The sequence below is a fragment of the Mycobacterium sp. TY815 genome (assembly GCF_030755135.1).
In the GTDB taxonomy this organism is placed as follows: Bacteria; Actinomycetota; Actinomycetes; order Mycobacteriales; family Mycobacteriaceae; genus Mycobacterium.
The window spans coordinates 978,336-1,439,708 of record NZ_JAUFRX010000001.1; the positions used below are offsets into that span (position 1 = coordinate 978,336).

Sequence of the window (461,373 nt, forward strand, 5' to 3'; positions counted from 1 at the left end):
CGCGGACTCCGGGGCTGTGCTGCACGCCATCCTGCAACTGCACTTCACGGTGATCGAGAATGGCGCCGTCGGCGCCATGTCCTTCAGCAAGGACCCAACCAACGCTGGTCGGCGTCACCGATAGCCCAAGTACCGTGTCCAAATCTCGCACCTCAATCATTCCCGCGGCCGGCCGCGCATTCTTGCGCGCGGTGCACCAAGGGGCGAGGTGCTGTAGCGCGGAAGTGCCGGAAATGCCCGGGATAGCTGTCTGCAGTCGGATTGCTCCGAGCGAGCCTACGCGTTCTGAGCAAGATCGTCTTGGTCGGTGCAGAACTTGCCGGGAAACCCGCAGGTGGCTCTCAACCACCCGTGATCTGCGCAATCAACCGGCCGAAAAATGGCCCCGTCGACGGCGGTAAATCATGCGAAGGTTGCTCGACGGGACCGTGGTCGCGCCGCCACGGGCACGGTGCACCCCCTTGCGTCGTTGCGACTCTGCCCGATGTCAACTGCGTAACGCCTGCATAACGCCGCGGCGTGTGTCGCGTTCGGGCGTGTCGGGCTCGGGCTATAACGAATGCGGCGATCCGGCGCGGGTCCCGGCAACACAGTTGCTGTATCCGCGGCGGTAACCGATATGGAACTGAAATGTGATTGCGTCCGAATCGACATTCTGCCCAGTCACGCGGTAAGTTCTGCCGGGAACAAAAGACATAAGGACAAGGGGCACAGGTATGACAGACGTGAGCGGGAAGATACGGGCCTGGGGTCGCCGACTCCTGGTCGGTGCGGCTGCGGCCGCGACCCTGCCGGGCCTGATCGGACTCGCCGGCGGTGCGCCGACCGCGGGAGCGTTCTCCCGGCCAGGTCTGCCAGTCGAGTACCTGCAGGTGCCGTCAGCGGCGATGGGACGCAGCATCAAGGTGCAGTTCCAGAGCGGCGGCGACAACTCTCCTGCGCTGTACCTGCTCGACGGCCTGCGCGCCCAGGACGACTACAACGGCTGGGACATCAACACCCCGGCGTTCGAGTGGTACTACCAGTCGGGCATTTCGGTGGTCATGCCGGTCGGTGGCCAGTCCAGCTTCTACAGCGACTGGTACAGCCCGGCCTGCGGCAAAGCTGGCTGCTCCACCTACAAGTGGGAGACCTTCCTCACCAGTGAGCTGCCGTCCTACCTGCAGAGCAACCGCAGCGTCAAGCCGACCGGAAGTGCCGCGGTGGGTCTGTCGATGGCCGGTTCGTCGGCCATGATTCTGGCCGCCTACCACCCCGCTCAGTTCATCTACGCCGGCTCGCTGTCGGCGCTGTTGGACCCGTCCCAGGGCATGGGGCCGTCGCTGATCGGCCTGGCCATGGGTGACGCGGGCGGTTACAAGGCCGCCGACATGTGGGGTCCGTCCAGCGACCCGGCGTGGCAGCGCAACGACCCGACGATCCAGATCCCGACCCTGGTCGCCAACAACACCCGCCTGTGGGTCTACTGCGGCAACGGCAAGCCCAGCGAACTGGGTGGCGCGAACCTGCCCGCCGAGTTCCTGGAGAACTTCGTCCGCAGCAGCAACATCAAGTTCCAGGACCAGTACAACGCGGCCGGTGGCCACAACGCCGTCTTCAACTTCCAGAACGACGGCACGCACAGCTGGGAGTACTGGGGTGCTCAGCTGGTTGCCATGAAGGGTGACCTGCAGGGCGCGCTGGGCGCCCGGGGCTGACCCGCACGACAACTGCTACTACTGCGCTTGACGGCCGCATGCCGTCAAGCGCAGTAGTGCTTTCTGGGGTCAGCCGCCGATCTCGCCGGTGACATCGATCCATCCGGTGGCGTCGGTGCGGTGGTCGGTCGTGTTGCGGCATTCGCCGTACACCCGTGCCACTCCCACATTCGCGTTGTCGTCGTCGCGGTAGATCAGCGCGGTGACCGCACCCTTGGACACCGACCTGCTGTACGGGTGCCCTCCGGGTGACAGGCCCTCCACCCAGCCGTCGGCTGCCAGGGCCTTGACGACGCCCGGCAGATAGACGTCGGCCCGGATGTCGGTGGGAATCGTGAAGGAGAGGTACACCGCGCCCTGATACGGCGGGTTGTCCCGGTCCCGGCACGACATCAGCAGATAACCCGCCGTCGTCGTGTGCAGCTGCGCGGCCGAGACGACATCCTTGGCGGCATTCACCGCCTGGGCCCGGCTCTGCTGGTCGGATACCGGCGGGCCGGAATGGTTGAGCGCGTCCGCGGACGTGGTGTGCAGTTGGTCCACGGCCAGAAACGCCCCACCGAGCAGCAGCGACGTTCCGAGGGTGGCAGCGAGCAGGGACCGGGCCTGGGTCGAGCGCAACCAGTCTGCACGCATGCCACCATTGTTCGTCAGTGCCTGATCAGTCGCCGAGGGAGGGCCGGGATGCTGCACGGCGCGTCTCGCGCGATTCTGGTCACGGTGGCCGCCGTGTTGGTGGGCACGTTGGGAGGGGCCGTTGCGCCGCCACAAGGCAAAGCCGAGGGCCCCGATTCGCTGGTGATGCTGGTGGATGCACTCGCCGAACGGCTCGCGGTCGCCGAACCGGTGGCTGCCTTCAAGTGGGGTGCCCACGCCCCGATCGAGGATCCGGCGCGTGTCGAGCAGGAGCTCGTGGCACTGCGCGAGGACGCGGCGTCGACTGACGTCGACCCCGACCTCGTCGCCCGCGTGTTCCGCGACCAGATCGACGCCACCGAAGCCATCGAGTACCAACGGTTCGCGGAGTGGAAGCTCGACCCCGCCACGGTGCCGCCCGCACCGGCCGATCTTGCCGCGTCACGGGCCGCCATCGACGCACTGAACACTAAGATTTTGTCTCACATAGCGCTTAATCGGAGTTTGCTGGGGTCGCCGGCATGCCCGGGTCTGCTGCGGCAGGCCCGCGCGGAGGTGACACGGCAGCGCGGCTTGGACAACCTGTATCAACGTGCGCTTTCGACGGCGACCGCCTCCTACTGCCAGCCGCAACCACACACCTGAGACGCGCCTGAGAACGGCGTTTGCGCCAATCTCAATGCGGTAGACAACTGATCTCATAATTTTTTCTCTTGGGTAACGCTTTGAACACGCCCGGCGAAATGCCGGACATGACGCACATCACAAAGCCCCTCATCAAGTCCGCGATCACCGCGGGATTCATCGCCACGGGTATGTCGCTGTCCACCGGTGCCGCCGACGCCGACACGATGAACTGGGAAGCCGTCGCGCAGTGCGAGTCCGGCGGGAACTGGGCCGCCAACACCGGCAACGGTGCGTACGGCGGTTTGCAGTTCAAGCAAGCTACCTGGGAGGAGTACGGCGGCGTCGGAAACCCGGCGAAAGCCTCCAAGCAGCAACAAATCGACGTCGCGAACCGGGTCCTGGCCGGTCAGGGACCGGGCGCCTGGCCGAAGTGTGCCAGCGCGGGCGGGACGGGGCCGGGGATCGCGCAGCTGCCCAAGCCCGGTCAGACGCTGACCCAGACCATCACCCAGATCATCGGGTTGTTCACGCCCAAACAATGATTATCGGTGGGGCGCCGCGTTTCGTTACACGTGGCGTGATTGGATCCTTCTATGGAGGGTTCAGCAACAGTTCATATGGCGGCGCCGGCAGACAAGATCTGGGATTTAATAGCCGATATTCGAAATACCGGACGCTTCTCACCGGAAACCTTCGAGGCCGAGTGGCTCGACGGAGCGACCGGTCCGGCACTCGGCGCCCGGTTCCGCGGGCACGTCCGGCGCAACGAGATCGGGCCGGTGTACTGGACCACCTGCGAGGTGACGGCATGCGAGCCCGGTCGCGAGTTCGGGTTTGCTGTACTGGTCGGCGACCGGGTGGTGAACAACTGGCATTACCGAATGGTCCCGACCGGCCCAGATGGCCAGGAGACGGATGTCACCGAGTCGTTCCGGCTCGCGCCGTCCCCGTTCAACAATGTCTACATGGTGTTGGGAGGCTTCTTACGTAAACGTCGCAACATCCGAGACATGACGAAGACGCTGCATCGCATCAAAGATGTGGTCGAAGCAGGCTGAGGGGCTGGGCGGAGATCAGGTCGATGAAGACGATATTCATCACTGGTGCGGGCAGCGGGATGGGCCGGGAGGGCGTCAGGCTCTTCCACCGCAAAGGCTGGCGCGTCGGCGCCGTGGACCGCAACGACGAGGGTCTGGCGGCACTCAGTGTGGAGCTCGGCGCCGGGTTGTGGACCCGTGTGGTCGACGTGACCGACAAGGCCGCGTTGGACACGGCGCTGGCCGACTTCTGTGCCGGTAACGCCGGCGGCGGACTCGACATGATGTGGAACAACGCCGGCATCGGTGAAGGCGGCTGGTTCGAGGACGTGCCGTACGAGGCCGCGATGCGAGTCGTCGATGTCAACTTCAAGGCCGTGCTGACGGGCGCCTACGGGGCACTCCCCTACCTGAAGAAGGCGCCGGGCAGCCTGATGTTCTCGACGTCGTCGTCTTCGGGCACGTATGGCATGCCGCGCATCGCCGTCTATTCGGCGACCAAGCACGCCGTCAAGGGGCTGACGGAGGCGCTGAGCGTCGAATGGCAGCGCCACGGCGTGCGGGTCGCCGATGTGCTGCCCGGCCTGATCGACACCGCCATCCTGACCTCGACGCCCCAGCACTCCGACGGACCGCGGACCCAGATGTCCCCGGCGGACTTGCGTGCCGCGGCGCCCAAAAGAGGGATGTTCCGTCTGATGCCGGCTTCCAGCGTGGCCGAGGTGGCGTGGCAGGCCTACCAGCATCCGACGCGGCTGCACTGGTACGTGCCCAGGAGCATCCGGTGGATCGACCGGCTCAAAGGCATCAGCCCGGAGTTCGTGCGAAATCGCATCGTGAAAGCTCTGCCCAGGCTGGACCCCAAGCGGCCATAATGTTCTGGTGCAGAACCGGATGGTCGCAGCGGCAGGAATAGCAATAGCTCTCACGGTGTCTGGTTGCGGGGGCGCCCAGATCATGCCCCGAAAGGCGGCGCACCTGACTATCGACGGCTCCGCCCACACCACGCGTCCGCCGGCGTGTAGCCAGATCCAGGCCTACCGGACCATCGACATCCGCGATCGCGACGGCCAGGTGCAGGCGGTGGTGATGATCAGCGGTGACCGGGTGATACCGCAGTTCGTCAAGATCCGCAATATCGACGGTTTCACCGGCAGCTACTACGAGGGCGGGGTGGGCGACGCACACGTGGATGTCAACAAGAACGCCTACACCATCACCGGCAGCGCGTCCGGCATCAACAGCAGCAACCCGAACAAGGTTGTGACGACGGACTTCAAGATCAGCGCCGAGTGCTGACGTGAAGGACAGACTGCACTGGTTTGCCATGCATGGCGTGGTCCGCGGGGTGGCCAAACTCGCGGTACGGCGCGGCGACCTGCAAGCCCGGTTGATCGCCGACCCGGCTGTCGCGGATGATCCGGTGCCCTTCTACGACGAGGTACGACGCCGCGGCGGGTTGGTGCGTAACCGGGCGAATCTGATGACGGTCGACCACCGCCTCGCGCACGATCTGCTGCGATCCGACGATTTCCACGTCGTCAACTTCGGGGATAGCTTGCCGAAACCGTTGCGCTGGTTGGAAATTCGCACCCGTGATAACCGGCTGCACCCGTTGCGGCCGCCGTCGCTGCTGGCGGTGGAACCGCCCGATCACACGCGCTACCGCAAGACGGTCTCAGCCGTGTTCACCTCACGCGCGGTGGCCGCGCTGCGCGACCGGGTTCAGCAGACGGCCGACGAACTGCTCGATCAGCTGGTCGACCGGCCCGGCGGGGTAGACATCGTCGGCCGCTATTGCTCTCAGCTGCCCATCACTGTCATCAGCGAGATCCTCGGTGTGCCGGAATATGACCGCCGGCGCGTCCTGGAGTTCGGCGAACTGGCCGCCCCGAGTCTGGACATCGGGCTGCCCTGGCAGCAGTACGTCCGCGTGCGGCGGGGCGTCGCGGGCTTCAACGCATGGCTGGTTCAGCATCTGCGTGAACTGCAGCGCAACCCGGGTGACGACCTGATGAGCCAGCTGATCCAAACCGCCCAAAGTGGCAGCGAGGACAGCTATCTCGACGACAACGAGCTGCAGGCCGTAGCGGGTCTGGTGCTGGTCGCCGGTTTCGAGACCACAGTCAACCTGCTGGGCAACGGAATTCGGATGCTGCTGGACCATCCCGACCAACTGGAGAAGCTGCGGGAACGGCCGGAACTGTGGCCCAACGCCGTGGAGGAGATTTTGCGCCTCGACTCCCCCGTGCAGCTGACGGCGCGGGTGGCCGGCCGCGACGTCGAGGTCGCGGGGATGCCGATCTACCGCGACGAGGTCGTAGTGATCTACCTGGCCGCCGCTAACCGTGACCCGGCGGTGTTCGCCGACCCGCACCGATTCGACATCGAAAGGGCCAATGCGGGAAGGCATCTGGCGTTCTCCACGGGACGCCACTTCTGCCTGGGCGCTGCGCTGGCCCGGGCCGAGGGCGAGGTCGGACTGCGCACCTTCTTCGAGCGCTTCCCCGACGTGCAGGCCGCCGGCGCCGGAAGCCGGCGCAGCACGAGGGTGCTCCGGGGCTGGTCGACGTTGCCGGTGCAGCTCGGTCCGGCCAGGTCGATGGCCGCGCGGTAGTCAGCGCAGGTAACGGCCGAACCAGTCCAGCATTCGCTGCCACGCGTCGGCGGCCGCGACGGCGTTGTACCGCGGACCGGTGTCGTTGAAGAAGGCGTGATCGGCATCCGGTTCGACGACGAACTCGTGCACCAGCCCGGCGCGGGTCAGCGCGGCTTCGGCGGCCGGCCGTGAACTCGTCACCCGATTGTCGAGCGCCCCGTAGATCCCGAGCACCGCGGCCTTGGCCCCGCCAAAATTCGGGTTCTCGGGCAGCGGCCCGTACCAAGGCACCGCGGCGGACACGTCCGGCCCGCCGGCCGCCAGCAGCTGCCAGACCAGTCCCCCGCCGAAGCAGAACCCCACCACGCCGATCTTCTGGGTGGGGGCCCACTTTCGCAGTTGGCCGACGCCCGAATTGAGGTCGCCGACGAACTGTTCGGGTGCGATGCCGGCCAGTGCGGCGGTGGCTTGCGCGGGATCGCCGAATGCGCCGGTCCCGCCCTTCTCCGACAGCAGGTCGATCGCCAGCGCCGAATAGCCGGCGCCGGCCAGCCTGGCCGCCACCGATCGCACCCAATCGGTCAATCCCTTGTTCTCGTGGATGACCAGCACCGCGCCCTTCGGGTCCGCCGCCGGCGCCCAGGCCCCTTGAAGCTGGCCCTGGGGCCCGGGCCAGGTCACCGGCGAGGTGGTCGGTGCGCCGACCGTGCCCGGGGGCTGCGAAGCGGTGGTGCCGGTCGGGGTGGACGGCGACTCCGTGGGTTTGGCATTCTCCGGGCGGGCGCACGCCGCGATCAGCGCCGCCGCCGCGGTGGCACTCAAGCCCAGCAAGCCCAGCCGGCGCAGCGCTTCGCGTCTGGTGAGCAGACCGTCGAGATGGTCGGTGGCGATTTCCTCGGCGATGTAGCGCTGCAGTCCCCTCACGAGCCGAGTATGCGCCGCGAAGCTGTGGTTGACACTCGTGCGGCGGCCGAGTTAATTGACGGGTATGACAGAAGTGATCACCGCTGGGAACGTCGTAACCGGAATGTGGCAGGCACTGTCGCGGCGGGACTGGGATGCCGTCAAGACATTCCTGTCCGACGACTGCCTCTACGTCGACATGCCGGTCCCGGCGGTCTCGGCCCGTGGTCCCGAGAACATCGTCACACGGCTGAAGATCGGACTAGAGCAGTTGGCCGGTTACGAGAATCACGCCGGTGTATTGGTGTCCAACGGCTCCGACGTCATGTACGAGCACTCCGAGACGTGGACCTTCCAGACCGGCGAGCAGGGCGTGCTCAGGTTCGTCACGGTGCACAAGGTGGTGGACGGCAAAATCACGGTCTGGAAAGACTATTGGGACATGAACAGCCTGGTTGCGTTCGCGCCGCCGCAACACTTCGAGAACCTGGCCGGCGGCGACACATCCTGGATCTTCGACGCCAGCGCCCTGGTCTAGAAACCGACGCGGATGGCGCACGCCTACGAGGCAACGCGCACAGCCCATCTCGGGGCGGTGCAGGCCGCGCTGAAAGACCATGTCGCGCGCCTGGACTGGTCGCGCCCCCAGATCGAGCAGTACCAGCAGCGCCGACTCCGGGCACTCCTGTCGCACGCCAAGGAGTGGTCGCCGTTTCATGCGCGGCGACTGGCGGGGCTTGACCCGTCGCGCGCCACCGTCGCGGATCTGGCGTCGGTGCCCATGATGACCAAGCCTGAGGCTCAACAGAATTGGGATGCGATCTGTACGGCGCCCGGATTACGGAGGGCCGGCGCCGAAGGGTTCCTTGCCGGGCAGCAAGGGTTCTCGTATCACGGCGACTACCAGATCTTCAGCTCCGGCGGATCGAGCGGGGTGCGCGGGATCTACATCTGGGACTGGGACTTCTATACCTCGGCGGCTTGTCTGGCATGGCGGGTGCAGGCCCGCGAAGAACAACGCACGCAGCTGGTTTCGTCCCGGTTGGCGGTCGTGACAGCGGGAGTTCCCCCCCATGCCAGCACCCCGTTGTTCGATGTACCGACCGCCCCGGGCATGCAGACCGTCGTGATCCCCGCGGGCGCCCCGTTCGCCGAGGTGCTGGCGGCGGTGGCCGCCGCGGGACCGACGCACCTGGTGGGCTACCCGACGGTCATCGGTCGCCTGGCCCGCGCCACCATCGCCGGGGATCTGGACATCGCGCCGGTGCGGGTGAGCACCAACTCAGAGCCGCTGCTCGACGAGGACCGCGAGGCGATCACCAGAGCCTGGCACGCGGTCGTTATCCATAACCTCTGGGGATCAACCGAAATCGGGGTACAGGCGGTCGGCTGCGGACGCGGTGCGGGGTTGCATGTCTGCGAGGACGAGGTGATTCTCGAGCGCGTGGACGCAGACGGTGTGCCGGTGGGCCCCGAGGAACCCGTGGTGCGCACGCTCGCCACCGGACTCGCCAACCGCACGTTCCCGTTCATCCGCTACGACCTCGGCGATCAGGTGGCACCGCTGCTCGGCGACTGCTCCTGTGGCAGCGCCTTCACCCGCGTCGCCGATATCGGCGGCCGCCGCGACGACGACTTCCGGTACGGCGAACTCACGGTGCCGCCGATCGTCTTTCGTCATGTCCTGGGAACGGACGCCCACATCTCGGAGTATCAGGTCGTCCAAACGGCCACCGGCGCCGACATCGTGGTCGTCGGGGCACCCGACACTGAAAAGCTCACTGCTGCAGTGGTTACGGCGCTGCGCCGCTACGGACTGGAGCAACCCGCCGTGCGGATCCGAGTGGCCGACAGCCTGGAACGTCACCGGGGCAGCGGGAAATTGCGCCGATTCATCCCGCTGGGGTGATCGGCCCGCGAGGATCGCCACTGGCCAGGCGGTAGATGCGTGCGGCGTTGTGGTGGGCGATCAGGTCGACCACCCGGATCGCGTCCTTCTCGCTCCAGTCGCCGGTTTCGACGAACCCGTGCAGTACACGGTCGATTGCGTTGCGCCACAGGACGGCTCCGAGGTAATGCAGTTCGGCCGGCCCATAACCGTCGGACGAGTACAGGATCTTGCGGAACGGCGCGAGTTCCAGCAGGCGGGCGACGAATGCCGGCGCCCGCGCGCCGAGATGGTTCACGGCCAGTCCGCCGTCGAGGTAGACATTGTTGAAGGCCTGAGCCAGGTAACCGGCTTCGCGCTCATAGGGATAGCAATGCAGCAAGACAATCGGGGTGTCGCCGGAGTTGCGCAGAAATTCAAGCAGATGCAGCGGATTGGTCTGGTGCAGATCGCAGTCGCGGTCGCCGAAGCCCACATGGAACTGCAGCGGTTTGCCCAGCCGCAGCGCCTGGTACAACCCGAATCGCAGTAACACCCGATCGTGCAGTCGGACGCCACCTTCGTCGCGCCAGCGCTGCGCGGCGGCCCCGACCTCGGTCGCGGACGGCTCGCTCAGGTCTCCTTCGAACCCGCCGCGGTAGGCCAGGATCGACTTGGTGCCCACGGCGCCGGCGGCGCGGCGGTTCAGGACCTCTTCGAACGCCGCCGCGTAGTCGCCGCCTGCCTGCACCGCTTCCTCGGCCACCTGCTCCAGCCGCACCACTTCGTAGGCACGGCGGCCGGACAGCGCCGCGAATTCCGCGAGATCGGTTACCCCTGCGGCGAATCCGGTGTCGACCAGCCAGTTGCTCACTCCGGCGGCGGGCAGGAATCGCTGGGCCAGCTCGGACTCGCTGAACTGGCTGCGACGATCCCAATAGTCCTGGGGATCGGCGTGTCTGGGTAATCCGAGGACGGCCGCGCAGTGGTTGCGCACCGCGAAACCGAGCTGAGTATCGAAGCCGGAGTCGAAGTCGGCGAGCGGTTGCGTGTTGGCCTCGTTGAGCGCGTTCTCGAATCGTCGCCGGTCCCCGGTTCTCGACCAGCAGCCGTGCACGTGCTGGTCGATCAGCGCCACCTCGCGAACATGGTGGGACAGCGCGGAATCCGACCGAGTGGTCATACGCTCCAGGCCATCCGGAACTTGTCGGCGAGCGCTGCGGGTTCCAGGTCGGCGTAGCGGTCGTGCTCCATCCGCCGCACCGCGGTCACCACGTCGACTACCGGGTCGCCCAGCAATTTCCGCATCAGCGCCGAATCATCAAGGGCCGCAATCGCCTGCATCTGGTCGTCGGGCAGCAGCCGGGTTCCGGCGGCTGCCCGGTCCGCTTCCGACAGCTGTGCCGGGTCCACCGTCGTCTCCGGCGGTAGCGACTCTGCGCGCGTGATGCCGTCGAGCGCCAGCGCGAGAATCGCCGCCGACGCCAGATACGGGTTTGCCGAAGGATCGATGATCTTCACTTCGACGTTGGCGCCGTGCGGATTTCCCGGTCCGCCCTCGATGAAGCGGACGGCGGCTTCCCGGTTCTCGATCCCCCAGCACACATAAGCGCCGGCCCAGTTGCCCGGTCGCATTCGCAGGCCGGACACGATCGAGCCGGACAGGATTCCCTGCGCCTGCGGCAGGCCGCGCAACACGCCGGCCACGGCGGCCTGTCCCGCCTCCGTCATGCCGCCGGGGCCGGAGCCGCCGGAGAACAGCGGCCCCTGCGGCATCGTCAGCGAAAAGTGTTGATGTGCACCGGATCCCACACTGCCGGCGAACGGCACCGGCGACAGGCTGATCCGCATCCCGTGGCGGCGGGCGGCCCGGCCGATGATGATCCGCATCAGCACCAACTGGTCGGCCGCGGCCACCGGCGGCTGCGGCGCCAGCGAGAGCTCGAACTGATTGGGCCCGTACTCCGGATGGAACTGCTCGATGACCACCCCGGCCGACATTGCGCTGGCGATGACGTCGCGGACGAATGCCTCGTGTTCGAGCACTCCGGCCAGGCCGTACTGTGCCCACATGGTGGCGGGCAGCCTTCCGCCTTCGGAATCCACCACCAGGAACTCGATTTCGTGTCCGACCGCGGCCTCGATGCCGGCGTCGGCGAGGGCGGACTCGATCCTGCCGAGGGTGCCCCGGCTGCAGGCCGGAACCGGGGTGCCGTCCTGTTCGAAGAAGCCGGCCGGCGCCCATGCCAACCCGTCGCCGATGATGCGCAACGCGGACATGTCGATGCGCAGGCGTTGGTCTCCGACCACACTGACGTCGTCGGTGAACGCGATGCCGGTCTGGTCGATCGCGAAGGCATGCCACGTCGGACTGGCACCCAGGCCCGGGTCGGCGAATGTGTTGGTACGGCGAAGCGGCACCGTCTTGGCCAGGGTGAGCCCCGCAGGGTTCACCACGGTGCCGATGACGGTGTCGACGCCCTCGGCCTCGAGTTGGGCGATCGCCGCAGCAGCGAGCGGAGTGGCGGTCATGGCAGCCATTCTGCGGTTTCGGTGGACTCCCGCTGTCAGGCCCGGCTCGGCAGGGTCAACTTGCACGCCTGGCCGATGTCCAGGGTGCGCAGCACCCGACCCATGCCGACCCACAGGGCGCACGAGATGGCCAGGTCGGCGAGCAGCTCATCGGAGAAATGCTCGGCGGCCCGGTTCCAGAAGTCCTCGTCGTCGCGCAGCGCGGTGTGGTCGGTGGAGAAGCGGTGGGCGAACTCCGCCGCCAGCCGCTCCTGGTCGCTGTAACCCGGCCAGGTTCGCCACTCGGTCGCGTGGTGGTAGAGGTCCTCGTCGACGCCGGCCGCCGGGCCGTCGGCATCGCGGGTGTTGGCACACACGATGCATTCGTTGTTGTTGGCGATCACGGCCCGTGCAATCTCACGGGTGCGCAGCGGCAGCCGGTTGCTGGTGTAGACCGCTCGGCTGAAATTGGCCATCGCGCCGCCGAGTTCAGGGGATTTCAGGACCCAGCCGGCGACATCGTCGTCCGCGAAACTTCCGATTCGGCTCATGGCGAGATGGTACGCCCGGCCGATCTGCCCTTGTCCTGAACACCTCCGACAGGCTAGCTTGGTGCAAATGAAAACCATGTTCAAAACATGCGGTTCTCATAGAATGCCTGGTGGAATGCGGTCATGACGGGGTTCGGCGGGTGGATGGCCGCGCCTCCCGAGGTGCATTCGGCGCTGCTGAGCAGCGGCCCCGGGCCGGGCGCACTGCTGGCCGCGGCGTCCGCGTGGTCGGCGCTGAGCACTGAATACGCCAGCGCGGCAGACGAACTCGTCGCGGTGCTGGCCGGCGTGCAGGGGGCAGCCTGGGCGGGCCCGAGCGCAGAGCAGTACACGACTGCCCACGTGCCGTACCTGGCCTGGCTGATGCGGGCCAGCCAGATCAGCGCGGACAACGCGGCGCGCGAAGAGGGTATCGCCGCGGCCTACCTGTCGGCGCTGGCCGCCATGCCCACGCTGGCCGAACTGGCCGCCAATCACGCCGTGCACGGTGCACTGGTGGCGACGAACTTCTTCGGCATCAACACGATTCCGATTGCGCTCAACGAGGCCGACTACGCCCGCATGTGGACTCAGGCAGCGACCACGATGAGCGGCTATGAGGCCGCGTCCGACGCGGCGCTGGCCGCGACACCTGCCGCTGAGCCGGCGCCGCAGATCACCAGATCCGACGCTGAAGCGAATCCCGCTTCGAGTACCAGCCCGTGGCAGGACTTCCTGCAGCAGATCGAGCAGTTTCTGCAGAATCCGCTGCAGGCCTATCAGGACTTCATGAGCAATCCGCAGCTCAATCCGTTCACGCAATTCGAGAACCTGGTGAACAACCCGCAGCTCGATGCGATCCTGCAGCAGTTCGGCATTGGAAACGACACCATTGCCCACGACCCGTTGGTCGACAATGCGCTGGACGACTTCGTCGCCAACATCTTGCGAAACTTCGGCTACGACTGGAGTCCCGCCGACGGCACCCTCAACGGACTCGAGTACGACTACTACACCGATCCGACCGTCGCGGCGTTCTGGGTGGCTCGGACGCTGGAGCTGGGCGAGGACTTCCAGCAGTTCTTCGTCTACCTGCAGACCAACCCGGTGCTGGCCGTCCAGTATCTGGTCAGTCTCGAGTTGTTCGACTTCCCCACCCACCTCGCCGAGGTCTTCACCCTGACGAGTCAACCCCTCGCGCTGGCCGCGGCGTTCCCACTGGCTGCCGCCCCGCTGGCCTCGGTAGGCGGCCTCGCCGGACTGGCGGGCTTGGCCGCCCTGCCGCAACCCGTGATGGCTCCGGCGGTGGTCCCGATCGGGCCGCCGCCTCCCCTGCCGGTGGTTGGGCTGTCGTCGGTCACCGCGCCGGCCGCGGCTCCCGCTTCGGTACCCGCGCCGACACCCAATTCCACTGCGGGCCCGCCACCGCCGTCCCCTTCGCCTCCCGCGCCGGCCGGCGCAGGCGGGGCCGGCTTCACACCTCCCTACGCCGCCGCCCCGCCCGGGATCGGATTCGGTTCCGGGCTCGGCGCAAAGGCCAGTTCGGGTGCGAAACGGCAGGCCTCAGAGCCTGACAGCGCTGCCCAAGCGGCCGCCGCGGCGGCCCGCGAGCAGGCGCGGGCGCGGCGCCGGCGCGCCGCCAAAGGTCGAGGGTTCGGTGATGAGTTCCTGGATATGGATGTCGACGTCGACCCCCAGTGGGACGCGCCGCCGTCGACGCAGGCCTCCGAGCGGGGGGCGCAGACCATGGGGTTCGCGGGTACCTTGTCCGACGGCCGCGTCGACAGTGCCGCCGGATTGGCCACGCTGGCGGCGGACGAGTTCGGTGACGGGCCTACGATGCCGCTGTTGCCGGGCAGCTGGCGCCCCCTCAGCGACTCGCAATAGCCTCCGTTGCCGAATCATCGTTCCAATCTCGTTGTGCGATAACCCGATACGCGACCCGGCCGAGTGCGGCCTCGACTTGTGCGCGGTCAGGGCGGACGGCGAAACCGGGCGATCGGGACAGCTTGTCGATGATCCAGGCCAACAGCAGTGAATACACATACTGCACCTGCTCGACGCCCGCGGGTGTGAGCCACAACCGGTCGCCGTCACGCATCACATAGCCGGTGGTGACCAGCCGGTTGAACGTGGGTTCGAGCACCTCGAACGGGATCTGCAGGTTCTCGCCGATATCGGTGAGGCGCGCGGAGCCGAAGAACTGCGTGTAGCGGTTGACTCGCAGCAGCGCCCAGAGCGCCGCGACGTCGAGCCGGCAATCCGGCCGCATCGCGATGCTGCGCAGCCGCACCCCGGGTTCCCCGCGCAGCATGCGCGCAATCGCGTTCTCCAACAGGCGTTCCGGGGTATCGGTGGTCGGCATGCCGAAGCCGTCACCGAGGTCGACGGCGCTGTTGTGGATATCGCGCAGCGGCACTTCGCGCAGGAACAGAGCCAGGACGAACCCGGCCGCCGCGACCGGGGCGGCCCACAGGAAAACCTGGGACAACGACTCGGAGTAGGCGTGCACGATCGGCGCGGCCACGGCCGCCGGTTGCCGGTGCAGCGCGGCCGGCGAACTCACCGCGTCCCGCGATGCCCCGGTCTCCGCCAGCGCCGCGGTCAGTCGCGAGCTGAGGAAGTTGACGAACAGCGAACCGAAGATGGCCGCCCCGAACGAACTGCCGATGGTGCGGAAGAAGCTCACCCCCGAGGTGGCCACACCCAGGTCTTCGAAGTTGGACGTGTTCTGCACGATGAGCACCAGGACCTGCATCGACAGACCGATACCGGCTCCCAGAATGAGCAGGTACACCGACTGCAGCAGCGCCGAGGTCGACCCGTCCATGGTGGACATCAACAGAAAAGCGAGCGTCATCAGCGCGGTGCCGACGACGGGGAAAATCTTGTAACGCCCGGTGCGGCCGACCACGCTGCCGCTACCGGTCGAGGTGATCAGCATGCCGACCACCATCGGCAATGTCCGCAGACCGGAGGTGGTGGCCGACACACCGTTGACGTACTGCATGAAAGTCGGCAGGAACGTCATCGCGCCCAGCATCGCGAATCCGACGACGAACGAGAGCACACAGCAGACGGTGAACACCGGACTGCCGAACAACCGGATCGGCAGAATCGGTGCGGCCGCGCGGTTTTCCACCCAGACGAACACGCCCAGGGCAACCGCGGCACCGACGAAAAGCCCGATGATCGTCGGCGAACCCCAGGGATGCACGGTGCCACCCCAACTGGTGGCCAGGGTCAGGCCGGCCGCACCCAGGCCGATGAAGACGATCCCGGCGTAATCCACGACGGGTTTGGTCTCCGCCTTCAGGGCCGGAATCGCCGCGGCCGCCACGCAAATCACCACCAGCGAGACCGGCAGATTGATCCAGAAAGCCCAGCGCCAGGTCAGATAGTCGGTGAAATAGCCGCCCAGCAACGGGCCTACGACCGTGGTGACGCCGAAGACCGCACCCAGGATTCCCTGGTAGCGACCTCGTTCGCGCAGTGGCACCACCTCGCCGATCAATGCGCTCGCGGTGACGGTGATGGCTCCGCCGCCGATGCCCTGCAGCGCTCGCGCGCCGACCAGCATGGTCATGGAGTGCGCCAGCCCGCACAGCACCGATCCCAGCACGAAAAACAACACCGCAACCTCGAAAACCCTTTTGCGGCCGAAGATGTCGCCGAGTTTGCCGACCAGGGCTGTGACAATCGTCGAGGCCAGCAGGTAACTGGTGACCACCCAGGACTGGCGACCGGCGTCGCCCAGGTCAGCGACGATGGTCGGCAGTGCGGTGGCGACGATGGTCTGGTCGAGCGCCGCGAGCAGCATGCCGAGCGCGATCGCAGCGAAGATGAAGTTACGTCGCTGAGGAGTGATCAGCGCGCTGCCGGTTCCCGTGTCGGCTGGTGCGGCAACTGTCGTGGTGCTCATTCCCGTCTTTCGGTCGGCGCGCAGGCTGAAGCGCACCCTCCCCACGCGACGGCGGACAGGGCGGCCAGCAGTGTGGATGCCCCAGATCGGCTCCGTTTAACCCGCCCGCGCACGCGGCTCAGCCAGGTCATCCAGGTCGTGGTACCAGTCACGTTGCACCAGCACTCCGTCGGTGATGCGTTGCAGCGCAGCCTCGAATTCGTCGTGACCCGGCTGGTCGGCGAAGTCGGCCGATACCGCCAGATGGTCGGTCAGCCACCGGCGGATCAGTGTTGACAGCGAGACGACCTGCTGCCGCCCGGCCGGGGTGAGCGACAGTGCGTCGCCGTCGCGCTGGGCGTACCCGCTCTCGAGCAGGCGGTCGAAGACCGGTTCCAGTACCTGAGGGGGCACGTGCAGATGACTGGCGATGTCACTGAGCTGCGCAGTTTCGAAGAACCGCTGGTATTGGTAAATCCTCAGTACGCCCCACAGACCGGCTACGTCGAGCTCACACCCGGGTTGGTTGGCGATATCGTCCAGTCGCACCGTGGGTGATTCGGCCAGCAAGTGCCCGACGGCGATCTCCAGGACGTCCTCGGGCGATTTGTTTCTCGGCACCGCGAAGCCGTCCCCCAGGCAGCCCGGGCTGTCGTGAATATCGGTCAGCGGAGCCTCCCGCAAAAACAGCGCGAAGATGAATCCGACCAGGGCGATAAACGCGGCGCAGAGAAATACCTGCGTCAAAGATCCGGCATACGCCCGCACAATTGGGGCGGCGACTTCTTTCGGAAGCCGATGCAGCGCGCCCGGAGAATGCGCCGCGGGCGCCGGCACGCCGCTGGAAAGCGCTGCCGCGTCCATTCGCCGACTCAGGAAGTTCGCGAACAGCGCCCCGAATATCGCGGCGCCGAAGGACCCGCCGACCACACGGAAGAAGGTGACACCCGAGGTGGCCACGCCCAGATCCTCGAATGGCGTCGTGTTCTGCACGATGAGAATCAGCACCTGCATGGAAAAACCGATACCGGCTCCCAGGACGACCAGGTAGAACGCCTGCACCGGCCACGGCGTCGCCTCGTCCATCCGCGCCATCAGCAGGAACCCGACGGCCATCAGTGCGGTACCGGCCAGTGGGAAGATCTTGTAGCGGCCGGTCCGCCCGACCAGGATGCCGGCGGCCAAGGACGTGGTCAGCAGGCCGAGCACCATGGGCAACGTGCGCAGACCCGAACTGGTCGCGGAGACGCCGTCGACGTAGCGCAGGTACATCGGCACGAAGGTCAGCGCGCCCAGCATCGCGAATCCGACCAGCAGCGACAGGACCGAGCACACCGCGAAAACGGGGCTGCGGAACAGCCGCGGCGGTAGGATTCCGGCCGCAGCGCGGGTCTCCACCCAGACGAAGACACCCAGCGTCACCACGGCCCCGATGAACAGCCCGATGATCGGTGCCGAGTTCCAGGCGTAGTTGGTTCCGCCCCAGCTCGTGGCCATGATCAGTGCGGTCATGGCCGCGGCGATGAGCAGTATCCCGAGGTAGTCGATGGCGGGCTTGGGGCGGTGGGGCAACGCGGGGATGGCGGCCGCGGCGAGCACGAGTATCGCTATCGTGATCGGCGCATTGACCCAGAACGCCCATCGCCAGTTCAGGTAGTCGGTGAAGATGCCCCCGAACAACGGGCCGGCGACCGTGGTGACCCCGAACACCGCGCCCAGGATCCCCTGGTAACGGCCCCGGTCGCGAAGCGGGAACACCTCGCCGATGAGCGCGGCTGCGGTGACCGAAATCGCGCCAGCACCGATTCCCTGCAGGGCGCGCGAGATGGACAGCATCGCCATCGAGTCCGCGAGGCCACACAGCATCGAGCCGACCAGGAAGATCGCGACCGAACTCTGCAGCACGCGTTTGCGACCCAACAGGTCACCGAGTTTGCCGGCTACCGGAATGACGACGATCCCACCGAGCAGATAGGCGGCAACAACCCAGGACTGGTGAACGGAGTCACCGAGGTCTTCGACGATCGTGGGCAGCGCGGGCACCACCATGGTCTGGTCGATGGCCGCCAACAGAACCGCGAACATCAGCGCCGCGAAGATGAGATTGCGGCGCAGCGGACTGATCGCAGCGCACGGAGAGACCGTGCCAGGGGTTGTCGGTGCGGTCGGGCTCGTCATCGTTGACTCCCGTCGATGCCGGAGCCCGCGCGCCGCGGCCCCGGTTTACTTGGGCGGCCGGGAGACGCACTGCGCCGAGTACAGCGCCTCTCCGAGTTTGTCCATCAATTCCAGCTGTGTCTGAAGATAGTCGAGATGCAGTTCTTCGTCGGCAACGATTTTTTCCAGTAGTTGCGCGCTGGTGCTGTCCTGCTTTTCCCGGCACATGATGATTCCCGGCTTGAGCCTATTCAGCACCTCTATTTCGATCGCCATATCCGCTTCGAATTGCTCACGCAGTGTCTGGCCGACCCGCAAAGAGCCGATCCGCTGGTAGTTGGGCAGGCCGTCGAGCAACAAAATGCGGTCGGTGATCTCCTCGGCGTGCCGCATTTCGTCGAACGACTCCGCGCGGGTGTGCTGCGCCAGTTCGGTGAACCCCCAGTTCTCCTGCATCTTCGCGTGCAGAAAGTACTGGTTGATGGCGGTCAGTTCGCTGGTCAACTGCTCGTTGAGAAGACGGAGAACGTCCGGATCGCCTTGCATGGTCACTCCTACGGTGTGAAGGCTGACAGTCGATCCGCAGGCGGACTGGGCTGTAGAGCGCCGTGCGGGTGGAGCGGCACCGTTGGTGCCGTTTTCAATCTAGTGCAGTAAAGGCGAGTGAGCCCACGCTTAACTGGGCCATCGGCGCGTCTCGCCGAGGCGTAATCGTGATCACCTGTTTTAAGTTAGGTTAGACTCCACTAACCAACTTAGGTTAGACTCCACTAATATGACCACACAGTACGCGCTCACCGCATGTGCGGGTGGTCTTCGCTGATGTACGTGTGCCTGTGCGTCGGAGCCACCAATCAAACGGTGTGTGACGCCGTGGCGCGGGGCGCATCCACCTCGAAAGAAGTGGCCGCATTGTGCGGTGCCGGTGGTGATTGCGGACGGTGCCGCCGCACGCTGCGGGCGATCATCTCCGCCGCTCGCGTGAACCAGGCCGAGCTGCAGCCCGCTTCCTCCGCCTAGCTTCGCCGTTTCCCGAAATCTGCCAGCGCCGCCGCGTTGGCCTGGGCGCCCATCAGTTCGGCGAAGTGCGCGTTCTCCCGCGCCGTGGCGGCCGCGATCCCCGGACGGATCGGTTCCACCATGGTGTGCTTGACCGCCATGAGGCTCGAAATCGGCCGCCCCGCAAGGATGTTGGCATGACGGCGGGCCTCCGGCAGCAGTTCGTCGGGCTCACAGACCCGCCACACCAGACCCATGCGCAGCGCCTCTTGGGCGTCGATCCACTCCGAGGACATCAACAGCCACGCGGCGTTCTGCCGGCCGACCAGTTGCGGAAGCAGGTAGGAGGACGCTGCTTCGGGCGCCACTCCCAGGCTGGTGAACGGGCATTTCAGCCGCGCGCTGGTCGACATGAAGGCCAGATCGGCGTAGCCGAGGATGGTGGTCCCGATACCCAGACCCAGACCGTTGACGGCGCAGATCAGCGGCTTCGGGAAGGCGCTGAGCGCCTCGACCAGGCCGCGGAAGCCGTACTTGCCGGGCTTGAAGTCCGGGTCGCTGATCATGGCCTGCATGTCGGCCAGGTCGGTGCCGGCGCTGAACGCGCGGCCCGCTCCGGTCAGCAGGACGACGGCGACCTCGGGATCCTCCGCCGCGTCCAGCAGCGCCTGGGCGGTGGCGTCGTAGAGCGCTTCGTTGAAGGCGTTGAGCGACTCCGGCCTGTTCAGAGTGAGAGTGCGGACCCGGTTGTCGTCATCGACCAGCAGCGTCACGCTTGGCAGCCTATCTGTTGGTGTAGACGCGGGTCGGCGCGATCAGCACCACCGCACGCCGCTCGCTGGCCATTACCCGGTCGTACTCGTCCCAGTCGTCGTGGCTGCCCCCCGCCGCGCTGAAGACGTCGCGCAGCAGCAGCCGCAACTGGTCCGGGTCGGACAGCCACGGCTGGGTGTCGTCGGGACCGGCCAATTCCGCCCGGCCTTCGACAGTGGCCCATTGCCAGCCCTTGCGGAACGTCACTGCCAGCTGCGGCCGGGCGCGCAGGTTGGCGAGTTTGACCTTGCCGTAGGTGGTGAAGCCGAGCACGGGTTCTCCCCCGGCCGGGTGCGGCAACAGGCCGACGTTGACCAGCGATGCCTGCACAGTGCCGTCGGCGCGCACCGTGGAGATCACGGCCAGGCCGTTTTCGGACGCTGCCAGCGCCACCGCATCCTCGAGTGTCGTCATTTGCTTGCTCACCTCTCCCGAAACGGTGTCCGGACGACGTAGCGGCTGGTGGGCACCGTGTCGATGTTCTGGTTTGCGCCGAAGGCCGACGTGCTGGCCACCATGCGGCCCACCCGGTCCTGCAGGTCGGCGTCGTCGGCGGCACCGAAGAAAGCCTTGATATCGGTAACAGCCTCCAGCGGGAACAACTCTTCGACGATGGCCGAGATTCCCGGAGCGTCCGGAGTGAGAGCACGGACCACCCAGTTCTGGGTGTAGCCGAACGTCGACTGGGTATCGATGGCCACCTGGGTGTGGTTGAGCTGCCAGCGATCGAGCCAGGTGGCCTGATCGAGGTCTTCCGGCCGGCGCAGCAGCGCGATGTTCGCCAAACCCGCTGTGCGGGTACCTGGTTCGTCCTGTGGGCCGGGCATCGGGACGGATTCGGTCACCAGGTAGGCCGCGAGCAGTTCGCATTCGGCGCGCAGCACGCGCAGCGCCGCCGCCAGCTGCTCGCCGTAGCACTGCTGGGTCCACACACTCACGACCGCCGCGGCCGGTGGGTCCAGCGTCGTCAACGTCATCAGTGAGTCGCGCACCGCGCTGTCGCGGACGTTGACCGTCAGCCCCGGCAGGCCCAATTCCGACAGCTCGGTGGCCACGGGGCCGCGTAGCCGGGCACACCAGTCGTCGTCGAATTCGGCCCGCCGCAACACTACGATCACTTTCTCCATCGGCCGAACCTAACGCGTGTCGGCGATCAGTTCGGAGAGGATCCCGGCCAGTCGCCGATAGGAGTCGTCGCGCGCCGGTGAGGAACGGAACACCAAACCTATTTCGCGATGCGGGCGCGGTGCGGCGAACCGGGCGAGACCCACACGACTGCGGGCGGTTTCGACGGCGACCGCCGTCTCGGGAATCAACGTCACGCCCAGTCCCCCGGCCACGCACTGCACCGCGGTCGCCAGGGAGGCCGCCCGGGTGTCGGCCGGCTCGGCGCGCACCCCGGCCTCCCGGCACGCGTCGAGCGCCTGATCGCGCAGACAATGCCCCTCATCGAGCAGCAACAGAGGCAGCTCCGCCAGCACCCCAGGCGAGACCCGCCGCTTTCCCGCCAGCGGATGGCCGGGAGGCAGAGCGAGCACGAAATCCTCCTCGTACATCGCAACGGCGGTGAGGCCCGGGGAATCGGCGGGCAGCGCGATCAGGGCCGCGTCCAGGGTGCCCTCGCGCAGCAGACCCAGCAGTCGCTCGGTCTTGTCCTCGACGACCCGCAACGTCAGGCCGGGCAGGCGGCGAGGCATCCCGGCCAGAATGGCCGGTAGTACATAGGGCGCCACGGTGGGGATCAATCCCAGCCGGACCGTGCCGGCCAGCGGGTCGCCCGTGCCGGCCGCAGCCCGGGTGAATGCCTCGGCCGCCTCGACCACCGCCCGAGCCAGCGGCAACAACTGCTCGCCCTCGGGCGTCATGCGAACCCGGCGGGTGGAACGCTCGACGAGGCTGGTGCCCAAACCCGTCTCCAGCGTGGCCAGCGCCTGCGATAGAGTCGACTGACTGACACCGAGAAGCGTTGCGGCGCTTCCGAAATGCTGCGTCCGCGCGACGGCGGCGAAAGCCCGCAAGCCGGCCAGGGTAGGCTGAAAACTCTTATCGGACATGCCTATCAGTCTAGTGCGACAAATCACCTTTACTTCACAACCGGTGCGAGGCAACATGGTGGCAGTCTGAACTAATCTTGAATGAGTCCAAATAAGGAGTGCGATGTCACTGTTGACGATTGGCCAGCAATTTCCGGCGTACCAGCTGACCGCGTTGATCGGCGGCGACCTGTCCAAGGTCGACGCGAAGCAACCGGGCGACTACTTCACCACCATTTCCAGCGACGACCATCCCGGAAAGTGGCGGGTGGTGTTCTTCTGGCCGAAGGACTTCACCTTCGTGTGCCCCACCGAGATCGCTGCCTTCGGAAAGCTGAACGACGAGTTCGCAGACCGCGACGCGCAGATCCTCGGTGTCTCCATCGACAGCGAGTTCGTCCACTTCCAGTGGCGGGCGCAGCACGAGGATCTCAAGAAGCTGCCCTTCCCCATGTTGTCGGACATCAAGCGTGAACTGTCTCAGGCCACCGGGGTGCTCAACGCCGAGGGCGTCGCCGACCGCGTCACCTTCATCGTCGACCCGAACAATGAAGTCCAATTCGTCTCTGCCACGGCCGGTTCCGTCGGGCGCAATGTCGACGAGGTGTTGCGGGTGCTCGACGCGCTGCAATCCGACGAGCTGTGCGCGTGCAACTGGCGCAAGGGTGACCCGACGATCGACGCGGGCGAGCTGCTGAAGGCTTCGGCGTAAGGAGGCCTGATGAGCGTCGAGAACCTCAAAGCCGCCCTGCCCGAGTACGCCAAGGACCTCAAACTGAACCTCGGCTCGATCACCCGCACCACGGCGTTGACCGAGGAGCAGTTGTGGGGCACCCTGCTGGCGTGCGCCGCGGCGACCCGCAACGCTCAGGTACTGGGCGAGATCGGCGCCGAAGCGGCTGACACCCTTTCGGAGCAGGCCTACAACGCCGCGCTCGGAGCCGCGTCGATCATGGGTATGAACAACGTGTTCTACCGCGGTCGTGGCTTCCTGGACGGCGCCTACGACGACCTGCGTGCCGGATTGCGGATGAACATCATCGGCAATCCCGGAGTGGACAAAGCGAACTTCGAGCTCTGGAGCTTCGCCGTGTCCTCGATCAACGGCTGTGGTCACTGCGTGGTCGCCCACGAGCACACGCTGCGTGAATCGGGTGTGGGCCGGGAGGCCATCCTGGAGGCGCTCAAGGTGGCGGCTATCGTTTCTGGTGTGGCACAGGCAATCAGCGCCGCCCAGACGCTGGCGGCGGTCGGCTGAGTACGACCGGACCCTCCTGGATCGAACACGCGATCTGGTGGCAGGTGTATCCCCTGGGCTTCGTCGGGGCATTTCCTTCGGAAGCCCCGCCGGACCCGGGGGAACACCGGTTGCGCCGGCTCGTCGACTGGTTCGACCACGCCATAGCCCTAGGTGCCTCCGGCGTCGCGTTGGGGCCGATCTTTCACTCCCGCACTCACGGGTACGACACCACGGATCACTTCCGGATCGACCCGCGCCTGGGTGACGACGCCGACTTCGACCATCTCATCGAGCAGGCGCGGCAACGGGGCCTGCGGGTGCTGCTCGACGGCGTCTTCAATCACGTGGGCGTGGATTTCGCGCGCTACGGTGACCCGGAATCGGCACACTGGTTCAGCGGTGGCACCTTCGAAGGCCATGCGGAGTTGATCACCCTCAACCACAAAGACCCGGCGGTCGCCGAGTACGTCACCGACGTGATGTCGCACTGGTTGGACCGGGGCGCCGACGGCTGGCGCCTCGATGCGGCTTATACGGTGCCGCAACGATTCTGGGCGGAGGTGCTGCCCAGGGTCCGTGACCGCCACCCTGATGTGTGGTTCGTGGGGGAATTGATCCACGGCGATTACGCCGCGGTCGTCGAAACGGCGCGGTTCGACTCGGCCACCCAGTACGAGCTGTGGAAGGCCATCTGGAGCAGCCTCAACGACGGCAATTTCTTCGAGCTGGACCACGCGCTGCAACGCCATAACGCATTTTTGGAAACCTTTGTGCCACAGACGTTCATCGGTAACCATGACGTCACCCGGATCGCCAGCCGCCTCGAGAACCCGGCCCATCCGGCCCACGCACTGGTGATCCTGCTGACCATCGGCGGTGTGCCCAGCATCTACGCCGGTGACGAGTTCGGCATCCGCGGAGTCAAAGAAGAACGCTACGGCGGCGACGACGCGGTACGCCCCGAATTCCCCTCTCCCCCGCTGCCATTGGATGAATCCGGAGCCGACGTCTGGGCGCTGTACCAGTACCTCGTCGGTCTGCGTCGCCGCCATCCCTGGCTGCACACGGCGACGACCAGCGCGGTGCGGCTGGAGAACAAGTGCTATGTCTACGAGTCCCGCAATGGTCAGGACGCGATCCTGGTCGCGCTCAATATCGACGACGAGCCGCTGACGGTGTCGCTACCGAAGCTCGGCACGCCGCGCGCCCGCCTGGTCGCCGGCTCGACGGCGCCCCCTGAGGAGGTCGTCGACATGGTGGAAATCGAAGCGCACGGCTGGCGAATTCTGCGTCCCTGATTCAGGGACCCTAACCCAGTCGCGACAGCGTCAGCGGATCCTGCTCGCCGCCGTAGTACTTGTCGAGCAACGCGAGGAAGTCCCGGTTGTCCTCAGTGGCCCGGGCGAACAGCGTCACCGACGAACGTAGCTTGAGGTGGTCGGGCCAACCGAAGATCTGCTCGGCCGAGCGGCCGTCGATCTCGTTGACCAACCGGACGCACTCGAGAAGTCGCGGCCCCAGCACAGCGTGGTCGAGGTAGGCCCGGGCCTCGGCCAGCGAGTCGATGCCGTAGTGGTCAGCAGTCGGACTACTGCCCAGTCCCCGCAGTTGTGGAAACACGAACCACATCCAGTGGCTGCGTTTACGGCCGGCCCGCAGTTCGTCGAGCACGGCGTCATAGACCCGGGCCTGCGCGTCCACGAAGCGCTGTAAGTCAGACATCCCTCCACGGTCGCACACTGGTTAGATGAAATGATGGCGGTGAAGCGGCAGGTGCCCAGAGTTCGGGATCTCGCCCCACTGCTGCAGTTCAAGAGGCCGCAGTGGGACCGCACCGCGCGGCGGTTGGATGCCGCGTTGACCATTGAGGATCTGCGGCGAATTGCCAAGCGGCGCACCCCGAAAGCGGCGTTCGATTACACCGACGGTGCCGCCGAGGGCGAGTTGTCCATCGGGCGGGCGCGACAAGCGTTCCGCGACATCGAGTTTCACCCGACGATCTTGCGCGACGTGAGCACGGTGAACGCCGGCTGGGACGTTCTGGGCGCCCCGGTGGACCTGCCGTTCGGAATCGCCCCGACGGGCTTCACCCGGTTGATGCACACCGAGGGCGAGGTCGCCGGCGCGCGGGCGGCAGCGGCGGCCGGTATCCCGTTTTCGCTGTCCACGCTGGGCACGACCGCGATCGAAGACCTGGTGGCCGCTGCTCCACAGGGCCGCAAGTGGTTTCAGCTGTACATGTGGCGTGATCGTGAGCGGTCGATGGCGTTGGTGCAGCGGGCCGCCGACGCGGGATTCGACACCATGTTGGTGACGGTCGACGTTCCGGTGGCCGGGGCCAGGCTGCGCGATGTGCGCAACGGGATGTCGATACCGCCGGCGCTGACGTTGCGCACCGTGCTGGACGCGGTCCCCCACCCGCACTGGTGGTTCGATCTGCTGACCACCGAACCGCTGTCCTTCGCATCTCTGGATCGCTGGTCGGGCACCGTCGGCGAGTATCTCAACACCATGTTCGACCCGAGCGTCACCTTCGACGACCTGGTCTGGATCAAGTCGAGGTGGCCGGGCAAGCTTGTCGTCAAAGGGATCCAGACGCTTGACGATGCCCGGGCTGTCGTCGATCGTGGCGTGGACGGGATTGTCCTGTCCAATCACGGTGGGCGCCAACTCGATCGGGCCCCGGTGCCGTTCCACCTGCTGCCGGTGGTGGTCCGCGAGCTGGGCAAGGACACTGAAATCCTGATGGACACCGGCATCATGTCCGGCGCGGACATCGTCGCGGCGATCGCCCTGGGGGCGCGTTGCACGCTGGTCGGGCGCGCTTACCTGTACGGGCTGATGGCCGGTGGTGAGGCCGGTGTCCGGCGGGCGATCGCGATTCTGCAGAGCGGTGTCACGCGGACCATGGCGTTACTGGGTGTGACGTGTCTACAGGAACTTTCGCCCGGGCACGTCACTCAGCTGAGACGGCTTCAGGCGCGATGACGCGGTTGCGCACCAGGTCGTTGAACGCCTGACCGGGCCCGACGTATTCGAAGAGGCGCGGCGGATAGTGGGTGACGTACATGGTGCGCCGCCCGCCGGGTCCGGTCGGCTCCGGTGAGGCGTGCATCAGGTCCTGGACGTGCACGGTGACATCGCCCGGCTCGGTGTCGATGGACACGACCGGTACCCGATCGAGTCGCTGCTCCCACCGGTAGTGGATGGCCTGGCCATGGCTGCCCGGTACGACCCGCAAGTTGCCGGTCGAGGAGTCCGATCCGGTGAGCTGGATGCCGACGCTGACCGCCGGGCACATGATGGCGTGGCCACCCATGCCGCAGTCCTGGTGCCAGGGAATGTTGGCCAACCCCTTCGTCTTTCCCGGCACCTTGAGCAGTACCGCGCTGCCCTCCATCCGGTCCGGTGCCACCCGCAGCGCGGGATCGAGCAGGGTGCCGAGCCTGCGCACCCGCGGATCGCTTTCCAAAGCAGCGAGTACCGGCGAGCGCAACGTGGCGTACACCAACCGGCACAGCGCATCCGCACCGTCTTCGGTGGTGACCCACCAGGACTCGTCGTCGCCCGGACGGGCCTGTGCCGCAAGCCGGTCGATTTCGCGGTTGGCCGTGCGCATCTCGTCGGCGCTGAAAACGGAGCGGAGGTGCAGATAGCCCATGGTGCTCAGCTGGACGGCCAGTTCTGCGTCGTCGGTCTCCGGCGTGAAGGTGGCGGCCGGGTCGCGGCCGCGCAGGTCGGCGCGGGCCGGGTGGTACGGCGGCACGCCGGCATGCAGGTAGCGCAGGATCGGGTCCCAGTCGGCCAGCTGATCGAATCCCCCCCGCTCGAAGACGAGTTCGTTGCTCAGCAGCAGGTTGATGGCAGTGCGTGTCTGGCCCACCAGGTCGTCCCAGGCCGACCGGGACAGGCGCACCACGACAGCTGAGTCGGCGTGTTCGTCGTCCACGCGGATCGTTGCACCGTCGACGGCGTAGGTCACTGTGTCCTCGTCAACGAGGAAGGTGACCGAGGCCGTCGGACCGAGCTCCGCAGCCGCGGACCGCAGGATCTCCGGATCCAGCGCAGGTGGTGTGAGCGGCATTACCCGATTATGGCGCGGCCTACCGCCTCATTCGGAACAAATCGGCCCCCAGCTGGGTTTAGCGAAGCAGACTCAACTTTTGGAGGATTGATGGCTGAAGCCAAATCAGTTCCAGTGCTGTTCGTCACCGACACCATCGTGTTACCCGGGATGGTGGTGCCGATTGCACTGGATGACGCCGCACGAGCGGCTATCGACGCTGCGCGGGCAAGCGATTCAGGACAGTTGCTGATCGCGCCCCGGCTGGATGACCGGTATCCCTCGCATGGTGTGATCGCGAAGATCCTGCAGGTGGGACGGATGCCCGGGGGTGGCAGCGCCGCGGTGGTGCGGGGTGAGACCCGTGCACAGATCGGCGCAGGTGCCTCCGGCCCCGGTGCCGCGCTGTGGGTGGAGGTGACCGAGGTCCCCGAGGCCGAGGCGACCGACGAGGTCAAGGCGCTGGCAGCGGAATACAAGAAGGTGCTGCTGGCCATTCTGCAGCGGCGCGAGGCCTGGCAGATCGTCGACTACGTCAACAGCCTGACCGACCCGTCCGCGCTGGCGGACACGTCCGGATATGCCTCCTACCTCAGCGATGTGCAGAAGCGGCAGTTGCTGGAAACGGTGGATGTGGCCGAGCGGCTGCGCGTGCTGATCGAGTGGACCGGCGAGCACCTGGCCGAGACCGAGGTCAACGACAAGATCGCCGAGGACGTCCGCGAGGGGATGGAGAAGACGCAGAAGGAGTTCCTGCTGCGTCAGCAGCTGGCCGCGATCCGCAAGGAACTCGGCGAGGGTGAACCCGACGGATCTGATGACTACCGTGCCCGGGTCGAGGCGGCCGAGTTGCCCGAGAAGGTGCGCGAAGCCGCACTGCGCGAGGTCGGCAAGCTCGAACGGGCCAGCGACCAGAGCCCGGAAAGCGGCTGGATTCGCACCTGGCTGGACACCGTGCTCGACCTGCCGTGGAATGTCCGGACTGAGGACTCCACCGATCTGACCGGCGCGCGGGCCATCCTGGACGCCGATCACCACGGACTGGACGACGTCAAGGACCGCATCGTCGAATACCTGGCCGTGCGGACCCGCCGTGCGCAACGCGGTCTGCAGCTGGTGGGTGGCCGCGGCTCCGGCGCGGTGATGGTGCTGGCCGGTCCCCCCGGGGTCGGTAAGACGTCGCTGGGCGAGAGCGTGGCCCGTGCGCTGGGCCGCAAGTTCGTCCGCGTCGCCCTCGGCGGCGTGCGTGACGAGGCCGAGATCCGCGGCCACCGGCGCACCTACGTGGGCGCTCTGCCGGGCCGCATCGTGCGGGCCATCGGTGAAGCGGGTTCGATGAATCCTGTTGTGCTGCTGGATGAGATCGACAAGGTCGGCTCCGATTACCGGGGTGACCCGAGTGCGGCGCTGCTCGAGGTGCTCGACCCGGCGCAGAACCACACCTTCCGCGACCACTACCTGGACCTGGATCTGGACCTGTCCGACGTCGTGTTCCTGGCCACCGCCAACGTGATCGAGAACATTCCGTCGGCGCTGCTGGACCGCATGGAGCTGGTGCAGATCGACGGCTACACCGAGGACGACAAGGTCGCCATCGCCCGCGACTACCTGCTGCCCCGGCAGCGGGAACGGGCGGCACTGACCGAGGACGAGGTCATGGTCACCGACGCCGCGTTGCGCAAGATCGCGGCGGACTACACCCGGGAACCCGGGGTGCGGCAATTCGAAAGGCTATTGGCCAAGGCGTTGCGCAAGGTGACCACCAAGCTCGCGCAGGACAATTCGTCGATCACGGTCGACGAACCCGACCTGGTCGGCTACCTGGGCCGTCCGCGCTTCACGCCGGAATCGGCCGAACGCACGGCGGTGCCGGGCGTGGCCACCGGCCTGGCCGTCACCGGTCTGGGTGGGGACGTGCTCTACATCGAAGCCGGAGCCACCGACGGGGAGCCGGGATTGCAGCTAACCGGTCAGTTGGGCGACGTCATGAAGGAGTCGGCGCAAATCGCGCTGTCCTACGTGCGCTCGCACGCCGACGAGCTGGGCGTGGACCCGAAGCTGCTGGACCGTCGCATCCACGTGCACGTGCCGGCCGGCGCGGTGCCCAAAGACGGGCCGTCCGCCGGGGTGACCATGGTGACCGCGCTGGTCTCGATGGCCACCGGACGCCAGGTCCGCTCGGATGTCGGCATGACCGGTGAGGTCACGTTGAACGGCCGCGTGCTGCCGATCGGCGGTGTCAAGCAGAAGCTGCTCGCTGCTCAGCGGGCGGGACTGTCCACGGTCTTCATCCCGGCGCGAAACGAGCCCGATCTGGACGATGTGCCCGCCGAGGTCCTCGGAATGCTCGACGTGAGGCCGATGACAGATGTCGCGGACATCGTCGCGCAAGCCCTGGAACCAGCGGCGCAGACGGCAACCGTCGCCGCGTGAGACCCGCCGGGGCCTTCCCGCCACCTGGATCGCGCCAGGCACTGATGTCGCGCTTCCAGTCGTGTTCAACGCCCAGGTGGGAGCCTGGGGTGTGTACACGAGCACTGGTTTCGTCGCCATCAACACGTAGGACCTGCCACGAGACAGCCGCCCCCGGTGGGGGCGGCTGTTTTCGTCTGCAGAGATAAATGCGCAATTTCCGCTGTGCGGAGCTTTAAGGTCCACCCATGGCAGTGTTCATTCGCAGAATGTTCGGGATCGGCAAGATGCCCGCGGACCTGCGGGCCGACCTCGCGACCGAGAACGTCATCCATCTCGCCGAGTTCGTCCCCGTCACGTTCCGATTTAGTGGCTCGGTGCCCGGCAAGCTTGCCACCAGAGGAAACATCCGCAGCTACGTCGGTGCCCTGGCCATCACGTCACAGCGTGTGGTGGGCACGCTGTCGACGGTGCCCCGGCTCGCGGGGCGCGCCATCGACGTGCGCTGGGACGCGCCGAGCGAAGGCCCGGTCCACGCCGAACTTTCCGCTGACGGCCTCAAATTGGACGTCGACATCAGCGAGGTCGACCCAGAGTTCTCCGGCCGGTTGACACTCACCTACAAAACCGCGATTCCCGAAGCGGTCTTGACCACCATTCCGCGCCGGACGTTGTCCTACCACGTCCCGCGGGAATGGGTGCTGCGCGCTCTCGGTGTTCCGGTGGCAAAATCATCCCTGTGAGCCTGAAACGGCAGATCGTACGTCGGGTACAGCGGCTGGTCGCCAATCCCCTCGGCCGCAAACTCCCGGTCACCATGTTGGAGACGACTGGGCGCAAGTCGGGCAAGCCCCGGCTCACCGCGGTAGGTGGCGCCGTGGTGGACAACCAGTTCTGGATGGTCTCCGAACATGGTGACCACTCCGATTACGTCTACAACATCAAGGCCAACCCCCGGGTCCGGGTGCGCATCGGCGGCCAGTGGTACACCGGGGCCGCCCACCTGCTCCCCGAGGACGATCCGCGGCAGCGCCTGCGAAAGCTGCCGCGCTTCAACGGCGTTGGCGTTCGCACCATGGGCACCGACCTGCTGACTATCCGAGTGGATCTGGACTGACCGTCCATGGGCTACGACACCGATCTCGCCAACCGCATCCGGGAACTGCTGGCCGCCGAGCCGACGGACGAGATGCAGATGTTCGGGGGGCTGGCGTTTCTGATCGGCGGCAACATGGCGGTGGCCGTCAGCAGTCAGGGCGGACTGCTGGTACGCGTGCCGCGTGATGACACCGAGAAGCTGCTCCGGCATGCGCACGTCAGTCCCATGGTGATGGCCGGGAGAGAAACCCGCGGCTGGCTCCGCGTTGCCCCCGACGGGGTGAAAACCCAACGGCAGCTTCGCACTTGGGTAACCCGCGGCGCTGACCATGCCCGCAGCTTGCCGCCCAAGTGACCGGGTGCGTTTGCCCGGTGCCGTTGCGGGTACGCCGCCGATATGGACGCTTCGGAGCAGCGGGTACGGCGGCTGCTCAAGGTGGCGGGTACCACCTACGCGGAAGAGGCGGGCATCCGGCTAGCCGACAAGCCGATGCCTTTGTTCCAGCTGTTGGTTCTGTGCATGCTCGCCAGCAAACCGATCGACGCGACGATCGCGACAACCGCCGCGAAAGAACTCTCCGCCGCGGGCCTGCGTACACCGAAGGCAGTACTGGCGGCCGACAGGCGCCTCATGATCGAGGCCTTCGGCCGTGCCCACTACGTCCGCTACGACGAGAGCTCCGCCACGCGGCTCGTCGACATCGCTGAGCGCGTGCGCGACGAATTCGGCGGCGACTTGCGCGAAATCGCCGGACGCAGTGACCACGATGCGCAGCAGGCAGCCCGAATTCTCAAAACTTTCAACGGTATTGGCGACACCGGCGCCTCCATCTTCCTGCGTGAGGTGCAAGACGTCTGGACGTGGGTGCGCCCATATTTCGACGACCGGGCCACCGCCGCCGCCGAAGCGCTCGAACTTCCCGCCGAGCCGGCCAAGCTTTCACACCTTGCGCCGCGCACCAACGCACGACTGGCCGCGGCACTGGTGCGTGCCTCGCTGGACGACGGGGTGTGCCGGCAGGTAACGGGTTGACACGTCGATGACCGTGCGGATCGGCACTTCCGGGTGGTCCTATGACCACTGGACGGGCGTGCTCTACCCGGCCGGCCTGCCCGCAGCGCGACGGTTGCACCGCTACGCCGAGGTGTTCGACACGGTCGAGTTGAATGCCAGCTTCTATCGCTGGCCCAAGGATTCGACGTTCGCGGGATGGCGGGATCAGCTGCCGGCCGGGTTCGCCATGTCGGTGAAGGCTCACCGGGGTCTGACTCACTACCGCCGGCTTGCCACCGCCGGCCCGTGGATCGAACGCTTCGAGCGCTGCTGGCAGGCGCTGGGTGACCGGCACGGGGTGCTGCTGGTGCAACTGCATCCGGACCAGGAGCGTGACGACGCCCGCCTCGACGCGTTTCTGGCCCTGGTGCCGCCGTTCATCCGGACCGCCGTCGAGTTGCGGCACCCGTCCTGGAACGATCCTGCGGTGTTCGCGGTGCTGGAGCGCCATCGCGCCGCATACGTGGTGATGAGCGGCCCGGGACTGGCGTGTGTACCCCGCGCCACGACAGACCTGGTGTACATCCGCATGCACGGACCCGGCCAGGACAGCATTTACACCGGTTCCTATCCCGGTGATCAACTGCGTTGCTGGGCAGATCGCATCGCCGAGTGGACCGCGCAGGACCGCGACGTGTGGATGTATTTCAACAACGACCTGGGCGGGCACGCGGTGCGAAACGCGTTGTCTTTGCGGGAGATTCTCGACAACAGGTGAGGAGTGATCATGACCTCGACTACCTTCGTCATCATCGGCGGTGGGCTGGCTGCGGCCAAAGCGGTAGAGGCGCTGCGCGACAGTGATTTCGACGGGCAGATCGTGCTGTTCGCCGACGAGGAATACCTGCCCTATGAGCGTCCGCCGTTGTCGAAAGACTATCTGGCAGGTGCGAAGTCGCTGCACGATTTCACCGTGCAGAACTCGGACTGGTATCTCGAGCGCCGCGTCGACCTGAGGCTCAACACGCGGGTGGACTCCCTGGACATCGGCGAGCACACCGTCGGCTTCGGCGACGGTGCGACGCTGCGCTACGAGAAGCTGCTGCTGGCAACAGGATCAGCGGCACGGCGCCCTCCGATCCCCGGCCGTGATGCAGACGGGGTGCACTACCTGCGCACCTACCGGGATGCCGTCGCGCTGAATTCTGTTCTCGTGGAGGGAGCTTCGCTCGCCGTCGTGGGCGCTGGCTGGATCGGCCTGGAGGTGGCGGCCGCAGCACGTCAGCGCGGCGTGGACGTCACCGTGGTGGAAGCCGCGAAACAACCGTTACTGGGCGCACTGGGCGAGCAGGTCGGTGCGGTGTTCGCCGATCTGCACCGCGACCATGGGGTCCAGCTACGCCTGGAAACTCAGGTGGAACGAATCACGGTTGAGGACGGCCGGGCCACCGGCCTGGAATTGGCCGACGGGTCCCACGTCACCGCCGACGCGGTGCTGGTCGCGGCGGGCGCCACCCCCAACGTCGAGCTCGCAGAGCAGTCCGGTCTCGAGATGGCCGACGGCGGGGTGGGAGTCGATGCGTCGCTGCGCACCAGCGACCCGGATGTCTTCGCCGTCGGCGACATCGCCGCCGCCCAGCATCCACTCTTCGGCGTCCGCATCCGCACCGAGCACTGGGCCAATGCGCTCAAGCAGCCCGCGGTCGCGGTAGCCGGAATGCTCGGCAAGCCAGGCGAATACGGCGAACTTCCCTACTTCTTCACCGATCAGTATGACCTCGGCATGGAATATGCCGGCTACGCGTCCGGATCCGACAAGGTGGTGTTCCGCGGCGACGTCGCGACCCGCGAATTCGTCGCGTTCTGGCTCGACGACGATGACCGGGTGGTGGCCGGCATGAATGTGAACGTCTGGGACGTGCTCGACGACATCAAGGAGTTGATTCGGTCGCGGGCGCCGGTCGACGCCGGCCGTCTGGCCGATGCGGGTGCGCCGCTGCGCTGACGTTCAGGGATTCCAGGTGTGATCGATGATGTCGGGCGGGTGCTGGGCCTGCAGGCGCTCCCGCTCGGCGCGCCGGCGCTTGATCCTGAGCCGGGCGTCCACCGGCATGGCGACGTGCTCATCGCAGACCAGGTAGTACATGTCGTCCACGGTGTCGATCAGATCCGCCTTCACCCGGCGAGCGCCCAACTCCCGCAACGTCATTCGCAATTCGTGGGTGAACCGGATGGTGGTGTCGTGAGCCTGTTCGCGGGAATTGCGGGCGCTGTCGGCCAATCGCTGCGCCAGCGAAGCGGGAGCCGTCGGAGGTTCGGGTTGCGCGGCGGCTTCGGCGGCCAGCTCCAGCAGCAGTCCGGGGTCGTCCCCGAATGCCGGATTGGCCAGCTCGGCTTCACCGCGCCCGCGGTGTCCGAGGGAGGCGACGGCGGCGTCGAGCGCGGAAGCGGCTGCCGGGGACAACGCGCGGATGCTGCCGACGTTGCCTTCTGCAGCCAGGGCGCACAACGGCGGGTCGGCACGCAGCAGCGCCGCCAGCGCCTTGATTTCGGCCGCGATGCGCTCGCTTTCCATGATCACGCCGACACCGGAGATGCCCGCTCCCGCCCGGGAGCGCTCCAGGGCCGCCGCGGTGATGCCGGAGTCGATCACCCACAGGCCGGTCAGCGTCCAGCCCTGGTGGATACGGTCGCGCAGGAGCCGGATGCGGACTTCCAGGGCGGCGTCAGGCAGCGCGGACAGCGCCTTGGGATCGAGATGCTCCCCGGTCGCGGCGGCGACGTAGGCCTGCGTGTCGGCGCGCAGGTGACGCAGCAGGGCCAGCGACCGCGCGGTCACGACGGCCTTGGCGACCGATCCGCGTGGGCCATTGCTGAGTTCCGGTCGGCCGAACGGCAGCAACTCGTCGGCCGGCGGTTCGGCACCGAGGGTGCGCCGGGCCACGGCATGCTCGTCCCAACCGGGCAACTGGGCGGCCGCGACGATGTTGGCCGACACCCCGACGTAGGGCCGGTGGCCGAAGACCGCGATGGCCCGCTCCGCCCATTCCTGCGCGACCACCTCGCCCAGCGCCAGCACCCGTCCCATCGCCTGTCCGGCAGCGCGCAGGCCGCTGCACTGCACGTCCAGGGTGATGGGGGTCAGCGGCCCGGGCAGCGAGTCCGTGAGGCTGGCCGTGCTGAATACCGGGAAACGCGGGTCGACGCGGTCGTCGAACTCCCCCTCCAGCCCCTCGGGGGCCATGCTGCGCAGTGATTCGTCGACCGGGCGGGGAAGCGTTTCCACCGGCAGCGGAAACTGGCCCGGCGCGGTGATCGCGCCGCCGGGGTCAAGCTTGCGACCGGCCAGCCCGCGGCCGGTGTCCACCACCGCGTCCAGCGCCAGCCAACCGTAGTGGAAATTCCACTCTTCTTGCGCCGCAGCAATATCCAACTCCGGGACCAGGTTCTCCCAGCCGCGCACGCCGTGCAGGCGCAGTCTCGGGTCGACAGACCGCAGCACCCGCCAGGCGGTGATCAGGTTGGTGGTGTCCGGGGTGGCCAGATCGACGGCGCCGGAACGGTCGGTGTTCAGCGCGTGGACCAGGAACCGGGCCAGGTCCTCGATGTGCAACACCCTGATGGGGCGCGCGGACACCTTGGCGCGCATCAGCGTGGCCACCGTGCGGCAGGTCATCCAGTCGAGCTGGCGGCCGAGCGGCGGCGCGATGCGGATGACCAGACTCGGGGCCCACCCGGTGGATACCAGCGTCTCGGCCGGCCGGTACAGCTCGGCTCGGCCGGCAGCCTGGGATACGAACAGCAGCCTGGCCCCCGCCCGTGCGGCCGCGTTCGCGACATGCGCAACGCCGGTGAGGCCGGCGCCGCCCGGGGCGCTGGTGTCGACCGGAGCCAGGTGGATCACCGCGTCGGCATCGGCGGCCAGCTGCAGCAATACCGGGTCGTCCAGCGGGGCGCAGACGAAGTCGACGGCGGGATCGAGGTGGTCGTGCGGGTAGGGGCCGATACCGCTGACCGTGTGCCCGGCCGCGATCAGCTGGCGTGCGGCCAGCCGCCCGACGGTGCCGGCGGCGTCGGTCAGCAACACGTGCACGTGGCGTCACCTCCCGGGGGTATGCCAACGACAATAGGCACGCAGGGCCATCTTGCGCATGTTTGAGTCTGTACCGTGACCCGGCCGGTCAGTGCAGTTTTGCGGTGCCGTCGGCCGCGACGACGACCTTGGCGCCGGCGATGTCATCGCGCACCGTGTCCGCCGCGGCGGCGGGATCGGTGATCACGGCCAGCACACGCGCGTCGTCGGGGGTGCGGACGGCGAGGAACGCCTTCTCCGGCTGTCCGTCCCGGTCGAACGGCGTGGTCCACGACTCGACGGTGCCGGTGCCCTCCCAGTCCACCAGGCCGACGGTGGTGGGCTCGGAATCGACTTCCGCTTGAACGTCTTCCCAGCGGAACTCGCTGCTGCCGGGCTCGGTGCTGTAGACGCCGAAGCTGTGCTTGGTCAGGTAACCGCCGTTGGCGGTGATCAGGCCACGCCGACCCGGGTTGGCGGTGAGCAATTCGGCCATGGTGGCAATGGAGTGCGTGACGTAGTTGCTCCACGGCCCGCCGGCGAAGGTCAGGCCGCCGGTGACGGTGAGCGGACGGGCCGGGTCATCGGTGGCCAGGCCCAATTCGGCGGCCGCGACCTGGACGGCCGACGGAAAGCATGAGTACAGGTCGACGTAGTCGACGTCGTCGATGCCCAGCCCGGCCAGTTCGAGAGCCCTGCGTCCGCCGATCCGGATCGCCGGTGAGCGGTGCAGTTCGCCGCGCTCGGCGATCGCCGAGGTGTCGTGGGCGTCGGTGCCCGCCTGGGGGTACACCCAGCGTTCCGGGGGTACCTGCAACTTCCTCGCCTGCTCCACCGAGGTCAGGATCAGCGCGGCGCCCTGGTCGACCATGTTGTTGGAGTTCATCAGCTTGGTGTACGGCCAGCTGATCATCCGGTTCTGCGGGCCGGGTTGCCGGATTTCCTCGGCGGTATGGGGCCGGCGAATCCACGCGTGCGGATTGTCGGCGGCGACAGCGCTGAACCGCGCCCACAATTCGCTGACCCGCGTGCTGTGTTCAGCCACCGATTCCTCGTTGGCGATCCGCAGCGACTGTTCGAACAGCGGGTAGACGAAGGAGGGCCGGTCCAACTTGATCTTGATCTCGGCGTCACCGGCCATCGGCACGTCGTCGCCCGCGACCTCGGGCATCGGCACGGAGTTGTCCTGCTCGGTCCACACCAGGCGGCGGCCCTGCTTCTTCAGCGCGTTGCGGGTGCGCCACGTTTCGGCGGCCGAAATCAGCACGACGCCGGCGTGGCCCCGCTGGATGTCCAGGCAGGCCCGGTTGACCAGCGACTGAGGAGTGTTGCCGCCGACGCTGCTGTAGCTCGCGGTGAACTTCGTCAGGCCCAGGCGCTCACCGAGCAGCTGGCCGGGATTGCGGTAGTGCGCCGACAGCATATGCACCGCTCGGATGGAATCGACCGCCTCGATCACCCGGGCGTCCGCGGCCTGCCTGGTCGCGGTGACCATCAAATCGACCGGTTCGATGGACGGTTGGTCGGGGTCTGGGTCGTCGCGGTGGTTGACCTGGCCGTAGCCGATCAGCACCGGAGTCCTGGGATCCACGGGCATGGCTCGAACCTATCGCGGCGGGGTTAGGCCCGCATCGCCGCCCGAGTGTGAAGCCAGCTTCACGCTCGGGGGTCGAGGTCAGGCGGGAGAGATCAGGCCGGGCCGGTCCGGTAGATCGACTTCAGCGTGCGGTAGGCCTCCAACCCTTCGGGGCCCAGCTCGCGGCCCATCCCGCTGGCCTTGACGCCGCCGAAGGGGGCGCGCACGTCCAGGGCGTAGTCGTTGACGCCGATGGTGCCGGTGTGCACGGCCCGCGCCACGGCGGTAGCACGGTCGACGTCGGTGGACCACACGGTGCCGGCGAGGCCGAATTCGGTGTCGTTGGCCAGTGCGATCGCCTCGTCGTCGCTGTCGTAGGCGCTGATGGTGAGCACCGGGCCGAAGATCTCCTCGCGGGCCAGCCGGTCGGAGTTGTCGACGTCGGCGAACACTGTCGGTTCCACGAACCAGCCGCGCGGTTGCTCCTTGGGAATCGACCCGCCGGCGACCAGCCTGGCGCCGCTGTTCTTGCCGACGTCGATATAGCCCAGCACCCGTTCGCGTTGCCGCGAGCTGACCATGGGACCGATTTCGGTGCCCGGATCCAGCGGGTCGCCTACCGCCATGCTCGCGGCCAGTGCTGCGACGGCGTCGACGATCTCGTCGTAGCGCGATTTCGGGGCCAGGATGCGTGAGCTCAGGTGGCAGGTCTGGCCGTTGTTGACGAAGGAGGCGTTGCGAAGTCCGCGCATCGTGGCGTCCAGGTCGGCGTCGTCGAGGATGATCGCCGCAGACTTGCCGCCCAGTTCGAGGGTCACCGGCCGCATCAGGCGCCCGCAGGTCTCGGCGACCAAGCGACCGGTGGCCGTCGAACCGGTGAACGCGACCTTGTCGACACCGGGGTGTGACACCAGCGCCGCGCCGACGGCCGGACCGCCCGACACGACATTGAGCACGCCGGGCGGCAGTCCGGCCTCCACCGCGGCTTCCGCGAATACCAATGCGTCCAAGGCGGTTTCGGGTGAGGCTTTGAGGACCACGGTGCAGCCCGCGGCGAGCGCGGGCGCCACCTTCATCGCGGCCAGGGCCTGCGGGTAGTTCCACGGCACGATCGCGCCCACCACCCCGACGGCCTCCCGCCGCACGATCGTGTGTCCGGTCATGCTCGGCCGCACTTCTTCGACGGGAACCTCGGTGACCAGCTGCGCGTAGTACCGCAGCAGTAGCCCCGGGAATGCACCGTTGGCGCCGCGCGACAGCCGGATGGGCATGCCGTTCTCGCGCGTCACCAGTTCACTGGTTGCCTTGGCCCGTGCTTTGAGCGCATCGGCCATCGCGTTCAGCAGGCCGGCGCGAAACTCGGGTGAGCTGGTTCGCCAATCCAGTAGCGCCCGGCGCGCGGCGGCGACGGCGGCGTCGATGTCGGATTCCCTGACGACGGCCCCGTCGCCGAGCGGTTCGCCGGTCGCGGCTTCCACCACGGTTTCGCTGTTGTCGGCGGTCTGGAACCGGCCATCCACAAAAAACTGCGCGAGCGAAGATGTCACGGGCGTGCCTCCTGTGGCTACGACGGCTCCGTTGCCTCCGGTGCGAACAGTACGCCTTCGCCGATCAAGGCCTCGACTTCATCGGGACTCATGCCGAGCAGCTGTTCGCAGATCCCCCGGGTGTCCTGGCCCGGCTGTGGCGCCGGACGTTGCGGTGCGGGCGGGATATGGCGAAACGGAGCCGGGCCGGTTTCGGCAGGCAGCACCCGTGCGATGAGCGGATGTGTCATGTCGCTGAACAGGTTTCGCTGCAGCAGCTGCGGATCCTCGAGGATGTCGGGTGGCCGGTTCATCGGCCCGGCGGCCACCCCCGCTTCCTGGAGTGACTGGGCCGCTTGCAGGGGTGTGCGGGTGCTGGTCCACCGCCTGAGCGCGGCGACCAACCCGGCCTGGTCGTGGGTCGCCTCACCCAAAAGCGATGCCAGACAATCCCATTCGTGGTCCTTGCCGATTGAGACGACGCACCATTCGTCGTCACCGAAGCACGGGCAGACCGCGTGCACGCTGGTGTCGGTGCGGATGTCGGGTAGGCCCGCGGCCAGCGCGCCTTCTGTGACGAACAAGGTGTCGAGTTGGTTCACCACGACCTCGGCCTGGGAAATATGGACGTGGGCACCTTCGCCGTCGCGGTCGCGGCGGATGAGCGCGGCCAGAGCCAGGACCGCGGCGATTCGGCCCACCACGTGGTCGGGGAAGATCGTCGTCGCGTCGTAGAACGAGTGCCGGGCACCCTCGGACCGGGCGTCATCGGAGGTCCACACCCGGGTGGCGCCCGTCGTCGCGCGCACCAGTGGGCCGTAGCCCAGCCGGGTGCTCCACGGGCCGGTGTTGCCGAACGCGCTGCTGCCGGCAAGCACGATCCGCGGATTGAGCGCGGACAGTGTGTCGTAGTCAAAGCCAAGGGAGGCAAGGGTTCCCGGCTTGAAATTGGCGAACACCGCGTCGGCCTCGTTGACCAGGCGCGCGAAGATCTCCCTGCCTTTCTCACTGCGCAGATCGATGCCCAGGGCGCGGTGATTGCGGTGGGCCCAGGCGAATGATTCGCTCATCGCGTCGCCGGCCCGCGCCTGGCGCAGGCCGTCTGGATACTGCGCCGACTCCACCTTGATGACATCGGCGCCGAGGTCGCCGAACAACCGTCCCAGTTCGCCGCCGGCGACGATGATGCCGAGATCGAGGATCCGCAGACCCGCGAGCGGATAGCCGCCGGTGGAGCCGGACGGTGGCGGCACCGGTGCGGGATCTGCCGGCCACCGCGGCGGGTCGTGCCCGACCGCTGGCGCCGGTGTCCGAAAGCCGCAGTGCTCGCCGTCGACCACGAAGTAGCCGGTCGGCACCCGGGCGTGGACGCCGGGCACGAGTTCGGCATCGGTGATGGCCCCCACCTGCTGGAAGTGTTCGGACGCCAGGATCCGCGCCGGGGTGAGCACCGCGGCGATGGGCACCCCGTGCGCCTGCCCGGCGGACACCAACTCCTTCATCGTCTTGCCGGCGAACAAGGTCTCCACCAGCAGACTGATCTGCGGCCACGCCGCGAACCGCGCGCCGATGGCTTCGTACTTGGGATCCTGGAAATCCTCCGGCTCCCCCAGCCAACGTCGCAGCCCGCGCCATTGGCGCGGCGCCATCACGCAGAGCCGGACGTAGCCGTCCTGGCACGGATAGATCGGATAGGCGTCCTGGTTCTTCGGGCGGCCGCGCCACCGGCTGCCGCTGCGCACGCCGGCGGCGGCCTGTCCGTGCGCTCCGAACGCCGGGTCCAGCGCCATGACCACCGCGTCGAAGCGCGAGAAGTCGATGAAATCACCTTTCCCACAACGCAATCGATTGTAGTAGGCGGCAAGTGCGGCCCAGGCGGCCTGCGCCGCCGCGGTCGCCGAGGCGATACCGGTCGGTGGCAGCACGGGCGTACCGACGGTGGGGCCGGTGCGGGACAGCGACCCTGACATGGCGTAGAGCACCGCGTCGGTGGCCCGCCAGGACGAACGCGGTCCCGTCGCGCCGAAATCGCTGATCGCCAGCACCACCAGCTGTGGATACCTGTCGGCCAGATCGGCGCCGGATGTCCCGTAGGCGGCGGCCTGGCCGGTGTCGACGAGGATGTCCGCCGCGGCGGCCAGTTCGTGTAGTTGCCGGCGATCGCCGTCGTCGTCGGGGTCCAGAACGGTGCTGCGTTTGTTCGCGTTGTGCACGGCGAAGGGGATGCTCGCCCCGGCCAGGGTCGGCAGCGTTGTGCGCGCCGGGCTGCCGCCTGGCGGCTCCACCTTGAGTACGTCTGCCCCTAGATCGGCCAGCAGGCGGGTGACCGTGTCGGCATCACCGGCCGACAAGTCCACGACACGGACCGCGTCGAGGAGCTTGGGCATGGCATCACCGTAGCCAACCCAGTGTGCGGCGATACCGCACCTCCTCCGCCGGCTGTCCGCCGTACACCCTGCTGCGCTCTGTCCCGTCGGGTTGCCAGCCGTCGCGTTCGTAGAACCGGCGTGCCCGGTCGTTGCCGCGCAGCACCCACAGGGCCGCGGCGGTAAACCCGCGGGCCGTCAACCGTGCCCGGGCAGCGTCGATGAGCAAACGGCCGATGCCGGTGTTGAGGTGGGCCGGATCGACGTAGAGCGCCATCAGTTCACCGAGATCCGCAAGTTCGTCGTCCCGGCACAGGCCGACACTGGCAAAGCCGCAGATGGTGTCCTCGCGCACGGCCACCAGCGTGGACGGTATTCGCAGGCCCACCCGCCCGAAGTCGTACCGCGACGTCCATGCTTCGGGTGTCAGGCCGTCCAGATAGTCCTGGTCGATAAGGCCCCGGTATGCCGACCGCCAGGATCGCACGTGCACCCCGGCCACCTCGGGGGCATCGGTGGGGACGGCGTCGCGTACCTCGGTCACCGTTGCAGTATCCGGCGGCCTAACGTGTCTGGCATGACAGATTCGGGATCGGTCGGGTTGAAGGTGCGCGACAAAGTGGTGGTGGTCACCGGCGGAGCGCGGGGCATCGGGCTGGCGACGGCGACGGCGCTGCACAAGCTGGGTGCCAAAGTGGCAATCGGCGACATCGACGAAGCGACGGTCAAGGAATCCGGTGCTGACCTCGGCCTCGAGGTGTACGGCAAACTCGATGTGACAGACGCGAATTCGTTCGCAGATTTCCTGGATCAGGTTGAACGTCAGCTGGGGCCGATCGACGTGCTGGTCAACAATGCCGGCATCATGCCGGTGGGCCGGATTATCGACGAGCCCGACGCCGTCACCCGCCGCATCCTCGACATCAACGTCTACGGCGTGATCCTGGGCAGCAAGCTGGCCGCCCAGCGGATGGTCCCGCGCGGGCAGGGCCATGTCATCAACATCGCCTCACTCGCCGGCGAGATGCACATCGTGGGGCTGGCCACCTATGTCGCGAGCAAGCACGCGGTGCTCGGCTTCACCGATTCCGCCAGGCTGGAGTACCGCTCGGCGGGCGTGCATTTCTCCTCCGTGCTGCCCACGTTCGTCAACACCGAACTCGTTGCGGGTACCTCCGGGATGAAAGGCTTCCGCAACGCCGAGCCGGCCGAGATCGCCGCCGCCGTCGTCGGGCTGATTGCGCAGCCCAAGCCGCGGGTGCGGATCACCAAGATCGCCGGGGCCATGGTCACGTCGCAGAAATTCTGGCCGCGCCGTGCCGCCGAGGCGTTGAACCGTCTGATCGGCGGTGACCACGTCTTCACCGACCAGATCGACGTCGAAAAGCGCCGGGCCTATGAGGCACGTGCGCGCGGCGAGGAGTGAACTCGTAAGACGGAGTTCATTTGAGGACTCGACAATCGGGTAGATGAGCTCCATGAGTCCTGAGACCATGCCCGCGACCCTGCCCGATGAAGAACTGGAACTGATCCACGCCTACTGGCGGGCCGCGAACTACCTCTCGGTCGGTCAGATCTATCTGCTGGACAACCCCCTGCTTGCCGAACCGCTGGCCGCCGAGCACGTCAAACCGCGGCTGCTCGGACACTGGGGCACCACGCCCGGGCTCAACCTCGTCTATGCACACCTGAACCGGATCATCCGCAACCGCGACGCGAACGTCATCTACATCACCGGACCGGGCCACGGTGGGCCCGGACTGGTTGCCAACGCCTATCTCGAAGGCACCTACAGCGAGGTGTACACCGGCATCGAAGAAGACACGGACGGGCTGCGCAAGCTGTTCCGGCAGTTCTCCTTCCCCGGCGGCATCCCCAGCCACGTGGCTGCGCAGACTCCGGGGTCGATCCACGAGGGGGGTGAACTCGGATACGCCCTGGTGCACGCGTATGGCGCGGCGTTCGACAATCCAGATCTGGTGGTCGCATGCGTGGTGGGCGACGGCGAGGCGGAGACGGGGCCGCTGGCCGCCAGCTGGCATTCCAACAAGTTCCTCAACCCGGCCGTCGACGGCGCGGTGCTGCCGATCCTGCACCTCAACGGATACAAGATCGCCAATCCCACTGTGCTGGCCCGCATCCCGGAGGCCGAGCTCGAATCATTGATGCGCGGTTACGGCTACAGGCCGATCACAGTGTCCGGGGACGACCCGAAGAGTGTGCACCGGCAGTTGGCCGCCGCACTCGACGACGCCTTTGACGATATTGCGGCGATTCAGCGTTCCGCGCGCTCCGGCTCCGCGACCGAGCGTCCGGTGTGGCCGATGATCGTGCTGCGTACGCCCAAGGGCTGGACCGGTCCCAAGGTGGTCGACGGCCACCAGGTGGAGGGCACCTGGCGTTCCCACCAGGTCCCGCTGGCCGCCACGCACGAGAATCCCGAGCATCGGGCTCAGCTGGAAGAATGGCTGCGCAGCTACCGCCCCGAAGAGTTGTTCGACACCGACGGACGATTGCGATCTGAGCTGAAAGCCGTTGCACCGCGGGGTAATCGACGTATGAGTGCCAACCCGCACGCCAACGGCGGCGTGTTGCTGCACGACCTCGACCTGCCCGACTTTCGCGACTACGCCGTGCCTGTCGAGCACCCTGCGGCGGCGACGCACGAGGCCACCCGAGTGCTGGGCACGTTCCTGCGGGATGTGATCACCCGCAACCCCGATCGATTCCGGCTGATGGGGCCCGACGAGACCGCGTCCAACCGCTTGGACGCGGTATTCGGCGCCACCAACCGGGTGTGGGTCTCTGAGACGGAGCCCCAGGACGATCACCTCGCTCCCGACGGCCGGGTGATGGAGGTGCTGTCGGAGCATCTGTGCCAGGGCTGGCTGGAGGGCTATCTGCTAACCGGCAGGCACGGGCTGTTCAATTGCTACGAGGCGTTCGTGCACATCGTCGACTCGATGCTCAATCAACATGCGAAGTGGTTGGCTACCACGTTGGATCTGCCGTGGCGACGGCCGATCGCGTCGCTGAACTACCTGCTCAGTTCCCATGTGTGGCGCCAGGACCACAACGGCGCGTCGCACCAGGACCCCGGTTTCATCGACCTGGTCGCCAACAAGCGCGCCGAGCTGACCCGCGTGTACCTGCCGCCGGACGGCAACACCTTGCTGTCGGTGGCCGATCACTGCCTGCGGAGTCGCAACTACATCAACGTCATCGTCGCGGGCAAGCAGCCGGCGCTGTCCTACCTATCGATGGAGGATGCGGTGCTGCATTGCACCCGGGGGCTGGGGATCTGGCCGTGGGCCAGCACCGCGACCGCCGAGCCGGACGTGGTGCTGGGGTGTGCCGGCGACATTCCGACACTGGAAATCCTTGCGGCGGCGGATATTCTGCGGCGTGAATTGCCGGACCTGGCCGTGCGGGTGATCAACGTGGTCGACCTGATGCGGCTGCAACCGGATTCAGAACACCCACATGGGTTGCCCGACAACGAATATGACGCACTGTTCACCCGAGACAAGCCGGTGATCTTCGCCTATCACGGTTATCCCTGGTTGATCCACCGCCTGACCTACCGTCGCGCCGGGCACCACCACATGCACGTGCGCGGCTTCAAGGAACGCGGAACCACCACAACGCCTTTCGACATGGTGATGCTCAACGACCTGGACCGCTTCCACCTGGTGATGGACGTGATCGATCGCGTCGACGGATTGGCCAGCCGCGCTGCCGGCTTGCGCCAGCGGATGGCGGACGCGCGGCTGTCCGCGCGCAGCTACACGCGTGAGCACGGCGAGGACGACCCGCAGATCTCGGGATGGACCTGGCAGGCCATGTGAGGCGCGCGGGCTACGCGCCGCGTGATCACCCCTCGCACATGAAGGGGAACCCGCACCATGGCCTCCCAGACGGAGGGCGACACGCGTGACCGGTTTGTGGACTCAGGCCGCCCGCATCGTCTTGCGGGCAGCACTGATACTCCCCGTCGCCTCAGCGTGAGGTGTTGACCGGTCACTCAGAAGGGTGGCGGGTCGTCGTTGGGGTGTGGTGGTGGGTGGTTGTCGGCGTAGGCGAAGTGGTCGGCGGTGGTGGAGTCGGTGGCGGTGCGGGCGTTGTGGTTGGCGCGGCGTTCGGCGGCGACGCGGGCGGCGCGGTCTTGGGTGCGGGTGCGGCGGCGGGTGGGCATCATCGCGGTGCGCTCGGCGCAGTAGTCCTGTGGTGGGGTGTGGGCTTCGGGGGCGGGCATGCCGCCCACGGCGTGGCACAGGCTGGGAAACAGCAGCGCGGAGCCGGGGGTGGTGACGTGGGTGTCCCCGCCCGGGGAGGTCAGGATCAGGGTGCCGTCGGCGAGTTGCTGCTCGGTCCAGCCCCAGAACGTTTTCATCAAATGGTGCGCGCGGCAGTAGCACTTGAGGTTGCCGGCATGGGTGGGCCCGCCCTGGGCGTAGGGGATGGTGTGGATGCTCCTATGCAGCGTCAAGGGTGCCTGTTGGTCGGCGTAGATCAGCTTGAAGTGCGCGGTAGAGCTCGCGGATTACAGCCCGTTTGAGGCAGCGGATCACGTCTTTTTTAGTCTTTCCCTCCTGGATCCTGCGCTGCATATAACGCTTGGAGGGTTCGTGCCAACGCAGTCGGGCGATGACAATCAGGTGGACCGTGCTGTTGGCGTTGCGGTCTCCGCCGCGGTGCAGGCGGTGACGGGTGGTGTTGCCGCTACTGGCGGGAATAGGGGCAACACCGCACAGTCGCGCTAGGGATGCCTCTGATTTGAGCCGGTCGATGTTCTCCCCGGCGGTGGTCAGGATTTGTCCCGCGGCTTCGGTACCGACGCCGTAGACGGCCATCAGGTTAGGGGCGTGGTCGGTCAAGATGGCGTTGAGTTCGGCGTTGGCTTCGGCGATCTCTTCATCGAGCAACTTGATGCGCTTGGCCAGCCGGCGCAGCATGCGGCGGGCACCGACGACGGGATCGGTGAAGGAGGCGGTGCTGGGGACGCGCAGCCGGGCACAACGCGTCACCAGGGCGGCACGGTCATAGTCCGCCAACTTGTCGCGCAGCTCTTCAGGTGCACACCACAGCAAGCCATGAATCTGATGCAAGGCGGCCTTGCGTGCTTTCACCGCACTGCGCCGGGTCGCCCGGATCTGGCGCACAGCCTCGACGTAACCGTCGCGGGCCTTAGGTGTGGTGCTGGCCACCTCGTTTAACACCGCTCGTGCAGCATTGATCGCATCAATCGGGTCAGATTTGCCTTGCCGGCGCCGGTCTTGGCGGTTGGGCCGCGACACCTCGATCACGGTCACCGCCTGCGACTGCAAATAGCGCTTGAGGCCCGCGCCGTAGGAACCCGTGCCCTCTACCCCGACCTTAACCACAAGTCCAAACGAGCACGACCAGGCCAGCAACTGCCGATATCCGGCTCGCGTAGCTGCAAACTCCTGAGTTGCCAACAGTTTTCCGGTGATCGCGTCGAGCACCGCGGCACAATGGATCAGTTTGTGGGTGTCGACTCCAGCGACGATGTGACGAGACCCTGCTTCGCTTGTCATGCTTGTACCTGCCGTCATCAATTCCGGTGGATGGGTGGCGCCACCGGCGTCGGCGGTTGGACAGGACAGAGATGGGCAGCTTGTGGCGCAAGCTCCTATGAAGTCACAGCCGTCGCGTCGGTGACGTCAAGGCGTCACCCGCGGCAGGGCCGACAGATCCACACAAGGACAACCAACCGGCGCCAATCGAGGTCAGAGTCAGACCGCCACCGCGAGTGACACCTCATCCTCTCTATCCAGGTCGCAGCCGGTGGCCGGTACCTCGCAGCCGGGCCAGCGGCACGTCAGATCCCGGGCCCGCACGAAATCGGCCAACCCCGCAGACGGGGTGTAGTGGGGTTCGGGGGCGGCGTAGCCGGGATGGATCAACGGCACCTGTTTGGCGGACAACGCCAACTCGGCCAGCAGTTCAGGGGTGATGAGGTCCTGCCCGCCCAGTAGGTAGGCGGGGTTGTCGGCGTGCCCGTTGAGGGTGGCTTGTTCGGCGATCACCTGGATCACCACCGGGCCGGACGGCTTGCTGGCGGTGGCGGTGCAATCGGGGCGGCCGCATTCACAGCCCAGCCGGGTCGCCGCAGCGGCCAGCGCCCCCAACGCATCAGCGCGGCGCTGGGCGGTGGTGCGCGGATCATGCGGGCACACCGTGGCCGCCAACGCCGTCAGCCGCGCTTCCACGGCCCGGGCGTCGGTGCTGCGCAACCGGCCCTCGATCGGGCAGATCCCGTCGGCCGGCGGACCGATCCACACCTCCCGATCAGCCTGCGCTTCTTTGCGGCGGCGCAGCGCATCACCATCGGCGCGGGCCACGATCGCATCGACCTTCTTAGCCAGCCGCCCCCGGCTCAACGACGGCCAGCGCGTCACCCGCGCGGCGATCGCGGCGTCCACCGCCGCCAGCACCTGCGGGTCCTCGATCAGATCGGTACGGAACACAATCGTCGAGAACGCCTCCAGATCGATGTCCCCGGCACACAACACCGCGCCCACCTGCGGTAGCCGCTCACGCATCGCCCGGGCATAGCGCAGCTTGGTCTCCGCACGGCCCTGACTGATCTTCAACCCCGCGGCCACCTCCCCAGCCACCGCCTTGGTGGTGTCGATCGCCCAGTCCTCTCGCTCCCCACCCCGGGCCAGCCGGTGGGCGAACAACTCCCCAATCGCCACCAACTCCGCGGCCGCACCCTGATTGACCAGTCGCGCCGCCTCGCACACCCGCGTCACCCACCCACGCGATTCCGCGGTCTTGCCCAGCAGGCCCTCGCGGTGTTCGAACATCTGGCCCATCAGCGCATCGAAACGCGCCATCCGCTCGGCCGCGGTCAGCTCGCTGAACGGTTTCCCCTCCCACGACGAAGCGGGCATCGGTTCGAACATGTGTGCGATACTACTCGGGCCCGCCGACAACTCCCCGTACCGGACTCACGCCAGGTCAGAGCCGGTCTTTCACCGCCGCCGACAACCTCGAGCCGTCCGCGGGGCTCGCATATCGACGGATTACTGCGGCCGGGACTGGACGGTTGGTGGCATGGTTCGGTCGCGACGGACAAACCAGGCCGGGCAAGTGACCGCGACGTACCCGACGAAGCCGGTCATCGCACCCGCATGCTCGACGAAGCCGGTCATCCCACCCGCCTGCTCGACGAAGCCGGTCATCGCACCCACGTGCTCAACTAACTGGACCGTTTCCATCTGTGCAGGCAGATGCAAGACTTTGCCGCGTGACGTCCGAGAAGTCTCCCCTGGTCCTGCTGCACGGCATTCTCATGTCGGGCAACGGTTGGCAGGACGTCGTGCCACTGCTGTCCGATCAGCACCGCGTGCACACGTTCACCACGGCCGGGCATCGCGGCGGGTCACCGGCTCCGCCGCGTCCGGCTACCGTCAGCGATTTGGTTGACGACGCGGAGCGCTACCTCGACGCGCACGGCCTCGAGCGTCCGCATGTTGTGGGTCTATCGCTGGGCGGCTGGATGGCCATCGAGTTGGCCCGGCGCGGCCGCGCGGCAACCGTGTGTGCGTTCGCCCCGGCCGGATTTTGGTCCTCCGGGGACAGCGCTCAGGCCCACGTGCTCAAGCAGATTCACAAGTTCGTGGCGATTGGGCGGGTCGCGCGTCCACTACGTCCGATGGTCGCTGTCGCAATGAAGTCCGCGACCGTGCGCCGACTCGGCTTGCGGGACGCCGCCTGCCACGCAGACCGGATCACCACGGCCCAAAGCGTCTCGGCCATCGATGACATCATCGGCTGCACCGTCGACGTCGACGACTTTCTGGGTTCCGGCGAACAGATCGCACCGTTGGATCCGCTGCCATGCCCGGTGACCATTGCATGGTCGGGGAACGACGCGATCGTTCCAGTACCGCTGTGCGACCCGATCGCCCGTCGGCGGGTGCCACAGGCTTTATTCACGACCCTGCCCGGCGTCGGGCACGTTCCCATGGTGGATGACCCCGCCTTGGTGGCCCGGACCATCTTGACGGTGACCGGCGCGAGATGAGGCAGGCGTGCTGTGTCCTCCTGCTGTCATCGACTGACTAGCGTCACCTGACGCCCGGTTACTCTGGCCAGATGCCGAAAGTCTTGTCCGTCAACGTGGCTCAGGCTCGCCCGAACCCCGATCCGCGCGCACGATCGAAGGTGACCGGCATCTACAAGGTCCCCACCGACGAAACCGTCCTGGTGCAGGCGCCGGGCAAAACGGGCAGCGGCCTGGCCGGCGACGCCATCGGCAACCCAAAGTTCCACGGCGGCGACGACCAGGCCGTCTACGCCTACGCGCGCGAGGACCTCGATAACTGGGAAGGCCAGCTGAAGCGCACCCTCACCAACGGAATGTTCGGCGAGAACCTGACCACCGCCGGCATCGATGTCACCGGGGCCCTCATCGGGGAACGCTGGCGCGTCGGCAACGACGGTCCGGTCCTGGAAGTCTCCGCGCCTCGCACGCCATGCCGGACCTTCGCGGCGATGCTCGAGCAGCGCGGCTGGATCAAGACCTTCACCCGGGCCGCCATTCCCGGCGCCTATCTGCGGGTGATCACACCCGGTACCGTCCGCGCCGGCGATGACATCACCGTCGCGCACCGCCCTGATCATGACGTCACTATCGGGCTGGTCTTCCGGGCACGCCTATTGCAACCCGAGTTGCTGATCAGGCTCGTAGTCGCCGATGCGCTCTCAGCGGAAATCAAAGCCGAGGTCGCGCAGCGGACCCGCAGGTAGACTCGCGGCAATGCCCGATCACAGCCCAGCACTCCCGCAAAGCGAGCGGTTCCGCCTTTACGCCGACATCGCTGTGGTCGTCGCCGTCCTGGTGCTGACGAACGTGATCGCGCACTTCACCACGGCGTGGGCGAGCATCGCGACGGTCCCCCTGGCCGCCATCGGCCTGGTGCTCCTGGTCCGGTGGCGCGGTCTGGACTGGGCCGAACTCGGCCTCGGCCGCGAGCATTGGAGATCCGGGGTGGGCTACGCCCTGGCCGCCGTGGCGCTGGTGGTGTCCGTCATCGCGGTGGGTGTGGCGCTGCCGATCACCCGGCCGATGTTCCTCAACAACCACTACGCGACCATCTCCGGCGCACTCGTCGCCTCGATGGTCATCATTCCGCTGCAGACGGTCATCCCGGAGGAGCTGGTTTTCCGTGGGGTGCTGCACGGCGCGCTGCACCGGGCATGGGGCTTCCGCGGGGTCGCCCTGGCCGGATCGCTGCTGTTCGGAATGTGGCACATCGCGACGTCTCTGGGCCTGACCAGCAACAACGTCGGCTTCACCCGCCTGTTCGGCGGTGGCGTCTTCGGCATGCTTGCCGGAGTGACGATGGCTGTGCTGGCCACCGGTGCCGCCGGATTCGTCTTCAGCTGGCTGCGGCGTCGCAGCGGCAGCCTGATCGCTCCCATTGCGCTGCACTGGTCGCTGAACGGCGTCGGCGCCCTGGCCGCCGCCTTGGTCTGGCACCTGTCGACCTAGACCGCCAAACCGTCGACCTAGACCAACAACACTGCGGCGCCGGCGATCTCGCCCGTGCTCAGGTCGGTCAGCGCACGATCAGCGTCGGCCAGCGAGTACTCCGGTGTGGTGACCTCGATGTGGTGGCGGCCGGCGAAATCCAGGAAAGCGCGTGCGTCGGCCCTGGTGTTCGAGGTGACCGATCTGATCTGCCGCTCCTGGAACAGATGCCGCTGGTAATTGAGCGTCGGAATATCACTGAGATGAATGCCCGCCACCGAGAGCGTGCCGCCCCGGTCGAGGGCCTCCATTGCCGGCAGCACCAGATCGCCGACCGGAGCGAACAGGATGGCCGCGTCCAGCGGCACCGGCGGCGGATCGGCGGCGCCCTGCGCGGATGCCGCTCCCAACCCCAGAGCCAGCTCGCGCGCCCGGGCTCCGCGGGTCATCACATGCACTTCCGCCCCTTGGGCCAACGCGACCTGCGCAGTGATGTGGGCGCTGCCGCCGAAGCCATACAGCCCCAACCGGCCCCCGGCCGGCAGCTCGGCCCGCAACAGCGACCGGTACCCGATGATCCCTGCGCACAACAGCGGCGCCAGTTCGGAGTCGCTGTAACCACTCGGCAGAGGGTGCGCGAAAGCGGCGGGGACCGTCGCGAATTCGGCGTATCCCCCGTCGGCGTCCCAACCGGTGTAACGGGACTCCGGGCACAGGTTTTCGTCGCCCCGGCGGCAGTACTTGCACACTCCGCAGGTGTGCCGCAGCCAGGCGATTCCCACCCGGTCCCCGACGTGGAACTCGTCACCGGCATCGGAGCCGACCTCGACGACCTCCCCCACCACCTCGTGGCCGGGAGTGACCCTGTTCCGGTGCACGGGAAGGTCGCCTTCGGTGACGTGCAGATCAGTGCGGCAGACCCCGCATGCGGATACGGCAACCAATAACTCCGACGGAGCGGGACGCGGGACCTCGGTAGTGACGCGTTCCAGCGGCTTGCTCTGCATCGGTCCAGGTTGACGCACCCGCCACGCGGTCATGCTGGTGCTGGTCGGGCTGGCGGCCATCACTTCATCATGCCGCGCCGGCCCGGTCTCCTACAGGGTCCGGGTGCGCGACGTGACGAATTTGTAGATCAGCAGCAGGAGCACTGCGCCGACCAGCGCTCCGAGGAACGAGTGGTTGATAGGCGGAGTGATGGTGAACTTGTGTGGCGGGAAGACCACGCTGCCCAGCGTGCCGCCGACATAGGCACCGACGATGCCGAGCAGTGCCGTGGCGATCCAGCCCATCGGCTGCCTGCCCGGCACGACGAGTCGCGCAATCAGTCCGACGATCAGTCCGAGAACGATCATTCCGATGATGTGCAGGACCATGACCAGCTCCTTCGGGTATTAACTTGTCGAGGGGACCCCGTCGTAGTACCCGGTGCGTATGCCGTCAATCGCGCAGAATCGGCGAATCTCCCCGCACAGCGGGGTAATTCAGCGCCGCTGCACCATGCCTACGAGCCACAGCAGAATCACCGAACCCAGGATGGCGGTGAAGAAGGTGAACCACCAGCCACCTGACGCGGTGTCGAAGGCGAAGCTCAGCAGGAACCCGCCGATCAGCGCGCCGACAATGCCGATCACGATGTTCATCAGGATGCCCGATCCGGCGCCCTTGACGATCTTGCCGGCAATCCAGCCCGCCAGCGCGCCGATGATGATGTAGCCGATCCATCCGACGCTGGTCAGCGTGGTGGAGCGGGCGAGAAATTCGGTCGCTGCCATGACGTTCATCAAGGTTCCTCTCCGATGGCAGGTCCAGCTCAGTCACTGGACCGTGCTATCGGTATACGCCTTCTGCGTAACGAATGGAGGAACGTTTCGGCCTAAGTTTCAGGCCGGTTGGGTGCTCCGCGGTTGCGTCGACGCCGGGCTCTGCGCGGCCGGTGCCTGAGCGGGCGCCGGTGCCGGAGCGGGCGCGGGGGCTGGGGCGCCGGGCTCGGCGGGTGCCGGTGCCGGGGCGCCCGGAACCGCTTCCGGAGGGGGAGCCGCGGGAGGAGTCCAGGGCCGGATCGACTCGGCCAGCGCCTTGGCCGCGTTCTTGTCCACGGGGTTGTTCGAGGTGCCCAGCCACACCACGAACCAGCGCTGCGGAGGGCCTGCGGTAGGCGTCGCGCCGGCCGGGGTGCCGACCACGCCGGTCCAGATCTGGCCGTTCGGCTTGGTGGTGTCGCTGAATTTCACTTCGTAGTAGGACGCGCTGCCGGACACACCGTTTGCGTTGAGCGGAACGGTCTCCTGGTTGACCCGGGTACCGGGATACGGCATGAAGAACTCACCCATGTCCGATCCCAGCCGGACCGCGGCTTTCGGGTTGGTGGCCTCGGCGCTGGCGTAGAGCTTCTGGTCGAGTCGGCCCAGCACGATGCGGGTGTCGTTGGCCACCGGCTGCGGCTGTCCGGGCATGGGCGCCTCGCCGGCCGCCTTACTCAGCAGGGCCGATCCGTAGTCCAGGTGGGAGGCGTCGGATTCCACCCACCCTGGCGGGACGATGAAGCTGAATCCGCCGACGGCGTTGGTCACCCGTCCGGCTTCCAGAGCATTCGGGTCAGGCGGCGGCGGGGCGTTGGGGTCGGCCGGCGGCGGCACCGCGTTGGGGTCGGCAGGCTGGGCGGTTGGGGTGGGGCTGGCTCCGGGCGCGGGCGAGGCACCCGGTGCGGGCGTGGCCGACGGGCTGGGGGTGGCCGCCGGAGCCCCGGCGGCCGGTGCCGGGGATGCGGGAGCGGGCGACGCAGGCGGCGCGACGGTGGGAGTCGGTGTAGGCGCCGGCTCTGGGTCGGCGCTGGAAGTTGCCGGCATCGCAATGGTGACGGCGGTCGCCGCGGCGATGGCCAGCGACGCCAGTAATCCCTTGCGGCGTGACGGGTTCGGGTCCACCTGGTGCATGGCGACGAACCTACCCTCTCGCCGGCCCGAAGCAAGGAAGGCCCAGCCGGTGTCTCGCATCTGAGGTCACGGCGCTATCTGTCGTCCAGCGCCGGGTACAGCGAAACCTCGGCCGCTTTGACGCTAAACCACGCGCGCCGGCCGGGCGTGAGCTGCAGTTCCGCCGCCGCGTCCGCGGTGATACTGGCGGCCAGCCCCGGCGCTCCGTCGGCCTGGTCGGCCGCGCGCACCAGCACCGTCGGGCCGCGCGTGTCCAGCTCGCCCACTGTCACCTGCACGGTGTTGCGCGGGCTGCCGTGCGGCGGGTCCGAGTAGACGGCCACGCTCGTCGGGGCGAACACCGCAACCGCGTGCCGGCCCGGGGCCAGGGGCACATCGCCGGTACCGTGCCAGCGCAACCCGGACTGGGTGTGCAGCGTGCCGTCGGCTGCGATGGTGCCGCCGACCAGGTTGACGCCGGCGATCCGGGCACCGAAATGGCTCCTCGGCGCCGCCAGCACCTGGGCCACCGGCCCGGCCTCGGCGACTTTGCCGGACTCGAGCACCAGCACCCGGTCGGCCAGCGCGAACACATCGAGCAGGTCGTGAGTGATCAGGATGACCGCGCAGCCGGTGCGGCGGACCACGTCGCGCAGCAGCGCCCGAATAGCCGTCGCTGCTGCCACATCCAGTCCGGTCAGCGGCTCGTCGAGTAGCAACAACTCCGGTTCGGCGGCCAGCGCCCGCGCGATCGCCACGCGCTGGGCCTGACCCCCGGACAGCTGGCGCGGTCGGCGGTCGGCAAGATCTGCGGCATCGACCTCCCGCAGCCAGCGCAGCGCCGTCTCCCGGGCCCGGCGGGACGGAAGCATGCCGCCGCCACTGCGCGGTCCGAAGGCCACGTTGGCGACCACGCGCAGGTGCGGGAACAGCAACGGATCCTGCAGCAGCAGCCCCACCCGCCGGTCGTGGGTGGGCACCTGTACCCCGTGCGCGGTATCGGTCAACACCCGATCCCCCAGCCGCACCACACCGGAGTCCGGCCGCACCAGCCCGGCGATGACGTGCAGCGCCGTCGACTTACCCGCGCCGTTGGGGCCCAGCATGGCCAACACCTCGCCGGCGGCCACCGAGAAATCCACGTCCAGGCCCCGATCGGACACCACCGCACGCAGTCGCAGATCGCTCATCGCCGGCTACTACCTCGCGTCGGTCCCGGTCAGCCGGCGCGCGCCCAGGCCGAGCACCACCACAGCCGCGACCGCCACCAGCAGGAGCGACAGTGCCACAGCCGCGTCCGGGTCGGCCACGCGCTGCAGGTAGATCTCCAGCGGCAGCGTGCGCGTAACGCCCTGCAGGGAGCCGGCAAACGTCAGTGTCGCGCCGAACTCCCCCAGCGACCGTGCGAACGCCAGCACCGCTCCGGAGGCCAGACCGGGCGCCAGCAGCGGCAGGGTGACCCGCCACCAGATCGCGGTGGGCCGCGCTCCGAGCGTCGCCGCAACGACTTCGTAGTCGGCTCCGGCGCTGCGGGCCGCGCCTTCCAGCGAGATCACCAGAAACGGCAGCGAGACGAACGTCTGCGCCAGCACGACGGCCGTGGTCGTGAACGCGATGCTGATGCCTGCCGCTTCTAGGTAGCGCCCCACCAGGCCGAGCCGGCCGAAGGCGTACAGCAGGGCGATGCCACCCACGACCGGAGGCAGCACCAGCGGCAGCAGGATCACCGGTCGCAGCGCACGCACCAGACGCAACGGGCTGCGCGCCAGCACCAGCGCCATCGGAACACCCACCAGCACGCACATCAGGGTGCTGGCCGCGGCGGTCTTCAGGCTCAGCAGCAGCGCCGTCGTCGAGGAATCACTACTGATCAATGCCCAGAAGTGCGTCCAGTCGACGTTGACCGCAACCGCCAGCAGCGGGAGGCCGACAAAGAGCGTGCCGGCCGCGGCCGGCAGGTAGACCCAGCGCGGCAGGTGGGATGGCGTGGACATCGCTACTCAGGGCTTGGCGAAGCCGGCCCGGTCCAGCACCCCTCTCCCGGCCGGGCCCGTCACCGCAGCCTGGAACTTCTCGGCCAGCGTCGTTTGCGGTGCCTTCTTGAGCACCGCGATCGGATAGACATTCACCGCCCGCGCGGCCTCGGGGAACGCGACCGTTGTGACCTTACTTCCGGCGTTCTTCGCGTCGGTGACGTAAACCAGAGCCGCATCGGCCTGACCGGTGATCACTTTGTCCAGTGCATCGGTGACACTGGGTTCCTCGCTGACGGGGTGCAGCTGCACGCCCGTGGTGTCCTCGATGCGGTGGGTAGCCGAGCCGCAGGGCACCGGTCGCTGACACACCACCACGCTCAGCCCGGGACGGGTGAGGTCGGCAAAGGACCCGATGTTCTTCGGGTTGCCCGGCGCGGTAACGACGACCAGGGTGTTGGCTGCGAAGTTCGTCGCTGCAGCCGCGAGCATGCCCGCCTGCGCCACTCTGTCCATCTGCGCGGTGTCCGCGGAGGCGAACACGTCGGCGCCGGCGCCCTGGATCAACTGGGTCGCCAGCTCCGAGGAACCCGCAAAGTTGAAGGTCACGGTCACACCCGGGTTGTCCGACTGGAACTGCTCGCCGATCGAGGTGAAGACCTGTTTGAGCGAAGCGGCGGCGAACACCACGACCGACCGGGACTGCTGAGACTGCCGAGACCCGGAATCGCACGCCGTCAGGCTGCAGACCAGCAGCATCGTCACAAATCCGGCCAGCACCTGAATGCGACGCATCGGTCAAACCTAGCGCCGCGATGAAGCAGTCGAATAGTTATGCAATTGATCAGCGCGTCGCCTCGGCGCGTGGTTTCGTCGAATAGCTACTGTCCAGTAACATGGACCGCGCTGACGCCATAGCACGAGGAGGTCGTGGCAGTGGAGGTTGTGGTCACCGGTGGAGACACTGATCTGGGACGCGCAGTAGCCGAAAGTTTCCGTGACGACGGACACAAGGTCACTCTGGTCGGGGCCCGTGGCGGCGACCTCGAGGTCGTGGCCAAGGAGCTGGACGTCGACGCGATCGTCTGCGACACCACCGACCCGGCGAGCCTTCAGGAGGCCCGGGCGCTGTTCCCCCATCACCTCGACACCATCGTCAACATCCCGGCTCCTACCTGGGACGCCGGCGACCCGCGCACCTACTCGTTGTCCGACACGGCCACCGCGTGGCGGCGGACGCTGGACGCAACCCTGCTCTCGGCGGTGCTGACGGTGCAGTGCGTGGGCGACCACCTGCGCTCCGGGGGGCACATCATCACCGTGCTGACCGAGAACCCGCCCGCGGGAAGTGTCGACGCCTCGATCAAGGCTGCCGTGTCCAGCTGGGTGAGCGGGCAGGCTGAGGTCTACGGCACCCGCGGGATCACGGTGAACGCCGTCGCCACTGGCCGTAGCGTCCAGGCCGGCTACGACGGTCTTTCGCGTACGCCCGCACCGGTCGCGGCGGAGATTGCCCGACTTTCGCTGTTTCTGACCACTCCGGCGGCCCGCCACATCACGGGGCAGACGCTGCACGTCAGTCACGGCGCACTCGCCCACTTCGCCTGAACCGGGTCTGCGGCCGGAAGCTACGGTAGTCACCGTGGCTATACGGCTTGGATTCCAGATTCCCAATTTCTCTTACGGAACCGGTGTCGAAAACCTGTTCCCCACCGTCATCGCGCAAGCCCGGGAAGCCGAATCGGCCGGCTACGACTCGCTTTTCGTGATGGACCACTTCTACCAACTGCCGATGCTTGGCACCCCGGATCAACCGATGCTCGAGGCGTATACGGCGCTGGGGGCGCTGGCCACCGCTACCGAGCGCATGCAACTCGGCACGCTGGTGACCGGAAACACCTACCGCAACCCGACCCTGCTGGCCAAGGTGATCACCACTCTCGACGTGGTCAGCGCCGGCCGCGCGGTGCTGGGGATCGGGGCCGGCTGGTTCGAACTCGAACACCGGCAGCTGGGCTTCGAATTCGGAACCTTCACCGACCGCTTCAACCGTCTCGAGGAAGCGATGCAGATCATCGACCCGATGATCAAGGGAGAGCGCCCGACGTTCTCCGGCCGGTGGTACTCCGCCGAGTCGGCGATGGCCGAACCCCGTTACCGCGAACGGATTCCGGTGCTGATCGGCGGTGGTGGCGAGAAGAAGACGTTCGGCATCGCGGCGCGTTACGCCGACCACCTCAACATCGTCGCGGCGTTCGCGGAACTGCCCCGCAAAATGGACGCCGTGAAGGCGCGCTGCGCGGAGGTGGGTCGAGACCCGGCCACTCTGGAAACCAGCATGATGCTGACGGTGATGGTCGACGAAAAGGCCAAACCCGAACACCTTCCCGAGAATCTGACGGCCCGCATGGCGATCGGCAGCCCGGCTCAGATCGCCGAACAGGTTGAGGCCAAAGTGCTGGCCGCCGGCCTGGACGGCGCCATCATCAACATCCCGGGCGGTCACATCCCGGGTGCCATCACCAGCGTTGCGGAGGCGCTGCGCCCGCTGCTGGGCGGATAGGGAAAGCGAGGCCACTTAAGGCAATTCGCTGAGTGTGGCTAATTACACAGGCTCGCGGTTGGGTTTGTGCGGGTGGGTTGACTAGGCTTTGGGTAATAGCTAACTGCAGTCGTCCGCTCGAGGAGATCCGTCAGGAGCAGCGAGAACATGAGCCCGCAACAAGAACCCACAGTTGAACCGCGTCAGCGACACCGTGTCGTCATTATCGGATCGGGGTTCGGCGGACTCACGGCGGCAAAGAAGCTCAAGCGCGCTGACGTCGACATCAAGTTGATCGCGCGCACTACGCACCACCTGTTCCAGCCTTTGCTGTACCAAGTCGCCACCGGCATCATCTCCGAGGGTGAGATTGCGCCGACCACCCGCGTCATCCTGCGCAAGCAGCGCAATGTGCAGGTGCTGCTGGGCAACGTCACCCACATTGACCTGGCTCGCAAAGTCGTCATCTCGGAGTTGCTCGGACACACCTACGAGACGCCCTACGACAGCTTGATCGTGGCGGCCGGCGCCGGCCAGTCTTATTTCGGCAACGACCAATTCGCCGAATTCGCACCCGGCATGAAGACGATCGACGACGCGCTGGAGTTGCGCGGCCGAATTCTGAGTGCTTTCGAGCAGGCCGAACGGTCCAGCGACCCGGAGCGGCGCGCCAAGCTGCTCACCTTCACCGTCGTCGGCGCCGGTCCCACCGGCGTCGAAATGGCCGGGCAGATCGCCGAATTGGCGGAGCACACCCTGAAAGGCGCGTTCCGGCATATCGATTCGACGAGAGCGCGAGTGATCCTGCTTGATGCCGCGCCGGCCGTGCTGCCTCCCTTCGGAGAGAAGCTGGGCGAGCGGGCCGCCGCGCGGTTGGAGAAGCTGGGCGTCGAGATCCAGTTGGGCGCGATGGTCACCGACGTGGACCGCAATGGCATCACGGTCAAGGACGCCGATGGCACCGAGCGGCGCATCGAATCGGCTTGCAAGGTGTGGTCGGCCGGGGTGTCCGCCAGCAGGCTGGGCCGCGACCTCGCAGAGCAGTCCGACGTCGAACTCGACCGGGCCGGCCGGGTTCAGGTGCTGCCCGACCTGTCGATACCCGGGCACCCCAACGTCTTCGTCGTCGGCGACATGGCCGCGGTCGAGGGTGTTCCCGGCGTGGCGCAGGGAGCCATTCAGGGCGGCAAGTACGTCGCCAACAACATCAAGGCCGAGCTGGCGGGGGCCGACCCGTCCGAGCGGGAGCCGTTCGAGTACTTCGACAAGGGCTCGATGGCCACGGTGTCGCGGTTCTCCGCGGTCGCCAAGATCGGCCCGCTCGAGTTCAGCGGGTTCATCGCCTGGCTGATGTGGCTGGTGCTGCACCTTGTCTACCTGGTCGGGTTCAAGACCAAGGTCGCCACACTGCTGTCGTGGACCGTGACCTTCCTGAGCACCCGGCGGGGTCAGCTGACCATCACCGACCAGCAGGCTTTCGCGCGAACGCGGCTGGAACAACTCGCCGAGGCTGCGGCCGAGGCGCGCAGTTCCGGGGCCGTGACGCGAAAGGCCAGTTAGCCGGTCAGCCGATCGCCCTGCCAGGCGGCCTGCGTTCCGCCGTCGGCCGGCGTCAACATCCTGGTGCCGACTCCTACGGCGAATTGTGTTGTGAGACAGCGAAGCTCGCTGAAAGTCGCGCGCGACGCGGTATCAGGCCTCGAGGTTCTGTAGGCGCACCTGACCCCGCGCCACGAGTCGGTCATCCTCGTCGGCGATGGTGACCAGCCACAGCTGCTGGCGACGGCCGCGGTGGATCGGTTCGGCCTTGCCGTAGACCATGCCCGACTTGATGGCGCGCAGAAAGTCGGTGTTGTTGTTGACCCCCACCACATTGCCGCCGCCGTTGGCGGCCAGCCAGGTGTAGGCGGCCACGCTGGCCATGCTTTCGACCACGGAGCAGTAGACGCCGCCGTGGACCAGGCCCATCGGCTGCAGCAACTTCGGCTTGACCTCAAGTTGCGCGCGGGCGCTGTCAGGGGTCAGTTCGGTGAATTGCAGACCCAGTTCATTGTCGAACGCTGCAACGAATTCCTGCTCGGGCGCTGATGACACGCTTTGTGTCTACACCATTGGTGCAACGGTCCCTGAAGACAGGCGAGCCCCGTACACATGGCACGGGGCTCGCCGATCGAGGAGGCGCGGGGTCGCTGCAGCCCTCAGGACTCTCCGCTGCCGTCTTCGCTCGACCGGGTTCAGCATAGGCAAGGCTGCCCTAATTTCGCAAGCGTCGGTTGCGTAGTGTGGTGAATCGACGGCCCGATGGGTACGACACTCGGTAGTAAGCCGGAGTACGCTGGTTCTAACGCTCAGGAGATGAACTATGGCCAAGCTGACGCGGCTGGGGGATTTAGAACGCGCGGTGATGGACCACCTCTGGTCCACGCCGGAACCTCAGACTGTTCGCCAGGTGCACGAGGCGTTGTCGGCGCAGCGCGACCTGGCCTACACGACCGTCATGACCGTGCTGCAACGGTTGGCGAAGAAGAACCTGGTGTCCCAGATCCGGGATGACAGGGCCCATCGATATGCGCCGGTGCACGGGCGCGACGAACTGGTGGCCGGGTTGATGGTCGACGCGCTTGCCCAGGCCGAGGACTCCGGCAGTCGTCAGGCGGCGCTGGTGCACTTCGTCGAGCGGGTGGGTGCGGACGAGGCCGATGCGCTGCGCCGGGCGCTCGCCGAACTCGAAGCAAACCAACGCAATTCGCTATCCGCTGGACCTCCGGCCGACGACTGAGGGAGAATTACAGCGTGTCTGCGCTGGCCTTCACCATCCTTGCGGTGCTGCTGGCTGGGCCGACACCGGCAGTCCTGTCCCGCGCGAAGTGGCCGCTGCGGGCTCCCCGGGCCGCCATGGTGCTCTGGCAGGCGATCGCGCTCGCGGCGGTGCTGTCCACTTTCAGCGCCGGTATCGCCATCGCCAGCCGGTTGCTGATGCCCGGCCCGGACGGGCGGCCGACCGCCGGCATCGTCGATGCCGAGAGTCGCCTGGGCTGGCCGCTGTGGGCTGCCTACGTGACCGTCTTCGCACTGACCGTGCTGGTAGGGGCGCGCCTGATGGTGGCCGTGGTGCGGGTGGCCATCGCCACCCGGCGGCGCCGCGCGCACCATCGGATGGTTGTCGACCTGGTTGGCGTCAGCCATGATTCCGCCCTGTGCCAGCCCTGCGCCAGGGCCCGTGACCTGCGGGTCCTAGACGTCAAGCAACCCCTCGCCTACTGCCTGCCCGGGGTGCGCAGCCGGGTCGTGGTCAGTGAAGGCGCACTGGAAACACTCGCCGACACCGAAGTCGCTGCCATCCTCTCCCACGAGCGGGCTCACCTACGGGCCCGCCACGACCTGGTGTTGGAAGCGTTCACGGCCGTGCATGCCGCGTTCCCACGCCTGGTGCGCAGCGCGAACGCGCTGGGAGCCGTGCAATTGCTCGTAGAGCTGCTGGCCGATGATGCCGCGGTGCGCACGGTGGGTCGCACTCCCCTGGCCCGCGCCCTGGTGGCCTGTGCTTCCGGTCGCGCACCCTCGGGTGCACTGGCGGCGGGAGGACCCAGCACCGTATTGCGGGTCCGGCGGCTCTCCGGCCGGGGCAACAGCCCGCTGCTGTCGGCAGGCGCCTACCTGACCGCCGCGGCAGTGCTGGTGGTGCCCACGATCGCACTGGCCGTACCGTGGCTCACGGAGCTGCACCGGTTGGTCGCCTCGTAGGCACCGAGCCGAGCGTCGTGGAACGCTGGCGCGGCCGCTGTGCGACAGTATTTCCCAGGTTTCCTAGGTTTTCCCGGTTCTCCCACTGCTGGGCCCGACTGAGAGGCAGGACATGAGTTCGTCGGATTCGAAGACCGCGACCGCACAGATCGGTGTGACGGGGCTGGCCGTGATGGGATCGAACCTGGCCCGCAACTTCGCCCGGCATGGCTACACCGTGGCGCTGCACAACCGGTCGGTGGCCAAGACGGACGCGCTGCTGGACGAGCACGGCTCCGACGGCAACTTCGTACGTAGTGAGACGATCCCGGAATTCCTTGCCGCACTGGAAAAGCCGCGCAGGGTCATCATCATGGTCAAGGCCGGCGACCCCACCGACGCCGTCATCAATGAGCTCGCCGACGCCATGGAAGAGGGCGACATCATCATCGACGGCGGCAACGCGTTGTACACCGACACCATTCGCCGGGAGAAGGCCATTCGTGAGCGTGGTCTGCACTTCGTCGGCGCCGGCATCTCCGGTGGCGAGGAAGGCGCGCTGAACGGGCCGTCGATCATGCCCGGCGGACCCGCCGAGTCCTACGAGTCGCTCGGCCCGCTGCTCGAGGAGATCTCCGCGCACGTCGACGGCGTGCCCTGCTGCACGCACATCGGCCCCGACGGGGCGGGCCACTTCGTCAAGATGGTGCACAACGGCATCGAGTACTCCGACATGCAGCTGATCGGCGAGGCGTATCAACTGCTGCGCGACGGTCTGGGCAAGTCGGCGGGCGAGATCGCCGACGTTTTCGACGAATGGAACTCCGGTGATCTGGATAGCTTCCTCGTCGAGATCACCGCGCAGGTGCTGCGTCAGACGGACGCCAGGACCGGTAAGCCACTGGTCGACGTCATCGTCGACGAGGCCGAACAGAAGGGCACCGGCCGCTGGACGGTGAAGTCGGCGCTCGACCTCGGCGTGCCGGTGACGGGCATCGCCGAGGCAGTGTTCGCACGCGCGCTCTCGGGTTCGGTGGCCCAACGCAAGGCGACGACGGGCCTGGCCTCCGGTGAACTGGGTGACAAGCCGAGCGATGCAGCACAGTTCACCGAGGACGTCCGGCAGGCGCTCTACGCGTCGAAGATCATCGCCTACGCGCAGGGTTTCAACCAGATTCAGGCCGGCAGTGCCGAATACGACTGGGATATCACGCCGGGTGACCTGGCGACCATCTGGCGCGGCGGCTGCATCATCCGGGCGAAGTTCCTCAACCGCATCAAGGAGGCATTCGACGAGGACCCCGACCTGCCGTCCCTGATCGTCGCCCCCTACTTTCGCAGCGCAATCGAAGCTGCCATCGACAGCTGGCGGCGGGTGGTGGTGACCGCGACCCAGTTGGGTATCCCCATTCCGGGATTCTCCTCGGCGCTGTCCTATTACGACGGATTGCGCACCGAACGGCTTCCCGCCGCGCTGACCCAGGGCCTGCGCGACTTCTTCGGTGCGCACACTTACGGGCGCATCGATGAGGAGTCCGGCAAGAAGTTCCACACCCTGTGGAGCGGCGACCGAAGTGAAGTTCCTGCCTAGCGAGAGACGATGAAGTTTCTGGACGGGCACCGCCCGGCATTCGATCTGACCTACAACGATGTGTTCATCGTGCCGAGCCGGTCCGATATCGCGTCGAGGTTCGACGTCGACCTGTCCACCGTCGACGGCTCCGGCACCACGATCCCGGTCGTCGTCGCCAACATGACCGCGGTGGCGGGAAAGCGTATGGCCGAGACGGTGGCCCGCCGCGGCGGGATCGTGATCGTCCCGCAGGATCTACCCATCCCGGCGGTGCGGCAGACGGTGGAATTCGTCAAGAGTCGCGACCTGGTGCTCGACACTCCCGTGACGCTGGCGCCCGACGACTCGGTGTCCGACGCGATCGCGCTGATCCACAAGCGCGCCCACGGTGTCGCGGTGGTGGCCTTCGAGGGCCGGCCCATCGGGTTGGTCCGGGAATCGGCTTGCGTCGGCGTCGACCGATTCACCCGGGTGCGCGACATCGCCGTGACGGATTTCGTCACGGCGCCGGCCGGCACCGACCCGCGCAAGATCTTCGATCTGCTCGAACACGCGCCGATCGCTGTGGCGGTGCTGACCCACACCGACGGCACCCTGGCCGGGGTGCTGACGCGCACCTCCGCCGTCCGCACCGGCATCTACAGTCCCGCGCTCGACAGCAGCGGCCGACTCCGGGTCGGCGCCGCGGTCGGCATCAACGGCGAGGTCGCATCCAAGGCTCAGGCGCTGGCCGAGTCGGGGGTCGACGTCCTGGTCATCGATACCGCGCACGGACACCAGGTCAAGACGCTGGAGGCGATCAAGATGGTCGCGGCGCTGAATCTGGGTGTGCCACTGGTGGCCGGAAATGTCGTGTCGGCGCAGGGGACCCGGGATCTGCTCGAGGCGGGTGCCGACATCGTCAAGGTGGGCGTCGGGCCCGGCGCGATGTGCACCACCCGGATGATGACCGGCGTGGGTCGCCCGCAATTCTCTGCGGTGGTCGAATGCGCCTCAGCGGCAAGGGAATTGGGTGGCCACGTATGGGCGGACGGCGGAATCCGGCACCCGCGCGATGTGGCCCTGGCGCTGGCCGCCGGAGCTTCGAATGTGATGATCGGGTCGTGGTTCGCCGGCACCTACGAATCGCCGGGCGACCTGATGCGTGACCGAGACAACCAGCCGTACAAGGAGAGCTACGGCATGGCGTCCAAGCGGGCCGTGGTCGCCCGCTCCGGTGCGGAAAGTCAGTTCGACCGGGCGCGCAAGGCGCTGTTCGAAGAGGGCATCTCCACGTCCCGGATGGGGCTGGACCCCGACCGCGGCGGCGTCGAGGACCTGATCGACCACATCACTTCCGGCGTGCGCAGCACATGCACCTATGTGGGCGCCGCGAACCTGGAGGAATTGCACGAGCGGGCGGTGGTCGGAGTGCAGTCCGCCGCCGGCTTCGCTGAAGGGCATCCGTTGCCCACCGGCTGGTGAAGGGCTGATGAACCATTCCGGCACCGTGCTGAGCGTGCTGGCCATTCTGGCACTGACGTTCGGCACCGCGGTCTTCGTCGCGTCTGAGTTCTCGCTGACCGCGCTGGACCGCAGCACCGTGGAAGCCAACGCGCGCAGCGGGGGCGGCCGGGACCGGTTGATCCGACGGGCCCACCGCAGGTTGTCGTTCCAGCTCTCGGGCGCACAGTTGGGCATCTCGATCACGACGCTGGCCACCGGTTATCTGACCGAGCCGCTGGTCGCCGCGCTGCCTCATCCGTGGCTGGACGCGATCGGCGTCTCCGACAAACTGGCCGACACCATCACCACCGTGCTGGCGCTGGTGGTCGTGACGTCGGTGTCGATGGTGTTCGGCGAACTGGTGCCCAAATACCTGGGCGTCGCGCGTCCGTTGCGGACCGCTCGCGCCGTCGTGTTGCCGCAATGGCTGTTCTCGGTGCTGTTCACTCCGGCGATCCGGATGACCAACGGGGCGGCGAACTGGCTGGTGCGGCGGCTGGGTATCGAACCGGCCGAGGAGCTGCGCTCGGCGCGCACGCCCCAGGAACTGGTCTCGCTGGTACGGACCTCGGCACGGCGCGGCTCGCTGGACGACATGACCGCGTCGCTGATGCACCGCTCACTGCAGTTCGGCACCCGAACCGCCGAGGAGCTGATGACCCCGCGGTCCAAGATCGTCGCCCTGCAGACCGACGACACCGTCGTCGATCTGGTTGCCGCGGTCGCCGCCACCGGTTTCTCCCGTTTCCCGGTCGTGCAGGGTGACCTGGACGAGACCGTCGGCATCGTGCACGTCAAGCAGGCCTTCCAGGTGCCCGCGGCGCAACGGGCGCGCACCCTGCTGCGGACGGTGGCCAAACCGGTCGCCGTGGTGCCCTCCACGCTGGACGGCGACGCGGTGATGGCCCAGATCCGCGCCAACTCGTTGCAGACCGCGATGGTTGTCGACGAGTACGGCGGCACCGCGGGCATGGTGACGGTCGAGGACCTGATCGAGGAGATCGTCGGTGACGTGCGCGATGAGCACGACGACGCGACGCCGGACGTGGTGGCCTACGGCAGCGGGTGGCGGGTGTCGGGTCTGCTGCGCATCGACGAAGTGCAGACCGCGATCGGCTACCGGGCTCCGGAAGGCCCGTATGAGACGATCGGCGGCCTGGTGCTGCGCGAGCTCGGGCACATGCCGGTGGCCGGCGAGACGGTCGAGATTCCCGCCCTGAACCGGGACGGGCTGCCCGATGAAACGATGCGCTGGCAGGCCAAGGTGGTCCGGCTGGACGGTCGTCGGCTGGACCTGCTGGAACTCAAGGAACTGCCCCGGTCGAATGGGGACGAGCGATGAACTCGATCGTGGCGGTGCTGCTGGCGATCCTGCTGATCGCGCTCAACGCCTTTTTCGTCGGCGCGGAATTCGCCATGATCTCCGCCCGCCGGGACCGGTTGGAGGCACTGGCCGAGCAGGGCAGGGCGAGTGCGGTCACCGTCATCCGCGCCGGCGAGCAGCTGCCCGCGATGCTGGCCGGCGCTCAACTCGGCGTCACGGTGGCTTCGCTGCTGCTCGGGCGGATCGCCGAACCTGCGGTCGCCTCGTTATTGCGGTCGGCGTTCGAGCTGACCGGCGTGCATCCCGCCCTGGTGCACACGCTGGCTTTCATTCTGGCGTTGGGCCTGGTGGTGACGCTGCACGTGCTGCTGGGCGAGATGGTGCCCAAGAACATCGCACTGGCCGGTCCCGAACGCACCGCGATGTTGCTGGTCCCGGCTTACCTGCCCTACGTGCGCGCCGCGCGGCCGGTCATCGTCTTCTACAACAAATGCGCGAACGGGATCCTGCGGCTGCTGGGCGTGCAACCCAAAGAGGAACTCGACATCACGGTGTCGACCGCGGAGTTGTCGGAGCTCATTGCCGAGTCGCTGTCGGAAGGTCTGCTCGACAAGGAGGAGCACGTCCGGTTGACCCGCGCACTGCGGGTACGTACCCGGGTGGTCGGAGACGTCGCGGTTCCACTGGCGCGAGTGCACGCGGTCCCGGTGGCCGCGGCCGGCACCGGACCCACCATCGGCGCCGTCGAGCAGGCTCTGGCTCAAACGGGCTACTCCCGTTTTCCGGTGGTCGACGCTGCCGGCAACTACATCGGCTATCTGCACATCAAGGATGTGCTTGCCCTGGGTGACAATCCGCACACGGTGATCGGCCAGGCGCTGGTGCGTCCGCTGCCGACGATTCCGCAGGCGCTGGGGTTGCCGGAGGCGCTGTCGCGGATGCGCCGCAGCAACAGCCACCTCGCGCTGGTGACAGCCGATGACGGTGAAGTGGTCGCGCTGGTGGCGCTGGAGGATCTGGTGGAGGACCTCGTCGGCAGCATGCGCGACCGCGCGCCCCGGGAGTGATCGACAAGCCCGTATGATCTGAGCGGCCGCGGGTACCAGACAAGTGCTGCAGGGAACGAAATCCCCTGTGTCCGCGTTGCCAGAAAGCGATTCACATGGCCCGCCGCGTTGCTGCGGGCGAAGCAGTCAGCGCGCCGTGACCTGGCATTGAGGGTCGGCCGGGCTAGGCTCGTCGAGCTACCCATCGGTAGTCTGAGGGTAGCTAGTCGGCCGGTTTGGACGTGGTTCGGCGAGGTTGGTGAGGGGCCGGTAAGGCCATTACGGAGGAGAACAATGACCGATCGGGTGACCGAAGGCAACTTGCGCGTGGCTCGGGTGCTCTATGACTTCGTGAACAACGAGGCGCTGCCCGGCACCGGTATCGACCCGGACAGCTTCTGGGCGGGTGTCGACAAAGTCGTCACCGACCTCACCCCCCGCAACCAGGAACTGCTGGCGACTCGCGACGAGCTGCAGGCCCAGATCGACAGGTGGCACAAGCAGCGGGTGATCGCGCCGGTCGACCAGGACGCCTACCGGCAGTTCCTCACCGAGATCGGCTACCTGCAGCCGGAACCGGACGACTTCACCATCACCACCTCCGGCGTCGACGACGAGATCACCACCACGGCCGGTCCGCAGCTGGTGGTGCCGGTGCTCAACGCGCGCTTCGCGCTCAACGCGGCCAATGCGCGGTGGGGCTCGCTGTATGACGCGCTGTACGGCACCGATGTCATCCCGGAGGACGACGGAGCCGAGAAGGGCTCGGGCTACAACAAGGTGCGCGGCGACAAGGTCATCGCCTACGCCCGCAAGTTCCTCGACGGCGCCGTGCCGCTGGCCTCGGGCTCCTGGACCGACGCCACGGGCCTGAGCATCGAGGACGGCCAGCTGCAGGTTGCGCTGGGATCCGACTCGACCGGCCTGGCCGCCCCCGAGAAGTTCGTCGGTTACTCCGGCGAGCTGGGCTCACCGAGCTGGTCGGTGCTGTTGGTCAACAACGGCCTGCACATCGAGATCCTGATCGACCCGCAGTCGCCGATCGGCCAGACCGACGCCGCAGGCATCAAGGACGTGATCCTGGAGTCTGCGATCACCACGATCATGGACTTCGAGGACTCGGTGACCGCCGTCGACGCCGATGACAAGGTGCTCGGCTACCGCAACTGGCTCGGCCTGAACCGCGGCGACCTGTCTGAAGAGGTCAGCAAGGACGGCAAGACCTTCACCCGCGTGCTCAACCCGGACCGGACCTACGCCACGCCCGACGGCGGGGAGCTGACACTGCCCGGTCGCAGCCTGCTGTTCGTGCGCAACGTGGGTCATCTGATGACCAACGACGCCATCGTCGACGCCGACGGGAACGAGGTTCCGGAGGGCATCCAGGACGCGCTGTTCACCGGGCTGATCGCCATCCACGGTCTGCGCACCGGTGACGACAACGGACCGCTGCAGAACAGCCGCACGGGTTCGGTGTACATCGTGAAGCCGAAGATGCACGGTCCCGAAGAAGTGGCGTTCACCTGCGAGCTGTTCAGCCGCGTCGAGGACGTGCTCGGATTGCCGCAGGCCACCCTCAAGGTCGGTATCATGGACGAGGAGCGGCGGACCACCGTCAACCTCAAGGCCTGCATCAAGGCCGCCGCCGACCGCGTCGTCTTCATCAACACCGGATTCCTGGACCGCACCGGCGACGAGATCCACACCTCGATGGAAGCCGGCCCGATGATCCGCAAGGGCGCGATGAAGAACAGCACCTGGATCAAGGCCTACGAGGACGCCAACGTCGACACCGGTCTGGCCGCCGGCTTCAAGGGCAAGGCTCAGATCGGCAAGGGCATGTGGGCCATGACCGAGTTGATGGCCGACATGGTCGAGCAGAAGATCGGTCAGCCCAAGGCCGGCGCCACCACCGCCTGGGTGCCTTCGCCCACCGCGGCCACGCTGCACGCGATGCACTACCACCAGGTGGACGTCTCGGCAGTCCAGGACGAACTCGCGGGCAAGAAGCGGACCACCCTGGACGAGTTGCTGACCATTCCGCTGGCCAAGGAGCTGGCCTGGGCGCCGGAGGAGATTCGCGAGGAGGTCGACAACAACTGTCAGTCGATCCTGGGCTACGTGGTGCGTTGGGTGGAACAGGGCGTCGGTTGTTCGAAGGTGCCCGACATCCATAACGTCGCGCTGATGGAAGACCGCGCCACCCTGCGCATCTCGAGTCAGCTGCTGGCCAACTGGCTGCGCCACGGGGTGATCACCAGCGAGGACGTGCGGGCCAGCCTGGAGCGGATGGCGCCGCTCGTCGACAAGCAGAACGAGGGCGACCGGGCCTACCGGCCGATGGCGCCGAACTTCGACGACAGCATCGCCTTCCTGGCTGCCCAGGAACTGATCCTGTCCGGTGGCCAGCAGCCCAACGGCTACACCGAGCCGATCCTGCACCGGCGTCGTCGGGAGTTCAAGGCTCGCGCGGGTGCGTGATGTGCCCCTGACGGGCGGCAACCTGCACACGATTCCAGGGAAAGGACGCAGACACCGGCATGGGTAGGCACAGCAAGCCCGACTCCGGGGATTCCCTACCCGATCGCGAGCCCGAGCGGTTCGACGAACCGGAGCAGTTCAACGAACCCGAGCGGTTTGACCAGCCCGGTCAGTATGACGAGCCCGGTCCCTTCGCGGAGGGACGCCCGTCCGACGAGCCACCTGCCACCGAACCGCCCGCCGGCACCTGGGGTGTGGGCCGGTTCGAGGACGAATACGCGGAACCCGCTGCCGACGACTACCCCGAATTCGGGTACCGCCCGGGCGGCGCCGAACCGCCGGCTGCGCAGGAACCGGCGGCCGAGGAGCCGTCGGCGGCAACTCCCCCGCCGCCGCTGTTCCGGGCCAGCCACCGCGGTCTGCGGGATTGGCAGGGCGGGCACCGCAGTGCCGGCGGCCGGCGCGGTGTCAGCATCGGTGTGATCGTCGCGCTGGTCACCGTCGTCGTCGTGGTTGCCGGGGTGATCCTGTGGCAGTTCTTCGGAGACGCGTTGTCGCACCGTTCGCACACGGCCGCCGCGAACTGCGTAGGAGGCAAAGATGCCGTCGCCGTCCTGGCCGACCCCTCGATCGCCGACCAGGTGAAAGAGCTCGCCGACGGCTACAACAAGCAAGCGGGACCCATCGGCGATCGCTGCGTCGACGTCACGGTCAAATCGGCCAACTCCGACGCCGTCATCAGCGGCTTCATCGGCAAGTGGCCGGCTGAGCTGGGTAGCCAGCCCGGCCTGTGGATTCCCGGTAGCTCCGTCTCGGCGGCCCGGCTGTCCGGTGCGGCGGGGCAGAAGATCATCAGCGACAGTCGCTCGCTGGTGACCTCGCCGGTGCTGCTGGCGATCCGGCCCGAGTTCAGCCAGCCCCTGTCCAAACAGAACTGGGCGGCTCTGCCTGGTCTGCAATCGAACCCGACGTCCATGGGCAACTGGGGATCGCTGCGGCTGGCCCTGCCGGTCGGCGGCAACGGTGACGCGTCGTTCCTGGCCGGAGAAGCCATCGCCGCGGCGTCGGCACCTCCCGGCGCGCCGCCGACATCCGGTAGCGCCGCTGTGCGCACGCTGGTGGGTGGGCAACCCAAACTGCCCGACGATTCCCTCAACGAGGCGATGAACGCCCTACTCAAGCCGGGTACCAAGGCCGAGGAGGTGGCGGCCGCTCCGGTGCATGCCGTCATCACCACCGAGCAGCAGTTGTTCGCGCGCGGCCAATCGCTGCAGGATGCCAAGAGCAAGTTGGGATCCTGGACTCCGCCCGGGGCGGTCCCGGTGGCCGACTATCCGACCGTGTTGCTCAGCGGCTCCTGGCTGAAGCAGGAACAGACCACTGCCGCCAGCGCCTTCGCGCGGTACATGCACACCCCCGAGCAACTCGCGAAGCTGGCCAAGGCCGGTTTCCGGGTCAACGGTGTCGCACCGCCGAGCAGCCCGGTGACCAGTTTCGCGGCGCTGCCCTCCACCCTTTCGGTGGGAGACGACGCCCTGCGCGCCACCCTGGCCGACACCATGGCGACCCCGTCGACCGGGGTCGCCGCCACGATCATGCTCGACCAGTCGCTGCCGAACGACGACGGCGGCGGCAAGACCCGGCTGGCGAATGTGATCGCCGCGCTCGACAGCCGGATCAAGGCGCTGCCGCCCAGCACGGTCATCGGATTGTGGACGTTCGACGGGCATGAAGGACGCGCCGAAGTGCCGGCCGGGCCGCTGGCCGATCAGGTCAACGGTCAGCCCCGCTCGACGGCGCTGGCGGCCGCGCTGGACAAACAGTATTCGTCCGGCGGCGGAGCCGTGTCGTTCACCACGCTGCGCATGATCTACCAGGAGATGTTGGCCAATTACCGTGCAGGCCAACAGAATTCGATTCTGGTGATCACCGCGGGCCCGCACACCGACCAGAGCCTCGACGGTCCCGGATTGCAGGATTTCATCAAGAACAGCGCAGACCCGGCCAGGCCCGTCGCCGTCAACGTGATCGACTTCGGTGCGGATCCGGACCGCGCCACCTGGGAGGCGGTCGCCCGGCTCAGCGGCGGCAACTACCAGAACCTGCCGACCTCGGCCGGACCGGACCTGGGCACTGCCGTCAACAACTTCTTGAGCTGAGGCGACCCGGATGGACTTCACCCCGGATCCTGCCCTGTACCCCTTCACGTCGCGCTGGTTCGACAGCTCGCGCGGCCGGGTCCACTACATCGACGAGGGAGCCGGGCCGCCCATCCTGTTCTGCCATGGCAACCCCACCTGGAGTTTCCTCTATCGCGACATCATCGTGGCGCTACGCGATCGATTCCGTTGCATCGCACCGGATTACCTCGGCTTCGGCCTGTCCGAGCGGCCGCCGGGCTTCGGATACAAAGTCGACGAGCACGCCGGGGTCGTCGGTGAATTCGTCGACCACCTGGGGCTCGACGGATTTGTGACCGTGGGGCAGGACTGGGGGGGTCCGGTCAGCATGGCCGTGGCGGTCGAGCGTGCCGACCGGATCCACGGAGTCGTGTTGGGCAACACCTGGTTCTGGCCGACGGATGTGCTGACCACGAAGATCTTCAGCCGGGTGATGTCCAGCCCGCCCATGCAGTGGGCGATCCTGCACCGCAATTTCTTTGTCGAACAGATGATTCCGGTGGGAACCTCGCGGCGGCTCAGCCCGTCGGTGATGCAGCACTACCGGGCGGTGCAACCCGACGCCGCGGCGCGCAGAGGCGTCGCGGAGATGCCGAAGCAGATCCTGGCCGCCCATCCCCTCTTGGAGCGACTCGGCCGGGAAGTGCCGGCCAAGCTCGGCGCCAAACCGGCGCTGTTCGTGTGGGGCATGAAGGATTTCGCGTTCCGGCCCGGACCGTCACTGCCGCATATGCGCGCGGCGTTCCCCGACCATGTGCTGGTCGAGTTGCCGGCCGCGAAGCACTTCATCCAGGAGGATGCGCCCGAGGAGATAGCCGCGGCCATCGCGGACCGCTTCGGCTGACGCTTATCTAGGCGAAGGCCTCGACAGGCGGGCACGAGCAGACCAGATTGCGGTCGCCGTAAGCGCCGTCGATGCGACGTACCGGCGGCCAGACCTTCGGCCGGAACGCCTTGCCCAACGGGTATGCGGCTTCTTCGCGTGTGTAAGGATGGTTCCACTCGGATGCCACCAGGCACTCGGCGGTGTGCGGGGCGCCGCGCAGCGGATTGTCGTCCACCGGCCACTGTCCGGACCCGACGCGGTCGATCTCGGCGCGGATGCCGATCATCGCCTCGCAGAACGCGTCCACCTCGGCCAGGCTCTCGCTCTCGGTCGGTTCTACCATCAGCGTCCCGGCCACCGGGAAGCTCATGGTGGGCGCGTGGAAGCCGTAGTCTGCCAACCGCTTTGCCACATCGTCGACCGTCACGCCGGTTGCCTTGGTGATGCCACGCAGGTCCAGGATGCACTCGTGGGCGACCATGCCGTTCTCGCCGGTGTAAAGCACCGGGAAGTACTCGTCGAGGCGCCGTGCGATGTAGTTCGCCGACGCGATCGCGGTCAGCGAGGCTGCCCGCAGCCCGTCTCCGCCCATCATCCTGATGTACGCCCAGCTGATCGGCAGGATCGACGCCGACCCGTAGGGTGCGGCGGACACCGGGTGTCCCGGCGGCAACTCGGGTGCGTGCGGGTGGCCGGGCAGGAACTCCGCCAGGTGCGCACGCACCGCCACCGGGCCGACGCCGGGACCGCCGCCGCCGTGCGGGATGCAGAACGTTTTGTGCAGGTTCAGATGGCTGACGTCGCCGCCGAATTTGCCCGGCCGGGCCAGGCCGACCAGCGCGTTGAGGTTGGCCCCGTCGACGTACACCTGGCCGCCGGCGTCGTGCACGGCCGCGCAGATGTCGGCGATGTCGTGCTCGTAGACACCGTGGGTGGAGGGGTAGGTGATCATCAGCGCCGACAGCCGGTCCGCGTGTTCGCTGACCTTGGCGCGCAGATCGTCGAGATCGACGTCGCCGTTCTCGTGGCAGCCCACGACCACCACCCGCATGCCCGCCAACGCGGCCGAGGCCGCGTTGGTGCCGTGCGCGCTGGAGGGGATGAGGCAGATGTCGCGGTGCGGTTCGCCGCGGCTGGCGTGGTAATCGTGAATGGCCAGCAGCCCCGCGTACTCTCCCTGCGAGCCCGCGTTGGGCTGCAGCGAGACGGCGTCATAACCGGTGATGGCGACCAGCCAGTTCTCCAGGTCGGCGATCAACCGGCGCATGCCCGGGGCGTCGGAGGCGGGCGCGAACGGGTGCAGGCGGCCGAACTCCGGCCAGGTGATCGACTCCATCTCTGCGGCCGCGTTGAGCTTCATCGTGCAGGAACCGAGCGGAATCATGCTGCGGTCCAGGGCGATGTCCTTGTCCGCCAGGGTGCGTAGATAACGCATCATCGAGGTCTCGGTGCGGTACCGGTGAAACGCCGGGTGCGTGAGGAATTCCGATGTGCGCGTGGCGATTTCGGATCGATGGGGCTGGCCGGCCGACACCCCGAACGCGTCCAGCACCGCGGCGACATGGGCGTCGGTGGTGGCTTCGTCGCACGCCACCGACACGTGGTCGGCGTCCACGCGCCACAGGTTGATCCCGCCGGCTTTGGCCGCAGCCACCACCTCGTCGGCGCTGCCGGGGACGTGCGCCAGCACGGTGTCGAAGAAGGTGTCGTGCACCAGCGCCTCGCCCAGGGCGCCGGCGATGGTCTCGGCCTGGGAGTGCACCCGGCGCGCGATAGCGGTCAGGCCGTCGGCACCGTGATAGCTCGCGTACATGGCGGCCATCACCGCCAGCAGCACCTGCGCGGTACAGATGTTGCTGGTGGCTTTGTCCCGGCGGATGTGTTGTTCACGGGTCTGCAGTGCCAGCCGGTATGCGTCGCTGCCGTCCGCGTCCTTCGAGACCCCGACGAGGCGCCCCGGCAACTGCCGGGCGTGCTTGGTGTGCACCGCCAGGTAGCCGGCGTGCGGGCCGCCGAATCCCATTGGCACGCCGAACCGTTGGGTGGTGCCGAAGGCGACGTCGGCGCCGATTTCACCGGGCGGCGTCAGCAATGTCAGGGCGAGCAGGTCGGCGCCGATCGCCACCAACGCCCCGCGGTCGTGCGCTTCGCGCACCAGCGCGCTCCAGTCGGTGATCCGTCCGCTGGCCCCCGGCAGCTGGGTGATGACGCCGAAGAAGTCACCGTCGGGCAGGCCCGCACGGAGGTCGGCGGTGACGATCTCGATCCCGAGCGGCTTGGCCCGGGTGGCCAGGATCGTCGCGGTCTGGGCGAACACGTCGGAGTCGACCGCCAGCCGGTTCGCCGGACCGCGGCAGGCACGATGCATCAGCGTCATGGCCTCGGCAGCCGCGGTGCCCTCGTCGAGCATCGACGCGTTGGCGATCTCCAGGCCGGTCAGGTCGGTGACCATCGTCTGGAAATTCAGCAGCGCTTCCAGCCGGCCCTGGCTGATCTCGGGTTGGTACGGCGTATAGGCGGTGTACCAGGCCGGGTTCTCCATGATGTTGCGCAGCAATACCGGCGGGGTGAGGGTGTCGTAGTAGCCCTGCCCGATCATCGACACCGCGACGGTGTTGCTGTCCGCCAGCGCCCGCAGTTCGGCCAGCGCCTCGGCCTCGCTGGCGGCCGGCGGCAGTGCGTCCAGGCCCGGGGCGAGTCCGGTGTCGGTCAGCTGGTCCAAGATGCCGCTGGGCACCGCTTTGGCGGCCAGTTCGTCCAGCGAGTCGACGCCGATGACGTCAAGCATTTTCCGGACGGCCGAGCTGTCCAGGCCGATGTGGCGGTCTGCGAACGTGAAATGGTCGGACACGCGAACTCTCCTGACGTAGGGCACCACTGAAGACGGGGCCCTCTCCCTCTGTCTTCACCCGTATGGCGGGCGCCTGAGAGATTCGGCGCGTGCGGCGCCTTTCCCCATCGGCGGGCTCTGCTTGATGACCGGTGCCCGGTCGAGCCGCTTTCCAGAGGCATCGTTAGCTCGGGCGGTCCGGGTGCCTGAGAGGTTGACGGAGAGGTATTGCTCCTTCGGCGTCTGTAGCTGGCGGCCACAGAACTCTCCCGCGCGAGTGCGATGCGGGGTCCAGTTTACGCCCTATGGGGCAGCTAGCCGATCTTGCGGTCGCGGTGTTTGCGACGGGAGGCCAGTTCGTCCTCGGGTGCGGCGATCGACTCGCCGCCGTCGGCCCGCTCACCGGGGAAGTCGGCGATGACGCCGGTCAGCTCGCGCATCGCGCCGGAGACGGCGATGCCGAACACGCCCTGGCCGCCCTGCAGCAGGTCGACGACCTCCTCCGCCGAGGTGCACTCGTACACGCTGGTGCCGTCGGAGAACAGGGTGATGTTGGCCAGGTCCTGCACGCCGCGCTGGCGGAGGTGGTCGACGGCAACGCGGATGTTGTGCAACGAGATCCCGGTGTCCAGCAGCCGCTTGACGATCTTGAGTACCAGGATGTCCTTGAACGAGTAGAGGCGCTGACTGCCCGATCCGGCTGCGCTGCGGATGGAGGGCACCACCAACGAGGTGCGGGCCCAGTAATCGAGCTGGCGGTACGTGATCCCGGCGATCTGACATGCGCTCGGTCCGCGGTAACCGACCAGCTCGTCGGGCACCGAATCGTCCGGGAACAGTCCGGGCTGCACGGGTTCGGCCGGTTTGACGTTGCCTTTCGGCGCGGTGGCCGGGTGGTCAGCAAGATCCAGCTGTCCTTGACGTGGCTGCTCGCTCACGGTGCGTCCTCTCGCCGATCGCGCTGTTGTCACTAGCTGCGGCACTGGCTGCCCCAACAGCCACGTTATCTCAGGTGCGAGTGTTAGAGAGCATACGCTGTTCGGTGGCTGCTGTGCTGTGGTCGATCATCAACTCGTCAACAAAGTATGGCTGCCACTCGGATGAGTCGGTGATATCTGCCAGGCGTGTCGACAATCCGTTGTGTGATATGAGACGCATCCGTGATATCCGGGGGGTATCCGGCGGACACGGGCGCCTACCGGTCAGGTGGCCTTGAAGTCGTCCGGGGAGACGCTGTCGAGAAACTCCTTGAATTTCTCCACCTCGTCCTCGCGGACCGCGCTGCTGGCCTCTTCGTCGCCCTCGTCCGGAATCAACAGACCGGCCTGCGCGAGCACGTCCTCCTCGACGTAGATCGGCACACCCACCCGCAGGGCGATAGCCACCGAGTCGGACGGCCGCGCCGACACCTTGATGTCGCGATCGAAGATCAGGTCGGCGTAGAAGGTGCCTTCCTGCAGATCGACGATACGCACCTCCTTGAGCGAATGCCCAAGCGCGGCAATCAGATCCCTGATCAGATCATGAGTCAGCGGCCGGGGCGGCTCCACGCCCTGCTGTTCGAGCGCGATGGCCGCAGCCTCCGACTGGCCGATCCAGATCGGCAGGTAGCGGTCACCGTTTGCCTCGCGCAGCAACAGCACCGGCTGGTTCTGGGGCTGCTCGACGCGAATGCCGACAACACGAACTTCACCCATCTGTGTCTGCCCTCCGCACGCGCTGCAGTGACTCAATTCGCCGAATACCAGCTGTCGAACGAAGTCTAGTCCTCAGCGGTGCAGTACGTCGCGAACGGCGGACTTGATCAGTGAGGTGTGCAACGTGATCGCGAGTGCGGCGACCTCTCGTGCCAAGTCGTCGGCACGGTCGCGGGCACCGGCCTTGTCGGCTTTGACCAGCGGACCGGCGATCTGGGCGATCAGGTCCGACTGCCGGTCGGCCGCGGAACGGAACGCCCGCAGATGCCTGGGCTCGACGCCGTAATCGGCCAGCGCCCGTGCACATTGGAGAATCACCACGGCGTGTTCGTCGAAGAAACCGGCCGGCCCGGTGGTGATCACGCCGGCTTTCAGCAGGGCGGTCAGCAGCTCGCCGTCGACCCCCGAGCGTTCCAGCAGGTCTTCGCGACTGAGCCGGACACGGGTGGGCGCCACCGCATCGGCGGCGGCCGCCTCGGATCCGGCGCCGTCGGCCACCGACACCAATCGCGGTACTCCGTAGGGAGATCCGACTGTCGGCAGTTCTCCATCGGGCAGGGCGTCCAGCTGAGCCCGGATCACCTTCAACGGCAGATAGTGGTCCCGCTGTGCGGTGAGGATGAAGCGCAGTCGCGCACAGTCGTAGGCGGTGAACCTCCGATAACCCGACGCCGCACGCTGTGGCGTCACCAGCCCTTCGGCCTCCAGGAAACGAATCTTGGAGATTGTGACGTCGGGGAAGTCCGGTCGCAGCAGGTCCAGGACCGCCCCGATCGACATCCCGGCGAGCGCAGGGCTATCGGGCGCGGTCACTGGCCTCCGGATCCCCCGTCGTCGTCACCCTTGGGGCCGGTCAGAAACACCAGGCGGAACTTGCCGATCTGAACCTCGTCACCGTTGGCCAGCACGGCGGAGTCCACCGGCTCGCGATTGACGTAGGTGCCGTTCAGGCTGCCCACATCGACGACGTTGAACTCGCCGCCTTCCAAACGGAATTCGGCGTGCCGGCGGCTCACGGTCACGTCGTCGAGGAAGATGTCGCTGTCGGGATGCCGGCCCGCCGAGGTGATGGCCTGGTCCAGCAGGAAGCGCGACCCGGCATTGGGCCCGCGTTTGACGACCAGCAACGCCGAGCCCGCGGGGAGTCCCTCCACCCCGGACACCGAACTCTCGGTACCCGACTGAGTGGGCGCGTCCAGTTCGTTGAGGAAGTCGGCGCGGAAGACCGAGGTCGTCTCCACCGTGACTTCGTCACTCTGGTCGTTATCCATGTCCGTCACCCGCTGCTCCTCACTGGCCGCTGTGGCGTTCTCTGACCGGGCCGTTCGGCCGGTCGCCCACTCGGATCTACCGCTTGTACTGCGCTGCTGTCCACTGCTTGAAATAACTGATGTCTCGACCGTACCGCGCACGGGTCGGCCGTGTGCCGACCCCTGCAGGATCCTAAGCCCGACATCCCGGCTTCTCCTAGACCTGCCGAATCCCCCGACTCGTCCAGGATCCTGCCTCGCAACGCATTCGGACCTTAGCAACTCTCATTCGGTGAGGGTGCCGCGGTACGCCTCGGCGTCGAGCAGCCCGGCGATCGCCTCGTCCAGTCCGGCGACGCCGGCGCTGTCCACCTGGAGTTCCAGCAACCAGCCTTCGCCGTAGGGGTCGGAGTTCAGCAGCTGCGGCGTGCTTTCAAGATCCCCGTTGACCGCGGACACCTTGCCCGCGATCGGCGCGTACAGATCCGACACCGATTTCGTCGACTCCACCTCGCCGAAGGAATCGCCGGCACTGAGCTCGGCCCCCACGTCGGGCAACTGCACGAAGACGACGTCACCCAGCGCCGACTGGGCGAAATCGGTGATCCCGACCCGGACGGTGTCTTCCGCGCTGCGGCGAACCCACTCGTGTTCGGTGGTGTAGTGCAGATCGGACGGGATATCGGTCACGGTGATCCTGTTCTGGTCGGGGGTGGTTCACTTGCCGGGCTGAGCGTATTGGTGCTGTTTTGGTTGCCGCAAGGTGGTCACTTCGACGCGGTCGGACTGCTGTACCGACATGCGTCCGCCCACTCGTTTCACGCTGTCCTCTGCCCCACCCGGAATATTCATCGCGGCGGCCAGCGTGGGCGGATCACCAATCGCCAGAATCGAATACGGAGGGGAGAACGACTTGCTGTCGATGGTAAGGGCACCCGCCGAGCCGGTGACCCAGGTGTCCACGCCGACTCGCACGGACTGGCGGGTGTCGTTGATCTCGATCGCCTCGGCGCCGGCTGCCCGCAGCTCGTTGATCACGTCGAGCATCACTTCTGGCGCCACCCCCGGACCGGGATCGTCGATCTTCATCGTCACGCCGGGACCGGTGGCCCCGACCGCACCGGCCAGGATCGACAGAGCGGCCAACCTGGCCTGTGCGCTTTCGATCGCGGCCTGATCGGTGTTTCCGGAGGCCTGCAACGCATTAAGGGTGTTCTGCAGGTCGGCCACTTCGGTGCTCAGCGTCGCCTCGCGCTGCCGCAGCGAGTCGAGCAGCACCAACAGGTCTGCGGGACGAGCGGTTTCCAGCGAGTCGCCGGATTCGTTCTGACGCACCTGCGTGACGATCGCGATGCCCAGGACCAGGCAGAGCAGCACCGCCAGAGTGCCGAACACGAGTCGGGACCTACCGGCGGTCAGCGTCGCCCGCAGACCGGTCCGGCGCACGATCTCGCGCCGGGGGCGGTCGGCCGGAAGTTCGTGACGTCCGCGGTGTGCCGACTTGTCGGGTTTCTCGGGTTTCTCTTCGGGTTTTTCTTCAGGACCGGGCGGACCGGGTTCCATCTCAGCCACTCCGTCACGCCCCGAACAGCCGGCGGCGCAGCGCGGCCGCATTGCCGAAGATCCGGATTCCCAGCACCACGATGATTGCCGTCGACAGCTGGGTGCCGACGCCCAATTGGTCGCCGACGTAGACGATCAATGCGGCGACCAGCACATTGAACACGAACGAGACGACGAAGACCTTGGGGTCGAAGATGCGTTCCAGGTAGGCGCGCAGCCCGCCGAATACCGCGTCCAGCGCGGCGACCACCGCAATCGGCAGATACGGCTGGATGACCTCGGGCACGCTGGGATGGAACACCAATCCCAGCACGATGCCGATCACGAGCGCGGCGATACCGATCACTTGGGCCCAATCTCTCTGGCGAACTTGACGTCCCGGATCGCTCCGGCGGGCAGCGCCAGACTCTCGCCGAGGTTCACGTTGACGCCTACCCCGTAGGAGGCCTCCAGCAGCCTAAGCCGACGCAGTCCGGGGCTGCGATCGAAGGTGTCCCGCATCGCCTTCGACGGCCCGACCGCCAGGATGGTGTACGGACTTGAGGTCGGGTTGTTGTCGACCAGAATCGCTCCCCCGGCCTGCCGGATGGTCACGTTGGGCCCGATCCGGGCTCCGTCGACCGAGATGGCCTCGGCGCCACTGGCCCACAACGAATTCACGACGAGTTGCAGGTCACGGTCGAGGATGATCTGCTGACTGCCGCTCACCCGCTGCTTGGACGCATCGGACAAATTGGGGCCGGCGCCGGGGTCGGTCACCGTCAGCGTCAGGCCCGGGCCGGTCACCGGCGTGCTGGCCGCCGCCAGGCTGAGCGCGTCCAGACTGTTCAGCAGTCGTTGGCCCTCGGCGTCGTCGGCCAGAGCGAGGCGCTGCACCTGATCCACCTTCGCCGCCAGCGCGCTGCGCTGCTGGGCCAACCGGGTGGCGGTCGCCTGCGTCAGACGCACGTTGGTGGCCAACAGTTGCTGCGCAGAGCGCACCCCGGGTGCGACCGAGCGGGCCTGGGCCACCGCCGCCGCGAACACGGCTGCCACCAGGGTCGCGGCCAGCGCCTGCCACAGCCAGCTGAACGCCCGGTCACGCCCGGTCTCGGGTTCGGCGCGGCGATCCCGCTCGGCGGCTGCCGCGGCGTATCCGGGGTCGAGATGTTCGGACAGCAGCGCGCGCAACAACGACGGCACCGGGATGCGCTGGGGACGGGCCGCGTCGTGCGTGCTGTAGCCGGCGTTGGGGTCATAGCCGCCCAGCAGCCGGTCCGGCTCAGCCATGCCTGACCTTCGGCATCCGGCGCATCACCAGCACCATCTGCAGGATGTAGAGCACGAACGCCCACAAGTACATGTACAGGCCCCAGATGAGAAACGCCCAGCCGCAGGCCAGCACGACGCGGCTCCACAGCGCGTCCCACTGTCCCAGCAGGACCAGCGGGAAGCCGGACATCAGCGCGAACGTCGCGGCCTTGCCCACATAGGTGACCGGCAGCGCCGAGAGCCCGCGGCTCCACAACAGCGGCAGCGTTCCGGCCAGCGCCGCGTCGCGGGCCAGCAGCATCAGCACGAACCACCACGGGGCGATGCCGCTGATCGCGAACACGATCGGCACGGTCACCATGTAGAGCCGGTCGACGGCGGGGTCCAGCAGCATGCCCAGCCGCGACTGCTGGTTGAGCAGGCGGGCGATCTTGCCGTCCGCCCAGTCCGAGACCCCGCTGAACATCAGGATCGCCACCGCCCAGCTCAGCGTGTGCGTGACCAGCATGAGGTAGACGAAGACCGGGATGAGGCCAAGGCGGACGACGCTCAGCACATTGGGCACCGTCAGTACCCGGTTCTGCACGAGCACTGGCTCCATGTGCCGTGACATTAGCCCGCTGACGATGCGGTCCGCACGGCGGACCGAGAAGGAAGCGGGCAATCAGGCCCAGCCCGCTGACGATGCGGTCCGCACGGCGGACGGGACTCAGCGGAAGACGCCGGGCAGGCTCAGCGTGGACAGCGTGTCGTCGGACAGTGGGTTGTCGTTGACCATGTAGGTCCACGTGGACGTTGGGCGGGCGAGCTTGGACAGATCCAGGCCCGGCTCGTCCTCGAGAATGTTCGCCGTCTCGAACGTCTGCTGGGCTGCCTCGATGGCGTCGGCGGCCAGCGACGCGAACGCGTCCACCGCCATCCGGTGGAACTCGTCGAGCGGGTTCTGCCGGCCCAGCGCGCGCAGGTGGATGCTCTCGCGGATGTCGGCCAGATACGCCAGGTGATCGGCCCAGCCACGGTCGAGGTGATACAGCATGATCAGCCGGCAGATCTTCTCCAGGCGTTCCTCGGAGATCTCCTCGCGCAGCTCCTTGTACCGCTTGGGCGCCAGCTCCTCCAGCTCTTCGCGCGCAGTTGGCGTGCGCAGCAAAGTGTTTCGCCGGTCGACGATGATGGCGCGTTGCTGGGCGATGAGCTGGTTGTAGCGCCAGGTGTTCGCGTGCACGTCGAGCAGGCGGCCCTCGGCGACGCGCTGCGCATGATCGAGCAGCGCGTTGGTCTTGGGACTCAGGATGCGACCGTCCTCGTCGGTCTCGGTGGGCAGCTTGTTGCTGTCGAGATTGGCCGCCACCACGTCGTCTTCCCAACTCGAGAAGAACACCGACGAGCCCGGGTCCCCCTGGCGACCGGCCCGGCCGCGCAGCTGATTGTCCAGGCGCTCGGTGTGGTGCCGTCCGGTGCCGACCACGTGCAGTCCGCCCAGCTCGGCGACGCGGTCGTGGTCGGACTCGTCGGACCCGCCCAGGCGGATGTCGGTGCCCCGACCGGCCATCTGGGTGGATACCGTGACCGAGCCGTAGGTACCGGCCTCGGCGATCACCTGAGCCTCTTCGGCGTCGTTCTTGGCGTTCAGCAGCACCGCCGGCACACCGCGTTTGGTCAGCCGCTCGTAGAGGTCCTCGGATTCGGCCACGTCGCGGGTCCCGACCAGGACCGGCTGCCCCGTCTCGTGCACCTCGGCGATGTGCTCGACGATCGCGTCGTTCTTGGCGGCGGCGGTGATGTAGACCCGGTCCGACTCGTCCTCGCGGATATTCGGGGTGTTCGGCGGTATCGGCGACACCCCGAGTTTGTAGAACTGGCGCAGCTGCTCACCGGCAGCCAGCGCGGTGCCGGTCATGCCGCAGACCGTGGTGTAGCGGTTGATCAGGGCCTGCACCGTGATGGTGTCGAGGACCTCGCCCGTCTCGGTGGTCTCGATGCCTTCCTTGGCCTCGACGGCCGCCTGCAGCCCGTCCGGCCAGCGCTGCAGCTGGGCGATGCGGCCGCGGGAGGAATTGATCAGGTGCACCGCGTCGTCGCGCACGATGTAGTGGACGTCGCGCTGCAGCAGCACGTGCGCGTGCAGGGCGACGTTGATCTCGGTGAGCGTGGTGCCGACATGTTCCTCGGAGTACAGGTCGATGCCGCCGAGGGCCTTCTCGAGCTTGCGGGCGCCCATCTCGGTCAGGTGCACATTGCGGCTGTCGGCGTCGGTGGCGAAGTAGTCGTCGGCGTTCTTGTGGTGGACGAGCTGACCGACGAGCTTGATGATCTCGAGCCGCGGCGTCTCCCGGTGGGTGGTGCCGGCGAGCACCAGCGGCACCAGCGCCTCGTCCACCAGCACCGAGTCGGCCTCGTCGATCAACGCGACGTCGGGGTTGGGCGACACCAGGTCGTCGACGTCGGTGACCAGCTGGTCGCGCAGCACGTCGAAGCCGATCTCGTTGATCGACGCGTAGGTGACGTTGCAGCCGTAGGCCGTTCTGCGTTCCTCGCTGGTCGACTCGGCGGTGATCCAGCCGACTGTCAGTCCCATCGCCTCGATCAGGGGTCCCATCCACTCCGCGTCCCGGCGGGCCAGGTAGTCGTTGATTGTCACCACATGTACGTGTCGCCCCGCCAGGGCATAGCCGGCCGCGGCGATAGCCCCGGCCAGCGTCTTGCCTTCGCCGGTGGCCATTTCGATCACGTCACCGGCCAGCATCCGCAGCGCCCCGAGCAACTGCACGTCGAACGGACGCAGGCCGGTCGCGCGCTCGCCCGCTTCCCGTGCGATCGCCAGGAACTGCGGAATGTCGGAAGAGTCGGCCAGATCGTCCAGGTTGAGCAGCCCGGCGGCCTTACGCAGCTTCTCGTCGTTGAGGTCGGCGGCTTCCTTCTCGTACTCCTCGGAATCGGTCACCACGGCCATCGAGCGGCTGCGGTTCTTTTCCGTCGTGGCGCCGAGCAGGCGCCAAAAGCGGCTGCTCAGCCGTCCGGGCTGGGAGCGGGTGGTCTTCGGCACAGCCCCACGGTACGCGGTTGGCATCAGGCCAGGTTGGATCGGCGCGGGTAGGCCACGCTCGGGTCGGTGAGGACATTGACGACGGCCGGCATGCCGCTGGCGAACGCGCGTTCCAGCGCCGGGCGCAGCTCCGCCGGCGCCGCCACCAACTCACCATGGGCGCCCAGCGCGCGGGCCACCTCGTCGTACCGGGTTCCCGGGCGCAGCTCGGCCACCACCGAATAGCCGTACAACGCCTCCATCGGGTGCTTCTCCAGCCCCCAGATGCCGTTGTTGCCCACCACCGACACCACCGGCACGCCGTGCCGGACCAGGGTGTCCCACTCCATGCCGCTGAACCCGAACGCGCCGTCGCCCTGCAACAGGACCACCTGACGGTCGGGGTGAGCCAGCTTGGCCGCCAGCGCGTACCCGGGGCCCGAACCCAGGCACCCGAAGGGACCGCTGTCCAACCAGCAGCCGGGCTGGTAGCTGTCGATCACCCGGCCGGCGTAGGACCCGAAGTCGCCGGCGTCGATCACGACGATGGCGTCGCGGTCCAGCAGCGGAGCCAGTTCGGCATATACGCGCATCGGGTGCAGTGGGATGCGGTCTTCGGCGAGTTCGGCCCGCTCCAGATCCCGCGCCGCGCTCTCAGCGGTGCGCAGGCCGTCGACCCAATCCTGCTGCCCAGGCGTGCCGGCGCCCGCCAGCGCGGACAGGATGTCGCTCAGGTCGCCATACAGTTCGGCGGCGACAGGACGCGGGTGGGCGCGCTCCGGGCGGGCGCGGTCGACCACGATGAGTTGGGTGTCGGCGCCGAAGACGCCGCCGAAGCCGAGCCGGAAATCCATCGGCACACCGACGATCAGCGCGACATCGGCCCCGCCCAACGCTTTTGAGCGGGCCCGCGAGAACGCCAGCGGGTGGTCGGCGGGCACCACACCGCGCGCCATCCCGTTCATCAGCACCGGGATCCGCAGCTCCACGGCCAGCCGCAGCAGTGCGGTTTCGCCGTGCCCCCACCAGACATTGGTGCCGGCCATGATCACCGGCCGCTGGGCTTTTGCCAACAGCTCGACGGCCCGGTCCAAGGCGCCGCCGTCCACGGCGGGCGGTTGCGGCAGGTCGCTCAGGGCGCCCGGGCGGCCGTCGTCCTCGGCCATCGAGAAGACGTGATCCATCGGGAAGTCGACGAATCCGACACCCGAGGGGGCGCCGACCGAGGCCCGCAAGGCCTGGTCCAGCAGCAGGCCGGCATCCTGCCCCGACTGTGCGGTCGCGGCAAACCGGGACAGCGGCGCGACGAACGGCACGTGGTCGATCTCCTGCAGCGAACCCATCCCCCAGCGCAATGCCGGTGCCCGGCCGCCGAGTACCACCAGCGGCGACTGATTCTGCTGGGCGGCCGCCATGGCGCTCATCCCGTTGGTGATGCCGGGCCCCGCCGTCAGTGCGGCCACCCCGGGCACCCGGGTCACCTTGGACCAGCCCTCGGCGGCAAAGGTGGCGGTCTGCTCGTGACGGGTGTCGATCAGCCGGATCCCCTCGTCACGGCAGCCGTCGTAGATGGAGAACAGGTGGCCGCCCGAGAGGGTGAAAAGCGTGTGGATGCCGCTTGCCTTGAGCCGGCGAGCGATGAGCCGGCCGGCGTGCACGGTTTGGGTGGGAGCGGCTTCACTGGTCGCTTCAGTGGTCATTGACGCAGCCTATCCACCGGCCTTCCGGTACCTTCGCCGGAGGATTTCTGTTGCGCAGCAGTTCGACTCTGAGGAGACAACACCGTGGGTCCGAAGCCGTTTACGCCGTCGATCGACTGGTCTCATGCGTTGCTGGATTCGCTGCGGTGGACGGCGATCGCGTGGACGATCAGCGCGGTTGCGCTGCTGTTGATGCTGGTGGTGTTCCGGTTCGTCACCCCCTGGGGCCGCCAGTTCTGGCGGATCACCGGGGGCTACTTCACCGGCCGCCACAGTATCCGGGTCTGGCTGATGTTCGGTGTGCTGCTGCTCTCGGTGGTGCTGGCGGTGCGTCTGAATGTGTTGTTCAGCTACCAGGGCAACGACATGTACACGGCTCTGCAGAAGGCCTTCCAGGGCGCCGCCGGCGACAACGACGTCGTGAAAAACTCTGGTGTGCATGGCTTTTGGATGTCGATTGGGATCTTCAGCATCATGGCCGTCATCCACGTGTCCCGGGTGATGGCCGACATCTACCTAACGCAGCGCTTCGTGGTCGCCTGGCGGGTGTGGCTGACCGACCATCTCACCGGGGACTGGCTGGAAGGCCGGGCCTACTACCGCGACCTGTTCATCGACGAGACGATCGACAACCCCGACCAGCGCATCCAGCAGGACATCGACATCTTCACCGCCGGCACGGGCAACGGCCCGAATCAGCCGGGCACCGGAACCGGCAGCATTCTCTTGTTCGGCGCCGTGCAATCGGTGATCTCAGTGGTGTCCTTCACCAGCATCCTGTGGAATCTGTCCGGCACGCTGACGATCTTCGGCGTCTCCTTCCCGCGCGTGATGTTCTGGACCGTCATCGTCTACGTGCTGGTGGCCACGATCATCTCGTTCATCATCGGTCGTCCGTTGATCTGGCTGAGTTTCCGAAACGAGAAGCTCAATGCCGCCTTCCGGTATGCGCTGGTGCGGCTGCGCGACGCGGCGGAGGCGGTCGGCTTCTACCGGGGCGAGCGGGCCGAGCGCACCCAGCTACGCAAGCGGTTCGCCCCCGTCATCGACAACTACCTGCACTACGTCAACCGCAGCGTCGGCTTCTACGGCTGGAACCTCGCGGTGAGTCAGGCGATCGTGCCGTTGCCCTGGCTGATTCAGGCCCCCCGATTGTTCGCCGGGACAATCGATTTCGGCGATGTCAGCCAGACGGCGTCCTCGTTCGGCAACATCTCGGATTCCCTGTCGTTCTTCCGCAATGCCTACGATGCGTTTGCGTCGTACCGGGCGGCCATCATTCGGTTGCACGGGTTGGTGGAAGCCAACGAGCAGGGACGCGCATTGCCGGCCGTGCTGGCCCTGCCGAGCACCGACGGTTCGGTGCAGATCGACAACGTCGAGGTGCGCAAGCCCGACGGCGACCGGTTGATCGACCCGTTGGACGTGCGGCTGGAGACCGGGGACTCGCTGGTGATCACCGGCCGTTCCGGATCGGGCAAGACCACCCTGCTGCGCAGTCTCGCCGAACTGTGGCCGTTCGCCACCGGAACGCTGCATCGCCCCGGCGGTGAGAACGAGACAATGTTCCTGTCGCAGCTGCCGTACGTGCCGCTGGGCGATCTGCGGTCGGTGGTGTGCTACCCCTTGGCGACCGACAATGTGTCCGATTCCGAGTTGCACGATGTCCTGACCAAAGTTGCTCTCGCGCCCTTGATTTCCCGCCTCGACGAGGATCAGGACTGGGCCAAGGTGCTCTCGCCGGGTGAGCAGCAACGGGTTGCGTTCGCGCGGATCCTGCTCACCAAACCCAAGGCGGTATTCCTCGACGAGGCCACCTCGGCGCTGGATCCCGGTCTCGAGTATGCGCTGTATCACCTGGTGCGCACCGAACTGCCGGACACCATCGTGATCAGCGTCAGCCACCGGCCCACCGTCGAGCAACACCACGAGCGGCACCTGGAACTGCTCGGTCAAGCCCAGTGGCGACTCGGTCCGGTCGAGACGAAAGCCGTTGCCTCGGAAACGACTTAAGCGCTCACGGCCCGCCGGGCCGCGTGCGCTCCGGCGGTGTGGGATGGCGCCTACGCGCTCACGGCCCGCCGGGCCGCGTGCGCTCCGGCGGTGTGGGATGGCGCCTACGCGCTCACGGCCCGCCGGGCCGCGTGCGCTCCGGCGCGGCGGCCGAAGAAGGAGCCCTCCCCCAGCTGCGTTCCGCTGGCATATCCCTTGCCGTCCTGGGCGAGGTTGGACGCACAGGCCCCCGCCGCGTACAGCCCCGGGATGACGCTGCCGTCGGCCCGCTGCACTTCCCCGTCAAGGGTGACCGCCAGACCGCCCATGGTGAATCCCGAGTACATCGCCCGCCCGAGCGACAGGTCGAATACCGCCCATGGGCTTTTATCCTGTGGCGCAACGTATTCGGGCTGTTTATGGAAGTCCGGGTCCTCGCCCTTGGCGGCGAATTCGTTGTAGCGGTCCAGGGATGCGGCGAGATTGCCCGCCGGTATGCCCAGGGCCGTCTCCATCTCGGCGATGGTCTCGTACCCGTCGAGGAATTTGATCAGCGGCATCGCCGGCATCTGCATGTGTGCTTCGTCGACGATCAGGTAGGCGGTCTGCTCCGGCTGTTCGAGCACGAAGGCCGAAGTGCGCGAGTGGTAGGAGTCCTCCGCAACGAAACGTTTGCCGTCCTTGTTGACGATGATGCCCGTCAGCAGGATCTCCGGCGGATAAGCCGCCGCGGTGATGAACAGCTCGTCCATGTATTTGGTGGCACCCCCGGCCGACTCGCCCAGCCGGATGGCCAGCCCGTCGTCGTGTGGATTGCCCAGGATGTACGGCGCCACCAGGCCATGGTGCTTGGTGCGCCGCGGCTGACCCAGCGCCGGCGTGTGCTCGGCGACCATGTCGGGGTTCATCGCGAAGCCGCCGGCCGCGATGACAACCGCTTTCGCCCGCACCGCGCCGGTGTCGGAGAAGTGCTTCCAGCTCACGCCGACAACCGCGCCGTCGTTGTCGACGATCAGGTTGGTGACCCCGGTCTCGTACTGGACCTGCACGCCGAGTTCGTCAGCGCGTTTGACCAGCAGGTCGATCACCATCGCTGCGCCGCCCAGTTCACCGGGCACCGGCACGGAGTGTCCGCGCGGCGCGGGCTTGGCCTGCTCGCAGAACGGCCACACCTTCTCGTTGCCCGTGTAACTCAGCCCCTCGGTGCCCGGCGGCACCACCACCTTGCCGGGGTAGTAACTGCGCTCGAACTGAAAGCCAAGTGCCTCAAGCCAATTGAAATGCTCGACACTGTCCTCGCAATAGGCGCGGATCTTGTCGAGCTCGGGCTCACGGGACACCGCGACCAGGTACTTGTACATCTCCTCGGGAGAGTCGGCATGACCGGTCGCCTCCTGGACCGCGGTGCCGCCGCCCAGATAGAAATGGCCGCCGGCCATGGCGGTGGTCCCACCGGCGGCGGCTGCCCGTTCCAGTACGAGTACCCGTGCGCCCGCGGCGGCGGCGCTGATCGCCGCGCAGCCACCGGCGATGCCGAAGCCGATCACCAGCACGTCGACCTCGTCCGACCAGGACTCGACCGTGTCCACGTTGACCGTGGTGGGGATGTCGGTGCTCACCGCTGCTCCTGTTTTATGTAGTCGTAGAACGCTTTGATCTCGGGCGAGAGGTACGCGATCTCCACAAACGGGACACCCGCCTGCGGCGCGCTGACGTAGGCGAAGTGAATGCCGCCGGGCATGACGCCCTGTTGCACCACCTCAGCATCGTGACGGGCCGCGTCGGCAAGTGCGGCGTCGAACGCATCCAGTGATTCGGCCTCCATGCATATGTGGTGCAGACCGGGGCCATGGTCCCGCAGAAATTCACTATAGATATTCTCTCCGCGGACCGGCGCGATCAGTTCCAGCTGCATGTCTCCGAGGTAGCTCAGTGAAATGCCCGCGACGAAGTCGGCAGGCTCACCGCGGAAGCTGCAGGTGTCCGGCGCAAAGTGGACGTCGGGTATCCGCACCCACTTGCGAGCGCCTAAAAGCCCGGTGAGAGCCGTTTCCGTGGCCTCGAGGTCCGGCGTCACCCAGGCGATCTGGATCGGTGACGCAGCAAGAAAGTTCATCGTCACGCAGACTATCGCAGCGCGCGGTCGGCAGAAAGAACGGGGAAAAACTTTGCCGCCGAGGCCAGCACCCGCCGCGCGGCAGCCTGCTGAACATGTTCTAGTTCGGCTGGTCGAACAGGCCGATCAGCAACCGGACCTGGGTGTCGAACACGCTCCTGGGGTCGGTCACGGTGTCGGACCCGTACTGCTGGAACACCTCCATGCTGATCGCCCCCAGCACGCCGGCCCACAACAGGAAGCAACGGGCCATCACGCGATCGTCGCCCGGAAAGCCGAACTCGCGCCGGATGCGTTCGAAATCAGACGACATCGGTTGCGGCGCAGCATCACTGGTCAGCTTGATGTCGCCCGTCGTGATTCCGGTCGCGATGGCGTCGAACAGGTCTGCGACCACGCGGGTGCCGACTCCCACCGTGCGGTCCGGCGGCGCGTGGTATCCGGGTACCGGGCTGCCGTACAGCAGCGCCCAGCGCGCCGGGTGCGCGACAGCCCAGGCGCGCACCGCGTGCGTGATGGCCAGCACGTCGTCGCTCCAGAAGTCGCTCTCGGTGCCGTCGCGGGCCTGGCGCACCGCGTCGGCCAGGTCGGAGTAGGCGTCGACAAGGAGCAGGGTCAGCAGTTCGTCCCGGTTGGCGACGTAGCGGTAAACGGCCGAGGAAACCATGCCCAACTCGCGGGCGATGGCACGCAGCGACAACCCGGTCGCACCGTGCTCCACCAGGTGGCGGCGCCCGAGTTCGATGATCTTCGCCTCGATCTGCTCCCGCGATTCCTGGCGTGTGCCCACGGGGTCAAGTCTGGCAGGACCGAGATCACCGCTCTTGCTTTTCGGTCACGGTTGTGACACGGTCAACCCAATGCGAGAGCAGTGCTCTCGTATTGGGTTGAGGGAGGTCAGCATGTCCACGCAGTATCAACAACCGACTGCGGCCGCCCGGTCCGCAAATGCGGTGATCCGCTGGCTCGCCGAACTGGGCATCAGCATCGCCGGGACCCGGGCGCTGCGAGTGCGAGGCCGCAAGACCGGGAAGCCGCGCAGCGTGGTGGTCAACCTGCTGATCCTCAACGGGGACGAGTATCTCGTGTCGCCCCGCGGCAACACGCAGTGGGCGCGCAATGTCAGGGCCGCCGGGGTCGTCGAAACCGGCCCGCGCTGGCGACGGCGACGGGCCACTGTCACCGAGGTCGCCGACGACGGTAAACCCGAGATCCTGCGCCGGTATCTGCAGCGGTGGTACTGGCAGGTGAAGGATTACGTGGGCGGCGTGAGGCCCGATTCCGGCGACGACGAGTTGCGCGCCGTCGCGACCCGCATTCCGGTGTTCGCACTCGCTCGTTAAGGGGTGCCGGTAGTCCCTGGGGATCCGTCCAAGCCGTCGGCGCCGGCCGCGCCCCCCAGGCCACCGGTGCCGCCGGCACCGGCGCTGACCTGCGCGTAACCCAAGCCATCGCCGCCGTCGCCACCAGGACCGCCGCTGCCGGCGGGTTGCGTCGCGTTGCCGCCGTTACCGCCGTCCCCGCCCGCGGCGGTGGCTGTGGAAGTGGCCTGCAACACGACGGCGTCGCCGCCGCGCCCGCCCGCGCCGCCACCGGCACCGCCGTCGGCTCCATCGCCACCGCGGCCGGCCGTAGCAGTCGCTGTCGACGTCTCACTGCCAATCAAGGCCGAGCCGCCCTCGCCGCCTGCACCGCCGGTCGCGGCGGCACCGCCGGCGGTCCCGGCCGCGCCGTTGCCGCCCACTGCGTTTCCGGAACCCTCGCTGGCCGCATCACCGCCGCGGCCGCCTGCGCCGCCGCCGCCCCCGCCGGTGCCGCCACGCGCTCCGTCGGCGCCGATGGCGTCGCCGCTGCCCAAATTCCTGGCATCGCCGCCCCTTCCGCCCGCTCCGCCGCTGCCGGTCGCACTGTCCCCGCCGGCGCCACCGGCGGCACCAAAGGCATCGACCGTCGACGATGCGCCGGCATACCCCAGTCCGCCTCGTCCACCGTCACCCCCATTGCCGGATGTTCCCGACCCGCCGGCGCCGCCCACAGCGGCAATCGCGGTTGTCGTGCCCTCGGTTCCCGCGGCACCACCCTCACCGCCGAACCCTCCGGTGACACCGGCGCCGCCGGCTCCACCCACACCGCCGGTGGCGAGCCCCGGCGACGCGATGTTGTTCGTATACGCCAACCCGCCTGCTCCGCCGTCGCCTCCGCTGGCGCTGATGCCGACGCCCCCGGCCCCGCCCGCGCCGCCGACAGCGTCGCCAATGCCGCGGCTTTCTACGAATCCGCCTCCCCCGCCATAGCCGCCGGCGGTTCCCGTGCCGCCGGCACCGCCGGCGCCGCCGGTCGCCGTGGCCGCAGACGTCTCGTTGTCGATGATCGCGCTGCCGCCACCGCCGCCGTTACCGCCTGCGGAGGTGACACCGCCGTCCGTGCCGGCGGCGCCGGCTCCGCCGAATGCGTTCCCGGTGCCCGAGTGAAGCACATCGCCGCCACTGCCTCCGGCGCCACTACCAGCAGGTCCGACGCCGGCAGTCCCGCCCTTGCCACCGAAGGCGTCGCCGCTCCCTTCATGGAACGCACCTCCGCCGCGGCCGCCGTCGCCACCCACGCCTACCGTCGCGGCACCTCCAGCCCCGCCGGTCCCGCCGGTGGCGGTTCCCACCCCATAGCCTCGCGATACGCCCCCGTCGCCGCCGTAGCCGCCGGCGGCCCCGGTCCCGCCGTCGCCGCCGGTGCCGCCCACGCCGGAGTCGCCGATTCGTCCTCCCGTGCCGCCGGTGCCGGCGGCCCCGCCGCGTCCGGCGTCACCGCCCGTCCCACCGGTGCCGCCATCGCCTGCACCGATCCCGTCGCCTCCCCTGCCGCCGGTGCCCCCGGTTCCGCCCGTACCGCCGTTACCGTTGACACCGCCGTTGCCAGCCCCGCCAGTGCCACCGACGCCTCCGGTTCCACCTTGAGCGCCCATGACACCGCCGCCGTTAAAGCCCGTGCCGGTTTCGCCTTCCAGCCCCGTACCACCCGTACCCCCGGTGCCCCCGGTCCCGCCGGTGCCCGCGCCGCCCGTGACCGCCCCACTGCCGCCAAGACCGGCGGCCCCGCCTGTGCCACCGGCACCACCGATCCCGGCACCGGAGCCACTGTCTGCTGCGCCCGCGCCACCGTGGCCGCCCATCCCGCCGGTGCCACCCACACCGCCGTTGCCGCTACTGCCGCTCGTACCCGAGTTGCCGCCGAAGAATCCGGACGCGCCACTGGCTCCGCCCGCCCCGCCGACGCCGCCCATACCGCCCTGACCACCGGTCTGACCTGCGCCGCCGGCCCCGGCATTCACTCCGTCAACACCGGCGGTTCCGGCTAGGCCCGCTCCGCCCGTCCCCCCGACGCCGCCCGCGCCGCCGATGCCGCCGCCGCCGCCGGCGCCCCACAGCAATCCGCCGTTACCGCCGGCTCCACCAGTGCCGCCGGCCCCGCCGGTGCCACCTTGAACGCCCGCGCCGCCGGTGGCCCCGGTCAGGCCGATACCGCCGGCACCGCCCCGGCCGCCGTTGCCGAAAAGGCCGGCATCGCCGCCCCGGCCGCCGGACTGCCCGGCCGCTCCGGACCCGCCGTTGCCCCCGTTGCCCCACAGCAGCCCACCTGCCCCGCCGTTGGCTCCGGTTCCTGCTGCGCCGTCGGCGCCATTGCCGATCAGCGGTCGGCCCAACAACATTCGGGTGGGGGCGTTGACCACCTCGAGCACCAACTGTTCGGCGCTGGTCACTTCGGCGGATGCGTAGGCATTGGCGCTCCCCATCAGGGTGCGCACGAACTGGTCATGAACCGCGGCCGCCTGGCCGCTGAAGGTCTGATAGGTCTGGCCGTGGAGGGAAAACAGGGCCGCGATAGCCGCCGACACCTCGTCTTCGGCCGCGGCCAGCACACTGGTCGTGGCGCCGGCCACCATCTGGTTGGCGGTGCTGACTACCGATCCGATTCCGGCGACGTCTGCGGCTGCTGCCGTCATCGCTGCGGGGAACGCGATCACCTGCGACATGAAACGGGCCCTGTCTTTCTATGTGGTGAGGGGATGTGATGATCCCGGGGGCCCGATCCCGGCAAAGTCCCGATCGTGGGCCGTCGGCTGCCACCGTTCCTGTGATCGGCGACCCCGAAGGACCCAGGCTCGGATCGTAACTTCGGTTTTCAGAAAAATGCCTGATTTCCAGCAATTCTCCTCGACTATTTCGGCCGTTGATTTGGCTGCCTAATTGGTATATAAGCGATCCGCGCCGCCAGTTCAGGGCAAACGAAATCGCGAGCATTTCGAATGCGAAAAACACTAATCGGCAATGCATTTGAGTTTCAGGCGTCAACCACAGCTAATAAAATGTGAGAAACGCATGAACCCGATGCCGACACACTGCGATAATTGGAATCCGGCTCTAGTCCGTGGCGAACCGTCGCACGAAAGACTACGGATTGAAGCCGGTGTCCTCGTGAACCTGCTGGGTGACCGCCTGCCAGGAGACCGCCGCCGGCAGCGTGCCCCACACGCTGTTGAAGATCCCGACGATCTGGCCGGACCCGTCACCCGCCAGGTAGATCGGGCCGCCCGAGTCGCCCTGCTGGGTCTGGACACCGTTGCTCATGGTGAACCAGCCGTTGTTGACGCTGTCGACCGTTCCGCAGGTCTCGCCGGTGATGATGCCGAAATGGCAGACGGCCTGGCCCGGCGCCACCGTGCCCGGTCCGGAGCGCAGTTGCCGGCCACCCGGCAGCGCGTTGCTCACGGTCACGTTGTCGGCCAGGGCAATCGCCTCGTAGTCGGCGATCATCTGGTCGGTGGCCACCGTCGAACCGGTCGGAGTGTTGTCACGGAAGGTCGTCATGCGGCCGATGACGTTGTTGGCCTGGTCGGTCACGGTGCCGCCCCCGCGGCAGTGTCCGGCCGTGTAAGCCATGTGCATCCGGACGTCGACGAATCCCAGCGTGCACACCCGGTTGTCCTGATGAATCTCCATCCCCGGATAAACGACCGCGGGGTCCGCGACGGCAATTGCCGGCGCAAGCGCCGACACCGACGCCACGAGCATCAGGGATGCCGTTACTGAACGCAACACCGTCCGGCGCACCATCGGACTCCGATCCATCCCGGGCCGACACAGCGCCGACCTCCCCTATCGAGGTTACGGATTGATAACCCCATAGTGGTTTTCGCGCCTCGTGACCGATGCGTTACCGAGACGCCGCAAGCGGGCTGCTTTTCTCGGCCCGCCCGGCCGTGCGCGGCGTCCAACCGGGAGGTCCGAACACGTAGCCGAACCGGTCGCGCAGCCGGGTGGCCGATCGGACGTCGCGAGCGATCGCCACGTACTCGTGGGTCTGCAATTTCCAGATGTTGAAGGTGTCCACCTGCTTGGTCAGGCCGTAGTGCGGCCGGAATAGTTCCTTCTGGAAGCTGCCGAACATCCGGTCGAAGATGATGAAAATTCCGCCGTAGTTCTTGTCCAGATAGACCGGATCCATGCCGTGGTGCACCCGGTGGTGCGACGGAGTGTTGAAGATGAACTCGAACCAGCGCGGCAGCTTGTCGATGCGCTCGGTGTGCACCCAGAACTGATAGATCAGGTTCAGCGACCAGCTGAAGAAGATCAGCCACGGGGGAAGTCCGAGCAGCGGCAGCGGCAGCCACATCAGGATCTCGCCGCTGTTGTTCCACTTTTGCCGCAGCGCAGTGGCGAAGTTGAAGTATTGGCTTGAATGGTGCGCCTGGTGGGTAGCCCAGATGAGCCGGATGCGGTGGGCGGTGCGGTGGTAGGCGTAGTACAGCAGGTCTACGCCGACGATCGCGACGACCCAGGTGTACCACTTGGTCGCGGGGAGGTGCCACGGAGCGAGGTAGGCATAGATCGCGGCATACCCGAACAGCGCCAGGGTCTTCCAGGCCGCAGTCGTGGCTATCGACACCAGGCCCATCGAGATGCTCGCCATGGAATCGCGGGTGAGGTACGCACCCGATGACGGCCTGTCCTTCGACGGGTTCTTCGCCGCAGCGGCATCAAGCTTTTCCAGCTTGCGGGCCGCGGTCCACTCCAAGGTCAACAGCAAGAGGAAGAACGGTATGGCAAACAGCACCGGGTCCCGCATCTCCGGAGGCAGCCCCGCAAAGAAGCCCGCTATAGCACTCACGGCAGACAGATTACTGTCATCGCGCACTCACCGTGCCGGGTTCTGTCACGGTGGGCAGCAGTGAGGACTCTGAGGCGCCCGGTGCGCAAACCCCACGTGACGCAGCGTCTGCTCCGGGCGTCCGGCATGCGCAACCGGATGTTCCCGCCGGCGAAGCTGGCGAGCTGGGCCGCCAACCCCCGGCCGCCCTATTGCGGGATGCCGTCGAAGCTGGTCCAGAAGAAGATCGAAGTCGTGCGCGGCGATCTCAACGGTCGCCCCGTCTACCAGGTCAGCCCCCGCCACGTCGACTCCCGGCAGCACCGCGGTCACCTGATCTACCTGCACGGTGGCGCCTACGTGCTGGATCTGCTCCCCCATTTTCACTGGCCGGCCATTGCCCGGCTGGCGACCATGCTCAACCGCACCATCACGGTGCCGATCTACCCGATCGCGCCCGAAAGCAACTACCGACAGGTGTTTCCGTTCCTGCTACAGCTCTACCGCAGCATTCTGGAGACGCGTGATCCGGATTCCGTTGCCTTCATGGGCGATTCGGCCGGTGGCGGGATGGCGTTCGCGCTGTGTCACGCCGTGCGCGACGCGGGCCTGCCGCAGCCCACGGATGCGGTACTGCTCTCGCCGTGGATGCACCTCGGGTTGCCGGACCCCGAGGTGCCCAACGTCGCCAAGATCGATCCGTTCCTCAATCTCGACGACCTGCGCGCCGCGGGCATCCGCTACGCCGGCGGCGACCCGCTCGACACTCCCCTGCTCAGCCCGAGTGTGGGTCCACTGGACGGGCTGCCAAGGCTCACGGTTTTCACCGGAACCCATGATGTACTCAATCCCGACGCCCGCGCCTTCCGTAGCCGCGCGGCGTCCGAAGGGCTGGACATCGGCTGGTACGAACTCGAGGGAGGCATGCACACATGGATGCTGCTTCCCGGGCAACAGGCCAAGGCGACGCTGGGCCAGATTCGCGACGTGCTGTCGGTGCCCGCCAGGTCCTGATCATCGGCTCGGGTTTCGCCGGGCTGTGGACCGCGCTGGGTGCCGCGCGACGCCTCGACGAGCTCGCCGTCCCGTCGGGGGGTGTGGAGGTGACGGTGCTCAGCACTCAGCCGTTCCACGACATCCGGGTGCGCAATTACGAGGCCGACCTGAGCAGCTGCCGCATCCCGCTCGCGGAGTTGCTCGACCCCGTCGGCGTCGCCCATGTCACCGCGCAGGTGACGGGTATCGACGTCGACGCCCACGTGGTGACCACATCGGCCGGCGCCGAGTACCGGTATGACCGCCTGGTCCTGGCGGCGGGCAGTGGCGTGAACAAACCCGACGTTCCGGGACTGCGTGAGTTCGGTTTCGACGTCGACACCTACGACGGGGCCATGCGCCTGCGACGCCATCTGGAAGCGCTGCCCGACGAACCGGCGGCGGCCACCGTTGTGGTGGTAGGGGCCGGCCTGACCGGGATCGAAACCGCGTGCGAGTTGCCGCACCGGCTGCGCGAACTGGGCATGACGCCGCGGGTGGTGCTGGTCGACCACAATCCGCTGGTCGGTTCCGACATGGGCGCTTCGGCCCGGCCGGTGATAGAGAAAGCGTTGTCCTACAACGGTGTTGAGTGCCGCACCGGCGTCGGCGTCACGGCCGTCGGCCAGGCGAGCGTGTCACTGACCTCGGGAGAGCAGCTGGACACCGCCACCGTCGTGTGGTGTGCCGGGATGCGGGCCAGCGCGCTCACCGAGCAGTTGCCGGTGACCCGCGACCGGTTGGGGCGCGTTGCGGTCGATGACTATTTGAGGGTGATCGGGGTTCCGGGTGTCTTCGCGGCAGGCGACGTGGCCGCTGCCCGGATGGACGAGGAGCACCTTTCGGTCATGTCGTGTCAGCATGGCCGGCCGATGGGGCGATACGCGGGGTACAACGTGATCAGCGATCTGTTCGGCGAGCCGCTGCTGGCGCTCCGGATCCCGTGGTACGTCACGGTTCTCGACCTCGGCCCGGCGGGCGCGGTATATACCGAGGGATGGGACCGCGTCGTGGTCGCGCAGGGTGCCCAGGCAAAGGCCACCAAGCAGACGATCAACACCAAACGGATCTATCCGCCCCTGACCGCCCGTCGCGCCGACCTGCTCGCCGCCGCCGCACCGGAGCTGCAGGCGCGACCCTGATCAGTCGGGCTGGCCGGAGGGCAGCATCGGGGTGGTCTGCTCGCCGGCGTACCAGTGCACCGCATAGATGCCCGGTTGCAGCGACAACTCAGCCACCAGCCGTTCCAGCTTGGCTGCGGAGTGACCGCCCAGAAGTACGTGTGCCGTCAAGGCGACGTTGTCTTCGGCTTGTCCGGTGTGAATGCCGCGCAGGATGATGTCGTTGCTGCGGGTGTGCTGCACGATCTGGGCGCGCGCGTACTTCGCCGATTTGGGCCGGCACACCACTTGGACCTGGTAGGGCTCGAGTCCCTCGTCGTCGTCTCCGGAGTTGTCGTGGTCGATGAGCCGGCCCAGCGGTCGTCCCAGCAGGTGGATGGCGACCACCGTGCCGGTGGCGATCAGGGCGAATACCAGATGTCCGGAGGCGGCCAGCACGCCGACCGCGGCCGAGCACCACAGCGTGGCGGCCGTGTTGAGGCCCCGGACGTTGGCACCCTCGCGCAGGATGACACCGCCGCCCAGGAATCCGATGCCGGACACCACATAGGACGCGACCCGGGTGGGGCTGCTGTCCTCGGTGGCCGCGGCGTAGAGCACGAACAGCGTCGCCCCGGCCGCCACGAGCGCGTTGGTGCGCAGGCCCGCCATGCGCGCCCGCCATTGCCGCTCCAGCCCGATCAGGGCGCCGCATCCCACGCCGACGGCCAGGCGGAGCGCGAAATCGGCGATCGTCAGCGTGTGCACGGCGCCACTCCTCTCCTCGAACCGCAAGGCAACCAGAATCGGGTTAACACTCGGTGGCGGCCAGGCGAACCCGGTTGCCGCTAGAAGTACCCGCCCTCGGGTTGGCCCAGGTGCTCGGGGCAATAGGTATTCGACGCGATAGCCGTGAACAGGGCCGCGCCATCCAGGGTCAGTCCGGGATTCTGGTTCCGCACGTCCGTCAGGACCTGCAGACCGGTTTCGCCGTTGCGCATCAGACCGCATACCGCTTGGGCGGACGTGATGGCCCGGTTCGGGTCGGGGACGGTGATGCCGGCGTTGGCCAGAGCGGAGAGAAACGCCGCATCGTCGCCATTGGGGTCTGCGTGCGCGGGGGCAGCCAAACCGATCGTGGCGACGACCGCGGCTATTGCGAGCGCCGGCCTCATGTGCCACCCAACTGCGCATCGGGCAGTGTCACCTTGGGCTTGTCCTTGTTGGACACGTGCACCGCGTGGATTCCCGGCTCTTTAGACAGCTTGTCGAGGAGCGCGTCCAAACCGGCCTTATCGACATTCCAGTGTTTCACCGAGTCCGGTTCTTTCTGCAATTTCGCGATGACGCTGTCCAGCTTGACCGGCTCGACATGACCTTTCCCGCCGTTGGCCCGGGCCCGGGCACCACTGCCGCTGAGGACTTGAGCGCCCCCCGCGCCGAGTGCGCCACCGGTCATGCTCCCCAGGGCCATCTGGTTGACGAGGTCCGCCGGCACGCCCGCCGCGGGTGCCGCGGACAGGCTGGTGGCCGACAGCGCCGTCGAGGCCATCCTGATCGCCGGAGTCGCCGAGGCCCAACTCGGCGGAACCGACAACTTTCCCACCACGTTGGCCTCGCCCACGCTCGCGGATGTCGCGCTGGTCAGGCCGGCCGACGGCGCCATCCCCAGCCCGGCTCCCAGCGCGGATTTGGGAATGTCTTCCAGAGGGGGCTTCCAGAAGAGCTTGAACTCGGTCATGGCAAGGTTCGGCACGCTCATGCTGTCGTTGGCAACCACACTGAAGCGACCGATGTCGGCCAGGATCCCGAAGGTGTTTTCCCAGGTTGAGGCGGCCAATGGCGTACCTGTCAGAGCATTGAGGAGCTGACCCATGGCTTGGATGTACGCGCTGCCCCCGCTGCCCAGTGCCTCGAAGACCTGCAGGACGATGTCGAACGGAAACACCGGTGCCGCAGTGGGCGCAGCTGCCGCAGCAGTCGCCGCCGCGGTACCAGCCGCCAACCCACTGGCCTGTCCGACCGAAGCTTGTTGGGCGGCGAGGCCTGATTCGTTGGTGATCTGCGGTGGTTCGGTGTAGGGCGTCAGTCGCGCGGCCGCCGCCGACGACGTGGTGTATGCGAGCATCGCGGCGGTGTCCTGAGCCCACATCTCCCCGTACTGCGCCTCCAGCGCGGCGATGGCGCCCGTGTTTTGCCCGAAGAGGTTAGTTGCCACCAGCAGAGCCAGCTGACTGCGGTTGATTGCGATCTCCGTCGGCGGTACAACTGCCGCGAATGCCGTCTCGTACGCGCTCACGGCTGCCTTCGCCTGGTCTGCCGCCGCCTTGGCCTGTGCCGAGGTCGCCGACATCCACGCCACATAGGGCGCGGCAGCCGCTGCCATCGCGGCCGCTGACGGCCCGGTCCACGATTCGTTCGCCAACCCGTCGACGATCAAGCCGTAAGAGGCTGCCGTGGATTGTAATTCGGCTGCCAAGCCGTCCCATGCGACAGCGGCGGCAATCATCGGAGCGGCACCCGGGCCGGCATACATGAGAGCGGAGGTGATCTCCGGTGGTCGCACCGCAAAGCTCATAAGCCCGGCCTTTCTGCTGCGGATGTCATAAGTCAGTCCGCCGGTATCACGATGATGGTCGCCGTGGTGGCGACGTCGTCGGCCGCTGCGACGCCACCGTTGCTGCCGGCCGCGCCGTTACCCACGGTGCGGATGCTGGCCCCGGCCAGCGCGCGTCCGGCCAGGCTCGCCATGGCCATTTCGCCGAATAAGCCGCCCTCAGCGGCCGCCGGCGCCGCGGCCAGAGCGGCGGGGCTGGCCGCAGGCAGTACGGAAGCCATCGTCCTCATCACCGGAGCGGCGGTCACCCAGCCTTGAGGCACTGACAGGGATCCAACCAGGGTGGACTGTCCCATTGATCCGGCAACTCCGGGAGTGACTGTTGCCACGTAGCCGGCGCGCAGTGGTGAGAGGCCGGCAATTGGTTTTCCGCCGGTACTCAGCAGCGAGGCGACGCCGGGCGCGTTCTGGGACAACCCGAGGATCTGCAGGGCGAACAGCCACCATCCGCCGGCGAGCACGAATCCGATGATGGGGCTGTAAGCACCGGTGATAGCGGCGAAGAAGGGCCGGATTGCCACCACGTACGGATTGATGGCTTCGATGACCGAGCCGATCGGCGTCGAAGCCGCCGGTGCGGCTGCCGCCGGACCCACCGCCTGCAGCGCGTTGGGCACTGCGGTCATCAGCTGCGACAGCCCCGATTGCGTCTCGGCGGCGCCGACTGCCTCGGTCACCGCCGCGGTCTGTCGGCCCACACCCGAGGGGTCGGTGGTCTCCGGTGGCTCGGTAAACGGCGTCAGCACCGTCGCGGACGCCGACGATGCCGCGTAGCCGTACATTGCGGCGGCGTCCTGGGCCCACATCTCGACATAGAGAGCCTCGGTGGCAGCGATGGCGGCCGTGTTCTGACCCAGCAGGTTGGTGGCGATCAACGCCATCAGCAAACTTCGGTTGGCCTCGATCACCGGTGGCGGCACGGTCGCCGCGAACGCGGCCTCGTAGGCGGCCGCGGCAGCTTTAGCCTGAACCGCCGTCTGTTCCGCCTGTGTCCCCGTCGAGGTCAGCCAGGCCACGAAGGGTGCCGCTGCCGTCAGCATGGCCGTGGCGGCCGGGCCGTGCCAGGACCCTACGGTGACGCCATCGACCGTCGAGCGGTAGGCCGCGGAGGTGGAATGCAACTCGGCGGCCAGCGCATCCCACGCCGCCGCGGCAGCCAGCATCGGCCCCGATCCCGCCCCCGTATACATGCGTCCCGAGTTGATTTCCGGCGGCAACGCCCCGAAGTCCATCTATTCCCTCCGGTCCCCATTGTGGGCGCCATGGTAATCGCCGGTTTCCCATTCTGCGGGCACGTCCGGTCGATCTCATATGAAGTCCACCAGATGCCCCAATGACATACCGCGCAATTCCACGTACTTCCGGTTTGGGCACCGAGAAAGTGGAGCCGGGTTCGGGCCGGGCCGGTTGGGTCTGCTGCCGTGCAAAACCCAGAATCAGGAGACGGGAGAAGGATTCATCAGCTCTTCGAGAGATGTTGCGGGCAGTAGTACTTCGACGAGATGACGGCGAACTCGGCCGCGGCGTCCAAGTTGAACGCCGGGTTGTGCGTCTGCACATCATGGACGAGTTCCAAGCCCGACTCGCCGTTGTTCAGGCAGGTGCACACCGCCTGGGCGGACCGAATCGCCTGAGCCGGCGAGTTGTAACCGATGTCGGCCGTGTGCAGAGCCGAGAGGAACGCGTCGTCCCCCCCACCACCGTCTGCGGGGTCGGCATACGCCGGGGCGGCCAGGCCGATCGTGGCGCAGACGCCGAGCAGTGCGAGAAGCCGTCTCATGTCGATACCTTTCTTCAGTTCCTCTTGAGTTCCGGGCGCCCATATGCGCCCTATTCGGTCAGCCCAATTGCGCATCCGACGGCACTACTGTCTTCTCGCCTTTAGACAGGTGCACCGCATGGATTCCGGGTTTCTTGGCCAGTTGTTCGAGCAGACTGTCGAGACCTTCCTGATCGACGGTGTGGTGCTGGACACTGTCCGGTCTTTCGGAGATCTGGGCGACCATCCGTTTGAGCATTTCCGGCGATTTCAGGTCTTTGAGGTCCTTCACCGGCGTGAGGCGGCTGCGCGTACCCGTCCGCCCGGAGGGGCCGGGCACGCCGGCGCCCAGGGCGGCTCCGGTCATACCGGCCAGCGACATCGAGCTGAGCAGGCCGCCCTGGCCGAGTTCGGCGGCCGGCACGGCTTCGGGACCGGCCGCTGACAGCGCCGCGGCGACAGTCCTGATCGCCGGGGTGTTCGCGGCCCAGCTCGGCGGAACCGTCAAAGACCCGACCAGCGTGCCGCGCCCGAAGTTCGCCGTCGGCGCCGTGGCGCTGGTCAGCCAACCCCGGCCCCAGTGCGGCGCCGCCAGCCCGCCGCCGAGCGCGTCTTTCGGCAGCTCGGCCAGACCGGCGGCGGAGTGCGGCCCGAACTTGAGGAACTGCGATACCGGGAAGTTGATCAGCAGCCCGATGTCGTTGAACTGCGTCGTGAAGCCCAACGGCACCTTGAGGGCGGAATACAGCGTCGTGTAGGTGGACGCCCCCGCCGGTCCGAACATGCCGTTCAGCAGGCCGTTGATGGTGGCGGTGTAGTCGGTGCTCAGGTTCGCCAGTGTCTGCAGCAACCCCGAGGCCGGGTCGCCGGCAGCCAGAATGGACTGCGCGACAGTGCCACTGGATGTGCCCGCTGACTGCGCGGCAGCGGCGGCCTGGTTGACCAACCCGCCGGCATTGGCGATCTGCGGCGGCTCGGTGAACGGTGTCACCCGGGTCGCGGCGGCCGACGAACCGGCGTAGGTGTCCATGGCCAGCGCGTCCTGCGCCCAGAACTCGGCGTATTGGGCCTCCGTGGCGGCGATCGCCGCGGTGTTCTGTCCGAACAAGTTGGTCGCCATCAGCGATGCCAACTGGGCACGGTTGGCCGCGATCTCCTCCGGCGGCACATGAGCAGCGAAAGCCGCCTCGTAGGCTGCGGCCGCCGCGGTGGCCTGGCTTGCTGTTTGCGTGGCCTGCGCGGCAGTGGCGCTCACCCAGGTCACGTAGGGCACCGCCGCTGCCGCCATGGCCGCCGACGACGGACCGACCCACGGGCCACTGGTCAGGCCGGTGATCACCCCCGTCAGAGATGCGGCGGTGGACTGCAGTTCAGCGGCCAGCCCGTTCCACGCTGCCGCAGCGGCCAGCATGGGCCCGGCGCCCGGACCGGTGTACATCCGGCCCGAATTGACCTCCGGCGGAAACGCTGCGTAAAACATGTCGGCCTACCCCCTGCCCCGATAGAGCATCGGGATTGCTTGTGTCGGAATACGATTCGCGATCGCCACGGCTCACTCCTCCAGAGCCGGCAGGACGAAGATCATCGCTGCGGCCGGGTCGGCTGCCGCGACCACGCCGCCCAGTGACGCGGCCGCCGCACCTCCGCTTCCCGAGGTCGACGTAGTGGCGGCCAGGGCCCGTCCTGCCAGGCTGGACAGAGCCATCTGGCCGAAGACACCGGACTCCCCCGTCAGCGTGGCCGCCGGTGCGGCGGCCAGATTGGCTGACAGTGTGGCGGCGACGGTTCGAATGGCTGGCGCGGCAGTGGTCCACCCCTGCGGCACAGACAAGCTGCCCACCAGCGCGGCTCGTCCCATGGCGCCCGAGGCTCCGACCGAGCCGGTCAGGTGCGGCGGTATCGACTGCGCGATGGGCGCCAGTGCCCCGGTAATCGGCTGTGGGGGCGTGAAGAAGGACGCCAGGCCCTGCCCGTTCTGCCCGTAGGCGTATACCTGCCCGAACGACAGGAACGGACCACCGGGAACAGAACTCAGACCTTGCAGCGAGAACGGTCCGGTGAGCGTTCCCATGACGGTGTTCCAATTCGCGAGGTCCCCCGACAGCCCGGGCGGCAGTGACACCGTCGCGAGCTGTGGCACGGCCAGTCCCTGCACCAACGATGTGGACCCCGTCGTGGGTGCAGCTCCGACCGTCGTCGCGAGGTTCTGCAGCGCCGCGGGTACCGACGTGACCAGCTGTGACAGCTGCGTCGCCACATCGGAACCGGTTGAGGCGCCGGTAGATTGGGCCACCGCGGCCGCCTGCAGCGCCGGCCCCGAGGCGCTGGTGGTTTGTGGCGGCTCGGTGAACGGCATCAATTCTGTTGCTGCCGAGGATGATCCGGCGTAACCATACATCGCGGCGGCATCCTGAGCCCACATCTCCAGATACTGAGCTTCCGTCGCGGCGATGGCCGGCGTGTTCTGTCCCAGGATATTGGTCGCGATCAACGAGACCAGCAGCGCCCGGTTCGCGGCAATCACCGGTGGTGGAACCGTTGCGGCGAAAGCGGTTTCGTATGCTCCGACCGCAACCTTGGCTTGCGCCGCCGCCTGGTCGGCCCGGGTTGCCGTGGTGGAGATCCACGAGACGTAGGGACCGACCGCGGCAGCCATCGCAATCGCGGTGGGCCCCTGCCAGGTTCCGGCCGTGAGATTCTCGATTGCGGACGCGTAAGACGCTGCAGTGGAATGTAATTCGGCTCCCAGCGCATCCCAGGCGGCGGCGGCGGCCAACATCGGTCCCGGTCCGGGGCCCGTGTACATGCGACCTGAGTTGATTTCGGGTGGCAGTGCCCCGTAATCCATATGTGTTACCTCTTCATCCCCTTGATCACCGCCCGGTGGCTTACGGCGGACGGTCATCACTCCCGCTGTTGAAAGGGCTTGGCAAGCGCGAAGTACTTCGCTAAAACAGGCCCCCCTGTCGATATCGAACGCCATCGTTATTTGAGCATATTGTCATTGCGTTCCCCGTGTGTAATCGCGAAGTAAACAAGACCTCTCAGTGTTGCTGAACCGGGTGTGAAGATGATGCACAGCAATACTCATAAAACGCAATAGAACAGTTCACAGGTCATCACAGAACTCAGCAGCAAAACGCTGAATGCAAATCTCGATATACCCGTAATTTGTGCCCAAATCTACGTATAGGTCCTTCGGGGATACCCGAAGTACGTCAGATCATCGAGAAATTTATCCGGTGTCGGATCGCAACGCGAATATCTCGCCGTCAGGGCGCAAATGTCATGCCGAACCACATATCTCTGCGAAGCGAGGCGAGTGCGGACCGTGCCCTGGACCGTTCGGGATCGGCCGGGCCCGGGCGCCGCCACGGCCCCCGGGGCGAGGGGGCGCAGCGCCTGGTGCGGTGCCGGCCGTCATCAGAAGTTCTCCTAACGTCAGGAACAACCTACGTAAGACGTTAGGGAACGATTGTCATTTACACCTGTAACGAGACTGCGCCTTTCCTGAAGGTTTCCTGAAAGGGCAGAGCTCGCAGGCGAATACGGCGCGCGTCAGCCGGCTGCGGGCGGTCTCATGACCACTATGGGGCGGAAGCCGTATTGCGGGACGGCGCGGCCGTAGGGTTGTGCGGCCACATTCCCCAGCGGGACACCGGGCATTCCGGGTGTTCCAGCCGGCGGCGGAGCCACCATTGGGGTACCGCCCAACGCCGAGTGCAAGGGACTTGTCACTGGCGCCGCCGAGGTCCAGGCTGGCGGTACCGACAGCTTGCCGACGACGCCCGAGTTGCCCACGGCCGCCAAGCCTTGCAGCCCGCCGCCCGACTCGAGTGAACCCGTTGCCGTCGAACCGAGCGCACCTGGCAACACTTCTTGGGCTGCCCCGGCGACATCCGTCATCGCCGGCGCGCCGAACAAACTGGAAAGGGTTCCGACCGTGGCGCCCGGCGTCAACGTGCCGGTCGAGGTGATCGTGTTCCAGATGTTGGCGTTAGGTCCCCACGTCGTCATGAAGTCCTGCCAATTGGCGGGTCCGTTGCCGGTGAGCAGAAAGTTCGTGATCTCTGAAAGTCCTTGGCCGCTGTTGGATCCGGAGAGGCCCTGCAGTGCGTTGGGTACAGCGGAAAAAAGTTGCGACACAGTGCCCTGCTGCCCGGCCGCCGAGGCACCGCCGGCCTGGTTGACGGCGACCGCTTGGGCCGTCAGGCCGCTGGGATTGGCGATTTCGTCGGGCCCCACGAACGGGCTCAACTGGGTCGCGACAGCGGAGTAGCCGGCGTAGCCGTACATGGCGGCGGCGTCCTGGGCCCACATTTGGAGGTACTGCGCCTCCGTTGCCGCTATCGCAGGGCTGTTCTGGCCCAGGATGTTGGTGGCGACCAGAGCGGCCAGCTGTGCGCGATTGGCCGTGATGAGCGCCGGGGGCACGGTCGCCGCATACGCCGCCTCGAAGGCGCTCGCGGCGGCCTCGGCCTGTGCCGCGGTCTGCTCGGCCTGGGCGGCGGTGGCGCTCATCCAGGCCACGTGCGGCATGGCGGCGGCCGCCATGGAGGCCGACGCGGGACCGAACCACTCCTCGCCAATCAACGCCGAGAGCACGGCGTCGTACGACAAGGCGGTCGCCCGCAGCTCGGCGGCCAACCCGTTCCAGGCCGAGGCCGCAGCGAGCATCGGGCCGGAGCCAGGTCCGGTGTACATCCGCGCAGAGTTGATCTCGGGTGGCAACGCGGCAAAATCCAGGGCGGCAGTCATCGCTCGCCTCCTTGACTGAAGGTAGTGCTGATCGCGGTCGCGCGGACCGCGTGGTGCCCGGCAGACATCTCGGAGTTATCCCGGAGGAACGAAACCGATTCCAGGCAGCATTAATCGCAATTCGTGCAGGACGTTTTCCGTGCACACGAATTACACCTGCGCATTTATTGCGCGCAGGACGCTATCGGCCGAATAGACTCATATTGCGAAATCAGCGGCCGGGCCGGATCGAGACGAAATGGTCTTCGATCTCGGATACGGACTATCGTCGGGACTCACTCCGCTCTCACCTCCTTCGGGCCGGGGCGCACGGGGGCGCCGGGCGCACGCATCACGGAGATGAGGCCAACGGAAAACCGCTGGGCCAGCACCTCTCTCGACAGAGCTTTGGCACCACACGGCGTATCCGGCCAAAACCGGAAGCCACTTGGGCTCAACCCTTAAGCCGGGAAGAGCTGTCCTGACCCTGGGCGTCTTTCGACGTTCGAGGTCAGTGGCCTATGTCCGTGCAGACGCCTCACCTAGCGAGGTGCATGCAAAGTCATCGTGGCACTCGAATCGTCGACAGTCAACTCACGACCCACATTTCACAGTTTCGTGTCGAAATTCGATACCACGAAAATTGTTGTTCGACACGGTGACAATAAATGTCGGTACGATGCGGCAGTTCAGCCTGCCGCCACCGGACGCGGCATTATGGTCAGCTTGAATCCGTAGCGCGGGCCGTTGCCCCAGCTGCGGGAGTGGGTGGCGGGCGCGGGCATGCCGGGCATACCGGGCATGCCCGCCGCGGCTTCCGGCGCCGCGGTGACCGCCGCACCGGAGCCTGGGATCACGCGGTCGGCGACCTCCGCGGCCGTGGTCCAACTCGGCGGTACGGACAGCCGGCCGACGAACGACGCTTGATTGACTCCTGCGCTCACCCCGCCCGATTGCGAGGACGTCAGGCCTGCGGACGCGGCGTCGGCGGCAGCGGGCGCGGCATCGGGGGCCCCTTCGGCTACCGCCTCGACGTCCGCGAGCGCGTCGGTCGTGGCAGGGAAGATGGTCACGGGCGACACGTATTGGGCTGACACGAACCCGTTCACCAGGTTCGAGTTCAGGAAGATTCCGTAGGGGTTGCCGTCATTGCCGTCCAGGAAGTTCAGGATGTCGGCCAGCAGACCGGTTTGCGGGATGTTGTCGAACGGTGAGGCCGCGGCCGGGGATGCCATCTGCTGCAGGCTTGCCGGTACGGCGGACATCAGTTGCGGTAGCTCCGACTGGGTGGCCGTGCCCGTCGCGGACCCGGACGCCTGCGTGACAGCCGCCGCCTGACTTGTGAGACCGTCCGGATTGGTGGTCTGGTCCGGTTCGCGGAACGGCGTCAGCGTCGAGGCCGCCGCCGCATCGGCGGCGTAGACGTACATCGCCGTCGCATCCTGGGCCCACATCTCCGCGTATTCGGCCTCAGTAGCCGCGATCGCCGGCGTGTTGATGCCCAGAAAGTTCGTGGCGACCAACATCAGCAGTGTTGCCCGGTTGGCGGCGACGGCAGCCGGCGGGACGGTCATCGCGAACGCGGCGTCGAATGCCGCGGCGGCGGAGGCCGCCTGACCGGCCGTCTGTTCGGCCTGGACGGCGGTCATTCTCATCCACGTCATGTACGGGACAACAGCAGCCGTCATCGCCTCCGCTGCCGGCCCCAGCCAGCCCTCACTGACCAATGTCGCAATGACGGACTCGTATGCCGTTGCGGTCAAATGTAATTCGGCTGCGGTTTCATCCCAGGCCGTCATTGCGGCCAGCATCGGCGCTGAGCCGGGCCCGGTATACATTCGCAGCGAGTTGATTTCAGGTGGGAGCGCTCCAAAATCCAATGACAGCACCTCCTTTCGCCCAACGTGAGCGATGTCGCAGCGGTCTCCCTCCTGTTATCCGGCGGCCGGCGGGCGCCCCATGATCGTCGGACGGAAGCCATAACGAGGCGGGTTGCCGAAGTTGTTTCCGTACATGCCGGCGGCGGGTAAACCGGGGATGCCGGGCATGCCCGCCGCCGCTTGGGGCGCAACAGCGGTACTGGTCCAGCCGCCGCCGGGTGCGGCCGCGCCGGCGTAATTGGCCACCGCCGTCGCTGCGGTCCAGGTCTGCGGAACGGACAGTCGCCCGACCATCGCCGCCTGGTTGATTCCGCCCGTCACTCCGCCTCCCGTGGTGTACGAGGCCTCGGCCACATCCATCAACGGGGGGATGTTGGTCGGATTGGCCGGTGATCCGGCCGGTATCCAGGACGCGTTCCCCTCACCGGAGCCCATCGGCGGCAGCGCTTGCTGCTGTGCGCCTAGTGCGACTGCGTTGATGTCGGCCAGTCCAGCGAACGCAGCCGGTGCGACGATCGCGGGGCTGACGTAGCCGGCCGAGACAAAGCCGTTGACCAGCGAGGAATTCAGGAAGATGCCGTACGGGTTTCCGTCGTTGCCGTCCAGGAAGTTCAGCAGGTCGGCGAGCAATCCGGCACCCGGGAAGGCATCGAGTGCCGCCGCCGGTGCCGAAAGGCCTTGCAGCGTCGACGGTACCGACGACATCAATTGCGGCAGCTGCGACTGCACGGTGCCCACCGCGGTTCCGGCAGCCTGGGTGACGGCGCTCGCTTGGCCGGCCTGTCCCGCCGGGTCGGTGACCTGCGGCGGTGAGCTGAACGGCGAAAGTGTCGATGCGGCCGCCGAACTGGTGGCATAGCCGTACATCGCCGCCGCATCCTGAGCCCACATCTCGCCATAGGCGGCCTCGGCGGCCGCGATCGCCGCCGTGTTCTGGCCGATCACATTGGTCGCCACCAGCTGTTGCAGCTCGGCCCGGTTGGCCGCGATGACCGCCGGCGGCACCGTCATGGCGTATGCGGACTCGTACGCCCCGGCCGCGGCGGCCGCCTGGGTGGCAGCTTCCTCGGCCTTCGCGCCGGTCAGGGTCATCCAGGTCAGATATGGCGTGATGGCCGCCAGCATGGCGTCCGAGGCAGGCCCGCGCCAACCGTCGTCGGTCAGTATCGAGACGACTGTGTCGTAGGCGGCAGCCGTGGACTGCAGTTCGGCAGCCAACCGCTCCCAGGCCGAAATCGCGGCGCGCAGTGGTGCCGAGCCGGGCCCGGAGTACATGCGCAGCGAGTTGACTTCCGGTGGTAATGCTCCAAAATCCATCGTCGTCACCGCCTCAGCCGACCGCGGCGACGATATGAACGGGAAAAAGCGATGCAGCGCAAGCGCTTTGAGTGAAAGACATCGGACTTCTCCTTACGAGATAGTCCGACCCAGCTACGGGACTTGGCCGCTGAGGTGGTGTCGGGGTGCCTCCGATGACGTGGGCGCCGTGGTGAATACCGCGGCCACCGCGCGTCCGGATTCTTGCGCCAGCCGATTCCGACGACGGGAAAGCGCCGTGACCGGATCGGGATGAATGGTCATCGAATGTGCAGAGACGTTTTCGGTTGGATCAGTGCGGCCCCACCTCCCGTCACCATCAGGGCACACGGGAGCGCCACCGTGACAGGGTGCGCCTACCCCACTCGTCTTAGCTCGAGTTGCAGACAGCGTATCCGGCGGAAGCCGCAGCGGCAGGGCAATAGCCACAACCCATTCGGCGCGCCGCGCCGGCCAGCGCCGCGGGTGGGCGGACGCGTGCCGACGGAAGGCGTTACTTGTTCTTCCGCTCCTCGGCGACCGCGGCGCTGAGCCCCTCGGCGAGGTCGTCGCGGGTGAGTTCCCGGAAACGGCGCATCTGGGCTTCGCTGAACTCGGTGAGGTCGCTGTTGAGCACTGCGTCCAGATCTTCGTCGTCGAGGCGGAAACTACGGTGGTCACGCGCTTTCTCCACCACGTTGCGGACGAACCCGGCGTTGCCGAGCATGTCGATGCCGCGGATCAGGTCGCCGTCCTCGGAGTACGTCTCGTCGTTGTAGAACTTGGTGTACGACGGCAGCAGAACGGAGGCCTCTTCCTCGGTGATGACGTCTTCGTTCTCCCTGCCCATCAGCACGGTCAGCGCAACGAGTTCCTCGGGCGTGTAGCTGAAGAACTCGATCACGGTCGAAAAGCGGCGCCGCAGACCCTGATTCACCTCGAGCATCTTTTCCATGGCCTTGGCGTATCCGGCGCCGAACACCACCAGCTCGTCGCGGTGGTTCTCCATGTAGAGCAGCAGGGTATTGATGATCGCGTTGCCGTACGGGTCGCCCTGCTGGTAGCCCTTCTCGTGCAGGGTGTGCATCTCGTCGAAGAACACCGCGCCGCCCAGCGCGCCCTCGAGCATTTCCTCGGCGTTCTTCTCGGCGTCGGCCATGTAGCGGCCCAGCAGCTTGGTTCGACTGGTCTCCACCACCAGCGGCTTGCGCAGCACGGTGAGGCCACACAACTGCTTGGCGAACGCCCGGGCGACTGACGTCTTGCCGGTGCCGGGCGGCCCGAGTAACAAGGTGTGCCGGGACGTCAACGGAACGGGAAGTCCCATCTTTGCCCGCGCCAGGTTCACCTTGGTGGTCGACTTGATCAGCTTGATCTCGCGTTTGGCCTGCTCCATGCCCAGCATGGCGTTGAGCTCGGCGTCGCCTTCGGCCAGGTATTTCGCGGCTTCCTCGGCATGGCGGGCAGCCTCGGCCTGCGCCCGCGACGGTGCGCTGTCCGGATCCCACGGATCCGTGCGGGCCTCGATCGTCTCCGGGTCGGTCAGAACCAGACGGAAGTTCGGGTTGTCCAGCGCTTCGCGGGCCGGGGTGAACTTCGCGTCGCGCGAATACACGCGGCGCAACAGTTCGACGGCCTCTTCCTCACGGCCGACGTGGCGCAGGCACATGCCCTGGGTGTACAGGGCGATGTTCGCCGCGCCCGGCACCCGGTCGCCCTCGATGGCGTCCTGTCCGCGCCGGAACGCTTCCTCGAAGACCCCGAGCGACGCCAGCGCGGTAGTCGCCATGGCCGCCCCCGCCGCCTTGAGCTCGGGGTGCCGCCACGGCGTCGCCTCAGGGAACTGGGTCAGCACATCCGGCCACCGTTTGGTGCGGAAATAGAGCACGCCGCGCACATAGGTGACTAGTTCTGCGTCGAACGGGTGGCGGGGGTCGGCCGAGTCAAGCAGGTCCGCGGCTTCCTTGTAGCGCTTGTTCTCCGCGAGCACTGCCGCGTAGGCGCAGGCCAGTGAGTCGACGCTGGTCACGGCGAGCCGCAGGAACAGGCCGTCGGACACCTCGGGACGGAACTGCAGATCCGTGACACCGAGGCGGCGGGTCTCCCACCCGAAGGTCCTTACCGCCGCCCACGCACCGGCGAGCACCTCGAGGCTCTGATCACCGGCGAGGATCCGCGCCAGCCAGGCGTCGCACATGCCGGGGTCGAGCTTGGTGGCGGTGGTGAACATCTGCGCTGCCACCTGCGGGTTGTGGCTCGGCTGCAGTCCGTTGACCGAGATGCCCGAAGCCAGCAGCCCGGCAACCATCGCGTTTCTGGCATCTTCGGCGGCTGACTGCGCGCGGGTCATGGTGTTGCTGAGCTGGTTACGCGCTCCGGCTCATGCCCCACTGGCAACTCCAGCTCATCGTGGTCGCGCAAGTCGCGGCCCGGCACGACCAGCGGTGGCCGTGAAGACGGCGCGGGCAGACTGGCCCGCACGGCCGCCAGCTGGCGTCCCGTCAGGCGGTTGAGGCCGGCCGTCAGCTCCCTGGGGAGCCGGGATTCACTGTGGTAGCGCACGAACGCTGACAGTTGCGGCCGTCTGGCCCGCGTCGTCAATCGCATGGTGAGCACAGTAGCGCCTACCTCCGGAGCGTCCGACAGCCATAGGCTCTCCAGCGTCTCGGAGTCGATGTCGGAGGGCGTCACCCAGAAACTGGTCACGAACCCGTTGAAGTGCTTCAGGTGGCGCCAACCGGGCCGGCTCCACGTCGGCTCCAAGTCGGCCAGCACGGCGGCGTCGACTTCGGCCAGCTCGTCGGCCGTCAACGGACGGGCGCTGCACGTCTGGCCGTCCAGGTCCTGGACCAGCCGCTCGGTGGCGGCGACCAGCGTCGACGCCAGCGAGTCGCGGCACACCACGGCGGCCACGTTGCGCTGCGGGTTCATCCGCAGCACCAACCAGGTGCGGCGCCGGTCGGCGGCCGGGCGCTCGCCCGCTCCTTCGTTAGCCTCCCAGCCTTCCGGCTGCCACTCCTCGAGTGAGGCCGAGGCCCGGGCTGCGGCCGCACCACCGCGCACCTGCACCGACACGATGTCGATGCCGTCGAGGTGGATGTCGAACTGGCGCAACCCGTCGGCGACCGCGGCAACCGGCAGGAACGGCGCTGCTCCGCCGGCGACGGTGCGGTGGCGGTGGCGGCCCGCCGGGTCACCCTCGCCCCCGTCCACCTCGACCACTGCGACCAGCTGGCCGCGGTACTCGCGTACTCCCACCGTGTCGCGCCCGAAGCGCCGCTTGAAGTCGGTTGCCGGCGTGCAGCCGGCGCCGAGAGCGGTACCGGGGTCGGCCGACCAATCCCACAGCCAGGAGGCGACGCCGGAGGCGACCGTGATGCCGTGGTAGGTGACCACGGACAGCAACGTCACCAGTACCGCTAGGCCGACACCGACCCACCACGCCACCCGGTTCTCGCCCTGCCACGAATCCGGGGCATGGCTGGCGAGCACCAGAATGAGCACGTCGACCAGGAATACCGCGGTCAGGCGCGGCCAGGACAACGACAATCCGAGCTTGCGCTGCGCCTTCATCGTTGTTTCCGCGATCGTCGCATCAAAGAGGCTGTACCGAACACTGCTCCGCCTATCAGTAATGCCGCAGCCAGGCCCCCGGTGGCCACCCACACCGGCGCCATGTTGCGCGGAGCGGGAGGCTTCGGCAGCGACAGCGGCGCCGAAAGTTGTTTAGGTGCCTGGGGCGGTCCTTGCGGGACGTCCCATGTCAGTGCCGCGACCGGATCGACCACACCGTAACCGACCTGATTGTCGACGCCACGGGCGGGCGGCCTGGCCGTGTGAATCAACCGCTGCATCACCTGGTACGCCGAGAGTTCCGGGAACTTGGCCCGCACGAGCGCGGCCACCCCCGAGACGATTGCGGTGGCGAAGCTGGTGCCCGCGGGAACCAGCAACGTGTTGTCCGGACCGTCGATCGCGTTGATCAGGCCGTCGTCGCGCGGCGAGAGCCCCATGACGTCGGTCCCAGGGGCAGAGATCGAAACCCAAGGCCCGGCGATGCTCATCTGTGACAGCGGCTGCCCGCTGGTGTCGACGGCGCCGACGGTGAGCACGTAATCGCTGAACCACGACGGTGTCACCACCGTGGTCACGGCGTTCCAGGCGCGTGGGTCGTTGGGCGACAGCGGGTCGAAGATGGTGTTCTGCTTGCAGTCCTTCTTGCTGCTGTCGCCCGCCGCCGCAACGATCAGCGCGTTCTTGTCGACCGCGGCGTAGTGCACCGCGGCACCCAGCGTCCGCTGGTCCACCACGTTGCGCGCACTCATGCAGGTCACGTCGGAGATGTTGATCACCGAAGCGCCCATGTTGGCAGCATGCACGATCGCGCGCGCCATGGTCTCGACGCTGTCGATCTTGGCCACCGTCTGCGGGTCCTCGTCGCCGGTGTAGGCGTCCTTGAGGCCGAACGCCTGGCTGGACTGCCGGATCGAGATCACCTCGACGTCCGGTGCGATCCCGCTGAAAGCGTCCGGCGGCGCCGCATTGGGACTCGGCGGCGGCGGCGGTGGCGGCGGGGTCGACGACGACGATGTCGCGCTCGGCGATGTCGTGGTGGTCGTCGACGGGGCCAGCGGGTGCGGAGTACGCGGGTGGTCGACGGGCTGAATCTTGCCGCCGCCCGCGTAGCCCGGGATGGTCACGGTGCCGCCGCCGCGGTTGGCCGACGGCGCCTGACCCGGACCGGGTGCGGGACCGGGCCCAGCCCCCTCCGAGGGCGGTGGGGGCGCCGGAATCACGGTGATGGTCGGGCCGGGCACCGGTGACAGGGTCACGGTCTGCGGTGGCGGTGGCTTTTCGGTGGTCGGGATGGTCACCGGCCGGCGCGGCGATGCCGGCGGGGGCGCAGCTCCGTTGGCCGGAGCCCCGGCGATCATCGAAGCCACCAAGGTGCCGTGGGCGTCGCAGTCAGACAGACCATCACCCCCGGCCATGACGTAATCGCCGCCCGGGATCAGGCGCGGCAGCCGCGGGTGCGGAGTGACGCCGGTGTCGATGACAGCGACCTTGACGCCTTCGCCACGGCCGAAGTGCCACGCCTCGTTGAGGTTCAGCATCTCCATGTACTTCGGCGGCACCTTGAAGTCGGTGCCGGGCATGACCCCGACCTCCGTGCAGTACGAGTTCTGCTTCATCGGTGCGATCGGCCCAGGAGGGCTATCAGGCGGGAGCGCCCCCGGATCGATCGTCGGAGGCGCAATCGCATATGCAGGTGGCATCCCGGCAAGCGCGCCGGAGGTCAGCAGCATCGCGGCGACGGTCGCGCTCAACGCACGACCGCGCCGCGAGCGGCTGTTACCGGTATCGGATCGCTGCATAAACATTCATCAACCACAATGCCAGCGGGAAGATCGGCATGAGGCAGAGGTACTCGAGCCATTCCACGAACTTGCGGAACAGCGGGCTGTAGATGGTGTTGGGCACGACGGCCGCGGCCGTCAGACCGGCGGCCGGCAGCGCCACCAGGATTGCCGCCGAGATCGACACCGACAGCGGCGAGGACAGCACCAGCGCGTACCGCACCAGCACCGCCGCGATGATCAGCACGCCGGTAGTCGCCAGGGTGATGGCCTGCCACCGGTCGACGTAGGAGCGGCCGCGCAGCAGCAGGAACCCGGCGCTGAAGCTGGCCAGCAGCAGCGGCAGCCACCGCTCGTGGGTGTGCGGGTTGGACAACGCGGTCAGGCAGATGACCATCAAGACACCGAGCCCTACCAGCAGGCCGCTCAGGAACGAACGTGCGCGCTCGGCCTGCAGCAGCACGTCCCGGACCGATGCCGGCCCCTCCAGGGTCGGCGGGCCGCCCTCGGAGCGCACCACGGTGGTCGGCAGGTCAGGCCGGGCCTCGAACACCCAGCGGCTGGTCGCGGACGGGAACACCGGCAACCGGATGCCCGCCAGACGCCGGGACAGCGCGGGAGCGGCGTGGTAGAGGATCACGCAGGCCAGCACCAGGCAGGACAGCATGGTCACAGCACTGGTGGCCGCCACCATTCTGGCCAGGCTGGCGATGGTCACCAGTGCGGCTACCGTCACGATCGCGGTGTAAACCGCCAGCCGGCGCCCGGTAAACCGCAGCGCCAGCGCCGCCGCCACCGTCAAGACGCCGAAGCCCAGCACGGCCTGCGGAGACCCAACCGGCCCCGGCGGCGCCGCAGCGGCTGCAACCGTCAACGGGACAAGACCGCTCATCAGCATGATGTCGGCGGCCCGGCGGTCCGCGTCCGTCTTGGCGCGCATCAACAGCATCACTGAGACGGTCAGCACCAGGGCGGCGACGATCGCGGTGAAGATGGTGGTCAGCCACGTGTTGTGGTGCCAGCGCCACCAGCCGAGCACTCCGGAGGCCAGAATCACGCCGGACGCGACCATGGTCGCACCGACCTGAACGGCGACGACCGGGTCGATCGCCGCGAACCGCTTGCTGAGGTTGGCCGAGACGGCGGTCGAAATGTGCTCGATGACCTGAGACCGGTGCTCAGTGTCGTTGACGAACCGGATCCACAGCCGGTCTCCGTCGTAGACATCCTGCTCGGTGAGCGACTGGGTGGCGCGCAGCGGCGTGCCGTCAACCAGGCACAGCGCCCACCGGCCGCGGCCGGTGGCCTCCAGCGGGGTCTCCCCCAGCTCTCGGAGGCGGCTGTTGATCACCTTCAACAGTGGGTCGGTCATCACCGAAACCGGGGCGTTGGCGTCCAACAGAACGCCGATCTGCACCCCCTCGCCGGCCATGATTCCGACAACCACAGCTCTGGGCGACGAAACACCCTCAATGTCAGTCTGTGGCGCATCAGCTACTGCGGTCATCGTCCTGCACCCCCTGCCCTAGCGAATGAGTTGGTTGTGGACCGCGTGGGGCGCTGTGCCGGTGCACTGACCGGGGCGTCGCTGCCCGGGTAGCGCTGCGGCCGGACTGATTCCGATTTCATTTGCCTGCCTCGCGGTTATTGGTTGTGGTTGGCGTATTGCGTTTTAGTTGTGCAGCCCGTTCCAGAGCAGTATGCCGTGTTGGCATCCAGCTCGCATTTTATGTTCAAAAATGTTGTCGCACTGCGCGTCTGGTAACGGCGCTGTTAAACCCTGCTGTGTGATTTCCATTCGCCGTACGGCAAAGTGTCCAAGACGGTCTTCACGCCGACCTGAACCAGTTGCGGGGTGGCGGGGCAGATAGCCAGCCAGGCCTCGCCGGAACCCGCCGTGCGGGCCTGTTGGTAGAGCGCGATCCGGCCACCCGAGCCATCCTTGAGGGACAGGACGGAGGCGCTGGGGCCCTTGGCGTCGTCTCGATACTGGCGCGCATACACCGCAACCTCGGCCGCGGGGTCGGACAGTGCCTGACCCAGCGCGGCGACAGTGGAGGCGCTGATGCCCATGCGTCGCAGATCGCCGCCGGAAAAGACGTTGAAACCGGACTCCTGCCACGACTTGGTGGCTTCGAGCATCTCTTCCAGGGGCACGTTGACGGCGTTGATCGCCGCAGGGTCGGCGTGGTGAATCGACTCGAGACCATCCATCACCAGTGCGGCGATCGAGGCGCTGTCCGAGACGACGACGTCGTCGACGGTGATGTCGCTGCCCACGCGCACCGCGGAGACCCAGTGGTTGGCGCGGCGGGCCAGAACCACCCGGAACTCGTTGTCGGGAATATCGCGCGAACCCGGGGGCTGGTTCTCGTCGTCGACCACGCCGTAGAGCAGCTTGCCGCGCGACAGCAGCGCGACGACCTCGAGGTCGGGCGCGGCGAGCACCTTCATCCGGGCGGCGACCTGCTCGTTGACCGTGTCGCCGACCACGATGCCCTGCTCACGCATCACCGCCATGCCCGGATGCTCGTTGAGCCAGTCATTGTTGTCGGTGGATACGTACGGCCGACACCTGAGCTCCGGGGCGACGTGCCGGATATCCAGCAGCGCCTGAAGCATCCAAAAGCCGTCGACGTTGACAGTGATGTCGGTGCGGGTGCTCTGTTGATCCATCCCTACCTCAATGGTCTTGACTTATTCGAACTTCCAGTAAACCGCAGGACACGGCAGCACACCGAGGAATTGGTGTGCTGCCGCGCCTGGAGATGGGTTTTAGGCCCAGCTGGAGCCGACGGCGCTGTCGGTCTGCGCCATGTTGCTGCCGGCGCTCTGGACCTTCTGGCCGTGAGCGTTGGCCTGCTCGTAGATCACCTGGAAGTTGCGGCCCAACTGGGCGATGAACTCCTGGCAAGCCACCGAACCGGCGCCGCCCCAGAAGTCACCGGCAGCCAGCACATCGCGAACGATGGCCTGGTGCTCGGCCTCCAAGTTGGCGGCCTGGGCGCGAATCAGCGCACCGTGGGCGTCGACGTCGCCGAACTGGTAATTGATCGTCATTTTCCAAAGTCCCTTTCTTGGCTGCTGAAGTCTTAGCTGCTGAGGATCTGCTGCGAGGCCTGCTCTTGCTGCTCGTAGTTGTTCGCGTCGCGAATCAACCCGTCGCGAACACCGTGCAGCATGTTGACGATGTTGCGGAACGCCGTGTTCATCTGGCCCATGGTGTCCAGCGAGGTGGCCGAGGCCAGACCGCTCCAGCCCGCACCCGAGATGTTCTGCGAGGACGCCCACATGCGGCGGGCCTCGTCCTCAACGGTCTGGGCGTGCGTCTCGAAACGGCCCGCCATGTCCCGCATTGCGTGCGGGTCAGTCATGAAACGTGTAGTCACCTGATTTCTCCTTAAACTCATTACTGCTGATCGGGTTGTTAAGGCACGATGGCCGATCGGCTACACGCGGACGTATCCGCCGACCGGTAGTACTGCGAATCTCCCCTTTCGGTCAGCCGGCGGCCACCGGGTGCTCCACGGTCGGAAAGGTGTCGAACCCGGACATCGGTGTCCGGATTGACGGCGAATGCAGGTGATCCGTGAGCGATGGCCCCGACCGGCCGTCAAACCCCGAAATCACCGCCTGTTGAGACGTCGCAGTGGAACTCACGTCCGCAGCTGACCGTCCCCAAATCTCAATCAGAACCGGTCAGCCTGCGGCCGCCGCGTTGGCGGCCTCGGTAGCCGCATACGAGCCCGAGCTGGTCGACAAGGTGTTGACGAACATCTCGTGAATGGCGGCAGCCTGCGCGCTGACGGCCTGGTACATCTGAGCGTGCGCGGCGAACTGAGCCGCAGTCAGCGCCGACACCTCGTCGGCCGCAGCAGGAACCACCCCCGTGGTCGGCGCCGCGGCAGCAGCGTTCTGAGCGCTCATCGTGGTGCCGATACCCTGCAGGTTTCCCGCCGCAGCCGCCAGAGCCTCCGGCTGTGTGGTCACGAACGACATGCTGTTTCCTCCCTAAATTCATCCAGCAACCGCTCCCTGGACGAGAGTAGATGACGGTGTGGTGCCAGGTCGCCCTCGACGCCGCCTGGTCGACGATTGTTCACTAGACGGCAATACGACTTGACCTGTCGTAACGACACAGTAACAGCGCCTGACCTGCTTCGGAGCGCACTCGCGAGAGTCCACCGCAACCTCTCAGGTTTCTCCCGCCATGCCGCTGAGCTGTATGTTTACCCTAATCGCGGGCGACACTAGGACGACGGCAGCTCGGCCTTGTGGCGCGGGCAGTACGCGTCGATGGCGGCGCCGACGAAGAATCCGGAGTGATAGGCGGGCATGCTGCTGCTGTTCAGCACGTCATTTGCCACATCGCTGGGCGACATGCCGTTGTCCAGTTTCACGCAGACGAAATGGCCGGCCTCGATCGCGTGCGCGGTGGATATGTGGTCGCTGATGCCCTCGGACTTCAGGGAGGCGATGAACTTGTCGTCGGTCGTGTCGGCGTGCACGGTGGCGACCGCCAGTGGACACAGGGAAAAGAAGAGCAGTACAGACCCGGTACGGCGCAAATACATTCGGCTGCTCCCACAATGACATGACCAGAGTTGGCATTACTGAACCTCAATTTTCGCCAGTGCCGAAGTGCTCTTCCAGTTGGGTGGCTATTTGTACATTCTTTATTTACCCGCTGGCAACGTACGAGAGCGCACCGGCGCACCGACACGCACGGCGGACCAGGCAATCGCGTCGAATGCACACGGTAGTTCGCCGTTCACATTTAGGTTGCGGCGACGCTACCGTCCGTTAATTTGCGCCCGACGGAATTACAGTAAGGTTTCGTGTTGCTCGACGCTGAATTGCGCGTCTTCTTTTCCTGACGTGAGGAACTGAATTGTCATCCAGCCTGTTTCGTCTCTTATGGATCGCCTTTGTGGTCGCAATACCGGTGCTCGCCGGTTGTGCTGGCAAAAATGAAGCAGGCGGGCCCACGCCGTCGTCCTCGAATGGCAGTTGCGGCGGCCAGAAGACGTTGAAGGCCAGTGGCTCGACGGCGCAGGAGAACGCGATGATCCGGTTCGTCAAAGCCTTCGAGCGAGCATGTCCCGGCCAGACGACCGACTACACCGCAAACGGGTCGGGCGCGGGGATACGCGAATTCCTGGATAAGAAAACCGACTTCGGTGGCTCGGACTCGCCGATGAGCCCGGGTGAATACGCCGACGCGCAGCGTCGCTGTGGCGCACCGGCGTGGAACCTTCCGGTGGTGTTCGGACCGATCGCCATCACCTACCACATCAACGGAGTCACTTCGCTGATCCTCGACGGACCGACAGCGGCCAAGATCTTCAACGGCACGATCTCCAGCTGGAACGACCCGGCTATCACGGCGCTCAACCCCACTGCCCAGCTTCCCGCTGAACCCATTCATGTGGTGTTCCGCAGCGACGACTCCGGAACGTCGGACAACTTCCAGCGCTACCTGGACACGGCGGGCAGTGGGGCGTGGGGCAAGGGCGCCGGCAAACAGTTCCGTGGCGGAGTCGGCGAAGGCGCGATCGGTAATGAGGGCACCGCCGTGGTGGTCAAGCGAGCCGAAGGCGCGATCAGCTACAACGAATGGTCGTTCGCCCGGGAGCAGAAGCTCGACATGGCCAGGATCATCACCTCCGCCGGCCCGGAGCCGGTCGAGATCAACTCCGATTCGGTGGCCAGGACGATCGCAACGGCCGGCATCATCAACAAGAACAACGACCTCGTCCTTGACACGATCTCGTTTTATCGGCCGAGCCGGCCGGGCTCGTATCCGATCGTGCTGGCGACCTATGAGATCGTCTGCTCGAAGTACCCTGACTCCGAAGTCGGCACCGCGGTCAGAGCCTTCCTGCAGAGCACCATCGGAGCGGGACAGGACGGTCTGTTGGACAACGGCTACGTGGCGATCCCGGATGCGTTCAAGGCGCGGTTGTCGACCGCGGTGAGCGCCATCTCTTGAGTCCGGGCGCGGGATCAACCCACCGGCAGCTGCTTGGGCATGACCGTGGGCTTGAACCCGTAACGCGGCGCGGCTCCCGCCCCCCGGGAATTCCCTGCGGCTCCAACAGGCATGCCACTCAACACGTTTCCGCTTGCGGCGGACTCGCCGGCGGTTATCGGTTCACTGATCATCTGCACTGCCGGGCGAACAGCCGGCGCCGCCGATGCGCCGGGCCACGACGCTGGGACGGCCAGGTGCCCGATATGGGCACCGTTGCCCAGGCCGGCTGCCACTTGTCCGCCGGGACCGAGTGCGGCGGTGACCGGTGGCACCGGGACGGCGGACGCGGCGGCCGGAGCCGCGCCGCCCAGCAGGCCCGCCGACTTGGCCATCTGAACGCCGAAGTTGCCCATACCGACACTGAAGTACGGCAGGCCTTCGGTGTTGTAGAAGAAGCTCGCGTAGTTCGAGTAGCCCTGCATGAAGGTGCCCAGGTTGTTAGGCAGCGTGGTCTGCCCGGTCAACAGGAACCAGATTTCGGTGAGAACCGGGAATTGGGTCGTTGTCTGCGTCAGCAACTGCTGCGCTCCGGCCGGAGTGGCCAGCAGGCCCAGCTGGCCCGTGACCTGGTTGAAGAAGCTCTGCAACGACTCCTGGATGGACGCCGCCGGGGCAGCTTGCGCCGCGGCGACCGCGGCGGCCTGGTCGGCGGTGCCCGTGGTGATCGACGGAGCGGAAGTGAAGGGTTCCAGCTTCGACGCCAGGGCCGAGGACGACGCATAGGCGTACATGGTCAGTGTGTTCTGCGCCCACATCTCCGCATACTGGGCCTCCAGCTGTGCGATCAGGCCGTTGTTCAGACCGAAGATGTTGGTCTGCAGCGCTTGAGCCAACTCCGCCCGATTGGTCGCCACCAGCGGAGGAGGCACGATCGAGGCGAACGCCGTCTCGAAGGCGGCTGCGGCCGACTGTGATTGGATTGCAGCGCGTTCGGCCTGCCCGGCGGTGACCGTCAGCCAGTCCACGTAGGGCTCAGCGGCTTGCGCCATCGTTGTCGAGGCCGGACCCAGCCACTCCTCGCTGACCAGTCCACCGAGCACGGCTCCATACCCGCGTGCTGTCGCCGTGAGTTCGGCGGCCAGTGCGTTCCACGCCGACGCCGCGGACACGAACGAGGTAGCTCCCGGACCGGAATACATGATCGCCGAGGTGACCTCGGGCGGTAGCGCACCAAAATCAGTTGCCATCGTTCGACTCCTTGATAACTCTGTCTATCAACACGATTCATCCGGCGGACGGTGGCCGGGTGAGCACGGTGTAACGCAGCCCATAGCGGACGCCCAGGTTGCCGGCGCGCTGGCCGTCGCGCGTCCCGGACGGGAATCCGCGCAGTGCGGCGTTGATGCCGTTGCCAGGTCCGGCTTCGGCGGGTGACGACGTGAAGTGGGTGCTGGTGGTAGTCATGACCGCATGTTCGGGCGCGCCTGATGCCCCGACCCAGCTCGCGGGGACCGACAGCGCGCCGATCTTGGTGGACGAGGCGATACTGGCCGAAAGCCCCGCTCCCCCGTGGTAATTCCAGCCGCCGGCACCCAGCGCGGCGAACTGCGGTGTCGGGTACCAGGCACCACCTGAACCCGCGGTGGTGCCGAGGCCCTGCTGCAACTGTTGCGCGATCGACCAGCCGAAGTTGCCTATGCCGACACCGAAGTAGGCCTGCAGAGTCTGCCTGATCGCCGTGTACATGCCCGGGTAGAGCCCTGCCCAGTTGTTTTCCGGCGTGGGCAGCCACCCGAGCATGGGCAACGTGGTGACCGGGGTGTCAGTCACGATCACCACGTCCGACGTTGCCGCGGCCGGTGCCGAGACCGCGAATTGCTGTCCCAGCTGCGGAAGTGCGGCCGAGGAGAGCATCTGGGGGATGGTGGGTCCGGTGCTCTGTGCGGAGATGTCGGCCAGCGCGGCCGCCGCCGGAGTGGTGGTGGCCGGCGATTCGGAGAACCGGGTCAGCTCGGTGGCCGACGCCGACGACGCCGCATAGCCGTACATGGCGGCGGCGTCCTGTGCCCACATCTCCAGGTACTCCGCCTCGGCCGCCGCGATGGCCGGGGTGTTCTGCCCGAAGAAGTTGGTTGCGATCAGCGTCATCAGCAACACCCGATTGGCCGCGATCACCGGTGGCGGCACTGTCAGGGCGAAGGCAGTCTCGTAAGCCGCCACCGCCGCCAGGGCTTGGGTCCCCGCGCTCTCCGCCTGACCGGCGGCGGCACTGAGCCAACCCACGTACGGAGTCACCGCGGCAAGCATCGACCGCGATGCCGGACCGATCCACGGCGCGCTGGTCAACTCTGCGATGATCGACGCGTAACTTGCTGCAGCCGAGGCTAGTTCGTTTGACAGCCCATCCCAGGCGGCGGCCGCGGCCAGCATCGGACCCGACCCCGGGCCGCTGTACATGCGGCCGGAATTGATCTCAGGCGGCAGTGCCCCGAAGTCGAACAACACTCCTCCTGACGAATGGCGTCGCTATCGCGCGGAGCAGCCTCAAGAATCCGGGCTGATTGGAAATGTAGAGGCGGAGTTCGGGCTTTGGATCGGGCAATACCAACTATTCATTGGCTGTCGATGTCTGTTAATCGACAGTTCAGATCTCAGTCCGCTTCCAGGATGATCGCCATTTCGGGGCAGGAGGCCACCCCGTCGCGAATCAGTTCTTCGTCCTCGGCCGTCACTTCGCGCTCTTCGAGGACCGAATAGCCAGACTCGTCGATCGGGAACAGATCCGGGTCCACCGCGAAACACTGGGCGTGCCCGACGCATCTCGACCGGTCCAGACGAACCTTCACCTGGGCAAGCCTAGCTGCCCACAACACGATTCAAACGTCGCGCGGTCATGGGAGACTTCGCTTCATGAGCGCTCCGGGTGCAAACGGGCCAGGGTCTTTCCACCTGCCGAGGCTCGAATACTCCGCACTGCCGCTGGCCGACGACCGGGGGGTCGGGTGGCGGGCGTTGCGGGATGCGGGTCCGGTGGTGTTCATGAACGGTTCCTACTACCTCACGCGACGCGAGGACGTGCTCGACGCGCTGCGCAATCCGCGGGTCTTCTCCTCCCGGCTGCTGCAGCCGCCCACAAATCCGCTTCCGGTGCTTCCGCTTTCGTTCGATCCGCCCGAGCACACCCGGTATCGCAGAATCCTGCAGCCCTACTTCAGTCCGCACGCACTCGGCGAGTCGCGAGCGGTGTTGCAGCGCCACGCGGCCTCGATGATCGCCGGCCTTGCCGACCGCGGGCAGTGCGAGGCGATGGCCGATTTCGCCCGGTTGTATCCCTTCCAGGTGTTCCTGGACCTCTACGGGCTGCCCTTGGCCGACCGCGATCGGCTGATCGCCTGGAAGGACTCGATCGTCGGCGACAAGCCTTTCCTCACCGTGGCTGAGGCGCAGGAGGGGCAGATCGAGTTGTTCGAGTATCTGACCGCGGCAATTCAACAGCGCCGCCGGCGGCCAGGCTCAGATATGTTGTCGCAGATCATGACCGGGCCGGGTGACCTCTCTGATCTGGAACTGCTGGGGATTAGTCACCTGCTCATTCTGGCCGGCCTCGACACGGTGACGGCCGCCATCGGATTCGCCCTGCTGGAACTGGCCCGCCGTCCGAAGCTGCGGGCGCAGTTGCGCGACGACCTGCGAGAGATCAGGGTGTTCATTGAAGAAGTGGTGCGGCTGGAGCCGTCGGCACCCGTGGCCCCCCGGGTGACCACCGAATTCGTCACCATTGGCGGCATGACGCTGCCCCCAGGCTCGCAGGTGCGGTTGTGTCTGGCTGTCATCAACCGCGACGGCAGCGATGCGGCATCCACCGACGAGCTGTTGCTGGACGGAAAGGTGCACCGCCACTGGGGTTTCGGCGGCGGACCGCACCGCTGCCTGGGATCACATCTGGCCAGAATGGAACTGACCGTCGTCGTCGCCGAGTGGTTGCGGCAGATCCCGGAGTTCGGGATCGCGGACCAGTACCGGCCCGCAATCACGTTCCCCTCCAAGTCGTTTGCGCTTACCTCGCTGCCGCTGCACTGGGATTCCCGGGCAGCGCTGCCGACTTAGCCGGCGAACGGCGGCCGCGCCATGACCGTGGGCCGGAATCCGTACTTCTGCCCCCCGGCGGCGGCAGCGCCGGCCCCGAGCCCGCCTAACGGCATGCCGCCCAACAGGTTTCCCGTGGTTTCCGGGGCGGCGCTGACCGTGTTGATCGGAATCGGCGCCGCGTGACTCACGGCCGGCCCCAGCGTCGCAATCGCGGGCGGCACCGACAGCTTGCCGACGGAGGCAGCCTGCCCCAGGCTCGCCGCCACCGGTCCGCCGCCCCCACCCAGCAGGCCGCCCAGCCCCCCGAGGCCGTGGGCAGCGCCTGCGGCGGCCGACGAAGCCGCCGGCGCAAGGCCTTTGCTCAGCGACAGCAAGGTGTTGGCCATACCGGTCGAGAAGTACGGCAGACCTTCGATGTTGTAGATCGGACCGGCGAAGTTACGGAACGCGGTGATCAGCCACTGCGGATTGATCGTGGCGTTGCCTCCGATGCCCGTGAGTGCCGACCCCAGCACGGAGTTCGGATTGAAGACGATGCCGCTCAGTGATTCGCTGGTCGGCGTCAGCCCCAGCAGGGCCATGTTTCCGGGCGATGCCAGATTGCTCAGCTGGCTCTGGATTCCACCGAGCAGATCCGCCAACGTCTGTTGCGCCGAGCCCGCCGACGTCGCGGCGGCCTGAGAGACCGCGGCACCCTGGATAGCCGACGCCGCCGGGCTGGTGGTCTGCGGAGGCGCGGCGAACGGGGTCACCTTGGCAGCGGAGGCAGACGAGCCCGCGTACTGATACATGGCGGCGCTGTCCTGGGCCCACATCTCGCCATACTGCGCTTCGAGCGCCGCGATGACGCTGTTGTTCTGGCCGAAGACGTTGGTCGCCATGGCCTGTGCCAACTCGGCGCGGTTGAGCGCAACGAGTTGCGGCGGCACCGTGGCCGCGAAGGCGTTCTCATAGGCGGCCGCCGCGGCGGTGGCCTGGCCGGCGGCTTGTTCGGCCTGCGTCGCGGTGGTGTTCATCCACGCGACGTAGGGCGAGATCGCGTCCGCCATCGAGGCGGACGCCGGTCCCATCCACTCCTCGCTGGCCAGCCCGGTGATGACCTTGTCGTAGGCGAGCGCGGAGGCATTCAATTCCGCGGCCAGTCCGTTCCAGGCGGATGCTGCGGCCACCATCGGCCCTGAACCGGGCCCGGAATACATCAGTGCCGAATTGACTTCCGGCGGCAATGCCCCGAAATCCATTGCGTGATCCCTATCTGCTCGCGGCCGCGTTGGCGGCCTCGGTGGCGGCATACGACTCGGCGCTGGTGCCCAGGGTGTTGACGAACATCTCGTGGATGGCCGCGGCTTGGGCGCTGACCGCCTGGTACATCTGCGCGTGCGCGGCGAATTGCGCTGCCGTCAGCGCCGATACCTCGTCAGCCGCGGCCGGAACCACTCCCGTCGTCGCGGCGGCAGCAGCCGCGTTCTGGGCGTTCACGGACGAGCCGATACCTTGCAGGCTCGCCGCGGCCGACGACAGTGCTTCCGGTTGTGTGGTTACGTACGACATGTCATTTCCTCCTCGAATAACGCTGCAAATCAACACGTTTCAGTACAGGTGAACTACGTGCGCGACTCCTCGGGGTCATCCGGCCGACGGCGATCGGGTCAGCACGTTGTATTTGAACCCGTACTTGTTGGTGTAGCCGCCGGCTGCTCGACGGCCCAATCCGCTGCCCGGTATTCCGCTCAACATTCCGTTGGTGGTGGCTTTGGAAGCCGCGGCGCCAAGGCCGTCGAAACTTGCGGACCCCGGCGGCAGCAGCGTCACCTGGGAGACCGTGTTCGCGACCCAGGTCGGCGGCACCGACAGCTTGCCGACCGTGCCGGCCTGGGCCCACCCGGCGGACACCGGTGTCCCCCAGGCGCCGATGGCGCCCGGAGGCGGCAGGGCACCACCCAGCGCCGGATTGGGGGCCGGTGCGCCGGGCAGCAGTCCGCCGCCCCAGGCGACCAGCGAGTTGACCGATCCCAGTGCGAAATACGGGTAATTGGTGACCGAGTTCCAGATATTCGTGGAGTTTCCGAAGGCGGTCGCGATCAGCCCGTTCGGCCCCAGGAACCACGACGGAAGAGCCACCGAACCCGGCGTGAACGAGAATCCGAGTCCGGTCAGAATCTCCTCGATGCCGGTGACCGGCGCGGCGGTGGACACCGAAGTCCCGAGCGCACTGAGCATGGGAGCCACCGCCAGTGCCGGTGCGACGGACGCCGCGGCGTTGCCGGCAGGAGTCGCGGCCGCCTCGCCGACCGCGGCGGCCTGGGCAGCCTGACCGGCGACGTTGGTCGTGACCGGCGGTGCGGCAAAGGGATTGAGTTGCGACGCGGTCGCCGAGGAAGCGGCGTAGCCGTACATCGCGACGGCGTCCTGTGCCCACATCTCCGCGTAGTGCGCCTCGGTCGCGGCGATGGCCGGCGTGTTCTGGCCGAAGAAGTTGGTGGCTATCAGCGTGGCCAGTAATGCCCGGTTGGCTGCGATCACCGGCGGCGGCACTGTCATGGAAAAGGCAGCGTCGTAGGCCGCGGCCGCCGCCCGGGCCTGCATTGCGGCCTGCTCAGCCTGGTCAGCCGTGGCGGCCAGCCATGCCACATAGGGCGCGGCGGCGGCCACCATCGACTGCGACGCCGGCCCGACCCACGGCGAACTGGACAGTTCTGTGATGACCGAGCCGTATCCCACTGCGGCCGTGCTCATTTCGGCGGCGAGCCCGTCCCAGCCCGCCGCGGCGGCCAGCATCGGGCCCGCGCCCGGGCCGGTGTACATCCGTCCCGAGTTGATTTCGGGCGGTAACGCTCCGAAGTCCAACACCACCCCTCCTCAGCCAGCCGGGACCGCACTGGCGATCCCGGTGTCGGCATTGGCTTTGTCTGGACCATGACCAGTCCTGGCAGCTGCGTTGCTGCGCTTTCTCCCCCATGCGGTGACCCGGCGAAGTGCGGCGGGTCGGTAATTCAGCGCCGGCCTGGTGGAAATCGGTAGCCGCCAAACGAAACGTTCCTCCAACCTGCGAAAAGGTCGAGGATACTAGCATCGTTAGGAGTTATTCGGCTCGTTTTCGGACCGGCACATAGAAAACACATTAGAACCCGAAATCGGTCCGAGATACCGATGACACCGACTATTCATTCCTGGCAAACCGTTGTTCAGCCGCCGTTCAACAACTGCCGCGACGCACTCGTCTGACCTCGGTGAATAGCTCTGCGGATTGGGCGGCGGATAAACAGGTGACACTGTTTCCGGGGGCATTGTTCACCGAGATGTTGCTGAAGCCGGACAACAAACAAAGCCGGACAACAAACAAAGCCGCCGCGTCGAGGCGAACCCGGCGTACCGGGCTCGCCACCGACGCGGCGGCGTTTCTAACTGCTATGGCGTGATGCGGACTACTTGTGCACCTCGGTGGCGGCAACCTGAACGAACACGCCGGTGTCCTCGGCCATCAGCAGGCCTCGACCACGGGGCAGCGGACCACCCTTCATCTTGCCGCGGATGAAGCCCTCGTCCGGGTCGGCGTCCATGACCAGCAGGGGTGCGTTGGCCTGGTGCAGGGCGCGCAGCATCGGGTCGCTGCCCGCCGACGACCAACCACCGAAGGAGCGGGTGACGATCACATGCAGCCCGACATCGGCGGCCCGGTTCACGAACGGAACCACCTTGTGCAGCGGCGAATCGAAGCCAGGCGGCAGCTGCTGGATGTCGTCGACAATCAGGAAGATCTCCGGTCCGCTCCACCACGATCGCGACAACAGCTCCTGGGCCGACAGGCCAGGCGGGGGCTCGCGTCCGGCCAGGGCCGCCGCCAGCTCGCCCATCATCGCGACCACGCCGTCGAGGTTGTAGGCGAACTTCTCGACGTAATCCGAGCCCAGCGTGGTGAGCAGCTGGCGTCGCGGGTCGATCAGCCATACCTGCGCCGACGGCCGTCCGGGCGGCGGCGTCGGTGCGCTGCTGGAACCCGGAGCATACAGCCGCCCGATCTCGGACATGATCGTGGCCAGCGTTGTGGTTCGGCCACATTCGCGACGGCCGGTGACCATCAGGTGCGAGTTCTCGGCGAAGTTGAGGTAGACCGGCTGCAGGTCCAATTCGGAGATCGCCCAAGCGATTCCGCCGGCGCCGACACCCTGGCGGGTGTCGCGTGCCGCCAGCTCGCGGACCTGCTCCACACCGAACCGGGCCGGCAGACGCCGCACCGGCGGCGCCGCCGCGGTGGTGAGCCGGCTGACGGCCGCGACAACGCTGTCGCACTCGAAGACGTTGTTCGGCGTGCTGCCCAGCGCCGGGCGGGCGACCAGGGTGTGCAGACCGGCCTGCGGGTCGCTGTCCAACCGGACGTAGTTGACGGCGACCATGCCGCGTCCCGGCTTGACCGGGACGTCCTTGGCGAACCGCGAACGCACCAGCTTGGCGTCTTCCACTGCGGCCAAGCGCAATTCGACGCGGGAACCGAATCCACTCCGCACCGGCGGGCGCAGCTCCGATTCGCGGTCGGCGGTGACGATCACGTGCACACCGAACGAGGGACCCTGGTTGATGATCAGGTTGACCTGGTCGATCAAGACCTCGTTTTCCTCGGCCAGTGCCCGGTAGTTGTCGATCACCAGGAAGACGTCGCCGAACCCGTCGTTGGGCACCGGGCCGGCTTCCCCGCCGAACTTGCGGCGGCGGAACATCTCCATCGAGGCGATGCCGTATTCGAGGAAGCTGCGCTTGCGCTCGCGCACCAGCGCCAGCAGTTCGGCGACTGTACGGCGCACACCGTAGGGGTCCGTCGGTCCCGCGACCTCGCCCACGTGCGGCAGCTGCGCCACGGTGGTGAGCGCGGTGCTGCTGTAAGCCAGGCAGTAGAACTGCACCTGCTCGGGCGTGTGGGTCAGCGCCGCGGAGCAGATCAGCGTCTGCAGCGCGGTGGTCTTTCCGGACCCGCCGGCGCCGAGGATCAGCACGTTGGCACCCGGGCCGGACGTGTCCACCGTCCACGGCGGCTGGTCGTGCTTGAACGGACGGTCGATGATCCCGATCGGGAACACCAGGTTGCGGGCCGTTCCGTAGTCCTTATTCCAGGGGTGGCCGAGGAAGCGGTTGACCAGCTCGTCGATCGCGACCGGCTCGGTGAGCGGCGGCTGCCACAACCGGTACGGCTCGAAATTGATCTTGCGCAGCTGGTCGATGATCACGGTGCCGACCTTCGGCGTCCGGATCGCTTCCTCTTCCTCCTCCACCTCTCCGCCGGCGTCGACGACTTCGCCGTTCGCGTAGTTCGCGATCACGTCGACGCTGGGGCCTCCCACGCTCACTTCCATCGGCGTGAAGGAGTTGGTGAACAGTTGCGGTCGCACGTAGTCGATGGTGTTCACCAACACCGGCGCTTCCTCACCGTCGACGGAGGAAATGCGCAGGTAGTCCCGCCAGAGGAACTCGGCCTGGAATCGGATGATGTCCTCGAGGCTCTTGCGGAAGTAGCCCAGACCGGCCTGGGCCGGCAGGTTGACCGCATTGGGCACACCGGCGGCCTGCGCGGCGCCGGCCGTTCGCGCCTTGAGCACCAGGCGGTAACCCATGTTCTCCATGAGCTTTTCGGCGCGGCTCTCGATGGTCTGCGACGCCATCATCAGGTGGATCCAGTAGGCACGGCCCTGGCGGCCGATCGAGTCGAGCACGTCGACCGCGGTCGGCATGATCCGGAACCACTCGTAGAACTCGTCGATGACCACCACGAGCATCGGCAGCGGCGCCATGTCCTGGCCGCGGGCCCGCATCCGGGCACGCACCGAGTTGTACTCCTTGGCGTCGTCGACACCGGCGCTGTCGCAGATCGCCTTGCGGCGCGCGATCTCGCCCCAGAGTGCGTCCAGGAAGCGCTCCATCAGCGCCTGGTCCTCTTCCAGGTCGGTGATGATGCGCGAGACGTGCGGCACGCCGGCGAACGGCTTGACGGCCGATCCACCCTTGAGGTCGGCGAGCACGAACTGCAGCTCCTCGGGCGGGTGGCCGAGCATGAGCGACTCGATCACGGTCCGCACCAGCGTCGACTTACCGGAACCGGTGGTACCCGACATGACGCCGTGCGGGCCGTCCCCGCCTTCGTCCAGCGACTTCATGTCCAGGAACAGCAGCTCGCCGTTGTCGGAGCGGTTGCCGAACGGCACGCGCAGGCGCGAGCGTCCCATCGTGTCGGTGCGGCTGCCCCACAGATCTTCGAAGTCGATCGCGGCCGGATCGCTGATTCCGTAGTAGGACAAGATGTCCCGCGCGCCGATATGGGCGACCCGCTGGCCGATCTCTTCATATGCCTCGGCCAGCCGCCACTGCGCCAGCTTCTGAGAGAACTCCTCGGCCTCGGCGGTGGTCATCTGGTCGGTCAGGGCGAAGAACCACGCTTTGTCGTCGATCACCATCCAGGTGTCGCGGTCGCGGGGCAGCGCCTCGATCACGCCGATCTTGTCGAACGAAAGCTTGCGTTCGGGAACGTTCGTCCACATCTCGGAGCCGGTCAGGTCGAAGAACGTGACACCGTCGACGCCCTCGGCACTGATCACGTACTCCCACTGCGGGTCGTCGACGTCGGCGATGATCACGTGGTGCGGGGTGGGCGTCTGCGCCGACGAACTCGCGTGCCGGGGCGTGAACGACCCGCGGCCGGCGAACAGTTCGGCCTGCTCGGCGGCGAATTCGCGTACGGAGCTGTACACCATGCGGGCGCTGCCCGCGGCGTCGGTACGCCGTCCATCACCGAAGTGCGGCAACCACTTCACCCAGTCCCACTCGTCGAGGTCGGAGCTGACGACGATCATCCGGATGTGGTCCGGGCCGTGCGAGAAGGCGAGCTGACAGATGATCGCCCGCATCAGTCCGAGTACCTGCGGGCGGTCGCCGACCAGCGCATACCAGGGCTCCACCAGCACGGAGATCATCTTGGGCAGGTTGTAGACGACGCTCTGGTAGCGGCCGAACTCCTGCAGCGCCTTGCCGGTTACCGGCTCCAGCTCGATGTCGGTGGGCATGTTCTGCGGTTCACCCCAGGTCACCTCGGGGCGTGTCATTCCGACCCCGACGCGGACGACCCCGAAGTTGAGGTCTTTGCCGTCGGGCTTGCGCTCCCACATCCGCTGGGAACCCACCGCGGCCGCCAGGGTGTTCGGCGCCGGGTGGAACCACCGGTAGTTGGCGTCCATGCTGTCGGCCGACTCCTGCGCGGTCTCCCGCAACATGTCCAGCATCAGCATGAACTGGGCGCGCATGGCGTCCAGCTTCGGGCGGCTCATCTGCTGCTGACCGCCGCCGACGCCGCGGAACATCATCAGCATCATGCCGCCGACCATGAAGATCGGGAAGATCGAGCCGACACCGCCGAATACGTGCGAACCGCTGGCGAATGTCATGGCGACCATGCCGCCCAGCAGTCCGATCACTACGACGCCGACCACGATCAGCCACCAGGGCTTGCCTTCGGGCGGCGGAATGCTCAGTGGCGTCGGCAGAACGATGTTCTCCGGCTTGATTACCGGCGGCCGCTCCGGCGTAGGCCGTGCAAATCCACGTTTCACTTCGGTACCACCAACTCTGCAGGGGTCATGTCCATCGGAAGGGTGTCGTGCTCCACCAGGGCGTCGGCACGCGACAAGGTCGGTCCTTGTGGCAGCAACCGCAAGGCCACCCACGGCGCCATGCTGGGCTGCAGCGTCAGACCGAGCGCGTCGCGGGCTTCCTTCGTGTCATCCACCCCGAACCGCGCACCGGCGTTGGTCAGCCACCACAGCGACTCGGTGGTCTGAGCCCCCGGGTTGTTGCCGGTCACGGCCACGAAATTCGCGTAGTTGGGACCGAAGTACACCTGGTCGGCCTCACGGCCGCTCAGGTCGGACTTCACCAGGCTGACCACGTTCTTCATCTCGCTGGACTTGATCGGGATGGTCGGTCCGGAGACCACTTGAACGCGGGCCCGGTTCTCACCGTTGGTCCGTTCCCACCACCAGCAGGTGGACGGGTTCTCCCGGATGTCCAGCACGTTGAGCGGGTCATTCGGATATGCCGACAGGTCCAGCCGGTTGACGACCGGCATCTTGGCCAGCGCGGACGGTTCGACGGTCACCGGCTTGGTGTTGCCGGGGCGTCCCGCGTTCTGCAGGATCTGGGCGACCAGCGGCGGCAACGTCTGGACGCCGTCCTCGAGCACCAGCGAATACTGCTGGGGGCCACTGATCTGCGGGGTGACCAGGATCGTGCCGACGGGGCCGGGGGCGCCCTGGAAGGTCGCCGGGGCGCCCGCTTTCGGCACCTCCGGAACCAGCAGCTCGGGTCCGACCGGCAGCGCGTCGTACAACGCGTGGCTCATCGGACGCGCCTGGCTGACCTGCTCCGGCGTCAGGCCCAGCGGGAGCAACACCGAGCGGTCGGTGGCGTCGATCTTCGACCGGCGGCCCTCGCGGATCACCCAGGTGTTCCCGCCATAACTCAGCACCACCGCGTCAGATCCGTTGAGGACCCGGCGGTGGCCACTCATGTCCGGGGTGCCGTCGATGACGGTCACCGTGACACCGGCCGGCGACGGCATGCCGGAGGGACCCGACGTGCCGCCCACCGTGTCGCACACCAGCCAGGACGACACGCTGGGACTCTTCGGCGCGAACTCGGTGGGGGCTCCCGGGATGCCGACCAGCGGGCCGTGCGGCATGTTTGCGATCTGGCTTCCCTTGACCAGGTGCGGGTTGTCAGGCCGGCCGGTGATCAGGCGCGCTGACGCGAGGTTGAGCGCCGGGTAGAGCCGGTCGCCCACCTTGACGTACAGCGCACCCGAATCGCGGTCAGCGATGATCGGTGACTCGTTGATCTGTCCGGCGGGGCTGAGGAAGGAGTACAGCAGTGCGCCCAGGCAGATCACCAGTGCCGCCGACACCGACGCCACGACCGCCAGGGTCTGGCGGCGGCCCGGCTCGATCTCCATGCGCACCCGCCAGCGGGTCAATGCCATCGCGGTACGGCGGGCCAGGAACTGATAGCCCGTTACCTGGGTGCGCGTCGACAACCCGAGGCCGTAGCCCGACCCCCGCTGTCCGCGGCTATGTTCAGCCACGCTTGATCACCTTTCGGTCATAACGCCCGGATATAAAACGCCCGCTGAGCGGTAAGCGCCAAATCACATCGACAACCGTAAGGCACCTGCGCAAACCTCGCCAGGCGGCAGAAACCGCCGCCCGGATTCGCGCGTCCATCCCCCATGGAGCCGTCGTGACTTCACTGGGCATGTTAGCTGCGAATCAGTGACTCGGCGCGCTAAGTCGCCCACTGTTCACATCGGGGTTCGCCGACCCAGCCGAGCTGCGGGTCCCGGAGCGCAACGTGACAATCTTCTTCCATGACCGAGCCGACGCGTCCTTTTCCGACCCAGCCAGCGCCGTCGCTCGTCGAACTGGCACGCCGGTTCGGGATCGCCACCAGTTACCAGGACTGGAGCGGACAAGAGGTCTTCGTGCCGGAAACCACGCTGGTGTCCGTCCTGGGCGCCCTGGGCGTCCCGGCGGACACCGAAGACGAGCGCAATGTGGCTCTGACCACACAGTCGCGCTCCTACTGGGCCCGGTCGCTGCCGGCCACCATCGTCGGACGGGCCGGTGCCCCGCTGCGATTCTGGGTGCACGTCACGCACGGCGCTCCGGCCGACGTGTGGCTGCAGCTCGAAGACGGGACCGAGCTCAGCGGCCCGGAAAATCGCATCGTCCAGGTCGACAACTTCACTGCACCATTCGATCTAGACGGACGTCAGGTCGGCGAGGCCAGCTTCCTGTTGCCGGGCGATCTGCCGCTGGGCTATCACCGGGTGCACCTGCGGTCCGGCGACCACCGGTCCAGTACCGCCCTCATCATCACGCCGGACTGGCTGGGCCTGCCGGAAAAGCTCGCGGGACGCCGCGCCTGGGGCTTGGCCACCCAGCTCTACAGTGTGCGGTCGCAACAGTCCTGGGGCATCGGTGACCTCAGCGACCTGGGCGATCTTGCGCTGTGGTCCGCGTGGGCGCACGGCGCCGACTATCTGCTGGTCAATCCGCTGCATGCCGCGTGCCTGCCGGGCCCCGGCGGGAGCGATGGCCGGATAGAACCGTCACCGTATCTGCCGACGTCACGCCGCTTCGTCAACCCGCTCTACCTGCGGGTGGAAGCCATCCCGGAGTACGCCGAACTGCCCAAACGTGGCCGGGTGCGGGAGCTGCGCGACCGGGTACAACGTCGCGCCGTGCGATCGGACAGCATCGACCGCGACAGCGCCTGGGCAGCCAAATGCGCGGCCCTCAAGCTCATCCACGCCGTGCCGCGGTCGGCCGGGCGGGAGATGGCCTACACCGCTTTCCGCGATCGGGAGGGCCGGGACCTGGACGACTTCGCCACCTGGTGCGCCCTGGCCGACAAGCACGGCACCGATTGGTACCGGTGGCCGAAATCGGTGCGACACCCCGACGCCCCCGGCGTCGCGGCATTCGCCGCCAAGAACGCCGGCGCCGTCGATTTCCACCGATGGCTGCAGTGGCAGCTTGACGAGCAGCTCGCCGCGGCGCAGTCGCAGGCCACCCGGGCCGGCATGGCGCTGGGCATCATGCACGATCTGGCCGTCGGCGTGCATCCCACCGGTGCCGACGCATGGGCCCTGCAGGACGCGCTCGCGCTGGGAGTGACGGCCGGCGCGCCGCCGGACGAGTTCAACCAGCTGGGGCAGGACTGGTCGCAGCCGCCGTGGCGGCCCGACCGGCTTGACGAACTGGAATACCGCCCGTTTCGCGCGCTGATCCAGGCGGTGCTGCGGCACGCGGGCGGAGTCCGGATCGACCACATCATCGGGCTCTTCCGGTTGTGGTGGATACCGGAGGGCCGGCCCCCGACCGAGGGCACCTACGTGCGCTACGACCACGAGGCGATGATCGGGATCGTCGCGCTGGAAGCCCACCGGGCCGGAGCTGTCGTCGTCGGGGAGGACCTGGGCACCGTCGAACCGTGGGTGCGGGACTACTTACTCTTGCGCGGCCTGTTGGGCACGTCGATCCTCTGGTTCGAGAAGGAAGAGGCAACCGGAACGCCGCTGCCCGCCGAACGTTGGCGGGAATACTGTCTGTCCTCGGTCACGACGCACGATCTGCCGCCCACCGCGGGTTACCTGGCCGGTGACCACGTCCGGCTGCGGGACTCGCTGGGGCTGCTGACCCGGCCGGCCGAGGTCGAGCAGGAGGCGGCCAGGACTGAACGGACGGCCTGGCTGGCCGAGCTGCGGCGGGTGGGCCTGATCGGCGACGGCGAGGAGAGCCCCGAACAGCTGATTCTGGCCCTCTACCGGTACCTGGGCCGGACACCGTCGCGGTTGCTGGGCGTGGCGCTGACCGATGCGGTCGGCGATCGGCGCACCCAGAATCAGCCGGGCACTACCGATGAGTACCCGAACTGGCGGGTCCCGCTGTCGGGTCCGGACGGCAAGGCGGTACCGCTGGAAGCGCTGTTCACCGATGCCCGCGCCGCACAGCTACTCGAGGCAGTGCGCGACGTCACCGCCCCGGCACACCCATGCTGAACGATCGCGCCGCTCTCAGCGATCTCGTCCACCGTTATGCCGCCCTGGTCGACGATCGTCAATTCGATTCGGTAGCAACGTTATTCACCGAAACTGCGGAGCTGGTGGTGGCTGACCCGCCGTCTGAGCTGACACCGGTCCGGACCCACCGGGGCCGCGACGCCATCGCCGCGGCGGTTGCTGCGGTGGGCCGGCTCCTCCGCACCGAGCACGCGATCGTCGGCGAAGTGTACGACGCGGGACCGGCACCCGACGTTGCCCGCGGGCGCATCACCGGTATCGCCCACCACTGGAGTCATCGTTCCGGCGAAAGCGGGACCGAACTCGTCGACGTGGTCTGGCATCTGCGTTACGACGACGAGTACCGGTTGACCGTTTCGGGCTGGCGAATCAGCCGCCGGGCGCTGACCGTCAATGCCCTCGAAACGCGGCCGGTGCGCCGGGTGCGGCCCGGTGAATAGCCGAACTCGTTTGCCCGTAAAGCATTTCGGGTAGGCCCTAAAAAGACTCGAATCGGCCGCTCGGGACGGCCGGCTGCGCCGACTGCTGAGGGGGATACCGATGGCCGAGATCGCACACCTGCCTCGCAGCGCGCGCGACCTGGGGGAATTCGAAGATGCGGCAGAGCGCACCCCGGTCCTCGTCGTGATCGCCGGGGCCGTCCTCGCGTTCGTCGTTTCGGTCGCCGCATTCGCGCTGGGACAGGCGGGCGTGGGCGTTGCTGTGGCCAGTGGCGGGTTGCTGATCTTCGGCGCCGGGCTGTGCTGGCTCAGCATGGAACGCCGACGGGTGCGGGACGCCGAACGCGAAGTGCTGCTGCACCATCCGCGCAGCTGAGCTCAGCGCAACTCGGCGAGGTTGTGCACGGACTTCTTCACATCGGAGCGCAGTAGCCGGGCCACCAGACGTCCCACCGGTCCTCCGAGCACGCCGCCGGACAGGTCGGCGGTGAGCGAGAAGTCCGACCCGGGTTCCTTCGGCGTGACCTCCATTGCGACCGTGATGCGCACGCCGCCGCGACCGCTGCCTTGCAGCTCAATCGATTTCGGTTCGTCGTAGTGCGTCACTTCCCAGTAGATGACGTTGCGGAAGCCCTTCACCTTGATCAGCGACGCGACGCAGGTGCCTTTCTCGATGGTGGACGGAACCTCGCCGCGCCACCCCCCGAAGATGGTCATCCACTCGTCGAAACGCGCGAGATCTGACGCCAGCTTCCACGCGGCTTCCGGAGTCACCTCCGAGGTGGTCGAAACCTCTACTTTCGCCAACGGAATCCGCTCCTCTGCGCGTCGGGGTCAGTGCCGATACATACCCGGGTGTCATGGGCGGGTAAACAACGCCGTCGTCCGCGAACACATGAGTTTGGCATTGTTTCTAATTTATACAGTGGCCATAGTGTAAATTTGCTCAGCGTGAGTGGATCCATTGACGCGGGGTCAGCCCCCCGTACCGGAGCGTCGGACAGACAGCTGGGCGTGGACTACGCGAGCGAGGTGCACACCGCCGAGGACGTCGTCGACGTCGAGTCCTACGGCGGTGGTTTCGACCTCACCCGACGTGCCACCGCCCCGCGCCTGCGAGTCGGCCGGGACAGATGGTTCAACCTGCTCTGGCTGATTCCGATCGGATTCGTGGTGATGCTGGCCGGCGTCGCGATCGGCAAAGGGCTGCACCACATGCCGGCGGTGCAGTCGTTCATCGAGCGCTATCCGGGCACCGAGGAGCATTCCGGTGCCATAGCCGGGCGTCCGGCCTGGATCGGGTGGACCCACTTCTTCAATCTCTTCATGATGACGTTCATCATCCGTTCCGGGATCCAGATCCTGTGCGATCACCCGCGGCTCTACTTCAGCCGCAACGCCACGCCCGGCAAGGACGAATGGTTGCGGGTGGGGCCGCCGGTGCCCGATGACCCCCTGTGGACCGCCAACTCCGATACCGTGGCTCTCCCACCGCAATTCGGGCTGCCGGGCTTCCGCCACTCCATCGGTCTGGCCCGGTGGTGGCACCTCGGCATCGACGTGTTGTGGTTGGTCAACGGTGCGGTCTTCTACGCGCTGTTGTTCCTCACCGGGCAGTGGCGGCATCTGGTGCCGACCAGCTGGGACGTGTTCCCCAACGCAGCATCGGTGGCCATTCAGTACGCGTCCCTGCAGTGGCCCACCGACAACGGCTGGGTGGCCTACAACGGTCTGCAGTTGCTCGCCTACTTCACCACCGTGTTCATCGCCGCCCCTGCGGCCGTCATCACCGGACTCGGTATGTCACCGGCACTGTCGCAACGCGTCCACTGGCTCAGCAAGCGATTGAGCATCCAGCACGCGCGCTCGCTGCACTTCCTGGTGCTCGTGTATTTCCTGTTCTTCATCCTGACCCACGTCACGATGGTTTTCGCCACCGAAGCCCTGCGCAACCTCAACCACATGTTCGCCGCCCGAGACGACAACGGCTGGGTCGGGTTCGCGGTCTTCTGTATGGCGATGGTGATCGTGGCAATCGCGTGGGTTGCCGCCACCCCGTTCACAATTCGCCATCCGCGCGTGGTCCAGCGGGTCGGCTATGCGCTCGTCGGACCGTTTCAGCGCGCGCTGGAACGCCTCAATCCCAAGCCCGGTGCATTCACCGAAAAGGACATCTCGCCCTATCACTGGCGTAACGGCCGCCTCCCGGAGACCGTGGAGTACAAGGAGCTGGCGGAAAACGACTTCGCGGATTGGCGGCTGCGGGTGTACGGCCTGGTCGAGAACCCGACGGCATTCTCACTCGACGACCTGCGGGCACTGCCCTACCACGACCAGATCACGCAGCACTTCTGCATTCAGGCGTGGTCGGGGGTGGCCAAGTGGGGCGGCGTCTCGATGCAAACCATCATGGACATCGTCAAACCGCTGCCGGAGGCAAAATGGGTCGTCTTCTACTCGATGGGCCTGGGCGCGACGGGAGGTATCTACTACAACGCGCATCCCATCGAGCAGATGACACACCACATGAGCATGCTTGCCTACGACATGAACGGCGAGCCGCTCCCCTATCTGCATGGCAGACCGCTACGCCTGCGCAACGAATTGCAACACGGCTTCAAGCAGGTCAAGTGGATCAAGGGCATCGAGTTCGTCGCGCACTATTCCGAAATCGGCAGTGGCTATGGAGGTTACAGCGAAGACCACAAGTTCTTCGGCCGGCACCAGACGCTGTGATCTATCAGGTCGGGCAGACCTGATCGACCCACGACTTCACGGTCTGGTTGTTTTTCGGGTAGTCCGGATCGTCGAAGTGGGTACCGCCGGTGGTGACGAAGTGCTCGATCGCCGACTTGACCGAGGCCGGCGGGTTGTAGCGCTCGAGGGTGTCGGCGGCCTTGCGCGCGGCGTCCTTGTCGGTCGCGGTCAGCAGATCAAGGTTGGCCCCGGTGATCTCCACGCACTGGCTGGAGTCCAGGGTGGTGACCGGTGCCGACTCGGTGGAGGTGGCCTCGCTCGACGAGGCGGCGGCCGACGTCGATGTGGCCGAGCTGCTGGCGCCCGAGGAGTGAACCACCGTCGTCTTGCCGGACGAGCAACCCGTCATCACCGTCGTGGTCACCACGACGGCCGCAAACCACCACCGCTTTCGCATCAAGGTCCCTCCTGGATGAGTAGGCCGACCGCTCCCGGCGCGGTAGCACCGCCGTAGATTAGCGCACCGAATGTGGCCTGGCTCACGTTCGAGCTGCGGAAATCCAGGTAGATCCAGGTTTGCCGGGGCCGGCTACCCGCCCCAGGCGGCCGCTACCTGCGTGGCGACGTCGATTATCTGAGCAGCCTGGGACTGCGGCGAATCGATCTCCTCGCGCACGTACTGCGCGATGAAACGCCGGATTTCACCGTCGACCCCGGCGAGGATGCGCAGCACTTCGCCCCGGATCGATTTGGACGAGACATTGACGGTGATGTCCGACGGTCGCGGCTTGGAGACGTCCACGATGAGTAACAGCGGCTCGGCCGCCCGCGCGGTGGCACGTAAGGCGATGTCGCCGGTCACCTTGAACCGCTGCTTGTCCAGTCGCAGGTCCAGCAGCAGGTCGATGGACAGTGGGATGTGGATGACAAAGGTGATGAGATCGCCGAGTTTGCGGGTGACCCGCGGCTCCTGAATCTTGACGTTCGCGCTGACCTTCGCGATTCCGCCCGGTCCCTGGGCGATGGGTTCCATGGCAAACTCGCTGCCGGCGATATCACTCAACGCGGCGGCGACCCGGTCCGGCGTTACGGCAACCTCGAAAAACTTGCGGCCGAACTCTTCGTAGCTGAGGAAGTCCTGGTTTTCCATAAGATTTATACGGTCTCATGCCGCCCGCCCGATGGGCCGCTGATCCGCTCGAGTCGCCGAAAATTCGGCCTTCCGCAGCCGCCGAAAGTGTGATCTGCAGCACTGCGCAGCCGGTTGTGAAGAACGCCACAAGCGGGCGCTTCGATTCGGTATGTCGGGCGGGGGCCTGCCACCCTTGACGTATTGGAGGTGTTTGAATCTCATGCGCGCGCACGAAATCTCTGAGCAGCGCTCGGTCGTCACGCGGATCGAGGCGCTGCTGACCTGGCTTGGCGGCGGGCATGCACGCGAGCTCGCAGAACGCCATGAGCGGTCCACACACGCCGTCGCGGGAGCCGTGGTGGTGCTCGGCGCCGTGCTGGCATGGCTGGTCGCCGCACTGGCCGTCAGACCGGCGGTCGGCTCGGCGCCGGTATGGGCCGTGGTGGCCGCGACCCTCGTCTTCGGTCTGTTGGTCGGAGCGGTCACTCGCGGCATCGCCGGTATCCCTGCGCGCGGCTGGCGGGGAACGGCCGGTCGCGCCATGGTGGCGCTGGCCGTCGGAGTTTTGGTCGGCGAACTCGCCGCACTCGTGCTCTTCTCCGGCGCTGTCGACCGTCGCCTGGACGAGCGGGCGCTGCGCACCGCGGACTCGGCTCCGGCGGTGGCACAGGCCGCGGCATCCCTGCAACAGGCGCGTACGGCACGCAGCGCGCTGGACGGAACAGTGGACCAGGCCCGCGGACACCTGGACAACGCCCTGGTGATCGCGCGCTGTGAGTACAACCCGACGCCCGCCTGCCCGCAAACCCGGATCACCGGCGTTCCGGGCCGCGGGCCCGAGACCCGGACGGCGAACGAGCTGCTCGGTGACGCCCAGCGGGAACTCGACGGCGCGCTGGCCGCTCGCGACCGCCAGGCACCCTCCCTGGACGCCACCGTCGCACGCGATGAACAGGCACTGACCGAGGCGCGGCAGGCCGCGGTCGCCGATGCCGGACGGGGTCTGGGCGCGCGGTGGGTCGCGATGAACGACCTGACTCTCGCCGGCGCCGGGGCGCTCGTGCTGCGCCTTCTTGCCATCGCATTCTTCGTGCTGCTGTATCTGCTGCCGCTGATCCTGCGCACGTGGCGCGGCGAGACCACCCACGATCGCCACGCCAGCGCGCGTGCGGAGCGCGAACGCGCCGAGCTGGAAGCCGACACCGCGATCGCCGTCAAGCGGGCCGAAGTGCGCCGCGCGGCCGAGATCATGTGGGCCGAGCACCAACTCACCCAGACGCGCCTCGCCATCGAGGCTCAGGCCGAGATCGATCGCGAACACCACCGCCGCCGGGTCGTCGAGGCGCTCGACGCCCCGGTGTACGCGTCGTCGGAACGTACCTTCGAGCCAGTGGAGGAAGAAATGTATCTGCCGATCGCCGCCGAGGCCGAGGCCGCCGCAACGCGGGCGGTGGCCCAGTTGCCCGCCGCGGACCGCGATGTGCAACCACCGGTCACCGAGAACCTGCCGGCACCGGCCGAACCCGTCATGGCGGCCGTCGAGCACTACGAGCCGTCGGCTCCCGCCGAGGTGGACGACCAGCACCGTGCCCCGCTGATTCCGTCGATTCCGGATGCCACCAAGGCCGCAGCCCGGTGGATCCGTCCGCTGGTGCCACCGTTCGTGGCGCGGGTCATCGACAACACCACCCAGCCGTTGCGCACCGCCCGGCAGGTGTTCGAGGAGGTCGAGGAGATTGCCTTCTCACTGAAGCGGACCCGCAAAGTGACCATGAATACCGAGACCTCCGACGGCGCCGGCCAGCAGCAGCCCCAGCAGCCGCCGCAACCCCCGCTGCAGGCACCGCCGCCCGCAGCCCCCGGGCCAGGCGTCCACCGGATCGATTCGACGCGTGGTCAGGCGGCGCAGCGGCACTATGCCGGTGACTACGGCCAGCTGGGTGGGCATGCCGAGCACGCGCTGAGCGGGGCGCCCGGCAGAGACCTGGCCGACTTGGCGGTCGGGGCCTCGGATGGTCGCCGTCAGCTGGTCGAGCGGGAGGGACCACGCGAGTTGGACGGGCCCACCGGCCCCCGCCAATTGCCCCCTGCCAAATAGGGTGGCATAGCGGCAAACCGGGCGAGTTGGTCGCGGCGTAGTATCTTTCGGGGTCGGCGGCGACGGGTAATTGCATACGGATTGGGAACAGGACGTGCTCGCATGAGGGTCAGTCTCTTTCTGGCGGACGCGGCTCAAGCCGATGTTCAATCGGGCAAGGTCCACACCCTCGGGTTGGGCTGGCGCCAATGTCAAACGCCCACGCCCCCATTCGCATTGGTGATGTTTCTGGACATCGACTGGGACGAGACGAACAAGCAGCACAAGCTCACCTGCCAGTTGCTGGACACCGACGGTCAACCGGTGGTGGTGCAGGGCCCGCAGGGCCCGCAGCGGATCTTGTTCGAGGCGGCCGCCGAGGCGGGCCGCCTACCGGGTGCCATTCACGGCACCTCGGTCCGGATGCCGCTCACGCTCAACATCCCGGCCGGAATCCCACTGGAACCGGGCATATACGAGTGGCGGGTCGAGGTGGACGGCTTCGAACAGGCCACTGCCGTCGAGGCGTTCATCGTCTCCCCCGGCGGCATTGCGCCGACACCGGCAAACTAACTGCGCCACAAGCTATTTGATCATCAGCTCCAGGTGTTCCAGCCGGCGTACCAGCAGGCTCGGCAGCCAGGGACCGACGTCGGCCGCCTCGATGACGGTGGTGCGGTCCAGCAGTAGCCGCAGTGCGATCTGAGCTTCCAGACGTGCGAGTGCGGCACCGACGCAGAAGTGCGCGCCCCTGCCGAAGCTGAGGTGTCCCTTCGCCGTGGAGCGGTCGAGCCGGAACTGCGCGGGGTCGTCGAACTGGCTGGGATCGCGATTGGCCGCGCCCCACATCAACATCAGATGCGAGTCGGCCGGCAGCTCGACACCGGCCAGGCTGGTGTCGGTGCGCACATGCCGGTAGTGACCACGGAACGGCGGTTCGTAGCGCAGTGTCTCCTCGATGAAAGGGGTGAGCAGAGCCGGGTTTTCACGCAACCGGCGCTGAACGTCGGGACGAGTGGCCAGGATCCAGGCGGCACTGCCCAGCAGCGAAGCGGTGGACTCCCCGCCCGCGGCGAACAGGGTCACCATCATCACCTGCGCGGCGATGGTGTCGATCTCCCCCGCGGTGCAGGCCGCCGACAGCTCGCCCAGCAGGTTCTCCCGGGGGTCGGCCACTGCACGGCGGAAGCACTCGGTGATGAAGCCGTTGAGTTCCAGCAATGCGACGCCGGCCGCGGCGAGCTGATCCTGACTGACCAGTCCTTCGAGCAACTGAGTGGCGGCGTAACCCCATTGCACCAGCTGCGCGATGTCAGCATCGGGAACACCGATCAGCTCCGCCACCACCATCATGGGCAGGCGGTTGGCCACCGATCCCATCCACTCGATACGCCCATCGTGCAGTCCCTCGCGCCAGAGCCGGTCCGCGGCGGTCGCCGTGAACTGCTCGATGGCCCGGATCCGCTTGGCGGCCAGGTGCCGGACCAGCAGTTTGCGATGCACCGCGTGCACCGGGTCGTCAGCGGTCGCCAGCACCTGAGTGGGCCCGCCGAGGGCGTCCATGGTGAATGCCCGCACGTTGCCGTCGGGCGTATACGTCATGGTCGCGGTCAGGTTCGAGGAGAAGTCCCCGGTCCGGCTGATGGCCTCGTTGACGGCAGCCCATTCGCACACCACATAGAAGTCCGAGTCGGCCACCCGATGCACCGGGCCCGCGCTGCGCAGGCGCTCGTAGAGCGGATAAGGATCCTGGATCGAGGCGGCGTCGAAGAGCTCGACGGCATCATGGACAGCGATCATGTACCCAGCCTGCGGAGTCGATACCCGCTGGTCAAGGGCACATTGTGAAGTCGAGACCGGTTGCCGGCGGACCGTCGCTCGAGCTGTCTCAGCCAAGCGGCACGACCTGCGGCTACTGTGAGAGCAATGTCCACGATCGTCTCAATGTTGAGAAAAATAGTCGTGCGCTTCTCGCGGGGTCGGGTGAGCGATGCCGGCTGACGACTGGGTGATCGGCGCCGACCGGCGCGCGATGGCCGCGGAGCGCATCTATGCCGCCGCCACCGACTTGATCGCCCGCCACGGGCTCGACGCACTGGACATCGACCAGCTGGCGGCGAACGTGCACTGCTCCCGGGCGACCGTATATCGGTATGCCGGCGGCAAGGCCGAGATTCGCGACGCCGTGCTGCGCCGGGCGGCAGCCGGCATCATCGACTCGGTGCGTTCGGCAGTAGCCGGACTGAGCGGACAAGAACGAGTCGTTACCGCCATCACCCTGGCGCTCAAGCGAATTCGATCGGATCCGATGAGCCGGCTGATGCTGAGCTCGGGCGCCGACGCGATGGGCGGACTCACCGCGTCGCCGTTGCTCGCCGACCTTGCTTCCGAGCTCGCCGGCCTGGCCGACACCGACCCCCAGGCCGCGCAGTGGGTGGTACGGGTGGTGCTGTCGCTAGTGTCGTGGCCCGCGGAGAATGCGGCCGCCGAACACGAGCTGGTACAGCGGTTCGTCGCACCGGCGTTCGGCGACAAGCCCTGATCAGTTACTCGTCACCGAAGCTCTCGTAGAGCTGGGGCAGAAATCCGGCCAGATGGTTCATCTCCTGGGCGCAGTGCACCAGCAGGTTGCGCCCGCTGGTTTCGGCGTTACCCAGGATTCGGGAAGCGATGGGACGCACCGCTTTCGATGCGACCCCCGGAGCGTTGCGCACGGCGATGTGCGGGCCACCCATCCAGAAGCGGGACCGCATCTCGGATCCGGCCTGGGTCGAGCGGATGTGGTGGATGAACCAGCCGACATCCACCGGCGCATCGCCGGAGCCCAACCGGGCGCAGATAGCCACGGCGTCGTCGGTGTCGGGAGGCAGGCCCATCGCCGCGGGCTCAACGAATTGTATTGCCCCGCTGAGCATCGCCGAGCCGATGTACTCGTTGATCATCGACCAGCGGCCGATGTAGCGTTGCGCGCCCCGGCGACCGGCGTCCGCGTCGTCCTGGTTGCCGTCCTTCCAGGCTGCCGACAGATGCGCCCGCGGGTGCCACAACTTGTAGCGGCGGCTGTCGCATCCGTGCCAGCCGAACCACCATGACCACATCCCCGGTGTGACACCGGGCATGTCGGTGCGCACCGAGACCTGATAGCTGCCGTCTTCGAGTACGCCGTAACCGTTCTCCGTCTGCTGGTAGCCGTCCTGCGCGACGGCGGCGGCCTGGTCGAAGGCCGCCAGCGCCATGCCGCCCTGCGGCCCGTGCTGCAGCGCCTCGACGACATGCTGTGGCAGCGGCGCCATCTCGGGTTTGAAGAACTTGCCGAACGGGGTGTCGGCGTCGTCGCCCCGGTAGCCGAGGTAGAGATCGGCGGCCATCAGAGTCGTCCCATCCAGCTGTTGAACAGACCGTCGGGGTCGTAGGTCGCGCGCGCCTTGTCGAGCCGCGCCATGGCATCGTCGGTGGCGAAGCGGGCGGGGCGCTGACCCAGGTTCTCGTCGGCCAGCTGGATGCCGGTTGCCAGGTGAGACATCGCCTCCATGTTCGAGCGCGCCCAGTCGCCGTACTTCGCGTCGTCGGCCGGGTCCTTCCAGGAGCCGTACAGCGCGAGGTAGATCTCGTCCTCGACGCTGTAGGCCATGTCCTGACGCGCCGGCGACGGCCCCCAGTTCAGCCACAGGAAGTGTGACGGCGACGGCGGCAGTGTGTTGACGATGTTGCGGATCCCCGGCAACAGATCCTCCGCCGACGCCGAGGTCCACATGTTGTCGGCCGTATAGCGGTGGTCCTCGAGGTAATGCGTCATCACGACGTCGTACCAGGTGGGCAGATCCGTTGGCATGTAGGGGTTTTTGACCAGTGCGCGGTCGACGACCGGACACGTCTCGAACACCGCCAGGGCCTGCTTGGCCTCTTCCTCGGAATCGGCGAACGCCGGTGATGCCATGACGATCGCCGGGATGTCGAGGCCCATCTCGGGAACGCTCGCCGTCGCGATGATTTGCATCTCGACCCGGCGGTCCACATCGGCGCTGACGTTGCGGGCCCAGGTGTACACCTCGTCGGCGAGGTCGAGGGGGTAGACGTACACGCTGGTGCCACAGACCGCCGGGCGCGGATAGACCTTCAGATAGAAGGAGGTGACGACACCGAAGAAGCCCGGACCGGCGCCGCGCGCGGCCCAGTAGAGTTCGGGATGATTCTCTGCGTCGCAATGGATTTGCTCGCCGTCGGCGGTGATGACGTCGAGTGCGGTGACGCTCTCGCAGGCCGGCCCGTAGATCCGGCTGTTCCAGCCGTACCCGCCCTGCAGGAGGTAACCACCCAGGCAGACCCCCTTGCAGTGGCCGCCGGGGAAGAACAGATTCTGTGCCTGCAGGTCGGCCATCAGCAGGCTGCCGCCCTTGCCGGGACCGGCGACGGCGGTCATGTTGTCGGGGTCGATGGAGGCGTGGTCGAGACGGCTGACGTCGAGCAGGAGGGCGCCGTCGCGAAGATGACTGGCCGCGAAACTGTGCCCGCCCGACTTGATGCTGACCTTGTGTCCGTGCGACCTGGCGTACGCGAGACCGGCTTTGATGTCGTCCGCGTCGGTGGCCTGCACGATCACCTCGGGATAACGGTCGGGCACTTTCTGGTGCCAGACGCTGTCCCGCCGGGCCGGTTCGTAGCCGTCATCACCACGGAAGTAGTGTCGCCCGGCAGGTAGCGCGCTCATCTGGAACTCCTTTGATCCCTATTTCGGTCCTTCACAGTCCGCTATGCGGCACACTATAGTGGAAGTGTGGGGCAAACGGAACGGACTTCGACGACGAATCGTGACGAGGGAATTCAGGTGCTGCGCCGTGCGGCGGCCGCCTTGGACGAGATCGCCGCCGAGCCCGGACATCTGCGTCTGGTCGATCTCGGTGAACGCCTGGGATTGGCCAAATCGACGGTGCGCCGGCTCCTGGTCGGCCTGGTCGAAGTCGGCCTGGTCAGCGTCGACTCGAATGGTCGTTTCTCCCTTGGCGATCGGTTGCTCGGCTTCGGCAGCGCCACGGGCGCGCACATCGCGGCGATATTCCGGCCGACCATCGAGCGGGTCGCCTCGGCCACCGACGGGGAAACCGTCGACCTCTCGGTGCTGCGGGGGCAGCGAATGTGGTTTGTCGACCAGATCGAGTCGTCACACCGCTTGCGTGCGGTATCGGCGGTCGGGGTCCGTTTCCCGCTGGCCGGCACCGCCAACGGCAAAGCGGCACTGGCGGCACTCGACGACGCCGACGCCGAGGCCGCGCTGGCCCGGATGCCCCCGGAGGTGGCCGCCGCACTGCGCCCGGAGATCGCTGAGATCCGTTCCACCGGAATCGCTTTCGATCGAGATGAGCACACGGCAGGAATCTCGGCGGCCGCTATCGCGCGACGCTCGGTGGGAGACAACGTGATCGCGATCTCGGTGCCCACTCCCACCGAGCGGTTCGCGGAGAAGCAGGACCAGATCGTGGCTGCACTGCGCGTCGCCGCCGAGTCGACGGCCTGGACCCGCTGACTTCAGGCCGCGATACTTCCCTTTACCGCGGCCGTTCGGTGTCCGGCACTGTTATTCAGTGGGCCGTTCAGCAGTCCATTCAGCAGGAGGATACGGCGGACGCGACGAAGAGGTCGCCCCATTCATGCCGTGCGGCCGACTGCGCTTCGATAAAGCTCGGCGTCTCCTCCCCCTCGCCGGCCAGGTGCACCAGCGCCCAGGCCATCTCGTAGACCGGGACCCGGTGGCGTTGTGCGGCGCCGTGCAGCTCATCGAAGGCCGTGCCGGAACGGCACCGGCGCAGACCGATGAGGATGCCGCGTGCGGTGTCGAGCAGCCGACCTGAGTTCGAGTCAGAGGGAATCTGGGTAGGAGCCCAGCTTGCCGTCATACCTTTCTTACCTCCTGCCGTCCATCACCGGCGAAATCCTTGCAGGTGAGGACATCTCGCCGGAGGTGCGCCACAAACGGCGCACCGTGCCATGATTTGCGGGTCTGCGCGATTGCGCCAGGGTGCGGCCCGTTTCGATACCGAGCTGTAAGTGCCCCGATACCGATCAGTCAGCCAGCGCCAGCACCTCGTCGAAGCCTGCGACCAGCGCTTCGTGGAATACGTCCTCGTCGGGGATGGCCGCGGTGTCGACGTTGATGCCCAGGGCGCAGGTGTCCACATAGGTCAGCAGCGTGACATTGACCGACGAGCCGATCGTCGGGCCGAAAGCGTATTGCCCGCGCACCGCGGCACCGCCGAGGAACACCGGTACGGGAATGCCCGGCACGTCACTGGTCAGGAAATCGACATGGCGCAGCACCGAACCGATATACCAGCGCGGCATCAAGTTGAGAACGCCGGCGATCAATTGGGTATGCGGGAGCGACTTTTCGTTGCGCACCGCGCCGACGCGCCGGTGAATCTCTTCGATCCTTTTCGCGGGATCGGGCTCGCCGACCGGCACGTCGAACCGCATCAGGGTGATCTTGTTGCCACCCATGTCATCGCCTTTGGTCCGCAGACTGATCGGCATCGTCAGGTGCAGGTCTCCCACGGCGACCCCGTGCTTTTCGTGGTAACGACGCAACCCGCCCGCCACGCCCGCGACGAACGCGTCGTTGAGTGCGCCGCCGCAGCGGTGTGCCGCCTCCCGCAGCTTCGGGCGTGACACTTCGTGCACGCTGAGACGACGGATCAAGCTGCGCTCGGTGGTCAGCGGGGACCCGGTCCGGTTCAGCGGCCGCACCGTCCGGTAGACGGATGCGGCGCTGGCCGCGGCCGAGCGCACCGTCGCGATGGGCCTGCGAACTCCGTCATACATCAGGCGAGGTGCCCGCCTGGCGGTGCCCAGCACCGCGTTGCTCAGCAGAGAAGTGTTGTACCGCAACGTGTCCCGGTAGCCATCCAGCCAGGTGGAGGCGGGCACCCGCGGTTGCTCCGGCAGCGGCTCGTGCGGGTAGAGCTCCTCGGAAAGGTCGAACAGGTTCATCGCGATCTGCACGCCCCCCACCCCGTCGGTCAGGGCGTGGTGGAACTTGCAGATCACGGCCGCGCCGCCGTCCTGCAGGCCCTCGACCAGAGTCGTCTCCCACAGGGCCCGGGCCCGGTCGAAGTCCTGCATCTCGGCCAGGCGTGCCATCTCGAGCACATCGTCGAGGGTTCCGGATCCGGAAACCGCCGTGCGCCGCATGTGATAGTCGAGGTCGAAGTCCGGGTCGGGCTCCCACCGGGGCGGGGCCGGTGGCGGGGACTCCACCACGCGCTGCCGGAACATGGGCAACTTGCGACTGATCATGTCGAAACGGTCGCGTACTTCGTCCCAGTCCGGGGTGCGGTCCAGTAACACCACGCTGACCACCGTCGACCGCAGCCGCGGGTCGCTTTCCATCGCCCAGGTGAAGGCGTCGCTGTTGCGCAAGAATTCAGTCATGTTCGCTCCCGGTCGTAAACCTACGACCAGCAACGTCCCGCGTCAGCACCAGATTGGCAGCCAATGACTTTGGTCCCCACAGGTGGGGCCGTTCGTCAATCCACGCGCCGGCGTCTCGTCAGTTTCCGAGCACTCGCCGGGTGTAGTCGTTGCGGAAGACGCGGTCGGGGTCGAGGCGGTCCCGAACCGCGATGAACCGGTCCCAGTCCGGGTAACGCTCGCGCAGGGTGGCCGCGTTCTGGTAATGCCGCTTCCCCCAGTGCGGCCGGCCCTGGTACTCGTCCATGATCTCCTCGACGGCGCGGAAGTAGGTTTCGAATTCCATGCCGCTGAACTGATGGACCGCGATGTAGCAGGTGTCCCGGCCGTACGCGGTGGACAGGAATGCGTCGTCAGGCGCGCTGAACCGCACTTCGAGGGGGTACATGATCGGCAGGTTGCGCCGGCGCACCAGCTCGATCACCCGCTGCACCGCTTCGTTCGCGTGCTCGCGGGGTATCGCGTACTCCATCTCGGTGAATTTGACGTTGCGGGCGCTGGCGTAGACCTTCCACCCGTGGTCCTGGACGCTGGACGGTGACATGAGGCTTGTCATCAACCGGTTCAAACGCGGTGCGGTGCTGGGGAATTGGCGGCCGGCGCGGCAGATCACGTTGAGGCCGGCGTTCTCGAATCCCTCGCCGAGTTTCTTCTTCCACACCGGGCCGGGCCGCGGCGGTTCGTTGCTGCGCCGGGTGGTGCGCGTCAGCGCGGTGTCTCCATAGGGGAACACGAAGAACTCGAAGTGGTCGTTGCCGTCGACGTCGGCGTCGAGTCGCTCCAGCGTTTCGGTCAGTGGGCGCAACTCGTCCTCGCGGTGCAAGGTGAACAGGGGCACCACCCTCAGGGTCACCTGGGATATCACACCCAACGCGCCCAGCGAGACCCGCGCCGCCAGGTAGTCGTCTCCCTCAGAGACCTCCAGCACATCGCCGGTGGCGGTGACCACCCGCGCCGAAACGATCTGTGCCGAAACGTTTTTGAAGCGCGCTCCGGTGCCGTGCGTGGCGGTGGCGGTGGCTCCGGTGATCGACTGCTTGTCGATGTCGCCCTGGTTCTCGATGCCGAACCCGTGCGTCGCCAATTCGGCGAAGAGTGGATGCAGCTTGGCGCCGCCCTGGACGGTCGCCAGTCCGTTCGCCTTGTCGACGTTGATCACCCGCTGCAGGCCGGTCATGTCGATCATGACGCCGTCGGTGCAGGCGCAGTCGGTGAACGAGTGGCCGCTTCCCACCGCGCGGACCCGCTGTCCCCGACCGGACGCCCGGCTCACGATGTCGGAGAGCTCGGCCTCCGACGCGGGCCGCTCGATCGTGACCGGTGCGCAGATTTGGTCACCGGCCCAGTTCTTCCACATGTTCATCGCACCAGCTCCCGTGCTACCGATTCCGCGACCGTGACTGCGTGAATCACGGTCTCATACACCAGATTTTCTGGCGTATCCGACATTTGGTGATAGTTGGACAGCGCCTTGTGGCGGTCGATCGAAGAGAAGCAGGCGGTGGGGTAGCCCGCGCGGCTCATCAGGACGGCGTCGGTGCTGTTGCGCGATCGCATGCCGCGGCGCAGCGGCGCTCCGGCGCGTTCGGCGGCCCGCACCACCAGATCCCGGAACGGCCGGTAGAAGTAGTCCTCCATGACTGTGGTGCCCTCGCCCTCGAGCATGATGAGCTCGGGTGAACCGACGGTGTCGAAGTTCAGGAAGTAGGTGCGCTCGCGGTCGAGTTCCGGCTTGTGCCGGGCCATGAAACCGTAGATGCCGCCCTGCAGTTGCTCCTCGGCTCCGAGCGAGACCAGCAGCACCCGCACGCCCGGCACGGGCCGGTCACGCAGCCGCTCGGCCAGGGCCACCAGCAGCGCGACCGCCGAGAGGTTGTCGTTGGCGCCAGGCACTATCGGGCTGCGGGCGATATCGGTGAACGCGGCCACTCCGATCGCGCTCACCGCCGCTCCGGCGAGCATCATGGCGCGGCTGCCCCGCAGGGCCCCCACCCCGGCAAGGGCGGGCGCGAAGATGGTCGGCCACCAGTTGGGCAGCGAGGTGTCCACCCGCTCGACGATTCCGGGGAACCATGCGACCGCGTACTCCTGCAGCTTGGAGTCGAAGAACTTGCCACTGTGCGCGGCGTCGTGGTGGGCGCACACCACCAGCGTGTGCTCACCCGCCGGGTCGCCGGCTTCGGCAACCACGTTCCAGGTGGTCCGGGAGTTGTGCAGCGTCTTGCGCACCACCCGTGCGCCGTTGGAGCAGTCGTCGGCGATGGCCAGTCCGGCACCCAGTCCGGCCAGCGCCGCCGGCGCACGCAACCGCCGGCTGAGCAGACCCGCCGCGGCGGCCGCGACCCCGACGGCCGACAACTTGGCGTGCAGCCGCGGATATCCGTCGTAGAACTGCTCCTCCTCGATGCGCGCCTGTCGCGCTCCGGCCGCGCGCAGCCGCTCGACGATCCAGACGGCCGCCCGGTGTTCTCCCGGGCTGCCGGCACCCCGCTCGATGGGTGCGAGTGTCTCGATGACTTCGCGCAACGTGTCGAGTTCCGTCGGCCCTGCGGCGGTCGCGGTCATGGCAACTCCTGTGTGTGCATCAGATCCATCAGAGGAAGGTGCACCCCTCACCCCGGTAGGTCGGGACCGTGTCGACTATCGCAGCGCCGCGTACCAGATGCAGGCGGTCGAACCGCTCGCACAGTTCGCCCGCCTTGGTGTGGCGGAAGTACACCTTGTCGCCGATCTTGAGGCTGCGGGCCGCGTCGCCGGTGAGCGGGGTCTGGACTTCACCGGTGCCCTCGACCGAATTGAGCGCCAGCCCCGCCGGCAGATAGGGGGTGGGCATCCGGTCCTTGGCGCCGACGCCGCTGGCCAGGTAGCCACCGCCCAGCGCGGTCACCGTCTGGTCATCGGGCCTGCGACACACCGGCAGTGCGAACATCGCCGCCGGCTGCAGCGTGAACGACGAATAGGAGTCGAAGAGCGTCGGCGCGTAGAAGCCGGATCCGGCGGTCGCCTCGGTCATCGCCGGTTCCTGCGCGACCAGCTGCAGGTCGCCGGTGCCGCCGGCGTTGACGATCTCTAGGTCGGCCACCTCGCGGACCAGCTCGACGGCGCGGGCACGTCGCTCCCGCAGTTCCGCGATAGACCGCCGCTGCATGAACCCCACGAGGGCGTTCTGCAGATGCTTTCCGGCGACATGGTCACCGAACCCGGCGATGTGGCCCTCATAGGACATCAGTGCGACGAGTTTCAGATTGGCGCGCCGCGCGATGTCCTGCGCCAGGGCCCGCGCCTGCTCGGGGGTGTGCAACGGCGAGCGCTTCGGGCCGATCTTCACGCGACCGCCGGCCGGCCAGAATCCGGCGTCGAGATCGAGGCACAGCCGCACCGGCTGGTTTGTGGCGCTCTGGATCAGGTCGAGATGGTCGACACTGTCGACCATCACGATCGGCGCACCGTCGGGATCTGCGGCGGTGAGCTCCCCCAGTTCGCGCAGCGCAGCACGGTCGGTGCTGGGATAGGCGAGCAGGAGATTGCGGAAGCCGTGGCCGGCCAGCCACAGCGTTTCCCGCAGGGTAAAGGTCATCAGCCCGTCGAAGCGCTCGTTCGAGTCCAGGATCTGGCGTTGTATCGGCCTGCACCGCAACGACTTCGACGCGACGCGAATCGGCTTTCCGCCGGCGCGGGCGAGCAGCTGGGCGGCGTTGCTCCACATCGCGTCGAGATCGACGAACGCAAAGGGCGCATCCAGATCGGCGAACGCCTCTTCATAGCGCTGCAGTCGGCCCTGGATATCGAGCCTGACCTGCCCCTGCGGAGGTGGCTGGTGGGCGGCATTCACGCCGTCACCTTACTGAACATTCGCCCAATTGCCGCAACATGACCGTAACCGGGTCGGCAGTGTGTGCAGTTTGCCGTCGACGGCGTCCGATTCTGTGCAGAATGCCCTGCCCCGGTCCGCCGGCTTCGTGCCCCGAACCCGCCGCAGACCGCCCGTTCCGCCGCACCCGGCGGCAGGTGGTCAGAGGATGGCTTTGACGTCCTTCGCGTGCGCGATCTGGTCCCAGTCCACATCCAGTTCGAGCAGGATCTCCTCGGTGTGCTGGCCGTGTTCCGGCGCGCGGGTCGGACCCGGTGGCGTCTCGTCGAATTGCACCGGCGCAGCGACGATCCGGTATTTCTCGCCGTGGTCATCGACGTTGGTGATCACGTAGCCGTTGGGCTCCACCTGCGGGTCGTTGAGGGTCTCGCGCGGAGTCGCCAGGGCACCCCAGACACCCGGTTCGTCGTGCAGGACCTGCCGCCAGTGCGCGAGGTCGTGAGCGGCAAACGCGTCGGCGAAGATGGCGGTGGCGTCGGCGGCATTGGCGATCAGGTTCGCCGACGGCACGAATCGCTCGTCGTTGGCCAGCTCCGGCAGGCCCATCCGCCGACAGAACCCGGCCCAGAATTTATCCGGCTGCAGAAAGACCAGCTGGATCCATCTGTCGTCCTTGGTCTTGTAGCGGGCCACCAGCGGATTGATGGCCAATCCCGGTGGCGCTCCGGGGATTCCATCGATATCGAACAGATCTGCCACGGAGATCGACGGCGCGATGGCCCACATCGCCTGCGCCAGCAGGGAAGAGTCCACGATGCTCGGCTCACCGGTGCGCTCACGGTGAAACAAGGCGGCACAGACCCCGCCGGCCAACGTCGCGCCACCCTGCAGGTCACCGAAGGCGGGTCCCTGCACAGCCGGGTTCTCGGTGCCGAAGGGGGTCAGCGTGTACGCCACTCCGCCGCGCGCCAGATAGGTGGCAGCGTCGAAGCCGCCACTGTCGCGGTCCGGGCCGCGCACCCCCAGGCCGGTCCCCCGGGCAATGATGATGCCGGGATTGAACGAGCGGATGTCCTCCACCGTCAGCCCGGCCCGCTCCAGGGCACCCGGCAGCCAGTTGGTCAGGAAGACGTCCGCGGACGCCAGCAGCCGCCCGAACAGTTCGCGGCCCGTGTCGGTCTTGATGTCGATGGCGATGCTGCGCTTACCCCGGTTGCTCAGCTCCAGAATGAAATCGACGTCGGCCCGCGCCGCCTGACGGGTGAAACCGCCGACGACCAGCGCCCGCCCGGGATCACCGGAGGCCACGCCCTCCACCTTGATGACGTCAGCCCCCCAGTCCGACAGGGCGACTCCGGCCGACGGCACATAGGTCCAGGACGCCAGCTCGACCACCCGAACACCGCTGAGCATGCCCGCCATCGTCAACCCCCTCGGTTGCCCGGTTCATTCCTTGCTATTTTAGATATTCTAGCTACTGTAAGCCATATTGGTAGCCCGACTGCAGCCATGCCCGCTCGGTGCGGCTGTTCGTGGAGAGATGCGATGGAAGCCGGCCACTGGTCAGATCACCCAGCTCTTTCCACGACGAATGACGTTGGGCCACAGAGCCAATCGTGCAGACAAGCACCGGGGTGAGGGGCGGGACGTGGGCCGAGTAACCGGAAAGGTAGCCGTTGTCAGCGGTGCCGCTCGGGGGCAGGGACGATCCCACGCGCGGATGCTGGCGGCCGAGGGCGCCGACATTATCGCGGTGGACCTGTGCCAGGACATCGAGACCAACGAGTATCCACTGGCACGGCCGGAGGACCTCGAGGAAACCGCGCGACTGGTCGAGAAGGAAGGGCAGCGGGTGTATTCGGCGATCGCCGACGTCCGCGATCGTGCCGCGCTGTCGGCCGCCATCGACGACGGCGTCGCCGAGTTGGGCCACCTCGACATCGTGGTCGCGAACGCCGGCATCTGCCCGCTGACCGCGGGCCTGCCGCCACAGGCCTTCGCCGACGCCGTGGACGTCGATCTGGGCGGCGTGCTCAATCTGGTGCACGTCAGCCTCAAACACCTGCATGCCGGCGCGTCCATCATCGTCATCGGGTCCAACGCCGCGTTCATGTCCTCGATGAACACCACCGGAATCGACGGCGGGCCGGGAGGCGCAGGGTATGCCTTCGCGAAAATCGCTGCGGCACACTATGTGAACGACTTTGCGCGGGCGCTGGCACCGTTCTCCATCCGCATGAACGCGGTGCACCCCACCAATGTGAACACCGACATGCTGCACAGCGCGCCGATGTACCGGGCGTTCCGGCCCGACCTGCCCAACCCGACTCGCGAGGATGCCGAACCCATCTTTCCGTTGGTCCAGGCCATGCCGGTCCCCTACGTCGAACCCGAGGACATCAGCGAGGCCGTGCTGTTCCTGGCCTCCGATGCGGCGCGCTACATCACCGGCCAGCAGTTGCGTGTCGACGCCGGTGGGTTCCTCAAAGTCAAACCATGGTCGGGCTCGTAACGCTTGCAACGGAACTGGAGGCATCAGGTGAACGAGCGCCGGCTCTACGAACTGATGGTGTTGATGAAGGCGGCCGACGACCGGCTTTCCAAGGGCATCGGCACCGGCGAGTTCATGTGCGTGTACTGGCCCTCGCGCGGCCAGGAGGCCATCGCGGCGGCCATGGGTGTGGCGCTGCGGGACGACGATCAACTGGTGACCAACTACCGGGGACTGCATGACCTGATCGGCAAAGGCGTTCCGCTGGAAGAGATCTACGGCGAGATGATGGGCCGCGTCGTGGGCGCCGGGCGCGGCAAGGGCGGCACCATGCACATTGCCAACCCCGGCAGGGGTGTGATGCTCTCGACCGGCATCGTCGGAGCCGGCCCACCGGTTGCCGTCGGCCTGGCCATGGCCGGCAAACGCAAAGGACTGGACCGGGTTACGGTGGTCAGCTTCGGCGACGGCGCCACCAACACCGGCTCGTTCCACGAGGCCGCCAACATGGCCGCCCTGTGGGATCTGCCGTTGGTCTTCGTCTGCCAGAACAACCTCTACGCCGAGATGACGCCGACGTCGGACACCATGAAGATCGCGCAGGTGGCCGACCGGGCCGCCGGTTACGGGATGCCCGGCGAACGAGTGGACGGCAACGATCCGCTTGCGGTGCAGTCGGCCCTGGTGCAGGCATTGGACCGGGCGCGCAGCGGCGGGGGGCCGACCTTCATCGAATGCGTGACCTTCCGGTTTCGCGGCCACTACTTCGGCGACCGCATGCCCACATTCCCAAGGATCAGCTGGCCGAGGCGTTGGCGGCTGACCCGGTTCCGCGGTTCCGCAACCACCTGGAAGGGACGGGCATCTGCACCGCAGCCGAACTCGACGAGATCGAGGCCGACGCGCAGGCAACCATCGAGGAAGCGCTGCGCGTGGTGCTCGGCGCCGATCCGCCGTCGGCCGACGAACTGGACCGGGATGTGTACGCGACGCCGATCAAATTCCCCGGGTGAGGAACAGGCTGGCTATGGAAGAAAAAGAGATGACGATGCGCGAGGCGCTCAACCTCGCGCTGGATCAGGCGTTGCAGGCCGACGACCGGGTGTTCCTGCTGGGCGAGGACATCGCCGACCCCGGCGCGTCCGGCCCTACCGCGGGTCTGTCGACGAAATACGGGCATGACCGGGTGCTGGACACACCGATCTCGGAAGCCGCGATTCTCGGCGCGGCGATCGGCGCGGCGATCGACGGCCTGATTCCGGTGGCCGAGATCATGATCATGGACTTCATCGGTATCGCCGCCGACCAGTTGATCAACAACGCGGCGAAGTTGAGGTTCATGACCGCGGGCCGGACCACGGCGCCTATCACCGTACGGACCCAGGTCTACGCCGGTCTGGCCACCGGCGCCACGCACTCGCAGTCCCTGGAATCCTGGTTCATGCACATTCCGGGGATGAAAGTCATCGTCCCGTCCACCCCGCGGGACGGCAAGGGCCTGCTCACTTCGGCGATCTTCGACGAAGACCCCTGCCTGTTCGTCGAAACGATCCGGCTGCAGGGCCGCAAGGGCCCGGTCCCGCTCGACCCTGCGTTCGCGATTCCCTTGGGCCAGGCCGATATCAAGCGGCCCGGCACCGACGTCAGCCTGATCAGCTACGGGCGCGCGGTGCACGACGCCCTGGCGGCGGCGGCCACCCTTGCCGAGCAGGGCGTCAGCGCCGAGGTGGTGGATCTGCGCACCCTGCTGCCGCTCGACGTCGACACCATCGTCGAATCCGCTCGTCGCACAAGGCGAGTCGTGATCGTGCACGACGCGGTGCAGTTCGCCGGGCCGGGGGCCGAGGTCGCCGCGATTCTGTCCTCCGAGCTGTTCGGTGAACTGGCCGCTCCGATCCAGCGCGTCGGCGCCCGGTTCGTACCGAATCCGGCGGCGGCCGCCCTCGAGGCGCAGGTCTACCCGTCACCGGCCAAGATCGTGGCCGCCGCGCAGCTCACGCTGGAGAAGGCGAAAGTTCATGGCTGATTTCGTGATACGGATTCCACGGGTCTCGGTCGCCGTCTCGGAGGCCGAGCTCACCGAGCTGCTGGTGGACGGCGGCGCCTACGTGGAGGAAGGGACCCCGATCTACGTCATCGCCACCGAGAAGGTGGAACAGGAGATCGAAGCCGGCGCCTCGGGCACCGTGCAATGGACTGCACAGACCGGAACCACCTATGACATCGGCGCCGAAATCGGCGTCATCACCTCATCCTGAAAGGTAAGCGAAACGGCATGGACCTCAACGAGACTCGCGAAAGAATCATCTATGAGAAGGAAGGCCCGATCGCGCGGGTCACACTGAACTGGCCGGAGAAGGCCAACGCCCAGGACCAGAAGCTGGCCGAAGAAGTCGACGCCGCGCTGCTCGACGCTGACCGCGACTACGACATCAAGGTGCTCGTCCTCAAGGCCAACGGGAAAGGTTTCTGCTCGGGGCACGCGATCGGCAACAACGCCGTGGACTACCCCTCGTTCGTCGAAGGCGCGAAGGTGATGGGCACGCCGTGGAAACCGCAGACGGACCTGTTCGTCAAACCGGTGATGAATCTGTGGGAGTTCTCCAAACCGACCATCGCGCAGGTACACGGCTATTGCGTCGGCGGCGGCACGCACTACGGGCTGACCACCGACATCGTCATCGCGGCCGAGGACGCGTACTTCTCCTATCCCCCGTTGCAGGGATTCGGCATGCCCTCGGGTGAATGCTCGATCGAGCCCTGGGTTTTCATGAACTGGCGACGGGCGGCGTACTACCTGTACCTCGCCGAGGTCATCGACGCCAAGAAGGCGCTGGAGGTGGGACTCGTCAACGAGGTGGTGCCACGCGAGCAACTCGACGACCGCGTCGAGGCCATCGCCCGCCACATCGCCCAGGCCCCGATGACGACGCTGCTGGCGACGAAGGCCAATCTCAAGCGGGCGTGGGAGCTGATGGGCATGCGGGTGCACTGGCAGAGCTCCAATGACCTTGTCGCCCTGGCCTCCATCAGCAAGGACGTGCAGGAGCTCATTCAGACGGTGTTCCGGGACAAGGTGCTCCCGTCCGAACAGGCACGGCGCCAGGCTGCGGCCGCCGCCTCGACCGACGGCGCCGGCACCTGAGCCCGCCCGAGCTCCGCCCGTGAACATCGCCGACCATGCGAGAACCGCCGCTGCTTCGCCGGCACTCATCACCGAGGACGGCGTGGTCTCGTTCGGGGAGTTGCACGACCGCAGCCAGCGAGTCGCCGCGGCGCTGCACGAAGCGGGCCTGCGCCGCGGCGACGGCGTGGCGCTGGTTCTGCCGAACCGGCCGGAGTTCTTCGAAATCACCTGGGGTTGCCAGCTTTCCGGCCTCTACTACACGGCCGTGAATACCCACTTCACGCCGGACGAGGTCGCGTATGTGATCGACGACTCCGAGGCGAAGGCGGTATTCGTCGACGCGTCCATGCCGGTCCTGGCCACGCACATCCGCGAAGCCAACACCTCGGTGCGCGTGCATCTGGTGGTCGGCGATGAGCTGGCGGGCTGGCGATCCTATGACGAGGCATTGGCAGCCGCCGGTGCTGCGCCACCGCCGACGGACGGCACCGAGATGCTCTACTCGTCGGGCACCACCGGCAGACCCAAGGCGGTGCGACGCCCACTGCCGGCGGACGGCAACGGGTCCTGGGCACAGTCGGTGCTGGAGATGGCGCTGATCCACAAGTACGGGATGCGGGCGTCCGACGTGTACCTGTCCCCCGCACCGCTCTACCACGCGGCCGGCGTCAACTACACGATGGCGGTCAATCGCGTTGGGGCGGCCTCGATCATCATGCCGCGCTTCGATGCGGAAAGCGTCTTGCGGTTGATCCAGACCCACCGGGTAACCCACGCCCAGTTCGTGCCGACCATGTTCGTGCGGATGCTCAAGCTGTCCGAAGCGGTGCGCAGCGAGTACGACGTGTCCAGCCTGCGCTGCGTCATTCATGCCGCGGCGCCCTGCCCGGTCGATGTCAAGCATCAGATGATGGACTGGTTCGGGCCGATCATTCACGAGTATTACGGTGGCACCGAGGGATTCGCCGGCACCACGATCGGTCCTCAGGAGTGGCTGGCGCACCCGGGCTCGGTTGGCATTCCGATGACGGCGGTGCACGTCGTCGGCGAGGACGGCGCCGAGCTGCCGCTCGGTGAAACCGGCGAACTCTACTTCGAGGGCGGTCCGGACTTCGAGTACTTCAAAGATCCGGCCAAGACCGCGTCGGTGTTCAACGAGCGGGGCTGGCGCACCCTGGGCGACATGGGTTATCTCGACGCGGAGGGATATCTCTACCTCACCGACCGCTCGACTTTCATGATCGTCTCCGGCGGGGTCAACATCTACCCGCAGGAGGTGGAGAACCTGTTGACCATGCACCCGAAACTTGTCGACGCCGCGGTCTTCGGCGTGCCCAACGCAGAATTCGGCGAAGAGGTCAAGGCGGTGGTGCAACCGGTCGCGGGAATCGACCCGGGATCCGGGCTGGAAGCCGAGCTCATCGACTACTGCCGAAAACATCTCGCCGCCTACAAGTGTCCGCGCACCATCGAATTCGACGTCCTGCCCCGCGACCCGAATGGGAAGTTGTACAAGCGGCGAATCCGCGACAAGTACTGGCAGGGACGGACGTCCCGGATTCTATAGACGAGGAAGAGCCATGGACGTCAACTGGACGCCGCTTGCGGTGCCGTGGGCGGTGCAGGATGCCGACCGAATCCCCAAGCAGCGCTACTACGATCCGGAGTTCTACGAGCTGGAGAACGAGAAGTTCTGGCCACGGGTGTGGCAGATGGCCTGCCGGCTCGAGGAGATCCCCAAGACGGGCGACTTCGTCGAATACGAAATCCTCGACCAGTCCGTCATCGTGGTCCGCCTGGATGCCGACACGGTGCGCGCCTACCACAACGCGTGCCGCCACCGCGGCGTGAAATTGGTGGAAGGCAACGGATCCCGCCGTACGTTCGTATGTCCATTCCACGGATGGTGCTGGGGCATCGACGGGCGCAACACCTTCGTGCTACGCGCCGACACTTTCGACGAGCACAGCCTGAGTGCCGACGACCTGGCGCTGGTACCGGTGCGCTGCGAGCTATGGGGCGGGTGCGCGTGGATCAATCTCGACGACGACGCGCCGCCGCTGCGTGACTGCTTCGAACCGTTCGCGACGATCTACGACGCCTGGAAGGTCGAGTCGCTGCGCACCGAGTGGTGGCAGTCGTGCCGGCTGCCGGTGAACTGGAAACTGGCGACCGCGGCCTTCATGGAGGGCTATCACGTCCCGCAGACCCACCCCCAGTTGCTGCCGACGTCGCAACCCGCGTCGGCGAAGCCGGGGCTGGTGCAAACCAGCCTGTACTTCATGCGCACCCTCGGCGAAGGTATGGCCGGCATGACGCACGAGAACGACATCCGCATCGCCGAAGGACTGCAGAACATCGAACTGCCCGGCGATCCGGCCGAGGCGATGGCGGTGTGGAAGAGCACCCTCAACGATGCCGTCGTCGCGTGGCACCGGGCCCGTGGCTGCGACATGCCCGACCTCAACGACCTGCAACGCCGCGGCATCGTCGACGCCATCGGGTTCTGTTTCCCGCACTACTTCCTGCTTCCGCAGTACAGCAGCGCATCGTCCTACCGCATCCGTCCGCTCGGACCGGAGGAGACGCTGTTCGAGATCTGGTCGCTCACCCGTATCCCGCCGGACCGGGTCACCGCGAAACCCACTCCGCCCGAGCCGATGGCGCCCGACGACCCGCGCTGGCCGCCCATCCCCGCGCAGGACTTCTCCAATTTGCCCAAACAGCAAAAGGGTTTGCATTCAAGAGGTTTCGAGTACATGCGGCTGTCCAGCCGGATCGAAGGACTGATCTCGAACTTCGAGCGCGTCATCGACGGGTTTCTGGCAGGCCTGCCGTATGAGGCGCTGGTGCCCGCGATCCAGAAGACCAACACCACCATCGACGTGCCGATCGCCGATCTCGGCTTCACCGCGGGTGTCGGCACGCCGGCAGGAGGGACCGGACAATGAGCACCCAGTGGGACCGCAGCGTCGACCTGGTGATCGCCGGCAGCGGCGGCGGCGGCATGGTCGCGGGGCTGGCCGCCCTGGACGCCGGCCTGCAGCCGCTGATCATCGAAAAGCAGCCCCTGGTCGGCGGTTCGACGGGGTTGTCCGGCGGCATCGTCTGGCTGCCCAACAATCCGTTGATGCGGGCGGACGGCATCGCGGACTCGCACCAGGACGGTCTGGCCTACCTGGCCGACGTCGTCGGTGACATCGGTGCGGCCTCCTCCCCCGCGCGCCGGGAGATGTTCCTGACCGCCGGTTACGAGATGCTCAATTTCCTGCTCCGCAAGGGAGTTCGGATGATCCGCTGCGCCGGCTGGAGCGATTACTACCCGAACCACAAAGGCGGCAACGAGTCGGGCCGCGCCGTCGAGGGAATCCCGTTCGACGCCGCCGAACTGGGAGCCTGGCACGACAAGGTGCAGCCGTCGCTGGCCAAGAACTACGGGTACGTTGTGCTGACCAACGAATTGCGCTCGGTTCAGTACTTCAACCGCTCGCCTCGCGCACTCGCCGTGGCCACCAAGGTCTTCGCGCGCACCCGGGCGGCCCGGCTCGCCCGGCGGCAGCTCCTGACCAACGGTGCGTCCCTGATCGGCCAGATGCTGAAGGTGCTCATCGACCTCAGCGACGGTCAGCCGCCGCTGTGGATCAACGCCGCGATGCAGGACCTGATCGTCGAAGACGGCCGGGTGACCGGCGCCCGGATCGTCCATGACGGCGTCGCGCAGAATGTCGAGGCCCGCAAGGGAGTTCTGTTGGCTGCCGGGGGCTTTGGCCACAACCCCGACATGCGCCGCCGGTACAGCGGCGAGCAGCCCAACGAAGGTCAGTGGTCGATCGCCAACGCCGGCGACACCGGCGAGGTTTTGCAGAGCGCGATGCGCCTGGGCGCCAAAACCGATCTGCTCGACGAGGCCTGGTGGTTGCCTTCGGTTTTCATCGCCAACGGTGGCGCGGCGGCGGCCTCGCTCGGTTCGGGACGGCAGCGGCCCGGGGCCATCTATGTGGACTCCGGCGGCCGGCGGTTCTGCAACGAGTCGAACTCTTACGTCGAAGTCGGCAAGGCGATGTACGCCAATAAGGCGGTGCCGTGCTGGATGATCTTCGACGAGGGTTACGTGCGCAGGTATGTCGCGGGTACCAACCCGGTGAAGCGCGAGCATCTGCCCCCGCAGCTGGTCGAGAGCGGAGCCGTCAAGCGCGCGGAGACGCTCACCGACCTCGCCCGTCAGATCGAGCTGCCCGCCGAGGAATTGGTTCGAACGGTGCAGCGATTCAACAGGTTCGCGGCCAAAGGGCTCGACCCCGATTTCGGGCGCGGGCAGTCCGCGTACAACGACTGCCTCGGCGATCCCGGGTACGGGCCCAACGCCGCGGTCGGGCCGCTGGACCGGGCGCCCTACTACGCGACCCGGGTGCTCCCGGCGGACGTGGGGACCTGCGGCGGTGTGATCACCAACGAGTACGCGCAGGTGCTCGACGAGCAGGACCGCGTGATCGAAGGACTCTACGCGACCGGTAACACCACCGCCACGGTCATGGGGCGGACGTATCCGGGCGCTGGCGCCAGCATCGCGAGCTCAATGGTGTTCGGGTACGTTGCCGCGCGGCATGCCGCCGGCCGCAAGATCGCCGGGCACCATTGATGCCGAACAGACGCAAAGTAAGCAATTTTCGGTACGACAAGGGCAACTTTGCGCCTGCTCGCGTTAGGATTCGGCGCCCTCGATGAAGTCGCGGGGCTTCATGCCGGACTGCATCAGCTCGGCGCGGCGGGCCTGCACATCGGAGGCGGCGCCCACCATGTTCGTCAGGATGTGGCTGACCTGAAGATGCACGCGCATACCCATCAATTCCCAGGCCCGTTTGACGTTGTTCTTCACCGCCATCAGCGTGGTCAGTGGGATCTGGGAGATCTTGCGCGCCATCTCCTCGACGGTCTGCTCGAGATCGTCGCGCGGTACCACCTTGTTGAGCAGACCCCACTCGAGTGCCTGCTGGGCCGAGAGCGTCGGCGCCAGCAGCAGCCAGTCCATCGTGCGATGCCAGTTCATCAGCAGCCACGGTTCGATCATGGTGTGACCGCCCGGCTCGCCGAGGCTTTCGGCCAGCGGCATCTGGAAGTACGCGTCCTCGGATGCGACGCAGAAGTCGGTCAGCAGCCCGAGGTAGATTCCGCCGCCCATGCAGTAGCCGTGGATCTGGGAGATCGTCGGCTTGGGAAACTCCCAGAGATACAGCGTCGGCCACAGGAAAAGGTCGGCCGTGCCTTTGTAGAGATCTTCGAAGGTGTTGCCGAAGTCAGGGTAAGGGTTCTCGCCCGGTCCCCACCGGGCCACATGGCCACCACAGAATCCCTTGCCGTTGGCTTTGAGGATGACGACCTTGATCTCCTTGTCCCGGTCGGCTTCTCGCAGACATGTGTCGACTTCGGTAACCAGCACTGCGTCTTTGGTGTTGGCTTTGTCGACCCGGTTGAGGATGATGCGCGCGATCGGCGGCTCGCGTTCGTAGATGACTGCTTCCAGGACGCGACGCTCCATGGTCGTGACACTACCCGACAGGGGGTGCGGGCTACAGCGACCGGCTGACCATTCTGCTCCTCATTTCGCTTGTGCCGCCGCCGATTTTGTCGATCCGCGCGGTCGCGCTGTCACGCGCGCCCCACCAACCAGGCGTATCCGGCAGCCTCCCCGGCTGCCAGCAGCGTGAGTTCGCCGAACGCCGAGGGCAGTTCCCCGCGCGTGGCGCGAAACCGCCCCGGTTCGGCGCCGACCTCACTGAGGGTGCACAGGGCCAGCAGCCCGCCCGGCGCCAGCCGGGCGATCATGGCGCGATCGAGCCGCCGATCGCGAAACTTGTTGCACAGCAGCACGTCAACCGTCGGCCCCGCCGGCAGGCCGTCGTCGAGGTCGACGACGTCGAACCGGCAGCGCTCGGCAAATCCCAGGCTTGTGGCCAGATCTCGTGCTTGCGTGATGGCCACGCCGGAGATGTCCACACCCCACACGGTCAATCCGCGGCTGGCCAGCCACACCGAGCCGAGCCCGCGGCCGCAGGCGATGTCGAGCGCGTGTCCCCGCGTCGGAATCAGATCCGCATAGGGTTCGAGGAAACTCGGCGGGCCCACTGCCGGAACCTGCACCGGCTCGAATCCTGCGTAGCGCTCGTCCCAGCGGCGGCGGTCGTGCTCGCTCACAGCCCCGAGGCTACTGATCGCGAGCCCCGGCGCCGCGCCGAGATGACTCTGGACAGTTGTCTACATTCGCGGCCGGCGTTTTCCTAGACTGGACCGGTGTCTAGAAAAGCGGCGTCGCCGGCAACCGGTGCGCCCGCCCCGCGCCGGTCGGATCGCCGCCCCGGTCAGACTATCCGGAAAGTCCTCGACGCCGGGCTGCAGGAACTGCGCGAATCGTCCTACGCCAACCTGACCATGCGGGCGGTGGCGCAACGCGCGGGGGTGTCGCCGGCCAGCGCCTACACCTACTTCTCGTCGAAAAGCGCGCTGGTGGCCGCGGTTTACCTGCGGTTTCTCCGTGAGCTGCCGCTGCACACCGACGTGAACGACACCACCAAGACCCGGGTCAGCGCCACCATGCGTGACATGGCGCTGGTTGTTGCCGACGAGCCGGAACTCACCGCCGGATGTGGCACCGCGCTGATGGCCGACGATCCCGCGGTCATCCCGTTGCGCGTCGAGATCGCGGAGGAGGTGTCGCGCCGGATCGGCGCCGCGCTGGGTCCGGGCTGGCCGCGGTCGGTCGAGTCGACACTGCAGATGACGTTCGCCGGCGCCCTGATGACCGCGCGCTTCCTCACCTACCAGGAGATCGCCGGCCAGCTGGACGAGGCGGTCAACCTCATACTGGGCGCCTCCGTCGCCTGAATCCTCCTGAGCCTCTGGCAGTTACACCGGGGTCAGGGGCAGCGACTGGCGAGGATGGAAAACGAAACTCGCGCCGCCACTGAACTTGGTTACCGCCACTTCGGAGAATTCTTTTGCGGCAGTGTCGGTTTCGGTGACCACCGCCGTCCACTCGGTGGGGCTGCCGGTCACCTCGACGTGCAGGCGCGGATCTACCGCGGACGCGATCGCCTGCAAGGGCGCCACCGCCTCCGGCGACACCAGCGCCGGCCATGCCTCGTCCTCGTGGGCCGGCGAGAGGCGCAGGCGCACTCGATCGGACTCGAAATCTGCCAGCACATAGGCGGCGGGATTGAACAGCGGATGCAACTCCATAACCCGGACGGCACCCTCCACGCCCCCGGGCAGATCGAGCGCCCGGTGAATCCGCTCGCCGGCCAGCCCGGCCAGGCCGATGAGCTGCTTGGTGGCGATCGACTGAGCCAGCGCGACGTCATTGCCGGCGCGTTTGCTCACCGCCAGGGCGAAGGACAGGTAGAGCAGATGCATCTGCAGGCACACTTCGTCGGCCAGGCGCACCAGCGCGGAGTGGGAGAATGCTCCGAAGTCGAAGTCGGAGACCAGCGGACCGGAATAGTCGGCCTGGCCCGGTTCGGTGTTGTCGATGGGGTCGAGTTCGGCGGTCGCGGCTCTGGTGCTTCCGACGATCTCCAGTTCCGGGATGAAACCGACTTCCGGGTGCGAGTCGTCGATGATCACGGTCCATGCGCAGTGCGGCTGCCGGCCGGCAGGCACGCGCGGCGGCCGGTGGATCGGACGCACCTGGGCGCGGCGATTGGTGGCCAGCGCGGTGGCGTCGAACGTCGGATCCTCGATGTCGTGGCACATTCCGCGCACATAGTCGTCGCCCATCGGCTCGACATCCAGCAGCGCACCGCAGTGGTCGAGGTGGAACTCGCCGTGCCAGCGGTCGTGCACCGTGTAGCGGAAGTCCATGAACTGCGGCGGCGCGCCGATGTCCAGTTGCAGTCCCTTGAAGATGGTGATGACGTCGTCGCCCTCGAAGCGCAGTGCGCGCTGCATCCGCTTGGTGTAGAGCGGGCTCGCCCCGGCCCACTCCTCGATCGCGATCTGCACCATCTCTTCGCGGCCGAATTGCTGGATGCACCAAGCCATTCCGGACCGGTCGATCATCTGGCCGATCAGCAGCAGCTCCGGCACCAGCGTGCTGAGCTGATCCCGGGTGAGGGCGGCGTACCTGCTCGTCAACGGCGGTCCTCCGGTCTGCTTCGCTGCCCGGCCGGCGGTGCGAGCCGGTGCCGGCCTACCGACACCACGCGGTGTCGCAGGCCCTGAATTATGGACAGGTGTCTGATATCAATTCCGACTCTAGCGGACCGCTCTCGCCTTGGGCAAGAAAGGCCGTTATCAGGCTGAAATCGCGGCAGAAGGAGAGTCCTGACGACGGCCGGACCGGCCGGGCGCGGAGCCGGGTGATCCAGCAAAAATACCATTCTTCTGGACAGGTGTCCGACAACCTGCTGTGAGACCCATGTCCCTCAGGCGTCATCCGTCGGATGAGCCATCCCCTCGCCGAGCGTGTGACCAGTGCGAAAATCAGCCCCGCGATCCTCACCACCAGTTCACGCTTGGCGGACGCGACCCGCGGACACCCGGCGGTTGATCCGCTCCCCGCTTTCGGCAATCCTCATCGGGGAATCTCGTGGACGAGCCGAAGGAGGGCCTGAGGTGGCGGGTGTGGGACAGATCGCGCTGAACAGTGCGCCCGTCCTGGGTGGCATGATGCTGGCGCTGACGGCGGGGCAGTTCCGGGGGCCGGACTACCGGTCGCTGATCAAACAGGACATGGATCTGCTCGACCGGCTCCCGCCCGAGGCCGCCGAGAGACGCGCCAACCTGCAGCGCAGCATCGACACCCGGATCGACGACCTGATCGACGCGGCCGACCGAACCAACGCGCTGCGCAAGGCCGCGACGTCGTACCGCGGCAACTGGCGCGACATCGTGTTGTTCCTGTGCGTGGTGTTGTTCGCGATCGTCTGGTGGGACGTCAACCATAGCCGGGCCAACTGGCTACCGACGTTTGTGCTTCTGATCCTGCTCTCGGTGGTCACCGCCGCGTACGCGTTGCGCGGAATGGTGCGCGCGGGTGCATCGCTGCTGCATCGGAGCGGAACCGGCGAGCGCGCCTAACCGGCCTGCGCCGGACGAGCGCCGCGAACCAGACCCCCGGGCCTGGCATCGGTCAGCTCTCCTTCGGCGACCACCGTCTGCCCGAGCACCAGCGTCTCGACATAGCCGTCCGCGCGCTGGATCAGCCGCCCTGCGCCGCCGGGCAGGTCTTCCACCCGTTCCGGGTAGTGCAGCGCGAGTCGGTCCAGATCGATCAGGTTGATGTCGGCCCGTCGGCCCGGCTGCAGCACACCCCGGTCGCCCAGCCCGTAGAACCGCGCCGGGTCGCCGGTCAGGCGGTGCACGGCGGTCGCCAGCGAGAGGCCCGGCCCCCTGCTCCGGCCCCGCACCCAGTGCGACAGCAGATAGGTGGTCATGCTGGCGTCGCAGATGATGCCGCAGTGCGCCCCGCCGTCGCCGAGGCCCTGCAGGCTCACCGGATCCGACATCATGTCGTGCAGATGGTCGTAGTTGTTGCCGGCGTAGTTCAGCAACGGCAGCAGCAGGAACTCGCGCCCGTCGGCTCCGAGTAGCACGTCATAGGTGACCTCCCAGGGGTCGCGGCCCTCCCGCTCGGCGATGGCCGCCACGCTGTCCTGCGGTGCGGGTTCGTAGTCGAGTGCGGCGCCTAGCGGATAGAGCCTTTTGAAGATGTGCCGGTTGAGCTGGTCGGCTGACGGTTCCGCCGCCGGATCGGGCGTCTCTGCCAGAATCCGGGCTCGCACCGCGGGATCCCGCAGGCGCTGCACCCGTTGTTGCAGAGGCAAATCCATCAGCGACCGGTAGCTGGGCCGATGGCGGAAGGGGTTCATCCGCGACTGGTGACCCATCAGCATGCCGAAAGCGCGGCACGCCACCTGCGGCCGAATGTCCGCCCCCTCGGCGTTGGCGCCATGCACTGCGGCGAACCAGCTGCGCCAGTCGTGTGGGTCCTGCTCGTTGACCATGGCCAGAAATGTCAGCGGTATCCGGCATTTCCGGCCGAGCCGGGTGATCCATTCGATCTCGGCGTCGATCGAGTGCCGTTGGTCGCCGCCCATCGCGCCACCGACCCCCGCCGGAACCACCTGCAGCACACCAGAACCCGCGTCGGCCATAACCCCCATCAGGGCGGCGAGCTCGGCTTCCTCCGAGTAGGTGCCGGGCACCGGCTCGCCCGACGCGCTGCGGTGGCCGGCTGTGCGGCCGAACGACATTCCCAGCGCTCCCGCGCGCAGGCCGTCGCCGACTATGCTGCCCATCGCCTCGATGTCGGCGGCAGTCGCAGATTCTTGTGCGCGGTCTCCCATCACGAAGCCCCGGACCGCGGCGTGCGGAATCTGGGCACCCACGTCGACCGCTCTGGGCATCCGCGCCAGCGCATCCAGATATTCGCCGAAGGACTCCCACTCCCAGGCGATACCTTCGGAGAGCGCCGAGCCCGGAATGTCTTCGACCCCCTCCATCAGGTCGACCAGCCACTCGTGCCGGTCGGGTCGCACCGGGGCGAAACCGATACCGCAATTGCCCATGATCGCGGTGGTGACGCCGTGCCAGCACGACGGCGTCAGGTGCGGGTCCCAGGTCGCCTGGCCGTCGAAATGAGTGTGCACATCGACGAAACCCGGTGTGACGGTGAGGCCGTCGGCATCGATGGTGCGGATGGCACCTCCGTCGACGCGCCCGACCTCGCGCACTAGACCGTCACTGACGGCGACGTCAGCGGTTCGGGGTGGCGAGCCGGTGCCGTCGACCACGGTGCCGCCCCGAATGATCAGGTCGAACGTCATGGGCCGCCTCCCGCCGCGGGCTGCTATTTCCACAATAATAGCAATGTTAAAAAGTCTCGCGGCCAAGCGCCCGGGCCCCGGCGTACGATCGCGACGTTCACCGCCGGCCTACAGCCCGTCTCGCCAAGCGATGAGTTCGCCGAGATTCGTTGAATCGAAACCGTTTTCGTGTGGAGTGACTTCCGCGGTGAACAGCGTCGCGCCTTCGTTGCGGTACCGGTCGGCCTCGCTCGGACCCCGCCACCACACCGCGCGCTCTATCGATGCGTTATCTCGTTGCGCTGCTTCGACATACGCGTGAAGCAGGCCGTTCTGGCGGCGGAACTCGTCGACGGGCCCGGCACTGTGCCAGATGTCGGCGAATCCCGCGATGAGCGGCAGCGTCTTTCTGTCGCCGGGCCCGGTGATGAGAATCGGGATGTCGCGCTGCGGTGGCGGACTGTGACGGGCCAGGGAATATTCGATGCTCGCCAACCCGTCGACCAGTGCCCGGAACCCGTCTCCGGACGAGGCGTGTCCGTCGTTTCCGTATCCGTCGTTTCCGTATCCGCCGGCGCTGAAACCCAGGATGAGCCGACCGCCGCTGGTGTGGTCCACCGTGCGCGCCCTGTCGGCCAGCAGGTCCGGGCTGCGGTATCCCATTGCGCTGATCAGCAGGCCGATTTCGGCGCGAGTGGTCAGCTCGCCCCAGGCCGCCGGCGTCGTCCCCGCATCGAAACCGGCGCAATCGGCGTATCGCGGGGGAAGGTCGTCACTGCCGAAGATCACATCGGCCCCCATCGCCTCGGCGTCCCGCACCGCTTGGCGCAAGGTGGGGTCGCTGGCGGTTCCTGCCGTCCGCAGCAGGGCCCCGACCCGGACCGGGCGCGCTGGCATCATTGAAACCTCTTGTGGTCGTGACTCATTCGGAAGGCTTGAACGCCGGCGACAGTAACGCCGGCCCCCGAAGCGATGCGTCTACAGCCCCGCTCTCAACGTAACGCGCCGCCACGGCCAGTTATTTCTACAAGCTATGCAACTTGCAGATGGCCGCCATCGGATTCCGTGATGACAGCAGCAGGCCTTCAACCCCCGCGGCCAAGTTATCTAACTTACGTATTTTTGTAAAACAAGGATTGCCCGCCGACCGGCGCGGTGTCAGGCTGACTACATGACAGAAGCGGAATCATTCGTCGACCAGGCCGTGATGGGTCTTGCCGAGCCTCAGCCGATGTACAAGGCGCTGCGCGAGTCGGCCCCGGTGTTCCGGTCGCCGCAGGCGGTGGTGCTCAGCCGGCTTTCCGACATCGAGATGGCGCTCAAGCGCACCGACCTGTTCTCGTCCAACATGGACGCGGTGGATCTGGGCAACTCGCGACCACTGATCCCGCTGCAGATCGACCCTCCCGAGCACGCGAAATACCGCCGGATCCTGGATCCACTGTTCACGCCCCGGGAGATGGCACGACGGGAGCCCCAGGTCACCGCTCTGGTCAACGAGATGATCGACCGCTTCGCGAACCGGGGTTCCTGCGACTTCCACGAAGAGTTCGCGGTGCCGCTGCCCTGCACCGTCTTCCTGCAACTGCTGGGCCTGCCGCTGGAGGATCTCGACAAATTCCTGGAGTGGAAGGACGGCGTGATCCGGCCGGAAGGGTCCACCGGCTACGACGACCGGCACGACGCCTCGGCCAAGGTCGCCGATCAGATCTACGAATACTTCAACCGCGCCATCGACGACCACATCGCGACCCCGCGCGACGACGTGCTCTCGGCGATGATCGCGACGCACTTCAAGGAGGACGGTGGAGCCGCGCTGTCGCGTGAAGAGCTGCTCGACATCTGTTTTCTGTTCCTGATCGCCGGGCTGGACACCGTGACCGACTCCCTGGACTGCTTCTTCGTGTACCTGGCCCGGCACCCGGAGCACCGCCATCAGCTGGTCGAACAGCCCGACATCCTGCCGCATGCCATCGAGGAACTGCTGCGATGGGAGACACCGGTGCCCGGCGTCGCCAGGGTCGCGATGCAGGATGTCGAGGTCGGCGGCTGCCCGATCAACAAGGGCGAGCGGGTGAGCCCCCTGCTGGGCGCGGCCAACACCGACCCCGCCGAGTTCCCCGACCCGGAGCGGGTCGATTTCAGCCGGAGCCCGAACCGGCACCGCGCTTTCGGCGGGGGCCCGCACCGTTGCCTCGGATCCCACCTGGCCCGGATGGAGCTCCGGGTGGCGTTGCGGGAGTTCCACCGGCGAATCCCCGATTACGAGATTCCGCCCGGCACCGAGCTGAAGTACACCGCTGCCCTGCGCTCGGTCGAGGCGCTGCCGCTGACATTCCCGGTACCGGGCCGATGACGCGCGTGTCGGTGGATCCGGACCGCTGCGTGGGTCACGGACGCTGCTACTCGCTGGCGCCGCGGATCTACGATTCCGACGACGCGGGCCACGCCGTCGTCCTTGTCGAGGACGTGTCCGGCGACCTCGAGCAGGAGGCGCTGCTCGGTGCGCAGAACTGCCCGGAAGAGGCGATCACGCTTACTCCATGAGCGGGCCGCCGGTAGGTACGCTGTCGCAAACGACAGAAGGGACGCCCCGCGCATGGAACCAGGCTCGCTCGACCCGGTAGCAAACGAACGGTTGTCGCACGCCGCCAAGTCGTGGACGTCGGACTTGTCGATCAACGAGTTCGCACTGCTGCACGGGGCCGGGTTCGAACCGATCGAGCTGGTCATGGGTGTCTCGGTGTATCACGTGGGATTTCAGTTCTCCGGCACCGGTCTGCGGCAGCAGCAGGAACTCGGTGTCCTGACCGAAGCGACCTATCGGGCGCGGTGGAATGCCATGGCGCGCATGCAGGCCGAAGCAGACGCGCTGCACGCGGACGGCATCGTCGGAGTCCGCCTCACCTGGCGGCACCACGGCGAGGGTGGCGAACACCTGGAGTTCATGGCGGTGGGCACCGCGGTCCGCTACACCGAGAAGCCGGGCGCATTCCGCCGCCCCAACGGACAGGCCTTCTCCAGCCATCTGTCCGGGCAGGACATGGTGACGCTGCTGCGGTCCGGCTACAGCCCGGTCGCCTTCGTGATGGGCAACTGCGTGTTCCACATCGCCGTGCAGGGATTCATGCAGACCCTCAAGCAGATCGGCCGCAACATGGAGATGCCGCAATGGACCCAGGGCAACTACCAGGCCCGGGAGTTGGCGATGTCGCGCATGCAGACCGAGGCCGAGCGCGACGGGGCCAACGGGGTGGTCGGCGTGCATTTCGCGATCTCCAACTACGCGTGGGGACACCACACGGTGGAGTTCTACACCGCGGGAACCGCGGTGCGGCGCACCGGCAGCGGAGAAACCATCAAACCGACGTTCGTCCTGCCCATGGACAGCTGATGTACGAGTTCGATGCCCAGCGGGTGAGCCGCACCATCGGGGGCGCGCTGGGCGGCCCCGGTGGTGTGGCCATGGTGGTCAAGGTGTTCGCCGGGCTGCCGGGCGTGATTCACACCCCGGCCAAGCGCGGGTTCTTCTCCTCCAGCCCCGAGCGCGTGCAGATCGGCGACTGGCGTTACGAGATCGCCCGCGACGGACGGCTGCTCGCCGGGCATGTGGTGAACGGCATCGTGATCGCCGAAGACATCCTGGCGGCGGACGCTGTCGGGCCCCACATCACCCGCTCGCTGCACCAGATCGTGGCCCGGTACGGCGCTTCGGTGATCCCGACCATCAACGCCGCGGTCGACGCGCTGGGCACCAGCACCGGTTATCCGTTCTGAAATAGGTTATCCCACAACGCTATTCGCCGCAGGTACGACGATCTCGGTGGAACTGTCCCGGCCGCGCAGCACGGTGGTGGTGAACACCCGCCAATGCTGCGCTTCGTCCTGAGATGCGCGGGCCAGTGCGGCGCCGGATGCGGCCACGCCCCCCTGTTGCTTGGCCACCTCGGTGAGTCGTGCCGCCTCGTTCACCGGGTCGCCGATGACCGTGTACTCGTAACGTCGCGACTCGCCGATGTTCCCCGCGACCACGGTTCCCGCGGACACGCCGATGCCGGCCCTGATCTCGGAGCGGTTGAGTTGCCGGCCCAGCTCGCGTGCCGCGGCCAGCGCTGCGCCCGCGCAGTCATTCAACTCGACCGGGGCACCGAATATCGCCAGCGCGGCGTCGCCTTCGAATTTGTTGACCAACCCTCGGTGGCGCTCGACAATTTCGACCACCACCGCGAAGAACTCGTTGAGCATGGCGACGAGATCCTCCGGAGCCATCCGCTCGGCGAGCCGCGACGAGCCGACCAGATCGACGAACAACGCTGCCGCTTCACAGTTGACCCCGCCCAGGGCACCGTTGTCGGACGCGCCCTGTTCGGCGAGGCGCGCGACGTCGCGACCGACGTGGCGGCCGAACAGGTCCCGCAACCGTTCGCGGTCGCGCAGCCCCGCGGCCATGGTGTTGAACCCTGCCTGTAACAGGCCGAGTTCGGAGGCCTCGAAGACCGGGACGGTTGCGTCCAAGTCGCCGCGTTCGACGCGCTGCATGCCGCGCCGCACCTCGTCGATGGGGTCGGCGCTGACCGCCCCGGTGAACGCGGTGATGGCCAACCCACTGACGGCCGCGCACCCGCCGAGGACCAGCACGACGATCGCCAGCCTGCGCCCGGAATAGTCGATGACCAGTGCGCTGGCTCCGACCAGAAGCAGTTGCAGCAACGGCACACCGGTGCCCAGCGTCCATGCGGACACCGCCCGCAGCCGCAGTCCGGGTCCGCGCGCGGAGGTCGGCGGGCTGTCGGTGAGCACCTCGGCGACGAACGGCCGCAGGATTCGCGTGCACAGCCAGTACGCGACGGCGGTGGTCACAAAGCTACCGAGCAGCACCGAGACGCCCAGCGTCGTCGCCAACCAGGGTGCCCGGAGATTGATGACCACCAGGATGACGCCGGCGGTCACCCAGACCGCCCCGTGAATGGTGGCGGTACGCAACGGGATTGCCATCAGTACCCGTTTTCGGGCCTCGGATGCCGAGGGGGCTTCGTCACCGCCGCTGCGGTAGGTGGTCGCCAGGAGTCCGCAGACGATGGCGATCGCCGCCGCGACTGCGACGTAGACCGCCATCACCACCACGTTGAAGTGCAGGATCCGGCGCTCGCTCAACGCCTGGCCGGTAGGCAGGGCCCAGAACGTCGTCACCCCGATCACCGCGGCGCCCAGCACATTCGGGAACAGCGCCGCCAGCACCAGCAGAGCCCGGGTCGTCCACGGCACCGGAAACTTCCGGCGACCCACCAATTTCACGTCCGCGGGCCGTCATTCGTGCGTGTCACGGCTATAACGTGCCACAAAGCCACGCCCTGGCCGCAGCAGACAGGCCGATCAGTTGTCGGGCGGGCTTTCGCCGGACGCCGCGTCGCGGCAGACCAGCAACTCCTTGAGCGCATCCGGGAAAGCGTCGGCCATCCCCCACAGGTCCGGCACCAGGTCCGGGCAGGAAATGACGCCGACACCCAGGGCGCCGTTGAGAGACATGACGGTGACGTTGAGTCCGGCACCGCCGAGCAGCGGTCCCAGCGGGTACATCGATTCGATGCCGCAGCCGAGGAAGTAAAGCTGATCCTGCGGACCCGGCACATTCGACAGGATCATGTTGTAAATGGGGCTGGTGCTCAACGGGATTCGGGGCAGGATCCGCATCGCGGCACCGAACATGGTCTGACCGCCGAACTCGGTCCAGTCGTGCAGCAGGCTGGGGCCCATCGCCGCGGTGTGTTCCTTGGCGGCGCTGTTGCCGGCCGCGATGGCGCGGATACGTTCGGCGGGATCGGCGATCTGGGTCTCCATCCGGCAGAACATCCAGGTGGTCTGGTTGCGGCCGGGCCGCTGCGATTTGTCGCGCACCGAGACCGGGACTGTCGCCACCAGCGGAACGTCGGGCAGTTCGTCGCGCTCGAGCAGGAAGCGGCGCAGCACCCCCGCGCACAGCGCCACCACGACATCGTTGACGGTGACCCCGAACCGGTCCTTCACCCTCTTGACGTCGCGCATGTCGAGTTGGGTGAAGGCCACGTTCCGGTGGTGAGTCAGCGGCCCGTTGAACGGGGTGGGCGGTGCCCTGAACGGCGCGGCCATGGTGCGGCCTTCGCGGGCCCGCAACATCGTCTGCGCGACGGTGAGCAACGTTGCCGGCACCACCGTCGCCAAGCGCAACGGTCGTTTGGCGACGTTGAGCAATCCGGTCGCCGCGATCTGCAGCGAACTGGCGTGTCCGGCACCCTGCACCGGTCGTGGTGCGGGGGCATCGGGGACCAGGCTGCACAGCTGCGCCAGCAGATTCGCCCCGGCGACGCCGTCGACCACGGCATGGTGCACCTTGAGCACCACGGTCAGGCCGTTGTCCCGGGCTCCGCCCTCGACCACCCACATCTCCCACAACGGCCGGTCCCGGTCGAGCGGCAGCCCCGCGATGTGCCCGCAGATCTCGGCCGTCTCCCGACGCCCTCCGGGTGCGGGCACCGCCACCCGGTGCAGGTGGCGCCGCAACGCAAAGCTGTCGTCGTCCACCCACACCGGATGATCCGGATTCAGTTGCGTGTCAGCAAGTTTCATCCGGAACTCCGGTACCGCCCGTACGTGCCTGGCCAGCGACGCACGAAGCCGGGGGTAGGAATAACCGCCCGGCATCGTCGAGGTGTCCAGCTCCAGCACGCAGCACACGTTCAACGGCTGTGCCGGTGTCTCCATGTACAAAAAGAAAGCGTCAAGTCCGCTTAGTCGTTCCATAGCCGCCCACCCGACTAGTCACGTGCAATTTTCGGTGATAACCCCTCGGCTCCCCCGTTACGATCCCCGAGCACCGAGGTTCCGCAGCGCGTACCCGGGCTGCGCACGGCTTAAACACCCGTACCACCGCTTCAGCACCTCGGCGACTTCGGCGGCCGTCGGCGTCCGCCGCGCAGCCCACGCGACATAGCCGTCGGGCCGGACGAGCACCGCGGCAGGCTGCGTTGCGTCGTAGTGGTTTACCTCTTCGACGCCTGGCCAGTCGACGCGAGTACGACGGGTCCCCCGGGTGAGCAGGACGAAGTGGCCGCTGCGCAGCACTTCGTAGAGCCGGATGCCATTGCAGTCCACGTCGGGCATCCGGCGCCCCACCAGTGGATGATCGGCGGGCCGGCGCCGGGGATAGCGAATGGCAACGCCGCTGAGCCGTTCGGCGATGGCGCGGCGGCTGCGCGGGAAGCGCAGGATCGTGCGAATGGCCAACCCCTGCGCGAGCCGGCGTACCGCGGATCGGCCGAGTACGAGCTGGGTGAACATGTCCGTCATCGCCAGCACCTCGGCGCCGACCGGGTGCCGCTCGGATTCGTAGCTGTCCAGCAACGACTCGGACGGCTGTCCGTCCAGCGCCCCGTTGGCCACGAGGGCCAGCTTCCAGCCGAGATTCATCGCATCGCCGATGCCGGTGTTCATGCCCTGGCCGCCGATGGGCGAATGAACGTGGGCGGCGTCCCCGGCCAGAAACACCCGCCCCACCCGATAGTGGCGAGCCTGTCGGCGCTCACTGAGAAACCGCGAACTCCACCGCATCTCGTTCAGGCCGAAATCCTCGCCGGCGATCCTGGCGATCGCATCCCGGATCTGTGCCGCGGTCACCGGTTCGGTCAGCGGCTCGTGTTCCCGCCGGCGGTCCCAGGCGATGGCGCGATACCAGCCGTCGCCGAACGGCAGGACCAGCACCACACCCTCGGCGTTCGTCCTGGCGAACATCTGCTCGGCGGGGGGTCTGGTCAGTTGCACGTCGGCCAGCATGATGTGGGTCTGGTACTGCTTGCCCACAAAATCCACGCCGAGCAGTCGCCGCACCGCGCTGTGCGCGCCGTCGCACCCGACCACGTAGCGTGCGCGCAGGCTTCCGCCGCCGGCGACGGTAAGGGTGACACCGTCGTCATGCTGCTCGAGCCCGGCCAGCTCGGCGCCCCGGCTGATCCGGACCCCGAGGCGCTCCGCGTGGGCCGCCAGCACATGCTCGGTCCCGCTCTGCGGGACCATCAGGATGAATGGGTAGCGCATCCGCAGCTCGTCGGCCAGCGAGATGGTGGCGCCCGGAATGGGAGCCACCTCGCCCACCCGGAATCCGCGGGCCAGCATTTCGCCGGCCAGCCCTCGTGCGTCGAGCAGCTCCAGAGTGCGCGCGTGCACGGCGAACGCCCGGGTGATGTTCGGCTCCTGCGCTCGTCGTTCCAGCACCTGCACCCGGACGCCGCGCATCGCCAGCTCGCCCGCCAACATCAATCCGGTCGGGCCCGCTCCGATCACGGCGACATCGACAATGTCGGTACCGAGAGTGTTCATCGTCAGCTCCTTCTCTCCTTCCTCCAGCGTCGAGCTTTCGAGGTGCCGTCGAATCAGTGAAGTCACCAGTTCCGGCACCGGTCCGGGTCCTACGATCGGTGCTGTGCTGCACGGCCGGGAGCGGGAATGTGCCCAGTTAGATGACCTGCTGGCAGGTGCGCGGTCCGGACGCAGCGGTGTGCTGGTGGTGCGCGGGGAAGCCGGTATCGGCAAGTCGGCACTGCTTGACTACGCGGTGGCACAGGCCGGTGGCATGCAGGTGCTGCGGGCCGCAGGAATCCCGGCCGAATCGCAGCTCCCGTTCGCCGGGGTGCACACGCTGCTGCGGCCCGTCCTGAACCACAGCGCCGCTCTCCCCGACCGGCAGCGCACGGCTCTGCTGGGTGCCTTCGGGCTGGGTCCGGCATCCATCGAGGACCGGTTCGTGGTGTCGCTGGCGGTGCTGGGAATCCTCGCCGAGTCGGCGGAAACGTCTCCGCTGCTGTGCCTGGTGGACGACGCGCAGTGGCTGGACGGGCCATCGGCCGACACGTTGACGTTCGCCGCCCGGCGGCTGCAAGCCGAGGGAGTGGTCGTCATTTTCGCCGTGCGGGGTGAAAGCGCTTTCAGCGCAACAGGATTGCCGGAGTTGCGGCTGGAAGGGATCGACGCGGACGCCGCCGCGCGACTGGTGACCGAGTGCACCGGCACGGCAGTCGGTCCGACGGTTGGCCGCCAGCTGGTCGCAGGCACCCTGGGCAACCCGTTGGCCATCGCCGAACTGGCGCGATTGCTGTCCGGGCAGCAGATCGCGGGGCGATTCGCCCTGCCGGACCCATTACCGGTCAGCACCGGTCTGGAGCGGCTGTACTCCGACCGGGTCGACCAGCTGTCACCGCACGCGCAGTCGATGCTGCTGGTCGCTGCCGCCCACCACAGCGGCGAACTCGACGGTGTGCTGCGTGCAGCTCAGCAGCTCGGCGCCGGACCCGATGTCCTTGATCAGGCGGAGGCCGCCGGACTGGTCCGGGTGCACTCAGGCCTCGTGTCTTGCGTCCACCCGCTGATGCGCTCGGCGGTCTATCACGGCGCGACGTCGCACCGGCGCCGGCAGGTCGAACGCGCCTTGGCGTTGTGCCTCGACGCCGACGACGATCGCAAGGCGTGGCATCTGGCCAACGCGGTGGCCGGACCCGACGACGAGGTGGCCGAGATGCTGCATGCCGCCGGGCACCGGGCCGCCGCGCGCGGCGGACACGATGCGGCGGCCGCCGCATTCGAACGCGCCGCTTCGCTCACCGCCACCGCCGGGCTTCGCGCGGACCGGCTGGCGGATGCGGCCGCCGCCGCGTGGTCGGCCGGGCAATCCAGACGGGCTCAGGACATCCTGGATCAAGCTCTGCCGCTGGCCGGCGGGGCGCAGCTGCGGGCCCGGATCGCGCACTTGCGGGGATCGATCGAGGCGCGCTGCGGCAACCCGTCGGCCGCTTACGCCATCCTCGTCGATGCCGCACAGTTGATCGCCGCCGCCGAACCGGCGCGTGCCGCCCTGATGCTCGGTGAGGCCGGGCAACTGGCCTGGGCCGGCGGCGACCTGGCGCAGCTGAATGCGGTCGCCGACCGGCTCGCCGCGCTGCCCGCCGAACATCATCCGGAATTCGTTGCAGGGCATGTGGTTACCGGCCTTTCGGGACTTTTGCGCGGTGACACCACCGACACCGCGGGCAGGCTGCGCGCGGCAGTGGAGCTGGCAGCGGCAGCGCCGGAACCGCGGGTGCTGATGGGCGCGGCCGCCGGGGCGATGTTCCTCGGTGAAGACGCCCGCGCCATCGACCTGTTCTCCACTGCGGTGGCCAGGACCCGTGCGGCCGCCGATGTGGCGACGCTGCCGACGCTGCTTGCGCCCTTGGCGATGGTGGAGACGTTGACCAGCCGTTACACCACGGCGCTGGCCGACGCGACCGAGGGGCTGCGGCTGGCCGAGGAGACCGGTCAGCACAATCCCGCAGCACATCTGCATGCCGTGCTGGCCCTGATCGCGGCGGTGCAGGGACGCGCTCTGGACTGCCGAGATCACGCTGAAGCCACACTCTCCCAAGCGATTTCGTATCGACTGGGACCGCACGCGGCCATCGCGTCGTGGGCCCTGGCCGTACTCGACCTCGGCGCCGGTCGCCCGGAGGAAGCCTGCGACCGTCTCGAGTCGCTGGCCGGTGCGGCGCCCGGCGAGGGCAACCGGATGGTCACGCTGATGGCCACCCCGGATCTCGTCGACGCCGCCGTGCGCATTCAACGGCTACCGGCCGCTGCCGCGGGGCTGGCCGCGTTGCAGGCGTGGGCGGGCGACACCGGCGCTCAGTGGGCGCGTGCGCTGGTGGCCCGCTGCCGCGGTCTGCTTGCCGACGACGGCGCAGCGGACCGGCATTTCGACGAGGCGCTCACCCTGCATGCGCATGGCGGTCGGCCGTTCGACACGGCCCGCACTCAGTTGCGGTATGGGGAGTCCTTGCGGCGGCGCCGCCGTCGCGCCCAGGCGCGCAAGTATCTGCGATCCGCGCACGAGACTTTCGAGAGGCTGGGTGCCGCGCCCTGGGCCGAACTGGCCCGTACCGAACTGCTGGCCACCGGCGAAACCGCACGCAAACGAGACTGCGGCACCGTCGATCAACTCACTCCGCAGGAGTTGCAGATCGCGCGTTTTGTCAGCGCAGGAGAGACCAACCGGTCGATCGCCACGCTGATGTTTCTCAGTCCCCGCACCGTCGACTATCACCTGCGCAAGATCTTCACGAAGCTCGGTCTGTCGTCACGAGCCGAGCTGATCCGCATGTCGTTGAGCCAGGGGTGGTAGACAACAGCCATGACGGTTGGCGCCAGCGCGATCTCGCTCTTCCACCCACCCGGGGATCCGGATCGCTTCGGCGGCTGGCTCGAGGAGTACCTGGCCGTGGCCAGGCAGACACCGGGATATGCGACTGCGCGGCAATCGGTTCCCGGCGTCGCGGAATTGGACTGGGCCGTCGAGGTGTCTTTCGACCACACCGAGACACTCGACGCCTGGCTGGACAGCACGCCGCGCCGCCGCCTTCTGGCCGCGGGCGCCGCACAGGGGTTCGGGCGGTGCGCCTCCGATGTGGTGCTGGCGCCCGGTGAACTTCCACCGGGCAACGCAGCAGTCTTCCTGCACCGGGTCGCACCCGGCAAAGACGCTGAATTCGTGGCCGCACAACGCGATTTGGCACTCGTGAGCGCCACCTTTGCCGGGTACGAAGGTACGGCGCTGTTTCCGGCAGAGGCCGGCGGGCAGTGGATGTCGGTGCTGCGTTTTCGTGGCGCCGGGCAACTGGGCGCCTGGATGCGGTCCGCGGAACGGCGGCAGGCCCTGCCCCGTCTGCGTGAGGAGTTGACGCACGAATTCGCCGAACTGCCGCGCAGTGCGCCATTCGGCTCCACGGTGCGCGTTGCCGACGGTCAGGCCAAGATCACGCCGGCGTGGAAGTCAGCGATGCTGGTGGTGCTGTGCCTGTACCCCACGGTGATCCTGCTGTCCAAGACACTGTCTCCGGCGTTGAGCCGGATCGGGATCGGCCAGGCGGCAGCCATTTTCGTAGGCAATGTCATCAGTGTCGCTCTGCTGCAATGGGTTCTCGTGCCGGCCGCCTCGCGACCGTTCCGGCGCTGGCTGGATCCGATTGACGGCGCGTCGAACCGCACCAGCCTGGCCGGCTCGGCGGTGGTGCTCGCCGGTTACGGGTTGCTGCTGTTCATCTTCGACCGCATCGGGTGATCAACCGGCGATCATCGCATGCAGTTCGTCAACCGACCACGGACCGCTGTCGTGATGATCGCGATAGCCGAGCAGTTCTGGAGTGGGCCGGCCGAAGCGGCCGACGAAACCGCCTGCGGCAACAAAGATCTGACCGGTGATGTCGCGCGCCGCGGCGCTGGCGAGATAGGCGTAGAGCGGCGCCACGTAGGCGGGTGGGGCGGCGTCCAGCGAGGCGCGCATCGTGATCTCGTCGAGCAGCCCGCGGCGATGCAGGTCGTTGATGTGCTGTTCGTACTCGGGGCCGGTGGACAGCCGGGTCCTGGCCCCGGGACACACCACATTCGCCCGCACCCCGGCGCCTTTCAGCTCTGCCGCCATCGCCATCGTCAGGCCGTTGACCGCGGCTTTGCCCGCGGGATAGCCGGTGCCGCCGTAGTCACCGAGAAACGCCACCGAGCCGGTGTTGATGATGGAACCGTGGCCCTGCGCCGCCATGACCGGCGCGGCGAGCCGACAGGTGTGAAACACCGTCCCGAGGTGCGCTCCGATCAGCGTCTCGAACTCGTCCGGCGAGATCCGCAGGATCGACGAGCCAGGTGGCTCCGCGATTCCGGCGCAGTTGATCAAGATGTCCAGCCGTCCGAAAGTCTGCGTGCACGCGTCGATCAGGCCCGCGGCCACGTCCTCGTCGTCGGCTGCCCCGGCGACGCCGACCGCGTTACCTCCGGACGCGGCCAGCGATTCCACACTGTCCCCCACCGCGGCGGAATCACGGCCATTGACCACCACACCCGCGCCCAGCGTGCAGAGCAGTTCACTGACCGCGCGCCCGATGCCGCGGGTGCCCCCGACCACCAACGCACCGCGCCCGGCGAGCAGGTCAGAATTGCTCATCTGGCCGCGATCGCCGGCTCGAGTTCCTCGTCATCGGCGGCCGAGCGTCGCGGCCACCACAGCCAGCGGTCCAGCACCACCATCGTGGCCGGCAGCACGAAAGCACGGACCACCAGCGCGTTGAGCACCAGCCCGAGGCCGACGGTGACGCCGATCTGCGCGACGCTGAGCACGCTGCTGATACCCAGCGCAAGCATCGTCAGGCCGACGACGACGCCACCTGCGGTGACGACCATCCCGGTGGCGGCGGAGGCCCGGATGATGCTGGTGCGCAGCCCGGCGGAAAGTCCCTCCCGGATGCGCAGCGCGAACAGCAGATTGCCGCCCGAGGCGATGCCGACCATCGAGACGAACGCGATGGGAGGCACCGACCAGTGCAGGTCGTGGTGCAGCAGGCGGTGATAGAGCAGCACACTGGCGCCCAGCGCGCAGACGTAGGAGACCAGGATCGTCGCGAGGACGACGAATCCGGCGATCGGACTTCGCAACAGCAGCGCGGCGATGAACAGGATGACGCCCAGGGTGATGACCACCATCAGAGCCAGGTCACCGCCGACGATGTCCTGCAGGTCACGGGTCGCCGGTCCGACACCGGTCAATTCGACGGCGGTCACTTTGAGCGTGTCGCCTTTGATGGTGTCGGTCACCGCGGCCTCGATCGCGCGGGCCCGGGCCGCGCCCTCGTCACCCCATTCGAGTCCCTGACCGTAGACGAACAACCGGGTGGCATGCCCGTTGGGAGAGAAGAACTGATCCAGGGTGGGACGCATACCGGGGTCGGTCAGGATGCGGCGCGAGGCGTACAGGTTGGCGCCGGGGCTGCCCTGCGAAGCGGCGGCCAACCGGCGCAGGTAGTCGGGAAGCTCCTGGGTCGGCACGGGCCGGGGTTCACCCAGCTGCTCCCTGAGCTGCGCCGCCATGCCCCGGACCTGCGCCATCTCGCTGCTGACGTTCGCCACCACCGCGGGCAGGGGGACGCCCGGGGCCGACGCGGCATCCACCGTCGCCTTCGCCAGCTCATCGGTGGCCTCCACCAGCTTGTTCGCCCCGGCGACGACCGCGGTCGCCCACTGCACCGCCTCCTGGGCCGATGAACACACCGGGGTGGTGCGGCAGTCGCTGATCGAACCCACGAAACTGCGCAGCGGATCGAAGATCTCGCCGACATCCGCGGCGCGAGCCCGGATCTTGTCCGTGGCCTGCTGCGTCAGGCGCACCGCCAGACTGACGCCCCCGATGGCATAGGCGCCCGCCGTGGTGCTGGACTGGACCAGGTCGAGTCCGGAACCCAACTCGCGCACCGCCGCGTCGAGGTCGGTGAAGACGGAGTTCTTGGCGGCAAGCAGATCAGCGAACTGATCGAGCCGGTCGCCGACATTGCCGCCGGTGGCCGACAGGGACGCCTGCTTGGAGACCATCCCGCCGGGATGGCTCGCCGATTGCACCATGCGTACGCCGGTGATCCCCATGATGGCGCCGGTCACCCGGCCGATCGCGGTCAGCGCGGCGGGGTTGCGCAGGTCCTCGTCGGACTCGATCGTGACGACGTCGGGCTGCACGTGGTTGGCGTCGAAGTGCTGGTTGACGGCGCGGTAACCCCGATTGGCCTCGGTGTCCGGCGAGGTGGACGCGGTCTCGTCCCAACCGATCGGCACGCCCGGCAGGGCGAGCAGCATGATCAGCACGAACACGCTGCCGGCCACCAGGATCGGCGCCGGCCAGCGCGCGACGTGGGTGCCGATGCGGCGCCAGCGCCGCCGCATGCGTTCGAGCCGCGGCGGTTTCATCAGGCCGGCACGACTGGCCAGCGCGATCAGGGCCGGCGTCAACGTCAGGCTGGCGATCCCGACCGTGAGCACGCCGATCGCACACAGGATGCCCGTCGTGGCGAACATGCTGATCCGGGCGAGGCTGAGCCAGCCGACCGCGGCCAGGGGCGCCACCACGATGAGGGTGGAGCCGACGATCGCCGGCGCCACGCTGCGGTATGCGTCCGCAAGGGCGTCGGCCGGATCGGCACCGTTCCTGCGCTGTTCGTGGTAGCGGCCGATCAGGAAAATGGCAAAGCCGGCGCCGGCCCCCACCGCCACCGCGACGGCGATGGACAGCGAGAACAGCGAAACGCTGATCACCTGGCGCGAGGCGAGGTCGGAGATGACGGGCTTGGCGACGGTCAGTCCCGACATGACGGAGACCAGCGGGACCATCGCCGTGATCAGCGACCGGTACATGATGACCAGGAAGATCAGCAGAACGCCCAGTGTCACCGCCGTGATCACCTGCGTCTGCCGGTCGATCGCGGCGAACTCATCCATGATGGTCGCCCCGGCGCCGGTGATATAGACGTGCAGACCATCTGGAGGACGCACCCCCGAGACGATGGTGCGTGCCGCGGTGATCGAGTCGATGGCTTCGGTCGAACCCGTCATGCCGTCAAGGCGCAGGGTGGCTGTCACCACGTCGCCGTCGCGGCTGACCGCCGTGTCCGCGGCCGCCGGCATCCGCCACCAGTCCGTCACCTCGTACACGTGCTGTGTGTCGGCGCGCAACGCCGCGACGACCTGGTCGTAGTACGCGCGGTCCTGATCGGTGAGCCGGCCGTCGCGTTCGAGCACCAGGTAGCCGACATTGTCGGTCGGCGCTTGTGAAAAGGCGGCCGCCGAGCGTTGCACGGCAAGCGAAGTCGCGGTGCCGACCGGCAGAAACGGCTGGTCCAGATCCGCCACAACCCGTTCGAGCGGCGGAGCCAGGCTGTTGCCGGCGACGGCGGCGAAAGCCCAGACGCCCACGATCAGCAACGCGAAACGGTAGATGAGGCGAGCGATCAACGTGCCGGCCTCAACCGAGCCGAGCGGCCGGTATCACGCAGCAACCCATCCACTTCGCGTATCACCTTCTCGACTGACATCGTGACCAACCCCCGACCGAGTCGGATCATTCAACCACCCCGGCCCGCGGACCGACAGTGATTTTGCGGCGTGCCGCGGCCGTCGTGATCGCGCTGGTCAAACCGTGCCCACTCGTGTTCCTGACTAGATTAAGGTCGCCCGTCATGGGCGTTCTGCGGTTTCTCTGGCGACGCGTACTGGCATTCGACCGTATCGGCTCCCGAATCCCGCAGCTCATCCAAGTCTGGCTGCTCGAGCTCTTCTTCGTGATGCCATTGACCTTCTTCATCGGAAAAGTGATCGATATCCACGGCGCGTTCGGCGTGCCGGGTACCGGTGAGCGGCTCGGCGGCGTGTTCTGGGGAGCGCTGGCGGTCTCGATGGTCTTCGGGTTTCTCTTCGTCCGGTCTCTGCTGAAGCCGCGTGTGGTCGAGGGATCGTGGACGCCGGTGGTGCATGCCGATGTAGGGCCGGTGAGTGTCTACGGCGCGAACCGGGCCTGGACGGTGACGTACCCCTACCTCACCAGCCACCCGTCGTACGCCCTGTTGCTGCTGCTGACGGCGCCGATTCCGGCAGTGATGTTCGCCGCGACCCGCAACCAGGGCGACAGCACCTTCTACTTCCGCGTCTGCGGGATCGTCGGGATGGTCATCCTGGCCGGGATGGCGGTGGCGCGCATCGTGTCCTGGTACGTCTTCCGGACGGGCCGCCGCCGGCTCGACGAGCAGTTGCGCGGACTGCCGATTTCGCCGCGCCGCCTGGGTTGGGAGATCGCGTGGAAACCGGTGCTGGTGCTGGTGGTGCTGATCTATGCGATCGTCTGCATTCCCCTGGGCCTTATGTGGCTCAAAGAAGAGCGCACCATCGCGGCCCTCCCAGTCGTCACGGTCGGCGACAACGCCGGCGTGTATCGACGCGTCGAGGGAACAGTGACGTCCGGGCCGGTCTACTGGGCCCCGCGCGGCACCGGCCGCGGCGGAAACAACTACGCCGGCGCAGGAGTACTGGTGACGCTGCGCGACGGAGGTGAGGCGCTGCTGCTGGCCGAGTCGCTGTCGGTGCCCGACTTCAAAGCAATGATGGCCGACGTCACCCACCGCACCCTCAAGGCCACCGGAAAGGTGATCGAGGACATCACCGCCACCCAGCGCACTTACTACGGCTTCGACCTCAGTGCCTTCCCCGAGCCGGCTCCGGGTGGGCGGGTCATGCTGCTGCTCTCCAGCCCGTAGCCGACATCGCCGTCACGTTCCTGCGCAACGCGGGTGTGCCGGCCGGTCCAGTGCCGTACCGTTTCGACAGGTCCTGGGCAGACCGTCGGTTGGTTCCATCGAAGGGAGCTCGAGGGATGGGTAGGCGACTCGTATGCGTCGCGGCATGTGCCGCGGTACTTCTAGCGGCGGGCTGCGGCGGCTCGAAAGGGCAACACGCCGATGCCCATTCGCGCGCTGCCGAGCGCCCTCCGGGAAGCTCGCGCACCGAGCCGGCGGATCAACCGGCCGCGGGCAAAATGACGTTCCGTTACGAGGACGCGACCACCCCGGAGGCCCAGCAGGGCCGCCAATTGATGTCGGACGCAAAGGTTTTGGAGAATGTCGCCGCACACGTCAACGACACGCTGAACCTGCCGCACGACGTCGGTGCCGTCGGCAAGCAGTGCGGCGAGGCCAACGACTACTGGGATCCCAACGCCAACGAAATCCAGCTGTGCTACGAGGACATTCAGCAGAGCCGGCAGCGGTTCACCAACGCCGGAAACCCCAACCCGGCGGAAGCCGCGGTCGACGCGACAGTCTCCGGGTTCTATCACGAACTCGGTCACGCGACGCTCAACGTCTACGACCTGGCGTTCACCGGACGTGAGGAGGACGTCGCCGACCAGCTGTCCGCGTTTATGCTGCTGGCCCCCGGCGCCGACGGGAAGGCCTATCCGAACGGCGTCCGCATCGCCACCGACACCGCCCAGGACTGGAAGCTGAGCGCCAAGGAGGCCGGTGACGCCAATGAACTCCCGTTCTGGGACGGGCATTCGATGGACATCACCCGGATGTACAACTGGGAGTGCTGGATCTACGGGTCCGACACGACGGCCAACGCCAGCATCGTCACCTCCGGTGACCTGCCCGAAGACCGGGCCGGCAACTGCGAGGAAGAATTCCAGAACATGTCCAGGGCGTGGCAGCAGATGCTGGGCCCGCACCTGAGGAAACCCAGCTGACCCGGAGCTTCACACACTGTTCAGGCCCCGGTGGGCCCCCGCTCGTTGACCGCACATTCCCGACCGTTTCTCTCACCGTATGCGGGTGGTTCAGGTCGCCAACTTCTACGGGCCACGGTCCGGGGGGCTGCGAACGGCGGTAGACCGGTTGGGCGCGGAATACTGCGCCAGAGGGCACGAGGTTTTCCTGGTGGTCCCGGGATCCCGCGCCCAACGCAGCCGGCTGGACAGTGGAGTCGTGCGAATCACGGTGCCGGCCAGGCTGCTTCCCTGCACCGGCGGATACCGGGCGATCATGCCGGCGCCGGTGCGGACGCTGTTGACGGCTTTGAACCCGGACGCGCTGGAGGTTTCCGACCGGCTCACCCTGCGGTCCCTGGGACGGTGGGGCCGCCGGCACGGTGCGACCACGGTGATGATCTCCCATGAGCGTCTGGATCGCCTTGCGGGCCAATTCCTTCCGCGGCGCACCGCCCAGAGATTCGCCGACGTCGCCAACCGACGCACCGCCGCCGACTACGACACCGTGGTGTGCACCACGGAGTTCGCGCGCGAGGAGTTCGATCGCATCGGGGCCACCAACACGGTGACGGTCCCACTGGGTGTCGACCTGCGGACCTTCCACCCACGCCGGCACAGCGCTCAGCTGCGGCGCCGCTTCGCCGCGCCGGACCAGCTTCTGCTGGTGCACTGCGGACGCCTGTCGGTGGAGAAGCGCGCCGACCGCAGCATCGACGCGCTCGCGGCACTGCGCGACGGCGGCGTCGATGCCCGGCTGGTTGTTGTCGGCGAAGGCCCGCTGCGGGCCCGGCTGCAGCGTCAAGCCGCCCGCCTGCCAATCGAATTCACCGGGTTCGTCGCCGACCGGCACATGGTGGCCGCACTGCTGGCGACCGCCGACGTCGCGCTGGCCCCCGGCCCGCACGAGACGTTCGGACTGGCCGCCCTGGAATCGCTGGCGTGTGGCACCCCGGCGGTGGTGTCGCGCACCTCGGCCCTCACGGAGATCGTCACAGCGGACAGCGGTGCGCTGGCCGACAACGATCCGGTGGCCTTCGCCCATGCGATCCGTGACCTCGTCGGCCGCCCGGAGCCCCACCGCCGGGTGGGGGCCCGGCACCGGGCCGAGATGTTCACCTGGCAGCGATCCGCGGCCGGCATGCTGACGACCTTCCGGTAGCGGCGCCAGATCCCTTCCGCCTTTGTCCGAGTGGGAATTTCACGACGCGCCATGGCGATGTGTCGAGAATTCCCCCACTCGGCGGTCCAGGCCCTCCCCCCTGCCGGCGAGTGTCCGCCGAGATCAGGGTTTCTGGCGGCCAGACCGGCTTAACCGCCATTCCGGCGGGAAGTTGAGGTCGTTGTCCTTGACGACGTTATTGAGGCCCTTGCCGAAGGTGCCTTCGGTGAGGTCGACGTCGTTGTCCTGGTCGTTGGCGATCAGGGGCAGCATCCCCTCGACCATTCCGGTGAGCAGGCTGCCGAAGTATTCGCCCTTGTGCTGTTTGTAGAGCTCCAGAAAGGTCTTCTGCACCGCGACGGTGTCGGTCGGGCGGCAGCGCGCGCACGCCAGTGCGTACTTCGCCGTCTCCTCTTCGAGCTTGTCGCGCGGCACCACGCTGTTGATGAAGCCGCATTCGTACATCTCTTTGGCGCTGAAAGGCCTTCCGGTGAAGAGCATTTCGGAGAACTTGCGCAGACCCATGGTTTCGGCCCACCACCACAGGCGGGGTCCCCAGCCCACGTAGCGGAACGCCGGGTGGCCGAACAGCGCGTCGTCCGAGGAGATCACCAGGTCGGCGTCGCCGGCCTGGTAGAAGTGCCAGCCATAGCAGTAGCCCTTGGCCTCGACGATGCTGATCTTCCGGAGTTCCTGCAGCGGGCGGTTTCCGGCCCGGGCCTTGGCGTAGAAGTCGGTGACCGTGGACAGGTAGCGGTAGGAGTCGCCCGACGGATACTTGACGTCGTCGTCGTTGATCGCGAGCTCGTGCAACAGCGGCATCCCCGGGTTCTCCAACATCCCGCGCTGTTCGGGAAGATCGCCGCCGCTACCGAAATCCTCCCCCTCGCCGCGGATCACCACGACCTTCACGTCGTCGTCCACATTGCACTTGTGAATCAGATCGGCGTAGTTGTGCCGCATGCCCAAGGTGGTGGAATTCTGCGCATCGGGACGGTCGAAGGTGATGTAGGCGATCCGGTTCTTGACGTCCTTCTCGAACTTGATGTATTGCTCCGCTTCCTTTTTCAACTCTTCGTAGTCGTATTCAGGCATGTGTTTCTCCCTCTACTCGAGCTCGCGACGACGGGGTTGATGAGTTCGATGTGCGCACGTTCACTGACCCGGATCGCCGGTCAGTTGTCCTTTGTTCGGGCTCTTCAGGATTCCACTGGCGATTGCGGCCAGGATCTTGTCGAGTTGCTCTGCGCTGTCGATGATTCGGTCGCCGTGGGCGAAACGCAGCAGCAGGCCGTTGATGAACGTCAAGGTGATGTTGCTCAGGTCCTCGACCACAGCTGATTCCAGCTCGGCGCCGCGCGGCATCAACTGGACCAGGATTTCGCGGTGCAGCTTGGTGAAGGCCTCGGTGCCGTGCGCCAGGGTGGCGGCCAGCGCCGGGTCGCGGGCGGCCTGCATGGTCAACTCGTACCTGGCCCTGGTGCGGGAAAGTTCCGGCTCGCAACCGGATTGGATCACCACTTGCGACAGCAGCGACGGTGATCGGCGGCCTTTGCCCGCGCCCGCCGGGCTTTCGTTGTCGGCGACCGACTGCAGGTTCGCCAGGTCCAGCTCGGCCAGCCGTTCGGCCACGGCGAGCAGCAGTGCCGAGCGCGTCCGGAAATAGAATGACGTCGTCCCGTCCGGGACTCCGCATTTCCGGTCCACCTTGAGATGACTCAGCCCTTTGGCCCCGTCGTCGGCGAGCAGTTGAATCGCCGCGTCGCACAGGTCACGGCGGCGTTCGGCCGGATTCGGCTTTCGTCGCTTGTCCATGGTCAACGCCTCTCGGGTCTGGGCGCGACACTACTCTATATGTGTAGTGTCGGCTACCCTCCCGACGATCAGCCATACACCTGCGCATACAGCGCTTCGATCTCCGCGGGCTCGGGAATCACCGGATTGTTGGCGGGCGAACCGGAGGCCATCGCCTGCTCGGCCATCAACGGGATAAGCGATTGCCAAGCGGCACTGTCGATTCCGTACGACCTCGGCGTGGGGACCTCGAGTTCACTGCACAAATCGCCCAGCGCATCCACGAGGGCTCGGGCGGCGTCCTGGTCGCTCATGGTGGTGTCGGCAACTCCGTATGCCCGGGCGCAGTCGGCGTACCGCGCGGTAGCGCCGGCCACCGAGAATGCGGTGACCGCCGGGAACAGCATGGCGTTGGACAGCCCGTGGGCCACGTGGAAATGCGCCCCGATCGGCCGGCTCATTCCGTGCACGAGCGCGACGCTGGAATTGGAGAACGCCATACCGGCCTGGGTGGCGGCCGCCATCATTCCCGCGCGAGCCGCCGCATCCGAGCCGTCCCGGTATGCCCGCCTGAGATGCGTTGCGATCAGCCGGATTGCCGCGAGTGCCAGACCGTCGCTGATGGGGTTGGCCCGGCGGCTGACGTAGGCCTCGACCGCGTGCGTCAGGGCGTCGACGCCGGTGTCCGCGGTCAGCCGCGGTGGCATCGTCATGGTCAGCTCGAAATCCACAATCGCGGCGATGGGCAGGAACGACAGGCCGGGGCACAGCATCTTCTCGTTAGTGTCGCTGTCGCTGATGACCGTGAACTGCGTTGCCTCCGAACCACTTCCCGCCGTGGTGGGAACCGCGATGATCGGCAGCGCCGGCCCCGAGTAGTTGTTCGGTGCCTTGAATCTCCGCATCGGCCCAGGTTGGACGGCCAGCACGCCCAACGCCTTCGCGGTGTCCATCGGACTTCCACCGCCGAAGCCGATGACGCAGTCCGCTCGATGGTCGAGCAGCGCCGCGACAGCGCGGTCGAGTGAGGCGGTGGTCGGGTCGGCCACGGTACGGTCGAAGAGCGCAGGTGCCGCTCCGGCCGCACGGAGCAGGTCCATCACCCGACCGGCGGCACCACTGCTGCTGAGATACGGGTCCGTAACCACGAAAGGGCGCTGCAAGCCCAGCCCGGCGATTACCGCACCCACGTCGTCAACAGCACCGCCCCCCAGACGGATGTGCCGGGGAAATGCGGCGGATGTCGACATTGATCACGTCCCTGCGCTCAAGGCCGCCCCTCGCGGCCGTAGCTCAACACTACGGCCGGCGAAGGGGCGGACTCAGCGCATCAGGTGCCCAGTCCGTCAGGTGCAGGGAATGCCGTGCGGGCCGCCGATCCAGTGGCCCGGCGGTGACTGCCAGGGGCAGTACTGCTTGATCTGACCGGGAGCCGGGCGCCAGTCGATGTTGTTGTCGATCTGGGGCACCGGCGGCCCCGGCGGCCCGGGAATGTGCGGACCGGGCTTTGCCTGTGCGCTTCCCGCGCCGATGCCGAGGGCTCCGGCCCCGAGCGCGCCGGCGATCAGGGTGGTGCCGAGCAGCTTCTTCATATCCATCGTCGCCTCCTCTTCTCAGCCAGGCTTCTCCCGATCGGCTCCGGGATGGCGCCCCTTCGGCGCCCGAACAACCGGACTGAGGATTATCAGCAATAGGGGGGATACCCGATTTTATCCGTGCCCAATCGACGCCCCCTTGTAACGTGCGACACGACATGGACCAACTCGGCATCGGCTACCTCAGCGCTTTCGGGCTTCCGCCCGTACAATTTGTCGACGTCGCCGCGGCTCTGAACTGCCGTTTCATCTCCATGTTTCTCCGGGGACTACCGTCGGCGCCGCTGGGATATTCCCTCTTCTCGCTGAAGAAGGACCGCGCATTGCGCAATGACCTCGCTGCGGCGTTGCGTCATCACGGCGTCACCATCACGCTGGCTGACGGCTTCCTGGTGGTTCCCGGCGGCGACATGCGCCGGTGTGCCCCCGATCTGGACATCGTGGCTGAACTGGACATTCCACGGATCAATGTGGTGAGCCTCGACAGCGACCTCGGCCGTACCTTCGATGAGCTCGCGGTGCTGGCCGAACTCGCCGCTGGGCGCGGCATCAGCACGGTGGTGGAGCCTGTGCCAGGTCTCACCATTTGCGACGTCCCGACGGCGCTGAGCGCGGTACGACACGTCGGCCGCCCCGATTTCCAGGTGTTGATCGACACCATGCATGTCTCGCGATCCGGCTGCACCCCGGCCGACCTGGCGGCCATCGACCCGGGCACATCGGCTACGCCCAGCTCAATGACACCACCCGTCGGCCGCGCAGCCCCGACTACATGGAAGAGGCCATGTATGAGCGCCTGGCCCCCGGCGACGGCGAGTTGCCCCTGCGCGACATCGTCCGTGCGCTGCCGGCGGGCCTGGTCATCGAGCTCGAGGTGCCGCAGCGATCGCTGGCCCTGGCCGGTGTCGGCCCGATCGACCGGCTGCGGCCGTGTGTGGAGGCGGCGCGGCGGGTGTTGTCTGACGCCGGCGGCTGACCATCAGCCCGGCTGGCGAAGCGGCAGGCCCACCCGCCGAACGTGCGCACCATGTGCACGGCGTAGCAACCGGCGTCCATCGTCGCCCCACCGGCCAGTGAGTAGTCGTAGCGAATGTCGGAGAACTTCGGCAGCGGAAAACACATCGCCGCCTCCACCCGCCGGAGCCGGCCGAGTTCGCCCGAGGCGATGATCTGCTCGGCGCGCAGCGCGAGCGGATGGTAGCGGTAGTGGAAGGCCTCCATCACGATGCGGTCCGATTGCTCTGCCAGAGCGGCGATTTCGCGTGCTTCGGCGGCGTTGGCGGTGAACGGCTTCTCGCACAGCACATGCTTGCCGGCGGCCAGAGCGGCGCGCGTCCACCGTCCGTGTAGACCGTTGGGCAAGGGGTTGTAGACGGCGTCGATCTCCGGGTCGGTGACCAGCTCGTGGTAACTGTTGTGGACGCGGGCGATGCCGTGTTCAGCCGCAAACTTGCGCCCGCGAGTCACGTCGCGGGCCGCAACTGCGGCGACGACGACCTCGCTGTCCTGCCGGGCCGGCTTGATGAGCGCCAGCGGCGCAATGCGGGCGGCCCCCAGAATGCCGATGCGCAGCGGCGGACGTCGCCCGGGCACCGCGTCAGCACCCATCTCGACGCGCGAATGCGGGCGCGTGCTCGGGCAGTACGCCGACTCCGATGAAGTACGCGGGCACCATCGAGAGCCACGGCAGCCGCTCGAGCACCCGCAGCAGAGCCGCCGGCGGGGCCGGGTCCTCGCCTCGCAGCAGTGGTCCGAGCAGCCCTCGGTGCAACATCCGTTGCACGAATTGGGTTACGGCGGTGGGAAAGAGGCGACGGCGGCGAACCGCCGCCAGATCGCGGCCGGTAACGTGATGGCGGCGTAGGGGCTCGGCCAGGATGGCCGCCGCGGCCACGGCGTCTTGCACCGCCAGGTTGATGCCGACTCCTCCCATCGGCGACATCGCATGTGCGGCGTCGCCGATGCACAGCAGTCCGTCACAATGCCACCGGCGCAACCGATTCACTTTGACGTCGAGATGCTTGACGTCGTCCATCGAAGCCAGGTCTCCCACCGATGCGGCGGCCTCCGGTACCAGCGCGGCGACTTCTTGCCGGAATGCTTCGATGCCTCGGGAACGCAGTTGCGCGTCAGTGCCTTTCAGCCCGATGTAGGCAATCTGGAAGTACCCCTTGCGTGGGATGACGGCCAGCGCCTTGCCGGGACCGGTGCGCGGCAGGAACGAGAATTCCGAGTCTTCGGCACGCGGCAACCTGAACCACCAGACGTCGAACCGCACGGGATAGTCGTGGGTCTTCAGGCCGGCCTCCTGCCGCGCGAGTGACCACCTTCCATCACAGGCAACGGTCAGTTCGGCGCGCAGTTCCCCGGGGCCGTCGGGACCGCGGTAACGAACCCCCGTGACGCGGTCACCGTCCCGCAGCAGTCCGGTGACCTCGCTGTTCATCCGCAGCGTGAACGTCGGTTCGGCGCAGGCAGCTTCGGCCAAGAGGTTCAGCAGGTCCCACTGCGGCACCATCGCGATGAACGGATGCGGTTGTCGCAGGCGCTCGAAATCGATATAGGTGACCGTGCGCCCGCCGGATTGGAATGCCGCCTTGCGTAACTCGCTGAACGGCAACACGGAGAACTGCTCCCATAGGCCCAGCTCGTCGAGCAACCGCAAGGTCGAGCAGTGCACGGTGTCGCCACGGAAATCGCGGAGGAAGTCACCGTGCTTTTCCAGCAGTGTGACCTCGACACCGGCGCGGGCGAGCAACAGCCCGAGCACCATGCCGGCCGGGCCTCCCCCGATGATCGCGCACGTCGTCTTGTCTGCCATTTGCGGTCAAGCATAAAGTCTTGCGACAACGGATCAGGCGACCGACAGTTCGGCACCGATTTGTTGCGCGGCGGCGGCGACGACGAGGGCCTCCAGCGCGACCGCCATGGTGGACAGCGTGACGCCCGCCGCAAGCGGATAGCCGATGGCGTTGACCAGGCCCATCGGTTGGCCGTGGAGAAACTCCCTGATTCCCTGCAGGGACAGGTTGATGGTGTAGGCCGGCGCCGTGGTCACCATGGCATTCGCCAGGTCGGCCGTCGGCAGCAAGGTCTGGTAGCCGGCACCGGCCGCCGCCGAAACCGCCTCGGATACCGCGGAATTGGCGCGCTGGACGCCTTCGATGATGCCGTCGATGGTGACTGCGGGATTGACGGCAGGACCGGATGGCGTAGCGCCGGTCAGCACGCCGGACGCGTCAACCGTCGGAAATTCGAGATGGGTGACGGCGTAGCCGAAATCGACGATCCCCTGCTGAGTTCCGGCCACCAGCGCGTGCGACACCGCCACGGGATCGGCGTCCGGAAACACCCCGAACGGGGTCGGCACATTCGGCGGTGAGGTCGAATAGCCGTGGTTCGGATCGCCGTAGCCCAGATTGACGATCACCCGCAGGTCCGGCTGAATGAGATCAGCGAGCGGATTGCCGAGGACGGGCAGCGCCCGCAGCGGCTCCAGCAGTGGCAGGTTCTTCGTCGGAATGATGTAGTACTGCGTCATCGTCGGGCCCACGGTGTTGGTCAATGGTATGGCCGCGTCGATCTGTTCCGGGGTGAGCATCAGGTAGTTCTGATGCAGGTAGCCCATGCCGGCCAGAGCGTTCAGCGTCGACACGATGTTCAGCGGATACCGCGGGAAGTCGGCGACCCCGTCGTACTCGATGGTGTAGACCCGGGTCGGGTACAGATTGTCCGGCGTCGCACCCGGGCTGGTCACACCGAGGCTGGGAATGGCGATGCCCGGGAAGCGTGCGGCAAGCCCGCCGTTCGGATTTCCGGGATCGCCGATCAGGGTGAACGAAAGCTGTTGGGGTGTTGGCGGATTCACCGACGCCGCGAGTTTCCTCATCTCCAGTGCGGCAACGGTGGCGCTCTGGGAGTAGCCGAAGACCGAGACGTTGTCGCCGGCGGCGAGATGCGCCCGTATCGCGGTGTCCAGAATCTTTACGCCCTGGGCCACTGAGGCGTCGAATGTCAGGCTCTTCACGCCGACGACAGGGTAGAGACCCTCCGGGGTGAACAGCGATCGCGGAACGGCGTCGGGGGCCATGTTGCGAACGAAGAGGTCGAAGGCGCGCTGGACGTACCTGGGCGACGGCGTCGGAATGCCGCTGGCCCCCATGACTTCGGCGATCGTCTGCGCCGCGGCGGCAGCACCCCCCGGGGTGCCGGTCGCGGAACCCCGTGGTGTCGCAGCGCCCAGCAGCGTCTGCAGTCGCTGGTGCCACGGGGCCAGTTCCGCGCAGATGGCGTCGATTCCGGTGTGGTACGCCGTCATCGCGGTCACGTCCTGAGCCCACATGTCGGCGTACCGGGATTCAGCGGCGGCTATCGCCGGCGCGTTCTGTCCGAACAGGTTGGACGCCGCCAGCCAGAGTGCCTCGGAGCGGTTCATCGCGACGAGCGCGGGATGAACCGCCGTCGACAAGGCGGTCTCGAATTCTGCCGCTGCGGTCCGTGCCAGGGCGGCCGCGGCCTGGGCGTGCGCGGCCGCGTGGCGCAACCAGCTGAGGTACGGTGCGGCGACGGCCGTCATCTGCAGTGCCGCGGGCCCCAGCCAGGAGCCGGTCGTCAGCCCGGCGATGGTCGACTCGAAGGATCCTGCCGCGCAATCTATTTCGGTAGCCAGTCCGTCCCAGGCGGTTGCTGCCGCCAGCAAAGGAGCCGGCCCCGCGCCCGCGTGCAGTCGGGCGGAATTGACCTCCGGGGGGAGCGCCGCAAAGTTCGGCAACATCGTCTGGTGTCCTCGTGGTAGCGGAGACGGCGCACGAAAAGGCGCGCTCCCGCCCGAAACGCGCACGTCTCAGGCGGGAGCGCGGACTCGACGGCGTTAGCCGGCGATGTGTGACCAGCCGGCGGCGGGCTGACCGACGGGCACTGACTGCGCCCCCGGGCCCGAGTTGAGTTTGGTGCATCCGGCCAGGGCCGCTGCGGCGAACAGAGCCGCCGCTACCGCAGCCAGCCCGCGGGTGACACCTTTGTTCTGAATTCCCCTCATGGTGGTTCCTTAAGTTCGTAGTTGCAGTTACTTCGTGTTGTTACGTTGTGCTGTGACCCGGGTGGGCCGGGTGAGGCTGTCATGTTGTTGTCGGCCCGTGGGTGCGGCTTGAAAGGACTGGCCGCCCGGTCTGCTTGGACTTCTCTGGCCGCTGATTGAGATCTGCGATGTGATCGCTTGTTTAAGGACATGCTGGCGGGGTCGTCCGTGGGGATCATGTTGGGCAACAAGCGAAGAGGAGGTTCGATGGCGGCGAGCCAGTTGTGGGCTGGTGTGGATGTCGGCAAGGAACACCATTGGGTGTGCGTGGTCGACGATAAGGGCGCCGTGGTGCTCTCGCGCAAGCTCGCCAACGATGAGCAATCGATTCGCGAGCTGATCGCCGAGATCGAAGGGGTGGCCGGACAGGTGGCCTGGACGGTGGATTTGACCACGGTGTACGCCAGCCTGCTGTTGACGGTGCTGGCTGACGCCGGCAAGTCGGTGCGCTACCTCGCCGGCCGTGCGGTCTGGCAAGCCTCGGTGACCTACCGCGGCGGCGAAGCCAAGACCGACGCCAAGGACGCCCGGGTGATCGCCGACCAATCGCGGATGCGTGGTGCTGATCTGCCGATCCTGCATCCTGACGACGACCTGATCACCGAACTGCGCATGCTCACCGCCCATCGTGCGGATCTGGTGGCCGACCGCACCCGCACCATCAACCGGCTGCGCCAGCAACTCATCGCGGTGTGCCCGGCCTTGGAGCGGGCCGCTCAGATCACCCAGGATCGCGGGTGGGTGGTGCTGCTCTCGCGCTATCAAAGACCGAAAGTGATTCGTCAGAAGGGGCTTTCGCGGCTGACCCGGATACTGGCCGATGCCGGGGTCCGCAACGCAGCCGCGATCGCTGCGGCGGCGGTCACCGCCGCCAAGTCTCAGACGGTGCGCCTGCCCGGCGAAGAGGTCGCTGCCGCCCTGGTCGCCGAATTGGCCCAGGGGGTGATCGCCCTCGATGACCGCATCAAGACCACCGATACCGACATCGAGGGCCGATTTCGCCGCCATCCGCTCGCTGAGGTGATCACCAGCCTGCCCGGCATGGGCTTTCGGCTCGGTGCAGAATTCCTCGCCGCCGTAGGCGATCCCGCGCTGATCGGATCGGCCGACCAACTCGCCGCCTGGGCCGGACTGGCCCCGGTATCCAAAGACTCCGGAAAACGCACCGGACGACTGCACACCCCCAAGCGCTACAGCCGTCGACTCCGCCGCGTCATGTACATGTCCGCACTGACCGCGATCCGCTGCGACCCCGACTCCAAGGCCTACTACCGGCGCAAGAGAGACGAAGGCAAACGAGCGATCCCGGCCACAATCTGCCTGGCCCGACGCCGCACCAACGTCTTCTACGCACTCATCCGCGACAACCGCACCTGGCAACCCGACTCACCACCCATCACTGAATCGGCGGCTTGACTTCTTCATTGAGAGTCCTTTCTTGGTTGGGTTTTCAGGAAAGTAAAGCGTGACGATGATAACCACATCACACCGTTGATAAAAGGTTTTCCAGCGGTCACTGATAAAGCAATCGCACATTGCCTTCGCGGCACAGTAAGCGTCGATCAGCAGTCGCTGAGAGTTCCTGGTTGTTACAGCCAAACATGCTGTGCTCCTGTCGATATCAAGTCGCAAGCGGCAGTCGTGGGAGCGTCTGCAAATACTCTTTGATCCGATCAGGGCAGTACATTTAGTTGACGTCCGGACGTGCAGGAAATGGACATCCGCAGGCCGCTACCGGCTTTGATTTACTCGCTGTCAATATGCTTGACAATTGCAATTCCACGCCTTTGTGAATCACATGAATTCACCGAGTGTCGGCGGGTCGAACTTCACCGCCGGCGGGGATGGCATAACCTAGCGCTTGCAATGTTTCGTGGGGCTGCGCCGCCCCGGATGAGCGACAGGTGGTCTCGTGATGATGCCCGGACGTGCCGCCCCCACTCGGCCCGCGCACGGCAACCAGGTCCGGGCCGAGCGCACCCGGGCACTGGTGATCGGCGTGACCGTCCAGATCGTGCTGAGTGAAGGCATCGGTGCCGCCAGCGGCCGGCACATCGCAGATGCCGCGGGCGTTACCTGGGGAGTGATCCAGTATCACTTCGGTGATCGCGACGGTCTGCTGATGGCGGTGGTCGAGCAGGGCTTCGACGAACTCCTGGACGCGCTGAATTCGCTACCCGCGGCAACCGAAGACACCACCACGCACGACCGGGTCGAGGCGGCCGTCACGGCTGCCTGGCAGGCGATGTCCAGCCCCACCGCGCGTGCGGCGACGGAGATCCTCATCGGCACCCGTGCCACTCGTGGTGAGCCCACCACCAATCAGATCCGACGACTCGGCAGAACGTTCAACACGCTGATCGCCACCATCGACCGCGATCTGAGCCCGACCCAGAACGCCGCCATCGGTGAGCTGCTGCTGACCACTCTGCGCGGCATGATCGCCAACCAGCTGGTGATGCAACGGTCCATCGACACGACCAGGGAACGCAAGCTGCTCGTCGAGATCGTCAGCAGCTACCTCGACCGGACGGGGGCGTCGGCTTCGTGAACCAGACGATGCAAGCGCTGCTGCGACAGCGACTGTCAGATTCTGGGATCGCCGTGAAATATGGCGATTCGCAGTGGACTTGGCGTGACTACCTCGGCCGGGCGACGGCGCAGGCAGCGGGCCTGCTGTCCGCCGCGGACCAGGACCGCCCGGTGCACGTCGGCTCGTTGCTGGGCAACACCCCCGACATGCTGACGCAGATGGCGGCGGCCGGCCTGGGTGGATATGTCCTGTGCGGGCTGAACACCACCCGGCGCGGCGACGCCCTGGCCGCCGACATCCGGCGGGCGGACTGTCAGATCGTCGTGACCGACGCCGAGCACCGCGGGTTACTGGACGGATTGGAGCTCAACGGAGTTCGGGTCTTCGACACCTCAACGTCGGCATGGGCCGACCTGGTCGCCGGCGCCGGCCCGCTGGTCCCCCATCGCGAAGCCGAGATGATGGACCCCTTCATGATGATCTTCACCTCGGGGACGAGCGGCAATCCCAAAGCGGTGCAGGTGGCACACCTGATGCCGACCTTCGCCGGGCTCAGCCTCGCCGAACGGTTCGCCCTGACCGAGCGCGACACGTGTTATGTGTCGATGCCGCTGTTTCACTCCAATGCGGTGGTCGCCGGCTGGGCCCCGGCCGTGGTTTCCGGAGCGTCGATCGTGCCGGCGAAGTTCTCGGCCAGCAACTTCCTGGCCGACGTCCGGCGGTACGACGTCACGTACATGAACTACGTCGGCAAACCGCTCGCATACATCCTCGCCACCCCGGAACGCCCTGACGACGCGGACAACCCGCTGCGAGTGGCATTCGGCAACGAGGCCAACGACAAGGACATCGAGGAGTTCGCGCGCCGCTTCGGCGTGCAGGTCGAGGACGGCTTCGGCTCCACCGAGAACGCCGTCATGGTGCTGCGCGAGCCGGGGACTCCACGCGGCTCGATCGGCAAGGGCGCTCCCGGGGTCGCCATCTACAACAGCGAGACCGTCACCGAGTGTCAGCTCGCCCGGTTCGACGACCACGGCTCGTTACTCAATGCCGACGACGCGGTGGGTGAATTGGTCAACACCACTGGTTCGGGTCTGTTCACCGGTTACTACAACGATCCGCAGGCCAACGCCGAGCGCATGCGGCACGGGATGTACTGGTCCGGCGATCTCGCCTATAAGGACGCGGAGGGATGGATCTACCTTGCCGGGCGGACCGCGGATTGGATGCGCGTCGACGGCGAGAACCTCGCGGCGGCCCCGATCGAACGAATTCTGCTGCGCCACAGCGCGATCAATCGGGTAGCCGTCTACGCAGTCGCCGACGAGCGGGTTGGTGACCAGGTCATGGCGGCGGTCGTGCTGCACGAAGGCCAGCCGTTCGACCCGGAATCGCTGGAGTCCTTCCTCGACGCGCAGCCCGACCTGTCTCCCAAGGCGCGGCCCCGCTACATCCGCATCGCGGCGGACCTGCCCAGCACCGCCACCCACAAAGTTCTCAAACGCCAGTTGATCGCGCAGGGAACGGCGGTCGGTGCGGACGAAGCGCTGTGGGAGCGCGACGAACGCGGCACCTCATACCGCGTTGTGACCCACATTGGCCGTTGACGGCCCGATGCCGGACGATGTCCGCATGACCGACTCCAGCGCTTCCAGCGCGACCCGAGTGGCCGTGTACTTCGACTTCGACAACATCGTCATCTCGCGTTACGACCAGGTGCACGGCCGAAACACCTTCCAGCGGGACAAGGCCAAAGGCCTCGACAAGGAAAAGCTGCGTGCGGCTACCGTCGACCTGGGCGCGATCATGGACTTCGCCTCCTCGTTCGGCACGCTGGTACTCACCCGCGCGTACGCCGACTGGTCGGCCGAAGTCAACGCCGCCTACCACGGTCAACTGGTCGGCCGCGCCGTCGATCTGGTGCAGCTGTTTCCCGCGGCCGCCTACGGAAAGAACGGCGCCGACATCCGGCTGGCGGTGGACGCGGTCGAGGACATGTTCCGGCTACCCGACCTGACACACGTCGTGATCGTCGGTGGCGACTCGGACTACATCGCGTTGGCCCAGCGGTGCAAGCGCCTGGGCCGCTACGTCGTGGGCATCGGTGTGGCCGGCGCGAGCAGCCAGTCGTTGGCCGCCGCGTGCGACGAGTTCGTCACCTACGACGCGCTGCCCGGGATCTCGACGACGGCCGCGAGCCCGCCACCGAAGAAACGCGCCCGCCGCGCGGGTTCCGGCGAGCCCGACGAGGAGCCGGCCGCGCCGGACCCTCAGGTCGCGGCCACCAGTCTGCTCGAACGCGCGCTACGCATCGGTCTGGAGAAGGACGACGTGGACTGGCTGCACAATTCGGTGGTCAAGGCGCAGATGAAACGGATGAACCCGTCGTTCAGCGAGAAATCCCTGGGATTCAAGTCCTTCAGCGACTTTTTGCGCTCGCGCAGTGATGTCGTCGAGCTCGACGAAAGCACCACCACCCGCATGGTGCGCTTGAAGAACTAGCGGTCGATCTCACCGAGGATGCCGCGCTCGATACTGGTACGGGTGTTGTCGGGCAGCACGATGAGGCCATCGAGTTCGGCCCGCGCCAGTTGGTATGCATGCTGGCGTTCCTGGGTAGTGGCGGCGGTGTCCGCGGCGATCCGCAGCAGACTCTGCGCCCGCGCCAGCCGCTGCCGCTCCTCCTTCGAGAAGTCGCTGCTGCGCCTGCGCATCGCCTCGGCTTCGGCCGCGTTGAACGCGGTCACGTAATCCTGAACCGCGTCCAGATATTCGCGTGCGGCGTCGCGATCGTCGAACAGGTCCTCGGCCCGCTGCGGTCGGTGCAGGTCTGCTCGCAGCTTGGCCCGGTGAAAGCCGGTGGTCAGCGGGTCGCGCATGTCGGTCATCACCGGGAAGTCCAGCAGCCGGGTGGCATCCAGCTCGTACTCGAGCCAGCGGGCGTCGGTCTTGTCGTGGGCACTGAGCGCGCGCTTGATGGCCTGCCAGTGCGCCGCCTGGTTTCCAGGGGGTACGGATCGTGGTGGACCCTGCTCCGGTGACGCGTCGTCAGGGGCCGGTGCGGGCCGATTCTTCATCGCCGAGATCGCCTTGATGCCGGCCGCGATCACCCCGATCAGCGGCAGGGCCAGCAGCAGCAACTCGACCAAGCGAAACACGACGCCCACGGACGCCAGGATGCCATCTGTCTGGCGGAAACTTCCCTAACGCTTGTCGACCTGGCCGGCAGCGATCTGGTCGGCCGTTTTTGCCGCCACGCCTCCGGCCAGTCGCGAGGCCACCTCGGGGGCGTTCGCCGCAAAGCGTGCCAGTGCCCGCTGCCGCAGCGGCGCCACCGTGACCTCGCCGCGGTTGCGTTCGATCGCGCTCACCACGGCGGCTCCGACCTGCTCGGGTGTGCCGGTGCCCATCAGCGGCGGCGCCACGGCTCCCGAGTCGGCGAACATCCCGGCGCCGCCGATCGCCCCGGGACTGACCACCGAGACGCCGACCCCGGCAGGCCGCAGGTCATCGCGCAGGCACAGGGCGAAACCGCGCAGGCCGAACTTGGTCGCGGCGTAGAGGGACGCACGCGCGGTGGCGGCCTTTCCGGAGATCGACGAGATGTAGACGAAATGGCCCGAGCCGCGCGCGGTGAACGCCGGAATCAATTCGCGGGTCATCTGCACCGGCACCTCGAGGTTGACCCGCAACGCGCGGTCGACCTGCTCGGCGGTGAAGCTGTCGAGCTTGCCCGAGGCGGGCAGTGCCGCGTTGGCGACCAGGACGTCGATCGGGCCGGCCTCGGCCAGCAGCGCCGGACCGGCGCCGGGCTCCGCGAGGTCGCTGACGATCTTGCGGTGCCCGGGGCCCGACAGCGACGCCACCAGCTCGTCGAGCTCCCCAGATTTGCGAGAACTGACGATCAGCCGCGCGCCGCGGTCGGCGAGCGCTGTGGCGATCGCTCGTCCCAGCCCTCCGGTTGCTCCGGTGAGCAGAACAGTCTTGCCGGTCAATTTCATGGGGACGACGGTAGTCGCTGCGTTCACGACGCGGCCGCGGCGCCCGGTAGCCCGTAGGCCGACGCCCAGCTCCTGGCCGCCCAGGCCGGGCTACGGTGCAATCCCATGGCACGGTTGATCGCCGTGGTGACCCGGTGCGGGGCGTCCAGCAGGAGCATGTGCCCGGCCGTGGGGTGCGGCAGGTGCGTCGCGCCGGGGATGGACGTAACCAGGTCCCGGGCATGGGCATCCGGAGTGGTGATGTCCGCGCCGCCACTGACGACGACCGTCGTGGCACTGATGTTCGCCAGCGACCCGTACGCGTCGTAACCGCCCAGATCGCGCAGGAACGCGGCCGCCGTCAGGGGCGACACCGCACGCGTGGATTCGGTTGCCAGGGCGGCAAAGCCGGTATGGGCGATGTTTCGGCTCGAATACCTGGCCAGTACCGCATGCAGCGGGCGGATCAGCGACCGGATGGTCCGCTCGGCTGTTCGGTGTGGCATGCGGACGGCGAGATCGAACAGGACGCGCGCGGCCGGGCTGGCCAGCACGCGGCCCAGTCCGCGTTCCGATATCCGTCCGGCCGCCGCAGCGATCAGGACCAGGCCGTCCGGATCGACCGGCCGCTCGCCGGCGGGCCGGCTCAGGTAGGCCAGTGCCGTCATGCCACCCAGCGAATGACCGGCCACAGTAACCGGCCCGGCGACCCGCAGGGTGGTCAGGACATCGGCGAGATCGTCGGCCAGCTGTCCGATCCGGTAGCTGTGGGCCGGCGCGCCGCTCGAGGCGCCATGCCCACGGTGGTCGTAGGAGATGATGCGCAGCGCACTGCCCCACCGGTGCCTCAGCTGGCGGATCTGGATGGCCCAGCTGTCCTGCGTCAGGCACAGCCCGTGCAGCAGAACCAGGGTGTGCAGCGGCTGACGCCGGCCGTAGTCACGCACCGAAAGGCGAACCCCGTCGCTGGTCAGCACCGTCCGCTCGGTGTACTCAGGTTGTGGCACAGCATGATTCGAAATTGGCACGGTGTTCTCCGGTGTCAGGGCAGGTCGTCGCCTGCTTTCTTGGTGTGCCTGAAGTTACGGGCCGGCGGCCGTCGATTCGCTCTTGTGCGCGATAGCCACGCAACAAGCGATCTGCGGGTTTTGCGCGTTATGTTCAGGGCCATACGAATCAGCTGCTTGTGTATGGTGAGGCGACGACAGCCGTCACGAACGAGTCAGGAGATTCAATGCCGAACCGATTGACCGACAAAGTCGCCCTCATCAGCGGCGGGGCCCGCGGCATGGGCGCGTCCCACGTCCGGGCCCTGGTCGCCGAAGGAGCCAAGGTGGTGTTCGGTGACATCCTCGACGACGAAGGCAAAGCCGTGGCAGCCGACGTCGGCGACGCCGCGCGTTACGTGCACCTCGACGTCACCGACCCCGCCCAGTGGGACGCGGCGGTCGAGACCACTCTGGCCGAATTCGGCCGCCTCGACATCCTGGTGAACAACGCCGGCATCATCAACATCGGAACCTTGGAGGACTACCAGCTTTCCGAATGGCAGCGGATCCTCGACATCAACCTCACCGGTGTCTTTCTGGGTATCCGGTCGGTCGTCAAACCGATGAAGGCTGCCGGCCGCGGATCGATCATCAACATCTCCTCCATCGAGGGACTGGCCGGCACCATCGCCTGTCACGGTTACACCGCAACGAAATTCGCGGTCCGGGGACTGACCAAGTCGGCAGCACTGGAGCTGGGGCCCAGCGGGATCCGGGTCAACTCCATCCATCCCGGCCTCATCAGGACACCCATGACCGAATGGGTGCCCGAGGACATCTTCCAGACCGCGCTCGGCCGTATCGCCGAACCGCAGGAGGTGTCGAACCTGGTGCTCTATCTCGCCAGCGACGAATCCAGCTACTCGACCGGCTCGGAGTTCGTGGTCGACGGCGGTTGCGTCGCCGGTCTCGGCCACAAGGACTTCTCCGTGGTAGACACCGCGGGACAACCCGACTGGGTCACCTAAGCGCTGCGCGCAGGTGCTCACACTGACTGGCGAAGAAGGACAAGGAGATCGGCGCATTCGGCGCCAGCAGGTCGAAGGCGTGGAAAGCGCCGGCGGCGATGTGTTCGTGGACGGGAACGCCCGCCGCGCGCAGCCGCCTCGCGTACGAGACGCACTCCGGATAGAACAGGTCGAGGGTGCCGACGCCGATCCAGGCCGGCGGTAGACCCGACAGGTCGGTGCGGCGCGCCGGCACCGCCTCGTCGGGATCCGAACCGGCCAGGTACCACTGCCAGGCCAGCTGATTGTCCCGTTCACTCCACATGAAGCGTTTGCGGCCATCGGGTTTCGCGCCGGTGCGGTCATCGAGCATCGGGTAGACCAGCATCTGGAACACCGGCGCGACGTCGCCGCGATCCTGTGCGCGCTGGGCCAGCGCGGCCGCGAAATAGCCCCCGGCACTGGCGCCTCCCACCGCGATCCGGGTGGCGTCCACCCACGATTGGCGCTGCAACCACAACAGCGCCGCGTAGCAGTCGTCCAGCGGAACCGGGTAGGGATGCTCCGGTGCCAGGCGATGTTCCACCGCCACCACCGCCACGCCGGCCAGATAGGAGAGTTTGCGGCAGTACCGGTCCTCTTGGGCGGCACAACCCATCACCGTTCCGCCGCCGTGGACCCATAGCAGCGCAGGCGCCGGCTGCGGCAATCCGGCCGGCCGGTGCACCCGCACGGTGACGTCGCCGTTGACCGCGGCCACCGGCACGTCGCGCTCACGTCCGGTGACCCCGGCCAGCCCCATCAGCGCGCGGGGCAACCGCAGGCCGCGATGCAGCCCGTATCCGCGGGGCAGGATTCGGGCGATCGACCGGAGATCGGGATCCACGGCATGCCGCGACGTGAACACGTCGGCGGGATACTGGTTACTCATCGCCACTGACCATACAGACGGCGGTAATCGTCGGAATTTCTGGCAGCCCGCCGTCAACCAAGGCCACCAGATTTAGGGACTGAAGTCACTAGAGACGGCCGGCCCGCCCTGACGAACATGGTGACGTGACTGCCTTCTCTTCTGTTGGGAACCTTCCGATCTCCACCGTGACCGGCGATCCGGTGGCCCGCGTCGCCGGTGACGCATCCCTCGCCGACGCCGCGCGCGCGATGGTGGCCGAAAACGTCGGTGCCATGGTCATCGGCGACGAGGACAGCCCCGGCGCCCTGGTCAGCGAGCGCGATATCGTCCGGGCGGTGGCCTCCGGCATCGATCCGAACGCCGTCCGCGCCGCCGACGTGGCTAGCACCAAACTCATCTGGTGTGATGCCGATGCCACCATCGACGAAGTCGCCACCCGGATGATGGACCGCTACATCCGCCACATATTGGTGGAACGCGACGGCACACTGGTGGGCATCGTCTCGGCCCGCGACGTGCTCGGGGTCTACTGCTCCGAAGCCGAGGTCGACGTTTAGAACGCGTTTGGATCCCGCTGTACCTCTTCGGGCACGGGGTGCTGATAGAGCCGAGCTGCGTTCTGCCAGGTGATCTTCCGGATCACCTCGTCCGGTAGTCCACCGATCTCCTGGTGGATCGTCTGCTGGGTGTGTGGCCACGTCGAATCGCAGTGCGGGTAGTCGGCTTCCAGCATGATGTTGTCCACCCCGATGCGCTCGTACTGCACGAATGACGATTTGTCCTCCACCGCGCAAAACCAGAAATTTCGCTGGAAAACCTCTGCGGGCGTGAGAGTTTCGCCGAGTGCGCGCCAGGTGCCGTACATCTCGTGATAGCTCAGCATGTGATCCAGGCGGTCCAGCAGGCCGGCCACCCAGCCGATTCCGCCCTCGGACAAACAGATTCTCAGGTCGGGAAAGCGGCTGGGCAGCCCCGAGTACAGCCAGTCCACGGCGGCCGAGATTGCGTAGGCGAAGAACAGCACACCCTGCACATCCGGTGGCGCGTCGGCGGTCGTCGACGGCGAGGAGCCGGAGGAACCGATGTGCAGATTCACCACGGTGCCGGTCTCGGCGCAGGCCGCCATCATCGGCTCCCAGTAGCCCGAGTGGATGCTCGGCAATCCCAGCATCGCCGGGTTCTCGCTGAACGTCACGGCGTGAAATCCGCGCTCGGCGTTCTCGCGGATCATCGTGGCTCCCAGCTCGGGATCCAGCAGCCAGGGCAGCTGACACGGAATGATGCGGCCGGGATAGGCTCCCGCCCACGCCTCCAGATGCCAGTCGTTCCACGCACGCACCGAGGCCAGCGCCAGGTCGCGGTCCTTGGTCACCTGCTGCAGCCGCTGGCCGGCGAATCCCGGCAGAAACGAGGGAAAGTTCAGCGACGCGTAGATGCCGTTGAGGTCCATGTCCTTGACCCGCTCATGGATATCCCAAGCGCCCCTGCGCATTTCGTCGAATCGCACCGGCTCGAAGCCGTACTCCGACACCGGCCGTCCCACCACCGCGTTGAAGCCGACGTTGGGTAGCACCTGGCCGTCGTATACCCAGGTCTGCCCGCCTTCGGGGGTGTCGACGACGGTGGGCGCCCGGTCGGCGAACTTCCGCGGGAGACGGCCGGTGAACGTGTCCGGCGGTTCGACGATGTGGTCGTCGACCGAGATGACGGTGTAGCGGCGGTCCGCCCTGGGGGGATCCGGCAGCAGCGTCACCGTCCGCTGCTCACCGGTCTTGGCGGTGGTGAAGTTCAGGTCGGTGGCCAACTCGTCAATCGATTTCACGCCGGTCTCCTTCTAGTGGCGAGCAGACACAAAATCCCCTTGGAGCATCCGCTCCAGGGCGATTTTGTGTCTGCTCGCGGGTCAGGTGAGCACATCGGGATCGGCTTTGATCGTCATCCGTGCCGCACCCGCCCAGTAGACATCCGCCGCGCGCTCGATCAGCGAGGCACGCATTCCCATCATGTCCGACCACTTCATCTGCGACGGTTCGATGCCGGTCAGCATGACGTCGTAGGCCATCCGGCACACCCGTTCGATGGACGCCGCCCGGTAGACGGCTTCGGGCAGATTGCGGCCGGTGGCGATGACGCCGTGGTTGGCCAGCACCGTCAGGTTGGCATTGCCGATGTGAGCGACGAGTTCAGCTGCCCGAGAAGGGGTATCGATCTCCCCCTCATAGGTTTCGACGAGGCACATATCGTCGAGGAACAGCGATCCGGTTTGATGCACCAGCTCCGGCAGCCTGCCGAGTGCGGCCAGCACACAGACGTAGTAGGGGTGGTTGTGAATGACCACCCGGGCGTCGTCGCGCACCCGGTGCAGTTCGGTGTGGATGTGGATGGCCGGTGTCACATCCCAGCGACCGCGTACCAGACGCGCATCCGCGTCCACCTCGCAGATGTCCGACGCGGTGAGTTCCTGCCACCACAGGCCCCACGGGTTGACCAGCATGTCGGTATGGCCGTCACGCTGCCAGGTGATGTGTCCGGCCATGTTCTCGGCGAACCCGATGGAGGCCAGGTGGCGGAACGCCACGGCGAGCGCCTGTTCGTCGGACAGCTCGACTCCGATCGGCGGCACCACCGACGGCGCCCATACCTGAAGACCGCCACGCCGTCCCTGCGGAGCATCCATCACGCCCGCCTCCATCCTGGCTCGAAGATTATGGCGGAGTTCACCTTTGGCCACCTTGCCTCCCGAGGACCGGGGCAGCTCGTCCACCACGATGAGCCGCTCGGGGAGCAGTTCCTTGGAAACACCAAGCGCCAGTAGGTGATCCACGAGTTCCGGCAGCTCGAGGGTGCACGAGTCGACGAGTTCGGCATAGAGGCAGACCTTTTCGCCGAACACCGGATCGGGCATCGCCACCGCTGCTGCCAGGGCCAGCGCCGGATGTGACATGGCGGAGTCCTCGACCTGCGCGGCGCTGATGTTCTTGCCGCCCCGCACGATGAAGTCGGAGGTGCGGCCGGTGACGCTGAGGTAGCCGTCCGCGTCGATCTCGCAGATGTCACCCATCCGCATCCACCCGTCCCGGGTGAACAACTGATCGTGGTCTGCCCCGCCCTGCAAACCGGTGAGGTAACCGAGGCTGGTCGCCGGACCGCGGCAGGCCGGCTGGCCGCGCCCGGTCGCCGTGACGTCGCAGTCTCCGTCGTAGAGACGGACGTTCATTTCCGGGACGATCCGGCCGCCGGTACGCAGCCGATGGTGCAGCGAGTCGTCCAAGGTGGTGCCGCTGAGCAGCCCGGTTTCGTTGGACCCGTAGAACTGCAGGATCTTGGCTCCGGTGAGTTCCTCGAACTCCGCGGCCGGCCGATACGGCAGCGCCTCGCCGCCGGTGAACACCACCCTAAGTGAGCTCAGATCGGTCTCGCGCACCACCGGGTCGGCCATGAGCATCGTCAATTGAGTACTCACACAGCACAATACGGTGACCTTGTGGCGGGCGATCGCCTCGCACGCCGCCCGGGTGGCGAACCGCTGCAGCAGTACCGTGGTGGCGCCCAGCTGGATCGGAGTGGTGTGGCTGGTCCACAGCCCGAATCCGAACGGCATCGGAACCACCGAGAGGAACACGTCGTCGGACCTCAGCCGGCCGTTGGTGACCGCCTTCTGGTGGAAGTAGTGCCAGCGATTCTGGGTGTGCACGACGCACTTGGGCAGCCCGGTGGTGCCGGACGTGGAATTGATCAGAAATACGTCGTCAGGGCCGAGTGGTGACCGCACACCCGGCGCCGCGGCCGGTGCGTCGACGTCGAGACGCAACGCGGCGCCGTCACCGCTGAGCACCCGAACCGGAATCGGTAACTCCGCTTCCGCCGCGACGGCGCTGCGCCGCTGATCGCCGATCAGAACCCTGGGTTCGGTGGCGGCCAGCAAGTGAGCCACCTCCCGGGTGCCGGCCCGGGCGCCGATGCCGACCACGACCGCACCGCAGCGCTCGACGGCGACGAACAGCGCATGGAGGGCGGCGGTATCGCCGTGCCACACCGCGACCCGATCGCCACGAGTGATGCCTAACCCGGCCAGCTGTCCGGCCAGGGCGGTCGCCGCGGCATCGAATTCCCGCCATGTCAGGGCGCCACCGGGGTGGTCGACGTAGGCCATCCGGTCCGGGGATCGCTCGCCGTTGCGGCGAACGGCGTCCGACAGTGTCGAGTCGGTCCACCACCCCGCGGCACGGAACGCCGCCGTGTCGTCGGCTGCGAATGCCGGCGATCCCATCAAGGTGAGCGCACCGGCGGTCATAACCGAATGATAGGAGCGCCGACGGTGACGCAGGTCACCGGGCACCGCGTGAGCGGCGCGCTGACCAGCACTCCAAGAATTTCTCCAGAACCTTCCAAGGGCCGGCGCGGACCCTGGTAGAGCCGGAAATCCGGCGCAGACCGACATCAGGAGTCCAGCAACCGTCATGGCCATTGTCGATTCACCGACCCACTACCACCCGCACCCGCCGACCGGCTTCCGCGACCAGCCGCGGCGGCACCCGTGGGAGATCGGACTACTTGTGCTGGTCATCGCCTCCAGCGTGGTGCTGTACCTGATCGCGCTAGCGGTGGTGCTGTCCGGCAAGGTCAGCCTGCTGTGGTTGTCCCTGCTGGCCACCCCGCTGCTGCTGTTCCTCGGTCGCGGGCTGAACTACGGCCGGCAGCGCACGAACGGCGTGAAGATGTCGCCCACCCAGTTTCCCGAGGGCTACTGGCTGGTCGTCGAGGCGGCCCAGCGATTCGGCCTCCCCGAGGTGCCGGACGCCTACGTCGTGCTGGGCAACGGCCAGATCAACGCCTTCGCCAGCGGGCACGGCTTCCGCCGCTACGTCGTGGTCTACAGCGACCTCTTCGAAATCGGTGGTCAGGCACGCGATCCCGAGGCGCTGGCCTTCGTCATCGGCCACGAGGTCGGTCACATCGCTGCCGGGCATGCGTCGTACTGGCGTCAACTCAGCCAGCTGGCCATGAAGATCCCGTTCCTCGGGCAGGCGCTTTCGCGGTCGATGGAATACACGGCCGACAACTACGGCTACGCGTTTCGGCCGGAGGGCGCCCGCCGTGCGATCGGCGTGCTGAGTGCGGGCAAGTACCTGCTGCGCTGGGTCGACTTCGACGGCATGGCCGACCGGGCCGGCACGGAGACCGGATTCTTCGTGTGGCTGGCCAACATGGTGGCCTCACACCCGGTGAACACGTGGCGCGCCTCGGCGCTGCGCAACCGCGCGGTCGCGGGCGCGCTGTTCTTCCGGCCGAAGCACCCGGTGGCCGCCCCGCAGTGGCCCGCACCGGGCAACGCGCCGTGGCCCAGGTAGGCGCCACGGCGATGAAGACGAAAGTCGTGGTGCTGCTGACCGGCTGCGCCGTCGCCGTGGTCCTGCTGCTGCACTACGTCTCGCTGAGCAGGGCCGGCCTTCCGGTCGGCTGGATGCTCTACCTCGGCCTGCCGGTCACGGCGGCCGGTGTGATGTTCGCGTTACTGCTGGCGAATGTGGGCGCCGAGTGGGAAACCAAGACCGTCAGTGCCGGTCAGCCACTCTTGAGGCGAATCTTCCACCGCACGAAGCCCAGGTAGAAGATGCTGAGTACCACCAGCATCGCCATGTCGAAGGTCCACGCCCCGGCCGTGTGTTTCCAGTGCGCGTCCTTGGGAACCTGCGGCACCGGACACAACTTGGTCAGGTCGATGGTGGACGCCGATGTCGCAAAGCCCCAGCGTGCCGGGGTGACCCACGACATCTGGTCCAGCCCGAAGCGGTTGGTCACCGGGATCATGCCGCCGGAGAACACCAGCTGAGACATGACCGCCACCACGAGAAGCGGCATGATCTGCTCGCTGGTCTTGGCCAGCGACGACAACACCAGGCCGAGCATGGCCGAGGCCACGGTCGTCGCCGCGATGTCCACGTACAGCTCGAGGGCAGGACTTCCGAGCACCACGGCGCTGGCCTTCGGACCCGGCTTGCCCAGCAGCGCGATGATGGTCACGATCGCCGACTGGATGAGCGCCAGGATGGTGTAGACACACACCTTCGCCAGCAGGTAAGCCGTGGTGGACAGGCCGACCGCCTGTTCTCGCAGGAAGATCGCCCGCTCACCGATAAGGTCGCGGATCGTCAGCGCGGTGCCCATGAAGACCGCGCCGACGTTCAGCAGCACCAGAATCTGGGCCGGCTCGGTGGGCGCGTCACTGGTCAGTGGCGGTGCGTTGAAGCCGACGTCACCGGGCACCGACATGGACAGCGAACCCATGATGAACGGCAGGATGGCCAGGAAGATGAAGTATCCGCGGTCGGAGATGATCAGCCGCAGCTGCCGTCGCGCGATCGTGGAGAACTGTCGGACCAGACTGGTATGGGCCGCCTCCCCCAACTCCGCGGGTTTCTCCGTCGGCGGCACCGGTGGCGGTGGTCCCGTCTGCGCCAGGTAGCGGGCCTTGGCGCCGTCCGGGTCCTCGGCCACCGAGCTGAAGATGTCGGCCCAGTTCGTGGTTCCCATCGACGGGCCGATCTGGCTCGGGGGTCCGCAGAATGCTGTCTTGCCGCCGGGGGCCAGCAGCAGCACCTGGTCGCACACGTCGAGGTAGGTCAGCGAGTGGGTGACCACCAGCACCACACGACCTGCGTCGGCCAGCTGCCGCAGCATCGTCATGACCTGGCGGTCCAGCGCCGGGTCCAGCCCGGACGTGGGCTCGTCCAGGATCAGCAGCGACGGCCCGGTGAGCAGCTCCAGCGCGACCGAAGCCCGCTTGCGCTGACCGCCGGACAGCTTGTCCACCCTCGTCTCGAGGTGCTTGGTCATCTCGAGTTCCTCGAGGACGCGCGCCACCACCTGCTCGCGGTCCTCTTTGGTGGTGTCGGGCGGCAACCGCAACTCGGCGGCGTACATCAGGGCCTGCTTCACCGTCAGCTGCCCGTGCACGACGTCGTCCTGCGGCACCATGCCGATCCTGCTTCGCAACGAGGCGTATTCGGAGTGCACGTTGTGCCCCTCGAATGACACCGTCCCGCTGGTCGGGTGGGTGTAGCCGGCGACCAGTTTGGCGAAGGTCGACTTGCCCGCGCCCGACGGGCCGATGACCGCGGTGAGCATGCCTGGGCGCGCGGTCAGCGAGATGTTGTCCAGCAGGGTCTTGTTGCCCTCGATGGTCCAGGTCACGCCGCGTACGTCGAGTCCGCCGGTGCGGGTCTCCAGCAGACTCTCTTCGCGACGGGACAGCGCCCCGTTGGCGAAGACGAGGTCGATGTTGCCGATCGTGACCACGTCGCCGTCACGCAGGATGGCGGATTCGACGCGGGTGCCGTTGACGAAGGTGCCGTTGATGCTGCGGTTGTCCCGGATCTCCGTGCCGCCGGGCGACGGGATCAGGGTCGCGTGGTGGCGGGAGGCCAGGACCTCGGGGATGACGATGTCGTTGTCGTCGGCGCGACCGATCTTGACGGCGCCCGCTGGCAGATCCCCGGCCTTGCCCGGTCGCAGGATCTTCATCATCGAGGTGCGGCTGCCCGCTTCGGCGGTGCGACCGATCACCGGAGGCGGCTGCTGCTGCGCCGACGAGCGGTAGATCTGCGGTGACGGTTGCTGCATCGGCTGCGGCCCGGACGGGTACCGGGGCTGCGGGCCGGAGGGCTGGCCCGGCGGCGCGGCGGGCATCCGTGCGGTCGACGGGTGTTGCGGCGGCGCACCCCAGTTGGCGCCGGACGGCGGCTGCCCGCCCTGGGCGGGGATGGGACCGCTGGGCCGCGACGGGATCGCCATGGCGGTAGTCGCCGGCGGGCGCCCGACCGAGCCCTGGTTGCGCCGGCCCACCTCGAAGTCGAGCGCCGGCCCGTCGGGATTGCCGATGTTGACGCGCTGTCCGTCCTGGATGTCGACGACCGGCACCCGGCGGTTGTTGACGTACAGCCCGTTGAGGCTGCCGTTGTCGATGGCGACCCATCGACCCTGGTCGAAGCGCAGCAACAGATGCACGCGGGAGATCAAGGGGTGTGCCACGCGGACATCGGCGCGCAGGTCACGGCCGATCACTACGTCATGGCCGGCTGCAAAGGTGCGCTCGGCTCCGTCATACCGCACGGTCAGCACAGGTGGGGCGGCTGTCTGGGTCATCGCAACCAACTTTATCGGCAGGGACGCCAACTAAAGAAGCAGGACGTCATATGTAACCGGGTGTGTAACCGGGCGGGGCCTGCCAGCCGCACGCGGTGGCCCCCGAAGCCGCTGCGAACGCTGACATTTCGATCCGTTGAGCTCTATCCTTCAAGCCTCTGGCGAATCGGGCCCCAAGGAGAGAACTTGACCACCTTATCCGACGATCTGCGCACGTTGAGCTACGAAGCGTTCGTGTATTTCTACCCGCTGGTGACCATGGACGTCACCCGGCTGCAGGCGTTCAATTCGGCTCCCGGCTCGCGCCCAGGTTTCGGTCCGCCGAACCAGTTCTCTCACCTGCGCGAGTTCCCGGCCGCGGAGTTCCGCGCGGTGGTGCGGCCGAATTTCGACACGCTCTACTCGATCGCGTGGCTGGACCTGAGCAGCGGTCCGGTTCGGCTGCACGCCGACGACACCGACGATCGCTTCTACATGTTGCCGATGCTGGACATGTGGTCCGACGTGTTCGCCAACCCCGGTAAGCGGACCACCGGCACCGGCCCGCTGGACCTGGTGATCACCGGTCCGGGATACACCGGTGAACTGCCTTCGCCGGCGCGGGTCATCCAAGCGCCCACCGCGTACGTCTGGCTGATCGGGCGGACCCAGACGAACGGTCCGGACGATTACGCGGCGGTGCACAAGGTGCAGGACGGGTTCCACATCACTGAACTCGGGCCGAAGGCTGCGGTCGAACGGGACGTGAACTACGACGTGACCACCGAACCGCTCAAGATCGTCAACGGCATGAGCGCCATCGACTATCTGACCTATGCCGCCGACCTGCTGCGGGTTCACCCACCGCATGCGACCGACTTCTCCATCCTGGCCAGGCTGACACTGCTCGGCATCGAGCGCGGCAAGCCCTTCGACGCACACCGGTTCACCCAGGACCAGGTCGCACAGATCGAGCAGGGCAAGAAGGATGCCCTCGCCGACATGCTGGCGGCCGGACCGAGGCTCGCGACCAGTGTCAACGGCTGGGTCAACCTCAGCGAGGGCATGGGCGTCTACGGCAACAACTACTTCCGGCGCGCGGTGGTGGCCCTGATCGGGCTGGGTGCCAACCCGCCCGAGGACGCGGTCTACCCGCTGCTGGCCTCCGATGCCGACGGCCAACCCGTCAGCGGCGACAACGACTACGTCGTCCACTTCGACGCTGACAAATTGCCACCGGTGGACGCGTTCTGGTCGATCACCATGTACGACGCCGAGGGGTTCCAGGTCGGCAACGAGCTGAACCGGTTCGCGATCGGTGACCGCGATCCCCTGCACTACAACGACGACGGCTCGCTCGATATCTATATCCAGCACGCGGACCCTGGGCCGGACCGCAGGAACAACTGGCTACCCGCTCCGCGCGGACCGGTCGGGGTGACCATGCGGCTGTACGCGCCGCGGCCTCAGGTCATCACCGGCGGCTGGTCGGCGCCGCCCGTTCGCCGGGTGTGACGCCACCAGCGTGAATATGATGAACGCCCACCGGAAGGAGATCTGGATGGATTCCTGGAAGCGTCCCGCAGCAGCTTTCGCCCTCGCGGCACTGGCCTTCACCGCGGTGCCCGAGGTGTTCGACATCGTCGAGCCGTCGGGGTCGGCCATGGCCGACGTGTGCGTCAATGCCGGCCGGCGCATCTCGGTCAGCGGGTGCACCAATATCGCCGACGCCGTGGCGCCCTACGTTCCGCCCCCGGCCGACTATGCGCCGCTGCCGGAGGACTACCCGCCGCCTCCGCCGCCTCCGCCGAACATCAACGTCTGCGCGAACGTCGGCCGGCGCGTCACGGTCAGCGGGTGCGTCTAGCCGTCAGGGCCGGCCGTTGCCGCGGCGGATTTCCTGCAGGCACTGCAGCCGGGTCTGACCGGTCTGCTCCATGCAGACCCGAACCGGTGTCTCCTGCTCGCTGGGCGGCGGGGTCTCGTTCGGTTCCAAGGTGGGGCTGACGGTCGGACTGGCCGCGGTGCCCTCGGTCAGTGACCAGATGCTGGTGCTGGTGCCCTGAATCATCGAGCAGTAGGCCGTCGCGCCGGTCTTGGTGGTGCCGAGGCTGCCGAGCGGGAAGCAATCGGCACCGATGGCCACGACCGGAATCTCCGGGGCGGGCGTCGCCGTCGTAGCGGTACCTGCTCCTGTCGTGGACGCGGGTACTGACGTGCTCGCCGGCGGCTGCGGAGCCGGTGTTGCGCGCTCCTCCTTGTCCGCGCGCAGATATTCCTGGAGGGCGAAGACGACCGCGATCACCAGCAGGATGCCCAGCAGCGCCGGGACGAGCACGGCGGGTCGCAGCAGCGAGCGTTTCGGCGTCGAGGTGGCGACGGCGGGCATGGACAGGCTGGTCTCATCGGGATCGCCGCCGGCGCCCAGGTTGTGGCTCAGGGCGCGCGCGAAGTCGATGCACCTCAGGTAACGATCTTTGGGGTCCTTGGCCAGCGCCTTGGCGAAGACCGGGTCCAGGTTGGACAGTTCCGGACTGCGCTGACTGATGGCCGGAGGCGAGGCGCTCAGGTGCTGGCTGATCACCACCGCGGGATTGGAGTGCTGAAACGGCGGCGCTCCGGTCAGCAGCTGGTAGGCCGAGGCGGCGAGCGCGTACTGGTCGGCCCGGCCGTCGAGGTCGTTGCCCATCAGCTGTTCGGGTGCCGCATACGCCACGGTGCCCACCGTCATATTGGTCGCGGTCAGTCCCGTCGATTCCCCTACCAGACCGGCAATCCCGAAGTCTGCCAGCAGAATTCGCCGATCCGGCGATTCCGGTTGCGCGATCAGGATGTTCGCGGGCTTGACGTCGCGATGAAGCAGCTTGTTCAGGTGGGCGTAGTCGAGCGCCTCGGCGACCGCGGTGACGATCTCGACGACTTCCGGGCCGGGCATGCCGTTGGGGTACCGCTCCTCCAGCAACTCCCCCGCGTCGGTGCCGTCGACGTAATCCATGTCGATCCACAGCTGACCATCGGACTCGCCGCGGTCGTGCACCGCCACGATGTGTGGATGCCACAGCGTGGCCGCGGTGTCAGCCTCGCGGAGGAAGCGCTCCCGGTACTCGCTGTCCGCCGTCACCTCCGTCTTGAGGACCTTGAGTGCGTCCTGGCGGGGCAGCCGCGGGTGCCTGGCGAGGTAGACCTCGCCCATCCCCCCGGATCCCAGCCGCTTGATGACGGTGTACCCGGCAAACGTCGATCCTTCGTCGAGCGCCATGGCGGCATAGTAGCCCGCAGGACGATCTCGGAAACCGACGACAGGGTCCTGCACCGGGATAGCGGGCGTTCCCCTCGGCGCGCGCCGGGTAGTTTGACGTCCATGTCCGAGCGCGACAACACCTTCCCCGACGACGTGCCCATCGCTGACGCCGCTGAACAGCTGCGGTCCGCGGTGGAGCCACCAGAGGATGAAGACTACGAGCCCGAGCCCGTCGAAGTACCGCTGGAAGCCAGTGCCGCGGACTGGCAGGAACAGCAGGAGATCGTGGTGCTCGACGACGAGGTGGAGGAATCCGACTGAGTTGCGGCGGCCGGGCGCGGTGCGGACCGTCAGCTAACCAGCGTCCGCGTCGCCCGGGTGTCGTTGGCCTGCGGCCGAAGGGTACGGACTGTAAATAGGCCGTCAATCTCTCGTAAACACCGCTCCGCGCGTCTCGCGGATGCGGCAGCAGGCGGCATAGATTCGAGGGGGCCGGCCGATCAGAGGGGCGCCCGGGCCAGTCCCCACCGTTAGGAGCGTCATGCCGACAATCGAGACGCGACTCCGCCAGCAGTTGCGCAACTACGCCGTCGAATTGCGCCAAGTGGCCTACACGCTGCCCAACGGGGTCGGCGAGCACGATCTGCTCCGGTTGTCCGACCAGATGCGTGCGACGGCCGATCAAGTCGTTGTCAGCCGAGGAGCTTAGGCAAACCGTCAGGTAACGGTGACGGGAATTCCGTTCAGCACCCCGTTGCCTGACGGCTCGTCGAGCAGTGTCGGCGGTGACAGCACGTTGGTGTTAACTCCCGGCGAGCCGTTCGCCACCGCCAGGCGGGTGCCGGGCTTGTCGTGACCCCAGCCGTGCGGCATCGACACCACGCCCGGCTTGATCGCATCGGTGATCTCGACCGGCACCTTGATTTCGCCGGACTCCGACTTGACCGTGACGATGTCCTGGTCGGTGATGCGGCAACGGTTCGCGTCCGCGGGATGCATCAACAGTGTGCAGCGGTCCCGGCCCTTCATCAGCGCCGGCACGTTGTGCAGCCACGAATTGTTCGACCGCAGATGCCGTCGGTTGACCAGGACCAGCGGGTCGGCCGGGCGTTCCAGCCGGGCGGCCAGCCGGGCGAGGTCGTCCAGCAGGTACTGCGGGGCGAGCCGGATCTTCTTGTCCGAGGTGCCCAGAATTCCGGGCAGCTGTGGCACCATCGGCCCGAAATCGATGCCGTTGGGATTGGCCTTCAGCAGGTCAAGCGAGAGGCCGCCCGGGTTCTCGCCGTACCGATCGCCGAAGGGACCGGTGCGCAGGGTCAGATCCAGCATCCGCTCCGGGCCGCCGTGCTCGTAGTGCCGGCGGATGGTGGCACCGTCGAGTCCCTGGGTGAACGCCAGGTAGTCGAAGAAGCCGTCGTCGATCGCGGCGACGTCGACATCCTCAGCCGGAGTGCCGGTGCACAACCCGGTCAGGCGGATCAGGATCTCCCACTCGTGTGGCCGCTCACCCGGGTCGAACACCGGCGCCGAGTAGTTGGCGAAGCTGCGAATCGCGAACTGCAGCACCAGGTCGTCGTGGTGCGGCTGCTCGAGCGGTGACAGTCCGGGCAGGATGACATCGGCGTGGCGCGTGGTCTCGTTCAGCCAATTGTCAACGGAGATCATCGCATTGAGCATCGGAAGGGCTTCGTCGAGCTTGTCCCCGCCGGGTGAGGAGAGGACCGGATTGCCGGCGATCGTGATCAGCGCCTTGAGCTGCCCCTCTCCCGGGGTGGCGATCTCTTCGACCAGGCAGGACACCGGAACCTGGCCGAGTACTTCTTTGGCGCCACGCACCCGCGTCTTCCACCGGCCGAACTCCGGCGCACCGTCCTCCAGGCCGGGCAGTGGCTGTGTGGTGATGGACCAGGCCGCCGGTCGCGGGAACATCGCGCCACCCGGTGTGTCGAAATGCCCGGTGAGGATGTTGACGACGTCGACCAGCCAGCTGGCCAGGCTGCCGAACTCCTGGTTGCACAACCCGATGCGGCCGTACACGACAGACTTGTCGGTGCCGGCCAGTTCACGCGCCAGCGTCCGGATGCGTTCTTCGTCGATACCGGTGACGGCACTGACCCGGCTCGGTGGCCAGTCCGCCGCGACGCGACGCATGGTGTCCACACCCGCGACGTGCGGTCCGGGCGCTACCAGGCCCTCCGCGAAGAGGGTGTGCGCGACCGCCAGCAGCAGCGCCGCGTCGGTGCCGGGCACGATCGGCAGCCACTCGTCGGCGTGGTCAGCCGTGCGGGTGCGCACCGGATCGATCACGATCACCTTGCCGCGCTGACGAATCGCGCCGATCAGTCCCATCACGTCGGGAGCCGCGAGCAGCGATCCCTGCGACGCCGCGGGGTTGGCGCCCATGATGACGAGCAGGTCGGTGCGCGCGATGTCGGGTACCGGAAAGTTCCACCAACCGCCGTACATCAGGTGTGACGAGAGGTTCTTCGGCCACTGATCGACCGTGCCGGGCGAATAGGTGACCGGCATGCCCGACATGCCCAGCAGCACCCCCGCGTACCGGGCCAGGGAGAACGAATGTGCCAGCGGATTGCCGGTGTACGCCGTCACAGCGCCGATGCCGTATTCGGTGATCACCGGCGTCAGCAGTTCGGTGCAACGGCGAAACGCGGCGTCCCAACTGACCTCCTGCCACTGACCGTCGAGCTTGATCATCGGTTTACGGAGCCGGTCCGGGTCGTCGTGCAATGCTCCCAGCGCGGCACCCTTCGGACAGATGTGCCCGCGACTCCACACATCGTCACGATTGCCCCGGATTCCGGCGACTTTGCCGTCCTGGACGCGAATTTCCAAGCCGCACATGGCTTCACACAGTGGACAGGTATGCAGGTACCTGCCGTCCGCGGGGCTGGTCATGTCACCACCTTATTCCGCTACCACCGGTATCGGAAGGGTCCGGCCGGGCCCTTTCTGCTAGAGCGTTTCTGCCGCGCCCCGCACCCGCGCTTCGTATCCGGAACGTGCCTGGGTGTCCAGATTTCGCAACACGCGTGCCCGGGTGAGGCGGCCACGCACAGCGGCGACCAGCCGGTCCGGTACTGCCGCGGCGGTGGCCTCGTAGACGCGCATCCAGCCGGGCAGCGCGACGACGGCGCGCCGGTGCGCACACGATCGCAGCACCGCGCCCGCAATGTCTTCGGGGTCGACCGTGGGCAGTACGCCACCCAGCTTGACTCCCGCGGTCAGCTCGGTGCGCACGGCACAGGGCAGCACCACCGACACCGTGACTCCGGAGCCGGCGATCTCGTCGCGCAGGGCTTCGCTGAACCCGACCACGGCGTGCTTGCTCGCACAGTAGGTCGCCAGACCGGCTGCGGGCACTTTGCCCAGATACGAACTCACGTTGACGATGTGGCCGCTCGACCGGGACAGCATGCCGGGCAACGCGAGTTTGGTGCCGATCAGCACGCCCCGGGTGTTGATGTCGAGAATCGCGTCGGTGATTGCGTCGTCTTCGTCGGCGAATCGGCCGGCAGGCATGATGCCTGCGTTGTTCACCAGCACCGCCAGTGGCGTGCCGAACGCGTCCACGGCATCGAGGAACGTGGCGAAGGATTGCCGCGACCGGACGTCCAGGGCCATACCGTGCCCACCGATCTCGGCGGCGGCCGCGGCGGCCAGGTCGGCGTCGAGGTCACCGATGAAGACGCGGGACCCGTTGGCGGCGAATGCTTTTGCAGTGGCGAGCCCGATGCCCCGGGCCCCGCCGGTGATCGCCACCGCAGCACCGTCGAGCCGGATCGGGTTCCTGGTCAACATCCGCTACTTGTATCCGCCGACGGTCAATCTCGCGATGCGACACGCGGGCGATGCGTCGCGGATTTCACCGACGAACAGGGCGGCACACGTCAAGGTTTAAACCCGCAACGCGGGGTAATCCCCATCACAGCGCCTGCCCGGCCTCTACGAGACTTTCGCTTAGTGAACAGTCGTTCGCGTAGTGTACGACATTCGACGCCGCTAATTCAGTTTAAAAGCACCTTTGTTCAACTCGCATGTTTATTTGAGTGTACAAGTGTGTACTGTAGATTCATGGCCGAACGCGGTGCGCAGCCTCAGGTCCCTCGCGGTCGCAGGTGGTTCCTGCGAGCGGTGCGGCAGTTGTTCAAGCCCCTGCAGCCTGACGACTACATCGAGATGATCAACCCGCTCTGGACCACCAAGGAGCTCCGCGGCAAGGTCGAGCGGGTCGAGCCTCAGGGCTCGAAGGCGGCCAGCGTCCTGATCAAGCCCGGGTACGAATGGCCAGGTCACAAGCCTGGTCAATACGTCCGCCTCGGACTGGTCATCGACGGCGTGTACCACTGGCGCGCCTACTCGTTGACTTCGGACCCGGAGCCCGCCGACGGTCTGATCAGCGTGACACCCAAAAAGGTCGACAGCGGCGTCGTCTCGCCGTATCTGGTCGAGCGGATCCAGCCCGGCGAGTTGGTGCGACTCGGCGAGATCGAAGGAGTGTTCACGCTACCCGAGCCGTTGCCCGTGAAAATGCTCTTCATCAGCGCCGGCAGCGGTATCACGCCGATCATGAGCATGTTGCGCAGCCTGGACCGACGCGACGCAGTCCGTGACGTGCTCGTCATCCATTCCGCACGCACGCGCGAGCAGGTCATGTTTCTGGACGCTCTGGAGGATCTCGACAACCGCCACGACGGACTGCGACTCGACCTGCGCCTCACCTCCGATCGCGGCCGGCTCAAGCCGGGTGATTTGGACGAGGTGTGCCCCGACTGGCGGGAGCGCGAAGCGTTCTGCTCCGGTCCGGAGGAAATGCTCGACGCGCTGATCGAGCACTGGGAGAACAACGGCGATCGCGACCGCCTGCACTACGAACGGTTTCAGCCGAAGATCGGTGGCGACGCCGGTGCGGGCGAGGGCGGCGAGGTCAGCTTTCTCAAGAGCGACAAGACCGCTGAATGTGACGGTGGCACATCCATTTTGGAAGCCGGCGAGAACGCCGGACTGGAGCTCGCCTTCGGATGCCGGATCGGCATCTGCCACACCTGCGTCGGGACGCTGAAATCGGGCAAGCTGCGCGACCTGCGCTCGGGTGACGTCACCGAGCCGACGGGACAGGACGTCAGGATCTGCATCAACAGCGCCGAAGGCGACGTCGAACTCGAACTTTGACCGGGAGGAACACCTATGACTTCTACCCTCAATCGTCCGGAAAACCCGTTCGCCCACCTGGGGGAACAAGAACGGGAAAAGCTCGGAAAAGAGCTGGACGCCATTCATGACGAGGTTTTCGCCGACCTCGGCGAGCGCGACCGCCGCTACATCAAGACGGTGATAGCGACCCAGCGGCAGATCGTCGTGGTCGGGCGCGTGCTGCTGCTCGCCTCCAGGTCGCGGACCGCTTGGGTGCTCGGGACGGCATGCCTGGGCATGGCGAAGATCCTCGAGAACATGGAGATCGGCCACAATGTGATGCACGGCCAATGGGATTGGATGAACGATCCCGATATCCATTCCTCGGTGTGGGACTGGGACACCGCCTCCACCGCCGAGTCATGGAAGCACTCGCACAACTACATTCATCACACGTACACGAACATCCGCGGCAAGGACAAGGATCTCGGCTACGAGATCATGCGGATCGACCCGAATCAGAAATGGCACCCGCGGTATCTGGGGCAGTTCTTTTACAACGCGTTGCTGACGGTCCTGTTCGAGTGGGGTGTGGCGGTGCACGACATGGATATCGACGCCATCCGTGCCCGCGAGAAGCCGTGGTCGGAAGTCCGCAAAGACCTCAAAGGCATTGGTGTCAAAGCACGCTCGCAGATTAACAAGGACTACCTGGGCTGGCCGCTGATCAGTGCGGGGGCGTTTGCGCTTACCCAACTGGCCCTGCGCGGGCGGCTCAGTCAGCCCGCGGAATCCCGCCTCGGAAGGCGTCTTCGCAGGATCTCCGGCACAGGGCGAGTCGGTGCCGCGGCAGACTTCCTGGACACGGTGCTGCCCGGCGTGGAGAGCACGTATCTGCGGACCCTGACCGCTGACGCGCTGGCCAATGTCATCCGCAACGTGTGGGCGCACGCGATCATCTTCTGCGGCCATTTCCCGGACCAGACGTACACATTCAGCCAGGAAGAGGTCGAGGACGAGACTCGCGGCGAATGGTATCTGCGGCAGCTGGTCGGTGCCGCCAACATCGAGGGCAGCCCCCTGTTCCACGTGATCAGCGGCAACCTCGGCTATCAGGTGGAGCATCACCTGTACCCGGATATGCCGAGCTCCCGGTATTCGGAAATCGCCCCGAAGATCAAGGACATCTGCGAGCGCTACGAACTGCCCTACAACTCCGGGCGGTTCTCCAAGCAGTGGTACACCGTGCACCGCACCATCTTTCGGCTGGCCTTCCCCGGTGGGAAGCCGCGGCCGAAGCCGGGCCCCTACCGCGGGGAGCAGCGGTCAACGGAAAGCCACCGGTCCAGCGAAGCGGAAAAGTACCGCCAGCGCGTTCCAGCCGAGCACCCTGACGCCGGCCCCGAACACCGTTCCGGAGGCGTAGAAGTGCAGCCGCCGCCACGCGAAAAGGACTGATTCTCAGCCGAATAGCGATGGATCGGCGTCGAACACCGAGATCGGCTCGACGATAACTCCGTTGTCCTCGACGTAGCGCTCCCACAGCTCGACGAGCTCGGCGAGCTTGTCGGGATGGGCGGCTGCTAGATCGTGGATCTCACCGGAATCGGTGGACAGGTCGTAAAGCTGCCAGGCGCCCGTTCCGTGCGGCGCCGGCAGATGCAGCGCCTTCCAGTCGCCCTGCCGGATCGCCCGGCGGCCGAACAACTCCCACCCGGTGCCGGTTTCGGCGGGATGCACGTCGTCTGCGGCGCCGGAAAGGTACTCCACGAGCGAGCGGCCGCGCATCGGCTCCACGTCACGCCCGCGCCAGCTGGTGCCGGGATGTTCGACACCGGCCAGTTCCAGCACGGTGGGTGCGATGTCCATGGCGGTTGTGAATGCCGTGCCGATCTCGGCCTGCCGATCAAAGCCGGGCCAGGTGATGAAGCCGACCACCCGGATCCCACCCTCGGTGGTGAACGCTTTGTGCAGCCGCGACGGCGCCGTGGCGGCCTGCGCCCACCGCGGGCCGTACCAGATGTACGAGCTGGGGCGCCCGAGGTTGTCCAGACTGTTGTCGCAGTACTTCTCGATCTGCGCGGCGATCTGCGGGCCGCGCAGCGGCATCGCCTCGACGATCGCGCCCTCGGCGCCGTTGTCGGACAGGAAGATCACCACGGTGTCGTCCAGTTCGCCGGTCTCGGTCAGATAGTCGATCACCCGGCCGATGTTCCAGTCCATCCGGTCCACCATTCCGGCGTAGACCTCCATGCTGCGCGCCGAGCGCGCCCGCTCGTCGTCCGTCATCTCGGCCCACTCCTGGGCGCCGTCAGCCACCACCGGATGCGCCTCGACATCGGGCGGGCACAGACCCAGCCGCTTCAGCGCCTCCAGCCGCGCCTCGCGCAGCGCGTCCGGCCCGGCGTCGTAGCGGCCGCGATAGGCCGCGACGGAGTCATCGGGTGCCTGCAGCGGCCAGTGCGGCGCCTGGAACGGCAGATAGGCGAAGAACGGCCGATCGTCATCGGGGGAACGGTCGCGCAGATAGCGCAGCAGCGTGTCGGCGTAGTAATCGGAAGAGTAGAAATCCTCGCCGACCGAGACGAATTGGTCGTCCTCGGTGTAAAGCGTTGGCACAGCGAGGAATCCGGCGCCTCCACCACCGTAGTGGCTGGCACCGGCGGGCAGCAGTGCGAACGAGCGCTCGAATCCGCGGGCCCACGGCGACCGTTCGATGGTGGCGCCCAGATGCCATTTGCCCGACATCAACGTGAGATAGCCCGCCTCGCGCAGCAACTCGGGCAACGCGACCACCCGGTCGTTCAGATAGCCTTCGTAGCCCGGCGCGCCCTGGAAGCCGGGGACGGCCACCTCGAGCATGGTGCCGATGCCCGCGACGTGGTGGTCGGTACCGGTCAGCAGCATGGCCCGGGTGGGCGAGCAGGCCGGCGCCGAGTGGAAGTCGGTGAACCGGACCCCCTGATAGGCCAACCGGTCCAGGTTGGGGGTCTTGATTTCACCGCCGAAGGCGCCGATGTCGGAGAAGCCGAGATCGTCGGCCACAATCACCAGAAAGTTGGGTCGCTTCACCTGGAGCATCCTGTCAGCTTCGGCAGAGGATACGAGCATGGCGCACGCAAACGGGTTACTGGCCGATCGCGTCGCGGTGGTCACCGGCGGAGGCGGCGGGATCGGCGCCGCGACCGCGCGGCTGTTCGCCGAGCACGGCGCCCGGGTGGTGGTCGCCGACATCGACGGCGAGCGTGCGCAGCGGACCGCGGACGAGATCGGCGGCCTGGCGGTCGTGACCGACGTCCGGGAGGCAGCACAGGTCGCCGCGCTCGCAGACCGCGTGCGGGACGGTTACGGGTGCATCGACGTGCTGGTCAACAATGTCGGGCACTGGGTGCGCCACCCGGGCGCGTTCGCCGCCACGGACCCGGCGCTGTGGGACGAGCTGTACCGAGTGAACCTGCACCACGTCTTCCTGGTCACCCGGGCCTTCCTGCCGATGATGATCGAACGGCGGGCCGGCGCGATCGTCAACGTCTCCTCCGTGGAGGGGCTGCGCGGCTATCCCGAGGATCCGGTCTACGCCGCCTTCAAGGCCGCCGTCATCCATTTCACCCGCAGCCTCGCGGTCCAGGTGGGGCGCGACGGAATCCGGGTCAACGCGATCGGGCCGGACGTCACCGAATCTCTGCAGGTGCCCTACTCCCAATGGCTCTCGCCCGACGAGCAATCGCAGTGGCCGCAATGGGTCCCGATCGGACGCATGGGTCAACCGGAGGACCAGGCGCGGGTGATCCTGTTCCTGGCGTCGGACCTCGCGGCGTTCGTCACCGGCCACACGATCCCGACCGACGGCGGGACGGGCGCGGCGGGCGGATGGTTCCGTTCCTCGCGCCGCGCCGGGCGGGAATGGACGAATCGCCCTATCGACCCCTAGCCAAGCGTGGTGTGCATCAGCATCACGTCGTATGCCGACCACAGCGAAAGGTTGAAGTACACGTCCTTGCCTGTCGTCCAAGGGTGCATCATCGGCGCATAGACGCCGCCGGGCATCTGGAAATTGGACACCAGCAAGTGCTCCGGGCTGTAAGGGCCTTGCGGAGTGGGTGCGGTCCGGGCCACCACATCGTTGGCGCCGTTGGTATACATCACCAGGTACTGCTTGAGATAGGTGTTGTACTGGGCCGACATCTCGGCTACCGGGCCCGGGATGACCGGAGTCGCTGCCGATGGCTTGTTCGGCACCCACGAGTTCGAATCACCGTTCCAATACTCGTATTTGGTGAGGTCCGGAATGAATCGCGGCTGCACTCGCGACAGGTGCGCCGCGCCGCCGCGTCCGTTCGGCGTGCCGAAGGAGTACAGGTAGCCGTCGCCGCCCTTGACGTAGGCACCCATCTGGAAATTCTCGTTGCCCTCCACATAGGGAACGCGCGCTGCGTCGGGGCCGTTGGCGCGGATGGTGCCGGGGTACACCGACCAGGTCTGGCCGTTGTCGGTGGACATTGCGATGCCGGAGTAATTCGTCCACCATTCGCCGTCGCGACCCCAGTCCTTGATGGACATGAAGTTGATGTACTGGGTCTTACCGATGGAGATCGCGGCGGTCGGGATGATTCCGGTCTCTTCCCTGGCGTACTTGATGCTGTTGATGACCTGGCGGGAGAAGCCGGGTTGCTGGGTCGGCGAGCCGGCGTATCTGTTGGAGGGATCGCCGGCGTCGACGTGCAGGCCGTGCGACAGGTCGTGGTCGTTGCTGCGGAACAGCACGTTGTACCGCCACTGGTCGCCCTTGACGGCGCAGTAGCCGAACGTGTCGCCGAAGGCCATCAGCACCTGGTGGTTAGTGGGATCGCCATTGTCCCAGAGGATTCCGAGGTCGGTCCCGGAGATGCCGAAGCGTTCCAGGGTCTTGTTCGGGCCGTCGGGTCCGGTCACCCACTCGACCAGGGAGGTGTTGGAGCCGCCGAGTGCGCCTTCGGCTTCCGGCGAGCCGGGCGGCAGCTCCGGTGCCGGAGCCGGGTTCGGCGGGACCGCCGCATCCGGGGCCGGGGCGAGCTGCGCGGCCTGGGGTTGCTGGCCCGCCGGTGGAGCGGGAACAGGAGGAGCCGGGTTGGCGCCCGGGACCAGCGCCTGCTGTTGCATCGGCGCGGAGTAGCGCTGACCCGGCTGCAACACGCGCTGCAACGGGCCGGGCCTGGGCATCGGTGCGCGGTCATTCGCGCCGCGGGGCCGCTTGTTCATCGGGCCGAGCACCTTGCCGCCGGGGTTGGTCACTACCGCGTTCGCCGGCGGCGGGACGTTGGCTTCAGGTGCGCTGCACGGCAGCGCGTGTACCTGGGGGGCCAGGCCGATCGGAAGGATGAGCCCGACAGCAGCCGCCGCTGCCAGCGATACCGAAACGAAGCGAGGAATCGCCGACATTTCACACCTTTCCAGAGGCCGGACGCCGAATTGACGTCCGCAATGGGTTGATGTGACGATAGTGAGCAATGAGGTCCCTGTGACCCGTGGGCAGTCAATAGGTATGCGTCCGTGACCGTGTCGCAACCCTCCCCAGGCGTCGAAAGCAATTTTCACCGAGCATCTTTCGCTCGTCCGTCGCAGACTGTGGGCGACTCCATGCTTAGCCCGGCCCGGCAGCGGATATACAGAGCCCGACCGCCGGTGTTCCCAGTTCGGTCAATCCGTCAATGTCAGGAGGCACGGTGGTTAATGTCAGCGCAGAGCAGACCGCGACGCCGGGGGTCACGTCCGGATCGGGGCACCCCGACGACCGGCCGGAGGTGTGGCCGGGCAAGGCCTACCCGCTGGGATCGAGCTACGACGGGTCCGGCACGAACTTCGCCGTCTTCAGCGAGGTGGCTGAGCGGGTCGAGCTGTGCCTGTTCGACGAGGACGGCTCCGAAACCAGGATTGCGCTGCCGGAAGTGGACGGCTTCGTCTGGCACGCGTTCCTGCCCAGTGTTCAGCCGGGTCAGCGCTACGGATTCCGGGTGCACGGCCCCTACGATCCCGCCAACGGCCACCGGTGCAACCCGAACAAGTTGCTGGTGGACCCGTACTCGAAGGCAATCGACGGGTCGTTTCAGTGGGACCAGTCCTTGTTCAGCTACAACTTCGGCGATCCGGACAGCCGCAATGACGACGACTCCGCGGCCAACATGCCCAAGTCGGTGGTGATCAATCCGTACTTCGACTGGGGCGTGGACCGCCCGCCCGGCCACGAGTACGCCGACAGCGTCATCTACGAGGCACACGTCAAAGGCCTCACCCAGACTCACCCGGCGATCCCCGAACGGATTCGCGGCACCTATTCGGCGATCGCGCACCCGGCGATCATCGAGCACCTGACCAATCTGGGCGTGACGGCGATCGAGCTGATGCCGGTGCACCACTTCGCCAACGACTCGACGCTCATCGAGAAGGGTCTGTCAAACTACTGGGGCTACAACACAATCGGGTTCTTCGCCCCCGACTTCAAATACACCGCCAGCAACACGCCGGGTGGCCAGGTTCAGGAGTTCAAGGCCATGGTGCGCGCGCTGCACGAGGCCAACATCGAGGTGATCCTCGACGTCGTCTACAACCACACCGCCGAGGGGAACCACATGGGCCCCACGTTGTCGATGCGCGGCATCGACAACGCCGCCTACTACCGGTTGGTCGACGACGACAAGCAGTACTACATGGACTACACCGGCACCGGCAACAGCCTCAACGTGGGCCATCCGCACACCTTGCAGCTGATCATGGATTCGCTGCGGTACTGGGTCACCGAGATGCATGTCGACGGATTCCGCTTCGACCTGGCCTCCACCCTGGCGCGCGAATTCTACGATGTCGACCGGCTGTCGGCGTTTTTCGAACTGGTGCAACAGGATCCCATCGTCAGCCAGGTCAAGCTGATTGCCGAACCGTGGGATGTCGGCCCCGGCGGCTACCAGGTGGGCAACTTCCCGCCGCAGTGGACCGAATGGAACGGCAAGTTCCGCGACAGCATCCGCGACTTCTGGCGCGGCGAGGACGCCATTCTGAGCGAATTCGCCTCCCGGATAAGCGGATCGGCCGACCTCTACGAGCACACCGCACGCCGGCCGGTAGCCTCCATCAATTTCGTCACGGCCCACGACGGGTTCACCCTGCGCGACCTGGTGTCCTACAACGAGAAGCACAACGAGGCCAACGGCGAGGACAACAACGACGGCGAGTCACACAACCGGTCCTGGAACTGCGGCGCCGAGGGCCCGACGGACGACCCTGAGATCAACACGCTGCGGGCCCGGCAGCAGCGCAACTTCCTGGCGACAACCATTCTGTCGCAAGGGGTTCCGATGATCTGCCACGGCGACGAGCTCGGCCGCACCCAGCACGGCAACAACAACGGATTCTGCCAGGACAGCGAGCTGACCTGGATCAACTGGGACAACGCCGACAACGATCTCATTGAGTTCACCCGGGCGGTGACGGCCATCCGGGCCGGGCATCCGGTCTTCCGCAGGCGCCGGTTCTTCACCGGAGCCCCGGTCCGGGTGCGGGGATCGGAAGGTCTGCCGGACATCTCGTGGTTCCGGCCCGATGGCTCGGAGATGAGCGACGAGGACTGGGATTCCGGTTTTGGTAAATCGGTGGCGGTCTTCCTCAACGGCCTGGGCATACCCGGCACGGATTCCCGTGGACAGCGCATCACCGACGACTCCTTCGTGCTGTGCTTCAACGCCCACCACGAACCGATCGAATTCGTCCTGCCCCCTGATGAATTCGGGCCGGGCTGGCTCCCGGTGCTGGACACGGCGGCCGGTACCGGGCAGGTGGAGAACGGCGACGCGCAGCCGCCGCAGGGCAAGATCACGGTCCAGGGCCGGGCGGTGGTGCTGTTGGAGCAGACCCAGCGCGAGGAGTAGCCGCGCCCGGACTGTTCCCCCCGGCGCGAAGCGGCAGTATGCTCATGCCGCCCACTGCAGCAGACGCGCCGGGGAGTCGCGGATTGCTTGCCGATCACCGACAAGCAAGAAGGACAGGTCATGCGCTCCCTTACTGCGGCGTTCACCGTCGCCGCCGCCGGGCTTTTGGTCGCCGCGTGCGGCGGCGACAACGACAGCGGCACGCCGTCATCCTCGAGTTCGGCAACCAGCTCGGCGTCGTCCAAGCCTCCGGTGGCGCCGGCGGCCTTGGCGAATCTGCTGCTCACCCCTGGCGAACTCGACGCCACCATGGGCACCATGGGTATGGCGATCAGAGACAAGTCCGACAAACTGGCCGACGACGGCAACAAGCAGTACCCGCAGGGCTGGAAGTGGCCCGCCGAGTGCCTGTTCGCCTATGGCCCTGGCGAGAACCCGCTTTACGCGGGCAGTGGGTTCACCGGCGCTGCCGGACGCGACGACAGCGCGTCCCCGCCCACGCCGGGATCCAAGGACATGGACCCCGAAGCCGTGCAGTACCTGGTGGCGTTCCCCTCCGCGACCGAGGCGAAGGCGTTCTTCGACGCCTCGGTCAAGGCGTGGCCGGCCTGTGCGGATCGGCCGCTCGTCGTCCCGGCCGACCCCGGTGGTGCTGAGATCACCTGGAAAGTGGGACAGGTGAATTCGTCCAATGGCGTGCTGACCACCACCATTTCGGTCAGCACAACCGACAACGGCACCGCCGTCGGCGGGACCTGTCAGCGGGCCCTCACCGTGCGCAACAACGTGGTGATCGACGTCAGCGGATGCGGACCCAAGGACCCCGGCGACGCCGGCGTCAAGCTCGCCGCCCAGCTCGCCGGCAAGGTCGACAAGCAGTAGCGGCCGCTACCCGGTCAGCGGCCGGATCGATACGTGGAAGCTGCCGGGGCCGGCGATCGCCGACAGGCGGTCCCCGGCAGCGACGGCGAGGTTGAGAAAGCCGTTGAATGCCTTGGCTCCGGCGCCATTCGCGGTGACGATGGCGAAGTTACCGCCCGCCAGTCCCCCGGACTGATCGCCCGCCAGTGCGAAATTGCTGCCGCCGGCGGCCACCGCGATGTTCAGCACGCCCGCACCGCCGGCCCAGACGTCGTGATTTCCGTCGCCGACGACGGTGGCGATGTTGGCGAAGTTGACCGGGCTGTGACCGCTGGCCTGCACCAGGTTGTTGCCGGACCCGACGACGGTGGACACGATCGCGAAGTTGGCCGGCTGATGTCCGCGGACCGTGACACCGGTGTTGCCGTCGCCGACAGCGGTGGCGACACCCCCCACACTCAGCCCGGCAACGCTGGCGGCGACCGTGTTGTTGTTGCCGACCGCGGTGGCGGCGACGGCGATGTTGGCGCCGACGCCGCCCGCCGTGGCCGCAACCTCGGTGTTGCCGTCCCCGATCGCCGTGCCCAGGGTCGCGATGTTCGCACCGGCGCCTGAGGCGGTGGCCGACACACCGTTGCCCGCGCCGGCCGCGGTGGCCAGGGTCGCGTAGTTCTGTACCCCGGTCGCCGACGCGGTGGCCGTATTGCCTCCGCCGACGAACGCCGTGGCAGCCGTTGCGATATTGCCGGCGCCGTTGGCGGTCGCCGAGACGGCGTTCCCGTCGGTGATCGCGGTACTCAGGGTGGCGATATTGCCGCCGATCCCGACCGCCCGCGCTACCGCCGCGGTGTTGCTGTCACCGAAGACGGTGGCCAGGGTGGCGATGTTGCCGCCCGCACCACCGGCTTCCACCACCCCGCCGGTATTGCCGTCGCCGTACACCGTGCCCAGCGTGGCGATGTTCTCCAGGCCGAAGGCACTGACTTTCATCGAGTTGCCGTCCCCGATCACCGTCGAGGCCACCGGCACGTTACCCACTCCCGTCACGTCGACCGTGGCCGTGTTCTGGTCGCCGATTGCGGTGGCGATGGAGACGAGGTTGCCCGAGCCGGTCGCGCTCGCCGACACCGCCGCGTTGTTGTCACCGATCACGGTGCCCAGCGTGACGATGTTGCCGCCGACCCCGATGGCATGCGCTCCGGTGACCGCGTTGCCACTGCCGAACACGGTGGCCAGGGTGGCGATGTTGCCGCCGGCCCCGCCGGCCTCGGCGGCGACCGAGGTGTTGCCGTCGCCGTAGGAGGTGGCCACGGTCGCGATGTTGTCCACACCGAAAGCGGTGGCGGTCAGGCCACTGTTGTCACCGATGCCGGTGGCGATCGTGGCGATGTTGCCCAGGCCGGTCGCACTGACTTTGGCGGTGCTGTTGTTGCCGAACACGCTGGCCAGCGTCGCGATGTTGCTACCCCCGCCACCGGCCTCGGCGGAGACCGTGGTGTTGCCGTCACCGATCGCGGTGGCGAAGGTCGCGATGTTGGCACCCACGCCGGGCGCGCCGGCCACGACGCCGTTGTTGTCACCGATCGCGGTCGCGACGGTGGCGATGTTCTCGACGCCGAACGCGTCGACCTTGGCGGTGTTGTTGTTGCCGATCAGGGTGGCGATGTTCGCGGTGTTGCCCAGGCCGGTCGAGACGACCGACGCCGAGTTGCCATCCCCGATCACGGTGGCCAGCGTCGCGGTGTTGCCGCCACCGCCACCGGCCGACGCCAAGACCTGGGTGTTGCCCTCGCCGATCGCCGTGGCGAAGGTGGCGACGTTAAGACCGACACCCGGCGCACTGGCCGCGACGTTGTTGCCGTTGCCGTACGAAGTGGCCACGGTCGCAATGTTTTCCACGCCCAGGGCGCTGGCCGACGAGGTGTTGTTGTTGCTGAACAGCACGGTGGACAGGGTGGCCGTGTTGCCCGCGCCCAGCGCGCTGGCCTGGGCGGTGTTGTTGTCACCGAAGACAGTGGCCAGGGTCGCGATATTGCCGCCCGCGATGCCGGCGTCCGCATCGACCTTGGAGTTGCCCTGGCCGATCGCAGTGGCGATGGTGGCGGTGTTGCCGCCGACACCCTTGGCCTCGGCGGACACGTTGTTGTCGTTGCCGTAGGAGGTGGCCAGGGTGGCGATGTTCCCGACGCCGATCGTTTCGGCCGCGGAGGTGTTGTTGTTGCTGAACAACACCGTCGAGACGCTGGCGATGTTTCCGGCGCCGAACGCGCTGGCTTTCGCAGTGTTGTTGTCGCCCAACGACGTTGCGACGGTGGCAACGTTGCCACCGGCACCGCCGGCATCGGCGCTGACCTGGGTGTTGCCGTTGCCGAACGCGGTGGCGATCTGGGCGGTGTTGGCGCCCACACCCACGGCGCTGGCTCCCACCCCGTTGTTGTTGCCGCCCGAGGTCGCCACGGTGGCGATGTTGCCCGCCCCGATGACCTTCGAGGTCACCGTGCTGCCGTTGCCCAAAGAGGTGGCGACGTTGCCGACGTTGCCGGCACCGAGGGCACTGGCCGCGACGTTGGGGTTGTTGGCGCCGAAGGCGGTGGCCACCGTGCCGATATTGTCCGAGCCGCTCGCGTCGGCCGAGACCGCGGTATTGCCGCTGCCGCCGACGGTCGCGACGGTGGCGATGTTGTTTAGGCCGAACGAGCTGGCCGTGACGCCGTTGCTGTCACCGAACAGGGCGCTGGCCACGGTGCCGATGTGACCTCCGCCGGTCGCGTTGGCGCTGATCACGTTGTTGTTGCCGATGATGGAAGCAGCGACGGTGCCGAGATTGCCGCCGACGCCCGTCGCCGTTGCCGCGACCGCGTTGCCGTTGCCCAGCGCGGCCGCGACCACTCCTTCGTTGCCGCCGGCGCCGCCCGCGGCGGCGAGCACGTTGACGTTGCCGCTGCCCGCGACCGCCGCCACCACCGCGTTGTTCTCGACGCCGAATGCGTCGGCCGACACCGTGGTGTTGTTGCTGCCGAAGACCGCTGAGACGATGCCGGTGTTCTCCACGCCGGTCACCTTGGCCGCCACGCCGGAGTTGTTGTTGCCGAAGGCGGCGGCCACAGTGGCGTTGTTCTGCACTCCTTCGGCAGTGGCGGAGACGGTGTTGTCGTTCCCGAAAGCGGCCGCGACCGTGCCGATGTTGCCCACGCCGACGGCGTTGGCGACGACGGTGTTGTTGTTGCCGAACGCGAGGGCTCCGGTGCCGATGTTCACCGCGCCGGTGGCGTTCGCGGTCGAGTTGCTGCCGATGACCCCGGCGATATTCAGCACGCCTCCGGTGGCCGCTGCCCTACTGCCGTCACCGAAAGCAAAAGCGATATCGGCCAGGTCGGCGTTCGCCGAACTATTCGCGCCGGTGGCCACCGCCAAACCGCCGAAGGTGCTGTTGGCCTGCGCGGTGCCGGTCTGCAGCAGTTGCAGGCCGAAGACCGAGATACTGAAGTCCACGCCCGCGCCGGGCAGGGCCAGCGCCTGCTGCCACGGCGCGAGCGCCTGGGCGACCGCAGATGCCCCGGCGTGATAGCCCGCCATCACCGACACATCCTGGGCCCACAGTTGCTCGTAGAAAGCTTCGGCGGCCGCGATCGCGGGCGCATTCTGACCGAACAGATTCGAGATCACCAGGGCCACAATCTCGTTGCGATTGGCGGCAATGAGCGCCGGGTGCGCGACGGCGGCCTGCGCGGCCTCGAAGACCGCCGCGGCAGCGGCTGCCTGGGCCGCGGTTCCTGCCGCCTGCGCCGCCGCCGTGTTCAGGTAACTGCCGTACGGACCGGCCACCGCAGCCATGGCCGCTGCAGCCGGGCCCTGCCACGCTCCGCCCACCAGCCCGGTGGTGACGGAGCTGAATGACGAAGCCGCGGCCTGCAACTCGCCGGCCAGACCTTCCCACGCGGAGGCCGCATCCAACATCGGCCCCGGCCCGGCACCGGAATACATCAGCAGCGAATTGATCTCGGGGGGCAGCACCGCAAAACTCATAGAAGCAGTCCATTCTCAACATCTGGGCTCAACCGGCCGGCCGCCGCTCCCAATTTCGAAGCCGCCGCACGCAACACCCCCCACCCGCTGCTCACGCATAACGATCGGTTGCCCGGCGGGCTGTCCACCATGCACGCGCCTCTCTTTGACGAGATCGAGCAACCACCGGAAATAACTGAGCAGATCGGCAGCAAAAACATATCCGGCAGCTGGCGATCATGTTTCGCATTTCGCCAAATATTCATCGACTTCGGCGAAAGAGCGTTGGAGATCGGGCGGATTCGGGAACACCGGTATCAACGACCACACAAACGAAGGACCGTCATGAGCGCAAAATCCAAAGCCCTCTATCTGCCGCTGTCGATGGCTACCAGTGTCACCGGCGGCCTGCTTGCCGGCGCCCTCTTCAGCCAGGTCTGGAAACGCCTCAGCGACGATGACCAGGCGCCGCCCGACCCGAAGGATCTCAGCAACTCCACCCGCACCGCCCTGATCGGCGCCGGCCTGCAGGGGCTGATATTCGGTGTGGTCAAGGCTGCGGTCGACCGGGCGGGTGCCCGGGGATATCAAGCCGTCACTCACGAGTCGCCCACGCCCTGACGCGGGCCGTCGGCCACGCTGGTAGAACGTGTTACAGTTTTGCCGACCGTGGCCGGGAGCCCGGGCCGACCGGGCCATGCGCTGAAGGAGACCCGGATGACGCGCGCTCGCCGAAAAGCGCAGTGGCAGAGATGAATTCCACGCGGGCAGGGATGAGCAAGGCGCGGTCGCTGACCTTGGTGACCCTTGCGTACGTGATCGCGATCGGGGTGGCAGCCGGCTGGCTGGCCTGGGGACCGCGGACCGGACATCTGTGGCTCGATTCGCTGATCGCCGACGTGCTGGCCACCCTGGTGGTGTTCGCCTTCAGCCGCCGCTATCGCAATTCCAGTTTCTACGACGCGTATTGGAGCGTCATACCGCCGCTGTTGGCGTTGTACTGGTGGAGCCAGGCCGGTGCCGGTGTCGATCAGGTGCGTTGCTGGCTGGTGATGGCGGTGATCGTGGTCTGGGCGGTGCGATTGACCGCGAACTGGGTCTACGGGTTTCCCGGCCTCCACCACGAGGACTGGCGCTACCCGATGTTCAAGGAACGCGCCGGCCGTTGGGAATTCGTCGTCGACCTGGTGGCCATCCACCTCATCCCCACGCTGCAGGTGTTCGCGGGCATGCTGCCGGTCTACGTCTGCGTGACCCGGCCCGGCGCAGACATCCGCTGGCTCACGCTCGTCGCGTTCGCGCTCGGACTGGCGGCGGTCGCCCTCGAACTCGCGGCCGATGTGCAAATGCACCGGTTTGTCCGGGAGTCCCGCGCCGGTGCGGCGATGGACCGCGGGTTGTGGAGCTGGTCGCGACACCCGAACTACTTCGGCGAGTTCGGGTTCTGGTTCTCCCTGGCCCTGTTCGGAGTCGCGGCCGCGCCGTCGGACTGGTGGTGGTTGTTCGCCGGAGCGGCGGCGATGCTGGCCATGTTCCTCGGTGCCAGCATCCCGATGATGGAGACGCGTAGTCTGCAGCGCCGCCCGGAATACCAGCGGGTCATCGACCGAGTATCGCGCTTCGTGCCGCGACCGCCGCGGAAATCGGTGGCATGAGCCGCAAGCGGGTCGTGATCGCGGGGCTCGGCGATGTCGGCATACTGACCGCCATCCATCTGGCACCCCATTTCGAGGTGGTGGGAATCTCCGCCAAACCCGGGCTGGTCAGCGGCCAGGAACTCGGCGTGCGGCTGGCGCGCCCCGACGACTGGGCGCGGGACTACTGGATCCCGTTCGACAGGTTCCGCAAGCTGGACCGGGTGCGGACGGTGCAGGCCGAGTTGACCGGAGTCGACCTCGCCAGGCGAACGGTTCATGGTCGCGCTGAGGACGGCACGACGGTCGCCGAACCGTACGACGCGCTGGTCATCGCCGCCGGTGTGAGCAATGGCTTCTGGCGTCAACCCTCCCTGCAGTCCCCAGCGGAGATCGGTGCCGGTCTCTACGCCGCGCACGAGCAGCTCGCGACCGCCAGATCGGTGATCATCGTCGGTGGCGGCGCCGCCGCGGTCAGCAGTGCCGTCAACATGGCGACCACCTGGCCCGACAAGCAGGTCGACCTGTACTTCCCCGGGAACCGCCCGCTGCGGGAGTACCACCCGCGGACCTGGAAACGGATCGCCGGCCGGTTGGCCGAGCTCGGGGTGGGCCTGCACCCCGGGCACCGGGCCGTGATCACCGACGAATTCACCGGCAGCGAGATCACCAGCGAGCCGGTGCGCTGGAGCACCGGACAGACGCCGGCAGTCGGCGACGCCGTGCTGTGGGCGATCGGGCGGGTGCACCCCAACACCGGCTGGCTGCCGCCCGAACTGCTGGACGAGTTCGGATTCGTCCGGGTGACGCACCAGCTTCAGCTACCCGGCCATCCCGAGGTGTTCGCCGTCGGGGACGTGGCGGCGACTGATCCGCTGCGCAGCTCGGCGCGCAATCGCGGTGATGCGTTGGTAGCCCGCAATATCCGCGCCGCGTTCGCCGACCGCCCGTTGCGATCCTTCAAGGCACCGGCACGCCGCTGGGGTTCGCTGGTCGGAGTTCAGCGCAACGGCCTGGAGGTGTTCTTCCCCACCGGCCACGCCTTCCGATTCCCGCTGTGGGCGGTCGAGCACGTGGTGATGCCGGTGATCGTGCGCTGGGGAATGTACCGCGGCGTTCGCGAGAACCGCCCGTTCGGATGACCTGCCGCAACCATGGACGTTTGGGAACTCGTTGCGCGCGAACAGATTCGCGACACCTTGGCCCGGTACAACTGGTCAGGTGACGCCGGCCGGCTCGACGATCTCGCCGCCGCGTTCTGCGAAGACGGGCTGCTGGAGATACGGGGCCTGCCGCCGTTACGCGGCAGAGCCGAGATCGCCGGTTTCCTGCGCGGTGTCACCGGCAACGCCGCCGCTGCCGCCGGAGCGGACCGCAGGCCCCTGGTCCGGCACATCCTGACCAATGTGCTCTTCACCGACGTCACGGCGGACCGCGCACACGTGTCCTCGTACTTCACCGTCGTCACCCACGTCGGTCTGGACCACGTCGGACGCTACCGCGATGTGCTGGTTCCGGCTGAGGGCACGTGGCTGATCACACAGCGGACGGTGTCGACCGACTGGGCAGCTCCGACGTCGCAGCTGGCGCACCGCTGATCATCCGCGCGGATCCCGCCGCGGCGACGAAGCCGCCCAGCGCCGCCCAGCCGTCGACACCGGCCAGACCGTTCTTGGCCATCAGCACCAGAGCGACACCCGCAACGCAGATCAGTGCGCCGGCGGTCGCGGATCGGACGGCAGACGAACCCACCGGCGCGTCCCACCAGGGCAGGCGCCGGTGCTCGAGCGGCGACAGCAGCCGGAACATCACGGCCATCACGGCGGCGAACACCACCGCCCGCAGCGCGAGCAGGCCCCAGAAGCCGGGGGCGTGTACGTCATAGGCGTCCAGGCCGGCGGCATTCAGACCGACGGCGGCGACGGCGATCGCCGGAATGTGCCACAGGTACAGGGTCATCGCTCCCCCGTTGCCCACCGCGACCGCCCGCCAGACCCGCGGGCGCTGCGCCCATCGCCGGACCGGTCCCGCGGCGGCCACGAACGCGCACGACATCCAGGTGCAGTGCAACGCCAGCAGCAATGTCGGCGGCGAGACGTTGGACACCCGCTCCGCACCGGTCACCACCAGCGAGACCTCGTACGTTCCGGCGGCGGCAAGCGCCACCTGCGCGGACAACGCGGACACAGCCGCAGCCACCGCCGCGCGCACACCGATCAGCCGGCGGGCGTAGGCGACCCCGATCACCACCGGAATCAGCCACACGATCAGGAAGTTGGCCACACCGGACTCGGGCGTTCCCACCACGAAACGGATGTTGTCGATCGCGGCCGCCGCAGCGAGCAGACCCAGGACCGTCACCAGGACCGCCCGCCCCGTTCGCAACCGGCTCAACGCCGGGACGAACGCCAGCACCACCAGGTAGACGCCGAGGAACCACAGCAGCGCCACGCACTCGCGCCCGAGCCCGTCGGCGGATTCGTCGCCGAGCGTTGCACCAACCACCAGCAGCGCCACCGTCCACGCCGCCAGATACCAGAACACCGGCCGGCACAGGCGCTGGGCCCGGGCGAACAGCCAGGAACCCCAGGCGTTGCCGGAGTGCCAGCCGTAGGCGCCCGCGGCGCCACCGGCCAGGAAGAACAGCGGCATCACCTGAACCAGCCAGGTCACCGGGGCGATCGCGGGGATCTCGCCGAGCAGGTTGCCGATCCGCACACCACCGGAGTCGATGGTGGCGAGCAGCAGCGCGCAGTGCCCGAACATCACCACGACCAGCGCGGCCAGTCGGGCGACGTCGACGGCGCGGTCGCGCGTGCGGCCGGATTCGAGCACAGCAGGATTGGGCACGGAGGTAGCAAGGGGCATTCGTCCAGCATGCCCAGCCGGCCGGACCGCGGGATGAGTAGTACTACGCGTCCGGGGTCACCGCCCGAAACCGGCGTCGCGCAGGGCCTGAGCCATCGCGTTGCCGGCCGGCTCGGGTGACCGCCGCCGCGAATTCGCCGAGTGCTGCGAATTTCGTTGCTGCGGTGCGCCTTTGCCTCCGGCCCGGGACCCGGGTTGCCGGTCCGGACGCTTGTCGCGCTGCGGTTGGTCGCCCAGCCGCAGGCTGAGACCGATGCGCTGACGTTCGACGTCGACCTCCATGACCTTGACCCGCACCACCTGACCGGAGCGGACCACCTCGTGCGGATCGGAGACGTAGCGTTCGGCCATCGCCGAGATGTGCACCAGGCCGTCCTGATGCACACCGACATCGACGAAGGCGCCGAACGCGGCGACGTTGGTGACCACGCCCTCGAGGACCATGCCGGGCTTGAGGTCGGCGACCTTTTCGACGCCCGCCGCGAACGTCGCGGAGGTGAAGGCCGGTCGCGGGTCGCGGCCCGGCTTCTCCAGCTCGGCGAGGATGTCCGTCACCGTGGGAACGCCGAACCTGTCGTCGGCGAAGTCGGCCGGGCGCAGCTTGCGCAGCGCACGCTCGTTGCCGATGATCTCGGCGAGGGTGACGCCGGAGCGGTCCAAAATCCGCCGGACCACCGGATATGCCTCCGGGTGCACACCCGACGCATCGAGTGGATCGTCGCCGCCGCGGATCCGCAGGAAGCCCGCACACTGTTCGAATGCTTTGGGCCCCAACCGGGGAACGTTCAGCAGCGCGCGCCGGTTGGCGAACGGACCGGTGTTGTCCCGGTGGGCGACGATGGCCTCCGCCAGCGATTCGGAGATTCCGGACACCCGCGCCAGCAGAGGCACCGACGCGGTGTTCAGATCCACGCCGACGGCGTTCACGGCGTCCTCGACCACCGCATCCAGGCTGCGGGCGAGGATCCCCGGGGTCACGTCGTGCTGGTACTGCCCGACGCCGATGGATTTCGGTTCGATCTTCACCAACTCGGCGAGGGGATCCTGCAGGCGCCGGGCGATCGACACCGCGCCGCGCAGGGTTACGTCGAGGTCGGGTAGTTCGTGCGCGGCGTAGGCCGACGCGGAATACACCGATGCGCCGGCCTCGCTCACCATTGCTTTGGCCGGGACCTGCACCGACCCGCCGCCGGCGGCCCGGATGTCGGCGATCAGTTCGCTTGCCAGCGCGTCGGTTTCGCGCGAGGCCGTGCCGTTACCGACCGCGATCAACTCGACCCCGTGGCGGGCTACCAGCGCGGCGAGAGCGGCCTTGGCGGCATCCCATTGCCGTTGCGGCTGGTGCGGATAAATCGCGCAGGTGTCGAGCACCTTGCCGGTGCCGTCGACCACCGCCACTTTGACGCCGGTGCGGAAACCGGGATCCAGGCCCAGCGTGGTGCGGGCCCCCGCAGGGGCGGCGAGCAGCAGATCCTTGAGGTTCCTGGCGAACACGGCAACCGCCTCCTCTTCGGCTCGCTGGCGCAACCGCATGCGCGCATCGACCGTGGCGGAGAACATCAATCTGGCCCGCCAGGCCAGGCTGACGGTCGTGGCCAGCCACCGATGGGCCGGCTGAGCCGCACCCGACAGGTCGATGTCGAGGGTGCGCGCGATCATCGCCTCGTACAGGTCGTCGGGCCCGCCGTCGAAGGCGAACGCCAACGCCTTCTCCTTCTCACCGCGCAATACCGCCAACACCCGGTGCGACGGCATGTTCTCCAGCGGCTCGGAGAAGTCGAAGTAGTCCCGGAACTTTTGCGCCTCAGCACTTTTCGCTGTCTCTTCGGACCACGGTGTGGTACGCAGCGCCGCCCGTGCCCAGAATGTCTCCCGAATCGCGCCGACGAGTTCGGCATCCTCGGCCGCCCGTTCGATGAGGATGTGCCGGGCGCCCTCCAGCGCGGCCGCGGCGTCTGTGACATCCGGAAAGTCATCTCCGGTGAAGTCCGCCGCGGCGGCTTCGGGGACCAGCGCCGGGTCGCCGATCAGCCGGTCGGCCAGCGGCTCCAGACCCGCCTCGCGGGCAGCCTGCGCCTTGGTCCGGCGCTTGGGCTTGTACGGCAGGTAGATGTCTTCGACCCGGGCCTTGGTGTCGGCGGACAGCAGCGCCGCCTTCAGCTCGTCGGTCAGCTTGCCCTGTTCGGCGATCGACGCGAGTACGGCGGCGCGGCGTTCGTCGAGTTCCCGCAGATAACGAAGGCGTTCCTCGAGGGTCCGCAGCTGCCCGTCGTCCAGGCTGCCGGTGACCTCTTTGCGGTAACGCGCGATGAAGGGCACGGTGGCGCCCTCGTCGAGCAGCCTGACCGCGGCCGTCACCTGCGCCAGTTCTACCGCCAGTTCCTCAGCGAGACGGGCGTTTACGGATTTGATGGGGGCTGTCGCAGTCACGCGGAGGACCCTACCGAACGCCGCCGACAGCGCGCGTCAACCGGGTCCGGCGCGCCCCCGTACGGTCCGGTCCAGAATGCCGAGCGTTGCCCGCAGCGCGCCTTCGGAGATGACGGGAAAGATGCCGGCATCGCGCCAATGCTGGTCGATCTGCGACCAGTCGTAGAACGACGTGACCACCGTCGCCGCACCGTCCTCGGCGGGCTCGAGCCGATAGCCGTAGACGTGGCCGATCTGAGGCCGGATCTGCCCCAGGATGGTCCAGGCGATCAGCCGGTCCGGCTCGTATTCGGTGATCGCGACGGTGACGTCGTATTTGCCGAGTTGCGGGAAATCGTTCAGCGACTCGCGGTCCATGTGCACCACGAACGTGTCGCCGACGGCCGCCACCGGGTCCCCTTCGGCGTCCTGCAGCATGCCCGACGAGTCGATGGCGACGTGCCCGCGCGGATCGCAGAGCAGCCCGAAGACCTCGGCCGCGGGAGCCGCGACGGTGCGTTGGACCTCGATGCGGTCGGTCATCAGCTCATCCGATCAGTTTCGTCAGCCAGTTCGGGTTCTGCAGGTCCACTCCGCTGCTGCCGTCCCAGACGAACGGGGTGCCGTTGGCGTTGAAGCCGGCCAACGAGGCGCTGGCATTGTTGGCCTTGGTTTGGGCGGTGCCGAGGTCGGCGCCCGACTTGATGCAGTTGGTCGCCGTGCTGTTGGCACCGACCGTCTGCGCCAGATGTGCCAGTTCGGCGTCGGTGCGGTCAGACGCGGCGTTCTCCTGCGGCTGGAAATCGCTGCCGAACAGGGCGGCGTAGAAGCCGGTGTAGACCTTCGGGTCATTCTGCGCCGCAACGCAATACGAGGCCGCGACGGCGCGGGTCGAGTAGTTCTTGGTGTGTGACTGTTCGTCGAGGAAGTTCAGCAGGTGGTAGCGCACCGCGAGCTTCTTGTTGTTCACCGCGGTGTCGATGTCGCTGGCGTAGGACCTGATGAACGCACCGCACGGCGGACAGATGGGTTCGTTGAAGACATCGATGGTCGCGACGGCCGCGGAACTGCCGATGAAAACACCGTCATTGAGCACATTGATCTGCACCGCGTCCTCCGCCGGCGGCGGCGTTGACGATTTACTCGGCGGGCCTGGGTTGCTCGGCTTCGCGAAACCGATGATCAGCCCACCGGCGATCGCCACGATCACGGCGATCGCGAGCCCCGCCCATACGTAGGGCTTGCGCAGCAGTCCGGTCTGACGCGGCGGCGGTTGGCCCCACGGGGGCGCGCCGGTGGGGCCGGCGGGCGTACCTCCCCAGCCGTGCGTAGCGGCCCACGGGTTTGGCGCCGGGCCGCCCTGGGCGGCCGGCTGTGTTCCGGGTGCGGGCCAGGAGGGGCCCTGCGCCATCGCGGGGGGCGGCGTGGCCGGAAATGTGCCGGGCGTCTGGCCGGCGAGCGGGGTCGGCAGCTGCCCGACCTGACTGCGTTCCAGAATGTCGGCGGCGCGGTCCTGGTCGGGCGAGGCCAGCGCCGCGTACGCCGCCGCCGACAGGTCGCCGCAGGTGGGATAGCGATCGGCTGGATCCTTGGCCATCCCCCGGGCGATCACCTGGTCTAAAGCCGCCGGGATACCCGGACGCGCCACGCTGGGCCGCGGAACCGGCTTGTTCAGATGCGAGCCCATCACGCTGAGCTGGTCGCCCCGGTACGGGGGCGATCCGGCCAGGCACTCGTAGAGCACGCAGGCCAAGGCATAGATGTCGGCGCGGTAGGTCACCTCGCCCTCGCCGAAGCGCTCCGGCGCCATGTAGTACAGGGTTCCCACCGTGCTGCCCATCTGGGTGAGCTTCTCGTCGGAACCCGCGCTGGCAATGCCGAAATCGACGAGATAGGCGAAGTCGTCGGCGCTGACCAGAATGTTCTCCGGCTTGACGTCGCGATGCGTCACCCCGGCAGCATGGGCGGCGTCCAGGGCAGCGCCGATCTGGCGGATGATCGCCACGGCGCGGGGTGGGGTGAGAGGTCCGTAGCGCTTCAGGATCGCCGCGAGGTCTTTGCCGTCGATCAGGCGCATGTCCACATACAGCTGGCCGTCGATCTCGCCGTAGTCGTGGATCGGCACGACGTGCGGTTCCTGCAAGCGTCCGGCGGTGCGGGCCTCGCGTTGCATCCGGGTGCGGAACACGGGGTCCTGGGACAGCGACTGCGACATCAGCTTCAGGGCTACGACACGCTCGCGCACGGTGTCCTCGGCCTCGTAGACGTCGCCCATGCCGCCGCGCCCCACCAGGCGCCGCAACCGGTACGGCCCGAACTGCGTCCCCACCCGCGAACCCTCGGACGTGTCACCCATCGCCGACTTCTCACCCGCCTTTCGCGCGCAGCTATCCGTACCGGGGCGCCTTCGCGCCTAAGGCTAATGGTTCACGCAACCGCGAGGCGCGCTTTGCGGACGAGCCCGCCGCCAGTTACCTAAGCGGTTGATGTGAAACCTGGAAAGGGCACCCTAAGTTTGATTAGGTTAGGCAGTGCTAACTTCTGACAGACGGTTCGGGTGACGAGGAGGAACAGTACTGATGACCGTATGGATGGCGGCGCCACCGGAAGTGCACGCGAGCCTGCTGAGCGAGGGCCCGGGAGCCGGCACCCTCATGGCCGCCGCTTCCGGGTGGCGCGCCCTCAGCGAGGAGTTCGCTACGGTGGCAGCGGAGTTGACGTCCATACTCGCCGCGGTGCAGGGCGCAGCATGGGACGGCCCGACGGCCGGCCGCTACGCAGCGGCACACGTGCCGTACCTGGACTGGTTGACGCAGACCAGCATCAAGACCGCCGGCGCCGCCGCGCAGCACGAGGTGGCTGCCGCCGCTTACCTCGCGGCGCTGGCGGCCATGCCGACCCTGGCTGAACTGGCCGCCAACCATGCCGTGCACGGCGTACTGGTCGCGACCAACTTCTTCGGGCTCAACACCATTCCGATCGCACTGAACGAAGCGGACTACGTCCGCATGTGGATTCAAGCAGCCACGACAATGACTGTCTACCAAGCGCTTTCCTCGTCCGCCGTCACCTCGGTACCCGGAACGGACACCGCGCCGCAGATCGGTACCGCCGAACCGGCCAAGTTCGCGCCCACCGATCCCATCGAAGAAGCACTCGCCTGGTCCGAGCATTTCTCGAGCATGTACCGGGTGCTCAAGTCACTCGTCACCAATCCGTTCGGCACCGCCGTGCAGCTCATCACCGACTTCGCCACCAATCCGGCGGCCGCCGTGACCACCTGGCTGCCCCTGATCTACGTATTCGCCTATGCCGCAACGTTCGCGCTGCTGGGTTCCCCCATCTACACGGTCATCTCGGCACCCGGATTTGCCGCGATCCCACTGGCCCTCGGCCTGTCCGCGCTGTGCGCCCTGCCCGAGATCGGGGCCGCCGTCGGCGCCGACATACCGGCGGCTGCCGCCGAACGCGTCCTGCCAGTCGCCGGCATCACGGTGAGCGCGACCGCGGGTGCGGCCCCGGCGCCCAGCCCGGCCCCCGGCCCGTCGGCGCCCGCCGCGCAGGCGGTGGCCGGTGCGCCCTCGGTCGCGCCCGCCCAGGGATTCGCCTACCTCATCGGCCCGGGTCCCAGCCCCGGCCCGACACTCGGCCCTGCCCTGCGCACCAAAGTGGCCGCGAGCGCACCCGCGTCCCAGGTCACCGCGAATTCCGCGACCGCCGCCGCCGCAACCGCCCGGTCCCGCCGGCGCCGCCGCGACGACCTGCAGAGCCGCGGTTACCGCGATGAATATCTGACTCTGGACGGCGACTCAGTACCGCCAGCGGTCAGTCAATCCGGCGCAGGCGCCGGAACACTCGGATTCACCGGTACCGCAACGATATCCGGAATCGACAGTGCCGCCGGCGCGGCCACACTGCCGGGAAGCTCTTTCACCGAGGCACCGACACTTCCGATGATGCCCGCCACCTGGGATCAGAGTCGCCGGGCGTGAGGGCCGGGAATCACCAGGCCCGCTGTTGCGGCCGGCCCTCACGCCCGACGACGGTCTATCAGAGGATGTAAAGCATCTCCTGGTAAGTGGGCAACGGCCAAAGATCATCCGCGACAACGCCTTCCAGAGCGTCGACCGCAGCGCGTACCGCCTCCATCGCCGGCAGCAGCTCCTTCTGGGCGTGCGTCGCCTCGTCCAGCGCGGAGCTCGCCGAGTGGTCGGACAGCGCGGCCTTCAAGGTCGTCAGTGCTGCCGTCAGCTCGGCGAGCGGAGCCGAAACCGCTTCCAGTGCAGCGATGCTCGGTTCGACACCGGCGGCTTTCAGGGTGGCGACGTTCTGGGCGAGCTCGGTCTGATAGCGCACGGCTGCCGGCAGAATGACCGTGGTGCCCATTTCCAGCGCCAGCTTCGCCTCCACCGCGATGGTCAGCGCGTACTGCTCGAGACGCACCTCGTAGCGGCTGTGTAGCTCCCGCTCGTTGAAGACGCCGTACTTCTCGAAGACCGCCACCGCTTCCGGCTTGATCAGCTCCGGGATGGCATCCAATGTCGTCTTGAGGTTCGGCAGTCCACGCTCGGCCGCCTCGATCTGCCAGTTCTCGGAATACCCGTCGCCGTTGAACACCACAGCGCCGTGCTCGGTGATGACGTCGGTGAGCAGCTTCTGCACCGCGCCGTCGAAATCCTCACCGGCTTCGACAGCCTGCTCGAGAATCGTCGCCATGTAGTCGAACGAGTCGGCCATGATCGTGTTCAGGATGATCATCGGCACCGCGACCGTCTGGCCGGAGCCCGGTGCCCGGAACTCGAATCGGTTGCCGGTGAACGCGAATGGGCTGGTGCGGTTGCGGTCGCCGGCATCAGTCGGCAACGGGGGCAGCGTGTCGACACCGATGATCATGGTGCCCTTGCCCTTTGACGACGTGGCCGCGCCCTTGGCGATCTGCTCGAACACGTCGGCGAGTTGCTCACCGAGGAAGATGGAGATGATCGCGGGCGGAGCTTCGTTGGCACCCAGCCGGTGGTCGTTGGTGGCGGAGGCGACCGACACCCGCAGCAGCCCGGCGAACTTGTGCACGGCCCGGATGACCGCCGCGCAGAACACCAGGAACTGAGCGTTCTCGTGCGGGGTGTCGCCCGGCACCAACAGGGACCCGAGCTCGGAGTTGCCCACCGAGAAGTTGACGTGCTTGCCCGAGCCGTTCACGCCCGCGAACGGCTTCTCGTGGAAGAGGCACTCCATGCCGTGCTTCTTGGCGATCGTCTTGAAGATCGTCATCAGCAGCTGCTGGTGGTCGGAGGCGATGTTGGCCCGCTCGAACATCGGCGCCACCTCGAACTGGCCGGGGGCCACCTCGTTGTGCCGGGTCTTGGCCGGGATACCGAGTTTGAACAGCTCCCGCTCAGTGTCCATCATGAAGCCCAGCACGCGCTCAGGCACCGCGCCGAAGTAGTGGTCGTCGAACTCCTGGCCCTTGGGCGGCTTGGCGCCGAACACCGTGCGCCCGGCGTTGATCAGGTCCGGTCGCGCCAGGAAGAAGTGCCGGTCGACCAGGAAGTACTCCTGTTCGGGCCCGCAGAACGAGACGACCTTGTTGAGGTCCTGGTGCCCGAACAGTTTGAGGATGCGTTCGGCGTGAATCCCCATCGCCTGCTGGCTGCGCAGCAGCGGGGTTTTGTAGTCCAGGGCCTCACCGGTCATCGAGACGAAAACCGTGGGGATGCACAGCGTGTTGCCGTTCGGGTTTTCCAGGATGTAGGCCGGGCTGGTGACGTCCCACCCGGTGTACCCACGCGCCTCGAACGTGCTGCGCAATCCGCCGGAGGGGAAGCTGGAGGCGTCCGGCTCGCCCTGGATCAGCGTTTTGCCGGCGAATTCGGCCAGGGTCGCTCCGTCGGAGACAGGCTCGAGGAAGCTGTCGTGCTTCTCGGCGGTCAGCCCGGTCATCGGGTAGAAGACGTGCGCGTAGTGGGTGGCTCCCTTCTCCAGTGCCCAGTCCTTCATCGCCACCGCGACCGTGTCGGCCACGGCGGGGTCGAGCGGGGCGCCCTTCTCGATGGTGGCGACGATCGACTTGAAGACCGTCTTCGGCAGTCGCGCCTGCATCTCGGCCTTGGTGAAGACGTTGGAGCCGAAAATCTCGCCCGGCGCCTCCCCTGGTACAAAACTGATCGCCGGGGGTACATATGCCTCGACATTGTTGATCGCCTGCAGGCGGACCGCATTTCCGCTCAATTGAGTTCCTATCCGGCTATAAGGGGGGTCCGTGGCTCATCGCTTGACGGACGCTAGACCGCCTCACCGTAGGTAGGTTCGATGCCAATCTTGTTACGCCGGCGTCAACGGTGGCGCAGCATTGGTTGCAAACGTGAGACGCGACGTAGCGAGGGGGCTTGACGTGCAGCAGCTGAGTTGGAGCGACGACATGATGCTGCGAGCCGAAGGCCCAGCAACGCCGTTGCAGATCCAGATGCTGCTGATCTATGACCCGTCCACCGCCCCGAGTGGCAAGGTCACGTTCAAGGGCATCTTGGAGGAGCTGGACGCGAGGCTGCACCTGGCCGATGTGTTCCGCCGGCGGCTGACCGAGCTGCCGGGCGGACTGCACATGCCGTACTGGGTGGAGGACCCCAACTTCGACCTGGAATACCACGTGCGCCACATCGGGCTGCCACAACCCGGCGACTGGCGGCAGCTGTGCATCCAGGTCGCGCGGCTGCACGCCCGGCAGATCGACCTGCGTCGCCCGCCGTGGGAGATCACCGTCATCGAGGGGCTCAACGCCGTGCCCGGCGTCCCCAGAGGCTCGTTCGCGATGGCGTTGAAGCTGCACCACTGCGCGGTCGACGGGATGGCGAGCGTCCAGATGATCGCGGCGCTGCACGACCTCGCCGCCGACAGCCCGCGCCCGCCCGGCCCGGACCGGCCCTGGCGGCCGGCCCCGCTGCCCTCGACGTCGGAGCTGTTGTCCCGCACTGCGGTCAATGCCGCGATGTACCCGCTGAAGGCCGGCAGAGTCGTGCTGTCGAGTGCTCCGCAACTGGCCCGCGGACTGGCCGCGTTGCCCGGCAAGCTGGTCGGTGGCCTGGTGAGCAGCGTCGCCGACGGGAACCGGCCCACCTTTCCCCCGAGGACGCGATTCAACCAGACCGTGTCGCCGCACCGTGTATTCGAAGCGCGGTTCCATGACCTCGCCGACTTCAAGAAAATCAAGGCGCGGGTGCCGGGCGCCACGGTCAACGACGTGGCGCTCGCCTATGTCGGTGGTGCGCTGCGCGAATACCTGGACGGCCACGGCGAGCTTCCTGAGGAGTCGCTCGTCGCGGCGTGCCCGATATCGCTGCGCGAGGCCGGCGACACGAGCGGCAAAGGGAACATGCTCGCCGGCCGCCTGCAACCGCTGGCGACCGATATCGCCGACCCGCTGGAACGTCTGACCGCCATCGCGCAGTCGACCGCGCAAAGCCGCTCCGAAGCCGAGCAGACGACCAGGACGCAGATGCTGGAGCTGGTGGCGACCCTGCCGACGGCGCTGCTCGGGGTCACCGCCAAGGCCGCCAGTGTGCTGCCCTTCTCCGGGCCGGCCGTCGCCAACACGACCGTGACCAACGTGCCGGGCCCCACCGCTCCGATCTACTTCCGTGGCGCCCGGCTGCTGCGCGCCGCCGGTCTCGGGCCGCTGATCGGCGGTCTGAACCTCTGCCATGTCGTGGCGAGCTACAACGGAACGCTGTCCATCAGCGCCACCGCCGACCGCGACGCGCTGCCCGACCCGGCCCGTTACGCACAGTGCATGGACAACGCGTTCGGGGACCTGCTTGCCGCAGCGGGTTGAGTCCTGGATCTGAGTCGACCGACAGATAGCGTGACCGGGTGACCACCGGCAACCGGCCTGCCGAGCATCTGCGACGCAGTTTGGGTGTCGGCGACGCGGTGGTCATCGGCCTGAGCTCCATGATCGGCGCCGGCATCTTTGCGGCGCTGGCGCCCGCGGCGCGGGCGGCCGGGGCCGGGCTGTTGATCGGCCTGGCGGCCGCGGGTGTGCTGGCGTACTGCAATGCCTCGTCGTCCGCACGGCTGGCCGCGCTGTATCCCGCGTCCGGAGGCACTTACGTCTACGGCCGCGAGCGGTTGGGCGAATTCTGGGGATACCTCGCCGGCTGGGGATTCGTCGTCGGAAAGACCGCCTCCTGCGCGGCGATGGCCCTGACCGTCGGAACCTACGCGTGGCCGGCCCACGCGCATGCCGTCGCAGTGATCTCAGTGCTGGTCCTCACCGTCGTCAACTATCTCGGCGTCCAGAAGTCGACGTGGCTCGCGCGCGGCATCGTCGCGACGGTGTTGCTGGTGCTGGCAGCCGTGGTGGTAGCGGTATTCGGCTCCGGTGCGCCGGAGCTCGTCGCGAATCTCAGTACGCTGCATGGTGTTTCGCCAGGCGGTGTGTTGCAGTCGGCGGGTCTGCTGTTCTTCGCGTTCGCCGGCTACGCCCGCATCGCCACGCTGGGCGAGGAGGTCCGTGAGCCGGCCCGCACGATTCCGCGGGCGATTCTGATCGCGCTGGCCGCCACGTTGGCCGTGTACGCCGCTGTCGCGGTTGCCGTGCTGGGGGTGCTCGGACCCCGGCGGGTCGCCTCGACCGCCACTCCCCTGGTGGACGCGGTGCGCGTCGCGGGCGCCGGTTGGCTGGTGCCGGTCGTCGCTGTCGGTGCGGTACTCGCGGCGCTGGGTTCCCTGCTGTCGCTGTTGCTGGGCGTGTCACGGACCGCTTTGGCAATGGCGCGCGACCGTCACCTGCCGCATCAGCTCGACGCGGTGCATCCGCGTTTCGCCGTGCCGCATCGCGCCGAGATCGCGGTCGGGGTGGTGGCCGCCGCGCTGGCGGCTGCGGCCGACCTGCGGGGCGCAATCGGATTCTCGTCGTTCGCGGTGCTGGTGTACTACGCGATCGCCAACGCATCCGCCCTGACGCTGCGGCGTGCGGAAGGTTCGCTGCCCAAGGTCATTCCGGTGGTCGGCGTGCTGGGCTGTGTGGTGGTGGCGTTCGCGCTGCCCGTGTCCTCGGTGATCGCGGGTGCGGTGTTCCTCGGTGTCGGGGCGACGGTGTTCTGGGTGCGGCGCCTGCTGCGATGAGGTTGGTGAGCCTGCACTTGGTGGCGGGACTCGCGCTGGTGCGGTTGGCTTTACCCCGTGGTTGACGATCAGCAGAGCCGACAATGGCATCATCCGTCCGAGCCCCACCGCGGGGGCGCGTCCGGCAGGTTGAACTGGCTGCGAGCCGCCGTCCTGGGTGCCAACGACGGGGTGGTCTCCGTCGCCGGCATTGTGGTGGGCGTCGCCGGGGCGACCGCCGCCCGTGGCCCCATCTTCACCGCCGGGTTGGCCGGCCTGGTGGCCGGCGCGGTGTCGATGGCGTTGGGCGAGTACGTCTCGGTATCCAGTCAGCGCGACAGCGAACGGGCGTTGCTCCACAAGGAACGTCACGAACTGCGCGACACTCCCGAAGCGGAACTGGCCGAACTTACCGCCATCTACCAGGCCAAGGGTCTGTCGCCCGCGACCGCTGCGACGGTGGCGAAGGAACTGACGGCCCATGACGCGTTCGCCGCGCACGCCGAGGCCGAATTGCAGATCAATCCCGAGGAACTGACCAATCCGTGGCATGCCGCGGCGGCGTCGGCCGGCTCGTTCATCGCCGGAGCTCTGCTCCCGCTGGTGGCGATACTGCTGCCCCCCGCGGCCTGGCGGGTGCCCGTGACGTTCGTCTCGGTGCTGATAGCCCTGGCTTTGGCGGGCGCGATGAGCGCACGGATCGGCGGCAGCAGCGCGCGCCGCGCCGTGTTGCGCGTCACCATCGGCGGCGCCGCCGGACTGGCTTTCACCTACAGGATCGGTCACCTCTTCGGCACTGCGGTGACCTGACGCGTACTGCTTTGGTCACCGCCAGGAGAGGACCTTTGGCAGGCGCGACGGCCGGTCCTGGTTCCCTAGGCTGTGGACATGACGCATGACAGCCAGGACCACGTTGGCGCCACCATCCTGTCCGCACACGAATGCTGGCATCTGCTGGCGAGTACGACGTTGGGCCGCCTGGTGACGGCCGTCGACGGGCGCCCCGAGATCTTCCCGGTGAACTACGTCGTGCAACGCAAGACCATCCTGTTCCGGACCGCCGGAGGCACCAAGCTGGTCAGCACCGCGATCAACAACAACGTGGTCTTCGAGGTGGACGACCACAACGTCGCCGAAGGCTGGAGCGTGATCGTCAAGGGCACCGCCCGCTCGGTGCGCAGCGACGAAGACATCGCCGAGGCCGAGCGGGCCCACCTGCTGCCGTGGACGGACTCGGAGAAATCGCACTATGTCCGGGTGCTCCCGGAGTCGGTAACCGGCAGGCGATTCCACTTCAGCCCGCGCGCCCACGGACACATTGCGGCGACCTCCGAAACCCGCTGACTCGCTCGCCTGTCAGTCGCCGGTCCGGGTGAACGTCACCTGCACGTCGGTGCTCGGGCAGTTGCCCGTCAGTTCCTCGTGTCCATTTCCGCTCAGCGTCGTGATCGGGTCTTGCAGCGGCCGCGGAAGGGCATAGGGCACAACGATTCTCACGTGCGTCGGGCCGCCCCTGCCGCAGGTGGCGTCGAACTCCCGGTCATAGTTCCAGGTTCCGTCCGCGTACTGCAGCACCATCGCGGTGGCCGGTGCGGTGTGGAACAGGCTCACGCACCGCGCTCCGGTGCGGAGGCAATCGGTTCGGACCATGTAGTCGCCCTGGTCCTTGAAACCGTTCGGCTGCACGGACAGTTGGTGGTAGTGGCCGTGCAGCGCCGCCGCCGGCGACGTCACGCGCGGCGGGAGGGCAGCCGGATCGGGCAGGCTGTTGATGTTGGCGTCGCCGGTGCGGGTGAAGGTCACGCTCCGTTTGTTGGCGCACCCCTTGGCCATCGTCTGGGTGGCTTCCCCGGCGAGGGTGCCATCCGGCCGCGGCTGCAGCGTAAACGTCTCCCATTCCTCCCCTTCGACGTTGCCGCAGGTGGTCGACCCGATGGTGACCGCTATCCAGGTCCCGTTGACCTGGTCCAAGACGATCTCCGGTGCATACATGGTCTCACCGCCCTGTCGCGACGCAGTTGCCACGCATCCGGCGGACCCGCACACCGAACGCACCGCCCACGTTTCGGTGGTCGGTGTCATCGGCTTCGGAGCCGCCTGCCCGTCAACGCCGGTCACCACGCCGTATTCCACCTGATAGGAGCCGGTGAACGGGCCGGTGTTGGGCGCGGGAGTGGTGGTGGTCGGCGACTCGGCGGCCGGAGTCTTGGCGGCCGTGCTCGAGCGGTAGTGGGAGATCAGCTTCTCTCCCGCGACGATGCCTCCGGCGATCAGCAGTGCGATGCAGGCCAGCGCGGCGGCGACAACCCTGGTGCGCTTGCCGCGGCTGGGCGTGACGCGCGGCAGCGCGGGCAGGGTGGCGCTCATCGAGGGATACGTCGGGTACTGCAGGACCGGGCCGCCCGGAATCTCTTCGGCGTAGGCGAAACCCGGGGCCGCGTACCTGGCCAGTTGTTCGGCGAACTCCTGGCAACGGCCGAAGCGGCGGGTCGGGTCCTTGGCCATCGCGGTGGCGAAAACCCAGTCCAGCCCGGCCAGTTCGGGTCGCACAGCGCCGATCGAGGGAGGCGGAGCGCCCACATGGCGGCTGATCACCACGGCCGAATTGGAGTCCTCGAACGGCGGCGCACCGGTCAGCAGATGAAATGCCGTGCACGCCAACGCATACTGATCGGCACGCCCGTCGATCGGATCACCGCGAAGCTGCTCGGGTGCGGAGTAGTTAACGGTGCCTACCGTCATGTTGGTCGCTGTCAGCCCGACCCCGTCGTCGATGCGCCGCGCGATACCGAAGTCGGCCAGGAAGATACCCCGCGGTTGCTCGCCGTCCAGCAGAATATTGGCCGGTTTGACATCGCGGTGCAGCAACCCACGGTGATGCGCGTAGTCCAGTGCCGAGGCCACCGCGTTGATGATCGGCACCACCTCATCCAACGGCATTCCGCCGGAGAACTTTTCGCGTAGCAATCGAGATGCGTCCGTACCCGCCACGTAGTCCATGGAGAGCCAGAACTGGCCACCCTGCTCACCGCGGTCGTGCACCTGGACGATATTCGGGTGCGAAAGGTCGGCAGCCAACTCGGCTTCCCGCTCGAACCGGGCTCGGTACACCGGATCGGCACTCCACTGCGCCGGCAAGACTTTCAGCGCATTCTCGCGGGGCAGCCGCGGGTGCCCCGCCAGGTACACCGTGCCCATGCCGCCGGCGCCGAGCACGCGAATGATCCGGAATCCGGCGAATAGTTCGCCGGATTTCAACGTCAGCGGGTGAGTGGTGTCCACGATGTCGTTCCTTCTGCGTTGCGGTTCATCCCTGCCGGGGCCGCCCGATGGGCCGGCACAACATAATCTGCCGCGCAACGCTTGCCGCATCTTGTCGCAATTCTTGCGAAATTCTTGCGGCGCGGCCGCCACTAAGAAACCCTGCGGCGCAGCCGCCTTAAAGACCCGGCGCCTCGCTCAGCCCGAACCGCTCGTGCAGGCGGGTCAGCGCTTTGGGCGCCCACCAGTTGAATCGGCCGAGCACGTGCATGAACGCCGGCACCAGCACCATGCGAACCAGTGTGGCGTCGCACAGCACCGCCACCGTCAAGCCGAATCCGAACAGTCGCATGAACGACACTTGGGCGGCCATCAGCGCCGAGAACGAGATCGCCATGATCAGCGCCGCTGCGGTGATCACCCGGGCCGTGTGCGCCAGCCCCAAGGCGACGCTCTCGTCGTTTGCACCCGGGCCCTTTTCGGACGCCACCCAGTACTCGCGGATGCGCGAGATCAGAAACACCTCGTAGTCCATCGACAAGCCGAATGCGATGCAGAACAACAGGACCGGCAGCTCGACTCCCAGGGTGCCGGTGGCTGCCGTGCCGAGGCCACCGAGATGCCCCTCCTGGAAGACCCACACCAGCGCGCCGAATGCGGCGGTCAGCGACAGGGTGTTCATCAGCAGGGCTTTGACGGGCAGCACCGCGCTGCCGGTCAGCAGGAATACCAGGGTCAGGGTGATGACGGCGATGAGCGTCAGCACCACGGGCAGCCGGGAGGCGATCGCGTGCACACTGTCTCGATTGCTCTGTGCCACACCAGTAAGCCACGCCGGTCGGCCCCTCGGCGTCACCACGGCATGCAGCCGGTCCAGCTGCGTGGTGGAGGCGCTGGTGTACAGGGGTGCGGTGGTGCCGACAGTGAGGAATGCGCTGCCGTCCCTGAGTCCGTAGGCCGCCGAGGGTGGGCCGAACCGCCGGCCGTCGACGAACGTGCCGCCAAGCCACGACACCCACTTCACCTCGGGCACCCGCGAGAGCTCGGCAGCGTACGAATCCAGTTCGGCCGCAGACAGATTGGCGACGTCCGGCAACACGACGGTGACGTCGGGCACACCCCGGTCCGGGAAGTCGCTGCGCAGCAGGTCGCCCACCTGGCGCGCCGAGGCCGAGGGGGGCAGGATCCGGTCGTCCGCGAAGCCCCAGCGCGCGCGGTGAAACGGTGAGCCCAGCAACAGCAGCAGGGCGATGACCGCCAATCCGAGGGGCAGCGCGTGGCGCATCACCATTTTGGACCAGTCGTACCAGGTCCGCCGCTGCCGTGACCCGCTTCGGCCGGCTGTCCCCCAGAAGATCCGGCGCAGCATCGGGCGGACATCCCAGGAATCTAGCCGGCGATCAAGCAGCACAATGGCCGCCGGCGTCACGGTGATCGCTGCCGCTGCGGCGAAGGCCACCACCGCTGTTCCGGCGTAGGCGAAGGATTTCAGGAAGTAGGGCGGGAAGAGCACCATTGTCGACATGGACAATGCCACCGTCATCGCCGAGAACAACACGGTGCGTCCGGCGGTGGCCATCGTGCGGCGCAGCGCGGCCTCCCGGGTCCCGCCGTCGGCCAGTTCGTCCCGGAATCGGCTGAGGATCAGCAGGGTGTAGTCGACGGCCAGCGCCATGCCCATCGCGACCGAAAGGTTCAGCGCGAAAATCGAGACGTCGGTGAACAGTGCGATGGCACGCAGGCTGGCGAGTGATCCCAGGATCGCGAACACGCCGACGGCGACCGGCAGCGCCGCCGCGACCAGCCCGCCGAACACCCAGACCAGCACCAGGAAGCTCAGTGGCAGCGCCACCGATTCCATCAGGAACAGATCTTGCTGAGTCTGCGCGTTCACCTGCCAGGCGACTGCGGCGTCACCGCCGGCCCGCACGGTCACCCCGTCGCGGTCGTGGACAAGTTCGTCGGACAGCCGCATCGCGTTCTGCTGGGCCTTGCCCTCACCGCCGCCGATGGCAGCCACGATCAGCCCAGTCTTACCGTCTTTGCCGAAGAACGCCGGGGCCGCTTCGGGCGGCGCGGTCCACCCTGATTGCACCTCACGCACGTCCGGCGAACTCTTCAGCTGCCGAACAAGATCGGTGCCGAGCGCTTTGGCCTGTGGTCCGTTGGCGCCGCCCGGTGAGGTTAGGGCGATCACCAGCGTCGTGTCACCCTGGCCGAACTTCTGTGACAGCAAAGCGCCGGCCCTGGATGATTCGGAACCGGGATCGGTTCCGCCACCACCCGAGAGGTGCTTGATCACCGGGACGCCGAAGATGGCGGCGCCGACGACGATCAGCAGCGCCGCCGCGATGACCCGCCTCGGAAAGGCGATGGCGAGGTGGCTTATCCGGTCCAGCACGGCGATCCCTCCCCTAGTGCCGCACGAGTTCGTGTTCGACCAGTTCGCGGTAGACGGGCGTGCACATCAGTTCGGCATGTGTTCCGGTGGCCTGGATGCGGCCCTGTTGCAGAACGAGGATCTGCCCGGCGTTGGTGACGGTGGAAAGGCGGTGGGCTACCACGAGAATGCTGCGCCGGCCGCGCGCATGCAGCAGATTGGCCATGATGTCGTATTCATTGGCGCGGTCGAGATGCGAGGTCGGCTCGTCCATCAGGATGAGCTCAGAACGCGAGAGTAATGCCCTGGCCAGGGCCAGTCGCTGACGTTGCCCGCCGGACAGGCTGCGGCCGCGTTCCAGCACCGGGGTGTCGAGTTGTTCTGGCAGAACGGCAATTTCGTCGGCGATGCTCGCCTGCCGCAGCACCCGCCACAGGTCTTCGTCGGCGGCCCCGGGGTCGGCGATGAGCAGGTTGTCGCGAATGGTGCCGTGCAGAACCGGCGCATCCTGCTCCAGGAGACCGAGCCGGCCGCGCAGGTCGCGCAGCGGCATGGTGCGGATGTCCTCGCCTTCCCACCGGACCGTCCCGGCGTCCGGGTCGTGAAAGCGGCACAGCAGCGCAAGGATCGTCGATTTTCCGGCGCCGGAAGGACCGACCAGCGCCGTGATCTCATCTCGTCGCAGGGTGAAGGAAACATCGTCGAGCACGCTTGCGCCCGAGCCGTAGGAGAACGAGACGTGGTCGAATTCGACCAGCGGAGCCGCGGCGCGATCCGGCCGCGTTGTGGCAGCGGCACTCTCGGACGGTGCCGGCGGGTCGCCTTCGGGCAGATCGCGCAGGGTGGCGACGAGATGTTGGTAAGCACCCGCCGCCGTGCGGAAGGTGGCGAGGGCGGCGAAGCCGGCCGTGATGGGAAAGACCGCGTACATGGCGAAGGCGAACAGGCTGACGAAGTGACCCACGGACAGCCCGCCGCCGGCCACCCGGCGTCCGTCGATGACCATGATCGTCAGAAAGGAAGCGGTGACACCCAACCGGATTGCCAAGATGTTGATGGCGGTGGACGATGCCACCCGAACGCCGGCCCGGTAGGCGGCCGCGGCGCTGAGGCCGATGAAGTTCACTTCGCGGTCTTCGGCGCCGAAGAGCTTGACGGTGCGGGCCGCGCCCAGCACCCGGTCCAGCCCGGCCGTGTAGTCACCAAGCGCCACTTGGCGGTTCAATGAGTCACGCTGAATCCGGGACAGAAACGGGCTGCCCGCACCGAACGCGACCGTCATGATCCCGACCACCACACACAAGGTGAGCGCATCGATCGAGAGCATCAGGACGCTCGCGCCCAGCAGCGTCAGGATTCCGAATGCGATGTCGCCCACGGCGCGTGGCATGTCACGTAGCTGGCCGGCGTCGCTGGCGCCGCGGGCCAGCAACTCACCGGTGCGGCCGCGGTCGAGCAGGCCGATCGGCAGGCGCACCACGTGATCGGTGAATTCGGCGCGCAAACGCAGCACGATCTTTTCGCCGGTGCGGTGCAGCCGGAAGTGCCCCAGGCCTTCCAGCGCGAGCTGGCACACCAGGATCACCAGCACCGTCAGCGCGGCGGGCACGTTCAAGGCGCCCGCCGTCACGTTGTCTACGAGCCGGCCCACCAGCAACGGTTGCCAGAGGATCAGGGCCGTCGCGGCGCACAGCAGCGTCATGCTCATCGTTATCGAGACCCAGTGCGGCCGTAGCAGAGTCAGCATGGCGATGCCTCCGGGCCGAGCAATCCGAGTACCTGGAGGTCGGTCGCGTATTTGACGATGACCGGCGGGGAGATGTGCGGAATGTCCGGGTTGTTCTTGTCGGGACCGATCTTGGCTTCCCGTACTGCGGCGCGGAATCGATCGGTCGGCGCGTATGACCCGGACGTCGGTCCGAGCGGCCTGATCGTGCCCGGATCACCCGTCGGCAGCATCGGCAGCACGGAATGCCGGCGCAGCTTGTCCGGCAGCGCATGCAGCCGCGCCTCGAATTGCCGCAGCCACTCCCGGAAGTCGGTGATCCGCCGCAGCGGGTACCCGGCCTCGACAAGCCAGTCCACATATTCGTCGAGTCCGATGCCGTCGTCGTGCGGATTCATCACGTGGTAGGTCTGGAAACCGCCTGCACCGGAGTCGACGATCAGCGCACCGAGGGTCGTGATCGCTTCGGCTACGAATGTGACCGGCAGTCCGTCGAAGTGGGCGCGCTGCCGGTTGCCGTCGGGGTCGGTCGGGTAGAACGATGCCGGCGCGATGCCGGTCGATACCAGGCTCAGCACCATCCGGCTGAACGTGTCCGACAGGTTGAGCTGGCCCGTATACGTGGTGTCCGCCAGGATCATGCCGCAGCGGAATACCGCGACCGGAAGCCCACAGAGGTCGTTGGCTTCGCGCAACAGCACCTCGGCGGCCCACTTGCTGTTGCCGTAGCCGTTGGCCGGTTCGGCGGAAATGGTGCGGCTGGGGCTGACGGCCCGGATATCGGCGTCTTCGGTGAATTCTGTTGGTTCGACCTGTCTGCCCACGTCGGCGGTGGACACATAGGCGAAGGCCTTGAGCTTGGTCGTGACCGCCAGCCTGATGAGTTCTGCGGTACCAATAACATTCGGCCCGAACAGCTCCCGGTAGGGCAGTGCGCCGTTGACCACCGCCGCCGAATCCACGATGAGGTCAACGGTGTCCGCCAGGCGCTGCCAGACGTGCCGGTCCAGTCCGAAGTCGACGTCGGACTTGTCTGCGGCGATGACCTCCAGATGGTCGGCCGCCAACTCTTGGTAGAACCGCAGCAGGTGGGGATCCCCGCTGTCGAAGACCTCGTCCAACCGCCGTCGCGCGTCCTGGTCGGATTCACCGCGCACCAGGCAGATCAGTTTGCCTTCTTTGAGCTCCAGCTGCTGCAGCCACTCCAAAACCAGGTAACGCCCGACGAAACCGGTCGCGCCGGTCAGCAGGACGGTCCGCACCTCGGCGCTCGGACCGGGCAGGGCCGGCGCCGCATTCAGGGTGGACGCGTCGATGAACTTGTCCAGAGTCAAATCGCGCGCGTATACCTTGGTGACGGCCTGACCGTGTACGGCCGCGTAGCGCGGATCGGCTGTGGCGCCGTCGCCTACCAGCCGGCTCAACCCTTCGACCGTGGGCGTATCGAACAGGCTGCGCACCGCGAGCTCGACGTTGAGGGCGTTGTTGATCGCCGCGATCACCCGCATCGCGGAGATGCTGTCCCCGCCCAGGTCGAAGAACGATTCGTCGACGCCGACCCGTTGCAGGCCGAGTACTTCGGCGTAGCAGCGCGCCAGGATCTCCTCCAGCGGGGTGACGGGGGCGCGGTAACGGGCGGTGTCGTGGTAGCTCGGCGCCGGGAGTGCCCGGGTGTCGAGCTTCCCGTTCACCGTCAACGGAATTTCATCGACAGCCAGTACAGCGGCGGGAACCAGGTACGACGGCAGTCGGCCGGCCAGATCGGCGCGGGCGCGCGCCGGATCCGCCGTTCCGGTCAGGTACGCCACCAGGCGCCTGTCGCCGGGCCGGTCTTCGCGGACGGTCACCGCCGCGCATGCGACGCCCTCAAGAGCAGCCAGCGCCGCCTGGACTTCGCCGAGTTCGATGCGGTAACCACGGATCTTGACCTGCTCGTCGGCGCGCCCGACATAACGCAACTGCCCCTGGGCGTCCCAGAAGGCGAGGTCTCCGGTGCGGTACATCCGGGTTCCGTTGCCGCCGAAGGGGCATGCCACAAACCGCGACGCGCTCAGGTCCGGCCGGCGCCAATATCCCACGGCGACTCCCTGTCCGGCGATGTAGAGCTCCCCCACCACGCCGGCGGGCACCGGACGCAACCGTTCGTCCAGCACGAACAGCGCCGCTCCCGGCACGGGCGTGCCGATCGGTGGCGCGCCCGCTCGCAGCGGGGCGCTCCTCGCCGCGTCGACCGTGGTCTCGGTCGGGCCATAGGCGTTGATCATCAACCTTCCGGGCGCCCAACGATCCACCACCGCGGGCGGGCAGGCTTCGCCACCGACAACCAGCGCCATGTTCTCCAGGCCCTCCGGCGAAAGCATCTGGGCCGCAGACGGACTCAGATCGAGGACGCTGACACGTTCGGAAGCCAGCACAGTGTGGAAGTCAGCCGGTGATGCCATCACGTCCTCGGGGACCACCACCAAGCGGGCGCCGCGCAGCAACGCACCCCAGATCTCCCATACCGACACGTCGAAGGCATAGGAGTGACATTGCGCCCAGACCCCGGCACGGGGTAACGCCTCGTCCAGTGAGGCCGCCAGTTGAACGACGTTGTGATGAGTGACGGCAACGCCTTTGGGTATCCCGGTGGTGCCCGAGGTGTAGATGACATACGCGATGTCCTGCGCCGAGGGTGCGGGCAGGGCGGTGCCGGGATAGGCGGCGGTGCCCGGATCTTCGACGTCGAGGACCGTCAGGTCGTAGGCCTCGAGCCGACCGGCATGCGCTTTGGTGACGGCGGCGATCGGGTCGGCGTCCTTGATCATGAACTCAACCCGCGCCTCGGGCAGCGCCGGATCGATCGGCAGATACGCGGCGCCGGTCTTGAGCACCGCAGCTATCGCCACGATCGCTTCACTGCAGCGGGCGAAGAGCAGTGCCACACAGGTGCCCGGCGCTGCGCCGTGTTCGGCGAGCCGGTGTGCCAACCGATTTGAGGCTTCATCGAGTTCTTGATAGGTCATCGACCGCCCGTTGCACGTCACCGCTTCGGCGGTCGGCGTGCGTGCGACCTGGGCGGCCAGGGCTGCCGGGATTGACGTCGTCGCGTCGACGGGCTGGCCTGACGCGGGGTGGTTTCCCCATTCGCTGAGCCGGATCCGCTCCGCGGCGTCGAGCAGAGATATCGACGACACACGCGCGGCGGGCTCGGCGGTCATGACCTCGAGAACCCGCTGCAGCCGCTGGACGAGCACTTCGATGCCGGCCGGGTCGAACACATCGGTACGGAATTCCACCGATCCGCCGATCCCCGCCGGTTCGGTTCCGCCGGTGAATCGCTCGGCAAGTGAGAACGCCAGATCCATTCGGGCGGTGTGGGTTTCGATTGAAAGGGGCTCAGCCTGCAGGTCTTCGAGGGCAGCCGACGGCAGTGCATTGTTCTGCCAGGCCATCAGCACCTGAATCAGCGGGTGATGGGTCAGCGATCTGGCGGGGTTGAGCCGCTCCACCAGCAGCTCGAAGGGCACGTCCTGGTGGTCGTAGGCGGCCAGGCTGCGCTCGCGGACCTGGCTCAGCAGCTCGCCGATTGTCGGGTCGCCGTCAAGGTCAACCCGCAACACCAGGGTGTTGACGAAGCATCCCACCACGTTGTCGAGCGCCGGGTCACTGCGGCCGGCGATCGGAAACCCGATCGCCACATCGGAACTCGCGCTGAGCTTGGCCAGCAACACCGCCAGGGCCGCCTGCACGACCATGAACCCCGTTGCGTTGTGCGTGCGGGCGAGATCGCGCACCCGCCGGTGCAGTGGCGCCGGCCAGTCCACCGCCACACTGGCGCCCCGGTAATCAGCAACCGCCGGGTAGGGCCGATCGGTGGGCAGCTGAATCCGCTCCGGCAGGCCGGCCAGCGAACGCTCCCAGAATCTGAGCTGCTCGGCCAGCCTGCTTGCGGGGTCCGCCGGGTCGCCGAGGCAGTGTTGTTGCCACAGGGTGTAATCGGCGTACTGCACCGGCAGCTCCGCCCACTGCGGCGGCTGCTGCGCACAGCGGGCCGCGTAGGCCAGCCCGAGGTCGCGAGCCATCGGCGCCACCGACCAGCCGTCCCCCGCGATATGGTGCACCACGATCGTGAGCACGTGCTCGTCCGGTGCTACCGCGAAAAGCCGTGCCCTGATCGGTATCTCGGTGGTGAGGTCGAAAGCGTGCCGTCCCGCCGCTTCGATGGCCCCGGCAAGCTGCCGGGCCGACCATGCCGTCGCATCGACGGTGCGCCAGGCCAGGTCGGCCTTGTCCACCGGCACGATTACCTGCCGCGGTACACCATCGGACGTCGCGAACACCGTGCGCAGGCTCTCCTGCCGGGCGAGCACGTCCACGAACGCCGCGCCCAACGCATCCGTGTCCAGCTTTCCATGCAACCGCAATGCCAGGGGGATGTTGTATACCGCTGAGGGACCGTGGAATTGGTGCAGGAACCACAACCGGTTCTGGGCAAAAGACAGGGGAATCTCCGCGGGTCGCTCGACCGCAACCAGCGGCTCCCGCCCGGCGCCGGCCGAACCGACGCGCGCGGCCAACTGGGCGACGGTCGGCGACTCGAACACCGCCCGCACGGTCAGCCCGGCATCGAGGGCGGCGTTGACCGCAGCGACCAGACGCATCGCCGACAGCGAATCCCCGCCCAGATCGAAGAACGACTCCTCCACGCCGACCTGCGGCAGTCCCAGTACCTGAGCATGAATGCCGGCCAGGATCTCCTCGAGCGGATTGCCGGGGGGACGAGAAACACCGGCGCCGTAGCCGGGTGCCGGTAGGGCACGTGGGTCGAGTTTGCCGTTGACCGTCAACGGCAACGCCTCGACCACCACGAGCGCGGCCGGCACCAGGTAGGCCGGCAACTGCTCACTCAGCGCGAACCGGACCGCGGCCACGTCGACCACACCGCGGGTCGACTCGGTGATGTAACCGACCAGCCGTTTGTCACCGGGACGGTCCTCGCGGACGATGACCGCCGCCTGCCCGATTCCGTCGAGGCCGGCCAAGGCCGCGCGGATCTCCCCCAATTCGATGCGGTAGCCACGGATTTTCACCTGCTGATCCGCCCGCCCGGCATACACCAGCTGGCCGTCAGCGCCCCACGACGCCAGGTCGCCGGTGCGGTACATGCGTGTTCCCGGCGCTCCGGCGCCGGCGAACGGGCACGCGAGGAAACGCGAAGCCGTCAGCCCGGGCCGTCCCACATACCCGAGCCCCAGCCCCGCGCCGGCCACATAGAGTTCGCCCACCACTCCCGCGGGGACCGGGCGCAGCCAACCGTCGAGCACGAAGAAGCCGAGATGCTGCAGCGGGCCGCCGATTGGGCTGCCGGTGCCGCAGAGATCCTCGGCCACGATCTCCCGGATGGAGGCGTGCACCGTCGTCTCGGTGATGCCGTACAGGTTGAGCAGGCGCGGGGAATCTTGGTTGCCGTCCAGCCATGCGCCAAGCCGCTGCGGTTCCAGCGCTTCGCCACCGAACACCACTGTGTGCAGGTGCGACCGAAGTCCCGGGTGCAGCGCGTCGGCGGTGTGCAGTGCGTAGAACGCCGAGGGGGTTTGGCTCAACACGCTGACCTGTTCGGCAATCAGCACGGCATGCAGGTCTTCCGGTGAACGGACGACGGGGTCGGGCACCACCACCAGCCGCCCGCCGCTGAGCAGCGCGCCGAAAATCTCCCAGACCGAAAAGTCGAATGCCAGCGAATGACACTGCGACCACACCCCCTGCGGCGGCACGCAGTCGCGCAACGACGTCAGCATCGTGACCACGCTGCGATGCGGTATGGCAACGCCTTTGGGAACACCGGTAGTACCGGAGGTGTAGATGAGGTAGGCGATGTCGTCGGGTGACGGCGACGGTGCCGGCAAGAAGGCGCGTGTATGTTCGCCGGATTGTTCGTGGGGGGCGTCGACATCGATCACGACACCGGCGAAATCCTCGAGCCGCCCCGCCAGTCCCTGCGACGTGATCGCGGCCGCCGGTGCAGCGTCGGTGAGCATGAACCCGACCCTCGACTGCGGCAGGGCCGGATCGATCGCCAGATACGCCGCGCCGGTTCTGAGCACCGCGAGAATCGCCGCGATCGCCGGGACCGATCTCGAAAGCAATAGAGCCACAACCGTTCCAGGACCGATGCCGTGTCCGGCCAACAGCTGCGCCAATCGACTCGCGGCGTCATCCAGTTCGCGATAGGTCAACGACTCGCCCTCGGCGCACACCGCCACCGCCTCGGGACTACGCGCCACCTGGCCGGCCCACAACGCCGGAATCGACGCTGTCTCGAACGCCGGTTGGCTCAACACCGCCCGGTTGCCCCACTCGGCGAGCCGGGCGTGCTCATCGCCGTCGAGGGCGTCGATCGCAATCAACGGGCGCGTCGGGTCGGCCGTCATCGCCGCCACCAGGCGGTGGAACCGCCCGATCAGCGTGTCGATATCCCGGGCTCCGAACACGTCGGTGTCGTATTGCACGCGCAGACTCAGCGCGGAGCCCGGCACCATCTGAATTGTCAACGGGTAGTGGGTGACATCGCGGCTGACGCTCTGCGTGATGCGCAACTCGTGGGCACCGGCCAGCCCTGCGGTGTTGAGCGGGTAATTCTGGTACACGAAAAGCGTGTCGAACAATGCGTTTTGGCCGGTGATGCGATGGATTTCACTGAGCGCCAGGTGCTGATGCTCGAGGGTGTCGTTGTGGGCGCGTTGCAGCCGATCGACGAGCTCCACGGTGGTGCAGGCCGGGCTGACGGTGGCGCGCACCGGCACCGTGTTGATCAACAACCCCACCATGTTCTCCGCGCCGGCCAACTCGGATGGCCTTCCGGAGACCGTGGTGCCGAATACGACATCGGTGCTGCCGGTCAGCCACATCAGCAGCTGCGCCCACGCGCCCTGCAGCACGATGTTGACGGTGGTATGGCAGGACCGCGCCAAATCGCCCACCGCCCGGGTTATTTCGGTAGGCAGCGTGAACGCCGCATCACCCCGGGGCCCCGACTGCAATCGACTTCGGGACGCGACCAGTGTCGGGACCTCGAACCCGGCCAGCTGCTCCTGCCACGCCGCGCGGGCAGCGGGGACGTCCCGATCGGCCAACCAGGTCACAAACCGGCGATAGGACACCGGCGGGGCCAGCGGCTGTCCGTGGTAGCCGGCGAAGATCTCGCGCATCAGGATCGGCAACGACCAGCCGTCGAGCACGATGTGGTGGTTCGTCAGGACGAAGCGGTGTTCCTGCTCACCGGTACGGATCAACACCGCCCGGAAACAGGACGAATTCGCCAGATCGCACACGGCTGCGCGTTCGGCGGCACAGAACTGCTCGATCTGCCCGGTCTCGAGTTCCACGTACTGCCAGGGCACCTGCGGATCGGCAGGGATGATCTGCACCGGTTCGTCGAAATTCTCGCTGAATCGGGCGCACAGGTGGGGATGCCGCACCACCACCGCCTGCACCGCAGCACGAAGACGCTCCGGATCGAGGGGGCCGGTGACGGTGAAGGCCAGTTGCACCGCGTAGACGTCGTCCTGCGCCGCTCCGGTGTGAAAGAGCAACCCCCGCTGGAGTGGAGTCAGCGGCAACACATCGGCTACGCGGTAATGCCGCTCCAGCTCGTCGATCTGGCGCCGGCTCAACCGGGCCGGGGCGATGTCCGACGGTGTCAGCCCGCCGCCACCGGCCCGGACATGCGCGCAGATGCCGGCGAGGGCGTCCAGCCACAGCTCGCTCAGCCGGTTGACCTGCGCCTCATCCAATGCCGACGGCGCCCACGTCCAGTCGGCCTGCAGCTGCGGGCCGACCACGGTCTCGAGGGTGCCGGCGTTGACCTGCACCGTGTGGGTCAGCGGTATGGAGACGGCGTGCACCGGCACACCGCGCCGCTCCGGCCGCCACCCGGCTGCCGGCAACTGGTTCGACGAAACCCCCTGACGGCCAATGTAGTTGAACAAGATGGCCGGGTCGGGGCCGACGAGGTCGACATCGTCGTTCAGATAACGCAGCACACCGAAGGTCAGCGGATGCGGCAGGGCCCGCAGCTGTTCCTTGGCGTCCTTGATCACCGCGCCCAGGGCGGCGTCGCCGCGGATCACCTGCGCCCAGTCGAGCGCGTCCAGCACCAGTGCGACCGGATACTTGGCGGTGAACCACCCGACGGTGCGGGACAGGTCGACATCCGTGGCGATGTCCTCGTGGCGCCCGTGTCCCTCGACGTCGAGACCGACCGCGGTGCCCGCGGTACCGGAGAATTGAGCCCACGCCAGACCGAATGCGATCAACAGGATGTCTTGTACGCCGGCATGAAACGCTGCCGGCACCGCTCCAAGCAGCATGCGGGTGTGCTCGGCATCCAGCGACACCGACAGGCGACCGGCGGTGGCAACGGTGTCCACGTCCGGTCGGGCCGGCGGCAACGCCGCTGGAACGGCGAGTACCCGCCGCCAGGTGTCCGCCTGGCCGACCACATCGGGTCGTCTCGCGTACTCACCCAGCAGGTGAGCCCACCGCCGGAACGACGTCGACTCCGCCGGCAACTCCACCCGCCGCCCGCTGCGGTGCTGAGTCCACGCGGTAATGAGGTCGCCCAGCAGGATTCGCCACGACACGCCGTCCACGGCGAGGTGGTGAATGATCAACACCAGCCGGCCCGCGCCGGCGACCCACAGGGCACTCACCATCGTGCCCGTGGCCGGCTGCAACCGCGAGCGCGCCGCGATCAGCGCCTCATCGGACCAATCGTCCACCGCCTCAAGACAACTCGATGCATCCACCGAACCTGGTTCGGAAACCGTCGGCGACCACTGCCCGGAAACCTCGTCGACCCGCAGCCGCAGCATAGGGTGCCGGTCCAGTAAGGCCTGTAGCACCACAGCGATGTCGTCCCGGGTGGCACCATCGGGAGCCTGTAACACCATCGCCTGACTGAACTGGTCGATGCAGCCGCCAAGGCCGCGCCACCACCACATGATCGGGGTGGCGGGAACCGGTCCGGTTCCGTCGTCCGCCGCGCCGCCGGCACCGTCGGCGATCGTGGCCACCCGGGCCACCCCCGCCACCGTCTGCTCGACGAAGATGTCGCGCGGCTTGCAGATCACCCCAACGGCGCGGGCCTGCGCCACCACCTGCATCGACAGGATGCTGTCCCCACCCAGCTCGAAGAACGATTCGTCCGCCCCGACCCGCGCCAATCCCAGCACCTGCGCGTAGATGCCGGCCAGCACCTCTTCGATCGCGCCGGCCGGGGCCCGGTAGCGCTGCGTATCGTGGTATTCCGGCTCCGGCAGGGACTTTCGGTCCAGCTTGCCGGAGGACGTGAGTGGGAACTCGTCGAGCACCACGATGTGCGCCGGCACCATGTAGCCGGGCAGTTGTGCGCCCAGCTGCCGGCGCACCGTACTGATGGTGGCGCTGGTGTGCGGTTCGTTGGCGTGGGCGGCGCCATGACGAATCCCGTTGGACGGCATGTACACATCGGTCAGCGGTGCTGCGTCAGTCAGGAACACGGCGTCCACGGTGCCGGGTTGCGCACCCCAGGTGACCGCGACGCGGTATCCGGCGCCGGCTCCCAGGCGGTGCAGCTGTTCGGGGCTGACGCATTCGGCGGGAACCTGGATGTCCCCCGGCGACATCCCGGCGACGAGGGCCTGCTCGGAAAGGACGTCGGCGATCAGTCCGGCGCGCGGGATGCCGTTGACGCGCACTGCGGTTGGGCGCTCGGACCGCAGCCGGGCGCGTAGCTGCGTGTGGCCACTCCACGACCACACGGGCGCGTCCCGCAGTGACCGCACCGGTGCCGGCGACTTGTGGACGACGACGTCGTAGCGGTACCGGTGGAGTTCGTTGTCCGCCGAGCCGCGTTTGACTTGGATATCCAGCCCGGCCACCGAGGTCCGCTCCGCCGCCCAGGCAGTGAAGAACTCTGGTGCCAAGAGCAATTCGGATTCACTCGTGAAGGCACGGCGGACCCGTCTGCGGATCTCCCCGGTATCGGAGATGGGTTGGGCGAGCGCAACCGAGGTGTAGAACGCGTTCTGCAGCGTGTGGTTGCGGACGTCGCCGATGAACAACGCGCCGCCCGGTGCCAGTAAGTCCATGGCGTTCTCGATGACCTGCGACAGGTATCCCACGTTGGGGAAGTACTGGACGATCGAGTTGAGGATGATGGTGTCGAAGTGGTTGTGCGGCAACCCCGCCCGCACATGGGCCGGCTGGGCCAGCAGGCGGACGCGGTCACGCCACGGGATCTGGTACAGCGAATCCGCCAGGTTGCCGATCGCGACCTCGGACATGTCGGTGGCGACGTACTCCGCACAGTGCGGAGCGATCGGCGCCAACAGCAGTCCCGAGCCCGCACCGATCTCCAGCACGTGGCGCGGCCGCAGGGCCAGAATCCGGGCCACGGTGGCCGAACGCCACTCCTGCATCTGGTCGACGGGGATGGGGGCGCCGGTGTAGCTGCTGTTCCAGCCCCGGAAGTCCATGCCGAACTCGGCCGCACCGTCCGCGGGACTGTACAGGTCGTCGTAAAGGTGTTGCCACTGTTCGACGATGTCCGCCTCGCGCGCAGGATCCCGTTCGGCTGCGATGTCGTGCGCCAGGGTGATGTAGGCGACAAGGTGGCTGCCTCCGGACACGTTGTCGTGCACGGTGACGACAGCCTGGTCGACGTGCGGCAAGCCCAGCAGGGCAGCCTGTATCTCACCGAGTTCGATGCGGTAGCCGCGGAGCTTGACCTGTTCGTCCGCACGTCCGGCGTAGCGCAGTTGACCGTCACGCCCCCACGAAACCAGGTCCCCGGTGCGGTACATGCGTTCGCCGGGACGCCCGAATGGGCACGCCACAAACCGCGACGCGGTCAATGGCGCCCGGCGCCAATACCCCAGTCCCAGAGCGCTGCCGGCCACATACAACTCCCCCACCACTCCCGGGGGCGCCGGTCGTAACCAGTTGTCCAGCACGAAGAAGCCGAGATGACTCAGGGGCACCCCGATCGGGCTGCAGTCGGCGTCGACATCGGCGGCGACGATCTCCCGCAGCGAGGCATGCACGGTGGTCTCGGTCGTGCCGTACAGGTTCAGCAGGCGCGGAGAATCCGGGTGGCTGCGCAGCCATGCCTGAAGACGTCGGGGCTCCAGAGCTTCCCCGGCGAAGAGCACCGTTTCGAGTTGCAGCCGCCGACCGGATGGCGTGGACAGTCCGTCAGCGGTCTGCAGCGCGTAGAAGGCCGACGGCGTCTGGCTCAGCACGGTGACCCGCTCGGCGACCAACAGCGCGTGGAATTCTTCGGGCGCCCGTGTCATCGACTCCGGCACCACCACCAGACGGCCACCCGAGAGCAGGGCACCGAACATCTCGCACACCGAGACGTCGAAGGCAAGCGAATGCCACTGCGACCACACCTGGCCCTCGACGTTCGCGGCGACCGATCCGAGTAGCTCCGTGACGTTGTGGTGCGTCACAGCAACACCTTTCGGGACACCGGTGGTTCCCGAGGTGTAGATGAGATAGGCGATGTCGTCCGGCGTCGGCACGGGCTGCGGGTTTTGCCACCGGGCGCCGGGCGCCGGACAGTCGTTGATATCGAGGACGGGCACGTCGTGTCCGGCGATCCGGTCCGCCAGTGCTGCGGTGGTCAGCGCGGCGACCGGTTCGGCATCCCCGAGCATGAACGCGATCCGGGCCGCCGGCAGCGACGGGTCGATCGGCAGATAGGCCGCGCCGGTCTTGAGCACTCCGATGATCGCCGTGACGGCCTGGAACGAACGCGGAAAAAGCAGGGCCACATACGTTCCCGGTCCGGCACCGTGACCGGCGAGCAGCTGCGCGACCCGACTGGCGGCGTCGTCGACTTCTCGATAGGTCATCGAGTCACCCTGGAAACGCAGCGCCACCGCATCCGGCCGGCAGCCCACCTGTTCCGCCCACAAGCCGGTGATCGTGACCGTCGCCGGCGCTGAGCGACTCAGCACCTCGCGGTTACCCCATCGGGCGAGCCGGGCCTGCTGACCGGCATCGAGGACGTCGACCGATGACAACCGGCGGCCCGGCTCGGCGCTCATCGAAACCGACAAACGTTCGAAGCCCCGGATCAGTTCGTCGATGTCGTCGGTGTCGAACACGTCGGTGTCGAATTCGACCCGGAGTCCCAGTTCGGACCCCGGCAGGGCTTGGATCGTCAGCGGATAGTGGTTGTAGTCGTGCCGCGACATCTCCGAAATGGCCAACCCGGTTGTCAGCGCGGCGGCATCGATCGGAAAGTTCTGATACACGAACAGCGTGTCAAAGAGGATGTCGTGTCCGGTGATTCGGTGGATGTCGCTGAGCGCCAGATGCTGGTGATCGAGAGTGTCGTTGTGCGCACTGTGCAGCTGGGCGAGCAGATCCGCGGTGGTGGTACCTGCCGCGATGGTCGCGCGCACCGGCACCGTGTTGATGAACAGTCCCACCATCGAATCCGCGCCGGGCAGCTCGGCCGGCCGCCCCGAGACGGTGGCGCCGAACGCGACATCACGCTGCCCGGTCAGGCGCATCAACAGCTGCGAGAAGACAGCCTGCAGAACGATATTGACGGTGGTATGGCTAGCCCGCGCCGTGTCGTGCAGGGCCTGCGTGGTCGCCGCGGAGAGCCGCACCAAGGTCGCGCGCCGGGGCCCCAGACCCGAGCGGCCCGGCGGGCCGACCAGCGTCGGCGCACCGAACCCGTCCATCACCTTGCCCCAGGCTGCCTGGGCGGCCAGTCGGTCCCGGCCGGCCAGCCAGGTCACGAAGTTGCGGTACGCACCGACCGCGGGCAGTCGCTGACCGTGGTACGCGGCGAAGATCTCCCGCAACAGGATCGGCATGGACCAGCCGTCGACGACAATGTGGTGATTGGTCAGCACAAACCGGTGCTGGTCTGCACCGGTCCGGATCAACATGGCCCGGAACGCCGGCGGATTGGTCAGATCGCACACGGCGGCACGCTCCTCGGCGCACAGCTGCTCGACCTGGTCGGCGGACTCGACCGCCCGGTACTGCCATGGCAACACGGGGTCGGCGGGGATGACCTGCACCGGCTCGTGCTCGTCGAAACGTGCCGCCAACTGTGGGTGCCGGGTGACGACGGTCTGCACCGCATCGCGCAGCCGCTCCGGCTCGAGCGCACCGGCCACCGCGAAATCCAGTTGCACCGCGTAGAAATCGCCGCCGGTGGTGCTGGCGTGGAACAACAGCCCTTGCTGCATCGAGGTCAGCGGCAGCACATCGGCGACGGCCCCGCGCTGTTGCAATTCGTCGATCTGCTGCTGGTCCAACCGGGCGGGCAGGATGTCCGACGGAGTCAGTCCGCCCCCGCCGTCCCGCACATGCGCGCAGACGGCGGCCAGCGCGTCAAACCACAAGCCGCTCAGCTGTTTCACCTGAGCTTCGTCGAGGGCTGACGGTGCCCACATCCAGTTCGCGTGCAGCTGTGGGCCTGCTGCGGTGTCGACCGTGACGGCGTTGACCTCCACGGTGTGGGGCAACGTCATCGGCAGTCCGGCGTTGCTGTCGGCCGGCCGCGGGCCGAGACACCACCCGTGGGCGACGGACTGCGCGGAGGCGCCCAGCCGGCCGAGGTAGTTGAAACCGATGGCCGGCTCCGGGCCGGAAAGCCCGGCATCAGGGTCGAGGTGGCGCAGCAGACCGTATGTCAGCGGATGGGGCAGGCTGCGCAGTTGTTCTTTGACGGACTTGACGACGGTTCCCAGGGCCGCACCACCGGCCGTCATTTGCTGCCAGTCGACGGCGTTCACCGTCATGGCCACCGGGTATCTGGTGGTGAACCAACCGACCGTGCGTGACAGGTCCACCGCCAGCGCGATGTCGTCATGGCGGCCGTGCCCCTCGACGCCGACGACGATCGGCCTACCGTGTGCTCCGAGGTACTCGGCCCACGCCACTGCGAACGCGATCAGCAGAATGTCCTGCACGCCTACGTGAAACGCCGCGGGGACGGCGCCCAGCAGCAGCCGGGTGGTCTCGGTGTCCATCGACACCGAGAGGTGGCCGGCGGTGCACAGCGTGTCCGCGCCGGGGCGCACGCGCGGCAGCACGGCGGGAACGGCCAGCAGTTGCCGCCAGGCGTCGGCGGTCTCTGCGACCGAGTCGTCCCGGGCGTGCTCGTGCAGCAGCGCCGCCCACCGCGCAAACGAGGTGCCCCCGGGAAGCAGTGCCACTTCACGTCCGGCCCGCCGCTGGCCCCATGCGGTGTTGAGGTCTTCCAGCAGGATTCGCCATGACACGCCGTCGACGGCCAGGTGGTGGATGACCAGCGCCAACTGGCCGACCGCGGCGCACCACAGGCCGGACAGCACCCGGCCGTCCGCGGGATTCAGTCGAGATCTGGCTTCCGCCAATGCCTTCGGCGTCAGCTCGGCCACCGGCTGCAGGCAGCTGCCGGCGGTCACCGATCCCGGCCCGGGCACCTGCCACTCCTGCCCGTGGCCCTGCAGCCGGAGCATGGCGTGCCGGTCGAGCAGGGCCTGTAGCAGTGCCTCGACGTCGGCTGCGGTGACGCCGGCCGGTGCCTGAAACACCATCGTCTGGTTGAACTGATCCGCCGAACTGCCCTGGTCGACCAACCAGCGCATGATCGGAGTGAGCAGCACCGGTCCGATACCCTCATCGACGACATCGGCTGCCGGATCGACGAAACCGGCGACCCGTGCGACACCGGACACGGTCTGCTCGACGAAAAGATCCCGCGGTGTGCACAGCACGCCGGCCGACCGCGCCCGTGACACCACCTGCATCGCCAGGATGCTGTCACCGCCCAGATCGAAGAACGGGTCTTCGGCGCCGACGCGATCGAGCCCGAGGACTTCTGCGTAGATGACGGCCAGGATCTCCTCGACGGCGCCGTCCGGCGCCCGGTAGCGGTCGGCCTGCTGATATTCCGGCGCCGGCAGGGCGCGGGTGTCGAGTTTTCCGTTGACCGTGAGCGGCAACGCATTCAACGGCACCAGGGCGGCGGGCACCATGTAGGACGGCAAGCGCTGCGACAGTGCGTCATGGACCCGCGCCAGGTCGGGCGACCCGGTGAGGTAGCCCACCAGGCGTTTGTCCCCGGGGCGATCCTCGCGCACTACCACCACCGCCTGATCGACACCGTCGATGGCGGCGAGCTGGACCTGCACTTCGCCCAATTCGATGCGGTAGCCGCGGATCTTGACCTGCTCGTCGGCGCGACCGAGGTAATCGAGCTGTCCGTCGCGCCGCCAGCGGACGAGGTCGCCGGTGCGATACATCCGCGCCCCCGGTGCGCCGAAGGGGCACGCCACGAACCGGGCGGCGGTCAGCCCGGCCCGACGCCAGTACCCGGCGCCGACTCCCCGACCCGCGACGTAGAGCTCGCCGACCACGCCGGCAGGCACCGGACGCAGCCATTTGTCCAGCACGAACAGCGCTGCGCCGGACACCGGCGACCCGATCGGCGTGGGACCCGAATTCGGCCGAAGCGGCGCGCTCATCGCCGCATAGACCGTGGTCTCGGTGGGACCGTAGGCGTTGATGACGACCCGGCCAGGCGCCCATCGGTCCACGAGCTCGGGCGGGCACGCCTCGCCGCCCACCACCAATGCGGTCGATTCGAGCCCGGCAATGTCCAGCGTGCCCACCGCGGAGGGGGTTTGGGTGAGCACATCGATGCGCTCGGCCCTGAGCAGGTGGTGAAAGTCGGCGGGCGAGGCGGCCACGTCCTCGGGCACGATCACCAACCGCCCACCGTGCAGCAGCGTGCCCCAGATCTCCCATACCGAGACGTCGAAGGAGTACGAATGCCACTGTGTGGCGGCGAAGCTGATCGGCGCAGCGTCATTGTGCCCGCTGAAGAAACCTGTCACCCGCAGCAGTTGCGTGACGTTGTGATGGCTGATCGCAACGCCTTTGGGCACTCCGGTGGTGCCCGAGGTATAGATCAGGTAGGCCAGAGGGTCGGGAGCCGGCATCGGTCGCGGCGTGACCGGACAGGCGTGGATGTCCGGGGCGGCACCATCGATGACGGGCACACCGTGCACCTCGAGCCGATCGACCAGATCGCCGGTGGTCAGCACCGCCACCGGCGCGGCGTCGGTAAGCATGAAATTGATCCGCGCCGGCGGCAACGCCGGGTCGATCGGCAGGTACGCGGCACCGGCTTTGAGCACTGCCAGCATCGCGACAATGGCGTCGGCCGAGCGGCAGAACACCAACGCCACCACCGCCCCCGGATGAGCACCGCACCGGGAAAGCCTGTGCGCCAATCGATTCGATGCCCTGTCGAGTTCGCGGTAGGTCCATGAGCGCTGCCCGCACGTCACCGCCACGGCCGCGGGGGTACGCGCCACCTGCGCTGCCCACGCCTCCGGGATCGACATGGCGGGCGGCGCCGGCTGGGTGAGCACCGCGCGGTTTCCCCAGCGGTTCAATTGGGCCTGCTCGCCGGCTGCGACCAGGTTTACCGACGACAACGGTCGCTTCGGGTAGGTCGTGGCCGCGGTCACGACGGCCTCGAACCATCCGACGAGCGCCTTGATGCTGTCGGCATCGAACACGTCGGTGCGGAACTGGACTGTGCCGCCGATTCCGGTCAGCTCACCGTCGTCGTTGAACCGCTCGGCCAGCGAGAACATCAAATCCATTCGAGCGGTGTGGGTGTCGACCGGAACCGGCGTCAGATCGAGACCGCCCAGAGCGAGGTTGAGGTCGATGTTGTTCTGCCAGGCCAGCATGACCTGGATGAGAGGGTGATGAGTCAGTGAGCGGACCGGATTGAGGCGTTCGACGAGCACCTCGAACGGCACGTCCTGGTGTTCGTAGGCGGCCAGGCTGCGCTCGCGCACCTGGGCGAGCAGATCAGCGAAAGTCGGATTGCCGCAGAGGTCGACCCGCAGCACCAGGGTATTGACAAAGAATCCCACCATGGGGTCCAGGGCCGGATCACCGCGACCCGCGACCGGAAACCCTACCGCCACATCGCGACTGCCGCTGAGTTTGGACAGCAGCACGGCCAACGCGGCCTGAACCACCATGAAACTGGTCGCACCGTGGGCTCCGGCGACATCGCGAACCCGCCGCGCCAGCGGAGCAGGCCATTCCAGGACCACCTGGCCCCCGCGTTGTTCGGCCACCAGCGGATAAGGCCGGTCCGTGGGCAACTCCAGCCGCGGCGCCAGGCCCGACAGTGCCTCCTCCCAGTACCGCAGCTGCCCCGCCAGCAGGCTGACCGGATCGGCCAGATCACCGAGCGTCTCGCGCTGCCAGAGCGTGTAATCGGCGTACTGGAATGGCAGCTCGGCCCACCCCGGAGCCCGGCCGGCGCAGCGTGCCGCATAGGCCACACTCAGGTCCGCGGCCAGGACGCCGATCGACCAGCCGTCGCCGGCGATGTGGTGCACCACCACCACCAGGATGTGTTCCTGATCTGACAGCGTGAAAAGCATTGCACGTATTGGGATTTCGGTCGCCAGGTCGAAGTGGTGGCGTGCCGTCGCAGCGACTGCCGCGGTGAGCCGGTCCGCCGGCCACGCGGCCGCATCAACGACTTGCCAGCCGAAATCCGCCTGCCGCGGCGCAACGATCGTCTGACCGGGCACTCCCTGGATCGAGGTGATCACCGTGCGGAGACTCTCGTGGCGGCCTACCACGTCGCTCATCGCCATGCCCAGCGCATCGACGTCCAGCGGCCCCCGCAACCGCAAGGCGGCAGGGATGTTGTAAACCGCGGACGGCCCCTGGAATTGATCGATGATCCACAGCCGGTTCTGGGCGAACGACAACGGAATTGCGGCGGGCCGCGGTACAGCGGCGAGCGGGCTCAAGCGGTTGCCGCCCACGCCGATCCGGGGAGCCAACTGGGCAATCGAGGGCGCGTCGAAAAGAGTGCGGACCGCCAGGCCGGCGTCCAGGGCGCTGTTGATCGCCGCGACCACTCGCATGGCCAACAGCGAATCGCCGCCCAGGTCGAAGAACGACTCGTCGACACCGACCCGCTCGAGGCCGAGTACATGGGCGTAGATGCCGGCGACGATCTCTTCGATGGGCGTGGCCGGAGCCCGGTAGTGGTCGTCGTCGGTGTACGTCGGCGCCGGTAGTGCCTTGGTGTCGAGTTTGCCGTTGATGGTCAGCGGCAGCGTCTTCAGAGCGATCACCGCGGCCGGCACCATGTAGGACGGCAGGCGCTCCGCCACGGCCGCGCGTACCCGCAGCGGATCCAAACCCCCAGCAGCCGACTCGGTGACGTAAGCCACCAGACGTTTGTCGTCGGGGCGGTCCTCCCGGACCGTCACCACGGCCTGCTCCACGCCGTCGACCTCGGCCAACGCCGCGGTGATCTCACCACACTCGATGCGGTAACCCCGGATCTTGACCTGCTCGTCAGCACGCCCGACATACACCAGCCGGCCATCAGTACCCCACCGCACGAGATCCCCGGTGCGGTACATACGTATTCCTGGCGCTCCCACGCCAGCGAACGGACACGCCACGAATCGCGAACCCGTCAATCCCGGCCGACCCACATATCCGACGCCGACGCCGTGCCCGGCGACGTACAACTCACCCGCCACCCCGACCGCCACGGGACGCAGCCACCGATCCAGCACAAACAAGGCAATGTCGGGCAACGGCACCCCGATCGGGCTGGTGATGGCGTCGGTGTCGGGTTCGGCGATCTCGCACACCGAGACGTGCACGGTCGTCTCGGTGATCCCGTAGAGGTTCAGCAGCCGCGGCAGTTCCGGGTGGTGGTGCGACCATGTGGCCAGACGCTGGGGCTGCAGCGCCTCCCCGCCGAACACCACAGCCTGCAACGCGAGCCGCTGTCCGGGATCGCGGTGCAGCCCGTCGACGGCCGCCAGGGCATAAAACGCCGAAGGGGTTTGGCTGAGGACGCTGACCTGTTCGGCGACCAGCAGAGCGTGCAAGTCGCTGGGAGAGCGCACCACGTCGTCGGGCACGACCACGAGCCGCCCCCCGTGCAGCAGTGCACCCCAGATCTCCCATACCGAGAAGTCGAAAACCAGCGAGTGGCACTGCGTCCACGCCGGCCCCGGCGCCAGTTCCAGATAGGCGTCCAGCGGAACCATCAGCCGGGTGACGTTGTGATGCGTGATGGCAACACCTTTGGGGACCCCGGTGGTGCCCGAGGTGTAGATCAAGTAGGCGATGTCCCCGGGAGCCGGCCCGGACCAATGCGTGGGTGACCGCGGTTGCAGGTCATCGAAATCCAGGTCGCTCAGATCGATCGTCGGCAGTTCACGTCTGCTCAGCATGGCGGCGAGGCCGGTGCTGGTGACGGCTGCGCAGGGTGCAGCGTCGTCAAGCATGAATTCCAGCCGCGCGCGGGGCAGCCCGGGATCCAGCGGCAGGTAGGCGGCGCCAATTTTGAGTACCGCCAGGATCGCCATCACGGCGTCGGCCGAACGTTCCGTCAGCAGCGCCACGACCGCGCCCGGCCCCGCCCCACATTCGGATAGCAAGTGCGCCAGGCCGTTCGAGGCCTCGTCGACCTCGCGATAGGTCCACGACCGGCCACGGTAGGTGATCGCGACGGCCCCGGGTGTGCGAGCGACCTGGGCGGCCCACGCCGCTGGAATCGACTGCGCGTGCAGCAGCGGCCGGGTCAGTGTCGCCTGGTTCCCCCAGTTGGCCAACCGGGCATGCTCGCCGTCGGCCAACAGGTCCAGCGTCGACAAGCGCCGGCCCGGGTGGGTGGTGACGGCCGCCAGCACGGTTTGCAGCCGTGCGATCAGCGACTCGATCGTGGTCGCCTCGAACACATCGGTGCGGTACTCCACGCATCCTCCGATGCCGTCGAGTTCGCCACTCTCCGCGACCCGGTCGATCAGGGAGAACGCCAGATCCATTCGGGCGGTGTGGGTGTCGACCGGTATCGGGGTGATCTGCAGCTCACCCGCGACGAGACCGACGGTAGGGTCGTTGTTCTGCCAGTTCAGAATCACCTGGATCAACGGGTGATGGGTTCGCGAGCGCGGCGGGTTGAGCCGATCGACCAGCACCTCGAACGGCACGTCCTGGTGCTCGTAGGCGGCCAAACTGCGCTTTCGCACCTGGGCGAGCAACTCCGCGAACGTCGGGTCGCCGTCCAGATTGACCCGCAGCACCAGGGTGTTGACGAAGAAGCCGACCAGGGCGTCGAGCGCGGGGTCGCCGCGGCCGGCGATCGGAAATCCCACCGCCACATCGGAACTGGAGCTCAGTTGGGATAGCAGCACGGCGAGGGCCGCCTGCACGACCATGAAGCTGGTGGCGTTGTGCTCGCGGGCGAGCTCGTGTATCTGCTGCTGCAACAGGGCCGGCCAGTCCACGCGGACCTGCTCGCCCCGGTGGTCCGCGACAGGCGGATAGGGCCGGTCGGTGGGTAGTTCCAGCCGCTGCGGCATCCCCGCCAGGGCCTCTTCCCAGTAGGCCACTTGAGCGGCCAGCGGGCTCTCCCGATCGGTCAGATCACCGAGATTGTCCCGCTGCCACAAGGTGTAATCGATGTACTGGACCGGCAATTCGGTCCACTCAGGGATCTGCCCGGCGCACCGCCTGAGGTACGCCGCGATCAGGTCGCCGGCCAGCACACTGATCGACCAGCCGTCCCCGGCGATGTGGTGGACCACCACTACCACTACGTGGTCCTGCTCGTTGAGCCGGAAAAGTCTTGCCCACAGCGGTATTCCACTGGAAAGACTGAATGGGTGACGTGCCGTCTCCCTGATGGCGTCATCCAGCCGCTCGGCCGGCCAGCCAGTCGCGTCCACCACCTGCCAGCCGAAGTCGGCGCGCGCGGCCGGGATCACGACCTGTCGGGGTATGCCGTCGACAGCGGGAAAAACCGTGCGCAGGGCTTCGTGGCGGCGAACCACATCGGTCAGACCGATGCCCAGCGCCCGTTCGTCGAGTTGTCCGCGCAGCCGCAACGCGACGGCCCTGTTGTATACCGGTGACGCGCCCTGCAACTGGTCGATGAACCACAATCGACTCTGCGCATACGACAGGGGCACCACGGCGGGCCGCGCAACGGCACGCAAGGGTTTGAGTCGTCCCGAATCGCCCGCGATGCGCGACGCCAGTTGAGCTATCGTCGGCGCGTCGAACAGCGCACCCACCCGCAGATCGGCGTTCAGGGCGGCGTTGATGGCGACGATGACCCGCATCGCCGACAGCGAATCACCGCCGAGATCGAAGAACGACTCGTCGACACCCACCCGCTCCACGCCCAGCACCTGGGCAAAGATGTCGGTCAGAACCTGCTCGACCCGGGGTCCGTCGGAGTCGTTGCGCTGTAGTTCGCCCTCAAGTGTTGTCATGGCGCCGCCGGATCTCAGACGGCAGGGAACTCAGCGGCCCGCGTCCTGCGCCAATCTGTCGCGCAAGCTTTTCGGTCGTATATCGGGCCAGTTCTGCTCGATGTATTCCAGACACGCGGCCCGGTCCGAGAGGCCGTACACCACGCGCCAGCCGGCCGGCACGTCGGCGAATTCCGGCCAAAGGCTGTGCTGCTCCTCGTCGTTGACGAGTACGAAGAAGCGACCATTGTCGTCGTCGAATGGGTTGGCACTCACTCGTACTCCTAACCGCCGAGCGGGAACAAATCATGGGCAGAACCGACAGCGACGTCAACATAGCACCAGCAACCTTTGATTCGGGGCCAGACGGAGCGGCGATATTCAGCTCGGGCCGGCTGGGTTTCCGGGCGCGTCATCGGTGTCCACCTCCGAGTACTCAGGACCGGGCCAGTCCGGTCAATTGCGCGTCGGATGGCCCGCTACCGATCCCAAGATCCGCAACCATCGGACACCACATACGATGCGCACCAACGCTTGCCACAAGTTCACGAAGTTCTTGCGGAATTCTTGCGCTCAAATTCACTGACGATCAGCCGTTTTGGGAGCCTTCGACACCGCGGCTGTGACGCATCGTCACGTGCCTGCCCGGTGCGGTTGGCCGGGCATTTTTCGGTGCGGTGTAACAGCGGGCACCGGCGGAGGTAGCGTTCGACCCGTGCAGGTCGACGCGATGACTATCCCGCTACCGTTAACGCAGATCGGCGATACCGCCAGACGTACCGAGGCCGCCGGCTTCTCCGGCCTGCTGTTCACCGAAACCGGCCGCACCGCCTATCTGAACGCCGCCGTGGCCTCCCAGGCGGCTCCCGGCCTCGAGTTGTCGACCGGCGTCGCCGTTGCGTTTCCGCGCAGCCCGTTCGTTACCGCGGCAACAGCATGGGAACTGCAGGAAGCGACCAACGGCAACTTCCGTCTCGGTCTCGGCACCCAGGTTCGCACGCACGTGGTCCGGCGATACGGGATGGCATTCGAACGACCGGGGCCCCGCCTGCGCGACTATGTGCGCGCCGTCAAAGCCTGCTTCAGCGCGTTCCGCACCGGAAAACTCGATCATCATGGCGAGTTCTACGACCTCGACTTCATCACGCCGCAGTGGAGCGCCGGCCCCATCGACGCCCCCGATCCCAAGGTCGACGTCGCTGCAGTCAATCCCTGGATGCTGCGGATGGCGGGCGAAGTGGCCGACGGGGTACACGTCCATCCGCTCGGCGAACCCGGCTATCTCAGCCGCCACGTCACACCCAACGTCGCCGCGGGGGCCCGCAAGGCAGGACGCGACACATCCGAGGTTTCGGTGATCGTGCCGGTCATGACGATCGTCGGCGACACCGACGAAGAGCGCGACCGGGAGCGTGAAATGGCGCGAGCGAGCATCAGCTTCTACGCAAGCACGCCCAACTACTCCTTCATCCTGGACGAGGCCGGGTTCGAGGGCACCACGGCCCGGATCCGGGAAAAGCAGAAGGCCGGCGACTTCAAGGGGATGGCAGCCCAGATCACCGATGACCACCTCACGGTATTTGCCACCGAGTCGACCTGGGACGGGTTGGCGCACGCCCTCGTCGACAAGTACGAAGGCACCGCCACCCGACTCGTCCTCTACAACGCCCTGAGCGACCCCGACCGATTCGAGCGGTATGGAGAAGTCGCACAACGGCTTTCCGGTGGCCGCGCCTGAAAGCAGAACGCCGGGCCACTGACGCAGAACACTCCCGCTGTCCAGACCGATAGGCTGAGGTCACAGATGCGCGTGTTCTTTGGAGGGTAGCGATATGCCTGCACCGTCAGCCGAGGTTTTCGACCGCTTGCGTCAGCTTGCCGCGATCAAGGACATCGACGAACGTCCAACCAAGACGATCGACGAGGTCTTCACCGGCAAACCACTGACCACGATCCCGGTTGCCACGGCCGACGATGTCGCCGCCGCCTTCGCCCAGGCACGTGCGGCGCAGTTCGAATGGGCCAGGCGGCCCGTCACCGAGCGCATCGACATCATCCGGCGGTATCGAGACCTGGTGATCGAGAACCGCGACTTCCTGATGGACCTTCTGCAGGCCGAAGCCGGCAAAGCACGGTGGGCGGCCCAGGAGGAAATCGTCGACCTGATGGCGAACGCGAACTACTACGTGCGCGTCACCGCCAAGCTGCTCAAGCCGCAGAACGTACAGTCGCTGCTGCCCGCGATCGGCAAAACCACGGTCTGCTACCAGCCCAAGGGCGTGGTCGGGGTGATCTCGCCCTGGAACTATCCGATGACGCTCACCGCATCGGACTCGGTGCCGGCACTGCTTGCCGGTAATGCCGTGGTGCTCAAGCCGGACAGCCAGACGCCGTACTGCGCCCTGGCCTGCGCCGAATTGTTGTACCAGGCCGGTCTGCCGCGAGCGCTGTACGCGATCGTGCCCGGCCCCGGCTCGGTGGTCGGGACCGCGATCACGGAGAACTGCGACTACCTGATGTTCACCGGGTCCACCCAGACCGGCAGCCATCTGGCCGAGCAGGCGGGCCGGCGGCTGATCGGTTTCTCGGCCGAACTCGGTGGCAAGAACGCCATGATCGTCACTCGCGGCGCGAATCTGGACAAGGCGGCCAAGGCGGCAACCCGTGCGTGTTTCTCCAACGCCGGCCAACTGTGTATCTCCATCGAGCGGATCTACGTGGAAAAGGACATCGCCGACGAGTTCACCCGCAAGTTCGGCGACGCGGTGCGCAGCATGAAACTCGGCACCGCCTACGACTTCTCGGTCGACATGGGCAGTTTGATCTCCGAAGGCCAGCTCAAGACCGTGTCGGAGCACGTCGACGACGCGACGTCCAAAGGCGCCAAGGTGATCGCCGGCGGCAAGGCTCGGCCCGACGTCGGTCCCCTGTTCTACGAGCCGACCGTGCTCACCGACGTGACGCCGGAGATGGAGTGCGCGGCCAACGAGACCTTCGGACCGCTGGTTTCGATCTACCCGGTCGCAGACGTCGATGAGGCCGTGGAGAAGGCCAACGACACCGAATACGGCCTCAACGCGAGCGTGTGGGCGCGCACGCCGGCCGAAGGCCAGCAGATCGCCGCCCGGTTGCGTTCGGGAACGGTGAACGTCGACGAGGGTTATGCCTTTGCCTGGGGCAGCCTCAGCGCACCCATGGGCGGGATGGGCCAGTCGGGTGTCGGCCGGCGCCACGGTCCCGAGGGCCTGTTGAAGTACACCGAGTCGCAGACGATCGCCACTGCGCGGGTGTTCAATCTCGATCCACCCTTCGGCCTTCCGTCAACCCTGTGGCAGAAGTCGCTGCTGCCCATCGTGCGCACGGTGATGAAGCTGCCCGGGCGGAACTGAACGAGAAAACTGCAGACAACCCGCGCGAAGACTGCCACACAGGCCCCACACGACACTAGAGTGCTGTGGGTGGGCAAAGACGCCGAAGCGAAGGGCTGGGGCCGCTGGCTGGCCATCGCGGCCTCGCTGGTGCTCGCCGGTGCGATGATCTATGCCCAGGACACCACGCACACCATTCCCTGCTGCCCCGACAGCCCCTCGGCCGCGGCAGCAGCTCCGCCAAGCCAGACGGCCGCGCCGGCGGTCGCCGCGCCGCAAATGGCCAGTGCCGCGGAGGTGGCGATGCTGGCCGGCAACGCGCCGGTGATGGCGCAGGATTTCCAGATGGCGTTACCCGCCGGCATCGCCCCCGAGGGCGGCCTGCAGGTCAAGACCATCTGGGCAGCGCGCGTCATCGAACTGCTGTTCCCGGAAATCAAGACCATCGGCGGGTTCCGGCAAGACGCGTTGCGCTGGCACCCCAGCGGTCTGGCGATCGACGTGATGATTCCCGACCACGACAGCCCCGAGGGCATCGCCCTGGGCAATCAGATCGCCGGGCTGGCCCTGGCCAACGCCAAACGCTGGGGAATCGACCATGTCATCTGGCGGCAGAAGATCTATCTGGGCCCCGCGTCGGGAAGCTGGACCGCCGACCTGGGCAATGAGACGGCCAATCACTACGACCACGTTCACATCGCCACCAACGGCGGGGGCTATCCGACCGGACGCGAAACGTACTTCATCGGATCGATGACCCCGGCTCCGTCGAACTGAGCTGCCGCGCACAACGACTTTGGCTAATTGTGGCCGTTGATGCTGGCGGAGAACGAGTTCACCCCCGCGCCGACGCTGCCGCTCCACGGCTCGAACCCGGCCTGAATGCTCGTCAGGTACCACGAGTCGGTCACCGGCTCCCAGGTCTGGGTGTTGTCGATGAATCCCATCACGTCGAAGCTGTTCCACGTGGTGATCGGCGAGTTGGCGACATAGGACACCACGTTGTTCTGACCGTTGCTGCCCTTCCACACCGCGAAGTTCTGTCCGTCGATGGTGGCGCTGCCCACCACGGAACCGACCGGTTGGATGGGACCCTGGTGGTTGAACCAGATCATGACTTCCTGCTGGTTGACGCCGGTGGTGATGGGTGTCGGGTGGAGCCAGATGTCGTAGGAGGCGTTGTACACACCGCTGGTCGGGTAGGTGTAGCTGATACTGCTGGTCGCCGTCTGGATCTGGCCCAGCTGAATGGGCAGGATGGTGCCCGGTGAGCCTGTTCCGTAATGCCAACCCGTGTAGATGGACGGGTAGCCCAGCGGGGCGCCGTTGGTCGGCGCCGACCCGTTTTCGGTGGTGATGGTGAATCCGTTCTGGGTGACGGTGATCGCCTGCCCGCCGGGGTTGTTCCACGCGTTGTTCTGGACGACGTAGGCGTTGCCCAGCGTCGTGGTCCCGTACTGATTGGAAATGACCGTGCCGCCGGTCGGCAGAGTCGGCGGGGTGGTGGGTGTCGTCGGAGTCGTCGGCGTTGTGGGTGTCGTCGGCGTGGTCGGAACCGTGGTGCCACCGGTGACCGGCTGGCCGTTGATCAACAGGTTTGTGGGCGCCGCGTAGGCCCCGGTCTGCGACGCCTGGAATCCGACGTTGACCGTGCTGCCGGGGGCGATCGTGCCGTTGTAGCTCGCCGGGGTCACCGTGTAATGCGTGCCGGTGTGGGTGACCTGCCCGTTCCACAGATTGGTGATGGATTCGTTTGCGGGCAGGTCGAATTGGAGGTTCCAGTTGTTCAGCGGCGTGGAGCCTGAGTTGGTGATCGCATAGTTCCCGTTGAATCCGCTGTTCCACTGCGAGGTCGCGGTGTACGCGGCCGTAAGTCCCCCGGTACTCACCGGAGGAGTCGTCACAGGCGGGGTGGTCACGGGGGGTGTGGTCACCGGCGGAGTGGTGGTGGGCGGAGCTGTCACCGGCGGTGTTGTCACCGGCGGAGTTGTCACCGGCGGGGTCCCGCCGATGACCGGTTGCCCGCTGATCGAGACGTCCATCGGTGGCGCGTACGTTCCGGACTGCGCGCCCTGGAATCCCACGGTGACCGAGTTTCCGGGCGCGATGGTGGCGTTGTAGCTCTGCGGAGTGACGGTGTACTGCGTGCCCGATTGTGTGACGTGCCCGTTCCAGAGGTTTGCGACGGATTCACCGGCAGGCAGGTTGAATTGGAGCTGCCAGTTGGTCAACGGAGTCGTGCCGGTGTTGGTGATCGTGTAGTTGGCGACGAACCCGCTGTTCCACTGCGACGTCGTGGCGTATGTCGCCGATACACCGGTACCGGTGGCACTGCCGGCCGGCGTTGTGCTGGCCGCCGCCGTCGCCGGCGCCGTCGTGGCGGCGGCAGTCTTCGCTGTGGTCGCACCGGTTGCCTCGGCAGTGGCTGCTCCCTGCTGTGCCGCCCCGCTGTCGGGCAGCCGGATACCCAGGAACCTCTCTGCGACATCGCGCAGCAGCGTTGAGTTGGCAAGTTCGGAGCCCGCGTACCGCTGCGCGCCGACCGACAAGGCGTTCGTGAACTGCGATTGGTATGACGCCAGCCGGGCGCTGACGGCCTGGTAGTCCAGCGCGTGCCCGCCGAACAGCGAAGCCACCGCCGCTGAAATCTCGTCGGCACCCGCTGCCAGGATCTCAATGGTGGGACCCGCTGCCGTGGCGTTTGCAGCGTTGAGCGACGATCCGATTCCGGCGATATCGGCCACTGCCGCTGCCAGCGCTTCCGGAGTGGCGATCACATACGACATGTAACAATCCTTCGATCGATCACGGTCTTATTACGAACACATAACTTTCTTATCTCGACCTTACGAACCGCTTTATAACGGTTTCATCACGGGTAGCGAGGCTGCCACACAAACCCAGCACTTTCAACACCACACGGCGAATTGAACAAACCTGGCACGAACGGAGATTTCGTCGACATTTGAGAGGCGGTTGACCACCAGTTGCACATATTGTCGTTGCTGTCCAAATACGCTGACGCAACGAATCGTTTTCCAATGCAAATGAAATTCTAGGACAGCTGTACGACTATTCGCGACGGAGAATTTCGACGATCGGGCCGGGGCCCCGACCCTGGCACGTCGAGTACTACACAACGTAGTATTCAGCCTGACGGTGGAGCCCGAGGAGGCCGCCATTGCCGGTGCGGCGCCCGGGATTTGGGCGTTTACCTCGCACCAGGTGGCCTATGTGTTCACCTTCCCGAACAACGTCACCGACGCAGTCGTCCATTCGGTCATCTCGGCGGTAATGGTCGCGATGGCAGGAGTCCAGGTGCGCTCGGACGGCGGTGTCAAGAATTCGCTGGCCGATCTTTCGTAAGCCGGCCTAGGCCGACCGTGCCGGCCCTTCGCTACCCTGGCGTGAAATGGCAACAACTACACGGTGGCGGCGTCGCGTGGTCACGGGAGCGCTCGCCACGCTGTTGGCCGCGACCGCGGTCTGTGCGACTCGACCGCACACCGGCAACGAACCCGTCCTTCGCGCCGTGAAAAGGTACGTGGCCCTAGGTGACTCGGCCGCCGCGGCACCACTGGTACCCGACGCGGCCAACCCGCCCGGGTGCTTCAAATCGACCAACGACTATCCCGCGGTGCTGGCGCGCCGCCTCGGTGCGGCCACTTTCGTCGACGTCAGCTGCAGCGGCGCCACCGCTGCCGACATCACCGATCGAGCACAATCAACCAGTGGAGGAGACGTGCCGCGGCAGATCGACGCCGTCACTGCCGATACCGACCTAGTCACCATCACAATCGGTGGCAATGATGTCGGCCTGGCCTCCAGCGCGGCACAATGCCGCAGGGTTTCCCTGGCTCAGCCCCCCTGCTTCGCCGACTTCGTCTCAGCCGGCGGCGATCGGTTCAGCGCGGCGATCCACCGACAGATTCCGTTGTGGGAAGCCATGGTTGGTGCCGTGCGGGTCAGGGCCCCGCACGCACGTGTCGTGCTGGTCGGCTACGCGACGTACATTCGCCCCGGCGGATGCTTCGGGGAACAGCCGATCAACCCCAGCGACGCCGATTACTTCCAGGCCAAGGTAGACGAGATCGATGACCAGCAACGGATATTGGCCACGAAGGTGCACGTCGACTTCTTCGACACCCGACCGGTCTCGGCCGGACACGACATGTGCGCCGCGCCCGACGACAGGTATGTCGAGGGATTCGAGTTGTCACATCTTGCTGCGCCCCTGCATCCCAACGCATCAGGAGCGGCGGCGGTAGGAAGCGCTCTCGCCGGCCAGCTGAATCTCAGCGACGGGCGGTCCAACTAGCCAGCGTGACACCGCCGGGGAACGTCATTGGCGGCGCCGCCGGAACCAAACCGGAAATGGTTGCGCCGTCCGGAAATAACCGGCGGCCGCCGCCCTGTACGTAGGGGTAGATGAAGAACCTGTACTCGTCGACCAGCCCTGCGGCAATCAGGCTGTGACACAACGTGATGCTGCCGGTCGCGACGATGTCGCCGCCCGGTGCCGCCTTCAGCGCTTTCACCTCGTCCACGGGATCCCCGGACAAGACGATGGAGTTGTTCCACTGCGGGTCAGCGATCGTCGAAGACACGACGTATTTGGCGACATTGTTGATGTAGTCCGCGACGCCTGTCGGGTCGCTGCTCTGGTGCGGCCAGTAGCTGCGGAAATCATGGAAGGTTTGCCTGCCGAGCAGCAGGGCATCGGCGGTTTCGTCCTGGCGGCGCAGTTCAGCGGTCAGTTCGCCGTCGTGCGCCTCGGGGTTGAACCAGTCCCCCAGCATCTCGACCGAGCCGTCCAGGGTGATGTTCTGCGTGATGATCAGCGAGCGCATATCACTATCGACCCGGCGGCGCCCCAAGATTCATCGCCGGCCCAGCAGATCTTCTTCCAGGAATCGGCGGAAGATGGGCGCGAGTTGGCGGGCGACGAACTCGTGTCGGTCACCGAGCCGATGCCCCAGTTGAAAGACCTCGTTGATGATGGCGCGCCGCGGCACTTCGGCGCGCACCTCATCGCCGAACTCCTGGTACACGGTTTCCCGGATGGACTGTTCGATGCCGTTGCGGCTGTCGAAGCCGGAGAGCACGACCCCGCACCACTTCAGCGGATGGATGCGCTGGATGCGCTCGACCCGGTTGCGCGCCTCGATGGCTTTGCGCACTGCGTCGCCGGTCGGGGCGATCGGCGCATACGCCACATCGGCCAGGTGCATGGCGAGCGCCTCTAGCGAGCCGGTGCGGCCCCCGGTGTCGATCAGGACGAGCTCGTAACGGTCGAACACCCCGGCCGCCACGAAGATGCCCCGCAACAGCCCGGTGTCCGAGACGCCGACCCCGGCGACCCGGGTCAACGATGCTCCCGCCGGTAGCAGTTCGACGTGCGGCCACTTGGTCTCGATGATCTCCTCGTCGACCCGCTTGGCGGCGGTGCCGGGGTCGCCCCAGAAGTTGATGCCGGCATCCTCGAGCACCGAGCCCAGCCCGGTCGAGTGCTGCGACACCCCGAAGTGGTTGGACAGGTTGCGCTCCGGGTCCGCGTCGACCAGCAACGTGGAGATACCCAGGCGCGAGGCCTCCCCCGCCAACATCATCTGCCACAGCGTTTTGGCTGTTCCGCCCTTGCCCGAGAGCACCACCGCCGACACGGCTGCCAACTACCTCGCCTCACCTTCCGGTATCTCCGGCCACCGACGAACTACCCAGCCACTTCGCCGGTGGGCCCAGGTCGAGAAGCAAAATGCCACGCTTGACGGGCCCAACTCGCGGGCGGTGTCCAGCGCTCAGCAAGCATAGCCACGCCTTCGGCGTGGTGGCCTGCTGTCGAGGCGAAAACCGTTCATTTCCATGGCCAGCGCGAGAGCGGCCGCGGCCTGGGCTACCTACCTCGCCCCCGCGACGTCCGTCACCCGGGCGCCCAGCGCAAACCCTCCCACGTAGCCCTGTGCGTTGGGGTCGAGGCCCAGGCCGGCGGCGATGTGCAGCTCGGGTCCCGCTCCGATCGCGCAACCCGCCAGGGCTTGCGCCGTTGCCTGCAGATAGAGCGTCTGCAGCAGGCACCCGGCATCTTTATGGATGAGCGTGAGGGCGAAATCCAGATAGCAGTGCATCGTGCGCTCGTACAGCGCGGTGATCATGAGGACCGCTGCGGGCGGTGCGGGACGGCCGGCGCCGTCATCGACCAAACCCATGGCATTCATCGACACGTCCTCGACTTCGATCGTCAGTTCCTCGGTGCCTGCCATCGGGACGAGCGAGCGAGTGACCGGATCGAAGTAATAGCAGCGCCGTTGCAGGGATTCGACGTTCAATGCCGCGACGTACAGTTCCAGCGGATGGCGCGCGCCGCCCGAAGGCGTGGGGCGTTTCCAGGTGCCTGTGGTGGAGTCTTCGTGCTGGACCGCGAGGACATCCAGCAGTAGCCGGCTCAGCTGCGAGAGCGCCAGCGGGCTGTCGGCGAAGCGGCGCACGGAACGGCGAGCGGAAAGGACCTCGCTGAAAGACGCCTTCGGTGGCGGCGCCGCGATGTCGTCGAGCGCGATGGGAGTGCCGGGCGGAGGTGACAGGCGCGCAGGTCGTGGACGTACGTCGTTGAGTCCGAATCGTGCTCTGCCCCGGCCGAAGAGCCTTTGCACGGCCAACTCGTAGGTGTTCCAGTCGGTTAGCCGGTCCGCTTCCTCCGCGACCAGGAGACCCGCGGCTACGGCCGCCAGAACCACCGCATGATCGACGCCGGAGCGCATCCGGAGATCGTCGAGGATGCACGGCTCGGTGGCCGCGCTCAGCACCGTGATGATGTCGTCGTCGACATGGAATAGGCGTCCGCTGGGCGCGTGGATGCACTGCGTTGCGCTGCCCTGCCAGCTGAGCGCCAGATGCGGTGCTCGACGGTAGCGGACGGGCTCACTCCCCGAGCGCGGCTCGGCTGCGTTCGATGCGGGTGCGGATGGTGGAGGGTTCACAGCCGGACCGCTACGCGAACGGAACGGGTGTCGTTCGGAAGTCGGCGGCGGCTCGCGCGGCGCCGATCGAGCCGATCAGTCGTGCTGAGCCGTGGTCGGCTTCGATGGGTTGAAGGCCCGGGTGCAACACCCGCACGACGTCGAGATCGAGAAAATGGCCGATAGTCATGCTGACCGCTCCGGCGAGAGTCACTGCGGGACCAACCTGGCGCGCAAGATTGATCCGGGTGTCGCACCGGAAGAGGTTTTCGACCTCATTCAGCCGAATTTCGTTGCAGTAGTAGAGAATATGGTCTTCGAACGAGCGGACCGTTGTGATGGCCGCGGCCTTCGTGTCGGCCCGGGACAGCCACATCTTCAGTCGTATTTGCAGGCATTCCTGCAACGCATGATTCAGGCCCGCTTCGGAGCCGGTCGCACAGGCACTGCCGATCGCGAAGATGGGAATCGATTGGTGGCGCGTAAACACAACCCATACGGGCGCACCGCCGCGGCTGGCGAGGTGATAGAAGCCGGTGCGCCAGCCAAGTCCTTCATCGGCCTTCTGCACGCGCTCCCACGTGCTGGGAGGTGACACGGGCGCCAGGGCGACCCGCATCAACCACGCCAGTCGAATCGCGTCTCGTTCGAACAGCTCACGAATCGCCCGATCGGTGGCCGTCGCGGCCGTGGCCCCCGCCGCGGTGCCGTTACTCGTCAGTTCGCACCAGCCGCGGACCTGAGCCGAGCACAGACCTGCGGGGACATAGACGTCTGAACCGGTCTCGATATCGGTGCCCACCGTCCAGTCGATGTCGGCTGCCGGGTCGTAGGGCCGAAACGGCCAGCCGGAGTGCAGCAACGGTTCGCCGATGAAGGAACGGACGTCGAAGACGCGATGGCCGCCACTGCGCAACTCGCGTTCACTGGTGTGGGCCACGACAAACGGCAGATAGCTGCTCAGCGCGATGCGTTCGGCCAGTTCTCCGACAAATCGGGCTATCAAGAGATCCATGTCTTGATCGCAAGCCGCAGCCTCGACAGGGCAGGACCAGCCCGGGGCGACCAACTGCGCCGTGACCAGGTCGAATCCGAGCAACACCTCGGGCGCACAGAAACACTCGACAGCCATGTCGAGATCAAGGAAGTCGCCGATCCGCAGGGGCAGGTCATTCAGTCGGTCGGCAATCAAGACCGCCCGCACCGGACGGGAGAATACCGAGATTTTGAGGTGCCCTCTCACCGGCCACCTTCGCCACGTCGCACGACCAGGCCACGACGACACCATTCCGCTAATACGTCAGAGATATCCACTCTGATCGCTTCGGTGCCGGCATAGGTCCCCGATAGCTCATTCACCAGTTCGTCGAGGGAACGCCACCGATCCAGGCACTGCCATACCGAACACGCAGAACCCATCAGCACCAGATACTTTCCGCCGGCGGTTTGAATGACCACTCCCCCGTCAGCGGCATCAGTCTGCAACTCATTGTTGCGCATGAATGTGGTGTCAGCGTGTGAGGACATTGCACACCTTCATCAGAGCCCTACTTTGTCGAAAGCGACCCCGAGCCAGATCTGGGCGGCGTCAATCGCCACTGTCTCGCTGATAAAACTGTGTTGGGTCCCGGTGTATATGTCGCGGAAGGCGCGTTCTATGCGGGTTTCTTCGAGGATCGCGCTGGCGCCTACGGACAGATGTGCCCATTCCGCACAGCGCCTTGCGACATCAGTGGCATATACCGCGGCTGCACGCATATCCGCCCGCTGGCCCGCCGTCAGTTTCAGGCCGTCGGCCACTGCCGCCTCCGCCGCGGTGAATGCGTCGACAACCAGCAGATAGGCGGCGCGCCACGCCGCCACATGATGTGCAAATCCGCGCTGAAAGGTGGGACGGCCGGCCAGTCCGGTGTCATCGCCTTCGCGACATTTCGTTGCCGCCAGGTCTCTGACATCATCGAGCATGCTTTTCGCGACTCCCAGGGCCCACGAGGCGTGCCCTGCCGCACCCAATGGAACGATGCCCATATGCGCCGCCGGCGAATTCCCGCGGTGCGGCTGGCGGGTAAAAGTCGGATAGGTACGGACATCGGGCACGAATAGGTTGTCCGCGCTGTAATCGTATGAACCCGTGCCTTTGAGACCCTGCACGTGCCAGTTGTCTTTGATGGTGACCTGATCTCGGGGCAGCACTGCTACCCGCCAATCGGGAACACCTTCACTTTTCCACCTGACCTCGCCGTTATCGATCGGACAGAATCCCGCGACAATGAACTGTGCGTGATTGATTCCTGAGCCGAATTTCCAGGAACCGCTCAATCGATAGCCGCCCGGCACCACGGTTCCCGTTCCGTTGGGAAAGTACTGACCACCGATAGCGATTCGGTCGGCACCGGCGCCGAAAACTTCGGCGAAGCCGTCGTCGGGCAGATACGCGGCAGCACCGAATGCCGACAGCAGATTGGTGACACCGACCCACCCGAATGCCCCGTCCTGCCAAGCCATCTCGATCCACGTCTCGATCATGGCGGCGAAGGACGGTTCGGAACCGCCCGCCTCGACGGGGTTGAACGCCGAGAAAAGTCCGGCAACACGCATGTCTTCGACGACGCCGGGAGCCAGCGTCCGCATCCGTTCCGACTCCCCGGCGCGACTTCGCACTCGATCTCGCATGGCGAGGACCAGGGCATAGGGGTGAGTCACTGCATCCACTCCGCTTTGCGCGAACCCGGGGGTTTACGTCCGGGGTCCCGGGTTGCCGCTCCACTGGTCCCGAACGCCGATAGCCACCGTCGCCACGCAGGTGGTGCAGACCAGCGCAATATGGGGATCCGCCTCCGCAAGACCGACCTCCCTGATGACGGGCCTTTTCCAGAGGATCCGTTGTTCCATGATGCTTCCCTTCTCGGACGTTGCCGCTGACCGGCTATCCGCGACTGCCACGATATTGTCAACCGCGGATGACAAAATTTACCTCCGCTTGTTCGCGGCGTCAACGGTCCGCTGGGCGGTCGCAGCGCGGACGTTTGCGGAGACACGACGAGGTGGTTTTCACTGGAAATGTGGGTGAGCGATTGCGTGCCGAACTCAGCCGGGGCGTTGACGCCGACGGCCCGGGGTCACACCACGCCGAGGTGGCCCTCGGTGCCGGACCCGTGCGGCAGCGACTGGAGTCGGCGATCCTTGCCCTGTCCGAGCTGCGCGGGCCGGACAGCAGCACGTGTCCGTCGGATGCGGCCCGGGCCGTTGGCGGCGAGACGTGGCGGGAGTTGATGGACGCGGCGCGCGACATCGCGCGGGAGCTGGCCGGATCGGGCCGCGTGGAGATCACGCAACGCGGGGACGTCCTCGATCCCGGCGCCGAATGGCGCGGACCCATTCGCATCAGGACGACGCGGCGCTGAGCGCTCGACGGGCGCGCGGCCGGGGCGACGTAGGCTGGCGGCATGGCTATCGAATCGACGATGCTCGAACTCGGCACGCCCGCACCGCCGTTCGCGCTGCCCGAACCCGCCACCGGCGCCACTGTGAGCCTTCACGATCTGACCGGCCCGGCACTGGTCGTCACGTTTATCTGCAACCACTGCCCCTACGTCCAGCATGTGGCCGCGGGCCTCGCCGAGCTGGGCCGGGATCTCGTGGAGCGGGGTGTGCCGATGGTCGCGATTTCCAGCAATGACGTCGTCACGTACCCACAGGACGGTCCCGACCAGATGGTCGCCGAGGCGGAACGTCAGGGGTGGACTTTCCCGTACCTCTACGACGAGACTCAGGACGTCGCGCGGGCATATTCCGCCGCCTGCACTCCCGACACGTTCGTGTTCGACGGAGACCGCCGGCTGGTTTACCGCGGACAGCTCGACGACTCCCGGCCCAAGAACGACCTTCCGGTAACGGCTGCCGACGTGCGGGCCGCGGTCGAGGCGGTCCTTGCCGGCCGACCGGTGGACCCGAATCAGCGACCGTCGATCGGCTGCGGCATCAAGTGGCGGTGATACCGGTCGTCAGGGCTGATTGGCCACGATCACCGGCGCCCGTACGGCGTGCACCACGCCGTTACTGACCGATCCCAGCAGCATGCCGCTCAGGCCTCCCCGGCCGTGGCTGCCGACGACGACGAGCTGTGCGGCTTCGGATTCTTCGATCAGCGCGCGGCCGGGATGGTCGAGCACGATCACCCGATTGACCTTGACGTCGGGATACTGTTCCTGCCAACCGGCCAGGTATTCAGCCAGATTGCGCTCCGCCTCGGTCCGCCACTCCAGCCAGGGCAATTGGTAGACCGCCATGTCGCTCCAGGCATGCACAGCGGTCAGTTCGACCCCGCGACGTGACGCTTCGTCGAAGGCGATGGCCAGCGCGCGTTCGGAGGTCGGCGAGCAGTCGATGCCCACCAGTACCGGGGCACTCATGGAACGCGGCTTCCAGGACGCTTCGTCGCGGATGATCGCTACCGGGCACTTCGCGCTGTGCACCACACCCGAGCTGACCGACCCCAGCAGCACGCGCTCGATCGCGCTGCGCCCGGTGGAACCCACGACGATCATCTCGGCGTCGTGAGACATTTCGATCAGCGTCGGCACCGGGGCCGATGCTTTGACTTCGCTCGTGATCGCAATCGTGCGGTCGCCGGCCAGGGCGTCCTCGGCCATCTTGACCGCGTGCTCGAGAATCTCGTGGCCATCGTCCTTCTGCCACAAGGCAACTCCAGCCGAGGTTGGTACCTGCGGGTACGCCGGAACCACCGGGTTGAACATGTGGACCAGGGTCAGTGGAACGTGCCGCATCGCCGCCTCGTGCGCGGCCCAGAAGACAGCGGCATTCGACGCGGCTGATCCGTCGACGCCTACGACGACGCCATAACGTGTCACGGTGTTAGACATGGTGTCCTCCTTCACTGCCTGTCCTTGACGCTATTAGCTCGGCGGTCTCCGGTCACGGGCCTTAAGTCCTCGACCGCCTGGTCCTGAGACCTCCGTATCGTTGCGGTGCCGGCCCGCTCGCGGGACCAAACTCGTACCACCAGGTGCCAAACGACCCTGCTGGCCGCCGGCATCGCGGCATAGCGTCTGCGCTATGGACCAAGCAGCATCCCCGAAGTGGATCGTGGTGGGAATCGACGGGTCGGAGGCGGCGATCAATGCCGCCCGCTGGGCGATCCCGGAGGCCTGCGCGCGCGACGTCCCACTGCGCCTGGTGCATGCCGTCACCCCACCCAAGCCGGACGCGCCGCCCGGTGATGCCGACCTCGACACCGAGTACGGCGAGACCGCACTGCGCGCTGCGTGCGCCGCCGTGCACGCCACGGGACAGCCGGTGAAAATCGAAACCGATCTGGTGGCCGGGTCGCCCGGCGCGGTGCTCATCGACGAATCACGCCGTGCGGCAATGGTTTGCGTGGGATCCGTGGGCATCGGGCGGCTGGCCCGCCGGGTACTGGGTTCGACCGCCGCGGACGTGGCGCAGCGGGCGCAGTGCCCGGCGGCCGTCATTCGAACGAGTCGGGGCGCCCAGGCACCCGATTCCGGTTCCATCGCCGTCGTGGTCGACGACTCGGCGGACAACGACCTGGTACTCGAACACGGCTTCCGGGAGGCACAGCTTCGGGGCGCACCGATCCTGGCGCTGGGCGTGTGGCGCTGGGGCTTCGGCGAAATCCCTTTCGCGCAGCTCGATCACCGGCTTGGTCCGTGGGTGAGGCGGTACCCGGGCGTGCATGTCCGCCCGGCGGCGGCCAGAGACGGCGTAGTTGAATTCCTTAGTGACACACAGGATCCCGTACACCTCGCGGTGATCGGCCCCGCTGATGCGGGGAAGGTTGCCAGGTTGATCGGTCCTGTCGATCCCCACTTCGGGCATGCCGGCCGCTCAGTGCTGGTGGCACGCTGACCGCGACGATCAGCCGGGCAGTGGGACCGTCCAGTGGACCCGGGTACCGTCGTTCGGCGAGCTCGCGATTTCACATGTGCCGCCGAGTTGTTCGGCGCGATGCTCCAGGTTTGCCAGACCACTGCGCCGGCGGTTGCCTTCCGGTACGCCGTGGCCGTTGTCACTGATCGTCATGGTGAACATGTCGGCGGCACTGACCTCGATGGTCAGTTTCGACGCGCCGGAATGCCGAATCACGTTGCTGATCGCCTCTGTAGCAACGGCTTCCGCGTGTTCGGCAAGCTCACCGTCAACCGCGCTCATTGGTCCGTCCATGTGGACGGTGGTGTAGATGTCGCGGTCATCGGTGAGATCGGCGACGATCTGCTGCAGGCGGTGCCGGAAACCGCCGTCGGCACCCACCGGCAGCTTCAGCTGGAAGATGGTGGTGCGGATCTCCTCGATGATCTTCTGCAGGTCGTCGAGAGTGCGGTTGAGCCGGTCGGCGACCTCGGGGGAACGAGCCCGGGCCAGGGTGCCCTGCAGATCCATCCCGGCCGCGAAAAGTCGTTGAATCACGTGGTCGTGCAGATCATGTGCGATCCGCTCCCGCTCCGCCAGAATGGTCAGCTGTCGAGCGTTCTCCCGGCCCGACGCCAGCATCAGTGCGATGGCGGCGTGGGTGGCGAACTGACCGACCAGGTCGAGGTCGCTGCTGTCGAACGGGGGCTGGTACGCGTCGCGGGCCAGGGCCAGTACTCCCGCCGTCTGATCGTGGGCACTCAACGGCATGACGATCGCCGAGCGCTGGCCGACGTCGGTGAAGGCCTGGATCGGGTAGCTCAACGTCTCGGTGATCAACGGTTCACCGCTGCGGAACACGGTGCCGCTGGTGGAGCCGTCCACCGGAACACGCTGCCCGACGACCTCATCGGCGTGCTTGCCGACCGCGGCCGAAACCACCAGCGTCTCGGCTTCGTCGAGCGGCAGGTCGCTGTCCGCCGGGACCAGGACGATCCCCTGCTCGGCTCCGGTGAGCGTGCACGCGCGCTCGGCGATCAGCTGCAGCGGGTGCCGATGCGATTTGTCGCCGGCCAGCAGTGCGGTGGTGATCTCGCGACTGGCCTCCATCCACTTGACCGAGGTCCGTTCGCGCTCGAAGACCTGGGCGTTGTCGATTGCAACCGCGGCGGCGAAAGCCAATGCGCGAGCGGCGAATTCGTCGGATTCGGTGAATACCCGGCCCGGATCCACATGGGTCAGGTACAGGCTGCCGAAAACCGTCCCCCGGATCGTGATCGGCACCCCGAGGAAGGCGCGCATCGGGGGATGGTGCTCGGGGAAGCCGACTGCCGCGGGATGCCGGGTCAGATCTTCGAGCCGCAGCGCAGGTGTTTCGACCAGGGAGACCCCCAGCACCCCTTTACCCACCGGCAGATGACCGATCCTGACGGCGTTCTCCTCGTCGATACCCGCGTGAACGAACCTGAGTAGCGTTCCTTCGGGATCGCGGACCGCGAGGGCCCCGTACGGTGCCGACGTCAGTTCGCGGGCGGCGTGGATGATGCGGCCCAACGTGGCGTCAAGGTCGAGATCCGAACCGATCTCGACGATCACCCGCAGCAGCTGTTCCATCTGATCGCGTGCTGCCAATAACTCGTCGAGTTGTTCATGCATCCTGGTCACTAATCCAGGCTGACCAAGGCCAGCAAAAGCTGACCCGTGCTCGTCTTTGCCCACCCGAGCTGTACCTCCAAGACGACTGCCGGCTCGCGGCGTGGCCCGGCACGCCGGATGCCACGTAACAGCTTAATCGCACCGAGTCTGACAGCCACTGTGCCACGATTCGACATATCTACTGGTCAGAGGGGTCATCGCCGCATTTATCATCGACTTTATCCGTTATACGAAGAACCCACCGGAAAACGAACACTTTTCGCGCGCGATCACAGGCGCCGCGAGCCGGACTCGTTGTCCAGCCGGGAGGCGAAGACCGCGGCCTGCGTGCGCCGCTCCATGCCGAGCTTGGCCAGCAAACGCGACACGTAGTTTTTGACGGTCTTCTCCGCCAGAAACATCCGGTCGGCGATCTGCCTGTTGGTCAGACCTTCACCGAGCAGGCTCAGCAGCGTGCGCTCCTGCTCGGTGAGGGCGGCCAGCGGATCCTTCTTCTCCCCGCCGCCGCGCAACTTCGCCATCAGGGCCGCGGCCGCCCGATTGTCCAGCAGCGATCTGCCCGCGCCGACCTCTTTGATGGCCCGGGCCAACTCCAGACCTTTGATGTCCTTGACGACATAACCGCTGGCACCGGCCAAAATCGCCTCCAGCATCGCTTCGTCGGAGGTGAATGAGGTCAGCATCAGGCAGCGCAGCTCGGGAACCGCGGACAGCAGGTCGCGGCACAGTTCGATGCCGTTTCCGTCCGGGAGTCGCACGTCCAGCACAGCAACGTCGGGCTGCAGCGCCGGGATTCTGGCCATCGCTTCGGACACCGAACCCGCTTCACCGATGACTTCGAGCTCCGGATCGCTGGCAAGAAGGTCGACCAGGCCCCGCCGAACTACCTCGTGGTCGTCGACCAAGAAAACCTTCACCATTGCGAATCCTCCCTGGCTGACCGTGCAAAATGACGCTGAAAAGGCCGGTCAGCTTCTCTCGTGATGGCTCACGCAAGGCCAGTTTAGATCCAACAGCGCTGCCTGCGGGTTTTCCGGCGCGCCGGGTGTATGCCGACGGCCCGCGACGCCGCTGAGCCGTCACTCAATTAGCGGGCGTGCGGCGCCCGGGTGCCTTGGCGAAGCCGGGGCGGGAGGCATTGCCGATATGGACCATCACCCGGTCCAGCACCAGGTCGTAGGCATCACCGTCTTCGACCATGCAGTCAAGCCCGCGGCGGTGCAGAAACCCTTCCAGGCGTCGGTCCAGCGTCCAATCGATGTAGGTGCTGTCGGCGTAGGGCGAGCTCAAAAATTGGCGCGCAAGTTCATCCGCGCTGGACGCGGTCACGAGTGACCGATCTCCAGTACTGGCAGCCATTTACACTCCCCTGCGGGCCCCGACACCCCTCGACAGCAACCGGCAACACCCATCCTCACGATGATTGCGCCGCCCGACTAGGGTCTGAAGTCCCCTTGTTGATCCAGCGGTGTGGTCACAGATTCTGACGATCGACGATCATCAGCGAGCAATCCGCGTGGTGCAGCGCCGCGTTGCCGGCCGGTCCCAGCAGCTGGGCCAGCGCGTCGTGGTTGCGATGCCCGATGATCACCGTCCGCACGTGCCGGCCGTGGCCGGCCAGATACTCGACGAGACTCCCCCCTCGACACCGTTGCCTGCACGTCGACGTCCGGGAAGTGCCGCCGCCACCGCTCAAGCCGGCGCTCCGGGTAGCCGCATCCGGCCGCATAACTGATTGCGTGCAGCGGCAGGCTCCGCAGCCGGGCTTCCTCCATCGCGGTCTTCATCACCGCGTCGCAGTCGGCGGCCGCATGGGAGTCGACGGCGATCCAGTGCTCATCGCGTCCGGCCCGTTCACCGTGGCAGCGGATAACGGCTACCGGACAGTGCGCCGATTGGGCTACCGCCGCGGCGGTGGAGCCGGCCCGCTCCGGACGGAAATGGTGCAATCCCACACCACCGACGCACACCATGGCCGCCGACGCCGATGCTCGGGTCAGCGCGATTGTCGGAACTTCCCGGGTGATCTCGATCTCTATCCGCACGGACTTCTCCGCCGCCTCGGCGGTCATCCCCGCTTGGCGAACGGCGTTTTCCGCGATGGCCAGCTTTCGGGCTGCCCGGTCCGCTGGGGCCTCCCCGACGTCGTCCGGCTCGATCGCGTACAGCAGACGCAGCGGGACATCCCGTGCGACCGCTTCGTCGACCGCCCACAGCGCAGCATCGATCGCCGCCCGCGAGCCATCGATTCCGACGACGATGGACGGTCGGCCGGCCGGCACGTACATCGCGTCACCCGCGGACCACGAGCACCGAGCATCGAGGATGCGCGAAGAGCGCATGGCCGGACGGTCCGACGAGACGGGCCAGCTGATTCGCTTCGTCGCTGCCGATCACGGCCAGCTGCACACGCTCGCCGTTGTCTCTGAGAAAACCGGCGATCGCAGACTGCGTCGTGATCGGGTAGACGTGAACGTCGGGATTGATCTGCTGCCAGGCACGTACACGTCGTTCGAACTCGCCGTCGGTATGCTCGGTCAGTTCCTCAGGACGGCCGCCGAGCACCAGCAGGGGCGCCTTACGCAGCTTCGCCTCCCAGGCCGCGTATTCGACGACGTCGTCGTTGTCCTGGGTCATCCTGACGATGATCCAATTGATCGGTGGCTGTTCGACGTCCGTGCGCAGGACCGCGACCGGACAGTACGCCTTCTCCGCGAGATCGGCTGCGGTCGAACCCAACAGGGCCCGCGCGTAACGGCCGATGCCCACCGAACCGACGCAGATCAGCTCGGCATCACGAGACGCCTCGATGAGAACCGTCGCCGCCGGTCCGCGTTGGATGTCCGCAGTGATCTCAACCGGTTTCGCGGCGGCCTCGATCGCCGATTGCGCTGTCTTCAGCGACTGTTCAGCATGCTCGAGGTCGCGCGCGTAGTCATCGGCCGATGAGTGCGTCTGGCTGATCACGGCGACGAGGTGCAGCTGCCGCCCGCGGCCCACGGCTTCATCGACGCTCCACAGGGCGGCCGCGATCGCGGCCTGGGATCCGTCGATTCCCACGACGATCGGCTTCATCTCACATCTCCCTGGACTGGTGTTGGAACAGGCTCGGGACTGGCGATTCGGTACACATCAATCAACCGGGCGACGTCACCGGAGGTGACGATGCCGACCACTTTGCCGCCCTCCAGCACGAGAGCACGGCTGCGGGGACCGACCGGTGTCATCTTCTGCAACAACGCATTCAATGGCTCACCGGGCGCCGCGACGGGGACGCTCTGCAGCGGCAGCGCGATCTCGCCCACCTTCGTCGTGGCGCGCTGGGCGGGCGCAACATCGCGCAGCTGGCGCAGCGTGACCAGACCTACGGTCGATCCACGTCGATCGGTGATCGGGTAGGCGGAATGACGATCCCCGAGCACGTAACACTGGATGAAGTCCTCGACCGAGATCCAGTCCGGTGCGGTGTGTGGTTTCGGCGTCATCGCGTCGGCGACACACAGCCCGCCGAACAGCTGCTGGTTTGTCGCCTGCACCTCCTCCTCGCGTGCCGCCGCGAGGATGAACCAGCCGATGAAGGCCAACCAGACACCGCTGATCAGACCACCGACCACGAACTCCGCCAGACCCAGGGTGATCAGGACGATAGCCACGACTCGCCCGGCACGCGCCGCCCCCACCGCAGCGCGCACCCGGTCACCGTGCCGCTGCCACAGGAACGCGCGCACCAGTCGTCCGCCGTCCAGTGGGGCCCCCGGCAAGAGATTGAACAGGCCCAGCAGCAGGTTGACCGCGGACAGCCACCACGCGACACTCACCGCGATCACCGCAACGTGCGCTGATTCCAGCGTGATTGCCAGTCCCGCGAACAGCACCGACAGCGCCAGGCTCGTGGCCGGACCGGCGACGGCGATCCGGAAAGCCGCCTTGGGCGTCGATGCTTCGCCCTGCAACGTCGTCACACCGCCGAAAAGCCACAAGGTGACGTCGCCGGTGGTGACGCCCACCCGGCGCGCGACCACTGCGTGTGCCAGCTCGTGCGTGAGCAGCGAACCCAGCAGCACCAGCGCTCCGCACGCGCCGGCGGCCCAGTAGGCGCCGCGCGGATAACCCGCAACATCGTGGGGCAAGGTGGTGGCCAAGCTCCAGGTGAACAACCACAGGATCACGATGACGCTCCAGTGGGCGTTCACCCGGAATCCTGCGATGCGACCCAGCGGGATGGTGTCACGCACGATAATGACCTCCCCAATACGTTGCGTGTCAGGCTTTTTCGGTTGTGTCGCGGACTGCTGTGACGGACCCGGACGTGTCGCGTTCCGCGCGATGTCTGGTGCCGAGCAACCATCCCCGGGTGCTCAGTGCGACCACCGGCCGGGCCAGTTCCATCGCGAAAATCTGCCCCGGGTGACGGAGCGCGATCCTGGCTCGCGCGAGCAGCCGCACCCGGTCCTCCCAGTGCGGCTGCAGGTGGAACGACAGCACCGCATCCCAGCTCGGGTGGGTCTGTTGGGTCCGAAACACCACGTACTGCTCTGGCACGACTTCCTGCACCGTCAGGGTCACGCCGTCGGGTAAGCCCATCCACCCCGCGGGAGTCACGCGAAGCCGGTCGCCCACTGCGAGCTGCGATCCCGGAAGTTGCGATCGGCCGCCGTCATCGGATCTGTCGAAAGGATTCTTCTGCAGCTGCGGCCAGACCGCCGAAACCGGCGCGTCGATGTAGACAGCCTCGGTGACCTGAATTGCCGGATCGGCTACCAGAGCGTCACCCGGTAGTCGCATCTGGGTTTCCGCCTTCGTGGTGCCCCAGTTGCGGTAATAGCGCCGCGCACAGTAGAGCGCGCCGAACAACGCGGTCACCTCCGCGATGCGCCGGATCTTGGACATGGTGCCAGTCTGCGCCCGACGCGGGTGCGCCGACGAGGGTCATTGGTCCTCGTCGGATACGCCGAAATGCTCCGGGTTGGTCAGGCCGGCCGTTCGGGACCAACGGCACTACCGGGGGCGAGTTGCGGAACGGATAGTGGTGCCAGTGGAGGGATCGGGAGGTACGCAGATGGATCGCCTGTCGACTGTGGAAGCGAGCTTTCTCGAAGCTGAGGATGCCGACCGGCATCTGAGCATGGCGATCGGAGCGCTGGCCGTGATCGACGGACCCGCGCCCGGGCACGACGAACTCATCGCCGCACTGTCGGACCGTCTGGGTCGCGTGACCCGGTTGACACAGGTCGTGCACCAGCATCCCTTGCAGGTCGCCGCCCCGGAACTGATGGTCGACAACAACTTCGACATCACCCACCACGTGCGCTGGGCGGTTATGCCGCAGCCGGCGGACGAGGCCGCGTTGTTCCGCACGGTCACCGATCTCATGGAGCGCCGGCTTGATCGCAACCACCCGCTGTGGGAGTGCTGGATCATCGAAGGCCTACCCGAACGACGATGGGTGGCGCTGCTGAAGATCCACCATTGCCTGGCCGACGAGGTCGCCGCGGTACGGATGCTGACTTGCATCTCGGACTCGGGAACCGGCGTGCTGGGTGAGCTCCGTGTCGTCGAGCCGATGCCGCCGTCAAAAGTGTCAGGGCGCACGGTCAATCCGCTGGGCTGGGCTCGACAGATCTGGCGTGCGTCGCTGATCGGCGCCGACATGGCCAGTCAAACAGCAAGGGAAGCAGGCGAATTCGTCACCGGGCTGCTCAGCCCGATGGGGGCCTTGCAGCGCCAGGGGCCGGTGGCGGGCACGCGCGGGTACAGTGCGGTCCGGGTCCCGCTCAAAGATGTCGACACGGTGTGCGAGGTCTTCGGGGTCACCCGCAACGACGTCACGCTCGCCGCCATCACCGACAGCTTCCGTGCCGTGTTGCTTCGCCACGGCCGGCAACCACGGCGCAACTCCCTGCGTACGCTGATCCCGGTCTCGTTAGGTTCACCGGAACCCATGGACCGCATCGACATTCGTGCCTCAGCGATGCTCCCCTACCTGCCGGTCGAGCAGAAGGATCCGGTCAAACGTCTGCGTCTCATCCACGCCAGACAGAATCGGACCGACGAGAGCGGCGCCGCGCGCACCTCGGACGGCCTCGCCGATCACCTGCCGTTCATGCTGAGCGCGTGGGGCATTCGGCTGTTGATGCGGTTGCCGCAGCGCAGCATCGTCACGCTGGCCGCGTACGTGCCGGGTCCCCGGCAGCGCTTGCAGGTGCTGGGGCGGCCCGTGGAGATGCTGCTACCGATACCACCCACCGCGGCACCCATGAGCACCGTCGTCAGCACGCTGAGCTACGTGGACGATCTGGTGCTAGGTGTCACCGCCGACAATGACGCGACGCCGGATGCCGACGAGATCGCGGGCGGCATCGAACTGGGAGTCGCACGCCTGCTCGCCCGTGCCCTGGCCCGGCGGCGGTCGGGGCCCAAACGTGTTCGTCCGCAGGGCCGGCAAGGTTCCCGATCGCCAGGCCCGCGGCCGTGACGTTCTTCAAGGTCGTCGCCCTGGATCTGGACGGGACCCTGACAACCGCAGGACGCCTGGCGCCGGAGGCGCTGGCGGCGATCGAAGAATCCCGGCGGAACGGCCTGGCAGTCGTGCTGGTCTCCGGGCGCATCCTGGCCGAATTGCGAGCCGAGTTCCCGCAGGTCGCCGATTACGTGGATGCGATGGTGCTGGAAAACGGCACGGTCACCGTCGTCGACGGCGTCAGCCACGCGCTGACACCGCCGGTCGATGGCGGTCTCACGCAAGCTCTCGGCGACCGGGGTGTTCCCTTCCGCCACGGCGAGGTCATCCTGGCGATCGACGGTCAGCACACCGCCACCGTCGTGGACCTGATCGGTGAGCTGGGACTGGACTATCAGGTGATCCGTAACCGGTCCGCGCTCATGGTGTTGCCGGCCGGCAGCACCAAAGGCACCGGGCTTGCGGCAATGCTGGGCGCGATGAATCTGTCCCCGCACAACACCGTCGCCGTCGGAGACGCCGAAAACGATCTGGCGCTGTTCGGCATCGCCGAGATCGGCGTCGCCGTCAGCAACGCGGTGTCGTCGGTGCGGCGATGCGCCGATCTCACGCTGGACAAGCCGAACGGATCCGGGGTCGCCGAACTGTTGGCGGGCCCCTACCTCACTGGGGCACAACGCTGGTGCCCACCCCGGCGGTGGGTCGAGATCGGCACCTTCGATGACCTGACCCCAACGCGGATTCCGGGCAGCCAGGGCAGGGTGGTGATCACCGGGCCGGCAGCCTCCGGCAAGAGCCACCTGGTCGGGTTGCTGGCCGAGCGGTGGATCCTGGCCAATTACTGTGTGCTGCTGCTCGATCCGGAAGGCGACCACATCCATCTGCAGCAGCTCAGCCAGGTCCACGTGGTCGACGCCGGCCAACATCTGCCCGAGCCGGGCGACCTGGTGAATGCCCTGCGACCGCAATCCAGCCTGGTGGTGGACATGTCCGGACTCACCGAGGCGAGCAAGAGCGACTACATGCACCGCCTGCGCCTGACGGCGGAGGCCTACCGCGAAGAACACGGATTCCCGCACTGGGTGATCTACGACGAGGCTCATCTGCTCGGCTCGGAGGAGCATGCGCACTGGACCCGGCGCGGTGGATATGTGTTGTCGTCTTTCGCCCCGGCGGCGTTGCCGGCCAAAGAAATTGACAACAGTGATGTGTTGCTGACCCTGATGCCGCCGGCAACCCCGGCAGACATCGACTACGGCCGGCGCGCCACCGTACAGTTCGGCCCGGGCCCGGCTCGCCTGTTCACCATCGCCGACCGTCTGACGACCCACGTGCGGCACGGCCACAAGTACGCCGACGTCCAGCTGCCGCGGGAGCGACAGTTCTACTTCCACAGCGCTGCCGGGATCCCGGTCGCCCCGGCTGCGACGCTGCACGACTTCTGCACTGCGGTAGCGCATCTCGACCAGCGAGCGCTCGAGTATCACCTGGCGCGGGGCGATTTCTCCCGCTGGCTCGAGGGCACGATCACCGACAAGGACCTGGCCGGACGGGTGGCGGCCTGGGAGGACGAGCTGGAGGCGCGCCGCGCCGCCGACCTGGAGCGGATCCGCTGCAAGCTGGTCCAGGCCGTCGAGGAGCGGTATCTGCCGACCGCAGAGCCGCGCTGAGGACTTCCGGCCCTAGCGCCCGCTCGGGTCGACCGGTCAGATAGTGGTTGTGGGAATGGAGCGTTCAGTGCCGATGACGGCCCGAACGCGCGCGTGCGCCCGTGTCATGGGCCCCTTCGTGGTCGTCGTCACCGCGACAGCGATCGGGCAGGCCGATTCGCTGCAGGCACTGCTGGCGGATTTTCGGGCCAGTTCGGTGTGGCCCTGGTTCAGTGGCGTGTTCATTCTGCTGTTGGGACTGATTGTGGTGGCTCTGCATCGGACGTGGCGGGGTGCCCCGGCCATCATCGTGTCGGTCCTCGGTTGGTTGACGGTGCTGAAAGGGTTTTTGCTGATGGTCTTGCCCCAGAGCTACATGTCGTTCGCCTACTCCGCGATTGACGCGCCCGCGTGGTGGCGCGTGGCTTTCGCCGCAATGGCGCTGATGGGGTTGTACCTGACCTTCGTCGGATGGATGCCGGAAGCCGGCAGGCCGGCCGCCCGGCCGGCGGTCACCCCACCACCGGTTCGCCACGCCGCCTGAATAAGTCAGTCGGGGCGAGCGCCTACGGCGACTTCGAGTTCGGCCAGACATGCCTCCGCCAGCGGTATGAATGTTTCGATGTCGGGTATCACGTCGGCGCCCGCGACGAAACCGAACCCGACCCGGTCTGAGTACGAACACGTTGTCACGTTCAAGGCTTGTCCGTCATACACGGTCGAAACCGGGTAGATCTCATCGACATGAGCACCGTTGAAGTACATGTCGGTGGGCGGACCCGGCACATGCGAGATCGGCAGGTTGTATCCGGTACGGCTTTGCTGGGTCACCGGTAGCAGCGGTGGAATCACCGTCGCCGCAACACTTCCCGCGTTGGTCAGCAGCGAGGCCGCCGATCCCCGCTTGGCCACCCAGCGTTTGCCTGCCGTCATCGAGCGGTGGATCAGATCCAGGCGGGCGACGGGATCAGCGAGATCGGTGCCCAGCGGGCACAGCCACAGACCGAACATGTTGCCGGAAGCCGGCTGTGCAGGATGGCTATCGCGGCTCCGCACCGTGATGGGGCACACCGCGACCAGCGACCGTTCGGGTAGTTCCTCGTGATCGGACAGCCACCGTCGCAGCACCCCGGCCAGCATCGCGGTGATCACATCGTTTGCGCTGACCCCGGCCGCCTGCTGGACGGCGTGAATGCGGCTGCGCGGCCAGCTGCCCGCGCAGACCGCTCGCGTCATGCCCAGCCGACCATTGAAGCGGGTGTAGGGAGCACCGAACGGCAACGTCGTCACGTGTGCGCCGAGGCTGCCGGCGACGGTCGCCAACTCCCCTTCCACGATCCGCTCGACCAGTCCCACCGTGGAAGCAAGCATGCCGCCGGCCCAGCGCAGCGGTGCGGTCAGCCATGATCCGAGCCCGCCTGATGAGCGTGCGCGTGGCGAGGCCACCTGCCGGTCGGCATAGAACGGCGGCATCGAGTGGTCCGCCGGGTCCTCGCTCAGCGCATCGGCGATCATCCGCAGACCGGCAACGCCGTCGATGACGGTGTGATGCACCTTGACGTAGAACGCGAAGCGACCACCCTCGAGGCCGTCGATCAGATACGACATCCACATCGGACGCGACCGATCGAGCCGCTCCGCATCCAGCTCGCCGATCAACTGCCACAACCCGCCGGTGGCCGCCGACACCGTCCGACGCTGGCAATGCCGTTCCAGATCAACGACATCCAGGTCACGCCACGTCCAGAAACCTGCGGTGTCCACACCGCGGTGGGGGTACCTGCGCAGCCGCCGATCGATCGGCTGGGCCCCCGCAAGCGCAGCCGCATACACGCCGTCGACGTAGTCGGGTCCGGCGTCGGCGGGAGGCGACAGGATCAGCACCACACCGACATGCATCGGGCTGGACAGCAATTCCGCGGTCATCATCGCGGTGTCCAGCGGGCCGAGCAAATTCATCGCGGCGGGGAGTGTGAGGCGGGACGGGCATGCAGGTTCGCAGGTCCCTCGAGCAGACCCGACTGTTGCAACGCCTCCCATACGAACCGCTGCACCGGCTGGGAGCGGAAGAACCCGGTGTGACCGCCGGGATACCATACGATTTCGGGCCTGCCCCAATGCTTCCAGAGCCGGTTGACCTGCTCGCGTGGATGCACCAGACGGTCGGCGACGCCGGCATAGATGAAGCGCCCCTGCATCGGTACGCGCGGGGTCAGCGACAGCGGTGACACCATCCGGCCGAGGGGTTCGGCAAGTTTCATCGTGTGACGGCGAGGGTCGTCGTGGCTGAGACCCGAATGCCTGCCCAGCACGTCAACCAGGTCAGCTACCGGGACGCCCAGGATCGCGCAGGTAAGGCCGTCTTCCAGGCTGGCGACCAAGGAAGCGATGTAGCCACCGAGCGACAGGCTGTTCAGGCCGATCCGGGAATCAGGCTCCTGCAAACGAATCCACGACAACAGGCGGCGGATATCCCAGACCGCCTGCGCCGTGGCATGGACGTCGTCGAGCACATCCTCGCCCGGGAAAACCGCACCTTTCGGCAGGCCACGCGCCCGCGGTCCGTGCATGGGCAGCACCGGCATCACGACGTTCAGGCCCAGCTCGTCGTGCAGTTTCCAGGCCCGGAAAATCGCCAGATCTAGTGCGGCCCGGCCCATCTCGGTCCCGTGCACGCAGACCAGCCAGGGCCGCGGGCGTGGATGACGCAGCAGCAGCGCGTACTCACGGTCATTGCCGGTGTAGCTGCGCCACCTCTGCTCACCAGGTTCACCCGGATATGGGGTGTACCCACTGGTGAAGAACATGCGGTAGAACGTCTGCCTGCGGCCCTTCACCCTCCGAACGGTGACATCCGACGGTGCCGGCGGCTTGGCGAAGAATCCTTCCGGCTTGTCCAACCATCCCCGTTCGCCATAGAACTCGAGTCCGGCCAGCACCTCGCGGGTAATGCGGTCGAACACATCGGGCCGACTGACGGGCCGGCGCGCTTTCAGGCCCATCAAGACGACTTCGTCACGAAAAGCCTGCGCCGCCAGGGCCAGGGTCGGCCGGGCGATCGGCAGCTCGTCGGGAGGATGTCCGAGGTAGTCGCGCCACGATTCGGCGAGGTACTGCCCGGTATGCATGAACGGCGTCGCCGCGCCGGCCAAATTGCTGACGCCAGGTGCAGCCCACACGGACGCTCCCGGACGCCGGTGCTCGCTGCTGGTGGGCATGGTCATGGCGGCACGCTAACACCTTGTCAAAGCCTCTCGTAGGGACCTAGGACCCCGCTGAACAGGCGAAAGTCCTTGACCTGCAATGGCGATTTCCGGCGCCTGGGTGATGTCTGAGTGAGGCCAGATGACCAGGCCGGAAGGGACTTAAGTCACTCGCGTCCCGGATGCCGTCGTCGTAGCGTCGATACACGGTATTCGGCTCGGAAAGCACGGATGAGCGCCATGAACACACCGCTAGCCTCACTGGAGAGGCCGGACCTCAGCAAGATCGAGCAGCGCGCCCCCTCGGTGGCGCACTTGTTCCGCAGCCGCGTCGCGGCGACCCCGCATGCCGAAGCTTTCCGGTACCCACGCGGCAGCGGCTGGGAGAGCGTGACATGGCAACAGGTCGGCGAGCGAGTGCAGAACATCGCGGCCGGACTGATCGCGTTGGGAATCGCCCCGGAAGATCGGGTCGCGCTCGCGTCCTCGACCCGCTATGAGTGGGTACTCGTCGATTTCGCGGTGATGTGTGCAGGAGCCGCGACGACCACCGTGTACCCGACGACGAATGCCACCGATGTCGCCTATATCGTCGCCAACTCGGGAAGCCGCGTGGTAGTCGCCGAAAACCAGGCGCAGGTCGACAAACTGCTCGAACATCGAAGCGCCCTACCCGCTGTGGCCAACGTCGTGATCATCGATGGCGACGGTGACGGCGACTGGGTCATGACGCTGGACGAACTCGAGCGTCGGGGCCGGCAACTGCTCGCCCGGTCCCCCGACGTCGTCGACGCGCGGATCGCGGAAGTCGGACCGAACCGGCTTGCCAGCCTCATCTACACCTCCGGGACGACCGGACGGCCGAAAGGCGTCCGGTTGACACACGAGGCCTGGACCTACACCGCCGCGGCCATCGACGCGCTGAATGTGCTTGGCCCTGAGGATCTCAACTTCCTGTGGCTGCCGCTGGCCCACTCTTTCGGCAAGGTGATGCTGGCGCTGCCGCTGCAGATCGGATTTCCCACCGCCATCGACGGAAGGGTCGAACGGATCGTCGACAATCTCGCCGCCGTGCGCCCCACCGTCATGGGCGCGGCGCCACGCATCTTCGAAAAGGCGCATGCCCGCATCGTCAATATGGTCGGTGAGCAGGGCGGGTTGAAGAAGAGGATCTTCGACTGGGCCATCACGGTCGGCTTGAAGGTTTCCGAGACCCGGCAAGCAGGCCGCAAACCGTCCTGGGCATCCTCGGTGGCTTACCGGGTCGCGGACCGCCTGGTGTTCGCCACGATTCGCGAGCGTTTCGGCGGACGGGTGCGATTTTTCGTCTCCGCCGCCGCGAAACTGGACCGCAACGTCGCCCAGTGGTTCGACGCGGTCGGCATCGTGGTGCTCGAGGGTTACGGGCTGACGGAGACGGCGGCGGCCTCATTCATCAACCGGCCCAACGCTTACCGGTTCGGAACGGTCGGGTGGCCTTTCCCGGCGACGGAGGTGAAGATCGCCGACGACGGCGAGATCCTGCTCCGTGGGCCCGGCGTGATGACGTCGTACCACGATCTACCGGACGCGACCGCCGAGGCACTGGACGCGGAGCGCTGGTTTCACACCGGCGACATCGGGGAGATCGACCCCGACGGATTCTTGCGTATCACCGACCGTAAGAAGGACATGTTCAAAACCTCGCAGGGCAAATACGTGGCACCCTCAGCGATCGAAGTGCGATTCAAGGGCCTCTGCCCCTATGCCGGCGAACTCATCGTGATCGGGGAAGCCAAGCCGTACTGCGTGGCACTGGTGACCCTGGATGGTGAAGCCATCACGGAATGGGCCGAAAAGCACGGTCTGTCCGGTAGGTCCTTCGCGGAGATCGCGCGCGACGGGCAGACCCGCGAGCTGATCGCGGGTTACATCGACACGCTGAACTCGGAGCTGAATCGCTGGGAGCAGATCAAGAAGTTCGCCATCCTGGACCGCGAACTGTCGATCGAAGCGGGCGACCTCACACCGAGCATGAAACTTCGCCGCAAGGTGGTCATCGACAAGTGCACAGATCGCCTCGCCGAACTCTATGAGCCGGTCACGGCAGGGACTTAAGACCCCGATCGGAGGGCTTACGACTCTGCCACCGCCGGTTCGCCTTTCATACCGTTGCGGGCGAACACATGCTCAGCCGCACTAACAGAAGGGGATCTCATGCTCTCAGAACACCTGCGGTGGCTGACGAAAATAGCGGGTCCGTTTGCGTCGGTCTATTTCGACGACTCCCACGATGCCGCCGACGCGGCCGGCCAGCTCGAGGCCAAGTGGCGCGACATCCGCGGGCAGGTCGAGGATCTGGGCGCCAGCACGGGCGTACTCGAGAGGCTCGAGGAAGCGATCCTGCACCACCAGCCTGCGGTGGGACGACGCGGCCGTGCGGTGATCGTCACACGCGCCAAGGTGCTGATCAACGAGCAGTTGATCAGCCCGCCCCAGTCCTCTGTCATCCGGTTGTCCGACTACCCGTACGTGCTGCCACTGATCGCGCACGAAATGCGGCGACCGACATACGTATTCGCCGCGGTCGACCACACCGGTGCGGATGTGACCCTGTACAAGGGGCGGACCACCAGTTCGACCACTGTCGAGGGCAGCGGCTACCCGGTGCACAAGCCGGCGACCGCGGGCTGGAACGGTTACGGCGACATGCAGCACACCACCGAGGAAGCCATCCGGATGAACTGCCGCGCAATCGCCGATCACCTGATTCATCTGGTCGACGAAGCGGACCCCGAGGTGGTGTTCCTCAGCGGCGAGGTGCGTTCCCGGGCCGATGTGATGGCCGAACTACCGAAGCGGGTGACGCAGCGGGTGGCGCAACTACACGCCGAAGGGCACCGGGGCGACGTCAACTACGCCGAGATATACCGGCTCACCACACCAGAGTTCGCTCGGCGCCACGACCTGGAGATGGCGGACATCGCGGAGCGGCTCGATGCCGAAATCGGCCGTGGCTCAGGGTTGGCGGCCGACGGCCTCGCCGCGGTCTGTGCAGCGCTGCGCGAAGGCGATGTCGAGACGCTCATCGTCGGCGAGATGGGCGACGCGACCGTCGTCACCGGTGCAGCGCTGACCGCAGTGGCGCCCGACGCTGACGTGCTCTCCGACTTCGGCGAACCGGTAGGCCGCATTGCGCGGGCCGACGAGGCGCTGCCCTTCAGCGCTATCGCCGTGGGGGCGAAACTGGTTCGGGCGGAGGGCCGGATCACACCCACCGACGGTGTCGCCGCGCTTTTGCGCTACGCGGCGAACGACCGACTTGCCAGCACCTCCGACTCGCGACCGTGACATTCACGACCCCGGCGCCGCCGCTGCCCAAGAGGGGAACTTCGTCGCTGAGCGAAGTGACTTGTGGCCATGTCGCGCTACGGCAGAACGATTGACACTCGACTCATGAGCGAGTTCAAGAAGCCACCGCTGCGTGACGAGGAAATTGTGGTAGCCGTCAGGCGGGTTTCGGTGGCGGGTCATCTGACCATTCCCCAGCAACCCAAGGGTGTGGTGGTATTCGCGCACGGCAGCGGGAGCAGCAGGCACAGCCCCCGCAACCAGTACGTCGCGCGGGTTCTCAACGATGCGGGTTTCGCGACGGTGCTTTTCGACCTGCTGACACCGGATGAGGAACGTGACCGCGCCAACGTCTTCGATATCCCGCTGCTGGCTTCCCGCCTCGTCGACATCACCGGCTGGCTTGCCGCCCAGCCCGACACCGCGGCGCTGCCCGTCGGCTACTTCGGCGCCAGTACCGGCGCGGGCGCGGCGCTGGCCGCTGCCGCCAATCCCGGGGTCAAGGTGGCGGCTGTCGTGTCTCGCGGCGGCCGGCCCGACCTGGCGGGCGAGGCGTTACGCCACGTCCACTCACCCACCCTGTTGATCGTCGGTGGGCGCGACGAGATGGTCCTGGAACTCAACCGCCGAGCGCGTGCGGCCATGCCTGCCGAGTGCAAAATCGCCGTGGTGCCCGGCGCCACCCATCTGTTCGAGGAACCCGGCACCCTCGAGCAAGTGGCGATGCTGGCACGTGGGTGGTTCACCAACCACCTCAACCGACCGGAAAGCTAAGCCGAAAGCTCTGTCACACGGTTGATTTCGGCGACGGCCAGCGCGACTACCTCGGGGATGGCCCGCTCGACCGGCTGGCTCAATCCGAGACCATGACCGGTGTCGGCGACGTCGACGGCAAATATCTGTAGCGCCTCCGGTACCCGACCCATTGCGTGGCCGAGCGCGTACGCGCCGCCGATATCGATGCGGTGCGAGCTCAGCCGATTCGGGGAACTGAGCACGTCATCGAGGTTGCAGCAATGGATACGGCCCGCCATCGGAACGCGCGTGACCGCCGCGTCGACGATGACGGCCAGTCGCGCGCCCGACCAAAAGTCAAGCAGTGTCAGCGGATCCACGATGCCGGTCACCACTTCGACGCCGGGCAGCGCCAATTCGTCGAGTGCCCGGGCGGCGGCGATGCCGACCCCGTCGTCGCGCCGGTACCGATTTCCGAGGCCGATCACGGCGACTCGGGCGCTCACGTGCGCCGGACCGTCAGCGTCAGGAAGTGGGTCGAGCAGGAGATGCAGGGGTCGTAGTTGCGGATCACCCTCTCACACAGCGCGGTGAGTGCAGCGTCTTCCAGGTCGAGGTTCTCGGAGATCACCCGGCTGAGGTCGGCTTCGATAGCCGCCTGGTTCTGCGAGGTCGGCGGGATGATGGTCGCCGCGGATACCTGCCCGTCCGCGGTGATGTGGTACCGGTGGTACAGCAGGCCCCGGGGTGCTTCGCTGACCCCGTGCCCGATTCCGGCGCGGGCCGCAACGTCGACGAACGGCCGCGACGGGCGCTCATACTCGTCGATGATCCGTAACGCCTCCTCGATCGCGTAGACTACCTCGACAGCACGAACAATAATGCTGCGGAACGGGTTTCGGCACCGACCCGCCAGTCCGGCCCGACGGGCCGCCTGGGCCGCTACCGGTGACAGGGCCCCCGAGTTCAACGAATACCGGGCCAGCGGTCCGGTCAGGTAGCGACCGCCATCCAGCGTCGCGTGCAGCGCCGTGGAATGCGGCACTTGCGACTCTACGACGTGCTGCATGAAATCGGCCACCGCAAAAGGCCGACCGGGACTGCGCGCGATGGTCCCGTTCTCGATCGCGTAGCGACCGGAAGCGGTGAGCGCCAACATCTCATGGTCCAGTTCGAGATCGGGGAACTCGAATCCGGATACCCATTCCACGGTGGCCAGTGCGTGGTCCATCGCGGTACGCAATTCCTGCGCGATGGGATTGAGCTCGAAACGGGTTGGCACCGAATAGAACCCACCGAGCCGCAGGTTGATCGGATGGATGGCCCTGCCACCGACGAGCTCCATCAGGCGGTTACCCGCCTTTTTCAGCGCCAGTCCGCGTTCTACCACGTCGCGGTGGTCGCGGGCCATGCTGACGATGTCGGGATAGCCCAGGAAGTCCGGGGCGTGCAGCAGGTAGATGTGCAGGACGTGGCTGTGGATCCATTCGCCGCAGTACAGGAGCCGGCGCAGAGCGACGATCTCGTCGTCGATCTCGGCCCCGCAGGCATCTTCGATGGCGTTGCAGGCGCTGAGCTGATAGGCCACCGGGCAGATGCCGCAGATCCGCGCGGTCAGGTCCGGCGGTTCGCTGTGCGCGCGTCCCCGCAGGAACGCTTCGAAAAACCTTGGCGGCTCGTAGATATTGAGCTCGACGGATTCCAGTGCGCCGTCTTTGAGCGTGACGTTGAGCGCCCCTTCCCCTTCGACGCGGGTGAGTGTTCCGACCCGCAGGGTGCGGTCCGAGGACGTCACTGCTCGCTCCGTTCCGCTGCGAATCGTGCCACGTTGAACGTGGAGAACACCCGCTCGACATCGGTCTCCGACATTCCGTCATGACGCAGCAGCGGAATCAGCGTCGCGGTTTTCGGTGCGGCAGAGGGACCGAAGCACCCGAAACATCCGCGGTGGTGCCGAGGGCACAGCGCCCCGCAACCGGCGTGCGTGACGGGGCCCAGGCACGGTATGCCGTCGGCCACCATGACGCAGGTGACGCCGCGCAGTTTGCACTCCGTGCACACCGTCTTCGCCGGCAACCGCGGCTTGCGTCCGACCAGCAGGGCCGCCAGCGTGTCAAGGAGCTGACCGCGGTCGATGGGGCAGCCTTGCAGCTGATAGTCGACCTTGACATGGGCTGAGGCCGGCGTGGAAGTCGCCAGCGTGTCAATGTATTCCGGTTTGGCGTAGACGACCGACGCGAACTCGGTGACGTCGGCGAAGTTGCGCAGGGCCTGGACTCCCCCGGAGGTGGCACACGCGCCGATGGTGACCAATACCTTTGACTGGTCGCGAATCTCACGGATGCGACGCTCGTCGTGCGGGGTGGTGATCGAGCCCTCGACCAGCGAGACATCGTAGGGCCCCGCGGTCGTCGCGCTGGATGCCTCGGCGAAGTTGGCGATCTCGACCTGGTCGGCCAGGGTCAGCAGTTCGTCCTCGCAGTCCAGCAGGGTCAGCTGACAGCCGTCGCAGGACGCGAACTTCCACACCGCCAGTTTGACTCGGCTCATCTACAGCTCCTTCACCTGCATCAGCGGGCCGGCCACGTCGTAACCGACGACCGGCCCGTCGCGGCACAGCAGCAGCGGGCCGAGCTGACAGTGGCCGCACCAGCCGACTCCGCATTGCATATTGCGCTCCAGAGACACCCGAATATCCCGCGCGGCTACACCTTTGGCTATCAGCTCCGCCGCACCGAATCGCATCATCGGCTCCGGCCCGCACAAAAAGGCACTGGTGCGCTCGGCATTCAGAGTGAGGCGGCGCAAGGGTTCGGTGACCAGCCCGACTTCCCCTTCCCAACCCTGGGTCGCCGCGTCGGCGATCAGATGCAACTCGATTCGCGGATCATCGGCCCACGTCTTCAGCTGGTCGACGAAGACGAAATCGGCCGGCGAGCGGGCACCAACGACGAGCATCACCTTGCCGTAGCGCTCGCGGTGCGCCAGCGCACCCAGGATCGCCGGCCGCAACGGGCACAGCCCCACGCCGCCGGCGACCATCACCAGATCGCGGCCCTCGGCATCGGCCAGCCCCCAGCTGGTGCCGAACGGACCCCGAACCCCGACCAGGGTTCCCGGCTGGGCGTCGTGCAGGGCACGACTGACCGCACCCACCGCTCGCACCGTATGGGTGATGGATCCGTCCTTGACGGTCGGGTCGCCGCTGATCGAGATCGCCGCTTCGCCGACACCGAATGCGTAGAGCATCATGAACTCTCCGGGCTCGGGCGATCGCACCGCCCGGTCGACGGGCTCGAGGCACAAAGTCGCCGAATCCGGGCTCTCCACCACACGACTACGGACCCGGTACGGCAGGGGGTCCATCGCGGAGACGTGCGGCGTCGTGGTCCAGTCACTCATCGCCGGCCATCTTGTTCATTTCGGCGGTGATGTCGATCCCCGTGGGGCACCAGGCGATGCAGCGCCCGCAGCCAACGCAACCGGACATACCGAACTGGTCGTGCCAGGTACCCAACTTGTGCGTCAACCAGTGCCGGTAGCGCGAGGCGCCCGATTGACGGACGCTGCCCCCGCCGTGAATGAAGGTGAAGTCGAATTCGAAGCAGGACGCCCACTCCCGCCAGCGTTCTGCGTGATCGCCGGTGAGGTCGGTGACGTCTTCGGTGCTGGTGCAGAAACAGGTGGGGCACACCATGGTGCAATTGCCACAGGTCAGGCAGCGGCCGGCCACCTCTTCCCACTGCGGCGACTCGCGCGCGTCGAACAGCAGGTTGCGCAGGTCTCCCTCCGGCATCTGGCGACCCATTCGGTGCGCGGCATTTGCGACTTCTTCTCGGGCGCAACTGCTTTCGCTCTCTGTCGCCGCCCGGTGCGGCACCGCCGCCAATATCTCGGCGCCCTCCGGAGTCCCGACGTCGACGACATATGATGCCGCACCGGCTCCGTCGGTGCGCTCGGTCAGAGCCAGGTCGTATCCGGGCCCCGCCGCCGGCCCGGTGCCCATCGACGCGCAGAAGCACAGCCCGCCGGGCTCCGTGCAATTGACCGCGACCACGAAGATCTGCCGCCGCCGGGTGACGAAGGCGTTGTCCGGATACGCGCCGGCACCCAGCACGCGGTCGAGCGTCGCGATGGCGGCGAGGTCACAGCCTCGCACTCCCAGAAACGCATAGCGCGGCGGCTCCTCGGGTTCCTCCACCACACTGCCGTCACGATTGCCGGCCCAAATCCGTTGCCGGGGCGGGTGCAGGAACTGTTTCCATGACTGTGGTCCCGCTGAATGGCCGAACGCTGCCTGGTCGTCACGACCGCGCACTCGGTAGTGCCCCGGGCTCACCTCGACACCCCAGCCGTGTGGCAGGTCGCTCGCCGAACTCAGTTCGGCCAGCACGATGGCGTTGTCGCGCAAGGTCGGGCCGATGACCCGGAATCCGCGGGCAGTCAGCACGTCGACAAGACCGTGCAAACCCGCGGTGTCCAGGAGTCCAGTGCCGACGTCTCCCCCGTCTCCGGTCATCAACCCATCATCCGTCCACTTCGGCGGGGGCTGTCAACCGTCGACAGCCGTTATTCACGACCACTTACCGCGCGTCCGCAGCAGCCAACCACTCCACCGTGTCCGAGAGCGCGCGCCGGGGCGTCGCCGGCAAGGGGTCCGCGTTGATGGGGGCCCATCCGACGCGGAACAGCATCTGGGGATAGTTGTTGTTGCCGAACACATCCGCACGTACGGCGGCGCGCGTTTCCTCGATCTCCAGCGGTTCGGTGACCGGACAACTCGCCAGCCCCATCGCCGTCGCGGTCAGCAGCACAACGCTGCTGGCCTCGCCGGCACGCAACCGGGCCAGTCGGTCGTCATTGCGGGTGCCGAGCGCCAGGATCACGCCGTTGTCGTCTTCTGCGTGGACGTCGGGCGGCATGGCCAGTGCGGCGCCTGCGAAACGACGGCCGGGTATCCTCGCGGCCGGGTCCGGCGCCGGCGCGTTACGGGCGGGGACTCCCGAGTTAGACGCGTGCCGGCCGCTCCAGGCGGTCAGTTCCGCCAGGTAAGCGGGATCGGCCGCGTGTTGTGACATCGACTGCAGTACAACGGTATTCAGCATTTTCATCGATTCGACCCGGTGCAGCGCAGCCCCCAAGCGGGCCGCCCGCGCAGCCATCAGCGCCACGTCACCTACGGGAACCGGCCAGAAGCTGTAGTGCCGCCGGTCCGTTCGCCGCCGCGGCATCGCGGCGGCCAGCACGATGTCGCGCTGATCAGGCACCTGCGGAATCACTTCGATCGCGGCCAGATGGCTGGGATCGGCCGGGTTGGGGAGCCGGGACACCTTGGCCTGCCACCCGACGGCCGCCAGCGCGGTGGCGCAATGATTCAGCGCAGCACCGCAACTGAGGATCAAGTCGCGCCCGTCCGGATCGGTGTGGGGCAGTTGACGGCTGGTGTCGGAGTAGAGATGGAGGCTGGACGTGTGCACCCGCCAGCGCCACGGCTGGGTGTTGTGTACCGACGGCGCCCGAGACGCCAGCGTGAGAACTGTCCGGATTGTACCTTCATCCGGGAAACGTGCGCTCATCCCTTGCGTTCCTTTCCATTTATGTCCTGTATCCACAAAAGCGTGACCAACCCCGCCGGGACGAGGGCACGGCGTCCTCATTCGACGGGACTTTGTGCCTTTACTGCTCAAGCGGCCGCGGCAATGGTGACCTCTACGGACAGGTGCTCACCGACGGCATAGACCGCCGCCCAGTCGCCCGCCTGCGCCGCCCGCGCCAGGTCGTCTACCAGCGGGCTTTCCACGCCCAGCTCGGCGAGCCACCCTGAGACCGTCGGCGCGATCTGGTGACCCGGCACGTCGACCGTGCGTCCGTCATGAAGCCGGTCGGTGACGTGGTACAGGCTCACCGGCGATATCGCCGGCCGGTTGAGCCACCCCAGGGTCAAGTGGTCGGTGGCCAATAACCAGAATTTCGTCATTGCGGCCTCCTCGATCAGCCTTGGGTCAATCTGACCAGGAGCGCACCGCGGCATATAGGGCCCAACGGAACCGGTCCGCAGTGCTTCGGTCGCCGCGTGAGCGTGCCGAAGTCCCAGGCGCGCGGGCCCTTGGTCACGGATGCCCGGGGGTCGAATGTCCTTAGCTCGGCACGCCGTGTCGCCGCGCCGCCAGCCGGCCCGCGATCGACGTGCCGCCGATAGTGATCAGGGCACCGAGAATCAGGGCTGCGGCCTCGCCCCCCGCGAACAGGTGGCGCTCCGTTCCGATCGTCGCTGCCGCGACCGGTACACCGAGTTGTGCCCCGGAGAGCACGGCGAGTGTCAGCGGCTGGCCGAGGAATCTGGCAGCGCAATGCGCTATCAGCGCGCCTGCCCCGAGGCCCACTCCCAGGAGGACGAACCTGGGATTCGCGATCAGCTCGCGCACTTGCAGGGACGCGCCCAGCCATACGAAGAACAACGGACTGAAGAACCCTTCGGTGATGCCGAACAATTGGCGCGCCAGCCGGCGTGGCTCGCCGACGGCGGCGACCGCCAGGCCGAGGGCGAAGCCTGACAACATGATCGAGACCCGGGTGGCGACGGCGACCGACGCCAGCGCGAAGAGCAGCAGCAGGCTGGTCCGCAATTCCAGTGCGAGCCGGTCCTTTTTGGAGTGGACGTGCACACGGCGCAACAGCCCCCGGCGGTCGAACTCGCGCAATAGTACGAAGATCGCCACGGCACAGCCGGCGATCGACAGTGCACTCAGTGCCGCGATCAGCGCCCGATCCGGCTCAATCGCCAACGGCAACAGAAGAATGCACGCACAGTCGGCGACCGCGATCTGCGCGGACACCAGAACAACGGCAGACGCCCTGGACTTCAGGGACTGGATTATCGGCAATGCCAGCGCCGCTGACGACGACGCCATCAACACCGCGTACAGCGCACCGTGACCATTGTGAAACTCGAAGGCGAGGAGCAATCCCAGCGCCGTCGCGACGGCAGCCACCAAGCCGGCGCGTGCGCCGGCCAACGGCAATGCGGCGCGCAATTGCAGGCCGCGGACCGGAATCTGGGTCCCGACGACGAACATCACCAGCGCGAAGCCGATATTGGCGAGAAACTGCAATGTCGCGTTGCCCACGTCGATGATTCCGAATCCCGAGCTGCCGACCGCGAGTCCGGCGAGCAATTCACCGATGACCACCGGGATCCGCAGCCGGGGAACGGCGGCCAACAACGGACCGGCAAAACCGATGGCGGTCACCAGCGCCAGCGTCGAGAAGCCGAAACCCTGCACGTCATCCGACCTTCGACTCGACCCGCATCAAGATATTTTGCACGGGTCCGGGGTCGGCATGGCGTTGGGCGGCCAGGTGAGTCAAACGGTGGTCCGATGAACGGGTTTGCCCGATACCGTCCTTCTTCCCCTTGGCATTTGGCTGGTGGCACGCCGTCAGGCACCGAGGCAGGCAACCCTCCGCCAGCTGTCATCTCGCTCAATCGGCTTGCTGGGCCTGGCCGTTGGGATCATCGGCGGCATTTACGGAATCGGTGGCGGGTCACTGCTCAGCCCGGTTCTGATTGCCCGCGGTCTGCCCGTCGCAACGGTCGCACCGGCCGCGCTGACCTCGACACTGGTCACTTCCGTCGTCGGCGCGGCCACCTACACCGTTCTGGCCACCACTGCGCACGGCTTGGACATCGCACCCGATTGGTGCGTCGGGATCGTGGCCGGAGCAGGCGGCCTGATCGGTGGCTATGTGGGCGCCGCCATCGCGCCGCGCGTGCCCGAAGGCGCATTGCGGGCAACCCTGGGGGCACTCGCGGTGATCACCGCCGTCGTCTACGCGTGGCAGGCACTGATCTGAGCGACTCAGCTGACGGTGAAATCAAGGGCCATAATCCGATCGACCGGTGTAGCGTACAGCCCTGACTTGTCGGCCGAGTTTTCGATAGCGGCCGGTCTAGTACGGAGGTGCCCATGCACGCCGAGTTGTCCGAACCGGCGCCCTCCCACACGTCCACCGCTGAATCCGCGGCGTCGGATTACATCGACGGTATGGAACGCCTGTTGCGGGCGGTTCAGGAGTTGTCCCTGGCCCGCAGCCTCGGCGATATCCAGCGCATCGTCCGGACCTCGGCACGGGAGCTGACCGGCTGCGACGGCGCGACATTTGTGTTGCGCGACAACGACAAGTGCTACTACGCCGACGAGGAAGCGATAGCGCCGCTGTGGAAGGGCAACCGCTTCCCCATCGAGGCCTGCATCAGCGGCTGGGCCATGCTGAACCGGGATGCCGCGGTGATCCCCGACATCTATGTCGATTCGCGCATTCCGCAGGGCATTTACCGGCCGACCTTCGTCAGGAGCCTGGTGATGGTGCCGATCCGCCGGCTCGACCCGATCGGCGCCATCGGCAACTATTGGGCGCACCAGCACCAGCCTTCCGATCAGGAAGTGCGCCTGCTGCAAGCCTTGGCCGATTCGACCTCGATCGCCATGGAAAATGTGCAGGTTTCCGGCGAACTGGAACAACGGGTACGCGACCGCACCGCCGAACTGGAGAAGGCCAACGAGGAAATCCGCCGGCTTTCGGTCACTGACGAACTCACCGGGCTGAACAACCGCCGCGGTTTTTACCTGCTCGCGGACCAGGCGCTGCGGGCCGCGCGGCGTCATCGCCGCAACTGTGTGCTCGCCTTTCTCGATCTCGACGGACTCAAGCGGGTCAACGACGAACTCGGCCACGATGTCGGCGACATGCTCATCACCGATGTGGCCCGGGTGCTGCGCACCACGCTGCGCGAGTCGGACATCATCGCGCGCATCGGCGGGGACGAGTTCCTGGTCCTGACCACCGAGAACGAGGGCGATCCGGTACGGCTGAAAGAACGCTTGGTCGAGGCGTTCCAAAGGTTCAATCAAACAGGCGAGCGGCCTTATCGGCTGTCGGCCAGCATCGGGCTGGTGCAGGCGCCCGCCGCCGACACCGCATCGGTCGACGAATTGTTGGCCCGCGCTGACGAACTGATGTACGCCGAAAAGAAGGCAAGCATCAAGGCACGCCTGGCGGGATTGATCGGACCGGATGCCACGTCTGCGCTGATGCCGGAGCTGAGCCGGCGCAGTTAGGTTCGGCCGGGTCCGGATGGAATGCGCGCAATGGCGAATATCCGGTGACGACGATCAGTACGATCAGCCAATGGTCAAAATCTTGTTCGCGGCGCTGGTAGCGGTCGGCTCCTTCGCGCTGGCACCCGCGCCGGCCGCGCACGCCGACGTGTGCGGCGACGTGGGAGGTCGGCACGTCTCGGTGGGCGGGTGCACAGACCCCGCGGCGAGGGTGGCGACGGCCAGCGACGTCGAGGCCGCCAGCCAGGCCGCAAACGGCCAGCCGCCGTGCTACACCGCCGAGGGCGTGCCGTATTACACGCCCAACGGCGACCCCTGCTAATCGACAGCGGGAGATCTCACGCCGTCGATCTTGCAAGGGTCGGGCCACCGGCGGGTACGCACGCAGTCAGCACGCCGGTGGCGCAGCCACCGCGCAAACAACTAGCCCGCGAACCGTGTGTTCTGTTTGTTGAAGAAGTCCGCCCACGACATGACGTCGGGGTGCTCTTTGAGCAGGGCCCGGCGACGCCGCTCGGTGAGGCCGCCCCACACGCCGTACTCAACCTTGTTGTCGAGCGCGTCCGCGCCGCATTCCCGCTTCACCGGACAATTCCGACAAATGGTCGCGGCCTTCCGCTGCGCTGCGCCCTTCACAAAGAGTTCGTCGGGATCGGTGTCGCGGCACAGAGCGTTTCTGACCCAGGCACGATCTTCGGCGGTCATTGCGCGCGGATTGCTGTTGGTAACCGCCAAGCCCAATTGCCGAGTGGCCGTTCGCATTTCTGACAACAATTTATGCCCTTCCTACTCGCCGCAGTGTGCATCCGCCAACCGAGAAACCGTCTCGATATTTCGAGCTCCCCGAATTCTTCGTCAGGACGGCCGGCTGCTCTGACAGCAAATTAATGCCGGCCGGCCGCGTGCACATCGTGACCGGCCGCCAATGCCACAAAGCCTGGTTGTGCGGACGCCACAAAACGGTGCCGTCACCTCCGACCGCCCGTCTGTCGATCACGTTTTGGTCTATCGCGATCGGTGCGGCAATCGTTAACACCGAGCAGAACGGGGTCGTCTACAACGACGGGCTGCAGGACATTTTGATCTGGACGTCAAATGTTCCCGGCTCCGCGGCGCCTGGCGAGGTGCCGACCTCCAGCCCGGCACCGGGTGCGCCTCCAGCCCCGGCGTCGTAAACATCTCCGCACACGCCTCCCTGGGTCGCGCCGCCTCGTGACTCAGGGAGGTCTTTTTCCTGAAAGCTTCTCAAGCCACGGCTATCAGGGCAGCTCATCGTCCAAGTTGGCGAGAAAATCGGGCAACCGGCCGGCGCCGAAGTCGTAGAACCGTGCCCACACCGGCTCGATGGAGATTCGCACCATCCGCTTATACGTCGAGCGCACATTGCGCTCGAACTCGGCGAGTTGGATTCCGTCCATCTGCCTTCGCGCCGCCGCGAGGTACTCCTCGGTGACCCCCTCGACCGTTGTCAGCGTGGCGAGCCCGCGCACCAACAGGGCCTTCGCCTCTTCAGGCGTGGAGCCGCTGTCTATCGTCAGCGCGACCTGCGGGCGCGATGCGAGTGCGCGGGCCTTCGGCGCGGTGGATGCCGTTGAGACGATGATGCGGTCACCGGTCCAGGAGAACCCGACGGGAATCACTCGCGGGAAACCATCGTGGCCGTTGTAAGCGAGGCGAGCCATCGACCCCGCAAGCAACTTCTGGGCACCGGGATGGCCGAGTTCGCGGGCCGCGTCAGGATTGTTCAGCACACCGGCAGACATACCCGGTCAAGGACAAACCGCACGTGGACTGCATCCTCCTCAACCGCGCTGGAGAAGCCCGGTCCTGGTCGAAGGGGTGGTCTCAATCGTTTTCTGTCGTCACCGGGTTGGGGGTCACCGGATTCGTGACAGCAGGAAGGTGCCCCGGCCACGCCGGCAGCTCCGCATTCGGCTCCGAAATCGGCGATACCTCCAGCGGTACGCATTTCTTCGGTGTGAGCCCGTTTTTCCACGCACCGGGTGGATTCGGCGCGGCCGACAACGAGCCGTCCGGGCAGCGGAATGAGCACGAGCCCTCGACCGCACCCAGCGGAGTGATGACTTGGGCGGTGAGGAAGAAGATATTGACGCCACCGACGCCTTGAACGGCACCGCCCCCGTACTCGCAGTGCCAGCGACTTCCGTTTTCCTCGATTGGGAAGTCACACCAGTAGTGGTATGCGCCCATCTCCATGCCGGAGCCCCCTACCCCCGGATAGTCACACAAACCGGGGCCGGGTACGTTTCCGCCGATATCCGCCTGGGCCACTGGGACGCTCATACTGAGCCACGCAGTTGCCGCGATGCCGAAAATGGCGAATTTCTTCACTCATTCACCTCTTCAAACGAGAACCGCCGCGTGATGGGCAACTGCGTTTGCAAGCAAATTGACCATGACGCCCTTTGCCACACGTCTCACAGTCTCTCGCCTGAAAACTCATCCCGTTGCCATAACTGGGAATAATCCCTGATGACAGTGCCCGGCCTTCGGTTTGTGCGTGCAGATTTCCCGTCGCGGCCGAATTGTCGAGCGGAAAATACTGGCATGAGAGCGGTTTGGCGGGGGGTGCGGCGGGCGGTCCGGGCGCGGCCTGCCATAGCGTCGAAGATCGGCAGTGGCCGCTGTCGCGGTGAAGCTGCGACGATGTACAACAGCCCCCGATGGTCCGCGGAGCCCGCCGCGCCGTCACGTCATGACAGAGAGAATCGCGTCAATGCCCGCCGAACCCTCACATCCACCAGCCGCGGCACCCAAGCGGCCGCGGGTCCACGTCACGCCCGAGGAGCTGGAGAGATTCGGCGACGAGGAGCAGGTGCGCGCGGCGTGGGACGAGAGTCGGCTCCGTGACGAGCAGCCGCCGCATCACCGTTAGCCATACCGTTTCACTGCAAAGTGCGCTGGTAGCGGCGCATGCCGGCAATCCACCGCTCGTAATCGGCGCCCTTCTGCCGGTACATGGCCAACACCTCCGGGTGCGGCAGTACCAGAAATGTCCGGTCGGCAATGGCCTGAACCACGAGCCCTGCCACCGTCTCCGGGGTGACCACCGCCCCGGCACTGGTGACGGCGGCGCCGGCCATCCGCATCTCCGCGTCCGGCGATTCGGACATGCCGCGCAGCATGGGGGTGTCCACACCCATGGGGCACACGCAGCTGACACCTATTCCCTGGTCGCCATATCTGATGGCCAACCATTCGGCGAAGCCGACGGCGGCGTGCTTGGTGACGCTGTAGGGCGCCGCACCGAGCTGGGTCAGCAGGCCGGCGGCCGAGGCGACGGCCACGAAATGTCCCGCTCCACGCTCAAGCCATTGCGGCACAACGGCTTTGGCCGCCCGGATGTGGGCGCGCAGGTTGATGTCGATGATCCGGTCCCAGGCGGCTTCGTCGTCGCCGAGGCCGAGTTGGCCGTTGATGCCGGCATTGGCAACGTAAATGTCCACCGGCCCGAAGGCACGGCGTGCGGTGTCGAGCAGGGTTTCGATGCCGTCCGTGCTCGCGGCGTCGGCGGCTGTCCCCACGCCCCCGATCAGCGCCGCGGTCTCCGCCGCGGAATCCGCGTCGATGTCGCCTGCCACCACCGAGGCACCGGCCGCCGCCAGTGCCGCCGCAGTGGCCCTGCCAATGCCCGAACCCGCTCCGGTGACAACCGCCACCGATCCGTCGATCTTCACGGGCCCATGTCTACCGCATCGGTTGGGCACAAGGCGCTACCGACTGCCGGAACAGACGCGTGCCGTTCAGGTGCTTCGGGATGGGCCGGATCAGAATCCGCTGAAGCAGTCCTGACCGTTCTGTGACGAGGCGGGGATGGTCGCGTTCGTGGTCGAGAACGTCGCTTCCAGGCCGGTGTCGGTGACCTTGACGGTGTCGGCGTGGATGCCCAACGGATAATTCTGGGTCGCTTTGGACGTCAGACTGTCCAGGTTCTCCTGCACCGTGTTCGTCGACATCTTCGTGCCCAGGGCGGTCAGGTTGACGACCTGCAGCGACAGTCCGTTTTTCACAATCTGCGGCTTGACGGTGACGCTGTCGAGCATCCCCTTCAGTTCGATGGTTCCTTCGCCGGGATTGGTGGTGACCTTGCTGGTCACGAAGCTGCCCAGCACCGGGACGGCGTCTTGGACGGACTGCTTGATGCCGTCCGATGACCAGGTGATGGTGCCGTTCACTGCGCCGATGGTGCCCTTCGAGCCGCCGGCGTCGCTCAGTCGCAGGTCCTTGATGTCGATGCTGACCTTCATACCCTTGGCGCTGCGCACCTGGTTGCCGGCGGTCTGCACGGAGATGTCCGGGTAGGTGCTGCTGATGTACTGCCACAGCATCGGTGGCATGGCGGCGAACGACACCGTGGCGCTGTCCTCCACCTCACACGCGACGGCGCTCGCCACCTTGTTCCCGGCCAGGTGCCGAACGAGCAACTCGGCCCCGACCACGAGGGCCAGGACGACGGCCAGCACGATGGCCAGAATCAGAGGTTTCTTCGGCCGTCGGCGTGGTGTTTTTCGCCGGCGCGCTCTCGGGCGGCGGTTGGGTGGGCAGGCGGGTCGTGGCCTGTTCCGGCGGACCGGACTGTTCCTGTGCGGCGGGTGGGCGGGCCGGCGGAAACGGCGGCCCGGCAGCCAGCGGGCGGCCCGGCTGGGGAGGCTCTGGACGACGGGGTGGCTGCGGTGGGTTCTGCCGCGGTGGCGGCGGGTAGGGCCGACCGCCCTGCGGGATCCGCTGAGTCGGTGATCCCGACGGAGGTGGTGGCGGGGGCGCCGGCCGCCTGCCGGGTCCGGGCTCGGTGGGACGGTTCCATTCCGGCGGGTTCCCGCGGGGTGGCCCTTGCGGCGTTGTCACCACAACCATGGTGCCCTAACAAGCTGAATGTGTCTGCGGCGGAGCCTTGCCGATCAGCCCTTTGTGGACACCGAGACGTAGTCGACAAGCATCGGCTGTCCCGAAAGGGTGGCGCTGGTCGGGCCGCCTCCGAATGCGTCCGGGAAGCCTCCGCCCATCGCCACGTTCAGGATGACGAAGAACCCGTGGTGGGTGGCGTTGTTCCAGGCGGTGGCGGGGACCTGGTTGGAGTTGACGGTGAAGTAATTGTTGCCGTCGAGGTACCACCGCAACTGTTCGACGCTCGTACTGCGGTCCAGCTCGATGGCGTAGGTGTGGAAGCTGGTTTGCGCGCCCGTCACCGGTCGTTCGCCGGAACCGATTCCGGTGAACTCGTTGAACGGCCCGCCGGGAGCGGTGCCGCCGTGCACCGTGCCGAACACCGAACTGCGCCCGTTGATGCTTTCCATGATGTCCAGCTCGCCGATGCTGGGCCAGTTGCTGGCACCGACGGGCCGTGCCGCGTCACCAAGGGCCCAGAACGCCGGCCAGTAGCCGGGCCCGTTGGTGGTGTTGACATTGGGCTGCTGAATCGACGCCTCGATGCGCAGCACTCCGCCGGAAGGCGCCGCGAAGTCGGTGCGTTGCGTCTCGATCCGGCCCGACGTCCAGTTGCCGGCGGCGTCCCTGATCGGCTTGATCGCCAGGTGGCCGTTGCCGTCGAGGTAGACGTTGTTGGTGCTGTTGGTCATCGACTCGATCTCGCCGGTGCCCCAGTTTGTTGCTCCGCCGGGATAGCCGTGGCCCAGATCGTAGAGCCAGTTCGCGGTGTTGACGGGTGAGCCCGCGGAGCCCGTGAAGTCGTCTCGCCAGATCGTGGTGAATCCGCCACCGCCCCCACCGCTTCCGCTGGCGCCCGTGCCGCCTGTGGCACCCGTGGCCCCTGTTTGGCCGGCAGTGCCGAACAATCCGGCCGCACCGCCCGCCCCACCCAGGCCACCGGTGCCGCCGGGTCCACCGGCGACCGCCACGCCCGCGGCATTGACCGGGCCCCAACCGCGAGCGCCGGCTGGTGATGAAGGTGTCCACGGCGGCGAAAGCGCTCGGCGAGCGCTGGGAAGAAGTGCGGCGGTAGCACGCCAAAAATACGGCGGTTCCCCGGATTGGCAATGCCCTAAGGGTGGGATTAACGCGGCGAGTGCTCACCGCGCCCGCCCGGCGAGACAGGTCGCTCAGAGCCCCTTCCTTTGGAGCGCCTTCATCAACGATGGGCGCCTGCCATAGTCTTGCCGGACTTTTGCGATGTAATGCACGAAATCAGCACTGCGACCGCCTCTTTCATACAGCTCGGCCATTGTTGCCAGCGTCGCAGCAATGCCCGGGTAGAGCTTGGTGTTCGGATACCGCAGGTCTTTCTCGAGCGACTGCCGGTACAGATCTGCAGCCGCTACCGGCCGGGCCTCGGCCCCTTGCGCGGCGAGTTCCTTCCACGCCCAGCCCGGACCATAACGCTCGGCGGCCTCCCAGGCGGCGTCTACGTCTTCCTCACTGAGGCAGAGCTGGACCAGAACCGCCCCCGCGCCGGGGCCTGCAGCTAATCCCCGCGCGTGGTCAAGCGCCCAGGCGCGTTCGGTTTCGGCGCGATCGTACGTGGCGGCGAAGTCCAGCAGCACTCGATACGCACGGACCGAAGGCTGCCGGACGAAGTCGGCACGCAGAACGGCGATCGCATCGTCGATGCGGCCAATTCCCCGGTATGTATCGGCGACGTCGGACGGGTTCAGCCAATAGTTATTACCGCCGCCGTGGCTGCTGGTGCGCCCTTCGGCAACAGCCTGATCGATCCATGTGACTACCTCTGCGTCACGTCCGGCTGCCCGCAAGCGGGCGATGATCGCACCGTACTGCGGGTGTTCCCGGTCGTTCAAAAGGTCGACAGCGCGGTCGATATCGCCATCGTGATCGGCGAGTTCCAGCAACATGGTGTTGGCCTCGAGCCGGCTCCGGTAGTCACGACCTGCGTGCTGGCGGTCCAAGTCCGCGACCGCCGCGCGGTAGATCGCAAGCGCATGGTCGTCGAACGCGTCGATGAAATCCGCGAGGATCAGCGTCGGCCATCCCGGCGAGGTCGCCCGGAAAGTCGCCAGCCATCTTGCGAGTTCGACACCGTCTGGTTCACCCAGTCGACACGCTTGCGCGTACAGGTCGGCAGCCCGCTGGCATTCATCGGCAATCACACCCGACGAATCGTCCGCCTGCCCAGTGATTGTGCGTAGCAAAGTCAGCGCGGACAGCAGGGCCGGTCGCACGACTTCCGCGGACCCTCCATTGAGGTGAATTTCGAGTTCGTCGAGCACTTGGCTGCCCGCTTCCGCGACGACGTAGGACTCGCGGTAGTCGACGAATCCGCGGAATTCCAGGGCGTTTCGCACAACGGCCTCGAACTCGGCTTTCGCGGTCGTGTCGTCACCGGACGCGGCCGTGGCGCGAACCTCCAACATGCGGCGCACTTCGCCGTCGCGGTTGGCGAGGGTCATGACGAGCTCGCGAAGCTCGTCGATGTCCATCGCTTGCACGGTCGCTTCCAGCGCCGATGCCGCCCCAGTGGCCTCGGCGACGGCGCCGCTGTCTATTACCGCGAGACCGACTGCGACCAGGTGCTTGCAGAAGTGACCGTCGGCGGCGTGCGGGCATGTGCAGAAACCATCAGGTTGCGGACCGGACCACTCGAGCTGGACCACGTAGACCCGCTTGGCTTGGACCGACGCGCAGGCTCTCCCGGCCGTCGCTCGCAACCCTCGGACGTACCGGACATAGTCTTCACCCCGGGCATAGCTCCGGTCACCGGCCACCTCAAGCAGCGCCTTCTCCGACAACGGCATACCAACATGGTGCCCGATCGACTCCGCGACACCTCTAAGGTGAGCAGCATGGTCGAGCGACCGTACCTGCGCCTGGTGCCAGAACCCGTGTCGCGCCCGGATCTGCGTCGCGCACGCCGGGGCGACGCCGCGGTCTACCGGGTGCGGGTTCACCTCGACGACAGCGATCCGACGATCTGGCGACGGTTGGACCTGCGTTCCAACATGACGCTGGACCTGCTGCACCAGGTCCTGCAGGTGGCGTTCGACTGGACCGACTCGCACCTGCATCGTTTCTCACTCGGCGGCGGCGCCTTCGACCGCCACAGCCAGCTATTCCTATGTCCGTACGACGTGGACAACAAGGAGTGGCCCGAAGACGACGACGGCCTGCCCGCCGCCGAGACTCGACTCGACGAAACCCTCAGTGAGCCCGGCGATGTCCTGCACTACCTCTACGATTACGGTGACAACTGGGAGCTGACGCTACGTCTGGAACAAGTCTTTTCCGCCGAGAGTGACTGTCCCGCGGCGGTTGTCGTCGACGGTGAGCGAGCGGCTCCGCCGGAAGACTGTGGGCATTTGGTCGATGTGGACAGCCTCGCCGAGGTGCTCCCTGACCCCGCGCTGTTCGAGCCGGAACGGGTCAACAAGGGGTTCGGCGACGCGTATTTCGTGCTGCGCGAGGCAGGCATCGACGTGCGCCTGGTCGACCTGGTTCATCGGCTCACGTTCAGTCCGTATGGCGACGACCTGACGAAGGCGGCGCTCACCTTGGCCGGTGCGCGACAGTCGGACACGGTCGCTGTTGCCGACAATCTCCGGGCGTATCAGTGGTTTCTGGACCGCGCCAAAGACGGCGGCATTCCGTTGACGACCGCCGGATACCTCAAACCGGCTGACGTCGAGGAAGCCTCGAAAATCGTTCCTGTAATGAATGATTGGGTCGGCAAGAACAACCGCGAGATCCAATGCTATCCACTGTTGCGGTTCCGCGAAGGCGTGCAGTCGTTGGGACTGCTGCGTAAGCACAAGGGCACACTGTTGCTGACCAAGGCTGGCATAGTTGCCCAGCGTGACGCCGACAAGCTGTGGGAGCATCTGGCCGGTCGGTTGATTCCCAAGTCCGAAGAGAAGTTCGACGCACAAGCAACCATGCTGATGCTGGCCTTTGCGTCGGCTTCGGCCGGTTCCGAACTGCCGTTCGACAAGATGACAGCGCTGCTGGCCGATCTCGGCTGGCGCTACTCCGACGGTCGGTCTCTCTCGGAATCGTCCCTACGTCAACTCGCCATCTACCAAATCCTGCTCAACGTGACCGACCAGCCCGTCACCCGGGCACGGCGGAATATCGTGAGCCCTGCCGCAGCAGCACTGGCGCGTAGGGCGCTCGGCGGGAACTGAAGGCATAAGCAATGCTGAGGACGACCCAGAAGTCGTTGGCCGGCGCTTCGCGAAGCGCGCCGAGCGGTCGCCGAATGGCGCCGGGCCAGGTCCCCCAAACGCCGACAACCTCGCGATAGCTTGCTGACCCGCGCATGACGCTTATAGGACTCACAGTGCCACCACCCCAATTGACCAGCGGACAAATTCGACACAAGGGCAGCGCCACCGGCTGAGCCGGATGACGTGCACAGGCGCGCGCAGCGTGCACGGCGTGCTGTCGAACTGGCCGAACTCCCCTGAATGAGCCTGTCGAGCGCGCCGCCAGCACCCTTATGGTCCCCAGAATGGGCTGAACGACACGCAACAGTTGGGGTTAAGAATCTGCGGTATCGCAGCTCAAGGTCTACTTCTCTGCGTCGGGCTGACAGGATTTGAACCTGCGACCACTTGACCCCCAGTCAAGTGCGCTACCAAACTGCGCCACAGCCCGGTGCTGCCGATCCGTGAACCAGCAGCAGGTCGACAGCCTACCGCAGCCCCCAACCCGCTCCGCTAGGCCACCTGCGCGTCGCCCGCCGAGGCCCGCCGCCACAGCAGCGACGAGTACACCGTCCGCCCGTCGGGCAGGGTCAACTCCGACGACAGGGTGAGCTGGTCACCGTCCAGGTCGCTGTGCCGCAGGTGGAATTGGCCCAGGTAATTCGGCACCAGGGACAGCGTCGCCTGGTGGCGGATGTCGCCGGTGTCCTTGTCGACGAAGTACCGCCCGCTGTAGGCCAGATATCCCAGCGCCGCAGCGGCCGCCTGCTCCGTCGTGCCACCGCTGGCCACCGGCCGGTCGTAGTTCGGCCGGCCCGCGGACTGGATCTGCGCCGACATATAACCGTCGGGCGTGTACATGATCAGACCCTGGGCATCGTCACCATGCGGGTACCTGGGCGGTCCGTCGGGACTGTCCCGCTCCACGTAGGAAACCAGACTCCAGGCTCCGATAAGACTGTCCTGCAATGACTTTGACATGTCGAAAATCTCCTCAGTAGCGGGTGCGCGACCGGGTGTCGACCTTCGACACCCACGCCCGCAGCACCCGGGCGAGTTCGGCCTCGCGGCCGTAGAACCGCTGTGCCGGAACCGGCACGCTGACCGCGACCAGCACATCGCTCACGCCGTGCAGCACCGCGCCCACCGCGCAGATGCCTTCGGTCTGCTCTTCACAGTCATAGGCGACGCCGTCGGCCCGGACGCGATCCAGTTCGGCACGCAGTGCCGCCTGATCGGTGATGGTGTTCGTGGTCAGCTGCACCAGCCGCTTGGGCATGGCCTGAGCCAGCTGATCGGCGGGCAGCGCCGCCAGCAGAGCCTTGCCGTTGGCGCTGCAGTAAAGCGGGAACGTCTCCCCCACCGCACTCACCGCCTGCAGACGGTGCGGCGCGACGACCTGGTCGATGAACGCTGCGCGGTCGCCGTCCAGGATCGACAGGTCCACCGTCTCGTTCAAGCTGCGCGACAGCTCGGTCAAAAACGGGTGCATATCGGTCACGACACCGAGTCGCACCGTGTTGGCCATCCGCGCGATCTCCGGACCCAGCCGGTAGGGCCCGCGGCCACCCCGGCGCGAGGCGACCAGTCCCTCGTCTTCGAGCGCGTTCAGAATCCGGCTCACGGTCGAGCGGGCCATGCCGACCCGCTCACAGATGTCCGCCTGATTCAGCCCGCCCGGATGGGACTGCAGCACCCGCAGAATCTCCGCGGCCCGGGCAATGACCTGGATGCCGCCGCTGCGGGCCTCGGAGTTGTCAGGCAACGCTGTCACCGCAGAACTCCTCTCCCGGCCGGCAGCTGCAGCACGGCCTCGGCTTCTTCGACGGAGGCCAGCGTTAGGTCCAGGGCCTGCGCCAGACGCGTCGTGCGCGAGACCAGGGCCAGATTGCTCGGCGCCAGCTCACCCTTGCGCAAGTACAGCGTGTCCTCCAGACCTACGCGCGCATTGCCGCCCAGGGCCAAGCCCATCGCAGTGAGCTCAAGATTGGCCCGACCGATCGCGATGACTTGCCAGATCGCCCCCGGGGGAAGCCGGCGCACCATGGTGAGCAGATTATCGGCGGTGGCGGCCATGCCGCCCTGCACCCCGAGCACGATGCTGAATTGCAGCGGTTCGGCCAGCAGCCCTTCGGCCCACAGCCGCAGACACGCCTCCAGATGACCGGTGTCGTAGATCTCCAGCTCGGGTTTGATGTCCAGCTCGGCCATGCGTCCGGCGAGCCGGCGCACAGCAGTGGGCGGGTTGCGAAACTCCCCGGCGCCGAAGCTCATTGAGCACGGGTTGAGCGTGGCCATCCGCGGTCGCAGCTCCACCAGCTTCTCCCGTTCCTCGAACGGCACGCTGAGGCCAACTCCGGTCGACATCTGGATCAGGATCGGGCAGCGTTCGCCGATCAGATCCATCGTCCGTCGCGCGATGTCGAGATCGGCTGTCGGCCTTTCGTTTTCGTCGCGAAGATGGATGTGAGCGACGGACGCGCCCGCGTGATATGCCTGCTCGACGGCGGTCGCGATCTCCTCCGGCGTGGTGGGCAGGGCCGGATTGTCGGCTTTGGTGGCGATGGGTCCCGTCGGTGCGACGGTGACGATGACGCTCATGACCGGGCCCCGTCCGGATGCGCGATGGTGACGAGCAACAGTGCCTCGTCATCCGAGCGATTCAGGATCGACCTCGTCTCGCCCTTGGCCAGGTGCATGCTGTCGAGCCGGCCCAGCACCGTCTCCCCTTCGTCGGTGTAGATGACCAGCTCGCCGTCGAGCACGACGTACACCGTTTCCTCTGGGGCGGCGGACTTTTCGGCCATGCCGCCCGGGTGGTAGAGCGACACCCCCACCCAGAACCGCTCGGTGGTCCCGGCTTCCAGGCCCTGCAATCGCGAGGTGCACACGTGGTGATGCGCGGGAGCCACATACGTGGGAGCATCGCAGACGCGAGTCACGTTCATCCTCAGGCCGCCTCGCCCGTCTCGATGCGGTAGCTGCCGGTGGGATCGACGATCGCGACCAGACGCACGATGCAGCCGTCGCCGCCCACCCAGCGCCATGGGAACGCCGCGAAGGTGACCCGCTTTCCGGTGACCTTGTCCAGGTCGCCGCCGACATTTTCGAAGCCGTAGATGCCCTTGGACAGGATCGCCCGATGGCACGGTTCCCACTCCGGGAAGTCGTCGAGTACTTTGCGCCCGGTCAGCTGCTCGTATTCCGCCACCGCCCAGGGCAATAGGCCGCCCTGCGCTTCGGCCGGACCGTGCGGTGCGATCGCGGTGGCCAGCGGGTGATCCAGCGCCTGGGTGTCGGTGCCCACGGCCTTGACGCCCTTGGCGGCGAACCATTCACCGGCTTCTTTGTAGAAGCCCGGCGAGTAGGCGTAGTACTCGGCGCTGTCGGCGTACTTGTGGTGCCAGCCGGTGTTGACGATGACGATGTCGCCGGGCCGGATCTCCGGTGTGACGTTCTCCAGGTCGTCGGCGGTGACGACGCCCCACTTGTCCTTGGGAATCGAAACCACGACACCGGTGCCGAAGAATGCGCTCAACGGGATCTCTTCCAAGAACGGCGTGCCTTCGACCACGTGTGCGGGGGCGTCGATGTGGGTGCCGGAATGCATGACGGTGGTGATCTTCTGGGTCAGCACCCGGCTTTTCGCCATCCCGTGCAGCCGCTCGATCTTGACGTCCTCGAAGTAGGGCCATGCCGGCACGCCGTGCCCCCACGGGTGCGAGAGGTCGTAGAACTCCAATGCTGATTCGGCTTTACCGAGGGGCCAGGTGAATTCCATGGCTATGACATCCTTTCTGTGTTGAGTTGCTGACTGATGTGCCCGGCCAACCGGGCGGCCGTCTCTTCCCGGGCGCCTGGCGGCCAGTCGAGAAATCCCCGGCCCGTGCGTGCTCCCAGGTGGCCCGTGTCCACCAGCTCGCGCAGCAGCGGGCTGGGATGCGGGTCGCTGTTGATGTTCGGGATCACGGCGTCATGGATCGCCAGCGTCAGGTCCAGGCCGATGTAGTCGGCGTTCTCGAGGGGACCGAGCGCGGCCAGACGCAGCCCGATGGTGTTGCGCACCACCAAATCCACCGTCTCGGCGTCACAGATGCCCTCGGCCACCAACGCCATCGCCTCGCGCCACAGCGCATGTTGCAGACGGTTGCCGATGAATCCCGCGACGTCGCGACCGACCCGCACCGGCAGCTTCCCTGCCTGGTTCAGCAACGCGACGATTCGGTCGACGGTGTCGGCGTGCGTCCGCTCGCTGGGGATGACCTCGACGACCGGGATGAGGTCGGGCGGATTCCAAAAGTGCGTGCCGATGACGCGGCCGCCGTCTTCGACCCGCTCGGTGACGGCGCCGATCGGCAGCACGGAGGTGTTGGTGGCCAGGACCGCACCACGCGGCGTCAGTCCGGCCAGGCGCTCGAAGAGTTCCTGCTTGACAGCGAGGTTTTCGACGATGGCCTCGACCAGCAGGTCGCAATCCCGCACCGCCGCAGCCAGATCGGCGGTGGCAGACACCGAACCGCGCTGCGCCCCGGACACCTCGTTTGCCTCTGCGGCTGCGGCAGCGAGGATTTCGGCGTTGGTGTCGGTGATGACGACGTCGAGTCCCGCCGAGGCCAGCACACCCGCGATGCGACGGCCCATCAGGCCGGCGCCGACCACCGCCGCACGGGTGAAGCCGGGCGAGCTCAGCATGCGGTGTACCCCCCGTCCAGATACATCACCTGGCCGGTGTAGAAACTAGAGGCGTCACTGAGCAGATAGATCAGGGCGCCGACGAAATCTTCGGGTTCTGCGAAGCGTCCCAGGGGGATTCGGGCGAACATGGTTTCCCGGGTGGTGCGTCCTTTTTCATCGTCGGCGTACATCCACTCGGTCAGTTCGGACCGGAATACCGTGGGGGCAAGGGCGTTCACCCGGATGCCGTTTGTGCCCCACTCGGCGGCCAGCGACTTGGCGAGCAGATCGGTTCCCGCTTTGGACGGACAGTAGGCGCTGTAGCCCGCGCTGTGGCCCAATGCCCCACGCACGGAGGACACCAGCACGATGCTGCCGCCGAGCCCCTGCTCGAGCATGACCCGCCCGGCCGCCTGACTGACCAGCCACGCGCCCCGCACGTTGGCCCCCATCACCTTGTCGAAGTCCTCGACGGCCATCTCGGTGATGGGCTGGACGTGGTTCATGCCGGAGGCGACCAGCACCCCGTCCAGCCGTCCGTGACGCGCGACGGCAGCCTCGACCATGGCCTGTGCGTCGGCCGGGGTTTCGGGCCGGCACGGAACCACCACCGCACCGTCGATACCGGCGTCGTCGACCAGGTCGGCCAGGCCGGCCGCATTGCCGCCGGCCAGGGTCAGCCGGGCTCCCGCGTCGGCGAGCGCCCGTGCCGCGACACGGCCGAGTGAACCGGTCGCTCCGGTGATCAATATCGACTTGTCCCGGACGCTGAACCGCGTCTGGCTTTTGCTGAGAGCCTGCTGCGTCGTCATCGGAATACCTCGCTAATCCCACGATGCGGTCATCTATATCCGCTATACGAGAGATGTTAGGAAGCGTCGTCCGCGCATGTCAACGGCATATTCCTGTGACGTAGCTTTCTATGCCCGCATCGTGGGAATCATCAATGCGGGAGCGATTAACCGGGTGCGATCAGCGGCGCTTGGCCGAGCGCTTCTCCCGCATGCGCACGTTGATCCGGATCGGGCTGCCCTCGAATCCGAACGTTTCGCGCAGCCGCCGCTCCAGGAACCGGCGGTAGCCGGCTTCCAGGAATCCGGTGGTGAACAGCACGAACGTCGGCGGGCGGGCAGTGGCCTGAGTGGCGAACAGGATGCGTGGCTGCTTGCCCCCGCGCACCGGCGGCGGCGTCGCCGCCACCACCTCCTTGATCCAGCTGTTCAGCGGCCCGGTCGGAATCCTGGCGTCCCACGAAGCCAGCGCGGTTTCCATCGCGGGCACCAGCTTCTGCACCGCCCGGCCGGTCTTGGCGGAGATGTTGACCCGCTGGGCCCAGCGCACCTGCACCAGCTCCCGGTCAATTTCACGGTCCAGCAGGTCGCGCCGATCCTCGTCGACGAGGTCCCACTTGTTGTAGGCGATCACCAGCGCGCGGCCGGCCTCGATCACCATCGACAGCACCCGCAGGTCCTGTTCGGTGAGCGGCTGCGAGGCGTCGATCAGGATGATCACCACTTCCGCCGCGTCGATGGCGCCTCGGGTGCGCACCGAGGCATAAAACTCGTGACCGCTGGCCTGCCCGACCTTGCGCCGTAGACCGGCCGTGTCGACGAACCGCCACACCTTGCCGCCCAGCTCGATCAGCGAGTCCACCGGATCGACCGTCGTTCCGGCGACGTCGTGGACCACCGATCGCTGGTCGCCGGCCAGCTTGTTCAGCAGGGAGCTCTTGCCCACGTTCGGTTTTCCGACCAGGGCTACCCGGCGCGGGCCACCGCCGCTCGACGTGACCTCCGAGACCTCGGGCACCGCGTCCAGCACCGCGTCGAGCAGCTCGGCGACGCCGCGACCGTGCATGGCGCTGATCGCGAAGGGCTCGCCCAGACCCAGAGACCACAGCTCGGCGGCGTCGGATTCGGCCCTCTCGCTGTCAACCTTGTTGGCCGCCAAGAACACCGGCTTGCCCGAGCGCAGCAGGATGCGGGCGGCGGCCTCGTCGGCCGCGGTCGCCCCGACCGTGGCATCGACCACCAGGATCACCGCGTCGGCGGTGCGCATCGCCACCGACGCCTGCTCGGCCACCAACTGCTGCAGGCCTTTTGCGTCGGGTTCCCATCCCCCGGTGTCCTGCACCACGAATCGGCGCCCGGTCCATAGCGCGTCGTAGGACACCCGGTCCCGGGTCACACCCGGGACGTCCTGCACCACCGCTTCGCGCCGGCCGATGATCCGGTTCACCAACGTCGACTTGCCGACATTGGGTCGCCCCACGATCGCCACGACGGGCGCCGGGCCGGCCTCGGCGAACTCATCCGATCCGGATTCCGCTATTTCCCAGTCATTTTCGTCGGACCAGGTACCGTCCTCGGTCATCGCACCGCCCCACTTCGCTGGATGACCAACTCCTGCAGATGAGCGATCACCTGCGCCTCGGTCATGTCGCTGGTGTCGACGACGATCGCGTCCGGCGCGGCGCGCAGCGGCGACACCGCCCGGGTCGAGTCGAGGTGGTCGCGGCGGCGGACGTCGGCCAGGACTGCCTTGTAATCATCGGCCAGCCCCGACCGGATGTTCTGCGCGTTGCGTCGCTGCGCGCGCGTCTCGGCGGAGGCGGTCAGGTAGATCTTCACCGGCGCGTCCGGGAACACCACTGTCCCGATGTCACGTCCCTCGACGACGATCGTCTCTGGGCCCTCGGCCATCTGGCGCTGAATGTCGACCAGGCGGTGACGGACGGAGGGTACCGCCGACACCGCGGACACCGCCCGGGTGACATCGTCGCCGCGAATCTCGGCGGAAACGTCTTCGCCGCACAGGAAGAAGCTGCTCGCGTCGGGGTCGTAGCCCACCGAAAGCTCTGCCGTGGCGGCGGTTTCACTCACCGCCTCGGCGTCGGCGGGATCGATTCCGGCGCGCAGCACCGCCAGTGTCACCATCCGGTACATCGCTCCGGTGTCGAGGAAACGCGCACCCAGTCCGCGCGCCAATCCCCGTGATACCGAGGACTTTCCGGTCCCCGCCGGACCGTCGATCGCCACTACCACGCTCACAACCCCACCGCCTTGTACAGTTGCCCGATCTCGTCGTGCCGCAGGGCCCGCACCGAGCCGGGGCGCTGCTTGCCGAGCGTCACCGCGCCGATGTCGGTGCGCACCAGCGCCTCGACCGGGAACCCGACCGCCGCCAGCAACCGGCGGACGATCCGGTTGCGGCCCTCGTGCAGCGTCACCCGCACCAGCGACTTGCCCGGAATGGAGTCCACCACCGCGAAGTCGTCGAGCCGGACCGGGCCGTCGTCCAATTCGATGCCGGCCCGCAGCTGCTTGCCCAGCCCGCGCGGCACCGCACCGGTGACAGTGGCGAGATAGGTTTTGGGCACCTGGTGGGAAGGGTGCATCAAACGGTGTGCCAGCTCCCCGTCGTTGGTCAGCAGGATCAACCCTTCGGTGTCGGCGTCCAATCGCCCGACGTGGAACAACTTCTTGTTGCCGCGTACTTTTCGTTCGATCAGATCGCCGATGCACGGCCGGCCCCGATCATCGGACATGGTCGAGTGCATACCGCGCGGCTTGTTCAGCGCGAGGTAGACCAGCGAATCGTCCAGGACCACCCGGCCACCGTCGACGCGGATCACCGAAGCGTCCGGATCGACCCGGGTGCCCAGCTCGGTCACCACCTGACCGTCGACCTCAACCCGGCCGTCGATGATCATGCGCTCGGCTGCCCGGCGCGAGGCAATCCCGGCCTGGGACAACACTTTCTGCAGGCGGATCCCCCGCTGCTCGTCGGAGCCGGCCATCAGTCGTGGTCCACGTCGAACGTCAGCGGCTGATCGGAGGGCCGGCCACCGTTGAGTTTGATAAATCGTGGCTCGCTGTCCAGGGACTCGCTGAGGTCGTCGATGGTGTCGACATCGGGCAACAACGGTGCGATATCGGGCAGTTCGGACAACGACGTCAGGCCCAGCCGTTCGAGGAACAGCTCGGTGGTGGCGAAAGTGACTGCGCCGCTGTCTTCGTCGTTGCCGACTTCGGTGATCAGACCGCGCGCCAACAAGGTTCGCATCACGGCGTCCACGTTGACACCGCGCACCGCACTCACCCGCGCGCGGGTCACCGGCTGGCGGTAGGCCACCACGGCGAGCGTCTCCAGCGCGGCCCTGGTGAGTTTGCTGCGCGCACCGTCCAGCAGAAGTTTCTCGACGTAGGGCGCAAAACGCGCCCGGGTGTAGAGCCGCCAGCCCTCGCTCGTCTGGCGCAGGTCGATACCGCTGTCGCGCTCGGTGAGTTCGTCGGCCATCAACCGCAGCTTGGCCCCGACCCGGTAGACGGGTTGCTCGGTGGCCGAGGCCAGCGCCTCCGCGGTCACCGGGGTGTCCACCACCAGCAACAGCGATTCGAGCACCCGGCCGAGCTCATCGGGGTCCATCTCGGCGGGTTCGGCGATATCCGGGATGCCAGCATCCAGCTCGCCACTGGGCGGCAGTTGGGTCATCTACTGATCTCGCACTTCTAGCAACGATTCGCTCGTTGGCCGTTCCCCGGTCCACGAAACCTGGAGCACGCCAAGGGGCTCGGACTGGTCGAATGCTACAGCCCGCGACCGATACAGTTCGAGCAGCGCAAGGAAGCGCCCGACGATCTCGACCGGCACGGTGCAGTCGGCTACCAGCTCCGAGAACGAGGCCCACTGGCCGCTGCCGCGCCCTTCCAGCATGGTCAGGATGTGCCGGGCCTGCTCGGGCACCGACACCGGCTCCACGTGCAGATGCCCGAGGCCCACCGTCGGAACCGGACGCGGGGTGAAGGCGATTGCCGCGATCTCGGCGAACCGGTGCGCGTCGACACCGATCATCACCTCGGGCAGCAGGCCCTCGAAGCGCTCCTCGATCGCCACCGAGCGGGGATAGCTGCGCATCGCGGTGGCTTCCAGCTCGGCGAACATCTCTGCGACGTGCTTGAAGGCCCGGTACTGCAACAGGCGCGCGAACAACAGGTCGCGTACTTCCAGCAGTGCCAGGTCTTCCTCGTCGTCGACCTGGCCGGTAGGCAGCAGCCGTGCGGCTTTGAGGTCCAGCAGGGTGGCGGCGACCACCAGGAACGCTGTCGTCTCTTCGAGATCCAACTGCGCGCCGATGGTCTTGGTGTACGCGATGAAATCGTCGGTGACCTGGTGTAGCGCCACCTCGGTGACGTCGAGCCGGTGGGCGAAGATGAGCTGCAGGAGCAGGTCGAACGGCCCTTCGAAGTTGGTCAGCCGGACCTGGAACCCGCTCTCGGATGGCGCCGGACTGTCAGGGCCGCTCACACGCCGAATCGGTCGATGAACTCGCGGGCGAGTGAGCGATACGCAAGCGCACCTGCTGACCGGGGCGCCCATGTGGTGATGGGTTCGCCCGCGACACTGGTCTCCGGGAAGCGGACGGTGCGGGTGATCACGGTGTCGAACACTAGATCACCGAACCGTTCGACGACGCGGGCCATCACCTCGCGGGAGTTCACGGTACGTGGGTCGTAGCGGGTGATCACGATGCCGCTGATGTCCAGCTTGGGGTTCAGGCGGTCGCGCACCTTGTCCACGGTGTTGGTGAGCAGCGCCAGGCCACGCAGCGAGAAGAATTCGCATTCGGTGGGGATGACGACGCCTTCGGCGCAGGCCAGGCCGTTGACGGTGAGCAGCCCCAGAGACGGCTGGCAGTCGATCAGCACGTAGTCATAGCGGTCCAGCACCGGATACAGCGCGCGGGCCAGCGTCTGCTCCCGCCCCACCTCGTTCACCAGCTGAATCTCGGCGGCCGACAGGTCGATGTTGCTGGGCACCAGGTCCAAGTTCTTGACCCGGGTGTTGATCAGCACGTCGTCGACCGACACCCGCGACTCCACCAGCACGTTGTGAATGGTTTTTTCCAGCTCGTAGTGCGGCACACCCAGACCGGCGGACAGCGCCCCCTGCGGGTCCATGTCCACCAGCAGCACCCGCCGGCCGTATTCGGCAAGAGCGGCGCCCAGGTTGATCGTCGATGTGGTTTTACCGACGCCACCCTTCTGGTTGCACATCGCGACGACCTTTGCTGGGCCGTGGCTGGCCAGTGGTTTCGGATCAGGAATCGCCCGCGGCGGCCGGCCGGTCAGGCCGATCTCTGGACCCGAGTGGTCGGTCATGCCCGGTGGCGGTGGGTGGTGACGGGCGTCAGCGTGGACATTGCAGGAAAGTCTAACGGCTGGGTGTGCTTGCGCCGGCAGACCCGCTGGCAAATCAATCGGCTGGGAGATCTGCGCCCGATGCGGCGGTACACGCCGCCACTTTCCAGCTGGGTGACGCTGACTTTGCGCTGAAGACATCGCAGCCCGTGGACGATGAGCGAGACCGATCCGACGATCGAGCCCGCGCTGGTCAACCAAGGCGGGCTCGCGCGCCGCAATCGATGAGCTCGTCCCGCAGGCGGATCCGGCGTGCGACTCGCAGCGGCCGAGCTCAGAGCCGGAAGTCCCCCATGCTGTCGTCGCCGGCCTGCTCATCGGCGTCGAGCAAAGCCAAGTGCTCTGGCTGGAACCACCTGCTGAGCAAAAGGCGCAACGGCACCAGCATCGCGATGAACAAGGGGAACAAGATTCCTGCCGGGCTGCTCTTGAGGATCCACAACACCACCAGACAAAGAACCTGGACCAAGGTGAACAGATGTATGACTTTCCAGGGAACATGACGAACGTAGTGGGTGTTGGGGTACAGGTTGCGGTCCGTCAACCACAGTTTCAACCGCGCATAGAAGTCCGTCCCGTTGAGGGTGGCGAAACCCATGAACAGGAATAGGCCGAAAAGTACCTCAGTCGGAATTTTCTTGATCAGCGGCAACACGAAGAGCGAGGCCGCAATCAGGATATGAATTGTGAGCGGGGAGACTCGATTTTCTCGGACAGTCAGGATGCGCTCGGCGCCGGACTCGTCGCCTTGAGACTGGTTTGCACCAAATCCCTGTGACACATAAGTGTCGACAGGTCGTCTGGTGGTCGCCAGACTCTTGACGTGGTTCAGGGAATGGACGGTGGCCGCCACAATCCAGGGCAAACCGAACACGGAGCACACCGCGGTGATGACGCCGACGACAGCCAGGTCAAGGTGATAGCCGCCACCTTTTCGGAGGGCATGCGAAGGGCTGTTGACCAGACGAGTCGTGATGTTCTGGTCGAGAAACAGCAGAACGGTGACCAGTACAGCCGGCCCGAGGCAAGCGACAATCACCGAGACTGGCACCGAGAACATGTCGACGAGCCAGGACCGGCCGGTGCTGGTGCCGAATTGGCTGGGAATGGCCACATCCGCCACCTGGACCTCCGGCAACGTCAAGGCGAATATTGTCATCAGCGCTATGGCGATGGTGGGCCCGAAATCTGCCACGAATTCGCGGAAAGTGCGCTGGACATACCTGGTCTGCAGGAAGGTCTTGAAGGTGCGGGCTAACAGGAATGTTCCCAAAGCGAGGACCAGAGTCATCAGGGCGGTCGCGTCGTTGCGCGGTGACGCGATGAAGGGCGACACCACGGAGCGCGCTGCTTCGACGATAAAGATGACAGCGATGAGGACGGCGAAGATCTCGTCGACGAAGCGGGTGAAGAATTTCATGAGCGCGCTGGCATCGGTCACCGCGAGGACCAGAATAAGAATGCCCGACCAGACTCCTACCCAGGCGTAGACCGGCAGAAATGGAAGGTCGAAACGCAGGCACATCGTGTACAGCAGGCCGGTGAAGATGACGATGGGGCCGGTGCCGCCCAAAATTGTTAGGGGTTGGGCGGACAAAAGCGCGAACAGGATTCCGCCGATGGCGGTTGCCACAATCATTTCCACGATGCCGACCTCACCGTGGGTCATGACACTGGTGAGACCACCGAAAGCAATAGCATTCGCAAGGCAGGCGAAAAAGAGAAAACTTACAGACGCCGAGACTTTCGAATGTAGCCCGTCCTTGAAGTCGCTGATATAGCAAGGTAGCTTTCGCCGTACATCCGCCCGAAGACCGCCGCCGAATCGGCCGGTGTAGGTCAAGAGGCCGATCTTCTGCGCTTGTGGGGCGTCCGGCACGCTGCTCCGTCTGCTTGACACAGATCCACCCTCCAGTCGAAACACACCCGACCCGCTCCGAGCCGAGTTGCCGACCAGACTTTCCGGCGCACCTATTGCCAACATGCCTTGCCGCCCTGACAAGAAGCAACCCCAGACTGGGTGCGCAGCGGTGCTCATTGGAGACTCATAGGCCAACCGGGGCGAAAAGAGATTCCGAATTGCGCGGCATGTGAGCGCCTATCGTGGAGGTCCATGGATCTCAAACGACGCATACCCCTGCTGCGGTGGTCGGTGTGGCGGATGGCCACCGGGGCACGCAACATCACCAGGACCGGCCAGATCGGTGACGGACGTGAGGCGGCGGTGGTCGACTACGTGGTGAACCACGCGCGCGCCGGTGACATCGACGACGTGTTGGCCACCATCGACAAGTTCGCCTACGAGAAGTCGATGTTGATCAATGTCGGCGACGAGAAGGGCCAACTGCTCGACGCCGCCGTGCGCCGCGCCAACCCGTCGCTCGCGCTCGAGCTCGGTACCTATGTCGGATACGGCGCCCTGCGGATCGCGCGGGCCGCGCCGCAGGCCAAGGTGTTCTCGATCGAACTCGCCGAGGCCAACGCCGCCAACGCCCGGCGGATCTGGAGTCACGCCGGCGTGGCCGACCGGGTGACGTGTGTGGTCGGCACCATCGGCGACGGGGGACGCACCTTGGACGTGCTGGCCGACGATCACGGATTCACCTCTGAGGCAGTCGATTTTCTCTTCCTGGACCACGACAAAGACGCCTACCTGGACGACCTGCAGAGCATCTTGGCCCGCGGGTGGCTGCACCGGGGATCGATCGCTGTCGCCGACAATGTCCGGGTGCCCGGCGCGCCGAAGTACCGCGCCTACATGCGGGAACAACAGGGCAAGACGTGGAACACCGTCGAGCACAAGACACATCTCGAGTATCAGTCGATGGTGTCCGACCTGGTGCTGGAGTCCGAGTACCTCGCTTAGGCGCGCGAGCAGGCGCAAAATCCCGTTGGAGCGAATGCTCCACGGTGATTTTGCGTCTGCTCGCGCCAGGTGGGTGACCCGCGCGCAGCGCCAGTTGGGTGACCCGCGCGGGGCGCCAGTTGGGTGACCCGCGCGAGGGCCGGTCAGGTGGCGCGCGGGTGGGCGCCGGCCCACACCTCACGCAGCGCGTGCACCGTGACCAGGGTGTAGATCTGCGTAGTGGTCACCGACGCGTGACCGAGCAACTCTTGCACCACCCGTACGTCGGCGCCGCCTTCGAGCAGGTGCGTGGCGAAGGAGTGCCGCAGCATGTGCGGCGACACACCCGAGGTGATGCCGGCGCGTTCTGCCGCGTCCTGCAACACCTGCCACGCGCTCTGGCGCGACAACCGGCCGCCGCGGGCGTTGAGGAAGATGGCCGGGGTGCCGCGTCCCCGGCGGGCCAGGTCCGGGCGACCGCGCACCAGGTAGGCGTCGAGTGCCTGCACGGCAGGGCGGCCCACCGGGACCAGGCGCTGCTTGCCGCCCTTGCCACGCAACAACACCGACCTCGCGTGGGTGTCGATGTCGTCGACGTCCAAACCGACGGCTTCGGAGATGCGCGACCCCGTCGAATACAACAGCTCCAGCAACGCCCGGTTGCGCAGGGTCAGCGGCCCGTCGGACGCATCCTCGCCGCCCGCCGCCTCGAGCAGCGCCAGCACCTGGTCGACGGTCAGGCTCTTCGGCAGCCGCCGGCCCGGCGTCGGCGGTCGGACCGCCCGCGCCACATCCAGCTCCGCCAGCCCTTCGGCGGCCGCGAACCGGTGCAGACCCCGCACGGCGATCAGGGCCCGCGCCGCCGAGACCGCGGACAGCGCCACCGCACCCGTTTCGGGATCACCACGGCGCAGCGCCACCAGGAACTCGCTGACGTCGTTCTCGCCGACCTTGGCCAGATCGTGAATACCGCGTTCTTCCAGATGCTTTGAGTAGCGGCGCAGGTCGCGGCGATAGGAGCTCAGGGTGTTGGCCGCCACGCCACGCTCGATCGTCAGATGGTCGAGGTAACCCTGCATCTGCGCGTCGAGCGTCAGCGCCGCCGTCATGGCGCGGCCTTGCGCTTGGCGAATGCCGTCGGCCTGTCAATCCACGGGGTGTCCAGCGGACGCGGCTTGGCGATGCCGGCGGTGACCGCGTGGGCGGCGAAGATCCCCGCGATGGCAATCGAATTGACGATTTCGCCGCGAAACACCCGATCGATCGCGTTAGCCAGCGGAAACCACTGCATCGTCATGTCGGCTTCTTCGTCGTGCGCCGCGGGACGGCCGATGTCACTGAGGCCGGTGGCCAGAAACACCCGCACCGATTCGTCGCTGAAGCCTGGGGCGGTGTTGACGTCCAGCAGCACCTGCCAGGTACGGGCGTGCAGCCCGACCTCCTCCTCGAGTTCGCGTTCGGCGGTGAGGTGTGGCGCTTCTCCCGGCGCGTCGAGCAGTCCGGCCGGCAACTCCCAAATTCTGCGGCCATAGGTGTGCCGGTACTGGTAGACCAGTGCGATGTCGTCGTCCTCGTTCAGCGCGACCACCGCCACCGCGCCGTAGTGCTCGACGACTTCGCGTTTCGCGATGTTGCCGCCGGGCATCAGAACCTCGTCCCGGCGTAGCGCGAAAATGGCTCCCTGGTAGAGAATTTCGGACGAGACCGTCGCGAAGTCGTGTTCAGCCACGGGTGGCGGGTTCGGCTATCGACTGCCCTACCGCCGAACCGTCACTGTCTCGACGCTCGTTGCCGTTGGAAGCGTGGTGCTCCGGGATCTCGGGGATTTCGACGGGCAGTAGTTCACCCGCCTTGTAGTCGATGGCCGCCTTGACGAACGCCACGAAGAGCGGATGCGGCCGCGTCGGCCGGCTCTTGAGCTCAGGGTGGGCCTGGGTGCCGACGATGAACGGGTGCTGCTCCGGCGGGTATTCGACGAACTCGACCAGGTGCCCGTCGGGTGACGTCCCGCTGAAGCGCAGTCCGCTCTCGGCGATCCGCTCCCGGTAGGAATTGTTGACCTCGTAACGGTGGCGATGGCGCTCGGACACCTGCGTGGCCTGATACGCCTGGGCCACAATCGAATCGGGCTCCAAGACGGCCGGGTAGGCGCCCAGCCGCATGGTGCCGCCGAGGTCCGCCTCGCCGGCAACGGCCTGTTCCTGGTCGGCCATCGTGGAGATCACGGGATCGGGTGTGTCCGGCTCGAACTCGGCGGAGTTCGCCTCGGTGAGACCAACCGAGCGGGCGGCTTCGATCACGATGCACTGCAGCCCGAGACACAGCCCCAGCACCGGCAACCCACGCGCCCGCGCGTAGCGGATGGCGCCGATCTTGCCCTCGATGCCGCGGATGCCGAATCCGCCGGGGATCAATACGGCGTGCACGTCGCCCAGCGTGGCCGCCGCACCGCTGGGCGTCTCGCAGTCATCCGAGGCCACCCAGACGATTTCAACCTTGGCGCGGTGCTTGAACCCTCCGGCGCGTAACGCCTCACTCACCGACAGGTAGGCATCGGAGAGCTCAACGTACTTGCCCACCAGAGCGATTCGCACCGTGTCGTGCGGTTCATGCACCCGGCGCAGCAGGTCGTCCCATTCGGTCCAGTCGACGTCGCGGAACGGCAGGTTCAGCCGGCGCACCACGAAGGCGTCGAGTTCCTCGCGGTGCAGCACCTTGGGGATGTCGTAGATCGAGGGCGCGTCCGGGGTGGAGATGACACCGTCGATGTCGACGTCACACATCAGCGCGATCTTGTTCTTCAGCGCTTCGGGGACGTCACGGTCGCAGCGCAGGATCAGTGCGTCCGGGCTGATACCGATGCTGCGCAGCGCGGCGACCGAGTGTTGGGTGGGCTTGGTCTTGAGTTCACCGGACGGCGCCAGGTAGGGCACCAGCGATACGTGCAGGAAGAACACGTCTTCGCGGCCGAGATAATGGCGGACCTGGCGGGCCGCCTCCAGGAACGGCTGCGATTCGATGTCGCCGACGGTGCCGCCGATCTCGGTGATGACGACGTCGGGCCGGTGGCCGCTCGCGTCCGGTTCGGCCATCGCCAGGATTCGCCGCTTGATCTCGTCGGTGATGTGCGGAATCACCTGGACTGTGTCGCCCAGATACTCGCCGCGGCGCTCCTTGGCGATCACCGTCGAATACACCTGGCCCGTCGTCACATTCGCCGACCCGGACAGGTCACGGTCGAGGAAGCGCTCGTAGTGGCCGACGTCGAGGTCCGTTTCGGCTCCGTCCTCGGTGACGAAGACCTCGCCGTGCTGGAACGGATTCATGGTGCCCGGGTCGACGTTGAGGTACGGGTCCAGCTTCTGCATCGTGACGTGCAAACCGCGTGCGGTCAGCAACTGGCCGAGGCTGCTCGCCGTCAGGCCCTTGCCCAGTGATGAAGCGACCCCACCGCTGACGAAGAGGTGCTTGGTGGCAGTTTGCGGATGCTTACGCAACTAGGCGAACCTCCGTGAAGGGCAGGGCTGATGCAGAAAAGTCAAACGTGCTGGGCCTGCCGACCCACGGAAACTCACCCTAACATCCACGGCGGCCCGCCGTGTCGAACACGCCCTACTGCGGCACTGTCACCGACGTGGCGCCGTGCCCGGTGCCGTAGTGACCGGGATGGCCGCCGCCGACGAGATCGTGCAGGGCGAGGATGGCCGTGATGCGTCCGGGCTCGACGTCGACGTCGTCAACGGTGCTGATGGCAGCCGCCATGCCGGCGTCGGCGCGGGCCACCGCCACTGCGGCGCTACCGCCGGCCGAGCCGTCCCGGCCGGCCAGGACGGTGCCCGAGCCGTGCGGAGCCAGGGCAGCGGCGAACCGCGCCACGGTGACGCCCTGGTTGCCGGCGTCGGCGGGGACCGCCCCGCCGGTGACCACGATGGCGGCGTTGGCCGCTGCCATGTGGTTGTTGGGCTGGTAGGTGATGAAGCCGGTTTCGCGCAGGGCGCCCAGCACGGTGTCGCGCGACGTGTCGTCCACGGCCGGCGCCTGCGGGTTGGTGTTGACCAGCAGGGCGATGCCCAGCAGATCACCGGCCTGTGAGCCCTGGTCGACCAGTTTGGTGCTCAACTGGGTGCCGGCGGGCAGGATCGAGGAGTTGACCACCGAGCGAAGCTTCTCCCCGGAGTTGGCCTCGACGAACTCGTGCGTCAACGAGACGGTACCGGTGACCGAGCCGCCGGCCTGCCCGATGATTTTCGACACCGCTGACACGTCGTCGTCCCTGGCGTCCGGGGTGCGGAACAACACCACCGTCTTGCCCGTCAATGCCTCGTGCACAATCCGGCCGAGCACTTGTGCATCGAAAGTGTTTGCTGCGCTGAGCTTCTCGTTCAGCTGATTGCGTTGGTCGTTGAGGCCGTTGACTTGACTGGCCAGGTCGCGCTTCTCGTTGCGCAGGCTGGACAGCACGGTGTCGGAGAAGAAGCCGGAGCCCAGCACCACGCCGATGGCCAGCGCCAGAAAGACGGCGGCCAGCGAAATGGCATGTTGGCGTAACGAGATCATCGGGGCACTTCCTAAGAGATCAGGTGCTGGATCCAGAGGGTGAAGCGGTTCCAGTACTCGACGATCCAGTGCATCACCACACCATCGGTGCGAGACACCCACAGCACGACGATGATCGCGATCAACATGGTGAGCGCGAGCAGCGCAATGGCACCGCCGGAGATGTGGTTGCGATACAGAGTGGCAACCGCTTTCGCGTCGACCAGCTTCTCCCCCACCCGCAGCCGGGTGAGGAACGTCGAGGGGTTGCTCTGCGAACGCGTCCGGTCGAAGAAGGTCTCGATGTTGGCGGTGTGCCCGGCGGTCACCAGGAGCGCGGCGCCGTGGTGATCGGCCAGCAGCAGAGCCAGGTCGGTGGCAGAGCCGGCGGCCGGGAAGGTCATGGCACCCACCCCGAGGTCCTGGATGCGTTCCAGGCCGGCGGCGTGTCCGTCGGCGTCGGCGGGCAGTACCACCTGGGCACCGCATTTGAGAACTTCGGCGCTGATCTGGTCGGGGTCGCCGACGATGAGCTGGGGACGGTAACCGGCCTTGCGCAGCACGTCGGCTCCCTGTCCGACGCCGACCAGGACGGGTTGGTACTCCTTGATGAACGGCTTGAGGGACTTCAGGTCCTCTTCGGCGCTTGGTTCTTCGGAGACGATGACCACGTGCCGGCGGCGCATGTCGACGTCGATGTCGGGAATGCCGATGCCGTCGATCAGCAGCGGGCTCTCGCTGCGGATGAACTCAATGGTGTTGCCCGCGAACGCTTCCAGGTGAGCGGCCAGCCCGCTCTTGGCCTCTCGCATGAGGTCGGCGATGTCGTGGTCGGTGCGCTCGGTGCCGCGGATCAGGCGGCGGTCCCCGGAGTAGACGCCGCCTTCATAGAGGCGGATCTTGGATCCGTCCTTGACCTTCTTGAAGATCTCGGGCCCGGTCTCGTCGATGAGGGTGACCCCGTTGTTGACCAGGACCTCGGGGCCCAGGTTGGGGTAGCGGCCCGAGACGGACGGGGATGCGTTGACGACGGCGGCGATGTCAGCTTCCACCAGTGCGTCGGCGGTGATGCGGTCGAGGTCGAGGATGTCGAGGACCACGATGTCGCCGGGGCACACCCTGCGCAGCAGTCGGTCGATATTCCGGTCCACTCGGGCGGTGCCCACGAGTCCGGGCCGGACGGTGTTGCGAGATAGAAGCGCTGACATCTTCATGGGAGCCGATTCTGTCGGCGATAGACGGCTGCATCGGGGAGGCGCGCCGTAACATCTGCCTCAGAAGTTATAAAGCGTCACATCTGTCACATCTTCATCGCGGGTTGGTTGCGAGGGTTTGGGCACGCCGCGCGTCTGCAGCCCGAGCGTGCGTGTCTGCACAACGACACGCCGCTGCAGCTGGCATTGAGCGCACGCTCACCCCAGACCAAGCCGCGCCCGGCCCCCGCCGGCGCGGGCTTACGCCACAGGTAACTACGCGCGGTCGGTCTGCGCGGTCTCGAGTAGTTCGCGAGCGTGCGCGCGGCCGCTGTCGGACTCCCCCAGCCCGGCCAGCATCCGGGCCAGCTCGGCCACCCGGTCCTCGCTGCTCAGGCGGCGAACGCCACTGGTGCCCTTTGGTCCCTGGCTGTGCACCACCAGGTGCACGTCGGCGTAGGCCGCAACCTGCGGCAGATGCGTGACGACGATGACCTGGTGGGTGCGGGCCAGCCGGGCCAGCCGTCGACCGATCTGAACAGCCGCGTAGCCACCCACGCCGGCATCGACCTCGTCGAACACCATCGTGGTGCCGGTGGCCGAAGCCGACAGCACCACTTCCAGCGCCAGCATCACCCGCGACAGCTCACCGCCCGAAGCGCTCTTGGCCAACGGCAGCACCGACATGCCGCGGTGCGCGGCGAAGCCGAACTCCACCACATCGATTCCGTCGGTGCCGACGCGAGCCGGTTCACCGTCGGGCAGGATCAGCGCGGACGGGTCGTGCGGATCGGCGGTATCGGTACTGACGCCGATCGTGAAATCCGCGTTGTTCATCGCCAGGCCGGCAAGCTCCGCGGTGACCTCTTTGGCCAGCTTCTTGGCGGCCCTACGCCTGATCTTGCTGAGATCGATTGCGGCTTGGCCCAATTCGCGCCCGAGTTCCTCGACCCGGCATTCCAACGCGGCCAGACCTTCTTCGGTCACGTCGAGCTGCGCCAGCCGGTCGCGCGAGTCCTGCGCCCACTGCAGCACGCCGTCGATGTCGGCGGCATACTTACGGGTCAGCGTGCGCAGTTGCGCCTGGCGGGCCAGTTTGGCGTCCAGTGCGCTGGCGTCGGTCGGCAGCGCCTCGAGGTAGTCGCCCAATTCGCCGACCGCGTCGATCACTACCGTCAGCGCGCCGCCGATCTGGTCGCCCAGTGCCCGCAGCCGGGCATCGCCGGTCGATTCCAGTGCGCCCCGGGCGCGCCCCAGAGCGTCGGCCGCCCCGAACGCCTCGTCGGACGAACTGGAGAGCACCTCGCGGGCCGAGGCAGCGGCTTCGCGCAGGGTGTCCAGTTCGGACAGCCGGACGATATCGGCGACCAGCGCTTCGTCTTCCCCCGGTTGCGGGTCGACGGTGTCAATCTCGTTGAGCGCGAACTTGAGTCGATCGGCTTCCTGAGCGATTTCGCGGGTCCGGTCCCGCCGGTCGGTGAGGTCGCGCCGGGCCGACAGCCACGCTTCCCGCAGTTTGCGGTAGCGCTCCAATGCGGCGCCGGTTGCCGCGAACCGGTCCAGCGCGCCGCGTTGCTCGTCGGGGCGCATCAGCCGCAGCTGGTCATTCTGCCCGTGCAGCGCCAACAGCTGAGTGGTGAAGCCGCTCAACGACTTCGCCGGCACGCTGCGGCCACCGAGGTAGGCGCGTGAGGGGCCGTCGCGGCTCACGGTGCGCAAGGCGATCACACTGCCGTCCTCATCGCGCTCCGCGCCGCAGGTGTTCAGGATCTCGTCGAGCCCGGCGGTGACCGCGTCGTCGACGTCGGATGTGGTGAAACGGCCCTCGACCACAGCACGCTCGGATCCCGACCGCACCCGCGTCGCATCGGCACGCGCGCCGCCGAGCAGATGCAGTCCGGTGACCACCATGGTCTTGCCGGTGCCGGTTTCACCGGTCAGCACCGTCAGCCCGCGATCGAACTCGGCGGTCGCAACGCTGATTGCACCCAGCGCCTCGATGCGAATCTCGTTGAGCACCGGCTACTTCCCGCGCCAACCCGTCACCGGCAACCGGAACTTGGTCACCAGCCGGTCGGTGAACGGTGCGCTGTCCAGGCGCACCCACTTCACCGGCGTGGCAGAGCGCGTGACCTCGAGCCGGCTGCCGGCCGGCACCCGCATGTCCCGACGGCCGTCGCAGAACACCAGCGCGTCGTGACCGTCGGCCTCGATTTCGACCGCGATGGCGGCGTCTGGACTGGTGACCATCGGACGGCCGAACAGTGCGTGAGCGTTGTTGGGCACCACCAGAATTGCTTCCAGGTCCGGCCACAACACGGGTCCGCCTGCGGAGAACGCGTACGCGGTGGATCCGGTCGGCGTGGACACCAGCACGCCGTCGCAGCCGAACGTCGAAACGGGCCGGCCGTCTATTTCGACGACGACGCCCAGGACGCCGAGTCGGGGGCCTTTTTCCAGGCTGGCTTCGTTGAGCGCCCAGCCCGCAGCGATCACCTCGCCGCCCTGGCGCACCACGACGTCGAGTACCAACCGGTCTTCCACCCGATAGTCCTGCGCGACAACGTGGTCGAGCACGGTGTCGATGTTCTCGGCCTCGGCTTCGGCGAGGAAGCCGATGCGCCCCAGGTTGACCCCCAGCACCGGAATGCCCGCATTGCGGGCAAGTTCGGCCGCCCGCAGGAACGTGCCGTCACCACCCAGCACCAGCACCAGCTCGCAACCCTCAGCGGCCATCGGGTCGGCGTCGACGACCTCGATATCGACACCCAGCACCCGCATGTCGTTGGGACTCAGCCGCAACGAGCCCTTGTCGACCGCCTCCGCGGACAAAGCTCGGAGCCCGATACCCTTGTCTTCCAATACATTCTCGACGCGTCGGGCGGTCTCGGTCGCTTCGTCACGGCCGGAGTGGACAACCAGCAGAACGGTACGTTCGGTCACTTCGGGCTACTTTCCAAATGCCCGACGCCAACCCGGGGCGCGCCGCCCCGCATCGTCGTCGGGCTTACCCCCAATTGCCCGACTTCTCCTCGGGGCGTTCCGCCCCGCATCGTCGTCGGGCCGTCACTCACCGCGCGCTGGACCGCCCCGACGAGCTCATCGCCGGCCAGCCCGCGATCGGTCCGGGCACGCAGCCACAGAAAATACTCGACGTTGCCCGACGGCCCAGGCAGCGGGCTGGCCGTCACGTCGACGGTGCGCCAGCCGAGCTCAGCGGCGCGACGCGAGACTGCCAGCACCGCATCGGCGCGCAACTGTGGGTCGTGGACCACCCCGCCGGCACCGACCTGCCCCTTGCCTACCTCAAACTGCGGCTTCACCATCGGAACGATATCGGCGTCGGGAGAAGCGCAACCAACCAGCGCGGGCAACACGGTCGCCAACGAGATGAATGACAGGTCGGCGACCACCAGGTCGACGGTCCCGCCGATCTTCTCAGGGGACAGGTCACGCACGTTGGTGCGTTCCACGACGACCACGCGAGGGTCGCTGCGCAGCGACCACGCCAGCTGCCCATAGCCGACATCGGCGGCGATCACCTGCGCGGCGCCACGGTCCAGCAGCACCTCGGTGAACCCGCCGGTCGAGGCACCCGCATCCAGGCAGCGCCGGCCCTCGACCGTCACTCCGAACGCGTCCAGCGCACCAATAAGCTTGTGCGCTCCCCGCGACACCCAGGAGCGTTCGCCGTCGTCGGCCACCGTCAGCGCCGCAGTGATCGCCACGGAGGTGGCCGGCTTGACCGCGGGCAGCCCGTCGATTCGCACCCTGCCGGCGCCGATCAACTCCGCGGCCTGTTGCCGGGAGCGCGCCAGACCTCGCCGCACCAACTCGGCGTCGACGCGAGCACGCCGGGGCATGCTGTCACTCAGCCCTTCTCCGCCGACTCCAGCGCCCGCAGCAACACGTCGTGCGCCTCGGAGAGGCGGCGGGCGATGTCTTCGAGCTCCTCGAGGGACGGTCCGGTGGCCGCGTCAGCGTTGTCAGGCAGCTGGGCCACCAGAGATTCGATTTCCGCGCGGATCTGCTCAGGATCGATAGTCATTGCGCTCCTACGGTAGTCACCGGCTACTCGCCGTGCATCAGGGACCAGCGGTCCAGGGCGTCGCGGGCCTGTTCGTCGCCGGCTTCGATCTGCACCGGGCCCGCCGCCTCCCAGATGGCACTGGCGACGGCGCGGACGATCGCGAGGTTGTCGTCCTGGTGGTCGGCGGTGGCCGTCACGGTCGCCACCGCGTCCACGACCTCGACCTGCCAGCCCGGCTTGGGTCCCACCTTCAACAGCGTGCCGTCCTGGTGCAGCGACCGCAGGTCGTACCCGATATAGGTAGGTCGCTGCGCGGGTTCGGCGAAGACGGCGTCCCGGGCGGAGTTCACTCCGGTGAGCACCATCAGGCTGGGCAGCTCGGCTGAATTCGCGCCTTCGATGTCGGTGTCGAGCCGGTCACCCACGACCAGCGGCGCCGTGAAATCGCCACGGCCGATCGCGTCCTTCATCAATTGAGGCCCTGGTTTGCCGGCCACCTGCGGCTGCTCACCGGTGGCCGCCCGCAGGGCCGCCACCAGAGATCCATTGCCGGGCAACAATCCTCGCTCGGTCGGCAGGGTGACGTCGACGTTGGCCGCCACCCACAACGCACCCGCCCGGATGGCCAGTGCGGCCTCGGCCAGGTCGGGCCAGCCGATAGTCATGGAAAGGCCCTGTACGACGGCGTCCGGTTCGTCTTCGAAACGACGGACCGGACGCAAACCCGCGGTGGTGATCTCGTCGGCCAATGCGTCGGTGCCGACGATCAGCACCTTCGAACCCGGTGGCAACTGCGCAGCGAGCAGGTGGGCCGCACTTTGGGCGCTGGTGACGACGTCGTCGCTGCCGGCGGTGAAGCCGAGGTCGCGCAGATGCGCGGCGACTTCGTCGGCGCTGCGGGACGCGTTGTTGGTGACGAACAGCTTGCGGCTGTCTATCGCGTCCAGCGAATCCACGGCACCCTCGGTGGGCTGATGGCCGCGAAAGACTGTCCCGTCGAGGTCGAGTAGCAGGCAATCATATTGCCGCGCAATGCTATTCATCTCAGCCAAGTTCGCTGACCCGGTCTTCGGCATCGGTGATGCCCTCGATGTCGGCGGCCGCCGAACGCAGGAACCACTGCAGTGCTTCCTCGCCGCGTCCAAGCGCCAGCAGCGTTTCAGCGTAGGCATAGAACAGTCGGGCGGCCGTCGAGCCGGTGCGGGTCGGGTCGAGCTGCGGGGTGGACAACACGGTCAGTGCCTGATCGAGCTGGCCGAGGTCGGCGCGGGCACCGGCGGCGACGATGCGCAATTCGTCAGCGTCGTCACCGGTGAGCTCGGCAGCCTCGGGTCCGCGCGCCAGGTCGATCGCGCGCTGCGGGCGGCCGAGGCCGCGCTCGCAGTCGGCGATCAGAGCCAGCAACGGGGACTTGCTGCCCATCCGCCGGGCGGCACGGAATTCGGCCAGCGCCTGGCCCCAGTCGCCGCAGTGGTACGCGGCGATGCCTACCGCCTCACGAACCGCGGCGATCCGGCTGGCACGAGCGCGGGCCGCGCGGGCATGGCTGAGGGCGGCCTCGGGGTCTTCGTCGAGCAGACCACCCGCGGCGACGAGATGCCGGGCCACCGCGTCTGCAGTGGCCCGGTCCAGCGTGGTCAGCTCACGTCGCACATCGGGCGCCAGTTGCCGGGCCTCGATATCCGCGGGAATCGGCGGTCCGGCGGGGGCGGCATCGGCCTGCGGTTGTGCCGGTCGTGCCCGGCCCGGTCCCGATCGTCGCGGCACGCCGTTGGACCCGGACCGCGGTCGCCGCTCGCTGCTACGACCGCGCCTGTCATCAACCACCCGCTAGAGGTTACGGGTACGGCCGCTGCACTCATAATCTGCGGTCCTGTCGGCGCTGTGCCGGGCAGCGCTGCTACCAGCGCATTTCATGACTTTTCATACTTCGCCTCACGCTCGCTGCACAGCATGAGCCATGCCTTTTGTCAGCGTGCTCCCCGAATTCGTGGCAGCGGCGGCCGCCGATCTGGCGACAATCAGTTCGTCGATCGGTGCCACCAATGTCACGGCCGCACTCTCCACGTCCGCGTTCGCTCAGCGGCTGCCGATGAGGTGTCGGTGCCGGTTGCGGCGTTGTCCGGTGGTCATGGTGTGCAGTATCAGCTGGTCAGTGCTCCGGTGCGGGCTTGCAGCACTAGTTCGTGGCCACGTTGAGCAATAGCTCAGGCTCCTAGGCCGCCACCCCCGGTGGTGACGGCGGCAGCGCCGGCCGGCTCTACGGCAACGGCGGCAGCACCGGCCGTTTCGGATCCGCCGACCATGCCGGGTATTGGCACTAGGCCTGCAGCCGGTGCGGCAGCATCGGGGAGATCAGGGCCGGGCAGTAGGTCGCAATCGCGACGATGGTGAACGCGGCCGCCCGCTCCCGCGGCAGATTGTTGAGCTCGGCCATCTCGGACACGATGGAGTCGAACGATCCACCGGGCGAGAGCGCCTTGGGACAAACCGAGCGGCCCAGCGCTACCGCAGTGGCGGGCTGGCTGTACGGCACGCCCGCGTTGGTGAGCGCGTTCAGGAACGCGTTTCCCAGCATGTCGGCATGGATCGGTGCCGCGACCGTGGCCGACACTCCGAACACTCCGGTGGCCAGAGCCAGGAGCCTGAGGGCGATCGCGGGTGCGGTCATCGTGACAACAGTGCTGAACAACTGTCACATTCGCAACACGGTGAGGTAAAGCTTTGCCCACTAGCGCGTTTCGATGCCGCCTTTCCGGGCGGCCGCGACCTAACGCACGCGCTGTCCCCCGTTCGGTGGACACGCGGCTCATGCCGACGGCGGACCCGGATTTCCGCCGCCGATCAGCCGGCAGTGGGATACCGCGGCGACCCGGCGCAACCAAGAATTGGTCTCGAACGAAATCACAACCACGAGAGGACCGCCCGATGGCCTACGAGACCCTGTTCTGCGAAACCGAGAACGTCTACTGCGCGCCTGCCTTCCACGCCGGCGACGCCGAGTGATCTGAGCCCAGCCTGTCGGCGGAATCCCGCTTGTCCGCCAGACCAACCCCACACAACCAACGAAAGGTCATTTACGTGTCCCACGAGATCCTGTTCCACGAGAACGAGTGCGCCTATTCCATGCCGTTCTTCACGGTGGCCGACGCCACCGAATGACCAGACTCCCAGCGGGGTCTCATCGCATCCCCTCCCCCTCCCCTCGCGATGAGATCCCGCTGGATTTTCCTGTCCAACCGAACCGAATGCCCACCGTTGATGCCCTTACTCAGTAGCGTGAAGCCCATGTCAGAACTGCCGGGCACCGGCACCGGGCGAATCACCGGCCCGGATTGGTCACATTGGCCCGCACGGGTATTGGGCCACGCCGATCCGCTCCGGATCGGTCACCACGCGGGCACCCACCGCATCATCTCTCCCGACCAGACCTGGGCGGCGATCCAGCCGCTGCTGATGACGGCCGGCATCACCCGCGTCGCCGATCTCACCTGGCTCGACGATCTGGGGATCCCCACCGTGCAGGCGGTGCGCCCGGCATCGCTGACGCTTTCGGTAAGCCAGGGCAAGGCCACCACGTACCGGGCCGCGCAGGTGTCCGCGGCCATGGAGTCCCTGGAGAACTGGCACGTCGAGAACATCAAGCCTGATCTATTGTCAACGCCCACAACGCAACTGACCGACGCACTGACCTATGACCCGGCCGATCTCAATCGCCCCGCCGGCAGTTTCTACCACCCCGGCGCCAAGCTCGACTGGATGGTTGCAACGACCCTGCTGACCGGTCGCCGAACCTGGGTGCCCTGGCTGGCCACCGTCGTGAACATCTCGGTGAACGACTCTTGGGGGCCACCGATTTTCGGGATGGACACGACGGGACTGGCCTCGGGCAACAGCTATCACGAGGCCACCCTGCACGGTCTCTACGAGATCATGGAGCGCTACGGCATGGCCGCCGCGCAGCCCGGTTCCACCTTGTTCGAGGTGCCGATCGAGGATGTCATGCGCTCGGAGTGCGCTGAACTGGTGGAGATGATCCACCGTGCGGGCAGCGAAGTGCAGGTCGCCCGGATGGACGTCTGGGACGGCTTCTACTGCTTCGCCGCCGAGATCACCTCACCGATGATGGAGATCCCATTCAGCGGCAGCGGTCTGCATCACGACCCCAATGTCGCTCTGTCCCGGGCGATTACCGAGGCCGCGCAGTCACGCCTGACAGCGATCAGCGGAGCACGTGAGGATCTGCCCTCGGCGATCTACCACCGATTCGCCCGCGTCCACACCTTCGCACCCGCCCGCAAGTCGATGCAATCCATGCCCGAAGGCGATCCCACGCCGTGGCACGTCGCCAGCAGCGACTCGCTGAACGAACTGCTCGCTTCGGCGGCAACGGCCGTGACGTCGGTAGCCGGCGCCGAACCCCTTGCGGTGGTGTGCGACTTTCCGGAGGCCTGCGTCCCGGTCGTCAAGGTGATCGCGCCCGGCATGTCGGCGACGGTGCAGTCGCCACTGCGCACCCCACTGCAGGAGCACTCATGACAGCCACGGCCCGGATCGTCGTCACCGCGGGTCCGACGATCGCCACCGAGGACATCCATGCGGTGATTCCACACGCTGAAGTGGTGCCACCGATTTCGTTCGGCGACGCACTGCGCTACGGGTTGGCGGCCGGCGACACCCTGCTGATCGTCGACGGCCTCTTTTTCCAGAGCGCGTCGGTGCGGCACAAGGAACTGCTGACCCTGATGGACGACGGCGTGCGCGTGGTCGGTTCATCGAGCATGGGTGCGCTGCGGGCCGCAGAGCTGCACCCGTTCGGCATGGAGGGCTACGGCTGGGTTTTCGAGGGATACCGCGACGGCATCATCGACGCCGACGACGAAGTCGGCATGGTGCACGGTGACCCGGAAGACGGCTACCCGGTCTTTGTGGACGCCCTGGTCAATATCCGCCAGACCGTCGCGCAGGCAGTGACAACCGGCGTCCTGACGGCGGCGACGGGGGACCAACTCATCGATACCGCCCGCCGTACACCCTTCACCCAACGCACCTGGAACCGTCTGCTGGAATCCGCCGATGTCCCGGAAAGGGCCGTGCTGGCAAAGCAATTGAAGTCCATGCGGATCGACATCAAGCACGCCGACGCAGTGCTGGCACTGCAGGAGGTGATCCGCGGGCCGAGATATGTGGCGGTGCGTCCCGGTCCTCCGCCGACCGTGTGGTCGGAGCGCTGGCGGCAACGGTGGGCCCCGCCGACACCAGTCGAGGTGACACCCGGAGGCGACGACGTCGTCGACATCCTGGACATCGACGTCCTTTCGCTGCTGAGCGTGTGCGCCACCGACCGCTGGGCCTACCGCCCCGCCCTGGAGCAGGTGGCCGCCTGGTATTGGAACCTGACCAATCCCGGCGATGAGGGCAGCGTGCGCGACCGTGCAGCGCGGGCGGTCGCCGGCATCGGGGTCGACGACTACGAGCGAGCGCTGGAAACGATCGCCCACCGCTATGCGGTCGCATCGGGAATCATCGATGCCTCAGGCTTCCCCGAACATGTTCGTGCACATTGGCTTACCGACGAAGAGATGCAGAAGTTCGCCGACGACCCCGTCGCGGTCTCGGCGCGATTGACCACCCGCACCCTGTTCTTCACCCGGTCGCTGCCGGCAATCCAGCACTTCCTGGAGTTGCTGCGCACCGATCCCCGGTTGCCCGATTGGCGTGCAATGGCCGCGCAGGCATTGGCCCGTCGCGACGAACTGGCGCGGCAGAAGCCGAATCTGAACTTGCACCGGCCCGACCCCGTTCAGCTGAAGCGGCTGTTCAGCATGCGCTGGGGCACGCAGGTGGACCACATCGAACTCGCGCAACGGGGGCTGATGACCAACGACGCGTTCTACAACGCGGCAAGCCTGTTCGCCGTGTCGGCGGCCGACGACCAACTGCCCTCGATCGAAGTCGGCGCCTTGGGTGGCCCCGCCTAAACCTTCTCCACTCCCGCGACATTCCGCTTGCCCCGGCGCAGCACCAGCCACCGGCCATGCAGGAAATCGGTTGATTGCGGCGACCATTCTTCGCTGCCGACGCGAATGTTGTTGACCGACACGCCACCTTCGCCGATGGTGCGCCGCGCAGCTTTGCGACTCTCCGAAAGACCGCTGGCCACAAGCAGATCCACGATCCCGTCCGGCTCACCGGGTTTGAGCTCCGCCACGGACGTCTCACGCAGTGCCGCCGACAGGGTGGCCTCGTCGAGCCGGTCCAACTCCCCCTGCCCGAACAGCGCCCGGCTGGCGTGCTGGACGGCTTCGGTGGCGGCCTCGCCATGCACCAGGGTGGTCAGTTCGGCGGCCAGCCGGCGTTGGGCCGCCCGCTGATGCGGCCGCTCCGCCGTCGCCTGCTCGAGCTCGGCGAGTTCGTCGGCCGACAGGAACGTGAACCAGCGCAGGTAGCGGATCACGTCGGCGTCGGCGGTGTTCACGAAGTACTGGTACCAGGCGTACGGACTGGTCATCTGCGGATCCAGCCACAGGCTCCCGCCGCCGGTGGACTTGCCGAACTTCTTGCCGTCGGCCGAGGTCACCAGTGGCACGGTGAGCGCATGCACTGCGGCACCGAGCTTTTGGCGCACCAGCCGAACGCCGGCGATGATGTTGCCCCACTGATCCGACCCGCCGATCTGCAGCGAGCAGCCGTGCCGCCGGTGCAACTCGACGTAGTCGTTGGCCTGCAGCAGCATGTAGCTGAACTCGGTGTAGGAGATGCCCTCGCCCTCCAGGCGGCGGCGCACGGTGTCGCGATCCAGCATGACGTTGACCGAGAAGTGCTTGCCGATGTCGCGCAGGAATTCGATGGCCGACAGCGCGCCGGTCCACTCCAGGTTGTTCTCGACGATCGCACCCGTCGGCGAATCGTCGAAGTCGACGAAGCGCTCCAGTTGTCCCCGGATCCGTTCGGACCATTCGGCGACCGTGTCGGCTTCCTGCAGGCTGCGCTCCCCGACCTCGCGCGGGTCGCCGATCATGCCGGTCGCCCCGCCCGCCAGCACGATCGGGCGGTGCCCGGCGCGCTGGAAGCGGCGCAACGCCAGCAGCGGCACCAGATGTCCGGCATGCAGGCTCGCGGCGGTGGGGTCGAATCCGGCGTAGACGGTCATCGGTCCGCGCTGCGCCTCGGCCGCCAGCGCGTCGAGGTCGGTGGACTGCGCGATCAGCCCACGCCAGCCCAACTCGTCGAGAATCCCGGACGACTCGTTACCCATGGCCCAGATCCTTCCAGTTCGGTGACCGGCCGGTGCGCGCCGGATGGGTTCAGGCTGATTCCAGCCGGTGGCCTGCAGCGGGCGATCGGGTAGGTTGCGGAGGGTTATGGACAACCGCTTCTTCCCGTTGGTCGTGGTGGCGATCATGCTCGCCCTGGGCCTCACGCTCACCGTGGCCGACTTCCAGCGGGCCGCCAAACTGCGCAAGCCCCTTCTGGTCGCCCTGTTGTGTCAATCGGTCCTGCTTCCGCTGGTGTGCCTGCTGGTCGCCGAGGCCCTCGATCTGGCGCCGAACCTGGCGGTCGGGTTGATGTTGATGGCGGCCACGCCCGGCGGGCTGCTGGCCAACGTGCTCAGCCATCTGGCCGACGGGGACCTGGCGCTCAACCTGACACTGACGGCCATCAACGCGGTGCTGTCGATTTTCGCGATACCGGCGATCCTGGCGTTGTCGATGACATGGTTCCTGGGCGGAGGCCGGTTCATTCCGCTGCAATTCGACAAATTCTTCGGGGTGTTCGCGGTAGTGCTGATCCCCACTGCCGTCGGAGTGGCCATCCGCCACCGGTTTCCCGACCTGGCTCAGCGACTGCACAAGCCGGTGCGAATCGCCGCGGCGGTCCTGCTGGTGGTCGCCCTGGCCGCCGGGTTGGCCGGTGGTCGGACGACGCTGATGAAGAACTTCGGCGTGCTCAGCCTGGCCGTGGTGTCCTTCTGCGCCCTCAGCCTGACTGTCGGTTACCTCGTTCCCCGGTTGATGCGGTTGGTTCCACGCCAGGCCATCGCGGTGAGCCTGGAGATCGGCCTGCACAACGCCGTGGTGGCGATCGGTATCGCGCTGAGCCCGCAACTGCTCAACAACGCCGATATGGCCACCCCGGCGGCGGTGTACGGCGTACTGGCACCGCTGGTGGCGCTGACGTTCCTGTTCGCCGTGCGCCGGCTGGATCCCGCCTACCGGGGGGCTTCCCGGCGCGGAACCTAGTCGCTGGTACCCGCGGCCGGCGCCCGGGGACTGCGCCGGTAGGCGGACACCTCCGGTCGGCCCGCCAGCCACAGCCGCCACGGCCGGTCGGCGGCCTGGCTGACGCCGACCCGCGGCCCGGCGGTGGGCGTCATCGGCGGGCCGAGCCGCAACGTCACCGGGGCGTCCGGGTCGAACAGGTCAATTCCGTTGTCATCCATAGTGATTCCCAGGGCCGCGCACAGGTTGCCGGGACCCCGGGCCAGCGCCGCCCCCCGCACCGCCGCGCCGCGGCGCGACCGGGCCAGGTCGACGCCGTCCTCGATGGCGCATGCCCGCAACAGCACAGCGGCGGCCGTGCCGTCGGGTCCGCACGCGACATTGGCACAGACGTGGATGCCGTGACTGCGGTAGGTGTAGAGCCGCCCGGGCGGACCGAACATCACGGCATTGCGGTCCCGCATCCCCCGGTAGGAATGAGCCGCGGCGTCCGGCCAGGGACCGTCCGGCACGCCGCCGTAGGCCTCGACCTCGACGACCACGGCCGTGACCCCCCTGCCGCTCACGGTGGCGCCGAGTAGCCGGCGGGCGGCCTCGACCGGATCCACCAGCAGCTCGGTAGCGCTCACCACACCGATTCTGCCTGGCTCTTGACAATCCTCCGGCACAGGGCGGATATTCATCACATGATGACTTCATCGTATGATGAATTTTCTGGGCCGGCTGTCAGCGTCGAGCGGTTGCGGGTGATCAGGGGCAAACATGCGGCGCTGCATGACTTTTCGGTGCAGATCTCGCGCGGCACCATCACCGGGCTACTCGGGCCGTCGGGATGCGGCAAGACAACGCTGATCCGCAGCATCGTCGGCTCCCAGATCATCGCCTCCGGCACCGTGACGGTGTTGGGCCGGCCGGCCGGGAGTCCGGCGTTGCGCCGACGGGTGGGATACGTGCCACAGGACCCGACCATCTACCGCGACCTGCGGGTCGTCGACAACGTCCGCTACATCGCGTCGCTGTACGGCTACGACAGTCACGCCGCCGAGGAAGCCATCGAGCGGGTCGGGCTCGCCGAGCACCGCACCGCGTTCTGCGAAAACCTGTCCGGCGGTCAGCGCACCAGAGTGTCACTGGCCTGTGCGCTGGTCTGCCGCCCCGAGCTGCTGGTACTCGACGAGCCGACCGTCGGATTGGATCCGGTACTGCGCGTAGACCTTTGGGGGCAATTCGCGGAGCTGGCCAACGCCGGCACCACCCTGCTGGTCTCCAGCCACGTGATGGACGAAGCCGACCATTGCGCCGACCTGCTGCTGATGCGGGAGGGACGCCTGGTCGCCCACACCACCCCGGCCCAACTACGAGAGGACACCTCATGCACGTCACTGGAGGAAGCGTTTCTGTCCATCATCAGGCGCAACACCGAGCGCCGAGCCGGGTAGGACTGGGCGCGCAGCTGAAGCCGTACACGGCGACCACCGCCAGGATCCTGCGTCAGGTGGCCGCCGATCACCGCAGCGTGGCAATGATCCTCGTGGTGCCCGTGCTGGTGATCACGCTGATGTACTTCATGTTTCAGAATGCTCCGCATCGCCCCGGGTCGCCCAGCCCGTTCAACAACGCCTGCTTGATCATGCTGGGCCTGTTCCCGTTGTTCGTGATGTTCATCATCACGTCGATCACGATGCAGCGTGAGCGGTCCTCGGGAACCTTGGAGCGCATCCTGACCACGCCGCTGCGCAGGCTCGATCTGTTGATGGCCTATGGAACCGCTTTCTCGATCGCCGCAGCGGTGCAGGCGATTGTGGCGTGCGTCGTCTCGTTCTGGCTGCTGGGCTTCTCCACTGCGGGGGCGCCGGTGTGGGTGTTCGTCATTGCGATCGACAATGCCGTCCTCGGAGTGGGCCTGGGCTTGCTGTTCAGCGCCTTCGCCCGCACCGAGTTTCAAGCGGTGCAGTTCATTCCGCTCGTGATGGTGCCCCAACTCCTGCTGGCCGGGGTGATCGTTCCGCGGGCCGCGATGCCGGGCTGGCTGGAGTGGATCAGCAACCTGTTGCCGGCCAGCTATGCGCTGGAGGCGTTGCAGCAGGTGGGGATCCATACCGCACTGTCGGACACCGCGGTGCGCGACATGCTGGTGGTGCTGGCGTTCGCCGTCGCATCGCTGTGCCTGGCCGCCGCGACACTGCGCCGGAGGACCCCTTAGCGTGGCCGCCCGACGTCCGGGCCGGCCGGCGGGAAACTCCGACACCCGGGAGCGAATCCTGGTGAGTGCGCGGGAGCTGTTCGCGCTCAACGGCATTGACCGGACTTCCATCCGGGCGGTGGCCAGGGGAGCCGGCGTCGATTCCGCTCTGGTCCATCACTATTTCGGCACCAAAGAGCAGTTGTTCGCCGCGGCGATCCACATCCCGATCGACCCCATGCAGGTGATCGGACCGTTGCTGGAAGTCCCGGTCGAGGAGCTCGGGCTCAAGCTGCCCTCGCTGTTGCTGCCGCTGTGGGACTCCGAGTTGGGCGCGGGGCTGATCGCCACCCTGCGGTCGCTGATCGCCGGTGACGACGTGGGGCTGGCCCGCTCGTTTCTCGAGGAGATCGTCGGCGGTGCCGTGGGTTCGCGCGTCGACGATCCCCCGGGAACCGGCAAGCTGCGCACGCAGTTCGTCGCTTCTCAGCTGATGGGCGTGGTGGTGGCGCGCTACATCATCAAGGTCGAGCCGTTCGCGTCGCTGCCCATTGAGCAGATCGTGGCGACGATCGCGCCCAACCTGCAGCGCTATCTCACCGGTGACCTGCCGGGTCTCACGCCGTGAGCCGGGCGTGCTCCTCGTCGTCGACGTCGCGCGCCTCGTCGACCAGCAGGACGGGGATGCCGTCGTCGATGCGGTAGGCGCGGCGCAGCCGCGGGTTGTAGAGCTCCCGGCCCTCGTTCACCAGTAGCAGCGGCCCGCGATCGGCCGGGCACACCAGGATGTTCAGCAGGGTGTCGTCAAGCATCGGCATTTACTTGCTTTCCGCTGAGCTCGGCGCGGGCCGCCGGGGTCAGCTTGCGAAATTCGTTGTTGGCGGCGTCGAAGTACCATGCCTGACGCCCGGACTTCGGGATTCCGGCCGCCCGCAGGGCGCTCACGGTGGGCCGGTAGGTCGCGCTGAGCGTCAGCTTAGGCACCACGTGCACGATGTCGGGTCCGAGCCCGACCGGCATGCTCTCGACCGCCTCGGTCAGGTCGGCGGCGGTGATGGTCGCGCCGGGCCGCAGCGTCACCGCCGCCACCGCCAACTGGCGGTCGCCGACCGAGACGCCGTAGGTCACGGCCAGGTCGACGGCGCTGATCAGGCCCAGCGCGTCGACGACCGGCTCCGCATAGACCATGCCCCGCACCGTGCGGATGACGGCGCCGCGGCGGCCGGCCAGCCAGAAGTCGCCGTCCTCGTCGCGCCGGAACAGGTATTCGGTCGAGATCCAGGTGTCGGCGGGAGCGAACACGCCACGCTTGACCGATGCGGTCGGGTCGATTGGACCGCGTGACTGCGCGAGCAGCACTCCGATCTGGTTGGGCGCGGCCACCTGCACGAAACCGTCATCGTTCTCCAGGATCAGATCGTTCTCCGGGTCGTAGGCGCCCAGTTCGACGCGACCGGCCCCCGGCAGCGGACGGCCCTTGCTGCCGACCTTGGCGCCCGACACGTTGGCGAGCACCGCCTGCCCGTCCGTGGTGGCGAAGAATTCCACGACATGGGCGGGCGCGAACGCGTCGACGACGCGCCCCCACAGGCCGGTCGGCATGCCCGAGCCGATGAACAGCCGCACCGGATGGTTGCCGTGCAGCCCGAACTCCGGGTCGTCGACGACGTCTCGCAACATCGCCCAGGTGTAGGACACCACCGTGACGCCGTACTGGCGGATCTCGGCGACGAACCGGTCCGGCCGCAGGCTGCGGGACAGCGCGATGCGGGTGCCACCGACCACCGCGCCGCCCAGGCTCACCAACAGGGCGGATTCGTGGTGCAGCGGGGTCAGGCAGTACACGGTGTCTTTGCGGTCCAGTGCGGCCGTCGAAGCGGTTCCGAACGCCGACAACGCCCACCGGAAATTCGTGATCTGCTTGGCGACCAGTTCGCCTCCGGCCGCGTTGAACGCGATGAAAGCCAGGTCCCGGGCAAAACCCGGGTTGGCGCGATACCAGGCGGGCATCTGTACCGCGTCGGGGTCGATCTGTTCCATATCGATGACGTCCGCGTCGTCGGGCAGGTGCAGATCGCGCGACTCACCACCACCCAGCACCAAGATCTGCCCCGGAAGTTGGCGCGCCGCTTCGAGATTGGTGGGGTCGGTCAGGATCTCGCTGACTGCGCCCAGGCGAACCTGCGCGGCCAGGTCGACGTCCTCGCGCATCAGCACGGCCACCCCGCCCAGCCGGGACAGTGCGGCGATCGCGACCAGAGCGCTGGGCCGGGTCGCCATCAGCACACCCACCCGGTCGCCCTGGCGCACACCGACTTCGATCAGGCCGCGCACGACGTTGTTGATGCGCTTGTTGACCGCCTCGTAGGTGTGCACGCGGCCGTCGAACAATAGGAACTCGCCTTGCGGTGCATCGTGGGCCTGCTCATCGATGATGCGTCCCAACGAAATTCGGGTGTGATCGTTGAGCTGGCCGAGTCGCGCGAGCCGCGGCAGCGTGCGCACGGTCTCGACTGCCAGGGTGCGCATGGAGCGGTTGGCCGCCACCACAGCGTCCGCCGCACCGCGGGCCAGCGCGAGCGCCGCCTCGGACACTTCCCCCAGGCCGTGCGCGATGCGCGAGCTGAAGGCCACACCGCTGTCGTTGTGCTCTTCAGACTGCTCCACCATCAGGCTGATGCTGGCCGGTTTGTCGCCGTTGCTGGAGATCCAGCGCACCCACTCGGCGACGGTGGGCCAACTCTGCAAGGCAGCGCGCGACCCCACCACCAAGCCGAAATGCCCTGTACGGATCAGACATTCGTACACTTCGGTGTTCGGCGCCGCCCGCCGGATGCCGCGCACCGAGGCGGGCTGACCGATGTCGTCGACCTCACCGACAAAAGCCAGGATGGGACAGGTGATGTCGGTCAACGTCACCATCTGGCCGTTGATCGCGAACCCGCCGGTCATCATCCGGTTGTGCGCGATGAACTGCTTGAGCAGTTCCGAGATGGCCGGCCCTGACCAGGCGATCCATCCCTCGCGTTCGAGGAACCTGCGCTGCTGTTCCCGGGGCAGCAGCGCCTCCCGATCATGCAGCTGGCGCACGAAGTCGATGCGGGCCTGAGCCGTCTTGATCGGATCCATCATCTGAAAACCGGTGCGCGCCATCCAGCTTGGAATGTTCAAGCGGTTGAAGACGTGGTCGGCCATGAAATCGGCGACGCCCGGGGCGATGTTCGCCGGAATGCCCATGGGCAGCGCGGCAAGGGTGTCGACCGGCGAGCCGAACGCGACGATGCTCGCCAGGTTCCTCGAGCGCCGGTAGGCCGCGACCTGGTAGCACCACATACCGCCCTGGGAATATCCGACCAGATGCACGTCCTGGCCGGCGGTGTTCTTGACGGTGTCGATGGCCTGGTCGAGAGCGACGATGTGGTCGGCCAGGGTGCGCTGCATGCCGCCCTCGACCTTGTCGGGCGAGCCGAAGTCGATCACCCACGGGTCCAGACCGCTGGCGTGCAGGATGCCCACCGCGCCGTCTTCCCGGGTGACGTCCCACATGTCGGCCGACATCATCATCGGGTGCACCATGAGCACCGGCGGGCCGACCGGCGGCTGGCCGGGGCGATTGTCCGGCGGGAAGTACCGTCGCAGCTTGTACATCGGCACGCTCTCGACGACCTGCGACGGCGACGGGATGCTGCCCGTTTCCAGGCCGCCCAGGCGGAGCACTTCCAGACCGTTCTGAGCGGTGGCTACCAGCCGCTCGACGGGTCGGGTGACCATCGAAAAATTGAGATCCACCACTGCTCCTCAATGCTCCTGACGTCGGCCTTGACCAGCGAGGACATCATGGCACATCGGCCTTGGCGGGTGGTCTGGGTCACGGGTGTTTGCCGCTGGGGGCGTCAGGTGACGACGGTCCTCACCCTGCCCCGTGCTCGCCCTGCCACGTTGCGGGCAGCATGGGAACCCGCGGCCCGCTACCGAATTCGTCTTCGGCCAGGGTGGTCACGCCCGCAGCACCGACACCCCGGCCGGCCGCGGCGCCGGCGAACCCGGTCGCACCCGTTCCCGACGCGGTCACCTCGGGCTCGAGGTCCATGTATTCGTAGCCCCGGCCCAATTGGGCGACCTTCGCCCGCCGGCGGCGCGGCGCGCCCACCGGTTCCCTGGGAGCCGGCGCAGCGGTCGGCTCCTCCGCGCCGTCAGGTTCCGGCGCCTGCTTCCGGGCTCCGGATACGGCTGCTTTCCTGGCGACCGAACCGAGGTCACCGACCAGGTAGCCGAAATTCTCCATGCCGGCACCCAGGCCCAGACCCACACCGGTGCCGGTGAAGGTCGGGGGCGCCGCGGTCGGCGGCGGCGCGGTGGGTGCGGGGGCCGACCCGGTCACCTCTGCCGGCGCGGGCGCAGGTGACGAGGTGGATGCCGGAACGGACGGGGCGAGCGCGGCGAGCGGCGGCGTGACCGGCGGTGCCACCGGGGGCGCCGGCGGCGCGACAGCCAGGGCGGCCAGGCCCTTGATGCCGATCGGCGCCAGCACCGCGCCGGCGGCCAGTGGCACCAAGGGGGCGGTCAGCAACGGCACCACCACCGCGAGCAGCACGATGGTCTGCTCGAGGAGCGTCTTGAGCAGGGCGATGGTGTCGGTGATGACCGTTCCGATGATCTCCACGGTGACGAACAGGATGGTGAAGCCGATCGTCGTCGGGTTGCCCGAGGCGAACGCGGCGGTGAGGTCCAGGGCGACGAAGGAGAACATCTGCGACAGCAACAGCGCATAGGTGCCGAAATCCATCGGATAGCCGAGGGCGAACGCGATGTTGAACGGGCTGAAGTAGGTCAGCGGGTTGCCCAGGATCACCAGATAGGGATCGAAGCCCGAGAACAGCGCTTGGAAGAACGGCAGGTTGGACAGCGCGTCGATCAGCGGCTGAATGTAGTTGTCGTAGAAATCGATATACCCGATGTCGGTCAGCCACTGATAGAAGTCGTTCTGCCGGTCGGGGGGCAGATCGTCGGCGGCCGCCAATGCGCCGGTGGTGACGATCTCCGGCGCCACGGCCGTCTGTGGTGCGGTCTCCACGGCGGCCGCGGCCGCGCCTTGATAGGTGCTCATCACGGTGGCGGCCTGAATCCACATCCGCACATAGTCGGCCTCGTTGAGTGCGATCGGAATCGTATTGACGCCAAAGAAATTCGTGGCAACCAGCACGGCGTGCACGGCGTGATTGGCAGCAAGTTCCGCCAGTGTGGGCATCGCTGCCACAGCGGTGGACCAGGCGGTGGCCGCGGTCTCCTGCCGGGCAGCCATCGCCGCACTGTCCGTCCCGGCCTGATTCAGCCACGCCAGATACGGCACGTGAGCGGCCACGTACGCCTGCGCGGACGGACCGTCCCACTCGCCGGCCTGTACGGATGCCAGCACCGCGGCCAGGTCCTGGGCAGTCTCCAGGTACGAAGTGCTCAGCGAACTCCAGGCCGCGGCCCCGGCCAATAGCGGACCGGCCCCGGGACCGCTACTGAGCAGCGCCGAATGTACTTCCGGCGGGGCCGCCATCCAGACTGGTGCGGTCATTGCGCACCCGCTCGGTCATGAGTCGAATATTTTGCGGGCGTTGGTAATTGACAAATAAGAAGCCGAAGACACATCGGACGGCGATCGCTCTCTCGGGGTACACCGCCCCGGGTCGCAGGACGCGATGACGCGAGTATCCTGGCTCTCGGATCGCCGCTCGCCTCGCCTTCCAGCTATTCGCCGTGGCGTATGAGGGTCGCTCCCCGATTACAGTGGCGGGACCGCGCCGGTTTCACACCGGCTTCCTGCATCGTCATTGCCTTACCGGTGCATTGTCGCATCTTGGCCGGTGTCGGCGGTAGCCGACAGCGGGGCCGGTAGCCTCGGTCCGGTGGCACACCTGCTCGGAGCCGAGGCGGTACACCTGGCATATCCGACCCAGGTGATCTTCGAATCGGTCACCCTCGGAGTCAACGACGGCGCCCGTATCGGCATCGTCGGCCGCAACGGCGACGGAAAATCCAGTCTGCTGCGGCTGCTCACCGGGGAACTCACGCCCGACTCCGGCCGGGTCACTCAGCGCAGCGGATTGCGGGTGAGCGCGCTGTCCCAGGCCGACACGCTCGATCCCGAGCACACCGTCGGCTGGGCGCTGGTCGGTGACCAGCCCGAACACCAGTGGGCCGGCAACAGCCGGGTGCGCGACGTGGTCGCCGGATTGGTGTCCGATATCGCCTGGGATGCAATGGTTTCCACGCTGAGTGGCGGTCAGCGCCGGCGCGTGCAGCTGGCCCAGCTGTTGATCGGCGACTGGGACGTGATCGCTCTGGACGAACCGACCAACCATCTCGACATCGAGGGCATCACCTGGCTGGCGGGTCACGTGAAGCAACGCTGGGCGCGCAACAGCGGCGGGCTGCTGGTGGTCACCCACGACCGCTGGTTCCTGGACGAAGTCGCCACCACGACATGGGAAGTGCACGACGGGATCGTCGAACCGTTCGAGGGTGGATACGCCGCATACGTGCTGCAGCGCGTCGAACGCGACCGGCAGGCCGCCGCCTTGGAAGCCAAGCGGCAGAACCTGATGCGCAAGGAGCTGGCCTGGTTGCGCCGCGGTGCCCCGGCCCGCACCTCCAAACCCAAGTTCCGCATCGAGGCCGCCAACCAGCTGATCGCCGACGTCCCGCCGCTGCGCAACACCGTGGAACTCGCCAAGCTCGCGACGGCCCGGCTGGGCAAGGACGTGATCGATCTGCTGGACGTCTCGGTCTCCTACAACGGACGACAGGTGCTGCGCGACGTCGAGTGGCGGATCGCCCCGGGCGAGCGGACCGGGATCGTCGGGGCCAACGGCGCCGGCAAGTCCACGCTGCTCGGTTTGCTGGCCGGAACCGTCGAACCCGACTCCGGCCGCGTCAAGCGCGGCAAGACGGTCCGGTTGGCGGTGCTGGACCAGCAGGGCGATGCGCTCACCGCCTTGGCCGGTGAGCGCATCGCCGAGGTCCTGGGCCGGCTGCAGAGCGGATACGAGGTCGAGGGCCGCGAGATGACCCCGGCGCAACTGCTGGAGCGGCTGGGTTTCAGCAGCGGACAGCTGTCGTCACGGATCGGGGAATTGTCCGGTGGACAGCGGCGCCGCCTGCAACTGATGTTCACCCTGCTGGCCGAACCGAACGTGCTGCTGCTCGACGAGCCCACCAACGACGTCGACACCGACATGCTGACCGCCACCGAGGACCTGCTGGACTCCTGGGCCGGCACCCTGATCGTCGTCTCCCACGACCGCTACCTGCTCGAACGCGTCACCGATCAGCAGTACGCGATCGTCGACGGCCGGTTGCGACACCTACCCGGCGGCATCGACGAGTACCTGGCACTTGCGGCTCACTCGCCCGCGAAGCCGGCGCAACCGACCGAGCCGTCACCGCAGCCGGCGATGTCCGGGGCGCAGCGTCGCGCCGCGGAGAAGGAACTGGCCTCAGTCGACCGACAGCTGGCCCGACTGGCCTCCCGGATCGAGGGCAAGCACACCGAACTCGCCGAGCACGATCAATCCGACCACGTCGGCATCACACGGCTGACGCGGGAATTGCGCGGCCTGGAGGACGACGTCGCCACACTGGAAGCCCAATGGCTGGAACTGTCCGAGGCGCTGGAGTGAAGCCGGTGGTGTCCTACCCGCCCGGTGAGGCGCTGCTGGCGGCCTACCGGCGCCGTGGCCCGGTGCTCAACGCCGGGATCGGCCGGCGCGGCTTCGTCTATCTGCTGGGGCCCGAAGCGAACAAGTTCGTCTTCGCCAACGCCGACTCGTTCAGCTGGCGGGAGACGTTCGAGACCCTGGCGCCGGTGGACGGCCCGACTGCGCTGATCGTCAGCGACGGTGAAGACCACCGCCGCCGGCGCAGCGTGGTGGCGCCGGGATTGCGTCACCGCCAGGTCCAGGAATACGTACAGACCATGGCGCGCTCCGTCGACGTCATGATCGACGGCTGGCGTCCCGGCCAGCGGTTGGACATCTACCAGGATTTCCGTTCGGCGGTGCGGCGCAGTACCGCGGAAAGCCTGTTCGGTTCCCGAATGGCCGCGCATTCGGATTTCCTCGGTACACAATTGCAGCCGCTGCTGGACCTCACTCATCAGCTACCGCAGGTGATGGCGCTGCAGCGGCGGTTCAACTCCCCCGGCTGGCGAAAGGCGATGGCGGCCCGCGCGCGCATCGACGCGTTGATGGACGCCGAGATCGCCGATGCCCGCGCCCGGCCCAGACCTGACGACCACCTGCTGACGACGCTGCTGCACGGACGGTCCGACGAGGGACAGACGTTGTCGGACAACGAGATCCGCGACCAGATCGTGTCGATGATCACCGCCGGCTTCGAAACCACCAGTGGCGCGCTCGCGTGGGCCGCCTATCTGCTGTTGACGGTGCCGGGGGCGTGGGATACCGCGGCCGCCGAGGTGAAACACGTGCTGGGCGGTGCGGCCCCGACCGCCGCGGATCTGCCCGCCCTGACATACCTCAACGGCGTTGTGCACGAAACGCTTCGGCTGTACCCGCCGGGAGTGATCTCGGCGCGCCGGGTGATGCGGGAACTGCGATTCGACGGGCACCGGATCACCGCGGGACGGATGCTCGTCTTCAGCGCATACGTCACCCACCGGATCGCCGAATTATGGCCGCAGCCAACGGAATTCCGTCCGCAACGATGGGACGCAACGGCCCCGGGCTACCGCAAGCCCGCTCCGCACGAGTTCATTCCGTTCAGCGGCGGCTTGCACCGGTGCATCGGCTCGGTGATGGCTCTGACCGAGATGACGGTGATGCTGGCCCGGCTGCTGGCACGGACCACGCTGAGCCTGCCGGACCAACGCCGCATTCGGGCCGGCAACTTCGCCTCACTCAGTCCCCAACCGGGTCTGACGGTGCAAGTCCTCGACTCAGTGCCAGCGCAGTAGCACGAGCTCGGCGCAGAAACCCGGTCCCATCGCCAGCATCAGGCCGGGGCTACCGCTGGGCGGCCGCTTCTCGATGGTGTCGCGCAGGATGTGCAGCACCGACGACGAGGACAGGTTGCCGATCTCCCCGAGGGAACGCCACGTCAGCTCGAGCGCCTCCGGCGGTAACTCGAGAGAGTTGGTGATCGCGTCGATCACCTTCGGGCCCCCGGGGTGACTGACCCAGGTGCCGATGTCCTGCCTGGTCATATCGTGCAGAGCAAGGAAACCGTCGACATCGGCGGGCAGGTGCGCCTCGATGAGGTCGGTCAGGTCCGGCGACAGGCGCAGTTGCAGGCCGTGCGAGCCCACATCCCAGCCCATGATGTCCAGCGATTCGGGGTACAGCCGGCTGCGGGAGTCGACGATGGCCGGGCCGGTGGCGTTGATCTGTTCGGCGCGACGGTCACCGACGGCCACGACCGCAGCGGCGCCGTCACCGAACAGCGCGGTCCCGATCAGGCCGGACACCGTGGGTTTGACCGCCGGGTAGGTCAGCGAACAGAGCTCGACGGAGATCAACACCGCGACGCCGTCGGGCGCCCCGCGCAGTTAGTCGTTCAGGCGAGCCACCCCGGCCGCCCCGGCCACGCAACCCAGCCCGAACAGCGGCATGCGGCGTACATCAGGCCGAAGACCGAGCCGCCCGGCGATCCGGGCGTCCAGCGAGGGCACCGCGACGCCGGTGACCGTGGTGGTGGCGATCAGGTCGATGTCCTGCGGCTGCAGACCGGCCTCATCCAGCGCACCCATCAGCGCCTCGATGCCAAGGTCGACCGCCTTGTCGATGAAGATCTCGTTGGCGTCGCCGAAGTCGTTCAGCGCCGGGTAGCGCTCCAGCGGCAACACGAAGTGGCGGTTGTTCACCTTGGCGGACTTGTGCAGGCGCCGAACGATCTCTTCGTGTTCCTTCAACCCGGGAAACTCGACGAACAGATCGGTGATCTCACTCTGGCTGTATCGGTGTGGTGGCAACGCACCGAAGACCCCTGCGATGACGCTCATTGACCCTGCCTCATTCAGTTGCTCGCCGGATAGCCCACCCCGAAAAGACTTCTCAAAACCCGGAGTTTAGTGGCGATTTTGTGGCCTGGCAAAAAGGGTGATATTCAACACCTGTCTTATTTGTGTGAGAAATATGTGCGGAGAGCACCCTTTGTCAGCCTTTATCATCTCCGGGCTCGAGGGTCATTGCGATTAGCGCATCAGGACTCAGCGAGTCGATTACATCCTCGCTGGACGTGTCTTCTGAACTGGGGTTTTCTGGCTTGCCCGCCAGCAGCAGCAGTTTGTCGAGTAAACCGGTACGCCGCAGCTCGCGGATTGGAATCGTGTTCAATAAGGACCAAATGCGGTGGTCCTCGGATTCGTCGCCGGCATCGTCTGACAGTTGTTGCGCGAGGTGCTCGGCCAGATCATGCGGAGTCGGATAGTCGAAAATCATGGTGCGCGATAGTGACAATCCCGCCAAAGTGCTGTCCGTTTTCAGCCGGTTGCGCAGTTCCACACCGCTCATCGAGGTGAAGCCCAGGTCTTGGAACGCCTGTCGGGGACCGATGTCGCCCGGCCCGGCATATCCGAGTACCGCGGCGGCATGCAAGCACACCAAGTCGACCAGCCGGCGATACCGCTCGCCGGAATCGAGCTCTCGCCACCGTTGCGAACGCGGTGCGCTGTCCGGCGTGTCCGCTTCGGCCCCAACCCAGAAGTGTCGCCGCGCGAATGCGTAGGTCGGCAGCTCGACGCGGCGGGCTTTGAGACCGCTGAACGTGGCCGCCCAGTCGATGTCCACTCCCCTGGTGAACAGCGCCCCCGCGGCGGTCAGCACCGTATCGGCCTCGGCAACACCGTCCGACAACGTCACGACCGAGACATCCTGATCACCCGTCAGACCGGCGCCCGGGCCGACTTCGATGAACACCCCGCCGCCCAGGGCGGTCGCGGTGCGCACCCCGTCGGCGAACCGCACCGGCTTGCGCACATGGTCCACCCAGTACCGGGCCGAACCGTATCCGGCGCCGGCGGCCTCACCAGTGATGTTGGATAACAACCCGATTCGCGGCTCCGAGAAACTGAGACCGGACAGTGCGGTCGAGAACTCTTCGAGCATGGGCTCCATCAGCGCCGAGTGGAACGCGTGCGACACCGCCAGCCGGTGTACCCGGCGGCCCTGTGCCGCCAACTGATCGGCCACCGCGCCCACCGCAGCTTCCGGCCCGGACAACACGACGGAATCCGGCGCGTTCACCGCGGCCAGACTGACCCGCTGCCCCAGCAACGGCTGCACGTCAGCTTCCCCGGCGGCTACCGCGACCATCACCCCGCCCGCCGGCAGCCCGGCCATCAGCCGGCCGCGAAGAGCGACCAGCCGCGCCGCATCCGCCAGTGACAACACCCCGGCCAGCTGCGCGGCCGCGATCTCACCCACCGAGTGGCCCAGCAGCAGCTCAGGGGTCACGCCCCAGGACCGCACGAGTGCGGCCACCGCCAGCTGTACCGCGAAAAGGCTCGGCTGAGCGAACTCGGTGCTGTGCGATAACGTCTGGTCGCGTCCCCACATCACTTGTCGCAGTGGCAATCTGAGATGCGGATCCAGCGCGGTGGCCACCTCGTCGAACGTCGCGGCGAATACCGGGAACCGGCGGTGCAGCTGCCGACCCATGCCCAGGTACTGCGAGCCCTGTCCTGGAAAGACGAACACCGTCTTTCCGGGACCGCCGGCCCGGCCCACCACCACGCCGGAACCCGGCGTGCCCGACGCCACAGCGTGCACGCCGGCGATCATCTGCGCCCGGTCGCAACCGACGATCACGGCCCGATGATCGAACACCGCGCGGGTGGTCGCCAACGACCAACCCACGTCGGCAATTGCGCCGTCGGCCTGTCCGGCCAGCCGCGCCGCCTGACCGGCCAGCGCGTCTGCCGAGCGCCCGCTGAGCACCCACGGGACGGTGACCACGTCGGGCGGCGCCTCGTCGACCGGCGCGGCGTCGAACCGCGCGGGCTCGGGAGCCTGTTCGACGATCACGTGAGCATTGGTGCCGCCCATGCCGAACGATGAGACACCGGCCCGCCGCGGCGCCGCCCACGGTGTCAGGGCGATGTTGACCCGCAAGCCCGCCGCAGCCAGGTCGATCGTCGGGTCGGCGAAGTTGAGACTGGCTGGAAGCGAACCGTTTTCGAGCGACAGCACCACTTTGATCAGGCCCGCAACCCCGGCTGCCGCACCGGTGTGCCCGATGTTGGTCTTGACGGAGCCGATGGCCACCTGGTGACGCCCACCGAACACGGATCCGAGTGCCCGGGCCTCTACCGGATCCCCGACCGCGGTCCCGGTCCCGTGGGCCTCCACATAGCCGACGTCGTCGCACTCCAGACGGGCGTCGGCCAGTGCGCGCCGGATGACGTCGGCCTGAGCGGCGGCCGAGGGCACCGTCAGACTGCTGCTCTCGTGGCCTGCGTTGCCGACGGCGCTGCCGGAAATGACGGCACGGACGCGGTTTCCGTCGCGCACGGCGTCGCCGAGCGGCTTGAGCAGGACCAGACCGGCACCGTCGCCGCGCACATATCCGTCACCGCGCCGGTCGAAGGCGTAGGTGTGCCCGGTCGGCGACAGCGCACCGAATTCCGTTTCCAGCAGCGCTGTTTCGGATGCCAGGTTGAGGTGCACGCCGCCGGCGACCGCCATCGCCGCCGTGCCTGCCCGCAGCGCGGCGCACGCCTCGTGGACCGCGACCAGAGACGACGACTGCCCGGAGTCGACGGTCATGCTGGGGCCGCGTAAACCGAACGCATACGAGACGCGGTTGGCGATCATCGCCCGGCTCAGACCGGCGAACGAATGGTGGTCGACCTGCCCCGCCAGGGTCAGCAGCGCGTAATCGTCGTTCATGGCGCCGAGGTAGACGGCGACCTGCTCACCACGCACGGTCTCCGGCACCAGGAATGCGTCTTCGAGCAGTTCCCAGGTCAATTCCATCGCCAGCCGTTGCCGCGGGTCCATGGCGCACGCCGCGCGCGGTGCGACATTGAAGAACTGGGCGTCGAAATCGCCTGCTCCGGTCAGGGGTTCGATCACCTCACGTCCGTCGCGCAGCAGCTGCCAGAATTCGCGCGGGTTCGCGGCCCCCGGAAAACGGCACGCCAACCCGATGATGGCAATGTCCGTCGGCTGCACGGCGACCCTCTCAGGGAGTGAAGTCGTCATCGAGGAGAGCGCGAAGCTCACTCTTGGCGGCCTCATCCTCAGCGGCCGGAGCGCTCAGTTGGGCGATGAGCGCCTGCAGCCTGGTGGTGACTTGGGTCTTCTCTTCGGGGCTCCAGTCGGGCCGGCGGACCAGGGTGCCGAGTTCGCGGCTGACGTCCTCGAAGCGGGCCAGCAGGTTCTGCGGTTCGCCGGCCGGCGGCGCACCGGTGTCCAACTGATCGGCCAGGTATTGCGCCAGTGCGGCCGGCGTCGGGTAATCGAAGATCAAGGTGGGTGAAAGGGTCAGTCCGGTCGCGGTTTTCAGCCGATTACGGAGCTCCACGGCGGTCAGCGAGTCGAACCCCAGTTCCTGGAATGCCTTGTTGCCGTCGATGTCGACCGCGCTGCTATGCCCCAGAACGGTTGCGGCACTTGAGGAGATCAGCTCGGTGAGAGCCTGGAGACGTTGCTCGGGGGCCAGGGTGTGCAGCCGCTCGACCATGCTGCCGGCCGCCGAGTTGGTGTCGGCGGCATCGATGACTCGCCGGCTCGGACGAGTCACCAGGTCATGCCAGAGCGGGGGCAGGTCGGCCTCGCTGGTCAGGGCGGTGGTGTCCAGGCGCGCAGCCACGGGCACCGGGTGATCGGCAAGCAGGGCGGCATCGAGCAGTCCCAGCGCCTGTTCGGTGGGCAGCGGCGACAATCCGACCTGCCTCATCCGCGCCAGGTCCCGTTCGCCGAGTTTGCCGGTCATCGCACTGGTCTCTTCCCAGAGTCCCCAGCCGATCGAGATCCCGGGCAGATTGTGTTCGCGTCGATAACTCGCCAGCCCGTCCAGAAAGGCGTTGGCCGCGGCGTAGTTCCCCTGTCCCGGACTGCCGACGACGCCGGCGAGCGACGAAAACATCACGAACGCAGCCAGATTCGCGTCGCGGGTCAGCTCGTGCAGGTTCCAGGCACCGTCCACCTTGACCCGTAGCACCGCATCGAGGCGCTCTGGTGTCAACGAGGTGATGACCGTGTCGTCGATGACGCCGGCGGCGTGGAACACGCCCTTGAGGGGGAATCGTTCGGGTATCTGCTTCAGCATGGCGGCCACCGCGGCGCGGTCGGCGACATCGCACTCTGCGACCGCCACCTGCGCCCCGCCCTGCTCCAGCCCGGCCACCAACTCGGCCACCCCCGCAGCCCGCGAACCGGACCTGCTGACCAACACCACATGCGCCACCCCGTAGCGGTCGACGAGATGCTGCGCCACCGCGGCACCTGCCATACCGGTGCCGCCGGTGATCACCACGGAGCCGCCGGTCAACGGCGACTGCGCGCCGGCCGGCCCGTTCGGGACGGTCAGCACCACTTTGCCAATGTGCCTGGCCTGGCTGACGAACCGGTATGCCTGCTGGATGCGTCGCACATCGAAGACGGTGACCGGCAACGGTTTCACCGCACCGTCGCGCAGCAGCCCGAGGATTTCGGCGTACATCTGCGCCATCAGGTCGGGTCCGGCCTCGAACAGGTCGAACGCCTGATAACGCACTCCGCGGTGCTCCTCGGCGACAAGCAGCGGGTCGCGGACGTCGGTCTTGCCCATCTCGAGGAACCGCCCACCCGGGGCCGTCAGCCGTAACGAGGTATCGAGGAACTCGCCGGCCAGCGAGTTGAGCACGACGTCGACCCCTTCGCCGCCCGTGACCGCCCGGAACTTCTCCTCGAACTCCAGCGTCCGCGAATCGCCGATGTGATCGTCGTCGAAACCCATGGCCCGCAGGGTGTCCCACTTGCCCCGGCTGGCTGTGGCGAAAACCTCGCATCCCCAGTGCCGCGCCAGTTGGATGGCGGCCATACCCACCCCACCGGCGCCGGCATGAACCAGCACTCGCTCGCCGGCCCGGAGACCACCCAGCACCGACAAGCCGTAGAGCGCCGTCAGGAACACCACGGGCACGCTGGCGGCGGTGGCCAGCGACCAACCCGCCGGCACCGCGGTCACTATCCGCTGATCCACGACCGCTTCGGAGGCTGCCGCGCCCAAATGACCCATCACCGCGTCGCCTACCGACAACCCGGTCACCCCGGGACCCACCTCGACGATCACCCCGGCACCTTCGACGCCAAGCTCCGCCACGCCCGGGTACATGCCCAGCGCCAGCATCACGTCGCGGAAGTTCACACCCACCGCCCCCACAGCCACCCTGACCTGACCGCGACCCACTTCCACCCGCTCACAGGGGCGAACGGTGAGTTCCTCCAGCGTTCCGCCGGCGCCGGCGCCCAACCGCCACAGACCCTCCGGGAGCGCGAGCACCGGCGACGCGGCGCGCACCAGGCGGGCGCCGTACACGACCCCGGAGCGCACCAACAGTTGCGGCTCCGCGTAGCGCAGCGCCTCCTGCACCGGCACCGAATCATCGGTATCGATCAGCACGAACCGCCCCGGGTTCTCGGCCTGGGCAGAGCGCACCAGACCCCACACCGCGGCGGCCGCCAAGTCCGACACGGCTCCGTTGGGCGGGGCGACACCTCCCCTGGTCAGGACCGCGAGCACCCCGGACGAACTGAGGTGCTCCTGCAGCACCCGCAACGCGCGGTGGGTCGCGCGCGATACTGCACCGGGCAGCTGCGCATCTGACTCCGGTTCCCACACCGACGCCACACTCGGCACATCGGAGCCGTTGTGCTGCAACGGCTTCCACGTCACGTCCAACAGGCCGCCAGCTGTTCTGGCTCCGGTCGGCACCGCCGCCGCCAGTGCTTGCCCGGAAACCGCGCGCACCACCAATTCCCGGACCGACAGCACCGGCAATCCGGCGGAGTCGGCGAGTTCCACCGACACCGAGCCGGCGCCGGTGGGCGCCAGCCGGACCCGCAGCCGTGATGAGCCTGTGGCGTGCAGGGTCACCCCTTGCCAGGAGAACGGCAGCGCCAGCTGCGCACCGTCCTCGACGAATCCCCAGGCGTGCAGCGCCGCGTCCAGCACCGCGGGGTGAATCCCGAAGCGCCGCACGTTGACTCCCTCGGGTGCGACCACCTCGGCGTACACCTCACGTCCCCGTCGCCACACCGCCCGGACGCCCTGGAAGGCTCGACCGTAGCCGTAGCCCCGCGCGCCCAACTGGTCGTACACGCCCGACACGTCCACGGCCGAGGCGCCGACCGGCGGCCACGCCGACAGATCCGCTCCGCTCCGGATACCGCCGGGACCCAGCACGCCTTCGGCGTGCAGAACCCACGAATCGCCGGACGCCGAATACACCCGTACCCCGTGGCGTCCGGAGTCGTCGGCGGCACCCACCACCACTTGCACGGGCACGACACCAGTTTCCGGCAGCGCCAGCGGTGCCACCAGCGTGAGCTCCTCGATGACCGGGGCACCGGCCTCGTCGCCGGCGCGCAACACCAGTTCGACGAAGCCGGCTCCCGGGAACAGCACCACGCCGCTGACGACGTGGTCGGACAACCAGTTCTGGACCGCCGGCGACAGCGAGCCGCTCAACACCACACCGCCGACGTCCGGCCGTTCCACCACCACCCCCAGGAGCGGGTGGCCGCTGCCGGTCAGGCCGACCGTGGCCAGCTGCGTCGGTCCGACACCCAGCTCCGCCAGCCAGAAGTGTTGCCGGTTGAAGCCGTAGGTCGGCAGCGGCACCCGCTGAGCGCCGAGGCCGGAGAATGCCTCGCGCCATTGCACGCCGACGCCGGCGGTGAACAGCCGGCCGAGACCGAGCAGCAGCGTGTCGACTTCCGGACGATCCTTGGCTATCAGGGTGGCGGACACGGGTTCGCCCGCAAGCGACTGCTCGGCCAGCGCCATCAGTCCGCCGCTGGGACCGACCTCGAGAAAAACCTTGGCCCCCAACGATTCGGCCAGCTGGACGCTGTCGGCGAACCGCACCGGCCGTCGCACGTGCTCGACCCAGTATTCGGCGGTTCCGTACCCCGGTCCGGCCAACTGACCGGTCACGTTGGACACCAGGCTGATCCGCGGTGCGGAGCAGGACACCCCGGCGAGGGCCGCCGCGAACTCCGCGAGGATCGGTTCCATCAATGCGGAATGGAAAGCATGCGAGACGGCCAGCCGGTGCACCCGCCGGCCCCGGGCCGACAGCGACGCCACCACGGCGTCCACCGCAGCCTGCTCACCCGAGATAACCACGGCATGAGGTGCATTGACCGCGGCGATGCCAGCCCCGGGAATCAGCTCCGCGACTGCCTCCTCCTCGCCGGCCGCGACCGCAACCATGACTCCGCCGGCCGGCAGGCCCGCCATCAGCCGGGCGCGGGCCGCCACCAATCGCGCCGCGTCCTCCAGCGACAGCACCCCGGCGACGTGTGCGGCGGCGATCTCGCCGACCGAGTGGCCGAGCACGACATCCGGGACGACGCCGCAGGATTGCAGCAGTGCCGCCAATGCCACCTCGACGGCGAACAGTGCCGGCTGGGCGAACTCCGTACTCTCCAGCAGACCCGCGTCGTTGCCCCACACCACCTGCTGCAACGGAATTCGCAAATGACCGTTCAACGCGTCGCCGGCCGCGTCGAAGGCCTTGGCGAAAACCGGGAATCGCTCGTACAGTGCACGGCCCATGTTCAGGTATTGCGCGCCCTGCCCGGGGAAGACGAACACCGTCTGACCCACCGGGCGGGTGCGACCCACCGCCACCTCGCCAGTCGCCGCTCCGGCGGCAAGGCCGGCGAGAGCGTCCAGGAACTGCGCGCGTTCGCCTGCCACGACCACGGCACGGTGTTCGAACAGCGAGCGGGTGGTCACCAGTGACCAACCCACATCGAGCGGGCGTACCCCGGCATCGGAGCGCAGCTGCGCCAGCAGGCGCCGGGCCTGGTTGGCCAGGGCAGCCGGCGAACGGGCCGACAGCACCCACGGGACGGTACCGGAGAACGGTTCGGGCTCAACGGATTCCGGTGCGGGGTCCTGCTCCAGGATCACGTGCGCGTTGGTGCCGCTGATCCCGAACGACGACACGCCCGCTCGGCGCGGCCGGCCGGGCTCCGGCCACAGGCGCGCCTCGGTCAACAGGGACACCGCACCGGCTGACCAATCCACGTGCGGCGTCGGCGCGTCCACGTTCAACGTTTTCGGCATCACGCCGTGCTGCATCGCCAACACCATCTTGATCACGCCGGCCACGCCCGCCGCGGCCGAGGAGTGGCCCAGGTTCGACTTGATCGATCCCAGCCACAATGGCTCGTCGCGGTTCTGGCCGTAGGTCGCCAAGATCGCCTGGGCCTCGATCGGATCACCCAGCGTGGTGCCGGTCCCGTGTCCTTCGACGACGTCCACGTCGGCCACGCCGAGGTGTGCGCTGGCCAGCGCCGCCCGGATAACCCGTTGCTGCGACGGGCCGTTGGGCGCGGTCAGCCCGTTGGACGCGCCATCCTGATTCACCGCCGAACCCCGCACCACCGCCAGCACCTGATGCCCCAGCCGCTGCGCATCGGCCAGCCGCTCAACCACCAGGACACCGGCGCCTTCGGCCCATGACGTACCGTCCGCCGCAGCCGCATACGCCTTGCATCGACCGTCGGCGGCCAGAGCGCGCTGCCGGCTGAATTCCACGAAACCGCCGGGCGTGGCCATCACCGTCACCCCGCCGACCAGTGCCAGGTCGCACTCGCCGGAACGTAACGACTGGGCGGCCAGGTGCAGTGCCACCAGTGACGACGAGCACGCCGTATCCACCGACACTGCCGGGCCCTCGAGACCCAGCACGTAGGCCACCCGTCCCGAGGCCACACTCAACGTGGAACCGGTGAGGCCGTAACCCTCCAGTTCGCCCTTGACTTCGCCCCCGTAACCGGCGTGGATCACACCCGCGAACACCCCGGTGGCAGTGCCCCGCAACGTGGTCGGGTCGATTCCCGCGCGCTCCAGCGCTTCCCACGACACCTCGAGCAGCACCCGCTGCTGCGGGTCCATCGCGAGAGCTTCGTTCGGACCGATGCCGAAGAATCCGGCGTCGAAATCGCCGGCGTCGGCCAGAAAGCTGCCCCGCCGCGTGTAACTTTTGCCGAGCGCATCCGGGTCTGGATCGTACATGCCGTCGACATCCCAGCCGCGATCCGCCGGAAAGTCCGAGACCCCGTCACGCCCGTCGATCAGCAACTGCCACAGCGCCTCTGGCGAATCCGCACCGCCGGGATAGCGACATCCCATGCCCACAATCGCCACCGGCTCGGACAGCCTGCCCTCCAACTCAGACAGGCGGCGCCGGGTGCGGCGCAGATCCGCGGTGAGGCGCTTCAGGTAGTCAACCTGCTTGGTGGCGTCCACTGGTTATTCCTCGGATTCTCAGGATTCGAGTTCTTCGTCGAGAATGGCGAAGAGTTCGTTTTCGCTGGCGGCGGCCAGGTCGTCGTCGAGGGACAGGTCGGCCAGGATCTCGTGCAATCGATGTGACAGACGTGCTTTGTCTTCGTCCTCCCAATCACTGTTTCGGACAATGTCGTCGAGTTCGCGGGTGATGCGGTCGATGCGCGCCGCCGGGTCGGCCTGTCTCGCGGGGGCGGACAGGCGCGTATCGAGGTGCTCGGCCAGCGCGCCCGGATTGGGGTAGTCAAAGATCAGGGTAGGCGAAAGCGCAAGCCCGGTAACGGTTTTCAGGCGGTTTCGCAGCTCTACGGCGGTCAGCGAGTCGAAACCCAGTTCCTGGAAGGCGCGCTGGGCGCTGATGTCGGCGGCGCCGGAACGTCCCAGCACGGTCGCCGCGTTGCTGCGCACCAGATCGACCAGCTCACGATGGCGTTGTTCGGCGGTAAGCCCGGCCAGCCGGTGAGCCAGGCCGGTCGTCGAGACGTCCGTCGTCTCGACAACCCGCCGGACGGGGCGGTGGACCAACTCACCGAGCAGAGTGGGTGCCTCCTCGCCCAATGCGGCGGTGTCCAGTCGGGTGGCCACCACGACGGGCGAATCCGTCACCAGTGCGTCGTCGAACAGTGCCAGCGCCTGTTCGGTGGACAACGTCGCCAAACCGATTCGGCTCATCCGGGCCTTGTCGCGGTCGCCGAGATGCCGCGTCATCGCACTGGCTTGTTCCCACAGTCCCCACGCCACCGACGTCGCCGGCAATCCCTGCGCGCGACGGTGGACGGCCAGCCCGTCCAGAAAGCTGTTGGCCGCCGCATAGTTTCCCTGCCCGGCGGTGCCCAGAATGCCGGCCATGGACGAGAACATCACGAAGGCAGCCAGATCGAGGTCCCGGGTCAGCTCGTGCAGATGCCAGGCCCCGTCGACCTTGGCCCGCAACACCGTGTCCAGCCGCTCGGGGGTCAGCGACCCGATCAGCCCGTCGTCGAGAACGCCGGCGGCGTGGATGACCGCCTTGAGCGGGAACTGCGCCGGGATCTGCGCCAGCAGCCCGGCCACGGCATCGCGGTCGGCGACATCCGCGGCCACCACCGACACCTGGGTGCCGGCCTCGCGCAACTCCCGGGCCAACTCCGAAACATCCTGCGCCGCAGCACCGGACCTGCTCACCAGGATGATGCTGGGCACCCGGTGCCGGGAAACGAGGTGGCGGGCCAGTGCGGCACCGGCCATCCCGGTGCCGCCGGTGATCAGCACCGTGCCGCCGGAGAGCGGCTCGACGGTCAGCACCACCTTGCCGATGTGCCTGGCCTGGCTGACGAACCGGTACGCGTGGCGAGCCTGCCGCACGTCGAATGTCCTGACCGGCAAGGGTGACAGCACGCCCGCGTCGAACAGCGCCATCAGATCGGCCAGCATCTGCGCCGTCAGGTCCGGGCCCGCCTCGATCAGATCGAATGCCCGGTAGCGCGCCCCGAGTTCGGCGATCTGCTGCGGATCGCGGACATCGGTCTTGCCCATTTCGATGAAACGCCCGCCCGGGCCCAGCAGCCGCAGCGAGGCGTCGATGAACTCCCCGGCCAGCGAGTTGAGCACCAGATCGACCCCGGCACCGCCGGTGGCCGCACGAAACTTCGCCTCGAAGTCCAGCGTCCGCGAGTCACCGATATGGTCATCGTCAAATCCCTTGGCGCGCAGCGTGTCCCATTTCCCGCGGCTGGCGGTGGCGAAAACCTCGAGGCCCCAGTGCCGGGCGAGCTGCACGGCGGCCATGCCGACGCCGCCGGTGGCCGCATGCACCAGCACCCGCTCGCCGGGCTTGGCGTCGCCGAGCACCGATAGTCCGTACAGCGCGGTCAGAAACACCACCGGTACCGCCGCAGCCTGCGGCATCGACCAGCCGGCCGGAACGGCGGTCACCAACCGACGATCCACCACGGCTTCGGGTCCCACCAGACCCAACAGGCCGAGCACCGAATCGCCCACGGCGACATCGCGAATGCCGGAACCAACTTCGACCACCACGCCGGCACCTTCGACACCCAGCTCGCCGCCTCCGGGATACATGCCCAGCGCCACCAGGACGTCGCGGAAATTCACCCCCACCGCCGCCACCGCGACGCGCAGCTGCCCGGGGCCGAGCTCCGCCCGTTCGCAGGGGCCCACCCGGACGTCGTCGAGTGTGCCGCCGCCGCCGGTCACCAGCCGCCACGGCGTCGCGGGCAACTCGAGCGTCGACGCGCCAGACGGCCTGAGCCGTGCTTTGTACGCGGCGCCGTCGCGCACCATCAATTGCGTTTCGCCGCAACCGATCAGCTCGCGGGCATCCAGCGTCCCGTCGGAATCCAGCAGCAGCACCCGCCCGGGGTGCTCCGCCTGCGCGGAGCGCACCAGGCCCCACACCGCCGCGCCGGCCAAGTCCCGGACGTTCTCACCGGACATGCCGACAGCACCGTGCGTTCGCACCACCAGGGTCCCGCCGTCGTCCCCTGCAAACCAGGATTGCAACCGGTCCAGCGCCGCGTGGGTCGCCGAATACACCGACGCCGGGTGGTCATCGGCAAACGGCAACTCCCACACCGTCATCGGCGTGCCGGCCGCCGGGGCCGTGGTGACCGGCATCCACTCGATCTCGAACAACCCCGCATTGCCGCGTCGTGGCGTCGCGAGCGCCTGGGTGGTCAGCGGGCGGAAAGTCAGCTCCCGCACGGTCAGTACGGGCACACCCCACGGGTCGGCGAGTTCCAGAGCCACCGCATCGCCGCTTACCTGGCTCAGCCGCACCCGCAACCGGGTCGCGCCGGCGGCATGCAGCGCCACCCCCTGCCAGGAGAAGGGCAGAACCGTGGCGTCCTGCCCACCCGCCACTCCCCATGCCTGTAGCGCCGCGTCCAGCAGTGCCGGGTGGATGCCGAAGCCGGTGGTGGTCAATCCGTCGGGAAGCCCGACCTCGGCATACACCTGGCCATCCGACGTCCACAACGCATGCAGACCACGGAAAGCGGGGCCGTACTGGTAGCCGCGTGCAGCCAGTCGCTGATAGGCGTCGGTGAGGTCGACGGCCGCCGCCCCGGCCGGCGGCCACACCGACAGATCCGCCTGCGGGGTTGGCGCGTCCGCCCCCAGGGTGCCCGAGGCGTGCAGTGTCCATTCCGATCCGGAACCGCGGGAATACACGGAGATCTCGCGCGCACCCGCCTCATCGGCCGCGCCCACCACGACCTGCACCCGCGTCGCGGCATCGTCGGTCAACGGCAGCGGCGCCGCAAGGGTCAACTCCCGCACCTCCGGGCTACCGACCTCCTCGCCCGCCCGCAGGGCCAGCTCCACGAACCCGGCGCCGGGGAACAGCACCGTGCCGGTCACGGCGTGGTCGCCCAACCAGCGCTGGGCCGACAGCGACAACCGGCCCGTCAGCACCAATCCACCGGAGTCGGGGCGTTCGACGACCGCACCGAGCAGCTCGTGCGCGGCGCCCACCAACCCGGCGCGGCGGACATCCTGATCCCCCGACTCGGTCAGCCAGAACCGCCGCCGCGCGAATCCGTAGGTGGGCAACGGCACCCGGCCCGCTCCCTCGAAGACCGGCGACCAGTCCACGGCCACACCGGCCACCTGGGACTGGGCCGCCGACAGCCAGAACCGTTGCAGCCCTCCGTCGTTGCGGCCCAGCGACGGAACGGTCACCGCCTCATCGGCGCCGAGCGTCTCCTCGATGCCCGCGATCAGCACCGGGTGCGGGCTCGACTCGATGAAGACCTGGCAGCCGGCGTCGGAGGCGGCACGTACGGCACGCTCGAACTGGACTGTCTGCCTGATGCTCTGGTACCAGTAGTCGGCGCCCAGCCCGACGGTGTCCAGCAGCGCGCCGGTGAGCGTCGAGTAGAACGCCACCGGTGTCGAACGCGGCACAATGTCCTGCAGAGCAGCGGTGAGGTCTTCCCGGATGGCATCGACTTGGCCGGAATGCGACGCGTAATCCACATCGATGCGGCGTGCCCGGATGTTCTCCGCGTCGCACCGGCTTATCAGTTCGGTGACGGCGTCCACCTCGCCGGACACCACGATCGACGAAACCCCGTTGATCGCAGCAATATTCAGCCGGCCGCTGAACGATGTCAGCAACTGCTCGGCACGGCTGAGATCCACGGCCAGCGACACCATCCCGCCGGCACCGGAGACCTGCACCAGCAGACGACTGCGCAGCGCCACCACCTTGGCGCCATCCTCCAGCGACAGCGCACCGGCCACACAGGCGGCCGCGATCTCCCCCTGCGAATGCCCGACGACGGCGTCCGGTGTGACACCGAGGGACCGCCACAACTCGGCCAGCGACACCATGATCGCCCACAGTGCCGGTTGCACCACATCGACCCGGTCCAGGCCCGGCGCGCCCGGCACCGACCGGATCACATCGATCAACGACCAGTCCACATATTCTCGCAGCGCCTTTTCACACCGCTGCAGGTGATCGGCGAACACCGTTGAGCTGTCCAGCAATTCGACGCCCATACCGACCCATTGCGAGCCCTGACCGGGAAACACGAACGCCGTCCTGCCCAGTGGCCGGGCCCGGCCGACCACCACCCCGCTCGCCGGTTCACCGGCGGCCAGGTGGGTGAGCCCATCGACGAACTCAGCGGGATCGGCGCCCACCACCACGGCCCGGTGGTCGAACAGCGATCGGGTGCTGAGCAGTGACCACCCGATATCCAGCGGCCGGGCCTGCGTCGCGTGCGCCGCCAAACGGTGAGCCTGATTGGCAAGTGCCTCAGCAGAACGCGCCGACACCACCCAGGGCACCACGCGGTGATCCGGCTGCGGGCTTTCGGCATCGACGGCCGGGGCCTGTTCCAGGATCACGTGCGCATTGGTCCCGCTGATACCGAACGAGGACACCGCCGCCCGGCGCGGCCGGTGATGCGGCGGCCACGGCCGCTGTTCGGTCAACAGCGACACCGCACCCGCCGACCAATCCACGTGCGGCGTAGGCACGTCGACATGCAAGGTCTTGGGCAGCACCGCGTGCTGCATGGCCAGCGTCATTTTCATGACACCCGCGACGCCCGCCGCGGCCGAGGTGTGGCCCATGTTCGACTTGATCGAGCCCAACCACAGCGGCTCGTCGCGATCCTGGCCGTAGGTCGCCAGAATCGCTTGCGCCTCAATGGGATCGCCGAGCGTGGTGCCCGTTCCGTGGCCTTCGACGACATCCACGTCGGCCGCTGTCAGACGGGCACTGGCCAGGGCGGCACGTATGACCCGCTGCTGGGAGGGACCGTTCGGCGTGGCCAGGCCGTTGGAGGCGCCGTCCTGATTGACCGCCGATCCCCGCACCACGGCCAGCACCGGGTGACCCAACCGCTGCGCGTCGGCCAACCGCTCCACCACGAGGGCGCCGGCACCCTCGGCGAAGGCGGTCCCGTCGGCGGCACCGGCATAAGCCTTGCAGCGCCCGTCGACCGAAAGTGCGCGCTGCCGGCTGAATTCGATGAACATGGCCGGGGTGGCCATCACCGTCACCCCGCCGACCAGCGCCAGATCACACTCCCCCGACCGCAGCGACTGCACGGCCAAATGCAGCGCCACCAACGATGACGAACACGCCGTATCCACCGACACCGCCGGACCTTCCAGACCAAGCACGTACGCGACCCGACCGGAAGCCACACTGAGCGTCGAACCCCGCAGGCCGTAGCGCTCCAGCTCACCGGGCACCCGGCCCTGCCCGCCATAGGAACCGTGGAACACTCCGGCGAACACGCCGGTCGGTGAACCACGCAGCGTCATCGGATCAATTCCGCTGCGCTCCAACGCTTCCCAGGACACCTCCAGCAACAGGCGTTGCTGGGGATCCATCGCCAGCACCTCGCTGGGCGCGATCCCGAAGAACTGCGCGTCGAAGCCCGCGACGTCGGCCAGGAACCCGCCGGAGCGGGTGTAGGACTTGCCGGGCGCGTCCGGATCGGCGTCGAACAATCCGGCCAGGTCCCAGCCCCGGTCCGTCGGGAAGTCGGTGACGACGTCGCGTCCGGCTGCCACCATCTCCCACAGGGCCTCCGGTGTATCCACGCCCCCGGGATATCGGCAAGCCATGCCCACCAACGCAATCGGTTCGGTGGCCCGGGCCAGGTAGTCGCGGTTCTCGCGCTTGAGCCGCTCGTTTTCCTTCAGTGATCTCCGCAGGGCCGCAACGAGCTCGTCTTGAGTGCTCACGGCGTTCAGTGCCAGCGCAAAAGGACCAGCTCGGAACAGAAGCCGGGACCCATCGCGATCATCAGGCCGGGGCTGCCGCTGGGCGGTGGCTTGGCGAGGGTGTCACGCAGCACATGCAAGACCGACGCTGACGACAGGTTGCCGATCTCGCCCAGCGAGCGCCAGGTCAGCTCCAGCGCTTCGGCAGGCAAATTGAGGGTTTCGGTGATCGCTTCGATGATCTTCGGTCCGCCCGGATGAGTCACCCAGGCACCGATATCGGCGGTGGTCAGGCCGTGCTCGGCCAGGAATGCGGTGACGTCGGTGCGCAGATACTGTTCGACGACGGCTGCCACATCCTTGGACAGCACCAGCTCGAAACCACCGGCGCCGACATCGAATCCCATCGTACGCAGCGAATCCGGGTAGAGATGGCCACGCGAATCGACGACGCTCGGTCCGCCGGCAGCCACCTCGGCCGCGCGCCGTTCTCCGACCGCGATCACCGCGGCGGCACCGTCGGCGAACAGTGCGCTGCCCACCAGGCCGGCGACCGAGGGCTTGTATCCGGGGAAGGTGAGCGAGCACAGCTCCACCGACACCAGGGCGGCTACGCCGTCTGGGGCGCCGCGCAGGTAGTCGTGCAGGCGGGCCACCCCGGCGGCCCCCGCCACGCATCCCAACCCGAACAGCGGCACCCGTCGCACGTCGGCGCGCAGCCCGACCCGCCCGGCGATCCGGGCGTCCAGCGAGGGCACCGCAAGACCGGTGACCGTGGTGGTGATGAGCACGTCGAGATCTTCGGGGCGCAACCCGGCCTCGTCGAGCGCACCCATCAACGCCTCGACGCCCAGGTCCACCGCCTTGTCGATGAAGATGTCATTGGCCTCGCCGAAATCCTTCAGCCGCGGGTACTGCTCGAGCGGCAGGACGAGGTGGCGACTGTTGACCTTCCCGTTGGCGTGCAACTGCCGGACGATGTCCTCGTAATCCTGGAAATCGGGAATGCTGACGAACATGTCGGTGAGTTCTCGCTGCGAATAGCGATGGGGCGGCAGGGCCCCGAAGACACCTGCGATGACACTCATTGGTCCCACCCCTTTGACACGAACACCACGGCCGTCACGTTCATCCGAATGGCTTAGAGCTGGCAGTTTAGTCGTGGCTAACCTGCCCGGCAAAAAGAGCAGCGTGCGGCTCAGCGCCGCAACTGCTGGCGCAGTTGACCCGCGACTTCGGTGACGGCGAGCAGTTGTTCGGCGACGCGGTCCGGCGCGGTGCCGCCGCGAGCGTCGCGGGACGACACCGATCCCTCGATGGTGAGCACGTCACGAACCGCTGGTGTGAGTTCGGGGCTGATCGCGGCCAGCTCGTCGTCGGTGAGTTCTTGCAGGCCGACGCCGCGCTGCTCGGCGGCGCGCACCGCCGCGCCGGCGGCCTCGTGCGCGGACCGGAAGGCCACGCCCTGGCGGACCAGCCATTCGGCAATGTCGGTGGCCAGGGTGTAGCCGAGCGGCGCCAGGGCCGCCATCCGGTCGACATGGAACGTCAGGCTGCCGACCAGCCCGGCCATCGCCGGCAGCAGCAGCTCCAGCTGGGCCACCGAGTCGAATACCGGTTCCTTGTCTTCCTGCAGGTCGCGGTTGTAGGCCAGCGGCTGGGCCTTCAGCGTCGCCAGCAGCCCGGCCAGGTTGCCGATCAGCCGCCCGGACTTGCCGCGGGCCAGCTCCGCGATGTCCGGGTTTTTCTTCTGCGGCATGATCGAGCTGCCGGTGGACCAGGAGTCGTGCAGGGTCACATAGCCGAATTCGGTCGAGCTCCACAGGATGATGTCCTCGGCCAGGCGCGACAGGTCCACCCCGATCATGGCGAGGACGAATGCGGCTTCGGCGGCGAAATCCCGGGCGGCGGTGGCGTCCACGGAGTTGTCCGCGGCGGCGGCGAAGCCGAGGTCCGCAGCGATCGCGTCGGGGTCCAGGCCCAGTGAGGAGCCGGCCAGCGCGCCCGAGCCGTACGGAGAGATGGCGGCACGCTCGTCGAAGTCGACGAGGCGGTCCACGTCGCGCAGCAACGGGTGCGCATGGGCGAGCAGGTGGTGTGCCAGCAGGATCGGCTGAGCGGACTGCAGGTGGGTTTTGCCCGGCATGATGGCCGTCGGGTGGGTGCCGGCCTGTTCGGCCAGCGCAGCGACCACCTCGAGCACGCCGTCGGCAACCCGGCGGACCGCGTCGCGCAGCCACATCCGGAACAGCGTGGCCACCTGGTCGTTGCGGGATCGCCCGGCCCGTAATCGGCCGCCGAGATCGGGGCCGACCCGGTCGATCAGACCGCGTTCCAGCGCGGCGTGCACGTCCTCGTCGGTGACCAGCGGTTCGAAGCTGCCGTCGGCGACGTCCTCGGCGAGGCTGTCCAGGCCGACCAGCAGGCCGTCGCGCTGTTCGTCGGTGAGCAGCCCCGCCCGGTGGAGCACGATGGTGTGCGCCCGGGACGCGGTGATGTCATAGGGCGCCAGCACCCAGTCGAAGTGGGTGGACTTGCTCAGCGCGGCCAGCGCGTCGGACGGGCCGCCGGTGAAGCGGCCGCCCCACAGCGAACCCTCGTTGGTGCTCACGGGGGTCACCTCCTCCCCGCGAGCAGACACAAACTCGCAGTCGGACCGGCGTGTCGGTGCGAGTTTGCGACTGCTCGCGAAAAGAACGTCACCGCATGTCCCGGCGGGCGGACAGCTTGGACGACAGCCCGTGCACGTACACGAACCCCTTGGCCATCGACTGGTCGAAGGTGTCGCCCTCGTCGTAGGTGGCCAGGTTGAAGTCGTAGAGCGATTCGGCGCTGCGGCGTCCGTTGACCGCGATGTGACCGCCGTGCAGGACCAACCGGATCTCGCCGGTGACGTGCTCCTGGGTGGTGGCCACGAAACTTTCCAGAGCCACCTTGAGCGGCGAGTACCACAGGCCGTCGTAGACCAACTCGGCCCAGCGCTGATCGGTGTGCCGCTTGAACCGGCCCAGCTCGCGTTCCAGCGTGACGTGTTCGAGTTCGGCGTGCGCGGTGATGAGCACCATCGCTCCGGGCGCCTCGTAGATCTCGCGGCTCTTGATGCCGACCAGCCGGTCCTCGACGACATCCAGACGCCCCACACCCTGCGCGCCGGCCCGGCGGTTGAGCTCCTCGATGGCCTGCAGCACGGTCACCCGTCTGCCGTCGATGGTGACCGGTACGCCCTGTTCGAAGCCGATGATCACCTCGTCGGGGGTGTTCCAGTTGACGGTGGGGTCTTCGGTGTAGGAGTAGACGTCCTTGGTGGGGGCATTCCACAGATGCTCCAAGAACCCCGTCTCGACGGCACGTCCCCACACGTTCTGGTCGATCGAGAACGGTGAGCGCTTGGTGACGTTGATCGGGATGGCGTTCTCCTCGGCGAAGGCGATCGCCTTCTCCCGCGTCCACGCATAGTCACGCACCGGTGCGAGGACTTCGAGATCCGGCGCGAGCGAGGCGAATCCGACCTCGAAGCGCACCTGGTCGTTGCCTTTGCCGGTGCAGCCGTGCGCGACGATGCTGCCCCCGTGTTCGCGCGCTGCGGCCACCAGATGTTTGGCGATCAGCGGCCGGCTGATGGCCGACACCAGCGGGTAGCGATCCATGTACAACGCGTTATTGAGGATGGTGGGCAGGCAGTAACCCTCGGCGAACTCGTCGCGTGCGTCGACCACCACGGCCTCCACGGCGCCGCAGTCCAGGGCACGCTGGCGCACCACTTCCATGTCCTCGCCGCCCTGGCCGAGGTCGATCGCCACCGCAACGACCTCACGGCCGGTCTCCTTGCATATCCAGCTGATGGCCACCGAAGTGTCCAGACCGCCGGAATACGCGAGGATGACGCGCTCTGACATGAACAGTTCTCCTTTTGCTCGTGCAAAGTCTGCAGCAGTGTATTTGAGGTCTACTTGAGTTCTTCTAGCGCTGAGGCCAGTTCGGCGCCGGTCATCGGTTCGCGGGCAACCACGAACACGGTGTCGTCACCGGCGATGGTGCCGACGACGTACGGTAACGCCGCGCGGTCGATGGCGCTGGCCAGATAATGGGCACCGCCGGGCGGAGTGCGCAGGACGGCCAGGTTTGCGCTGGCATCGGTGGACACCAGCAGCTCACCGAGCAGCCGGGACAATCGGCCGGTGCCGCCGGCGACGCCCCGGACGGGGCTGCCGTCTTCGGGGACGACGTAGACGCCGACGCCGCCGTCCGCACCGCGCAGTTTGACCGCGCCCAGATCCTCCAGATCGCGGGACAGGGTGGCCTGGGTGACGTCGATGCCCTCGGCGGCCAGCCGAGCGGCCAGTTCGCTCTGGCTGCGCACCTCGGCGGTCGACAGGATGGCGACGATGCGGGCCTGCCGGCCGGCGCGGTTGGCGCTGACCTCGGGGGCCGCCTTCGCCGTCATCGCGACCGCTCCAGCAGCCACACCAGCAGTGCCTTCTGGGCGTGCAGCCGGTTTTCCGCCTCGTCCCACACCGCGCTGGCCGGTCCGTCGATCACCTCGTCGGTGATCTCGTCACCCCGGTGGGCCGGAAGACAATGCAGCACAAGCGCATCGGGGTTGGCCAGACCGAGTAGTCGTTGATTGACCTGGAATGGACGGAACGGTTTGACGCGGTCCAGGCCGTCGCCCTCCTGTCCCATCGACACCCAGGTGTCGGTGACCAGGACGTCGGCGCCGGCCGCGCCCGCATCAGCGTCGGCGGTCACCGCCACGCTGCCCCCGGTCTCGTCGGCTCGTGTGCGGGCTGCGGCCACCACCTCTGGATCGGGCGTAAAGCCTTCCGGCGCAGCGACAGTGACGTGCATGCCGGCGGTCACGCCGCCCAGCATCAGCGAGTGGGCCATGTTATTGGCGCCGTCACCGAGGTACGTCATCTTCAAGCCCGGCAGTGCGCCCTTGCGTTCGGCGATGGTCTGCAGGTCGGCCAGGACCTGGCAGGGATGGAACTCGTCGGACAGCGCGTTGACGACGGGCACCGAGGCGGTGGAGGCCATGGCGATCAGCCGTTCCTGCCCGAAGGTGCGCCACACGATGGCCTCGACGAAGCGCGACAACACGCGTGCGGTGTCCTCCAGGGTCTCGTCACGCCCGAGTTGGGTGTTGCGACCGTCGACCACCACGGCGTGCCCGCCGAGTTGGGCGACGCCCATTTCGAAGGAGAACCGGGTGCGCGTGGAATTCTTGTCGAAGATCACCGCGACACCGCGTGGACCCTCGAGCGGACGACGGCTGAATGGGTCTTTCTTCAAGGTGGCGGCGAGCTCGAGGACCTCGGCCTGTTCGTGCGGCGTCAGGTCGTCATCGCGCAGAAAATGCCTAACCATGTACGGCTCCGGCGGTGTCGAGGATGGCAGGGAGTGCGGCGACGAAGCCGTCCAGCTGGGACTCGGTGATGATCAACGGCGGGGCCAGCCGAATCACGTTGGGCGCGGCGGCATTGACCAGGTAGCCGGCGTTGCGGGCCGCGGCTTCGGCGTCTTTCGCGTACGGCGCGGTCAGTACGATGCCCTGCAGCAGGCCTCGTCCGCGGACATGGTCGATCAGTGGATGACCCAGCGACTCGATACCGTGCCGCAGCGCTTTGCCTTTGGTTTCGGCGCTGCGCACCAGGTCTTCGTCTTCGAGCACCTTCAGGACAGCAAGGGCGGCCGCGGTGCACACGGGGTTGCCGCCGAAGGTGCTGCCGTGCAGACCCGGGGTGAGCAGATCCGCGGCCGGACCGATCGCGATGCACGCGCCGATCGGCAGCCCGCCGCCGAGACCCTTGGCAAGGGTGATCACATCCGGGGTGATGCCGTCGTGCTGATGAGCGTAAAACGCCCCAGTACGCCCGATTCCGGTCTGCACCTCGTCGAGTACCAGCAGCGCCTGATGCCGCGCGGTGATCTCCCGGGCCGCGACCAGGTAACCCTCGGGCGGCACGACGACTCCGCTCTCCCCCATGATCGGCTCGAGAAAGACTGCCGCCGTGTCGTCGTCGACCGCCGCCGCCAACGCGTCGACGTCGCCGTAGGGGACGTGAACGACATGACCCGGCAGCGGTTCGAACGGCGCCTGTTTACTCGGTTGCCCGGTAAGTGCCAGCGAACCCATCGTGCGGCCATGGAAAGCTTCCTGTGCGGCAACGATTTTGGTGCGTCCCGTGAGTCGGGTCAGCTTGAATGCCACTTCGTTGGCTTCGGTCCCGGAATTGCAGAAGAACACTCGCGCTTGGGTTTCCGCGCCCAGCAGCGAGACCAGCTGCTCGGCCAGTGCGATGCCCGGCTCGGTGGCGTACAGATTGGACGTGTGGCCGAGCGTCGACAGCTGCCGGGTCACCGCATCGATGATGGCCGGATGCCGGTGACCGAGCACGTTGACCGCGATACCACCGAGCAGGTCGACGTAAGTCTTGCCGTCCACATCGGTGACGACGGCTCCCTCGCCGCTGGCCAGCGCCATCGCCGGGGTGCCGTAGTTGTTCATCATCACGGCTTGCCAGCGCTGCTGTACGCCGCGCGTTGCGGTCATGCGGACACCACCTTGGTACCGGTTCCGGCGTCGGTGAAAAGCTCGACAAGGACGCAATGTTCGACACGCCCGTCGATGACATGTGCACTGGGTACGCCGGCCGTGACCGCACGCAGGCACGCCTCGACTTTGGGGATCATCCCCGCCTCCAGGGTGGGAAGCAGTTGCGCCAGCGTGGCGGTGTCGATTTCGCTGACCAGTGATGTTCGGTCGGGCCAGCTGGTGTACAGGCCCTCGACATCGGTGAGCATCAGGAGCTTTTCGGCGCCCAGCGCTTCGGCCAGTGCTGCCGCCGCGGTGTCGGCGTTGATGTTGTGCACCACCCCCTCGGCGTCCGGGGCAAGCGTCGAGACAACTGGAATGCGTTTAGCAGCAATAAGATCCAGTACCGCCGCGGTGTTGACCAGTTCGACGTCGCCGACCAGGCCGATGTCGGTGTCCACGCCGTCGACGGTGACGCTGCGCCGCACCGCGGTGAACAGTTGGGCGTCCTCGCCGGTGATCCCGACGGCGTATGGGCCGTGCACGTTGATCAGGTTCACCAGTTCGCGACCGACCTGGCCGAACAACACCATCCGTGCCACGTCGAGCACTTCCGGTGTGGTGACCCGGAATCCGCCTTTGAAGTCGCCTTCGATACCGAGCTTGCGCAGCATCGCGGTGATCTGCGGACCGCCGCCGTGCACGACAACCGGATGTACCCCGCAGTTGCGCAGGAACGCCATGTCGGCGGCGAACGCCCGACGCAGCGACTCGTCCGTCATCGCGTTGCCGCCGTACTTGATGACGACGATCTTGCCGTTGAGTTGTTTGAGCCAGGGCAGGGCTTCGGCCAGCACCTGCGCCTTGGCCTGCGTAGACAGATCGTCGATGTTCATGGTCATGAGCTGTATGCCGAGTTCTCTTCGACGTAGGCGTGGGACAGATCGGTGGTGCGGATGTCGGCCTGGCCGTCACCGATCGCCAGGTCGACCACGACGTGGATGTCGGCCCCCGACAGGTCCACCTCGCGGGCACCGGGAGCGCCGGCACCCTCCCGATAGACGACGAACCCGTTGAACGACACAGTGATTCGATCCGGATCCAGGTCAACCGGGGCCATCCCGACGGCTGCCACCACCCGGCCCCAGTTGGGGTCGGAGCCGAACACTGCCGTCTTGACCAAACTGTCGCGGGCGATGACCCGCGCAGCGGTCACCGCCTCGTCCTCGGTGGCAGCCCCGGTCACCGTCACAGTGACACGCTTGGTGACACCTTCGGCGTCGGCCTGCAGTTGAGCACACAGGTCGTCGCAGACGCGCAGCACCGCTTCGTCGAGATCGCCCTGGTTCGGCGCGATTTCACTGGCTCCCGACGCCAGCAGCAGGACGGTGTCGTTGGTGGAGCAACTGCCGTCGATATCGAGTCGATCGAATGTGCGAGCGGCGGCACGTCGCAACGCCTGATCGAGCGCCTCCGCATCGGCGACCGCGTCCGTGGTGATCACGCACAGCATGGTGGCCAGTGACGGGGCCAACATGCCGGCGCCTTTGGCCATTCCGCCGACCGTCCACTTGTCAGAGTGGTGCAGGGCAACCTGTTTGGGCACGGTGTCCGTGGTCATGATGGCGTGAGCAGCGTCGTCCCCACCGGTGAGCCCGCCATGCATCTCGTGCACGATATCGGCCACTCCGGCGAGCACCTTAGCCATGGGCAACCGGTCACCGATCAGGCCGGTGGAACAGACGCCGACCTCGATGGCGCCAGTTTCGGTGCCCCAGTCCGACAGTGCCGCCGCAACGGCTTCGGCGGTGGCATGGGTGTCCTGGAAGCCGCCCGGACCCGTACAGGCATTGGCGCCACCGGAATTGAGAACCACAGCACGCAAACGCCCGGTGGTCAGCACTTGCTGAGTCCAGAGCACCGGCGCTGCTTTGACCTTGTTGCGAGTGAACACTCCGGCTGCCGCATAGTCGGGCCCCTCGTTGAACACCATCGCCAGATCGGGTGCGCCGGACACCTTGATACCGGCGGCGATACCGGCGGCCCGGAACCCGGCCGGGGCGGTGACCCCCTGCGCGCGAAGCAACCTGGTGTGGGCCTCGGTGACGGGATCGGTCACGGGGCCACTCCGACCACCGAAAGTCCTTCGGCCTCCGGCCAGCCGAGTGCCAGATTCATCGACTGCACCGCGGCGCCTCCAGTTCCCTTGACCAAGTTGTCGATTGCGGCGATCGCGACAAAGGTCGCCGCGTCCTCGTCGACGGCGACCGCGACGTGCGCAGCATTGCTGCCGATCACCGAGCCGGTGCGAGGCAACTGCCCCTCGGGCATCACGTGAATGAAAGGTTCTCCGTCGTAGGCCTTTTCATAAGCGGCGCGGAGCTGCGAGATAGGTGCGCGAGTGGGCGCGGTACAGGTGGCCAGGATGCCGCGCGAGGTCGGGATCAACACCGGCGTGAAGGAGACGGTCACGTCGCGGTCGGTGACCGCCCGCAGACCCTGCACGATTTCGGGCGTATGACGGTGTGCGCCACCGATGTTGTATGCCCGCGCCGATCCGATGACCTCCGAGCCGAGAAGATCTGTCTTGGCGGCGCGGCCAGCCCCAGACGTGCCGCTCACCGCGACGACCGTGACAGCCGGCTCGACGAGACCCTCCGCCACAGCGGGCAACAGGGCAAGCAGCGCGGCCGTCGGGTAACAGCCGGGCACGGCGATACGACGCGCACCTCTCAATATGTCCCGCGCACCGGGCAATTCGGGCAACCCGTAGGGCCAGGTACCGGCGTGCGCAGAGCCGTAGAAGCGTTCCCACGCTGCCGCATCGCTGAGCCGGAAGTCCGCCCCGCAGTCAATTACCAAGGTTTGCGGGCCGAGCTGTTCAGCCAGTGCTGCCGAATGCCCATGCGGCAGAGCCAAAAAGACCACGTCGTGGCCGCTCAGTACGGTGAGCTCGGTCGGCTCGACGACTCGTTGGCCCAGCGGAATCAGATGCGGATGGTGTTCGCCCAACGTGGTTCCGGCGCTGCTGGCCGCTGTCACTGCGCCGATGTGCAAGCGACCATCTGCATAGGCCGGATGACCGAGGAGCAGGCGTAGAATCTCACCCCCCGCATAACCGCTGGCACCGGCAACCGCCACCCGTATCGCATCGCCCACCCGGCGATTCTGCATGGTTATGCAGATCTTTGCAAATTCATTCTAGGCGCCGTCGTAACCGTAGCTAGGCAAGTTGCGGCAGCTGTCAACGTGACACGCCGAAACACCCCTTCCCATTCCGCCGAACCACTGATATACACGAAGGGAGCAGTTGCTCTCTGGCACAGCTGATTTCGGGCAAAAGGTAGGACCGCAAGGTCAATCGCAAACCATAAGATTCTGCCCGGAAATTCTTAGAGATAACGGGTTTAACCACCTCTCCGTACGGGGATCTATTGCCCACGTGTTGCCCCTGTGACGATCGGGCGTCGTTGGGTCGCGGCTTGTTCCATTGGGGTCATCTGGGGAGATGGACATGTCCTTTGTCATTGCTGTGCCTGAATTCGTCGAAGCGGCGGCCGAGCAGTTAGCCGGTATCCGCTCGTCATTGGTTGACGTCAGTTCTGCTGCGGCAGGCGCGACGACCGAACTTATGCCCGCAGCCGCGGACGAAGTGTCGGCCGCGATCGCGCGGCTGTTCGGCACCCTGGGTACGGACTACCAGGCTGTCAGCGCCCAAGCGACGGCGTACCACCAAGAGTTCGTCGCGATGATGACCCAGAGTGCGACCGCCTACGCGGCCGCCGAAGCGGTCAACGGTTCAGCCCTGCTGAGCCTCGACGGCTTCTTGTCGGCGCTGCAGAATGGTTTCGCCAACCTGGCTGCCCAGATCAACGGCGCCTTGAGCACAGGCTTCGGTATTCCCGGCCTGGGCGCTCAACTCGGTGGGTCCGGGTCCCTGATGGGCAGCCTGGACGCCGGCGCGGCCCTGCGTGCACTGACCTCGCTACCCAACCTCGGCGCTGGACTGGCTCTTCAGACCGGCGGGGCTCTCTCGTCGGGTCTGGGAGCAGGACTCGCCCAGACCGGACAGGCCATCGCCAACTCGGGCGTGGCTCTGCAGAGTCTCGGCGCCAGCCTGTCGGGCAGCGGCGCCGCGTTGTTCGGACCCGCCAACGCTGCCCTCGAAACGTTCTTGAGCACCGGAATCGGTGCGAATTTGTCTGCCGCGTTCACGGGCAGCCTCAACGCGAACTTCTCTGGCCTCACCGAGCTCGCCCAGACCGGCGGAATGCTCGTCGGCAACTTCTTCGGCACCCTGTCCGGACTGGCCACCAACTTCGGTGCCACCCTTCCCGCACTCGGCGCCCAGTTCAGCGGCGCACTCAACGCCGCGATCAGCGGTGGCCTGCCGGCATTCCAGGCGGGACTGAACGGACTGATCAGCGCGGGCCAGAATCTGGCCGGCAGCTTCAGCGCCGCCCTGCCGGCGTTGGCCGGACAACTCAACGGCGCATTGTCCGGGGCCTTCGGCACCGGCTTGGCCAGCCTCAACGCGGCGCTCAACGCCGCCCTCAGCGGTGGCCTGCCCACGCTGCAGGCTGGACTCAGCGGCCTGATCAACGCGGGACAGAACCTCGCAGCGAACTTCAGCGCCACCCTGCCGGCGCTGTCCGCAGCGCTCAACGGGGCTCTCTCAGGCAGCTTCGAAGCCAGCCTTGCCGGCCTGGAAGCCGCGCTGTCCGGCACCCTGAGCCTGCCGGCCCTGTCAGCGGCTCTGGAGGGCCTGGTCCAGACCGGCGCGAGCCTGGCTGGCAACTTCCCGGCCCTAGCAGCACAACTCGCGGGCAACTTCGGCACCGGCCTGGCAAGTCTGAACACCGCCCTCAACGCCGCGTTCAACGCCGCACTCAGTGGTGCTCCGGCATTCCAGGGCGCCCTGAACGCTCTGCTCAGCGCAGGGCAGAACCTGGCCGCCAACTTCAGCGCAGCCTTCCCGGCACTGTCGGCATCGCTTTCCGGAGCGCTGTCCGGCAACCTCAGTGCCAGCCTGGCCGGCCTGTCGGCCGCCCTCAACGGCGCCTTCACCGGCGGACTGAACGGCCTGACCGCCGCATTGAACGCCGCTTTCGGCGGTGGACTGCCGTCGTTCTCCGCCGCGCTCAACGCCCTGGCTCAGACCGGAGCCAACCTTGCCGCCCAGCTCAGTGGCAGCTTCGGCACCGGACTCGCCGCCCTGAACGCTGCCCTGAACAACACCTTGGCTGCCGCGCTGAATGGCGCACTGTCCGCCGGCTTCTCCGCCACGTTCCCCGCGCTGAGTGCCGCGTTCCAGGGTGCGCTCAACGCCGCGTTGTCGGGCAGCCTGCCCGCGTTCCAGGCTTCCCTGGGCGCCCTGAACGGGGCGTTCCAGGCGGCCTTGAGCGCCGCGTTCGCCGGAGCACCCGCGCTGACGGGCGCCCTGAATGCGCTGGTCACGGCGGGCCAGAACCTCGCCGCCACCTTCGCTGGTGCCCTGCCGGCGTTGGCTGCCCAGCTCTCCGGGGCCTTCGGGGCGACCCTGCCGACCCTGTCGGCCGCGTTCACCGGGGCCATCAACGCCGCCCTGTCGGGCAGCCTGCCCGCCTTCCAAGCGAGCTTGGGTGCCCTGTCCGGGGCGTTCAACGCCGCCCTGTCCGCCGCGTTCGCCGGAGCCCCGGCCCTGCAAGCCGGCCTCAACGCCCTGCTCAACGCCGGAGCCAACCTGGCCGCCAGCTTCACCGGCGCCTTCCCCGCCCTGGCCGCTCAGTTGTCGGCCGCGTTCGGAGGGGCCCTGCCCGCGCTCAACGCCGCCTTCTCCGCCACCCTGAGCGCCGCACTCAGCGGCAGTCTGCCGGCCTTCCAGGCCTCCCTGGGCGCCCTGAACACCGCGTTCCAGGCCGCCCTGAACGCCGCCCTGTCCGGCGCACCAGCCCTGCAAGCCGGCCTCAACGCCCTGCTCAACGCCGGAGCCAACCTGGCCGCCAACCTCGCCGCCGCCTTCCCCAACCTCTCCGCCGCCCTCAACGCCGCCCTGAGCCTCAACCTGAATCTGGCTGGTTTGTCGGCAGCGTTGAACGCCGCCCTGGGAGGCAGCCTCAACGGCCTGTCCGCGGCACTGAACGCGGCGTTCTCCGGTGCCCTGCCGGCGTTCTCGGCCTCCCTGGGCGCGATCAACACCGCCTTCCAGGGCGCCCTGAACGCCGCCCTGTCGGGCAGCCTGCCCGCGTTCCAGGCTTCCCTGGGCGCCCTGAACGGGGCGTTGCAGGCCGCCTTGTCCGCCGCCCTCAGTGGGGCCCCGGCCCTGTCCGCCGGGTTCAACGCCCTGCTGGCCGCCAGCCAGAACCTCGCCGCCACCTTCGCTGGTGCCCTGCCGGCGTTGGCTGCCCAGCTCTCCGGGGCCTTCGGGGCGACCCTGCCGACCCTGTCGGCCGCGTTCACCGGGGCCCTCAACGCCGCCCTGTCGGGCAGCCTGCCCGCCTTCCAAGCGAGCTTGGGTGCCCTGTCCGGGGCGTTCAACGCCGCCCTGTCCGCCGCGTTCGCCGGAGCCCCGGCCCTGCAAGCCGGCCTCAACGCCCTGCTCAACGCCGGAGCCAACCTGGCCGCCAGCTTCACCGGCGCCTTCCCCGCCCTGGCCGCGCAGTTGTCAGCCGCGTTCGGAGGCGCCCTGCCCGCGCTCAACGCCGCCTTCTCCGCCACCCTGAGCGCCGCACTCAGCGGCAGTCTGCCGGCCTTCCAGGCCTCCCTGGGCGCCCTGAACACCGCGTTCCAGGCCGCCCTGAACGCCGCCCTGGCCGGGGCCCCGGCCTTCCAAGCCGGCCTGAGCGCCCTGATCACCGCCGGACAGAACCTGGCCGCGACCTTCGCCGGCGCCCTGCCGGCCCTCTCGGCCAGCTTCACCGCCTCCCTGCCCGCGCTCAACGCCGCCCTCTCCGCAGCACTGAACGCCGCCTTCTCCGGCAGCCTGCCCGCCTTCCAGGCCTCCCTGGCCGCCCTGTCCGGCGCCTTCAACGCCGCCCTGAACGCCGCCCTGTCCGGCGCACCAGCCCTGCAAGCCGGCCTCAACGCCCTGCTCAACGCCGGAGCCAACCTGGCCGCCAACCTCGCCGCCGCCTTCCCCAACCTCTCCGCCGCGTTGAACGCCATGATCAACATCAACCTCGACCTGGCCGGACTCTCGGCGGCCTTGTCCGGGGCGCTCTCGGGCAGCCTCAACGGCCTGTCCGCGGCACTGAACGCGGCGTTCTCCGGTGCCCTGCCGGCGTTCTCGGCCTCCCTGGGCGCGATCAACACCGCCTTCCAGGGCGCCCTGAACGCCGCCCTGTCGGGCAGCCTGCCCGCCTTCCAAGCGAGCTTGGGGGCCCTGAACGGGGCGTTGCAGGCCGCCTTGTCCGCCGCCCTCAGTGGGGCCCCGGCCCTGTCCGCCGGGTTCAACGCCCTGCTGGCCGCCAGCCAGAACCTCGCCGCCACCTTCGCTGGTGCCCTGCCGGCGTTGGCTGCCCAGCTCTCCGGGGCCTTCGGGGCGACCCTGCCGACCCTGTCGGCCGCGTTCACCGGGGCCCTCAACGCCGCCCTGTCGGGCAGCCTGCCCGCCTTCCAAGCGAGCTTGGGTGCCCTGTCCGGGGCGTTCAACGCCGCCCTGTCCGCCGCGTTCGCCGGAGCCCCGGCCCTGCAAGCCGGCCTCAACGCCCTGCTCAACGCCGGAGCCAACCTGGCCGCCAGCTTCACCGGCGCCTTCCCCGCCCTGGCCGCTCAGTTGTCAGCCGCGTTCGGAGGCGCCCTGCCCGCGCTCAACGCCGCCTTCTCCGCCACCCTGAGCGCCGCACTCAGCGGCAGTCTGCCGGCCTTCCAGGCCTCCCTGGGCGCCCTGAACACCGCGTTCCAGGCCGCCCTGAACGCCGCCCTGGCCGGGGCCCCGGCCTTCCAAGCCGGCCTGAGCGCCCTGATCACCGCCGGACAGAACCTGGCCGCGACCTTCGCCGGCGCCCTGCCGGCCCTCTCGGCCAGCTTCACCGCCTCCCTGCCCGCGCTCAACGCCGCCCTCTCCGCAGCACTGAACGCCGCCTTCTCCGGCAGCCTGCCCGCCTTCCAGGCCTCCCTGGCCGCCCTGTCCGGCGCCTTCAACGCCGCCCTGAACGCCGCCCTGTCCGGCGCACCAGCCCTGCAAGCCGGCCTCAACGCCCTGCTCAACGCCGGAGCCAACCTGGCCGCCAACCTCGCCGCCGCCTTCCCCAACCTCTCCGCCGCGTTGAACGCCATGATCAACATCAACCTCGACCTGGCCGGACTCTCGGCGGCCTTGTCCGGGGCGCTCTCGGGCAGCCTCAACGGCCTGTCCGCGGCACTGAACGCGGCGTTCTCCGGTGCCCTGCCGGCGTTCTCGGCCTCCCTGGGCGCGATCAACACCGCCTTCCAGGGCGCCCTGAACGCCGCCCTGTCGGGCAGCCTGCCCGCGTTCCAGGCTTCCCTGGGCGCCCTGAACGGGGCGTTCCAGGCCGCCTTGAGCGCCGCGTTCGCCGGAGCACCCGCGCTGACGGGGGCCCTGAATGCGCTGGTCACGGCGGGCCAGAACCTCGCCGCCACCTTCGCTGGTGCCCTGCCGGCGTTGGCTGCCCAGCTCTCCGGGGCCTTCGGGGCGACCCTGCCGACCCTGTCGGCCGCGTTCACCGGGGCCCTCAACGCCGCCCTGTCGGGCAGCCTGCCCGCCTTCCAAGCGAGCTTGGGTGCCCTGTCCGGGGCGTTCAACGCCGCCCTGTCCGCCGCGTTCGCCGGAGCCCCGGCCCTGCAAGCCGGCCTCAACGCCCTGCTCAACGCCGGAGCCAACCTGGCCGCCAGCTTCACCGGCGCCTTCCCCGCCCTGGCCGCGCAGTTGTCAGCCGCGTTCGGAGGCGCCCTGCCCGCGCTCAACGCCGCCTTCTCCGCCACCCTGAGCGCCGCACTCAGCGGCAGTCTGCCGGCCTTCCAGGCCTCCCTGGGCGCCCTGAACACCGCGTTCCAGGCCGCCCTGAACGCCGCCCTGGCCGGGGCCCCGGCCTTCCAAGCCGGCCTGAGCGCCCTGATCACCGCCGGACAGAACCTGGCCGCGACCTTCGCCGGCGCCCTGCCGGCCCTCTCGGCCAGCTTCACCGCCTCCCTGCCCGCGCTCAACGCCGCCCTCTCCGCAGCACTGAACGCCGCCTTCTCCGGCAGCCTGCCCGCCTTCCAGGCCTCCCTGGCCGCCCTGTCCGGCGCCTTCAACGCCGCCCTGAACGCCGCCCTGTCCGGCGCACCAGCCCTGCAAGCCGGCCTCAACGCCCTGCTCAACGCCGGAGCCAACCTGGCCGCCAACCTCGCCGCCGCCTTCCCCAACCTCTCCGCCGCGTTGAACGCCATGATCAACATCAACCTCGACCTGGCCGGACTCTCGGCGGCCTTGTCCGGGGCGCTCTCGGGCAGCCTCAACGGCCTGTCCGCGGCACTGAACGCGGCGTTCTCCGGTGCCCTGCCGGCGTTCTCGGCCTCCCTGGGCGCGATCAACACCGCCTTCCAGGGCGCCCTGAACGCCGCCCTGTCGGGCAGCCTGCCCGCCTTCCAAGCGAGCTTGGGGGCCCTGAACGGGGCGTTGCAGGCCGCCTTGTCCGCCGCCCTCAGTGGGGCCCCGGCCCTGTCCGCCGGGTTCAACGCCCTGCTGGCCGCCAGCCAGAACCTCGCCGCCACCTTCGCTGGTGCCCTGCCGGCGTTGGCTGCCCAGCTCTCCGGGGCCTTCGGGGCGACCCTGCCGACCCTGTCGGCCGCGTTCACCGGGGCCCTCAACGCCGCCCTGTCGGGCAGCCTGCCCGCCTTCCAAGCGAGCTTGGGTGCCCTGTCCGGGGCGTTCAACGCCGCCCTGTCCGCCGCGTTCGCCGGAGCCCCGGCCCTGCAAGCCGGCCTCAACGCCCTGCTCAACGCCGGAGCCAACCTGGCCGCCAGCTTCACCGGCGCCTTCCCCGCCCTGGCCGCTCAGTTGTCAGCCGCGTTCGGAGGCGCCCTGCCCGCGCTCAACGCCGCCTTCTCCGCCACCCTGAGCGCCGCACTCAGCGGCAGTCTGCCGGCCTTCCAGGCCTCCCTGGGCGCCCTGAACACCGCGTTCCAGGCCGCCCTGAACGCCGCCCTGGCCGGGGCCCCGGCCTTCCAAGCCGGCCTGAGCGCCCTGATCACCGCCGGACAGAACCTGGCCGCGACCTTCGCCGGCGCCCTGCCGGCCCTCTCGGCCAGCTTCACCGCCTCCCTGCCCGCGCTCAACGCCGCCCTCTCCGCAGCACTGAACGCCGCCTTCTCCGGCAGCCTGCCCGCCTTCCAGGCCTCCCTGGCCGCCCTGTCCGGCGCCTTCAACGCCGCCCTGAACGCCGCCCTGTCCGGCGCACCAGCCCTGCAAGCCGGCCTCAACGCCCTGCTCAACGCCGGAGCCAACCTGGCCGCCAACCTCGCCGCCGCCTTCCCCAACCTCTCCGCCGCGTTGAACGCCATGATCAACATCAACCTCGACCTGGCCGGACTCTCGGCGGCCTTGTCCGGGGCGCTCTCGGGCAGCCTCAACGGCCTGTCCGCGGCACTGAACGCGGCGTTCTCCGGTGCCCTGCCGGCGTTCTCGGCCTCCCTGGGCGCGATCAACACCGCCTTCCAGGGCGCCCTGAACGCCGCCCTGTCGGGCAGCCTGCCCGCGTTCCAGGCTTCCCTGGGCGCCCTGAACGGGGCGTTCCAGGCCGCCTTGAGCGCCGCGTTCGCCGGAGCACCCGCGCTGACGGGGGCCCTGAATGCGCTGGTCACGGCGGGCCAGAACCTCGCCGCCTCCTTCGCTGGTGCCCTGCCGGCGTTGGCTGCCCAGCTCTCCGGGGCCTTCGGGGCGACCCTGCCGACCCTGTCGGCCGCGTTCACCGGGGCCCTCAACGCCGCCCTGTCGGGCAGCCTGCCCGCCTTCCAAGCGAGCTTGGGTGCCCTGTCCGGGGCGTTCAACGCCGCCCTGTCCGCCGCGTTCGCCGGAGCCCCGGCCCTGCAAGCCGGCCTCAACGCCCTGCTCAACGCCGGAGCCAACCTGGCCGCCAGCTTCACCGGCGCCTTCCCCGCCCTGGCCGCGCAGTTGTCAGCCGCGTTCGGAGGCGCCCTGCCCGCGCTCAACGCCGCCTTCTCCGCCACCCTGAGCGCCGCACTCAGCGGCAGTCTGCCGGCCTTCCAGGCCTCCCTGGGCGCCCTGAACACCGCGTTCCAGGCCGCCCTGAACGCCGCCCTGGCCGGGGCCCCGGCCTTCCAAGCCGGCCTGACCGCTCTGATCACCGCCGGACAGAACCTGGCCGCGACCTTCGCCGGCGCCCTGCCGGCCCTGTCCGCCAGCTTCACCGCCTCCCTGCCCGCGCTCAACGCCGCCCTCTCCGCAGCACTGAACGCCGCCTTCTCCGGCAGCCTGCCCGCCTTCCAGGCCTCCCTGGCCGCCCTGTCCGGCGCCTTCAACGCCGCCCTGAACGCCGCCCTGTCCGGCGCACCAGCCCTGCAAGCCGGCCTCAACGCCCTGCTCAACGCCGGAGCCAACCTGGCCGCCAACCTCGCCGCCGCCTTCCCCAACCTCTCCGCCGCGTTGAACGCCATGATCAACATCAACCTCGACCTGGCCGGACTCTCGGCGGCCTTGTCCGGGGCGCTCTCGGGCAGCCTCAACGGCCTGTCCGCGGCACTGAACGCGGCGTTCTCCGGTGCCCTGCCGGCGTTCTCGGCCTCCCTGGGCGCGATCAACACCGCCTTCCAGGGCGCCCTGAACGCCGCCCTGTCGGGCAGCCTGCCCGCCTTCCAAGCGAGCTTGGGGGCCCTGAACGGGGCGTTGCAGGCCGCCTTGTCCGCCGCCCTCAGTGGGGCCCCGGCCCTGTCCGCCGGGTTCAACGCCCTGCTGGCCGCCAGCCAGAACCTCGCCGCCACCTTCGCTGGTGCCCTGCCGGCGTTGGCTGCCCAGCTCTCCGGGGCCTTCGGGGCGACCCTGCCGACCCTGTCGGCCGCGTTCACCGGGGCCCTCAACGCCGCCCTGTCGGGCAGCCTGCCCGCCTTCCAAGCGAGCTTGGGTGCCCTGTCCGGGGCGTTCAACGCCGCCCTGTCCGCCGCGTTCGCCGGAGCCCCGGCCCTGCAAGCCGGCCTCAACGCCCTGCTCAACGCCGGAGCCAACCTGGCCGCCAGCTTCACCGGCGCCTTCCCCGCCCTGGCCGCTCAGTTGTCAGCCGCGTTCGGAGGCGCCCTGCCCGCGCTCAACGCCGCCTTCTCCGCCACCCTGAGCGCCGCACTCAGCGGCAGTCTGCCGGCCTTCCAGGCCTCCCTGGGCGCCCTGAACACCGCGTTCCAGGCCGCCCTGAACGCCGCCCTGGCCGGGGCCCCGGCCTTCCAAGCCGGCCTGAGCGCCCTGATCACCGCCGGACAGAACCTGGCCGCGACCTTCGCCGGCGCCCTGCCGGCCCTGTCCGCCAGCTTCACCGCCTCCCTGCCCGCGCTCAACGCCGCCCTCTCCGCAGCACTGAACGCCGCCTTCTCCGGCAGCCTGCCCGCCTTCCAGGCCTCCCTGGCCGCCCTGTCCGGCGCCTTCAACGCCGCCCTGAACGCCGCCCTGTCCGGCGCACCAGCCCTGCAAGCCGGCCTCAACGCCCTGCTCAACGCCGGAGCCAACCTGGCCGCCAACCTCGCCGCCGCCTTCCCCAACCTCTCCGCCGCGTTGAACGCCATGATCAACATCAACCTCGACCTGGCCGGACTCTCCGCCGCCCTCAACAGCGGCATCACCGGCCTGGTTAACGCGGGTGGAGCACTATCGGCGGGCCTGGCCTCGAGCCTGTCCGGCTTGACCCAGACCGGCGCGGTGATCACCAACAACCTCCTGGCGGCGCTGACCGGCAGCGGCCAGACGGGTGCCACGGTGGCCGGCATCTGGCTCAACGCGCTCAACCAGGCGGCCGCGGTCTTCAACAACGCCCTGGGCGCCAGCTTCGGGGCCAGCCTGTCGGGATTCGGTCAGACCGGCGGAGCCCTTGTCGCGGGCTTCGAGAACGCCCTGGCGGGCCTCACGCAGACCGGCGGAACACTGCTGACGTCGCTCAACAACGCCGGGTTGGGCCTGAGCGCCTCGATTCGCGACATCCTGCTGAACCTGCAGCTGGCGCTGCAGGCCGCGCTGAACGCCAGCTTCGGCGTCTCGGTCGGCACCTAGAATCTGAGCCCCCGACGACGCGGCACCGGAAATCAGGCGGCAGCTTGACGTCCGGTGCCGCGTCCTTGGGTCGCAAGTCCAGACCGCTACACCGCGGCGGCGCGCCGGGAGTAGCGCTGCAACGCCGATCGCGCTCGAGCGACCACCTCGGCTCCGTCGCGTTCGGACTCACCGTGGGAGTCGACGCGCTCCATGCGCGGGCCTACTGCAGCGCAGTCAGTTGACCGGGTTGGAGCAGGATAATTTCCCCTTCGGTCTGCGGCCGGTGCAGGAACGCAACGTCATTCCCCGGCGCCGAGCCGAGCAAGCAATCACGTCACGTAGCGCAGGCTGAGCCACGGTTGGGTCCAGTCCCCTACTCGGCCCCAGTGATCCAGTACGTCGTCGAACAGTTGCGCCGCCGCAGCGGGATCACCGTGCACGGCACGAGCTGCGGCAGCCTCCATCGACGCGATGCCGGACCACCCGGAATTCTGTACATCCCCGGCCGGGCTCGCCGCCTCGTCGAAGAGGGCCCGTGCCCCCGCTTCGGAGGTATCAGGCCGCGGTGTTGGTGTACGCCATTGATTGGGCAACCTGCTGGGGCAACGTGTTCAGCAGGAACGGAATTATCCCGCCGAACTCGGTCCCACCAAGCGGCACGGTGATGTCCGGTAGACCCGGAATCGGCAGTATCTGACTCAATTCCGCCGTAGCCGTGATGCCGTGCGGCGGAACAAGAATGCCGGTGAAGGGCAGGTGAGCGGTAACCGGGATGGTGACGGGAAGGCCGAGCAGCGTCAGAGTCACCGGCAGCGGCTGATCGAGCAAAACCTCACCGTTGAGGAAACCGTTCAGGATAAATGCCGGGGTATTGCCTATCGCGTTAGCCGCTCCCCACAGGTTGCCGGTGGCCAGCGAGCCTGAGAAGGCGTAGGCACCCTCCGCCAGCCCGTTCAAACCGGCGAACGGCGGGCCCAGGATGGCGAAGCCGAGTTGCAACGGCAAACCGAAAATGGCCTCGCCGGTCAGACTCGGAGGCAGACCCAGCGTCAGCGCGAAGTCCGCCGAGACGCCTGCGTTGGTCAGCGTGTTGATTCCGTTGGCGATGTTCTGCGCCATCATCCCCGGTATCGAGCCCGCCGGGATCAGGCTGGCGGCTCCCTGTACCTGCTGGCCAAGCGCCGTCAGGATGGGCAGCAGAGCTCCGGCCGGACCTTCGACCCCGATCGGTCCCGAGATCACAACGGAAGGCGGCAGAGCCACGTCCACCGTGATCCCCAGACCGCTCGTGTCGAACCCGGTGATGAACAGGTCAACGAGCGAGCGCGCCCCGTACTGCACCGCCTGGGAATACTGGCCCTGCTGTATCGCCAGGCCGGCCAGGTTCAGGTCCCGCTGGAAGGTCGGGAACGTCTGCTGGATGCCCTGGCCGAACTCCGACAGTTGCGTGCCCAGCGTGGTGTAGAAGCCGGTGGTGCCGTTGACGAACGCCTGAACGCCGACCGCCGGGTTGATTCTCGAAGCTTCCTGCAGAGCGAGCTGGAAGTTCGCCGGCACATTGCCCGGGAAGCCCTGGAGGTTGAGGGCGAGCGCATTTCCGGCCAACTGCGCGTAGTGGGCCTGATTCACCGCGATCTGGTTCAGGATCGGGAACGGGCGATAGTTGGCTCCGAGGTCACTCAGATTCCGGACGGTGTTGTCGAAAAGGACCTGATACGGGTTGGGGTAGGCCGCTACGCCGGGGGTGGCGACCTGCGGGAACAGCAGATTCTGCAGAGAGGTTCCCAGGCCCCCGATGATCGGGCCCAGCTGTCCGGTCGCCCCACTGAGCTCGCCGAGAACCGACGTGAGGGTGGTGGGCGACAACAGCGACGGCACCGACGGCAGAACGAAGTTGATGCCGCCCAGGTTGAACCCCCCGGTGCCGCCGGTCAGCGGGCTCAGGAGACCACCGAGCAACCCTTGTCCACCAGTGGTGGTGGTTCCGCCGGTGATGCCACCGCCCAGCAGGCCGCCCAGCAGCCCGCTGAGGGGGTCGGTGGGTGCTGCCGTCGGCATACCGGACGTGCCACTCAGCAGAATCCGCTCGACGTTGGCGAGTTCGGCGTCGACGTAGGCTGCTGCCCCGCCGTTGAGGAGGCGGATGAACTCGGCATGAAACGCCGCCGCCTGGGAGTTGAGCGCCTGGAATTCCTGTCCATAGGTTCCGAACAGTCGCGAGATCGCTGCCGAGATTTCGTCTGCGGCCGCCTGGGCGATTCCCGTCGTCGGCGCAGCGGCTGCCTCCGCAGCCGAGCCGACCGACGAGCGAATTCCATCCAGCTGCCCGGCAGCCGCGGTCACGAGATCCGGCTCGATCACGAATGACATATTCAACCCCCGTCGAAGTACACCCGATGTAGCCGCGGAGGTACCCGATTCAGGGAGATCCCAAACCTCAGTTCAGCAGGTCAGAGTGAGGCACCGGTCACTGCGGTGAGACCGTCGAATTTGAATACAAACGGCGTTCGTGGAGCAGTGGTCACGCGATGGCGTTGGCGAGCTGCGCGGGCGCGTAGCTCAGCAACGCGGGGATGATGCCGCCGGCAGGTGTGCCGCCGAGGGTGATGGAAACCTTGCCGATGACCGGGGCGTCGACGACGGCAACCAGCGGCCGCAGAGGCGCCAGAATACCTCCGACGGGTATGTCGAGCGTCACCGGAATGCCCGCCGTGGCCGACAGCGGGAGCGCCAGCGGAAGCTCGGCCTCGCCGTTGAGGAAGCCGTTGACGATATTGGCTGGGGCACCGACCAGTGCGGTCGCCGCCGCCTGCACGTTTCCGGCCCGCAAAGCATCGGTGATGGTCGTGGCGCTGTCCGCGAACGCGAGTGCGGTGGTGATGGGAGACCCCACCGCGTTGAGAGTCATCGCGAGCGGCAGTCCGACGGTGGCTGACCCGGTGAATTCCGCAGTATCGATCGTGAAGGCGATATTGGTGTCCAGCACCGTTCTGACCACATTGGTGAAGTTCTGCGCGATGTTGCCCGGGATGGCCAACGGCGGGAACAGGTCTCCGATGGTGCCGAGCAGCTGAATGTTCGCGAAGTCACTGGCGTTGATGCCGCTGACGAACAGACCCACCAACGCACCCGCCACGTCGCCGGCCCGCAGGCTCGCAGGCACATTGGCCAGCCCAATCGTGAAGTCCCGGGTGGCACTGGTGAGCGCCGTAAAGGTCAGCGACGCGTAATTGAACTGGTTGGTGAGGAACTGGTTTAGGAATGGCACGGGATCGGCCAGCCACGTATCGCCGATGCTCTGCAGGTTGGCGCGCGTGTTGTTCAGCAGGTCTTGATATGGCCCCAGAGGCGAAGCGGTGCTCGCAGCGGAGTAGGACATCGCGGCCGCACCTGGTGAGCCGCCCGTGCCGAACAGCCCGTTGGTGCCGGGGTTGCCCGGAACTCCCGCGGCGCCTCCGCCCGGGGTTCCACCGGGACCGGCTGCGCCGCCGGCGCCGCCGGTACCGAATAACGTGGCATTACCGCCGTCACCGCCGTTGGCACCGGTCCCGCCTGATGCGCCAACGCTTCCGCGGGGTCCGCCGCCTCCACCGGCCCCGCCGTCACCGCCATTGCCGTACAGCAGTCCGCCATCGCCGCCGACGCCGGCGGTGCCGCCGGCACCGCCCTTACCGAGGGTGGAACCGCCTACTCCGCCGGTACCACCGGCCCCACCTGCGCCACCGTTGCCGACCAGCAAACCGGCGGTGCCGCCGTTACCACCCGCGCCGCCCGCGCCGCCGGCGAGGGCAAGGAAGCCGCTGCCGCCGGCACCGGCGGCGCCGCCGGTGCCACCGTTACCGAACAAGCCGGCATTACCGCCGGCACCACCGTCGCCGCCGGCGCCAGCTCCGCCGATACCGCCGGCCCCACCTGTGCCGCCGGCCCCACCGGCCCCGCCGTTACCACCGAAAAGTCCGCCGCTGCCACCGGCCCCACCGAAGCCACCACTGAGACCGATGACGTTGGCAACGGCAACGCCGGCGCCGCCGGCCGCGCCATTCCCGCCGGAGCCGTAGAGCCCGACGCTGCCGCCGCTACCGCCGGCCGCGCTGGCGGCGCCACCGGCCGCACCGCCATTGCCACCCTGGCCAATCATGGTGTTTCCGCCGGCACCACCCGCACCCGCAAGGCTCGAGCCGCCGTCGCCCCCGTCGCCGAAGAAGGCGTTACCGCCGGCACCGCCGGCCGCTGTGTCACTGGACGCGCCATTGCCGCCATTGCCGAACAGACCGCCGGCCGCACCCGCCTGCCCGGACCCTGCGCCGCCGTCACCACCGTTGCCGTAGAAGACTCCCGCACGGCCCGCGGTGCCGCCGGTCGGGCCACTGCCGCCGTTGCCACCGTCACCGAACAGCACGGCATTCCCGCCGGCACCGCCGGCTCCGGTCCCGGTCGCGCCGACGCCGCCGGCACCGCCAGCACCGCCATTGCCGAACAACAAACCACCGGTTCCCCCGGCGCCGCCGGCCCCGCCAGCCGCCGCTCCACCGCCGCCGGCCCCGCCGATGCCGCCGTTGCCGATCAACCCCGCGGCTCCACCGTTGCCGCCGGCGCCGCCCGAGGGCCCACCCGCACCGCCGTTGCCGCCATTGCCGTAGAGGAGCCCGCCCGGCGCCCCGTTGGTTCCCGCGTTCGACCCGGTCCCGTCCTGGCCGTTGGCGCCGTTGCCGATCAGCGGGCGACCCAACAGCGACTGGGTGGGCGCGTTCACCGCGTCGAGCACGGCCTGCAGCGGTGACGCATTGGCCGCCTCGGCCGCGGCGTAGGCCGCCGCACCGCCGTTCAGCAAACTCACGAATTCGGCGTGAAACGCTGTCGCCTGGCTGTTGAGCGCTTGGAACTGCTCGCCGTAACTGCCGAACAACTGCGAGATGGCCGCCGATATCTCATCGCCCGCAGCAACGGCCAGACTCGTCGTGGGACCCGCCGCGGCCGAGGCTGCCGCGCCCAGTGCCGTGCGAATCCCTGCCAGATTGTCCGCTGCGGCTGTAACCAGATCAGGCGTAGCAACCAAATACGACATAGCGGGCTCCCCTCGCTGCACTGCGGTGTTCACCTGACGGTCATCAGGGCACGAGGCAGCCTAATGCCGACGCATATCGCTGCGTGGCAAAACCGACGGATTCACACCGGAACCTTCGACTGCTCATCAACAGGAGCGTCTTGGCGCACCCGATCACACCGGCGGCAGCGGCGGGATCACCGGCGCCGGACCACCGAGTGCAGCGGCAAGGCTTCGGGGCAGGAAGTCCAGCAGGCCCGGAATGAGGCCACCGATCGGCGTGCCGGTGACGGTCGAGTTGAAGGTCAGGCCCGGGACACCGAGAAGTCCGCTGGCGTCCACGAGCGCGGTGTACGGCGCGGCAGGAACGAGCAGCCCGCTCAACGGAAGATTGAGGGTGGTTGGGGCACCCAACGCCTCTATCGTGATCGGCAGGGTCAGCTGACCGTTGAGAAACCCATCCGCAAAAGCCGCGGGCGCGCCGAAGACCGCCGCCGTCGCCCCGAATGGGTTGCCGCTCTGAATTGCGGTCGTAAACGTTGTCGCGCTGACGGCCAACGCGTGGAGGCCGTTCGCCGGGGCACCCAGCGCCTCGATGCCCAGGGCCAGCGGCAGTCCCATGTGAGCGTCGATCGTGACCCCAAGACCGAACGGGCCGTTGGGGTCGACGATCAGTCCGACCGTCGAGGTGACACCGGTGTCCGTCAGGGTGCTCACCACATTGGTCAGATGCTGCGACACTTGCGCCGGGATCGAGCCCGCCGGAAGCAAGTTGGTGAAGTCCTGCGCCATCTGACCGGGAATAGAGAAGATCGGCAACAGGTCGCCGACCGCACCAGTCGGCGTCACGGTGATGACACCATCAGCGCCGGTAACGGTGTTGAAGCCCGAGAAGAACGGGTTGAGGAACCCCCCGCCGATGAGTTGCAGGCCACCGGTGACATCACCGACGGCGAATGCCTGCGACGCAGCCTGAAAGCTCGACGGCAGCGCGCTGAACCCGGCGACGAGGTCGTTGCCGGCATTCTGCAGCGACCCGGCGACCACCTGCGCGAAACCGATCTGCTGGTCGACGAAACCCTGCACCGCCGCCAGCGGGTTGATCGTCGGAAGCGCGGACAAACCGGCCTGGATGCTGGCCGGCGCATTCGCCAGACCGCTCAAAATTTGCGGCCCGTAACCCGACAGGTTCGCGGCCAGCTGGCTCAGAACCGGCGCGGGACTGGCGGCCAGCGCGCCACCAAGAGCCTGCAGGTTCCCGGCCGTGTTCACCAACAGCGCCTGGTACGGCGCGGCCACCGCGTCCGCGAACCCCGCTATGCCCGAACCGACCAGCGCCTGCGCGCCGGCCGCCTCGGCATTCGCATAGGCGCCCGCACCGGCATTCAGCAACCCCACGAACTCGTCGTGGAACGCCGTCGCCTGCGCGCTCATCGCCTGGAACTCCTGGCCGTGCGTTCCGAACAGTTGCGCGATCGCCGCCGAGACCTCGTCCGCACCGGCAGCCAGCACCGACGTCGTCGGACCCGCGGCTGCCGTCGTCGCCTCGCCCAGCGCCGAGCTGATTCCGGCCAAATTCTGCGCCGCTGCCGCAACCAACTCCGGCGCCGCCACCACATACGACATATCCATCTCCTCACTAGCCCGTTAGTGACCGGCGGTCATCCGCCGCCGCGAAGATGAATTTAAAGCGATATGAAACGCGTGTGCAAAAGCCTCAGCAGACTCGCAGTTTCCTGTAACCAGGCAGGCAGACAGCCGATATAGCCCAACCAGGGATGATCACATTCGGCGATGGTTTACATCTAAAATCGTCATGTCGACGGCCGGGTTCGCGCCGCAGTCCGGCCCGCGGAAATGTCTCGCCGGCAGCTACCTGTCACGGCGCAGCGTGCGCACCTCGGCGAGGAACTCACGCCGGAGTTCGGCGTCCGAGAACTCGCCGCGCCAGACGGTCGTGGTGGTTCGCGAATGCTCGGCGACCCCCCGAACATGCGTGCACAGGTGTGCGGCTTCCAGGTGCACCGCCACGCCACGAGGCTCGATCAGCGCAGTCAGCCCGTCAGCCACCTGCTCGCCGAGGCGCTCCTGAACCGTGAACCGGCGCGCGAACAGCCGGACCAATCGCGTCAGCTTGGAGATACCGATGATCTGGTCGCCCGCGATGTAACCGATGAAGGCGGTCCCGAAAAACGGCAACGCGTGGTGTTCGCAGAGGCAGTTGAAATCGATGGGCCCCTCGATGACCTGTGAGGGCGCGGCCTCGACGGCGTAGCCGCGTTCGGCGGGAAAGCTCGTCGCGAGCTTGGGATCACCGTCGTAACCGGCAGTGATGTCGTAGAGCGCCTTCAGGAACCTCTTCGGCGTGTCCCGGGTGCCCGGTGTCGCCAGGTCCAGGCCGAACGCGGTGAAGATCTCGGCGATCGAGGCCTCGAACCGCTCCCACTCAAACGGGGAGATCGAACGGGACGGACTGTCGAAGCACCGACTGGTCAGGTTTGCCGTCATCCCGGCGGCCGGGCCCGCCATCTCGATGACGTTGTCGGGTTGGCTGGCCACGTCCGTCATAAAGCCTCCTCGCCGATGGCGCGGGACAGCGGGATGGAATCTGTCAGCAAACTGACGAGATAAATTTACGCAGCTGCCGACTGCGGACACAACCGTCTTAACTCAACAAAAGCAACGGGCCGGGTGACCGGATCGCCGATCGCCGGCCCAGTCAGCTACGCAGTTCGGCGCCGACCCGTTCGGCCGCGCAGCGCACCGCCGCGTCACGGGCCGCGGTGGCGTCGTCCTCGGTGAGGGTGCGGTCCGGGGCCCGGAACCGCAGGGCGAATGTCAGCGATTTGCGATTCTCGCCGATCTGCGCGCCGGCGAAGACGTCGAACAATTGCAGATGCTCGAGCAACTCGCCCGCTCCGTCGCGCACCGCGTCTTCGACAGCCTGAGCCGGAACATCGGCAGCCACCACCAGGCTCACGTCCTGGAACACCGCCGGGAAAGGCGACACGCGCGGCGCGGGGAGGACGCCGCCGAGGGGAATCGCCGCCAGGTCCAGTTCGATCGCGCAGGTCCCCTTCGGAAGCCCGGCCCGTTCGATGACGGCCGGGTGCAGCTGACCCGCGTGCCCGACGACGGTGCCGCCGGCGAGAACCTCCGCACACCGGCCCGGATGCCACGGCAGGTACTGGGCGGCTCGCAGCGTGACGTCCACGCCGCCGGCTCGCGCAATGATCCGCACCGCCTCGAACGCGTCCGCGGCTTCCACGGGACGGCCCGGTCCCCAGGGACCGCGCGGCTCGCGCAATCCCGCCAGGACCGCGGCGACGTGCTGCGGTTGGCGTGGCAACGATGCGTCCAGGGTGGCGATCTCGGCATCGGTGGGCCGCCGGTGGACCGGGATGAGGTCGACGGCGCGGGTCTGGTCGGTGGGCTGCACCACCTGCGCGATGGCGAACAGCGCCACGTCGCCGAGTCCCCGGGAGACATTGCGGTGCAACGCCTCCAGCAGGGCCGGCAACAACGTGGTGGCCAGCTGCGGCCGGTCGGCTTCCAGGGGGTTGACCACGTTGGTCGTGCTGCGCCGAGGGTCGTCGGCGGGCAATCCCCAGAGATCGAACACACCCGCCGGCAGGAAGGGCGTCGGAAGGATCTCGACGTAACCCGACAGGGCCAGCGATTTCCCGATCGCCCGGCGTCGCTGCTGGGTGGCGGTCAGCCCCCGGCCCGCGGGTGCCGACGGCAGGACCGACGGGATCGCCTCGAGACCCTCGAGCCGCAGCACCTCTTCCACGAGGTCTGCGGGTTGACGCAGGTCGGGACGCCAACTCGGCGGCGTGACCGTCAGGGTGTCACCGTCTTGCGCCACCTCCGCGCCGACCTGGCGGAGCCGCCGGGCGGTGGTGCCGGGCGGGTAAGCCACGCCGGCGATGCGGTCCGGCAGGTCGGCCAGGATCTCGACCGGCGTTGGCGACCAGTCGGTACGCGGTGGATCGCCCCGCCAGTCGGTGAGAGTGGGTTCGGCGACTCCCCCGGCGATGTCGACGAGCAGCCGGGCACACCGGTCCAGGACTGCCACCGAGATGGCCGGGTCAACGGCGCGTTCATACCGGCGCGCCGCTTCGCTGGGCAGATGCAGCCGTCGCTGGGTTCGCGATATCGCCGCGGGGTCCCAGACGGCTGCCTCGAGCAGCACCTCGGTGGAGGTGGCGCGAACCTCGGTGCTGTCCGCGCCCATCACACCGCCGATCGCCGCGGTCGCGACGTCATCGACGATCAGGACGTCGACCGGTTCCAGCTTGCGTTCGATGTCGTCCAGGGTGACGACGGTCTCGCCAGGCTGAGCGAAGCGCACCCGGAATCCGCCGGTGATGCGGGCGCGGTCGTGAGCATGCATGGGATGGCCGAGTTCAAGCATCACGTAGTTGGTGACGTCCACCGCCGGCGAGGTGGCACGGATGCCGCACAGCAGCAGTCGCCGCTGCAGCCACCACGGCGACACCGCCGCAGGGTCGATCCCGGTCACCGGGCGCAGCGCGAACCGTCGCACGCCCGTGGCAGAGTCCACCGTCAGTGGCCACGCTTCGCCCTGAGCCGGCAACGGCTCCACCGCCGCGGGATCGACGAAGTCCAGGTCGTAGGCGCACGCGATCTCGCGGGCCAGCCCCCGCACCGACAGGCCATAGCCGCGGTCCGGTGTGATCGCGAGGTGGAACACCACATCGTCGAGACCGAGCACCGCAGCCGCGTCGGCCCCGGGTTCCGCGGTACCCGCGGGCAGCACCAGGATCCCGGAATGATCCGCCCCCAAGCCGAGTTCGGCGGCCGAGCAGATCATCCCGTTGGAGTTGCGGCCGTAGGTCTTGCGCGCGGCAATGGTGAAATCGCCAGGCAGCGTCGCTCCGGGCAGCGCCACGACCACCAGGTCGCCCACGACGAAATTCGTCGCGCCGCAAACGATCTCCTGCGGCTCGGGGTTGCCGACGTCGACCAGGCAGGCCCGGATCGGCTTCTTGAAGCCGCTGAGCTCCTCGATCTCGGCCACCCGGCCCACGGCCAGCGGACCCTCGACCGGACCGAGTCCGGCGACGTCCTCCACCTCGTGACCGATCCGCACCAGCGCCTGCGCCAACTCGGCAGCACCGACATCCCATCCCGGCGCGCCGGCTGAGACCACCTCGCGCAGCCAGCTGTACGGAACGCGCATCAGGCCCCCACCCCGAACGGCAGCGAGAACCGGATGTCGCCTTCCACCATGTCGCGCATGTCGGGTATCCCGTTGCGGAACTGCAGGGTTCGTTCCAGCCCCATCCCGAACGCGAAGCCGGAATAGACCTCAGGGTCGATACCGGCGGCGCGCAGGACGTTGGGGTGCACCATCCCGCAGCCACCCCACTCCACCCAGTCGGCGCCGCCCTTTTTGCCCTCGAACCAGACATCGACCTCGGCGGACGGTTCGGTGAACGGGAAGAAGTGGGGACGCATCCTGGTGCGCGCCAACGGGCCGAATTCGGCGCGGGCGAACGCGTCCAGAGTGCCGCGCAGATGGGCCATGGTCAGTCCACGGTCGACGGCCAATCCCTCCACCTGGTGGAACACCGGCGTGTGGGTGGCGTCGAGTTCGTCGGTGCGGAACGTCCGGCCGATCGAGATGACGTAGACGGGCAACTCGCGCTCCAGCAGGGTCCGTACCTGCACCGGGGACGTGTGGGTCCGCAGTAGTTGCCGCGAGTCCTCGGGCGCGATGTAGAAAGTGTCCTGTTCGCTGCGCGCCGGGTGATCGGGCGGGAAGTTGAGGGCGTCGAAGTTGAACTGCTCGGTTTCGACTTCGGGACCCTCGGCCAGCTCCCATCCCATCGCCACGAACGTGTCGGCGATGTGCTCGGCCAGCATGGTGATCGGGTGCCGTGCGCCGGTCGGCTGGCGGGTCGAAGGCAGCGTGACATCGATACGCTCGGCGACGAGCACTGCCGCGTCGCGCTCGGCGCGCAGGACCGCAAGGCGCTCGTCGTAGCTGCGCTGGGCTTCAGTGCGGGCCACATTGACCCGCTTGCCCGCATCGGCACGCTGCTCCTTGGGCAGGCTGCCCAGCGCCTGTCGCGCCAGAGCCAGTGGCGAGCGGTCGCCGAGGTACTCGGTCTTGGCGTGCGCGAGAGCGTCCAGCGTGCCGGCGGACGCGATGGCCTGCTGGGCAGCCTCGACCGCCTTGGCCAGAGCTTCCGGCGACAGGTCGACGGGTTGATCACCCACGCGGCGGCACTCTCCTTGCTGAGGCTGGTCGGGCTGCCCGGCCTCTACCCCGCGCAATGAGCTCCAGCGCGGCCCGCGTGGTCAGCGGGAGGGGTCACGGCACGGGTATGACGCAACTGCCGATCATAAGTCATCGTCAGTTGTGTCCCGGATCACGGAAGATCAGGAATCGAATTGTTCGAAGGTCTGGGAGAACTCCCAAGGGTTCTGCGCCACTCCACTGCTGACATTCGTCAGCACACCCAGCGGGCCCGGGAAGTCGCGGTTGGCCGACCACATGTGCAGTCCACCGATATTGTTCTGCTCGGCAAAGGTGGTGAGCTTCTGGGCGTCGGCCAGGGTGAAGATCTCGGCCGGATCGTCGTTGACGCCGATCATCGGGGTCACGTCGACCATCGACCAGATCTGCGCGCTGGTTTTCGACGGGTACAACGTCGTCAATTGATCATGGACGGCGGTGGCCGCCTGAATCGCGTAGTCGCCCATCTTCCCGGCGTACGGCAGGGTCGGGTCGTAGTAATCCATCGCCATGATGTTCACGTGGCTGATCTGCACGTTACTGTCGACGGCGATCTGAACGGCCCGCAGACCGTCGGCGGTCAGGCCCGTCGGCATCACCGGCAGCGTGAACGACACCTCGACCGGCCTGCCGGTGGCGACTCCGGTGGTCTGCAGTGCTGCGATCGCCTGCGAGCGGAGCTTGAGCGAGGCCGTGTCACCCAGGGCCGCACCTTCGATATCGAAATCCAGCTTGTGAATTCCGTAGGCGTTCATCACCGAGGTGTACTTCGCGGCCAGTTCGGCCGCTGTCCCGCCGGTCAGGGCGAGTTCCTGGTTCGCCGCGCCGCCGAAGGAGATGGTGGCGTTGATTCCTGCGGCGCGCATGGCGTCCATCTGACTGTTGATCTGGCCGAGCAGACTGCCGTTCGCGACGGCGCCGCCGTTGCCGATCGTGTACTCGGTGAATCCTCCCCAAGCCGGCTGGCCGGCGGCATTGGCGGTGATGAAACCCAAAGTGACGTCCTCGATGCTGCCGATCCGGCTGGCACCGGTGAAGTCGAACTGGGGCCACAGCGTCATGTCGACGTACGGAGAGAACACACCCGTGCCGACCGGTGGCGGCGGCGTGACGCTGCCGGGCAGCCCGGCGATTCCGGGCCGGCCGAACAGCAGCCCGGCCCGCCCGCCGGCACCGCCGGGCGCTCCGGTGCCGCCGTTACCGCCGGCACCGCCGTTGCCGAATAGTCCGGCGTCGCCACCGGCACCGCCGGCCTGTCCGCCGGCACCGGCCGCCCCCCGGCCGCCATTTCCGATCAGCAGCCCCCCGTCGCCGCCACGTCCGCCGGCCACCGACGCGTCGGCACCGTCGCCGACCAAGGGCCGGCCCAGCAGCAGTTGGGTGGGCGCGTTGACAACTCTGAGCAGCTGCTCCTGCAGGGTCTGCACAATCGAGGCGTTGGCCGCCTCGGCAGTGGCGAAGGAGTCCGCGCTCGCGGCCAGGGCCTGCACGAATCGGGCGTGATAGGCCTCCACCTGAGAGCTGAGCGCGCGGTACTCCTGGCCGTAGGCTCCGAACATCCCCGCGACCGCCGCGGACACCTCGTCGGCGGCGGCCGGCGCGAGTCGTGTGGTCAGACCTGCCGTCGCCCCAGCGGACGCCACGGCGGAGCGGATGTCTTCCAGATCCGTCGCGGCGGCCAACAACATGCCCGGATCGGCGATCAGAAAACTCATGGCATCCTCCGGTCGGTTCGGCGCGCCCGGGTTACGTTGCCACGTGCCTCGGTGATTTTCAATCGTCGCGCCTCGTCCGGCTCGTTCGACATCACTAGATCAGCCGACAGAGCAGCCAATACGGCGAAATTTCAGACCTTGGTCCGCTGGTTCAGTCGAACAAACGCGAAGCGGATTCTAGTTTGCTATTCGGTGGCGTTCAGACCGTTACAGGCTGCACGCCGGCCGCCACCTCATCCAGAACGGCGTTCTCCGTCGCGCGCGAGCCGAATCGGTTGCTCACGACATGGGCGATGAGGGCCGCGGACGCGCCGAATGCAAGGCCGCCGGCCATCCCCCACATGCTGTGCGCCAGCATCAGGAAGCCGAAGCCCGCCGACCCCAGCAGCATCAGGCACCGCACGGGCGTCCAGTGGATCGGCGCCCGGAACCGCAGCGAGACCAGGACACCCAGCGTGACCGCGACGGCGTGCCCCGCGTTGGTGAACTCGCCGCCCATGACCGCGGCCGTCACACTCACCGTGATCCACCACGCGATCCATGCTGACCGGAACGACCGCGGGATCGTGGCGGTCAACGCGCCGAGCGCCGCCAGCGCGCCGTAGCTCATTCCGACGTCGCTGGCGTGGGTGATCGACCACGGCATCCAGCCCATCTTCACCGCCGTCGCCAGCGCTGCGGCGACAACCAGGGTGGCGCCGATGTGGCCGACCATAAACGCCACGAGCAGCCGGATGGTGCGCAGGTGCAGTTCCGCCAGGACCAGCAGGCAGGTCAGAAAGGGCAGCCAGAACCACAGCGGCCCCGCCTCGACCACGAAGGCACTGCCAACCAGGGTGCCGATCCGGCCGTGCGACAGGTTGTGCAGGTTCGTGCTGGCGTGTCGGATGACGCTGTCATGGGCCTGGGGGCTCAACATCAGCATTGTGGTGCTGACAGCGAACAGCGCCGCCACGTAGCCGACCGTGAAACGGACCCGCGACAGGCGGGTGAGAAAGGTAGAAAACATCACCTTCCACTATGCATGGACGTTTGTCTCATTTGTGTTATCGCTGGTTGACAACTCTTTGTGAGTTTTCAGGCGATAAATAGCCAAGTCGGGCGGAATGCCGGTGAGTTTGCTGGCGAACATCGGCCTGCGCGCCCGCTTGGCCGTGACACCCATCGCGTCCAGATCGCTCTGAGGAATCAGGTCCAGCGTCGGGCTCGAGATCATCACGCCGCCTTTGGTGGCACGCTCCATGACCCGGGCCGCGATGTTCACGTCGACGCCCAACCAGTCCGCACCCAGCCGCTGCGGCCGCCCGGTGTGGATACCAACCCGCATGCGTGGCCGATAACCCTGCACCTCAACGGATTTGATCGCCTCCTGAGCGGCGAGCACTGCCTTCACGGCGACGGCGGGACGACGAAAGACGGCCATGATGCCGTCACCCATTCGCTTGACGATGTGCCCGCCGGCGTCCAACATCGGGGACTCGACCGCCCGGGCGACCTGGCGCAGCAACGTGAGCGCGGCGTCGTCCCCGGCCTGCAGCGACCAGGTGGAAAAACCCACCAGGTCGGTGAAGACAAGCGTCACCTCGGGATTTGCCGGCTTGCGCGAAACGGCCTCGGTCATCGCCTGCCACACCTGTAACACACCAAGGCTGACCTCGCGCGATGCCGCGTCGCGGTCGCCCAGCAGCCGGTCGGCAGCGCGTGCGGCAGCCCGGGGACCGCCCTCTCCGGCCGTCGACAAGGGATCACCGAACTCGGGGTCGCCGGGCAGCAGCCGTCGCGCCCTCTTGACGAAGGCCACCACGTTCGGACTGTGATTGGTGCTGCGAAGCCACTTTCCGGGAGAACGACGGGGCGCGGCTTCCTGGTGGGCCACCGCAGTCGCGGTCTCGTCGGGCACGCCGGACTCCGCTTCGCCAGACCCGACCTCCACTCGGCAAGGGTAGGTGGTCCGGACTGAGGCAGGCAACGAGGCCCACGCCACTTGTGTCACACGTCGCAGCAAACGCCCTGATCACACGAGTGCGGCGGCGCTGTGGAGAGTCCGTAACACAGATGCGACGCATACGCCGATGTGCTAGACAACGTACGTTGTCACCGTTTATCGTGAGCCCACAATGAGGCGCTTTGGAGGCCGTGATGACTGTTCCTGCAACGACAGCGGCTGATCCCCTCGGGCCGGACTCGCTGACCTGGAAGTATTTCGGAGACCTGCGCACCGGCATGATGGGGATCTGGATCGGCGCGATCCAGAACATGTATCCGGAACTGGGCGCCGGGGTCGAGGAGCACTCCATCCTGCTGCGCGAACCTCTGCAGCGGGTGGCCAGGTCCGTCTACCCGATCATGGGGGTCGTCTATGACGGCGACCGGGCGGCCCAGACCGGCCAGCAGATCAAGAGCTACCACCGCACCATCAAAGGCACCGACGGCGCGGGCCGACGCTATCACGCGCTGAACCCCGAAACGTTCTACTGGGCCCACGCGACGTTCTTCATGCTCGTCATCAAGGTCGCGGAATACTTCTGCGGCGGGCTGACCGAGGCCGAGAAACGCCAACTGTTCGACGAGCATGTGCAGTGGTACCGAATGTACGGAATGAGCATGCGGCCGGTGCCCAAGTCGTGGGAGGACTTCCAGGAGTACTGGGAGCGGGTCGGGCGCGAGGAGCTGGAGATCAACCAGGCGGTGCTGGACATTTTCCAGATCCGGATCCCCAAGCCGAAATTCGTGCTGATCCCGACGCCGGTCTGGGACCAGATGTTCAAGCCGATGGTCGCCGGTCAGCGCTGGATAGCGGCCGGCCTTTTCGAGCCCGCAGTCCGGGAAAAAGCCGGCATGCGCTGGACACCCGGAGACGAAATCCTGCTGCGGTTGTTCGGCAAGCTGGTCGAACTGGCCTTCCTGGCGGTGCCCGACGAGATCCGGCTGCACCCGCGCGCGCTGGCGGCCTACCGTCGTGCGGAGGGTCGGACCCGCAGTGACGCACCGTTGGTGGAAGCGCCCGCGTTCATGGCGCCGCCGCGGGACCGCCGTGGACTGCCGATGCACTACTTTCCGCCCCGGCCCCGCTCCCCCCTCGAGCCGGCCCGGGTGATCATGGAGCGGGCCGGCGCGCTGGTGCACAGCACCCTGTCGATCGCCGGGCTGCGACCGGCGCGCGGGCGCAGCCGGGCCGCCTGAGCCTGCTGAGCCTGCCCGGCCTGCGGCCGGCGCGCGGGCGCAACCCGGCGGCCCGAGGCTGCTACGCCAGCCCGAGCGGCCGCAGGAACAGCGGGACGACGCCGAACTGGTTGCCCTGGAACCAGAACTCCCAGCCCAAAGCCGTAATCGACCCCCCGGTGATGGTGGGTACGGTTCCGTTCAGCGTGACCGCAGTGGGCCCGAACGGTGTCAAGCCACCCAACGACCCCGCGAAGCCGCCAGTCGGCGATACCAGCACATTGCCGTTGGCCGACATCCACGTCAGCGGGCCGAACGCGGTGTTCAGGGTTCCGGTTGCGTTGGCGACGAGCCCCAGATTTCCACCTGTGCTCGTCGGAAAAATCGGGGTGCCGCTGAGCGAGAACGACCCGATCTGGCCGAACGGCCCGTTGAGGATCGCGGACTGATAGAGGCCACCCAGGCCATAGCTCGAGGACAGCTGCAGCGGGCCGAGATTCGAGCTCTGACTGACGGTGGAGAGGCTGATGAGCGTGTCCAGTGGGCTGGCCTCGGCGACACCGGCACCACTCGAACTCGCCAAAGTTTGCTGCACATTGGCGAATTCGGCACTCACGTACTGCGCGGCACCGCCGTTCAACAGGCTGACGAAGGTGTCGTGATAAGCCGCGGTCTGCGCACTCAACGCCTGGAATTGCTGGCCGTGCTTACCCAGAAGGTTCGAGATCGCCACCGAGATTTCATCCAGGGCTGGTGCCGCGATTGCGGTCGTTCGCGCGGCCGCTGCCGCATTCGCAGTGCGTATGCCGTCGCCCATGGACTCCAGGCACCCACTGGCCGACTTCAGAATTTCCGGAACGACGTTCAAATATGACATAGCTGCCCCCTGCCCCGACAGTCTTGCGACATCACGCCGACTATTCGACGTGTGACAAATATTAACAGTCAGGAGTGAAATTTCCGCTAACCAATTTCACATGTCTTACCAAAGTGGGGATGTGCGAATGATTTGCTAGAGCGGCTGAACGGTCAGCGTGAGGCCCGTGCGCTCAGGTACAGGCAGATGGCCGCGGCCGCGGCAACGTTCAGGCTCTCCGCTCCCCCCGCCATCGGGATGCGCAACCGGCGGTCGGCCTGCGCGGCGACCTCAGCCGGGAGTCCCTGCGCCTCCGGCCCGAACAGCCAGGCCGTCGGCCGCGCGAGGATCGGGTCGGCGTCGTCGAGGGACGTCTCGCCGTCCACCGCGGTGGCCAGCACCTGCAGCCCGGCGCGCCGCAGCGAAGCGAGCACCAACTCGGTGTCGGGAGCGACCACGACGGGGATGGAGAAGATGCTGCCGGTCGATGCGCGCAGGCACTTGCCGTTGTACGGATCGACGCTGTGACCGGCCAGAACCACCGCCGCGGCGCCCATCGCGTCGGCGATGCGGATGAGTGTGCCGGCATTGCCCGGCTCGCCGATGTCCACGGCAACCGCGATCAGGCTCGGCGAGTCCGGCAGCACATCGTCCAGATTCGTCGCCGGGATCTCGCACACCGCGACCAGACCGGTCGGCGTCACGGTGTCGGACAACGCTTTTGCGGCCCGCTCGGTCACCAGATGGACGGGCGTTGCCTGCCCGGAAACCAGCGCGTCATGCCGGAGCGCCGCGTCCTCGGTGACGAACAGGTCCCGGACCAGCCCACGCTGCAGGGCCCCCGCGACGAGATTGGGCCCTTCGGCGAGGAACAGTCCCGCGCGGCGCCGGCCGACGTGACGGTGCAGTTTGACCGCGGCAGCCACCCGGGCCGAGCGTTCGGTGAGCGCGGCCTTCATGGTGTGCGGACCCGGGTGGTGTTAGGCAGCCTCTCCCGAGGGTGCGTTGACATCCTCGGGCAGCGCGGCCCGAGCGACCTCGACCAGCGCGGTGAACGCCGCGGGATCGCTGATCGCGATGTCGGCCAGGTTCTTCCGGTCCACCTCGACGCCGGCGGCCTTGAGGCCCTGGATCAGGCGGTTGTAGGTGATGTCGTTGGCACGCGCGGCGGCGTTGATCCGCGAGATCCACAGTTTGCGGAACTCGCCCTTGCGGGCGCGACGGTCACGGTAAGCGTAATTGAGCGAATGCAGCTGCTGCTCTTTGGCTTTGCGGTAGAGCCGGGATCGCTGACCGCGATAACCCTTCGAAGCTTTCAGGACGCTGCGCCGCTTCTTGTGGGCGTTGACCGCCCGCTTCACGCGTGCCATGGGTGTTCCTACTCTCGTTCAAAATCGGTCGGGGGCTGCCGAAAGCCCGCTGTCGATGGGGGTTTCGTATGGGGGATGCGATGCGGCGCTAGCCGTTGAGCAGCGAGTTGACCCGCTTGGTGTCGTTGGCCGACACGACGGTGCGACCGTCTAGACGACGGGTGCGCTTGGTCGCCTTGTGCTCGAGCAGATGCCTGCGGTTGGCTTTCTGCCGGACGATCTTCCCGGTGCCGGTGCGCCGGAACCGCTTCGAAGCCCCGCTGTGGGTCTTGGCCTTGGGCATGTTTCCTCGATTTTCCTGGTTCTGTGAGCTGTTCTGGTGGTGCTGCGGGTATTGCTAGGACGGTTGGGCGTCGCCGGCCGAATCGGCCGGCCCTCCCGCACTCCCCGGGTGTTGCGCCCTGGCGCGCGTTTTCGCGCCACGGTGCGGTGCCAGCACCATCGTCATGTTGCGGCCATCCTGCTTGGCCGACGTTTCGACGAATCCGTACTCGGCGACGTCCGCGCCCAGCCGCTGGAGCAGTCGATAGCCCAACTCTGGCCGTGACTGCTCGCGGCCACGGAACATGATGGTGACCTTCACCTTCGACCCCGCTTCGAGGAAGCGGACCACGTGGCCCTTCTTGGTCTCGTAGTCGTGGTCGTCGATCTTGGGTCGCAGCTTCTGTTCCTTGACGACGGTCTGCTGCTGATTCCTGCGGGATTCACGCGCCTTCTGCGCCGCCTCGTATTTGTACTTGCCGTAGTCCATGATCTTGCAGACCGGCGGCCTGGCATTGGGAGCAACTTCGACAAGGTCGAGATCGGCGTCCGCGGCAACGCGGAGTGCGTCTTCGATACGCACGATGCCTACCTGCTCTCCCCCAGGGCCGATCAATCGAACTTCAGGCACGCGAATGCGCTCGTTGACGCGGGTCTCAGTGCTGATGGGGCCTCCCTCGTTGGCTTCTACTTCAGTACGACCCGTGGACGGGGCCGGAAACAGCCGAGGAGGCACACCAACCATCAGCAAGAAAGCCCTGCAGATGCAGGGCCCATTGCCGACCGATCGCGGCTTGACCTGGTCAAACCGCCTGCGCAATGCACAGAACAAGCATCGTGTCGATGCCTGTGACCGGACCGGATTGCCTTGAGATATCTCGTGGCAACCGGTGGGAGTGGGACTCCTCTTCACTGTCCCTGGCCTGACGCCGGGATGGTCGCAGCGCTCAGTCTAGCAGGCAGAACGCGTGACCCTGCCAACCCGCGTGCGGGCGTATCACGCTTCCAATTATTGCGGGCGTATCGCGCTTCCATTATCAAGCCAGTTATCAAGCCAGCCTTAGCAAGTCGGCGGCTCAGCATGCCTAAGCCGGGAATTTCCTAGCTGGAGGGCATATCCTCGCGGTCTGTGACAATCACTAAGCCGCGCCCGACGCGCAGGCCGACTTCCCGGTATCACTGGCTACCCGCGGTAGCCGGCTGGACCGTCGGCGTCATCGCGACGGTGTCGCTGCTGGCCAGCCTTTCTCCACTGATCCGGTGGCTCATCCACGAGCCGCGCGAATTCATCAACAGCTATCTGTTCAACTTCCCCGATACCAGCTTCGCGTGGTCATTCGTGCTGGCCCTGCTGGCGGCGGCGCTGGCGGCTCGCAAACGCATCGCCTGGTGGGTGCTGCTGGGCAACATGGTCGTAGCCGCGGTGATCAACGCCGCCGATATCGCCGCCGGCGGCAACACTCCCGCCGAGGCGTTCGGCGAGAACCTCGGGTTTGCCTTCCACGTCGTGACCATCGTGCTGCTGGTGCTGGGCTACCGGGAGTTCTGGGCCAAGGTCCGCCGCGGCGCGCTGTTCCGCGCGGCGGGTGTGTTGCTGATCGGCGGCGCCATCGGGATCCTGCTGTCCTGGGGTCTGGTGGAGATGTTCCCCGGGACGCTGGCGGCGCCCGACCGGTTGCCCTACGTGGCAAACCGCGTCGTCGGCTTCGGATTCGCCGATCCCGATTTGTTTACCGGCCGGCCGCACGTTTTCCTCAACGCGATCTTCGGGTTGTTCGGCGCGTTCGCACTGATCGCCGCCACTATCGTGCTGTTCCTGTCCCAGCGCGCCGACAACGCCCTGACTGGTGAGGACGAGTCAGCGATTCGTGGACTCGTCGAACTCTGGGGGAAGAACGATTCGCTGGCCTACTTCGCCACCCGCCGCGACAAGTCGGTGATCTTTGCCCCCAGCGGCCGCGCCGCGATCGCCTATCGGGTCGAACTCGGGGTCTGCCTGGCCAGTGGCGACCCGATCGGCGACCCGCGGGCGTGGCCGCAGGCAGTCGCAGCCTGGATGGACCTCTGCCAAACCTACGGCTGGTCGCCGGGGGTCATGGGCGCAAGCACGGAAGGTGCCCGCGTTTATCGGGAAGCCGGCCTGAACGCCTTGGTGCTCGGCGACGAGGCGATTCTGCGGCCGGCCGAGTTCAAGTTGTCCGGCCCGGAAATGCGAGGGGTGCGACAGGCCGTCACGCGCGCTCGCCGGGCCGGGCTGACGGTGCGTATCCGCCGGCACCGCGACATTCCCCGCGACGAGATGGCGCAGACCGTCGAGCGCGCGGACGCCTGGCGGGACACCGAAACCGAGCGGGGCTTCTCCATGGCGCTGGGCCGGCTCGGTGACCCGGCTGACGGTGACTGCCTTTTGGTGGAGGCAATCGGACCTGCCAACCAGGTGGTTGCCATGCTTTCGCTGGTGCCGTGGGGCAACACGGGTGCCTCGCTGGACGTAATGCGCCGCTCCCGGGAATCACCCAACGGCACCATCGAACTCATGGTCAGCGAACTTGCGCTGCACGCTGAAAGCCTTGGGATCAATCGCATTTCGCTGAATTTCGCAATGTTTCGCTCGGCGTTCGAGCAGGGCGAGCAATTGGGAGCGGGCCCGGTTGCGCGGCTGTGGCGGGGACTGTTGATCTTCTTCTCACGCTGGTGGCAGATCGAGACTCTGTATCGCTCGAATATGAAGTATCAGCCCGAATGGGTGCCGCGCTTTGCCTGCTACGACGACGCTCGGTTGATTCCCAAAGTCGGCGTCGCATCCGCGTTCGCCGAGGGCTTTCTGACGCTGCCCTTCACCCGGCGCGACAAGATTCACACGGGCCATCACCCGGCCGTGCCGCAGCAGCTGGTGGACAGCGGGCTGTTGCACCCCGACGGCACTGCGCCCGATGTCAGCGGACTGCAGGTGGCAGACCTGCCGGCGGGCGACGACATGCGGCGTCGTCAGCCCGAACAGGTGCGGGTCCGCTTAGCCAAGCTGAAGAAGCTGCAGGACGACGGTGTCGAGGCGTACCCGGTAGGCGAGCCGCCCAGTCACACCGTCGCACAGGCGCTCGCCGCCGAGGACGGGGCTCCTGTCTCGGTGGCCGGCCGCATCCTGCGGGTCCGCAATTACGGCGGCGTGCTGTTCGCGCACCTGCGCGACTGGTCGGGCGAGATGCAGGTGCTGCTGGACAACTCGCGCCTGCAGCAGGGCCGGGCGGCCGACTTCAACGCGGCGATCGATCTCGGCGACCTGGTGGAAGCCACCGGGCAGATGGGGTTCAGCGACAAGGGGACCCGATCGCTGCTCGTCACGCACTGGCGACTGATCGGCAAATGCCTGCGCCCGTTGCCGGACAAGTGGAAGGGACTCACCGACCCGGAAGCCCGGGTTCGGACCCGCTATGTCGACCTCGCCGTCAACGCGGACTCACGCCAGCTGATCACCGCCCGCAGCAGCGCCCTGCGGTCGATTCGCGAGACCTTGTTCGCCAAGGGGTTCATCGAAGTCGAAACACCCATGCTCCAGCAGGTCCACGGCGGTGCCACCGCTCGTCCGTTCGTGACCCACATCAACGCCTACGCGATGGACCTGTTTCTGCGGATCGCCCCGGAGTTGTACCTCAAGCGTTTGTGCGTCGGCGGCGTGGAGCGGGTCTTCGAACTCGGCCGGGCCTTCCGCAACGAGGGCGTCGACTTCAGCCACAACCCCGAGTTCACGCTGCTGGAGGCCTATCAGGCGCACGCCGATTACACGGTCTGGATCGACGGGTGCCGCGAACTGATCCAGAACGCCGCCGAAGCAGCCAACGGCGCCCAGATCGCGATGCGGCCCAGAACTCAGGATGATTCGATTAGCTACGGGGCGCGACTGGAGCCAGTCGACATCTCCGGTGTGTGGCCGGTGAAAACCGTCCACGACGCCGTCTCCGAGGCCCTCGGCGAGCACATCGACGCCGACACGAACTTGAAGACGCTGCGCAAGCTGTGCGACGCCGCCCGCATTCCGTACCGCGCTTATTGGGACGCCGGCGCCGTGGTGCTGGAGCTGTACGAGCACCTGGTCGAGGACCGCACCGAGCACCCGACGTTCTACATCGACTTCCCCACCTCGGTATCGCCGCTGACCAGGCCACATCGCAGTAAGCGGGGGGTGGCCGAACGCTGGGATCTGGTGGCCTGGGGTGTCGAGCTGGGCACCGCCTACAGCGAACTCACCGACCCGGTGGAACAGCGCCGCCGCCTCGAGGAGCAGTCGCTGCTGGCTGCGGGTGGCGACCCCGAAGCGATGGAACTCGACGAGGATTTCCTGCAGGCGATGGAGTACGCGATGCCACCCACCGGCGGCCTGGGAATGGGCGTCGACCGCGTCGTCATGCTGATCACCGGCCGCAGTATCCGCGAGACCCTGCCGTTCCCGCTCGCCAAACCGCATTAGCCCCTTCTTAGCTGACGCGCCCGGGTTCAGTTAACTCACAGGAAATAGTCCGGAAACATGATTCCGGATGGGAACCCGGCGAACGAGAATGAACCTGTGACCGCGTCGACGCCTCATGCTCTGGCGCCCGCTGCGTCGGCTGAAGGGTTCTCCACGCAGGCCTTCAGCCACACCTCCCTGATGCACGGGTGGGTGCCGATCACCGTTCAGATCGTGACGGGTGTTGCGTTGTTGCTGGCCATCGGCTGGCGGACGCGAACCTGGCGGCTGCGCTGGCTGCCCCTGGCGGCGCTGGCCGGGGCCGCGGCGGCCTACGGAACCCGCGCGTACGTCAGCCGGCTGTCCACCGAACCGGCCCCGGGTGCGCTGTGGGCCTGGGCCGGGTTGGCCGGAATGGCGGTCACGGTGCTGGTGCTCGGGTGGCGCAGCGCGCACTGGTGGCGGCGCGGCATCGCGCTGCTGGCCGTGCCGCTGTGCCTGTTCAGCACGGCGCTCACGCTCAATATGTGGGTCGGCTACTTCCCGACGGTGCAAGCCGCCTGGGGTCAGCTCACCTCCGGCCCGCTGCCCGACCAGACCGATCCCGCGACTGTCGCCGCGATGATGGGCAAGGGTGTCCGCCCGTCGCACGGCAGTGTCGTTCCCGTCGTGATTCCCTCCGACGCATCGCATTTCAAGCATCGCGGGGAACTCGTGTACCTGCCGCCGGCCTGGTTCGCCAGTACGCCGCCACCACGGCTGCCGACCGTGATGATGATCGGCGGTCAGTACAACACCCCCGCGGACTGGGTACGCGCCGGCAACGCCGTGCGGACCGCCGACGCCTTCGCCGCCGCCCATGAGGGCAACGCTCCGGTACTGGTGTTCGTGGACTCCGGCGGCGCCTTCAACAACGACACCGAGTGCGTGAACGGGCGACGCGGTAATGCCGCCGATCACCTGACCAAAGATGTTGTGCCATTTATGGTTTCAAACTTCGGGTCCAGCTCCGAACAGTCCAGTTGGGGAATCGTCGGCTGGTCGATGGGCGGGACCTGCGCGGTGGATCTGGCCGTCATGCACCCCGGGATGTTCAGCTCGTTCGTCGACATCGCGGGCGACCTCTACCCCAATGCGGGAAACAAGCAGGAGACCATCTCGAGGCTGTTCGGCGGCAACGCTGAGGCCTGGGCCGCCTTCGACCCGACCACCGTGATCACCCGGCATGGCCCGTACACCGGCATAACCGGCTGGTTCGCCATCCCCGCGCACCGCGAACTGCCGATCGCCGATACCGCTGCCATGCGGCTGGCCGGCCGCGACGCGGCAGCCAATCCCAGTGACCAGACGGCGGCGGCCAACGCCTTGTGTGCGCTGGGCCGCTCCTACGACATCGACTGCGCGGTGGTTCCGCAACCAGGCAAACATGACTGGCCGTTCGCCGACCAGGCCTTTGCCAGGTCGCTGCCCTGGCTGGCCGGTCGGCTGGGCACCCCTGGCGTGCCGCCAATCCCACTGCCGGGCACCGCCACTCCCCCGGCGCCCGCCACACCGTCGAACGCGCAAGTCGTCGCAGCCGGACGGTAACCGGGTGCTTTCGGTCGCCGGGGTCCGCCGCGCCATCTTCGCGCGGCACTGCCATCCCTGGAGCGCGTGGACCCGCTGGGCGAGTACACCCCTGATCCTGATTCCGGTCTGGACCCGGCGGCGACGGGATGCGGCGCTAGTGGGGGCGTGGCTGGCGATCAATCCCTTCGTATTCGGCAAGCCGCGCGACCACCGCGCCTGGGCGACGCGGGCAATGCTCGGCGAGGAATTGTGGATCACCCGCCGCCCACGGGATGCCGCCCTGGCGGTCAGCGCGGTGACGTCGGTGGCCGCGGCGGTGGGGGTGGTCTCCGCGCGCCGCCGTCGACTGCGTCCGGCGGTGATCGCCGTGGCGGCCCAGATGGCACTGACGATGCTCTATTGGCACCAAATGGTGCGCTACCTCGAGCGGCAGGACGGTATCGGCGGCGGGCAGCAGTAACGTGGCGGTCATGCCCGACCAACCGTCCCCTCCCGACCCCGGATATGACGACTCAGGTGTGCCGACGTTCGATTCGGTGCGCGAGAAGATCGAAACGCGCTTCGGCGCAGCCCAGGGCGCCGAAGAACTCGCCGCCGAGACCGCCGAAGGCAAATCCGTCGAGGAGCAGTACGAGGAGCGGCAGCGGGCGGCCGCCGAGCGCCTGGCCAGAATTCGGGAGTCCATGCGCGCCGATGACTGACACTCTGCCGCACCCGGCCGCGATACGGTCGGTGTCACCCGGCGCGCGGCAGCTGATGCACCGTGCGTAGGTTCAGCATCGCGGAGCGCCGGAACCGGTTGGCGCGCAGGCATTTCCTGTCCGGTGCAGGGTCAGTGTCCCGGGTCACCGCCGGTTTGATCGGGCTGCACGCGACCGATCCCGCGACCCCGTATCTGTCGCTGTGGGCGCGCTGCCGCGGCTTCTGCACCGCCGACCTGGACCGGGTGCTGTACGAAAAGCGTTCGGCGCTCAAGCATCTGGCGATGCGCAGGACGTTGTGGGTGGTGAACTCCGGTGACGTGACGCTGGTGCAGGCGGCGGCCAGCAGCCAGGTGGCCGACACCGAGCGGCGCCGGCTGATCGCGGACCTGCACAAGGCCGGGGTCACCACGGACGGCGAACGATGGCTGACCCAGGCGTCCGACGCGGTGGTACGCCATTTGGCCGAGCACGGACCGGCCAGCAGCACCGAACTGCGGACCGCGCTGCCCGAACTGGCCGGCAGCTACGATCCGGCGCCCGGAAAGCGTTGGGGCGGAATGGTTCCGGTAGCCCCGCGGGTATTGACCGTGTTAGCCGCGCGCGGCGAGATCGTCCGCGGCCCCAATGACGGAGGCTGGACGGCGTCGCGTCCCCGGTGGAGCGCCACGACGGAGTGGCTGGCCGAGCACGGCGAACCGGTACCCGAAGCCGCCGCCCGGGCGGAGTTGATCCGCCGCTGGCTGCAGACGTTCGGGCCGGCGACGATCACCGATATCAAGTGGTGGTTCGGCACCACATTGACGGCGGTGCGCGCGGCGCTGGCCACCATCGGGGCCGTGGAGGTGGACCTGCACGGCGGCGCCGGCTATGCGCTGGCCAGCGACCTGGCCGTCGAACCGGAGGTGCCGCCGTGGGGCGCGCTGCTCCCGGGTCTGGACTGCACCACGATGGGCTGGTCGGAGCGGGACTGGTACCTGGGCGAGCACCGCGGACAGGTCTTCGACAGCAACGGCAACGCCGGTCCCACGGCGTGGTGGAACGGGCGGGTGGTCGGCGGCTGGTGCCAGAATGACGAGGCCCGCGTCCACCTGCAGTTGCTGGAGGACGCCGGCGCCGAGGCGCAGCGGGCGTTGCAGCAGCGGGCCGATCAACTCACCGAGTGGCTGAACGGGGTCCGGATCAACGCGCGCTTCCCGTCACCGTTGTCGAAGTCGGGCCTTCGGTGAGTGACATCGAAGCACGAGATATGAGGATGTCTGAGCCATGGATTGGGTGACGTCACACGCTTTAGCGATCGGCTCGGCGTTGCTGGCATCGTTCGTCGCGGCGGTGGGCATCGTCGTCCGGCAGACCGCCCTGCAAAATCCCGCGGTCGAAAGCGGAACCGCGGGTGCCGTCACCGTTCTGCGTGACCGGCTGTGGTGGGCGGGCACGGCGGCAGCCGTCGCCGCCTATGGGTTCCAGGCTGTGGCCCTGGCGCACGGATCTTTGCTGTTGGTGCAACCGATGCTGGTCTCCTCGCTGCTGTTCGTGCTGCCGCTCAGCGCAGTGCGATTGGGGAATCGGGTGCCGGGGTCCGAATGGGGATGGGCGACGCTGCTGACGGCCGCGCTCGCGGTGTTCGTGCTGGTCGGGCGGCCGCGGGAGGGACACTATCGGCCTGAGACGCCGGCGTGGACGCTGGCGCTCGGCCTGGTGGTGCCGGTGGTTGTCGCGGTGGTGGCCGCCCGGCACAGTGCGGGCAGAGTCCGGGCCACGTGGCTGGGGGTCGCGGTGGCGCTGTTGCTCGGGATGATCGCGGTGTTGACCAAGACCTGCACGCACCGTTACGCGGTGGGAGGCTGGCACGCCCTGTTCACCTCGCCGGCACCGTACGTGCTGGTTACCTTGGCGGTCGCGGCGACGGTGCTGCAGCAGTGGGCGTTTCGGGCCGGAGCCCTGCAGGCCTCCGTGCCGATCATGCTGGTCGGCGAGCCGGTCGTCGCCGTGCTGCTCGGCTCCGTCGTGCTGGGCGAACACCTGGCGGCGCATGGCATCGGGGTTGTAGCGCTGCCGGCAGCGATCGCGGCGATGCTGGCGGCCACCATCGCGCTGGCCCGTGGGGAGGGTGCTCAAATCGAAGAGGCGGCATCAACGCTGCGGCGGTGACTCAGCGATCGCGCCAGCCCCGCCGGAACCGGTCGTCGTAGTACGTGTCGTCGTCGTCCTCGCTCGCGGACCGGGTGCGTTCGGTGTGCAGGCGGGCCGAATTGGCTTCGACGAAAGTGGACATCGCCTCGACACGAGGATCGGACCGGACCTCGCGCATCGCGTCCTCGATCAGGGGCCGTACGTCGTCGACGGCGGCGTTGTAGGCGGCCAGGATGGCCTCTTCGTCGGGTGCCGTCACCGACAGCAACCGGTTCTCGGCATCGACGACCACCCGGATGCCGTTGGCCGTACCGACGCCGCGGGCCTGCTTCAGCGCGCGCTGAGCCCGCTGCACCTTGCTACCAAGCTCCTCGAAGTCATTGCTGGCCACCACCGCTCACCCCGTCTTCTTATCTCGCGGCAGCCGGCAACCGGTGTAGCCCGCCACTCCGAGATTGCCGGCGTATCCGACCTTGATGGAGATGCCGGTCGGCCCGGTGAACCAGACGTCGTGATTCCCCGGCTGATCCTTCATGACCGCGACATCGGTGGCCCCGATCTTGGCAGCGGAGTCCTTGGCTACCTTGAGAATGGCCGCCCACGTCTCCTCGGACAGTGCGACATTCTCCGCGACGCGGTGCGGCAGGATGTACCGCTGCCCGTCCGTCTGTTCGTAGGGGCGCTCACAATTGCCGCTGGATCCCTCATGGGGCGTTTGCCACGTGATCGAGGGAACCAGCGTGCTTGCGGCGGCGGTGATCTCGTCCATCGCCCGCTGCACCTGGGCCGTGGTGTCTTCGAGCGAGGGCAGGCCCTGGAGTTCGTGCAGGGCCTGGGTGGCCTCCGACGGCGGAGTGGGTTCGTACGGTTGCTTCACGTGGCATCCTGTTAGCGCGAGGAGGGCTGCGAACACCGCCACCCACAGCGTGGTGTGGCGACGCGCATCGATGTGAGCTCTCATGTGATGGTTTCAGCTCCCGGGGATCGCCTGGCCGCTCAGGCCGGCCACGACGGCAGCGATGTTATAGCCCGTGGTGCGCGGCAGGCCGTTGCCACCCTGGCGAGGGTAGTCGCTGTGGCCGTGGGCGCCCTCGAGATTCAGGGTGCCGCCGTGGCCGTCGGCGATGGCGGACGGACCGGTGCCCAGGCGGGTGAACTCGGGGTTGGTGGCTGGATTGGGCCCGAAGTGACCGGCTCCGGACGCGTCCAGCACCGACAACCCGCCCAGCGCGCCGACGTTGAACGGGAATGGCAGCAGCGGCGCGCCGGCATGGACGAGCGGCGGGGTGTCGTAGGTCAGCTGAATCGGGTCGTCAGGGGTTTCCATGGCAAATACATGCCCGGGCTGCAGCTGCAACCGCTGCGGGGTCGAGGCTTCAATGCCCGGGGAGCCGTAGAACAGTGCATCGCTGACTCCGTGGTTACCGGGCTCCTGCAGGGCCAACCCCGTGGTCAGCGAGCCGTACGAATGTCCGATCGCTGTCAGATGGGCAGGGTCACCGTCATGGGCGGCGCCGATACCGTCGTAAAAACGGGCCAGATTGTGTGCTCCCACTCGGGCCATGTCGTCGTGGCTGACTCCCCAGGCACCGGCCAGCGACCTGCCCGTCTCGTCCAACCCCGGAATCTGGGGCGCGTCATAGCCGATCCAGGCAATGGTCGACACCGTGTCATGGAGATGCCCAGGCGTGTTGCCCAGTTGACGCAGGGCTTCGTCTCTGACCTGCCAGGCCTCTTCCGACATGCCGACGATCGCGCCGTGGACGGTGGTGTTGAGTCCCGGGGCGGTCACCGAGACGTGGGTGGCAGTGTCCGGATCCCCGATAGCGACGGCGGCATGTGCCTGAGCTCCGTTCTGCGTGTCGAGCAGCAGCAGCTTGCGGTCGGGCTTGCCACCGACCGCCTTATCGACAGCTTGCAGGTCCGGCAGATTCCTCGTTCCGGCCAGCGCGGCATCGTAGCGACGCTGCCATGCCTCATAGGCGAGGCGGTCATCGAAGATCGCCCCGGGTTCGTTGGGTGACGGGATATTGCGGCCCGCCGCCCAGTCGGGATGCTGGGCTTGGACGGCGTCGGCCTGCGCTGCGGCGGAGTGCGCCCTGGCCAACTCGTCGCTCAGGGTCTCCCGGTTGTAGTAGTCCCGATCCACGGCGGGCATGCCGTCACGGTTTCCTATGTAGTGGTCGCGCCCATAGAGCACGTCCTTCTCGGCGGGGGTCAAGGCCGCCCAGAAGTCGTGGAACTGCTTGGGATCGGCGGGCGGCTGGGCACTGCCGTCGAGGATGGCCTGTACGTGCGGGCGGAACGGCGCGCCGTCCGGACGCTGCCGGTAACCGGCCAGGTCCTGAAGACCAGTCGAGATCGCTTGTGCCGCTTTATTTTCACCGTCTTCGAACTCAGTCAGCAGATCCTTGACGCGAGCCTGGAAATCGGCCGCCTGGCTGTCGAGCTGCGCTTGCAACAGATACGCGAGCAAGTCGCCAGAACGAGCGCCGGGCACGTGTGGGGCCTTGACATTGCCCACGTCGTCCACGGTCATGCCGGCAGCGGGAATGTCGCCGTCGACGATGCTCAGCAGCGCGGCGCGGCAGGCGCCCAACTGCGCGCCGTAGGTGTTGAACGTGTCCGCCAGCGTGATGACGGTGGAGCCGATGTGATTGGCGGCCAGCTTCTCCGACAGCGCGCGGACCGAGGTGGCGCTCGCGGCCTCGCCCTTCCAGCTGTCCATCGCGGTGTCCACGTCGCGGTTCACCTGGTCGACCCGCGCATTGAACGTATTGCTTTGCGCGCTCAGGTCTTTCGCGAAGCCGGTCATCGACTCCGGCTTACAGCCGCGAACGTGACTGATCGTGGTCACTCCGACTAGCGACCGCCGGCGTACTGACGTCGCTGGTCGGCGAACCCCCGGTCGACCGCCTCGTAGGTGGTCGCCGCATTCGTCGAGAAATCGGCCATCCGGCGGACACCGGCACCGACCACACCGAATCCCTTGATGACGGCGTCGTTGACCTGAGCGGAAGCCTCCTGCACCGGCGAACCCGGCATCTCCACCGCGGCGGTGATCTGCAATGCGGCTATTGCGTCTGCGTGCCCGGCCAGGGTGGCGCCGAGCCTGTGCAAGTTGTCCAGATCAACCTGAAACAGATCGCCCATCGCGCGAATTTTACCGGCACCGCGGCGCTGAACTACGCACTGACTTTGCGGCGCTTGGGGTTCGCACTCCGGGCGGCCGGCGGTGCGACGACTTCGGCCAGGAATTTGCCGGTGTAGCTTTCCGGCACCGCCGCCACGTCCTCCGGAGTGCCTTGCGCCACAACGGTTCCGCCGCCTGCTCCACCTTCGGGTCCCATGTCGACGATCCAGTCCGAGGTCTTGATCACGTCCAGGTTGTGTTCGATGACGATCACCGTGTTGCCCTTGTCGACAAGGCCGTTGATCACCTTCAGCAGCTTGCGGATGTCGTCGAAATGCAGCCCGGTGGTGGGTTCGTCGAGGATGTAGATCGTCCGCCCGGTCGAACGCTTCTGCAATTCGGAGGCCAACTTCACCCGCTGGGCCTCCCCTCCGGACAGCGTCGGCGCGGGTTGTCCCAGCCGCACATACCCGAGCCCGACGTCGACCAGGGTGCGCAGATAGCGATGGATGCCGCTGATCGGCTCGAAGAACTCCGCGGCCTCCTCGATCGACATGTCCAGCACCTCGGAGATGGTCTTGCCCTTGTAGTGCACCTCGAGGGTCTCCCGGTTGTAGCGGGCACCCTGGCAGACCTCACACGGCACATACACGTCGGGCAGGAAGTTCATCTCGATCTTGATCGTGCCGTCACCGGTACAGGCTTCGCAGCGCCCACCCTTGACGTTGAACGAGAACCGGCCGGGTTGGTAGCCGCGGACTTTCGCTTCGGTGGTCGCGGCGAACAGGGTGCGGATCTTGTCGAACACCCCGGTGTAGGTGGCCGGGTTGGACCGCGGGGTGCGGCCGATCGGCGACTGGTCGACCCGGACGAGCTTGTCCAGGTGGTCCAAGCCGGTGACGCGGGTGTGCCGGCCGGGCACCTGCCGCGCGCCGTTGAGGCGGTTGGCCAGCACGGCGGCCAGAATGTCGTTCACCAGCGTCGATTTACCCGATCCGGATACGCCGGTCACCGACGTCAAGACCCCGAGCGGGAACGAGACGTCGATGCCGCGCAGGTTGTGTTCACGAGCGCCGACCACGGTGATCTGGCGCTTGCGGTCGGTGGGCCGCCGCAGGGCGGGCATCTCGATGCTTTCGCGCCCGGACAGGTAGGCGCCGGTGATCGAGTCCTTGTTGGTCAGCAGTTCTTTGTAGGGACCGCTGTGCACGATGAGGCCGCCGTGTTCACCGGCTCGGGGCCCGATGTCGACGACCCAGTCGGCGTGCTCGATGGTGTCCTCGTCATGCTCGACAACGATCAGCGTGTTACCCAAATCCCTTAGCCGCGTAAGGGTTTCGATAAGGCGGCGGTTGTCGCGCTGGTGCAGGCCGATGGACGGCTCGTCGAGCACGTAGAGCACACCGACCAACCCCGAGCCGATCTGGGTGGCAAGCCGGATCCGCTGGGCTTCACCGCCGGACAGCGTGGCCGCCGCCCGCGACAGCGACAGGTATTCAAGTCCGACGTCGAGCAGGAACCCCAGCCGCGACTGGATCTCCTTGAGCACCTGCCCGGCGATCGCGGCCTCGCGGGTGCCCAGGGTCAGTGCGTTCAGGAAGTCCGAGCAGTCCGCTATCGACAGTTCACACACTTCGGCGATGGACTTCGGGCCGTACTCCCCCGCCGTCAGCATCACCGCCAGGATTTCCGGCTTGAGCCGCGTGCCGTTGCATACCGGGCACGGGATGTCCCGCATGAAGCCCTCGTAGCGTTCCTTCATCTGCTCGGACTCGGTCTGAGCCATCTTGCGTTGCAGGAACGCCAGAACGCCTTCGAACTCCGCGTAGTAGGACCGGGTGCGCCCGTACCGGTTGCGGTACCGCACATGCACCTGTTCGTCGGCGCCCTCGAGAATCGCCTTGCGGGCTTTGGCGGGAAGTTTTCGCCACGGGGTGTTGACGTCGAAACCGAGGGCGTCGCCCAGGCCGGCCATCATCCGGGTGAAGTACTCGGCGGTGTGACCCGACGACCACGGCGCCACCGCGCCGTCGGCCAGGGTCAGATCGGGATCGGGCACCACCAGGTCCGGATCGACTTCCTTGCGGATGCCCAGACCGACGCACTCGGGGCAGGCGCCGTACGGCGAGTTGAAGGAAAAGGAGCGCGGCTCCAGGTCGTCCACCGCCAGGGCGTGCCCGTTCGGGCAGGCCAGCTTCTCGGAGAAGCGCTGCTCGCGGGGGTGATCGTGTTCGTCCCGGTCGTCCGGGAATTCCAGCACCACGATGCCGTCGGCCAGATTCAGCGCGGTCTCGACTGAGTCGGTGAGCCGCTGTTTGGCGCTGGCTTTGACAGTGAGGCGGTCCACCACCACCTCGATGTCGTGTTTCTCCTGCTTTTTGAGTTTCGGCGGCTCGGTCAGGGGGTGCACCACACCGTCGACCCGAACCCGGCTGTAACCCTGCGCGTTGAGCTTGTCGAAGAGGTCGGCGAACTCCCCTTTCCGGGTGCGCACCACCGGGGCGAGCACCAGGAAACGAATGCCCTCCTCCATCGCCAGCACCTGGTCCACGATTTGCTGGGGCGTCTGCCGCGCGATCCGCTCACCACAGATCGGGCAGTGCGGAGTGCCGGCCCGGGCGTACAGCAACCGCAGGTAGTCGTACACCTCGGTGATGGTGCCGACCGTCGAGCGCGGGTTGCGGTTGGTCGACTTCTGGTCGATGGACACTGCCGGGGAGAGACCCTCGATGAAGTCGACGTCCGGCTTGTCCATCTGTCCGAGGAACTGCCGGGCGTAGGCCGACAGCGATTCCACGTAGCGGCGCTGACCCTCGGCGAAGATGGTGTCGAACGCGAGCGACGACTTGCCCGACCCCGACAACCCGGTGAAAACGATCAGGGCGTCCCGGGGTAGATCAAGGTCGACGCTGCGCAGGTTGTGCTCGCGCGCACCCTTGACGATGAGGCGGTCAGCCACGCTGTCCCTTTCAGCTGAAACGTGTGCGGCCCTGGCGTTGAACGATCAGAGCGGGGGCCGCATTCCATGCTAGGTGTCCCTACCGACAGGAAGTCGGCCAAGCCGCCCGAGCCAGCCGTAACCAAGTAGCGTGCATGGGTATGACCGCTCCCAACGAGCTCAGCGACGACTACACCGGACACGTCGACCCGGGTACGGCGGCCCGACGCACGCTGCCCGGAGCGACGATCGTAAAGGCCTCGGTAGGCCCGATGGACAACAACGCATACCTGGTCACTTGTTCCGAGACCGGCAAAACGCTGCTGATCGACGCCGCGAACGACGCCGAAGTCCTGATCGACTTGATTCGACGGTACGCGCCGACGTTATCGCTGATTCTGACCAGTCACCAACACTTCGACCATTGGCAGGCCCTGGAAGCCGTGGTCGAGGCGACCGGAGCGCCGACGGCGGCCCACGAAATCGACGCGGAGCCGCTGCCGGTGCAGCCGGACCGTTTGCTGGCGCACGGCGACACAGTGCAGATCGGTGAGCTGACGTTCGACGTGATCCATTTGCGCGGGCACACCCCGGGATCGGTCGCGCTGGCACTGGACGGCGCTGCAACCGGCGGCGTGACCCATCTTTTCACCGGCGACTGCCTGTTCCCCGGTGGTGTGGGCAAGACCTGGCAGCCCGGCGACTTCGAGCAGCTGCTCGATGACGTGACCACCCGGGTCTTCGACGTCTACGACGACTCCACCGTGATCTATCCCGGCCACGGCGACGACACGGTACTGGGCGCCGAACGCCCGCACATTCAGGAATGGCGCGAGCGCGGGTGGTGATTCCCTCGCTCTAGGGTTTCTGTCTGCCAGACGGCGATCCCCGCACTGCAAGCGCATCGTCCGAACTCACGCGCCACGCGCCGGGACGTTCGACCCTATGCCCGCCACGGCCCGGAGCGAACGATGAGAAGCCATGAAGCGCGACATTCTCAAGTTCCTGTCGGGCATGTTTGCCGGGTTCGCGATCGAACATGCGGTCCTCGCCGTATACCTGTCAGCAGGCGTTTTCAACCTGCCTCAGTTCATGGGCAGGCATTGGCCCGATTGGTCTCCATGGCTGGGGGCTGCTCTCTACGCGGCCATTAGTGTCTGGCTCGGTTACTTCGGCTGGCGGAAAAAGGGCTCTGCGCATCATGAAGCGTGATGCGTACACGTTCCTATCGGGATCAGCGTTCGCGCTGGCATATGCGCATGCCGCCTACGCGGTGGCCGCGTCCAAGGGTTCCCGGGTGGTGTGGGCAGGAGCGGCCCGGCGACGCCGAGCAGCTGCTCGCCAACATCACCACCCGGGTCTTCGGCGTCTGCGACGACTCCACCGTGATCTGTCCAGGCCACGGCGACGACACGGTTTTAGGCGCCGAACGCCCGCACGTTCAGGAATGGCGGGCGCGCGGCTGGTAAGTCTCCTGGTCTCAGGTGGTGTGCACGATCAGCACGTCGACCTTGGCCTTGCGCGAGACGTTGGCCGGAACCGAACCTAGGAGCCGACCCGCGATCGTGCTCAACCCGACGTTGCCGACCACCAGCAGGTCCGCCTTCTCCGACTCGGCCAGGTGCACCAATGCGTCCACGGGGGCACCCTCGATGGCTCGCTCCTCGACGTTCTTGGCGCCGGCGTTGTGCGCCCGCTCCTTGGCGTCGTGCAGGATCTCGTAAATCGGACCGGTGCCGGTGACCTTGTAGCTTTCGCTCTTCAGGGCGTCGACGGCGCGAGCGTCCTCGTGCTGCGGCAAATACGCCGACGCGATGATCAGTTTGGCGTCCGACCCCGCGATCGCAGCTGCCCTGTCTACCGCGCGCAACGACGAGTCTGAGCCGTCAGTCCCTACGACCACGGTTTGATAGGCGCTCATTTACCCTCCCAGGTGTCGGTTTCCGCCAACCCAAGACCCTATCGCGTTGCTGGACGTAGACGGGAGAGGTTTGCGGCGCGGGTCACGTCCGGACCGCCCGTGCACATAAAGTTGAAACCAATCATGTCTGTGTCAATCGTCGAAAATCCCGTGGCCGACGACGCCGAGCCGGCCGCCGCGGCACACCCGAGGGGCCGCTTTCTGGACCCCTGGGCCATCGCGGCCCTGACCATGGTCATCAGCGCCGCCTGGGCGGGCCGACCGTCGCTGTGGTTCGACGAGGGCGCGACCATCACCGCGTCGGCCAGCCGCACGCTGCCGGAACTGTGGAAGTTGCTGGGCCACATCGACGCCGTGCACGGCTTCTACTACCTGCTGATGCACGGCTGGTTCGCCATCTTCCCGCCGACCGAGTTCTGGTCGCGGGTCCCCAGCACGCTGGCCGTGGGAGCCGCCGCGGCCGGCGTCGTGGTTTTCGCCAAGCAGTTCTCGGGGCGCACCACCGCGCTGACCGCGGGCACCGTCTTCGCCATCCTCCCGAGGGTGACCTGGGCCGGTATCGAGGCGCGCTCGTCGGCGCTGGTGGTGGCGGTGGCAGCCTGGCTGACGGTGCTGGTGGTGGCCGCGGCCCGGCGGAACCGGGCCGGGCTCTGGGTGTCCTACTCGCTGCTGTTGATGGTGGCCGTCCTGGTCAACGTCAACATGGTGCTGTTGGTATTGGTCTACGCCGCGATACTGCCGTTCACAGCGAGGGGGCCGGCCCCCGAAGGGGCGCGCAAGTGGCCCACCATCTGGCTCGCCGTGGCATCGGTAGTTGCTCTCGGCGCCATGACGCCGTTCATGCTGTTTGCCCACAAACAGGTGTGGCAGGTCGGATGGATCAACGGACTCAACCGAAATCTCTTCCTCGACGTCGTGCACCGGCAGTACTTCGACCACAGTGTCCCGTTCGCGATCCTGGCGGGGGTTCTCCTGCTGACCGCGGCGGGCTTGCGTGTCGCCGGCAAAGCCCGCGCCGAGAACGGCCGGCTGTTGCTCATCAGCGCCCTTTGGGTGGTGATTCCCACTGCTACCGTCCTGATCTACTCAGCCGTCAGCGAGCCGATCTACTATCCACGCTACCTGATCTTCACCACCCCGGGCGCCGCGGTCGTCCTGGCCGTCTGCATCGTCGCCATCGCCCGCAAGCGCTGGCAGGTGGTCGGCCTCCTGGTGCTCCTGGCCATTGCGGCCTTTCCCAACTATTTCTTCACGCAGCGGGGACCGTATGCCAAGGAGGGCTGGGACTACAGCCAGGTCGCCGATGTCATCAGCGCGCACGCCTCTCCCGGCGACTGCCTGCTGGTGGACAACACGGTGCCATGGCGTCCCGGCCCGATTCGTGCCCTGCTGGCGACCCGGCCGGCGGCCTTCCGGTCGCTGATCGACGTCGAGCGGGGTTTCTACGGCCCCAAGGTCGGGGCACTGTGGGACGGCCACGTCGCGGTGTGGCTGACGACGGCGAAGATCAACAAGTGTCCCGCGTTGTGGACGATCACCAACCGGGACACGTCACTGCCCGACCATCAGGTGGGACAGGCGTTACCGCCGGGCACGGCGTTCGGGCGGGCCCCGGTCTACCAGTTCCCGAGCTACCTCGGTTTCCACATCGTGGAGCGCTGGCAGTTCCACTACTCCCAGGTTGTCAAGTCGACGCGCTGACGAAGCACCGCGGTCAGCCCGTGGCCCGGCGGTCGCGGTGGGTGGCCTGGTAGGACGCAACGAAGCCGAGCGCCGCCAGCGCCGTGAAGACCGAGAACAACCAGCGTGCGGAGGTCACCTCACCGCCGGGCGCGGTGTTGACCACCACACCGGCCAGTCCGGCCCCAAAGGCTCCGGCACTGAGCTGGATGATGTTGATCGCCGCGGCCGCCGCGCTGCTCTCCGCCTCGTCGTCAACGGCGGTCATGGCCCGCACGGCCAGGTGCGGCCACGCGATTCCGATGCCCGCCCCGGTGATGAGCAGGGCGAGCGCCCAGATCGCGACGATGCCGAGGGGCGCGTAGGGGCGCTGGGTGACGGCACCCAGGGCCAGCCCGGTCGCCATGATCAGCGGCGCGACCGCAACGACGTGCCCGATCACCTGGCGATTGGTCAGTGACGCACTGGCGATTTCGCCAATGGTCCAACCGGTGGCCAGAGCTGCTCCCAGGAATCCCGACTCCACCGGGCTCAGGTCGGCCAGTTGCTGGCCGAACAGCGGCACATAGGTGTTGGCCATCGCCGCGATCATCTGCACGGCCATCGTCAGGTAAATCCACTTCAACGGCCCGCGGCCGAACACGCTGCGCGGCAACACCGCGACGTGCATCCGCCAGTCAACCACCAGGAAGACGACCACCAACAGCACCGCGGCGGCCAGCAGGCCCAGCGTCTGCACCAGGTAATGCGGCAGAGCCGCGACGCTGACGGCCAGAGCGGCGGCCCCCATCAACAGCAGCGACCAGATGGGCACCGCGCGGTTGGGCTTTTCTTCCTCTTCCATGCCCGCCCGAGCCGTCACGACCCTCGCCACCAGCACGGCCATCAGCGCGGCGGCCAGTCCCATCACGACGAAAGCCCAGCGCCACCAACCGAATTGAGCGAAAATCCCGCCCGCGGTGGGCCCGATCAATGTCGCGACACCCCACATGGTCGACACCAGCGCCGAGCCACGGGTCCACAGGTGACGCGGCAATGCACGGTTGATCAGCGCGTATCCGAGACCGGCCAGCAGGCCGCCGGCCACGCCCTGCAGCATTCGTCCGGCCACCAGCACTTCCATCGTCGGCGCCAGCGCGGAGACGAGGCCGGCGAGGCCGAATACGGTGAGGCCCATCAGGTATGACAACCGCGCCCCGACGCGCAGCAACATGGGATTGACGGTGGTGGCTGCGACCACCGAACCAATCAGATAAAGCGTTGTCGCCCAGGAGAAGAGGCGGTCGCCGCCGATGTCGGCGACGACGCTCGGCAACATGCTGACGGTCAGAAATTCGTTGGTGGCGTACAGCGCAACGCCCCCGGCCAGCACGGTACAGGTGCCCAGGTGCTGACCGAGCAGCTCACGCCAGCTGCCGGTCTCGCTGACCGTCTCCGTCACCATTCCACCGTAAGAGGTCCGGCGGCGTTACGGCCGCAACCCCGCTGCGGCCGGACGTGCCGTTCGACGGGTCGCGCGGTAGGACGCCAGAACACCGAGTGCGGCCAGCACGGTGAACACGGCATACAGCCAGCGGGCCTCCATCAGCTCGCCGCCGGTTGCGGAGTTCACCACCACACCCGCCAGCCCCGCGCCGAAGGACGCGGAGATGAGTTGCACGGTGTTGATCGCCGCGGCCGCCGCGCCGCTCTCGGCAGGATCGTCGACGGAGTCCATCGCCCGCGCCGACAGATGCGGCCAGGCCATTCCGATGCCGGTGCCGGCGATCAGCAGCGCCAGGGCCCATACCGCGATCAGACCGGGCGATGCGTCGGCACGCTGGGTGAGGGCGCTGAATGCCAGCCCGGCAGCCATCAGCAGCGGCGCGACCAGGACGACGCGGTTGATCACCCGAGGGTTGCTGAGCGAGGCGCTGACGATCTCGCTGAAGGTCCAGCCGACCGCGAGTGAAGCACCGAGGAATCCGGCCGCGACCGGCGTCAGGTGTCCCAACCGCTGGCCGAACAACGGCACGTAGGTGTCCACCATGACGGCCATCATCAGCACCGCGAGTGTCAGGTATATCCATTTGAGGGGCCCGGTTCCAAACACACTGGGCGGCAGGACGGTTGCGCGGCTACGGCGATCGACGACGACGAATCCCGCGATCAACAGCAGGGCGACCGCGAGTAGGCCCGCGATCGCCATGGCATTGTGCGGCAACTGCGCGACGCTGACCGCCAGCGCGGCCGCGCCGACCAACAGCAGCGACCCAACCGGCACCCGAAGCGCAGGGGCCGCTGAGTCGTCCTGGTGGGTCGCGCTCGCCGCCAGGACCGCCGGGACCAGCACGGCAAGCAGCGCGGCAAGGACGGCCATCGCACCGAAAGCCCAACGCCACAAACCGAATTGCGCGAACAGGCCACCCATCGCCGGGCCTACCACCGTTGCGACGCCCCACATCGCAGAGACCAGGGCCGAGCCTCGGGTCCACAGTTCTCGCGGCAACGCGGCGTTGATCAGCGCGTAGCCCAGCCCTGCCAGGGTGCCGCCGGCGACTCCCTGCAGCGCGCGGCCCGCGATCAGCACCTCCATCGTCGGAGCGACCGCGCACGCGACGCTGGCCACTCCGAAAACGGCCAGACCCAGCAAGAACGACGAGCGCGCCCCGAACAGGCGCAGGATCGTGTTGACGGTGGTAGCCGCGACCACCGATCCGACCAGATAGAGGGTGACCACCCAGGCGTACAGGCGGTCGCCGCCGATGTCGGCGATGGTGCTCGGTAACAGGCTGACCGTCAGGAACTCGTTCGTGGCGTACATGGCGACACCGCCCGCCAGCACCGTGGCCGTGCCCAGGTGCTGACCGAGTAGTTGCCGCCAGCTTCCGGTCTCGCTCGTCGTCTGCGTCACTTGAGACCGGCGGCGTCCATCCCGCGCAACTCCTTCTTGAGGTCGGCGATCTCGTCGCGGAACCGGGCGGCCAGTTCGAACTGCAGGTCGCGCGCGGCGGCCATCATCTGCGCGGTCAGGTCCTTGATCAGGTCCGCCAGCTCGGCGCGCGGCATCGTGGAGGTGTCGCGGCCCTCGATCACGCCGGCGCTCACAGCCCGGCCTGCTTCACCCTGCGCGCGCCGGCCGCGGGAGGCGTTGCGTCCGGATCCGCCGATCTCGACGTCCGTGTCGTCGGCCTCGCGGTAGACCTGGTCGAGGATGTCGGCGATCTTCTTGCGCAGCGGCTGCGGGTCGATTCCATTCGCCTCGTTGTAGGCGATCTGCTTGGCGCGGCGGCGTTCGGTCTCGTCGATCGCCTCTTTCATCGAGTCGGTGATCTTATCGGCGTACATGTGCACTTCGCCCGAGACGTTTCGCGCCGCACGGCCGATGGTCTGGATCAGGCTGCGCACCGAGCGCAGGAAGCCCTCCTTGTCGGCGTCGAGGATCGACACCAACGACACTTCGGGCAGGTCCAGACCCTCGCGCAGCAGGTTGATGCCGACCAGAACGTCGTACTCGCCGAGCCGCAGTTGCCGCAACAACTCGACGCGGCGCAGGGTGTCGACCTCGGAATGCAAGTAGCGGACCCGGATGCCCATCTCCAGCAGGTAGTCGGTGAGGTCCTCGGCCATCTTCTTGGTGAGCGTGGTGACCAGCACCCGTTCGTCGCGCTCGGTGCGCTTGCGGATCTCACCGATGAGGTCGTCGATCTGGCCCTTGGTCGGCTTGACCACGACCTGCGGGTCGACGAGGCCGGTCGGGCGGATCACCTGCTCGACGAACTCCCCGCCGGTCTGGCTGAGCTCATAGGGCCCCGGCGTGGCGGACAGGTACACCGTCTGCCCAATTCGGTCGGCGAACTCCTCCCACGTCAGGGGGCGGTTGTCGACCGCCGACGGCAACCGGAACCCGTATTCGACGAGGTTACGTTTGCGGGACATGTCGCCCTCGTACATGCCGCCGATCTGCGGCACGGTGACGTGCGACTCGTCGATGACCATCAGAAAGTCTTCGGGGAAGTAGTCCAGCAGCGTGGCAGGTGCGGACCCGGCCGGCCTCCCGTCTATGTGGCGCGAGTAGTTCTCGATGCCGGAGCAGAACCCGACCTGTCGCATCATTTCGATGTCGTAGTTGGTGCGCATCCGCAGCCGCTGGGCTTCGAGCAGCTTGCCCTGCCCCTCCAGCTCGGCGAGCCGGTCGGCCAGCTCCTGCTCGATCGTCGAGATGGCCTGGGCCATCCGCTCGGGACCGGCCACGTAGTGGGTGGCCGGGAAGATGCGCAGCGAGTCGACCTGACGGACCACGTCGCCGGTCAGCGGGTGCAGGTAATAAAGCGCCTCGACCTCGTCGCCGAAGAACTCGATGCGCACGGCCAGTTCTTCGTAGGACGGGATGATCTCCACGGTGTCGCCGCGAACCCGGAATGAGCCGCGGGTGAACGACAGGTCATTGCGCGTGTACTGAACGTCGACCAGCAGCCGCAGCAGCCCGTCGCGCGGCACCTCCATGCCGACCTGCAGCTCGACGGAGCGATCCAGATAGGACTGCGGCGTGCCCAGGCCGTAGATGCAGGACACCGATGCCACCACCACGACGTCGCGACGCGACAGCAGCGACGACGTGGCGGAGTGCCGCAACCGCTCGACGTCGTCGTTGATCGAGCTGTCTTTTTCGATGTAGGTGTCGGTCTGCGCGATGTAGGCCTCGGGTTGGTAGTAGTCGTAGTACGAGACGAAGTACTCGACCGCGTTGTGCGGCAACATCTCTCGTAGTTCGTTGGCCAGCTGAGCGGCCAGCGTCTTATTCGGCGCCATCACCAGGGTGGGCCGTTGTAGCCGTTCGATCAGCCAGGCCGTGGTCGCCGATTTCCCGGTGCCGGTGGCACCGAGCAGCACCACGTCGCGCTCCCCCGCTCTGATCCGGCGCTCCAGCTCGTCGATGGCGGCCGGCTGGTCACCGGCGGGTTGATGCGGGCTGACCACCTCGAAGCGGGCACCGGAGCGCACGACCTCGTCGACGGCCCGGTATTCCGAGTGGGCGAGTACTGGGTGTTCGGTGGCGAAAGCCATAGCACCAGGGTAGAACCAGCCACCGACAAGCTTTGTTCCGCGCAGGAACGCTGAGCGTTGGGCCGCTACCGTTCAGTTCTGCCGCTAGGACGGCCCGTTCGCGCCGGCTTTACCGGCCAGGCTTCCGCCCCGCCCGCCGACGCCGCCGACCGCACCGCCACCGCCACCGGCGCCGCCGTTGCCGCCGTCACCGATCAGTTGCGCATTGCCGCCGTTACCGCCGTCTTTGCCCACACCGTCGTCACCCGTGCCGCCGAAACCGGTACCACCGGCACCGCCGGTACCGCCCGCACCGCCGCTGCCTCCGTTGCCATACAGCGCTCCGCCTTGACCGCCGTTCGAACCTGCCCCGCCGTCACCGCCGGCGCCACCGACAGCGTTGGTACTCAACCCGCCTTGAGCGCCCCTGCCGCCGGCGCCCCCACCGCCGCCGTTGCCGATCAGCCCGGTACCTCCACCCGCTGCGCCGGCTCCGCCGCTGCCGCCGATGCCGCCGTTGGGACCGTTGAAGGAATTGCCGCCCGCTGCCCCGTCACCGCCTGCTCCGCCTGCTCCACCGTCCCCGGACAGGAATCCGCCCATGCCCCCGGCGCCGCCCGTTCCGCCGTTGCCGCCGGTCTCCCCAGGCGCATCGCCGAAGTTCCCTCCGCCGATGCCGCCGTTGCCGCCACCGCCGCCGGCACCGCCGTTACCGATCAAGCCGGCGGCGCCGCCCTTTGCCCCCGCCCCGCCGGCACCGCCCTTCCCAACGAGGTCGTTAGGAGTGAAGGCACCACCGCCGCTGCCGCCCGCACCGCCGGCGCCACCGTTGCCAAGCACCAATCCGGCTGCGCCACCGTAAGCGCCATCTCCGCCGGCACCACTCGCCCCGCCGACGTCGCCGGTGCCACCCATTCCGCCGCGGCCGCCTACGCCACCTGCGCCACCGTCGCCGATCCACCCGCCCGCACCACCATGTCCGCCGGCGGCACCGGTGCCACCAGCCCCGCCAACCAGGTTGCCGGCACCACCGACACCGCCCTGGCCGCCTGCGCCACCGGCTCCGCCGTTGCCGAACAGCCCGCTGGCCCCGCCGTGCCCCCCGACGCCACCCGATCCGGCGTACCCGCCGGTGAAATTGGGGCCGATACCCATGCCGCCACTTCCGCCGTCACCGCCGGCCCCGCCCACACCGCCGTTTCCGTACAGACGACCGCCGGCACCACCCGTACCGCCCGCTCCCGCGGCACCACCGTCGCTTGCAGCGGCGCCGGCAGCGCCGAAACCACCGCTCCCACCGGCGCCACCAGCTCCGAACAGCCCAGCCGACCCACCATTACCGCCGATTCCCCCGGCGCCGCCAGCCGTGACAGCTGTTCCGCCGGCCCCGCCGGCGCCACCGTTGCCGTACAACCAACCGCCCTGGCCACCGGCTCCGCCCGCAGCACCGGCGCCGCCTGCGCCGCCAACGCCGCCCGATCCGATCAATCCGGCGTTGCCACCGGCTCCACCGGCGACCCCGTTGGCTCCACCGGCGCCGCCGGCCCCGCCGCTGCCGAATAGCCACCCGCCGTCGCCGCCGCGCTGGCCGGGCGCACCGGTTGCGCCGTCACCGATCAGGGGGCGCCCGGTCCAGGTCTGCACTGGCGCGTTGATCGCATCGAGCAACGCCTGCTGGACATTGGCGGCCTCCGCCGTCGCATACGCGTTTGCGTTCGCATTCAAATTACGAAGAAACTGTCCATGAAACGAAAGCGCCTCCGCGCTCAGCACCTGATATTGGCGAGCGTGGGCGTTGAACACCGCAGTGATGGCCGTTGATACCTCGTCGGCGGCAGCAGAAACCACATTTGTCGTCGGGCCGACCGCGCCCTCATTGGCGACTGTCAAGGACGACGCGATTCCGGCCAACTGTTCTGTCGTAGCGGCGATGAGCTGCGGCGATACCAAAAGAAACGACATTGTGACCCTCCCCAAATCAGGATGACCGCAATTTATCAACTCTGATCTCGACAATCTCGGGGAATGGAAGAAATTCTTTCGGGGTAACGAACACGGCCATCGGCTACACACTGGATAGGAGCCGAGTGACATTCAGCGGGCGGATTTCGCCTGCATTTTGAGGCGACCAATCCCACCCGATCAGCTATGCCGCGCCCATACCCGGGTGCCCGGGTTGCATTCAATCAGGTAGCCGTCGTTGGACGCCGACAGTGCGAAGACCGGAATGTCCGGTCGGTCACACGAACTGCCGGCGGCATGCACGCCGGTCGTGATCGGCGCCTTGCTCCACACTCCGCCCTCGCAGACGACCTGCTCGTTGCTGGTCTGGTCGTAGCCGAGCTTGTCCACGTCGCTGCACACCCCGCCCAACACGGGCGGCATCGGGCGGGTCGCCGGAAGCGTGGCCGCGCCGGCCACCCGCGCCGGATCGGCGAGAACCACGTTGGCCGGCGCGTCGCCCACCCGCGTCGCCACCACGGGCACCCGCAGCACCGCGCCCTGGGCACCGCATTCGTTGCTGCCGACGGTCTCGGTCTGCACGCCACGCAGTGTGCCGTCGGCCTGCAGGGCCAGCGACAGCGCCACCGTCTCCTGCTGGGTGGCTCCATCCGCCTGGTTCGCCTGGTGGCAGTGGACCCGGATCTGTTGTGCGGCCCCCTGCCAGTACCCCGCCACGAACCGCAGGGCGTCGTGCTGTCCCCCGTCGGTGGTGTCGGCGACCTGATGGGTGGCGTCATCCAGGCGGACACCGGTGGCGGCACATCCGCCGGTCGTGCACACGGAATGGAATGCCCACCAGTAGGTGGTGCCCCCGTCGTGCCGGACCGGGGTGCCGTTCGTCGTGCGTTTGGCCCGGTTGAGGTCGAGTCGATAGGTGCCGTCGAGGACCTTGCCCGGCGTAGGCGTCACGGGCGCCGCCGCCGCGGGCGGCGCAGGCTCAGCCGGCCGGGCTGCCAGCGCGGGGCTGGGCTGCGACGGGTCGGTCTCGAAGCTGTACAACGTGGACCAGGTGGCCGCCACCGCGATCAGCACCGCACAGACCAGGGCGGCCGCCATCCGCACGCGCGAGGGAACCCGTGGGCTGCGGGCACCCTGACCTGGCGGCTCGGATGGATCGACGTCGGAGGTCGGCACCGATCCTGCGCGGACCGCGGCGGCGAACATCCGGCACCGCTCGAAGCGGTCTTCCGGTTTCTTGGACAGTGCCTTGGCGAACACGTCATCGAGGTGCGCGAGGTCCGGACGGCGTTCGCTGAGCCGGGGCGGCTCGTCATGCAAGTGCTGGCTGATGACCGCGACCGGATTGGCGTTACGGAACGGCGGTGCCCCGGTCAGCAGGTGAAACGCCGTGGCGGCCAACGCATATTGGTCGGCGCGCCGATCGATGTTGGAACCCGCCAATTGTTCCGGCGCCGCATAGGCGACGGTTCCGACCGCGACGTTGGTCTGGGTGATGCCGCTGATGTCAGCGAGGTGACGCGCGACCCCGAAGTCCGCCAACAGGATTCGGCGTTCTTGGCTTTGGTCGGTATCGGGATGGGTGAGCAGGATGTTGGCGGGCTTGACGTCGCGGTGCAGCAGTCCGCGGTCGTGGGCGTAATCGAGGGCTCCAGCAACAGCGTCCAGAATGGCGCACACGTCATCGACCGGCATCCCCTCCGGGTGAGTCTCCCGCACCAGCCGGGCGGCATCGGTGCCTTCGACGTAGTCCATGGAAATCCAGAGCTGGCCCTGGAATTCGCCGCGATCGTGCACCCCGACGATGTGCGGATGCCACAATGTCGCCGCGAGATCGGCCTCCCGGTTGAACCTTTCGCGAAACTCGGTGTCCGCGGTGATCGCCTCGGCGAGCACCTTGATCACGTCGCGGCGCGGCAACCGCGGATGAAGGGCGAGATACACCTCGGCCATTCCCCCGGCGCCGAGCTGTCGCAGGATCGTGTAGCCGGCGAACGACGCGCCGCGAGTCATCCCCGGCCGCGCCGGGCCGTCGGAACCCGAAGCGGGTGCCGAGCCGGATGCAGAGACGCGGCGCCGCCGGTGCGTGACGGTTGTCACAAGCCCGCGGCCGGCCTTGAGCCCGGCTCGAAGACGCCGGGTGGCGCCTGGTCGTTCATCCATCCGCAAGATGCCCCCTCCTCCATTCGCATGATGCATGAAAAGCATTGGTGCAGGACGGGATGCAAGCTATGAAACAGCTATGTATGACCGCCCGGGACACATAGGGACGTCACAGCTGGCACACAACCAGCAACGCAGGAGCGGGCTAATCTGGGTCTGGTGAGTCGACCAGCCCCGCCGGCACTGACGATTCGGCATGACGGGTCTCAACGTTCCTTCGCTCCCGGCCATGAAGTGGTGATCGGGCGCGACCTGCATGCCGATCTCCGTATCCCGGACCCCCGCATCTCGCGCGCGCATCTCATCCTGCGCTTCGAGCAGGGCCGCTGGCTGGCGATCGACAACGGCTCCCTCAACGGCACCTACGTCAACGGCTACCGGATGCCCGTCGTCGACGTTCACGACGGGCAGAGCATCAACGTCGGCAATCCTGCCGGGCCGCGGCTGACCTTCGAGATCGGCCGGCAAAGCCCGCAGACCAAACCACGCAGCACGTTCAACGATGGCGCCCGCCACGACAGCGGCCCGCCCACGCTGGCGTGGTCGACGAACGTCCCGCGTCCGCCTGCCCGCCAGCCCAATGGACGACCGGTGTCACCGCCGCCCAGGCGCCCGCCGGCGCGTCCAATGCCGCCCGAGGAAGTCACCACGGTGAACGCCGGGCCGCCGCCGGCCGAGGTCACGGCGATCGATGCCAAGCTGGCGGACGTATCGAGCCTGGCCACCAGGATGGTCAGGATCCTGTCACCGCGTTCGGGGATTGCCGGGGCCCCGAAGTCGACCGGCGCCATCACCATCGGTCGTGCCAAC

Annotated in this window: 363 protein-coding genes, 1 tRNA gene, 13 pseudogenes and 3 riboswitches (2 of these 380 running past the window's edge); of the genes and pseudogenes, 142 read left to right on the forward strand and 235 right to left on the reverse strand. The window is 67.2% G+C overall.

From position 1 onward, the window contains the following. Positions 1–142 carry the beginning of a hypothetical protein gene (locus tag QXK92_RS04160; RefSeq protein WP_306240404.1) on the reverse strand. The gene continues 998 nt to the left of window position 1, outside the view, so the window shows 142 of its 1,140 coding nt (coding positions 1–142); the start codon lies at positions 140–142; its stop codon lies beyond the left edge, outside the window. Between the two features lie 574 nt (positions 143–716). On the opposite strand from QXK92_RS04160, the gene ag85B reads away from it, so the two are divergent. Then, positions 717–1,697 (forward strand): diacylglycerol acyltransferase/mycolyltransferase Ag85B, encoded by a 981-nt coding sequence (ag85B, locus tag QXK92_RS04165; protein ID WP_306240406.1) that lies wholly within the window; start codon positions 717–719, stop codon positions 1,695–1,697. Positions 1,698–1,766: 69 nt separating this feature from the next. On the opposite strand, the gene QXK92_RS04170 is transcribed toward ag85B, so the two are convergent. Beyond that, positions 1,767–2,333, reverse strand: coding sequence for a hypothetical protein (locus QXK92_RS04170; protein WP_306240408.1), 567 nt, complete (start codon positions 2,331–2,333; stop codon positions 1,767–1,769). A gap of 48 nt (positions 2,334–2,381) precedes the next feature. Here QXK92_RS04170 and QXK92_RS04175 point away from each other — a divergent pair, with 48 nt between their 5' ends. From QXK92_RS04175 to QXK92_RS04200, 6 genes are all read left to right on the forward strand, one after another. Beyond that, on the forward strand, positions 2,382–2,978 hold the full coding sequence (locus QXK92_RS04175; RefSeq protein ID WP_306240409.1) for a chorismate mutase: 597 nt from the start codon (positions 2,382–2,384) through the stop codon (positions 2,976–2,978). Between the two features lie 98 nt (positions 2,979–3,076). After that, positions 3,077–3,502 (forward strand): transglycosylase family protein, encoded by a 426-nt coding sequence (locus QXK92_RS04180; RefSeq protein ID WP_306244180.1) that lies wholly within the window; start codon positions 3,077–3,079, stop codon positions 3,500–3,502. A gap of 51 nt (positions 3,503–3,553) precedes the next feature. Continuing rightward, positions 3,554–4,018, forward strand: a complete 465-nt coding sequence (locus QXK92_RS04185; RefSeq protein WP_306240411.1) for an SRPBCC family protein — start codon at positions 3,554–3,556, stop codon at positions 4,016–4,018. A gap of 23 nt (positions 4,019–4,041) precedes the next feature. Further along, positions 4,042–4,872, forward strand: a complete 831-nt coding sequence (locus tag QXK92_RS04190; protein ID WP_306240413.1) for an SDR family oxidoreductase — start codon at positions 4,042–4,044, stop codon at positions 4,870–4,872. Positions 4,873–4,891: 19 nt separating this feature from the next. Continuing rightward, complete coding sequence (locus QXK92_RS04195; RefSeq protein ID WP_306244181.1) at positions 4,892–5,296, forward strand: lipoprotein LpqH; 405 nt, start codon at positions 4,892–4,894, stop codon at positions 5,294–5,296. A 1-nt stretch (position 5,297) separates the two neighbouring features. Further along, positions 5,298–6,614 (forward strand): cytochrome P450, encoded by a 1,317-nt coding sequence (locus tag QXK92_RS04200; protein WP_306240414.1) that lies wholly within the window; start codon positions 5,298–5,300, stop codon positions 6,612–6,614. Here the strand turns inward: QXK92_RS04200 and QXK92_RS04205 are convergent, their stop codons facing one another. Then, entirely contained in the window at positions 6,615–7,520 is a 906-nt protein-coding gene (locus tag QXK92_RS04205) for a dienelactone hydrolase family protein (protein ID WP_306240415.1), read from the reverse strand. It lies immediately after the preceding gene. Between the two features lie 64 nt (positions 7,521–7,584). On the opposite strand from QXK92_RS04205, the gene QXK92_RS04210 reads away from it, so the two are divergent. Continuing rightward, positions 7,585–8,037 carry a limonene-1,2-epoxide hydrolase family protein gene (locus QXK92_RS04210; RefSeq protein WP_371934271.1) on the forward strand — a complete coding sequence of 151 codons (453 nt, stop codon included), beginning with the start codon at positions 7,585–7,587 and terminating at the stop codon, positions 8,035–8,037. A 12-nt stretch (positions 8,038–8,049) separates the two neighbouring features. Continuing rightward, a complete protein-coding gene (locus QXK92_RS04215; protein ID WP_306240416.1) occupies positions 8,050–9,408 on the forward strand; it encodes a phenylacetate--CoA ligase family protein in 1,359 nt (452 codons plus the stop codon). Here the strand turns inward: QXK92_RS04215 and QXK92_RS04220 are convergent. From QXK92_RS04220 to QXK92_RS04230, 3 genes are read right to left on the reverse strand one after another with little or no spacing between them, the layout of a single operon-like run. Then, positions 9,392–10,549 carry an amidohydrolase family protein gene (locus QXK92_RS04220; RefSeq protein ID WP_306240417.1) on the reverse strand — a complete coding sequence of 386 codons (1,158 nt, stop codon included), beginning with the start codon at positions 10,547–10,549 and terminating at the stop codon, positions 9,392–9,394. The genes QXK92_RS04215 and QXK92_RS04220 overlap by 17 nt on opposite strands. After that, the gene (locus tag QXK92_RS04225) at positions 10,546–11,898 is read right to left on the reverse strand and encodes a glutamine synthetase family protein (RefSeq protein ID WP_306240418.1); all 1,353 of its coding nucleotides are present in this window, start codon (positions 11,896–11,898) and stop codon (positions 10,546–10,548) included. Before QXK92_RS04225 ends, QXK92_RS04220 begins: the two co-directional genes overlap by 4 nt. Before the next feature lie 35 nt (positions 11,899–11,933). Further along, complete coding sequence (locus QXK92_RS04230; RefSeq protein ID WP_306240419.1) at positions 11,934–12,428, reverse strand: carboxymuconolactone decarboxylase family protein; 495 nt, start codon at positions 12,426–12,428, stop codon at positions 11,934–11,936. 123 nt (positions 12,429–12,551) lie between these two features. Between QXK92_RS04230 and QXK92_RS04235 the strand changes: the two genes are divergently transcribed. Further along, positions 12,552–14,294, forward strand: a complete 1,743-nt coding sequence (locus QXK92_RS04235) for a PPE family protein (RefSeq protein ID WP_306240420.1) — start codon at positions 12,552–12,554, stop codon at positions 14,292–14,294. Here QXK92_RS04235 and QXK92_RS04240 read toward each other — a convergent pair. From QXK92_RS04240 to bfr, 3 genes are all read right to left on the reverse strand, one after another. Beyond that, on the reverse strand, positions 14,278–16,329 hold the full coding sequence (locus tag QXK92_RS04240) for an MDR family MFS transporter (protein WP_306240421.1): 2,052 nt from the start codon (positions 16,327–16,329) through the stop codon (positions 14,278–14,280). The two genes, QXK92_RS04235 and QXK92_RS04240, sit on opposite strands and share 17 nt — an antisense overlap. Positions 16,330–16,425: 96 nt before the next feature. Then, positions 16,426–18,486, reverse strand: coding sequence for an MDR family MFS transporter (locus QXK92_RS04245; protein ID WP_306240422.1), 2,061 nt, complete (start codon positions 18,484–18,486; stop codon positions 16,426–16,428). A gap of 45 nt (positions 18,487–18,531) precedes the next feature. Continuing rightward, on the reverse strand, positions 18,532–19,011 hold the full coding sequence (gene bfr, locus QXK92_RS04250) for a bacterioferritin (protein WP_306244184.1): 480 nt from the start codon (positions 19,009–19,011) through the stop codon (positions 18,532–18,534). Between the two features lie 276 nt (positions 19,012–19,287). Here bfr and QXK92_RS04255 point away from each other — a divergent pair, with 276 nt between their 5' ends. Then, a complete protein-coding gene (locus QXK92_RS04255; protein WP_306244187.1) occupies positions 19,288–19,485 on the forward strand; it encodes a bacterioferritin-associated ferredoxin in 198 nt (65 codons plus the stop codon). Here QXK92_RS04255 and QXK92_RS04260 read toward each other — a convergent pair. Genes QXK92_RS04260 through QXK92_RS04275 form a run of 4 tightly spaced genes read right to left on the reverse strand, consistent with a single transcriptional unit; the run spans position 19,482 to position 22,331 of the window. Then, entirely contained in the window at positions 19,482–20,237 is a 756-nt protein-coding gene (locus tag QXK92_RS04260; RefSeq protein ID WP_306240423.1) for an enoyl-CoA hydratase/isomerase family protein, read from the reverse strand. The two genes, QXK92_RS04255 and QXK92_RS04260, sit on opposite strands and share 4 nt — an antisense overlap. Positions 20,238–20,247: 10 nt before the next feature. Beyond that, on the reverse strand, positions 20,248–20,691 hold the full coding sequence (locus tag QXK92_RS04265; protein WP_306240425.1) for a TIGR03618 family F420-dependent PPOX class oxidoreductase: 444 nt from the start codon (positions 20,689–20,691) through the stop codon (positions 20,248–20,250). An 8-nt stretch (positions 20,692–20,699) separates the two neighbouring features. Next, positions 20,700–21,404, reverse strand: a complete 705-nt coding sequence (locus QXK92_RS04270; protein WP_306240426.1) for an EthD domain-containing protein — start codon at positions 21,402–21,404, stop codon at positions 20,700–20,702. A 9-nt stretch (positions 21,405–21,413) separates the two neighbouring features. Continuing rightward, a complete protein-coding gene (locus tag QXK92_RS04275; protein ID WP_306240427.1) occupies positions 21,414–22,331 on the reverse strand; it encodes a hydrogen peroxide-inducible genes activator in 918 nt (305 codons plus the stop codon). A 103-nt stretch (positions 22,332–22,434) separates the two neighbouring features. Between QXK92_RS04275 and QXK92_RS04280 the strand changes: the two genes are divergently transcribed. The 3 genes from QXK92_RS04280 to QXK92_RS04290 are packed head-to-tail and all read left to right on the forward strand — an operon-like array spanning position 22,435 to position 24,848. Continuing rightward, a complete protein-coding gene (locus QXK92_RS04280) occupies positions 22,435–23,022 on the forward strand; it encodes a peroxiredoxin (RefSeq protein WP_306240428.1) in 588 nt (195 codons plus the stop codon). A 9-nt stretch (positions 23,023–23,031) separates the two neighbouring features. Beyond that, complete coding sequence (locus QXK92_RS04285; protein WP_306240429.1) at positions 23,032–23,568, forward strand: alkyl hydroperoxide reductase; 537 nt, start codon at positions 23,032–23,034, stop codon at positions 23,566–23,568. Then, on the forward strand, positions 23,565–24,848 hold the full coding sequence (locus QXK92_RS04290; protein WP_306244188.1) for an alpha-amylase family glycosyl hydrolase: 1,284 nt from the start codon (positions 23,565–23,567) through the stop codon (positions 24,846–24,848). The genes QXK92_RS04285 and QXK92_RS04290 overlap by 4 nt, the downstream gene beginning before the upstream one ends. Before the next feature lie 10 nt (positions 24,849–24,858). On the opposite strand, the gene QXK92_RS04295 is transcribed toward QXK92_RS04290, so the two are convergent. After that, positions 24,859–25,272, reverse strand: a complete 414-nt coding sequence (locus tag QXK92_RS04295) for a DUF1810 domain-containing protein (RefSeq protein WP_306240430.1) — start codon at positions 25,270–25,272, stop codon at positions 24,859–24,861. 33 nt (positions 25,273–25,305) lie between these two features. Here QXK92_RS04295 and QXK92_RS04300 point away from each other — a divergent pair, with 33 nt between their 5' ends. Further along, a complete protein-coding gene (locus QXK92_RS04300) occupies positions 25,306–26,538 on the forward strand; it encodes an alpha-hydroxy acid oxidase (RefSeq protein ID WP_306240431.1) in 1,233 nt (410 codons plus the stop codon). Here the strand turns inward: QXK92_RS04300 and QXK92_RS04305 are convergent. Further along, entirely contained in the window at positions 26,507–27,634 is a 1,128-nt protein-coding gene (locus QXK92_RS04305; RefSeq protein ID WP_306240432.1) for a phytanoyl-CoA dioxygenase family protein, read from the reverse strand. The two genes, QXK92_RS04300 and QXK92_RS04305, sit on opposite strands and share 32 nt — an antisense overlap. Before the next feature lie 90 nt (positions 27,635–27,724). Here QXK92_RS04305 and lon point away from each other — a divergent pair, with 90 nt between their 5' ends. From lon to QXK92_RS04340, 7 genes are all read left to right on the forward strand, one after another. After that, a complete protein-coding gene (gene lon / locus QXK92_RS04310; protein ID WP_306240433.1) occupies positions 27,725–30,046 on the forward strand; it encodes an endopeptidase La in 2,322 nt (773 codons plus the stop codon). 227 nt (positions 30,047–30,273) lie between these two features. After that, positions 30,274–30,768 carry a hypothetical protein gene (locus QXK92_RS04315; RefSeq protein ID WP_306240434.1) on the forward strand — a complete coding sequence of 165 codons (495 nt, stop codon included), beginning with the start codon at positions 30,274–30,276 and terminating at the stop codon, positions 30,766–30,768. Next, positions 30,720–31,142 carry a nitroreductase family deazaflavin-dependent oxidoreductase gene (locus QXK92_RS04320; protein WP_306240436.1) on the forward strand — a complete coding sequence of 141 codons (423 nt, stop codon included), beginning with the start codon at positions 30,720–30,722 and terminating at the stop codon, positions 31,140–31,142. The genes QXK92_RS04315 and QXK92_RS04320 overlap by 49 nt, the downstream gene beginning before the upstream one ends. A 6-nt stretch (positions 31,143–31,148) precedes the next feature. After that, positions 31,149–31,478 (forward strand): TfoX/Sxy family protein, encoded by a 330-nt coding sequence (locus tag QXK92_RS04325; RefSeq protein WP_306240438.1) that lies wholly within the window; start codon positions 31,149–31,151, stop codon positions 31,476–31,478. Between the two features lie 42 nt (positions 31,479–31,520). Next, the gene (locus QXK92_RS04330; protein ID WP_306240439.1) at positions 31,521–32,156 is read left to right on the forward strand and encodes an endonuclease; all 636 of its coding nucleotides are present in this window, start codon (positions 31,521–31,523) and stop codon (positions 32,154–32,156) included. A gap of 7 nt (positions 32,157–32,163) precedes the next feature. Further along, a complete protein-coding gene (locus QXK92_RS04335) occupies positions 32,164–32,895 on the forward strand; it encodes a DUF72 domain-containing protein (RefSeq protein ID WP_306240440.1) in 732 nt (243 codons plus the stop codon). A 6-nt stretch (positions 32,896–32,901) separates the two neighbouring features. Beyond that, positions 32,902–34,122, forward strand: a complete 1,221-nt coding sequence (locus QXK92_RS04340; protein WP_306244190.1) for an NAD(P)/FAD-dependent oxidoreductase — start codon at positions 32,902–32,904, stop codon at positions 34,120–34,122. Between the two features lie 3 nt (positions 34,123–34,125). On the opposite strand, the gene QXK92_RS04345 is transcribed toward QXK92_RS04340, so the two are convergent. The 5 genes from QXK92_RS04345 to QXK92_RS04365 all read right to left on the reverse strand — a co-directional run bounded on the left by QXK92_RS04345 (position 34,126) and on the right by QXK92_RS04365 (position 42,201). Next, positions 34,126–36,210, reverse strand: a complete 2,085-nt coding sequence (locus QXK92_RS04345) for a hypothetical protein (protein WP_306240441.1) — start codon at positions 36,208–36,210, stop codon at positions 34,126–34,128. Between the two features lie 88 nt (positions 36,211–36,298). Next, the gene (locus tag QXK92_RS04350; protein ID WP_306240442.1) at positions 36,299–37,786 is read right to left on the reverse strand and encodes an acetyl-CoA acetyltransferase; all 1,488 of its coding nucleotides are present in this window, start codon (positions 37,784–37,786) and stop codon (positions 36,299–36,301) included. A 92-nt stretch (positions 37,787–37,878) separates the two neighbouring features. Then, the gene (locus QXK92_RS04355) at positions 37,879–39,312 is read right to left on the reverse strand and encodes an aldehyde dehydrogenase (RefSeq protein ID WP_306240443.1); all 1,434 of its coding nucleotides are present in this window, start codon (positions 39,310–39,312) and stop codon (positions 37,879–37,881) included. Between the two features lie 17 nt (positions 39,313–39,329). Further along, entirely contained in the window at positions 39,330–41,678 is a 2,349-nt protein-coding gene (locus QXK92_RS04360; protein WP_306240444.1) for a CoA transferase, read from the reverse strand. A gap of 4 nt (positions 41,679–41,682) precedes the next feature. Beyond that, positions 41,683–42,201: a GNAT family N-acetyltransferase gene (locus tag QXK92_RS04365; protein WP_306240445.1), complete on the reverse strand. Its 519-nt coding sequence runs from the start codon at positions 42,199–42,201 to the stop codon at positions 41,683–41,685. A 33-nt stretch (positions 42,202–42,234) separates the two neighbouring features. On the opposite strand from QXK92_RS04365, the gene QXK92_RS04370 reads away from it, so the two are divergent. Further along, entirely contained in the window at positions 42,235–43,083 is an 849-nt protein-coding gene (locus QXK92_RS04370) for an SDR family oxidoreductase (protein ID WP_306240446.1), read from the forward strand. Positions 43,084–43,126: 43 nt separating this feature from the next. Further along, a complete protein-coding gene (locus QXK92_RS04375; protein WP_306240447.1) occupies positions 43,127–45,505 on the forward strand; it encodes a phosphoketolase in 2,379 nt (792 codons plus the stop codon). A gap of 176 nt (positions 45,506–45,681) precedes the next feature. Here the strand turns inward: QXK92_RS04375 and QXK92_RS04380 are convergent. The 4 genes and pseudogenes from QXK92_RS04380 to QXK92_RS04395 form a co-directional block, all read right to left on the reverse strand. Beyond that, positions 45,682–46,125 (reverse strand): annotated as a pseudogene (locus QXK92_RS04380) (HNH endonuclease signature motif containing protein); the annotation flags it as partial. A 7-nt stretch (positions 46,126–46,132) separates the two neighbouring features. Next, the gene (locus QXK92_RS04385) at positions 46,133–47,215 is read right to left on the reverse strand and encodes an IS110 family transposase (RefSeq protein WP_306240449.1); all 1,083 of its coding nucleotides are present in this window, start codon (positions 47,213–47,215) and stop codon (positions 46,133–46,135) included. 234 nt (positions 47,216–47,449) lie between these two features. Beyond that, positions 47,450–48,499: pseudogene (locus QXK92_RS04390) on the reverse strand (13E12 repeat family protein); the annotation flags it as partial. Positions 48,500–48,709: 210 nt separating this feature from the next. Continuing rightward, positions 48,710–48,904 carry a hypothetical protein gene (locus tag QXK92_RS04395; protein WP_306240450.1) on the reverse strand — a complete coding sequence of 65 codons (195 nt, stop codon included), beginning with the start codon at positions 48,902–48,904 and terminating at the stop codon, positions 48,710–48,712. A 29-nt stretch (positions 48,905–48,933) separates the two neighbouring features. On the opposite strand from QXK92_RS04395, the gene QXK92_RS04400 reads away from it, so the two are divergent. The 3 genes from QXK92_RS04400 to QXK92_RS04410 all read left to right on the forward strand — a co-directional run bounded on the left by QXK92_RS04400 (position 48,934) and on the right by QXK92_RS04410 (position 51,183). Continuing rightward, positions 48,934–49,713: an alpha/beta fold hydrolase gene (locus QXK92_RS04400; RefSeq protein ID WP_306240451.1), complete on the forward strand. Its 780-nt coding sequence runs from the start codon at positions 48,934–48,936 to the stop codon at positions 49,711–49,713. Positions 49,714–49,784: 71 nt separating this feature from the next. Further along, positions 49,785–50,438, forward strand: coding sequence for an MOSC domain-containing protein (locus QXK92_RS04405; RefSeq protein WP_306240452.1), 654 nt, complete (start codon positions 49,785–49,787; stop codon positions 50,436–50,438). 10 nt (positions 50,439–50,448) lie between these two features. Further along, entirely contained in the window at positions 50,449–51,183 is a 735-nt protein-coding gene (locus QXK92_RS04410; protein ID WP_306240453.1) for a CPBP family intramembrane glutamic endopeptidase, read from the forward strand. A gap of 17 nt (positions 51,184–51,200) precedes the next feature. Here the strand turns inward: QXK92_RS04410 and QXK92_RS04415 are convergent, their stop codons facing one another. From QXK92_RS04415 to modA, 7 genes are all read right to left on the reverse strand, one after another. After that, positions 51,201–52,229, reverse strand: a complete 1,029-nt coding sequence (locus QXK92_RS04415; protein WP_306240454.1) for a zinc-binding alcohol dehydrogenase family protein — start codon at positions 52,227–52,229, stop codon at positions 51,201–51,203. Positions 52,230–52,259: 30 nt separating this feature from the next. Then, complete coding sequence (locus QXK92_RS04420; RefSeq protein WP_306240455.1) at positions 52,260–52,538, reverse strand: GlsB/YeaQ/YmgE family stress response membrane protein; 279 nt, start codon at positions 52,536–52,538, stop codon at positions 52,260–52,262. 108 nt (positions 52,539–52,646) lie between these two features. Further along, on the reverse strand, positions 52,647–52,946 hold the full coding sequence (locus QXK92_RS04425; protein ID WP_306240456.1) for a GlsB/YeaQ/YmgE family stress response membrane protein: 300 nt from the start codon (positions 52,944–52,946) through the stop codon (positions 52,647–52,649). 99 nt (positions 52,947–53,045) lie between these two features. After that, the gene (locus tag QXK92_RS04430) at positions 53,046–54,098 is read right to left on the reverse strand and encodes an alanine and proline-rich secreted protein Apa (RefSeq protein WP_306240457.1); all 1,053 of its coding nucleotides are present in this window, start codon (positions 54,096–54,098) and stop codon (positions 53,046–53,048) included. Positions 54,099–54,172: 74 nt separating this feature from the next. Further along, entirely contained in the window at positions 54,173–55,267 is a 1,095-nt protein-coding gene (locus QXK92_RS04435) for a sulfate/molybdate ABC transporter ATP-binding protein (RefSeq protein ID WP_306240458.1), read from the reverse strand. Between the two features lie 9 nt (positions 55,268–55,276). After that, complete coding sequence (locus tag QXK92_RS04440) at positions 55,277–56,071, reverse strand: ABC transporter permease (protein ID WP_306240459.1); 795 nt, start codon at positions 56,069–56,071, stop codon at positions 55,277–55,279. A 6-nt stretch (positions 56,072–56,077) separates the two neighbouring features. Beyond that, positions 56,078–56,845 carry a molybdate ABC transporter substrate-binding protein gene (modA, locus tag QXK92_RS04445; RefSeq protein WP_306240460.1) on the reverse strand — a complete coding sequence of 256 codons (768 nt, stop codon included), beginning with the start codon at positions 56,843–56,845 and terminating at the stop codon, positions 56,078–56,080. 135 nt (positions 56,846–56,980) lie between these two features. Between modA and QXK92_RS04450 the strand changes: the two genes are divergently transcribed. The 3 genes from QXK92_RS04450 to QXK92_RS04460 all read left to right on the forward strand — a co-directional run bounded on the left by QXK92_RS04450 (position 56,981) and on the right by QXK92_RS04460 (position 60,152). Then, positions 56,981–57,658: an SDR family oxidoreductase gene (locus tag QXK92_RS04450; RefSeq protein ID WP_306240461.1), complete on the forward strand. Its 678-nt coding sequence runs from the start codon at positions 56,981–56,983 to the stop codon at positions 57,656–57,658. Between the two features lie 34 nt (positions 57,659–57,692). Next, a complete protein-coding gene (locus tag QXK92_RS04455; RefSeq protein WP_306240462.1) occupies positions 57,693–58,613 on the forward strand; it encodes an LLM class F420-dependent oxidoreductase in 921 nt (306 codons plus the stop codon). Positions 58,614–58,760: 147 nt separating this feature from the next. Beyond that, positions 58,761–60,152 (forward strand): NAD(P)/FAD-dependent oxidoreductase, encoded by a 1,392-nt coding sequence (locus QXK92_RS04460; RefSeq protein ID WP_306240463.1) that lies wholly within the window; start codon positions 58,761–58,763, stop codon positions 60,150–60,152. 132 nt (positions 60,153–60,284) lie between these two features. Here the strand turns inward: QXK92_RS04460 and QXK92_RS04465 are convergent, their stop codons facing one another. Beyond that, a complete protein-coding gene (locus tag QXK92_RS04465; RefSeq protein ID WP_306240464.1) occupies positions 60,285–60,686 on the reverse strand; it encodes a PaaI family thioesterase in 402 nt (133 codons plus the stop codon). Positions 60,687–60,954: 268 nt separating this feature from the next. On the opposite strand from QXK92_RS04465, the gene QXK92_RS04470 reads away from it, so the two are divergent. From QXK92_RS04470 to QXK92_RS04510, 9 genes are all read left to right on the forward strand, one after another. Further along, positions 60,955–61,371, forward strand: a complete 417-nt coding sequence (locus QXK92_RS04470) for a BlaI/MecI/CopY family transcriptional regulator (RefSeq protein WP_306240465.1) — start codon at positions 60,955–60,957, stop codon at positions 61,369–61,371. Between the two features lie 14 nt (positions 61,372–61,385). After that, positions 61,386–62,336, forward strand: a complete 951-nt coding sequence (locus QXK92_RS04475) for a M56 family metallopeptidase (RefSeq protein ID WP_306240466.1) — start codon at positions 61,386–61,388, stop codon at positions 62,334–62,336. A 112-nt stretch (positions 62,337–62,448) separates the two neighbouring features. After that, positions 62,449–63,906 (forward strand): NADP-dependent phosphogluconate dehydrogenase, encoded by a 1,458-nt coding sequence (gene gndA / locus QXK92_RS04480; RefSeq protein WP_306240467.1) that lies wholly within the window; start codon positions 62,449–62,451, stop codon positions 63,904–63,906. Between the two features lie 9 nt (positions 63,907–63,915). Further along, positions 63,916–65,352, forward strand: coding sequence for a GuaB1 family IMP dehydrogenase-related protein (locus tag QXK92_RS04485; RefSeq protein WP_306240468.1), 1,437 nt, complete (start codon positions 63,916–63,918; stop codon positions 65,350–65,352). A 7-nt stretch (positions 65,353–65,359) separates the two neighbouring features. Then, positions 65,360–66,715, forward strand: a complete 1,356-nt coding sequence (locus tag QXK92_RS04490) for a hemolysin family protein (RefSeq protein ID WP_306240469.1) — start codon at positions 65,360–65,362, stop codon at positions 66,713–66,715. After that, complete coding sequence (locus tag QXK92_RS04495) at positions 66,712–67,764, forward strand: hemolysin family protein (RefSeq protein ID WP_306240470.1); 1,053 nt, start codon at positions 66,712–66,714, stop codon at positions 67,762–67,764. The genes QXK92_RS04490 and QXK92_RS04495 overlap by 4 nt, the downstream gene beginning before the upstream one ends. A 273-nt stretch (positions 67,765–68,037) precedes the next feature. Continuing rightward, positions 68,038–70,224, forward strand: a complete 2,187-nt coding sequence (locus QXK92_RS04500; protein ID WP_306240471.1) for a malate synthase G — start codon at positions 68,038–68,040, stop codon at positions 70,222–70,224. 59 nt (positions 70,225–70,283) lie between these two features. Next, positions 70,284–72,383, forward strand: a complete 2,100-nt coding sequence (locus tag QXK92_RS04505; protein WP_306240473.1) for a substrate-binding domain-containing protein — start codon at positions 70,284–70,286, stop codon at positions 72,381–72,383. 10 nt (positions 72,384–72,393) lie between these two features. Continuing rightward, a complete protein-coding gene (locus tag QXK92_RS04510; RefSeq protein ID WP_306240474.1) occupies positions 72,394–73,248 on the forward strand; it encodes a haloalkane dehalogenase in 855 nt (284 codons plus the stop codon). A 7-nt stretch (positions 73,249–73,255) separates the two neighbouring features. Here QXK92_RS04510 and gcvP read toward each other — a convergent pair whose 3' ends face one another. The 12 genes from gcvP to QXK92_RS04570 all read right to left on the reverse strand — a co-directional run bounded on the left by gcvP (position 73,256) and on the right by QXK92_RS04570 (position 86,546). Beyond that, the gene (gcvP, locus tag QXK92_RS04515; protein WP_306240475.1) at positions 73,256–76,081 is read right to left on the reverse strand and encodes an aminomethyl-transferring glycine dehydrogenase; all 2,826 of its coding nucleotides are present in this window, start codon (positions 76,079–76,081) and stop codon (positions 73,256–73,258) included. Between the two features lie 163 nt (positions 76,082–76,244). Beyond that, a riboswitch (glycine riboswitch) is annotated at positions 76,245–76,342 on the reverse strand. 32 nt (positions 76,343–76,374) lie between these two features. Further along, complete coding sequence (locus QXK92_RS04520) at positions 76,375–76,998, reverse strand: MerR family transcriptional regulator (RefSeq protein ID WP_306240476.1); 624 nt, start codon at positions 76,996–76,998, stop codon at positions 76,375–76,377. A 264-nt stretch (positions 76,999–77,262) separates the two neighbouring features. After that, positions 77,263–77,757, reverse strand: coding sequence for a bifunctional nuclease family protein (locus QXK92_RS04525; RefSeq protein WP_306240477.1), 495 nt, complete (start codon positions 77,755–77,757; stop codon positions 77,263–77,265). A 72-nt stretch (positions 77,758–77,829) separates the two neighbouring features. After that, a complete protein-coding gene (locus QXK92_RS04530) occupies positions 77,830–78,570 on the reverse strand; it encodes a MerR family transcriptional regulator (protein ID WP_306240478.1) in 741 nt (246 codons plus the stop codon). Further along, on the reverse strand, positions 78,567–79,028 hold the full coding sequence (gene garA / locus QXK92_RS04535; protein WP_306244192.1) for a glycogen accumulation regulator GarA: 462 nt from the start codon (positions 79,026–79,028) through the stop codon (positions 78,567–78,569). The genes QXK92_RS04530 and garA overlap by 4 nt, the downstream gene beginning before the upstream one ends. A 264-nt stretch (positions 79,029–79,292) precedes the next feature. Further along, positions 79,293–79,697, reverse strand: a complete 405-nt coding sequence (gene gcvH, locus QXK92_RS04540; protein ID WP_306240479.1) for a glycine cleavage system protein GcvH — start codon at positions 79,695–79,697, stop codon at positions 79,293–79,295. A 27-nt stretch (positions 79,698–79,724) separates the two neighbouring features. Then, positions 79,725–80,570, reverse strand: a complete 846-nt coding sequence (locus QXK92_RS04545; RefSeq protein ID WP_306240480.1) for a DUF881 domain-containing protein — start codon at positions 80,568–80,570, stop codon at positions 79,725–79,727. 13 nt (positions 80,571–80,583) lie between these two features. After that, a complete protein-coding gene (locus QXK92_RS04550; protein ID WP_055579108.1) occupies positions 80,584–80,916 on the reverse strand; it encodes a small basic family protein in 333 nt (110 codons plus the stop codon). Continuing rightward, a complete protein-coding gene (locus tag QXK92_RS04555; protein WP_306240481.1) occupies positions 80,913–81,839 on the reverse strand; it encodes a DUF881 domain-containing protein in 927 nt (308 codons plus the stop codon). The genes QXK92_RS04550 and QXK92_RS04555 overlap by 4 nt, the downstream gene beginning before the upstream one ends. Further along, positions 81,832–82,422 (reverse strand): CDP-alcohol phosphatidyltransferase family protein, encoded by a 591-nt coding sequence (locus QXK92_RS04560; RefSeq protein ID WP_306240482.1) that lies wholly within the window; start codon positions 82,420–82,422, stop codon positions 81,832–81,834. The genes QXK92_RS04555 and QXK92_RS04560 overlap by 8 nt, the downstream gene beginning before the upstream one ends. A gap of 108 nt (positions 82,423–82,530) precedes the next feature. Beyond that, positions 82,531–84,867 (reverse strand): accessory Sec system translocase SecA2, encoded by a 2,337-nt coding sequence (secA2, locus tag QXK92_RS04565; protein ID WP_306240483.1) that lies wholly within the window; start codon positions 84,865–84,867, stop codon positions 82,531–82,533. Between the two features lie 23 nt (positions 84,868–84,890). Beyond that, a complete protein-coding gene (locus tag QXK92_RS04570; RefSeq protein ID WP_306240484.1) occupies positions 84,891–86,546 on the reverse strand; it encodes an acetolactate synthase in 1,656 nt (551 codons plus the stop codon). Between the two features lie 84 nt (positions 86,547–86,630). On the opposite strand from QXK92_RS04570, the gene QXK92_RS04575 reads away from it, so the two are divergent. Beyond that, on the forward strand, positions 86,631–88,559 hold the full coding sequence (locus QXK92_RS04575) for an ABC transporter ATP-binding protein/permease (RefSeq protein WP_306240485.1): 1,929 nt from the start codon (positions 86,631–86,633) through the stop codon (positions 88,557–88,559). A 104-nt stretch (positions 88,560–88,663) separates the two neighbouring features. On the opposite strand, the gene QXK92_RS04580 is transcribed toward QXK92_RS04575, so the two are convergent. The 3 genes from QXK92_RS04580 to QXK92_RS04590 form a co-directional block, all read right to left on the reverse strand. Continuing rightward, the gene (locus QXK92_RS04580) at positions 88,664–90,157 is read right to left on the reverse strand and encodes an FAD-binding protein (protein WP_306240486.1); all 1,494 of its coding nucleotides are present in this window, start codon (positions 90,155–90,157) and stop codon (positions 88,664–88,666) included. After that, positions 90,154–90,654 carry a VOC family protein gene (locus QXK92_RS04585; RefSeq protein WP_306244194.1) on the reverse strand — a complete coding sequence of 167 codons (501 nt, stop codon included), beginning with the start codon at positions 90,652–90,654 and terminating at the stop codon, positions 90,154–90,156. Before QXK92_RS04585 ends, QXK92_RS04580 begins: the two co-directional genes overlap by 4 nt. A gap of 100 nt (positions 90,655–90,754) precedes the next feature. Further along, positions 90,755–91,444: a TetR/AcrR family transcriptional regulator gene (locus tag QXK92_RS04590; RefSeq protein ID WP_306240487.1), complete on the reverse strand. Its 690-nt coding sequence runs from the start codon at positions 91,442–91,444 to the stop codon at positions 90,755–90,757. 112 nt (positions 91,445–91,556) lie between these two features. Between QXK92_RS04590 and QXK92_RS04595 the strand changes: the two genes are divergently transcribed. Beyond that, entirely contained in the window at positions 91,557–91,997 is a 441-nt protein-coding gene (locus tag QXK92_RS04595; protein WP_306240488.1) for a nitroreductase/quinone reductase family protein, read from the forward strand. On the opposite strand, the gene QXK92_RS04600 is transcribed toward QXK92_RS04595, so the two are convergent. The 3 genes from QXK92_RS04600 to QXK92_RS04610 form a co-directional block, all read right to left on the reverse strand. Continuing rightward, positions 91,994–94,681 (reverse strand): PE family protein, encoded by a 2,688-nt coding sequence (locus QXK92_RS04600; RefSeq protein ID WP_306240489.1) that lies wholly within the window; start codon positions 94,679–94,681, stop codon positions 91,994–91,996. The genes QXK92_RS04595 and QXK92_RS04600 overlap by 4 nt on opposite strands. A gap of 418 nt (positions 94,682–95,099) precedes the next feature. Continuing rightward, complete coding sequence (locus tag QXK92_RS04605) at positions 95,100–95,762, reverse strand: hypothetical protein (protein WP_306240490.1); 663 nt, start codon at positions 95,760–95,762, stop codon at positions 95,100–95,102. Between the two features lie 100 nt (positions 95,763–95,862). Continuing rightward, positions 95,863–96,816, reverse strand: a complete 954-nt coding sequence (locus QXK92_RS04610) for a sterol desaturase family protein (RefSeq protein WP_306240491.1) — start codon at positions 96,814–96,816, stop codon at positions 95,863–95,865. A 60-nt stretch (positions 96,817–96,876) separates the two neighbouring features. On the opposite strand from QXK92_RS04610, the gene QXK92_RS04615 reads away from it, so the two are divergent. Together QXK92_RS04615 and QXK92_RS04620 are read left to right on the forward strand one after the other, a co-directional pair. After that, positions 96,877–97,809, forward strand: coding sequence for an alpha/beta hydrolase fold domain-containing protein (locus QXK92_RS04615; protein ID WP_306240492.1), 933 nt, complete (start codon positions 96,877–96,879; stop codon positions 97,807–97,809). Then, positions 97,728–98,972 carry an NAD(P)/FAD-dependent oxidoreductase gene (locus tag QXK92_RS04620; protein ID WP_306240494.1) on the forward strand — a complete coding sequence of 415 codons (1,245 nt, stop codon included), beginning with the start codon at positions 97,728–97,730 and terminating at the stop codon, positions 98,970–98,972. The genes QXK92_RS04615 and QXK92_RS04620 overlap by 82 nt, the downstream gene beginning before the upstream one ends. On the opposite strand, the gene QXK92_RS04625 is transcribed toward QXK92_RS04620, so the two are convergent. From QXK92_RS04625 to QXK92_RS04715, 19 genes are all read right to left on the reverse strand, one after another. Continuing rightward, complete coding sequence (locus tag QXK92_RS04625; protein WP_306240496.1) at positions 98,973–99,698, reverse strand: MgtC/SapB family protein; 726 nt, start codon at positions 99,696–99,698, stop codon at positions 98,973–98,975. Between the two features lie 80 nt (positions 99,699–99,778). Continuing rightward, positions 99,779–100,105, reverse strand: coding sequence for a DUF732 domain-containing protein (locus QXK92_RS04630; protein ID WP_306240497.1), 327 nt, complete (start codon positions 100,103–100,105; stop codon positions 99,779–99,781). Next, entirely contained in the window at positions 100,102–101,508 is a 1,407-nt protein-coding gene (locus QXK92_RS04635) for a PPE family protein (protein ID WP_306240498.1), read from the reverse strand. The genes QXK92_RS04630 and QXK92_RS04635 overlap by 4 nt, the downstream gene beginning before the upstream one ends. Positions 101,509–101,540: 32 nt before the next feature. Continuing rightward, on the reverse strand, positions 101,541–102,779 hold the full coding sequence (locus QXK92_RS04640) for a PPE family protein (protein ID WP_306240499.1): 1,239 nt from the start codon (positions 102,777–102,779) through the stop codon (positions 101,541–101,543). 227 nt (positions 102,780–103,006) lie between these two features. Beyond that, a complete protein-coding gene (locus QXK92_RS04645) occupies positions 103,007–103,327 on the reverse strand; it encodes a DUF732 domain-containing protein (RefSeq protein ID WP_306240500.1) in 321 nt (106 codons plus the stop codon). Positions 103,328–103,385: 58 nt separating this feature from the next. After that, positions 103,386–104,786 carry a PPE family protein gene (locus tag QXK92_RS04650; RefSeq protein ID WP_306240501.1) on the reverse strand — a complete coding sequence of 467 codons (1,401 nt, stop codon included), beginning with the start codon at positions 104,784–104,786 and terminating at the stop codon, positions 103,386–103,388. 72 nt (positions 104,787–104,858) lie between these two features. Beyond that, positions 104,859–106,154 carry a PPE family protein gene (locus QXK92_RS04655; protein ID WP_306240502.1) on the reverse strand — a complete coding sequence of 432 codons (1,296 nt, stop codon included), beginning with the start codon at positions 106,152–106,154 and terminating at the stop codon, positions 104,859–104,861. Between the two features lie 710 nt (positions 106,155–106,864). Then, positions 106,865–108,064: a PPE family protein gene (locus tag QXK92_RS04660; protein WP_306240503.1), complete on the reverse strand. Its 1,200-nt coding sequence runs from the start codon at positions 108,062–108,064 to the stop codon at positions 106,865–106,867. 364 nt (positions 108,065–108,428) lie between these two features. Beyond that, positions 108,429–108,600, reverse strand: a riboswitch (M-box (ykoK) riboswitch). Between the two features lie 132 nt (positions 108,601–108,732). Then, complete coding sequence (locus QXK92_RS04665; protein ID WP_306240504.1) at positions 108,733–109,923, reverse strand: PPE family protein; 1,191 nt, start codon at positions 109,921–109,923, stop codon at positions 108,733–108,735. A gap of 54 nt (positions 109,924–109,977) precedes the next feature. After that, positions 109,978–111,240: a PPE family protein gene (locus QXK92_RS04670; RefSeq protein WP_306240505.1), complete on the reverse strand. Its 1,263-nt coding sequence runs from the start codon at positions 111,238–111,240 to the stop codon at positions 109,978–109,980. A gap of 493 nt (positions 111,241–111,733) precedes the next feature. Next, positions 111,734–113,569 (reverse strand): type VII secretion AAA-ATPase EccA, encoded by a 1,836-nt coding sequence (eccA, locus tag QXK92_RS04675; RefSeq protein WP_306240506.1) that lies wholly within the window; start codon positions 113,567–113,569, stop codon positions 111,734–111,736. Then, positions 113,566–114,792 (reverse strand): type VII secretion protein EccE, encoded by a 1,227-nt coding sequence (gene eccE, locus QXK92_RS04680; protein ID WP_306240507.1) that lies wholly within the window; start codon positions 114,790–114,792, stop codon positions 113,566–113,568. Before eccE ends, eccA begins: the two co-directional genes overlap by 4 nt. Next, positions 114,789–116,594, reverse strand: coding sequence for a type VII secretion-associated serine protease mycosin (gene mycP / locus QXK92_RS04685; RefSeq protein ID WP_306240508.1), 1,806 nt, complete (start codon positions 116,592–116,594; stop codon positions 114,789–114,791). The genes eccE and mycP overlap by 4 nt, the downstream gene beginning before the upstream one ends. Next, on the reverse strand, positions 116,572–118,083 hold the full coding sequence (gene eccD, locus QXK92_RS04690) for a type VII secretion integral membrane protein EccD (protein WP_306240509.1): 1,512 nt from the start codon (positions 118,081–118,083) through the stop codon (positions 116,572–116,574). Before eccD ends, mycP begins: the two co-directional genes overlap by 23 nt. A 266-nt stretch (positions 118,084–118,349) precedes the next feature. After that, a complete protein-coding gene (locus tag QXK92_RS04695; protein ID WP_306240510.1) occupies positions 118,350–119,252 on the reverse strand; it encodes an ESX secretion-associated protein EspG in 903 nt (300 codons plus the stop codon). Positions 119,253–119,351: 99 nt separating this feature from the next. Continuing rightward, positions 119,352–119,636, reverse strand: coding sequence for a WXG100 family type VII secretion target (locus QXK92_RS04700; protein WP_055579135.1), 285 nt, complete (start codon positions 119,634–119,636; stop codon positions 119,352–119,354). Between the two features lie 32 nt (positions 119,637–119,668). Then, positions 119,669–119,965 carry a WXG100 family type VII secretion target gene (locus QXK92_RS04705; protein WP_055581207.1) on the reverse strand — a complete coding sequence of 99 codons (297 nt, stop codon included), beginning with the start codon at positions 119,963–119,965 and terminating at the stop codon, positions 119,669–119,671. A 310-nt stretch (positions 119,966–120,275) separates the two neighbouring features. Next, positions 120,276–120,575 carry a type VII secretion system ESX-5 target PE19 gene (locus QXK92_RS04710; protein WP_055579137.1) on the reverse strand — a complete coding sequence of 100 codons (300 nt, stop codon included), beginning with the start codon at positions 120,573–120,575 and terminating at the stop codon, positions 120,276–120,278. A gap of 251 nt (positions 120,576–120,826) precedes the next feature. Then, positions 120,827–121,150 carry a DUF732 domain-containing protein gene (locus QXK92_RS04715; RefSeq protein ID WP_306240511.1) on the reverse strand — a complete coding sequence of 108 codons (324 nt, stop codon included), beginning with the start codon at positions 121,148–121,150 and terminating at the stop codon, positions 120,827–120,829. A 356-nt stretch (positions 121,151–121,506) separates the two neighbouring features. On the opposite strand from QXK92_RS04715, the gene pstS reads away from it, so the two are divergent. Continuing rightward, entirely contained in the window at positions 121,507–122,568 is a 1,062-nt protein-coding gene (gene pstS / locus QXK92_RS04720; RefSeq protein WP_371934493.1) for a phosphate ABC transporter substrate-binding protein PstS, read from the forward strand. Between the two features lie 14 nt (positions 122,569–122,582). On the opposite strand, the gene QXK92_RS04725 is transcribed toward pstS, so the two are convergent. From QXK92_RS04725 to QXK92_RS04735, 3 genes are all read right to left on the reverse strand, one after another. Continuing rightward, positions 122,583–123,797, reverse strand: a complete 1,215-nt coding sequence (locus QXK92_RS04725) for a PPE family protein (protein WP_306240512.1) — start codon at positions 123,795–123,797, stop codon at positions 122,583–122,585. A gap of 37 nt (positions 123,798–123,834) precedes the next feature. Beyond that, positions 123,835–125,052, reverse strand: a complete 1,218-nt coding sequence (locus QXK92_RS04730) for a PPE family protein (RefSeq protein WP_306240513.1) — start codon at positions 125,050–125,052, stop codon at positions 123,835–123,837. Positions 125,053–125,201: 149 nt separating this feature from the next. Next, positions 125,202–125,396 (reverse strand): ferredoxin, encoded by a 195-nt coding sequence (locus QXK92_RS04735; protein WP_306240514.1) that lies wholly within the window; start codon positions 125,394–125,396, stop codon positions 125,202–125,204. Between the two features lie 64 nt (positions 125,397–125,460). Between QXK92_RS04735 and QXK92_RS04740 the strand changes: the two genes are divergently transcribed. Continuing rightward, on the forward strand, positions 125,461–126,657 hold the full coding sequence (locus tag QXK92_RS04740) for a cytochrome P450 (protein WP_306240516.1): 1,197 nt from the start codon (positions 125,461–125,463) through the stop codon (positions 126,655–126,657). Here QXK92_RS04740 and QXK92_RS04745 read toward each other — a convergent pair. The 5 genes from QXK92_RS04745 to eccB all read right to left on the reverse strand — a co-directional run bounded on the left by QXK92_RS04745 (position 126,654) and on the right by eccB (position 135,754). Beyond that, positions 126,654–127,880 carry a PPE family protein gene (locus QXK92_RS04745; protein WP_306240517.1) on the reverse strand — a complete coding sequence of 409 codons (1,227 nt, stop codon included), beginning with the start codon at positions 127,878–127,880 and terminating at the stop codon, positions 126,654–126,656. The genes QXK92_RS04740 and QXK92_RS04745 overlap by 4 nt on opposite strands. A gap of 10 nt (positions 127,881–127,890) precedes the next feature. Next, positions 127,891–128,190 carry a PE family protein gene (locus QXK92_RS04750; RefSeq protein WP_306240518.1) on the reverse strand — a complete coding sequence of 100 codons (300 nt, stop codon included), beginning with the start codon at positions 128,188–128,190 and terminating at the stop codon, positions 127,891–127,893. A 75-nt stretch (positions 128,191–128,265) separates the two neighbouring features. Then, positions 128,266–129,486, reverse strand: coding sequence for a PPE family protein (locus QXK92_RS04755; RefSeq protein ID WP_371934536.1), 1,221 nt, complete (start codon positions 129,484–129,486; stop codon positions 128,266–128,268). A gap of 578 nt (positions 129,487–130,064) precedes the next feature. After that, the gene (eccCa, locus tag QXK92_RS04760; protein WP_306240521.1) at positions 130,065–134,228 is read right to left on the reverse strand and encodes a type VII secretion protein EccCa; all 4,164 of its coding nucleotides are present in this window, start codon (positions 134,226–134,228) and stop codon (positions 130,065–130,067) included. Then, a complete protein-coding gene (gene eccB / locus QXK92_RS04765; protein WP_306240523.1) occupies positions 134,225–135,754 on the reverse strand; it encodes a type VII secretion protein EccB in 1,530 nt (509 codons plus the stop codon). Before eccB ends, eccCa begins: the two co-directional genes overlap by 4 nt. Positions 135,755–136,036: 282 nt before the next feature. Here eccB and malQ point away from each other — a divergent pair, with 282 nt between their 5' ends. The 3 genes from malQ to QXK92_RS04780 all read left to right on the forward strand — a co-directional run bounded on the left by malQ (position 136,037) and on the right by QXK92_RS04780 (position 139,069). Beyond that, positions 136,037–138,232 (forward strand): 4-alpha-glucanotransferase, encoded by a 2,196-nt coding sequence (gene malQ / locus QXK92_RS04770; RefSeq protein WP_306240524.1) that lies wholly within the window; start codon positions 136,037–136,039, stop codon positions 138,230–138,232. After that, positions 138,226–138,693, forward strand: a complete 468-nt coding sequence (locus QXK92_RS04775; protein WP_306240525.1) for a nuclear transport factor 2 family protein — start codon at positions 138,226–138,228, stop codon at positions 138,691–138,693. The genes malQ and QXK92_RS04775 overlap by 7 nt, the downstream gene beginning before the upstream one ends. 100 nt (positions 138,694–138,793) lie before the next feature. Further along, positions 138,794–139,069, forward strand: coding sequence for a LapA family protein (locus tag QXK92_RS04780; RefSeq protein WP_306240526.1), 276 nt, complete (start codon positions 138,794–138,796; stop codon positions 139,067–139,069). 2 nt (positions 139,070–139,071) lie between these two features. Here QXK92_RS04780 and QXK92_RS04785 read toward each other — a convergent pair whose 3' ends face one another. After that, a complete protein-coding gene (locus QXK92_RS04785; protein ID WP_306240527.1) occupies positions 139,072–139,500 on the reverse strand; it encodes an SRPBCC family protein in 429 nt (142 codons plus the stop codon). 369 nt (positions 139,501–139,869) lie between these two features. Here QXK92_RS04785 and QXK92_RS04790 point away from each other — a divergent pair, with 369 nt between their 5' ends. Then, positions 139,870–141,429: a molybdopterin-dependent oxidoreductase gene (locus QXK92_RS04790; RefSeq protein WP_306244197.1), complete on the forward strand. Its 1,560-nt coding sequence runs from the start codon at positions 139,870–139,872 to the stop codon at positions 141,427–141,429. Positions 141,430–141,433: 4 nt separating this feature from the next. Here QXK92_RS04790 and QXK92_RS04795 read toward each other — a convergent pair whose 3' ends face one another. Both QXK92_RS04795 and QXK92_RS04800 read right to left on the reverse strand, forming a co-directional pair. Next, positions 141,434–141,847 carry a hypothetical protein gene (locus QXK92_RS04795; RefSeq protein WP_306240528.1) on the reverse strand — a complete coding sequence of 138 codons (414 nt, stop codon included), beginning with the start codon at positions 141,845–141,847 and terminating at the stop codon, positions 141,434–141,436. Positions 141,848–141,979: 132 nt separating this feature from the next. Continuing rightward, positions 141,980–142,540 carry a hypothetical protein gene (locus tag QXK92_RS04800; protein ID WP_306240529.1) on the reverse strand — a complete coding sequence of 187 codons (561 nt, stop codon included), beginning with the start codon at positions 142,538–142,540 and terminating at the stop codon, positions 141,980–141,982. A gap of 202 nt (positions 142,541–142,742) precedes the next feature. Between QXK92_RS04800 and QXK92_RS04805 the strand changes: the two genes are divergently transcribed. Both QXK92_RS04805 and QXK92_RS04810 read left to right on the forward strand, forming a co-directional pair. Next, complete coding sequence (locus QXK92_RS04805) at positions 142,743–144,620, forward strand: DUF4407 domain-containing protein (RefSeq protein ID WP_306240531.1); 1,878 nt, start codon at positions 142,743–142,745, stop codon at positions 144,618–144,620. A 102-nt stretch (positions 144,621–144,722) separates the two neighbouring features. After that, entirely contained in the window at positions 144,723–145,172 is a 450-nt protein-coding gene (locus QXK92_RS04810; protein WP_306240532.1) for a hypothetical protein, read from the forward strand. A gap of 12 nt (positions 145,173–145,184) precedes the next feature. Here QXK92_RS04810 and QXK92_RS04815 read toward each other — a convergent pair whose 3' ends face one another. Then, a complete protein-coding gene (locus tag QXK92_RS04815) occupies positions 145,185–146,399 on the reverse strand; it encodes a cytochrome P450 (RefSeq protein WP_306240533.1) in 1,215 nt (404 codons plus the stop codon). 190 nt (positions 146,400–146,589) lie between these two features. Between QXK92_RS04815 and QXK92_RS04820 the strand changes: the two genes are divergently transcribed. Then, positions 146,590–147,141 carry a TetR/AcrR family transcriptional regulator gene (locus QXK92_RS04820; protein WP_306240534.1) on the forward strand — a complete coding sequence of 184 codons (552 nt, stop codon included), beginning with the start codon at positions 146,590–146,592 and terminating at the stop codon, positions 147,139–147,141. A gap of 4 nt (positions 147,142–147,145) precedes the next feature. Here the strand turns inward: QXK92_RS04820 and QXK92_RS04825 are convergent, their stop codons facing one another. Together QXK92_RS04825 and QXK92_RS04830 are read right to left on the reverse strand one after the other, a co-directional pair. After that, the gene (locus QXK92_RS04825; RefSeq protein WP_306240535.1) at positions 147,146–147,967 is read right to left on the reverse strand and encodes a DAPG hydrolase family protein; all 822 of its coding nucleotides are present in this window, start codon (positions 147,965–147,967) and stop codon (positions 147,146–147,148) included. Then, a complete protein-coding gene (locus tag QXK92_RS04830; protein ID WP_306240537.1) occupies positions 147,967–149,307 on the reverse strand; it encodes an FAD-binding oxidoreductase in 1,341 nt (446 codons plus the stop codon). The genes QXK92_RS04825 and QXK92_RS04830 overlap by 1 nt, the downstream gene beginning before the upstream one ends. Before the next feature lie 66 nt (positions 149,308–149,373). On the opposite strand from QXK92_RS04830, the gene QXK92_RS04835 reads away from it, so the two are divergent. Next, on the forward strand, positions 149,374–150,120 hold the full coding sequence (locus tag QXK92_RS04835) for an IclR family transcriptional regulator (RefSeq protein WP_306240538.1): 747 nt from the start codon (positions 149,374–149,376) through the stop codon (positions 150,118–150,120). Positions 150,121–150,199: 79 nt separating this feature from the next. On the opposite strand, the gene QXK92_RS04840 is transcribed toward QXK92_RS04835, so the two are convergent. The 6 genes from QXK92_RS04840 to QXK92_RS04865 all read right to left on the reverse strand — a co-directional run bounded on the left by QXK92_RS04840 (position 150,200) and on the right by QXK92_RS04865 (position 157,293). After that, complete coding sequence (locus QXK92_RS04840) at positions 150,200–150,490, reverse strand: ANTAR domain-containing protein (protein WP_306240539.1); 291 nt, start codon at positions 150,488–150,490, stop codon at positions 150,200–150,202. A 166-nt stretch (positions 150,491–150,656) separates the two neighbouring features. After that, positions 150,657–152,021, reverse strand: a complete 1,365-nt coding sequence (locus tag QXK92_RS04845; RefSeq protein WP_306240540.1) for a wax ester/triacylglycerol synthase domain-containing protein — start codon at positions 152,019–152,021, stop codon at positions 150,657–150,659. A gap of 118 nt (positions 152,022–152,139) precedes the next feature. Further along, positions 152,140–153,417 (reverse strand): D-arabinono-1,4-lactone oxidase, encoded by a 1,278-nt coding sequence (locus tag QXK92_RS04850; protein WP_306244198.1) that lies wholly within the window; start codon positions 153,415–153,417, stop codon positions 152,140–152,142. Positions 153,418–153,419: 2 nt separating this feature from the next. After that, a complete protein-coding gene (locus tag QXK92_RS04855) occupies positions 153,420–154,625 on the reverse strand; it encodes a M28 family metallopeptidase (RefSeq protein ID WP_306240541.1) in 1,206 nt (401 codons plus the stop codon). Between the two features lie 28 nt (positions 154,626–154,653). Then, entirely contained in the window at positions 154,654–155,892 is a 1,239-nt protein-coding gene (locus tag QXK92_RS04860) for an amino acid deaminase/aldolase (RefSeq protein WP_306240542.1), read from the reverse strand. A 180-nt stretch (positions 155,893–156,072) separates the two neighbouring features. Next, positions 156,073–157,293, reverse strand: coding sequence for a CaiB/BaiF CoA-transferase family protein (locus QXK92_RS04865; protein ID WP_306240543.1), 1,221 nt, complete (start codon positions 157,291–157,293; stop codon positions 156,073–156,075). A gap of 226 nt (positions 157,294–157,519) precedes the next feature. On the opposite strand from QXK92_RS04865, the gene QXK92_RS04870 reads away from it, so the two are divergent. The 8 genes and pseudogenes from QXK92_RS04870 to QXK92_RS04905 all read left to right on the forward strand — a co-directional run bounded on the left by QXK92_RS04870 (position 157,520) and on the right by QXK92_RS04905 (position 166,128). Further along, positions 157,520–158,383: a mycofactocin-coupled SDR family oxidoreductase gene (locus QXK92_RS04870; RefSeq protein WP_306240544.1), complete on the forward strand. Its 864-nt coding sequence runs from the start codon at positions 157,520–157,522 to the stop codon at positions 158,381–158,383. Between the two features lie 54 nt (positions 158,384–158,437). After that, positions 158,438–159,375 (forward strand): annotated as a pseudogene (locus QXK92_RS04875) (thiamine pyrophosphate-dependent dehydrogenase E1 component subunit alpha). Positions 159,376–159,389: 14 nt separating this feature from the next. Further along, positions 159,390–160,388, forward strand: a complete 999-nt coding sequence (locus QXK92_RS04880; RefSeq protein WP_306240545.1) for an alpha-ketoacid dehydrogenase subunit beta — start codon at positions 159,390–159,392, stop codon at positions 160,386–160,388. Further along, positions 160,381–160,620: a lipoyl domain-containing protein gene (locus QXK92_RS04885; RefSeq protein ID WP_306240546.1), complete on the forward strand. Its 240-nt coding sequence runs from the start codon at positions 160,381–160,383 to the stop codon at positions 160,618–160,620. Before QXK92_RS04880 ends, QXK92_RS04885 begins: the two co-directional genes overlap by 8 nt. Before the next feature lie 17 nt (positions 160,621–160,637). Continuing rightward, positions 160,638–161,507, forward strand: coding sequence for an enoyl-CoA hydratase/isomerase family protein (locus tag QXK92_RS04890; protein ID WP_306240547.1), 870 nt, complete (start codon positions 160,638–160,640; stop codon positions 161,505–161,507). 19 nt (positions 161,508–161,526) lie between these two features. Further along, entirely contained in the window at positions 161,527–163,056 is a 1,530-nt protein-coding gene (locus tag QXK92_RS04895; protein ID WP_306240548.1) for an acyl-CoA synthetase, read from the forward strand. Positions 163,057–163,069: 13 nt separating this feature from the next. Continuing rightward, complete coding sequence (locus tag QXK92_RS04900) at positions 163,070–164,440, forward strand: aromatic ring-hydroxylating dioxygenase subunit alpha (protein ID WP_306240549.1); 1,371 nt, start codon at positions 163,070–163,072, stop codon at positions 164,438–164,440. Beyond that, positions 164,437–166,128 (forward strand): FAD-binding protein, encoded by a 1,692-nt coding sequence (locus tag QXK92_RS04905; protein WP_306240550.1) that lies wholly within the window; start codon positions 164,437–164,439, stop codon positions 166,126–166,128. The genes QXK92_RS04900 and QXK92_RS04905 overlap by 4 nt, the downstream gene beginning before the upstream one ends. A 63-nt stretch (positions 166,129–166,191) precedes the next feature. On the opposite strand, the gene QXK92_RS04910 is transcribed toward QXK92_RS04905, so the two are convergent. Continuing rightward, on the reverse strand, positions 166,192–167,025 hold the full coding sequence (locus QXK92_RS04910) for an enoyl-CoA hydratase-related protein (protein WP_306240551.1): 834 nt from the start codon (positions 167,023–167,025) through the stop codon (positions 166,192–166,194). Between the two features lie 110 nt (positions 167,026–167,135). Then, the gene (locus QXK92_RS04915; protein ID WP_306240553.1) at positions 167,136–167,681 is read right to left on the reverse strand and encodes a bifunctional 2-polyprenyl-6-hydroxyphenol methylase/3-demethylubiquinol 3-O-methyltransferase UbiG; all 546 of its coding nucleotides are present in this window, start codon (positions 167,679–167,681) and stop codon (positions 167,136–167,138) included. A 96-nt stretch (positions 167,682–167,777) separates the two neighbouring features. Between QXK92_RS04915 and QXK92_RS04920 the strand changes: the two genes are divergently transcribed. Then, positions 167,778–168,368: a TetR/AcrR family transcriptional regulator gene (locus QXK92_RS04920; RefSeq protein WP_306240554.1), complete on the forward strand. Its 591-nt coding sequence runs from the start codon at positions 167,778–167,780 to the stop codon at positions 168,366–168,368. Positions 168,369–168,389: 21 nt separating this feature from the next. Here the strand turns inward: QXK92_RS04920 and QXK92_RS04925 are convergent, their stop codons facing one another. Continuing rightward, positions 168,390–169,616 (reverse strand): hypothetical protein, encoded by a 1,227-nt coding sequence (locus QXK92_RS04925; protein WP_306240555.1) that lies wholly within the window; start codon positions 169,614–169,616, stop codon positions 168,390–168,392. Positions 169,617–170,147: 531 nt separating this feature from the next. Here QXK92_RS04925 and QXK92_RS04930 point away from each other — a divergent pair. Next, on the forward strand, positions 170,148–170,561 hold the full coding sequence (locus QXK92_RS04930) for a hypothetical protein (protein ID WP_306244200.1): 414 nt from the start codon (positions 170,148–170,150) through the stop codon (positions 170,559–170,561). Here the strand turns inward: QXK92_RS04930 and QXK92_RS04935 are convergent. Continuing rightward, positions 170,558–172,309: an amidohydrolase family protein gene (locus QXK92_RS04935; RefSeq protein WP_306240556.1), complete on the reverse strand. Its 1,752-nt coding sequence runs from the start codon at positions 172,307–172,309 to the stop codon at positions 170,558–170,560. The genes QXK92_RS04930 and QXK92_RS04935 overlap by 4 nt on opposite strands. A gap of 108 nt (positions 172,310–172,417) precedes the next feature. Further along, positions 172,418–173,185, reverse strand: a complete 768-nt coding sequence (locus QXK92_RS04940; protein WP_306240557.1) for an LLM class flavin-dependent oxidoreductase — start codon at positions 173,183–173,185, stop codon at positions 172,418–172,420. A 274-nt stretch (positions 173,186–173,459) separates the two neighbouring features. Here QXK92_RS04940 and QXK92_RS04945 point away from each other — a divergent pair, with 274 nt between their 5' ends. The 4 genes from QXK92_RS04945 to QXK92_RS04960 are packed head-to-tail and all read left to right on the forward strand — an operon-like array spanning position 173,460 to position 176,065. Further along, the gene (locus QXK92_RS04945; RefSeq protein WP_306240558.1) at positions 173,460–174,644 is read left to right on the forward strand and encodes a cytochrome P450; all 1,185 of its coding nucleotides are present in this window, start codon (positions 173,460–173,462) and stop codon (positions 174,642–174,644) included. Beyond that, positions 174,641–174,835, forward strand: a complete 195-nt coding sequence (locus tag QXK92_RS04950; RefSeq protein ID WP_306240559.1) for a ferredoxin — start codon at positions 174,641–174,643, stop codon at positions 174,833–174,835. Before QXK92_RS04945 ends, QXK92_RS04950 begins: the two co-directional genes overlap by 4 nt. Before the next feature lie 52 nt (positions 174,836–174,887). After that, positions 174,888–175,682 (forward strand): heavy metal-binding domain-containing protein, encoded by a 795-nt coding sequence (locus QXK92_RS04955; protein ID WP_306240560.1) that lies wholly within the window; start codon positions 174,888–174,890, stop codon positions 175,680–175,682. After that, a complete protein-coding gene (locus tag QXK92_RS04960; protein WP_306240561.1) occupies positions 175,682–176,065 on the forward strand; it encodes a DUF5073 family protein in 384 nt (127 codons plus the stop codon). Before QXK92_RS04955 ends, QXK92_RS04960 begins: the two co-directional genes overlap by 1 nt. Positions 176,066–176,071: 6 nt before the next feature. Here the strand turns inward: QXK92_RS04960 and QXK92_RS04965 are convergent, their stop codons facing one another. The 3 genes from QXK92_RS04965 to QXK92_RS04975 all read right to left on the reverse strand — a co-directional run bounded on the left by QXK92_RS04965 (position 176,072) and on the right by QXK92_RS04975 (position 180,637). Further along, the gene (locus QXK92_RS04965) at positions 176,072–177,574 is read right to left on the reverse strand and encodes an adenylate/guanylate cyclase domain-containing protein (RefSeq protein ID WP_306240562.1); all 1,503 of its coding nucleotides are present in this window, start codon (positions 177,572–177,574) and stop codon (positions 176,072–176,074) included. An 87-nt stretch (positions 177,575–177,661) separates the two neighbouring features. Further along, positions 177,662–179,065: a wax ester/triacylglycerol synthase family O-acyltransferase gene (locus tag QXK92_RS04970; RefSeq protein WP_306240563.1), complete on the reverse strand. Its 1,404-nt coding sequence runs from the start codon at positions 179,063–179,065 to the stop codon at positions 177,662–177,664. Between the two features lie 57 nt (positions 179,066–179,122). After that, positions 179,123–180,637: an FAD-dependent monooxygenase gene (locus tag QXK92_RS04975; RefSeq protein ID WP_306240564.1), complete on the reverse strand. Its 1,515-nt coding sequence runs from the start codon at positions 180,635–180,637 to the stop codon at positions 179,123–179,125. A gap of 103 nt (positions 180,638–180,740) precedes the next feature. Between QXK92_RS04975 and QXK92_RS04980 the strand changes: the two genes are divergently transcribed. Continuing rightward, positions 180,741–183,467 carry a LuxR family transcriptional regulator gene (locus tag QXK92_RS04980; RefSeq protein WP_306240565.1) on the forward strand — a complete coding sequence of 909 codons (2,727 nt, stop codon included), beginning with the start codon at positions 180,741–180,743 and terminating at the stop codon, positions 183,465–183,467. Positions 183,468–183,476: 9 nt separating this feature from the next. Then, on the forward strand, positions 183,477–184,403 hold the full coding sequence (locus QXK92_RS04985) for an antibiotic biosynthesis monooxygenase (protein WP_306240566.1): 927 nt from the start codon (positions 183,477–183,479) through the stop codon (positions 184,401–184,403). Here QXK92_RS04985 and QXK92_RS04990 read toward each other — a convergent pair whose 3' ends face one another. Further along, complete coding sequence (locus QXK92_RS04990; RefSeq protein ID WP_306240567.1) at positions 184,404–185,279, reverse strand: SDR family NAD(P)-dependent oxidoreductase; 876 nt, start codon at positions 185,277–185,279, stop codon at positions 184,404–184,406. It lies immediately after the preceding gene. Beyond that, complete coding sequence (locus QXK92_RS04995) at positions 185,276–188,107, reverse strand: RND family transporter (protein WP_306240568.1); 2,832 nt, start codon at positions 188,105–188,107, stop codon at positions 185,276–185,278. Before QXK92_RS04995 ends, QXK92_RS04990 begins: the two co-directional genes overlap by 4 nt. Before the next feature lie 224 nt (positions 188,108–188,331). Between QXK92_RS04995 and QXK92_RS05000 the strand changes: the two genes are divergently transcribed. The 3 genes from QXK92_RS05000 (at position 188,332) to QXK92_RS05010 (ending at position 191,568) form a co-directional block, all read left to right on the forward strand. Then, positions 188,332–189,402: a hypothetical protein gene (locus QXK92_RS05000; RefSeq protein WP_306240569.1), complete on the forward strand. Its 1,071-nt coding sequence runs from the start codon at positions 188,332–188,334 to the stop codon at positions 189,400–189,402. 278 nt (positions 189,403–189,680) lie between these two features. Beyond that, the gene (locus QXK92_RS05005) at positions 189,681–190,388 is read left to right on the forward strand and encodes a DUF4344 domain-containing metallopeptidase (RefSeq protein ID WP_371934340.1); all 708 of its coding nucleotides are present in this window, start codon (positions 189,681–189,683) and stop codon (positions 190,386–190,388) included. Between the two features lie 79 nt (positions 190,389–190,467). Further along, positions 190,468–191,568, forward strand: a complete 1,101-nt coding sequence (locus QXK92_RS05010; protein WP_306240571.1) for a glycosyltransferase — start codon at positions 190,468–190,470, stop codon at positions 191,566–191,568. A gap of 123 nt (positions 191,569–191,691) precedes the next feature. Here QXK92_RS05010 and QXK92_RS05015 read toward each other — a convergent pair whose 3' ends face one another. The 4 genes from QXK92_RS05015 to QXK92_RS05030 all read right to left on the reverse strand — a co-directional run bounded on the left by QXK92_RS05015 (position 191,692) and on the right by QXK92_RS05030 (position 194,960). Continuing rightward, complete coding sequence (locus tag QXK92_RS05015) at positions 191,692–192,663, reverse strand: enoyl-CoA hydratase/isomerase family protein (protein ID WP_306240572.1); 972 nt, start codon at positions 192,661–192,663, stop codon at positions 191,692–191,694. Positions 192,664–192,723: 60 nt separating this feature from the next. Continuing rightward, positions 192,724–193,383 carry a TetR/AcrR family transcriptional regulator gene (locus QXK92_RS05020; RefSeq protein ID WP_306240573.1) on the reverse strand — a complete coding sequence of 220 codons (660 nt, stop codon included), beginning with the start codon at positions 193,381–193,383 and terminating at the stop codon, positions 192,724–192,726. A 68-nt stretch (positions 193,384–193,451) separates the two neighbouring features. Next, complete coding sequence (locus QXK92_RS05025) at positions 193,452–194,612, reverse strand: iron-containing alcohol dehydrogenase (protein ID WP_306240574.1); 1,161 nt, start codon at positions 194,610–194,612, stop codon at positions 193,452–193,454. Between the two features lie 96 nt (positions 194,613–194,708). Then, positions 194,709–194,960, reverse strand: a complete 252-nt coding sequence (locus QXK92_RS05030) for a hypothetical protein (RefSeq protein ID WP_306240575.1) — start codon at positions 194,958–194,960, stop codon at positions 194,709–194,711. Positions 194,961–195,115: 155 nt separating this feature from the next. Between QXK92_RS05030 and QXK92_RS05035 the strand changes: the two are divergent. Then, positions 195,116–195,933, forward strand: a pseudogene (locus QXK92_RS05035) (sugar phosphate isomerase/epimerase family protein). A gap of 32 nt (positions 195,934–195,965) precedes the next feature. Here the strand turns inward: QXK92_RS05035 and QXK92_RS05040 are convergent. The 4 genes and pseudogenes from QXK92_RS05040 to QXK92_RS05055 form a co-directional block, all read right to left on the reverse strand. Then, a pseudogene (locus QXK92_RS05040) lies at positions 195,966–196,565 on the reverse strand (Gfo/Idh/MocA family protein); the annotation flags it as partial. Next, on the reverse strand, positions 196,555–197,778 hold the full coding sequence (locus QXK92_RS05045) for an FAD-dependent oxidoreductase (RefSeq protein WP_306240576.1): 1,224 nt from the start codon (positions 197,776–197,778) through the stop codon (positions 196,555–196,557). The pseudogene QXK92_RS05040 and the gene QXK92_RS05045, both read right to left, overlap by 11 nt. Before the next feature lie 33 nt (positions 197,779–197,811). After that, positions 197,812–199,731 carry a PPE family protein gene (locus QXK92_RS05050; protein WP_306240577.1) on the reverse strand — a complete coding sequence of 640 codons (1,920 nt, stop codon included), beginning with the start codon at positions 199,729–199,731 and terminating at the stop codon, positions 197,812–197,814. A gap of 96 nt (positions 199,732–199,827) precedes the next feature. Further along, positions 199,828–199,995, reverse strand: a complete 168-nt coding sequence (locus QXK92_RS05055) for a hypothetical protein (protein WP_306240578.1) — start codon at positions 199,993–199,995, stop codon at positions 199,828–199,830. A gap of 246 nt (positions 199,996–200,241) precedes the next feature. Here QXK92_RS05055 and QXK92_RS05060 point away from each other — a divergent pair, with 246 nt between their 5' ends. The 4 genes from QXK92_RS05060 (at position 200,242) to QXK92_RS05075 (ending at position 205,069) form a co-directional block, all read left to right on the forward strand. Next, positions 200,242–201,450 (forward strand): IS110 family transposase, encoded by a 1,209-nt coding sequence (locus tag QXK92_RS05060; protein ID WP_306240110.1) that lies wholly within the window; start codon positions 200,242–200,244, stop codon positions 201,448–201,450. A 499-nt stretch (positions 201,451–201,949) separates the two neighbouring features. Beyond that, positions 201,950–202,585, forward strand: a complete 636-nt coding sequence (locus QXK92_RS05065; RefSeq protein WP_306244201.1) for a TetR/AcrR family transcriptional regulator — start codon at positions 201,950–201,952, stop codon at positions 202,583–202,585. Positions 202,586–202,593: 8 nt separating this feature from the next. Continuing rightward, positions 202,594–204,174, forward strand: a complete 1,581-nt coding sequence (gene fadD1 / locus QXK92_RS05070; RefSeq protein WP_371934537.1) for a fatty-acid--CoA ligase FadD1 — start codon at positions 202,594–202,596, stop codon at positions 204,172–204,174. Positions 204,175–204,199: 25 nt separating this feature from the next. Beyond that, positions 204,200–205,069 (forward strand): NYN domain-containing protein, encoded by an 870-nt coding sequence (locus QXK92_RS05075; protein ID WP_306240580.1) that lies wholly within the window; start codon positions 204,200–204,202, stop codon positions 205,067–205,069. Here the strand turns inward: QXK92_RS05075 and QXK92_RS05080 are convergent. From QXK92_RS05080 to QXK92_RS05090, 3 genes are read right to left on the reverse strand one after another with little or no spacing between them, the layout of a single operon-like run. Continuing rightward, positions 205,066–205,734, reverse strand: coding sequence for a hypothetical protein (locus tag QXK92_RS05080; protein WP_306240581.1), 669 nt, complete (start codon positions 205,732–205,734; stop codon positions 205,066–205,068). The two genes, QXK92_RS05075 and QXK92_RS05080, sit on opposite strands and share 4 nt — an antisense overlap. Positions 205,735–205,770: 36 nt before the next feature. Further along, positions 205,771–206,568, reverse strand: a complete 798-nt coding sequence (locus tag QXK92_RS05085) for an SDR family oxidoreductase (protein ID WP_306240582.1) — start codon at positions 206,566–206,568, stop codon at positions 205,771–205,773. Between the two features lie 23 nt (positions 206,569–206,591). Further along, the gene (locus tag QXK92_RS05090; protein WP_306240583.1) at positions 206,592–207,554 is read right to left on the reverse strand and encodes an alpha/beta fold hydrolase; all 963 of its coding nucleotides are present in this window, start codon (positions 207,552–207,554) and stop codon (positions 206,592–206,594) included. 227 nt (positions 207,555–207,781) lie between these two features. On the opposite strand from QXK92_RS05090, the gene QXK92_RS05095 reads away from it, so the two are divergent. Continuing rightward, entirely contained in the window at positions 207,782–208,564 is a 783-nt protein-coding gene (locus QXK92_RS05095) for an SDR family oxidoreductase (RefSeq protein WP_306240584.1), read from the forward strand. Here QXK92_RS05095 and QXK92_RS05100 read toward each other — a convergent pair. Then, complete coding sequence (locus tag QXK92_RS05100) at positions 208,557–209,474, reverse strand: alpha/beta hydrolase (RefSeq protein ID WP_306240585.1); 918 nt, start codon at positions 209,472–209,474, stop codon at positions 208,557–208,559. The two genes, QXK92_RS05095 and QXK92_RS05100, sit on opposite strands and share 8 nt — an antisense overlap. Positions 209,475–209,599: 125 nt before the next feature. On the opposite strand from QXK92_RS05100, the gene QXK92_RS05105 reads away from it, so the two are divergent. Next, positions 209,600–210,013, forward strand: coding sequence for a cyclic nucleotide-binding/CBS domain-containing protein (locus QXK92_RS05105; RefSeq protein WP_306240587.1), 414 nt, complete (start codon positions 209,600–209,602; stop codon positions 210,011–210,013). Here QXK92_RS05105 and QXK92_RS05110 read toward each other — a convergent pair. The 3 genes and pseudogenes from QXK92_RS05110 to QXK92_RS05120 form a co-directional block, all read right to left on the reverse strand. Further along, the gene (locus QXK92_RS05110) at positions 210,010–211,278 is read right to left on the reverse strand and encodes an amidohydrolase family protein (protein ID WP_306240588.1); all 1,269 of its coding nucleotides are present in this window, start codon (positions 211,276–211,278) and stop codon (positions 210,010–210,012) included. The two genes, QXK92_RS05105 and QXK92_RS05110, sit on opposite strands and share 4 nt — an antisense overlap. An 81-nt stretch (positions 211,279–211,359) precedes the next feature. Further along, positions 211,360–212,133 (reverse strand): class II aldolase/adducin family protein, encoded by a 774-nt coding sequence (locus QXK92_RS05115; RefSeq protein WP_306244203.1) that lies wholly within the window; start codon positions 212,131–212,133, stop codon positions 211,360–211,362. Positions 212,134–212,136: 3 nt separating this feature from the next. Further along, positions 212,137–213,750, reverse strand: a pseudogene (locus QXK92_RS05120) (class I adenylate-forming enzyme family protein); the annotation flags it as partial. 166 nt (positions 213,751–213,916) lie between these two features. On the opposite strand from QXK92_RS05120, the gene QXK92_RS05125 reads away from it, so the two are divergent. Both QXK92_RS05125 and QXK92_RS05130 read left to right on the forward strand, forming a co-directional pair. Further along, a complete protein-coding gene (locus QXK92_RS05125) occupies positions 213,917–214,807 on the forward strand; it encodes a M48 family metallopeptidase (RefSeq protein ID WP_306240589.1) in 891 nt (296 codons plus the stop codon). 11 nt (positions 214,808–214,818) lie between these two features. Then, entirely contained in the window at positions 214,819–215,067 is a 249-nt protein-coding gene (locus QXK92_RS05130) for a hypothetical protein (protein WP_306240590.1), read from the forward strand. Here QXK92_RS05130 and QXK92_RS05135 read toward each other — a convergent pair. Continuing rightward, positions 215,022–217,601: an FHA domain-containing protein gene (locus tag QXK92_RS05135; protein ID WP_306240591.1), complete on the reverse strand. Its 2,580-nt coding sequence runs from the start codon at positions 217,599–217,601 to the stop codon at positions 215,022–215,024. The two genes, QXK92_RS05130 and QXK92_RS05135, sit on opposite strands and share 46 nt — an antisense overlap. A 186-nt stretch (positions 217,602–217,787) precedes the next feature. On the opposite strand from QXK92_RS05135, the gene QXK92_RS05140 reads away from it, so the two are divergent. Next, entirely contained in the window at positions 217,788–219,095 is a 1,308-nt protein-coding gene (locus QXK92_RS05140; RefSeq protein WP_306240592.1) for a DUF1254 domain-containing protein, read from the forward strand. Between the two features lie 46 nt (positions 219,096–219,141). Beyond that, entirely contained in the window at positions 219,142–219,447 is a 306-nt protein-coding gene (locus QXK92_RS05145; RefSeq protein ID WP_306240593.1) for a hypothetical protein, read from the forward strand. A 3-nt stretch (positions 219,448–219,450) separates the two neighbouring features. On the opposite strand, the gene QXK92_RS05150 is transcribed toward QXK92_RS05145, so the two are convergent. Further along, a complete protein-coding gene (locus QXK92_RS05150) occupies positions 219,451–220,839 on the reverse strand; it encodes a serine/threonine-protein kinase (protein WP_306240594.1) in 1,389 nt (462 codons plus the stop codon). 102 nt (positions 220,840–220,941) lie between these two features. Between QXK92_RS05150 and QXK92_RS05155 the strand changes: the two genes are divergently transcribed. Both QXK92_RS05155 and QXK92_RS05160 read left to right on the forward strand, forming a co-directional pair. Continuing rightward, positions 220,942–221,142: a hypothetical protein gene (locus QXK92_RS05155; protein ID WP_306240595.1), complete on the forward strand. Its 201-nt coding sequence runs from the start codon at positions 220,942–220,944 to the stop codon at positions 221,140–221,142. Positions 221,143–221,362: 220 nt separating this feature from the next. After that, positions 221,363–221,530 carry a hypothetical protein gene (locus tag QXK92_RS05160; protein WP_306240596.1) on the forward strand — a complete coding sequence of 56 codons (168 nt, stop codon included), beginning with the start codon at positions 221,363–221,365 and terminating at the stop codon, positions 221,528–221,530. A gap of 8 nt (positions 221,531–221,538) precedes the next feature. Here QXK92_RS05160 and QXK92_RS05165 read toward each other — a convergent pair whose 3' ends face one another. Both QXK92_RS05165 and QXK92_RS05170 read right to left on the reverse strand, forming a co-directional pair. Then, the gene (locus QXK92_RS05165) at positions 221,539–223,737 is read right to left on the reverse strand and encodes a molybdopterin-dependent oxidoreductase (protein ID WP_306240597.1); all 2,199 of its coding nucleotides are present in this window, start codon (positions 223,735–223,737) and stop codon (positions 221,539–221,541) included. A 57-nt stretch (positions 223,738–223,794) separates the two neighbouring features. Further along, a complete protein-coding gene (locus QXK92_RS05170; RefSeq protein WP_306240598.1) occupies positions 223,795–224,640 on the reverse strand; it encodes an SDR family oxidoreductase in 846 nt (281 codons plus the stop codon). Positions 224,641–224,913: 273 nt separating this feature from the next. Here QXK92_RS05170 and QXK92_RS05175 point away from each other — a divergent pair, with 273 nt between their 5' ends. After that, a complete protein-coding gene (locus QXK92_RS05175; RefSeq protein ID WP_306240599.1) occupies positions 224,914–226,011 on the forward strand; it encodes a ferredoxin reductase in 1,098 nt (365 codons plus the stop codon). Between the two features lie 15 nt (positions 226,012–226,026). Beyond that, the gene (locus QXK92_RS05180) at positions 226,027–227,430 is read left to right on the forward strand and encodes an acyl-CoA desaturase (RefSeq protein WP_306240600.1); all 1,404 of its coding nucleotides are present in this window, start codon (positions 226,027–226,029) and stop codon (positions 227,428–227,430) included. 3 nt (positions 227,431–227,433) lie between these two features. Here the strand turns inward: QXK92_RS05180 and QXK92_RS05185 are convergent, their stop codons facing one another. Continuing rightward, positions 227,434–229,044, reverse strand: a complete 1,611-nt coding sequence (locus QXK92_RS05185) for an arylsulfatase (RefSeq protein ID WP_306240601.1) — start codon at positions 229,042–229,044, stop codon at positions 227,434–227,436. Between the two features lie 37 nt (positions 229,045–229,081). Here QXK92_RS05185 and QXK92_RS05190 point away from each other — a divergent pair, with 37 nt between their 5' ends. After that, entirely contained in the window at positions 229,082–229,903 is an 822-nt protein-coding gene (locus QXK92_RS05190; RefSeq protein ID WP_306240602.1) for an SDR family NAD(P)-dependent oxidoreductase, read from the forward strand. Here QXK92_RS05190 and QXK92_RS05195 read toward each other — a convergent pair. Beyond that, entirely contained in the window at positions 229,900–231,390 is a 1,491-nt protein-coding gene (locus QXK92_RS05195; RefSeq protein WP_306240603.1) for a DUF4185 domain-containing protein, read from the reverse strand. The genes QXK92_RS05190 and QXK92_RS05195 overlap by 4 nt on opposite strands. 269 nt (positions 231,391–231,659) lie before the next feature. On the opposite strand from QXK92_RS05195, the gene glgX reads away from it, so the two are divergent. Both glgX and QXK92_RS05205 read left to right on the forward strand, forming a co-directional pair. Then, positions 231,660–233,870, forward strand: a complete 2,211-nt coding sequence (gene glgX / locus QXK92_RS05200) for a glycogen debranching protein GlgX (protein WP_371934343.1) — start codon at positions 231,660–231,662, stop codon at positions 233,868–233,870. 120 nt (positions 233,871–233,990) lie between these two features. After that, positions 233,991–234,752: a sensor domain-containing protein gene (locus QXK92_RS05205; RefSeq protein ID WP_306240604.1), complete on the forward strand. Its 762-nt coding sequence runs from the start codon at positions 233,991–233,993 to the stop codon at positions 234,750–234,752. Between the two features lie 6 nt (positions 234,753–234,758). On the opposite strand, the gene QXK92_RS05210 is transcribed toward QXK92_RS05205, so the two are convergent. Beyond that, entirely contained in the window at positions 234,759–238,757 is a 3,999-nt protein-coding gene (locus QXK92_RS05210) for a PPE family protein (RefSeq protein ID WP_306240605.1), read from the reverse strand. Positions 238,758–239,081: 324 nt separating this feature from the next. Here QXK92_RS05210 and QXK92_RS05215 point away from each other — a divergent pair, with 324 nt between their 5' ends. From QXK92_RS05215 to QXK92_RS05230, 4 genes are all read left to right on the forward strand, one after another. Then, positions 239,082–239,357, forward strand: a complete 276-nt coding sequence (locus tag QXK92_RS05215; protein WP_306240606.1) for a DUF4235 domain-containing protein — start codon at positions 239,082–239,084, stop codon at positions 239,355–239,357. Between the two features lie 131 nt (positions 239,358–239,488). Then, positions 239,489–240,391, forward strand: a complete 903-nt coding sequence (locus QXK92_RS05220; RefSeq protein WP_306240607.1) for a DUF1295 domain-containing protein — start codon at positions 239,489–239,491, stop codon at positions 240,389–240,391. After that, positions 240,388–241,512: an FAD-dependent oxidoreductase gene (locus QXK92_RS05225; protein WP_306240608.1), complete on the forward strand. Its 1,125-nt coding sequence runs from the start codon at positions 240,388–240,390 to the stop codon at positions 241,510–241,512. The genes QXK92_RS05220 and QXK92_RS05225 overlap by 4 nt, the downstream gene beginning before the upstream one ends. Positions 241,513–241,524: 12 nt before the next feature. Further along, a complete protein-coding gene (locus QXK92_RS05230) occupies positions 241,525–241,968 on the forward strand; it encodes a nuclear transport factor 2 family protein (RefSeq protein ID WP_306240609.1) in 444 nt (147 codons plus the stop codon). Here QXK92_RS05230 and QXK92_RS05235 read toward each other — a convergent pair. Genes QXK92_RS05235 through QXK92_RS05250 form a run of 4 tightly spaced genes read right to left on the reverse strand, consistent with a single transcriptional unit; the run spans position 241,907 to position 248,003 of the window. After that, positions 241,907–243,238, reverse strand: coding sequence for an acyltransferase (locus QXK92_RS05235; protein WP_306240610.1), 1,332 nt, complete (start codon positions 243,236–243,238; stop codon positions 241,907–241,909). The two genes, QXK92_RS05230 and QXK92_RS05235, sit on opposite strands and share 62 nt — an antisense overlap. Positions 243,239–243,295: 57 nt before the next feature. Further along, complete coding sequence (locus QXK92_RS05240) at positions 243,296–245,650, reverse strand: Tex family protein (RefSeq protein WP_371934538.1); 2,355 nt, start codon at positions 245,648–245,650, stop codon at positions 243,296–243,298. A 54-nt stretch (positions 245,651–245,704) separates the two neighbouring features. Next, on the reverse strand, positions 245,705–246,190 hold the full coding sequence (locus QXK92_RS05245) for an SRPBCC family protein (protein ID WP_306240612.1): 486 nt from the start codon (positions 246,188–246,190) through the stop codon (positions 245,705–245,707). A 4-nt stretch (positions 246,191–246,194) separates the two neighbouring features. After that, the gene (locus QXK92_RS05250; protein WP_306240613.1) at positions 246,195–248,003 is read right to left on the reverse strand and encodes a serine/threonine protein kinase PknE; all 1,809 of its coding nucleotides are present in this window, start codon (positions 248,001–248,003) and stop codon (positions 246,195–246,197) included. 223 nt (positions 248,004–248,226) lie between these two features. Between QXK92_RS05250 and QXK92_RS05255 the strand changes: the two genes are divergently transcribed. Further along, positions 248,227–249,639 carry a PPE family protein gene (locus QXK92_RS05255; protein ID WP_306240614.1) on the forward strand — a complete coding sequence of 471 codons (1,413 nt, stop codon included), beginning with the start codon at positions 248,227–248,229 and terminating at the stop codon, positions 249,637–249,639. A 58-nt stretch (positions 249,640–249,697) separates the two neighbouring features. Here the strand turns inward: QXK92_RS05255 and QXK92_RS05260 are convergent, their stop codons facing one another. Continuing rightward, positions 249,698–251,875 (reverse strand): glutamine synthetase III, encoded by a 2,178-nt coding sequence (locus QXK92_RS05260; protein WP_306240615.1) that lies wholly within the window; start codon positions 251,873–251,875, stop codon positions 249,698–249,700. A gap of 163 nt (positions 251,876–252,038) precedes the next feature. On the opposite strand from QXK92_RS05260, the gene QXK92_RS05265 reads away from it, so the two are divergent. The 4 genes from QXK92_RS05265 to QXK92_RS05280 all read left to right on the forward strand — a co-directional run bounded on the left by QXK92_RS05265 (position 252,039) and on the right by QXK92_RS05280 (position 256,093). After that, entirely contained in the window at positions 252,039–253,475 is a 1,437-nt protein-coding gene (locus QXK92_RS05265; protein ID WP_306240616.1) for a wax ester/triacylglycerol synthase family O-acyltransferase, read from the forward strand. A 38-nt stretch (positions 253,476–253,513) separates the two neighbouring features. Beyond that, positions 253,514–254,770 (forward strand): APC family permease, encoded by a 1,257-nt coding sequence (locus QXK92_RS05270; protein WP_306240617.1) that lies wholly within the window; start codon positions 253,514–253,516, stop codon positions 254,768–254,770. A gap of 57 nt (positions 254,771–254,827) precedes the next feature. Then, positions 254,828–255,559: a VIT family protein gene (locus QXK92_RS05275; protein ID WP_306240618.1), complete on the forward strand. Its 732-nt coding sequence runs from the start codon at positions 254,828–254,830 to the stop codon at positions 255,557–255,559. Between the two features lie 78 nt (positions 255,560–255,637). Further along, a complete protein-coding gene (locus QXK92_RS05280) occupies positions 255,638–256,093 on the forward strand; it encodes a pyridoxamine 5'-phosphate oxidase family protein (protein WP_306240619.1) in 456 nt (151 codons plus the stop codon). A gap of 12 nt (positions 256,094–256,105) precedes the next feature. Here QXK92_RS05280 and QXK92_RS05285 read toward each other — a convergent pair whose 3' ends face one another. From QXK92_RS05285 to QXK92_RS05305, 5 genes are all read right to left on the reverse strand, one after another. Next, positions 256,106–258,031 (reverse strand): serine/threonine-protein kinase, encoded by a 1,926-nt coding sequence (locus QXK92_RS05285; protein WP_306240620.1) that lies wholly within the window; start codon positions 258,029–258,031, stop codon positions 256,106–256,108. A gap of 157 nt (positions 258,032–258,188) precedes the next feature. Next, the gene (locus QXK92_RS05290; protein WP_306240621.1) at positions 258,189–260,411 is read right to left on the reverse strand and encodes an MMPL family transporter; all 2,223 of its coding nucleotides are present in this window, start codon (positions 260,409–260,411) and stop codon (positions 258,189–258,191) included. A gap of 13 nt (positions 260,412–260,424) precedes the next feature. Further along, positions 260,425–262,137, reverse strand: coding sequence for an ABC transporter ATP-binding protein (locus tag QXK92_RS05295; protein WP_306240622.1), 1,713 nt, complete (start codon positions 262,135–262,137; stop codon positions 260,425–260,427). Next, positions 262,131–283,448, reverse strand: coding sequence for a non-ribosomal peptide synthase/polyketide synthase (locus QXK92_RS05300; RefSeq protein WP_306240624.1), 21,318 nt, complete (start codon positions 283,446–283,448; stop codon positions 262,131–262,133). Before QXK92_RS05300 ends, QXK92_RS05295 begins: the two co-directional genes overlap by 7 nt. Positions 283,449–283,478: 30 nt before the next feature. Further along, on the reverse strand, positions 283,479–283,703 hold the full coding sequence (locus QXK92_RS05305) for an MbtH family protein (RefSeq protein WP_306240625.1): 225 nt from the start codon (positions 283,701–283,703) through the stop codon (positions 283,479–283,481). A gap of 439 nt (positions 283,704–284,142) precedes the next feature. Between QXK92_RS05305 and QXK92_RS05310 the strand changes: the two genes are divergently transcribed. From QXK92_RS05310 to QXK92_RS05320, 3 genes are all read left to right on the forward strand, one after another. Further along, a complete protein-coding gene (locus QXK92_RS05310) occupies positions 284,143–285,165 on the forward strand; it encodes a TIGR03617 family F420-dependent LLM class oxidoreductase (RefSeq protein WP_306240626.1) in 1,023 nt (340 codons plus the stop codon). Between the two features lie 94 nt (positions 285,166–285,259). Next, complete coding sequence (locus tag QXK92_RS05315) at positions 285,260–286,816, forward strand: succinic semialdehyde dehydrogenase (RefSeq protein ID WP_306240627.1); 1,557 nt, start codon at positions 285,260–285,262, stop codon at positions 286,814–286,816. 69 nt (positions 286,817–286,885) lie between these two features. Beyond that, positions 286,886–287,572: a glycoside hydrolase gene (locus QXK92_RS05320; protein WP_306240628.1), complete on the forward strand. Its 687-nt coding sequence runs from the start codon at positions 286,886–286,888 to the stop codon at positions 287,570–287,572. A gap of 23 nt (positions 287,573–287,595) precedes the next feature. Here the strand turns inward: QXK92_RS05320 and QXK92_RS05325 are convergent, their stop codons facing one another. Beyond that, positions 287,596–288,387 (reverse strand): hypothetical protein, encoded by a 792-nt coding sequence (locus QXK92_RS05325; RefSeq protein ID WP_306244206.1) that lies wholly within the window; start codon positions 288,385–288,387, stop codon positions 287,596–287,598. Further along, positions 288,385–289,581: pseudogene (locus QXK92_RS05330) on the reverse strand (cellulose binding domain-containing protein); the annotation flags it as partial. The gene QXK92_RS05325 and the pseudogene QXK92_RS05330, both read right to left, overlap by 3 nt. 388 nt (positions 289,582–289,969) lie before the next feature. Between QXK92_RS05330 and QXK92_RS05335 the strand changes: the two are divergent. Continuing rightward, a pseudogene (locus QXK92_RS05335) lies at positions 289,970–290,161 on the forward strand (hypothetical protein); the annotation flags it as partial. A gap of 46 nt (positions 290,162–290,207) precedes the next feature. Next, positions 290,208–291,113, forward strand: a complete 906-nt coding sequence (locus QXK92_RS05340) for an SGNH/GDSL hydrolase family protein (protein WP_306240629.1) — start codon at positions 290,208–290,210, stop codon at positions 291,111–291,113. Here the strand turns inward: QXK92_RS05340 and QXK92_RS05345 are convergent. The 6 genes from QXK92_RS05345 to QXK92_RS05370 form a co-directional block, all read right to left on the reverse strand. After that, positions 291,091–291,645, reverse strand: coding sequence for a dihydrofolate reductase family protein (locus QXK92_RS05345; RefSeq protein WP_306240630.1), 555 nt, complete (start codon positions 291,643–291,645; stop codon positions 291,091–291,093). The two genes, QXK92_RS05340 and QXK92_RS05345, sit on opposite strands and share 23 nt — an antisense overlap. Positions 291,646–291,675: 30 nt before the next feature. Then, complete coding sequence (locus QXK92_RS05350; protein ID WP_306244208.1) at positions 291,676–292,458, reverse strand: ParA family protein; 783 nt, start codon at positions 292,456–292,458, stop codon at positions 291,676–291,678. Positions 292,459–292,692: 234 nt separating this feature from the next. Beyond that, on the reverse strand, positions 292,693–293,772 hold the full coding sequence (locus QXK92_RS05355) for a SagB/ThcOx family dehydrogenase (RefSeq protein ID WP_306240631.1): 1,080 nt from the start codon (positions 293,770–293,772) through the stop codon (positions 292,693–292,695). A 10-nt stretch (positions 293,773–293,782) separates the two neighbouring features. Further along, positions 293,783–294,955 (reverse strand): YcaO-like family protein, encoded by a 1,173-nt coding sequence (locus tag QXK92_RS05360; protein ID WP_306240632.1) that lies wholly within the window; start codon positions 294,953–294,955, stop codon positions 293,783–293,785. A 35-nt stretch (positions 294,956–294,990) separates the two neighbouring features. After that, positions 294,991–295,278, reverse strand: coding sequence for a PqqD family protein (locus QXK92_RS05365; RefSeq protein ID WP_306240633.1), 288 nt, complete (start codon positions 295,276–295,278; stop codon positions 294,991–294,993). A 12-nt stretch (positions 295,279–295,290) separates the two neighbouring features. Next, positions 295,291–296,424 (reverse strand): acyl-CoA dehydrogenase family protein, encoded by a 1,134-nt coding sequence (locus QXK92_RS05370; RefSeq protein WP_306244209.1) that lies wholly within the window; start codon positions 296,422–296,424, stop codon positions 295,291–295,293. A 389-nt stretch (positions 296,425–296,813) separates the two neighbouring features. On the opposite strand from QXK92_RS05370, the gene QXK92_RS05375 reads away from it, so the two are divergent. Continuing rightward, complete coding sequence (locus QXK92_RS05375; protein ID WP_306240634.1) at positions 296,814–297,155, forward strand: DUF3253 domain-containing protein; 342 nt, start codon at positions 296,814–296,816, stop codon at positions 297,153–297,155. A gap of 42 nt (positions 297,156–297,197) precedes the next feature. Next, complete coding sequence (locus QXK92_RS05380) at positions 297,198–297,746, forward strand: thioredoxin family protein (protein ID WP_306240635.1); 549 nt, start codon at positions 297,198–297,200, stop codon at positions 297,744–297,746. Positions 297,747–297,755: 9 nt separating this feature from the next. On the opposite strand, the gene QXK92_RS05385 is transcribed toward QXK92_RS05380, so the two are convergent. Further along, the gene (locus tag QXK92_RS05385; RefSeq protein ID WP_306240636.1) at positions 297,756–298,634 is read right to left on the reverse strand and encodes a universal stress protein; all 879 of its coding nucleotides are present in this window, start codon (positions 298,632–298,634) and stop codon (positions 297,756–297,758) included. A gap of 193 nt (positions 298,635–298,827) precedes the next feature. Between QXK92_RS05385 and QXK92_RS05390 the strand changes: the two genes are divergently transcribed. Continuing rightward, positions 298,828–299,640, forward strand: coding sequence for a universal stress protein (locus QXK92_RS05390; protein WP_306240637.1), 813 nt, complete (start codon positions 298,828–298,830; stop codon positions 299,638–299,640). 9 nt (positions 299,641–299,649) lie between these two features. Here QXK92_RS05390 and QXK92_RS05395 read toward each other — a convergent pair whose 3' ends face one another. From QXK92_RS05395 to QXK92_RS05425, 7 genes are all read right to left on the reverse strand, one after another. Then, on the reverse strand, positions 299,650–301,296 hold the full coding sequence (locus QXK92_RS05395) for a GAF domain-containing sensor histidine kinase (RefSeq protein WP_306244210.1): 1,647 nt from the start codon (positions 301,294–301,296) through the stop codon (positions 299,650–299,652). 269 nt (positions 301,297–301,565) lie between these two features. Then, a complete protein-coding gene (locus tag QXK92_RS05400) occupies positions 301,566–302,216 on the reverse strand; it encodes a response regulator transcription factor (RefSeq protein WP_306240638.1) in 651 nt (216 codons plus the stop codon). Between the two features lie 163 nt (positions 302,217–302,379). Further along, on the reverse strand, positions 302,380–302,655 hold the full coding sequence (locus tag QXK92_RS05405) for a hypothetical protein (RefSeq protein ID WP_306240640.1): 276 nt from the start codon (positions 302,653–302,655) through the stop codon (positions 302,380–302,382). Between the two features lie 77 nt (positions 302,656–302,732). Beyond that, on the reverse strand, positions 302,733–303,638 hold the full coding sequence (locus QXK92_RS05410; RefSeq protein WP_306240641.1) for a universal stress protein: 906 nt from the start codon (positions 303,636–303,638) through the stop codon (positions 302,733–302,735). After that, positions 303,589–304,371: a universal stress protein gene (locus QXK92_RS05415; protein WP_306240642.1), complete on the reverse strand. Its 783-nt coding sequence runs from the start codon at positions 304,369–304,371 to the stop codon at positions 303,589–303,591. The genes QXK92_RS05410 and QXK92_RS05415 overlap by 50 nt, the downstream gene beginning before the upstream one ends. After that, positions 304,368–305,531 (reverse strand): site-2 protease family protein, encoded by a 1,164-nt coding sequence (locus QXK92_RS05420; RefSeq protein WP_306240643.1) that lies wholly within the window; start codon positions 305,529–305,531, stop codon positions 304,368–304,370. The genes QXK92_RS05415 and QXK92_RS05420 overlap by 4 nt, the downstream gene beginning before the upstream one ends. A gap of 28 nt (positions 305,532–305,559) precedes the next feature. Next, the gene (locus QXK92_RS05425; RefSeq protein ID WP_306240644.1) at positions 305,560–306,186 is read right to left on the reverse strand and encodes an SRPBCC family protein; all 627 of its coding nucleotides are present in this window, start codon (positions 306,184–306,186) and stop codon (positions 305,560–305,562) included. A gap of 169 nt (positions 306,187–306,355) precedes the next feature. Between QXK92_RS05425 and QXK92_RS05430 the strand changes: the two genes are divergently transcribed. From QXK92_RS05430 to QXK92_RS05440, 3 genes are all read left to right on the forward strand, one after another. Then, positions 306,356–307,771 (forward strand): wax ester/triacylglycerol synthase family O-acyltransferase, encoded by a 1,416-nt coding sequence (locus QXK92_RS05430; protein ID WP_306240645.1) that lies wholly within the window; start codon positions 306,356–306,358, stop codon positions 307,769–307,771. Then, on the forward strand, positions 307,768–309,426 hold the full coding sequence (locus tag QXK92_RS05435; protein WP_306240646.1) for an HAD hydrolase family protein: 1,659 nt from the start codon (positions 307,768–307,770) through the stop codon (positions 309,424–309,426). The genes QXK92_RS05430 and QXK92_RS05435 overlap by 4 nt, the downstream gene beginning before the upstream one ends. A 73-nt stretch (positions 309,427–309,499) precedes the next feature. Next, entirely contained in the window at positions 309,500–309,949 is a 450-nt protein-coding gene (locus tag QXK92_RS05440) for a hypothetical protein (RefSeq protein ID WP_306240647.1), read from the forward strand. Between the two features lie 5 nt (positions 309,950–309,954). Here the strand turns inward: QXK92_RS05440 and QXK92_RS05445 are convergent, their stop codons facing one another. Both QXK92_RS05445 and QXK92_RS05450 read right to left on the reverse strand, forming a co-directional pair. Then, a complete protein-coding gene (locus QXK92_RS05445; protein WP_306240648.1) occupies positions 309,955–311,364 on the reverse strand; it encodes a wax ester/triacylglycerol synthase family O-acyltransferase in 1,410 nt (469 codons plus the stop codon). Beyond that, positions 311,361–312,533 (reverse strand): alpha/beta hydrolase family protein, encoded by a 1,173-nt coding sequence (locus QXK92_RS05450; RefSeq protein ID WP_371934539.1) that lies wholly within the window; start codon positions 312,531–312,533, stop codon positions 311,361–311,363. The genes QXK92_RS05445 and QXK92_RS05450 overlap by 4 nt, the downstream gene beginning before the upstream one ends. A 315-nt stretch (positions 312,534–312,848) precedes the next feature. On the opposite strand from QXK92_RS05450, the gene QXK92_RS05455 reads away from it, so the two are divergent. From QXK92_RS05455 to QXK92_RS05465, 3 genes and pseudogenes are all read left to right on the forward strand, one after another. Then, on the forward strand, positions 312,849–314,705 hold the full coding sequence (locus tag QXK92_RS05455; protein WP_371934494.1) for a long-chain fatty acid--CoA ligase: 1,857 nt from the start codon (positions 312,849–312,851) through the stop codon (positions 314,703–314,705). Between the two features lie 99 nt (positions 314,706–314,804). Further along, a complete protein-coding gene (locus QXK92_RS05460) occupies positions 314,805–315,938 on the forward strand; it encodes a hypothetical protein (protein WP_306240650.1) in 1,134 nt (377 codons plus the stop codon). Between the two features lie 123 nt (positions 315,939–316,061). After that, a pseudogene (locus QXK92_RS05465) lies at positions 316,062–316,712 on the forward strand (dienelactone hydrolase family protein); the annotation flags it as partial. On the opposite strand, the gene QXK92_RS05470 reads toward QXK92_RS05465, so the two are convergent. From QXK92_RS05470 to QXK92_RS05505, 8 genes are all read right to left on the reverse strand, one after another. After that, positions 316,709–317,179 (reverse strand): hydrogenase maturation protease, encoded by a 471-nt coding sequence (locus tag QXK92_RS05470; RefSeq protein WP_306240651.1) that lies wholly within the window; start codon positions 317,177–317,179, stop codon positions 316,709–316,711. The pseudogene QXK92_RS05465 and the gene QXK92_RS05470 sit on opposite strands and share 4 nt — an antisense overlap. Further along, complete coding sequence (locus tag QXK92_RS05475; protein WP_306240652.1) at positions 317,176–318,468, reverse strand: Ni/Fe hydrogenase subunit alpha; 1,293 nt, start codon at positions 318,466–318,468, stop codon at positions 317,176–317,178. Before QXK92_RS05475 ends, QXK92_RS05470 begins: the two co-directional genes overlap by 4 nt. Beyond that, positions 318,465–319,223 carry an oxidoreductase gene (locus tag QXK92_RS05480; RefSeq protein WP_306240653.1) on the reverse strand — a complete coding sequence of 253 codons (759 nt, stop codon included), beginning with the start codon at positions 319,221–319,223 and terminating at the stop codon, positions 318,465–318,467. The genes QXK92_RS05475 and QXK92_RS05480 overlap by 4 nt, the downstream gene beginning before the upstream one ends. After that, positions 319,224–320,075, reverse strand: coding sequence for an FAD/NAD(P)-binding protein (locus QXK92_RS05485; protein WP_306240654.1), 852 nt, complete (start codon positions 320,073–320,075; stop codon positions 319,224–319,226). Next, on the reverse strand, positions 320,068–321,192 hold the full coding sequence (locus QXK92_RS05490; RefSeq protein ID WP_306240655.1) for a 4Fe-4S dicluster domain-containing protein: 1,125 nt from the start codon (positions 321,190–321,192) through the stop codon (positions 320,068–320,070). Before QXK92_RS05490 ends, QXK92_RS05485 begins: the two co-directional genes overlap by 8 nt. 64 nt (positions 321,193–321,256) lie before the next feature. Beyond that, positions 321,257–322,249 carry an NAD(P)H nitroreductase gene (locus QXK92_RS05495; RefSeq protein WP_306240656.1) on the reverse strand — a complete coding sequence of 331 codons (993 nt, stop codon included), beginning with the start codon at positions 322,247–322,249 and terminating at the stop codon, positions 321,257–321,259. Positions 322,250–322,356: 107 nt separating this feature from the next. After that, positions 322,357–322,650 (reverse strand): hypothetical protein, encoded by a 294-nt coding sequence (locus QXK92_RS05500; protein WP_306240657.1) that lies wholly within the window; start codon positions 322,648–322,650, stop codon positions 322,357–322,359. Between the two features lie 160 nt (positions 322,651–322,810). After that, on the reverse strand, positions 322,811–323,956 hold the full coding sequence (locus QXK92_RS05505) for a cation:proton antiporter (RefSeq protein WP_306240658.1): 1,146 nt from the start codon (positions 323,954–323,956) through the stop codon (positions 322,811–322,813). A gap of 106 nt (positions 323,957–324,062) precedes the next feature. Between QXK92_RS05505 and QXK92_RS05510 the strand changes: the two genes are divergently transcribed. From QXK92_RS05510 to QXK92_RS05520, 3 genes are all read left to right on the forward strand, one after another. Next, complete coding sequence (locus QXK92_RS05510) at positions 324,063–324,527, forward strand: TSUP family transporter (RefSeq protein WP_306240659.1); 465 nt, start codon at positions 324,063–324,065, stop codon at positions 324,525–324,527. A 113-nt stretch (positions 324,528–324,640) separates the two neighbouring features. Beyond that, complete coding sequence (locus QXK92_RS05515) at positions 324,641–325,792, forward strand: sensor domain-containing diguanylate cyclase (RefSeq protein ID WP_306240660.1); 1,152 nt, start codon at positions 324,641–324,643, stop codon at positions 325,790–325,792. A gap of 70 nt (positions 325,793–325,862) precedes the next feature. After that, positions 325,863–326,114 carry a hypothetical protein gene (locus QXK92_RS05520; protein ID WP_306240661.1) on the forward strand — a complete coding sequence of 84 codons (252 nt, stop codon included), beginning with the start codon at positions 325,863–325,865 and terminating at the stop codon, positions 326,112–326,114. Positions 326,115–326,215: 101 nt separating this feature from the next. On the opposite strand, the gene QXK92_RS05525 is transcribed toward QXK92_RS05520, so the two are convergent. The 3 genes from QXK92_RS05525 to QXK92_RS05535 all read right to left on the reverse strand — a co-directional run bounded on the left by QXK92_RS05525 (position 326,216) and on the right by QXK92_RS05535 (position 328,144). Next, entirely contained in the window at positions 326,216–326,563 is a 348-nt protein-coding gene (locus QXK92_RS05525; RefSeq protein WP_371934350.1) for a WhiB family transcriptional regulator, read from the reverse strand. A 488-nt stretch (positions 326,564–327,051) separates the two neighbouring features. Further along, entirely contained in the window at positions 327,052–327,540 is a 489-nt protein-coding gene (locus QXK92_RS05530) for a pyridoxamine 5'-phosphate oxidase family protein (RefSeq protein ID WP_306244214.1), read from the reverse strand. A gap of 97 nt (positions 327,541–327,637) precedes the next feature. Then, positions 327,638–328,144, reverse strand: a complete 507-nt coding sequence (locus QXK92_RS05535; RefSeq protein ID WP_306240662.1) for a hypothetical protein — start codon at positions 328,142–328,144, stop codon at positions 327,638–327,640. A 385-nt stretch (positions 328,145–328,529) separates the two neighbouring features. On the opposite strand from QXK92_RS05535, the gene QXK92_RS05540 reads away from it, so the two are divergent. Further along, a complete protein-coding gene (locus tag QXK92_RS05540; protein WP_306240663.1) occupies positions 328,530–328,688 on the forward strand; it encodes a hypothetical protein in 159 nt (52 codons plus the stop codon). 10 nt (positions 328,689–328,698) lie between these two features. On the opposite strand, the gene QXK92_RS05545 is transcribed toward QXK92_RS05540, so the two are convergent. The 4 genes from QXK92_RS05545 to QXK92_RS05560 form a co-directional block, all read right to left on the reverse strand. Continuing rightward, complete coding sequence (locus QXK92_RS05545; RefSeq protein WP_306240664.1) at positions 328,699–329,490, reverse strand: SDR family oxidoreductase; 792 nt, start codon at positions 329,488–329,490, stop codon at positions 328,699–328,701. A gap of 90 nt (positions 329,491–329,580) precedes the next feature. After that, complete coding sequence (locus QXK92_RS05550; RefSeq protein ID WP_306240665.1) at positions 329,581–330,276, reverse strand: DUF2993 domain-containing protein; 696 nt, start codon at positions 330,274–330,276, stop codon at positions 329,581–329,583. Positions 330,277–330,711: 435 nt separating this feature from the next. Beyond that, positions 330,712–331,668, reverse strand: a complete 957-nt coding sequence (locus QXK92_RS05555; protein WP_306240666.1) for a glycoside hydrolase family 16 protein — start codon at positions 331,666–331,668, stop codon at positions 330,712–330,714. A gap of 201 nt (positions 331,669–331,869) precedes the next feature. Continuing rightward, on the reverse strand, positions 331,870–333,519 hold the full coding sequence (locus QXK92_RS05560) for an SWIM zinc finger domain-containing protein (protein ID WP_306240667.1): 1,650 nt from the start codon (positions 333,517–333,519) through the stop codon (positions 331,870–331,872). A gap of 48 nt (positions 333,520–333,567) precedes the next feature. Here QXK92_RS05560 and QXK92_RS05565 point away from each other — a divergent pair, with 48 nt between their 5' ends. Then, positions 333,568–334,902: a plasmid pRiA4b ORF-3 family protein gene (locus QXK92_RS05565; protein WP_306240668.1), complete on the forward strand. Its 1,335-nt coding sequence runs from the start codon at positions 333,568–333,570 to the stop codon at positions 334,900–334,902. Positions 334,903–335,300: 398 nt separating this feature from the next. Here QXK92_RS05565 and QXK92_RS05570 read toward each other — a convergent pair. The 15 genes from QXK92_RS05570 to QXK92_RS05640 all read right to left on the reverse strand — a co-directional run bounded on the left by QXK92_RS05570 (position 335,301) and on the right by QXK92_RS05640 (position 347,676). Further along, positions 335,301–335,374: transfer RNA gene (locus QXK92_RS05570), tRNA-Pro, on the reverse strand. A gap of 62 nt (positions 335,375–335,436) precedes the next feature. Beyond that, positions 335,437–335,904 carry a lipocalin-like domain-containing protein gene (locus QXK92_RS05575; RefSeq protein WP_306240669.1) on the reverse strand — a complete coding sequence of 156 codons (468 nt, stop codon included), beginning with the start codon at positions 335,902–335,904 and terminating at the stop codon, positions 335,437–335,439. A gap of 13 nt (positions 335,905–335,917) precedes the next feature. Then, positions 335,918–336,688 (reverse strand): IclR family transcriptional regulator, encoded by a 771-nt coding sequence (locus QXK92_RS05580; RefSeq protein WP_306244216.1) that lies wholly within the window; start codon positions 336,686–336,688, stop codon positions 335,918–335,920. Positions 336,689–336,693: 5 nt separating this feature from the next. After that, entirely contained in the window at positions 336,694–337,524 is an 831-nt protein-coding gene (locus QXK92_RS05585; protein ID WP_306240670.1) for a 3-keto-5-aminohexanoate cleavage protein, read from the reverse strand. Next, complete coding sequence (locus tag QXK92_RS05590) at positions 337,521–337,871, reverse strand: cupin domain-containing protein (protein WP_306240671.1); 351 nt, start codon at positions 337,869–337,871, stop codon at positions 337,521–337,523. The genes QXK92_RS05585 and QXK92_RS05590 overlap by 4 nt, the downstream gene beginning before the upstream one ends. A 2-nt stretch (positions 337,872–337,873) precedes the next feature. After that, on the reverse strand, positions 337,874–338,704 hold the full coding sequence (locus QXK92_RS05595; RefSeq protein WP_306240672.1) for a cyclase family protein: 831 nt from the start codon (positions 338,702–338,704) through the stop codon (positions 337,874–337,876). Positions 338,705–338,706: 2 nt separating this feature from the next. Beyond that, positions 338,707–339,615: a 3-hydroxyacyl-CoA dehydrogenase family protein gene (locus QXK92_RS05600; RefSeq protein ID WP_306240674.1), complete on the reverse strand. Its 909-nt coding sequence runs from the start codon at positions 339,613–339,615 to the stop codon at positions 338,707–338,709. Next, entirely contained in the window at positions 339,609–340,409 is an 801-nt protein-coding gene (locus tag QXK92_RS05605; protein WP_306240675.1) for an SDR family NAD(P)-dependent oxidoreductase, read from the reverse strand. The genes QXK92_RS05600 and QXK92_RS05605 overlap by 7 nt, the downstream gene beginning before the upstream one ends. A 160-nt stretch (positions 340,410–340,569) precedes the next feature. Beyond that, a complete protein-coding gene (der, locus tag QXK92_RS05610) occupies positions 340,570–341,970 on the reverse strand; it encodes a ribosome biogenesis GTPase Der (protein ID WP_306240677.1) in 1,401 nt (466 codons plus the stop codon). Then, the gene (gene cmk / locus QXK92_RS05615) at positions 341,967–342,647 is read right to left on the reverse strand and encodes a (d)CMP kinase (protein WP_306240678.1); all 681 of its coding nucleotides are present in this window, start codon (positions 342,645–342,647) and stop codon (positions 341,967–341,969) included. Before cmk ends, der begins: the two co-directional genes overlap by 4 nt. After that, positions 342,644–343,396: a pseudouridine synthase gene (locus QXK92_RS05620; protein WP_306240679.1), complete on the reverse strand. Its 753-nt coding sequence runs from the start codon at positions 343,394–343,396 to the stop codon at positions 342,644–342,646. Before QXK92_RS05620 ends, cmk begins: the two co-directional genes overlap by 4 nt. Next, a complete protein-coding gene (scpB, locus tag QXK92_RS05625; RefSeq protein ID WP_306240680.1) occupies positions 343,396–344,091 on the reverse strand; it encodes an SMC-Scp complex subunit ScpB in 696 nt (231 codons plus the stop codon). The genes QXK92_RS05620 and scpB overlap by 1 nt, the downstream gene beginning before the upstream one ends. Next, entirely contained in the window at positions 344,092–344,976 is an 885-nt protein-coding gene (locus QXK92_RS05630; RefSeq protein WP_371934495.1) for a segregation/condensation protein A, read from the reverse strand. After that, positions 344,901–345,758: a ParA family protein gene (locus tag QXK92_RS05635; protein ID WP_306240681.1), complete on the reverse strand. Its 858-nt coding sequence runs from the start codon at positions 345,756–345,758 to the stop codon at positions 344,901–344,903. Before QXK92_RS05635 ends, QXK92_RS05630 begins: the two co-directional genes overlap by 76 nt. 313 nt (positions 345,759–346,071) lie before the next feature. Then, positions 346,072–347,676 carry a sodium bicarbonate transporter family protein gene (locus tag QXK92_RS05640; protein ID WP_306240682.1) on the reverse strand — a complete coding sequence of 535 codons (1,605 nt, stop codon included), beginning with the start codon at positions 347,674–347,676 and terminating at the stop codon, positions 346,072–346,074. Positions 347,677–347,910: 234 nt separating this feature from the next. Between QXK92_RS05640 and QXK92_RS05645 the strand changes: the two genes are divergently transcribed. Further along, positions 347,911–348,663 (forward strand): O-methyltransferase, encoded by a 753-nt coding sequence (locus tag QXK92_RS05645; protein ID WP_306240683.1) that lies wholly within the window; start codon positions 347,911–347,913, stop codon positions 348,661–348,663. A 143-nt stretch (positions 348,664–348,806) separates the two neighbouring features. On the opposite strand, the gene xerD is transcribed toward QXK92_RS05645, so the two are convergent. The 11 genes and pseudogenes from xerD to QXK92_RS05700 form a co-directional block, all read right to left on the reverse strand. Then, positions 348,807–349,751: a site-specific tyrosine recombinase XerD gene (xerD, locus tag QXK92_RS05650; RefSeq protein WP_306240684.1), complete on the reverse strand. Its 945-nt coding sequence runs from the start codon at positions 349,749–349,751 to the stop codon at positions 348,807–348,809. Then, positions 349,748–350,371 carry an NUDIX hydrolase gene (locus QXK92_RS05655; RefSeq protein WP_306240685.1) on the reverse strand — a complete coding sequence of 208 codons (624 nt, stop codon included), beginning with the start codon at positions 350,369–350,371 and terminating at the stop codon, positions 349,748–349,750. Before QXK92_RS05655 ends, xerD begins: the two co-directional genes overlap by 4 nt. Next, entirely contained in the window at positions 350,364–352,139 is a 1,776-nt protein-coding gene (locus QXK92_RS05660; RefSeq protein WP_306240686.1) for a CTP synthase, read from the reverse strand. Before QXK92_RS05660 ends, QXK92_RS05655 begins: the two co-directional genes overlap by 8 nt. A gap of 115 nt (positions 352,140–352,254) precedes the next feature. Further along, positions 352,255–353,199: a copper transporter gene (locus QXK92_RS05665; protein ID WP_306240687.1), complete on the reverse strand. Its 945-nt coding sequence runs from the start codon at positions 353,197–353,199 to the stop codon at positions 352,255–352,257. Between the two features lie 11 nt (positions 353,200–353,210). Further along, a complete protein-coding gene (steA, locus tag QXK92_RS05670; RefSeq protein WP_306240688.1) occupies positions 353,211–354,392 on the reverse strand; it encodes a putative cytokinetic ring protein SteA in 1,182 nt (393 codons plus the stop codon). Between the two features lie 255 nt (positions 354,393–354,647). Beyond that, a complete protein-coding gene (gene recN / locus QXK92_RS05675) occupies positions 354,648–356,390 on the reverse strand; it encodes a DNA repair protein RecN (protein ID WP_306240689.1) in 1,743 nt (580 codons plus the stop codon). 3 nt (positions 356,391–356,393) lie between these two features. Further along, positions 356,394–357,314 (reverse strand): NAD kinase, encoded by a 921-nt coding sequence (locus QXK92_RS05680; RefSeq protein WP_306240690.1) that lies wholly within the window; start codon positions 357,312–357,314, stop codon positions 356,394–356,396. Positions 357,315–357,430: 116 nt separating this feature from the next. Continuing rightward, positions 357,431–358,234, reverse strand: a pseudogene (locus tag QXK92_RS05685) (TlyA family RNA methyltransferase); the annotation flags it as partial. Positions 358,235–358,242: 8 nt separating this feature from the next. Then, a complete protein-coding gene (locus QXK92_RS05690; protein WP_306240691.1) occupies positions 358,243–358,419 on the reverse strand; it encodes a hypothetical protein in 177 nt (58 codons plus the stop codon). Positions 358,420–358,442: 23 nt separating this feature from the next. After that, positions 358,443–359,444 carry an HAD-IIA family hydrolase gene (locus tag QXK92_RS05695; protein ID WP_306240693.1) on the reverse strand — a complete coding sequence of 334 codons (1,002 nt, stop codon included), beginning with the start codon at positions 359,442–359,444 and terminating at the stop codon, positions 358,443–358,445. Between the two features lies 1 nt (position 359,445). Then, positions 359,446–360,228: a tetratricopeptide repeat protein gene (locus tag QXK92_RS05700; protein ID WP_306240694.1), complete on the reverse strand. Its 783-nt coding sequence runs from the start codon at positions 360,226–360,228 to the stop codon at positions 359,446–359,448. Between the two features lie 133 nt (positions 360,229–360,361). Here QXK92_RS05700 and QXK92_RS34055 point away from each other — a divergent pair. Further along, positions 360,362–360,600 (forward strand): annotated as a pseudogene (locus QXK92_RS34055) (PE family protein). A gap of 121 nt (positions 360,601–360,721) precedes the next feature. On the opposite strand, the gene QXK92_RS05705 reads toward QXK92_RS34055, so the two are convergent. Further along, the gene (locus tag QXK92_RS05705) at positions 360,722–361,072 is read right to left on the reverse strand and encodes a DUF732 domain-containing protein (RefSeq protein WP_306240695.1); all 351 of its coding nucleotides are present in this window, start codon (positions 361,070–361,072) and stop codon (positions 360,722–360,724) included. A 365-nt stretch (positions 361,073–361,437) separates the two neighbouring features. Between QXK92_RS05705 and QXK92_RS05710 the strand changes: the two genes are divergently transcribed. The 3 genes from QXK92_RS05710 to QXK92_RS05720 all read left to right on the forward strand — a co-directional run bounded on the left by QXK92_RS05710 (position 361,438) and on the right by QXK92_RS05720 (position 364,382). Next, positions 361,438–361,563, forward strand: coding sequence for a hypothetical protein (locus QXK92_RS05710; protein WP_306240696.1), 126 nt, complete (start codon positions 361,438–361,440; stop codon positions 361,561–361,563). Between the two features lie 126 nt (positions 361,564–361,689). Then, on the forward strand, positions 361,690–362,940 hold the full coding sequence (locus QXK92_RS05715; RefSeq protein ID WP_306240697.1) for a YcaO-like family protein: 1,251 nt from the start codon (positions 361,690–361,692) through the stop codon (positions 362,938–362,940). Beyond that, the gene (locus QXK92_RS05720) at positions 362,937–364,382 is read left to right on the forward strand and encodes a TfuA-like protein (RefSeq protein ID WP_306240698.1); all 1,446 of its coding nucleotides are present in this window, start codon (positions 362,937–362,939) and stop codon (positions 364,380–364,382) included. The genes QXK92_RS05715 and QXK92_RS05720 overlap by 4 nt, the downstream gene beginning before the upstream one ends. Here the strand turns inward: QXK92_RS05720 and tyrS are convergent. Beyond that, positions 364,379–365,659, reverse strand: coding sequence for a tyrosine--tRNA ligase (gene tyrS / locus QXK92_RS05725; protein ID WP_306240699.1), 1,281 nt, complete (start codon positions 365,657–365,659; stop codon positions 364,379–364,381). The genes QXK92_RS05720 and tyrS overlap by 4 nt on opposite strands. 106 nt (positions 365,660–365,765) lie before the next feature. Here tyrS and QXK92_RS05730 point away from each other — a divergent pair, with 106 nt between their 5' ends. Next, the gene (locus QXK92_RS05730; RefSeq protein WP_306240700.1) at positions 365,766–366,644 is read left to right on the forward strand and encodes a bile acid:sodium symporter family protein; all 879 of its coding nucleotides are present in this window, start codon (positions 365,766–365,768) and stop codon (positions 366,642–366,644) included. Here QXK92_RS05730 and QXK92_RS05735 read toward each other — a convergent pair. Next, positions 366,641–367,252 carry a DNA-3-methyladenine glycosylase gene (locus QXK92_RS05735; protein WP_306240701.1) on the reverse strand — a complete coding sequence of 204 codons (612 nt, stop codon included), beginning with the start codon at positions 367,250–367,252 and terminating at the stop codon, positions 366,641–366,643. The two genes, QXK92_RS05730 and QXK92_RS05735, sit on opposite strands and share 4 nt — an antisense overlap. Before the next feature lie 57 nt (positions 367,253–367,309). Between QXK92_RS05735 and QXK92_RS05740 the strand changes: the two genes are divergently transcribed. The 3 genes from QXK92_RS05740 to QXK92_RS05750 are packed head-to-tail and all read left to right on the forward strand — an operon-like array spanning position 367,310 to position 369,433. Beyond that, entirely contained in the window at positions 367,310–368,062 is a 753-nt protein-coding gene (locus QXK92_RS05740) for an ABC transporter ATP-binding protein (protein WP_306240702.1), read from the forward strand. A 14-nt stretch (positions 368,063–368,076) separates the two neighbouring features. Further along, entirely contained in the window at positions 368,077–368,826 is a 750-nt protein-coding gene (locus QXK92_RS05745) for an ABC transporter permease (RefSeq protein ID WP_306244219.1), read from the forward strand. 1 nt (position 368,827) lies between these two features. Next, the gene (locus QXK92_RS05750) at positions 368,828–369,433 is read left to right on the forward strand and encodes a TetR family transcriptional regulator (RefSeq protein WP_306240703.1); all 606 of its coding nucleotides are present in this window, start codon (positions 368,828–368,830) and stop codon (positions 369,431–369,433) included. Here QXK92_RS05750 and QXK92_RS05755 read toward each other — a convergent pair. The 3 genes from QXK92_RS05755 to QXK92_RS05765 form a co-directional block, all read right to left on the reverse strand. Next, complete coding sequence (locus QXK92_RS05755) at positions 369,423–369,617, reverse strand: Trm112 family protein (RefSeq protein ID WP_306240704.1); 195 nt, start codon at positions 369,615–369,617, stop codon at positions 369,423–369,425. The genes QXK92_RS05750 and QXK92_RS05755 overlap by 11 nt on opposite strands. Next, positions 369,610–372,597, reverse strand: a complete 2,988-nt coding sequence (locus tag QXK92_RS05760) for an acyl-CoA synthetase (protein WP_306240705.1) — start codon at positions 372,595–372,597, stop codon at positions 369,610–369,612. The genes QXK92_RS05755 and QXK92_RS05760 overlap by 8 nt, the downstream gene beginning before the upstream one ends. Positions 372,598–372,715: 118 nt before the next feature. Continuing rightward, complete coding sequence (locus QXK92_RS05765) at positions 372,716–374,371, reverse strand: PPE domain-containing protein (RefSeq protein ID WP_306240706.1); 1,656 nt, start codon at positions 374,369–374,371, stop codon at positions 372,716–372,718. Between the two features lie 111 nt (positions 374,372–374,482). Then, a riboswitch (cobalamin riboswitch) is annotated at positions 374,483–374,663 on the reverse strand. 39 nt (positions 374,664–374,702) lie between these two features. Here QXK92_RS05765 and QXK92_RS05770 point away from each other — a divergent pair. Further along, positions 374,703–376,475, forward strand: coding sequence for an ABC-F family ATP-binding cassette domain-containing protein (locus QXK92_RS05770; RefSeq protein WP_306240707.1), 1,773 nt, complete (start codon positions 374,703–374,705; stop codon positions 376,473–376,475). A gap of 8 nt (positions 376,476–376,483) precedes the next feature. Beyond that, positions 376,484–377,770 carry a cytochrome P450 gene (locus QXK92_RS05775; RefSeq protein ID WP_306244221.1) on the forward strand — a complete coding sequence of 429 codons (1,287 nt, stop codon included), beginning with the start codon at positions 376,484–376,486 and terminating at the stop codon, positions 377,768–377,770. Here the strand turns inward: QXK92_RS05775 and QXK92_RS05780 are convergent. The 13 genes and pseudogenes from QXK92_RS05780 to argC form a co-directional block, all read right to left on the reverse strand. After that, positions 377,753–378,814 (reverse strand): annotated as a pseudogene (locus QXK92_RS05780) (type III polyketide synthase). The gene QXK92_RS05775 and the pseudogene QXK92_RS05780 sit on opposite strands and share 18 nt — an antisense overlap. 154 nt (positions 378,815–378,968) lie before the next feature. Further along, complete coding sequence (locus QXK92_RS05785; protein ID WP_306244223.1) at positions 378,969–381,986, reverse strand: type I polyketide synthase; 3,018 nt, start codon at positions 381,984–381,986, stop codon at positions 378,969–378,971. A gap of 10 nt (positions 381,987–381,996) precedes the next feature. Then, positions 381,997–388,284: a type I polyketide synthase gene (locus QXK92_RS05790; RefSeq protein WP_306240708.1), complete on the reverse strand. Its 6,288-nt coding sequence runs from the start codon at positions 388,282–388,284 to the stop codon at positions 381,997–381,999. Positions 388,285–388,302: 18 nt separating this feature from the next. Beyond that, positions 388,303–394,533, reverse strand: coding sequence for a type I polyketide synthase (locus QXK92_RS05795; RefSeq protein WP_306240709.1), 6,231 nt, complete (start codon positions 394,531–394,533; stop codon positions 388,303–388,305). Between the two features lie 5 nt (positions 394,534–394,538). Continuing rightward, the gene (locus QXK92_RS05800; protein ID WP_306240711.1) at positions 394,539–395,600 is read right to left on the reverse strand and encodes a type III polyketide synthase; all 1,062 of its coding nucleotides are present in this window, start codon (positions 395,598–395,600) and stop codon (positions 394,539–394,541) included. A gap of 110 nt (positions 395,601–395,710) precedes the next feature. Beyond that, positions 395,711–397,123 carry an argininosuccinate lyase gene (gene argH, locus QXK92_RS05805; protein WP_306240713.1) on the reverse strand — a complete coding sequence of 471 codons (1,413 nt, stop codon included), beginning with the start codon at positions 397,121–397,123 and terminating at the stop codon, positions 395,711–395,713. Positions 397,124–397,211: 88 nt separating this feature from the next. Further along, positions 397,212–398,408: an argininosuccinate synthase gene (locus QXK92_RS05810; RefSeq protein ID WP_306240714.1), complete on the reverse strand. Its 1,197-nt coding sequence runs from the start codon at positions 398,406–398,408 to the stop codon at positions 397,212–397,214. 50 nt (positions 398,409–398,458) lie between these two features. Beyond that, positions 398,459–398,956, reverse strand: coding sequence for an arginine repressor (locus QXK92_RS05815; protein ID WP_306240715.1), 498 nt, complete (start codon positions 398,954–398,956; stop codon positions 398,459–398,461). Further along, a complete protein-coding gene (argF, locus tag QXK92_RS05820; protein WP_306240716.1) occupies positions 398,953–399,879 on the reverse strand; it encodes an ornithine carbamoyltransferase in 927 nt (308 codons plus the stop codon). Before argF ends, QXK92_RS05815 begins: the two co-directional genes overlap by 4 nt. Next, positions 399,872–401,065: an acetylornithine transaminase gene (locus QXK92_RS05825; RefSeq protein ID WP_306240717.1), complete on the reverse strand. Its 1,194-nt coding sequence runs from the start codon at positions 401,063–401,065 to the stop codon at positions 399,872–399,874. The genes argF and QXK92_RS05825 overlap by 8 nt, the downstream gene beginning before the upstream one ends. Then, positions 401,062–401,943 carry an acetylglutamate kinase gene (gene argB / locus QXK92_RS05830; protein ID WP_306244224.1) on the reverse strand — a complete coding sequence of 294 codons (882 nt, stop codon included), beginning with the start codon at positions 401,941–401,943 and terminating at the stop codon, positions 401,062–401,064. Before argB ends, QXK92_RS05825 begins: the two co-directional genes overlap by 4 nt. 2 nt (positions 401,944–401,945) lie before the next feature. After that, positions 401,946–403,166: a bifunctional glutamate N-acetyltransferase/amino-acid acetyltransferase ArgJ gene (argJ, locus tag QXK92_RS05835; protein ID WP_306240718.1), complete on the reverse strand. Its 1,221-nt coding sequence runs from the start codon at positions 403,164–403,166 to the stop codon at positions 401,946–401,948. Next, positions 403,163–404,221, reverse strand: a complete 1,059-nt coding sequence (gene argC / locus QXK92_RS05840) for an N-acetyl-gamma-glutamyl-phosphate reductase (RefSeq protein WP_306240719.1) — start codon at positions 404,219–404,221, stop codon at positions 403,163–403,165. Before argC ends, argJ begins: the two co-directional genes overlap by 4 nt. Positions 404,222–404,561: 340 nt before the next feature. On the opposite strand from argC, the gene QXK92_RS05845 reads away from it, so the two are divergent. Further along, positions 404,562–414,236: a PE family protein gene (locus QXK92_RS05845; RefSeq protein WP_306240721.1), complete on the forward strand. Its 9,675-nt coding sequence runs from the start codon at positions 404,562–404,564 to the stop codon at positions 414,234–414,236. A gap of 311 nt (positions 414,237–414,547) precedes the next feature. Here the strand turns inward: QXK92_RS05845 and QXK92_RS05850 are convergent, their stop codons facing one another. From QXK92_RS05850 to QXK92_RS05895, 10 genes and pseudogenes are all read right to left on the reverse strand, one after another. Continuing rightward, positions 414,548–414,682: a hypothetical protein gene (locus tag QXK92_RS05850; protein ID WP_306240723.1), complete on the reverse strand. Its 135-nt coding sequence runs from the start codon at positions 414,680–414,682 to the stop codon at positions 414,548–414,550. 91 nt (positions 414,683–414,773) lie between these two features. Then, complete coding sequence (locus tag QXK92_RS05855; RefSeq protein WP_306240724.1) at positions 414,774–416,588, reverse strand: PE family protein; 1,815 nt, start codon at positions 416,586–416,588, stop codon at positions 414,774–414,776. 151 nt (positions 416,589–416,739) lie between these two features. Beyond that, entirely contained in the window at positions 416,740–419,283 is a 2,544-nt protein-coding gene (locus QXK92_RS05860) for a PE family protein (protein WP_306240725.1), read from the reverse strand. Between the two features lie 1,311 nt (positions 419,284–420,594). Then, positions 420,595–420,894: pseudogene (locus tag QXK92_RS34060) on the reverse strand (PE family protein); the annotation flags it as partial. A 240-nt stretch (positions 420,895–421,134) separates the two neighbouring features. Further along, positions 421,135–421,830 (reverse strand): GTP cyclohydrolase I, encoded by a 696-nt coding sequence (gene folE / locus QXK92_RS05870; RefSeq protein ID WP_306240727.1) that lies wholly within the window; start codon positions 421,828–421,830, stop codon positions 421,135–421,137. A 151-nt stretch (positions 421,831–421,981) separates the two neighbouring features. Then, complete coding sequence (gene pheT / locus QXK92_RS05875) at positions 421,982–424,468, reverse strand: phenylalanine--tRNA ligase subunit beta (RefSeq protein ID WP_306240728.1); 2,487 nt, start codon at positions 424,466–424,468, stop codon at positions 421,982–421,984. After that, positions 424,468–425,511, reverse strand: a complete 1,044-nt coding sequence (pheS, locus tag QXK92_RS05880) for a phenylalanine--tRNA ligase subunit alpha (RefSeq protein ID WP_306240729.1) — start codon at positions 425,509–425,511, stop codon at positions 424,468–424,470. The genes pheT and pheS overlap by 1 nt, the downstream gene beginning before the upstream one ends. Before the next feature lie 162 nt (positions 425,512–425,673). After that, entirely contained in the window at positions 425,674–427,245 is a 1,572-nt protein-coding gene (locus tag QXK92_RS05885; RefSeq protein WP_306240730.1) for a PE domain-containing protein, read from the reverse strand. A gap of 199 nt (positions 427,246–427,444) precedes the next feature. Beyond that, a complete protein-coding gene (locus tag QXK92_RS05890) occupies positions 427,445–428,254 on the reverse strand; it encodes a rhomboid-like protein (protein ID WP_306240731.1) in 810 nt (269 codons plus the stop codon). A gap of 9 nt (positions 428,255–428,263) precedes the next feature. After that, positions 428,264–429,178: an adenylate/guanylate cyclase domain-containing protein gene (locus QXK92_RS05895; RefSeq protein ID WP_306240732.1), complete on the reverse strand. Its 915-nt coding sequence runs from the start codon at positions 429,176–429,178 to the stop codon at positions 428,264–428,266. Between the two features lie 206 nt (positions 429,179–429,384). On the opposite strand from QXK92_RS05895, the gene QXK92_RS05900 reads away from it, so the two are divergent. Then, the gene (locus QXK92_RS05900) at positions 429,385–430,428 is read left to right on the forward strand and encodes an oxygenase MpaB family protein (protein WP_306240733.1); all 1,044 of its coding nucleotides are present in this window, start codon (positions 429,385–429,387) and stop codon (positions 430,426–430,428) included. A gap of 61 nt (positions 430,429–430,489) precedes the next feature. Here the strand turns inward: QXK92_RS05900 and QXK92_RS05905 are convergent, their stop codons facing one another. The 5 genes from QXK92_RS05905 to infC form a co-directional block, all read right to left on the reverse strand. Continuing rightward, the gene (locus QXK92_RS05905) at positions 430,490–431,284 is read right to left on the reverse strand and encodes a PE family protein (protein ID WP_306240734.1); all 795 of its coding nucleotides are present in this window, start codon (positions 431,282–431,284) and stop codon (positions 430,490–430,492) included. A gap of 152 nt (positions 431,285–431,436) precedes the next feature. Further along, positions 431,437–432,222, reverse strand: a complete 786-nt coding sequence (locus QXK92_RS05910) for an RNA methyltransferase (protein WP_306240735.1) — start codon at positions 432,220–432,222, stop codon at positions 431,437–431,439. Between the two features lie 21 nt (positions 432,223–432,243). After that, positions 432,244–432,633, reverse strand: a complete 390-nt coding sequence (gene rplT, locus QXK92_RS05915; protein ID WP_306240736.1) for a 50S ribosomal protein L20 — start codon at positions 432,631–432,633, stop codon at positions 432,244–432,246. A gap of 88 nt (positions 432,634–432,721) precedes the next feature. Continuing rightward, on the reverse strand, positions 432,722–432,916 hold the full coding sequence (gene rpmI, locus QXK92_RS05920) for a 50S ribosomal protein L35 (RefSeq protein ID WP_055579168.1): 195 nt from the start codon (positions 432,914–432,916) through the stop codon (positions 432,722–432,724). A gap of 54 nt (positions 432,917–432,970) precedes the next feature. Further along, positions 432,971–433,561 carry a translation initiation factor IF-3 gene (gene infC, locus QXK92_RS05925; RefSeq protein WP_306244226.1) on the reverse strand — a complete coding sequence of 197 codons (591 nt, stop codon included), beginning with the start codon at positions 433,559–433,561 and terminating at the stop codon, positions 432,971–432,973. A 462-nt stretch (positions 433,562–434,023) separates the two neighbouring features. Between infC and lysX the strand changes: the two genes are divergently transcribed. The 6 genes from lysX (at position 434,024) to QXK92_RS05955 (ending at position 441,759) form a co-directional block, all read left to right on the forward strand. Next, complete coding sequence (lysX, locus tag QXK92_RS05930) at positions 434,024–437,359, forward strand: bifunctional lysylphosphatidylglycerol synthetase/lysine--tRNA ligase LysX (protein WP_306240737.1); 3,336 nt, start codon at positions 434,024–434,026, stop codon at positions 437,357–437,359. A gap of 57 nt (positions 437,360–437,416) precedes the next feature. Continuing rightward, complete coding sequence (locus tag QXK92_RS05935; protein WP_306240738.1) at positions 437,417–438,925, forward strand: alpha/beta hydrolase family protein; 1,509 nt, start codon at positions 437,417–437,419, stop codon at positions 438,923–438,925. A gap of 4 nt (positions 438,926–438,929) precedes the next feature. Next, positions 438,930–439,367 carry a DUF6653 family protein gene (locus tag QXK92_RS05940; protein ID WP_306240739.1) on the forward strand — a complete coding sequence of 146 codons (438 nt, stop codon included), beginning with the start codon at positions 438,930–438,932 and terminating at the stop codon, positions 439,365–439,367. A gap of 10 nt (positions 439,368–439,377) precedes the next feature. Next, positions 439,378–439,608, forward strand: coding sequence for a hypothetical protein (locus QXK92_RS05945; protein WP_306240741.1), 231 nt, complete (start codon positions 439,378–439,380; stop codon positions 439,606–439,608). A 62-nt stretch (positions 439,609–439,670) separates the two neighbouring features. Beyond that, positions 439,671–440,837: a winged helix DNA-binding domain-containing protein gene (locus QXK92_RS05950; protein WP_306240743.1), complete on the forward strand. Its 1,167-nt coding sequence runs from the start codon at positions 439,671–439,673 to the stop codon at positions 440,835–440,837. A gap of 37 nt (positions 440,838–440,874) precedes the next feature. Continuing rightward, positions 440,875–441,759: a DMT family transporter gene (locus tag QXK92_RS05955; RefSeq protein ID WP_306240744.1), complete on the forward strand. Its 885-nt coding sequence runs from the start codon at positions 440,875–440,877 to the stop codon at positions 441,757–441,759. 1 nt (position 441,760) lies between these two features. Here QXK92_RS05955 and QXK92_RS05960 read toward each other — a convergent pair whose 3' ends face one another. The 5 genes from QXK92_RS05960 to uvrA form a co-directional block, all read right to left on the reverse strand. Continuing rightward, complete coding sequence (locus tag QXK92_RS05960) at positions 441,761–442,132, reverse strand: YbaB/EbfC family nucleoid-associated protein (protein ID WP_306240745.1); 372 nt, start codon at positions 442,130–442,132, stop codon at positions 441,761–441,763. Positions 442,133–442,138: 6 nt separating this feature from the next. After that, positions 442,139–442,618 (reverse strand): LppA family lipoprotein, encoded by a 480-nt coding sequence (locus QXK92_RS05965; RefSeq protein ID WP_306240746.1) that lies wholly within the window; start codon positions 442,616–442,618, stop codon positions 442,139–442,141. A gap of 93 nt (positions 442,619–442,711) precedes the next feature. Further along, a complete protein-coding gene (locus QXK92_RS05970) occupies positions 442,712–444,556 on the reverse strand; it encodes an alpha/beta hydrolase (protein ID WP_306240747.1) in 1,845 nt (614 codons plus the stop codon). Between the two features lie 47 nt (positions 444,557–444,603). Next, positions 444,604–444,894 (reverse strand): hypothetical protein, encoded by a 291-nt coding sequence (locus tag QXK92_RS05975; protein ID WP_306240748.1) that lies wholly within the window; start codon positions 444,892–444,894, stop codon positions 444,604–444,606. Between the two features lie 32 nt (positions 444,895–444,926). Continuing rightward, positions 444,927–447,833, reverse strand: coding sequence for an excinuclease ABC subunit UvrA (uvrA, locus tag QXK92_RS05980; protein ID WP_306240749.1), 2,907 nt, complete (start codon positions 447,831–447,833; stop codon positions 444,927–444,929). A 140-nt stretch (positions 447,834–447,973) separates the two neighbouring features. Between uvrA and QXK92_RS05985 the strand changes: the two genes are divergently transcribed. From QXK92_RS05985 to QXK92_RS05995, 3 genes are all read left to right on the forward strand, one after another. After that, positions 447,974–448,660 carry an MBL fold metallo-hydrolase gene (locus tag QXK92_RS05985; protein WP_306240750.1) on the forward strand — a complete coding sequence of 229 codons (687 nt, stop codon included), beginning with the start codon at positions 447,974–447,976 and terminating at the stop codon, positions 448,658–448,660. A 133-nt stretch (positions 448,661–448,793) separates the two neighbouring features. Next, a complete protein-coding gene (locus QXK92_RS05990; RefSeq protein ID WP_306240751.1) occupies positions 448,794–449,024 on the forward strand; it encodes a hypothetical protein in 231 nt (76 codons plus the stop codon). A 47-nt stretch (positions 449,025–449,071) separates the two neighbouring features. Further along, on the forward strand, positions 449,072–449,281 hold the full coding sequence (locus tag QXK92_RS05995) for a hydrolase (RefSeq protein WP_371934569.1): 210 nt from the start codon (positions 449,072–449,074) through the stop codon (positions 449,279–449,281). Positions 449,282–449,292: 11 nt separating this feature from the next. Here QXK92_RS05995 and QXK92_RS06000 read toward each other — a convergent pair whose 3' ends face one another. Beyond that, entirely contained in the window at positions 449,293–449,733 is a 441-nt protein-coding gene (locus tag QXK92_RS06000) for a universal stress protein (RefSeq protein WP_306240752.1), read from the reverse strand. A 123-nt stretch (positions 449,734–449,856) separates the two neighbouring features. On the opposite strand from QXK92_RS06000, the gene QXK92_RS06005 reads away from it, so the two are divergent. Then, positions 449,857–451,434: a glycosyltransferase family 39 protein gene (locus QXK92_RS06005; RefSeq protein ID WP_306240753.1), complete on the forward strand. Its 1,578-nt coding sequence runs from the start codon at positions 449,857–449,859 to the stop codon at positions 451,432–451,434. 13 nt (positions 451,435–451,447) lie between these two features. On the opposite strand, the gene QXK92_RS06010 is transcribed toward QXK92_RS06005, so the two are convergent. The 5 genes from QXK92_RS06010 to QXK92_RS06030 form a co-directional block, all read right to left on the reverse strand. After that, positions 451,448–452,854 carry an MFS transporter gene (locus tag QXK92_RS06010; protein ID WP_306240754.1) on the reverse strand — a complete coding sequence of 469 codons (1,407 nt, stop codon included), beginning with the start codon at positions 452,852–452,854 and terminating at the stop codon, positions 451,448–451,450. 27 nt (positions 452,855–452,881) lie between these two features. Beyond that, entirely contained in the window at positions 452,882–454,306 is a 1,425-nt protein-coding gene (locus QXK92_RS06015; RefSeq protein ID WP_306240755.1) for an MFS transporter, read from the reverse strand. Continuing rightward, positions 454,303–456,459, reverse strand: a complete 2,157-nt coding sequence (uvrB, locus tag QXK92_RS06020) for an excinuclease ABC subunit UvrB (protein ID WP_306240756.1) — start codon at positions 456,457–456,459, stop codon at positions 454,303–454,305. Before uvrB ends, QXK92_RS06015 begins: the two co-directional genes overlap by 4 nt. An 84-nt stretch (positions 456,460–456,543) precedes the next feature. After that, positions 456,544–458,400 (reverse strand): PE family protein, encoded by a 1,857-nt coding sequence (locus tag QXK92_RS06025; protein ID WP_306240757.1) that lies wholly within the window; start codon positions 458,398–458,400, stop codon positions 456,544–456,546. A 180-nt stretch (positions 458,401–458,580) separates the two neighbouring features. Next, positions 458,581–460,563, reverse strand: a complete 1,983-nt coding sequence (locus tag QXK92_RS06030; protein ID WP_306240758.1) for a serine/threonine-protein kinase — start codon at positions 460,561–460,563, stop codon at positions 458,581–458,583. Between the two features lie 159 nt (positions 460,564–460,722). Here QXK92_RS06030 and QXK92_RS06035 point away from each other — a divergent pair, with 159 nt between their 5' ends. Next, positions 460,723–461,373, forward strand: partial view of an FHA domain-containing protein gene (locus QXK92_RS06035; RefSeq protein WP_306240759.1) — the beginning only. Its footprint extends 1,890 nt past the window's final position; the window shows 651 of its 2,541 coding nt (coding positions 1–651); the start codon lies at positions 460,723–460,725; its stop codon lies beyond the right edge, outside the window.

Excerpts from the sequence above, each read along its gene's own strand:
- ag85B (WP_306240406.1), top strand. The coding sequence starts at position 717 with ATGACAGACGTGAGCGGGAAGATACGGGCCTGGGGTCGCCGACTCCTG.
- QXK92_RS04170 (WP_306240408.1), bottom strand. The coding sequence starts at position 2,333 with ATGCGTGCAGACTGGTTGCGCTCGACCCAGGCCCGGTCCCTGCTCGCT.
- QXK92_RS04175 (WP_306240409.1), top strand. The coding sequence starts at position 2,382 with ATGCTGCACGGCGCGTCTCGCGCGATTCTGGTCACGGTGGCCGCCGTG.
- QXK92_RS04180 (WP_306244180.1), top strand. The coding sequence starts at position 3,077 with ATGCCGGACATGACGCACATCACAAAGCCCCTCATCAAGTCCGCGATC.
- QXK92_RS04185 (WP_306240411.1), top strand. The coding sequence starts at position 3,554 with ATGGAGGGTTCAGCAACAGTTCATATGGCGGCGCCGGCAGACAAGATC.
- QXK92_RS04190 (WP_306240413.1), top strand. The coding sequence starts at position 4,042 with ATGAAGACGATATTCATCACTGGTGCGGGCAGCGGGATGGGCCGGGAG.
- QXK92_RS04195 (WP_306244181.1), top strand. The coding sequence starts at position 4,892 with ATGGTCGCAGCGGCAGGAATAGCAATAGCTCTCACGGTGTCTGGTTGC.
- QXK92_RS04210 (WP_371934271.1), top strand. The coding sequence starts at position 7,585 with ATGACAGAAGTGATCACCGCTGGGAACGTCGTAACCGGAATGTGGCAG.
- QXK92_RS04215 (WP_306240416.1), top strand. The coding sequence starts at position 8,050 with ATGGCGCACGCCTACGAGGCAACGCGCACAGCCCATCTCGGGGCGGTG.
- QXK92_RS04220 (WP_306240417.1), bottom strand. The coding sequence starts at position 10,549 with ATGACCACTCGGTCGGATTCCGCGCTGTCCCACCATGTTCGCGAGGTG.
- QXK92_RS04225 (WP_306240418.1), bottom strand. The coding sequence starts at position 11,898 with ATGACCGCCACTCCGCTCGCTGCTGCGGCGATCGCCCAACTCGAGGCC.
- QXK92_RS04230 (WP_306240419.1), bottom strand. The coding sequence starts at position 12,428 with ATGAGCCGAATCGGAAGTTTCGCGGACGACGATGTCGCCGGCTGGGTC.
- QXK92_RS04235 (WP_306240420.1), top strand. The coding sequence starts at position 12,552 with ATGACGGGGTTCGGCGGGTGGATGGCCGCGCCTCCCGAGGTGCATTCG.
- QXK92_RS04240 (WP_306240421.1), bottom strand. The coding sequence starts at position 16,329 with ATGAGCACCACGACAGTTGCCGCACCAGCCGACACGGGAACCGGCAGC.
- QXK92_RS04245 (WP_306240422.1), bottom strand. The coding sequence starts at position 18,486 with ATGACGAGCCCGACCGCACCGACAACCCCTGGCACGGTCTCTCCGTGC.
- bfr (WP_306244184.1), bottom strand. The coding sequence starts at position 19,011 with ATGCAAGGCGATCCGGACGTTCTCCGTCTTCTCAACGAGCAGTTGACC.
- QXK92_RS04255 (WP_306244187.1), top strand. The coding sequence starts at position 19,288 with ATGTACGTGTGCCTGTGCGTCGGAGCCACCAATCAAACGGTGTGTGAC.
- QXK92_RS04265 (WP_306240425.1), bottom strand. The coding sequence starts at position 20,691 with ATGACGACACTCGAGGATGCGGTGGCGCTGGCAGCGTCCGAAAACGGC.
- QXK92_RS04270 (WP_306240426.1), bottom strand. The coding sequence starts at position 21,404 with ATGGAGAAAGTGATCGTAGTGTTGCGGCGGGCCGAATTCGACGACGAC.
- QXK92_RS04275 (WP_306240427.1), bottom strand. The coding sequence starts at position 22,331 with ATGTCCGATAAGAGTTTTCAGCCTACCCTGGCCGGCTTGCGGGCTTTC.
- QXK92_RS04280 (WP_306240428.1), top strand. The coding sequence starts at position 22,435 with ATGTCACTGTTGACGATTGGCCAGCAATTTCCGGCGTACCAGCTGACC.
- QXK92_RS04285 (WP_306240429.1), top strand. The coding sequence starts at position 23,032 with ATGAGCGTCGAGAACCTCAAAGCCGCCCTGCCCGAGTACGCCAAGGAC.
- QXK92_RS04295 (WP_306240430.1), bottom strand. The coding sequence starts at position 25,272 with ATGTCTGACTTACAGCGCTTCGTGGACGCGCAGGCCCGGGTCTATGAC.
- QXK92_RS04300 (WP_306240431.1), top strand. The coding sequence starts at position 25,306 with ATGGCGGTGAAGCGGCAGGTGCCCAGAGTTCGGGATCTCGCCCCACTG.
- QXK92_RS04305 (WP_306240432.1), bottom strand. The coding sequence starts at position 27,634 with ATGCCGCTCACACCACCTGCGCTGGATCCGGAGATCCTGCGGTCCGCG.
- lon (WP_306240433.1), top strand. The coding sequence starts at position 27,725 with ATGGCTGAAGCCAAATCAGTTCCAGTGCTGTTCGTCACCGACACCATC.
- QXK92_RS04315 (WP_306240434.1), top strand. The coding sequence starts at position 30,274 with ATGGCAGTGTTCATTCGCAGAATGTTCGGGATCGGCAAGATGCCCGCG.
- QXK92_RS04320 (WP_306240436.1), top strand. The coding sequence starts at position 30,720 with ATGGGTGCTGCGCGCTCTCGGTGTTCCGGTGGCAAAATCATCCCTGTG.
- QXK92_RS04325 (WP_306240438.1), top strand. The coding sequence starts at position 31,149 with ATGGGCTACGACACCGATCTCGCCAACCGCATCCGGGAACTGCTGGCC.
- QXK92_RS04330 (WP_306240439.1), top strand. The coding sequence starts at position 31,521 with ATGGACGCTTCGGAGCAGCGGGTACGGCGGCTGCTCAAGGTGGCGGGT.
- QXK92_RS04335 (WP_306240440.1), top strand. The coding sequence starts at position 32,164 with ATGACCGTGCGGATCGGCACTTCCGGGTGGTCCTATGACCACTGGACG.
- QXK92_RS04350 (WP_306240442.1), bottom strand. The coding sequence starts at position 37,786 with ATGCCCGTGGATCCCAGGACTCCGGTGCTGATCGGCTACGGCCAGGTC.
- QXK92_RS04360 (WP_306240444.1), bottom strand. The coding sequence starts at position 41,678 with ATGCCCAAGCTCCTCGACGCGGTCCGTGTCGTGGACTTGTCGGCCGGT.
- QXK92_RS04370 (WP_306240446.1), top strand. The coding sequence starts at position 42,235 with ATGACAGATTCGGGATCGGTCGGGTTGAAGGTGCGCGACAAAGTGGTG.
- QXK92_RS04375 (WP_306240447.1), top strand. The coding sequence starts at position 43,127 with ATGAGCTCCATGAGTCCTGAGACCATGCCCGCGACCCTGCCCGATGAA.
- QXK92_RS04385 (WP_306240449.1), bottom strand. The coding sequence starts at position 47,215 with ATGACAAGCGAAGCAGGGTCTCGTCACATCGTCGCTGGAGTCGACACC.
- QXK92_RS04395 (WP_306240450.1), bottom strand. The coding sequence starts at position 48,904 with ATGGAAACGGTCCAGTTAGTTGAGCACGTGGGTGCGATGACCGGCTTC.
- QXK92_RS04405 (WP_306240452.1), top strand. The coding sequence starts at position 49,785 with ATGCCGAAAGTCTTGTCCGTCAACGTGGCTCAGGCTCGCCCGAACCCC.
- QXK92_RS04410 (WP_306240453.1), top strand. The coding sequence starts at position 50,449 with ATGCCCGATCACAGCCCAGCACTCCCGCAAAGCGAGCGGTTCCGCCTT.
- QXK92_RS04415 (WP_306240454.1), bottom strand. The coding sequence starts at position 52,229 with ATGGCCGCCAGCCCGACCAGCACCAGCATGACCGCGTGGCGGGTGCGT.
- QXK92_RS04420 (WP_306240455.1), bottom strand. The coding sequence starts at position 52,538 with ATGGTCCTGCACATCATCGGAATGATCGTTCTCGGACTGATCGTCGGA.
- QXK92_RS04425 (WP_306240456.1), bottom strand. The coding sequence starts at position 52,946 with ATGAACGTCATGGCAGCGACCGAATTTCTCGCCCGCTCCACCACGCTG.
- QXK92_RS04430 (WP_306240457.1), bottom strand. The coding sequence starts at position 54,098 with ATGCACCAGGTGGACCCGAACCCGTCACGCCGCAAGGGATTACTGGCG.
- QXK92_RS04435 (WP_306240458.1), bottom strand. The coding sequence starts at position 55,267 with ATGAGCGATCTGCGACTGCGTGCGGTGGTGTCCGATCGGGGCCTGGAC.
- QXK92_RS04440 (WP_306240459.1), bottom strand. The coding sequence starts at position 56,071 with ATGTCCACGCCATCCCACCTGCCGCGCTGGGTCTACCTGCCGGCCGCG.
- modA (WP_306240460.1), bottom strand. The coding sequence starts at position 56,845 with ATGCGTCGCATTCAGGTGCTGGCCGGATTTGTGACGATGCTGCTGGTC.
- QXK92_RS04460 (WP_306240463.1), top strand. The coding sequence starts at position 58,761 with ATGAGCCCGCAACAAGAACCCACAGTTGAACCGCGTCAGCGACACCGT.
- QXK92_RS04470 (WP_306240465.1), top strand. The coding sequence starts at position 60,955 with ATGGCCAAGCTGACGCGGCTGGGGGATTTAGAACGCGCGGTGATGGAC.
- gndA (WP_306240467.1), top strand. The coding sequence starts at position 62,449 with ATGAGTTCGTCGGATTCGAAGACCGCGACCGCACAGATCGGTGTGACG.
- QXK92_RS04485 (WP_306240468.1), top strand. The coding sequence starts at position 63,916 with ATGAAGTTTCTGGACGGGCACCGCCCGGCATTCGATCTGACCTACAAC.
- QXK92_RS04490 (WP_306240469.1), top strand. The coding sequence starts at position 65,360 with ATGAACCATTCCGGCACCGTGCTGAGCGTGCTGGCCATTCTGGCACTG.
- QXK92_RS04495 (WP_306240470.1), top strand. The coding sequence starts at position 66,712 with ATGAACTCGATCGTGGCGGTGCTGCTGGCGATCCTGCTGATCGCGCTC.
- QXK92_RS04500 (WP_306240471.1), top strand. The coding sequence starts at position 68,038 with ATGACCGATCGGGTGACCGAAGGCAACTTGCGCGTGGCTCGGGTGCTC.
- QXK92_RS04505 (WP_306240473.1), top strand. The coding sequence starts at position 70,284 with ATGGGTAGGCACAGCAAGCCCGACTCCGGGGATTCCCTACCCGATCGC.
- QXK92_RS04510 (WP_306240474.1), top strand. The coding sequence starts at position 72,394 with ATGGACTTCACCCCGGATCCTGCCCTGTACCCCTTCACGTCGCGCTGG.
- QXK92_RS04525 (WP_306240477.1), bottom strand. The coding sequence starts at position 77,757 with ATGGGTGAAGTTCGTGTTGTCGGCATTCGCGTCGAGCAGCCCCAGAAC.
- garA (WP_306244192.1), bottom strand. The coding sequence starts at position 79,028 with ATGGATAACGACCAGAGTGACGAAGTCACGGTGGAGACGACCTCGGTC.
- QXK92_RS04545 (WP_306240480.1), bottom strand. The coding sequence starts at position 80,570 with ATGGAACCCGGTCCGCCCGGTCCTGAAGAAAAACCCGAAGAGAAACCC.
- QXK92_RS04555 (WP_306240481.1), bottom strand. The coding sequence starts at position 81,839 with ATGGCTGAGCCGGACCGGCTGCTGGGCGGCTATGACCCCAACGCCGGC.
- QXK92_RS04560 (WP_306240482.1), bottom strand. The coding sequence starts at position 82,422 with ATGGAGCCAGTGCTCGTGCAGAACCGGGTACTGACGGTGCCCAATGTG.
- QXK92_RS04570 (WP_306240484.1), bottom strand. The coding sequence starts at position 86,546 with ATGACCACTGAAGCGACCAGTGAAGCCGCTCCCACCCAAACCGTGCAC.
- QXK92_RS04585 (WP_306244194.1), bottom strand. The coding sequence starts at position 90,654 with ATGAACTTTCTTGCTGCGTCACCGATCCAGATCGCCTGGGTGACGCCG.
- QXK92_RS04595 (WP_306240488.1), top strand. The coding sequence starts at position 91,557 with ATGTCCACGCAGTATCAACAACCGACTGCGGCCGCCCGGTCCGCAAAT.
- QXK92_RS04600 (WP_306240489.1), bottom strand. The coding sequence starts at position 94,681 with ATGTCGCAGGTGATCGCGTTCCCCGCAGCGATGACGGCAGCAGCCGCA.
- QXK92_RS04605 (WP_306240490.1), bottom strand. The coding sequence starts at position 95,762 with ATGGTGCGCCGGACGGTGTTGCGTTCAGTAACGGCATCCCTGATGCTC.
- QXK92_RS04620 (WP_306240494.1), top strand. The coding sequence starts at position 97,728 with ATGGATGCTGCTTCCCGGGCAACAGGCCAAGGCGACGCTGGGCCAGAT.
- QXK92_RS04630 (WP_306240497.1), bottom strand. The coding sequence starts at position 100,105 with ATGAGGCCGGCGCTCGCAATAGCCGCGGTCGTCGCCACGATCGGTTTG.
- QXK92_RS04635 (WP_306240498.1), bottom strand. The coding sequence starts at position 101,508 with ATGAGCTTTGCGGTGCGACCACCGGAGATCACCTCCGCTCTCATGTAT.
- QXK92_RS04640 (WP_306240499.1), bottom strand. The coding sequence starts at position 102,779 with ATGGACTTCGGGGCGTTGCCGCCGGAAATCAACTCGGGACGCATGTAT.
- QXK92_RS04645 (WP_306240500.1), bottom strand. The coding sequence starts at position 103,327 with ATGAGACGGCTTCTCGCACTGCTCGGCGTCTGCGCCACGATCGGCCTG.
- QXK92_RS04650 (WP_306240501.1), bottom strand. The coding sequence starts at position 104,786 with ATGTTTTACGCAGCGTTTCCGCCGGAGGTCAATTCGGGCCGGATGTAC.
- QXK92_RS04655 (WP_306240502.1), bottom strand. The coding sequence starts at position 106,154 with ATGGATTACGGGGCACTGCCACCCGAAATCAACTCAGGTCGCATGTAC.
- QXK92_RS04660 (WP_306240503.1), bottom strand. The coding sequence starts at position 108,064 with ATGACTGCCGCCCTGGATTTTGCCGCGTTGCCACCCGAGATCAACTCT.
- QXK92_RS04670 (WP_306240505.1), bottom strand. The coding sequence starts at position 111,240 with ATGGATTTTGGAGCATTACCACCGGAAGTCAACTCGCTGCGCATGTAC.
- eccA (WP_306240506.1), bottom strand. The coding sequence starts at position 113,569 with ATGACCCGCGCGCAGTCAGCCGCCGAAGATGCCAGAAACGCGATGGTT.
- eccE (WP_306240507.1), bottom strand. The coding sequence starts at position 114,792 with ATGAAGGCGCAGCGCAAGCTCGGATTGTCGTTGTCCTGGCCGCGCCTG.
- mycP (WP_306240508.1), bottom strand. The coding sequence starts at position 116,594 with ATGCAGCGATCCGATACCGGTAACAGCCGCTCGCGGCGCGGTCGTGCG.
- eccD (WP_306240509.1), bottom strand. The coding sequence starts at position 118,083 with ATGACCGCAGTAGCTGATGCGCCACAGACTGACATTGAGGGTGTTTCG.
- QXK92_RS04695 (WP_306240510.1), bottom strand. The coding sequence starts at position 119,252 with ATGGATCAACAGAGCACCCGCACCGACATCACTGTCAACGTCGACGGC.
- QXK92_RS04700 (WP_055579135.1), bottom strand. The coding sequence starts at position 119,636 with ATGACGATCAATTACCAGTTCGGCGACGTCGACGCCCACGGTGCGCTG.
- QXK92_RS04710 (WP_055579137.1), bottom strand. The coding sequence starts at position 120,575 with ATGTCGTTCGTGACCACACAGCCGGAGGCTCTGGCGGCTGCGGCGGGA.
- QXK92_RS04715 (WP_306240511.1), bottom strand. The coding sequence starts at position 121,150 with ATGTATTTGCGCCGTACCGGGTCTGTACTGCTCTTCTTTTCCCTGTGT.
- QXK92_RS04725 (WP_306240512.1), bottom strand. The coding sequence starts at position 123,797 with ATGGCAACTGATTTTGGTGCGCTACCGCCCGAGGTCACCTCGGCGATC.
- QXK92_RS04740 (WP_306240516.1), top strand. The coding sequence starts at position 125,461 with ATGAGCGCTCCGGGTGCAAACGGGCCAGGGTCTTTCCACCTGCCGAGG.
- QXK92_RS04745 (WP_306240517.1), bottom strand. The coding sequence starts at position 127,880 with ATGGATTTCGGGGCATTGCCGCCGGAAGTCAATTCGGCACTGATGTAT.
- QXK92_RS04750 (WP_306240518.1), bottom strand. The coding sequence starts at position 128,190 with ATGTCGTACGTAACCACACAACCGGAAGCACTGTCGTCGGCCGCGGCG.
- malQ (WP_306240524.1), top strand. The coding sequence starts at position 136,037 with ATGACCGAGCCGACGCGTCCTTTTCCGACCCAGCCAGCGCCGTCGCTC.
- QXK92_RS04775 (WP_306240525.1), top strand. The coding sequence starts at position 138,226 with ATGCTGAACGATCGCGCCGCTCTCAGCGATCTCGTCCACCGTTATGCC.
- QXK92_RS04780 (WP_306240526.1), top strand. The coding sequence starts at position 138,794 with ATGGCCGAGATCGCACACCTGCCTCGCAGCGCGCGCGACCTGGGGGAA.
- QXK92_RS04790 (WP_306244197.1), top strand. The coding sequence starts at position 139,870 with ATGCTGGCCGGCGTCGCGATCGGCAAAGGGCTGCACCACATGCCGGCG.
- QXK92_RS04795 (WP_306240528.1), bottom strand. The coding sequence starts at position 141,847 with ATGCGAAAGCGGTGGTGGTTTGCGGCCGTCGTGGTGACCACGACGGTG.
- QXK92_RS04800 (WP_306240529.1), bottom strand. The coding sequence starts at position 142,540 with ATGGAAAACCAGGACTTCCTCAGCTACGAAGAGTTCGGCCGCAAGTTT.
- QXK92_RS04805 (WP_306240531.1), top strand. The coding sequence starts at position 142,743 with ATGCGCGCGCACGAAATCTCTGAGCAGCGCTCGGTCGTCACGCGGATC.
- QXK92_RS04810 (WP_306240532.1), top strand. The coding sequence starts at position 144,723 with ATGAGGGTCAGTCTCTTTCTGGCGGACGCGGCTCAAGCCGATGTTCAA.
- QXK92_RS04815 (WP_306240533.1), bottom strand. The coding sequence starts at position 146,399 with ATGATCGCTGTCCATGATGCCGTCGAGCTCTTCGACGCCGCCTCGATC.
- QXK92_RS04820 (WP_306240534.1), top strand. The coding sequence starts at position 146,590 with ATGCCGGCTGACGACTGGGTGATCGGCGCCGACCGGCGCGCGATGGCC.
- QXK92_RS04825 (WP_306240535.1), bottom strand. The coding sequence starts at position 147,967 with ATGGCCGCCGATCTCTACCTCGGCTACCGGGGCGACGACGCCGACACC.
- QXK92_RS04830 (WP_306240537.1), bottom strand. The coding sequence starts at position 149,307 with ATGAGCGCGCTACCTGCCGGGCGACACTACTTCCGTGGTGATGACGGC.
- QXK92_RS04840 (WP_306240539.1), bottom strand. The coding sequence starts at position 150,490 with ATGACGGCAAGCTGGGCTCCTACCCAGATTCCCTCTGACTCGAACTCA.
- QXK92_RS04845 (WP_306240540.1), bottom strand. The coding sequence starts at position 152,021 with ATGACTGAATTCTTGCGCAACAGCGACGCCTTCACCTGGGCGATGGAA.
- QXK92_RS04850 (WP_306244198.1), bottom strand. The coding sequence starts at position 153,417 with ATGTGGAAGAACTGGGCCGGTGACCAAATCTGCGCACCGGTCACGATC.
- QXK92_RS04855 (WP_306240541.1), bottom strand. The coding sequence starts at position 154,625 with ATGACCGCGACCGCCGCAGGGCCGACGGAACTCGACACGTTGCGCGAA.
- QXK92_RS04865 (WP_306240543.1), bottom strand. The coding sequence starts at position 157,293 with ATGGCGGGCATGCTCAGCGGTGTTCGGGTGGTCGAGCTGGCGTCCTGG.
- QXK92_RS04880 (WP_306240545.1), top strand. The coding sequence starts at position 159,390 with ATGGAAGAAAAAGAGATGACGATGCGCGAGGCGCTCAACCTCGCGCTG.
- QXK92_RS04885 (WP_306240546.1), top strand. The coding sequence starts at position 160,381 with ATGGCTGATTTCGTGATACGGATTCCACGGGTCTCGGTCGCCGTCTCG.
- QXK92_RS04890 (WP_306240547.1), top strand. The coding sequence starts at position 160,638 with ATGGACCTCAACGAGACTCGCGAAAGAATCATCTATGAGAAGGAAGGC.
- QXK92_RS04900 (WP_306240549.1), top strand. The coding sequence starts at position 163,070 with ATGGACGTCAACTGGACGCCGCTTGCGGTGCCGTGGGCGGTGCAGGAT.
- QXK92_RS04905 (WP_306240550.1), top strand. The coding sequence starts at position 164,437 with ATGAGCACCCAGTGGGACCGCAGCGTCGACCTGGTGATCGCCGGCAGC.
- QXK92_RS04910 (WP_306240551.1), bottom strand. The coding sequence starts at position 167,025 with ATGGAGCGTCGCGTCCTGGAAGCAGTCATCTACGAACGCGAGCCGCCG.
- QXK92_RS04930 (WP_306244200.1), top strand. The coding sequence starts at position 170,148 with ATGATGCTGGCGCTGACGGCGGGGCAGTTCCGGGGGCCGGACTACCGG.
- QXK92_RS04935 (WP_306240556.1), bottom strand. The coding sequence starts at position 172,309 with ATGACGTTCGACCTGATCATTCGGGGCGGCACCGTGGTCGACGGCACC.
- QXK92_RS04940 (WP_306240557.1), bottom strand. The coding sequence starts at position 173,185 with ATGCCAGCGCGCCCGGTCCGGGTCGGGGCCCTGCTGCGGACGGCAGGA.
- QXK92_RS04945 (WP_306240558.1), top strand. The coding sequence starts at position 173,460 with ATGACAGAAGCGGAATCATTCGTCGACCAGGCCGTGATGGGTCTTGCC.
- QXK92_RS04950 (WP_306240559.1), top strand. The coding sequence starts at position 174,641 with ATGACGCGCGTGTCGGTGGATCCGGACCGCTGCGTGGGTCACGGACGC.
- QXK92_RS04955 (WP_306240560.1), top strand. The coding sequence starts at position 174,888 with ATGGAACCAGGCTCGCTCGACCCGGTAGCAAACGAACGGTTGTCGCAC.
- QXK92_RS04960 (WP_306240561.1), top strand. The coding sequence starts at position 175,682 with ATGTACGAGTTCGATGCCCAGCGGGTGAGCCGCACCATCGGGGGCGCG.
- QXK92_RS04970 (WP_306240563.1), bottom strand. The coding sequence starts at position 179,065 with ATGGAACGACTAAGCGGACTTGACGCTTTCTTTTTGTACATGGAGACA.
- QXK92_RS04975 (WP_306240564.1), bottom strand. The coding sequence starts at position 180,637 with ATGAACACTCTCGGTACCGACATTGTCGATGTCGCCGTGATCGGAGCG.
- QXK92_RS04985 (WP_306240566.1), top strand. The coding sequence starts at position 183,477 with ATGACGGTTGGCGCCAGCGCGATCTCGCTCTTCCACCCACCCGGGGAT.
- QXK92_RS04990 (WP_306240567.1), bottom strand. The coding sequence starts at position 185,279 with ATGAGCAATTCTGACCTGCTCGCCGGGCGCGGTGCGTTGGTGGTCGGG.
- QXK92_RS05000 (WP_306240569.1), top strand. The coding sequence starts at position 188,332 with ATGGGCGTTCTGCGGTTTCTCTGGCGACGCGTACTGGCATTCGACCGT.
- QXK92_RS05005 (WP_371934340.1), top strand. The coding sequence starts at position 189,681 with ATGACGTTCCGTTACGAGGACGCGACCACCCCGGAGGCCCAGCAGGGC.
- QXK92_RS05010 (WP_306240571.1), top strand. The coding sequence starts at position 190,468 with ATGCGGGTGGTTCAGGTCGCCAACTTCTACGGGCCACGGTCCGGGGGG.
- QXK92_RS05015 (WP_306240572.1), bottom strand. The coding sequence starts at position 192,663 with ATGCCTGAATACGACTACGAAGAGTTGAAAAAGGAAGCGGAGCAATAC.
- QXK92_RS05020 (WP_306240573.1), bottom strand. The coding sequence starts at position 193,383 with ATGGACAAGCGACGAAAGCCGAATCCGGCCGAACGCCGCCGTGACCTG.
- QXK92_RS05025 (WP_306240574.1), bottom strand. The coding sequence starts at position 194,612 with ATGTCGACATCCGCCGCATTTCCCCGGCACATCCGTCTGGGGGGCGGT.
- QXK92_RS05030 (WP_306240575.1), bottom strand. The coding sequence starts at position 194,960 with ATGGATATGAAGAAGCTGCTCGGCACCACCCTGATCGCCGGCGCGCTC.
- QXK92_RS05045 (WP_306240576.1), bottom strand. The coding sequence starts at position 197,778 with ATGGCAGACAAGACGACGTGCGCGATCATCGGGGGAGGCCCGGCCGGC.
- QXK92_RS05050 (WP_306240577.1), bottom strand. The coding sequence starts at position 199,731 with ATGTTGCCGAACTTTGCGGCGCTCCCCCCGGAGGTCAATTCCGCCCGA.
- QXK92_RS05055 (WP_306240578.1), bottom strand. The coding sequence starts at position 199,995 with ATGAGGGGAATTCAGAACAAAGGTGTCACCCGCGGGCTGGCTGCGGTA.
- QXK92_RS05060 (WP_306240110.1), top strand. The coding sequence starts at position 200,242 with ATGGCGGCGAGCCAGTTGTGGGCTGGTGTGGATGTCGGCAAGGAACAC.
- QXK92_RS05065 (WP_306244201.1), top strand. The coding sequence starts at position 201,950 with ATGATGCCCGGACGTGCCGCCCCCACTCGGCCCGCGCACGGCAACCAG.
- fadD1 (WP_371934537.1), top strand. The coding sequence starts at position 202,594 with ATGCAAGCGCTGCTGCGACAGCGACTGTCAGATTCTGGGATCGCCGTG.
- QXK92_RS05075 (WP_306240580.1), top strand. The coding sequence starts at position 204,200 with ATGACCGACTCCAGCGCTTCCAGCGCGACCCGAGTGGCCGTGTACTTC.
- QXK92_RS05085 (WP_306240582.1), bottom strand. The coding sequence starts at position 206,568 with ATGAAATTGACCGGCAAGACTGTTCTGCTCACCGGAGCAACCGGAGGG.
- QXK92_RS05095 (WP_306240584.1), top strand. The coding sequence starts at position 207,782 with ATGCCGAACCGATTGACCGACAAAGTCGCCCTCATCAGCGGCGGGGCC.
- QXK92_RS05100 (WP_306240585.1), bottom strand. The coding sequence starts at position 209,474 with ATGAGTAACCAGTATCCCGCCGACGTGTTCACGTCGCGGCATGCCGTG.
- QXK92_RS05115 (WP_306244203.1), bottom strand. The coding sequence starts at position 212,133 with ATGGATGCTCCGCAGGGACGGCGTGGCGGTCTTCAGGTATGGGCGCCG.
- QXK92_RS05125 (WP_306240589.1), top strand. The coding sequence starts at position 213,917 with ATGGCCATTGTCGATTCACCGACCCACTACCACCCGCACCCGCCGACC.
- QXK92_RS05130 (WP_306240590.1), top strand. The coding sequence starts at position 214,819 with ATGAAGACGAAAGTCGTGGTGCTGCTGACCGGCTGCGCCGTCGCCGTG.
- QXK92_RS05135 (WP_306240591.1), bottom strand. The coding sequence starts at position 217,601 with ATGACCCAGACAGCCGCCCCACCTGTGCTGACCGTGCGGTATGACGGA.
- QXK92_RS05145 (WP_306240593.1), top strand. The coding sequence starts at position 219,142 with ATGGATTCCTGGAAGCGTCCCGCAGCAGCTTTCGCCCTCGCGGCACTG.
- QXK92_RS05150 (WP_306240594.1), bottom strand. The coding sequence starts at position 220,839 with ATGGCGCTCGACGAAGGATCGACGTTTGCCGGGTACACCGTCATCAAG.
- QXK92_RS05155 (WP_306240595.1), top strand. The coding sequence starts at position 220,942 with ATGTCCGAGCGCGACAACACCTTCCCCGACGACGTGCCCATCGCTGAC.
- QXK92_RS05160 (WP_306240596.1), top strand. The coding sequence starts at position 221,363 with ATGCCGACAATCGAGACGCGACTCCGCCAGCAGTTGCGCAACTACGCC.
- QXK92_RS05165 (WP_306240597.1), bottom strand. The coding sequence starts at position 223,737 with ATGACCAGCCCCGCGGACGGCAGGTACCTGCATACCTGTCCACTGTGT.
- QXK92_RS05170 (WP_306240598.1), bottom strand. The coding sequence starts at position 224,640 with ATGTTGACCAGGAACCCGATCCGGCTCGACGGTGCTGCGGTGGCGATC.
- QXK92_RS05175 (WP_306240599.1), top strand. The coding sequence starts at position 224,914 with ATGGCCGAACGCGGTGCGCAGCCTCAGGTCCCTCGCGGTCGCAGGTGG.
- QXK92_RS05180 (WP_306240600.1), top strand. The coding sequence starts at position 226,027 with ATGACTTCTACCCTCAATCGTCCGGAAAACCCGTTCGCCCACCTGGGG.
- QXK92_RS05190 (WP_306240602.1), top strand. The coding sequence starts at position 229,082 with ATGGCGCACGCAAACGGGTTACTGGCCGATCGCGTCGCGGTGGTCACC.
- QXK92_RS05195 (WP_306240603.1), bottom strand. The coding sequence starts at position 231,390 with ATGTCGGCGATTCCTCGCTTCGTTTCGGTATCGCTGGCAGCGGCGGCT.
- glgX (WP_371934343.1), top strand. The coding sequence starts at position 231,660 with ATGTCAGGAGGCACGGTGGTTAATGTCAGCGCAGAGCAGACCGCGACG.
- QXK92_RS05205 (WP_306240604.1), top strand. The coding sequence starts at position 233,991 with ATGCGCTCCCTTACTGCGGCGTTCACCGTCGCCGCCGCCGGGCTTTTG.
- QXK92_RS05210 (WP_306240605.1), bottom strand. The coding sequence starts at position 238,757 with ATGAGTTTTGCGGTGCTGCCCCCCGAGATCAATTCGCTGCTGATGTAT.
- QXK92_RS05215 (WP_306240606.1), top strand. The coding sequence starts at position 239,082 with ATGAGCGCAAAATCCAAAGCCCTCTATCTGCCGCTGTCGATGGCTACC.
- QXK92_RS05220 (WP_306240607.1), top strand. The coding sequence starts at position 239,489 with ATGAATTCCACGCGGGCAGGGATGAGCAAGGCGCGGTCGCTGACCTTG.
- QXK92_RS05225 (WP_306240608.1), top strand. The coding sequence starts at position 240,388 with ATGAGCCGCAAGCGGGTCGTGATCGCGGGGCTCGGCGATGTCGGCATA.
- QXK92_RS05230 (WP_306240609.1), top strand. The coding sequence starts at position 241,525 with ATGGACGTTTGGGAACTCGTTGCGCGCGAACAGATTCGCGACACCTTG.
- QXK92_RS05235 (WP_306240610.1), bottom strand. The coding sequence starts at position 243,238 with ATGCCCCTTGCTACCTCCGTGCCCAATCCTGCTGTGCTCGAATCCGGC.
- QXK92_RS05245 (WP_306240612.1), bottom strand. The coding sequence starts at position 246,190 with ATGACCGACCGCATCGAGGTCCAACGCACCGTCGCGGCTCCCGCGGCC.
- QXK92_RS05250 (WP_306240613.1), bottom strand. The coding sequence starts at position 248,003 with ATGGGTGACACGTCCGAGGGTTCGCGGGTGGGGACGCAGTTCGGGCCG.
- QXK92_RS05255 (WP_306240614.1), top strand. The coding sequence starts at position 248,227 with ATGACCGTATGGATGGCGGCGCCACCGGAAGTGCACGCGAGCCTGCTG.
- QXK92_RS05280 (WP_306240619.1), top strand. The coding sequence starts at position 255,638 with ATGACGCATGACAGCCAGGACCACGTTGGCGCCACCATCCTGTCCGCA.
- QXK92_RS05295 (WP_306240622.1), bottom strand. The coding sequence starts at position 262,137 with ATGCTGACTCTGCTACGGCCGCACTGGGTCTCGATAACGATGAGCATG.
- QXK92_RS05300 (WP_306240624.1), bottom strand. The coding sequence starts at position 283,448 with ATGACAACACTTGAGGGCGAACTACAGCGCAACGACTCCGACGGACCC.
- QXK92_RS05315 (WP_306240627.1), top strand. The coding sequence starts at position 285,260 with ATGCCTGCACCGTCAGCCGAGGTTTTCGACCGCTTGCGTCAGCTTGCC.
- QXK92_RS05340 (WP_306240629.1), top strand. The coding sequence starts at position 290,208 with ATGGCAACAACTACACGGTGGCGGCGTCGCGTGGTCACGGGAGCGCTC.
- QXK92_RS05345 (WP_306240630.1), bottom strand. The coding sequence starts at position 291,645 with ATGCGCTCGCTGATCATCACGCAGAACATCACCCTGGACGGCTCGGTC.
- QXK92_RS05365 (WP_306240633.1), bottom strand. The coding sequence starts at position 295,278 with ATGTCCTCACACGCTGACACCACATTCATGCGCAACAATGAGTTGCAG.
- QXK92_RS05370 (WP_306244209.1), bottom strand. The coding sequence starts at position 296,424 with ATGCGAGATCGAGTGCGAAGTCGCGCCGGGGAGTCGGAACGGATGCGG.
- QXK92_RS05380 (WP_306240635.1), top strand. The coding sequence starts at position 297,198 with ATGGCTATCGAATCGACGATGCTCGAACTCGGCACGCCCGCACCGCCG.
- QXK92_RS05385 (WP_306240636.1), bottom strand. The coding sequence starts at position 298,634 with ATGTCTAACACCGTGACACGTTATGGCGTCGTCGTAGGCGTCGACGGA.
- QXK92_RS05390 (WP_306240637.1), top strand. The coding sequence starts at position 298,828 with ATGGACCAAGCAGCATCCCCGAAGTGGATCGTGGTGGGAATCGACGGG.
- QXK92_RS05395 (WP_306244210.1), bottom strand. The coding sequence starts at position 301,296 with ATGCATGAACAACTCGACGAGTTATTGGCAGCACGCGATCAGATGGAA.
- QXK92_RS05400 (WP_306240638.1), bottom strand. The coding sequence starts at position 302,216 with ATGGTGAAGGTTTTCTTGGTCGACGACCACGAGGTAGTTCGGCGGGGC.
- QXK92_RS05405 (WP_306240640.1), bottom strand. The coding sequence starts at position 302,655 with ATGGCTGCCAGTACTGGAGATCGGTCACTCGTGACCGCGTCCAGCGCG.
- QXK92_RS05410 (WP_306240641.1), bottom strand. The coding sequence starts at position 303,638 with ATGCGCTCTTCGCGCATCCTCGATGCTCGGTGCTCGTGGTCCGCGGGT.
- QXK92_RS05415 (WP_306240642.1), bottom strand. The coding sequence starts at position 304,371 with ATGAAGCCGATCGTCGTGGGAATCGACGGATCCCAGGCCGCGATCGCG.
- QXK92_RS05425 (WP_306240644.1), bottom strand. The coding sequence starts at position 306,186 with ATGTCCAAGATCCGGCGCATCGCGGAGGTGACCGCGTTGTTCGGCGCG.
- QXK92_RS05430 (WP_306240645.1), top strand. The coding sequence starts at position 306,356 with ATGGATCGCCTGTCGACTGTGGAAGCGAGCTTTCTCGAAGCTGAGGAT.
- QXK92_RS05440 (WP_306240647.1), top strand. The coding sequence starts at position 309,500 with ATGACGGCCCGAACGCGCGCGTGCGCCCGTGTCATGGGCCCCTTCGTG.
- QXK92_RS05445 (WP_306240648.1), bottom strand. The coding sequence starts at position 311,364 with ATGAATTTGCTCGGCCCGCTGGACACCGCGATGATGACCGCGGAATTG.
- QXK92_RS05450 (WP_371934539.1), bottom strand. The coding sequence starts at position 312,533 with ATGCATACCGGGCAGTACCTCGCCGAATCGTGGCGCGACTACCTCGGA.
- QXK92_RS05455 (WP_371934494.1), top strand. The coding sequence starts at position 312,849 with ATGAACACACCGCTAGCCTCACTGGAGAGGCCGGACCTCAGCAAGATC.
- QXK92_RS05460 (WP_306240650.1), top strand. The coding sequence starts at position 314,805 with ATGCTCTCAGAACACCTGCGGTGGCTGACGAAAATAGCGGGTCCGTTT.
- QXK92_RS05480 (WP_306240653.1), bottom strand. The coding sequence starts at position 319,223 with ATGAGCCGAGTCAAACTGGCGGTGTGGAAGTTCGCGTCCTGCGACGGC.
- QXK92_RS05485 (WP_306240654.1), bottom strand. The coding sequence starts at position 320,075 with ATGAGTGACTGGACCACGACGCCGCACGTCTCCGCGATGGACCCCCTG.
- QXK92_RS05490 (WP_306240655.1), bottom strand. The coding sequence starts at position 321,192 with ATGACCGGAGACGGGGGAGACGTCGGCACTGGACTCCTGGACACCGCG.
- QXK92_RS05495 (WP_306240656.1), bottom strand. The coding sequence starts at position 322,249 with ATGAGCGCACGTTTCCCGGATGAAGGTACAATCCGGACAGTTCTCACG.
- QXK92_RS05500 (WP_306240657.1), bottom strand. The coding sequence starts at position 322,650 with ATGACGAAATTCTGGTTATTGGCCACCGACCACTTGACCCTGGGGTGG.
- QXK92_RS05515 (WP_306240660.1), top strand. The coding sequence starts at position 324,641 with ATGCACGCCGAGTTGTCCGAACCGGCGCCCTCCCACACGTCCACCGCT.
- QXK92_RS05520 (WP_306240661.1), top strand. The coding sequence starts at position 325,863 with ATGGTCAAAATCTTGTTCGCGGCGCTGGTAGCGGTCGGCTCCTTCGCG.
- QXK92_RS05540 (WP_306240663.1), top strand. The coding sequence starts at position 328,530 with ATGCCCGCCGAACCCTCACATCCACCAGCCGCGGCACCCAAGCGGCCG.
- QXK92_RS05560 (WP_306240667.1), bottom strand. The coding sequence starts at position 333,519 with ATGCCGTTGTCGGAGAAGGCGCTGCTTGAGGTGGCCGGTGACCGGAGC.
- QXK92_RS05565 (WP_306240668.1), top strand. The coding sequence starts at position 333,568 with ATGGTCGAGCGACCGTACCTGCGCCTGGTGCCAGAACCCGTGTCGCGC.
- QXK92_RS05575 (WP_306240669.1), bottom strand. The coding sequence starts at position 335,904 with ATGTCAAAGTCATTGCAGGACAGTCTTATCGGAGCCTGGAGTCTGGTT.
- QXK92_RS05585 (WP_306240670.1), bottom strand. The coding sequence starts at position 337,524 with ATGAGCGTCATCGTCACCGTCGCACCGACGGGACCCATCGCCACCAAA.
- QXK92_RS05590 (WP_306240671.1), bottom strand. The coding sequence starts at position 337,871 with ATGAACGTGACTCGCGTCTGCGATGCTCCCACGTATGTGGCTCCCGCG.
- QXK92_RS05595 (WP_306240672.1), bottom strand. The coding sequence starts at position 338,704 with ATGGAATTCACCTGGCCCCTCGGTAAAGCCGAATCAGCATTGGAGTTC.
- QXK92_RS05600 (WP_306240674.1), bottom strand. The coding sequence starts at position 339,615 with ATGCTGAGCTCGCCCGGCTTCACCCGTGCGGCGGTGGTCGGCGCCGGC.
- QXK92_RS05605 (WP_306240675.1), bottom strand. The coding sequence starts at position 340,409 with ATGACGACGCAGCAGGCTCTCAGCAAAAGCCAGACGCGGTTCAGCGTC.
- der (WP_306240677.1), bottom strand. The coding sequence starts at position 341,970 with ATGACCGAGGACGGTACCTGGTCCGACGAAAATGACTGGGAAATAGCG.
- QXK92_RS05620 (WP_306240679.1), bottom strand. The coding sequence starts at position 343,396 with ATGGCCGGCTCCGACGAGCAGCGGGGGATCCGCCTGCAGAAAGTGTTG.
- scpB (WP_306240680.1), bottom strand. The coding sequence starts at position 344,091 with ATGACCCAACTGCCGCCCAGTGGCGAGCTGGATGCTGGCATCCCGGAT.
- QXK92_RS05630 (WP_371934495.1), bottom strand. The coding sequence starts at position 344,976 with ATGGGCGCCCCGGTCAGCAGGTGCGCTTGCGTATCGCTCACTCGCCCG.
- QXK92_RS05635 (WP_306240681.1), bottom strand. The coding sequence starts at position 345,758 with ATGACCGACCACTCGGGTCCAGAGATCGGCCTGACCGGCCGGCCGCCG.
- QXK92_RS05645 (WP_306240683.1), top strand. The coding sequence starts at position 347,911 with ATGGATCTCAAACGACGCATACCCCTGCTGCGGTGGTCGGTGTGGCGG.
- xerD (WP_306240684.1), bottom strand. The coding sequence starts at position 349,751 with ATGACGGCGGCGCTGACGCTCGACGCGCAGATGCAGGGTTACCTCGAC.
- QXK92_RS05665 (WP_306240687.1), bottom strand. The coding sequence starts at position 353,199 with ATGATCTCGTTACGCCAACATGCCATTTCGCTGGCCGCCGTCTTTCTG.
- steA (WP_306240688.1), bottom strand. The coding sequence starts at position 354,392 with ATGAAGATGTCAGCGCTTCTATCTCGCAACACCGTCCGGCCCGGACTC.
- QXK92_RS05690 (WP_306240691.1), bottom strand. The coding sequence starts at position 358,419 with ATGACTATCGATCCTGAGCAGATCCGCGCGGAAATCGAATCTCTGGTG.
- QXK92_RS05695 (WP_306240693.1), bottom strand. The coding sequence starts at position 359,444 with ATGAATAGCATTGCGCGGCAATATGATTGCCTGCTACTCGACCTCGAC.
- QXK92_RS05705 (WP_306240695.1), bottom strand. The coding sequence starts at position 361,072 with ATGACCGCACCCGCGATCGCCCTCAGGCTCCTGGCTCTGGCCACCGGA.
- QXK92_RS05715 (WP_306240697.1), top strand. The coding sequence starts at position 361,690 with ATGTCAGAACTGCCGGGCACCGGCACCGGGCGAATCACCGGCCCGGAT.
- QXK92_RS05720 (WP_306240698.1), top strand. The coding sequence starts at position 362,937 with ATGACAGCCACGGCCCGGATCGTCGTCACCGCGGGTCCGACGATCGCC.
- tyrS (WP_306240699.1), bottom strand. The coding sequence starts at position 365,659 with ATGGGTAACGAGTCGTCCGGGATTCTCGACGAGTTGGGCTGGCGTGGG.
- QXK92_RS05730 (WP_306240700.1), top strand. The coding sequence starts at position 365,766 with ATGGACAACCGCTTCTTCCCGTTGGTCGTGGTGGCGATCATGCTCGCC.
- QXK92_RS05740 (WP_306240702.1), top strand. The coding sequence starts at position 367,310 with ATGATGACTTCATCGTATGATGAATTTTCTGGGCCGGCTGTCAGCGTC.
- QXK92_RS05755 (WP_306240704.1), bottom strand. The coding sequence starts at position 369,617 with ATGCTTGACGACACCCTGCTGAACATCCTGGTGTGCCCGGCCGATCGC.
- QXK92_RS05765 (WP_306240706.1), bottom strand. The coding sequence starts at position 374,371 with ATGACCGCACCAGTCTGGATGGCGGCCCCGCCGGAAGTACATTCGGCG.
- QXK92_RS05800 (WP_306240711.1), bottom strand. The coding sequence starts at position 395,600 with ATGAGTGTCATCGCAGGTGTCTTCGGGGCCCTGCCGCCCCATCGCTAT.
- QXK92_RS05810 (WP_306240714.1), bottom strand. The coding sequence starts at position 398,408 with ATGTCAGAGCGCGTCATCCTCGCGTATTCCGGCGGTCTGGACACTTCG.
- QXK92_RS05815 (WP_306240715.1), bottom strand. The coding sequence starts at position 398,956 with ATGACGGCGAAGGCGGCCCCCGAGGTCAGCGCCAACCGCGCCGGCCGG.
- argF (WP_306240716.1), bottom strand. The coding sequence starts at position 399,879 with ATGGTTAGGCATTTTCTGCGCGATGACGACCTGACGCCGCACGAACAG.
- QXK92_RS05825 (WP_306240717.1), bottom strand. The coding sequence starts at position 401,065 with ATGACCGCAACGCGCGGCGTACAGCAGCGCTGGCAAGCCGTGATGATG.
- argB (WP_306244224.1), bottom strand. The coding sequence starts at position 401,943 with ATGAACATCGACGATCTGTCTACGCAGGCCAAGGCGCAGGTGCTGGCC.
- argC (WP_306240719.1), bottom strand. The coding sequence starts at position 404,221 with ATGCAGAATCGCCGGGTGGGCGATGCGATACGGGTGGCGGTTGCCGGT.
- QXK92_RS05845 (WP_306240721.1), top strand. The coding sequence starts at position 404,562 with ATGTCCTTTGTCATTGCTGTGCCTGAATTCGTCGAAGCGGCGGCCGAG.
- QXK92_RS05850 (WP_306240723.1), bottom strand. The coding sequence starts at position 414,682 with ATGGAGGCTGCCGCAGCTCGTGCCGTGCACGGTGATCCCGCTGCGGCG.
- QXK92_RS05855 (WP_306240724.1), bottom strand. The coding sequence starts at position 416,588 with ATGTCATTCGTGATCGAGCCGGATCTCGTGACCGCGGCTGCCGGGCAG.
- QXK92_RS05860 (WP_306240725.1), bottom strand. The coding sequence starts at position 419,283 with ATGTCGTATTTGGTTGCTACGCCTGATCTGGTTACAGCCGCAGCGGAC.
- folE (WP_306240727.1), bottom strand. The coding sequence starts at position 421,830 with ATGACGGACGTGGCCAGCCAACCCGACAACGTCATCGAGATGGCGGGC.
- pheT (WP_306240728.1), bottom strand. The coding sequence starts at position 424,468 with ATGCGCGTTCCGTACAGCTGGCTGCGCGAGGTGGTCTCAGCCGGCGCG.
- QXK92_RS05885 (WP_306240730.1), bottom strand. The coding sequence starts at position 427,245 with ATGAGTTTTCTGATCGCCGATCCGGGCATGTTGTTGGCCGCCGCGACG.
- QXK92_RS05890 (WP_306240731.1), bottom strand. The coding sequence starts at position 428,254 with ATGTTTTCTACCTTTCTCACCCGCCTGTCGCGGGTCCGTTTCACGGTC.
- QXK92_RS05900 (WP_306240733.1), top strand. The coding sequence starts at position 429,385 with ATGACTGTTCCTGCAACGACAGCGGCTGATCCCCTCGGGCCGGACTCG.
- QXK92_RS05905 (WP_306240734.1), bottom strand. The coding sequence starts at position 431,284 with ATGTCATATTTGAACGTCGTTCCGGAAATTCTGAAGTCGGCCAGTGGG.
- QXK92_RS05910 (WP_306240735.1), bottom strand. The coding sequence starts at position 432,222 with ATGAAGGCCGCGCTCACCGAACGCTCGGCCCGGGTGGCTGCCGCGGTC.
- rplT (WP_306240736.1), bottom strand. The coding sequence starts at position 432,633 with ATGGCACGCGTGAAGCGGGCGGTCAACGCCCACAAGAAGCGGCGCAGC.
- rpmI (WP_055579168.1), bottom strand. The coding sequence starts at position 432,916 with ATGCCCAAGGCCAAGACCCACAGCGGGGCTTCGAAGCGGTTCCGGCGC.
- QXK92_RS05935 (WP_306240738.1), top strand. The coding sequence starts at position 437,417 with ATGATTCCGGATGGGAACCCGGCGAACGAGAATGAACCTGTGACCGCG.
- QXK92_RS05945 (WP_306240741.1), top strand. The coding sequence starts at position 439,378 with ATGCCCGACCAACCGTCCCCTCCCGACCCCGGATATGACGACTCAGGT.
- QXK92_RS05955 (WP_306240744.1), top strand. The coding sequence starts at position 440,875 with ATGGATTGGGTGACGTCACACGCTTTAGCGATCGGCTCGGCGTTGCTG.
- QXK92_RS05970 (WP_306240747.1), bottom strand. The coding sequence starts at position 444,556 with ATGACCGGCTTCGCGAAAGACCTGAGCGCGCAAAGCAATACGTTCAAT.
- QXK92_RS05975 (WP_306240748.1), bottom strand. The coding sequence starts at position 444,894 with ATGGGCGATCTGTTTCAGGTTGATCTGGACAACTTGCACAGGCTCGGC.
- QXK92_RS05985 (WP_306240750.1), top strand. The coding sequence starts at position 447,974 with ATGACCGCTCCCAACGAGCTCAGCGACGACTACACCGGACACGTCGAC.
- QXK92_RS05990 (WP_306240751.1), top strand. The coding sequence starts at position 448,794 with ATGAAGCGCGACATTCTCAAGTTCCTGTCGGGCATGTTTGCCGGGTTC.
- QXK92_RS05995 (WP_371934569.1), top strand. The coding sequence starts at position 449,072 with ATGCCGCCTACGCGGTGGCCGCGTCCAAGGGTTCCCGGGTGGTGTGGG.
- QXK92_RS06000 (WP_306240752.1), bottom strand. The coding sequence starts at position 449,733 with ATGAGCGCCTATCAAACCGTGGTCGTAGGGACTGACGGCTCAGACTCG.
- QXK92_RS06005 (WP_306240753.1), top strand. The coding sequence starts at position 449,857 with ATGTCTGTGTCAATCGTCGAAAATCCCGTGGCCGACGACGCCGAGCCG.
- uvrB (WP_306240756.1), bottom strand. The coding sequence starts at position 456,459 with ATGGCTTTCGCCACCGAACACCCAGTACTCGCCCACTCGGAATACCGG.
- QXK92_RS06025 (WP_306240757.1), bottom strand. The coding sequence starts at position 458,400 with ATGTCGTTTCTTTTGGTATCGCCGCAGCTCATCGCCGCTACGACAGAA.
- QXK92_RS06030 (WP_306240758.1), bottom strand. The coding sequence starts at position 460,563 with ATGGATGAACGACCAGGCGCCACCCGGCGTCTTCGAGCCGGGCTCAAG.